Source organism: Sphingobium sp. RS1 (genome assembly GCF_056156825.1).
This window is the reverse complement of sequence record NZ_JBLZXE010000002.1, coordinates 1412526-1867188: the sequence shown is the minus strand read 5'-3', so window position 1 is coordinate 1867188 and position 454663 is coordinate 1412526. Positions and strand designations below refer to the sequence as shown.

Genomic DNA, 454663 nt, shown 5'->3' with positions numbered 1-454663 from the left:
GGATGGCGATACGGGTAAGGGTCAGTGCCAGAATCAGCATACCCACCGACTTGTGCCATTGGTAGAGGAAGAAGCCGTGCGACCCCAGATCCTCCAGCGCCCAGCCGACGGCGATCTGGAAGGCGAGCAGGGCGGCGATCGCCCAGTGCAGGATGATGGCGGCAAGGCTGTAACGTTGCGGCATGGAATGTCCCCGGATCATGTCGCGGGCGAAATTATGACCGGGGCGCCGCCCTGTCCACGGACAGAAGTCGAAACGCTTTGTTGCTGTTGTGTCCAAAAGGCCGCAGTTGCGTCATTTTTATGCGACCAATTGCATCGCGGCCCATGATGGCTATGGAAATGTGACAGAAAATTCCAAGGGAAATAGCAGGACATGGCCAAACCCGAATCCTGGCGTCTGAACCCGCAAGCCTATCGCTTCGTGACCAGCATCGACACCCGCTTCCAGGATCTCGATACCATGGGCCACATCAACAATGTGGCGATCTCCGGCATTTTCGAAACCGCACGCATCCGCTTCCATCATCATATGGGGCGCCATCCGCAGGAGCAGGGCGTGCGCTGGCTGGTTGCCAATGTGAACCTCAACTTCGTCGAGGAATCGCATTTCCCCTATCCGTTCGACGTGCATTGCGCGATCGGCCATATCGGCCGCACGAGCTGGACGATCAGTTCGGCCGGCTTTCAGAAGGGCGTATGCGTCGCCACCTGCGACACCACCGTCGTCACCCATGGCGCCGAAGGCCGCCGCCTGATTGACGATACGCTGCGTGAGGCGATGGAACTGAACTTCCTGCGAAAGCCGGACTGATCAGGCCTGACTGAATTTAGCGGAAGCCGGCCATGCGCCGGCTCCACTGCACGGCGATGACCGCGCCCTTGACCGGCTGGATCATCGCCACCGCCAACAGGATCGCAAGGCAGGGCCAGATCAGCGCCTGCCAGCCCAGCGGTATCGCCAGCGCCGCATTCACCTCGATCATCAAGGGCACCAATATATGCCCCAGGAGCAGGATCACGATATAGGCGGGGAAATCGTCCGCCTGATGCCCGTCCAGCGCAAGGCCGCAGGATGGGCAGGCCGGCGCGGCTTTCAGGAAGCGTGCGAACATCCGCCCTTCGCCGCAGGCCGGGCACCGGCCGCGCAGGCCATGGCCGATGGCGGGGGCGACCGGGCGGTCAACGGGCGGTATGAGATCGGTCATCGCCCGTCAGCTAGGGGCTTTGCCGGTCGGGCGCAACTTTGCGTCGCTGCCTTATCGCCTTCCGCTGATCGTAAAGTCTGTTAGGAAGCGCCATGCGCCTGCCCGGACCCGATGAAGAATTTTGCCTGTTCGATGATGCCCGTGCGCGCGCGGCGCCGGCGCGGCTCTATCGCGATCCGGTGGCGGTCATCGTCGCGCACGACATGGCGCAGGTTCAGCCGGCGCTGGACCAACTGGCCGAGGCACGGGAACAGGGGCTGCATGTCGCGGGCTATATGGCCTATGAAGCCGGCCTTGCGCTGGAGGATCGGCTGGCGCCGCTTGCCCGGCGCCATGACGAAAGGGGCGCGCCGCTGCTCTGGTTCGGCCTGTTCGAAGGGGTGCGGCTGATCCCGTCCGCCGACCTGCCCGGCTTGCTGCCCGATCCGTTGGGCGCGAGCGTCGGCCCGTTGCGTCCGCTGGTCGATGAGGCTGCCTATGCCGCCGCCTTTGCACAGGTGCAGGATTATATCCGCGCCGGCGACATTTATCAGGTGAACCTGACATTTCCCTGCGATGTGGATGTGGCGGGCGATCCGATGGCGCTCTATGCCGCGATCCGACCGCGCGCGGCGGCGGGCTATGGCGGGGTGATCCGCACGGGCGCGCAGTCCATCCTGTCCTTCTCGCCCGAACTTTTCTTCACCCAGGTGCGCGGGCAACTGACCGCCCGGCCGATGAAGGGCACGGCAACCCGCGCCGCCGATCCGGCGGGGGATGCCGCGCAGATGGCGTGGCTGGAAAGCGACGCCAAGCAGCGGGCCGAAAATCTGATGATCGTGGATCTGCTGCGCAACGACCTGTCGCGCGTGTCGCAGGCCGGCAGCGTGACGGTGCCCGACCTGTTCAAGGTCGAAACCTATCCGACCGTGCATCAACTGGTATCGACCGTGCGCGCCCGCATATTGCCCGGCCTGTCGCCGGTCGACGTGCTGCGCGTGCTTTTCCCCTGCGGCTCCATCACCGGCGCGCCCAAGGTGCGGGCGATGGAGATTGTCGACGCGGTCGAGCCGCACCCGCGCGGCGTCTATACCGGCACGATGGGCTGGATCGACCCGGAGGGAGACGCCGCGTTCAACGTTGCCATCCGCACGCTTTCGGTCGAAGAGGGAGCGGGTATAGGGCGGCTTGGCCTTGGCTCCGGCGTCGTCGCGGATTCCGACTGCGCTTCGGAATGGGCGGAGTGCTTGGCCAAGGGGCGGTTCCTTTCACGCCCATGATCTTTGGGACGCTTGACTTTTGGCGCTGTGGAGCTTGAGACGTTTCAATGGCATTGGCTGACGGACGGTTCGACCTGTTGGAAACCATGGCTTTCGACCCGCTCGAAGGCATCAGGTTGCTGGAACTGCATCTTGAACGGATCAAGGCGAGCGCGAACGCGCTCGGCTTCCAGTTTGATCGCCATGATGTGCGCAACGAATTGCAGGCTGCGACCTTCCGCCTGCGCGAACGCAGCCGGGTGCGGCTGATGGCGTCGCGCAGCGGGTCGCTGGCGATTGAGGTGCGCGAACATCGCACCTGGCCAGACGCCATCATGCGGGTCGCCGCCGTGCCGCGCCATGCGGCGGCGGACGACCAGCGACTGCAGCACAAGACCACCGACCGCGCCCTCTACAAGGATGCGCTGAAGCGCGGCGGCACCTATGAAGTGCTGCTGATCGATGCGGCCGGCTATGTCACCGAAGGTTGCTTCTCCTCCATCTTCGTCGAGCGCGGCGACAAGCTGGTGACGCCGCCGCTCTCGCGCGGCCTGTTGCCGGGCATCTTGCGCCGCAGCCTGATCGACATGGGCGAGGCGGTGGAAGGCGACCTGCGGCTGCATGATCTGGAGCGTGGCTTCTTCATCGGCAACGCTTCGCGCGGCATGGTCGCCGCGACTTTGGCCCGATAGTCACACTATCCTGCCGTAAAGCCAATAAGCGCCATCTGGCCGGTTGCCGGATCGTCCGTTGCGGACTAAGGCGCTCCGCATCCGCCTTTGTTGCGGGCCTCGGGGATTCATTATTTTTGGCCGCGATTTCCAAGCCAGCAGGCAATAGATGCCTGCTTCGAAATCGCTCTGGAGAAAGATTATTACCATGAGCCAGACTTCCGCTGCCCTCGGTCGCATCCAGCCGTCCGCCACGCTCGCCATGAGCGCCCGCGTGAACGCGCTTAAAGCCGAAGGCGTGGACGTTATTGGCCTCTCTGCCGGCGAACCCGATTTCGACACGCCCGACTTTGTCAAAGAGGCGGGTATTGAGGCCATTCGCAAGAACCTCACCCGCTACACCGACGTGGACGGCACCGCCGACGTCAAGGAAGCGGTCGCCTTCAAGTTCAAGCGCGACAATGGCCTGCTCTACAAACGTAGCCAGATCAGCGTGAATTCGGGCGGCAAGCACACCCTGTTCAACGCGCTGGTCGCGACCGTCGATGCGGGCGATGAAGTCATCATCCCGGCGCCCTACTGGGTCAGCTATCCCGACATCGTGAACTTCGCGGGCGGCAAGCCGGTCTTCATCGAAGGCCCGGCGTCGCAGGGCTACAAGATCACCCCGGCCCAGCTGGAAGCCGCGATCACGCCGCGCACCAAGTGGGTGATGCTCAATTCGCCCTCCAACCCCTCGGGCGCGGCCTATTCGGCCGATGAGCTGAAAGCGCTGGCCGATGTGCTGCTGCGTCACCCGCATGTGCTGGTGATGACCGACGACATGTATGAGCATGTCTGGTACGCCTCCACCCCATTCGCCACCATCGCGCAGGTCTGCCCTGAGTTGTATGATCGCACGCTGACGGTCAATGGCTGCTCCAAGGCCTTCTCGATGACCGGCTGGCGCATCGGTTTCGCCGGTGGTCCCGAATGGATCATCAAGGCGATGAGCAAGCTCCAGTCGCAGTCGACCAGCAACCCCTGCTCGATCAGCCAGGCGGCTGCCGTCGCCGCGCTGACCGGCCCGCAGGATTTCCTGGAAGATCGCAACGCCGTGTTCAAGAAGCGCCGCGACATGGTCGTCGCCATGCTGAACGATGCGCCGGGCCTCGACTGCCCGACGCCCGAAGGCGCCTTCTACGTCTATCCCGACGCCAGCGGCGTGATCGGCAAGACCACGCCCAAGGGCGCGCTGATCGACAGCGACGAAGCGCTGATCGGTTACTTCCTGGATGAAGCCAAGGTCGCCGCCGTGCATGGCGCCGCCTTCGGCCTGTCGCCGGCCTTCCGCATCAGCTACGCGACCTCGGACGAGGTGCTCAAGAAGGCCTGCACGCGCATCCAGGAAGCCTGCGCCGCGCTGAAATAAGCCGCACGTCCTTCGCATCTGCGGCAATGGAAAGGCCGGCGTGAAAGCGCCGGCTCTTCTGTTTTGTCAAAAAACGGAAACGGTCTTTTTCGCACTGCGGCGTCTTGCGATTGACGCGGTATCGACTATATGCCCGTTGCATAGAGAAACTTATTAAAAGGCTGCATCCGTTCGTCGTTCTATTGCTGGCATTGGTCGAAACCCGCTCACATGCGGTCGATCGTTCAGTCAGGGGCAAGACGCATGGAGCTAGCTGGCAGACCGAGCCGGTCTGAGAAATATATGAGAAAGGCGTCTGCCATGTTGGCATTCCTGAAGTCCGACCTGTTCCTGCGCTTCCTGGGCGGGTTCGCGATCGGTGCGGTAGGCATGTTCCTGCTTCAGCCGGAGGAAGCTCCCATGCTCGGGTCGACCGCGATCGCGGCGACGTCAACCAGTGCGACCAGCAACGGTGCGGCGCTCTGATCGCCTTTTCCTGACTGTTCTGGCGGCGCTGGCCGTCGCCGCCCCCGTGCGTGCCGAGCGCGCCACCCTTGCTCCCGTCCCGACCATCGATGCCGCGCCGACGCGCAGGCTGGAAACGGCCGTCTTTGCCGGCGGCTGCTATTGGGGCGTGGAGGGCGTCTTTTCCCATGTCAAAGGTGTCCAACTCGCTGTCGCGGGTTTCGCGGGCGGGCCGCGCGGTCGCCGCGTCGATTATGCGGCGGTGAGCGAGGGGGACACTGGCTATGCCGAATCGGTGCGCGTGACCTATGACCCGCAACAGGTCAGTTACGGTACCCTGCCACGCATCTTCTTTTCGGTCGTCGCCGACCCTACCACGCTGAACTATCAGGCGCCCGACCATGGCAGCCAATATCGCAGCGCGCTGTTCCCGCTGAACGATGAGCAGGCAAAGGCCGCCAGCGCCTATCTGGCGCAACTGGGCAAGAGCGGCCTGTGGCAAGGCCCGATCGTGACGAAGGTGGAGCGGTTCACGGGCTTTCAGGATGCGGCGCGCGACCATCAGGATTTCATGCGGAAAAACCCGCGCCATCCCTATATTATGCGCTGGGACATGCCCAAGGTCGCTGCGCTGAAGGCGATGTTCCCGACCCTGTACCGCGACCGTCCCTCCGCCTGATCGGTCGAAGCATTTTGAAGTCATCTCGGGCAGATGACGACTCGCAAAATGCGGAAAATAAAGAAATCTAGCGTGCCTGCCTGACCGAAATGGTGAGGCTGCGCACCTTGCGGCGATAGACATTGACGCCGGCCTGCACCGTGGTGCCGGGCTTGACCGTCCAGACCGCCAGATCATCTTCCTTGGGATCGCCCGGGCCGAGCACCGGTTCGCCGGCATTGAGGCTGGGCGACACGATTGCAGCGACATCCTTCCCGGTCAGGCGCGTCGTGCCCGCGCCCGTGACCTGGCACACGGCGCTATATGCGTCGCCATTTGGCGTCACGAGGGACAGTACCAGCCCATTTTTGTGGAACATGCGCGGGATGACGATGAGGCCGCTGCCCGACACGAGTCGGGGTGTGGTTTCCGTCCAGCCCTGCGTTACGACATGGGCGGCGATGGCATCCAGATCGGGGAAGCCCCGGCGGCAGCTTTCGTTGAAAGCCTGGAGCAGGAGGGCGGGATCGGCCTCCGGTTCGTCGCGGGCGTGGGCAGCAGGTGGCGTGGCCAGTGGAAGCAGCAGGGCCAGAGCAGCAGGCAGGAAACGCAGGGAAGAGGGCATAGGACACGGCTCCTTGCGGAAGACCGTTCGGGCCTAACCCGACCTGCTTAACACACTGTGAAACGGGCAGCGGGGCAGGCGGTAGGTTCCGCGCTGCCCCGCAATCCATAGCGCTTACTTGGGTGCCAGCACCATCAGCATCTGGCGGCCTTCCATGCGCGGATAGGCTTCGACCTTCGCGATTTCGGCGACATTTTCGGCCACGCGCTGCAACAGGGCCATGCCGAGCTGCTGGTGGCTGAGTTCGCGGCCACGGAAACGCAGGGTGATCTTCACCTTGTCGCCGTCACCGATGAAGTCATGGACCTTCTTCATCTTCGTATCATAGTCATGATCGTCGATGTTCGGACGCATCTTGATCTCTTTGAGTTCCTGCGTCTTCTGGGTCTTGCGGGCGATATTCGCCTTCTTCTGGGCCTCGTACTTGAACTTGCCGATGTCCAGGAACTTGCAGACTGGCGGATCAGCGTTGGGCGAGACTTCGACCAGGTCGAGGCCGACCTCATAGGCCTGCTCGATTGCCTCCTGCGTAAACATCACACCGAGATTTTCGCCTTCGTCATCAATCACGCGCACCTTGGGCACGGTGATGAACTCATTATAGCGAGGGCCGGACTTCGGCGGCGGCGCCAGCGGGCGGCGCATCATCGGGGGACGTATAGCAGTATCTCCTATGGTCGTTGCAGAAACGAGTGGCTCTTAGCGGCTTTTATGCAAAGCCGAAAGGGGTGCGTACCTCCGCAGTAACGGAATCACGCACCCTTGCGGCATTTCTGCCTCACTGCATGTCGGTATTTGCGGCTCAGATGTCAAGGAAGAGCGAGGCGAGGACCAACAGAAAAGGGGCGACGGCGATGCCGGTTGTAATGGCAAGCGCTGTTCTGGGCCATCGGCGGCGCAGGAGGGTGAGCACCACCATCAGCGCAATACCGCTGAAGAAGAAGTAGAATGTGGGTGGCGATCCGGACAGGTGATGATGGAACACCGTGACGCCGACAGACCATATGACAGTCTCGACGACGATCAGGAACAGCGCGGTGTTAAACGCCGCGCTGCCCGCCTGATTCTGCTTATAACCCACGCAAATCCGGTGCTTGCGCTTCTTCCTTGAGACGCGAAATCACATCGTCCAGCGAAAGGAAGCTCTGCCCTTCCTTGCCCAGTTCGCGCAGGGCGACGGTGCCTTCGTCCGCCTCGCGCCGGCCGACGACCAGAAGATTGGGTACTTTCCCAAGGCTATGCTCGCGTACCTTGTAATTGATCTTCTCGTTGCGGACGTCGATTTCGGCGCGGATGCCGGCGGCGCGCAGCTTCTCGACCGCTTGCTTCGCATAATCGTCCGCGTCGGACACGATCGTCGCGACGACCGCCTGCACCGGCGCCAGCCACAGCGGGAATTTGCCCGCATAATGTTCGATCAGGATGCCGATGAAGCGTTCATAGCTGCCGAAAATGGCGCGATGGAGCATGACCGGGCGGTGCCGTTCACCATCTTCACCGACATAGCTGGCGTCGAGTCGTTCCGGCAGCACGCGATCCGACTGGATCGTGCCGACCTGCCAGGTACGGCCGATCGCGTCGGTCAGGTGCCATTCCAGCTTCGGCGCATAGAAGGCGCCTTCGCCCGGCAATTCTTCCCAGCCATATTCCGGCGTGTTGAGGCCGGCGGCGGCGACCGCGTTGCGCAGCTCATTTTCCGCCATGTCCCACATCTCTTCGGTGCCGAAGCGCTTTTCGGGGCGCAGCGCCAGCTTGATCGAGTAGGTGAAGCCGAAATCCTTGTAGATGCGGTCGGCCAGCGCGCAGAAGGCGCGGACTTCCTCGACGATCTGGTCCTCGCGGCAGAAGATGTGGGCGTCATCCTGCGTGAACTGGCGCACGCGCATCAGGCCGTGCAGCGCGCCATGCGGCTCGTTGCGGTGGCAGCAGCCATTTTCGTAGAAGCGCAGGGGCAGGTCGCGATAGCTTTTGATCCCCTGACGGAAGATCAGGACGTGCGCCGGGCAGTTCATGGGCTTCAGAGCCATCCAGTCGGCATCATCCGACACCAGCGGGCCTTCATCCGCGACGTTCGGCACTTCGTCGGGGATCACGAACATATTTTCGCGATATTTGCCCCAGTGGCCGGACGCTTCCCACTGGCGGGCGTCCATGACCTGCGGCGTCTTCACCTCGCGATAGCCTGCATCGTCAATGGCGCGGCGCATATAGGCTTCCAGTTCGCGCCAGATGAGATAGCCCTTGGGGTGCCAGAAGACGCTGCCATGCGCTTCCTGTTGCAGGTGGAACAGGTCCATTTCCGCGCCCAGCTTGCGATGGTCGCGCTTGCCCGCTTCTTCGAGGCGGGTCAGATGCTCGGCCAACTGCTTCTTGTTGAGCCAGCCGGTGCCGTAGATACGGGACAGCATCGCGTTCTTCTGATCGCCGCGCCAGTAAGCGCCCGAAACCCTCGTGAGTTTGAACGCCGCCGGGTCCAGCTTGCCGGTGGAGGCCAGATGCGGGCCACGGCACATGTCGTACCAGCCGTCACCCGAATGATAGACGGTCAGTTCCTCGCCCTGCGGCAGTTCGGCGGCCCATTGCGCCTTGAACGTTTCGCCGGCCGCTTCCCATTGCGCGATCAGCGTGTCGCGGGCGATCACTTCGCGGCGCAACGGCTTGTTGGCGGCGATGATCTTGCGCATTTCCGCCTCGATCGCGGGCAGGTCTTCCTCGGTAAAGGGGCGATCCTTCGGCGCGAAATCATAATAGAAGCCGTCGTCCGTCGCCGGGCCGAAGGTGATCTGCGTGCCGGGGAACAGCGACTGCACCGCTTCGGCCAGGACGTGCGCGAAATCGTGGCGCGCCAGTTCCAGCGCGTCGGCCTCATCCTTCGCCGTCACCAGCGCGAGCTGCGAATCCTGCTCCAGCGGGCGGCCGATGTCGCGCAGTTCGCCGTCGACGCGCGCGGCGATCGCGGCCTTGGCCAGACCCGGCCCGATCGCTGCTGCAATATCCGCCGGGGTAGTGCCGGGCGCGACTTCACGCACGGAACCATCGGGCAGGGTGATCTTGAGCATGGCGGACACGGGAGGTCTTTCTGTGAAAATGTCAGGTTGTGCGGCCCAAAAAGCCGCGCCTTCCCCATAAATGGGCCGCCCGCACTGTCAATAGAAGGCGGGGGCAATAGGAAGGGCACTTGCCAAAATGGCCCGCTGCGCGCATGATTTATGTGTTGATATATCATCATCAACCACAGGAGGGACTTTTATGGCTTTGAGCTTCGCAAGACCCCAATCGCGTGCTGGAGACGGTCTGCCGATGGCAGACATGAACACCACGCCGCTGATCGACGTGATGCTGGTGCTGCTCATCATGTTCATCATCACCATCCCGATCCAGACCCACAGTATCGGCATCGACCTGCCGGGGCCGGCGAAGGAGCAGCCGATCCGGATGGACCCGGTCAAGAACAAGGTGACGATCAATGCGGAGGGCATGATCCGCTGGAATGGCGCGGCGATCGATCGCCTGACGCTGCGCCGCTATCTCGCCGCTTCGCTACGCTTGCCGGTCGAACCGGAACTCCAGTTCGAGCCGGAAGCCGACGCCCGCTACCTGACCGTCGATGAAGTGCTGGCCGACATCAAGCGGTCGGGCGTGACCAATCTCGGCTTCGTCGGCAACGAACGCTATCAGGATTTTTAGAGCATCGTGCGGAAAAGTGGGAACCGGTTTTCCGCTTAAAACGATGCGACAACAAAAGCTTAGAGCATGCGAACTGCGTCGGATTTAACGTAGCATGCTCTAGAACATGCTGCGATTGGATTGAACCGCATCATGTTCTAAAAGTTCTTTGTCTTCCGCATTTTGCGAGCCGTCATCTGTTCCAGATGACTTCAAAATACTCTAACAGCCTCTGTGCCTTGTCCCCTGCCTGTGCTGCCTGTAAACAGGCCGCCATGGAAAGGGGGCAGGGCGCATGAAAACCGTTCGATATGGTCTGATCGCTTTCTTCTGCCTCGGTGCTGTCTGGGGCGTGGCGCATATGGCGACCTTGCCGGGAACGGACGGCGCAACCATGTCCGGATTTGATGTCGCGCCGGCCGCGCGGGAGCATGTGCAGGGCAATTGGCGCTATCTGCCGGCGCTGCAATAGTCACAGCATCAGCAGGCGTGCATCGTCCCGTGTCCGTTGCAGGAAGCTGACCGGCCCGCCGATATCGATGCCTTCGGGCAAGTCCGTCGCGCTCATGTCGCACAGCGCCAGGCCGCTCTGGCAAACGGACAACGCAACCCCCAATGCCAGCGAATCGGCGAGTAGGGCTGCAAGATCAGGCAGGCCCACCGCCCGGTGATCGGCGTCGCGCGGCGCAACGAGCGGCGCGCGCATCAGCGCCACCGCATCCAGTTGCAGGAAGATGGCGGCCTCCCCGCCCAGCGCTGCCTGCGCGGCGGCAAGGACCAGTGCGCCGCGCAACCGCTCCGCATCGGCGGCCGCGACGATGATGTTCAGTCCGCGCACAGCGCAACGGCGCAGCCGGGGCAGGCCGGGTCCTTGGGCACGTCCAGCGTGCGAAAGCGCATCGAGAGGAGGTCCGCGATCAGCAGTCGCCCCGCCATGTCCGCCCCGAACGGTACCAGCGCCCGGATCACCTCCAGCGCGGCCAGGCTGCCCATCGCGCCGGTCAGCGCGCCGATCACGCCATTGTCCGCGCAATTGCGTTCCGCCGCATCGTCCGGTGCGCCGACCAGGCAGCGATAGCAGGGCTTGTCCGCTTCCCAGCCGCGATAGGTGGCGATCTGCCCTTCGAATGGGCCTACCGCCGCCGACACCAGCGGCATGCGCAGCCGCTGCGCCGCGTCCGCGACGGCAAGGCGGGTGCCGAAATTGTCGCAGCCGTCCAGCACGACATCAGCCTCGCGCAGGATCAGTTCGGCGTTGCTGGCGTCGATCCGCGCGTTGATGGGGATCAGCTTCACATCGGGATTAAGCCGGGCGACGGCGGTCATCGCCCTTTCCGCTTTCGGCGCGCCGACATCGGCGGTGCCGAACATGATCTGTCGTTGCAGGTTGGACAAAGCCACGTCGTCATCGTCGATGACGCGGATGGTGCCCAGGCCGGCAGCGGCGAGATAGAGGATGGCCGGACTGCCGATCCCGCCCGCGCCGATCACCGCCACATCGGCGGACAGCAACCGGGCCTGTCCTGCGCCGCCTATTTCCTTGAGGATGATGTGCCGGGCATAGCGCTCCAGCTGCTCATCGCGCAGTGTCACGGCGCGTCGGACCAGAGGAAGCGCACCTGCGAGCGCATCCACCGCGGTTCTGCCGCCGCACCTCTTTTCGGGAACGAGCCACGCAGCGATCCCAGGATGCGGTTGCTCACGAATTTTTCCACTTCGGGGCAACGGACGTTGACCGGCGCGATCTTCAGCGGCTTGCCATCACCCGACAGGAGGAACAGCATGTCGATCTCCAGCAGTTGCGACCCCTGATAGTTGACTGCGCCGCTGCATTGGCCGTTGCGATAAAGGCGCGCGACGGTTTCCGACCATTCGGGCGACTTGCGCCGACCCAGCCAGTCGTGGATCAAGGGAACGCTGGCCAGATCCTGCGGCATGGGCGGGGCCGCGTCCGGCACCGGGGTTGCGGCCAGCATCAGCGAAAGCAGCATCGTCATCGCGTCACACTCCTGTGGAACCGAACCCGCCCTGTCCCCGGGCGGTGTCATCGAGACTATCGACTTCCGCGAAGCTGGCAAGCTGCACCGGCGCTGCCACCAGCTGCGCGATCCGGTCGCCGCGCGCGATGGGGAAGGGCTGGTCGCCCAGATTGATGAGGATGATCTTCAGTTCGCCGCGATAATCGGCGTCGATCGTGCCGGGCGTATTGGGCAGGCTGATGCCATGTTTCAGCGCAAGGCCCGAACGGGGGCGCACTTGCACTTCATAGCCTTCGGGAATGGCCATGGCGAAGCCGGTTGCGACGGCATGGCGGCCGCCCGGTTGCAGCACCAGTTCTTCTGCCGACACTACATCCATCCCGGCAGCATGCGTGGTGGCATAGGCGGGGACGGGAAGCCCCTCGCCATGGGGCAGGCGCTTTAGCTTTATTTCAATCGGCGAGAGAGGCGAGGGCATGGGCAACCTTTTCGATGAGTTTGTCGGCCACCTCGCTTTTGGGCAAGCTGGGCCAGGAATCGATGCCGGTGGCAGTGACGATCTGCACGGCGTTGGCGTCGCCGCCCATCACGTCGCCCGATACATCGTTGGCGACGATCCAGTCCGCGCCCTTTTTCGCCAGCTTCGCTTGCGCATGCTTGGCGATCTGCTGCGTCTCGGCGGCAAAGCCGACCAGCAGGGCAGGGCGGCGGGCATGATGGCCCAGCGTTGCGAGGATGTCGGGATTCTCGACCAGAGCAAGCGGTGCGGGCTGGCCCGATCCGTCCTTCTTCAGCTTCTGGTCGGCGGTGTCGGCAGTGCGCCAGTCGGCAACGGCAGCAACCATGATCGCGGCATCGGCGGGCAGCGCGCTTTCGACCGCCGCCAGCATCTCGCGTGCGGTTTCGACATCCACGCGGTCGACGCCGGCGGGCGTGGGCAGATGGACCGGCCCGGCAACAAGCGTCACCCGCGCCCCGGCCCGCGCGGCGGCGGCGGCGATGGCAAAGCCCTGCTTGCCCGACGACCGGTTGGCGATGTAGCGCACCGGATCGATCGGTTCATGGGTGGGACCGGCGGTGATGAGGATGTGCCGCCCTTTCAAAGTGCGGTTCGTTTCGAGCGAAGTCGAGAAACGCTGAGCGTCATCCGCAAAATCGGGCTGGTCTGCCAAAGGATCGGCGGGAAGGGGCAGGGCGAGCAACCGCTCGATCTCGGCAGCAATGACTTCTAGCTCCGGCAACCGTCCCTTGCCAAATTCGCCGCAGGCCATTGCGCCGTCATCCGGCTCCATCATATGCACGCCGTCGGCGCGCAGTTGGCTCAGGTTCCGCTGGGTCGCCTTGTGATGCCACATGCGGACATTCATGGCGGGGACGGCCAGCACCGGCTTGTCGGTGGCGAGCAGCAGGGTGGTGGCCAGATCGTCGGCGATGCCGCTCGCCATCTTGGCCAGGATATTGGCGGTGGCGGGCGCGACGACCACCAGATCGGCCTGACGCGACAACTGGATATGCCCGATCTCACGCTCGGCCTTCAGGTCGAACAGATCCTCATAGACCTGGTCCTCGGTCAGCACGCCCAGCGACAGCGGCGTCACGAACTGCTTTGCACTCTCCGTCAGCACCGCCCGCACCGCAATGCCGCGCTTGCGCAACAGCCGCACCAGTTCGAGCGATTTATAGGCGGCAATGCCGCCGGAAATGATGAGGAGGACGCGCTGGGTCATAGATGCAGATGTAGGAGCGCGGAGCCGACCACGCCAGCCGCCGCGGCGATCACGGCCACCGCCGCATAGCGCCAGCCGCCGCCGATCCGCATCAGCTTCACTTCGCCGAGCGGAGGCGGGGGCGGGGCACCGCCTTTCTCGGGGAAGGCGTCCTCGATCCGCTTGACCAGACCCGGCAGCCGCTGGAGCGTGCGCCAATTCTCGATCAGCGTATCGGCGGCCTTCGCCTCCGGCCCCAGTTCGTCGCGCAGCCAGCTCTTCACATAGGGGCCGCTCGTTTCCCACAGGTTGATGTCGGGGTCGAGCGCGGTCGCCACGCCTTCCACCATCACCATCGTCTTCTGGAGCAGCAGCAGGTGCGGCTGGGTCTGCATGTCGAAGTCGCGGGTGATGGCGAACAGGCCGTCCAGCATCCCGCCGACGGAGAGTTCGCGCACCGGCTTGCCGCGCATCGGTTCGCCCACGGCGCGCAAGGCCGTCGCGAATTCATCGACATTATGATGGCCGGGCACATATTGCGCCTCGAAGTGAATCTCCGCGACGCGCTTGTAGTTGCCGGTGATGAGGCCGTAGAGAATCTCCGCCAGCCACATGCGCGCGCGCCGGTCGATCCGGCCCATGATGCCGAAATCGATCGCGACGATATCGCCATTGGGCGTGACGAACAGGTTCCCCTGATGCATGTCGGCGTGGAAGAAGCCCTCGGCGATCGCCTGCCGCAGGAAGGCGTTGACGAGGCGGGCGGCCAGATCCTTCACATCATGGCCGGCCGCGATCAGCGCATCGCGATCGGAAATCTTGATCCCGTCGATCCACTCCATCGTCATGACCTTGCCGGTCGTGCGGTCCCAGTCGATCGCGGGGATGCGATAGCCGGGCATCGCCTCCATCGCTTCGCTGAGTTCGGAGGCGGAGGCAGCTTCGCGCCGCAGGTCCAGTTCGCGCGCGGTCCAGCGCTTCATGTTGGCGATGACGAGGCGCGGGCGCAGGCGCGCGATCTCGCCGCCCAGCATCTCGACATGGGCGGCGGCCCATTCATAGGTCTGGATGTCGCGGTTGAACTTGTCGATCACGCCGGGGCGGATCACCTTGACCGCGACGTCGCGACCATCGGTGGTGACGGCGCGGTGGACCTGCGCGATCGAAGCGGCGCCGACCGGCTCTTCGTCGAAGCGGCTGTAGAGCGCATCGAGCGGGCGACCGAAGCTGGTTTCGATCTGCGCCCGGATCGTGTCGAACGGCACGGGGGGCAGGGCGTCCTGCAAGCGCAGCAGATCGTTCGCGGCATGATCGCCGACCAGATCGGGCCGGGTGGCGAGCGTCTGGCCTAGCTTGATCGCGGCCGGGCCGATCGACTGGAAGGCGTCTGCATAGCGGGGCTGCCTGGGCACGCGCGCGCCAAAGCGGGCAATGCGGACAAGGCGGCGGACCGGACCGGGCGTCAGCGGATCGCGCTCGATCCCCGTGAGCGCGCCATGCCGCGCCAGGGTGCGGCCCCATTTCAGCAGTCGCCAGATATGCGTGATGTGAGCGGTCATAGTTACTCTAGCCCCTCCCTTTCAGGGGAGGGGTTGGGGTGGGTGCGCCGCGTCAGCGGCGCTTCTGCCGATGCGAGAGGGTGCAAGCTCGCTTCGCTCGTCCCCACCCCAACCCCTCCCCTGAAAGGGAGGGGCTTAATTGGAAAGCTCATCAGATCTTCCAGCCCGAATGAATCGCGACCAGCCCGCCCAGGATCGGTTCGACCTTGGTATTCACGAAACCGGCATCCTTAATCATGCTCTCGAACTTGGGCATGGGCGGGAAGCGACGGATCGATTCGATCAGATAGCGATAGCTGTCGGCATCATTGGCGAACAGCTTGCCCAGATGCGGCACCAGCTTGTGCGAATAGACGTCATAGACGTCCGAAAAGCCGGGCCATGTCGTCGTGGAAAATTCCAGGCAGAAGAAGCGCCCGCCGAACTTGAGCACCCGGTTCGCCTCGCGCAGCGCCTGGTCGATATGCGTCACGTTGCGGATGCCGAAGGCGATCGTATAGGCGTCGAACGCCCGGTCGCCGAAGGTCAGCGTCTCGGCATTTTGCTCCGACCAGATCAGGCCTTCATAGCCTTTCTTCTGCGCCCGCTCGACGCCCACGGCCAGCATTTCGGGATTGATGTCGGACACCGTCACCTGCGCACCATGCTTATGCATGCGAAAGGCGATGTCGCCGGTGCCACCCGCCATGTCGAGAATCTGCTCGCCTGCGCGGGGCTTCACCCGGCGCACGAACTGGTCCTTCCACAGGCGATGCGCGCCGCCCGACATGGCGTCGTTCATCAGGTCATATTTGGCCGCGACATTGGAGAAGACCGCGCGGACCATGCCCGCTTTCTCGGCGGCATCGACGTCGCGATAGCCGAAGGATGCTGTTTCGCTCATGCGGTTCGCTCTAGCCGCAGTTCCTACGCCATGCCAGCGCGAAGGCATGGATATGACGCTTTGGCGACGGCCCTGTCGCGCGTGCCATTGCGCGCGCCCATTGCGGCCTCTGTCACCGGACGCCTTTAGTCCCTACATGATGTTGCATGCCTGAGCTTCCCGAAGTCGAAACCACCGTCGCCGGCCTCCGATCCGTTCTGGAGGGCAGCATGCTCACCCGCGTCGAGCCGCGCCGCGCGGACCTGCGCTGGCCGATCCCGGTCGACCTGCGGCAGCGGATGACCGGTGCCACTGTCACGGGACTGTCGCGCCGCGCCAAATATGGCCTCATTGAAACCGATCGCGGCGACATGATGATCTTTCACCTCGGCATGTCGGGTCGCTGGCGAATCGATCCGGCTGAGATCGGGACGCACGACCATCTGTTGCTGGAAACCAGCCACGGCCATCTTCTCTCGCTCAATGACCCGCGCCGATTCGGATCGATCGACCTGATCCGGTCGGAAGCCTGGGCCGCCTATGCGCCCTTTACCCGCATGGGGCCGGAACCACTTGGGCCGGATTTCGACGCGACGATGCTCGCGCTGGCGCTCAAGGGCAAGGCGACCTCTATCAAGGCGGCGCTGCTCGACCAGCGGATCGTCGCGGGTCTGGGCAATATATATGTGTGCGAAGCTCTCAACATGGCCGGCATCGCGCCGACTCGCCCGGCCGGCAAGATCAGCCGCCCGCGACTTAGCCTGTTGGTGGAGGCGATTCGCGACGTCCTGTCCGCTGCCATCATTGCGGGCGGTTCCACCCTGCGCGACTATGCCCGGCCGGACGGAGAGCTGGGCTATTTCTCTAAACAATGGCGAGTCTACGGGCGTGAGGGTGAATCCTGCCTGTGCGGCGGCACGGTGCAGCGCCGGGTGGATGGCGGCCGATCGACCTTCTTCTGCCCTAAATGCCAGAAATAGCATGGCCCGAATCCGTTGACGCCTGCCCTGATACTCTGTAAGGGGCGCACCTTCACGAGGCATGTCGGCAGTTCGGCGGGCCTCTTCCCGAGATTTGATGAGAACCGAGGAATAGAATGGCCAATACGCCGCAAGCCAAGAAGCGCATCCGTCGCAACGAGCGTCGCGCCGCAATCAATGGCGCCCGCATCAGCCGGATCCGCACCCTGGTGAAGAAGGTGGAAGCCGCCATCACCGCCGGTGACAAGGCCGCTGCCGCGACCGCCCTGCAGACCGTCCAGCCCGAGCTGGCCCGTGGCGTTGCTCGCGGCGTGCTGCACAAGAACACCGCATCGCGCAAGTTCGGTCGCCTGACCAAGGCTGTCAGCGCGCTCGCGTAAAAGCCTCCGGCTTTTCGACGAATTAAAGGCCCGCCCCGGCTATCGGGGCGGGCCTTTCGTCGCTTCTTCACAATAACGTCATTTTAACGACCGACCAATTTCCTGCGATTCGACGCACTGCGGCATAATTGCTTCCAGATAAGATGTTGAAAAACTGACATAATCTGATTGTTGTAGGATTTCCGCGGCTTTGCTGAGTCAACGGCTTTATTTCACTTTTTTGAACCAAGCTGCCCTTGATCCCGCGAAGCAGGCCCGTCTATTTTTGAAATCCGGCTGCTGTCGAATCACCTTGAAGCAGCCGTCATGTGAGATCGATTGTCGTGGAGAATCCGGAAGCGGGGGCGTTTCCGGATCAGGCTCCTTGCGTCTTTTTTCCTGCCCGAAAACGGGGGGCAAGGTATTTGGGGTCGTCTAAGTCTATGAAGGAAGTTGTGCGCGTGGTTGGTTGGCAGGACGGAGATGTGGTTCAGGCCGATGCCGGTCTGGAATCCGCCTGGACTGGCATCCGCGCCGGCCTGCGCCGCGATGTCGGCGCGCGCATGTTCGACCAGTGGTTGAAGCCCGCGCGCCTCGGCGACTATTGCGCCGAATCGCAGACGCTCGACCTGCTGGTGGCCAGCGACTTCAGCGCCAATTTCGTGTCCGGCCAATTTGGCGATCGCCTGCGCATGGCGTGGCGCAGCGCTGGTGTGGGTGTGCGTGAAGTGCGCCTGCGTCGCGCGCCCGACGTGGCCGGCCCGCGCGTGCTGGAAGTCGTGCCTGTCGAAACCGCCGTTGCTGGTCCGGGTGCGACGGGCCCGGCCGAGGCGGCAATCGTCCCTGTCGCCTCTAACTTCCTGCCGCGCCATGGTTTCGAGGAGTTCGTGACCGGCGACACCAATCGTCTGGCCTGCTCGGCCGCGCAGGCGATGGCCGGTGAAGCCACGCCGCGTTTCAGCCCGCTCTTCATCCATGGCGGCACGGGTCAGGGCAAGACGCACCTGCTTCATTCGATCGCGCGCGCTTTCTCCGCCCACAGCCCGTCGCAAGCGGTCCTCTACATGTCGGCCGAACGTTTCATGGTCGAATTTGTGAACGCGATGCGTGCGAATGAGACGATGGCGTTCAAGGGCCGGCTCCGCGCCGCCCGCCTGCTGCTGATCGACGATATCCAGTTCATCGCCGGCAAGGGATCGACACAGGAGGAATTTCTCCACACGATCAACGACCTGATCGATACCGGCGCGCGAATCGTCGTGACCGCCGACCGGGCGCCGCAACTGCTCGAATCGATCGACCCGCGCATCCTGTCGCGTCTGGCCGGCGGCCTGGTCGCCGACATCCAGCCGGCCGGCCTCGATCTGCGCCTCGCGATTCTCGAAGCGAAGCGTGCGGTCGCTGGCGATCCGCCGGTGCCCGACGCGGTCATTGACTTCCTCGCCCGTTCGATCCGCTCCAACGTCCGCGAACTGGAAGGTGCCTTCAACAAGCTGGTCGCCTATGGCCAGCTGACCGGGCGCTCGATCGATCTCGACTTCGCGCAGCAGATGCTGGCTGACGCCGTGCGCGCCAATGCCCGCCGTATCACCGTGGACGAAATCCAGAAGGCCTGCGCCGCGCATTTCAAGATCGACCCGTCGGAAATGCGGTCCAAGCGCCGCGCCCGCGCCGTCGCCCGCCCGCGTCAGGTGGCCATGTACCTGGCCAAGAAGATGACCCCGCGCTCGCTGCCCGAAATCGGCCGCATCTTCGGTGGCCGCGATCACAGCACGGTGATCCACGCCGTGCGCACGATCGAGGCGCTACGGGAAAGCAACCCGGACATGGACGCCGACGTCCGCGCCTTGCAGCGCCTGCTGGAAGGCTGAGAAGGAACCCGATAGGCTGGCGGCATGATTCGCCAGCTTGTCCTGTTCGCCGCCGCCCTGCTGACCCTCTCGCCGGTTGCGGCCCAGACGGAGCCAGCGGCGCCGCCCGCGCCCGCCTCGCAGGATGTGCGGGTCGTGCTGGATACCAGCGCCGGCCAGATCATCGTCGCCGTCCATGCCGACAAGGCGCCGGTCACGGCCGCCAATTTCCTGAAATATGTCGACCAGAAGCGATTCGACGGCACGGTCTTCTATCGGGGCGTGGGCGCGGCCGATTATGGCTTCGTGCAGGGCGGGGCGCAAAATGATCCCAAGCGGATATTGCCGCCGATCAGGCATGAACCGACGACGCAGACCGGCCTGACCCATGATGGCGGTGCGCTGTCCATGGCCCGCTATGCGCCCGGCAGCGCGACCGGCGATTTCTTCATCGTGCTGGGCAAGATGCCCGGCATGGATGCCCAGCCGCAGCAGGCGAGCGGTGACAATCAGGGCTTTGCCGTCTTCGCCCATGTGATCGAGGGGATGGATGTGGTGAAGGCGATCCTCGCCGCGCCCAAATCGCCCACCGCCGGGGAAGGCGTGATGAAGGGGCAGATGCTCGAAGCGCCGATCCGCATCATCACGGCGCGGCGGGTGCCCTAAAGAAACCGTCATTGCGAGCGTAGCGAAGCAATCCAGGGGGCGCGTCATTGGATTGGTTGGGCTTCGGCTGCCTCCGGCCCGCTATGCTCGCAATGACGAAAATTGGTGTCAGTGTGATTCGTCTCTGTCCCCATACGCTCGATCCACGATCCGTCCTGCCGCCATGTCGGCGGTGACATTGCCCACCGTGCGGAAGATGTCGGGCACCGTCTCCACCGCCAGCAGCAGCGGCAGCGCCTCCACCGGTACGCCCATGGCGAGGCAGATGGGGCCGGTGGTGGTGAAGAAGGTGATCTGGCTCGGCAGGCCCACCGCTGCCAGACTGACGATCGCGGCAACCAGCACCCCCATCACCAGTTGTGCCGGCCCCAGCGTCACCCCGTTCATCGCGGCAACATAGAGGGCGACGCCCAGATTGGCAGGCGGGCTGGTGATGCGGAACAGCGATATGGCGAGCGGCAGGACAATGCTGCGCGTGGTTTCCTGCACCGCCAGCGGCCCGTCGCTCGCCTGGATCATTGCAGGCAGGGACGCGATCGAGCTTTGCGTCGAAAAGGCGATGGCCTGCGCAGGCACGGCTGCACGGGCGAATCGACCCAGCCCAATCCGCCCGGCGATCATCACCAGCGGATAGACGAGCAGCGTCACCACGACGCAGATCAGCACGATGAAGCCGATATAGTGGAGCAGCGCTCCCGCCGTGGCGAGGCCCGACCGCGCGCCCGCCACCAGCGCCAGCGCGAAGACGCCGATCGGTGCCAGCCACAGCACCCAGCCGACCACGACCAGCAGCGCATCGGCCAGTGCTTCGAAGAAGCCGGTCAGCAGCGCGCGCCGCGCCTGCGCAATGCGGGTCACGGCGAAACCGAAGATCAGCGCGAACAGCACCACCGCCACCACCTGCCCTTCGCTGGCGGACTTGAGCGGATTGACCGGAATGAAGCCGACCAGCCATTCGGCGGATGGACGCACGTCCGGGACTTCGGCGACGCTTTCCGCACCGGCCAGCGCGCCGACGGCGCCGGGCGGCACCGGCCACAGGTGCAGCATCAGCGGCCCGATCAGCGCGGCGACCGCCGCCGATCCCACCAGCAGGACCGCGAACAGGGCGATGGCGCGCCCGGCCATGCCATTGGTCTGCGCGCTGGTCGCGGCCTGGGTGATGCCGGTCACCAGCAGTGCGAAGATCAGCGGGATGAGCGGCATCTGCAATCCGCCGAGCCAGGCCTTGCCGATGGGCTGGGCCAGCGCCACGATCGCCGCCCCCCCTGTCTCGCCTTCTGCCAAGGCGATGCCGCAGGCGAGGCCGAGGACCAGCGCGATCAGGATACGGACGGTCAAGGACATAGGCGTGGGTTCCCGGCAAGGCTGCCCCCATGGCAACGGGCCGGCACAGGCTATCCGCTATGGCCGCATGGCGGACAGCGAAAAATGGCCGCGCGCGCCATCATCGCTACTTGCTCAATCAGATTAAGAATAATAGTTCTGAAAATGGAAGGCGTCGTGATGCCGCCGCCATGATGGGAGAGGGATATGCTGAACCGCCGAACCTTGCTGGCCGCCGCTGCGGCCACCGCCGCCGCCACGCCGGCGCTTGCCAGAAAGGCTGCGGCCTTCAACCCGGCCTTTCCGCAGGACTTCCTCTGGGGCGCCGCCACCGCCGCGCATCAGGTGGAGGGCAATAATATCAACAGCGACATCTGGGTGATGGAGCATACCAAACCCAGCGTCTATGTGGAGCCATCGGGGGATGCCGCGAACAGCTTCGCGCTCTGGCCCACCGATCTCGACATCGTGAAGGGCATGGGGCTCAACGCCTATCGCTTCAGCCTGGAATGGGCGCGGATCGAACCGGCGGACGGCGAATTTTCGGTCGCCATGCTGGATCATTACAAGGGGATGATCGCGGGATGCCGGGCACGGGGGCTGCATCCCGTCGTCACCTTCAACCATTTTTCGACCCCGGCCTGGTTCGCGGCGCGCGGCGGCTGGGCCAATCCGCAATCGCCGCAGCTCTTCGCCCGCTATTGCGACCGGGCGGCGCGCCATCTGGCGGCGGAGATCGGCCATGCGCTGACGCTGAACGAACCCAATCTGACCGGACTTCTGGGCATCGTCCTGCCGCCGGGCATCGGGGACCGGCTGATGGACGCCGACCGCGCGATGCAGGAAGCCGCGGCAAAGGCGCATGGCGTGGCCAAGTTTCAGGCCGGCAACGCGCTTTGGGTCGAGGATGTGCCGGCCACTACGGCGAACATGCTGGCTGCGCACAAGCTGGGGCGGGATGCGATCAAGGCGGTTCGGTCCGACCTGCCGGTCGGCGTCAGCCTTGCCATCATCGACGATCAGCCGGTAGGCCGGAACAGCATCCGCGATGCGATGCGCGCCAAGCTCTACCAACCCTGGCTGGAGGCGGCGCGCGGCAACGACTTTGTCGGCGTCCAGAATTACGAACGCTCGCTATGGGACGACAAGGGCCGCCTGCCGCCACCTAGGGGCGCAGTCGTCAACGACGCCGGATCGGAAGTCTATCCGCCGTCGCTGGCAGGCGCGGTGCGCTACGCCCATCAGGTCAGCGGCGTGCCGGTGATCGTCACCGAACATGGCGTCAACGCCTCCGACGACGCGATTCGCGCCCGGCTGATCCCCGCTGCGCTGACCGAACTGAAAAAGGCGATGGACGATGGCGTGCCGGTGCACGGCTATCTCCACTGGTCGCTGGTCGACAATTTCGAATGGGTGTTCGGCTATGGCCCGAAATTCGGCCTGCACAGCCTCGACCGCAACACCTTCGCCCGCACGCCCAAGCCCAGTGCGGCGGTGCTGGGTGCCATCGCACGGCGCAACGCAGTCTGAACTGATGGGAACAGCAAAAAGGCCCGGCGCTTCCAATGAAGCGCCGGGCCTTTTTTGATCTTGTTCGCGCCTGCGTTCAGCCCTTCTTTTCGGGCGGCAGGGTGATCTTCACATTTTCCCCATTCTGGCCGGGGAAGTTGGTGAACATGACGTCGATCAGGTTTGGCACCAGATAGGTCAGCTTGTTCGACAGTGACTGGGCACTGGCCTTACCCTCGAACAGGCGGCGATTGTCGGCTGCGCGATCGATCTTCATGCTGAGGTCACTGGTATAGACGGTGTAGCTGGTCACATCATTATAACCGGCGCCGCCGAACAGCCAGGGATCATAGAAGCCATAGCCCCAGGGACGACCCCAGCGGCCGCGCCAGCCCCAGCCGCCATAGAAGGGATCGGGACCGCCAAAACCGGTCGAGCGCACCTTCTCGCGACCATTGTCGACATCATAGGCGACGCGCACGATGAGGTCGGCGCGCGCCGGGTCGCTGGCGGCGACATAGCCGGTCTGGGACAGGCGCTGTCCGACCAGATCGGCATAATGCGCGAATTCCAGACCGCCGGCGAGTTGCGGATTGTCCGCTACGATGGTGTAGCTCTGTCCGGCGGGGGCGGGGAGCTGCTGGAAACGGGCGACATCGGCCTTGAAACCCGTGGCGCACCCCGACAGCGCCACCAGCGCCAGAGCGGGCGCCGCGATCAGGCCGAACTTCTTGAAACGAGCCATGTTTTTACGTCCTATTTCAGGCGAACCCGCCTGCGACCATCTTTGCGCTCTGTCATAGCAAAACGCAACTGAACATCGTTTGAACGCGCGAACCCATCGAACGGGCGCAAAACCATGTTCTCGCACTTACGACGCTGTGGAGATGGCTATTCCGTACCCCAAAGAAAAGGGGCCACCCTTTCGGGCGACCCCTGTGACTTTGCTGCATCAGTCGGCTTGCGTCACCCCGGCTGTCTGCGGAAGCCCTTATTTTGGTGGTAAATAATCTCCCAATCGAACAAGCATGGTGCATGATCCGACCTTATCGAATCCTGCTCGTTCTGCCCTTTCTTCTCGCCGCCGCTGCGCCTGACCCTGCGGAGCGGGCGACGCCGCGATCCAGCCCGGGCGGGTGGTTGACCGATGCGGATTATCCTGCGGATGCCCAGCGTCAGAAACAGGATGGCACGGCGGGATTTCGGTTGGACATCGACCCGACGGGCACGCCAGTCAACTGCACAATCACATCAAGCACTGGCGTCGCCAGTCTGGACAGTGCGACATGTGCCCGCATGATGGAGCGGGCGCGCTTCACCCCTGCAAAGGATACCAAGGGGCGAGAGGTGGCTGATGTCTATAATGGTCGGATCACATGGCGACTGCCCAATCGGGAAGAGGGCGTAAGGCCGCTGCCGCCCATGCCCTTTCGCCACCAGGTGACGTTCACCATAGATGACGATGGGATCGCGTTCGACTGTAGCGTGACGCTGAATGGCGTGACGACGGCGGATACGGGCCAGTGCAGGGATATTGTGACGCATCGCTATGTCCCGCAGCAGGATGCGGCAGGCAAGCCAGTGGCCCAGCGCGTTCGCATGACGACGACCTTCGAAAAGGTCGATACGCCGCGATGACTGGCGGCGGCCATCGCCGCCAGTCGTCACAATATCAGCGCATCAAGCCCCCCGCGCGTCAGCGCATCAAGCCCCCCGCGCGTCAGCGCATCAAACCCATCGCGTCATAAGCCGCGCGGAGGGTCGGTTCGGCCGCGGCCGCCGCCTTGGCCGCGCCCTTGTCCAGGATCGCGTCCAGCATCGCATCGTCGGTGCGCAATTCCATGAACCGCTCGCGAATCGGGCGCAGCGTTTCGACCAGCACCTCGCCCAGTGCCGGCTTGAACGCACCGAAACCCTTGCCGGCGAATTCGGCGCATACATCGTCGGTGGTGCGGCCGGTCAGTGTCGCGAAGATGCCGACAAGGTTATTCGCTTCCGGGCGACCCGCCAGACCTTCTGCCGTTTCGGGCAGCGGTTCGGGATCGGTCTTGGCCTTCTTCACCTTGGTCATGATGGCATCGTCGTCATCGGTCAGGTTGATACGGCTCATGTCGGACGGATCGGACTTGGACATTTTCGCCGTACCGTCGCGCAAGGACATGATCCGCGCCGATTCCTTGGGGATGATCGGGGCGGGCAGAGTGAACAGCTCGACGCCGAAATCGGTGTTGAACTTGGTCGCGATGTCGCGCGCCAGTTCCAGATGCTGCTTCTGGTCCTCGCCCACCGGCACATGGGTGGCGTTGTAGATCAGGATGTCGGCGGCTTGCAGCACCGGATAGACGAACAGGCCGATCGAAGCGCCCTCGCGGTCCTTGCCGACCTTGTCCTTGAACTGGGTCATGCGGTTGAGCCAGCCGATCCGCGCGGTGCCGTTCAACAACCAGCACAGCTCGGCATGGGCGGGCACGCGCGCCTGGTTGAACAGGACGCTGCGGTCCGGGTCGATCCCGGCGGCGACCAGAGCAGCGGCCATGTCGCGCACGTTGCGGATGCGCTGCTCGCGCCCTTCATGCACGGTGATCGAATGCATATCGGCGAGGAAGAAGAAGCACTGACTCTGCGCATCCATCTCGTCCTGCATCCGCACCCAGTTGCGGATCGCACCCAGGTAATTGCCAAGGTGCAGATTGCCGGTGGGCTGGATGCCGGAAAGGACGCGCATTTCTATATCCGTTCTTCTTCAGGTTGCACTTTTGCGGCGCATCAGCGCCTTGATGTCGGACAGCCGATAGGCCCCCGTGACGACCGACGCCAGCCCGTAAAGCGCCACGCCCGCGCCGACCAGCACGGTGAGCGCGACATAGCGCTGCACCATCGCCCCGGTCAGCCAGGGATCGAGCAGATCCTTTCCTGCCCATAATGCAGCGCCCATCACGATCGCGGCGAGCGCCAGCCGCGGCAGGCGGCGGCGCAGGCCGGCATCGGCGGCAAAATGGCCGCGCTTCACCAGCGTGGTGTAGAGCATGGCGACATTGACGGTGGAGGAGAGGGCCGTCGCCAGCGGCGGGCCGATATGCCCCAGCGTCGGGATCATGGCGAGATTGCCGACGATGTTGATGACGATCGACAGCATGGCGTAGCGCACCGGCGTCTTCGTGTCGCCACGCGCATAATAGCCCGGCGTCAGCACCTTCACGAGGACATAGCTGGGCAGGCCGATCGAGAAGGCTGACAGTGCCCAGCCGCACCGCATCGCGTCGTCGGCGGTGAAGCGACCATATTGGAACAGCCCGCGCACGATCGGCTCCGCCACGGTCAGGAAGGCGACGGTCGCGGGCAGGGTCAGGAACAGGGCGAGTTCGATGCCGCGATTCTGTGTCTCCATCGCCTCGGCATCCTGCCCCCTGGACAACATGCGCGAAATGGTCGGCAGCAATATGGTGCCAAGGCCGATGCCGATCAGGCCCAGCGGCAGTTGGTTCAGCCGGTCGGCATAATAGATATAGGTGATGGATCCAGACGCCAGCAGCCAGCCCGACAAAGCGGTGGAGATCAGCAGGTTGATCTGCGACGCGCCCGCGCCGGCGGCGGCCGGCAGGATCTTGCGCAACAATTCGCGTACGTCGCCGTCGAGGCGCGGGCGTTTCAGCGTCATCGAAACGCCCGCCCGCTTGCAGGCCCAGATCAGCCATAGCAATTGCAGCGCCCCGCCGATCGTCACCGACATGGCCTGCACCCGCGCCGTTTCATATTCGTCGGCACCATGGAAGAACCACAGGCCCGCGATCATTGCGACGTTCAGCAGGATCGGGGCAGCCGCATTGACCCAGAATTTATCGAGCGAATTGAGGATGCCGCCCAGCAACGAGGCTAGCGAGATCAGCGCCAGATAGGGAATGGTGATGCGCGACAAAGTGACGGCGAAGGCGAATTGCTCGGCCGTGGGGTTCTGCCGCGAAAAACCGCCCGACAGCGCCCAGGTGATCGGCCAGGCGGCGGCGATCAGGATAGCGGTGAACAGGATCAGGACCGGCAGCAATACCGCCAGTGCCCGCTCGGCAAAATCATAGCCGGCCGGCAATCCGCCGTCACCCGCTGCCTTCTTGTTGAACAGCGGGATGAAGGCGGCGGAAAAGGCGCCCTCGGCAAAGAGCGCGCGGAACATGTTGGGCAGGCGGAAGGCGACGCCATTGAAGGCGTCCGACGCGAAGCCCGCGCCGACATAGCGCGCCGCCAGCGAATCGCGCACCAGCGCCAGCACCCGGCTGGCGAGGGTAAGGCCCCCGACGGAGCCAAGGGCGCGAACAAGCTTCATGTGGCCGTCCTTAGCCCCTCCCCTTCAGGGGAGGGGTTGGGGTGGGGGTGTGCCCCACGCGCTACGTTAGAAGGATGGCCCCCACCTCCTACCCCTCCCCTGAAGGGGAGGGGCTTAAGAAAGTGAGGCGCAGTCACAAAAATCAGGCGTGACCGGCCGGCTCGCCTGCGGTCACTTCCATCTGCTCGGCCTGCTGGAGGTAGAGCGAGCCGAAGTCGATCGGGTCGAGGAGCAGCGGCGGGAAGCCACCGTCGCGGATCGCATCGGCCAGCACGCGGCGGGCGAAGGGGAAGATGAGGCGCGGCGCTTCGGCCAGCATGAAGGGCTGGACCTGCTCTTCAGGCACGTTGCGCATGCCGAACAGCGCGGCATAGAGTAGTTCCACGGCAAAGGCGGTGCCCTGCGGCGCGACCGCCTTCACTTCGATCTTCAGCGCGATTTCCAGCACTTCGTCAGCGACGCGCTCGGCACCGATGTTGAACTGCACGTCGATCTGCGGCTGGTCCTGCCACTGGTAGACGGCCGGCGCGTTCGGATTTTCGAACGACAGATCCTTCACATATTGGCTGATGAGCGCGATCTGCGGCGCGGTGTCGGCGCCATTGCCCAGGTTGCCACCCAGGTTGGTGGTGATGTGGTCCGTTTCCTCGGCCATGCTCTTCCCTTGACTTTCCTCTGGTCCGGCGGCGGAACGCCCCGAATATCTCGACCCGCGCGCTTAGCAGGGGCTTTCCGACAGGGCAATGGCGCGGCTGGGTGCTTTGGGACAAGCCCTATTTGAAGTTACGCGCAAACATGCCTATGTTGGCCGGAACATTATCCCACGCAAAAGGGTATAGCCTTCCGTGTATGTGATCGTCATCCTCGCCATGGTCGCCGGCTTTCTGGCGTTGCGGCTCTATTCCGTGCTGGGCAAGCGCACCGGCCACGAGCAGGAGCCTGCGCCGCGCCCCGCCGATGAACGGGCCAAGGTGACGGTTCTGCAACCGGGGCCAGCCACCCAGAATAGCGGCGATTCGGTGCGCCTTGCCGATGGCCTGATCGGCCCCGGCGCGGAAAATGGCGTGCGCGCGCTGATCGCCAGCGACCGCAATTTCGACGTCCCGCAATTCGTGGAAGGCGCAAAGAGCGCCTATAAGATGGTGCTGGAGGCCTTCTGGCGCGGCGACCGCGACGAACTGGCCTGGCTGTGCGACGATGATGTCCGTGCCTCGTTCGAGGACGCGATTGCGGCGCGCGAAACCGATGGCCATGTGCTCGACAACCGCCTCGTCCGCATCGAAAAGGCGCAGATCGTCGAAGCCTCGGTCAATGGCCGCATCGCCGAGGTCGCGCTGCGGTTCGAAGCGGATATCGCCGCCGTCACCCGCGACAAGGATGGCACTGTCATCGCCGGGTCGCTCACCGATGCCGTCGGGACCAAGGATATCTGGACCTTCACTCGCGATATCCGCAGCGCCGATCCCAACTGGAAGCTCAGCGAAACCGACGAAGCCGCATGATTGCGCGCCAGTCGGGGGCTGCGCTGCTTGCGGCGCTGATGCTGTCTGCCTGCGCGGGTGGCGTCATTCCGCCGTCCGCCAGTGGGCCTGCGCCGACGCAGCCGCGTCCATCGGGCGAGACGGCGACCCGGCCGGTTCCCGCCACCCCGCGTCCGACCCTGCCGGTCGATCTGCCCACCGATCCGGCGCTCGACAAGACGACCGCCGCCGGCCTTGGTGTCGCACGTGGTCCCGACATTGCCAGCCTTATCCCATCGGGTGAACGCTCGCGGTTGGCGCTCCAGGCGTTTCGCATTTCCTGTCCCACGCTGATGAAGCGCGCCGATGCCAGCGGCCTGACGCGCGGATCGGACTGGAACAGCGCCTGCGCCGCCGCTTCCAGCTGGCCCGAAGCGACCGCCAGCGAATTTTTCTCCCGCTATTTCGAAGCGGTGCAGGTGGGCGATGGCACCGCCTTCGTCACCGGCTATTATGAACCGGAAATCAGCGGTTCGCGCACCCGTCAGCCGGGCTATGATGTCCCCATCTATCGTCGCCCGACCGACCTGATCGACGTCGATCTCGGCCAGTTCAGCGACAGCCTGAAAGGCCGCACGATCCGTGGCAAGGTGAACGGCACGAAATTCGTCCCCTATGACGAACGCAGCCAGATCGTGTCGGGCACGCTGGCTGGCCGTGGGCTGGAACTGGCCTATGCCGCCGATCCGGTCGAATTCTTCTTCCTTCAGGTGCAGGGCAGCGGGCGGCTGAACCTGCCTGACGGTGGCGTCATGCGCATCGGCTATGACGGGCAGAATGGCCGCGACTATACCGGCATCGGCAAGCTGATGAAGGATCGCGGCCTCATCCAGGCCGGGTCGATGCAGGATATCATGCAATATCTGCGCGCGCATCCGGCCGAAGGCGCGGCGATCATGAACGAGAATAAGAGCTTCGTCTTTTTCCGCGAACTGACCGGCGCAGGGCCACTGGGTGCGCTTGGCGTACCGGTGACGCCCGAAGCCACCGTCGCCGCCGATCCCAAGTTCATTCCGCTCGGCGCGCCCGTCCTGCTCTCGCTCGACCGGGCTGAACCGGCGGGCATATGGATCGCGCAGGATACCGGCGGCGCGATCAAGGGGGCCAATCGCTTCGACAGTTTCTGGGGCGCGGGCGACCGGGCGCGGGGCATTGCCGGCGGCATGTCGGCGCGGGGCAGCGCGCTGGTGCTGCTGCCGATCGGCTCTGCGGCGCGCCTCGCCCGGCCCTGATTTCCGCCATGGTCCGGCGGCGGCTGTCCCAGGATGAAGAGGCGCTCTGGACGGCGCTGACCCGCACGGTGCGCCCGATCCGCCCCGGTGCGCGGGCGGTTAGCGTGCCGGCCACGCCCTCCATGGAGCAGCTGATCGACGCGCCGGTCATTCCCGGCGCGGGCAAAACAGGGTTAACGACCGCTCCATTCCGGACCCTTGCCGCACCGCCCGCGCGCACCCCCGCGGCGATGCTGGACGGCGGCTGGGAACGGCGTATCCGTAGCGGCACGATCAGCCCGGACATGAGCATCGACCTGCACGGCCATACCCTGTCCATGGCCCATGCGCGCCTTAACCAGGCGATCGCCCAGGCCCTGTCCCGCGACGTCCGCGTGCTGCTCGTCGTGACCGGCAAGCCGCCGAAAAATGCCGGGGTGGGCGGGGCTGCGCGGCGCGGCGCGATCCGGGGCGAGATCGGCCACTGGCTCGAAACCAGCCCCTATGCCGACCGTATCGCCAGTGTACGGATCGCCCATCCGCGCCATGGCGGCGACGGCGCGATCTATTTGATATTGCGCCGCAAAAAATGACCCATTTTTGTAAGATCCGCTGATCTTTTCTTAACCACTGTCCTTCATATCCTGCTGATCGGAGGTTCTGCGGAATTGTATCGGGCGGGAGGCACATGCAGGGCGTGACGTTGAAAAGCCGCGCTGCTGCCTTCGCCTGTGCCGCGGGGGCGCTGGTGTTCATCCTGTCGCTCGTGCTCGGCTATACGCCGGGGCAGGAGGATGACCTGCTTCAGATCGGCCGCGCCCTCATCATCGCCATCCTGTGTGGCACGATGAGCTGGGCCTCGGCTCGCCGCACCATCGCCACCACCGCAATCGCCATCGACGCTGCCACCGACCGCCTCCTGTCCGCTGCCCATGGCGACCTGCAATCGCGCGTCCCGGCGGAGATCGGCCAGGAACTTCCCGACCTGTCGGTGGCGATGGAAAGCCTGTTCAGCCAGGTGCGCACCAATCTCGACCATGTGCAGACGCTGGCCCTGTTCGACCAGATTACCGGGCTCGCCAACCGCACCAGCTTTTGCCGGCAGGTCGAACGGCTGCTCGCCGAACGCGATGACAATGGCACCGCAACGCTCTTCTTCATCGATCTGGACGGGTTCAAGGGCGTCAATGACACGTTGGGCCATGCGGCGGGCGACCAGTTGCTTGCCCGCGTCGCGGGCCGCTTGCGCGAAGTGGTGATGGCGCAGGTCAGCACTGGCGGCGGGGATGCCGTCATCGGCCGTCTGGCCGGTGACGAATTCACCATGTTCTTCCCGCATCTGTCCGGCCCGGCGGCGGCGCAGCGCATCGCCCGCGCCATCCAGTTCGCGCTTGGCGAGCGGTTCGATCTGGGCAGCCAGCATATCGACCTCGGCGCATCGATCGGCATCGCCTGCTATCCCGACCATGGCGACACGCTGGCGGGCCTGCTGCGCGCCGCCGATATCGCCATGTACCATGCCAAGCATCAGGGCCGTGGCCGCGCGGAAATCTACACCGATGCGCTCGCGCTGGAGGCGGAGGATCGCGCCGAGCTGGAACGCGACCTGCTGCGCGGGCTGGAACGGGATGAATTTCTGCTGGAATTTCAGCCGCAGATTGACATCGCGAGCGGCCACGCCGTCACGGCGGAGGCGCTTGTCCGCTGGGCGCATCCCGAACGGGAACTGGTCATGCCCGGTGCCTTCGTGCCGATCGCGGAAGAAAGCGGCTCGATCGTCGCGCTGGGCGACTGGGTGATGGGCCGCGTGTGCCAGACCGCCGCGCGCTGGTCGCAGGCCGGCATCCGCCAGCGCATCGCCATCAATATTTCCACGCGCGAACTGGCGCAGGCGGACTTTTTCCTGCGCTTGCGCCACGCGATTGCCACCCATGGCGCGCCACCATCCATGCTGGAGCTGGAAATCACCGAATCGCTGGCGATGGAGATGGAGGGGCGCGTGCTGGAACAGCTCCGCGCGCTGCGCCGCGACGGCGTGCGCATCGCCATCGACGATTTCGGCACCGGTTATTCCAACCTGGCGCGGCTGAAGGAACTGCCCGTCGACCGGGTGAAGATCGACCGCAGCCTGGTCCGCGACATCGCGACCTCGGCCGAAGCACGCACCATCTGCTCCGCCGTGGTCGGCCTCATACAGGGCCTCGGCATGGAAGTGGTGGTCGAAGGGATCGAAAGCGAAGAGCAGATGGACGTGTTGCGCGTCATCGGCTGCACCCTGTTCCAGGGTTATCATCTGGCACGACCGACGGGGGAAGAGGCCTATCTCAGCCAGTTCGCTCCGCGGCGGCCCGTGGTTCGGGACGTAGGGTAAGTCGACCCATATGGGTGACTTTCTGCCATGCCCCAATTTCCCGACATCCGTTCGCCCTGAGCCTGTCGAAGCCTGTCCTGAGCGACGCCGCAGGCGGCGTCGAAGGGGGCTGCACTTCTTCTTCAAAATTTGACGTTCAAACGCAAAACAGGGCTTCGACCGGCTCAGCCCGATCGGGTGTCCACCTCTGATCTCGGCCAGCCAGACGCTCGCCGGATCAGATAGTCACCCCAGTGCCCGTTCCACCACCAGCGCATAAATTTTCGTCAGATCGTGCAGATCCTGCACCGCGACCGCCTCGTCCAGCTTGTGCATGGTCGCATTGTTCAGGCCGAACTCCACCACCGGGCAGATGCGCGACAGGAAGCGCGCGTCCGATGTGCCGCCGGTGGTCGACAATTCCGTCTCAACGTCCGTCACGTCGCGGATCGCCCCACGCATCAGGTCGCTGAACACGCCCGGCGCCGTCAGGAAGGATTCGCCACTGATCCGGGCTTCCACCACGCCGCCCTCGGTCGCGGCAATCGCCTTGATCCGCTCGATCAGCGACGCGCCCGTATGCTGGTCGTTGAAACGAATGGAGATGCGCGCGGTCGCCGCGCCGGGAATGACATTATGCGCGACATTGCCGACCTCCAGGTCGGTAATCTCGATATTGCTGGGCTGGAACCAGTCGGTCCCCTCGTCCAGCACCTCCGCCTCGATCAGCGTCAGGATGCGAACCAGCTTCGGGATCGGATTGTCGGCCAGATGGGGATAGGCGACATGGCCCTGCGCGCCAGCGACCCTGATCCACATATTGACCGACCCGCGCCGGCCGATCTTCACCACATCGCCCAGCCGCGCCGACGATGTCGGCTCGCCGACCAGGCACAGGTCCGGGCGCAGGTCGCGCGCCTTCATCCGGTCCATCAGCGCCAGCGTACCGTAAACCGCCGGCCCTTCCTCGTCGCCGGTGATGATGAGGCTGATCGTGCCCGGCAGATCGTCGGGCAGGGCGTCCAGCGCCGCGACGAAGGCCGCGATCGACCCCTTCATGTCTACCGCGCCCCGTCCGTAGAGCAGGTCGCCGCGAATCTCCGGCGCGAACGGATCGCTGGTCCAGCCCGGACCCGGCGGCACCACATCCAGATGCCCGGCAAAGGCGAAATGCGGCCCCGCGCCCGTCGTGCGCCAGGCCAGCAGATTTTCCACCGGCCCGTCCGGCGCCTCGCCCACCACGAACCGGTCGACGGTAAAGCCGCGCGGCACCAGCATCGCCTCCAGCACGGCGAACACCTCGCCGGTCGCAGGGGTCACGGACGGGCAGGCCAGCAGGCGCTGGGCCAGTGCCACCACATCGTCATTGGTGCTGGTCATGGTCATCGCCCCGCGTTAGCGAAAGCCATGCGGGTTGGCCAGCATAAGGGGGCCGGTCACAGGAGAATGGATCATGCCACGGATCGACCTCGACAGCGTCGAACAGACCAACGGCACCGGCTATCCCGCCGAACATGCCGCCATCGTCGCGGGGCGCTGGGTCCGGCGACTGGGTCCAGCCCATGGCCTCAGCGACTTCGGCGTCAGCCATGTCGTGCTGAAACCGGGCGCAGCCTCCTCCCAGCGGCACTGGCATGAGGATGAGGACGAATTTCTGGTCCTGCTGGCTGGCGAAGCGGTGCTGGTGGAGGAAGGGCTGCGCACGCCGATGGTGGCGGGCGACATGGCTGCCTTCCCCAAGGGCGAGCCGAACGGGCATCATCTGGTGAATGAAAGCGCCGCCGATTGCGTCTTCGTCGCTTTCGGCCGTGTGCCGACCGGCGACTGCCATTATCCGGATATCGACATGCGGTGGACGGGCGGCGCCTACCGCCACAAGGACGGGAGCGACTTTTGACGATGCGGATCGACCGACGGGACATGATGGCCGGCGCGCTGGCGGGCATGGGCGCGATGCTGGCCGGGCCACAGGCGCTGGCGGCGACGCCGGCCTGGGTGAAGCCGCCCCGCTTGCGCGCGGGCGACACGGTCGGCCTGATCGAACCGGCGGGCTTTACCGATGATGATTTCGACCTCGACCTCGTCAAGGAAAGCATTGTCGCCATGGGCTTGAAGCCCAAGGCCGCGCCGCATCTGGCTGGCCGCTACGGCTATCTGGCCGGCACCGACAAGGGCCGCGCGGCCGACGTCAATGCGATGTTCGCCGACCCGGATGTGCGCGCTATCTTCGCGGTGCGCGGCGGCTGGGGCTGCGCACGCATCCTGCCGCTGCTGGATTTCGCCACCATCCGCAAGAACCCCAAGCTGCTGGTCGGCTTTTCGGACATCACCGCGCTGCATCTGGCCTTTGCGGCGAAGGCCGGCTTCACCACTATCCACGGCCCCAATGCCGCGAGCAGCTGGGGCCAATATAGCTGGGACGCCTTCCGCGCCGTCGCCTTCGATGGCGCGACGCCGACCTTCGCCAATCCCGTGGGGCATGAGGATCGACTCGTGCAGCGCGCCGGCCGCATCCGCACCTTCCGCCCCGGCGTGGCGCGGGGCCGGCTGCTCGGCGGCAACCTCACCGTGCTGGCCGCGCTGATGGGTACGCCCTGGCTCCCCGATTTCGACGGTGCGCTGCTGTTCATCGAGGATGTGAGCGAACAACCCTATCGCATCGACCGCATGCTGACCCAGCTATCGCTGGCCGGTGTGCTGGGTCGGGTGAACGGCGTGATCTTCGGCCAATGTACCGATTGCGGGCCGGGCGGCCCCAGCTATGGCGGCTTCACCCTGTCGGAGGTGCTGCAACAGCATCTCGAACCCCTCGGCATCCCCGCCTTCCAGGGCGCCCAGTTCGGCCATGTCGCCAACCAATATAGCCTGCCGCTAGGTATCCAGGCGGAAATGGACGCGACCGCAGGGACGGTAAGATTGCTGGAAAGCGCGGTGCGTTAGGGCAGCTTTGGGTGGAGGGCGGACATAAGCCCCTCCCTTTCAAGGGAGGGGAGAAAGAACGTCCGCATCTGGTCGGTGTCAGGCTAACGGCCGACTATTTCACCCCATCCAGTTCCGCCACGGTCCCGCTCCCGGCCGGCTCGCCCGTCATCCCCGTCGCGACCTTTTCCGCCGCCGCCATCACGCGCAGCACATTTTCGCCGGCCAGCTTTGCGATGTCCGCATCGCTCCAGCCCCGGCGCATCAGTTCCGTCAGCAGCGCCGGATAGGTCTGCACCCCGGTCAGCCCCTGCGGCAACGATGCCACGCCGTCGAAATCGCTGCCGATGCCGACATGGCCGACGCCGGCAATCTTGGCGATATGGTCGATATGGTCGGCAACCTGCGACAAGGTCACGACCGGTTCGGGGTTCGCCTTCTCCCAGTCGGCCAGCGCCTTCTTTGCGCCTTCGGGATCGCCGATATAAAGGCCGCCGAAAGGCGGCGCATTATAGCGGGCGATTTCCGCGCTGCGGGCCGCGCTCCAGACGCGGCGCGCCTCCGACACATAGGCGGGGGCGAAATTCACCATCACCACCCCGCCATTGGCCGCCACCTGTTTCAGCACGGCATCGGACACATTACGCGGCGTGTTGCAGAGTGCCCGCGCATTGGAGTGGGAAAAGATCACGGGCGCCTTGGTTACGCGCATCGCGTCCAGCATCGTCGCCTCGCTGACATGGCTGAGGTCCACCAGCATGCCCAGGCGATTAAGTTCATGCACCACCGCCTCGCCGAACGCAGTCAGCCCGTCATGCTGCGGATTGTCGGTGGCGCTGTCTGCCCAGGCAATCGTGCGGGCGTGGGTCAGCGTCAGATAGGATGCGCCAAGCTGGCGATAGCTGCGCAGCACGGCCAGGCTGCCGTCGATCTGGCCGCCGCCCTCCACGCCCAGCAGCGATCCGACGCGCCCCGCCTTGTGCGCCGCGCGCATCTCCGCAGCGGTGGTGACGAAGGCGAAATCCTTGGGGTAACGGCGTGCGAAACTATGGGCGAGGTCGATTTGCTCCAGCGTATCCTTCACCTGTTGCAGTTCGGGCAGGTCGGCCGAAACCCAGACCGACCAGAATTGCCCGCCCACGCCGCCGGCGCGCAGCCGTTCGATATCGGTGTGGAAGGTCGCGGGATCGAGCCGGTCGAGCGCCATGGTCCAGCGCTGCGCCTTCGCCTTGTCGGCCAGCGCCTCCGGCCAGTCATTATGCCCGTCGATCAACGGCGTGGCCCTCAGCACTTTGGCGATTCTCGCGGCATAAGGGCCGGATGCCGGATCGGGGGCGGCATGGGCAGTGGTAGCGAGGAGGAGGGGCAGCAGGGCCAAAGGAAGAATCTTCATGGGTGCGGAAGCTAGGGCCAGGACAATAAGTGTCAATCGGGCAATGACTTGGCATAGCGGGGCTTTCCCCCGGCGACCGGTCTGCTAACCTCCATCCAGAATGATGATCGATCCGCTCGTCCTGCTTCAGGCCTATTCCATTGGCGTCTTCCCGATGGCGGACGATCGCGACGCGCAGGACGTCTATTGGGTCGAGCCGAAACGGCGGGCGATCCTGCCGCTGGACGGCTTTCACCTGTCGCACTCGCTGTCCAGGACAATCCGCCGTGACCGGTTCGACGTCACCGCCAACAGCGCCTTCCCGCAAATCCTCGCGCTGTGCGCACAGGCGGCGCCGGATCGTCCGTCGACCTGGATCAACCACCAGATCGAAAGCGCCTATCGCCACCTGCATGAGGCCGGCTTCGCCCATTCGATCGAGGTGTGGGAGGGCGATGAACTGGTCGGCGGCCTTTACGGCGTGGCGCTCGGCCGCGCCTTTTTCGGCGAATCCATGGTGTCGCGTCGCACTGATGCTTCAAAAGTGGCGCTGGCCTGGCTGGTTGCGCGGCTGCGGGTCGGCGGCTTCACCCTGCTCGATTGCCAGTTCATGACCGATCATCTGCGCAGCATGGGCGCGATCGAAATCAGCCAGCGCGACTATCTTCAGTTGTTGGCGGGGGCGACCGGCGGCGTGGCGCTGGGGGCAGCGGCAGGCGCGTCCGTGCTGGCGGCCGGTTCGGGCGTGGCGGCAGAACTGGCCTTCGCGCCGCTGGCCGGTTCGCCCTTGGCTCCCAGCTTGACTGTGTCCGGGCCGGTTTCGGGCCATTCCATCGCACAGCTCCTTACCCAGACATCATAGATCGGGTGCTGCACGACATTGCGGTCGGGCCGTTCGCGGAACAGCCAGCCGGAAAAATTGCGCCGCCACTTGCCGTCGGCGCTGCTGCGCACATCCAGTTGGATGAAAGCGCCGGTTTCCTGCACATTTTCCCACGGGGCGCTGGTTTCGCAGGCTTGCAGGCGAACGATCGCGTCGCCCACGCGCAGCGCTTCACCCGGCTTCATGGTCAGTTCGCGGGTCAGGCCGTTGCGCTTGTTCAGCAGGCCGATGACGGCGGTGCGCTCGGCCATCGGCGTGCCGGGCAATGCGCCATTGCTCGCGCTCTGGATCGGGCTGCCCTCGACCTTTACCGGGCCAATCTGGTTGGCGACGGGCGCGTCAGCCTTGCCGCAGGCTGCAAGCGCCAGCGCGCAGGACAGGACAGGCAGTACGGACAGGATCGGCGGGAAGCTCCCCGCCGGACGCCGGGTCATGCCGCGTCGGGGCTCCACGCCTCATAGTCGCCGGTCGCCTTCTGGCGCTGGCCGCCCTTTTCGAGCGCGCCGGACGGGCGATAGGCGTTGGTGGTGCCGGTCAAGTTGACGCTCGATTCCTTTTCCCAGATGCGCGGCGGCGGCAGGAAGCTTTCGGGCGCACCCTCGATCGAATGATGCAGCCAGCCATGCCATTCGGCCGGTACGCGGCTGGCATCGTTGGAACCATTATACATCACCCAGCGGCGCGTCAGGCCATTGGGATCGGTGCCGCCTTCATAATAGATATTGCCCTGATGATCCTCGCCCACTTTCGTGCCCTTGCGAGCCGTAAAGAGCCAGGTGCCGAAGGTGGCGCCATTCCACCAGGTGAAGACGTTAGCCAGGATTCCCATGCGCCAGCGCTTAGCCGCTGTGGCGAGCGCGGGCAAGGAGGATGTAACTTTAGGTTACGGTGTTGGACAGAAATTCAGCTCGGTCGTGCGTTTTTCGCCCGGTACGGCACAGCCGCCCCACTGGACGCGGTCGCCCTCCGCGATCCCCAGTTCTGCCGCGCGCCCGCCGCGCAGTTCCAGCACGGCCGCCACCGGCACGCCGGCGGACACGGGAATGCGCGAATAGGGCTGCGCGTCGCTCTTCAGGAAGGCGATCGTTCCGTCGGTATGGATGAACAGCATGTCGAGCGGAATCAGCGTGTCCTTCATCCAGAAACTCGCCGTGCGCGGCGGGTCCATGGGGAACAGCATGCCGTTGTCCGGCCCCAGTTCCTTGCGGAACATCAGCCCCTTTTCCTGCTCCTGCGGCGTAACCGCGACTTCGACGTCGAAACGATGCGTGCCTTTGGCGCTGCGGATGAGGACAGGCAACAGCGCGTTCGTTGCCTGCGCCTGCGCGCTGTTATCAGCGGCCGATTGCGGACTGGAACAGGCGGCCAGCAGGCCGATGGCGATCAGGGGCAGGAAGCGGATCATGGCCGCATGCCTAAAGCGATTCGCCGTTCAGGGGGAGAGGAATGTCGCCCGATCCGGGACAAGTTTGTCCCTATGCGCTACACCGCGCCTACCTCACTGCCGGGAGCAACTGCCTTGACCGATTTTGCGACCCCCAACCTTCCGTCGCGGGACTTTGGCGCCACGGCCGATTTCTACGCCCGGTTGGGTTTCGAACAGACATGGCGCGATGCCGGCTGGATGATCCTGCGCCGGGGCGACTTGATGGTGGAATTTTTCCCCTATCCCGACCTCGATCCCGCAACCAGTTCGTTCAGTTGCTGTTTTCGCATGGACGATGTGCAGACCTTCTTCGCCGCGATCCTGGCGGCGGGCATCCATGAAAAGACCGGTGGCTGGCCCCGTGCCCACCGGCCGCGGCGGGAAGGATGGGGCGGCACCGTCGGTGCGCTGATCGACCCGGACGGCACGCTGATCCGGCTGGTGCAGGCGCCGGACTAACAGGTCAGGCACGGGTGATCCGCTGTCCTACAGCCGGCACATCATGCTATGCGGGACACCTAATTCTGTCACGCGATGGGCCGCGACATAAAATATCCAACATAGGATATGAAATGTCGAAATCTGCGGGAAATATGCGAAGTTAAGCCCGCGATTTCCTATTTCCCGAGCCGTTTACTCCTCCGACAGCGCCTCGCCCGGCGCCGCATCCACCCAGCGCCGCGCCGTCGCATAGTCGTGGCCAGCACGCAGGAAGGCAGCGATCGCCTTCTCCCGCTGCTTGGGGTCCAGCGGTCCGCTGGCATATGGTCCCAGGCGCTTGCGCCGGGCGAAGCGTTCCGCCGCGTTCCACGCTTCCGATACGGTCTGCGCGTCCGCCTGTTCCCGATCGCTGTCCTTGATGCCGGCGGCGCGCAACGCCTCGTCGATCCGGCGCGCGCCATAGCCCCGCCGGCCGAGCGCGCCACTCTTCATCACGGCAAAGCCGGCATCGTCGACATAGCCAAGCTGCACGAAGCGATCGGCCAGCGCCTCCGGGTCGGCCGCCTGCTCGCCGCCCCAGCCGCGCTCCTTGATCTTGCGCTTCAGATAGGCCAGCAACTTCCCCCGGCTGGTCGCAAAACGCGCGACATGGCGCAGCGCCATGTCGCGCAGCGCGGCGTCATCCAGCGGCGGGGGGAGGCGTTTGCCGGTCATGCTGACAGGTAATGGCGCATGCGCCATGTTTATGCCACAGTCGGGCCGGAATTTCACCGCGCCTTGTCGGCTAATAACCGATACTGGAATGGAATAGGCGGTGCATATGGCGGCCAAAGCTGCTAGCGGCCCCGCTTTCATGAGTTTTAAGACATTGGGTGAAACCAATATGACGGGTTCGCAAGAGATGATGGCACCGACGCCGACCATAGATGATCTGCCACGCCGCTTCTCGGATTTCGAGACGCTGGGCGAAGCGCTGGACTATGCGGCGCAGGGCAAACGTGGCCTGAATTTCCACGATGCCCGTGGCAATCTGGCGCGGCCCTATCCGTTCAGCGAGTTGCGCGCCGATGCCGTCGCCTGCGCGCATCGCCTGATTGCCCATGGCGTCAAACCGCAGGACCGCATCGCACTGGTCGCCGAAACCGGCCCGGACTTCGCGACGCTCTTCTTCGGCATCGTTTATGCCGGCGCATGGCCGGTGCCGCTGCCGCTGCCGACCAGCTTCGGCGGCAAGGAAAGCTATATCGACCAGCTCAATGTCCAGCTGTCCAGCTGCGACCCGATGCTCTTCCTTTTCCCCAAGGAACTGGAAGAGATGGCGGGCGAGTCCGGCCGCCAGAAGTCTGTCGAGAGCATCGCGTTCGAGGATTTTCTGGCGCGCGAAGCCATCCCTGTCGACCTGCCCCAGGCGCAGCCGCACGAAATCGCCTATCTGCAATATTCGAGCGGCTCCACCCGCTTCCCCCATGGCGTCGCGGTGACGCATCATGCGCTTCTCAGCAACCTGTCGGCGCACAGCCATGGCATGCAGGTGCAGGACAGCGATCGCTGCATCAGCTGGCTGCCCTGGTATCATGACATGGGTCTGGTCGGCTGCTTCCTGTCGCCGGTCGCCAACCAGGTATCGACCGATTACATGAAGACGGAGGATTTTGCCCGCCGTCCGCTGGCCTGGCTGGATCTTATCAGTCGGAACACCGGCACCTCGATCAGCTATTCGCCGACCTTCGGCTACGACATTTGCGCCCGCCGCATGTCCAGCCAGACCAAGGCGCAGGACCGTTTCGACCTGTCGCGGTGGCGCCTTGCCGGCAATGGCGCCGACATGATCCGCCCCGACGTGATGCAGAGCTTCGTCGACGCCTTTGCCGACGCCGGTTTCAGCCCCAAGGCGTTCCTGCCCAGCTACGGCCTCGCTGAAGCGACTTTGGCCGTCACCATCATGCCGCCGGGCGAGGGCATCATCGTCGAACTGGTCGAGGAAACCGACCTGTCGGGCGGCGACGCGCCCGAAGGCCGTCCGCAGCGTTTCCGCTCCATCGTCAATTGCGGCAAGCCGGCCAAGGACATGGTCGTGGAAATCCGCGACGAGGATGGCGGCCTGATGAACGAGCGCCAGATCGGCAAGGTATGGACCACCGGGCCGTCGCTGATGGTCGGCTATTTCCGCGATCAGGCGGCGACCGACGCCTGCATGGCTGACGGCTGGCTGGACACGGGCGACATGGGCTATTTGTCCGACGGCTATCTCTACATTGTCGGCCGCGCCAAGGACATGATCATCATCAACGGCAAGAATCACTGGCCGCAGGATATCGAATGGGCCGTGGAACAGTTGCCCGGCTTCAAGCAGGGCGACATTGCCGCCTTCGCGATCACGACTCCCGGCGGCGAGGAAGCGCCTGCGGTGCTGGTCCATTGCCGCACCTCCGACAATGAAGAACGTTCGCGCCTGCGCGACCAGATTCGCGAGCGGGTTCGCGCCATTACCGGCATGAACTGCGTCGTCGAACTGGTGCCGCCGCGCACCCTGCCGCGCACATCTTCGGGCAAGCTCAGCCGATCAAAGGCGCGCAACCTCTATCTCACCGGCGAAATCCGGCCCTACGATATCGCCGCTTAAGGTTACCGATTGCTAACACATGGCTGTTAACGCAGCCATGTGGGTAGCAAGATCGATCAGAGCGAAGAGCCGGATCGTCAGGAACGTGCATCGCTTCGGGCGATGATGGGACTGTCGTCCGTGACGGACGAGGCCGGCATGCGGGTGCTGGAGGCGCAGCTGCGCTCCGTGGACAGCGTCGCCATCCTGCGTCATGGCATGAACATCTGCGGCCTGCTGTTCCTGTGGCAGGTCTTTTCGCACTGCTGCCCGCCGATGCTGCTGGCCGGCTGGAGCCTGGGGCTCATTGTCGCCACGACCGTCGCGATTGGTTTGGGCCAGCATCGCCGTCGCGCCAGCCATGGCGACCTAGGCCCAGCGGACCTTCGCAGCCATGCGATTTGCGCATTGCTTCAGGGGCTCGTCTGGGCGGCTTGCATGGCATTGATTTCCCGCTCCGGTCAGACGTCCGAACTGGTCGCGTTGTGGACGCTGGTCAGTTGCATCATGGTTTGTGGTGCGATCAGCTATGCCGCGACCCCGCTTTCTGCCACGGCCTATCTCGCCCCCTGCATCCTTGGCCTGTTCGGCATGTTCGACGACCATGGGCAGTTGCCGCTCCGGGCGCTCGCGACCAGCTACGCGCTGTCCCTGCTCGCCGGCTGCTTCATCTATGCCCGGACCTTCGCCCGCCAGCACAGTACCACCGCTCAGCTCGCCGAAAAGAGCGAAGTGGTAAGCCTGTTGCTGCGCGAATATGAGGGGGGCGGGTCCGACTGGCTGTGGCAGACCGATGCGCTACGGCGAATCAGCGGCGTGTCCGAGCGTTTTGCAGAGACACTCGGCATGGAACCCGCGCAGCTGGAAGGGGTGTCACTGGTCCAGATATTGGCCGGCAGCGGCTGGGACAATGGCCGTTTCGCCGCCGGACTGCACAGTCTGGCCGATCATCTCAAGCGTCGCGAGAGTTTCAGCAATCTCGTCCTGCCGGTCGAGATCAAGGGGCAATGGCGCTGGTGGGAATTGTCCGCATCGCCCCGCCATGATGACAATGGCGTGTTTCAGGGCTTTCGCGGGGTTGGTTCCGATGTCACTGCGCAACGCGAATCGGCGGACAAGATCGCCCAGTTGGCGCGTTTTGATCCGCTGACAGGCCTGCCCAATCGCAGCCATTTGCGCGAAGTGCTGGATCAGGCGATGGACGCCGCGCGCGGGCGCTCACCCGGCTGCGGCTTCCTGATGATCGACCTCGACCGGTTCAAGGCGATCAACGACACGTTGGGCCACCAGACCGGCGACAAGCTGCTGAGCCAGGTGGCCCGTCGCCTCCGGCAGGTATGCGACGCCGGCGAATTTTGTGGCCGGATTGGCGGTGACGAATTTGCCGTGGTCCTGCCCCATGTTGCGGACGGTGCGGTCATTCCGCGGCTTGCGTCGGCCATCATCGGTGCCTTGTCGGCCCCTTATCAGGTCGACCAGCATGTCCTGCATGTGGGCGCCTCTGTTGGGTCGGCGCTTTCGCCGATGGATGGACGCGAATCCGAAGCCTTGATCCGCAGCGCCGATCTGGCGCTGTATCGGGCCAAGGATGATGGCGGCGGGGCCCACCGCGCCTATGAACCGCAGCTACATGCCCAGGCGGAGGAGCGGCGGCAGTTGGAACTCGCGCTGCGCGATGCACTGGAAAAGGACCAGTTGCACGTTCTCTATCAGCCGGTGGTTGATGCCGAACAGGGTGTGGTTCTGGGGTTCGAGGCGCTGGTGCGCTGGACCCATCCGCAACTGGGACCGATCTCGCCGGTCAAGTTCGTTCCGGTGGCAGAGGAGGCGCGGCTGATCGCACCGATCGGCGAATGGGTGCTGCGTACAGCCTGCATGGAAGCGGCAAACTGGCCGGAGGATATCCGCATCGCGGTAAACGTTTCCGCCGAGCAACTGGCCCATCCCAGCTTCGTTTCGGCCGTCAGCTCGGCTTTGGCGCAGAGCGGACTTGAGGCGCGAAGGCTGGAGCTGGAGGTCACTGAAAGTGTCTTCCTGGGCGAGGATACGGGCGCACTGAAGGTGCTGGATCAACTGCTTGGCCTTGGTATCCAGCTGTCGCTTGACGATTTCGGCACGGGCTACAGTTCGCTCGGCTATCTCAGCCGTACCCGGTTCAACACTATCAAGATCGACCGTAGCTTCGTCGTCGGTGCGTCGAAAAATACGGCGGAAAGCCTGGCGATCATTCGCGCGGTCGTGACGCTGGCCGACAGCCTGGGTATGACGACCACGGCCGAAGGGGTGGAAACGGAGGCCGAACTACAGATGGTCCGTCGCCTGGGTTGCAAGAAGGTGCAGGGCTATTATTTCGGTCGGCCGATGTTGCCAGAGGACGCGGCCCGCCTATTTCCGCCGCCGCAACTGATGGCAATGGGCTAAGGCACGGCTCACTTCGCCAGCAATTGCCGTTCCACCTGTGTCCACAGCGCCGCGAACGCCTCTGCTGGCGGCGATGTCGGGGCGAAGGCGCCGAGCGGCTTGCGGCGTACCGTCATCTGCTCGATCGTGCTCGCCATCGGAATGGCGTGCCAGCCCGACTGGCTCTCCAGCGCCGCGCGATGCAGGCTGCGACGCCGGTCAACCATCGAATAGACAGGCAGGATCGGGGCATGACTGCCGCCACGTTGCACCAGATAACGGGCAACCTCGCCCATGGCCCGCTGCGACAGGGGGGAGGGGATGACCGGGATCACGATCATATCGGCGGCGCGCAGAACCTGCTCGCTGGTTTCGGTCAGGCCCGGCGGGCAGTCGAGGATGATCCGGTCATAGTCACGACCCAGGCTGTCGATGAGTTTGGCGAGCCGCTTCTTCTTGTCCATTTCGCGGAACAGATGGTCGAGGCTGCGCAGCGATGTGTCGGCAGCAATCAGATCGAGGCCGGGCACGGTGGACGGCTGGATCAGCTTGCGGACGTCGACATCCTTGCTGAAGATCGCATGCGCCGCATCGCGACTTTCCATGTCGGTGGACAGCAGCCAGCTCGACGCCGCCTGCGGATCGAGATCCCACAAAAGTGTCCGCCGCTTCGAAATGCAGGCCGATGCCCAGGCGAGGTTGATCGCGAAGGTGGTCTTACCCACGCCGCCCTTGAGGCTGTAGACGGCGATGGTCGCCAATGCCGGTTCCTTTGCCATGATTGGGAGGCTAGTTTGTCCTCCCGTCAAAGCAAGCGCTCAAATCATGGCTTTGTTACGCGAAGGTGACAAATATGTACGCTGGCGCCGATTGACAGCCAGACGGGCCAATCGCATAGCCCGATACGCGAATCATTCGCAATATCATAATTTCATGTCCATCGGGGGGCATCCTATGTCGACGTCGCGCATTTTCACCTTGTCACTAGGGAGCGCATCGTCGCTGGCCCTGCTTCTGTCGTTCGCAACGCCCGTCTAGGCGCAAACGGCCGCTGCCGACACGCCCGACGAGGATCAGATCGTCGTGACGGGTTCTTACACCACCAGCGACAAGCTGGGCTCTGCCACGGGCCTCAACCTGTCGCTGCGAGAAACCCCGCAGTCGGTGACGGTGATGACGGCGCAGCGCATGGAAAATCAGGCAATCCGTACATTGAGCGATGTCATCAACAATGCAGCCGGCGTGTCCGCCAAATCCTTCGACAGCGCCCGCAACGGCTTTTCGGCGCGCGGGTTCGAGATCGACAATTATCAGATCGACGGCATCCCGGTGCAGTGGGATTCGGCCTATAGTGCGGGTGAGTCGGAGATCGACATTGCCCTGTACGAGCGGGTCGAGATCGTGCGCGGTGCAACCGGCCTGATGACCGGAGCCGGCAATCCATCGGCATCGATCAACCTGATCCGCAAACATGCAGACAGCGACCATTTCACCGCAACCGTCACCGCCGCGGCTAGCCGCTGGGACAATTATTTTGCGATGGCGGACATTTCATCCCCTTTGTCGAGCGATGGCGCCATTCGTGCCCGCGTGGTCGCCAAATATGAGGAAGGGGATAGCTTCACCGACCTGCTGCGCAATAAAAAGCTGGTGCTGTATGGCGTGATCGATGGCGACCTGACGCCCGATACCCATGTCAGCTTCGGGGCCAGTTATCAGGATAACAGCCCGCGCGGTACCCAATGGGGCGGCCTGCCGGTCTGGTATGCCGATGGCAGCCGCACCGACTGGAAGCGGTCGAAGACGATCGGCGCCGACTGGACCCGCTGGGCATCCATCAACCAGACCTATTTCGCCAATCTGACGCAGCAGATCGGAGCCGACTGGACGCTGAAGCTCTATGGCAATTATTCGATCAACGAGAGCGACATGCAGTTGCTCTACCTGTTCGGCTCGCCGGATCGCTCTACGGGCCTGGGTCTTGGCGCCTTTGCGGCCAACTACATGGGCAAGCTGGAACAGGCGGATGTCGGCGCCCGGCTGACCGGCACATACCAACTGTTCGGTCGCGACCATGACTTGATCCTGGGCGCCAGCTATGCGCGACAGCAGCAAGATTTCTACAGCCGGTCGGCCCTCAATGCGCTGTCGGTGGGGGACTTTAACAATTGGGACGGATCGATCGCCGAGCCGCAGTGGAGCAGCACCCTTTCGCACGACCTGGATCAGACCACGAAACAATGGGGTTATTTCGCTGCTACCCGCCTGTCGATCAGCGATCCGCTGAAGATCATCGTTGGCGGCCGTCTGAGCAGTTGGGAGCGCACGGGTGTATCCTATGGCACGGTGATCGACTTTGGCGACAAGAACCGCCTGCTGCCCTATGTCGGTGCGCTGTACGACATCACTGCCAATCATACCGTCTATGCGAGCTTCACGAAGATTTTTCAGCCGCAGAGCGCGCAGGACCGCAATGGCGATTTCTTGCCGCCGATCACCGGGAATAATTATGAAGGCGGCCTGAAGAGCAGCTTCTTCAATGGTGCGCTCAATACCGCCATTTCCATCTTTCGCATCGAGCAGGACAATCTGGCGCAGGCGGATACCGGCTATCTGATCCCCGGCACCATATTTGAAGCCTCCTACGCCGCAAAGGGTGCGCGCAGCACCGGTTTCGAGGTCGAAGCCAATGGTGAAATCCTGCCGGGCTGGTCGGTCGCAGGCAATTATACCCAGTTCAAGGCCAAGGATGCAGACGGCAATCGCGTCAACACGCTGTTTGCGCAGAAGCTGCTGCGCCTGTTCACCACCTATGATTTTGCCGGCTCGCTTCAGGGGCTGACGATCGGTGGCGGCGTCAACTGGGAAGGGCTGAGCTACACGGATTCGACCAACCCGGCGACGGGCGTGGCCGAACGGCTGGAGGTGAAACCCTATGCGCTGGTCAACCTGATGGGCCGTTATGAATTTGCGAAGGGACTGTCGGCGCAGGTCAATGTCGATAACCTGTTCGACAAGACATATTATTCGCAGATCGGCTTCTACAACCAGCTGGCTTATGGTGAGCCGCGCAACGTCACCTTCACGCTGCGCTATCATTATTGAGTGGCATAAAAGGGGGCGGACCATTGATCCGCCCCCTTTGCCTGTCAGAGTATTTCCAGAACCTTGTCCTGAGGACGGCAGAAGCGCACGCCCTTTTCGGTTTCGACAAAGGGGCGGTTCACATAGGCCGGATTGGCCGCCATTTCGTCCAGGATCGCGTCCGCCGTCATGTCCGGCAGTCCGCGCTCCTCGGCATCGGTGCCCATCTTGCGAACCGCTTCGGTTGGGGTCATCCCGGCGTCGGCGAATAACTGGACCAGCTTCGCCCGGCTGTAGGGCGTCTTGAGATATTCGATCACCTCGACCTCGACGCCCGGCGTTTCCTCAAGGATCGCCAGCGTCTTGCGCGAGGTGCCGCATTTGGGGTTATGCCAGATGGTGGCTTTCATGGGGTCTGACTTTCCTGTGTCTGGAGGGGAACGGGTGCGGCGAGCAGCCATCCGGCGACATGATGGCCCAGCCAAGCACCGGCAAATTGTGCTGCAATGAATGGCGGCACGTCGAAGGGCCTTATGCCAGCGAAACTGTCGGTCAGTGCGCGGGCTATGGTCACGGCGGGATTGGCGAAGCTGGTAGAGGATGTGAACCAGTAAGCGGCAACGATCCATGCCGCAACCAGCCCTGGCACGGCCGAAGGACGTAATGTCGCACCCAGACGGATCGTCAGGAGCAGGCCGAAGGTCGCGATCGCTTCGGCAAGCCAGATTGCAGGGCCGGTGCGAGGGGTCGCGCCAGGCTGAAGCGTTGGCAACCCGAACATGGTTTGCGCGATCATCGTGCCGCACATCCCGCCGCCAAGCTGAGCAGTGATGCGGGCCGTCCATTCGCGGCTTGGGGCAAGCAGCAGCGTAACGACCGGATTGAAATGCGCGCCGCTGAACGGGGCAAGCAGGGTGATGAGCAGATAGAGCATGGCGCCGGTGGCGATGCTGTTAGCCAGCAGGGCGACACCCATATTCTGGGCAGAAAGTCGTGCGGCCATGATGCCCGAGCCGACCACGGTGGATACCAGCAGGGCTGTTCCAAGTGCTTCGGCGGCGGCGATCCTTTTCACGCGGTGATTCCACCTGAACCGGTCGCAGCGCCGCACAGATCAGGCCGACCACCACAGCATTGATCGGTCAGGAAGGTCAGAAGGCTGCGGATGACGGGCGGATTGACGGCGTAGAGCAGGTGACGTTGCTGCCGCGTGCAGCGAATAAGGCCCGGTCTTTCGAGCGTTGCAAGATGGTGCGACAGGGTGGAGGGCGCTATGCCCAGCCGGGCGGCAATGTCGCCAGCGGCAAGCCCTTCTGCCTCTTCGCTCACGGCCAGCAGGCGGAACAGCGCCAGCCGGGTGGGATGCGCCAAGGCGCTCAGTCCATCAATGACACGATCCGATTCCATATTTCGATATTATTCGAAATATGGAATCGTGCAAGCTGGAAGGCTGGATCTCAGGCCTGATCCTCGCGGGCGAGCCATTCTTCCAGCCATTTGATCGTGTAGTTGCCGTCCAAGAAGTCCGGATCGCGCAGCAATGCCTGATGCAGCGGGATGGTGGTCTTCATCCCTTCGATCACATATTCCTCCAGCGCGCGCTTCAACCGCATGATCGCGCCCTCGCGGGTGCGGCCATAGACGATCAGCTTGCCGATCATGGAGTCATAATAAGGCGGCACCTTATAGCCCTGATACAGGCCGCTATCGACGCGGACATGCATGCCGCCCGGAACATGATAGCTGGTGACGGTGCCCGGCGAGGGGGCGAAGGTCTTGGGATCTTCGGCGTTGATGCGGCATTCGATCGCATGGCCGGTGAAGCGGATGTCTTCCTGATTCACGGAAAGCGGCTTGCCTTCGGCAACGCGAATCTGTTCGCGCACCAGGTCGAGGCCGGTGATCATCTCCGTCACCGGATGTTCCACCTGAAGCCGGGTGTTCATCTCGATGAAGTAGAATTCGCCATTTTCCCAAAGGAATTCGATCGTGCCCGCACCGCGATAGCCCATGTCGGCCATCGCCTTGGCACAGACGCCGCCGATCCGTTCCCGCTCGGCCTGCGACAGGACGGGTGAGGGGGCTTCTTCCAGCACCTTCTGGTGACGGCGCTGGAGCGAGCAGTCGCGTTCGCCCAGATGGATGGCATTGCCATTGCCATCGCCAAACACCTGAATTTCGATGTGGCGCGGATTGCCCAGATATTTTTCGATGTAGACGGTGGCGTCGCCAAAGGCGGCCTTCGCTTCCGAGCCCGCCTGCTGCATCAGCGTTTCGAGCTGGTCGGGCGAGGTGCAGACCTTCATGCCGCGACCGCCGCCACCCGATGCCGCCTTGATGATGACGGGATAGCCGGCGGCTTCCGCTATGATCTTGGCTTCCTCGACATCGCTGACCGCGCCATCCGAACCGGGGACGAGAGGCAGGCCGAGCGCGCCGGCGGTGCGCTTGGCCTCGATCTTGTCGCCCATGGTGCGGATATGTTCGGGCTTGGGACCGACAAAGGCGAGGCCGTGGGCTTCCACGATTTCGGCGAACTTGGCGTTTTCCGACAGGAAGCCATAGCCCGGATGGATCGCGTCGGCGCCGCTGATTTCCGCCGCCGAAATGATCGCCGCGACGTTCAGATAGCTGTCCTTGGCCGCGGGCGGCCCGATGCAGATCGCTTCGTCGGCAAGGCGCACATGCATGGCATCGGCGTCGGCGGTGGAGTGCACCGCGACGGTCTTGATGCCCATTTCATGACAGGCGCGGTGGATGCGGAGCGCGATCTCGCCGCGATTGGCGATCAGCAGTTTCTCGATGGCCATAAGCGGTTCGCGCCTTATTCGATGACGATCAGCGGCTGGTCATATTCGACCGGCTGGCCATTATCGACCAGAACAGCCTTGACCGTGCCGGCGGTCGGCGCGGTGATTGCGTTCATGACCTTCATGGCTTCCACGATCAGGATGGTTTCGCCGGCGGCAACCTGCGCGCCCACGCGGGCGAAGGGGGCTGAGCCCGGTTCGGCCGACAGATAGGCGGTGCCGACGATCGGCGACTTGACCACATTGCCCGACGGCACGGCCGCTTCGGCAGCCGGTGCGGCGGCGGCAGGGGCCGCGACCGGCGCGGCGGCAACGGGCGCTGCGACCGGGGCGGGGGCGTAGACGGCGGCGGGGACGCCACCGACCTTGCGGGCGACGCGGATCTTGCGATCGCCGTCTTCCACCTCGATTTCGGTGAGGTTGGTGTCGTCCAGCAGTGCAGCGAGATCGCGCACCAGCTGTACGTCCACCTGCATTGCGCCCTTTTCTTGTTTATCGGTCATGTGAAGTTCCTGGCCGGTGAATATCGTTTCTGGTGCCCGCGCCTATGCGCATTTACGGCAAAGCGCAACTTTCGTGCGTTGGGATGCGTGGCTCTACAGCTCCAGCGCGGCTTCCAGCGCCAGCATATAGGACATGGGGCCAAAGCCCGCGATCGTGCCCTTCGCCGCCATGCCGACATAGCTTTTGTGGCGGAAAGGCTCGCGCGCATGCGGGTTGGACAGGTGAATTTCGATGACCGGCACGGTCACCGCCTTGATCGCATCATGCAGCGCAATCGACGTGTGGGTCAGGCCGCCCGGATTCATGATGATGGCATGGGCGCCTTCTGCATGGGCTTCCTGCACCCAGTCGATCAGATGGCCTTCATGGTTCGACTGGTGGAAGACGATTTCCACATGAGCGCGGCCCGCCGCGTCCTCCATCCGTTCGGCAATGTCATCCAGCGTGTCATAGCCGTAAATTTCCGGCTCGCGGGTGCCCAGCATGTTGAGGTTCGGGCCGTTCAGGACATAGATTTTGCGTGTGTCGGCCATGGCGCACCCTTCTGATGTTGCTTGGCGGGCAAGGCCGCCCCTATATGCGGCACGATCCTTAGCCCTTCCCGTCTCGCCTAGTCGAGACTTCTTATTGTCCGGGACAGCGCAGTGAGCATAGACGGCACCATCTCCATCCATATCAATGGCGAACATCGCCGAATCCGCGACGGCCTGACTCTGGCAGACCTTGCGAGCGAACTGGGCTTCGTGCCGGAAAAGGTGGCGGTCGAGCGCAATCTGGAGGTCGTCCCGCGTTCGACCCTGGCGCAGGTCAAGGTCGAGGATGGCGACGAGCTGGAGATCGTGCATTTTGTGGGTGGCGGCGACGTGACCGGCGTGGATGACGATAGCTGGACCGTGGCAGGCAAGACCTTCCGTTCGCGCCTGATCGTGGGCACCGGCAAATATAAGAGTTTCGAGCAGAATGCGGCGGCGGTCGCGGCGTCGGGCGCGGAGATCGTCACGGTGGCGGTGCGCCGGGTCAATGTGAGCGACCCCAAGGCGCCGATGCTGACGGACTTTATCGATCCGAAAAAGATCACCTACCTGCCCAATACCGCCGGCTGCTTCACCGGGGAGGATGCGATCCGTACCCTGCGTCTGGCGCGCGAGGCAGGCGGATGGGATCTGGTGAAGCTGGAAGTGCTGGGTGAGGCGCGGACGCTGTACCCGGATATGGTCGAGACTCTTCGTGCTACGGAAGTCCTCGCCAAGGAAGGGTTCAAGCCGATGGTCTATTGCGTGGACGATCCGATCGCGGCCAAGCGATTGGAGGATGCGGGCGCGGTGGCGATCATGCCGCTGGGCGCGCCAATCGGTTCGGGCCTTGGTATCCAGAACAAGGTGACGATCCGCCTGATCGTGGAGGGCACCAAGCTGCCCGTGCTGGTCGATGCGGGCGTGGGCACCGCATCCGAAGCGACCGTGGCTATGGAACTGGGTTGCGCCGGCGTATTGATGAACACGGCAATCGCCGAAGCGAAAGACCCGATCCTGATGGCCGCCGCGATGAAGGCGGGCGTCGAGGCGGGCCGCATGGCCTATCGCGCCGGGCGCATGGGCAAGCGGCTCTATGCCGATCCGTCCAGCCCGCTGGCCGGGCTGATCTGAGCCGCGACGCGACAGGCGAAGTTCACACCGTTGTCGGCCTATTGGTGCCGGAAGCGCGCGCGAGGCTCTCGCGACGCGCCTGCGACGCATCACGGACGCGACCATTGGGGCGCGCATGCGCGCCAGTGACGCAACATCGACGCGACAGGCATGCGCCATCCATGCCATTGCCGGGTGCCGGATGACTTCCGCGTGAGATTGTCGTTGGACGAGCAGCGCCATTCCGCAGGGTAGATCAGAGGGCTGCAGGGTAGGAAAGCGATTTGTGGGAAGGGCGGGGTTCGACCATTTGCGGACGCTCGATCATTGCCATCCGCATCCTGATACCCACCGCTCATCAAGGGCGCAGGTCGAAAGCCGAATAGTCAAATGTGTTGGGAAGCGGACATTGACCCCAGCTCGACGTTCAAGCTCCAGACGTGTTCAGCATTACGCGCGGAGGACCGACGCTCACCACATCCACGCAGTGATTTAGCGTGGTCAGCGACCAGTGCTCTAGTGGCCCCGGATATTCATCGTCGGCGAATGTGGTAGCGGAGACATATTGGAAGAATGCTGTGTCGAAGCGCCGCTCAAGCATCTTTCCTCGGGGCAACTCGTTATCCTCGCCCTTCCAGAAGCTCTCGTTTCTGACTGCGTACGCAACGTAGTTGTCCCAATGTAGCTCGAAAGACCGGCTCTCGTCGGTCACAAGGATCGGCCGACCTTCACCCAAGTCGGCACCGTCGATGTCGATCTTAGTCGGCTCGCCGAGCAGGCCCTCCGCCACTACGATCCGCAACTGGTTTTCGGACGGCTCTCCTATATGAGTGAGGTATAGGTTGAGCAGACCGTCGGGAAACTCCATCGGATACCTTCAAGCGATTTGTGAGCAAACGTTGTTAGCTGGGTTTCCGTAATACCCGCAATTGGGCGAATGTTGCCGAACGATTTTTCTTCGCGCAGCGTCAGCTATGGTCGATTATCTCATCCAAACCGGACGGTCGCCAACCCACCCAAAACCACCATGTCGCCTGACAGTTTTCAGTTCGGGCTTTCCCCTCGCAACTCCAGCCGGCTTGCTCTGTCGAAGATGGCGAGGACCAGCGGGTCGGCTTCGGTGGCGCGGACCGCGACGTGGAAATCGACCGGGGGCATGGGCGGCGCGCCGGGGAGAGGAAGCAGCCGGCCTTCGGCCACCTGATGCCGGACCATGGGTTCGGGGAAAATGCCGATCCCGCCACCTTCCAGCACGATATCGATCATCGTGCGCACATTGTTGCAGATGTTGAGCGGACAGTCCGCGAGCGTCGAGGCGGCGATCGCTTCCTTCATGATGCGATAGAGTGGCGACAGGTTGGAGAGCGACCAGATCGGCGTCTGGGTGGCGTCCATGGCCGCCACTGTCGAAGGGCGCGCCAGCCAGAGCAGGTCGATGCTGCCGATCGGCGCGGTACGCAGCATCGGATGGGCGATCCGCCCGGCGGCAAAGGCGATGTCGGCATGGCCGGAGGCGAGTTGCTGGATCAGGTCGACGGTCAGCGCGATGTCGACCTCCAGCGACACTTGCGGCAGGTCACGGCCCAGTTGCGCGACGAAAGCGGGCAGGCAACTGGCCGCCGCGATCTCGCCTGCGCCGATGCGCACGATGCCGGTCGCGCCGGATATGTCGCTGCACCCCATCAGCACGCCCTGGAAGCGGGCCCAGAGCGGTTCGCTTTCGCGGACCAGTTCGCGGCCGGCCGGGGTCAGCGCCATGGTGCGGCCTTCCCGCCGGAACAGCGCAGTGCCGAGGTGGCTTTCCAGTTCGCGCACACGGGCGGAAATGGCGGGCTGGGTGGTGTTGAGGCGCGTCGCCGCTGCTGCAAAGGTGCCGAGCCGGGCGATCCAGAGCAGCGTTTCCAGATGATAGAAGGCGATGCGATTAATAGACATCGCTTATGCTTAGCGGAAAAAACAAATCATTGGTATTGATTGGTTCGGGTGCCTAGAACAGGGTGAAATTGTCAGAAAAGGGACGGATGCGGATGGTCAAGAAGCTCTACTCCGATGCGGCTTCGGCACTGGATGGCCTGTTGTTCGACGGCATGCATCTGTGCGCGGGCGGCTTTGGCCTGTGCGGCATTCCCGAGCGGCTGATCGACGCGATCCGCGATTCGGGGGTCAAGGATCTGACCATCGCCTCCAACAATGCCGGCATCGACGGCGAGGGTCTGGGCAAGCTGCTGCGCACGCGGCAGGTGAAGAAGATGATCTCCTCCTATGTCGGCGAGAATAAGGAGTTCGAGCGGCAGTTTCTGGCCGGCGAGCTGGAGGTGGAATTCTGTCCGCAGGGGACGCTGGCCGAACGCTGCCGCGCCGGCGGGGCGGGCATTCCCGGCTTCTACACCAAGACCGGTGTCGGCACGCAGGTGGCCGAGGGCAAGGAAGTGAAGAATTTCGACGGGCAGGATTATATCCTGGAGCGCGGCATCTTCGCTGATGTGGCGATCATCAAGGGGTGGAAGGCTGACGAGAGCGGCAACCTGATCTTCCGCAAGACCGCGCGCAATTTCAACCAGCCGATGGCGACGGCGGCCAAGGTCTGCATCGCCGAGGTCGAGGAGGTGGTGCCGACCGGTACGCTCGATCCCGACGCGATCCACCTGCCGGGCATTTATGTGAAGCGGATGATTGTGGGCGCGCCTTACGACAAGAAGATCGAGTTCAGGACGGTGCGGACGCGGGAAGCGGCCTGATGGTGATGACCAAGCGTCTGGGCTGTGCGTTGCTGCTGGCGCCGTTGGCAGCTTGCGCGACCACGCAGGCCACCTCCGTACCCGCGCTGGCGATCGATCGGGCGGCCAATCCGCCGGCCGGGATGCAATATCTCTACGGCTCGGGCGAGGGTGCTGCGATTTCGGTGCAGGCCTGGCATGCGCTGCTCGGCTATGTGGCGGCAAAGGTGAAAGCGCGGCCGGCCGACAGCGTGGTGCTGGCGGAAGGTTCGACACTTGCTGCACCGAAATTCCTGCCCTGCGGTGACAAGCCGTTCGCCGCCGTGTTCGACGTCGACGAGACGGTGATGCTCAACACCGGTTATGAATATCATGATGCGAAGACGGGCAGGGGCTTCGATGCCGCAGCCTGGGACGCATGGGAGAAGACCGGCGAAGGCGCGGTCGGGCCGGTGCCGGGCGCGGATCATGCGCTGGGCGCGCTGCGCAATCTGGGCGTGACGGTAATCTTCAACACCAACCGGTCGGCCGCCAATGCCGATGCGACCGCGCGCGCCATCAAGGCGGCGGGGCTGGGTGAGGCGGTGCATGGCCAGACGCTGTATCTGAGCGGCGACGACGCCATGGGATCGCGCAAGGACGGCCGCCGCTGGACGATATCCGGCAAATATTGCGTCATCGCCATGGGCGGCGACCAGCTGGGCGATTTTTCTGACCTGTTCAATGTGGCTGGCCAGAGCGTGCCCGCCCGCCGCGCCGCGACGATGCAACTGCCGATCGCAGGCCTGTGGGGCAATGGCTGGTTCGTGATGCCCAACCCTGTCTATGGCAGCGGCCTGAAGGGCGGGTTCTACGACGTGTTTCCAATGGACAAGAGGTGGGCGCCGCCCGCCGGTGGGGAGAAATAAGGATGCCCTGGACTCGTGACGAGATGGCCGCGCGGGCGGCGAAGGAACTCAAGGACGGTTTCTATGTGAATCTGGGCATCGGCATCCCGACGCTGGTGGCGAACCATATCCCGGCAGGGGTCGAGGTGACGCTCCAGTCGGAAAACGGCATGCTGGGCATCGGCCCCTTTCCCTATGAGGGTGAGGAGGATGCCGACCTGATCAACGCTGGCAAGCAGACGATCAGCGAATTGCCGCAGTCGGCCTATTTCAGCTCCGCCGACAGCTTCGCCATGATCCGCGGCGGGCATATCGACCTGACCGTGCTGGGGGCGATGGAAATCGCCGAAAATGGCGACATTGCCAACTGGATGATCCCCGGCAAGATGATCAAGGGCATGGGCGGCGCGATGGATCTGGTCGCGGGCGTCAAGAAGATCATCGTGGTGATGGAACATACGTCGAAAAATGGCGACGCCAAGTTCATCCCCGAATGCACACTGCCGCTGACCGGCAAGAATGTGGTCGACATGATCGTCACCGACCTGTGCGTGTTCCAGCGCCCCGACCATGACAGCCCGTTCAAGCTGGTCGAACTGGCGCCGGGCGTGACGGCGGAGGAAGTCGCTGCTAAGACGACCGCCCATTATATCAGCTAAGGGCAATCCATGAGCCTCGACGGCACGTATGACGACGCCAATATCTTTGCCTTGATTCTTCAGGGCAAAATCCCGTCGACAAAGCTCTATGAGGATGACACGACCTTCGCCTTCCTCGACATCATGCCGCAGACCAAGGGGCATGCGCTGGTCATTTCCAAATGGTCCAAGGCACGCAACCTGCTGGAGATGGAGGATGAGGCGCTGGGTCAGGTGATGGCGACCACGAAGAAGGTCGCCACCGCCATCCGCAAGGCGCTGAACCCCGATGGCATCCAGATCGCGCAGTTCAATGGCGCACCCGCGGGGCAGACGATTTTTCACCTGCATATGCATATCCTGCCGCGCTGGGAGGGCGATCCCACGGGATTCGTCGCCCATGGTGCGGGCACACAAGCCGACAAGGATGGCTTGCAGGCGCTGGCCGACGAGATTCGCGCGCAATTCTGATGCCGCTTCCCTTCGCGAACAGCCTGTGGGGCAACATTCTGTGGGATAGGCGCTGACATGGCTTTGCGTCCCTTTCAAGCGCCCGGTGCCCGGCTGGCGCTGCGCTCCAAGCGCGCCAGCACGCAATTTGCCGGCACACGCGGCGAGAGCGAGGTCATCCTGGACGTGTCGCGCCTGCTGTCGCGCGCCTTCCACCCTGCGCCGACCGGGATTGACCGGGTCGAATATGTCTATGCCCGCGAATTGCTGGAACGGATTCCTGACCGGCTGGCCTTTGCGGCGGTCCATCCGGCCGGGGGCTATTATGGCCGGTTGAGCAGTGCGGCGGTGCGCCAGTTCCTGGCCTTTACTGCGGCGAAATGGCGCAATGCGCGATCGACCGACGCGGGCGAGGGCAAGGCGGCGGTGATCCGCCATATGTTCGCCACGCGCCCACGCCCGGTGCCGCGTGCCACGGGGCCGCGCATCTATCTGCAGGTGTCGCCGCACCACCTGGATGATGAGGCGCAGGTCGGCGCGATCCTGCGGGCCGAAGGCGCGAAGCTGGTGACGCTGGTGCATGACGTCATCCCGCTCAGCCATCCCGAATTTGCCCGGCCGCAGGGGGCGGACGAGCATCTGAAACGGGTGCGTACGATCGATCGCTATGCCAGCGGGATCATCGGCAACAGCCAGGCGACGATCGATGCGCTGGCCCCGCATATGCGACGCGGGCTGGACGGGCGGGCGATTCGCGTCGCCCATTTCGGCGCGGACCCGGCGGATATCTTTTCCAACCGGCATGACGATGTGCCGGACCGGCCCTATTTCATCTATATTTCCACGATCGAGCCGCGGAAGAATCATCTGCTGCTGCTCAACATCTGGCGGCGGCTGGTCGACCGGCTGGGCAATGCGGCGCCGGTGCTGGTGCTGGTGGGCCGGCGCGGCTGGGAAAATGAGAATGTCATCGACATGCTGGAACGCGGCGAGGCGCTGCGCGGCCATGTGATCGAGGCGGGCGAAGTGTCCGACAACCGCATGCAGGCGCTGGTCGCGCAGGCGCGGGCGATGCTGATGCCGTCCTTCATCGAAGGGTTCGGCATGCCGGTGGTCGAGGCGCTGACGGCGGGCGTGCCGGTGATATGCAGCGATATCGTGGCCCATCGTGAGGTGGGGGGGGATGCACCCGACTATTTCGATCCGCTCGACGGCATGGGCTGGATGCGGGCGATCGAGGCCTATAGCTGTGTCGATTCGCCGGAGCGAGCCGCCCAACTGGATCGGATCTCCGTCTGGAGGGCTCCGACTTGGCGTGACTATTTCGACATCATCACCGACCTGATTGAAGAAGTAACAGTCTCTGTTCCTTGACCTTCTCTGACCGCATCCGCATGGTCGGGCGCGATATGGAAGGACAGGACATGGCCCCGAGCAGGCTATCATCGGTACAAGCAACTGACGCGCAAGGATATATTGCGCGCTGATGCCTCCTGTCCCGTTCCTGCGATCCCCACCTTTTGCTGGTATTGCACCGGCGACCGCTGCGATCAGCGTGCCGGTCGCGGATGGTGCCGTGGCGGAAACGGTGTCGGATGCGACCATCGCCCTGCTGGCGCAGGCCAGAGTTGGCGGCGACTTTTGGCGCGCGCGCCCGGAAGGACTGACCCCGATCGTGCGCGAAGGCGTGCCGGCCGGTTGCGATCCATGGGCCTTGGTCGCACAGGCGCGCGCCGTGCATGCGGAGGCGCAGGATGAACTGGCGCTGGTCGCCGGGATGATGGATGTTCCGGTAATCGGTCCCGATGGCCGGACGATCGATCCCGCCATGCTGCGCAGGGCGCTGAAGGCGCGACTGGCGGCTGCGCAATATCGTAATTGCTTCACCGGCGCGTCGGTGAGTGTGGACCAGGCCATCACCCAGCTGGCCGACTGGCGACGCCATCTGGATGGCAATCGCGGGATCGTTGCCGCCAGCGGCATGGCCTTCTGGAAGAAGGAGGCGATCCGCCATTTCCTGTGGGACGGGTCGCAGACGCCGCCCTTCCTGTCGGTGGGGCGAGGGCTGGACCGCGCCCGGCGCGAGGGCGGTGCGCTGGCGATCTGGCCATCGCGCGTGCCGCGTGAAACGATCGGGCAGGCGGCGGCGCTGGGCGTGCCGATCGCGCAGGTGGAGGACGGCTTCCTGCGATCGCGTGGGTTGGGGGCGGCGCTGCATCCCCCCGGGTCGGTCGTGGTGGATCGTACCGGCATCTATTATGACGCGCGCAAGGCCAGTGATCTGGAAACATTGCTGGCGACTCATGATTTTTCGCCTGCTCTGGTTGAACGTGCGGCGCAATTGCGGGCGCGTATCTGCGCTGTGGGCGTTACCAAATATGGCACGGACGCGGGCAAGATGATCGGCCTGCCGGCCGGACGTCGCACCGTGCTGGCGATCGGGCAGGTAGAGGATGACCTGTCCGTCTATTTCGGCGGCGCGGGGGTCGCGGGCAATCTGGATTTCCTGGCCCGCGTCCGGAAGGCCGAACCGGATGCCTGGATCGTCTATCGCCCCCATCCTGACGTGCAGGCCGGGCATCGCAAGGGCCATTTGCCTGACGCGAAGGTGCTGGCGCATGCCGATGCCATCGATATCGGCGCGCCGTTGATGCAGCTGGTGCAGACAGTGGACGAAGTGCATGTCCTGTCGTCGCTGACCGGTTTCGAGGCGCTGATGCGCGGCCGTGCCGTGACGGTGCATGGCATGCCCTTCTACGCTGGCTGGGGGTTGACCCGTGACCTGGGCGAGCCGACCGGTCGCCGTGGCCGTCAGCTGAGCGTGGATCAGCTTGTGGCGGCGGCGCTCATTCTCTATCCTCGCTATATCGATCCGGTTACGCGGTTGCCGTGCGGTCCGGAAGTGATGGTGGATCGCATGGCAAGTGGATCGACGCCGCCGGTGACATGGCTCATCCGGCTGCGGATGCTACAGGGGAAGTTGCGCCGTTTTATGACTTTGTTCGCCGAGTTCCTGCATGGCTGAAACTGCCGCGAAAACCTTCCTTTTCCTGCAAGGCCCGCACGGTCCCTATTTCGCGATGCTGGCAGAGGCATTGCGCGCACGGGGGCATCGTGCGCTGCGGATCAATATCAATGGTGGCGACAAGATCGACTGGCCCGGCGAGGCGACCGATTATCGCGGGACGTTCCGCAACTGGCCGCTTTTCTTCGACGATTTCGTCGTGAATCAGGGTGTTACCGACCTCATCCTCTATGGCGATTGCCGCCCCTATCATGCGTCTGCACATGGCATGGCACGGCTGCGCGACCTGCGTGTCCATGTCGTCGAGGAAGGCTATATCCGGCCGGATTTCATGACGTTGCAGGATGACGGGGTGAACGGCAATTCCACCCTGCCACTCGACCCGCAATGGTATATGGATCAGGCGCGCACTCTGCCGCAACAGGAAGTGGCCTTGCCGCCCGTGCCGTCGACTTTCCGCGCGCGGGCGCGCAATACCATGCGCAACGGGCTGGCGTCCGCGCTGATGCGGCCATATTTCCCCTTCTATAACACGCACAGGCCGCACAGCTTCCTGATGGAATCGGTTGCCTGGTGCTGGAAGCTGGTGATGCGCCAGAGCCATGAACGGCGGTCGCTCACCGAATGGGAAAAGGTCAAGGACAAGCCCTATTTCACGCTGCCCTTGCAGCTCAATTCCGACTATCAGATCCGCATCCATTCGCCCTTCGGCAATATGCGGGCCGCGCTTCGCTTCGTCATCAAGAGCTTTGCTCAGCACGCTCCCGCTGGAGTATCGCTGGTGGTGAAGCGTCACCCGCTCGATCCCGGTCTGGTGGGGTGGGATCGGCTGACGCGCCGTCTGGCCAGCTATTATGGCGTCGCCGACCGGGTGGTCTATCTGTCCGACTGGGACATTGCCGAAGTGGTGGACAAGTCGCTGGGCGTCGTCACCGTCAACAGCACGGTTGGTACGCTTGCGCTGAACAGCGGCAAACCGGTCGTCGTGCTGGGGCATTCGGTCTACAAGATTCCCGGCGTCGTCTATCGCGCGGGGCTGGACGATTTCTGGGCTGCGCCGGCCGCGCCGGACATGCAACTCTACGCCGCCTTCCGCAGCGTGCTGGTGGATCGATGCCTGATCCGCGGCGGGCTGCTGAGCGAGGAAGGGTTGCAGATGCTTGTCGACAATGCCGTCGACCGATTGTTGCGCGATCCGGCGACGCTCATATCCCTGCCCTATGATGGCCGGCGCAAAAGGCGGGCCATCAACATCGTGCATGGCGATGCGGCCTGACGGGCGATAAAGACTTTATGGCTTGTTCAGATAATCGTGGCATAGCAGCCGTGACGGAAGAGGTCGGCCTGTTGCGTCAATGACGATGATCGGCATGCGATTTTCCATTCGCGATGCCGACATGTTCTGCCTTTCTGGAGTGTTTTTCCATGCGTATCTATCCCGCCATCCTTGTGGGCGGATCCGGGACACGATTGTGGCCCCTGTCGCGTGGTGACCGGCCGAAGCAGTTTCTGAGCCTGGTGTCCGAACAGTCGATGCTGGAGGACACGATCGCGCGGGTGGCGGGGCGTCCTGGTTTCGCGGCGCCGATCTTCATTTCCGGCGAGCAGCACGGCAGTTTGTTGACGCAGATGCTGGGGACGCTCGGTATCGAGGCCTCGGCCATCCTGCTGGAGCCAGAGGGCCGCAATACGGCGGCCGCCATCGCCATGGCCGCGCACTGGATCGCCGGTCAGGGCGAGCCGGCCTTGATGCTGGTCATGCCGTCCGATCATGTCATCGCCGATCCGGACCTGTTTCTGGGCAAGGTCGAACTGGCGGTCGAAGCTGCGCTGGCAGGCAATCTGGTGACCTTCGGGGTTCAGCCCGATCATCCGGCGACCGGCTATGGCTATATCGAGAGCGGCGAGGCGCTGGATGGCACTCCGGGTATCCACCGGGTGCGGGAATTTGTCGAAAAGCCGCCGCTGGCGGTTGCCGAACGCTATCTGGCGGAAGGACGGCATAGCTGGAATGCCGGCATATTCCTGTTCACGCCCGAGGCCTTTCTGGGTGAGTTGATGCGCCACGCGCCTGATGTCGCGCGGCCGGTCGAGGCGGCCATGGCGGCGCTTACGGCCGATGGCGGCCTGTCGCGACCGGGCCGGGCCTCTTTCCTGGCCAGCGCCAATATCTCGATCGACTGCGCCGTCATGGAAAAGACCGATCGCGCCGTGGTGGTGCCGGTCGATATCGGCTGGTCCGACGTCGGTTCCTGGGATGCGCTCTGGACCGCGCGCAGCAAGGATGCCGATGGCAATGCGATGCGGGGCGATGTGTCGACGGTCGATTGCAACGGCAATCTCATCCTGGTCGATGGTGGCCCGCCGGTGGCAGCGCTGGGCATGACCGACTGCGTCATCATATCGACGGCGGAGGGGCTGCTGGTCATGCCGCGTCGCCGTTCGCAGGATATGAAGGCTCTGCATGACGCCCATGTCAAACGGGCGGCGGTGACGGCCTGAAGATATTGTCCCCGGGGGCAGGGGTATCCGGCCCCCCGGGGATAAGACGGATCAGTTCCGCGAAATGGCGTTGTCGACCGAGATGACCGGAATGATCGTGGAGGCCATGATCCCCACGAAACGCTGGAATTCCGAGATCGGGCTGTTGGCGACGTAGATCACGTCCTTGTCGCGGATCTGGAACCGCTGCATCGTGAAGTAAGTGGTCGGATTCTTCATGTCCACGCGGAAGATGACCGGCACCTTGCCCTCCGCATTGACGACCGTATCGGCGTTGCGGTTCGGGAACAGGGCGGCATCTTCCCAGCGGAAGACGAAGACACCCTTGGGATCGGCGGACAGCAGGCCCCCGGCACGGCCCATAGCCTGCGACAGGGTCAGGCCGGTCGATTCGAACGGCACTTCCGCATTCGCCTTCACAGCGCCCAGCGTCGTGAAGCTGAACGGCTGGAACAGCGCGGTCACCACGTCGCCGGGACGCAGGATGACATTCTGACGCGGATCGCGGATCACTGTTTGCAGCGGCATCATGACCGACTGACCGTCACGGGTAAGCTGCACCGTGATCTTATCGGCCAACTGGCGCGTACCACCCGATGCGGCGATGCCGTCCAGAATGGTTTCGCCCTTGGCCGTCAACGGCATGCGCACGCTGGTTGTTACTTCGCCCACGATGGAGGCGGTGGCCGATGCATTCTGGGCCAGGCGTACGGTAACTTGAGGCAAGTGAGCCTTGTTGCGCAACCGGCCGGCAATGTCCTGCTCGATCTGCGTCAGGGTGCGCCCCGACGCCTGAACCGATCCGGCGAAGGGTACGGTGATGCGGCCGGTGTCGCCGACAAGAAAATCGGGTAGCGGTGTGCCCTGGCTACCGGTGACCGTGCCGGGAACGCTGACGCCGCCGAACAATACGGCAGGGGGGGCTTCCCAGATCATGATCTGAAGCACGTCGCCCTTGCCGACGATCTGGCCGACCGGCATGGAAGGTCCGAAGATGCTCGCGAAATCCGGGGCGGGCTGCGTCGGGGCGAGATAGGGCGAATTGCCGTCGTCAAGATTGACGATCTCGATCCCGCGGATCGAGGATTTTTCCGGCGCATTCATGATGCGCTGCCTGCCGGGACCGACGGATGTGCAGGCCGAAGTGAGCATCAGCAAAGCGAGCAGGGCGGCGGCATGGCGGCGCGGGCGCTTCGTCTCTTGGTGGGTCAGGCGATTCATGCGGTCTTCCAATGTTCAGGGCCGTCGGCGAGAGAGCCAGACTGCCGTCGCCTATCCACTATAGGCCATGGCGGGTTGCAAGCTTAATATGTGTGGTGATCTGGACTGGTCTGCTTTTGCGGTCAGCCGTTCAACATCCATTGCAGTGTCTGAGCGATCGGTATGGCGCGTAGTGGACCGATTACCCGTTCGAGCCGATCGGGATCACCGCAGAGCGACGCAGGTTCGTTCGGCCGGACGAAGGCCGGATTGGTCGATGGTTCGAAACGGTGCCCGGCAAGCTGACCCGCCAAGTCAAGCAGGTCGCGCAGGACGACCGGCCGGCCCGAACAGATATTGAAGGTGCGCCCATGGCTTTGTGGAGTGGCGAGCAGCCGTTGATAGGCGTCGACCACCGTCCGGACATCGGAAAAGTCGCGCGCCACGTCCAGATTGCCCAGTTCGATCCGGGTGATGCCGCGCCGCGCATGATCGATGATCTTGGGGATCAGAAACTCGGCCTGCTGGCCCAGCCCGGTATAGTTGAAAGGCCGGACGAGAATGATCGGCAATTGCGCGTCGAAAAGCCGGCAGATGATTTCCGTCGAGGCTTTGGTGGCGCCATAATCGTTGAACGGAGCAACGGGCATGTCCTCGCTCAGGCGCCCGCCGCGATTGCCATAGACGTTGGCGCTGCTGGCGACGAGGACGGCGTCAGGCCGTTCGGGCAAGGCCGCCAGCGCACCGAGCAGGTGCCGCGTTCCCAGAATGTTGGTCCGATACATTTCCGCCAGATCGCCATGGGGCACGAAGGATATGGCGGCCAGATGCACGACCTGCTGCGGCGCGATTGTCCGAATCAGCGCCGACAGGGCAGCCTGATTGCCGATGTCGCATTGATGCAACGCATGGGCCGATGGCACCGGGCGGTGTTCGCCTTCATGGACGAGGGCATGGACTTCATGGCCGCTGGTGGCCATAGCTGCAGCCAGATGGCGACCTGTGAAGCCGCCGCAGCCGGTGATGAGCACCCTAGCCATGCTATTGGCCGCTTAAAAGCTGACGCCGGCTTGGTTGCGCCGGATATCCGCCTGCACCATCATGTCGCACAACGCCTCCAGCGATGTTTCCGGGCGCCAGCCTAGGCGGTCCAGCGCATGTCCGGCATCGCCCACCAGATGATCGACCTCCGCCGGTCGATAGAAACGCGGGTCGATCTGCATGACGGTCTTGCCCGATCCGGTGTCCACCGCGATTTCCTCTTCTGCCGTGCCGGAAAAGGCGATTTCCATCCCGGCCGAGCGGAAGGCGAGTTGCAGGAAGGTGCGAACGGTTTCCGTGCGGCCAGTCGCCAGCACATAATTATCGGGTTCGTCGGCCTGCAGCATGCGCCACATGCCTTCGACATATTCCTGCGCATAACCCCAATCGCGAGCGGCATCGATATTGCCCAGCATCAGGCAATCCAGCTGACCCAGGGCGATCCTGGCGACCCCGTCGCTGATCTTGCGCGTCACGAATTCGCGGCCGCGCAACGGGCTTTCATGATTGAACAGGATACCACTGCACGCGAACAGGCCATAGCTTTCGCGATAGTTGATCGTGCTCCAATGGGCGAACAGCTTCGACACGCCATAGGGGCTACGCGGATAGAAGGGCGTCTGCTCGGTCTGCGGGACGGCCTGCACCTTGCCAAACATTTCCGACGTGCTCGCCTGATAGAAGCGGATCGCGGGGTTCACGATCCGGATCGCTTCCAGCAGGTTGAGCGCGCCGATGCCGGTAATCGACGCTGTGGCAACCGGCTGTTCGAAGGACACGCCAACGAAGCTCTGCGCGGCGAGATTATAGACCTCGGTGGCTTCGGAGCGCTGGAGCAAGCGGATCGACGCAGACAGATCCGTGATGTCATATTCGACCAGATGCAGCCGGGGATCGTTGGTGATCCCCAACTCCTCGATCCGCCAGAAATTGGCCGAACTGGTGCGGCGATAGGCGCCGTAGACCGTGTAACCCTTGTCGAGCAGGGTCTGGGCCAAATAGGCGCCATCCTGTCCGGTGATGCCGGTGATAATGGCGCTGGTCATGCGGCGCGTCCTGCTTGTGTGGCGAAGGGCATCATACGGTCCGTGTCCCTCAACCGACGTTGCCGCCGACGCGGGAGAGGGTGAAGCCAGCGGCGGCGGCCTCTTCTGCGGGATAGATGTTGCGCAGGTCGACCAGGGCGGTGCCGTTCATGCTTTCGGCGATGCGCTTGAGGTCGAGGGCGCGGAAGATGTCCCATTCGGTGACCAGCACCAGCGCGTCGGCGCCGTTGGCGGCTTCATAGGCATCCTTGGCCATGACGACCTTGGGCATCATGGGCGCCGCGACCTCTGCGCCTTCGGGATCATAGGCGACGATCTTCGCGCCGGCATCTTCGAGCGCCTGGACGATGGCGAGGCTGGGGGCGTCGCGCATGTCGTCGGTATTGGGCTTGAAGGTCAGGCCCAGCAGCGCGACCGTCTTGCCGCGCGCGTCGCCGCCCAGCGCCTTGACGATCTTGCGGCCCATCGCCCTCTTCCGAAGGTCGTTGACCTGCACCACCGTCTCGACGATGCGGATCGGGGCGTCATGATCCTGGCCGGTCTTGACCAGCGCCAGCGTATCCTTGGGGAAGCAGGAACCGCCATAGCCGGGGCCGGCATGGAGGAATTTGGAGCCGATGCGGTTGTCGAGGCCGATGCCGCGCGACACGTCCTGCACCTCGGCGCCGACCGCTTCGCACAGGTCGGCCATTTCGTTGATGAAGGTGATCTTGGTCGCCAGGAAGGCGTTGGCGGCATATTTGATCAGTTCGGCGGTGCGACGGCCGGTGAACATCAGCGGTGCCTGGTTGAGGTTGAGCGGGCGATAGACCTGGCTCATCACCGCGATCGCGCGTTCGGACCCGGTGGTGCCGACGACGACGCGATCGGGCCGCTTGAAATCGCCGATGGCCGCGCCTTCGCGCAGGAATTCGGGGTTGGACACGACCTGGATGTCGAGGTCGGGCTTGAGCTCACGGGCGATCCGCTCGACCTCGTCGCCGGTGCCCACCGGCACGGTCGACTTGGTGACGATCACCGCCGGCGCATCCAGCGCCTCGACGATTTCCCGCGCCGCAGCATAGACATAGCTCAGGTCCGCATGGCCATCGCCCCGGCGCGAGGGCGTGCCTACCGCGATGAAGATCGCGTCGGCGCCCTTGACCCCGGCGGCCAGGTCGGTGGTGAACGTCAGCCGGCCCGACGCCGCATTGTCGCCCACCAGCTTGTCCAGGCCCGGCTCGAAAATCGGCATCCGACCGGACTCGATCGCCGCGATCTTCCCCGCGTCCTTGTCCACGCACACCACGTCATGACCAAAATCCGCAAAACAGGCCCCTGACACAAGTCCAACATAACCTGTGCCGATCATCGTGATTTTCATGGAATGCGTCCGCCTCCGCGCTGGTCCTTAAATCCCGCATGTGCGTGATGCATCGCAGATACAAAGGCGTGGATGGATATGGCAAGCCTTCAGCGGTCCTTTTTTGTCGGCGGAGCGATAAGCAAGGCGCTGGACATTGATTTGTGCAGCGCGTAACAAACTCGCGAACCGAGAGACTTGCTTTTCAATGACAAAAATTCCCGAAAAAATCGGTGGATTGCCTTCGCTTTTCATCGCAACGGTACTTGTCCCCACTGCTATCGCGACCGTTTATTTTCTCCTGAGTTCCAATGTTTACACATCGGAATCGCGGTTCGTCGTCAAAAGTTCGGAGAAGCAGTCGAGCTCGGGGCTGGGTGCTCTGCTCAAGAGTGGCGGTTTCACCAATGCTTCCGAAGACGCGTTCGTTGCCAACGACTATATCATCTCGCGGGACGCGCTCGGTGCGCTGAACCGCGACGGCCTCGTCAGCCGCGCCTTTGGCAATGGGGATGTTTCGTTCCTCAATCGTTTCAACGGTCTTGGCCTCAACGGCAGCAATGAAAAGCTCTATGCCTATTATCAGGACCATGTAGAGGTAAAATATGACGCGGCGTCGGGTATCGCGACGCTCTCTGTCAAAGCCTTTACCCCCGAGGAAGCCCGCAAGATCAACCTGCGCCTGCTGGACCAGGCGGAAACGCTGGTCAACCGCCTCAACCGACGCGGTCGCGAGGATCTGGTGAGTTACAGCAGCGCCGAGGTCGCGGATGCCAAGGCCAAGGCGCGGGCGGCTGCGCTGGCCCTGTCGGCCTATCGGAACCAGGAAGGCGTGGTCGATCCGGAAAAGCAGGCGACCGTCCAGTTGCAGATGATTTCCAAGCTGCAGGACGACATGATCTCCACCAAGACGCAGCTGGTGCAATTGCAGTTGCTGACGCCGCAGAACCCGCAGGTTCCGGTGTTGCGCGCGCGCATCGCGGAACTGAACCGCGAGATTGCCGCGCAGACCGGACTGGTGGCGGGTAACCAGAAGTCGCTGGCGGCCAGTGCGGCGCAATTCCAGCGCCTCCAATTGGAAAGCCAGCTGGCCGATCGTGATCTGGCAGCAGCGATGACCTCGCTTCAGGAATCGCGAAACGAGGCCCGGCGCAAGCAAGCCTATGTCGAGCGGATTGTGCAGCCCAGCCTGCCTGACAGCGCCGCTGCACCCAAGCGTCTGCGCGGTATCTTGAGCACGATGGCCGTCGGGCTCGTCCTGTGGGCGATTGCCACCATGTTGCTCGCGGGTGTTCGCGAGCATGGCGACTGATGCAAGAGGATATCGAAAATCCGGGGCAGACGCCTAGCCTGGGACGATCCTGGGCGATCCAGAAGCGGGTGATCGGCGCGCTCATCATGCGCGAGGTCATCACCCGCTACGGGCGGCACAATATCGGTTTCCTGTGGCTGTTCGTCGAACCGATGATCTTCACCATCGGCGTCACCTTGTTGTGGACGGCGCTCAGGACGGTCCATGGATCGGACCTTCCGATCGCGGCGTTCGCGCTGACCGGCTATTCCAGCGTTCTGGTTTGGCGCAACATGCCAAACCGACTGGTCGGCGCCATCCATCCCAATCTGTCGCTGATGTATCATCGCAATGTGAAGGTCATCGACATCTTCGTTGCGCGCGTGCTGCTGGAATGCATCGGCGTCGGTACCTCCTTCTTCGTTCTCAGCCTTTTCTTCGCGTCGATCGGCTGGCTTGACCTGCCCGAGGATCCGGCGAAGGTCGTGGTTGGCTGGTGCATGCTCGCCTGGTTCGGCATCTCGCTGGCCATGTTCATTGGCGCGTTGTCGAACCGGACGGAACTGATCGACAAATTCTGGCATCCGATGACCTATCTGATGTTCCCCTTGTCGGGGGCCGGCTGGCTGGTGGACGCGGCACCACCGAGCCTGCGCGAACTCGTACTGTACGTGCCAATGGTGACCGGGGTCGAATGGGTGCGCGACGGTTTCTTTGGTTCCCATTTCAAGGCGCATTATGACCCTGCCTATTTGATCGGGTGGAATGTCGCTCTGATGTTCTTCGCGCTCATCGAAATCCGCTATGCCAGCAAGAATCTCGTGCCCGAATGATCCGCCTCGTCGACATCAACAAATATTATCACACGCGCCGTGGTCCGAACCATGTCCTGCGCGATGTCAATCTGACGCTCGAAAAGGGCCAGAAGATCGGCATTCTGGGGCGCAATGGTGCAGGCAAGACCACGCTTATCCGGATTGTGGGCGGCGTGGAGAAACCGACCAGCGGTCGGGTCGAGCGCGACATGACGATTTCCTGGCCGCTGGCTTTTTCCGGCGCGTTCCAGCAGTCATTGACTGGCTATGACAATCTGAAATTCATTTGCCGCATCTATGGCAAGGACCCCGAGGAAGCGTTGCCGGCGGTCGAGGATTTCGCCGAACTTGGCCGTTATATGCGGGAGCCGCTGAAAAATTATTCAGCCGGCATGCGCGCGCGCTTGGGGTTTGCCATTTCGCTGGTCGTGGACTTCGACTGCTTCCTGATCGACGAAGTGGTCGCCGTGGGCGACCAGCGCTTCCAGAATCGCTGTCATGAGGAACTGATCGTCAAGCGTGCCGATCGTTCGATGTTCTTCGTGTCGCACAATCCCAGCTTCATCCGCCAGAATTGCGACATGGCCGCGGTCTTGGTCGATGGCACATTGGTGTCGTTCGAGGATGTCGACGAAGCCTATCATTATTATCAGGCGCATTATCGCGAATGACGCTGTGGAACCGGCTGTCTCGCGCTGTGAGGATTGGTGGGCGACGGACGGGTGGGGCGCCCGATAGCCCACGCAGGCTGGTGGTCGACATGTCCACCATTGCCCAGCACGACGCGGGGACCGGTATCCAGCGTGTCGTGCGCGCCCTCTGGGAACAATTGCGTCATGCGTCGCTGCCCGGGATCGAGATCATGGCGGTGGCCGCGACCGTGAAGGGGGGCTATCGCCGGGCCGATCTGCCCGACGGACGGATCGTGCTGCCCGATCCGAGCGCGCCTCTGATCGCTTTGCGGGCGGGCGATATCTTCCTGGGCCTTGATCTGGCGGCACATCGCCTGTGGCGGCATCGCCGGCAGGTGAAGCGGTGGAAGCGATGCGGCGCGACGATCGCCCTGGTCGTCTATGACGTCCTGCCGCTGCGCCGACCCGACTGGTTCCCGCCTAGTACGGCACGTCATTTCGGCCGCTGGATCAGGATCATCGAACGCCATTGTGATATTGCGCTGTGCATATCGCGCGCGGTGTCGGACGATCTGCATGCAGTGCTACGGCAGCGTAATCATGCGCGACGGCATCCGCTGCGCCATGCTTTGTTGCCCCTGAGCGGGGATATCGGCGGGAGCCGCCCCACCGATGGCATTGATGAGGCAGGGCATGTCGTGCTGGCAAAGGCCCGACGGCATCCGACATTGCTGATGGTGGCCACTGTCGAGCCGCGCAAGGGGCATGCGCTGCTGCTCGACGCGTTCGACCGCTTGCAGGCTCGGATGGGCGCGGCGGCGCCCGATCTGGTCATGGTAGGCAGGCCGGGATGGCGAACGGAAGCAGTCCAGCAGCGCATGGCCGACCGCGCGGGAAACTCGGCAGGCTTTCACTGGCTGCCCAACGTGTCGGATGAATTGCTGACGGCGCTCTATGACAGCGCAACCCTGGTCGTCGTGCCGTCACTTGGGGAAGGCTACGGCCTGCCGATCGTGGAGGCCCTGTCGCATCGCCGGCGGGTGCTGGCGCGCGATCTGCCGGTATTCCGGGAACTGGCGCAGCCTGGCCTTCATTATTTCCAATCCGATACGCCGGATGATTTGGCCGATGCTCTTATCGCGACACTCGACGCGCCATGGCCGCCGGCGACCGCTGGACGAGCCGGCTGGGACGTGAGCCTGGCCGCATTGCTGGAGGGGTTGGACATCGTACAGGCGCCCGCCTGATGTGAACGGGCGCCTGTCGTGCGATGTCAGCCCTGTGCCTTGATAGCCGCGATCATTTTGCGCAGATTGCTGCGCCAATGCGGCGCCGGCCCGCCGATGGCCGCAAAGGTCGCGCTCTTGTCCAGTACCGAATAGCTGGGGCGGCGCGCGGGTGTGGGATAATCGCTGGTCGCGATCGGCACGATGGTCGCCTGCTGCGAAAGCAGCCCCGCAGCTAGTGCCTCCTCCTGGATCGCAACGGCGAAGTCGTACCAGCTGGCAGCACCGCTGTCGGTATAATGATGCATGCCCCGGGCGTCGGCTGCGATCAGGCGCCAGATGGCCTCGGCCAGCGCCGGCGCATAAGTGGGCGTACCGATCTGGTCGGCGACGACGCGCACTTCGGGGCGTTCCCCCATCAACCGCAACATGGTCCGGACAAAATTGCCGCCGTCGGGTGCATAGACCCAGGCGGTCCGCACTATCAGCGCATCATCGCCAGCCGCCTGCTCGCCGGCCAGTTTGGACCGTCCATAGGCGCTCATGGGGCGGGTCGGCGCATCGGGCCGATAGGGGATGCCCGATATGCCGTCGAACACGAAGTCCGTCGACACATGGACGAAGCGGGCGCCATGTCGCCGCGCCGCATCGGCCAGGAAGCCGGTGCCGCCGCCATTGATAGCGAAGGCACGTTCCTCTTCCTGCTCGGCACGATCGACCGCCGTATAGGCCGCGGCGTTGATGACGACTTCTGGCGCATGCCGGGCAATCGCTTGTTCGACGGCTTCGGCCTGGCTGATGTCCAGTTCGGCCGAGCCGAGGCACAGCAGATCGGTCCCGGTGGGAGCCGTTGCCTGAAGGCTGCGGCCCAGTTGTCCGTTACAGCCGGTAATCAGCACCTTCATGCGAAGGCCTCGATCTCGTCCAGCGTCCTGGCCTGCTGATCCTTGCCCGACAATTGCGGGTCCAGTCCTTCCAGCGGCCATTCGATGCCGATGGCGGGATCATTCCACAGCAGGCTGTGATCCGAGGCCGGCTCATACAATGCCGTGCATTTGTAGAGGAAGTCGGTGCCGTCTTCCAGGCTGACGAAGCCATGGGCGAAACCCTCAGGCACCCAGAACATCCGCTTGTTGGCCGCCGATAGTTCGACGCCGACCCATTTGCCGAAATGGGGGCTGGAGCGACGGATGTCGACCGCGACGTCCCAGACCCGGCCGGCGGCAACGCGTACCAGCTTACCCTGCGGATTGGGATTCTGGAAATGCAGGCCGCGCAGTACGCCCTTGGCCGATCGGCTGTGATTGTCCTGCACGAAATTCAGGTCCAGCCCAGCCTCCCGAAAGGCAGCGGCATTCCAGCTTTCCATGAAGAAGCCGCGATCGTCGCCGAACACGCGCGGTTCGATGATGAGCGGGCCGGGAATGGCGGTTTCGATGATCTTCACGCCATGGCTCCCTTGCCGGTCAGGAGGCCCATGAGATAATTGCCGTAGCCGCTCTTGCGCAGCGGCGTCGCGACCTTTTCCAACTGGGCGTCGTCGATGAAGCCCTGGCGCCAGGCGATCTCCTCCGGGCAGCAGATTTTGAGGCCCTGCCGATCCTCCGTCACGCGGACATAGAGAGCCGCGTCGAGCAGCGATCCATGGGTGCCCGTGTCCAGCCAGGCATAGCCGCGGCCCATGATCTCGACCGACAGCGATCCTTCCTCAAGATAGAGGCGATTGAGGTCCGTAATCTCCAGTTCGCCGCGCGGCGAAGGGGCCAGATCGCGGGCGAAATCGACCGCACGGCCGTCATAGAAATAAAGGCCGGTGACGGCATAGTTGGACTTGGGCGCTGTCGGTTTTTCCTCGATCGTTTCCGCGCGCCCATCCGGCCCGAACGACACGACGCCATAGGCCGTCGGATCACTGACATAATAGCCGAAGACGGTGGCGCCATTGTCGCGCGCGCTGGCGTTCGAAAGCAGTTCGACCAGACCGTGTCCATAGAAGATATTGTCGCCCAGAACGAGCGTGGAGGGATCGGAGCCGACGAAATCCGCGCCGATATGATAGGCCTGTGCCAGCCCGCCGGGCTCCGGCTGCACGGCGTAGGAAAGGGACAGGCCCAATTCCTCGCCGCTGCCGAGCAAGGCCTGAAAGGCGGCGGCGTCATGCGGGGTAGTGATGATAAGAATTTCCCGGATGCCCGACAGCATCAGCGTCGAGAGCGGATAATAAATCATCGGTTTGTCATAAACTGGCATCAACTGTTTGGAGACGCCCTTGGTCAAGGGATAGAGCCGGGTTCCGGAACCGCCGGCCAATATTATTCCTTTGCGCACAAAATTCTCCAATTGACGCCGTGTCGGCAGACTAGGGCAGGGCAGGGGGGATGGCAAGAATCGTGGACGGCGCGGACCTTAGGCCAAATCGTCTGCGGTTGGCGATTGCTTGTTGCGTTTCCTATTGCGGGCTTTGGTCGCGAACCCGGCGGCACCGGATTCCAGCAGGATCATGCTGGTGGGCGTGGGATGGGAACGGCGCGGTCGATCGCGATTGGACGGCAAGGTCGGCCAGGCAAGCAGAAATTGCCTATCGGGCAGAGTCAGATGGCGGCTGTTCCATTCCATGCCGGACGGCAAGGGCTGTTCCGCAAGGACATCATGCACGGGATCATGCGGCCTTTCCACTTCGTCCAGTCGCGTGAGCGTTGTGCCGTCCAGCCGCAACAGGCTCTGGCGTCCCTGCCGACTGACCGGAACGATGATCCGCGATCCCCTTTGATAGGAGGGAGTGAGCGTGATTTCGAAATCCAGCGTACCCGGCCCCTCAAATTGCCAGCGATATCCCGTCCAGTCGCTGGCTTGTGCGATGTGCCAACGACGACGTTGGAAGCGGGCCAAGAAGATCTGGGTCTGCCCCTGATCGTCATATTTATGATAGCTGATCATGGGCCGGTGCCGATGGTCGAAGCCGATCAGGCTATTATTGTTGATCATCCCGCCTTTTTGCGGGACCGGGTCCACGATTGGGGCGTCGCCATAGGTGATCGGGAGCGTCAGCGGTGCGCCATTGGCTTTCTGCCAATGGACCAGGTCGCGGCTCATGGCATGGCAGAGGCTGTGGGTGGTTTCGGCCATGCGGCTATCCCGCCAGACCCAGGCGAGATGGAACCAGCCATCGCCACTCGGCACCGGGCCGACCGGATAGGCATTGCGTTCGCCTCCGCCATCCAGAACCGGCACGCCGGTCAGGTTGCGCCATTGGCGCGCATCGTCATCGAACAGATAATAGAGGGTGTTGCCGTTGCCGCTGCGTCCGTCGCGAAATTTGAATATCAGATCGCCGTCGGGCAGGCGCAGAAATTCGGGATAGGTGACCCGGCTTTCCTGATCGGGCTCGACCAGGAAGCGCGCTTGCTTCATCGTCTCGATCCGGCCGGGTTCCTCCATGATATAATAGTTGAGCGGCGTGACGTGCATGTTGGCGGCCATGTGCAATCGGCCGTGCCCATCAAGCGCGAGGGCGATATATTTATGGCTGTCCCAGCCGATCTTGGATGGAAAGGCCTGAAACGACCATTCCCCACCCGACAGCAGGCGGCTGGCGAGCGTCAGCACGCGATTGCCGTCATAATAGCCGACGAAGATGCGATCATCGTCGGCCACCATGGCGAAGCCGACAGGATGCCCGGACCAGACGCGATCTATGATTTGGGGCGGCGGCATCATGATGTTTTCCCGTTATGCCGACGCCCCTGCACCCGCCGCGCCGCACAAGCGCGTTGGACGGGCAAGGATGGCATGTCCGGCCTGGTTCAGGCAGCCCCGGGCTGAAGCACGGCGAAGGCGCTGGCCTCACCGATGCCCTGCCAGCCTGGCAATAACGCGCCGGCCTGCGCAGTCGGGGCGACCACAATCCCGTTCTTGTTGAGCTTGGACGCCAGCCGTCCAGAGAAGGCGAGATGATCCTGACCGACCAGATCGGCAAGATTGTCGGTCGGTTCGATTACGATCATGTCGAAATGCTTGTCGGCCAGGCCGCTCATGTCATTGTCCATCAGCACATGCCATGGTCCACGCCCGAAACCGCCCGAAAGATAGGCGATTTCCTTGTTGGCGAAGAGTGCCGACGTGCCCCAGGGCGATGGGCACAGGTGCAGCGTCTGCACTTCGCGCGTAACGCCAGCCTTGCGGAGCAGGTCGACAGCCTGTCCGATCACTGAATCCAATGGGTCGGCCGACGCCATATTGGCACCGTCCGCGTCATAGCAGAGCGAATTGCGCAGGGAGTGGGTGGTAGTTGCCCAGTCCCATATCTGCGCGGCGCGGGCATCGAAGCTGTAATTATGGCCGATCCGCTGCCACAATTGCTGCGCACGGCCCAGCACGGTGGGGTAATCCAGCAGATATTCCTCGATCGCCCGGTCGAAACTGTCCATGTCCGATGCGTAGAGAAGGCCGTCGCCGCATACCGACCGCAGTTCGGAGAATTCGTCGGTCAGCACCGGCGTCCCGCATGCCAGGCAATCGAAGATACGATTGTTGATATAGCCGAAATGGGCCATGTCGCTCCAATGATCGTTGAGCGTCAGTCGGGTCCGGCGATAGAAATCGGGTAGGGCGTCGTTGTCGATATATTGCGACTGGACCAGATGGCTCAGTCCAAGATTGCCCCAATGCCGACCGATGACATGGACCGGCGTGCCGTTGCTGATCGCCCAGCTGAGCACTTCGCGCCGGACGCCGCGGCTGTTGGCGACGAACGACACGTCGCGCCGCAGCGCATCCTGACCATCGGCATAGAAAACGCTGGTATCCGTGCATTGCCGTGCAATGTCGACCGTCAGCCCTGGCAATGCGCGGATCGCCTTATAATGGGTTTCCGACGCGACATAGACCATGTCGAACTGGGAAATTTCATCATATTTGATCGTGCCGGGATGGCTGATGATCCAGATGAGCGACAGTTTCGATGGCGGTGGCGTATAGCTGCGCTTGCCACGCAGGACGATGACCATATCCTCGCCATCATCGGCATCCCAATGCGGCCAGAAATGCTGGACGACGGTGGCACCCAGCTTTTCCAGCGACCTGGCGAGCGCGAGGCCGAAATGATAGTCTCCCCATTTTTCCAGGCTAGGGCCTATGGGGGCGGGATTCTTGATCGCGATCTTCATGGCGTCACTTCCCCGCGAGCATGCGGCGGCGATATTCGGCGAAGAATTCAGCGAAACGTTCCGACACCGGATAGACCTTGTTCCGTTCCAACTGGGCGACGCCTAGCGCAAAGGCCGGGAATACCGACGGATAGGAGAATTCGCGCTCGAAGAACTTGCGCGCGCGCTGCCGGCGCTTGGCGGTTTCCTCCGGCTGGTCGAAGACGCGGCGGATGGTGGAAACCAGCTTCTTCTGGTTGCCGAACGGCACGTTGAGCATCAGCCCGCGCGTCGCCAGATCGGCCAGATCGCTGGTCGGCGAGGCGATGATGGTCGGCCCCATCGCCAGTGCGTCGGACATCTTGTACGGGCTTTGATACTGGCCCGCCGGCACGTCCGGATCGAGCCACAGCACGATCAGGTCGGATGCCAGGTTGATCGCGGCCATGCGTTCGGGAGGCTGGGGCGGCAGCACCGTGATATTGTCGCGATGCTCCTTGCTCAGCTTCATGAGGTCGGGCGTGTCGCGGCTGCCGACGACCAGCAGCTTGTAACGGGGATCGCCCAGCGCGTTGAGCAGGTCGACCAGTTCGAAAATGCCCTTATGCTTGCGCACGAGGCCGCCGAACAGGATGATGCGGTCGTCCGGCTTGAAGCCCAGTTCCTGACGAATTGCATCCCGGTCCAGATCCTCGGGCCGATAGAGCGAGTCATCCTTGATGTTGCGCATGTACAGGCAACGGCGGTCGTAATGCAGGTTCAGGTTGATATTGTGGGTGAAGACGGTCGGGATCTCCGCCACCAGCGGATCGAGGATTTCAGACCAGATGAGCTCATGGGGAATGTTCGCCTTGTCGCCGGCGCCGAACAGGTCGGCCAGCTGCTTTTCGGCATGGGCGTCGGTCGCCTTGGCATTATTCACCACCGTTTCGAGATCGTTGCATTCCAGCATGATCGGCTTGCCGGTGTGATAATTGGCCATCAGGGCCAGGCCGAATGAGGTCAGGCGCGGCTTCACGGCATAGATGACGTCGCCGGTGATCGCTTCCATTCCCTTGGCGAAATTGCCGAAGAAATCGGGGAAGTTGCCGCCGTCGAAATATTTGCATTCGAACGGGGGCTTCTTGTCCGCGAGCGGCTGGAAGATTTCCTCGTCGAAGAAGCGGTAGGAGATCATTTCGACCTCCACATGCTTGCTCAGCGCTTCCGCCACGCAATAGGCCTTGGCGAAATGGTTGCGGCTCATGTCCCACGACACGACCGACACCTTCTTCACCCAGGAAGGCAGCTTGGCGGGCAGGCCATCCTTATAATAGCCCTCGATCTTGTCCGCGATGATCTTGGGGGACTTGGTGTCCTCCTTCTGCAACTTGGTGATCTGCTGGGCGTTGGCGATGCGCTGGTACAGGTTCAGCGCGTGCGGCACCACACGGGGTTCGCGTAGCCAGCAATAGCGGGCGACCATGTCATAATCCTGCCGCCGGGCGAGCCGTTCGTCGAAGCCGCCTAGAACGTCGTAGAGATGGCGGCGATGGACGAAGCTATTTAGATCCACGAACGGCGTGGCGATCTGGTCTTCCAGATGGAAATTCTTGATCTCCGCCTTTTTGATGCGGATCGTGTCTTCGCCGATGTCGATGTCGAAATAGCCGGCATAGGCCGACAGATGGCCTGGCCAGTTGGCCAGCTCCTCCAGCATGATCTCCAGATAACGGGGATGCCAGACATTGTCGGAATCGAGATAGGCGATGATCTCGCCACGGGCATGTTTGAGGCTGCTGTTGCGTGCCGCAGCCGCCCCTTTTTGCTCCTGATGCTTGGTCAGGATGATGCGCGGATCCTTGAACGACTTGATGGTCGCGACGGTCTTGTCCTTGCTCGCATCGTCGCAGATGATGAGTTCGAACCGCTTGTAGCTTTGTGCCAAGACCGAACGGATCGCATCGTCGATCAGATCCTCGCGATTATGTGCCGGCATGATGATCGACACCAGCGGGCCGGTCTTGGGCAACTGCCCTTCGCGGGCCTGGTCCACGCGATTGATCGTATTGCTGATCTGCATGAAGCAGTCGAGCCGCGTCGTGCCGCGAGCAGCCAGCCTCAATCGCTCATAATAAGGAGTGTTGCCATAGAGATTGCAAAATTTGTTAAGCGCGCCGATCGCGCCGTTGAAGACCGAGCTTTCCGAAACGGAACGCTGCATCGCGTTGAACGCCGCCGATTTTGCGTCGATCTTGGGGATCAGGGACGCTTTGCCTTTGGCCGGAGCGGCTGGCTTGCCCTCCTTGGGTGCCGGGGCGGGCGTTTCCTGAGCGGCGGCTTCTGGAGTTTTGACTGCGGGCTCGCCTTGTGCGGCACTCGCTTTAGGAGCATTTTTGGACGGCGTGCCAGATGCTGCCTCCGGTTGGGCCGTGGGTTTGGCCACTGGCTCGGCCTCTGCCGCCGGCTTTGCTTCGGCGACCGGCGCTTCAGCTTTCGGCTCAACGGCAGGCTTGGGCGCTGCATCGGGTGACTGGAACATGAAGGCCGGGGCAAATCGGCGCTGGCCGCCGTCGAGCCACAATTCGACCTTGTGCGATCCGCCTTCCAGAAACTGTTCGGGAATGGCGATCCGAAATCCGCACAGGCCATTGTTCACGCCGGCGCGCTCGAGGTCGGGGCGATAATTATTGGCGGCTGCGAAGGCGACGAATTCGCCGTCAATCATGGCCATCACTTCGGCCGGATGATTGGTGGGATCGAAAACCCATCCGACCAGATTATTCTGCTGAACGCCGTCGAAATTTCCGCGAATGCTACTGCTCATTCTTCCCCGCCCCTGTGTGCAACGACCTGTTGCCCACGCTTCATGTCACAACGAAGTCACGCGAACCGTTCGGCCCGCGCGCCAGTCTACCTGAATGCGTTCCCCAAAAATGCATGCCTTTTCTTGCTGATGTTGCATCGCGGCGCAATAGCCGATGGCGTCGGCCTAACGCTGAACCTCCTCGTTTCGCCATTGGACTGAAAACTACAGTCGCGTTTCGATGCGCGGTGTCTCAGTTCGGCAGCACGAGATAGATGGGCGATGCTGGCGGTTTGCAGGCGAGCGGGGCATCGGCGTTGCAGGCGGGGGCGATATCGCGATTGGAGTCCTGCGCGAAATATTGGACGACGCCTTCCGTTGGCTTGCCGCTATCCGAATCGATGACAGACACCTTACGCAATGATGGGCGGAGAAGGCCGCGCGGCGGCGACAATATACCGGCAATGCGCGCCGGTTGTTCGGCGCTATCCTGTGCCAATCGCATTGCGCCGGCGGGCGCCCCGAAGCGCAGCGTTTGCGGCTTCGATTTGGGGAAGGTCACGGTCACGGTGCCTTTGGCGGGGTCGAGCTTGGCGATATTGGTGACGTCTGCGCGCTGGCGCGTGCCCCGCCCCTCAACGGCCACCCGCGTCTTGCCGCTTGCGAGCCGCTCCACGCGCCATCCCTGGCCGGACGGGTGGGCGATGAAGACGGCATTGGCACCTGACTGGTCATATTTGGTGTAGGCGATCACGGGATTGCCGCGTCCGTCGAGGGCGAGTGACGCGCTGGTGCCCAGCCCGTTGTCGACGCCGACATCGTCCACGCTATCCGCATTGTCAGGCGTGATCGGGCCGCGCACAGTCTTGCCGGACGCCAGTTGCCAGGTCTGGAAATCCGTCGTGGAGATGTAGCTGACGCGGAAGTTGGTGGCGGTGTCGGGCGAGCGGCGCCAGACGATCGCAATGTGGAAACGGCCATCGGCATCCTGAAGCGGATTGGTTGGATAGGCGCTGACCGGTCCCTGACGATCGCGCGAAGCGAAGAGATTGCCGCCGCTCAGTCGGGTCCAGCGACCATTTTCCAGGCGATTGGCAATCCATGCGCCGTTGCCACTGCCGCCTGATCGATAGAGGAACATGAGCCGGCCATCATCGTCGATCTGGAAGCGAGGATAGGTAACGCGGGCTTCGTCGCGACCGACCATCGGCGCCAATTTGATGCCCTGCGCGGAATCTGCGCGTGGCCCGCGCGCATAGACCATGGGTGAACCATGCATGTTGCCAGCGACATGCAGATAGCCTTGCGGATCGAAGGCCATGAAGATGCCATTGTGGCTGTCCCAGCCGCCAAAGCGCGATGCAATGCGATTGAGGCATAGCTTGTTCTGGGCGGGAGCATATTCGGCAACCGTCAATTGCCGATCGGAATCGAAAAAGCCGAAATAATATTTGCCATTACGTTCGATCGCGGGGTAGCGGACCCTCACCCCCGACCAGGCATCGCCGAGCCGGATCGACCGCAGCCCGGGGCGGTTATGCTCTACCTCAGGTGCCCGGCATGTCTGGGCGCCGCGATCCGCAGCGCCGGCTGCTGCAAGGCTGAAGGGCGTGGTGCCCGCCAGATAGGCAAGGGCGAGGGGGATCGAGAACATCATGCGGCGCATAACCATCAGGAACCCCTTCCAGTTTCGTGCGCGGAACAAAAAAATGAACCTTTGTGCGACGCGCGTTTTATCCGCTCTTAACAGGGCCTCTTGCTGATCCTGCAGATGTTTTCGCGGTTGCCTTCAAGGGCATGTCGATGATTCTTAGCTGGAAAGCGGCTGGTGACCGTGCCACATGAGGGCATCAAACGATCGGAAGGCCGCATGGCGGTAGGGCTTATTGGAAGGTGAAGATGTCGGATCAGGAGGCGGGTAATTTCTTTTTTGACGCCGTCATGGGCAAGAAGGACAAGCCTGCATCAATTGCCGTCATCGGCAATTCGCCGCGTCTGGGACAGGACCGAAACGGGCAGCGGATCGATGCGCATGACGTGATCATTCGCGTTAATGACGGCCGCACTACCGGGTTCGAAGATTTCGGTGGGTCGCGAACCGACATCCGCTTCGTGGGCGTCCCACTCAAGGAACGCTACTGGACATTTTTCCGGGAGTTGGACGAGCCGTCGACTATCATTACCCGCGTCGAAAACGAAGCGGTGCTGAACGATCTGGGATATAAGGGTGACGCGATCTACTATCCCAACCGGGACATGCATACGCATGCGGCCCTGCCTATATTGTCGCAACATGTCGAAACCGGCGCCTATCCGCGCAAGCCGCCGCGGTCGGGTATCGTGATCCTGTCCTTCCTCGCCCCCTTCTTCAGCCAGGGTGTCACGATTTCCCTGTTCGGGTTCGAGATCGAACCGCGTCAGGGTGGTGAAGAACATTATTACAAGGATGGGCGCGATTTCGGCCGGGCGCTGAAACATTGGGATGATGCACATTGCCCCATGGAAGTCGAATTTGCGGTTTTGGCTCGACTTAGGGATAAGGGTTATATTCAATTCTTTTAAGGCTGTCTGTCTGACTGGCTGTCCTGTTATTTGATGTTGGAAATTCTTTCTATGCCCTGCCGTAATGCTGGCTGGGACTCGCATTGATTTGTTGAAAAAGGGTGCCAGGTGGACCAGGTGGAAATCAAGAACGGCGTCATTATCGGGAAGAAGGGGGAATTGTTCCTTGCGGACGGCCATCACCGCCCGCTGGACTTCCTGACCGGCAAGGCTGATGTGTCGGACGCGTCGGTAACGAATTTTCAGGCCAATCTGGTAGCTCGCGCCGAGCATGCGGCTGGCTGCGGTGCGCGTCATGTGCATCTCGTCGCGCCGGACAAGCATACCGTCCTTGATGAATCCTTCCCCATCGCCAACCCCATCATCCTGGGGGATATCTACCGGCAGCGCGTACGCGCGCCCTTTCTGTTCCCGACCGAAAAGCTGCGTGCACTGGAGCATGGCGGCTATGGCTTCGCGGATACGCACTGGACCTGGCGCGGGCGGCTGGCTGCGGTGGAAGAGGTCGTGCTCGGCCTGGGACTGGACGAAGCCATGGTGCACACACGGGTGGCCGAACTGGCCAAGCTGATCCGTCCCCGTTCGGGCGAGGCGCCGGGCGATCTGGGCAAGCGGTTCGACCCGCCGATCACTCAGCCCAACGAAACGCTGGCTGCTGGCTGGAAGGTCCACAAGTTCGACAATCATGTGACCAGCGGCAATGACGGCCGCATGAATCTGCTGATCAGCGAGCATCCCAATGCGAAGGGGCGCATCGTGATTTTCGGCGATTCCTTCATCGCTCAGGCGCTTTCGCTCTTTACGGCCTTCTTCAAAGATATATTATTCTGTCGCACGCAATATTATCATCGTGAGATCGTGGTGGGGGCTCGTCCCAACTATGTGCTGACGGAGAATGTTGAGCGCTATCTGAGCAACGTGCGCCCCGATGAGGAGGCGCCGCCGTTGCTGTTGATGGCGATGTTGCGCGGTAACCCGGTCCACTACGAAAAAAGCGACCTGGATGCCTTTTCCGCTATCTTGTCGGGCCATGGGTCCCGCTACAAAGGGCTGGTGGAAAAGCTTAAAGCTGAATAATGGACGGATCAACGTCGCTGCGGCGATAGGAACGGGCGCGTCGACTGCGGCCCGGCCGGGATCATGTGAATCAAGGATCGGGGGCTAGGTGTCGATTTCATCCCTGTTGGAAGACTGTTGGGCGCTGGTCCGTGACAATCTCGATCAGACATTGTCGCTGCGTCGCGAAATCAATTGGAAGCCCGATGGCAGCCCGGTGACGCAGGCCGACCTGTTTCAGGAAAAGCTGATTGCGGACTTTCTGCGTGCGCGTCTGCCTGACGTCACGCTGGTTGCCGAGGAAAGCTATGTCGCCGGGCAGGACATCCGTTCCGGTTGGGTGGCGGTACTCGATCCGATCGACGGAACCGAGAATTTCTGCTCGGGCCTGAAGGAATGGGGTGTCGCGCTGTCGATCTGGCAGGACGGTGTGCATCAGGGTAGCGCTCTGATGTTGCCGGAAATGGGCGACATCCTCATGTCGGGCATGACCATTGCGACCTATCGGTCGCGGATCGTGGGCCTGTCTTCTTCCTATAACGCCGAAATCGGCGCCATTCTGGCGGGTAATCCCGAAGGGCGCGTGATGGGATGCGCCGTCTACAACATGTATAACGTCATACGCGGGGCCTATGCGCGCTTTGTCAATCCCAAGGGGGCCTACTCCTGGGATCTGCTGGCGGGCGTAGCGCTGGCCCATGAGGCCGGCTGTGCGGTATTTCTCGAAGGAGAACCTTATCATGGACAATTTCTCGACCCCGATAAGCGCCATCGCGTCGACATATGGCACCGACACGATCTTCATCCTGGGCAAGGGCCCGTCGGCTGACGACGTCCCGGCGGAGGTCTATGCCGGCTCTCTGGTCATTGGCCTGAACGACGCCGAGCGCATCTATCCGGCCGATATCTCGATCTTTCACGCCGACTGGGTCAAGCAGTCGCTGGCGGAAAGCGGCGCGCGGGCGCGGCTGTACCTCACCTCGACCGACTTCAAGCCGGCTGGCGCCGAGGTGGTGCGCGCCGACCATGTGCCGCTCAGCCAGGAAAGCGGCGACCTGATGATGCAGCGCCTGCTGGCAGGCGATTTCGTGATCGAGGACGTACTGCTGATTTCCGCGTTGCAGGTTGCCCGCAAGGTCGCCGAAGCGCGGGGGCGCCCGCAGACCGTCTATCTGGTCGGCTTCGATTTTCGCGCCGACATGGGTAGTGCGCATGCCCTGGGCCGGTCTTATGAAAATGATACGGCGGACCAGCGTCGCCTGCGCATCGACATGCAGGAGAATTTCCTGCTGAACGCGCTCTACATGCTGCGCGGCACCGACCTGGATGTGGTGCATGTCGGCGATCGCTCCTATTCGCGGATGACGACCACCGACCTGCGGCATCATTTCCTGCCGGGTGGAGGAGAAGCGGAGCGCCCCTGGGCAGTGTCCGTGATCGCGGAACTGACGACCAATCATTTCGGTGATCGTGGCCGGCTGGAACGCATGGTTCGCGCTGCCAAGGCGGCTGGGGCCAATTTCGTCAAGGTCCAGAAGCGCGACGTCGAAAGCTTCTATTCGCGCGAACAACTGGCCGCGCCGTACAAGTCGCCCTTCGGTACGACATTCGCCGACTATCGTCACCAGCTGGAACTGAGCGATGATGACTTCGCCTATCTGGACGGGCTGTGCAAGCAACTGGGTATCCAGTGGTTTGCCTCCGCCCTTGATGCGAAATCCTATCGCGGGCTGATGGACCTGGGGTCGGCGATGATCAAGCTGCCGTCGACCATTTCGGAGCATACCGACTATCTGTCGATGGTGGCGCGCACCTGCGACCGGCCGATCGTGCTGTCGACCGGCATGACCGACAAGGCCTTCGAGAATTGGGTGCTCAATACCTTCAGGAACAGCCCCCAACTCTATCTGCTGCAATGCAATTCGGCTTATCCGACGCCGGCCGAGGACTGCAATGTCGGCGTGGTGCGCCATTATGACCGGCTGTCGCGCGAGCAGCCGCAGATCGTTGCTGGTTATTCCAGCCATGACGCGGGTTGGTTCGGATCGGCTCTGGCGGTGGCGGCGGGCGCCCGCATGGTCGAGAAGCATGTGAAGCTGGGCAATACCGAATGGGCCCATTTCGACGCCGTCGCGCTCGACCTGACCAAGTCCGAATTCAAGGATTATGTCGCCAAGGTGCGCGAGGCGGAGATAATCGTGGGATCGGAAGAAAAGGATATCCGTCCGAGCGAACATCATAAATATCGGGTTGCGGCTGCGGAATAAAGGTGAGGCGGCTCTTTGGCCGCCTTTTCCTTCAGCATAACATATTGTAGTATAAGGGTATTTTCTGCATGTCGAAGTCCAGCCGGATAGTGGCGCTGATGATCGGCCGGGGCGGCAGTTCGCTCAAGGGCAAGAATGTCCTGCCGGTCCATGGCGTACCGCTGATGGTCTGGGCGGCGTCCGCCGCGCTGCGCAGCGCCCATATCGGCCGCTATTATGTCAGCAGCGACGACGACGAGATATTGGAGACGGGACGCAAGGCGGGATACACGCCGATCCGTCGCCCGGACGAATTGGCTAGCGCGACAGCGCAAAGTTCCGACGCGGTGCGCCATGCGATGAAACTGATCGAGGCGGAGGGTGATGTGGACATCGTCGTGGTCCAGCATGCCAATGTCGGCACCATCACCGAACATATTGTCGATGACTGTATCGATGGGCTGTTGCAGGATCCGTCCTTGTCGTCGGTGGTTCCGTGCCATGACATGTCCGAATATCACCCCTATCGCGGCAAGACCGTGCGGGAAGATGGCACATTGGCTCCGTTCGTGCCGGGATCGGGCAATGCATCGGCCAATCGCCAGGAGTTGCCGACCTGTCTGTTCTTCGATCATTCCATCTGGGCGCTGCGCGCCTCGGCGGTCTGGGACAAGGAAGGGCAGGGGCCGTGGCCGGTCATGGGGCAGCGGATCAAACCCTATCTGACCGAAGGCTGTTTCGACGTGCATACGTTGGAGGATGTCGTCACGACCGAAGCCTGGATCACGGCGCATGGCGTGACCAAACCAGCCTATCCGATAGCGTAATTTCCGACGGTCTTCGCCGCTTGCGCGATGCCCGCAACAGGGTGTCGCAGGTGGCGGGCGGGGCCGGGTTTTGCAATTGACACGGCCCGACGGACCGGTGCAAGTTTTTCGCAACTGAAGTTGAAGTGGGGCAAGTTAGTGTCGAGTGGTCCTAATTCGATAAGCATATCCGGGCCGCTGGACGCTACAGGCGCCACTATAGAAAATGGGTCTTCGGCAAGCCCGTCGAATGTGCCGGCGAAGGCACCGACCATCCTGATTTCGGGTGCACCGCTGTCGGGCGGTGGCGTGCTCACCCGCATGCTGTCGCTGCTGGGATGTGCGGCGCCGGCGACGCGGGAACCGGCGAAGGCGGAGGAGGGGGCTGAACCCTGGGAATCGCAACCGCTGGGCGACATCAACGCACAATTGCTGGCGGCAGCCAAGGTTGAATGGACCGACTGGCGCGGTGTTGACCTGTCGCTTGTCCCGCCCGCCGATCTGGCCGGCATACAGGCCGCGGCGCGAGAAGCGCTGAAGACGGAATTCCCCGACGACAGGCCGCGCATTTTCAAGGACCCCCGCAACAGCCTGTTGCAGCCCTTCTGGACGGATCTGCTGGGCGAACCGTCCGCGCAGCTGGCAGTCGTCATGGTGCGCAATCCGATAGAAGTGTCTGCGTCCTTGTCTCGGCATTTCGGCATCGATGCTTTTCCGAGCACATTTTTGTGGCTGCGCTACATGCTGGACGCGGAACATGGCAGCAGGCCGCTGCGCAGGGCGTTCGTCAGCTATGACGAGCTGCTCCAGTCGCCGCGGGCGCAGATCGAGCAGCTGGAAACGGGCCTTCAACTGACGCTTCCGGATTCGACCGAGCGCGCATTTGTCGAAGTGGCCAATTACCTGTCCGGTTCGCTTCGTAATCATCGCGATACCAACGATATCTTCCGCCCGCTGTCGCATGCGGCAGAATGGGTCGCAGACGTATATCGCATCATGCGATCCTGGGCGCTGCATGGCGAGAACCCGGCCGATCAGGCGATACTGGACCAGATCCGGGCTGACGTGAATCGGGCTGCGACGATTTTTGCGCCGATCGTGCGGGATCATGGGCTGCTGGCTCGCAAATTGAGCAGTACGCGCGGCAAACTGGCCAAGGAAGAGGCCGGGCGTGCCAGTGAACGCCAAAAGCTGGACCAGACCATCGCCGAGCTGCAGGAGAAGCTGGCCGGTAAGGGCGGTGCCGGTGACGCGGCGCTTTCGGACAAGCTGCTGGGCGAACGCAATCAGACCATCAAGGCGTTGCAGGATGCGGCGATCCGGAATGACGAGCATGTCGCGGAACTGACGGCGACGCTGGAAGAGCGGCAGAACAAGATTTCGTCCTTCCGCCGGGAATTGCAGAAGCGCGATACCGCCTTGGCCGAGGCCGACGCCGCACGCGATGAATTGCAGGCAAGGGCAGCGCAGCATAATGCCGAAATCGGCGCCTTGCGAGCGGCTGCCGACCTGCATGAGCGGACGCTGGCAGAACGCGACACCCTGTTGAAAGGGGCCATGGATGCGCGCGATGCCGCAGATGGCCGGCTGTCGCAACTGACCGACAAATTCACCGAGCAACTTTCGGCCTATCAGACCCTGATGCTGGAGAAATCGGCTGTCGAGGTCGAGCTTGTCCGCTCGGCGGCCGCTTTGGACAAGGCTGGTCATGACCTGGCCTGGGTCGAGGGTGAAAAACAGGGGTTGCGCCGCGACATTGCGGACAGGGATGTCCAGCTGGGTCGGCTCCAAGCCGATCTGGAGGCTGCGAAAAATGCCGAGGAGGCCCGGCAGCGGGCCTTTGATGAGCAGGCGGCAGCGCTGGGCACGAAGGTAGCGGACATGCAGGCGGAACGGGATGCGTTGGCGCAGCAGCGTGATGCCGACGCCGAGGAACGCAAAAATGTGGAAGAGGCTCTGGCGCAAGCGCGCGAAGGCGCTGCGGAACAGGCGAAGCGGATCGCCGCGCTGGAGCGCGATGGCGAGAACAAGGGCGAGCAATTATCCTTGCAGAGCGCGCAACTGACGGCGTCGCGGGCCAAGCAGGCGACGTTGCAACAGGAACGACTGGCCATTGAGGACCAGTTGAAGCAGGCGTTCGAGGAACTGGAGCAGGTCCGCAGCGACCTGGTCAACCGTGAGGCCGAAACCGAAAGTCTCAACGAATATCTGGAAGCCGCGCGCGAGCAGGCGGTCAAGGATCAGGATGTGCTGAAGAAGGTGCGGTCCGATGTGCAGGGGTTGGGCCAGCATCTCCAGAATGCACGGGCGGAAGCACAGGCCTTGAAGGACGCCAAGGGCGAAATCGAGCAGGTGGCCAAGCTGCGGCTGGAAGAGATCGAAGCACGGGACAAGGTGCTGGAAGAGCGCGGTGTCCAATTGTCCGATCTGGAAAGCCGGTTGGCGCAGACGCATAGCGCACTGTTGCAGCGTCAGCTGGAAACCGAGGAAGCCGCCGAAGAGTTGCGCTTCCTGCGTAGCCAGTTGAAGGACGAGCAGGAAGAACGGACCGTCAGGGAAGAGCAACTGCGCCTGACGGACGAGAAGCTGGAAAAGACCCAGGCGGAACTGCTGGCCGAGAAGGATCATCTGGCCAGGGCGGAACTGGACCATGAAAAGACGATGCAGGCGCGCTATCAGGAAATTGCGCTGCTGATGTCGGCATTGAAGGATGCGCAGGAAAAGGAAACCGACCTCGCCCATCTGCGCGTCGTCCGCCACGAACTGTCGCGCCGGACGGATTCGCTCTATCTGCTGTTCGTGCGCGTGATGGACGCGTTCATCGCGCAGATCGCGTCGCCCTTGCTGCCCCGCAAGGTCAATCTGCGTCGGCAGCAGGCGGTGCTGGAGAAATACGGCTTGTTCGATGCGGGCTGGTATCTGGAAAATAACCCTGACGTTCGCGATGCGGGCATGGATGCGGCTGCGCATTTCGTGGCGTTTGGCCTGCAGGAGGGGCGGACGCCGACCCGGGCGGTCGATGAACTGCGCCGCAGCGCAGCGGCCATGGCGGATGGCAAAAATCGGTAACGGCCGACCTCCAAAACGCTACAGAGCGAACTGACCGACCTCCGACGAGATAGAGAGCGGGTGCCATGGCGCCTGATCGCAACAAGGGCTGACGATGTTGAATTTTGAAGAACTGGCCAAGGAAATAGACCAGTCGGGCCTGTTCGATCGGGACTGGTATGTACAGAATTTTCCCGATGCCGCGTTGCTGGACATGGAGCCGCTGGAACATTTCGTCCGTTTCGGCCTGTTGCTGAAGCGCGATCCCGGCCCTGGTTTCGATACAAGTCACTATATGGATACCTATCCTGACGTGTCGGCCGCGGGCATGCACGCGATTGTCCACTATGTGCGGTTCGGGAAGAGCGAGGGACGGCAACCCTTGCCGCCGATGGCGCAGCCAGTGTCCGGCGGCCCCACGGAAACGGCGCCGGATGGCGCGGCCTGGGTGCTGCGCCACGCCACCGATGCCTTTGGCCTGCGCGGGCTGGAGCCCAACGCACCTTTGGCGCTGGTCGTCAATGTCATCACGGCGCAGGATGGCGCGACGATCGACCGCCTCCTCGGCCGGGTGCCTGCGGCGTTCGATCTGTTCCTGCTTGGTGCGGCAAACAGGCTGGCTGTGGGGGCTTTCCCGGCTTCGGTTCGATCGTTGACCTTGCTCGGCGATGCGGATGAGGTTGGCAATGCGCGTGGATTTGCGCGGCTGGCTGGATCGGGCGCGCTGGATAGCTATGGCGACATATTGTGGCTGTCGCCGCAGGATGCCGGTGGCTCGGTGACGGATGAGGATGTCGGCCGCCTGCTGGGTTTGCATGATGGTTTTTGCGCGGACGCGCAATGGGGCATTGCCAGCGATCGGTTCGCCAGCCTGGACCGGGGCGACCCGGCGCAGGCATCTTTGCTGACGGCGCTCAACACCGCCTTGCCGCGCCTGGGCCTGTCGCTTGGTCAGACCCCGTTCGACATGCCGGCCGGATGGGGCCTGTGGTTCAAGCCTTTCCTGTCGCGGATGCTGGGGGCGACGGTCAGGCCGGCCGAAATGACGGCCGATGGCGCCGGCGGAAAATTCCCCGGGCGCCCCACTGTCCTCGCCATGCTCACGGCCGCGGCGCGCGAATCCGCGCTGGACGTGCGCCCGGCGGCGCGCAGCGTGCCGGCTGCTCCGGCGGATCGGGTGGTGAAGGCGGTGGCCTTCTACCTGCCGCAATTCCACCCCATCCCGGAAAACAACACCTGGTGGGGCAAGGGCTTTACCGAATGGTCGAACGTGGTGCGTGGGCGTCCGCTGTTCCGCCATCATTATCAACCGCGCGTACCGGCGGATCTGGGCTATTATGACCTGCGGCTGGAAGATACGCAGGTTGCGCAGGCCGATCTGGCGCGCCAGTTCGGCATCCACGGTTTCTGCTTTTATTACTACTGGTTCAACGGAAAGAAGCTGTTGAACCATCCGATCGAGCAACTGGCCAAATCTTCCCGGGTCGATACCGGCTTCTGCGTATGCTGGGCCAATGAGAACTGGTCGCGCAACTGGGATGGGCAGAACCGCCATGTGCTGATGGAGCAGCAATATTCGCTGGAAAGCAATATCGCCTTCATTCACGAGATGATCCCGATGATGAAGGACCCGCGCTGGATACGCTATTGCGGCAAGCCGGTCCTGCTCGTCTATCGCATTTCGATCATTCCCAACTGGCTGGAAACGGCGCGGATATGGCGTGAGGAATGTCGCAAGGCGGGCCTGGGCGAAATCCATTTGTGCGCGGTTCGCTTCGGCCTCGAAACGCTGGGCGGGCAACCGCAGGAACATGGCCTGGACAGCTATGTGCTGTTCCCCCCGCATGAAGGCGTCCGCGTCGATCTGCGCGACCAGGTCCATGACCGGCACAAGGACTTTGGTGGCGAAATTTTCGACTATAACGCCGTGGCCGATGGCGATGTGGAGAAATATGCGGCCGGTTATGAATGGCCGGTCCATCGCGGGTCGATGCTGGGTTGGGACAATACCGCCCGCCGGCTGACCGACGCGCGCATCTTCCGCGGGGCGACGCCCTATGGCTTCCGCCGCTGGGTCAAGGGCATATTGGATCAGGACAACCGCCATAATCCGGCGCCCGAGACGATGATGTTCATCAATGCCTGGAACGAATGGGCCGAAGGCACCTATCTGGAACCGGACCAGCGCTGGGGCCTGACCAATCTGGCGGCTTTCGAGTCCGCGGCCAAGGCGGTGCCCGGTTTGCGGCCTGTCACCTTGCCGAAGGGTGTGGCGGCGCAGCCGAAGACGGAAAACCGCCTCGCTTATCTTGGCAGTCCCCTGCGCGGCCAGGCGGAAATGCCGCGCGGGCCGGTCTGGTATCGCGGGTTCAAGGACGTCGACCCGTCCAGGCCCACCATCCTGTTGTGCGCCCATATCTCCGGACACCAGCTGTTCGGGGGCGAGCGCAGCCTGCTGGATGTGCTGGAGGCGTTGGCCAAGATGCCGGTCAATGTCATCATGACCCTGCCGAGCGACAATAATCGCGACTATATCAAGCGCATCCAGAAGCTGTGCGCGGGCGCCTATGCCTTCCATTACCCGCAATGGATGGACAAGCGAGCCGCTTATGCCTGGCTGGCGCTGGACTTTGCCGACATCATCGCCCGTCATGCGGTGGATGTCGTCCATGCCAATACCATTGTGTTGCTGGAGCCTATCGTTGCGGCCCGGCGCATGGGCCGCGTCGCGCTGACCCATGTTCGTGAACTCATCTCGCTGGACGAAGGGTTGCAGGAGCGGATGAAACAGACGACTGGCGAGATCGTCAGCGCTGTGTTCGGCAATACCGACTGGCTGATCGGTAACAGCCGCGCGACCTGCGACCTGTTCGCGCGGGGGGACCGCACCCTCTATGTCCCCAACGCGATCAGCGCCGAAGATTTCGAGATGCGGAACATCTTCGGCAACGGCATCAAATTCGGCATTGTCAGTTCCAACATTCCCAAGAAGGGGATCGCCGATTTCGTGGAGGTGGCACGGCTTGCCGCCGCGCGGACCGATCGGGCGAAGTTCGTCATCATCGGTCCCCGGACGCCGCAGATCGACATCTGGATGGAGGAAGTCGCAAACGGCGAGCGGCCGGACAATCTGGTCTTTGCCGGTTACAAGGACAGCGCACGCGCAGCGATGCTCGAACTCAATGTCCTGTTGAACCTGTCGACATTTGCCGAATCCTTCGGCCGCACCGTTGCGGAAGCCATGGCAGCGAAACGACCGGTCATCGCCTATCGCTGGGGCGCGCTGCCGGAACTGGTCCAGGATGGAGAGACTGGGTACATGGTGCCGTTCCGCGATATTGGCGGGGTGGTCGATGCCGTGGTCGATCTGTGCGAGCATGATGAAAAGATCGCGGCCATGGGCGAGAAGGGGCATGCCTTCGTCACCGCCAACTTCTCGCAGCAGCGACTGGGCGAGCAGGTGATGCTGGCCTATGAACGGATCAGCGGGCTGCCTATGCGCGCCGAGGGCGGAGCGGCGTCCGACCAGCCATTGCCGATTTCTGCGCAGACGATCGGCGCGGCATTGCCGACCACGATCATCATTCCCGTATACAACGCGCCGGAGGAAGTGCGGGCCTGCATCACCTCGGTACTCAAACATACCGATCTGCGGCAGACGGAAGTGCTGGTGATCGACGATGGCAGCCCGGACGCCGCGATCGGGCCGCTACTGGACAGTTTTGCCGGCACGCCAGGGCTCACCATCCAGCGGTCGCCGCAAAATCTGGGCTATACCCGGACGATCAACATGGGGATCGCGCAGGCGCAAGGCCGCGATGTCGTGCTGCTCAACAGCGATACGATCGTCACCCCCAAATGGCTGGAAGGGCTTCGTGCCACCGCCTATAGCCGGCCGCAGGTCGGAACGGTGACCGCGATGGGCGACAATTCCGGCGCCTTCTCCTTCCCCGTCTTCAACCAGAAATGCGACAAGCCTGCGCATCTGGGGTATGAGGAATATGCACTGGCGATGGTGCAGGGCGCATTCGCTTGCAAGGCGCCCGAAGTGCCGACCGGATCGGGCTTCTGCCTGTTCATCCGGCGCGCGATGATGGACCAGTGCGGCACTTTTGACGAAGAGGGCTTCCCGCGCGGTTATGGCGAAGAGAATGACTTCTGCCTGCGGGGCATGAAGGCAGGCTGGGTGAATCTGATTTCGCCCTGGGCCTTTGTCTTCCATGTCCGCACGGCCAGCTTCAAGGGCGAGAAGGACAAGCTGATCAAAGCTGGCGTCGATGTGGTGACGAAACGCTATCCCGACTATGCGCCAATGGTGAAGGCCGCCTTTGCCGCGCCTGACATGACGGCATTGCGCGAGGCGACCGCCGCAGTGGTTGCAGGGATGACGGCGGCATGATCGAACAGGCGGACAAGCCCTATGCGATCGAAGGGAAGGACGGTTACTTCTTCCTGGCCGGGGATAGCAATGACAGCGTCGGGCAGTTCACGAAACCGACCCGTCTGTCGGACGAAACGGCACAGGGATGGGAAAAGACGCTTCAGTCGCTTGAGGCCCTGACGGCGGAGCGGGATATCACAGGCTGCTTTCTCGTGGCACCGGCCAAGGAAGAGATTTTCCCTGATAAATATCCCCTGAAGCAGGCGAAAGGGCGACTGTTCGACGATTTCAAGGCCCGCTTTGGTGGTCGGATTTTCGTTCCCTACTGGGCGTTGCGTAATACCCGCAATTTTTCCTATTGCACCGGCGATACGCATTGGACCGATCTGGGCGCTTCGATGGCGGCGGTGGCCGTACTCGATCAATGGGGTTATGATCGCGACGAGGCAAAGAAGGCCAGGCCGCAGAATTTCCGCTTGGTGCAGCGTTTCGGTGACCTCGGGATCAAGGCGAAACCGCATTTCGCGCATTATGAAATGATGTTTTCCGATGATATGGCCGGGCGGATCATATTCAACAATGGCGTCCGCAATCAGGGCAATATCGCCATCTATCGCAATCCCGATGCTGCCTATGCCGGCAGATTGCTGATCTTCGGCGATAGTTTTGGCACCAATATGGCGGCGGCCTTCTCCAGCTTCTTTCCCGAAGTGATCTATACCTATCGTCCGGCGGCGCTGGATATCGGGCTGGTCGATCTGGTGCAGCCTACCCATCTGATCCTGGAAGTGACCCAGCGCTTCCTTCAGGGGCAACCGGATTTGCGCAGCAGCATCTTCGACATGGCGCGGAGCAAGCTGAATGATCTGGCGCCGGAAGAGCGGGACAAGGCGATCGCCGCAATCGCCGCCCAGCCCGAATATCGGGGCATTCGCGCAGCGAGCCTTGCCGCCTTCGAATGAACGGGCCGCTATTGCGGCTGTTCGGACAGGCGTAGTTCGGTGGCGGCCGGCGCCTTGGCGCGCGGCTGATCGCGATTGTTGGGCAGGGTCGGCCAGGTCAGGCGGAAACGCCTGCCGTTGCCTTGGGCGGTCAGCACATTCAGCTTCATTCCTGCTGGCGCGTTTACCGTGGTCCAGCCGGCGACCGGGGCTGCTCTGGTCTGGGGCAGGGGGGCATTGGTCGGCAACAGGCTATCGGCCGCCAGTCGTAACTGCATCCCCTTGCCCTGCCGGGCGATAGGCAGGACGATTACCGGACCGCGTTGATAGGGTTCTGCAATCTTCATTTCACCGGACAGCGTGCCACCGCCCTTGAAATCCCAGCGATAGCCGGTCCAGCGACTGGCCTGGGCGATATGCCATCCATTTCTCTCGCGCCGGGCGAGATAGACCTGGGTATCGCCATTCTGATCGAACTTGTGATAGGCGATCATGATCCGCTTCTGCGCATCGAAGCCGAAGGGGATATTACCGTTTATGATGCCGCCATGAACGGGAACGGGATCGACGATTTCGGAATTTCCGAGCTGGATGGGCAGCGGCTGAACGTCGCCGGACGAGCGAACCCAGTGAACCAGATCGCGGCTGCGGGCATAGCTGAGATCATGATTGGTTTCGGCGGCCGGGCTGTCCCGCCACAGCCAGACCATGTGGAACCAGCCATCCGGTCCCAGCGTCGGCCCGGTGGCATAGGCGTTGCGCTTGCCTTCGCCATCGAGAACCGGCGTTGCGGTCATACGGCGCCAGCGCAGGGTCGATGCGTCGAAGACCGAATAGATATCATTGCCGGAACCGCTCATCCCGTCGCGGTAGCGAAAGATGAGGCGCCCATCCTTGTCCTTCAGGAACGTCGGATAGGTGACCCGTTGCTCCTGCGCGGCATCGACCAGAACAGGGACGCGCCGCAATGATGATACGGCGCCGGACGTGTCGGACATATAATAGGTCATGGGCGAGACATGCATGTTGGCCGCGACATGCAGGCGGCCTGCGCTGTCGGTGGTCATGGTGATCGCATTATGGCTGTCCCAGCCCACGGCGGTGTCCAGCGTCTGCCGTTGCCAGGGGCCGCCGCTGACGGCACGGCTGGCGACGACTAATTGCCGGTCGCCGCCATAATAGCCGATATAGAGGCGAGGGCCGGCTATGATCATCGCAAAGCCGACGGGTTGACCAGCCCACACGGGCGCGACGACCTCGCTGCGCTCGCCTTGCGGCTGAGCCGAGGTCGCGCTGCCCGAAATGGCGAGCAGGCCCATCAGGATGATCGGGGCGAATGGCTTCATATGGACCTCCAGTCTTGGGGCGACGACCCTATGCTAGTGAGGCAATTATGAAGCAAAGCTGGCTGTGTCGGGTCAGGATGCAGCGATGGGTTCTATTCGGCCAGCCCGGCAATGGCGCCCAGAGCCTGACCAAGATCGATCTTCGCCGGTTGACACGGCGAGATGGGGGCATTGCTGCAAAAGGCACCCATCTTCACCGACCATTGCAGCTTGAGGGGGTATCTCAAAGGCCTGTCCGGTTCCAGCGTCAGGGCGTGCAAAAGGGGACGATCACGCCGCGATCAATGCTTCACCATCTTTTGAAATCGGGCCGACCATCCGTCCTTGCGCGGAAATTCCAGATGCTCTCGCCCTGTGACGATGATGGTGCTGGCACGGTCCTGATATTCGCCGGACTGTAGAATGGAGCGCAAAATGCCGACCTTGGTTTCGCCCCGCTCCAGCAAGGCGAGGTGGTGGTTCAGGCCAGCAGTGTCGGCCGGGCGGCCCAATAGCTGTTCGTAAAAGGCGTGGACGAAGGTGGCATTGTCCAGAGCCAGCATTCCACCGATGTCGACGACGGGCTTCCCGGACGCATCAGGCTGAGGCGGAGCAGGTGGCGCAGGTGGCGCAGGCGGGGGAGGCGTGGCAGCGGGTTCCGTTACCAACGGCGCAGGCGCAGGGCTTTGCCCCTTGTTCCTGCCCTTGCGGCCGCTGGCGGGCGGGTCCAGCAGTTCCAGCCCTTCGATCTTGACCATAGCGCTATGTCGCACGCATTCGTCGGTCTTCAGGATCGAGCGCAATATGTCGACCTTGGACACGCCACGATCCAGCAATGCGACATGGTGCGCCAGCCCCCCATCGTCTGCTTCGCGGCCCATAAGGCGCCGGTAGAAGGCATCGACAAAATCCGCGCCATCGAGCGCCAACAAATCGGCGATCCGGACCGTCAACCCGTTTGTAGCAGGGCGCGGCGCGGCTTGTGGTGCAGGCGGCGGCGGGGCAGCGACGGGTTGCGGAGCAGGCGGAGCAGGCGGAGCAGGCGGGGTTGGCGGTGCCGGCGCAGGCGCAGTATCCTCTGCTGCCGCCATATCTTCCGCCGGCGCATCATGGCGGAGCGACGGCAACCGGATCGCCTTGGGCCAGCGTGTTTTGCGCAGCAACTCGCGCCCGACGACGCTGACCGGGGTCCGGCGCTCCAGAAACTCGTCGGTTTCCAGAAATGCCTCGATGATCTGGGCCTTGGTCGTCCCACGCGCAAGTAGCGCGATATGATGTTCCAGGCCCGCCGGATCGGCGGGGCGCCCCAGCAATTGCCGGTAGGCAGCCTGGACAAAAGCGTCGCCACGCAGTTGCAGCAGGTCGGCGATCCGCACGATGCTGCCCGCGCTGCCCAGACTGGGGGCGCTTCCCGAAACATGTGCCGAACCGGCGGACAATGCGCCCGGCGTGCCGTGCAGCGCGTCCGCCGCTTCGATCCGGCCGACCAGGCGATCATGCAGGTCCGGGCTTCTGGCCAAGCCCATGGCAAATTCGAACAGCCCCTTGGACCATTGATCCCAGTCACTGCCGCCCTTTTCCTCGACGGTCGATTTCTCGGCCGCGATCGCCTTGCCGATGAGGGCGGGGACTTCACGATTGTCGGTGAACAGGAATATGCCTTCAGCCTTGCCGAAGGTGGCGAGGATTTCCCGCGTTGGCGGAATGTCCCGCGCGATCACGGGCTTGCCCAGAGCCAGGGCGTTCATGATCGAGAGGCCGAAGCCTTCATAATAAGAGGGCAGGACGACCGCGCTGCTGCGCGCGAACAGGTCGTTCATCAACTCGTCGGGCAGGGTGCCGGACTGTACGGTGCGGGCATTGCCCTCCACCTTGGTTTCGCCACCCAAAATGGTCAGCGACAGGCTGGGATGGGCCTCGGCAATCAGGGCACCGACCTCATGCGACGCCTTGTGCGGGAAGTGATTGCCCATCACGAGCACATGGTCGCGCCCACGTTCGGCCCTTTCATAGCGCCCGGCATAAGCGGCCAGTCTGGTCGGCAGCAAATGGGTATAGGCCGGTGCCGTGAATTGACGGGGGAAGCGATTGCGGAAGGTCGTTTCGGAAAAGCGGCTGTTGAAGAACAGTCCGTTGGCGTGCCGCGCGATATAGGCCCAGAGGGTTTCCAGGCCGTTGTCCGCGCGCAGATGGCTGCAATCGAGCGCGATGACGTCAAGCATGCCATAGATGGTGACGGGCGCCAGATGCTCCATCGTACGGACGGTCTGAAGGTCGAACGGCTGGCCCGGCATGATTGCAACCGCATAGACCGGATCGCATTCGCGGCGCTGCTTGATCCGCTGCATCTTGTCGATGCCGTGAAAGCGGGCGACCGACTGTTCGCAAATGACGTAGATATCGACATTGTCCGGTGCCCACCGTTCGCACCAGCGAATGAAATGCATCATATGGTCGGTGGTGCCATTATGGTGACGACCGAAGGTCAGCAGGTTGATTGCAATTTTCAGCCGGCCGTCTGTAGTCGGCACCATCTGCCGGATTTTCAGCTCTGCCCGATAATCTGCCGACGCCTCATAGGCCTGGACCAGAGGCAGGAACTCGGGATGGCGCCTGGTCATCTTCTGAAGATTGCCTTCCCTCTGCCCTTTCAGGTCGATGTCCTGCAACAGGAAGGAGGCGGAACCGGCATGATAGGCATAGGCATGGTTGGCCAGCACCGCGCGGAAGCCGACCTTGCCGGCGCGCATCACCAGGTCATTTTCCTCCTCATAGCCGATGCCGAACGCTGCATCGAGCGGCGCGAAATTGAGGACGACCGACGGCGCGATCAGCATGTAGAAGCCAACCGCCGTCGGCGCCCAGCTATAGCGAGGGAGGTAGGATTGTACCGATTGCCATGCCGCATAACAGGCGTCGGGCATCACGAAGATGCCCGACATGGCGTGCGGCGCCTGCGGGAAGGTCGAAATGGATGCGTTGTTGGAGCGGGGGCAGACGAAGCCGATCTGCGGGTCCGCCTGCAGGACCGCCATCATTTCGGCCAGCGTATTCTTGTAGGTCAACGTATCGCTGTTGACCAGCAGGGCGGCCGCGCCCCGGGCCCGGGACAGGGCAAGGCCCTTGTTCACGCTGGCGACGAAACCGGTATTCTGGCCGTTGGTCAGCAATTCCTGGATCAGGCCGCGCTGCCGATATCTGGCGAGCAGCGCGGCCACGATCTCATCGTCGGGCGAATCGTTGATGACGATGATCCGGGGCGCATGCGCCGCGACCTCGCCGACATGGGCGTTCAACGAATCCAGACAGGCCTCGACCAGGTCGGCGTTACGATAGACCGGGATGATGATGTCGAGCTTCATGAACGATCCTTGGCGGGCATCTGGTAGGCGAATCAGGCAGTGTGGTCCGCCGGCTGTCAGCGGGCAATCTTGGCGCGTTCGACCAGCGGCCGCCACCAGTTCTCGTTGCTCAGATACCAGCGCAACGTTTCGGCAAAGCCCTGCGGGAAATCGCGGGCAGGTTCGTAGCCCAGTTCACCGCGGATCTTGCTCTCGTCGATTGCATAGCGCCGGTCATGGCCCTTGCGGTCTTCGACATAGGTCATGAGATCGGCCGAGGAGCCGCCGCGCGCGGCCGGTGCGTCGGGGAAAATCTTTGCAAGGTCGGGATTTTCCGCGAAGGCGGCATCAACGCCGCGACAGATTTCACGCACGACCTCGATGTTCGGCAATTCCTGGCCGCCACCCACATTGTAGGTTTCGCCGATCCGCCCCTTGCGCAGGATCAGTTCGATGCCGACGCAATGATCCTCCACATGCAGCCAGTCGCGCACATTGAGGCCATCGCCATAAATGGGCAGGTTGCGACCGGACAGCGCGTTGAGCGTGAATAGCGGGATCAGTTTCTCGGGAAACTGGTAAGGGCCGTAATTGTTGGAGCAGTTGCTGGTCGTCGTTTCCAGCCCATAGGTGTGGTGATAGGCCCGCACCAGATGATCCGATCCCGCCTTGGACGCGGAATAGGGGGAATTGGGCGAATAGGGCGTGGTTTCGCTGAACGCCGGATCGTCCATTTCCAGCGATCCGTAGACCTCATCCGTCGACACATGATGGAAGCGATGCGGGCGACCGCAGCCCTTGTCCAGCCAAGCCGTCTTTGCGGCCTTGAGCAGGCTGTGGGTACCCACGACATTGGTGGTGACAAAAGCGTCGGGACCGGTGATCGAGCGATCGACATGGCTTTCCGCGGCGAAATGCACGATCGTGTCGATTGCATGATCGTCCATCAGTCGAGATACCAGCGCGGTATCGCAAATATCGCCTTCGACCAGTTCGACACCGTCCAGTCCGGCAATATTGGCAGGATTGCCGGCATAGGTCAGGGCATCCAGCACGATAATATTGTCCTGGGGCGAAACCTTGCGCCAATGATGCACGAAATTCGCGCCGATGAAGCCCGCGCCGCCCGTCACAATCAGATTTGCCATCGTCCTATTCATGCTCCTTGGAGAAATATTCCGAATCGCTCGGGTGGGGTTCCAATCGGTTACTCTTCTTTTCCTGCCCCGGTCGAGGGGCGCAGACCGCTTTTCAGGTCGGTTTGGCGCCCATTCGTTGCGTCGTGCAAACCGGTTTTGCGGGCCGGTCCAGATAAGGGGAAGGAATCAAGAGCTGGCCGGCGGGCGTTGGTCCGATCCGGCCGGCATTTTCTGCGGCCGGACGCTGGTTCATCAACAAAGGCCAAGCGCGACCAGACCCGCTCCCAGGAGACGGCGATCGGCACTGTCGCTGAAGCTGGCCGGCAATTTCGGGTCGGTACATTGCAGATACAGGATGACGTCGCCATGGCCGATTGCCGCAGGCGGCAGGCGCAGGCGGAAAGGCCTCACTGCCGTGCGCAGGGCATGGCGGCCAAGGAAGACGCCATTGGCGGTGATATGGACATCCATGGGGTCACCGTTCGGCGGCAGGAAGGCCTGAAGGTGAAGGGTCACCTCGACATAGCCGCCCTGATAATCGGGAATATGGAAGCGCACCGCATGCTGGTAATCGCGCCCCCAAACCCCCCAGGGTTCCATATCCCACCAGCCCGAGGCGAGAAAGCGGACGAAATCCTCGGGCGTCTTGGCCGTCACGACCGTGCCCCTCGCCAGCACGGGAAAGCCGCTGCTGGACCATGATGCGGTGTCCGATCCCGGGGGCGCCTGTGTGAGCGTCGCGATCTGGGCTTCCAGCTGGGCGATGCGCGCCTCCATCGCCGCGAGGCGATCCTCGGTGCCATTTTCGTCGTTATGAGCGGTTTTATCGTTCAAGCCGTTCCGGGCCTCATCTTGTCACTGCCGGGCATGTCATATCGACATTTACCGTCAGCCCGCCAGACTGCCGATATGCTCCTTCAAATCCTCGATGCGATCCTTGGTCGCTTCCAGGAAGCGCAGCGCTGCCTGGTCATGCACCTCGTTCCGGTCGGCCTGACGGAAATATTCGTCGTCGAAACGCTTGAATTTTTCGGGATGTTCGATCGAATAGTTGGCGTTCCCGCGATTGCGCTTGATCGCATATTCCTCGACCGACTTGATCATATAATGATTGACGCGCAACCGGTCCGAACTGGGCGCACTGATCCGGCCCGGAACGCCGCCCGGCTCTGGCATGAACTCGACCGGCCTGCCCTTTTCGTCGCCATAGCGACCGTCGTTCAGAAAGGCGTAATGGATCGCCATCTCCCGCACGGCGCCGGGGCGGACGATCGATTTGAATACCCGGTTGGCGCCGGCTGCGGCTTGCTGGAAGCGTTCCATGACCAGGCCGGGTTCGGCCCGTATCTTGCCCGCCGATCCGAAAATCTTCCAGTTGACTGCCATGGCGGTCATGTCCGGATTGCTGTCGAACGTGGATGCGATCCAGTCCACGGCATCGACGCCATCGAGCGGAACCAGAAACTCGTCCGCATCAAGGAACGCCATGAACTGCGTGGAGGCGCCATGGTTGCGCAGACAATGATTATAGACCTTCAACTGCGGCGAGCCGCCACCGTCGCTAGGCTGGGAATAGCATTTGATGATGTTCGCCCGGTCCAGCGCCACCAGCATTTTGTAGGATTCATCGCTACTGACATTGTCGTAAATGACAAAATTGTCGATCCCGATCGCCTTGTGATAGGCAATCCATTCCAGAATGTATGGCGCTTCATTTTTCATGATGGCGCAGATCGTGATTGTCGTCATCAGTCTGTCTATGGCTTTCCGGGCATTGGCTGGCAGTCTGATCCGGCGGACGCTGGTCGATATTCCTTATGAAAATGACGATTGAACAATGACATGCATTGTCCAGATCATTTGACGTCCCCTGTGATCCTGTGAGGCCGGGCTACAACAAGTCGGGGGCAAGTACAACCGCAGCCGATGTCAGGTGGGATCGCGCACATCTATCCGCGCGGCGCCGAGTGCATCCAGTTCGGTAAGATCATGCGTGACATAAAGGATCGCTATGCCCGTTTGCGCATGAATGTCGCGGATCAGAGCCAGCAATGCGTGCTTGCGCGCATGGTCCAGCGAGGAAAAAGGTTCGTCCATCAACAATATCTGCGGACCCGACAACAAGGCGCGGCCAATCGCGACACGTTGCGCTTCGCCGCCCGACAGGGTCGCAGGCCAGCGATCGAGCAGGCCGTGCAGGCCGAGCAGATCGACGATCGTCGGCAGGTCGATCGGCCCGGCCCCACGACGGCCGTAAAGCAGATTGGCCCGGACCCGCATGTGCGGGAACAGGCGGCCGTCCTGGAAGACATAGCCGCAACCGCGCTGACGGGCCGGCAGGTCGATGCCAGCGGCATGATCGAACAATAACGCGTCGCCGATGCGGATATGGCCATGGTCAGGGCGCAGCAGGCCGGCGATCATGTGCAATATCGTCGTCTTGCCAATGCCGGACGGGCCGAAAAGTGCGCTGATCCCGGCATCGCTGCGCATGACAACGCCGATGTCCCGCTCCCCTACGCGGCGTCGCACATCAATGTCGATCAGCATGCCCGTTCCTTCCGGCCGACATCCGCCGGGCGATAAGTTCCGCCGCGATCAGCGCGCCAAGCGAAAGCGCCAGTGAAATCAGCGCCAGCCGCGTGACCAGTGCTTCGCCACCGGGCATCTGCATCGCCGCATAGATGGCAATGGGCAAAGTCTGGGTTTCGCCGGGGATATTGGATACGAAGGTGATGGTTGCACCAAATTCCCCCATGCACCGCGCAAACCCCAATATCCCGCCCGCCACGATTCCGGGGACGGCAAGGGGCAGGGATATGGTGAGAAAACTGCGCGTCCGCCCTGCGCCCAGGCTATAAGCTGCCTGCTCCAGCCGCCTGTCGATCGCTTCGATGGACAGGCGCATGGCCCGCACCATGAGCGGCATGGCCATGATAGCGGAGGCCAGTGCGGCGCCGGTCCAGCGGAACATCAGGGTCACGCCAAACCATTCGTTCAGCCATCGACCCGCCGGCCCCTGCGCGCCGAACAGGATCAGCAACAGCCATCCGGTCACCACAGGCGGCACGACCAGCGGCAGGTGGACCAGGGCATCGAGCAGGAATTTGCCCGGAAAGCGCCAGCGCGCCAATATCCACGCCAGTGCGAAGGCGAAAGGCAGCATGGCCGTCATCGCGACGAGGCTGATGCGCAACGACAAGGCAATGATCATCCATTCTTCCGGCGAGAAAGGATGCATCATGGCTGGCCTGTCGCTGGCGGTGCGCCAGGGGCGAGAGGTCGAAACCGGGAGAAGGCGATCATCATGCAAGCCATGCTGCCACCGTCTTAGGTTCGTTCATCGCTGCGGCAAGTCGTTTCCTGCCAGGCTGATGTCCGGTTTCAGCATATCCTAACCCAAATCGTCCATGGCCTGCATTGCCCGGCGGGCGGGCAGGCGCTAGCGCAGCCTTACATCATGGATATGGCCGCGAACGGGGCCGGGATTGGGACTGGAATGAAGCAACTGATTGCGTTCGACCTGGACGGAACATTGGCGGAGAGCAAGCAGCCGCTGGGCGACGCGATGGGTACGGCGCTGGCTGATCTGCTGGCGGTGGCGCATGTAGCGGTCATTTCCGGCGGGGACTGGCCACAATTTGAAAAGCAGGTGGCGAGCCGGCTGCCCGCACATGCCGATCGCTCCCGACTGTGGCTGATGCCGACAACCGGCACCAAGCTCTACACGCATGGCGTTGATGGCTGGTCGCCTGTCTATGCCGAACTGTTCGACGATGCGCAGAAGGCTGCGATCCTGGCGGCGTTCGATGCAGCGCTGGAGGCGACCGGTTTCGTGCCCCAGCAGACCTGGGGGGAACGGATCGAGGATCGTGGCAGCCAGATCACCTTTTCGGCGCTGGGGCAGCAGGCGCCGATCCATGCCAAGGAAGGCTGGGATCCGGATTTCGCCAAGCGCAAGATCATCCAGGCCGACCTGCGCCAGCGCCTGCCGGGCCTGTCGATCAACATGGGCGGTGCGACCTCGATCGACATCACGCGCGAAGGCGTGGACAAGGCCTATGGGCTGAAGAAGTTGCGGGACGCCAGCGGTATAGCGCTCGATGCGATGATGTTCATCGGCGACGCGATCTTCCCCGGCGGCAATGATTATCCGGCCAAGACGCTTGGGCTGGATACGGTACGCGTGCGCGACCCCCAGGAGACGCTGGCGGTAATCGCGACCATCGTTGCTTGCCAGAAATAGGGCTCAACAGTTTTGCAACGACGGCAAAAATTGTGCCTGTTGCGACGCGCCGCCGCCGCTCGCCAGCGAGCATGTCTGGCCGGATGACTTTCTTGAATCGCCGTAATTTCGAGGTCAAATCATCTGTTCGAGCCAACTGCCATGCGGTTTGCAAAATGAATATTCGATTCACTGCGCTGGGGTGAATTGAATTTGCAACGATGGATCGGTCGCCCTACGGACGGCAGGCATAGCTTCCAAGAAGCCGTTCCATGACGATTGCCCCCGACCAGACGCCCATGGCGGCCAGCGAAGGCTTCACCTATCGGACATGGGCCTTTTACTGGATCGGTCGCGTCAGCGGCCGCTATCGCGCGCGGATGGAAGAGCGGCTGCGCGACAAGGGGCTGGACGAACTCATGGCGTTGTGCGGTGGCTGCTGCTCCTGCGCCACCTGCCTTGCCTACGTCGCCTCGGATGCGCTGCCACCGATGAGCGAGGATGAAATGACCTGCTCGGCAGCAGCGATGCGCGCCGCGCCGACAGCCGGCTATCCTGCCAGATACCGCTCGACGCGACGCTCGACGGCCTCCGGGTGGTGATCGCCCCGGAGGAATGAGCATGCTGAACCCTTCGCTTCGAGCGAAGTCGAGAAGCGGCTAGAGCATGATCCGTTCAAACTGAATCGGATCATGCTCTATTTGTTTTTTTCCGCATTTTAGCTGCGCTGGCCTTGCGGCTCCGAGCCAGCAGATGATGCCATCTGCTTCGAAAATGCTCTGGCACTGCGCTTCCCGTTTCTCGACCAGGCCTGAACCGAACGGGTGAATGTCGCTTAAACGGACCTCATCACGCTTTAGCGCTCGATCTGGCTGACGTCGCGCACCGCGCCCTTGGCGGCGTTGGTGGTCATCGCGGCATAGGCGCGCAGGGCGGGGGACACTTCGCGCTTGCGGCCGAAGGGCTTCCACGCCTTCGCCCCGCGCGCTTCCATCTCGGCGCGGCGAGCATCGAGGATGGCGTCGTCCAGATCGACCTTGATGACGCGGGCCGGGATGTCGATGACGATCGGATCGCCCGTCTCCACCAGCGCGATCAACCCGCCCTCGGCTGCCTCGGGCGAAACATGGCCGATCGACAGGCCCGACGTGCCGCCGGAGAAACGCCCGTCGGTGATGAGTGCGCAGGCTTTGCCCAGCCCCTTCGACTTCAGGTAGCTGGTCGGGTAGAGCATTTCCTGCATGCCCGGTCCGCCCTTGGGCCCTTCATAGCGGATGATGACGACGTCGTTCGCTTTCACCTCATTGCCCAATATGCCCGCGACCGCCGCGTCCTGGCTTTCATAGACGCGCGCTGTGCCATGGAAGACGAGGATGCTTTCGTCCACGCCGGCGGTCTTCACGATGCAGCCTTCGGGCGCCAGATTGCCGGAGAGGACGGCGATGCCACCATCCTTGGAAAAGGCATGCTCGACCGAACGGATCACGCCATGTTCGCGGTCGCTGTCCAGTTCCTCCCAGCGGGCCGACTGGCTGAACGCCACCTGCGTCGGCACGCCGCCGGGCGCCGCGCGATAGAAGTTTCGGACCTCTTCGCTATTGGTGCGGCCGATATCCCAGCGGGCCAGCGCGTCGCCCATGGTGCGGCTGTGGACGGTCGGCAGGCTGGCGTCGATCAGGCCGCCGCGCTCCAGTTCGCCCAGGATCGCCATGATGCCGCCGGCGCGGTGGACATCCTCCATATGGACGTCATTCTTGGCCGGCGCGACCTTGCACAGGCAGGGAACCCGGCGCGACAGCCGGTCGATATCGGCCATGGTGAAGTCGATGCCGCCCTCAAACGCGGCGGCGAGCAGATGCAGCACCGTGTTGGACGACCCGCCCATGGCGATGTCCAGGCTCATCGCATTTTCGAACGCCGCGAAATTGGCGATGCTGCGCGGCAGGACGCTCTCGTCATCCTGCTCATAATAGCGTTTGGTGATGTCGACGATCAGATGGCCGGCCTCTCGGAACAGACGCTCGCGGTCCGAATGGGTGGCCAGCGTCGAACCATTGCCAGGCAGCGACAGGCCCAAAGCCTCGGTCAGGCAGTTCATCGAATTGGCGGTGAACATGCCTGAACAACTGCCGCAGGTGGGGCAGGCCGAACGCTCGATCGTCTGCACTTCCTCGTCGGTATAGCTTTCGTCGGCGGCGACGACCATGGCGTCGACCAGGTCGAGCGCCACCTTCTTGCCGCGCACCACGGTCTTGCCCGCTTCCATCGGCCCGCCGGACACGAAGACGACGGGGATGTTCAGGCGCATCGCGGCCATCAGCATGCCAGGCGTGATCTTGTCGCAGTTGGAGATGCACACAATCGCGTCGGCGCAATGGGCGTTGACCATATATTCGACGCTGTCGGCGATCAGGTCGCGGCTGGGCAGCGAATAGAGCATGCCGCCATGGCCCATGGCGATGCCGTCATCGACCGCGATGGTGTTGAATTCCTTGGCGACGCCGCCCGCCGCCTCGATCTCGCGCGCGACCAGCTGGCCCAGATCCTTGAGGTGGACATGGCCCGGCACGAACTGGGTGAAGCTGTTGGCAATCGCGATGATCGGCTTGCCGAAATCCTCGTCCTTCATGCCGGTCGCGCGCCAGAGGCCACGGGCGCCCGCCATGTTGCGGCCATGGGTGGTGGTGCGGGAACGATAGGCAGGCATGACTCGGAATCCTTAAAGCAATGATCGCGCCCCTCTACAGACTGCAACGCGGCTGTGAAACATTTTATTCCTTTATCCCGCCATTTCTATCATTTTATTGCGAGGTGTTCGCGCCGCCCTCCACCGCGCCATGTCCCGCGATGGGACCGGCAAGGTAGGGGAGGGCGACGCCGGACTGGCGCTGGCGAAGATCATGGTTAAGAAAGCATTATGCCTTCTGTCCGGCCCCGGTCCCTGCTGCGTCCCCTTGCCCTGGCGAGCCTGCTGAGCCTCTCGTTGCTGACGACGGCGGGCGCGCCCGACCCGGCGCGCGCGGCGGAGGAGGGCGGCCTGGCGCCGGGCGGTTATCGCTGGCTGGGGCAGGGTCCGTGGGATGGGCCGATCTACATGGTCATCAGCATCGAAAGGCAGACGATCCACGTTTACAGCGGCGACCAGCTGATCGGGCTGGCCAGCGTGTCCACCGGCATGAAGGGGCATCGCACCCCGACCGGCGACTATCCCATCCTGCAAAAGCGGCAATGGCATCGCTCCAACCTCTACAGCAATGCGCCCATGCCCTATATGCAGCGGCTGACCTGGGACGGGATTGCTCTCCATGCCGGGCATAATCCGGGCTATCCCGCCAGCCATGGCTGCATCCGCCTGCCCTATGCGTTTGCGCGCGACCTGTTCGCGCTGACGAAGATCGGGACGCTGGTGGAAGTGACGCAGGCGCGGCTCAACGCGGCGCTGAAGCTCGATCCGCTGGTGCTGGGCGATCCGGGCAGCACGGTGGTGACGTTCGGACCGGCGCGGGGGCGGGCGGGCATGATCCCGTCGCCGATACCAGCGCAAACCCGGCCCGATGGCGTGCCGATGCTGGAAGTCGATCCGGCGATTTTCGGTCTGCGCCTGTCGCGTCCCTGAAGCAGGCGCCATGGAAAAAGGGGCTGCATGACGCAGCCCCCTTCCCGATCGTCAATATTTGACGCTGAGCGTGGCGATCGCGGTACGCCCCGCCGCCTGGTTCGCATAATGCGAACTGTAGGCCTTGTCATAATAGCGCTTGTTCAGGACATTCTGCACATTGACTTGCAACTGGATCGCATCGCTGAAGGCGTAGGACGCATTGCCGTCGAAGCGCCAGTAGCTAGGCACCATGCGGGCCAGCTGCTTGGTGATGACGACCGCGCCGTCGGTGATGGTACGCGTGTCCGCATAGCCGCCATAGACTTTGCCCATATACATTGCGCCGCCGCCCACGGTGAAGGCGGGCGTCACCTTGTAATTGGTGAAGGCGGTCAGGCTATGCTTGGGCGTATTGGGGAAGCGGCGGCCGGTGGTCGCTGCGGGGGCATAGAGCGTCACGCCCGACACGGTCGTCGCGGTATAGCCGCCATCGACGATTTCGGAATCCATGAAGGTGTAACCGCCAAAGACATTCCATTCCGGCGTGATATTGCCGTTGAAGCTGAATTCGATGCCGTCGATCCGCCGTTCGCCAATGAAGGTGACGAGGCCGTTGGCATCGGTCGCACGGGCATTTTTCGTTTCGGTGCGGAACGCCGCCAGCGTCAGCGCCAGGCTGTCGTTCAGCAGGTTCCACTTGGTGCCGATTTCATAGGAACGGGTCTTTTCGACCTTCAGCGCATCGGTCAGCGCCTGCGACGTGGTGTTGAGCGCATTGCTTTCCGTACCGTTCGCAAGGAAAGCGCCGGGCGGGGTCGCGGCGGTTGCGGTCGAGATGTAGATGCTGCCATTGGCCGCCGGCTTGAAGACCAGACCGGCATTATAGGTCCACAGATCGTCGGTGCGGTCATAGCTGACGCGGTTGGCCGTCGATGTCGCGGTGATGCCCGGCGTCACGGTCGTCTCATAGCGATCATAGCGACCGCCAATGTTCAGCAGCAGCGCGTCGCTGAAGCTGATCGTGTCGAAGAAGGACGCCGCCTTGGTGGTGGTGGCCGACTTCGTCCAGGTCTTGCGGGCGCTTAGCGTGATTGGCGAAACCACGGTGGACGCGTCGCTGGCATAGCTGACCCACGGGTCATAGGGGTTGGGATCGGTCAGGCTGGTGCAATTGTAACGCGCGATCGAATCCGCGCCGCACCGGCCGCCGGTCGCGGTGGTGCCGGTGGCGATTGCCGTTCCGGTCGCCGCGTTGGACACATAGCTGCCGTTCCAGGCCACTTCCTGACTGAACTCGACGCTGGCGGCAAAGCTGTTCTTCACGCCGCCGACCGTGAATTCGCCCGACAGGTCGGTCTGGTTCAGCATGCCCCAGGTTTCGCTGTAGCGGCTGTTGATGCGGCGCCAGACCTGACCATTGACGACATTGCCCTGGCTGTCGTCGGGCTGGGTCCAGACATAGCCCTGCTTGCTGGTCCCATAGCGGCTGGTGTTGCGCAGGGTGATGCCGCCGTCGAACTGATGCTCGAAGCGGAAGGTGAGGTTGTCGACATTGGTCTTGCGGAAATCGCGATCGGCAAGGCCGTAATAGGCGCTGCGCGGGACCGAGATCTTGGTGCCGGACGCCGTGGTGAAATTGCGCGCCGGACCGGTTTCGGTCACGCCACTGGGCGCATTGGCGATGGTGTAGAGATAGGGTATGCCCGAATCCGGCAGTTCGTCGGTTTCGAGATGATAATAGCTGACGGTCAGGCTGGTCGGGTCGTTAAGGCCGAGCTTGATCGAGGGCGCGACGCCCCAGCGCTTCTGCCAGATCGCGTCGCGACCGGCGACATCCTGGTCATGCCACATGGCATTAAGGCGCAGACCGACGAAATCGTTGATCGGCTGGTTGATGTCGATCGTCGCGCGCTTGTAATCGGCATTGCCCAGCGCGCCGGTGGCCGCGACGAACCGGTCGGCGGTCGGCACCTTGGTGACCAGGTTGAGCGATCCGCCGGCATTGCCGCGTCCGCCCATGCTGCTGTCCGATCCCTTGACCACTTCGATCTGTTCGACCGCGAAGACTTCGCGGCTTTGCGCGCCGACGTCGCGCACGCCGTCCAGATAGGTGCTGGCCTGGCTGTCGAAGCCGCGGATGAAGGGGCGATCGCCCAGCGGGTTGCCGCCTTCGCCTGCGCCCAGCGTAATGCCCGGCACGGTCCGCAGCGCTTCGGTCAGCGAAGCGGCAGCGGTGTCCTTGATAAGCTGGGCCGGGATGACGGTGACGCTCTTGGGCGTGTCCACCAGCGGCGCGGTATATTTGGGGGAGGAAGGCTTGTCGACCTTATAGCCCTGCTCGTCGATCGCGGTGTCGGTGACGGTCACCGATCCCAGCTTCTGGCCGCTGCTGGCGGCCTGGTCCTGCGCGGCGGCGGCCAGCGGCATGGAGACGATGCCGACGCAGCTTAGCGCGAGGAAGGTCGGCGTCCGCTTCGACATACGATCGGGTCTGGATGGATTCTGCATGGTGGCTCCCTGGATATTTATCGAGGTCGCTAATGCGAATGATTTCCACTTTGTGCAATATCCATTGCGAGTCGTTAGCAACGATTTCCGCAAGGTTACACTTTATTACATTTGCCGGGGGCTGGACCGGGGTGCCGGGCGTTGGAGGCGTCGTGCGGGAAGGCGTGGGCTTTCCTTCACGCAGTTGTTCCTTCATCCTGAAGGGAAGTTACAGGACAGCCATGTCCGCCGTGGAGAGCCGATGCAGGGCGATCGCAGGATGAACCGGCCGTTGCCCACCCGATCCCTTGCGGTCGCGGCGCTCTCCACCGTCGTCGAATGGTATGATTTCACCCTCTATCTCTATTTCGCGACGGTGTTGTCGCGGGTCTTCTTTGGCGGCGGGGCGGTTGGCCTCGGGGATGCGCTGGCGGGCTTTGCCGTCGCCTATCTGATGCGGCCGATCGGCGCGGTCGTCTTTGGCCATATCGGCGATCGCTACGGACGGCGGCCGACCATGATCCTGTCGATGGGACTGATGACCGCCGCGATGCTGGCGACGGCCCTGTTGCCGACCCATGCACAGGTCGGCCCGGCGGCGGGCTGGATGATGATCGGCCTGCGCTGCCTGATGGCCTTCTCCGTCGGCGGCGAATATACTGGCGTGGTTGCCTATCTGCTGGAGGGGGCACGGGCGGAACGGCGCGGGTTCATCACATCGCTGGCGTCGGCGGCCAGCGAAGTGGGCGCGCTGCTGGCGGCAGGCGTATCCGCGCTCACGGTGGCGTCGCTGGACGAGGCGTCGTTGGCGGCATGGGGATGGCGCATCCCCTTTTTCACCGGCGCGGCGCTGGCCGGAATCATCCTGCTCGCGCGCTCCACTATGCAGGAATCGCCAGATTTCCTGCGGCAACAGGCGCAAGCGACCACGCCGCAATCGCCCCTGCGCCACAGCCTGCGCCATCATCGCGCCGCCATCGGTCGTGGCTTTGCGATCTCGGCGCTGGGGTCGATCACCTATTATGTCGGCATCACCTATGTGCCGTCCTTCCTGTCCGCCATGGGCACGACCGGGGAGGCGGATGCCCTGTGGCTGTCGACGCTGGCGGCACTGGCGGTCATCCTGATTACGCCGCTGACCGGCTTGCTGACCGACCGGATCGGGCGCAGGCCGGTGCTGGTCGTGCTGGCGATCGCGGGCATCCTGCTGCCGGTGCTGCTGTTCCTGATGATGCGCGGGGGCTTTGGTCTGGCGCTTGCGGGCGCGGTCTTGCTGGCCTGCCTTGGCGGGGCGGTGAGCGCGGTCGGGGCGGTAGCGACGGCGGAACAGTTTCCGGGCGAGGGGCGGCTCAGCGGCCTTGCCTTCGGTGCGACCAGCGCCACCGCGCTGTTTGGTGGACTGACGCCCTGGCTGGCGCACAGGCTGGTGGAGGGAAGCGGCTGGGCCGCCGCGCCCGGCGCCATGATCGCGATCGTAGCGCTGTGCGTATTGCCAGTATTGATCGCGCTGCCCGAAACCGCGCCGAGCAAAAAGGCCGACCCGTTACCGGACCGGCCTTCTTCGTAAAACCCCGCTCAGGGTTGTTCCGTTACGCGGCCTGTGCCGTTTCCTCGCTCGCCGGCAAGCGGATGAGGTAATCAAAGGCGGACAGCGCCGCCGTCGATCCTGCACCCATGGCGATCACGATCTGCTTGTAGGGCACGGTCGTGCAGTCGCCTGCCGCGAAGATGCCCGGCTGGCTGGTTTCGCCACGCGCGTCGATCTCGATCTCGCCACGCGGGGAGAGGGCGATCGCGTCCTTCAGCCATTCGGTGTTGGGGACGAGCCCGATCTGGACGAAAATGCCTTCCAGTTCGACATCATGCTCGGTGCCATGGTTGCGGTCCTTGTAGGACAGGCCGGTGACCCGCTCGCCATTGCCGTCCACCTTGGTGGTCAGCGCCGATGTGATGATCTTCACGTTCGGCAGGCTGGCGAGCTTGCGCTGCAACACGGCGTCGGCGCGCAACTGGCCGTCATATTCGATCAGCGTCACATGGGCGACGATCCCGGCCAGGTCGATGGCCGCTTCGACGCCGCTATTGCCGCCGCCGATCACCGCCACGCGCTTGCCCTTGAACAGCGGACCATCGCAATGCGGGCAATAGGCCACGCCCTTGTTGCGATACTCGTCCTCGCCCGGCACGCCCATCTGCCGCCAGCGCGCGCCGGTCGACAGGATGATGGTGCGCCCCTTCAGCGATGCGCCATTGTCCAGCACGACCTCATGATAGCCGCCCTCGTTCCTGGCCGGGATCAGCTTGGCCGCCTTTTGCAGGTTCATGATCTCAACGTCATAATCCTTGACGTGCGCCTCCAGCGCCGACACCAGCTTCGGCCCTTCAGTCCGCGAAACCGAGATGAAATTTTCGATATCCATCGTGTCGAGCACCTGACCGCCGAAGCGTTCCGCCGCGACCCCGGTACGAATGCCCTTGCGCGCCGAATAGATGGCCGCCGCCGCGCCGGCAGGGCCGCCGCCGATCACCAGCACTTCGAACGGGTCCTGCTTGCGGATCTTTTCGGCCGCCTTGGCTTCAGCGCCGCTGTCGATCTTCGCGACGATCTGCTCCAGTTCCATCCGGCCCTGACCGAAGGGTTCGCCGTTCAGGAACACGGTCGGCACCGCCATGATCTTGCGCGCTTCGACCTCGTCCTTGAACAGGCCGCCGTCGATCGCGACATGACTGATCCGGGGGTTGAGCACGCTCATCAGATTGAGCGCCTGCACCACGTCCGGGCAATTCTGGCACGACAGAGAGAAATAGGTTTCGAACGCGAAATCGCCGTCCAGCTCCTTCACCTGCTGGATCAGATCCTGCGCGGCCTTCGACGGATGACCGCCGACCTGCAACAGCGCCAGCACCAGCGAGGTGAATTCATGCCCCATCGGCAGGCCGGCAAAGGTCACGCCGATATCCGTGCCGACGCGGCGGATCATGAAGCTCGGCTTGCGCTTGTCAGCACCGGTGGTCAGGCTGACCTTGTCGGACAGCTCCGCAATCTCGCCCAGCAATTCGTTCATTTCACGCGACTTCGCGCCATCGTCCAGCGACGCCACCAGCTCGATGGGCTGCGTGATGTTCGCCATATAGGCCTTCAACTGGCCCTTGAGATTTGCGTCCAACATCTTGTGCTACTCCATGGTTGGCGCGCCGCTGCGGGGCACGCACGCATCGGGCGGAAAAGTGGGAACCGGTTTTCCGACAACCTGATGCGAAAAACAAAAGCTCTCGTCGCCGGGATGGTGCGACCCGAAGGCCCGGCAAGAAAGACAGCGATGAATTTCGGTATAAAACCCCGCCGGGCCGGGGAGCCTGATGCTCGACCCGGTCCGGCAGGTGCCTTTGCAGGTCTTTTTTAGATCTTGCCGACCAGATCCAGCGACGGGGCGAGGGTGGCTTCACCTTCTTCCCACTTGGCGGGGCAGACTTCGCCCGGATGGCTGGCCCAATACTGGAGCGCCTTCACCTTGCGGAGCAGTTCGGCAGCATTGCGGCCCACGCCCTCGGGGGTGATTTCGACCAGCTGGATCACGCCTTCGGGATCGAGCACGAAGGTGCCACGGTCGGCCAGGCCGACGCCTTCACGCAGCACGCCGAACTGGTTCGACAGCTGGTGGTTCTGGTCACCCAGCATGTAATAGTTGATCTTGCCGATCGCCGGCGAGGTGTCGTGCCAGGCCTTGTGGCAGAAATGGGTGTCGGTCGACACCGAATAGACTTCCACGCCCATGCCCTGAAGGGTCGGGTAGATGTCGGCCAGATCTTCCAGCTCGGTCGGGCAGACGAAGGTGAAGTCGGCGGGATAGAAGAAGAAGACGGCCCACTTGCCCTTTACGTCGGCGTCAGTGACGTCGACGAACTTGCCTTCCTTGTAAGCGGTGGCCGTGAACGGCGCGAGCGGGGTGTTGATGAGAGCCATGGGCTTCCTTTTCCTGCTTGAGAATATTGCGGTTGCGAAGACCCATGTAGGGATGCGGTCGATTCGGGGGAAATTGCTTTTCTCGGATGTGTTAAGTGAGAAAAGCGATTACAGCCTGTCTCACTGATCGATCGCATAGCCTTAAATATGCAAGACTTTCAACATTGCATCCTCGACCATGGCCTGCGCCTCTTCCGGTGAGAAAGTCGATCGATCAAGGCAGAGTTCGAGCCATAGCCCGTCCACCAGCGCGGTCAGGCTGATCGCCGCTATCCGCGTCTGCGAAGGCGAAAGGGTGGGAGCGGCGGCCTGCAACAGCGCCTCCATCTGGGCGCGGGTGGCGCCATAGACGTCGGCATGGACCGCCGCGATCTGCGGGTCCGACTTCACCAGGCTCCAGAAGGCGATCCAGGTGGCGAGCAGGTCCGGGTCCAGGATCGGCTCGCGGAAATTGGCCTGGAGGCAGGCGCGCAGCCGGTCGCGCGGATCGTCGCCCGCTGCCTCGATCGCGGCGTCCAGTGCAGCGGATACGCGCGCACCGACATCGGCATAGGTTGCCAGGATCAGCGCATCGACACCGTCGAAATAATGGGTGAGCAGGCCGGACGAGACGCCCGCCCGCGCGCAGATGGCACGGACCGAAGTGCCGCCTACGCCCTTTTCGGCGAGGCAGCGGGCCGTCGCGTCTATCAGTGCCTGACGCCGGACATCGGCCGCTTCGCGCACGAAACGCGCTCTGGGCCTGGTCGCGCCGGCGCGCTCTCCAATTTTGTCGTTCATCGTCATTCCCCCCATGCGTCTTTGCGCGCGGACGCGGCGGCTGGCAAGAGATCGTCTATGCTGCGGCGCCTGTTCGAGGGATCATAACGGGATGTCCGGTGGTTGTGATCGGGACAAGAAGGAGACTGACGGATGATGCGCGCCCTTTCCCCGCTTCTGTTGCTGCCCGTGCTGCTGGCCGGGTGTGCCAAAAGCGCCGAGAATGAAGGTAATGAAGTGGCGGCCAACAATATGGCCAATGTCGCCTCGGTCGAGACGTTCGATGAAAGCGACGCGGCCCCGATCGATAATCAGGCCGGCAACCAGAGCGCCGACGCGCGCCTGCCCACGGATGACTGGGTCGGCAAATGGACCGGGCCGGAGGGGCTGTTTCTGGACATTCAGCCGTCGCCGGACGGAAAGCCGGGTCATTATGCCTTGACCAACAAGGATAATCTGGACCGGCAGGGCGATTATCCCGGCGTGGCGGAAGGGACGACGATCCGCTTCGTGCGCGATGGCAAGGATCTGGCGATCCGGCCGGGCACTGGCGACGAGACGGGATTCAAATATCTGGCCGGCAAGAGCGACTGCCTGATCGTGGTGAAGGCGCAGGAAGGCTATTGTCGCTGATAGCGGCTGCCGCTTTCCGCTCCCATGCGGATCACGCGCATCAGGCGGCAAGATCGGCCATGGTGCAGGGGCCATATTATGCTAAGGGCGCGGCCATGCAGCATGTGAACACTCTGGCCGGGACCGTCGATGTCGACGGTATCAAATATGAATGGGAACTCCGCCGGGAACCGCATTTCAGCGATTTCGACGGCTGGCAGGGCATGACCGTCGCGCTGTTGCAGAAGGATATGCAGCGGGGCGCCCTGCTGGAATTCCCGCCACCCAAGCGATTGCTGAAGGGATTGAAGCCCGGTCGCCTACAGATCAACGACGCGATCATCACGCGCGGCGTGCGCGCCGCCCTGGCGGCCGGATGGGAACCTGCCTCGCGGGGCAAGCCCATGGTCTTCACGGTCGACGCCGACGGCAATTGACCCGGTCCGCGCGCCGAACCGCGCCGCGACCTCGTCTCAGCCGCTTAAGCCTTCCAGCGCGGAAAAGCGCTGTGACCATAAGGCGCCATGGATCGCCATCCATTGAATGACGGGGCCAAGCCCCTTCACCCGCGCCGCATACCAGGTTTCGCGGCCGGCGCGGCGGGCGGTCACGAGACCGGCACGTTTGAGCTTGGCAAGATGGCGGGACACCATGGGCTGCGATACGCCCGAAACTTGGGTGAGCGCCTGCACATTCTGCTCGCCTTCCCGCACCAGCGTTTCCAGCAGGGCGCGGCGGGTGCCGTCGGACAGGGCCTTGAACAGGGCATCGGTGGCGGCGTCGCGATCGGCGTTTCGTGATTCACTTGTCATCGTTAATTCATAATCATCTGGTTATGAATTTGTCCAGTTTTGCGCGACGACTCGCCCGATTTCGGGCGTTAACCAAAAAAAGTCAGCGGAGCGGGGGCGGAGAGTCTTTTGCGCAACACCGCCCCATGTAGAGTCTGGGCCGACTCGGCCGACTCAATATCTTGTGGGTGCCCGCTTCGTTCTCATGGCTGTTAACTATTTTCTGAAGCCCGGTGCCTAAGCTGCTGATCTTGACGGCGGACTCCCGAGGACTCAGTGCTGGGCCTCAAGACGATATGGGGGCCACGAATATGGGTGTTATGGAGCGCGTCGCAGCGCCGCGGCGGAAGAAGGCGATTGCGCCCGTAGAGATCGAGGCCGACCGCCTGCTGCGTGGCGATTGCATCGCTGAAATGGCTAAGCTGCCCGACGCCTGCATCGACATGATCTTTGCCGATCCGCCCTATAATCTCCAGTTGGGCGGCGACCTGTTCCGTCCCGAAGGCGGCCGGGTCGACGCGGTCGACAACGACTGGGACAAGTTCGACACGCTGGGCAGCTATGACCGCTTCACGAAGGCGTGGCTGCGCGAAGCCCGCCGCATCCTCAAGCCCAACGGCTCGATCTGGGTGATCGGCAGCTATCACAACATCTTCCGCGTCGGCACCGCGCTCCAGGACGAAGGCTTCTGGATCTTGAACGACATCATCTGGCGCAAATCCAACCCCATGCCCAATTTCAAGGGCACCCGCTTTACCAACGCCCACGAAACCCTGATCTGGGCCAGCCAGGGCGAGGACGCCAAATATACGTTCAACTACAAGGCGATGAAGACGCTCAATGACGAGTTGCAGATGCGCTCCGACTGGGTGCTGCCGATCTGCGGCGGACAGGAGCGCCTGAAGCGCAACGGGACCAAGGCGCATCCGACGCAAAAGCCCGAAGCTTTGCTCTATCGCGTGATGCTGGCCTGCACCAAGCCGGGCGATGTGGTGCTCGACCCCTTCTTCGGCACCGGCACCACAGGTGCCGTCGCCAAGCGTCTCGGCCGCAAATGGATCGGCATCGAGCGCGAGCCGGACTATATCGAAGTCGCGCTGGAGCGGATCGAGGCGGCGCTGCCGCTGGACGAAAGCTCGCTCACCATCATGCAGACCGCGCGCCAGCAGCCCAAGGTCGCCTTCGGCACGCTGGTCGAAACCGGCTATCTCAATCCCGGCGCGGTGCTGATGGACAGCAAGCGCCGCTGGCAGGCGGTCGTCCGCGCGGACGGATCGCTCAGCGTCGGCACGGACAGCGGCTCCATTCACAAGATGGGCGCCACGCTTCAGGACGCGCCCAGCTGCAATGGCTGGACCTTCTGGCATGTCGAAGTGGACGGCAAGCTGGCCGCGATCGACACGCTGCGCCAGACCTATTTGCTGGCCAACGAGCCTTAAGGAGGCATCGTTTCCCGTTCGCCCCGAGCCTGTAGAAGCCTGTCCTGAGCGACGCCGCAGGCGGCTGTCCTTCTCTTGAAGAAAAGTGCAGGGCTTCGACAAGCTCAGCCCGAACGGAGTTATGAAATTGCTTCCCGAACTCCCCCCTCACGCCCGCCTGTACCTAAAGCCCATATGGTTCGTGCCGACCCCGATCGGCCAGCCCGATGGCAGCGTGGCGCGGATGGGTAACGGGCTGATCTGGTTCCAGGGCTATGAACTGAGCGCCTTCGACGGTGCGCACCGGATCGCGCGGGCGACGGTGCCGGTGGCGGAGTTCGAGGCGACCCTCGCCGCGCTGCCCGATCCGCTGGCGCAGCGCGCCCGGCAACTGGCGGCGAATATCTCGGCCCAACGCGCACCGCTCACTCTGGGCGACCGGACGATCCGCTTCGACGCGCCGCAGGTGATGGCGATCCTCAACATCACGCCCGACAGCTTTTCCGACGGGGGCAAGCATGTGGGCGATCCGCAGGCGGCCGCCGATGTGGGCTTCGCCATGGCGGCGGCGGGCGCGGCGCTGATCGACATTGGCGGGGAATCGACCCGGCCCAGGGCGGCAAAGGTCTGGGAAGGCGACGAGATCGCCCGCATCGCTCCGGTAATCGAGCGGCTGGCGGCGGCGGGCGTGCCGGTATCGGTCGACACCCGCAAGGCCGCCGTGATGGAGGCGGCGCTGGCCGCCGGCGCGAAAATCATCAACGATGTCAGCGCGCTGGCACATGATCCGCGCAGTCTGGAGGTGGTGGCGAAGGCCGGCTGCCCGGTCATCCTGATGCATGCGCCGTCGGCGGGCGACGATCCGCATGACAATCCCGGCGGCTATGGCGACGTCGTGGCCGACGTGTTCGACCATCTGGAAGCGCGGATCGCGGCGGCGCAAGCGGCGGGCATCGCGCGGGCGAACATCATGGTCGATCCGGGTGTTGGCTTTGGGAAAAGTCTGGCGGACAATCTGGCGCTGGTGAACGGCCTCGCCACCTTCCAGGCGCTCGGCGTACCCCTGCTGTTCGCGGGCAGCCGCAAGCGGTTGATCGGTGCCCTGTCGAACGAGGCGCCAGCGGCGGAGCGTCTGGGCGGATCGGTCGCGCTCGCCTTCCGCGCGGCGCAACTCGGCGCGCAGATGGTGCGGGTGCATGACGTCAGGGAAAGTGTGCAGGCCTTGCACCTGTGGCGCGGCCTCGCCGATGCGGGGCTGAGCGCGGTCTGAGGGTAAACATCATTAGCCCCTCCCTTTCAAGGGAGGGGGTAGGTGCGAGTGAAGCGAGCTTCCAATCTCTCCGTGTAGAGCGCCGCTGACGCGACGCTCCCCACCCCAACCCCTCCCCTGAAGGGGAGGGGCTTGCTGAGTGCTTCTACCCAAAGCTGTCCTATTCCCACCCGCGCTGCTACAATCCGCCTTGCTGCATCACCATGCCCGGCCAACGTAACAAAATGTCCAACTCTTGTTACGCGATGTCGAAACTTGCGGGAAATGTGCGAAGTTAAGCGCCACTTTTCCTATTCCCGCTCCGGCCGATCAGCCGATCCGTATGGCATAAAAGCGGCTGTCGACGGCCATTTTGGGGAAACTGCCGGGTAAAGCCTCGGGCATCACCAGCCCAAAGCCATTCTTCTCATAAAAGCGGTGCGCGGCCAGAAAGCGGTCGGTGGTGCCAAGCCAGATCTGCGCGACGCCCCGGTCCCGTGCCTCTGCCATCAGCCTGTCGAGCAAGGCTTGCGCCACCCCGGCGGCATGGCCGCGATGGCTGGCGGCGACGAACATCTTGCGCAGCGCCGCCTGGCCCGCGCCGATATCCCTGAGCGCGATCGTGCCGACCAGCCGGTCATCAGCACAGGCGACCCAGAAGTCCCCGCAGCCACTCTGATAGAAGGCCGGAATATCGGTCAGGTCCGGCTGATCCTGCGCGGTGATGGCAATGCCATATTCGTCGCGCTGGATCGACAGGATCAGGTCCAGCACCCCCTGCTGGTCGGCGGCGGCAAAGGGGCGGATCGTCAGGGTCAGTTGGCGGGCTTCGTCGTGGCCGGCGTGGCGCCATTGTCGGCCGGCGTCGAAGCAGCGGCCTCCGCTTGCGCCTTGGGAGCAAAGGTCCGCAGGCTGGCCAGCGTCTGCTCGGCGACGCCCTGATATTGTTCGCTCAGCATTTCGGGATAAACGAAGGTGGCGGTCACGATCGATCCATCGGGCTGCTTGAGCAGGCGCAGCGCGACATTATTGCCTTCGCCGTCATTGGCGGTGCCGCGATATTCATTCTCGCCGATGAAATCGCCATCGACCCCCTCCGCGCCGCTGCTGACCGCCTCGACGATCTGCTGGAGCGTCTGGTCATTGTCATTCTTCTGCCAGAAGACACGGACATCGGCGCCGGCGCCAGGGTCCTGATAGACGGCGCCATCTGCGCTGCTCGCGTCCTTGTCGATGGTCCAGCCTTCGGGGAAGGTGACGGAAAAGCCGCGCATCTGGTTCACATAATTGCGGTTCTCGACCTCGTCCGCCTGCGCATTGGCGATCGCATTGGCGGCGGCGGCATTGGCCGCGTTGGCCAGTTCCTCCTGGCTCGGCATGTCGGCGACCTTTTCGGTCCGGCCGCAACCAGCGAGCAGCACGAGGGGAATAAGGGCGACGAGTGCAGGATGTTTCATGGGCCGATCCAAAGCATAGCCGCGCGGATATTTCAACGCCGCAAGCAAGCCAACGGCGCTGACCGGTTCAAGCAGCGCTGTCGATGCCCAGTTCGGCCAGTTTGCGATAGAGGGTAGACCGCCCGATACCCAGCCGCCGGGCCACTTCCGTCATGCGGCCGCGATAATGGCCGATGGCGAGGCGGATGACGTCGGCCTCTATCTCTGCCAACTGGCGAACATGGCCGTCCCCTTCGAACAGGGTGATGCCCGCGCCGTCGCGATGGGGCTGGCTGGCGGCGCGCGGTCGCATCGGCAGCACGCTGGCCCCCGCCTGGATATGGGCGGCGATTTGCGGAAAATCCTGTGGCGTCAGCGCATCGCCCTCGCACAGCACGGCGGCGCGGAAGAGGGCGTTCTGCAACTGGCGGACATTGCCCGGCCAGCCATGCTGCATCAGCAATGCCAGCGCATCGTCGGTGACGCCCAGCCCGCGCAGCCCCGGCTGGGTGGCGATGCGGGCGAGCAGATGACGCGACAAAGCAGGGATATCGCCCATCCGCTCACGCAACGGCGGGACGGTCAACTGGACGACGTTGAGCCGATAATAGAGATCCTCGCGAAAACGCCCGGCCTCGACCTCTTCGATCAGCCGCTTGTTGGTCGCGGCGATGACGCGGACGTCGACATGGGACGGGCGACGTGCACCGATCGGCTGCACCTCGCCATCCTGCAATACGCGCAGCAGCTTGACCTGCGCGTCCAGCGGCATTTCGCTGACTTCGTCCAGGAAGATGGTGCCCATGTCGGCGCTGGCGAATTTGCCGACATGCCGGTCGAACGCGCCGGTGAAGGCGCCGCGTTCATGGCCGAACAGCTCCGATTCCACCAAATTGGCAGGAATGGCGCCGCAATTGACCGTAACCATCGCCTGCTTGTGGCGGGGTGAAGCGGCATGAATGGCACGGGCGATGACATCCTTGCCGACGCCGCTTTCGCCCTCGATCAGCACGGGGACGCGGGCGCGTGCCGCCTTGGCCGCGATGGCGAGCGCCGCGCGGAATTGCGGGGCGGAGCCGACGACATCCTCGAAGGAGAGGGGGGCGGTGATCTTTTCGGTGAGTGGGCGCAGTTCGCCGGCGGCCGCGCCGTCGGCCAGCGTCGCATTGAGTGCGGCGAGCAACCGTTCCGGCGCGATCGGCTTGGACAGATAATCGGTCGCACCGGCGCGCATCGCCTCCACGGCGACGGCGACATTATTATGCGCGGTCAGGATCAGGATCGGCAATGCCGGGCGCCGGCTGCGAATCTCGCGGATCAGGCCGGACGGTTCATAGTCCGGGCTCCACTGGTCCAGGATGACCGCATCCAGTTGCATCCCGTCCTGCGTGCCCAGCGTAGCGATGGCGGTTTCGCCGTCGGCTGCAAAGATGGTGCGCCATCCTGCCCGCGCGCCCAGCGCCGATACCAGCCGCCGCTGTGCCGGTTCGTCGTCGATCAGCATCAGCATCGGTACGCCGTCGCGCGTCATCAAACCCCTCATGTGCAAAGCCGGGGATGATGGTAAGCACAGGGAGTAAAAGCGAACTTAACCGCTTGGAATTTTCTTGAGGCCAGCGGGTTGAGGCCATGGCGCCCAGACGATAAGAGATGGCGACAATCATCGGGACAAGGGGACAGGATATGGCGTCGGAAGGCAATATGAAGGCCGCAAACCAGACTTACACGAGCTTCATCGGCTTCGTGAAGTGGGGCACGATCGTCTCCGTTGCCCTTGCTGCGCTGGTCGTGTTGCTGATTTCCAGCTGATCGCCATAGCATTTTCCTGCCGGGCGGCGCGGGCATGAACGGCTTCACTTTGCTGCCCCTGTTCCTGCTGGCCTGCGCGGGCGGCTTCATTGCCGCCCGGCCAAATGCCGATCCGGATCGCCCGCTCTGGCGCGGGGGTCTTGGTGCACTGCCGGCCATCATGCTGGTCGGCGCCGTCATCGCCGCCGCCGAATCCGGCAGCATCACCGCCCGCTATCTCGCCCTGTTCGCCGTTCTTGCCGCCAGCGTGGCGGCAATATTGCTTGTCGGTATTCCCGAACGACGCTGGCCACCGATTGAGGATGTGGATGACGAGGAGAGGGCATGAGCCTCTCGTTCGATCCGGCCTGGCTGGGCGCGCGCATCGATGGGGTCGATCCCTCGCCGCTGGTGGCGGGCATGTGGCTCGCATCCGCCGGACTGCTCTTCTGCGCGCTGTGGTGGCGTGCGCATCGCATGGGCAACCGGATTGCGCTGGCGGGCGGCATGCTGGCGGTGGGCGCGGCGCTCTATAGCCATGATGTCGTCAACCTGCCGGAGATAGCCAGCGCGCTGGTGATCGGCGGCAGTATCGGCCTGACGCTGGCGCGGCGCTGTGCCGCCGGCACGCTGCCCTGGTTGATTGTGGTTGCCTACGGTCTGTTGGGACTGGCGGGCATGGCGACAGGCACTGCGCTGTTTCTCAATCCCTTCGCTTTTGGACTGGTGGATGGGCAAGGCCATGTCACACCCGCACATGGCGCGTTGCTTGCTGCGGGCGTCGTGCTTGGTGGGCTGGTGGCGCTTGGCGCGCTGCTCATACTGGTCCGGCGAACGCAGGCTGGTCTGGCGCTGGTCGGCAGCGGGGTGGGCTGGGCGGCGACGGCGTTGGGGCTGGCGACGGGCAACAGCGCCATGGTGCTGGTCGGTGGCATGGCGGGCGCGGCGGGGTTGCGGCTGGGGTGGCACGCGCGGGTCACGGGACAGGCTGCGTAAAGAGCCTTGCCCAGCGGGTCGCGCTTCCCGTAACGCTGCTATCTGATCCTTTTCCTGCGCAGCGGAGACACGCATTGCATATACTCGGCCTGATCGGCGGCCTCAGCTGGACCTCTACCGCCCGCTATTATGAAATCATCAATCAGGCGGTGCACCGGGCGCTGGGTGGCCAGCATAGCGCGCCGCTGCTGATCGACAGCCTGGACTTCGCGTCGGTTGCCGGCTGTCAGACGGAGGCGGACTGGGATGCCGCCGCTGCCAAGCTGATCGCATCTGCCCGCCGGCTGGAACAGGCGGGCGCTGAAAGCCTGCTGATCTGTGCCAACTCCATGCACCGCGTCTATGACAAGGTGCAGGCGGAAGTCGGCATTCCGATCATCCACATCGCCGAAGTCGTGGGCGACCGGATGCAAGCCGACGGGATCGAAAAAGCCGCGCTGATCGGCACGCGCAATGTGATGACCGAGAAATTCTACCGCCAGCGCCTCGTCGCGCATGGCGTATCGCTGCTCCCGGCCGACATGGAACTGGCCGATCGAATCGATCGCATCGTCTATGACGAACTGACCGTCGGCAAGATCAGCAAACAGTCCGAACGCTATATGAAGTCGGAACTGACCGACATCGCCAAGGAAGATGTGCAGGCGGTGGTACTGGCCTGCACCGAACTGGAGTTGATCGTGGACGTGAAGGCCAATGTCCTGCCGATCTACGACTGCACCAGCATCCACGCCAGGGCGGGCGTGGAGTTCATATTGGGATAAACGCGGGGGCCGTTCAGCCCCCCGGCTCGTTGATCGCGATATCCATGTCGGCGAGCGCCAGTCGCAGCAATTCGACCATGGCGCTACGGGCGGCGGCGGTGTCGCAAGCGGCGATCGCCTGAAACACGGCGCGATGGTCGGGCAGGGGGTCGCGTGGCATCAGTTTCTTGCGATGCTTGAACTTGGTGGTCCAACTGACCGCCGCCCCCACAGAACTAGCCAGCGCCTCCAGCGCGTCATTATGGGTGGCAGCCAGGACGGCGTGATGGAAACGCTGGTCGGCGGCGCGGCCATCCGGCGTGGACAGGCCGAAACGGCCCATTTCCGCAAGCGCCGCCTCCATCGTCGCCAGTTGCGCTTCGGTGCGGCGTCGCGCGGCAAATTCGGCGGCCGCCGGTTCGATCACGCCGCGCAATTCGAACAGGTCGCGGATGAAGCCAGCATCGGGCTCGCCTGCGAACATCCATGCCAGCATTTCGGGATCGAGCACGTTCCAGCGCGCGCGGGGCAGGACGCGGGTGCCGGCCTTGGGGCGGCTTTCCAGCATGCCCTTGGCGATCAGGATACGCACGGCCTCGCGATAGGCGGTGCGTGACACGCCGAGCCGTTCCGACGCCTCGATCTCACCCTCGAACAGGTCGCCCGGCTTATGCTTGCCGGTCAATATGGCGGTGCCCAGGTCGCGGGCGATCGTCTGATGGATGCGCAGCACGCTTTCCTCCGATCCGATCTTGCGCCCGCTACCCAAAATGCCTGCTCCTATGCTTTAGTCCTCGAACGCAGCCGTAGGGCAATGCCGCCCGCAAAGGAAGGCATCGGCCACCAGCCGGAGCGGCGCGGTATCGGCGTCGATCGCCTTGTTCGATACCAGGCCGACAAAGCGCTGGTACATGGTCGGATATTCCTCGTCCGGCGCCTTCATCTGCACTTCGCCATCGAGGCGGAGCGTATTGCCGCCCTCCGACAGGAGCAGACTGCCCTTGTCGGTCTCGACCGCGATGTCCCAGGTCTGCGGACCCGTCTGGCGCCAGTCGAACACGGTGTCGATCGTGGCGCCCGACGCCGTCGCCATTGCGAGCGTCGCGCCAATCGGCGCCTGTTTGTTCGATGGGACTTCCAGCGAAGCCGACAGCACCGTGATCGGCTCGCCGACGATTTCGGTCAGGATCGACAGGGCGTTGATGCCCGGATCGAACACGCCGAAACCGCCCGCTTCCCAGATCCAGGGTTGCCCCGGATGCCAGTGGCGGACATCCTCGCGCCACTGGATGTCGATCCGCTCGACCTTGCGTTCGGCAATCCACGCCTTCGCCTGTGCCACGGCGGCGGCGTAGCGGCTGTGCCAGCTGGCATAGAGCGTCACGCCTTGCGCCTTGGCCAGCGTGGTCAGCGCCTCTACTTCGGACACGGTCGCGCCCGGCGGCTTTTCCAGAAACACATGCTTGCCTGCCAGCAATGCCTGCCGGGCCGCATGATAGCGGACCTGCGGCGGCTGGCAGAGGATGACGGCATCCAGATCAGGTTCGCCCGCCAGCATCGCGCTGAGGTCGGGGTAATTATTCACCCCTTCCCCCTGCGCGTTGCGGCTGGCGACGGCGACCAGTTCGATGCCGTCGATCTTTGCGATCGCGGGCAAGTGCTGGTCGCGCGCGATCTTGCCGAGGCCGACGAGACCTGCCCGGATCATCAGGCGGCCACTTCCAGCTTGCCTTCGTTTCGGCGCGTCAGGCCCCAGGGGTTCGCATCCTGCAACGCGGCGGGCAGCAGTGCATCAGGTACGTCCTGATAGCAGACGGGGCGCAGGAAGCGCATCATCGCCAGCGTACCGACCGAGGTCGAACGGCCATCTGCGGTCGACGGGAAGGGGCCGCCATGGACCATGGCATGCGTCACTTCGACGCCGGTGGGCCAGCCGTTAGTCAGGATGCGGCCGACCTTGCGCGACAGGGTGGGCAGCAGCTTCGCGGCGTCGCCTTCATCGCCTTCACCAATATGCAGCGTTGCGGTGAGCTGGCCTTCCAGACCGGCAATGGTCGCGATGACTTCCTCGATGCTGGAGCAACGGATCAGGACCGAGGACGAACCGAAGACTTCCTCCGCGATGACCGGGTTCGACTTGAAGGTCGCGCTGTCGGTGGCGAAGAAGGCGGCCTGGCCACGGTTGACGCCTTCCGGGTCGGTGCCACGGGCGACAGTGGTGACGCCATCGGCGTCGACCAGAGCGGCAACGCCCTGTTCATAGGCGGCGTGGATGCCCGGCGTCAGCATGACCTGCGGCGCGGCGCCGGACAGGGCGGTAGCGGCGGCGGCGACGAACGTGTCGAGGTCCGGGCCGTCCAACGCGATGACCAGACCGGGGTTGGTGCAGAACTGGCCCGAACCCATGGTCAGCGAACCGACGAAGGCGGTGCCCAGCGCTTCGGCCTTTGCCGCCAGCGCGCCGGGCAGCAGGACGACCGGATTGATCGACGACATTTCGGCATAGACCGGGATTGGCTCTGCGCGTTCGGCTGCGATCTTCATCAGCGCCGTGCCGCCACCGCGCGAACCGGTGAAGCCGACGGCCTTGATACGATGGTCGGCGACCAGCGAGGTGCCCAGGGCGCGGTTGGCGCCCGGCAGGTAGGAGAAGACACCTTCATGCAGGCCACAGCTCTTGACCGCCGCCTGGATGGCGCGGGCGACCAGTTCGCCGGTGCCGGGGTGCGCGCTGTGTCCCTTGACGACGACGGGCGAACCGGCGGCGAAGGCCGATGCGGTGTCACCGCCCGCGACCGAGAAGGCGAGCGGGAAGTTGGACGCGCCGAACACGGCGACCGGGCCGACCGAATGGTTGACGCGGCGCAGGTCAGCGCGCGGCAGCGGTGCGCGGTCCGGCAGAGCCTTATCGATGGTGGCGTCCAGCCAGTCGCCGAGGCGCACATAGCTGGCGAACAGGCGCAGCTGACCCACGGTGCGGCCACGCTCGCCTTCCAAACGGGCGCGCGGCAGGCCGGTTTCGGCCATGGCGGTTTCGATCAACAGGTCGCCGATCGCGACGATATTGTCGGCCACGGTTTCCATGAAGGTCGCGCGAGCGTCGGGCGACAGGGTCGAGAAGCTCTCGAACGCGGCGTCGGCCAGCGCGGCGGCCTCGTCGACTTCAGCGGGCATGGCGCTGGAGAAGGCGACATCGCCCTTTGCGCCGGTCGCCGGATTGATCGCGTAGAAAGGCTCGCCGCCGTTGCGCTCGCTCGCGCCGATGAGGATGGCTCCGTTGAACATGGTCGTCTCCTGAAGGGGGTCGGAATGACTGGTCGATCATGCCGCTTGCGGCATGGGTGATCTGGTGATTGGCAGAATGGGGGCGGCGCAGATGGCGAGCCGCCCCCATGCTTTCAAGGATCAGGGCTTCGAATCGAGGCCGGAATCAGTGCCGGGATCAATGGTTGTCGCGAGGCAGGCCCATGGTTTGAGCGATGCGCTGATATTTCTCCGCGCCTTCCAGGATGGCACCGGTGTTCATCTGACCGACGACCGAGCGCTGGATTTCCTGCCACGGCGTTTGCGATGCGGGATATTTGAACCCACCCTCGGCTACCAGCTTCGCGCGGCGCGCTTCCAGTTCCTCATCGGAAATCAGCACGTTCACGACGCCCTTCTTCAGGTCCATGCGCACCCGGTCGCCGGTTTCCAGCAGGGCAAGGCCGCCCATCGCGGCCGCTTCGGGCGAAGCGTTCAGGATCGACGGGCTGCCCGACGTACCGGACTGGCGACCGTCGCCGATGCAGGGCAGGGCGGACACGCCTTCGGTGATCAGATAAGCGGGCGGACGCATGTTCACGACTTCGGCCGCGCCCGGATAGCCGATCGGGCCGGCGCCGCGCATGAACATCAGTGTGTCGGCGGTGATGCCGACCGACGGATCGTCGATGCGGTGGTGATAATCTTCCGGGCCATCGAACACGACTGCCGGGCCTTCAAAGGCTTCGGGATCGTCGGGGTTCGACAGATAGCGCATGCGGAACTCGTCGCTGATGACGCTGGTCTTCATCACGGCGGCATCGAACAGATTGCCCGACAGGACGAGGAAGCCGGCCTCTTCCTTCAGCGGCTGGTTGAACGGACGGATGACCTTCTCATCCTCGATCTCCACGCCCTTGCAATTCTCGCCCATGGTCTTGCCATTGACGGTCATCGCGCCTTCGCGGATCAGGCCTTGGTCGATCAGCTGGCTGATGACGGCGGGCAGGCCGCCGGCGCGGTAATAATCCTCGCCCAGATATTCGCCGGCTGGCTGCATGTTGACCAGCAGCGGCACCTTGTGGCCGACCGTCTCCCAATCCTTGAGCGGTAGCTCGACGCCCATGTGGCGGGCGATGGCGGCCAGATGGATCGGCGCATTGGTCGACCCGCCGATCGCCGAGTTGGCGACGATGGCGTTGTGGAAGGCGTCGAGCGTCATGATGTCGGAGGGCTTGAGATCCTCATGCACCATTTCGACGATGCGCTTGCCGGTGCGATAGGCGGCTTCCTGACGATCGCGATAAGGGGCGGGGATCGCCGCGCTGCCGGGCAGCATCATGCCCAGCGCTTCGGCCAGCGCGTTCATGGTACTGGCGGTACCCATGGTGTTGCAGAAGCCGGTCGAAGGCGCGGACGAGGCGACCAGCTTGATGAAGCCTTCATCGTCGATCTTGCCGGCGGCCAGCAGCTGGCGACCATGCCACACGATCGTGCCCGAACCGGTGCGCTCGCCCTTGTGCCAGCCATTGAGCATCGGGCCGACTGACAGGGCGATGGCGGGGATGTTGACGGTGGCGGCGGCCATCAGCAGCGCCGGGGTGGTCTTGTCGCAACCGCTGGTCAGGATCACGCCGTCGAGCGGATAGCCATACATGGCTTCGACCAGACCCAGATAGGCGAGGTTGCGGTCAAGGCCGGCGGTCGGGCGCTTGCCGGTTTCCTGAATCGGATGGACCGGGAATTCGAGTGCGATGCCGCCCATTTCGCGAATGCCCTCGCGCATGCGCTCGGCCAGCACAAGGTGATGGCGGTTGCAGGGCGACAGGTCGCTGCCGGTCTGGGCGATGCCGATGATCGGCTTGCCGCTGCGCAGTTCTTCGAGGCTCAGGCCAAAGTTCAGGTACCGCTCCAGATAGAGCGAGGTCATGTCGATATTGTCTGGGTTGTCGAACCAGGCGCGGCTGCGCAGCTTCGGGGCGGGCTTGGACGAATCGCTCATTGGGCATCCTGACGCAAAAATAGGGCATGGCGCGTTGACGCGCTCGCTGCCCTGATATACTCAGACAAATAAGATTTCAAGCACCCGAAGCGGGGAAATGTGAGCGCTACCATAAATAAAATGCGGGGAGGGCGGCGATGACGACTTTCTCCGTGATCGGCGACTGGGGGACCAGTCGGCTGCGGCTGTTCCGGGTCGAGCAGGGGGTCATTACCGGGCGTCGTGACGGGCCGGGTATTGGCGCAGTGGGCCGCTCTGCAGAAGCTGCCTTTGCCGATACGTTGGCGCCCTGGCTGTCCGAGGGCATGTCGGAGTCGATCACGCTGTGCGGCATGGTCGGCGCGCGCGATGGCTGGGTTGAGGCACCCTATGCCGATTGCCCGGCGGATGTCGCGACATGGCGGCAGGCGGCGGTGCGGTTCGACTGGCGCGGTACGCCGCTGGCGATCATGGCGGGTCTTGCCTGCGAGGATGCGGAGGGCATCCCGGATGTGATGCGGGGCGAGGAGACGCAGATTTTCGGTGCGCTGGCCCGCGATCCGGCGCTGGCGACGGGGCGGCACCTGATCGTGCTGCCGGGTACGCACAATAAATGGTCGCTGGTCGAGGATGGTCGGATCAGCGCTTTCCGCACTGTGCCGACCGGCGAATTGTTCGCGCTGCTGCGCGACCAGTCGACGCTGGGGCCGAAGGTCGATGGGACCGATCCGACCGAAGAAGCTGCCGGTTTTGCCGAAGGGCTGGCGCGTGCGGGTGACGCGAAGCTGTTGCAGTCGTTGTTCGCGGCGCGCTCCATGCGGTTGCGCGCCGGACGGCCGACCGACTGGGCGCTGGGTTATTTGTCCGGGCTGCTGATCGGTTGCGAAATCGCGGAGATTACCACGACGCTCAGCGGGGCGGATGGCGTTGTGCTGATCGGCGACAAGAGACTTTCGGCCCGCTATGCGCAGGCGTTGGATGGGCGAGGGATCGCGTCCCGTGCGCTGGAAGGTGATGCCTGCGCGCTCGCGGGTCTTGGTTTTATGGGAGAAGTGACGGCATGACCCTCGACGAATTGCTGGCCGATGGTGCGCCACCGGTCTGCGCGATCCTGCGCGGCATCACGCCGGACGAAGTGGTCGACGTCAGCGCCGCGCTGGTCGAGGCGGGCGTCCGCATCCTGGAAGTGCCGTTCAATTCGCCCGAACCACTGAAGAGCATTGCCGCAATGCAGGCGGCGTTCGGTGACCGTGCGCTAATTGGCGGGGGCACGATATTGAGCGTTGAGGCGGTAGAGGATCTGCATGGCGCGGGCGGACGCATCATGGTGACGCCCAACACCAATCCGGCGGTGATTGCGCGTGGCGCCGAACTGGGGCTGGACCTCTTGCCCGGTTTCATGACTCCCAGCGAAGCCTTTGCCGCGATCGCGGCGGGTGCGAAGCGGATCAAGCTTTTCCCGGCGGCGCGGCTGGGCGCAGCCTATGTGAAAGCCGTCAAGGATGTGCTGCCCCGACATGTCGGCGTCTGGGCCGTTGGGGGCACCGGCGCGGACACGATCGGCGAATGGCTGGCTGGCGGCTGTGAAGGTATCGGCGTGGGCGGGGCCCTTTACAAGCCGGGCGATGACGCGGCGACCGTGGGCCAGCGCGGGCGCGATCTGGTTGCGGCCTGGAAGTCGGTGGTCGCCTGAACCCTCAGGCTACCCCTTCTGTTCGTTCCTCCGCTCTGTCCAGTACCTCGCGGATCTTGGTCGCCAGATCGGCATAGCTGAAGGGCTTGGTCAGCAGGTCGATCCCTGCATCCAGCCGGCCATGATGGACGATGGCGTCGCGAGCATAGCCGGTAGTGAACAATATCTTGAGGTCCGGCTGGCGCACCCGGGCAGCGCGACCCAGATCGGCGCCGGTCATGCCGCCGGGAAGGACCACGTCGGTGAAGAGCAGGTCCACCGGGCCGTCCGCCGCCTCCAGCGCGGCGAGGGCAGCCGGGCCGTCGCTGGCAGCGATGACGTCATAGCCAAGGTCGCGCAGCACTTCGAGCGAATAGGCACGAACATTGTCGTCATCCTCGCACAGCAGGATCGTCTCGGCGCCGCCTTTCGGTGCCGTTGCTGGAATATCCTGGGCATCGTTGGCGGCGACGCTGCCATGATAGCGCGGAAGGTAAAGGCGGACGCTGGTGCCCTGGCCGGGTTGCGACTGGACGCGCATATGGCCGCCCGATTGCTTGATGAAGCCATAGACCATCGACAGGCCAAGGCCGGTGCCGCGCCCGACTTCCTTGGTGGTGAAGAAGGGTTCGATCGCCTGCGCCAAGGTGTCCGGGTCCATCCCCTCGCCCGTATCCGATACGTCGATCCGCACATAGGCGCCGGGGGTCAGGTCACCATTCTGCCTGGCCTGATCGGCGTCGATCGGGCAATTGGCGACTTCGATGGTCAACTGGCCACCGTCGGGCATGGCGTCCCGTGCATTGACGGCGAGGTTTAGCAGCGCATTTTCCATCTGGTTGACGTCGATTTCGATCGGCCAGATGTGGGGCGTATCGACTGTCTTCACCCGGATGGTTTCGCCCAATGTCCGATGCAGCAGGTCGGACATGCCGGCGACCAGTCGATTGGGATCGGTGGGGCGCGGGTCGAGCGGCTGGCGACGGGAGAAAGCGAGCAGCCGCTGTGTCAGTATGGCTGCCCGGTTGGCGCCGGCGGCAGCGCGCCCGACCATGCGTTGCAACCGGCTGTCGTCGGCGGGCAGGGCGCGTTGCAGCAGGTCGAGATTGCCGGTGACGATTTGCAGCAGATTGTTGAAGTCATGGGCCACGCCACCGGTCAACTGGCCTAGCGTTTCCATCTTCTGCGCCTGGCGAAGCGCCGCTTCGGCATCGGCAAGGGCGCGGGCGTCGGCGCGATGGTCGGTTACGTCGCGGGCAACGCAATAGATGAGGTCGCCTTCCGGTACGGCCGTCCAGCTGAACGTGCGGTAGTTGCCGTCGCGGGTTCGGAACCGGTTGTCATAGCGCAGCACCGGTTCGCCATGGGCAAGGTCGTCGATGCGATCGCGCGTCGGCCGGATATCGTCGGGATGCTCCATCCATTCCGACGTCCGCCCGATCAGTTCCGCTTCGGTCCAACCCAATATGTCCGTCCAGGCCGGACTGACCGCGAGCCAGACGCCACTGGTGTCGGCGATCAGGAATGGGTCGCGTGCCAAGGCCCAGAGCCGGTTGCGATCGGCCGCCATCGCCTGTTCCGCCAAGACTCTGGCGGTGGTTTCGCTGACGATGCACAATATGCCGCCGATCGACCCGTCCGCTTCGAATACGGGTGAATAGCTGATGTCGAAGAAGACCTGTTCGCCGCGTCCGCCATCCCGCTCGATATAGAAGGGGCGATCCTTGGCGTGGAACGTCTCGCCCGTTTCCCGGACCGATCGCAGCAACTGGCCAAGATCGTCCCACAGCTCTGCCCAGCCTTCCGACGCTGGCCGGCCCAATACGCGCGGATGCTTGTCACCGATCGTGGGGACGTAGGTTTCATTATAGAGGGCGCAATAATCCGGACCCCAGAACAGCACGATCTCCGCTTTGGAAGACAGCATCAGGCGTACGGTCGACACCAGTGTAGGCGACCAGCCATCGACCGGGCCAAGCGGCGATGTGTCGTCCAGCGCAGCGGTGAGAGCCCCGACTGGCCCCTGTGCAGCGATCATCGCGGCTGTGCCTGTCGGTGCGGCGGTCATGGACAATCCCTGCATTAAACCAAGTTAGTCTTGATACGCCCGTCGGGCCATTTGTTTCCCCCTTCACTGCCAGCCCCTGGGGTAATTTGTCCATGCCCCAGTTGCATTGGGACGGCTTGAAAAGGGGGCGGCATGGGCGCATGGACCGGCCATGACAGCGTCTGTTTCGTTTCGCGTTCCGCGCCCCGCCGCCATCGCCCGCTGGTTGCTCGCCGTGGCATTTCTTGTCTTCTGCATGGTGGTGGTGGGGGGCATTACCCGCCTGACCGAATCCGGCCTGTCGATCACCCAATGGAAGCCGATCACCGGCGCCATTCCGCCGCTGACGCATGCGCAGTGGATGGAGGCATTTCGCCTCTATCAGCAGATTCCGGAATATCAGCAACTGCGTCAGGGCATGACCCTGTCGGATTTCCAGTTCATCTTCTTCTGGGAATGGCTGCACCGGCTGCTCGGGCGGCTGATTGGTGTCGCCTTCGCGCTGCCGCTGGTCTGGTTCGCGGTGCGGCGCGCCATTCCGGTGGGCTATGGTCCCCGGCTGGTCGCTCTGCTTGCGCTGGGCGGATTGCAGGGGGCGATCGGCTGGTGGATGGTCAAGTCCGGCCTGTCGGTACGGACCGATGTCAGCCATTATCGGCTTGCCGTGCATCTGCTGACGGCGCTGTTTATCATGGGGGGGCTGATTTGGACCGCGCTCGACCTGCGCGCACTGGCCCGATCCGGGGGGGCACGGCCGGCGACACTGACGCCCTTTGCGTTGGGGGTATTGCTGCTGTTGCTGGTGCAGTTGATGCTGGGGGCGTTCACCGCAGGATTGGACGCGGGCTATGTATCCAACACCTGGCCGCTGATGAACGATCATATCGTGCCCGAGGGGATCAGTTGGATGGGATCGCTGTGGGCGACCGTGTCGAGTGATCCTTATCTCGTCCATTTCCTGCATCGCTGGTGGGCGTGGGTCGTGGCCGTGGCTCTGGTCCTGCTGGCACGGCGGGCGAAGCGGGCAGGGCAGCTTGGCGCTTCGATCGCCATCAATGCTGCACTGGGGACGCAGATATTGCTCGGCATCGCCACTGTCATCAGCGGTATTGCTCTGCCACTGGCGGTGTTGCATCAGGCGGTCGGTGCATTGGTCGTGGCCGCCGCCGCCTGGGGCGCGCATGCCGTGGGGTTTCGCCGTTGAGGGCTTTGCTGGCCATCGTTGCGGTCGGGCTGGTGCAGCCGGCGGTTGCACAGACCATCGCCATTCCCTTTGCGCCGCCGACTGACCGGGCGCTCAGCTACAGCATCGAGCAGCATCGGCCGGTCGAAGGCGTCACGCGCGTCTTCAGCGCCACTCGTGACCTGCGCTTTGCGCCCGCCGCTGATGGCTACACGCTGGATGTGACGTTACGGGCCATCGACAGCGATGCGCCAGCGGCGGGAGCCGAGCCCTATCGCGCGGCCTTGACCCCGCTGATCGGCGTGACTGTGCGGTTCCGGCTGGACGGAAAGGGGCGGATCGTTGCCGCGGACGATCTGGATACGGTCTGGGGCAAGGTGCAGGCTGGCATCGATGCCATGCTGGACAAATTCCCGCTCGAAACCCCAAGGCACAAGGCCGCCGCCAACGTCCAGGCGCTGTTCGCCAGCCTGTCGACCGAAGGGAGGCTGGCCTTGCTGGCGGGGGAGGTGCAGCCGCTCTTCCTTTTCGCGGGCAGCGATGTGGCGGGTGGCGAAGGGCGTGGGCTGCGCACCATGGCAGGATCGCCGCTGGGACGTCCGGTGCCGGTGGAAGGCACGCTACGGGTGGCTGGACAGACTGCAAGCGCGCTGGATCTGGAGGAGAAACTGAACGGCGAGGCGATACAGGTTGGCATAACCTACCATCTGTCGCGCCTGACCGGGCTGGTTGAAAAGCAGCAGCGCAGCCTTGCGGTGGGGACGCTGGGCCTGACCGAAAGCCGTACGCTGACCCCAGCTAATTAGGTTACGGTATTATTTTACCCGTCAGCAAAGCGGCCGAATCTCTTGACTTGGCGCCCCTCACCCGTCATTAGCGCCCCACTTCCGGGTGTCGGCAACGGCGCCCGGTTTCATTTTTCATTCTGGAGTATTGGCACCATGAAGGCGCTGATGAAGACCACCAAGCCGGCGACCCCGGCAACGGTCGAAAAGAAGTGGATCCTGATCGACGCGGAAGGCCTCGTCGTGGGTCGTCTCGCTTCGACCGTCGCGAATATCCTGCGCGGCAAGCACAAGACCAGCTTCACGCCCCACGTCGATTGCGGTGACAATGTCATCATCATCAACGCCGGCAAGGTGAAGTTCACCGGTCGCAAGCTGACCGACAAGGTCTATTACAAGCACACCGGCTATGCCGGCGGCATCAAGGAAACCACGCCCCAGAAGATCCTGGAAGGCCGTTTCCCCGAGCGCGTCCTGGAAAAGGCCGTCGAGCGTATGATCCCCCGTGGTCCGCTGGGCCGTCAGCAGATGCGCAACCTGCGCATCTTCGGTGGCGCCGAGCATCCGCACGAAGCCCAGAACCCCGAAGTGCTCGATTTCGCGTCGCGCAACCGCAAGAACAAGGTGGGTGCATAATGTCCGATAACCGCCAGTCTCTGTCCGACCTCGCGGCGATCGCTGCGAACGCCCCTGTCGCTGCCGCTCCGGCCGCCGTGGAAGCCGGTGAAGCGCCTGCCGCTCCGGTTCAGCCTTCGGCGCCGCTGCGCGATCAGGAAATCGACAGCCTCGGTCGCGCCTACGCCACCGGCCGTCGTAAGGACGCCGTGGCCCGCGTGTGGGTCAAGCCCGGCACCGGCAAGATCACGGTCAACGGCCGCGATCAGGAAATCTACTTTGCCCGTCCGACCCTGCGTCTGGTGATCAACCAGCCGTTCGGCGTGACCGAGCGCGAAGGTCAGTATGACGTGATCGCCACCGTCAAGGGCGGCGGTCTGTCGGGTCAGGCCGGCGCCGTGAAGCATGGCATCGCTCAGGCTCTGTCGAAGTATGAGCCGGCGCTGCGCAGCGCGGTCAAGGCCGAAGGCTTCCTGACCCGCGACAGCCGCGTCGTTGAACGTAAGAAGTACGGCAAGGCCAAGGCCCGCCGCAGCTTCCAGTTCTCGAAGCGCTAAGTTTCTTCGGAATACGAAAACAGGAAAGGGGCCGGATTTCCGGTCCCTTTTTTGTTGCTCTCTCCATGAGCGGAGATGGCGTTAGCCGCCGCTCGGCACTGCTACCTCGATCGCGCCGGCCGCGATCTTCACCGTTACGGGCGTCTTTGCCAGCACTTCGCCGTCGATCGAGATGCGCTGGCGCGGGACGGTGTCGATCCGGAACGATGCTCCGTGAAATTCCTCGGTATGGGCGTCGCGGTCGCGCAGTTTGAAGAATTTGGCGTACCAGTCCCAGGCGAGGCGCGGCTTGCTGCGGCCGACGACTGCCTGGATTGCGATTTCCCCGGTATCGACATCGGCATGGTCGGACAGTTCGACCCCGCCATGATAGGGGCCGTTGAGGATGCGCACCTCCGTCGACCACATGCGCCGCTCCTTCTCGCCATCGTCGATGGTCAGGCGGAAGGCGCGAAAGCCGACCGAGCATTTCACCGCCCAGAGCAGATAACCGATCCGCCCGAGATAGCGTTTCAGCTTGTGCGGCACGGTCTGCCCGATCATTGGTGAAAGGCCGAGCGAGGCAGCATTCACGAAATAATCCCGGTCGATCATCCCCAGGTCCACGCGGCGACGCTGGCCGGTGGCGATCGCCTGCACCGCGCCATCCAGGTCGAGCGGCAAGCCAAGCGTGCGGGCGAAACTGTTGGCGGTGCCGAGCGGCAGCACGCCGAACACGCAGTTCTTGCCGACCAGTTCGTCCACCGTGCCCGACATGGAGCCGTCCCCGCCGCCGACGATCACCATCGGTGCGCCGCTGTCCACGGCTTCGCGGACGGTGGCAGCCATCTGCTCCGGGTCTTCGACCGCATGGGTGGCGATCAGGCGGATGCCGGCGGCTTCCAGTTTCTCCTTGGCCTGCGCGAAATTATCCTGCCCGCGTCGGCTATGGGCGTTGACGACAAGGATGGCGTCTTTGGGAAGAGGGTTCGTTTCCATGCCGCAATAACTCCAGCGAAGGGATTCGGGTCCGTCGGGAAACCCTGTGGCGCGCAATCGTTACTCTGCCATGGCTCGCATCGCTCATCTGTCCGACATTCATTTTGGCGCGAATGATCGCAAGATCGTGGACGCCGCCACCGCCTGGCTGGAAGAAAGGCAACCCGATCTGGTCGTCATCAGCGGCGATTTCACCCAGCGGGCGCGGGTGGAGCAGTTCCGGCAGGCCGCCGCCTGGCTCAACCGGTTGCATGGCGCAGGGCTGAAGACGCTGGTGGTGCCGGGTAATCATGACGTGCCGCTCTATGATGTGGTGCGCCGCTTCGCCCGGCCGCTGGCGCGGTACAAACGCTATATCAGCAATGACCTCTGTCCCTTCTACGAGGATCGGGAAGTGGCGATCCTCGGCATCAACACGGCGCGGTCGCTGACGATCAAGGATGGGCGGATCAACCATGACCAGATGGACCTGCTGCGCGACCGCTTTGCGCAGGTGGCGCCGGACAAGACCCGCATCCTCGTCACCCATCATCCGCTGTTCGCCATGCCGATCGGCAAGGGGAGCGAACTGAGCGAGGCGGTTGGCCGGCATGACGACGCGGTCAAGGCGGCGTGCGAGGCCGGGGTGCATCTGGCGCTGGCCGGCCATTTCCACCGCACTTATGCGGAGGCCGCGCAGAAGATGGTTGAGCATAGCGGCGGCGCGCTGGTGATTCAGGCCGGCACGGCGACGTCGACCCGGCTGCGCAACGCGGAACCGCAAAGCTTCAACTGGCTGCATGTCCGCCGCAATAACGAGATCGAATTGCAGGTGATCGTGTGGGACGGTGCGGCCTTCCGCCGGGCGAGCCATGTCGAATATGCCCATGACGGCGAAGGCTGGGCATCGCGGGTCGTGGAAGATACACCGACGGTCGGGGATGTGGCAGTCGGTTGAGCGCGACCCTTAACTTCGCACATTTCCCGCTGATTTCGACATAATATGTGCGGAGTTGGACATTATCTTTCCTATCTGACGCGGCGTCTTCCCTAGGCGGTCAAGCAGTGATCAAGGGCTTATCACGAGGGAGGCTCTGTAGGACAGGCAAGGGGTCAGTGCGCCGTGCTTCTGCGACTTGAATACAAATTTTTTGGGGTAGCTGCCCGGATCGGAGGGACTTAGGTCTTCACCCTATGAGCATGCAGATGACCGATAGCGACTGGGCGCTGACCGAGAAGGAGAAGCAGACGCTGCGCCTGATCGTGCGCGGGCATGATGCCAAGTCGATCGCGCGCAGCCTGGATCTGTCCGTCCATACCATCAACGAGCGGCTGCGCGATGCGCGGCGCAAGATGGCAGTATCGAGTAGCAGGGAGGCGGCCCGGCTGCTGCTGGAGGCGGAGGGCGATGGGCAGGGTGCGGCGATCCCCCATTTGATCGGGGACACAGAAATAGGGGAAGATGCGGCGGCCACTCCGGCCGATCAGGATGCGGCGCCGACCGGCGGCGCGGGGCAGGCGGTTCGCCCTGCCCGGATCATCATCGGAGTAACGCTCATGATATTCGTTCTTGGCCTGCTGGCATTGGCCGCTACGCCGCAGAATATGGCTGTCGCCCCGACAGCCCCCGTTGCAGCCACTGCGGCGACCAATCCGCAGGTGGTGGATGCAGCCCGCCAATGGCTGATGCTTGTGGATCAGGGGAAATGGGATGACAGCTATCGCGGCACGACGGCCTCCTTTCGCAAGATGAACAGCGCGAAAGTCTGGGCCGATACGTCCGAAAAGGTCAGGGTGCCGCTGGGCGCCGTCCAGTCCCGTACCTTCCTTAGTCAGGAAAATCTGCCGGCGCCGCCCTATGGCTATGAGGTGGTGAAGTTCCGCACCAGCTACGCCAACAAGGCCGACGCGATCGAAACGGTCAGTCTGGACAAGCAAGATGGCGTATGGCGAGTGGCGGGCGTCACCATCGAGTGAGTGCGCGCCGGGGAAGGGTTATCCCTTCCCCTTGAGCGCCGCCGCGAGCGACACCGTCGCACTGCCGCGCTTGGCTGGCGCGGCCTGGCTGGGGTCGGGTTTCCAGCCGGACAGATAGACGATCGCCATCTGTTCGGCGGTGCGGCCGTCCGGATCGGCGGCGTCGGCGAAATGGGCCGCCGCGCGCATCAGCACATCGCGGGTGAGCGCGGACGGGCGTGTTGCCAGCGCATTGCCCGCGCCCATGAAGCGCAGGTCGTGCATCAGGCGCACCACATCGCCATAGCGGATGTTGAGCATATCCCCGTCCGCCACCGGCATGGTGAAGCCAGCGCGGCTGAGCAGGTCGCCGGCCGATCGCACATCGACCTGCGGATGGACATGCTGGCCGGGGCGATCGCCTTCGGCCGCGAGTAGGACGGCCTTGAGGCGCGGCAGGCTGCCCGCGCCGGCAAATGCCGCCAGCATCAGCCCATCGGGGCGCAGCACGCGCCGCATCAGGATCAGCGCGCCGGGCAGATCGTTCACGCTGTCGAGTGTACCGCAGGCGATGATGAGGTCGAAACTGTCGTCGGCGAAAGGCAGGGCGTCCTCGTCCGCCTGCACGCCGCCTGCTGCCCTGGCCGCCAGAAAGCCGGGATCGGCGCAGGCCACGCGCTTGCCCATCGCCTCCAGCGCAGCCTTCGCGCTGCCGTCCGGGCAGCCGATCAGCAGCACTTCGGGCAGGTCGCGCTGCACATCGGCCAGCCGGTCGAGCATTTCGTCCAGCATGGCGCGATGAAGAAAGTCATGCTCGGCAAAGCGGGCCAGCATGCGGTCGCGCTGGCGGGCGCGGCGGGCGCGGTCGAAAATGTCGGGGCGGGAATCCATGGCGGGCCTTGTGCATCGGGCGCGAAGTGCGGACAAGGCAGATGATGTCTGTCCTTCCGCTTCTCAAGGGCGTTTTGCAGCCTGTGGTCGATTATGCGCTGCCGCCGCGCTGCCCCGGTTGCGGCGCCATCGTGGGGGAGGATTTCGCCTTCTGCCTGTCCTGTTGGGGCGGCATGGAATTCTTAAGCGAACCCTGCTGCGCGCGCTGCGGCGTGCCGTTTCCGCATGAGATGGGGGAGGGGGCGGAATGCGGCAGTTGCATGGCTAATCCACCGCCATGGGACAGCGCGCGCGCCGTGCTGGCCTATGGCGATGTCGCGCGCACCGTGGCGCTGCGGCTGAAATATGGGCGGCGCATCGGTCTGGCGCGGCTGATCGCGCGACAGATGCTGCGCCATGTGGGGACGGAGGAGGCACTGATCGTGCCGGTGCCGCTGCACCGATGGCGCTTGTGGAGTCGGGGCTTCAACCAGTCGGCGCTGATTGCGGATCATCTGGGACGGCTGACCGGCTGGCCCGTCGACAGGCAGGCCCTGCGACGGATGAAGCGCACCGCGCCGCTGCGGGGGATGAACCCGAAGGCGCGGGCGAAGATGGTGCGCGGCGCGTTCGCGCTGGGGGAAGGGCAGGGCGTGAAGGGACGGCGCGTGCTGCTGATCGACGATGTTCATACCAGCGGGGCGACGGCAGCGGCCTGCGCCAAAGTCCTGAAGCGCGGCGGTGCGGCCGAGGTGCGGCTGCTCTGCTGGGCGCGGGTGCTGCCGGATGCTGTCGCCAAACCCGCTGATTGACAAAGCCCGGCTTTGCCCCAATTTCGGGGGAAAGGAGTTATCATGGCGAAGGTCGAAATCTATACTAAGGACTGGTGCGGCTATTGTGCACGGGCCAAGGCGCTGCTGACCGACAAGGGCGTGGCGTTCGAGGAATATGACATCACGCTGGGCGGGCCGAAGCGTGAGGAAATGCTGGAGCGGGCGCCCGGCTGGACCAGCGTGCCGCAAATCTTCATCGATGGCGCCCATGTCGGCGGCAGCGACGATCTGGCCGCGCTGAACCGCGCGGGCAAGCTGGACGCGCTGCTGGGACTATGAACAAGATGCGCGCCGCCCTGTTCCAGATGACCAGCGGGGTCGATCCCGCCGCCAACGCCGCCGCCATCGTGGAGATGGTGAAACGGGCGAAGGGCGAGGGTGCGGACATGCTGTTCACGCCCGAAATGGCCGGGTGCCTGGACCGCGACCGGGCGCGGGCGGCCAATACGCTGCGCAACGAGGCGGAGGATGTGGTGCTGGCCGCCGTGCGGGACGCGGCGGCGCGTGAGGGGCTGTGGGTGCATGTCGGGTCGTTGCCGCTGAAGGGCGAGCGGGCCGATGGGCGCTGGGCCAATCGCAGCTTCCTGATCGACGACAGAGGCGCGATCCGGGCGCGTTACGACAAGATCCATCTGTTCGACGTCGATCTGGCAACGGGCGAAAGCTGGCGCGAATCCTCGGTCTATGGACCGGGGGAACAGGTGGTTGCGGCCGATACGCCATGGGGGCGGATGGGCTTTTCCATTTGCTACGACATGCGTTTTCCTGACCTGTATCGCGCGCTGACCAATGCGGGCGCCACGATCCTGCTGGCGCCGGCTGCCTTTACCGTGCCGACGGGGCAGGCGCATTGGCATATATTGCTGCGCGCCCGCGCGATCGAGGCGGGATGCTATGTCATCGCGACCGCGCAGGTGGGGCAGCATGAGGATGGCCGCATCACCTATGGTCATAGCGTGGTGATCGATCCCTGGGGCGAAGTCCTGCTCGACATGGGCGAGGTAGCGGGGCTGGGGCTTGCGGAGATCGACCTGTCGCGCATAGGGGATGTGCGCGGGCGGGTGCCCGCCATCGCTAACCGCCGTGTCATACCCAAGGACGTGACTGTTTCATGATCGTGTTCGACCTGAAATGCGGGGGCCAGGGCCATGTGTTCGAGGCATGGTTCGGGTCCAGCGCCGATTATGAGGATCAGAAGGCGCGCGGGTTGCTGACCTGTCCCATGTGCGGCGACGCGGACGTGACCAAGGCGGTGATGGCGCCGGCGGTGGGCGCGAAGGGCAATAGCCGGGCCGAGGTCGTGCCCTCCGGCGTCGTCCGCGAAGAGCCGACCGCGCCGGTCATGAATGTCGCGGATCAGGCGAAGATGCAGGCGCTGGTCGAAGCGCTGGGGCAGGCGCAGGCCAAGGCGCTGGAAGGCTCCACCTGGGTCGGGCGCGGTTTTGCCGAACAGGCCCGGGCGATGCATTATGGCGAACAGGACCGCGCCAGCATCCATGGCGAGGTCGCCCCGGCCGAGGCCAAGGCGCTGATCGCCGAAGGGGTGGAGGTCGCGCCGCTGCCTTTCCCGGTTATTCCGCCGCAAGCTAAGAATTGACCGGAACCGCGCCGCGCAATAGAGCCGTCGCCGGGCACCCATAGCTCAGCAGGATAGAGCGTCGGATTCCTAATCCGAAGGCCACAGGTTCGAATCCTGTTGGGTGCACCATTTTGTTTTTGATCCTCGCATAAGCTCGGGGCGGCCGTTCAGCATTGCGAACCCTGACGGGTTCGATGTTGCACCCTCCGGATGCATCATTTTTATAGCTTCAAGCCGCTTTGTTCTGGTCAATGCTTTGTTGCGGGATTGACGAAGAGCAGGGCGCATCGTCGCTCGGTGTGCGCGCTGATGATCGCCCGTGCCCTCAAGCTACCAGCGACCATCGTGACCGGTTCATGGAGATCCGGGATAGCGGTGCCTGAGAACACCGCGCCAAATTCCGTGACCTTGTGAACGGTGATGGGACTGAGCACGGGACCGTGCTGCATCTCAGCGTGCAGCGCGCGAGGATTGGCCTTGAATTCGGACAGAATGGCACCCGCGTCCACGATTGCCTCCATGGATTGCTGGCGGCATTGGACGGCAACAGAGCTGAACCTGACGTGCATGTGCATGGTTAACGGTCAGGTTGCGGGGCAGCTTCCCCGGAGCGACAGGGCCGGTGACGGAGGCGATGGTGCCGGTCGCTGCCGTTTGAACCGGTCTAGCGGGAGCGGCGGACCGGGCAGATGGTGACGGCGCCCAGCAGAGCGAACAGGCAGCCGACGAAATAGATGGCGGCATAGTCATTGCCCTGCGCGCTGCCGATGGCGAGGATGATCGGTGCGATTGCGGGGGCGAGCGACTGGGGCAGGCTGTTGGCGATCTGGAACACGCCCATATCTTTCGCGCTGTCCTCCGGCCGGGGCAGGATGGCGGCGAGCAGGGCCAGGTCGACCGCGAAATAGAGGCCCTTGCCGATGCCGGCCATGGCGACGCCGATCAGGAATTGCGAGACGGACGGGGCCAGCGCGATGGTCAGGAAACCGGCGCCCTCCAGCGCGGCGGCGAGGAAGACCAGCGGCTTGCGGCGGCCGGTCCAGTCGGTGATGAAGCCGCCGACCAGCGAGATGGCGATGGTCGCGGTGGCGATGATCGCCATCGACTTCACCATCACCTGCGTCGCGTCCGCCTTTGCCAGCGAGAGCTGATCGGTCAGGAAGAAAAGCTGGTAGGTCAGCAGGAACGACCAGGCCATCATGATGAGGAAGCGGCTGCCAAAGGCCCAGCTGAAATCCCAGTCGCGGAACGGGGCGCCGATCGCGCGCAGCATGGCGATGGGGCCGAGGCGGCGCTCATCGCTGCCGTCGGCCGGGCGATCGGGCAGGATCAGGCAAAGTGCGCCGATGCTGACGATCGTGATCGTGAAGGGCGCCAAGAACATCAGCAGCGACGAACCCTGCGTATATTGGGTGATCCAGCTGCCCGCGAAGGTGCCCATGGTGGATGTCATGCCCAGCATGCCGGCAACCCGGCCCTGCCAACGGACGGGAATGATGTCGGGCAGGATCGGCAGGCAGCCGGCCTGCATCGCGTTGAAGCCGGCCTGACAGATGATCCAGCCCACGCCCAGCAACAGCAGATTGGGGGCAAGGCCAAGCAGCAGCAAACCCGCGCCGGCGACGACCAGCCCGCCCAGCAGCCAGGGGCGGCGACGGCCGAAGCGGCTGCGGGTGCGATCCGACAGCGCGCCGCAGATCGGTGTCGCCACCAGCGCGACGAAGCCGCCGATCGCCAGGATGATGCCCAGCCAGCGGCCCTTTTCCGCCTCGCTCGCAATGTCGCCGACGCGCAGCGCCAGCGTCATCACCACCGGCGTCAGCAGCGCGACCCAGATGCCGAACTGCGCCAGCACATAGATGGCGACGAAGCCCAACGACACGGCGGGGCGGGTGTTTTCCGGCGAAGGGGATGCGGTCATCGACGCGAACTTTCAAATACATGGCGGCGACATATCCGCCTGTTTTCCGTCATTGCGAGCGGAGCGAAGCAATCCATGTTGCGCCGGTGGATTGCTTCGCTTCGCTCGCAATGACGAGGTAAAGGAGGCATATTTCGATCCGGTCAGGGATGGTAGGTCTTGCCTTCGGCGTCCGCCTTTGCCTTGGCCGGGCTGTCGGCGAACAGGTCGTTCATCTTGGTCGGCAGATTGGGCTGCACATACCAGTCGGCCGGGAAATCGGCAGCATGCGGGCCGTCGATGTTGCGGTGGACAAGGCCGGAGCTGGTCTTGCGCGTATAGGGGACGACATGCGCGCCATCCTTGTTGGCGAGCTGGTCGAACAGCGCCTTGCGCAGCGTGATCTTCGTATCCAGCCATTTGGGATCTTCGATCAGATTGTGCATCTCGTCCGGGTCGGTCTTGAGGTCGTACAGTTCCTCCAGATCCCAGACGCCATGATATTGGATATATTTCACCCGGTCGCGCTCGATCGCGAAGGTGGTGGGCGTCTGCGGGAAACTCCATTCCCAATAATATTCATAGACGAAATCGCCCGGATTCCAGGTCTTCTCGTCAATCTTGCCCTCGGCGACGGGCAGGAAGCTCTTGCCCTCCATCTGGGCTGGCTTCGCCACATGGGCGATATCGAGGAAGGTCGGCGCGAGGTCGAGATTGCGCACGACGGCGGGGTTGGTCACGCCCTTGGGCACCATGCCGGGCGCCCAGACGATCATCGGCACCCGGACGGAGGGTTCATAGGCGTTGCGCTTGTCGATCAGCCCATGTTCCCCGATCAGGAAGCCGTTGTCGGAATAGAAGACCACCATCGTATTTTTATCGAGATGGTTCTTCTTGAGGTAAGCCAGGATGCGACCCAGGCTCTCATCCACGGGGGACAGGGTGCGATAATAGTCGCGCACCTGCTCCGTCATGGGATTGTTGGTGTGATAGGGGAAGTCGGCGCCGTGCCAGCTGTTGCGCTGGTTACGGACCCAGAGCGGTTTGCCCGCGTTGTTTTCCGGCGTGTCCGCCATGCTGGCGGGCAGGTTGATTTTCAGGTCGCTATATTGCGCCTTGTACCGGTCGGGCGGCAGCGGGTCGCTATGGACCGCCTTGTGGCTGAGATAGAGGAAGAAGGGCTTCGACTGGTCGCGGCCCTTTTCCAGCCAGTTCATTGCATAGTCGGTCAGTTCGTCGGTGATATAGCCGGTGCGCTTCACATGCGCGCCGTCGACGTTGAGCATCTGGCGATCGCCCGCCGCGATCTTTTCCGGCGATAGCTGCTCGGTCGGGAAATAGGTGCCCTGTCCCTTGAAGCTGACCCAGCGATCGAAACCCTCACGCGGCGCATCGGTGTCGAAGCCCATATGCCATTTGCCGAAGAAGCCGGTCTGATAGCCTGCCTGTTGCAAATATTTGGGGAAGAAGGTCAGCCCTTCCTCTGAACTATTGTTGTTGTCCACGACGCCATGGTTGCGCGCGGTCTGGCCGGTCAGGATGGTCGCGCGGCTGGGCGAGCAGAGCGAGGAGGTGACGACGGCATTGGGGAAATAGACGCCGTCCTTGGCCAGCCGGTCGATATTGGGCGTCTGGAGGCCGGGCGTCAGGAAGCCCATCGCGTCATAGCGCAGATCGTCCACCAGCACGAAGATCATGTTGGTCGGCTTGGGCTGCGGCGCGTTCACCGGCTTCGCAAAGGCGCCCGGACCCAGCAGGGTGCAGGCGGCGATTGCGGCGGCGCGCAGCGCGCGGCGGGCGTTGGTCATGGACGGGTTCCCTTCTTGTCCCGGATGATGCAGCGAAAGCCGATATGGCTGGTCGCGCTGTCCACCGCCTGCGGATGGCGGGCGGCGGGGCGATAGCGCTGGCAATAATTGGCGGCGCACAGATGCGATCCGCCCTTCAACACCTTGCGCGGAATGGCGATGTCGGGCGTGGCGGGATCGAAACTCTCCCGCTTCGTGCCGCCGCGCGGATTGGCGGGGACGCAGCAGTTGCCCTTCGCCTTGCGCTCGATCCGGGGCTGGGCGAACCAGTCGGTCGTCCATTCCCAGACATTGCCGATCATGTCGTACAGGCCATGGCCATTGGCCGGGTAAGTGCGCACCGGGGAGGTCCGCTCATAGCCATCCTCCAGCGTGTTTCCATAGGGGAAGGCGCCCTGCCAGTAATTGGCGAGCATCTTCCCATCGGGCGCCAGTGCGTCGCCCCAGGCATAGTCCGCGCCGTCTAGGCCACCGCGCGCGGCATATTCCCACTCCGCTTCGGTCGGCAGCGCCTTGCCCGCCCATTTGGCATAGGCTTCCGCATCGGCATAGGCGACATGGACGACCGGATGATCCTCCAGCCCCTCGATCCGGCTGTCCGGGCCATGGGGATGGCGCCAGTCGGTGCCGAAGCTGAACTGCCACCACTGGCTATAGTCTTCTAGCGATACCGGGCCACCGGTACGTTGGAACAGCAAAGATCCCGCCAATGCCATGGCCGGGTCCATGCCGGGATAATCCTTGGGGTCGGGCGCGATCTCCGCCAGCGTGACATGGCCGGTCGCCTCCACGAAGCGGGCGAAGTCGCGGTTGGTGACAGGCACCTCGTCGACCCAGAAGCCATCCACCTGTACTCGGCGCACTGGCGCTTCTTCCGGATAGAATCGGTCCGATCCCATCAGGAAAGCGCCGCCGGGCAGGTGGATCATGCCGTCCGTCACTGGGCAGCCTTCAGGACGATCCCGGCGCCGCGCGGATAGGCGGGGGCGGGGCCGTCATCGGGCAGGTCGGGGCTTTGCGCTTCGACATCGGCCATGGAGCGGGGGAGCGAGAAGGGCATATGCCCCTTTGCCACGGCGCGGCCGGTGACGACATCCAGCACGGCGGCATCGCTGGCGCCGAAGGTGACGAGCATGGCCTTGGCCATTGGTTCGATCGCGGTCAGAATCGCGGGACGGTCCATCTCCACCGCGACGATGGTGGGGACATGGGCGGAGGCGCGGCGCAGCGCCTGTACATCCTTGTCATCAGCGCGGAAGTCCAGCCGGCCTTCATGCTGGCGCGCGCCGAAGAAATGATGCGGGTGCAGCGTTTCGAACGGGGTCGCGGTGCGGACCAGCGCGATGTCGGCCTGGGCCGGGTCTTCGACCACAATTAAGCCGGCGGCGCGGGCGGCGGTGGCATCGACATTGTGCAGCCAGATGCGCTTGCCCGGCGCGACCGGCAGGGTGGCGCCGTCATTGCGCAGCAGCACCTGGCTGGCGCGCTGGATGGCTTCGGCTTCGGCCTGTGCTTGGCGATTGCCGACGATGCGGGCGGCGGCGGCTTCATCGACATAGGGATTGTCGAACAGCCCCTGTTCGAACTTCAGGCGCAGCACGCGGCGGACCGAGTCGTCGATCCGCTTTTCGCTGACGAGGCCCTTGGCGACCGCGTCCAATATGGGGGCGGGATCGTTCGCGCCGCCGAACTGGTCGATGCCGGCGTTCAGGCCTTTGGCGAAGCGGGTGGTCTTGTCGGCGGTTTCCATGCCCCATGGCGTGCCGATCGACGCGGGTGTCTGCGGGTTCTGCGCGTCGGGGGCCATGCAGGCCTGCGGGCAATCATTGGTGATCGACCAATCGGAGACGATCAGGCCGCGATAGCCTTTTTCCCCGCGCAGCAGGCCGGTCAGCAACTGCTTGTTGAAGCCGGCGGCGACCGGTTCGATCGGCTGGCGCGCGATCTTCGGGCCATGGACTATGACATAGGTGGGCATGACGCCCGCGCTATGGGCGGCGAGGCTGTCGTCAAAGGCGCGGATATGCTGGGCGAAGGACGCGTCAGTTAAAGGTGCGTTGCGGCCATAATGATTATGGCCGTCAAAACCCTCCGGCTCCGCGCCATAGCCGACCCAATGCTTGACCACGGTGGCGACGCCATCGGGACGGACGCCGGTACGGCCATGCTGGAAGCCATCGACATAGGCGCCGGCAAGGCGCGACACTTCGGCCGGATCGGACCCGAAGGTGGCGGCGAAGCGCGGCCAGCGCGGTTCGGTGGCAAGGTCCGCCTGTGGCGAGAGCGCCATATGGATGCCGACGGCACGATATTCCTGCCGCGCGATGTCGCCGAAGCGGCGCACGGTTTCCGCGTCACCCAGCGCGGCGAAGCCCAGCGTGTCGGGCCAGAGCGAGAAGCCGCCGCCGGTGGTGCTGGCGCCCAAAGTCGCCTGAAAATGGTGGCGCGGGTCGGTGCTGATCGTGGCGGGGATGCCAAGGCGGCTGGCCTCCGCCAGTTTCTGCACGGCGTTGTTCTGCGCGGCCAGTTCTGATGGGGATACGACCAGGCGGGTGATGAAGCTGGTGATGTGGCGATCGTTCAGCAGCCTGGCGGTCGCATCGGCATCATAGGTCTTGCCGGCGAAACCGATGGCGGAGCCGGGCGTGGGCAGGGTGCCGTGCAACAGCATGCCGGCCTTTTCCGCCAGCGTCATCTGTTTGAGCAGATCCTCGACGCGGGCGTCGATGGGTGCGCGAACATCCTCATAAGGGTCGAGCCGGCCATTATGGTTGAGGTCGCGCCATCCCGACGACGACGGCGCACCTGCGCCGCCCAGCGCCACCACCAGCAGCGACGCCGCCACCAACCTGCGCATCACCATGATAATTGTTCCCTCCCGCAAAAGGCGTCGACCGGGCTGTTTCCGGTGAAGGGCGCGTCACCCACCAGTCGTTCCACCAGTGCCGCCTGAACATCGGGCAGCGAGGCATAGGCGTTGATATAGGTCGCGAAATTCGGCGCGTCATACAGATAATAAGGCTGGCCGAAGGAGATGAGCAGGGTCGGGATTTCGCGGTTGAACTGGATCATCCCGTTGCGCGGGCTGGCGTGCAGCTTGGCGAAGTCGAGGAAGATGTGGCTGAGCGAAGGCGTGGCTTCCTGCCCGATCAGATAGAGGATGAGGTCGGTGTCATCGGGCGTCGGCATCGCTTCGGGATCGAAATGGCGGACGACAAAGCCCCGGCTTTCGAGGCCGACGATCAGCGGCGTGAAATCGCGCTCGGGCGCGCCGGAAAAGAAGCTGGCGCCTTCGTCGCCAATAAGGACGACACGCTTGTGCCGGTCCGGTGCGATCGGGATCAGCGCCTCTCGATCCTTGACCAGGGTGACGCTGCTGGCGGCGGCGCGGGCGGCCTGATCGAGATGGGCGGGCTGGCGCAGCAGGGCGCGGGTCTGATCGACCGGGGCGATGCGGTCGTCCGGGGTCATGCGGTGCAGACCCAGCCTGGCCTTCAGCATCAGGAAACGGGTGACGGCATCGTGCAGGCGCTGCTCCGAAAGACGCCCGTCACGCAGGCCCTGTAGCATGAAGCCCATGTCGGCGACCGGATCGCGGCTGAACAGGAAGACATCGCAGCCGCCTTCGATCACGGCGGGGACGGCTTCGGCACGGGCCATCCAGCTGGTGAGGCCGCCCATGACGGTGGCGTCGGACACGATCAGGCCGTCAAAGCCCAGCTCGCCGCGCAGCAAATCTTCGTTGAGCAGGCGGGATACCGACGCCGGTTCAAACGCCTGCGCCCCAGCCTGCGACAGTTTTTCGCGGATATAGGCAGGCAGGGCGATATGCGCGGACATGATCGTCATCACGCCGTCATCGATCAGCGTGCCGAAGATGCGGCCGAAGGTCGCGCGCCATTCGTCCATGTCCATGTCGTTGACGCTGGTGACGAGATGCTGGTCGCGATCGTCAAGGCCATCGCCCGGCCAGTGCTTCGCGCAGGCCGCCACGCCCTGTGCCTGTAGTGCGCGCACATAGGCGCGGGCCTGCGCCAGGATGCGGTCGGGGTCGGAGCCATAGGAGCGGGTGCCGACCACCGCGTTGCGGAAGGCGCGGTTGATGTCGACCACGGGGGTGAAGGACCAGTTATAGCCCAGCGCCCGGCTTTCCTGCCCGACGATGCGGGCCAGGTCGGCGCTCAGGTCCAGATCGTCGCAGGCGGCGATGCCCATCTGGTTGGGGATGGCGGTGGTGAAGGGCGCGCTGACCGTGCCGCCCTCGATATCGCCGGACAGGATCAGGGGCACTTCGGACCGCTCGACCGCATGGCGCGTCGCGGTCCAGGCGGCGTCGAGATCATGGGTCGGGAAACGATGGATGCCCCCCGGCGCGTGGCCAATCAGACCATCGGTTTCCGCGATGCTGTCATGGCGCGCGGACAGGACGAAGAGCTGCGCGATCTGCGCCTCGACGCTCATCGCATCGCGGGTATTTTCCACCCAGGCCATGTCCTCCGGGGAGAGGAACAGAGGACTGGCACTGGGTGAAAGGGGAGAAGACAGAGTGGAGATGGCGTTACTCATTTCGGATCGGTGAAGGCGTCGTCATAGCGGGCGCGCCTGGCGAAGATTTCGGGTGGCTCGGCGAGCGGCGGGGTGCTGTATTTGCGGGCCTCTCGCCACCAGAGCGCCTTCATCTCCGCCAGCTTGGCGGGATGGCTGGCGGCAAGGTCGGTGCTTTCGGAAAAATCCTTCGACAGGTCGAACAATTCCCACCGGTCCTTCGCGAAGTCGGTGCCATATTTGTGCATCGCGACCGCGCGCCAGTGGCCCGCCGTGATCGCGCGTTGGCCGCGTAGTTCGAAATATTGGACCGGCCGGGTGGCTGCCTGCGGATTGTTGAAGGTGGCGCGGATGGAGCGGCCGGCCACGGGCACCTGCGCTACGCCATCGAGGCTGCGGGCGAAGCCGGTGCCAGCGGCGTCGAGCAAAGTAGGGGCCAGGTCGATCGGATCGACCATCTGTGTGCGCACGGCGCCCTTGTCCCGGATGACGGCCGGCCAGGAGAGGATCATCGGCGTGCGGACGCCCCCGGCATAAGGCCACACCTTGTAACGGCGGAACGGCGTGCCGCCGGCCCAGGCCCAGGGGCGGGGATATTCGGGTTGCAGTTTATCCGTGCCGATATCGTCGATGCGCGCCCGCTGCTCGGCGAAGCTCAGCTTGTTGGGGCGGTACATCTTCTCGAAGCTGCCCTCCTGACCCGCTTCGGACGCAGCGCCATTGTCGGAGATCAGCAGGATGATGCTGTTGTCATATTGGCCGCTGTCCTTGAGTCGCTGAACGACCCGGCCGATCTGCGCGTCGGCATGTTCCAGGAAACCTGCATAGGTCGCCATGTAACGGGCGAAGACGGCCCGTTCGTCGTCGCTGAGTTGATCCCAGGCGCGATCGCCGGCGGCGCGGATCGTGTTGACGGCGTTGGCAGGGATGATGCCGGACTTTTGCATCCGTTCGAAGCGTTCGGCGCGCAGCGCGTCCCAGCCCTTTTCATAGGTGCCACGATAGTGGTCGATATAGGCGCGGGGGGCCTGCAACGGCGCATGGCCAGCGCCCATGGCGAAATAGAGGAAGAAGGGCTTGCCCGCCGCATCATCGATATCGGCGATGGCATGGTCTGCCATATCGGTGGAGAAATGATAGCCCGGCTTGTCGGGCTTGGGCAAAGTGCTGTTCCCGTCGATCAGGTCCGGATGATATTGATCGGTCCAGCCGAGATAGAAGCCATAGAAACGGTCGAAACCGCGCTGGAGCGGCCAGCTGGCATTATTGCCCGCCGTGCCATCCTCATATTCCGGGCCGAGATGCCATTTGCCCACGCCATAGGTGCGATATCCCGCGGCTTTCAGCGCCTGCGGCAGCATCTGGGCATTGGTGGGCAATTCGCCGCGGTCGCGGCTCATGTCGGTGGTCCGCTTGTTGGTCGGCAGGTCTGCCATGCGCACTGTCTGGTGATTGCGCCCGGTCAGCAGCGCCGCGCGGGTGGCGGTGCAGATCGCCTTGCTGTCGAACCGGTTGTAGCGCAGCCCGCCCGCCGCCAGCGCGTCGATATTGGGGGTGCGGATTTCCGAGCCAAACGCGCCAAGGTCCGAAAAACCGACATCGTCGAGGACGATAAGGACGATATTAGGCTTGGTAGGTGCCGCAGGCTTGGGTGCGGCCTGCGCCCCGGACAGGCCGATCGCCGCCGTCAGCATCGTTGCCGCCATCAGGATGCGCTTGCCCATCTGTCCTGCTCCGTACCGAGAGAAAAGGAGGCGCGGCGGCAGCGACCGCCGCGCCCGACCGATCAGAACTTCACGCCCAGCGTGGCGCCGAAGTAGCGGTCCGCATCCTTGTTGAAGGTGCCGACCAGATCATAATTGCCGCCCAGGAAGGAGGTGTGGCCGATGCTGGTCAGGTAATTTTCGTCGAACAGATTCTTGACGAACAGGGTCAGGCTGTAGCGGCCGTCAATCTGCTTCACGCCGATGCTGGCATCGACCAGCGCATAGGCCGGCTGTTCCAGCAGCGGGTCCTGCTCGACCGAGAAGTTCATCGCGCTCTGGAAATTGACGCCCACCTGCGCGAAACCGGCAAAGTCGGTGCCCGCAATGTCCGTCTCATAACGAGGCGCGATGCTGATCTTCCACTTCGGGCTGACCGGCAGGGTGGCGCCGCGCAGATTCTGCGTCGGGGTGACGCCGGCGGCCGTGCGATAGCAGACATTGATCGGCGTACCCGACATGATCGGCGCGGTGGCGGCGATCTGCTGCGGGCAGTTCAGGCCATCGATATCGATCTTCGCATCCGAATAGGTGACCGCACCGGTCAGGCTGAAATGATCGTCGGGGCGCACGGTGGCCTCGACTTCAAAGCCCTTGGTGCGCGACTTGCCGGCGTTGGTCGACACGAACTGGACCACGCCCGATGCGATGTCGGAGCGGTTCGCCTGCACCTGAAGATTGCTATAGTCGGCCAGGAACAGCGCCGTGCTGATGCTCAGCACGCCATCGGCGGTGCGACCCTTGAAGCCGACTTCATAGGCGTTGACATGTTCCGGCTCCAGCACGCGCTGGTTGGCAAGGTCGGCGGAGATTTCCATCTCGTAGCCCAGACCCTTATAGCCACGGGTGTAGCTGCCATAGACCTGCGCATTGCGGCTGAATTCATATTGCAGGCCTGCCTTGCCGGTGACGGCGGTGTCGCTGGCGGTGATGGAGCCGCTGGTCGAGGCATTGCCGGGGAAGATCACATCGCCCGCCACGATCGGGGCGGTGCGGGTGCCGCTGTTGGTGCCCTTTTCATATTGCACGCGCAGGCCGCCGATCGCCTTCAGGCCGCCGGTGATGCGATAATCGACCTGACCGAAGGCGGCGATGCTGTCCTGCTTCAGGCGGATGTCGCTCTTGGCCGACTGCCAGATGATGTTGCTGGTGGCGCAGGGTTCGCCGAAGGTGCCGGCGGTGCAGCGGGCGCGGCGGCGATCGAACGGCCGTTCGATGTCGGAATGCATGTAGAAGACGCCGGCGACATAGTTGAGGTCGCTATTGCCGTTATTGGCGACGCGCAGTTCCTGGCTGAAGGCCGAAAGGTCCACGATGCCATGGTTCTGGCTGAAATAGGCATAGGTGGCGTTGCTGCCGACGAACAGCGGCACGTCGCTGTTGATGCGCTCGATCGGCTGGTTCACATCCAGATAATATTTCTGATAGGCGCTGATCGACGTGATCGTCGCGCCGCCCAGATCCCAGTCGGCCTGAAGCGAATAGGTCTGCTGCTTGCTGTTGGACCGGGTTACCGTCTCGTCATTGAGCGTGCGGTTGTTGCGGGTGGCGTCGATCGGGCCGACCAAAGTTTGCAGGTTCGGGTTGGTGATCGCGATCCAGGTGGAGGCGCAGCAATCGGCATCCGTCTTGCGATATTCGGCCGCGAACAGCAGGTTCAGATTTTCGGTCGCATCCCATTCCAGCTTGCCGCGCACGCCCCAGCTCTTCGAGCCATTGTCCCAGCCGCCGGTCGCGATGTTGCGGGCGACGCCGCGCACATCATTGTAGAAGCCGGTGACACGGGCGCGCAGCGTGTCGCTGATCGGGCCGGACACGGTGCCACGGGCGCGATATTCGCCATGTTCGGCGATGGTCGCTTCGGCCTTGCCCTCAAAATCGCGTGAGGGGCGGGCGGTGGTGACGTTGACGACGCCGGCGGTGGCGTTCTTGCCGAACAGCGTGCCTTGCGGGCCGCGCAGCACTTCGACCCGCTCGATGTCGGCAAGGTCGGTGAAGCCCTGGGTCTGGCGCACGGCGACGACGCCATCGACCACCGTGGAGACGGAGGATTCGACGCCCTGGCCGAACAGCGCGGTGCCGATACCGCGGATGCGGAAGCTGCTGTTGGTGGGGGTGGCGCCCTGCTGGAAGGTCAGCGACGGCACGGCCTGCACCAGCGAGCTGCTGTCATTGATCTGGCGGTTGGCAAGGGTGTCGGCGCCCACGGCTGTCACGGCCAGCGGCACGTCCTGAAGGCGCTCGGCGCGCTTCTGCGCGGTGACGACGATGTCGGTGCCGTCCTGCGGCGCCTGTGGCGCGGCGTCCTGCGCCATCGCGGCGGCAGGGGCCAGGGCGATGCCCAGGCTGAGTGCGGACACCGCGGCGCGGCGCAACGTCATGATCTTGGAAAAGCGCATATATCCTCCCCTTGTCCGGCGCCTGTATCGACGCGCGGTCGTGCAAAATGAAACCCACCAGCGGTTGACCACTTGGTTGTAGCGCTAAATCTGCTCCGCCGCTGTGGATGTCAACAGCAATATTTTAGCGCTACATTTTTCCCAAAAGTTGCGGATTTTCTGCAACACGGGCTGCGGCATCCATTTGCAACCGCCCGAAATATAGCGTTAAACAGGCGACGAAGGCGCGGGGTGCGCCTGTCAGGGAGTCGTCCATCATGGCCCGTTCGGGGCGCCGCGCCAGTCAGGCCATCACCATTCAGACCGTTGCGGATCATGCCGGCGTATCGGCCATGACCGTATCCAACGTGTTGAACAACAGTCCGAAAGTCCGGCAGAGCACGCGCGATACGGTGATGGCGGCGGTGCGCGAACTTAATTATGTGCCGAACATGGCGGCGCGCTCACTGGCCAGCGCCAGCGCGACCCGGATCGGCCTGCTTTATCGCAATATCGAAAATGCGTTTCTCAGCTCGATCCTGGTCGGCGCGCTGGATGCGACCAGCCGACTCGGCGCGCAACTGTTGCTGCGCCCGTTGGAAAGCGGCGACCCGAAGGAAATCGCGCAGCAGATGCAGGGGCTGGTGGAAAATGGCGCGCATGCGATCCTGATCGTCCCGCCCTATTGCGAGGTGGCCAATCGCCACGGCCTGACCCGCGATTTTACGGTGCCGGTGGTGGCGATGTCACCCGGCGACGCGCTGCCCGGCGATCATTGCGTGCGGATCGACGATTTCGGCGCGGCACGCGATATGACCGCCTATCTGATCGGATTGGGACACCGGAATATCGGCTTCATTCGGGGGGGCGTCGGGCATCTCATCCACCGAACGCGCTGCGAAGGCTATCAGGCGGCGTTGCGCGAGGCGGGCCTGCCGATCCGGCCGGACCTGATCGTGGCGGGCGACATGAGTTTCGAGTCGGGGCTGGCGGCCGGAGAGGCGCTGCTGGACCTGTCCGACCGGCCGACCGCCATCTTCGCCAGCAATGACGACATGGCCGCCGCGATCGTGTCACTGGCGCATCGGCGCGGTCTGGACGTGCCGCGCGACCTGTCGGTGGTGGGTTTCGACGATACGCCGATCGCGGTGAAGATCTGGCCCTCGCTGACCACGGTCAAGCATCCGGGTAAGCAGATTTCGGCGCAGGCGGCCACGCTGGCGATCGCTCTGGCGCGGGGTGGGGCGGGCGATGGCGAGCGGGTAAACGACTATCTGCCGCACGAACTGGTGATCCGCGAGTCTGTGGCCCCGCCCGCGGCTACAGCCATTTCAGCTTCTTGAACCGGCTGTAGAGCAGGGTGCAGATGATCGCGATCACGCCCAGCACCACCGGATAGCCGTAAAGGCTCCTGAGTTCGGGCATATGCTCGAAATTCATGCCGTAAATGCCGGCAATCGCGGTCGGCACCGCCAGGATCGCGGCCCAGGCGGCCAGTTGGCGGGTGATGTCGCCGGTGCGCTGTTGTTCCAGCAGATTGCTGGATTCGAATACGCTGTTCAGAATCTCGCGCAGGTCGTCCACCATCGTCTGCACCCGGCGGACATGGTCGCGCACATCGCTGAAATAGGGGCGGGCTTCCGGGTCGATACTGGGCAAGTCCATCTTCACGAACTTGGTCGCGACCTCCTGCATCGGCACCAATATGCGCTGGAACCGGATCAGCTGGCGGCGCAGGCTGAAGATGCGAGTAATGTCTTCGCGGCGCAGGAAATGATCGATCATCTGCTGCTCCATCTCCAGCACCTCTTCCTCGATCCCTTCGATGATCGGCAGATAGCCGTCGACGATGAAGTCGAGGATGGCGTGCAGCACATAGTCGACGCCCTGCGCGAGGCGGGAGGGCACGGCCTCCAGTTCCTCGCGCAGCGCCAGATGGGCGCGGGCCGATCCGTGCCGAACGCTGATAATATGGCTGGGGCCGACGAACAGCGCGGTTTCGCCATAGCAGATGGCGTCGCCTTCGACATGGGCGGTGCGCGCGACGACGAACAGCTGGTCGCCATAGATATCGATCTTGGGCAACTGGTTGGCCTTGATCGCATCCTCCACCGCCAGCGGATGCAGGCCATAGGTTCTGGCCAGAATCTGCATCTCTTCCTCGGTCGGTTCGGCCACGCCGATCCAGATGAATTCGGACTTGTCCGATGCGCAGTCGATCCGTTCGTCGATCGCCACCGGACGGACCCGCTGGCCGTGGCGATAGAGATAGGCGGCGATGACGGTCATGGCGCTCTGTTTCCCTTTGGTTTCCGTTCGCTAGCAGACAATGGAGGCGACGTCCCGCCTTTCGCCGCATCGCGCCTTCAGTCCATATGATTTTTGCTGAAGGGGCTGGTCGTTGACTTCGCCATGACATAGTTCAGGCCGAAAGGGGCGCATAGAACAACGCGCGGCACATGCTGGGAGGGGGCAGGCCGCACGACCATTTGGAGCTGTGCCTTGCACATCATGACTATCGATTTCGAGGCGTCCTGCCTGCCGCGCCATGGACGGTCCTTCCCGATCGAAGTGGGGATAGCGGATGGCGGCATGGCCCGCAGCTGGCTGATCCGTCCGCATGACGACTGGGCCGGCTGGGACTGGACCCCGGAGGCGGAAGCGCTGCATGGCCTGAGCCGCGAGCGGATCGAGCAGGAAGGACAGCCGGCATCGGTGGTGCTGGCCGAGCTGATCGCGGCGACGCAGGGGCGCCGTATCGTCGCCGACAGCCTGATCGACCAATATTGGCTCGATACGCTGGCCGCCGCCGCCGGCATGCCGTCGCCTTTCCATATCCATCATGTCGTCACCCTGTTCGATGAAGAGCAGGCGGACGAAGCGCGAGTCGCGGCCGCCGTGTCCTTCGCCGACGGGCAGGGGGCGACCCGGCATCGCGCTGCGGGCGACGCGCTGTGGCTGTCCGCGCTGATCGGCCATGTTCGCGGTGCGGTTGCCCCGGCACCCGCGCCGATATTGCTGGCGGCGCAATGAATCATTGCCTGAAAGCTGGCCCCAGCAATGATTTGTTACGTTCGGCAAATTACGGAGACATTTGCCAGCCTTAATCCTCTCTCATCCGCATCTGCCCGGCCAAGATGGCGCAGATCGACCATGTCGCAGAGGAGAAGCCCATGTTCCTTATTCTGGCATCCAGCGTGGCGGCGCTCGCCGTTGCCCCCAGCACCATCCACAGCGCCGATATCAGCCATGGCGCACAGGCATACACCGCCAGCTATCATGCCCAGCCGGCGATCAGCCTGCGCCAGGTGGAGCCGCGCTTCGCCAATCGCGGCGCGATCCCGGTATGCCGCTGGCAGGCTGACGTCACCGTGAACCGGGCGGTGGCTGCGCAGGGGCAGGCGCTTCCTGCCTTCGGCAAGGCGATCCATCGCTTCGCACCGCTGTCGGGCAGCTATGCCGGCACCTGTACCGCCGCCCGCAGCCAGATCGACGCGCAGGTCGCACGCTATGCCGCCGCTCGATCGGCCGAAGCGGTCGCCGTGGCGCAGCAGGATCGCGCCGTGCTGGTGAACGAACTGGACGGCGTACACGCGCTGACCAAGGGCGCCGTGAAAGGCGGATGAGCCCACCGCTGATATTGATCGCAGAGACGCATCAGGATCTGCGGCACAAGATACGCGAATATCTGGAGCAGAGCGGCTTTCGCGCGCTGCCGGCGGCTTCGGCCCATGATATCTACACGGCCCTGACCAGCACGCCGGTTGGTGCCGTCGTGCTGGACGCGGCGCTGCGCGGGCCGGACGGGCTGGATCTGTGTCGCGATGTGCGCGAACGCAGCGACGTGCCCATCATCCTGGTCGCGGCGAACAGTTCGGAGGTCGACCGGGTGGTCGGGCTGGAGCTGGGCGCGGACGACTATATGGCCAAACCCTATTCGGCGCGCGAACTGGCGGCCCGGCTGCGCGCCGTGCTGCGCCGGGGGCGGGGCGAGCGGGCCTTGGGCCTGCGTCGCCAGACCGAGGCGATCTTCGAAGGCTGGGTGGTCGATTTTGCCCGGCGTGAGGTGACCGCCCCGGATGGGGAAGGGATAGAACTGACCGCGGCGGAATTTTCCTTGCTGTCGGTCTTCCTCGATCATCCCCAGACGGTGATCGCGCGGACCCGCCTGATGGAACTGGCGGGCGTGCGCGACACGCCCTCTTCGGATCGCAGCATCGACGTGCTGGTCAGCCGCCTGCGCCGCAAGCTGGGCGAGGGCGGGCGTGCCGCCCCGATTGTTACAGTCCGCGGCGTCGGATACATGTTCAGCGCGGCGGTCGACCGGCGCTAACCGGCAAAGGATTGCGCAAAACCGCCATTTTTCGCGGTTTTGCGCCATTCCGGCCTCTTCATAGGCCAGACATAGTTTTTAACAATCCCGCTGCGCCGCAGCAAAAACCCTTGTCTATCCTTCAAACTACACCGGTCCGCCCCCTGGCCGGAGATAGTCATTCAAAGAAGAGGATAGACTCCATGAACGAGCTTATCGGTCGCGTTTTTGACTTTGAAACCAAGGTCTACCCCAGCGAAAGCACGCTGTACAACCAGCTGGCCAACCATGGCCAAAGCCCCAAGGCGCTGATGATTTCCTGCGCGGATTCGCGCATCGTCCCCGAACAGATCATGCAGGCTGCACCCGGCGACCTGTTCGTCTGCCGCAACGCCGGCAACATCGTGCCGCCGCATGCCAGCCAGTTGGGCGGCGTGACCGCGACGGTCGAATATGCCGTCATGGTGCTGGGCGTGCGCGATATCATCGTGTGCGGTCACAGCGATTGCGGCGCGATGAAGGCACTGGCGACCAATGCCGACCTGACAACTATGCCGAATGTCGCCGCCTGGCTGCGGCACAGCCATGCCGCGCAGAAGGTGTGCAGCGAAAATTACCCCGCCGACCTGAGCGACGCCGAAAAGCTGCGCAATATGGCGCTGGAAAATGTCGTGGTGCAGTTGGCCCATCTGCGCACCCATCCGTCGATCGCGTCGGGCATCGCTCGTGGCGAAATCGCGCTGCACGGCTGGTATGTCGATATTCACGCGGGTCAGGTTCTTGGCCTGGACGGCACCACCGGTCGCTTCGCGCCGCTGCGCGAAGGTGCGCCGATGCCAGTCGCTCTTCCCCAGGGTCGTCGCCTCGCCGGCGAGGCTCTTTATGCCCAAGCGGCGGAGTAAATCATGCTGAAGGCTCTTTCCGGCGGCAATTTCGGCCGCGACTTTACGGCGTCGATCGTCGTCTTCCTGGTGGCCATGCCGCTTTGCATGGGCATCGCCATTGCGTCCGGCGTGCCGCCGGAAAAGGGCCTTATCACCGGTATCATCGGCGGTATCGTCGTCGGCCTGCTGGCGGGTTCGCCGTTGCAGGTCAGCGGCCCGGCCGCTGGCCTGGCCGTCATCGTCTTTGAAATCGTGCGCGAACAGGGGCTTTCGGCCCTCGGCCCGATCCTGATCCTGGCGGGCGCAATTCAGGTTGTTGCCGGTCTGCTGAAGGTGGGCGGCTGGTTCCGCGCCATTTCGCCGGCGGTTGTCCATGGCATGCTCGCCGGGATCGGCGTGCTGATCGTGGTCGGCCAGTTCCATGTGCTGTTCGACGATAAGCCCTTGTCGAGCGGCCTGCATAATCTGATCGCCATGCCGGGTCAGATTCTGGGCCTGTCGAACGGCGACGCGGCCACCGCCTTCGCGGTCGGCCTCGTCACCATCTTCGGCATGCTCGGCTGGGAGAAGTTCCGCCCTGCTTCGATGAAGCTGGTGCCGGGCGCGCTGGTCGGCGTGGTGCTGGCGACGATTGTGGCCTTCGCCCTTGGCCTCAATGTTGCCCGCGTCGTCGTGCCCGAATCGATCGTCGCGGCGGTCAGCCTGCCCGAACAGGGCCTGCTGGCGCAGTTGCTGAACCCGACCGTCATCACCACCGCGATCGCCATCGCCTTCATCGCCAGCGCCGAAACGCTGCTGTCGGCCGCTGCCGTCGATCGCATGCATGACGGCGTGCGCACCAACTATAACAAGGAACTGAGTGCGCAGGGCGTGGGCAATCTGCTCTGCGGCTTTGCCGGCGCACTGCCGATGACCGGCGTCATCGTCCGCTCCTCCGCCAACGTCCAGGCCGGGGCCAAGACCCGCCTGTCGGCGATCCTGCATGGCATCTGGATCCTGGGCTTTGTTGCCCTGCTGCCTTGGTTGCTGCGTGAAATCCCGATGGCGGCGCTGGCCGGCATATTGGTCATCACCGGCGTCCGCCTGGTGAGCGTCGCCCATGTCAAGCATCTGTTCCACCTCTATGGTCCGCTGCCGGCGATCGTGTGGGCGGCCACGCTGATCTGCGTCGTGGCGACCGACCTGCTGACCGGTGTGCTGGTGGGCATCGGCCTGTCGATGCTGGAACTGTTGCCGCATGCGACCCGCCTGCGCCTGAAGGTCGAGGATGCGAGCCGCGGGGAAGCGCATGAAGTGGCGCTGCGCGGCACGGCGACCTTCCTCAGCCTGCCCAAGCTGTCGGCCAAGCTGGAATCGCTGCCGGCCGCCGGCCTCGTCATCCTGAATGTCGAGCGGCTGGGCCATATCGACCATACCTGCGCGGAAATGCTGCGCGAGTGGGTCGATCGCCGCCGTGGTGCTGGCGCGCCGGTGGAATATTTTGGCGCAACCGGACGGATGCGCCAACTGGTCGCCTGACCCCCCTCAAGAAAACAGGCGACATTTTGAGCCGCCGTGCCTGCTCCCGGGCGCGGCGGTTTCTTTTGTCTTCATTGCTGCAAGAAATGTAATAGCAATATTATATTATCCGAATAGCAAAGAACCGTGCCTTGCATATCACAGCGGGGCCGATCCTTTCGCAACTGCGGTAAAAGCGGTTTGCGGGACGGGCGGTAGAGCATAGTTCAAGGGCATCTGCTGGCATCGGGGGCGATCAAAAACAGATCCCTGGGCGGCGGATGCAGGACGGAACATTCCAACGTAAAGGGGAATGTTCATGAAGTACCAAATCGCCTGTGCCGCCCTCGCGCTCCTTTCCAGCGCCCCGGCTTTTGCACAGGAAGAACCCGCCAGCCCCGTCACCGTTTCCGGCAGCGTCGGCCTCGTGTCCGACTATCGCTTCCGTGGCGTGTCGCAGTCGGACAAGGCCATGGCCGTGCAGGGCGGTATCACCGCAACGCATGAAAGCGGCGCCTATGTCGGCACCTGGGCATCGAACCTGGCCGGCTGGGGCACCTTCGGCGGCGCCGGCATCGAACTGGACCTGTTCGCTGGCTATGCCATCCCGCTGAACGAAACCACCACGCTGGACGTCGGCCTGACCTGGTACATGTATCCGTCGGGTGCGGATGAAACCGATTTCGCCGAACCCTATGTCAAGCTGTCCAGCCAGCTCGGCCCGGTCAAGGCCCTGGTTGGTGTCGCCTATGCGCCCAAGCAGCAGGCGCTGGGCAAGTGGTACAATAATTCGGTCAGCTACGCTTCGGGCATCCCCGACAATCCCGGCAAGAAGAACGACAATTTCTACAGCTGGGTTGACGTGAGCGGCGCCGTACCGAACACCCCCGTGTCGCTGAAGGCGCATCTGGGCTATTCGAAGGGCAATAGCGGCCTGGGCCCGAACGGCACTTCGGTCGCGCCGACCGGCAAATATATGGACTGGCTGGTCGGTGCCGATCTCGCCATTCCTGGTACGCCGCTGACGCTGGGCGTTGCCTATGTCGACACCGACATCGCCCGCGTCGAGGAAAACTACATCCGTCCCAATTTCGAGGTCGTGGACGCCGACAATGCCGGCAAGTCGATCGCGCGCAGCCAGATCGTCTTCTCGCTGACGGCGGCCTTCTGATCCGACGCCCTTGGATTGATTGAAAAGGGCCGGTTCGACATCATGTCGGGCCGGCCCCTTTCGCTGTCGTGACAAATTGTTGCTCCAGTCGCGATTGCCCCGCCGGGCGGCGTCGCGCGGTTGACCCCCGATAGGGTGGGGCCTATCTCCCGATCATGACATTTTGTGCGCTGATGCTTTCATGACCGCCCCGTCGATCATCCTCGTCGAAGACGATCCGCCGCTGCGCACGCTGACCGCCCGCGCGCTTCAGGAACATGGCTATCAGGTGCGGCCCGCATCCTCCGGCCCGGAAATGTGGGTGGCCTTCGATGCCGGCCCGGTCGATCTGGTGGTGCTGGACGTCATGCTGCCCGGCACCAACGGCATTGACCTCTGCCGCCAGATCCGGCGCAAGAGCGACGTGCCCATCATCTTCATCAGCGCCAAGGGCAGCGAGACGGACCGGATCGTCGGGCTGGAACTGGGCGCGGACGATTATCTGCCCAAGCCGTTCGGGACGCGCGAGCTGATCGCCCGCATCCGCGCCATCCTGCGTCGCGTGGGCGTGGAACGCGGCCCGGACGAGCATCGCGAGAGCGAAGCCCATTTCGACGGCTGGAGCGTCAATTTCCCCCGCCGTGAACTGCGCTCGCCCACTGGTGCGATCGTCGAACTGACCGGCGCGGAGTTCGACCTGCTCGGCTCCTTCCTCAGCCACCCGCAGCGCGTCATTGCGCGCGAACGGCTGATCGAACTGTCGCGTACCCGCATGGGCGATAGCAGCGACCGCAGCATCGACGTGCTGGTCAGCCGTCTGCGCCGCAAGCTGTCCACCGAAGACAAGGGTGCGCCGATCACCACCGTGCGCGGCGTCGGCTATATGTTCAACGCAGAGGTCAGCCGCGCTTGAGACGGCATGTCAGGGGATCGCTGGGGCTGCTCGGCCGGCTCTTCGCGATCCTGCTGCTGACCGTCACGCTGGAATTTGCCGTTGGCACGCTGGTCTATGAACGGGCCAGCCACTTGTCCTTGCAGGATGACGAGGCACGGCGCCTGGCCGAGCATCTGGTCATCGCGCGCAAGCTGTTGCTGGAGCAGCCGCGTGGCGAGCGGCCGGCGCTGGGCCTGCAACTGACCACCGATCGCTACGACGTCCACTGGTCGCCCGCCGCGCCGCCGCCGCCGCCTTTGTCACCCGAACTGGAGCGGATGCGGCGCCAGATCATCGATTGGGAACCCAGCCTGGAGAAATCCGGCCTGTGGCTGCGCCTGACGCCGGGCCGCCATTCGGAAATCAACGGCGGCTTGCAGTTGCATGACAGCAGCTGGCTCTATTTCGGCATGCACCATAGTGGCGGCAAATGGGCCTTCACCATTGGCCGCATGGGGCTGGCGCTGATCCCGGTGCTGGCGCTGCTGCTCGCCGGGTTGCTGCTGATCCGCCGCACGCTGGCGCCGCTGCGTGACCTGACCCATGCGACGCACAAGATCGGCCGCGGGTCCGAAGTGATCGTGCCGGAAGCGGGCACGAACGATGTGCGCAACCTCATCACCGCCTTCAACGCGATGCAGGCGCGCATCCACCGCCTGATCGACGAGCGAACCGAGACGCTGGCGGCGGTCGGCCATGATCTGCGCACGCCGCTTGCCCGGCTGCAATTGCGGCTGGAAATGGTGAAAGACCCCGAAGTGCAGGAGGCGATGGGCGGCGACCTGGAGGAAATGGGGGCGATGCTGGAATCGCTGCTCGCCTTTCTGGGTGGGGAGAAAGACCCCGAACCGTCCGTGCGCACCGACATCGCCGTCAGCATCGCCACCATCGTCGATGCGTTTCAGGATCATGGTCAGGACGTGGAATATGACGGGCCGGACCATCTGGAAATGGAAGTGCGCGGGCTGTCGCTCCGCCGCGCGGTGCGCAACCTGATTGAAAATGCGCTCCATTATGGCGACCGTGCCCGTGTCTCGCTGGCGCGGAAGGGGAGCGAGGTGCTGATCCGCATCGATGATGACGGCCCCGGCATCCCGCGCGAACGGCTGGAAGAAGTGCTGCGGCCCTTCTCGCGTCTGGACGACGCACGCCAGCGTAACACGCGCGGGCTGGGGCTGGGCCTTGCCATCGTGCAGAAGGCGGTGCTGGCAGAAGGAGGGCAGTTCCTGCTCGCCAACCGGCCCGAGGGCGGATTGCGCGCCGAAATCTGCCTGCACCTGCCGAAATGAGCGGGCGCAGCTAAAAGAGAATCTGGCCTCCCCCAAGCAAAACTCGTTTATCGCCCTCCCTGCCACCACGCTATGTCCCGCGCATAAGCGCATGAAGGCGGACAAGATGACGGACGGACAGGGTAGAGAAGAAGCGGGCGAGGACTATTGGGATATCGACCGGCTCGTCGCGGAGCTGAGCGCGGCGCGTAGCCGTTGGCGGCAGTCGCAGAAGCATCATGCCGAATATGGCGCGGAAGGCTTCCCCTCGCGCGACAATCTGGCGAAGATCATGCAGGCCTTGTGCGGCGCGCTCTTTCCGCTGCGCCTTGGGCCGAGCTTCGTGCGTTTGCATAATGAGGACGCCTATGTCGCCGGAACGCTGCAAACCGTGCTCAGCCGCCTCTATGGCCAGATCCGGCTGGAACAAATCTATGCGCTGAAAGGCCAGCCTGCGCAGGCGGTGGACCGGGAAGCGGCGCGCATCATCGCCGGCTTTGCCGACAGCCTGCCGGCGCTGCGCCAGTTGCTCGATACCGATGTCGACGCCGCCTTTCTGGGCGATCCGGCGGCGCGCAGCGTGGACGAGGTACTGATCTGCTACCCCTCCATGCTGGCCATCATCCATCACCGGCTGGCGCATCGGCTCTATGAATTGGGCGCGCCGCTGGTGGCGCGGATCATTTCGGAGATCGCCCATGGCAAGACCGGGATCGACATCCATCCCGGCGCCAGGATCGGCCAGTCCTTCTTCATCGACCATGGCACCGGCGTGGTCGTTGGCGAAACCGCGATCGTGGGCGACCGGGTGCGCCTCTACCAGGGTGTGACGCTGGGCGCGCGCAGCTTTCCGGCGGACGAGAAGGGCGCGCTGGAAAAGGCGCTGCCGCGCCATCCGATCATCGAGGATGATGTGGTGATATATGCCGGCGCGACGATATTGGGGCGGATCATCGTGGGCAGCCGGTCGGTCATTGGCGGCAATGTCTGGCTGACCGACAGCGTACCCGCCGACAGCAATGTCCGTCAGGCCAAGGCCCAGCATGAAGTGACCAGCCGCGTCCAGGTGTCCGCGCCGCACCGCGTCCACGCCCTGATCGAGGAATCGACCGACGGCGTGGGAGAGAATATCTGAAGCAAGGGTGGCCGGGTTTCTACACCTCTCCCGTTTTCACGGGAGAGGTGTAGAAACCCGCGCAGAAGGCGTGGGAGGGTAAGGGCCGTATGGGCAGGCGCGCTCTTTGGCTCGCTTACCCTCATCGAACTTCGCCTAACCGGCTTCGCTGCTAAGGCTTCCTATCCTTCTCTCGTCGGCGGGAGAAGGAATGCAGGCGCTTATTGCGCGCAGCTGTCGCCATTGCCGGCGATCAGGTCGAGGCAGCGGCCGTCAATCTGGTCCTTGGGCACCGGCAGCTTGATGAGCGCGGCGAGCGAGGGCAGGATGTCGACCGTCTCCACGCCCAGCGGCTGTTCGAAATGCTGCATCCCCTTGCGCCAGAAGAGGATCGGCACGCGGCGATCCGTGTCCCAGGGCGAACCATGGGTCGCGACCGCGCCCATCACCGCCTGTTCGGGGATCGACATGACGCGGGGCTTGAGCAGCAGCAGCAGGTCGCCTGACCGTTCCGGATCGAAACTGGCGCGCGCCTCCTGAATCAGGCTCCAGCTTTCGGGCGGGCCGGAGGGCGAAGGGGTGGCGGCGATCTGCGCCTTGGTAAAGACCGTCTCCACCTGCGGATGGGCGCGCAGCAGCTTGAGCGCTTCGGCTTCCACCCGTGCGCGCTGCGCGGCGGTCAGCCCCTTGTCGAAATAAAGGTCGCCGGCCGGCCCGTCGCCCCAGATCACCTTCTTGCCCGCCAACCCGGCCTTTTCGGCGACAGCATTGCTCAGCGCCTTGGGCGTCAGCGCCATGTCGACGCGCTGTTCCATCGGCATGGCATTGAGGCGATGGCGTTCGGGCAGGTCATGGCCGCCATGGTCGGCGGTCAGCACCACGACATAGTCGATGCCGTCCTTGTCCAGCCGATCGAAAAAGGCGCCGAGTTCATGGTCGAGCCGATCGATCTGGATACAGCTTTCCGTGCCTTCGGTGCCATAGGTGTGGCCGACATAGTCGGTCGCCGACAGGCCGATCGAGATGATGTCGGTCTGTGCCTGCTTGCCCAGGTCCATATTCTCGATCGCGGCGGCGGCGAAGGCCAGCGTCATCGCATCCTGTTCGGGAGAGATACGGAATGCCTTGTAATCGCCCGCCGCCCGGGCGAAGCGACCGGTGCCGACGCTGCGGTCGCCGGCCTTGACCGCGAAATCCTTCGACACGCACTGGGCCGGCAGGTCGAAGCCGGCATTGGGCTGCGCCAGCCGCGCGGCCATCGCTTCGTTCACCTTGGCGACCAGCGGCGGGGTGGCGATCCCCTTGTAGCTGACATAGCCCTGCGGGCCGCCCAGCCACCAGACCTGATCGGCGGTGCCGCCGCCCATCATGATCGCCGCGCGATCCTTGCCGGCGACGGACACGACGCGGGTGGCGGGGTTGGCCGCCTTCATCCGGCCGCCCAAAGTGGGCACCTTCAGATGCAGCGGCGAAGCGACATAATTGTCGCTGTTGCTGCCCGGCTGGTTCTCGTCCTCGGCGCAATAGACATTCTTGTCTTCGCGCTTGGCATTCAGGTCGAACCAGTTGTTCGCGATGATGCCGGTGCGCGACGGGCGGCTGCCGGTCAGGATGGTGGAATGGCCGGGGCAGGTTTCGGTCGCGGCATGGCTCTGATAGCCGCGCGGGAAGACCGCGCCCTCGGTCGTCAGGCGCTTGAGGCCGCCGGTATAATATTGGCGATATTCGCTGAACAGGTCGGCGGAAAACTGGTCGACGCTGATCGCGACGATCAGCTTTGGCCCAGAGGCAGGAACGGTCGCGGGTGCGGCTGTTGCGGGGGCGGGGCTTTGCGCCACGACCGGCGCGATCGGGGCGAGCGCGGTGGCAAGCAACAGAGCGGCGGCGACTCGTTTCAACATATTCTATGACCTTCTCATGCCTTGACGGCGGATAGGGAGCGACCTAGCCCCCTTGCATCCACGCGACCAGAGGCCCGATGCGGATTTTTCAAGTCATATTCATGACGCTTGCCCTGTTGGCAGGCCTGTCCGATGCCAAGGCGCAGAGTGCCTTCGGTGGTGGCGCTGCGCATATCGCAGCCCGTCTGGAGGCGGAGAGCGCCACGCCCAGGGCAGGAGAGGGCACCACCATCGCCTTTGCCATGCTGCCGGAACAGGGTTGGCACGGCTATTGGCAGAATCCCGGGGATGCCGGCCTTGGCATGAGCGTCGACTGGACTCTGCCCAAGGGCGTCACGGTCGGCGCCTTGCGTTATCCGGTGCCAGAAACACTGCTGATTTCCGGCCTCATGAACCATGTCTATGAAGGCCCCTATGCTGTGCTGGCGGACCTCAAGGTCGCGGCCGATGTAGCGCCGGGCACGCGCCTGCCGGTCCGGGCGAAGGCACAATGGCTGGCCTGCACCGACAAGGTGTGCGTGCCCGAAGGGGGCGAACTGACGCTGGACCTTGTCGTGGGCGATGGTCAGGTCGTGACGGCGACTCGCGGCCGGTTCGATGGCTGGCGCACCCATTTGCCGCGGCCGCTGGGATCGGAAGCGACCTATGCCGTCAAGGACGGCAAGCTGCGCTTGTCCGTGCCCTTCCCGGCAAGCGCGCAGGCCAGCGATGTGCATCTCTTCCCGCTGACCGACGGGTTCGCCCGCTATGCTGCGCCGCAGACGGTGACGCGGCAGGGCGACGCGCTGCTGCTGGAAACCGACGCGGCGGACGGAGAAAAGGGCGGTACCGTGCAGGCGGTATTGCGCACAGGCGATCATGTCGGCTTCCTGCTGGCGGCCAGGCCGGGCGAAGTCACCGGCGCGGCACCGGACGGTGGCCCATGGGGCGCCATCCTCGCGGCGTTGGGCGGGGCGTTGCTGGGCGGATTGCTGCTCAACATCATGCCCTGCGTCTTCCCCATTCTGGGCCTCAAGGCGATGAAGCTGGCCAAGGCGGGCGGCGATGAACGGACCGTCCGGCGGGAGGCGCTGGCCTATACCGCTGGCATCATCCTTACCTGCCTCGCGCTGGGTGGACTGCTGCTGGCGTTGCGCGCGGCGGGCAGCGCAGTCGGCTGGGCATTCCAGTTGCAAGACCCGCGCATCATCCTCGCGCTGCTGTTGCTGGTGACGGCGATCGCTTTCAACCTCGCCGGCCTGTTCGAGCTTCGCGCCTATGGCGGTGGTGAAGGCTTGGTGGGGAAGGGCGGCGTCGCTGGTTCCTTCTGGACCGGCGCGCTGGTGGCTTTCGTCGCGACGCCCTGTACCGGGCCGTTCATGGCGGCGGCAATGGGCGCGGCGCTGCTGTTGCCCTTGCCGGCGGCGCTGGCGGTGTTCGCGGGGCTGGGCCTTGGCCTTGCGCTGCCTTTCCTGTTGCTCGCTTGGGTGCCGGGGCTTCGCAAAGGTTTGCCTAAGCCCGGCGGCTGGATGGGGACATTCCAGAAAATCCTTGCCATCCCGATGTTCCTGACCGCGCTGGGCCTTGCCTGGTTGCTGGGCCAGCAACGCGGCGTATCGGGTATGACCATCGGCCTGTGTGCGGCGCTGCTGCTGGCGCTGCTGCTCTGGTGGCTGGGCGGTCGTCAGCGGCTGGGCAAGGGCGGGGGCCTGATCGCCGCCATCGCCGGTCTGGCGATCCTGACCGGGGGCGCTTATGCGCTGCCGACCAGCGCGCCGGCCGTCGCGAAAGCAGGCGATTCAACTGTCCAATTCGCTGTCGCAAAACTCGCCGAACTGCGTGCCGCGAACAAACCGGTCTTCCTCTATTTCACTGCCGACTGGTGCCTGACCTGCAAGGCCAACGAAGCCGCCGCCATCGACCGCGCCGAAACGCGCGCGGCGTTCGACAGGGCCGGCGTCACCGTCATGGTCGGCGACTGGACCAATGCCGATCCCGCCATCACCCGTTTCCTGGAGAGCCAGGAACGGTCTGGCGTTCCCCTTTACCTCTGGTATGCGCCGGGCAAGGAGGCCCAGACCTTGCCGCAATTGCTGACCCCCGCCACCCTGACTGCGCTGGTGCCCTGATGGCGAAAGTGCGTGCCGACCAGTTGCTCGTCGACAATGGCCTTGCCGAAAGCCGTGCCCGCGCGCAGGCGCTGATCCTCGCCGGCCTCGTCTATCTGGGCGACAAGAAGGTGGAGAAGGCCGGGCAGCAGGTGCCGGCCGACGCGGACCTCGACGTGCGTGGCCGTGACCATCCCTGGGTATCGCGCGGCGGTATCAAGCTGGCGCATGCGATCGAGGAATTTGGCATAGACGTCACCGGTTTCGTCGCCATTGACGTCGGCTCATCGACCGGCGGCTTCACCGACGTACTGCTGACGGGTGGCGCGGCGAAGGTCTATGCGGTCGACAGCGGCACCAACCAGCTCGCCTGGAAGCTGCGGTCGGACGAGCGCGTCATCGTCCATGAACAGACCAGCGCCCGTATCCTGACCGACGCCCATATACCCGAAGCGGTGGACATCATCGTCTGCGATGCCAGCTTCATTTCGCTCGCCAAGGTGCTGGAAAAGCCGATCACCTTCGCCAGGCCCGGTGCGCAGATGGTCGCGCTCATCAAGCCGCAGTTCGAAGCGCGGCGCGAGGAAGTAGGCAAGAATGGCGTCGTTCGCGATCCCGCCGTGCATGAGCGGGTCTGCGCCGAGGTGCAGGATTGGGCGGTGGCGCAGGGCTGGACTGTCGCGGGACTGACGCAAAGCCCGATTACCGGGCCTCAGGGCAATGTCGAATTTCTCCTCTATGCCCGGCTTGGCGGATAACGAGTTCAGCTTCGTTCTCAGCCCCCGACATATACTGATACATATTGCGACAAAGCTTCCCATTGTGTCGCCCTGAAAGGCCCGATAGCCCTCCGCCATGCGTCCTTATTTGCCTGTCATTCTCACCGCCCTTTGTCTTGCCGGTTGCAGCGGCGAAAAGCAGCAGAAGCCGCGCGCCGTGCCGCTGGTCGAAACCCAGCCCATCGCGGCGGCAGCCTTCACTGATGACCTGGAGGCGGTTGGCACCGCGCTGGCCAATGAACAGGTCGTCCTGTCCGCGCCAGTGACGGAAAGGATCGAGGCGCTGAACTTCGCCGATGGCGGTTTCGTCGCAAAAGGGCAGGTGATCGCCCGGCTGGCCGTTGGTCAGGAACAGGCCGAACTGGCCGCGGCGGAGGCGACCGCCTTGCAGGCCGGCCAGCAGTTGCAGCGCATCCAGGCGCTCAAGGATCGCGGCTTTGCCACGGGGGCCACGCTGGAACAGCAGGTTGCGCTGTCCAATGCGGCGCGGGCCAATGCGCAACTGGCCCGTGCATCGATCGGCGACCGGGTGATCCGCGCGCCCTTTGGCGGCTGGGTGTCGCTGCGCACCGTGTCGCCCGGCGCGATCGTGACGGCGGGGACGCCGATCGCCACGGTCAGCGACATCAGCCGGATCAAGCTGGACTTCACCATCCCCGAAACTCGGCTGGCGATGATCCGCCCCGGCATGCCGATCAAGGCGGTGTCGGCCGCGTGGCCCGACCGTCCGTTCAACGGCACCATCGCCACCATCGACCCCATCATCGACCCCGCCACGCGCGCGGTGAAGGTGCGCGCAATCCTGCCTAATCCCGATCATGCGCTGAAACCCGGCATGTTGCTGACCGTCAGCGTCCTCGCCCGTCAGCGCCAGTCGCTGTCCGTGCCGGAATTGTCGGTCGTGGGGGATGGGGACGAACGCTTCGTCTTCCTGATCGAGGACCATGTTGCCAAGCGGACCAAGGTCAGCACCGGTATCCGCCAGGATGGCCGGGTCGAGATATTGGGCGGCGTGAAGCCGGGCCAGATGGTCGTGACCGAAGGCGTCGTGAAGCTGACCGATGGCGTGACCGTGCGCCTGCCTGGTGAAAAGGCGAAGGATGGCAAGGAAAAGGCAGCCCGCTGATGCAGCTGTCCGATCTTTCCGTCCGCCGCCCGGTCTTCGCCGCGGTCGTCGCAGTGCTGCTTTGCATCGTCGGCATCGTCGGGTGGATGAGCCTGTCGGTGCGCGAATATCCCGATACCGACCCGCCGATCGTGTCGGTCGAAACCAGCTATACCGGCGCTGCCGCCTCCGTCGTGGAGAGCCGCATCACCCAGCTGATCGAGGATGCGGTCGCGGGGGTGCAGGGCATCCAGACCATCACCTCCACGTCGCAGGACGGCACGTCGAACATCAATATCGAGTTCGACCCCTCGCGCGATATCGACACGGCCGCCAATGACGTGCGCGACCGGGTCGGGTCGGTGGTGGAGGATCTGCCCGAGGATGCGCTGGCGCCCGAAATCCGCAAGGTCGATTCCGACGCGCGCGCCATCCTCTTCCTCGCCTTTTCCCGGCCTGGCTGGACCCCGATCCAGATCAGCGACTATCTCGACCGCAATGTCGCCGACCGCTTCGCCGCGATCGACGGCGTCGCCCGCGTCAATATCGGCGGCGAGGCGCGGCCTTCTACTCGCATCTGGTTCAATGCCGAAAAGCTGGCAGCCTTCGGCCTGACCCCGGCCGATGTCGAGGCTGCGCTGCGCACCCAGAATGTCGAACTGCCTGCAGGTCGTTTCGAATCGAAGGACCAGAACCAGACGCTGCGCGTCGAACGGCCCTTCGCAACGCCGGATCAGTTCGCGCAGTTGGTCGTCGGGCGCGGCACCGACGGCTATCTCGTCAGGCTCGGAGACGTCGCCCGGATCGAGGAGGGGGCGGAAAATCCCTATAGCAGCTTCCGTTCCAATCAGGGCACGGCGATCGGCCTTGGCATCATCCGCCAGTCGGGCGCCAACACCCTGGCCGTCGCGCAAAAGGCCAAGGCGCTCATCAAGGAACTGGAGCCGACCCTGCCCAAGGGGATGCGCGTCGCCGTAGGCACCGACGAATCGCTGTTCATCGAGCGCGCGATCGACAATGTCTATGATACGTTGGCCGAAGCGGCCTTGCTCGTCATCCTCGTCATCTTCCTGTTCCTCGGATCGGTGCGCGCCACCATCATTCCGGCGGTCACGGTGCCCATCTGTTTGCTGGCGACCTGTGCGGTCATGTGGTTGCTCGGCCTGTCGATCAACCTGCTGACGCTGCTCGCCTTCGTGCTGGCCATCGGCCTGGTGGTCGACGATGCCATCGTCGTGCTGGAAAATGTCTATCACCGGGTCGAGCAGGGGGATGATCCGCTGGTCGCCGCCTATCTCGGTACGCGGCAGGTGGGTTTTGCGATCATATCCACGACGCTGGTGGTCTGTGCCGTGTTCGTGCCGGTCATGTTCCTCGCCGGCCAGACCGGCCTGCTGTTCCGGGAACTGGCGATCGCGATGATCGCCGCCATTGCCTTCTCCGGCTTCATCTCGCTCAGCCTGGCGCCGATGATGTGCTCCAAGCTGCTCAAAAATGCCGAGCGCGGGCGGCTGGCGCGCTGGATCGACGATCGGTTCCAGCGGCTCGAACAGGGCTATGCCCGCTGGCTGGACGGCGCATTGCGCAAGCCGTTGCTACCGCTGCTGGCTGTGTTTCTCTTCCTGGGCGTCGCGGGCTTCTTCTTCACGCGCCTGCCGAGCGAACTGGCCCCTGCCGAAGATACCGGCGTGGTGGAGGCGCAGATCAGCGCACCCGAAGGTACGGGCTTCGTTCGCATGATGGCCTATATGAAGAAGATCGAGGATGATCTTGCCTTCCTGCGCAAGGACGGCACGCTTCAGAATCTGGTCATCCGCGCGCCGGCTGGCTTTGGTGCGACCGACGATTTCAACAGCGGCAACGTCATCGCTTTCCTGCGCCCCTGGGAAGACCGCACCATCACCACGGCCGAGGTCGCGACCATCGTCAACAAGGTGATTGCCGACCAGCCCGGCGTGCGCGGCAACGCCGCACCACGATCGGGGCTGGGGCGCGGGCGCGGCCTGCCGGTCAATATCGTGCTGGCCGGGTCCACCTATGAAGGGCTGGTCGCCGCGCGCGACCGGATCATGGCGGCCGCCGCCGCTTATCCCGGCCTGATAAACGTCGACAGCGATTACAAGGAAACCAAGCCGCAGATGCGGATCGAGGCCAATCTGGCCCGCGCGGGCGATCTGGGCGTATCGGTCAACGATGTCAGCCAGGCACTGCAAAGCCTGCTCGGTTCCCGCCGCGTCGGCACCTATGTCGACCGGGGCGAGGAATATCGCGTGCTGGTGCAGGCGGAAGAGGACGGGCGCCGGACCGTGGCGGATCTGGAACGGATCAATGTCCGGTCGCGCACCGGCGCGCTGGTGCCGCTGTCCACGCTGGTCACCGTGCGCGAAGTCGCCGGGCCGCGCCAACTCAACCGCTACAACAAGCTGCGTGCCATCACCCTGACCGCTGCGCTGGCGCCCGGTACTTCGCTGGGCGAAGCGTTGGGCTTCCTGGAGGATCAGGCGCGCCAGTCGCCCGAGGTGCTGGCCATCGGCTATCGCGGCGAAAGCCAGTCGCTGCGGGAAACCGGCGGATCGATCTGGCTGGTGTTCGGCCTCACCATCCTGCTTGTCTACCTGCTGCTGGCTGCCCAGTTCGAAAGCTTCGTCCATCCCGGCGTCATCATCGCCACGGTGCCGCTGGCGGTTGCGGGCGGTGCGCTGGGGCTGGCGATCACGGGGGGCACGATCAACCTCTACAGCCAGATCGGCATCGTCATGCTGGTGGGTCTGGCCGCCAAGAACGGCATCCTGATCGTCGAGTTCGCCAACCAGTTGCGCGACGAGGGGATGGAGATTGCCGAGGCCATTCGCGAAGCCGCCAAGCGGCGCCTTCGCCCGATCCTGATGACGTCCATCGCAACCGTCATCGGCGCGGTGCCGCTGGTCATTCGCGGCGGGGCAGGGGCGGCGGCGCGCCATTCGATCGGTACGGTCGTTGTGTTCGGCGTCAGCCTGGCGACGCTCATCACGCTGTTCCTCATTCCGATCTTCTATTCCCGCGTTGCCAAGCGCACGGTTTCTCCGCAAACCGTCAGTCGAAAGCTGGATTCGGCGCTCAAGGATTCGCCGGACCCCGCCGAATGAGAGGCTTTTTGGAGCTGCGTTGCCGATGAACGAGATTGCGTCGCCCGGTCAGTTGCGTCTTGCCTATCTGCGCTGGGCGCTGGTGACGGTGCCTGCGATCGTCTTCCTCGGCTTCATGTCCGGACGCCTTGCCAATAGCGGTTATGGCAATCGCTGGTTCGATGCGCTGGAAAAGCCGGCGCTGATGCCGCCGGGCTGGCTGTTCGGCGTCGCCTGGACCATCCTCTATGTGCTGATGGCGCTGGCCTTCGCCATCGTTCTGCATGCGCGGGGCGCACAGGGGCGGGGCGGGGCCATCGTTCTGTTTCTGGTGCAATTGCTGCTCAACCTGACCTGGTCGCCGCTCTTTTTTCGCGCGCATCAGGTCGGCAGCGCGCTGGCGCTGATCCTGATCCTGACGGTGCTTGTGGCGGTGACGACCGCGTTGTTCTGGCGCATCCGCCGCTTCGCCGGCGTGCTGCTGCTGCCCTATCTGGCATGGCTGGCCTTCGCCTCTTTCCTCAACTATGAGATCGGCCGCCTGAACCCCGACGCGGCGACCCTTGTCGCCCCGGCTCTCAGAACCCAGATATGATATATGGGCGCGCCGAACCGCGCGCCGCAGGAAGGACAAGTGCAATGCAGAGCGAAAACCGCTTCTTCGACGATCTGGCCAAGCTGGTGAACGGTGCTGCCGGCACCGTGGCGGGCATGACGCGCGAATTCGAATCCAACGCGCGTGAACGGGCGAAGGACTGGATCGGCGGCATGGATTTCGTGTCGCGCGAGGAATTTGACGCGGTGAAGGCCGTCGCTGCCGCCGCGCGCGAAGATGTCGAACTGCTCAAGGCGCGCCTCGACGCGCTGGAAGGCAAGGCGGGTGAACCAGTGACCAAGTCGGTCAAGGCCGCCAAGGCCAAGCCGGCGGGCGGGGCGAAGGACGCTGACTGATCGCTTCTGTCTTTTCGCCGCATGCGGTGATAAGGCGCGCCGATGATGGATAGTGACGAATTTGAACATGGCGGCGGGGAAGCCGCGCCGATCGACATGCTGGCTGCCTATTTCGAGGCGCATGGCTGGAGCCATGAGCAGGTCGGTGAGGATGAGATCGTCGCGAATACGCAGGGCTCCTGGGCGCAATATGAGCTGCGTGGCATCTGGCGCGACGAGGATCAGGTGCTGCAACTGCTGGCGCTGCCCGACATTCGCGTCAGTGAAGAGAAGCGCGGCACCATCTACGAGACGCTGGGCCTCATCAACGAGCAGTTGTGGCTGGGCCACTTCGAACTCTGGTCCTCGAGCGGGATCATCCTGTTCCGTCATGGCGCGCTACTCGGCGCGGGCGGTACGCTGACGCTGGATCAGGCGCAGTTGCTGATCGAAACCGCGATCGATGAATGCGAGCGCTTCTACCCGGTGTTCCAGTTCGTGCTGTGGGGCGGGAAGACTCCGACCGAGGCGATTTCCGCCAGCCTGATCGAAACCCGCGGGGAAGCCTGATCCCATGACTGCGCTCTGGCCCGATCATCTGTTCCTCATCGGCTGCGGCAATATGGCGGGCCAGATGTTGTCGCGCTGGCTGGAACAGGGTCTTGATCCGGCGCGCGTCACCGTGCTGCGCCCCAGCGGCAAGGCGGTGGCCGACGGTGTTGCGGTGGTCACCGATTATCCCGCCGCATTGCCCGCCGGCACCACCGTGCTGCTGGGCATGAAACCCTATCAGATTGCGGATGTCGCAGCTGCGCTGGCGCCGCTCTGCGGGGCGGACATGCGGATCGTGTCGATCCTCGCCGGCACGACATTGGCCGAACTGCGTAGTCGTTTCCCAACCGCGCGCAATATCGTGCGTGCCATGCCCAATCTGCCGGTGGGGCTGGGAGAAGGCGTGACGGCATTGTTCAGCGACGACGCCACCGATGCCGCCGCGCGCGATGCGATCGATGCATTGATCCAGCCGCTTGGCCTGGTCGAATGGATTGATGAGGAAGCGCTGTTCAATCAGGTGACGGCCTTGTCGGGCTGTGGTCCGGCCTTCCTGTTCCGCTTCATCGACGCGCTGGCCCGGGCGGGCGAGGCGATCGGCATTCCCGCCGATCAGGCCGCACGAATGGCACTGGCGACGGTGCAGGGATCGGCGAACATGGCCGCGTGCGCCTCCGTCAGCCCGGCGGCGCTCGCCGATCAGGTCGCCAGCCCCGGCGGCATGACGCGGCAGGGCCTCAACATGCTGGATGCCGATGACCGGCTGCTGGCGCTGTTGACCGATACGCTGGCTGCTGCCCGTGACCGGGGCGAAGCGATGGCGCGCGGGGAATAAGGGCGGTTTCGGTTGGACCGCTTTTAGGCTAGAGGGCGCGAAAATTTGCCCCTGGAGTCGCTTATGTTGTCGCCCGAAACCCCGATCCTGCTGCTTACGACCGGCGGGACGATCGACAAGATCTATTTCGATGCCCTGTCCGACTATCAGGTCGGCGAGACGGTGATGGCCAAGCTGCTGGACGTGGCGCGGGTCAAGCGTCCCTTCCGCATCGAAGAAGTGACCCGCAAGGACAGTCTGGAACTGGACGATAGCGATCGTGCGCTGATTGCCGCCCGGGTTGCCGCCGCGCGGGAAAAGCATGTCGTCATCACCCATGGCACTGACACCATGACCGAAACCGCCAAGCACCTGGCCGGGATCGAGGGCAAGACCATCGTGCTGGTCGGCGCGCTGGCGCCTGCGCGTTTCGGCGAAAGCGACGCCAGCTTCAACCTCGGTATGGCCTTCGCCACGGCGCAGGTGGCGGAACCGGGGGTCTACATCACCATGAGCGGTTCGGTCTTCCGCGCCGACAAGGTGGTGAAGGATCGCGCCAAGGGGGCCTTCGTACCGACGCAGGACTGATCCGCACCGTCTCGCTCCCGGAACAACATGTGCCGCCCGGCATTGAGACGGGCGGGTGGCGTGACGAGGAGGAACGAGACATGACCGACAACCGGTCCGAATATCAGGAGCGTCCGGTGACGCACACGACCGTGATCGAGAAGCGCGGCGGCGGCGGCACGACCATCGCAATCCTGCTGCTGGTGGTCGTGGTGGCAGTGGCCGCCTTTTTCCTGATCAGCAGCCAGACCAGCAAGGATAATGCGGTATCGAGCGCAGCGGATCAGGTGGGGCAGGCCGCCAGCGATGTCGGCGATGCAGCGAAGGACGCGGCCGGCGCAGTCAAGAAGGACTGAATATGAAGGGGCTGACGGGCATGTTCGCCAGCCCCTTATTATTTGTCAGACCATGATCTTGTCGAGCGCGGTGCAGAATGCCTGCATGTCCGCCATCGATCCGACCGTTACGCGCGACATGGTGGGCCAGGGTGCCCATGACCGGCCGATGCCGACGCCTGCCGCAAGGAACTTGTCCTGCACGCCCTTGGCCGGCTTGCCCCAATCGATCATGAACATGTTTGCGTCGGACGGGATGAACTTGATCCCGCGCTTCTTCAGGTGAGCGAAGGTATAGTCCCGCGCCGCGATCATTTCGGCGCGGCGCTGCTCGATCAGCGCCTTCTGCGTCAGGGCGACCGTGCCGCACACAACGGAGGGCAAAGGCAGGTTGGTCGACATGCGCTTGCCGTCATAGCGCATCAGTTGCTCGTGCAGCGCCGGCGACGCGATGGTCGCGCCAAGGCGCATGCCGGCCATGCCGAACAGCTTCGAGAAAGTGCGCAGCACAACCACGTCGTCGCGCTTGGCGGCCAGATAGGCGGCAGATTTGCCATGGGAGAAATGCAGATAGGCTTCGTCGACCAGCACGACCGAACCCGCGGGCTTGTTGGCCACGAGCCATTCGATGTCCTCGATGGGCGTCAGCGTGCCGGTGGGGTTGTTGGGCGAACAGACATAATAGAGGCCGGCCTGCGGATCGGCGGCCAGCATTGCTTTCACATCATGGCGATGATCGGCGGTCAGCGGAACCTTGGTCACCTTGGCACCGGCCCATTCGGCGGTGCCCCAGGGCTGTTCATAGCTGACATCTGCCGTCACCAGCCCCTTTTTGGGCGAGCAGAAGGCCACGACGATGCGCGAAAGCGGATCGCTGGAGCCGGGCCAAGGCAGGATATGGTCCGCCGGGACGCCTTCGATCGTACCCAGCGTCTTCTTGAAATCGATGATTTCGGTGCCCGGATGATAGAAGTTGGAATGGCCGATGATCTTCGCCGCTTCCGCTTGGGCGACGGGGAAGGGGCCGGTCCAGCATTCATTGGAGCCGATGCGGACCTTGGGAAAATTGCCCTCTTCCGGGCCGTCGTTGCGCTGCGCCCAGAGCGGTGTGCCGGCACTGGCGGCCGCGACGCCCGCGCCCAGCACGCCCATGATCCGGGCCGCCTGGCGCCGGGAATAGCCGCGTTCGAAAAGATCCTGCCGTGCGTCCGATTGATCGTGCATCATATTGTTTCCCTGTCATGCTGTCACAGGGAAAGAGACGGACGAGGGCGGCTTTTCCGCAGTCCTGCGGCGGGTTGGGATAGGGTTGGGATTGCAGGGCAAAAGAAAAGGACGCCCCTTGCGGGACGCCCTCCTCATGATCCGGCATGCCGTTGACGGCTCAGCCGAAAAAGCTCGTCAGCCTTCGACCTTCGCATGCTTGGGCGCGGCTTCGTTCAGGATGCGCAGAATCTTCTTGAGCGCGGTCGGCTCGTCCGTCTCTTCCATCGCGGCGAGTTCGCGGGCGAGGCGGCTGGACGCGGCTTCGAAGATCTGGCGTTCGGAATAGCTCTGTTCCGGCTGGTCGTCGGCACGGAACAGGTCGCGGGTCACTTCGGCGATCGACACAAGGTCGCCCGAATTGATCTTCGCTTCATATTCCTGGGCGCGGCGCGACCACATGGTACGCTTCACCTTGGGCTTGCCCTTGAGCGTTTCCATGGATTCTTCGAGGGTCTTGTTCGAGGACAGCTTGCGCATGCCCACGCCTTCGGCCTTGTTCGTCGGCACGCGGAGCGTCATGCGCTCCTTTTCGAAGCGGAGCACATAAAGCTCCAGTTCCATGCCCGCAATCTGCTCCTTCTGAAGCTCGATCACACGGCCTACGCCATGCTTGGGGTAAACGACATAATCACCAACGTCAAAGGACAGCGCCTTGGCAGCCATTTGATACCTTTCCAATACAACCGGGGAACGGGCCGTCGCGGGGCAGATGCGCGAAACAAATGCCGAGGGGTCCACGGCGCCACCGTCAAGACATGAAGCGTATTCTCCAAAGCCGGATGATAGGGAGCATCCGGCCGTCGCGGACCTATTTAGCAGATTCGTAACAAAATTACCACCCCCGGACACAATGTCTGGGGGTGGGCCCGTTCATGTGGCGCAATATGGGACGCTGAAGCGGTTAAGCGGCTTAGCTGCCTTCACCCGGTTCGGGCGAGAAGAACTTCTCCAGCTTGTTCTCGACGCCGCTCATTTCGTCGGCATCGGCTGGCGCTTCGCCCTTCACCGTGATGTTCGGCCATTCGGCGGAAAATTTGGTGTTGAGTTCCAGCCATTTTTCCAGGCCGTTCTCGGTATCGGGCAGGATCGCCTCGGCCGGGCATTCGGGTTCGCACACGCCGCAGTCGATGCATTCATTGGGGTTGATGACCAGCATATTCTCGCCCTCGTAGAAACAGTCGACGGGGCAGACCTCGACGCAATCCATATATTTGCAGCGGATGCAATTGTCGGTCACGACATAGGTCATTGTCTGGGCACTCGTTGGATTGGAAAAACGCGGCCCTGCTATGCCCCGCGCGCGCGAAGGTCAATGAGGATATTGTTGTCAGGCATTTAGGGACGGTTTCGTGCGAAAGACTCGCAATTTGGAGTGTTGCCGCGCGTGGCTTTGGCTTCACCCGCCGACTGTCAGCTCCTCATAGCAGGCCTGCGCTTCGGGCGCGGGGCCGCGTCTGGCCGGCAGGGCGATGACGCGGACGACGCGGACCGTGTCGGAATGGGGGAATGTGATGAGGTCGCCCGCGCGCACCGGCGCGTGGGCGCGCTCGATACGGCGGCCGTTGAGGCGGATATGGCCGTCCTCTGCCAGCTTCTGCGCGGCCGAGCGGCTCTTGGAGAGCCGCGTGAACCACAGATATTTGTCGATGCGCAGCGTCGGCCCGTGGCCGATGCCGGTCACCGGATCAGCCATTACGACCGAGCAGGTCGGCAAGGCCCGCAAAGGCATTGTTGACCGGTGCGGGCGTGCTGCCGGGTGAGGACGCACGGGAATGGGGACGAGGCGGGCGCCCATCCTTGTCGGACCGGCGGGGGCCGCCATCCTTGCCATCGCGCGGCTGCCGGGCCTGCTGGCTTTGTTGCGGACGACCATTTTGCGGCCGACCTTGCTGGGGACGGTCGCCGCGGGCCTTCTGACGCCCCTTGAACGCCCAGTTGGCGCCGGAGGCCGGGGCCGCCTGCGCTTCGGCAGCGCCCTCGGCGGACTGCGAATCTTCGGCCGGCTCTGCGCCTTCCACCGTTGCCTCGGTGCCTTCCGGCGCAGTCTCGGCTACGGCAGCCGGAGCCTGCGGCGTGACCGGGCGGAATCCGGCGAGGCGCATCAGTTGCAGGAAGGACGGTTCCGACAGGCCCAGCGACACGATCTGCGGGCTGGCATGGGTGAATGGCTCGTTCCTGGCGATCGCCTCATGCGCGGCACGGGCCATGCGTTCGGCCATGTCGATGCGCAGCATCTGGTCGCCGAACCCACGGAAGCCGGCGATGCGCGCGCCCATCTGCTCGAACTTCTCGCCAGCCGGGATCAGCGTCAGGCCGGCGCCGGGCAATGGCAGGCAAGGCTTGGCGATGCGGGCCGCCAGCAGCGCCGAACGCCAGCGCGCCGCGCCGGGCTTCAAAAGGCCGGGATGATAGATGTCGAGCACGCCGATATCGATGCCGGCCTTGCGCAACAGATGGCGCTGATCCTTGTCGAGATGGCCGAGCGCCGAATCAAGGTCGGTGCGGGCGATCACGCCGCCGGCATCGCCGAGTTGTGCGAAGACGGCGCGCACGACGGCGGGAACTTCCGGATCGGACGCGCTCTCGCTCATCTTGACGAGGGGCAGGAGATGCTTCTGCTTCTGCGCTTCGACCCAGGCGGCGAGGCGGGTGACGACCTGCTTCTGCACATCCTGGCCCAGGCTAAGTAGCGCGCGATCCAGCCGAATTTCCGGAGCAAGCAAATTTGGTCCCGCCAGCAGCGACGCCACCGGCGTTTCGCCCCAGGCGATGCCCGGTGCCTGTCCTGCTTCGTCCATGAGCGCGAAATCCGTATCCGCCGCGCCCACCAATTCGTCTGCCTTCACTCGTAATACCTTTCCAAGGCGCCGTTCCGCGGCCGCCAGCAACATCTTTCTGTCCTGATGTCGCGTAGCGGGATCGACCGAGAATCGGAAGCCGTCAAGTCGCCCGATTGTCTCACCATCGACGCAGACCGTCCCATCCTGCTCCACCGTGACCGGCAGGTTGCTCGCATTCTGCCCAATATCGCGTAGCAGAACGGAGGTGCGCCGGTCGACAAAACGCTGCGTCAGCGCGGCGTGCAGCGCATCGGACAGCTTTTCCTCCAGCGCGCGGGTGCGCTCCGCCATTTCGGCCGGATGGGCCAGCCAGTCGGGGCGATGGGCGATGTAGGACCATGTGCGCGCGGCGGCGATCCGACCCGACAAAGTGTCGATATCGCCCTGCACCGAATCGAGCCGGGCGAGATTCTGGGCGAACCAGTCGCGGGGAATATAGCCGGTCCCTTCGGACAGGAACTGCCAGATGCGGCTGACGGTGCGGCTATGATGTTCCGCGCCGAGTTTCTGGAAATCAGGCAGGCCGCAGGCATTCCATAGCCGCGCCACCTGCCGCTGGCCCTTGGCCCGTTCGGCGACCAGCGGATCTTGCGCCATGCGACGTAGCACGGCCAGGTCGACGGCTTCGGGCGCGGCGCGCAGTTCGGGGCGCTGGGGCTTCTGCTCCAGATCGGTCAGCAGATGCTCCAGCCGGTCGGTGCGGGGGGTGCCGTTGCGCCAGAAAAGCTGTTCGACCGGCGGGAAGCGATGCGCTTCGATCGCCTCGATCTCTTCGGGCGTGAAGGCAGCGTCGCCATCCTCCCCGCCCAGGCTACCGAAGGTGCCGTCCTTGTGATGGCGCCCCGCGCGCCCGGCAATCTGCGCCATTTCACTGACGGTCAGGCGGCGGCTGCGGCGGCCATCGAACTTGCGCAGCGATGCGAAGGCGACATGGGCGACATCGAGGTTCAGGCCCATGCCGATCGCATCGGTTGCGACCAGATAATCGACCTCGCCATTCAGGAACATCTGGACCTGCGCATTGCGGGTCCGGGGGCTGAGCGCACCCATCACCACCGCCGCGCCGCCCCGGAAGCGGCGCAGCATTTCGGCGACGGCGTAGACCTCCTCGGCCGAGAAGGCGACGATCGCAGAGCGCTTGGGCAGGCGGGACAGTTTCTTCGCGCCGGCATAGCTGAGCGTCGAAAAGCGTGGCCGGCCGATAATCTCGATATCCGGCACCAATGCCTTCACGACACGGCTGATGCTGGCGGAACCCAGGATCATCGTCTCCTCCCGGCCCCGCGCGCGGAGCAGTCGGTCGGTAAAGATATGCCCACGTTCCGGGTCCGAGCCCAGTTGCGCCTCGTCCAGTGCGACGAAGGCAAAATCCTCCTTGATGCCGGTTTCCCGCCCGCCGCTGAGCGGCATGGATTCCGCCGTGCACAGGAAATAGCGCGCGCCCGGCGGCACGATCTTTTCCTCGCCGGTGATGAGGGCGACCAGTTGCGGTCCCTTGATCGCGACAACCCGGTCATAGACTTCGCGGGCCAGCAGGCGCAGGGGAAAGCCCATCATGCCGCTGGAATGGCCGCACATGCGCTCCACTGCGAGGTGTGTCTTGCCGGTATTGGTCGGACCCAGGACGGCGGTGATGGGGGAACGGGCGAACTGGGCCATGATGTCCGCTTATGTCGTGCAGGACCGGGCGGGTAGCAAGGGGATTCACGGTTCCCGCTGCGATCGGCGGTCCTGTCGAAGCTGTGGCACGGTTCGTCGCACGGCCTGCCGTCATGCGAACGTCTTTATTTGACTTTAACCCTGTGCGTTCACAACAGTCCCGCCCACGCACGGCGCGGGGGACGTCGCCGATGCGGCAATGATAGAATATGCCCTTGGGGGTCGCGGGTTTGTTTCAGGAAAGCCAGTTGGGATCGCAACAGGGCGGCGCGTCCATGTCGCTGTGGATGGCCGATTCGCTGGCGCGTGCCGACGCCGCGCCGCAGCCGCGCGACTGGCGTGCCCGGCTGCGTGATTGGGCGGATGAGGTCGAACTGGTGCCCGATCTGGGTGAACGGGTCGGCAGCCTCACCTGGTTCCGGGGTCTGGCCACCTGTTTCGGTCTGTGCGCCACCGCTCTCTATCTGTCGCCGTCCTTCCAGCCCATTCCCGGCCTGCCCGGCGCCCGCCTGACCGACGCGCAATATGATGAGGTGCGCAGTCAGATGATGACGCCGCTCGCGCTGGGCGCGGACAGCGGGCGGCATATGGGCGCGACCGATGCAGTGCAGCCGCTGCGCGAGACGCCGGAGCGGCCGCAGATCGAACTCAGCGCCCAGATCGGCAGCAGCGACACGCTGGCCCGCGCCCTGTCGCGCGCTGGGGTCAGCGGCGGCGATGTCGCCACGGTGACGGCCATGGTCGGCGGCGACATCAGCGATGGCGTGAAGCCCGGTACGCGGCTCGACATCATATTGGGCCGCCGTGCCAGCCGCGACCGGCCCCGTCCGCTCGACCGGCTGGCCTTCCGCGCCCGGCTCGACCTTAGCCTGGAACTGACGCGCGCCGGTGGCGTGCTGTCGGTCAAGCGCATTCCCATTCGCGTCGACAATACGCCGCTGCGCATTCAGGGCGTGGTCGGCGACAGCATCTATCGCTCCGCCCGCGCGGCGGGTGCGCCGCCCAAGGCGGTGCAGGCCTTCCTGCGCGTCATCGCGGGGCAGGTCGATCTTGGCGGCATCGGCGCGGGGGATCGCTACGACATCGTTACCGAATATCGCCGCGCCGAAACCGGCGATGTGGAGGTAGGCGAACTGCTCTATGCCGGCCTCAAGCGGTCGCGCGGCAAGTCGATCGACATGCTGAAATGGACCCGCGACGGGCGCACCGAATGGTTCGAGGCATCGGGCGTGGGCGAACGGCGCGGCGTGCTGTCTGCCCCGGTCGCCGGGCGCATGTCGTCGGGCTATGGCCAGCGGCGGCACCCGATCCTGGGCTATACCCGCATGCATGCCGGCATCGACTTTGCGGCGCGTTACGGATCGCCCATCTATGCCGTGACCGACGGCGTGGTCGCCTTTGCCGGGCGGCATGGCGGCCATGGCAATTATGTCCGCATCCAGCATGGCGGCGGCTTGGCCACCGGCTATGCCCATATGAGCCGCATCGCCGCCGAACCGGGCCAGCGGGTGCGCCGTGGTCAGGTGATCGGTTATGTCGGGTCGACCGGCCTGTCGACCGGGCCGCATCTTCATTATGAGCTGTATCGCAACGGCGCGACGGTCAATCCGCTGTCGGTGAAGTTCACCGTCACCGCGCAACTGGCGGGTGCCGAACTGGCCGCCTTCCGGTCGCGACTGGCGCAATATCAGGGGCTGCGCGTGGGCCTGCACGACAGTTTCGCGCAAAAGGCACCGGCTGCGCCCATGGCTTCCGGCAAATAAGGCGCTTCCCGCGCAAGTGCCGCTCGGCTAGGGCGCGGCGATGACTGGTTCGATCACCGCCATCCTGCTCGCGGGCGCGCGCCCCATCCCCGATCCCCTGGCGCAGGCCGCCGGCGTGGCGATCAAGCCGCTGGTGCCGGTGGGGGGCGAGCCGATGATCAACCGTCCGGCGCGCGCGCTGCTGGATCATCCCGCGATCGGGCAGGTGGTGATCCTGACCCAGCGGGGTGACCTGTTCGCCGCCGGTCCTGCAACGGCGTGGCTGGCGGAGCATCCGCGTGTGCGGTTCGAAAAGGGCGGGCAGGGGATTGCGTCTTCGTTGCTGGCCCTGCTGGACGGGGGCGGCGTGCCGTTCCCTGTCCTGATGACCACGGCCGACCATGTGCTGCTCGACCGCGCGATGCTCGACCAGTTTGTGAGCGAGGCGAACGGAGCGGATGTCGCCGTTGCCATGGTGGAGCGGGCGACCCTGCTGGCGCGCTATCCGCAATCGCGGCGCACCTGGCTCAAGTTCCGTGACGGCTGGTGGTCGGGGGCGAATATCTTCTGGTTCGGCAGCGACAAGGCGAGCGCGATCATCAGCCTGTGGCAGGAGGTGGAACAGGACCGCAAGAAGGGCTGGAAGATCCTCGCGGCTTTCGGTCCCTTCGCCTTGCTGGGGGCGCTGTTGCGCATCTTGACGCTGCGTGGCGGGATGGCGCGGATCGGCCGCAAGTTCGGCCTCACCGCGCGCCTCGTGGCCATGAACAGCCCGGAAGCTTGTATCGATGCCGACAAGCCCGAGGATGTGACGCTGATCGAGGCGATATTGCGCCGTTAACGGCGTGGCTTACTTCCGAAAGCGCTCTGCCGCCGCGCAGGCCAGCGCGTCGGCCCGTTCATTTTCCGGGTGACCGGCATGGCCCTTCACCCATTGCCATGTCACCTTGTGCGGTGCGGCGGCCTTCAGCAGCAATTGCCAGATCTCGACATTCTTCACCGGCTTGTTGTCGGCGGTCCGCCAGCCCTTCCTCTGCCAGCCGAACACCCATTTGGTGATGCCGTCCATCACATATTTGCTGTCGGTATAAAGCGTCACCTGACAGGGCTTTTTGAGCATATTGAGGGCTTCGACCGCCGCCATCATTTCCATGCGATTGTTGGTCGTCTGCGCCTCGCCACCGGAAATTTCCTTTTCCTTTTCGCCAAAGCGCAGCACAGCGCCCCAGCCGCCGGGGCCGGGATTGCCCTTGCACGCGCCGTCGGTGAAAATGTCGACCTTGGGAAGATCGCTCATGCGCCGAGCAATTCCGCCGCATCGGCCTTCGCGTAGAAATCCAGCCGCCGCAGATAGGCGAGCGGGTCCTTGCGCGTCACCAGCGCGTCGGCAGGCGTGTTGATCCAGTCATAGGCGCGCGTCAGCAGGAAGCGCAGCGCGGCGCCCCGGCATAATATCGGGAAGGCGGCGCGCTCGGCATCGCTCAGGCCATGCGCGGCGGCATAGCCTTCGCCCATCGCTGACGCGCGTTCACCGAACCACACGGCGCCATCATTGCTGAAGCACCAGGCGCTATGGGTGACGGCCAGATCATAGGCGCGGATGTCGGTGCAGCTGAAATAAAAGTCGATGAGGCCGGTCACTTCATCGCCCAGCATCAGCACATTGTCGGGGAACAGGTCGGCATGGATCACCGATCGCGGCAGGTCGGCGGGCCAATGGGCGTCGAGGAACGCCAATTCCTCTGCCACGCGCGCGCCAAGGCCCGGTTCGATCTGGTCGAAATCCTCGCCGCACTTGTCCGCCAGCGCGTGCCAGCCGCCTTTGTCCAGCGCATTGCGGCGTTCGCCGGTGAAACCCTGCGCTGCCTTGTGCAATTCGCCCAGCGCCACGCCGGCGGCGCGTGCCTGCCCGACGGTCGGCTCAGTGACGCTGATGCCGGTCAGAAACTCGATCAGGCAGGCGGGGCGGCCGGAAAGTTGCTGGAGCCGCTTGCCCTCCCGATCGGCGATGAAGCGGGGGACGAGGCAACCACGCGCGCCCAGATGGTCGAGCAAGTCCATGAAGAAGGGCAGGTCCGCCTCATCCACGCGCTTCTCGTAGAGCGTCAGTATGTAGCGATGACCCCCGGAACCCTTGCTCCCATCTGCGCCGGTGGTTTCCAGCAGATAATTGCTGTTCTCTACCCCCTCGGCGATGCCCTTGGCCGATACCAGTCGGCCGGCGTCATAGCGGGTGAGGAAGGCATCGATCTCTTCGGCGGGGACATGGGTATATACGGCCATTGCGCACAGTCTTTATCTTGAGGCTCGTCATTGCGAGCGTAGCGAAGCAATCCATCGTCGCGCCATTGGATTGCTTCGCTACGCTCGCAATGGCGGATGATAATCTGTTTTTTGGCCCGATCAGGCGGTTTCGAGGCCACGGGGCAGCTTGAAGGCGATCGTCTCGCGTGCCGTTTCCACCTGCTCCTCCTCGACCGCGAAGCGCTCTGCCAGCCGGCCCACCACTTCACGCACCAGCACTTCCGGGGCGGAGGCGCCAGCAGTCAGGCCCAGCGTCTTGACGCCTTCCAGCCAGTCGAAGTCGATTTCCGTGGCGCGCTGGATCAGGCGGGCGGGTGTGCCCTCCCGCTCGGCCACTTCGACCAGACGCAGCGAGTTGGAACTGTTGGGCGCGCCGATCACATAGACGGCATCGCACTGCGCCGCGATCGCCTTGACCGCCGTCTGGCGGTTTGATGTGGCGTAGCAAATATCCTCGCCCTTGGGCGCGGAAATGGTCGGAAAGCGGCGCTCCAGCGTTGCGACGATCGCGGCGGTATCATCCACCGACAGCGTCGTCTGCGTCAGGAAGGCGAGATTGTCGGGATCGGCTGGGGTAAGGGCCTCGGCTTCCTCGACCGTCTCGATCAGCGTCATCGTCCCTTCCGGTACCTGACCGAATGTACCGATCACCTCCGGATGGCCCTTATGCCCGACGAAGAGGATATGGCGGCCGGCCGCGACCTGCCGTTCGGCCTGGCGATGGACCTTGCTGACCAGCGGGCAGGTGGCGTCAAGATAGGAAAGGCCCCGCGCTTCTGCCTTGGCCGGCACCGCCTTGGGCACGCCATGGGCGGAAAAGACGACCGGCACGCCGTCGGGCACCTGATCCAGGCTCTCCACGAAGATCGCGCCCTTGGCCTTCAGGCCATCGACCACGAACTTGTTATGGACGATCTCGTGGCGGACATAGACCGGCGCGCCATAGGCTTCGATCGCTTTTTCCACGATGATGATCGCCCGGTCGACCCCGGCGCAGAAGCCGCGCGGCGCGGCGATCAGGAGCTTCATCGGCGGGCGGGTAGCGGGCGCATGGGTCATGCCCTGCCGCTTAGGCGAATGTGGCGCCGGATGAAAGCCGCTTCCTTCCTGCCGGAGGGGATGGGCAGTTGCGTGGCGGGCGGCGGATGGATAAGGAAGCGCAAAGCGTCTGGTCTTGTGGGCCAATCGAAGGAATCTCTGCCTGTGAAATTGTCTCATATCGCCCTGACCGGAATGTTGGCCCTGGCTCTGGCGGGCTGCTCGCGGCGTGGTGAGATCGATCCGACCGGCGGCATCGTCGCGGTCCGCTCCGCCTGCCCGGTGGCGGCGATCCCGGCGCAGACGGGGGACATCACCCTCTTCACCGCGCCCGGCCGGACCGATGCGGCGGCGATCGATCTGGTCGCGAACATCACCAACCTGCGGTCGACCTGCGCGGAAAGCGACCAATTCTATACCGAGGCGACCTTCACCGTGAATGCCCGGCGCAGCGATGCCGGTGCCGCACGGCAGGTGACCTTGCCCTATTTTTCTGCCGTGGTGCAGGCCGGCACCAATGTCGTGGCCAAGCGGCTGGGGCAGGTGACGCTGAATTTCGCGGCCGGTGAATATCGCGCCAGCGCGCAGGCAAAGGCCGGTTCCTACGTGAACAAGGCCGCCGCCACGCTGCCCGCCGAGATCCAGCAAAAGATCACGCAGAAGCGCAAGGCCGGCGACGCCGATGCCGCGATCGATCCTTTCGCCCAGCCGGACGTCAAGGCGGCGTTGCAGCGAACCAGTTTTGAACTGCTCGTGGGTTTCAATCTGACCCAGGACCAGCTCCGATATAACGCGACCCGTTAAGGCTCGCTCGACTTACTCAATTTAGCCGTTCGTGCTGAGTAGGGGCTGAGCTTGTCGAAGCCCCGTATCGAAGCATGGGTGCGATGCAGTCCTTCGATACGCCATTTCGACAAGCTCAATGGCTACTCAGGACGAACGGGTGATATAGGACCACGCATAATGTCCCTTTATACCCGTTTCACTGCCCATCTCGACGCCGTGCTTGACGCACTGGAGGCCGAAGGCGTCCTGCCCGCCGGCCTCAACCGTAAGCCCGTGACGGTCGAGCCGCCGCGCGATGCGTCGCATGGTGACCTTGCCACCAACGCCGCCATGGTGCTGGCCAAGCCTGCCGGCACTAATCCGCGCGCGCTGGCCGATGCCATCGTCACGAAGTTGCAGGCACTGGACGAGGTGGAAAGCGCGACCATCGCTGGTCCCGGCTTCATCAACCTGACCCTGACCGATCCGACATGGCGGGCGGAACTGGCGGCGATCCATGCCGATGCCGCCGATTATGGCCGGTCCGACGTGGGGCAGGGCGTGACGGTCAATGTCGAATATGTCTCGGCCAATCCGACCGGTCCCATGCATATGGGCCATTGCCGTGGCGCGGTGGTGGGCGATGCGCTCGCCACGCTGCTGGAATATGCCGGTCACAAGGTCACGCGCGAATATTATATCAATGATGCGGGCGGTCAGGTGGATGTGCTCGCCCGCTCGGCCCATGTCCGTTATCGCGAGGCGCTGGGCGAGGATGTGGGGGGGATCCCCGAAGGCCTGTATCCCGGCGACTATCTGGTCCCGGTGGGGCAGGCGCTGGCCGCCGAATATGGTGACAAGTTCGTTGGCGCGCCCGAAGCGGACTGGCTGGTGACGTTTCGTACCTTCGCCGTGGCGAAGATGATGGACATGATCCGCGACGATCTCGCGCTGCTCGGCATCCATCACGACCTCTTCTCGTCGGAGGCGGAATTGCAGGCGGCGGGCAAGCCGGAGCAGGCCGAAGCCTGGCTGCGCGAGCATGACCTCGTCTATGACGGCGTGCTGGAAGCGCCCAAGGGCGAACTGCCAGACGATTGGGAGCCGGTGGAACTGCCCTTGTTCCGCTCGACCAAATTCGGCGACGATCAGGACCGGCCGATCAAGAAGTCGAACGGCAGCTGGACCTATTTCGGCGCCGACATGGCCTATCACTACCAGAAGGCCCAGAGCGCCGACCAGTTGATCGACATCTGGGGCGCGGACCATGCTGGCACGGTGAAGCGTATTCAGGCCGCCGTCGCCGCGCTGACCGAGGGCAAGGCGCGGTTCGACGTCAAGCTCATCCAGATGGTCCGGCTGCTGCGTGACGGCGAGCCGGTGAAAATGTCCAAGCGCGCCGGCAATTTCGTGACGCTGGCCGATGTGGTGAAGGAAGTGGGCAAGGACGTCGTCCGCTTCACCATGCTGACGCGCAAGGCCGACGCCCAGATGGACTTCGACTTCGCCAAGGTGGTGGAAGCGTCGAAGGATAATCCGGTTTTCTACGTCCAATATGCCCATGCCCGCATTTCCTCGCTCGGCCGCCGCGCGCAGGAGGCGGGGATCGATCTGCCCGCGCCCGACCTGTCCCTTCTTGGGATGGCGGAGCTGAATATGGTGAAGCTGGCCGCGCAATTCCCGCGCGTGGTAGAAGGCGCGGCGCAGGCCCGCGAACCGCATCGTGTTGCTTTCTATCTCAATGACTTGGCATCGGCCTTCCACGGCTGGTGGAATATGGGCAATGATGATCCGCAGGCGCGCGTCATTCTGGCCAATCAGCCGGCGCTTACCGCGACCCGGCTTTTCCTTGCGCAAGGAATAGGGCAGATTATCCGCAACGGTCTGGCGCTGATGGGCGTTGCGGCCCTGACGGAAATGCAGTGAGGCGCTGAATATAATGAGCGATTATGCGCGCGGACGACTGGATCTGGACGATGAAGATCGTCTGCCCTGGCTGGAGCCGGCCATTGACGATGAGGCGGACGATCGCATCTCGCCCTTGCGGCTGCTTGGCCTGATCCTGCTTGGCCTCGCGCTGATCGGCGCCGTGGTCGCGGGCGTCTGGTGGATGCAGAATCGCAATGGCGGTGGCAGCGCGGGCGAGGGGCAACTGATCGCCGCGCCGACCGAGGACTATAAGATCGCCGCCAACGAAGCCGACGCCAAGAAGTTCGATGGCGAAGGCGATGCGAGCTTCGCCGCCAGCGAAGGCGTGGCCCGCGACGGTCGGATCGACCCCAGTCGGGTACCCGAGGCGCCGATCGCCAAGACGGCGCCGGCACCCGCTGGCCCTGCACCGGCCGCGCCGAACAAACCCGCCGCCAGCGTGACCGCGCGCGTCACTGACGAAACCAGCGTACGCCCGGCCACTGCGCCCAAGCCTGCCGCCGGCGGCGCAATGATCCAGTTGGGCGCTTATGGCAGTGCTTCGGGTGCCAAGGACGCATGGACCAAGCTGTCCAAACGCTTCGCCTATCTCGCGCCGCTCGCCATGACGGTGGAGCCGGCGCAGGTCGGCGGCGGCACCGTCTATCGCCTGCGTGCGAGCGCCGGCGGGCAGGCGGGCACCATCTGCGGCAAGCTCAAGGTTGCCGGCGAAAGCTGCATGGTCGTGAACTGACATGAAGGGGAAGGGCGCTGCTCTTCCCCTTCGACAATCCCGGTTCCACGCGCTACCATTGCGGGCATGAAACCCGTCATCTTCGGTCTTTCCGGCGAAACCCTGACCGCCGACGAACGCGCCTTCTTCGCGGAGGCAGATCCGGCCGGCTATATCCTGTTCAAGCGCAACATCGCCGACCGCGCGCAGCTGCGCGCGCTGACCGACGATCTGCGCAGCCTGCATGGCCGTGACGACCTGCTCATCATGATCGATCAGGAGGGCGGCCGGGTGGCCCGGATGCAGGCGCCGGTCTGGCCCAGCTTCCCGCCCGGCGCGGCATTCGACCGGCTCTATGACGTTGCCCCGTCTAGCGCGATTGCCGCCGCGCGTGCCAATGCTCGTGCCATCGCGTTGACGCTGGCGGAAGTCGGCATCACCGTCGACGCGCTGCCGCTGCTGGATGTCCGGCAGGAGGGCGCGAGCGACATCATGGGAGATCGCACGCTGGGCGCCGATCCGATGCGGGTCGCGGCGCTGGGCCGCGCCACGCTGGAGGGGCTGGCGGAAGGCGGCGTGGTTGGCATCGTCAAGCATATGCCGGGCCATGGCCGGGCGCTGGTGGACAGCCATCTGGCGCTGCCGATCGTCAACGCAAATCTCAATGCGCTGGAAACCGATCTGGCCCCGTTCCGCACGCTCAACCGCGCGCCGATGGGGATGACCGCCCATGTCGTCTATACCGAATGGGATGCGGAGCGCCCCGCCAGCCTGTCGCCCAAGATCATCGGCGAAATCATCCGCCAGCGGATCGGCTTTGACGGGCTGCTGATGTCCGACGATCTGGACATGAAGGCGTTGCAAGGCTCCATCCCCGAACTGGCGGCCGGCGTGGTCGCGGCGGGATGCGACCTCGCACTCAATTGCTGGGGGCGGATGGACGATATGGTCGGCATCGCCGATCTGCTGCCCGACATCAACGAACAGGCGCGGGTACGGCTGGACCGGGCGATGGCATCGGTAACGCGCGGCGCAGAGCAAGCGCCGCTCGACGAACTGCTGGCGACGCGCGATTCGCTGCTGGGGCTGGCGCTCGCTTGACTGGGGATCTGTTCAGCCAGCCGGCTGTTCCCAGTCCCGAGACTCTGACCGTCAGCTTCGATGCGTGGGAGGGGCCGCTCGACCTGCTGCTCAGCCTGGCGCGCAACCAGAAGGTCGACCTGCGCGAAATTTCCATATTGGCGCTGACCGAACAATATCTGGAATTTATCGAGGGTGCGCGGCAGTTACGTCTGGAACTGGCGGCCGACTATCTGGTGATGGCGGCCTGGCTCGCCTATCTCAAATCCGCGCTGCTGCTGCCCCGGCAGGAGCAGGAAGATCCCAGTCCCGAGGAAATGGCATTGCGGCTGCAATTGCGGCTCCAGCGGCTGAACGCGATGCGCGATGCCGCCGCCCGGCTGATGGCGCGCGATCGGGTGGGACGCGACGTCTTTACCCGGCGCAAGCCGGAGGGGCTGCGGCTGGTGAAGAAGGCGCAATGGCGCGCCAGCCTCTATGATCTGATCCAGGCCTATGGCCAGATTCGCGCCCGGACGCAGCCTGTGGTCCACACTATCGCGGTGCGCCCGGTGATGACGCTGGACGAGGCGATCCAGCGGGTCGGATCGCTGGTCGGCACGGCGATCGACTGGACCCGGCTCGAATCCTTCCTGCCCCCCGATCTGGACGCACCAAAAGCAAAGTCGGCGCTGGCCAGCAGCTTCGTCGCTGCGCTGGAACTGGCGCGGCAGGGCCGGCTGGAAATGCGGCAGGAGGGCATCTTCGCGCCCATCTATCTGCGCGCGCCTGCGCCGAATCAGGGGAGCTCGGCATGAGCATGGAGCCGGATGATTTCCTGCGCGCGGTGGAGGCCGCCCTGTTCGTGGCGGAGGTGCCGCTGACCCCGGCGGAACTCAAATTGCATGTGGGGGACGGGGGTGACCTCCATGCGGCGTTGCAGGCGCTGAGCAGCCATTATGCCGGACGCGGCATCAATCTGGTCGAGAGGGGTGGGCGCTGGCATTTCCAGACGGCGAGCGACCTCGCCCATATCCTGCGGCGCGAGAAGGACGAGCCACGCAAATTGTCGCGTGCGGCGATGGAGACGCTGGCGATCATCGCCTATCATGAGCCGGTCAGCCGCGCGGAAATCGAAGCGATCCGCGGGGTTCAGGTGGCCAAGGGTACGCTCGACGTGTTGATGGAGGCGGGCTGGGTTCGCCCCGCCGGCCGGCGCGAAGTGCCCGGCCGTCCGCTCATCTATGCGACGAGCGTAGAATTTCTGACACATTTCGGGCTTAGCAGCCGCCGCGACCTTCCCGGAATGGACGATCTGCGCGCCGCTGGCCTGCTCGACCCGGTCGATTTGGCGCTGGAGGGTCTGGGCGGGCAATCCGTTGTGGAAAATGACGAGGAAGAGGCCTAGATAGGCCTTCTACTAGGAGTATAGAAAAATGGGTTCCTTCTCGCTGATGCACTGGGTGATCGTGCTCCTGGTCGTCATGCTGCTGTTCGGTGGCGGCCGTATTTCCGGCCTGATGGGTGACGTGGCCAAGGGCATCAAGAGCTTCAAGAAGGGCATGGCCGACGATGATGACGATGTGACTCCGGCCAAGCCGGCCGTGCGCATCGACGGCCATCGCGTGCCCGAACAGGACGCGCCGAGCGCGACCGAAGAAAAGACCAAGGCCTGATCCTCCAGCAAGGCCGATAGTCCCGCATGTTTGGCATCGATTCGTCCGAACTTCTGGTGATCGTGATCATTGCGGTGATCGTGATCGGGCCGAAGGATTTGCCGCGCGCGCTCTACAAAGTAGGGCAGATCGTGGGCAAGGCGCAGGGCATGGCCCGTCATTTCCGCACCGGCATCGATGCCATGGTGCGCGAAGTGGAACTGGAAGAGCTGGAAAAGAAATGGGCCGCGCAGAACAAGCGGATCATGGAAGAGCACCCGCCCGAAACGTCGACCGATGCGTTGCCCGCGCCGGTCGAAACGTCAGCGCAGGACGGGGCGCAGGATGCGCCGCCCTATGTCGCGGACTCTGCGCCGGTGGAAAAGCCGCCCTTCGTCGCCGAATCTGCACCGCTCGCTTCATCACCGCCCGCTTCGCCATCGGCCAGCGACGGACCGCCCTATGTGGCGGACGCCTCCGTCGTTCAGCCTCACAAGGGTGACGCGGCGGCATGATCGGGGATATCGATGACAGCAAGGCGCCCCTGCTCGACCATCTGATCGAGTTGCGCAGCCGTTTGCTCAAATGCGTTTATGCGCTCTTCGTAACCGGCGCGATCTGCTTCTATTTTTCGGAGCAGCTGTTCGCGATCCTGGTCCATCCGCTCAAGGAGGCGTTCGGCGACGGCGGCGGCCGGCTTGTCTACACCAAGCTGTACGAGGCCTTTTTCGTGCAGGTGAAGATCGCCGTGTTCGGTGCCTTCTGCCTGTCCTTTCCGATCATCGCCAACCAGCTCTGGGCCTTCGTCGCGCCGGGCCTCTATGCGAAGGAAAAGAAGGCGCTGCTGCCCTTCATCCTGGCGACGCCTTTCCTGTTCGCCATGGGCGCGAGTCTCGCCTATTTCGTGGTGATGCCGACAGCCTTCCATTTCTTCCTGGAGTTTCAGGGCAATAGCAGCGGCCTTTCGGTCGAGGCCTTGCCCAGTGCGGACAGCTATCTCGGCCTCGTCATGCAGTTCATCCTGGCCTTTGGCATCAGCTTCCTGATGCCGGTGCTGCTGATGCTGCTTAACCGCGCGGGCTTCGTGACCCGCGCGCAACTGATCGGCATGCGCCGCTACATGATCGTTGCAGCCTTCATTCTCGCCGCGGTACTGACCCCGCCGGACGTCGTGTCCCAACTGATGCTCGCGATCCCGCTGCTGCTGCTCTATGAAATCACCATCATCGCGATCTGGTTCACCGATCGCAAAACGGCGAAAGTGGAAGCGGCAGAGGAAGCTTCGGCCTGACTCCTCTGCAATAACCGGCGCTGTGGTTATGAAGCGTCCGGATGGGGGTGGTAAGTGGACGGTCTTGTGCCAGATCAATGTGTTCCTGCGAAAGCAGGAACACAGGATAGTGAAGCGTTAGGTCGTCTCTAGAGCATGCTGCGTTAAATCCGACGCGGATCGCATGCTCTGCTTTTGTTGTCGCATCGTTTTAAGCGGAAGACCGGTTCCCACTTTTCCGCACGATGCTCTAGGCTCCTGCTTTCGCAGGAGCACAGCGTATCTGCCTCTGGTCGAAAACCGCCGGCCCGCTGCACCATCATCCTTATCTCACAAAAAAAGGCCCGCCGTCTGACGGGCGGGCCATGCTAGGGAGGGGGTAGTAAAACTATACTCTGCGGGAGCCTAGTTCGCGCTCTTTTCCACAGCCTTGCCGGCGCTTTGTACATCGCGGCCTGCGCCCTCGACCGTGTTGCACGCGGCGACCATCAGCGAACCCGTGAGCAGCACGGCAGCCAGGATCTTCTTCGTCATCGAAAATCTCCTCGTCAAATTCTGTGACCGGATGGCGCTGCCATCGCGGTGACGAGAAGAAAAACCCACGCTGCATCGATACGTTCCGCAGCCGGAAAGAATAATGATTTCAGGGAGAAGGGTGCCCAAAAAATTCTGAGCCCGGAACGCGTCGGGGGGGGAAGCGTTCCGGGCTCATATTTTGTGGATAGCAAGAGCGGGGGGCAAAAGATTTGCTATCCGGAATGTAGAACCCGCCATGCCCCGGATAGGTTCCCGCGACGGCCAAAAAAATGCATTTTTTTAAATGCTTTCTTTACAGATGCTTCGATGGTGAGAGGATTATTAACGACAAGAAAATCGCGATCGGGCGGAAAAAAGATCAGATCAGCGGCCGACCCGTGTTGCGATATTCCGGCCGGATGGTGGATTCCGGCAGGCCCTCGTCGGTTGTTTGGGGGAGGGGCACGGGCATCCAGCCGCTGCGCGGGGCAGGCTGTAGCGGTGTGGCGGGTGACGCAATATTCGCCGGCGGCGCATAGGCTGGGGCCAGTGTCTCCACCGGCACCACCGGTTTGGCGGGCCAACTGGTGCGAGCCGGGCCGGAAATCGTCTCCCGTCCCAGATAGGGAATGCGGAAGGCGGCAGGCGTACCGTTGAAGCCTGGATTGCGGTAGAAGATATGCGCGCCGATCACCGCCACCGCCTGAAGGCTGGACGACCATTCGGGTCGCACCGCCAGCGTATGATAATGGGTGGCGAGGCCAACGGGCGTGTAGACCTTGCCCGCCAGTGCCTCTTCCGCCACGCGCCGTGCGCGTACCCAGGCGGGAGCGGCCGGCAGCCGGGCCATGGCGCCGTCGCAGCTGAAGGTGAACTGGCATTTATAGTCGGTGCGTTCCGACCCCTGATAGACGACGCCGCATACGCTGTTGGGCCAGAGCGGGCTGCGCACCCGATTCAATACCACCTGCGCGACCGCGCGCTGGCCATCGTCCGGCTCGTTGGCGGCCTCATAATAAATGGCCGATGTCAGGCAATTGAGCGCGCGATAGCTGTCGAGCCCGGTCAGCCCGCGAAAGATCATCGCCGGCGCGGCCTTTACCTCGTCCAGCCCGAGCACATGCTCGCTTTGCACCGTGGCGACGCCGGGCACCGGATCGAACGCACCCTGCGCGTAGAAAAAGGCGGAACCGGGGAAATTCTGCGCCGATTCCTCTGACGGATCGGCATGCGCGATATCCTGATCGCCGCCCAGCATGTCGAGCGGGGCGGCGGTGATGAGGCGCGGCGCGACGAGCAGCAGCAGCGCGATCGCCAGGATCGCCCCATGCCCCTTCCATCCCCGCATCTGCGCCAGAAACCGCATGCCAATCCCATGAAATCGCGACCTGTCGTCGCCCGTCCTGCCAGCCCTTAGCGGAAAATCCTTATTCTTTCCTCCTCGCATTTATCCCTGTGCCGTGATGGGACGGCGATTGGTGCAAAGGTTAAAATGCGCGCTTTTCCCCGATCATCATTCCCTTGCTTGGCAAAGCCGCACAGGCCGGGCTATGCGGGGGGCATGCTGCTTCAATCAGATAGTCTCGCGCTGATCGGCAATACGCCGATGGTGCGCCTCGCCGGCCCCTCGCAGGAGACGGGCTGTGATATCTACGCCAAATGCGAATTCGCCAATCCCGGTGCATCCGTGAAGGATCGCGCGGCGCTGTTCATCGTCAATGATGCCGAGGAAAAGGGGCTGCTCAAGCCCGGTGGCACGATTGTCGAGGGGACGGCGGGCAATACCGGCATCGGCCTGGCGCTGGTCGCCAATGCCAAGGGCTACAAGTCGATCATAGTCATGCCCGAGACGCAAAGCCGCGAAAAGATGGACACGTTGCGCGCGCTGGGTGCGGAACTGGTGACGGTGCCGGCGGCGCCCTATTCCAATCCCGGCCATTTCGTCCACACCTCGCGCCGGCTGGCGGAGGAGACGGACGGGGCGATCTGGGCCAATCAGTTCGACAATATCGCCAATCGCAAGGCGCATATCGTCGGCACGGCCGAAGAAATCTGGACCCAGATGGACGGCCGGATCGACGGCTTCACCTGCGCGGCGGGCACCGGCGGGACGATTGCGGGCGTAGGCCTGGGCCTCAAGGCCAAGGATGAGGCGATCACCATAGCCTTGAGCGATCCCCACGGCGCGGCGCTGTTCAACTATTATGCCCATGGCGAATTGAAGGCGGAAGGCTCCTCGGTCGCCGAAGGCATCGGGCAGGGGCGCATTACCGCCAATCTGGACGGTGCGCCGATCGACACGCAATTTCGCATTTCGGACGAAGAGGGGCTGCTTTGGGTCCGTCGCCTGCTGGCCGAGGAAGGTTTGTGCCTGGGTCTGTCGTCGGGCATCAATGTCGCGGGCGCGGTGGCGCTGGCGAAGCAATTGGGGCCGGGCAAGCGGATCGCGACGATCCTGTGCGACACCGGCTTCCGCTACCTGTCGACCCTCTACAACCGGCAATGGCTCGAATCTAAGGGCTTGACGGTCTTCCCCTGGCTCGCGCAGACTGCATGATCGTCGACACGGGTCGCGGCGAAGAGAATAAGAGCGCAGGCATGGCTGAAACACCCCGCCGTCAGGAAGGGTTGCAGCGCGTCCAGATCGGTCTGACCGGTCTGGCGGGCGTTGTCTTGCTGGTCGGTCTGGCCAACATCGTGATCGAAAAGGCGCGGATGGACGATGCCGCGCTGCCGCCGCCGGTGGTGCCGACGCTGACCCAGACGCAAAATGCCGTCTCGCCCAAGGAGCCGCTGGCCGAACTCGGCGTGCAGCCCGCGCCGGAACAGGCGCCGATCGTGCCCGACCTCCAGCCCGATCCCAATATCCGCAAGCCCATGGACCGCGATCCCGCGCAGCAGCAGCGCTAGGGGCGTCATTCGGCTGTCAGTGCATATCGAGTGCCCCCAACATCTGTTCGGCTCTTCGACAAGCTCAGGGCAAACGGATAAATTGGGGATGCGGTGGTGTCGATGAAAGCGGGCCTGAAGCGATTCCTGTGGCTCTGGCTGCTGCCGCTCGCCCTTTTCCTGGTCGGGTTGCGGCGCGCTTTCCTGACCGGGCAGGCTGACCCGTGGGATTGGGGGCTGCCGGCTGCCTTCGTGCTGGCGATGGCAGGGCTGCTGCTGGCGCGACACGGCTGGGCCATGCGGGCATGGGTGGCGCTGGGTGGTGTCGGGATGGCGCTGCTCTTCTGCGCCATTTCGGCCGGGCGCGTGCCGGATGGGCTGGCGGCGGGGGGACTGCTGGCGGTGGGATTGTTCGCGATCTTCGGCGGCGCGTCCCTTGGTTCATGGTCGTTCGCTTCGAGCGAAGTCGAGAAGCGGGCGGCGCTGCCCACGCGTTTCTCGACAGGCTCGAAACGAACGGGGGTCGGATTAGGTCTTTTAATCCTCGTAGCGCTTCTTCTCTGGCTCGGTCCCGCCCAATCGGTCCGTCCTGTCCCGGATCGTCCCGACCTGGCTGTCGTCACCGGCCTGCCGCTCTTCTGGGATGAGACGGGACGGGGTGGGCCGCGCGATGCGCCCATCATGTCCGTCCTGCGCACGCGCTTCACCGTGATGCCGCTGGACGATCCGCTGAAGCTGGCGGCGTCGGGCGCGAGGCGTCTGTTGCTGGCGCAGCCGCGCGCACTGGCGCCGGCACAGATGGTCGCGATCGACCAGTGGGTGCGGGGCGGCGGCACGGTGCTGGTGCTGGCGGACCCGTTGCTGCGTTGGCCGTCTGGCCTGCCGCTGGGGGATCGCCGCCGCGCGCCCTCCGTCAGCCTGTTGCAGCCCTTGTTGACTCATTGGGGTTTCATCCCTTCCGGCGTCCAGGATGCGGAAATCCGCTATCGCACGCCGGATGGCTATCTCATCACCCTGTCGGGGGTGCAGATGTACGACAGGGAAGTGGGCGACGGGATCGTGCAATGCAAACGGATCGGCAAGGGTGGGATGGTGCTGCTGGGTGATGCCGACCCGATTGACGATCGGCTCTGGCTCGCCGACCCCGCAAGGCCGCTCGATCCCCGTTATTGGGTGGCTGACACACCTGCGCGCCTCATCGACTGGCTTGGCGGTTCGCCAATCCCCGGGGACCGGCGCTGGATGCGCGAGGCGCCGGACGTCATTCGGGGACTCAGGTGGGGGCTGCTGGCCGGGATGATGTGGGCATTGATGGGTGCGATAGCGTTTCGTCCGGAAAAACGCGGGGCGAGCCCCGGAACAGAAAGCGAATCTGGTGGCATAAAAGATAACAAATCCGGTTAGTCCCGCATTTCACCGTCTTTTCCCATCATCACCCATGTTTGCCCATTGCAGTCGACCCCCATGCTTGGTAGGAAAACCGGCATTGGGGTTCGTCAGGCTTTGCGTTGTCCTGTGCGCTGGATGGTGTTTCTCATGATTCCGGCGAAGGACGGCCTGTGCCCCGAAAACAAGGGGTCAGGTCGCCAGCGTGTCGGACGTTATTCTCTATTCGGGCAACGCATTCAGCGTCGCGGACGGCAAGGGCCGTTTCGTGCTGCCCCTGGAGATGCGCAAGCTGGTCAAGCAGGCCAGCGGCGGCGAGAATCGCCTTTGCCTGTCGGTCCATTTCGGCAATGGCTGTGCCACCGGCTTTGGCTTGTCCCACAAGCAGTTCCTATTCGAAGAGGTCGAGAAGCTGGAGCAGAAGGCCGATGAGGCCGGGCGCGACTTCAATGCCGATCTTGAACGCGAAAATCGCCTCGGCACGATCGAGGACGTGAATTTCGATGATGCCGGCCGCTTCTTCCTTCACCCCGATATCAAGGAAGAAGCAGGCATTACGGACGCGATCTTCTTCTATGGCGTGGGCCGTTATTTCCAGATCTGGAAGCCGGAGGCGCTGGTCGAAAGCCCCGATCGCCCGGCGTTGATCCGCAACAAGGTCAAGCGCTGGATCGATGCGCGTGCGGAAGGGTCTGCCAAGTGAGCGCCCCGGTCGACGCCCCGCATATCCCCGTTCTGATCGATGAAGTCCTCGACGCCCTCGCCATCAACCCCGGCGAAATCCATGTCGACGGTACCTTCGGTGCTGGTGGCTATAGCAGTGCCATGGCCCGTGCCGGCGCGCGCGTCTTCGCCTTCGATCGCGATCCCGATGCGATCCGCGAAGGGCAGGCGGTGGCTGATGCGCATCAGATCACGCTGATCCCCGGCGAATTTTCGCGCATGGTGGAGCTGCTGGCGGAGCGCGGTGTCGAGAAGGTTTCGGGCATCACGCTGGATATCGGCGTGTCCTCGATGCAGCTGGACCGGGCCGAGCGCGGCTTCTCCTTCCAGTCCGATGGCCCGCTGACCATGACGATGAGCCAGGACGGCATGAGCGCTGCCGATTTCCTCAACACTGCGTCTGAGGAAGAAATTGCCAACGTCATCTATCGCTATGGCGACGAACCCAAATCGCGCCGCGTCGCCCGCGCGATCGTGGAGGCGCGCCCACTGGAGCGCACCGGCCAACTCGCCGCCGTGGTCCGCAAGGCGCTGGGGCACAAGCCGCACGACAAGAAAGACCCGGCGACCCGCACCTTCCAGGCGATCCGCATCCATGTGAACCGCGAGTTGGAGGAACTGGAACTGGCCCTGGAAGCAGCCGAAGCGTTGCTGGAGGAGGGCGGTCGCCTCGCGATCGTGACCTTCCATTCTCTGGAAGACCGGATCGTCAAACAGTTTCTGCGCAACCGCAGCGGCGGCGATAGCGGTGGGTCGAGGCATCTGCCCGAGCGCGCCGCCGGTCCGCAGCCGACTTTCGCCAAGCCGGCCAAGGCGGTGAAGCCCGGTGAGGCCGAACTGGCGCGCAACCCCCGCGCCCGATCCGCCACGTTGCGGTCCGCCATTCGTACATCTGCCCCCGTCCAGTCTCCTTCCGCCCGGAGTGCCCGCTCATGATCGCCGTCAAGAGGTTGCAGAGCCTGATCTGGGTGATCCTAGTCGCACTGGGCGCGCTCGGCGCCTATATGGTGTCGCTCAAGGTCGCGACCGAACGCAACGAACTGATGAAGGTGCGGGCGCAGATTGCGCGGGCGAAGGCCGATATCCGCTATCTGGAAACGGAATTCAGCGCGCGCGCCTCGATGCGTCAGCTGGAGCGCTGGAATCAGGATGATTTCATGTATGCCACGCCCACCGCCCAGCAATATCTGGGTGGCGAACGGGCTCTGGCCCATCTGGACGGCGTCCAGCCCAATGGTCCGGACTATGTCGCGCCGCCGGTGATGGTGGCGATGGTCGAAACCCCGGCCGACCTGCCGTCGGCGCCGCAGAAGGCGCCGGAAAGTCCGGCCGCGACCCAGATTCGCAGCGACATTGCCGTGATCCGCGAAGCCCATGCCGCCGATGCCGTCGACAAGCTGCCCAAGCCTGCGCCGCGTACCCCCGCGCAGCAGGCCAAGGCCGACGCCGACGTGTCGAAGCCCAATCCGATCGCGCGCAAGGCGGAGCGGATGGCGATGCTCGACGCCAAGCTGCTGGATGACAGCACGTTGGGCGATCTCAGTGCCAGGGCGGCGCGCGAGAAGCGCAAGGAGGCGCGCTGATGGCCACGATCATTGTCCAGCCGGGCGGCGAGCGGGCGGGGCGGCAGCGGGTCAACCTGACCGCCATCGCCCATAACCGGCTGATGCTGCTGCTGATCCTGTTCATGCTCATCACCGCCATCGTTATTGGCCGACTCGTCTGGGTCGGCATTTTCGCGCATGGCAATGCTGGTGATGGCAGCCTGTCGCCTTTCCTGCCCGCGCGCGCGGACATCGTCGATCGCAACGGCGTGCCGCTGGCGCGCACCATGGACGCCTATTCGGTGGCGGTGCGCCCGTCCAAGCTGATCGGCGATCCGGGCGAACTGGCGCGCAAGCTGCACGAAATCTTCCCCGACGAACCCGAAGCGGCCTTCTACAAGAAGCTGACCGGCCGGGGCTGGGCCTATCTGCGCCGCCGCGCGCTGCCCGAGGAAGTGGCAGCGGTGAACGCGCTGGGCGAAATCGGCATCGAATTTCCGCGCGAGAAGGAGCGCCTCTATCCGCAGCGCACGCTGGCCGCGCATGTGCTGGGCTTTGCCCCCAATGCCGAAGGGCAGGGCGGCATGGGCGTGGAAGCCGCGTTCAACGATCGGCTGATCGATGCGGCGCAGCGGGGCAAGCCCTTCGCCATTTCGATCGACAGCCGGGTGCAGGGCGCGCTGGAAAGCGAACTTTACGCTCAGCTGGTACAGACCAGGGCCAAGGGTGCCGGTGGCATCATCATGGACGCCAATACTGGCGAGATCATCGCCATGGCCTCGATCCCCGTGTTCGATCCCAACAAGCTACAAAATTACGCGGGCAAGACGTGCAGCGAATCGCCGCTCTGCAACCATATGGTGCAGGCGCGCTACGAACTGGGTTCCTCCTTCAAGCCGCTGTCGATCGCGGCGGCGATGGATGCAGGCGTCGTGACCTCGATGAGCAAGCGCTATGACGCCACCGCCCCGCTCGCCGTCGCCGGCTTCCGCATTCGCGACGATCACTCGCTGGGCCGCTGGATCAACGTGCCGGAAATCCTGGTGCACAGCTCCAACATCGGCACCGCCCGCATCGCCGACGAAATGGGCGCCGAACCGTTGCAGAAGATGTTCCGCAGCCTGGATTTCGATCAGCGTGCGCCGATCGAGTTCAACGAGCGGGCGAAGGGCATCTGGCCGTCCAGTTGGGGGCGCATCACCAGCATGACGACCGCTTATGGCCATGGCATCGCGGTGACGCCGCTGCATCTGGCCTCGGCCTATGCGGCGCTGGTCAATGGCGGCCTCTGGCGTCCCGCGACCGTGCGCAAGCTGCGCCCCGACGAAGTGCCCGAGGGGCGCCGGGTCTTTTCTGCCGCCACCAGCGCGCGGATGCGGCAACTGTTGCGGATGATCGTGGCGGCGGGTACAGGACGCAGTGCCGACGCCAAGGGATTCCGGGTGGGCGGCAAGACGGGTTCCGCCGAAAAGCCCCAGGAGGGGCGCTATAACAAGACTTCGCTCGTGACGACTTTCGCTTCTGCCTTCCCGATGGACAATCCCCGCTATGTCGTGGTCGCGATCATGGACGAGGCGACGGGCCAATATGGCCTGCGCACCGCTGCCTGGACCGCCGCCCCGGTGGTCAAGCGGGTGGTGGAACGCACCGGCCCGATGCTGGGCGTGATGCCGGACGAAAGCCGTGACGTGGATATTTCGGATCTGATGCCGCTGCTGCACGGCGACAAGGAGAAAGAATGATGCGCCTCGGGTCGCTTATCGAGGGGCTGGATGCGGATATATCGGACAAGGTCGGCGGCACCGCCGGCCTTGATGCGTCCGTGACCGGCTTCGCCATCGACAATCGCAAGGTCGCGCCCGGCACCGTCTTCGGCGCCTTTCAGGGGCTGCGCGTCAATGGCGAGAATTATATTCCCGACGCCGTGAAGGCCGGCGCCGTCGCCATCGTCGCGCGACCGGAGGCGAAGGTCGAAGGCGCGATCCATATCGCCCATGCCAATCCGCGCCGCCTGCTGGCGTTGATGGCTGCCCGCTATTTCGCGCCGTTCCCGGATGTGACCGTCGCGGTCACCGGCACCAATGGCAAGACCAGCACGGTGGAACTCGCGCGCCAGTTGTGGCGGATGTTGGGCCACAAGTCCGCGTCGATCGGCACGCTGGGCGTGACCACGGCGGTGGATCAGGTGTCGACCGGCCTCACCACGCCGGACATCGTCACCTTCCTTGCGAACATGTCCGGCCTGAAGCGCGAAGGCATCACCCATGCCGCGTTCGAGGCGTCCAGTCATGGCCTGGATCAGTATCGCACCGAAGGACTGCCGGTCGCGGCCGTTGCCTTCACCAACCTGTCGCGCGACCATCTCGACTATCATGGCGACATGGACAGCTATTTCGACGCCAAGATGCGGCTGTTCGACGAAGTCGTGTCGGCCGATGGCACGGCGGTCGTCTGGGCCGACGACGCATGGTCGGACAAGGTCATCCAACGCGCTACGAAGCGGGGGCTTCGTGTGCTGAGCGTCGGGGTGCAGGGGCAGGCCCTCCGGCTTGCCAACCGCACCCCGACCCAGTTGGGTCAGACGCTGGAGGTCGAGGCCGATGGCAGGATCTACAAGGTCAACCTGCCGCTGATCGGCGCCTATCAGGCTGCTAACGCGCTGACCGCTGCGGGCCTCGTCATCGCGACCGGCGGTGACACGGCCAAGGTCATGGAACTGCTCGGCCGGGTCCAGCCGGTGCGTGGCCGGCTGGAGCGCGCCGTCATCAGCAAGGCCGGCGCGCCCGTCTATGTCGACTATGCCCACACGCCCGATGGCCTCAAAGCCGCGATCGAGGCGCTTCGCCCGCATACCAAGGGTCGCCTCATCACCCTGTTCGGCGCGGGCGGGGATCGCGACGCTGGCAAGCGTCCGCTGATGGGCAAGGTTGCGGCGGAATTGTCCGACCATGTCATCGTCACCGACGACAATCCCCGGTCGGAGGAACCCTCCGCCATCCGCGCCGCCGTGCTGGCGGGCGCGCCGGAGGCGGAGGAAATCGGCGGTCGCCGTGCCGCCATCGCCGCCGCCATCGGGCAGGCGGGGAGTGACGACATCGTCCTGCTGGCCGGCAAAGGGCATGAGCAGGGCCAGATCATCGGCGATCGCGTCCTGCCCTTCGATGACGTCACCGTGGCGCGGGAGTGCGCGGGTTGACCGATCTCTGGACATCGCAGGAGATTGCAGAAGCCACAGGCGGCGCCGCGTCGGCGCCGTTTGCCGTTTCGGGCGTCGCTTTCGACAGCCGCGAAGTAGGGCAGGGCGACCTGTTCGTCGCGATGAAGGGCGACACGACCGACGGCCACAAATTCATCGACAAGGCGTTCGGGCAAGGCGCCGCCGGCGCGATCGTCAGCGAAGCCGTCGATCATCCCCATATCCTCGTCCCCGACAGCGCGCGCGCGCTCGAAGCCCTGGGCAAGGCGTCGCGCAAGCGCATGAATGGCAAGGTGATCGGCGTTACCGGATCGGTCGGCAAGACCGGGACGAAGGAAGCATTGTTTCAGGCGCTCGATCGTGCCGCGCCCGGCGCCGTGCATCGTTCGGTCAAGAGCTACAACAACCATGTCGGCGTGCCTTTGAGCCTGTCGCGCATGACGCGAAACGCTGCCTTTGGCGTGTTCGAAATGGGCATGAATCATGCCGGGGAACTGTCTGCGTTGACACGGCAGGTCCGTCCCCATGTCGCCATCGTCACCGCCATCGCGCCGGCCCATATCGAATTTTTCGGCACCGAAGCGAAGATCGCCGAGGCCAAGGCGGAAATCTTCGAGGGGTTGATGCCCGGCGGCACGGCGATCATCCCCTATGACAGCCCGCATGTCGCGACCCTCTATAACAAGGCGGAGCGCCATGCCGGTCGCATCCTGACCTTCGGCACTAGCCCGCAGGCGGATGTCTGCGCGCGCGAAGCCGTGCCCGCGCCGGGCGGCGGTACGCTGGTCACCGCCGCGCTGCCGGGCGCCGAACTCTGCTTTACCGTGGCCGCGCCGGGCGATCATTGGGTGTCCAATGCGCTCGCCGTGCTGGCGGCGGTCGAGGCGGTGGGCGGCGATCTTGCCGCAGCCGGCCTCGCTCTCGCCGAAATGCCGGGCCTGCCGGGCCGGGGTGAGCGGCGCATCCTGCCGGTCGCTGGCGGCGAAGCGCTGCTGATCGACGAAAGCTATAACGCCAATCCCCTGTCGATGAAGGCGACGCTGGCCCAGCTTGGCCGCGAAAAGGCGGATCGCCGCATCGCCATATTGGGTGGCATGCGCGAACTGGGCGATCGCAGCGTCGAACTCCATGCCGGCCTTGCCGAACCGCTGGGCGCCGGGCAGGTCGATTTTGCGATATTGGTCGGCACGGAAATGGCTCCGCTGGCCGACGTGCTGGCCGGGATCATCCCCTTTACCCATGTCGCCGACACTGCGGCGGCCATTCCCCTCATCCAAACCGAAATGCGCGCGGGCGACGCGATTCTGGTCAAGGGCTCCAACGGCGTGGGCTTGTCCCGCCTGGTCGCGGCCCTGGCCGAGAGCGCCCGTGACGGAGATAAGACGTAATGCTTTACTGGCTGGCCGAAACCCTGGATTTCGCAGGTGTTTTCAACCTGATCCGCTATCTGTCCTTCCGGGCGGGCGCCGCGATCTTCACGGCGCTGTTGATCGGCCTCGTCATCGGCCCGAAATTCATCGGCTGGCTGCGCGTCCGTCAGGGCAAGGGGCAGCCGATCCGGGACGATGGCCCGCAAAGCCACCTGGCCAAGCGCGGCACGCCGACCATGGGCGGCCTGATGATCCTGACCTCCATGGTCATTTCGGTGCTGCTGTGGATGGATCTTGAATCCACCTACGTCTGGGCCTGCCTGTTCGTGACGCTGGGCTTCGGTGCGATCGGTTTCCTCGACGATTATGACAAGGTGACCAAGGCCAGCCACAAGGGGCTTTCGGGCAAGGCGCGACTGGCCGCCGAGTTCCTGATCGCCGGCGTCGCCGCCTGGATGATCGTGCACCAGCATGGCAATACCGCGCTTTACGTGCCCTTCTACAACGGCCCCGCGATCGAACTGGGGCCCTTCTATTTCTGCTTCGCCGCCTTCGTGATCGTGGCGTTCGGCAATGCGGTGAACCTGACCGACGGGCTGGACGGCCTCGCCACCATGCCGGTCATCATCGCCAGCCTGGCCTTCATGCTGATCGTCTATCTGGTCGGTCGCGCCGACTTTGCGCAATATCTGGGCATTCCGCATGTGCCGGGCGCGGGCAACCTCACCATCCTGTGCGGTGCGATCATCGGTGCGGGCCTCGCCTTTCTCTGGTTCAACGCACCCCCGGCCGCCGTCTTCATGGGCGATACCGGCAGCCTCGCGCTGGGCGGCACGATCGGCGTGATCGCCGTCACCGCCCATCATGAAATCGTGCTGGGCATCATTGGCGGGCTGTTCGTGGTGGAGGCACTGTCGGTCATCATCCAGGTCTTCTTCTACAAGCGGACCGGCAAGCGCGTGTTCAAGATGGCGCCCATCCACCATCATTTCGAACAGATGGGTTGGGCCGAACCGACCGTCGTGATCCGTTTCTGGATCATCGCCTTCGTGCTGGCGCTCGCCGGCCTCGCCACGCTGAAGCTGAGGTAAGCGGATGATCGTTTCGAGCGTCTTTGCCGGAAAGACCTACGCCGTCCTCGGCCTTGCGCGTTCGGGCCTCGCCACGGTCGACACGCTGGTGGCCAGCGGTGCCCGCGTCGTCGCCTGGGACAGTCGGGAGGAAGCCCGCGCGCTGGTGGCGGACAAAGCGGAACTGGGCGATCCTATGGAGATCGACCTGTCCGGCTTCGACGGCATCGTCGTGTCGCCGGGCGTGCCGCTCAACAAGCATCCCATCGCCGTGCGCGCGAAGATCGCGGGCGTGCCGATCATCGGTGACATCGAACTGTTCGCACTCGCCCGCCCGACACTGCCGCCGCACAAGGTCGTCGGCATCACCGGCACCAACGGCAAGTCGACCACCACCGCGCTGATCCACCATATCATCGAGCAGGCCGGCTTCCCCACGGTTATGGGCGGCAATATCGGCCTGCCGATCCTGAGCCAGCCGCCGCTGGAGCCGAACCTGCATGGCGTGGGCGTCTATGTGCTGGAACTCTCCAGCTATCAGATCGACCTGACCCACAGCCTCGACTGCGACGTCGCCGTGCTGCTCAACATCACCCCGGACCATCTGGACCGCTATGATGGGTTTGAAGGCTATGTCGCGTCTAAGATGCGATTGTTCGCGATGCAGTCCTTTGAGCATGTTGCTGTTGCATCTGTCGACGATCCGCTAGTTGCGCGCTTGTTCGATCCTTCCGACGACGAATTTCTAATTGGCGCTGGCAGTCGCACTCGCGTTGCGTCAGGCGACTTCGCCGAACATTATCAGCACCTTTGGCCCGCGTTGCAGGGTCCGCATAACGCGCAAAATGCGATGGTTGCCGACGCTGTCGCAATGGAGCTTGGCATCCATTGGGATCAGCGTCAGAGCGCCCTCACCAGCTACGCCTCGCTCCCGCATCGCATGCAGGCGGTCGGCACCCACAACGGCGTCCTCTACGTCAACGACAGCAAGGCGACCAACGCCGCCTCCACCGCGCCCGCACTCGCCGCGTGGCCCGCGATCGACGGCAAGCCCCGCATTCACTGGATTTTGGGTGGCGTCGCCAAGTCGGACAATCTGGACGAGTGCGTCCCCCATTTCGCTAACATCGCGCACGCCTATACCATCGGCGAAGCGGGGCATATGTTCGCCGATCTGCTCCGCCCCCATATGGCGGTGGACGACAGTGAAATGCTAAGCGCCGCCGTCCGCCGCGCCGCGCGCATCGCGCAGCCGGGGGATGTGGTGCTGTTGTCGCCCGCCTGCGCCAGTTTCGACCAGTTTCGCGATTTCGAAGCGCGCGGCGATGCCTTCGCTGCGGCCGTCGCGGCGCTGGAATCCTCTGGGGAATAAACCACCAAGTCGGGGGCGACATGATGGGCAGGGAAGGGACGACACGGATGTTCAAGGCTGGCGAACTGGTGAAGGGTTTCAAGACCCGCACCGTGCCGCGCGAACGGACGGCGCTCGCCATCTGGTTCTGGGAAATCGACCGCGTCCTCCTGTCGTTGATCGTCACGCTGATGGCGATCGGGCTGGTCGCGGTCGCGGCTGCATCCCCCGTGGCCGCGATCGATCGGTCGACCGCTTCGGTTGCGGTCAACCCGCTCATCTATTTCTATCGCCAGTTGATGTGGGTGTTCATCGGTCTGCCGATCATGCTCATCATTTCCATGTTGCCCCGGCCGCAGGCGCGGCGACTGGCCATCTTCGGCTGTGCCTTCTTCTTCATCATGCTGCTGTGCGTGCCGATCCTGGGATCGACCGTGAACGGGGCGAAGCGCTGGATCGACCTTCCCGGCTTCCGTTTCCAGCCGTCGGAATTCCTGAAGCCCGTGTTCGTCGTGGCGCTTGCCTGGCTGCTGTCGTTGCGCGCCAAGGATATGAGCCTGCCGGTCGTGCCGCTGAGCTTCTGCGTCACCGGCCTGATTGCGCTGGTCCTGATGCGCCAGCCGGATTTCGGTCAGACGGTGATCTTCTGCGCCTGCCTTGGCGTGTTGCTGCTGCTGTCGGGCGTGTCGATGCGCTTCATCGGCGCGATGGGGGGCGTGGCGCTGGCGGGGCTGGTCGCGGTCTATATGTTCTATGAAAATGGCCGGCAGCGCGTGAACGACTTCCTCGGCATCGGTGTCCAGCTGGACGCGGGCCCGGACCAGACGGACCTTGCCTTCCGCACCATTTCCCATGGCGGCTTTACCGGCGTGGGGCCGGGTGGCGGCCAGAACAAGTTCCGCCTGCCCGAAGCCCATACCGACTATATCTTCTCGGTCATTGGGGAGGAGTTCGGCCTGCTCGCCTGCATCGCCATCGCCTGCGTCTATCTCGCCATCGTCGTGCGCGTGCTGCTGCGCCTGCTGGATGAGGAGGATAATTTCACCATCCTCGCCGCCGCCGGCCTCACCACCCAGTTCGGCTTGCAGGCGATCATCAATATGGGCGTCAATGCGCAGATTTTTCCGTCAAAGGGCATGACGCTGCCCTTTATCAGCTACGGTGGCTCCTCTATGCTGGCGCTTTGTATCGGCGTCGGCCTGCTGCTCGCATTCACGCGGCGCAACCCCTTCATGGGTCGGCACACGGTCGTCAAATGGAGTGGTCGATGAGCATTTCCCGTCACTTCGTCCTCGCCGCCGGCGGGACGGGTGGTCATATGATTCCGGCGCATGCCGTGGCCGAGGAACTGATGGCGCGCGGCCATCATGTCGCCCTCGTCACCGATGAGCGCGGCGCGAAGATCCCCGGCATCTTCGATAAGGCGCAAGTTCACATCATGCCCGCCGGCCGCATGACGAAGAACCCGCTAAGCTGGCCCGGCGCGCTGAAGGCGATCCTTGCGGGTCGCGCGATGGCGCGCCGCCTGAACGAGACCTTTCGCCCGACCGCCGTGGTCGGCTTTGGCGGCTATCCCGCCATGCCCGCTTTGCTCGGCGCGCTGGCCGATGGCATCCCGACCGCGATCCATGAACAGAACGCCGTGCTGGGCCGCGTCAACCGCATCCTGTCCGGCCGGGTGGACGCCATCGCTACCGCCTATCCCGACGTCCAGCGGCTCAAGAGCGCCTATGCGGGCAAGGTCCACCTGATCGGCAATCCGGTGCGCGAAGAAGTGAAGCAACTGCGCGAGGAGGAATTCCCCGCGCTGACCGACGAAAGCGTCTTTCGCGTGCTCGTGATTGGTGGCAGCCAGGGCGCTTCGATCCTGTCCAGCGTCGTCCCCGAAGGTCTGTCGATGCTGCCGGTCGCATTGCGCCGTCGCCTGCAAGTCACGCAGCAATGCCGTGCCGAGGATATCGAGCGCGTCCGCAAGACCTATGCGGAGATGGAAATCCCCGCCGACCTCGCCACCTATTTCAACGACGTACCCGAGAAACTGGGCTGGTCGCATCTGGTGATCGCGCGGGCAGGGGCATCGACGCTGGCAGAACTCACCTGCGCCGGCCGCCCCGCCATCCTGATCCCGCTGCCCAGCGCGATGGACGATCACCAGACCGCCAATGCGAAGGAAATGACCGAAGCCGGCGGTGCGCGCACCATCCCGCAGGCCCGCTTCACCGCCGTCGAACTCGCCAAGCAGATGCAGAAGATGGCGCTGGAACCCGGCGCGCTGCAAAATGCCGCCAAGCGCGCCCGCAACTGCGGCCGCCCCCATGCCGCGCGCGACATGGCCGACCTGCTGGAAAGTATCGGCCATGCCCCCATCGTCAATGATCCGGTCAAGGTCGGTCCGACCCCGACCACGCTTAACCTCCAGGGAGTTCCCGCATGAAGGGTGTCGGCACAGACATCGGCACGATCCATTTCATCGGCATCGGCGGCATCGGCATGTCCGGCATCGCCGAAGTGATGCACAATCTGGGTTACAGCGTTCAGGGTAGCGACGTGGCGGAAGGCTATGTCGTGGAAGGTCTGCGCGCCAAGGGGATCAAGGTGATGATCGGCCACAAGGCCGAAAATCTGGGTGACGCCGCCGTGGTCGTCACCTCCACCGCTATCAAGCGCGGCAACCCGGAAGTCGAACTGGCGCTGGAAAACCGCGTCCCCGTCATCCGCCGCGCCGAAATGCTGGCCGAACTGATGCGCCTGAAATCGACAGTCGCGGTGGCTGGCACCCATGGCAAGACCACCACGACCTCGATGGTCGCGGCGCTGCTGGACGCTGGCGGGGTGGACCCGACCGTCATCAACGGCGGCATCATCAACAGCTATGGTTCCAACGCGCGCCTCGGCAACAGCGATTGGATGGTCGTGGAAGCCGATGAAAGCGACGGCAGCTTCCTGCGCCTCGACGGCACGATCGCGGTCGTCACCAATATCGATCCGGAACATCTGGATCATTATGGCAGCTTCGATCGGGTGAAGGACGCCTTTGTCGAATTTGTCGGCAATGTCCCCTTCTATGGCGCGGCGATGCTTTGCCTCGACCATCCCGAAGTGCAGGCCATCCTGCCGCGCGTGCAGGACCGCCGGATCGTCACCTATGGCTTTTCGGCGCAGGCCGATATTCGCGGCGAAAATGTGCAGCCGATCCCCGGCGGTAATCGCTTCGACATCCAGATCCGCGAGCGCGACGGCGCCATCCGCCGGATCGAGGGGATCGAACTGCCCATGCCCGGTCGCCATAATGTGCTGAACGCCATGGCGGCGATCGGCGTGGCGCTGCAAATGGGGATCGAAGACGCGACCATCCAGACCGGCTTTTCGAAGTTCGGCGGGGTCAAGCGCCGCTTCACCAAGGTCGGAGAGATCGACGTGGCGGGTGGAAAGGCGATCGTCATCGACGATTATGGCCACCATCCGGTCGAGATCAAGGCGGTCCTCGCCGCCGCGCGGGAAGGCGCGAAAGGCCGAGTCATCGGCGTGGTCCAGCCGCACCGCTTCACCCGCCTGCGCGACCTGATGGACGAGTTCCAGCAGGCTTTCAACGACGCCGATATCGTCTATGCCGCGCCGGTGTATACGGCGGGCGAACAGCCGATTGAGGGCGTGGACAGCGGCGCGCTCGTTGCAGGGCTCAAGCGGCGCGGCCATCGCCACGCTTCGACCGTCACCGATGCCGATGATCTGGCAAGGCTTGTCGCCGCCGATATCCAGCCCGACGACATGGTCATCTGCCTCGGCGCTGGCGACATCACCAAATGGGCGGCGGGCCTCGCGGCGGCCGTGTCCAAGGCGAAGGAGCCGGCCTGATGTTCGAACTGTTCGCCGTCGGCCTGGAAATGCAGAAGCGCATGATCGACGCCCAGATGCAGGGCGTGGAGGTCGCCCGCGACATGGTGGAGGCCGCGCAGAAGCAGGTCCAGACCAGCCTTGCCGCGCATGACGCAGGGCAGGCGGGCATGAAAGCCATGAAGAACTGGATGAACCTGTGGGGCATGCGCGGTTGACGACGATGACGGCCCTCCCGCCCGTTCGTGGTACGCTCAAGGCTGACGCCCCGCTGGCGCCGCTCGTCTGGTTCAAGGCGGGCGGCGTCGCGCAATGGCTGTTCGAGCCGAAGGATGCGGACGACCTGTCCGATTTCCTCGCCATGCTCGATCCCGATGTGCCGGTCATGGCGCTTGGCCTTGGCTCCAACCTCATCGTCCGCGATGGCGGCGTACCTGGCGTGGTCGTGCGCCTCGGCAAGCCCTTCGCGAAGGTCGAGCGGCTCGATGAAACCACGCTGGTCTGCGGCGGTGGCGCATCGGGCATCCTCGTGTCCTCCACCGCGCGCGACGCGGGGATAGCGGGCCTCGAATTTCTGCGCTCCATCCCCGGCACGGTCGGCGGCTTCGTGCGCATGAACGGCGGCGCCTATGGGCGTGAGACGGCCGACATATTGCTGTCGTGCGAGGTCGTGCTGCGGTCAGGCGAGCAGATCACGCTGCTCCATCGCGACCTTCATTATACCTATCGCCATTCCAACCTGACCGACGGCGCGGTCGTGGTCAGCGCGACCTTCCGGGGCGAACCGGGCGAACCCGCCGCGATTCAGGCGGAAATGGACCGCATCGCCACCGCGCGCGAGGAAAGCCAGCCGCTGCGCAGCAAGACGGGTGGGTCCACGTTCAAGAACCCGGACGGGCACAAGGCCTGGGCGCTGGTGGACGAAGCGGGCTGTCGCGGCCTGCAATTGGGCGGCGCGCAGGTGAGCGAAAAGCACACCAATTTCCTCCTCAACACGGGCGACGCCACCAGCGCCGACATCGAAGCGCTGGGCGAAGAAGTCCGCCGCCGCGTGAAGGCAAAGAGCGGCGTCGAACTGGAATGGGAAATCCAGCGGGTTGGCATGTTCGCCGACGGCGACAAAGACGTCGTGGGGTTGGTGAAGTGACGCGTGATACGCTCACTCCGTCATCCCAGCGGACGCTGGGATCTCGCTTTTCTTCTTTCGCTGCACCTGAAGGCAGTGAGATGCCAGCCTGCGCTGGCATGACGACTATATTGGAGCAAATCGCATGACCCGTGGTCCCTGGCATGTCGCCGTTCTGATGGGTGGCTGGTCGGCGGAACGCCCCGTTTCGCTGTCGTCGGGTGAGGGCGTGGCCAAGGCGCTGGAATCGCGCGGCCACAAAGTCACGCGGATCGACATGGATCGCAATGTCGCCGCGCGCCTCGCTGAAACGAAAGCCGACGTCATCTTCAACGCCCTTCACGGCGTCCCCGGCGAAGACGGCACGGTACAGGGCATGATGGATCTGATGGGCCTGACCTATACCCATAGCGGCCTTGCCACATCGGTCATCGCGATCGACAAGCAACTGACCAAGCAGGCGCTGGTGCCGCATGGCATCCCCATGCCCGGCGGCCATATCGTGCAGAGCGAAAGCCTCTTTACCGCCGATCCGCTGCCGCGTCCCTATGTGCTCAAGCCCGTCAATGAAGGCAGTTCGGTCGGCGTCGCCATCGTCACGGCGGAAGGCAATTATGGCAACCCCATCGCCCGCGACAGCGTTGGGCCGTGGCAGGATTTCCCCGAACTGCTGGCCGAACCCTATATTCGCGGTCGCGAACTGACGACGGCCGTGCTGGGCGATGAAGCGCTGCTCGTCACCGAACTGCGCCCCAAGAGCGGCTTTTACGATTTCGACGCCAAATATACCGACGGCATGACCGAACATGTCTGCCCTGCCGGGATTCCAGCCGAGATCACCGAAGCCTGCAAGGCGCTGGCCCTGCGCGCGCATCAATTGCTCGGCTGCAAGGGCGCATCCCGCTCCGACTTCCGCTGGGACGACGAACAGGGCGTCGAGGGGCTGTACCTGCTGGAGGTCAATACCCAGCCGGGCATGACCCCGCTCAGCCTCGTCCCCGAACAGGCGGCCAAGCTGGGCATTGACTATGCGACGCTGGTAGAGACTATTGTCGAGGAGGCGCTGACCCGCGCCGGGGGAAAACAGGATGGCTGAGGCACGCATCCGGCGCGGCGGCACCGCACGGCTGAGCAGCGTAAAGGGCAGGACGACGAAAGGCGGCCGTGGCCGCGCGCTCAAGCGCCAGAGCAGCCTTGACCGGCTGGTCGAGATGTTGCCGGTCAGCGAAGCGACCCTGCAACGCATGGCCAGCTGGGCGATCGTCGGCATCTTTGGCGCGATCGTCGTCGCCATCGCGATCTTTGCGGGGCTGCCCGGCATGGCCCGGCAGCAGGCTGCGGACATCGCTGCGCGCGCCGGTTTCGAGGTCGACAAGGTCGAGGTGCGCGGCGTCGAGCGTATGGACGAACTCCCCGTCTATAACATCGCGCTGGGTCAGGTGGATCGCTCCATGCTCTCGCTTGACCTGCCCAAGGTGCGGGCCGACATGCTGAAGCTTGGCTGGGTCAAGGATGCGCGTATTTCCCGCCGCCTGCCCGATACTTTGGTGGTCGATATCGTCGAGCGCGATCCCGTTGCCGTGTGGCAGCATGAGGGGCAGCTGCATCTGATCGACGTGCAGGGCGTGGTGCTCCAGTCCGTGTCGGCCAGCGCCATGCCCGACCTGCCGCTGGTCGTCGGCCCCAATGCCAATCGCCAGACCGCCGGCCTCAACCGGCTGATGGAAAATGCCCCTGCGCTCAAGCCCATGCTGGCCGGCGCCACCTGGGTCGGGAACCGTCGCTGGGATCTGCGCTTTCAATCGGGTGAGACGCTCTCCCTGCCGGAGGGTGACAAGGATTCTGCGGGGGCCCTGGTGAATTTCGCGCGGATGGACGGTGTCAACCGTTTGCTAGGCCGGGGCATCGTCAAGTTCGACATGCGCGATCCCGACCGGTTCGTCCTGCGCCTGCCGCAGGGCAAGGTCGAGGAAAAGCCGACCGACGCCGCAGCGGCCACCGCCAAGGCGCCGGACGCAGGCGAGGAAGGCTAAGACAAGATGGCGCAGCCCAAGGTCGAAAAGCTCATTACCGCGATCGACATTGGCTCCTGGAAAGTGTCGGCGCTGATCGCAGGTCGCACCGACACCGGCGAACTCGCGATCCTGGGCACGGGTCAGCGGGAAAGCCGTGGCGTGCGTCGCGGCTTCATCGCCGATATGGAGCGCACCGAACTGGCCGTCCGCGAAACGGTGGAGCAGGCCGAACGGGTCGCCGGTACCAATATCGAGGATGTCTGGGTCAGCTTCTCGGGAGGCTCTCTGGTCAGTGATGTCGTCACGGTCGAACGCGACATGGGCGGGTACCGCATCGAACAGCCCGATATCGACGATCTGCTGACCACCGGGCAGCAGGGCATCGACCCTGACGGTCGCATCGTCCTCCATGCGCAGCCGACCTGCTTCACCATCAATGGCAAGGTGCCGGTGAAGAAGCCGCTCGGCATGCATGCCGATTTGCTGGGCGTCGACATCCATGTCGTGCTGGCCGACGGCGCGCCGCTCGCCAATCTCGACCTGTGCGTGCGTGGCGCCTATCTCAACGTCAATTCCATCGTCGCCTCGCCGATCGCGACCGGCCTTGCCTGCCTGTCGGAGGAGGAGCGCGATCTGGGCGTGGCGCTGGTGGAAATGGGCGCGGGCGTTACCAACGTGTCGCTCTATGCCGGCGGCATGCTGGTCGGCCTCCATTCGATCCCGCTGGGGGCAGCGGATATCACCGATGATATCGCGTCGGCCTTCGGTATCCGCCGCAGCCAGGCGGAGCGGATCAAATGCTTCTATGGCTCGGCGATGCAGAACCCGCGCGATTTTCGCGAGATGATCGAGATTGCGCCGCCCCATGGCGAAACCGCCATTCCGGGGCAGGCCGCCGGTCCCAATGCGGAAGGGGGCAAGATTACCCGCGCATCGCTGGTCGGCGTCATCTGTGAACGGTTGAACCAGATCATGACCGAAGTGAATGCGGCGCTGGCCGGCATGGGCTTCAATTCCACCGGGCGTCAGGTCGTACTGACCGGCGGCGGCGCGGAAATGAAGGGCATTGCCGACTATGCGCAGGGCGCTCTGGGCCGTGCCGTGCGCGTTGGACGACCAAGGGGCTTGTCCGCACTGCCCGAAGCGCATAGTGGGCCGGCCTTCGCGACATTGGCGGGACTCGCGCTTTATGGCGCTTCCAACCCGGTTGATCTCCGCACGATGGCGCCTGCGCCGCAAACGGTGCATCGTCTGGGGGCGCCGCTCTGGTGGCAGCGCATGATGCGCGCGATGAAGACCAACTATTGAACGAATTTGGATTTAGACGAAAATAGGGGGTGAAATACTCTATTTTCTGGTGTTAACATTTAGTGACGGCGTTGCTTCCTGACGAGGAAGCTGAGGGAGCAAATATATGAGCATTGAAATCAGCCCACCGCATGTGGACGAACTGAAGCCGCGCATCGCGGTCATCGGCGTCGGCGGCGCGGGCGGCAATGCCATCGCAAACATGATTGCCGCTTCGGTCGAAGGCGTGGACTTCATCGTGGCGAACACCGACGCGCAGGCGCTGAACAGCTCGCCGGCCGAACGGCGTATTCAGCTCGGGCCCCAAATCACCGAAGGCCTGGGCGCCGGTTCGCGCCCCGAAATCGGCAAGGCTGCTGCTGAAGAAACCATCGCTTCGGTAGAAGAGGCGCTGAACGGCGCCCACATGTGCTTCATCACCGCCGGCATGGGCGGCGGCACCGGCACCGGCGCGGCCCCCGTCATTGCAAAGGCTGCGCGCGATCGCGGCATCCTGACCGTCGGCGTCGTGACCAAGCCTTTCACCTTCGAAGGCAACCGTCGCATGAAGTCGGCCGATGCGGGTATCGAGGAGCTGCAAAAGCATGTCGATACGCTGATCGTCATCCCTAACCAGAATCTGTTCCTGATCGCCAATCCGAACACGACCTTCAAGGAAGCGTTCCAGATGGCGGACGAAGTGCTGCAACAGGGCGTTCGCTCCATCACCGACCTCATGATCATGCCGGGCCTCATCAACCTCGACTTTGCCGACGTGCGGTCGGTGATGGGCGAAATGGGCAAGGCCATGATGGGCACCGGCGAAGCCGAAGGCGACGGCCGCGCGCTTCAGGCCGCTGAAAAGGCGATCGCCAACCCGCTGCTCGACGGTGTGTCGATGCGCGGTGCGAAGGGCGTGATCGTGTCGATCGTCGGTGGCGACGACATGCGCCTGATGGAAGTGGACGAAGCCGCCAACCATATTCGCGAACTGGTCGATCCGGACGCGAACATCATCTGGGGCAGCGCGTTCAACGATGGCCTCAATGGCAAGATCCGCGTGTCGGTGGTCGCGACTGGCATCGAAGCGGAAGCCGGCGGCAACGCCGCGCCGCTGACGCAGCCGTTCAGCTTCGCCAATCGCCCGTCCGTTTCGGTGCCGCAGGCCGCTGCACCCAAGCCGGCGCCCGTTGCGGCCCAGCCGGCCCCGGTCGCCGCGCCGACGCCCGCGCCTGCTCCGGCGCCGCAGCCCGAAACGCTGGAACTGGACGTTCCCGCTGCGCCTGCGCCGGCAGCACCTGTCGCGGCGCCGGCCGCCTTTTCGCCGCCCAAGCCTGCCGCCGTGTTCGACGACGAGGATGCCGGCCAGGACGAACTGATCCTCGGCGCCGAAGCGGCCGAACAGCCCGCGCCTGTCGCTCCCGCCGCGCCGGCTCCGCGGGTCGCCACTGGTGGCACCCTGTTCGAGCGTATGGCCGGCCTGACCCGTGGCACGGAAAAGGCGCCGGGTGCTGACGATGCGGCGCCGGGCGTGGACATTCCCCGTTTCCTCAATCGTCAGAGCAACCAGTAATTTTCTGCGCGGCCCCGGCCGTGAGGACATGATGAAGCGCGCTGTCGGTCGCCTGGGGCGACCCGGCGCGCTTTTTCGTTGCGCCAATTTCCTATTCAGGATGGGATCGTCTAGACCGTCGGTCGAGATTGAATCGGACAATGTCCTGAATATCTTTTATTTTCCGCGTTCTGCCAGCCGCCGGCTGTCCCGGCCGACCGCAGGACGCTCTAAGGCCCGGATGTGAAACAGACTTCTCCCTGGATTCTCGGACTTTGCCTCGCCGGCGCGTTGCCGGCGGGCATGGCGCAGGCGCAACTCGATCAGTCCCAGCTTGTCCGCCCGCTGGGCGCCGCCGACCTCAACGCCAATCTGGCGCGGCTCGCTTCCAACCCGCGCGACGTTGCCGCGCTGATCGGGGCCGGGGAGGCCGCGCTGGCGCTGGACGATCCCCGCGCCGCAGCCGGCTTCTATGCCCGCGCCGACGCGATCGAGAGCGGCAACGGCCGGATCAAGGCGGGCCTGGCGCGGGTCATGCTCAAGTTGCAAAACCCGGTCGAGGCGCTGCGCCTGTTCGATCAGGCGGGGCGGCTGGGTTATCCAGACAGCACCATCCTGTCCGATCGCGGTCTGGCCAAGGACATGACCGGCGATCAGGCCGGTGCGCAACGGGACTATCAGGCGGCCCTGCAACGCACGCCCAATGATGACGAACTGGTGCGCCGCTACGCCGCTTCGCTCGGCATTTCCGGGCAGGTGGCCGCTTCGGACAAGGTGCTGGAGCCGTTGCTGTACAAGAGCGATCGGGCCGCCTGGCGCTACAAGGCCTTCATCCTGGCGATGAACAACAAGCAGGCCGACGCGAAGAAGGTGGCGGAGCAGACCATGCCCGCGCAACTGGCGGGTGCCATCACCCCCTATATGCAGAAAATGCCCTATCTGACCGCCGCGCAGAAAGCGGCGGCGGTGCATTTCGGCCATTTCCCGCAGCAGATCGGCACCAGCATCGCCGCGATCATCCCGACCCCACCGGCGCCGGGCATTGCCGTTCCGGCCAGCAAGCCGGTCGCGGTCGCAGCGGCCACACCGGAAAAGACCAAGCCGCTCAGCCGCAGTGAGCAGCGCCGCCAGCAGCGCGAAGCCGCCCGCAAGGCGCGGGAAGAGCGGCTGGCCGCTGCGCGCCGTCCTGCTGAGACTAAGACGGCCCAGAGCAGCACGGCCCAAGCCGGTTCCGCGCAAACTGGCCCGGCCCAAACCCGTCCTGAACAGACACGCATGGCGCAGGCGGATACGACGCCCCCGGTTCAGCAGCCGGCCCGCCAGCCGATCCTGTCGCAGCCCGCGTCCCGGCCGACTGTCCCGCCAGTGCCGCAAGCCCGGCCGCAGGTCCAGCCGCTGCCGGGGGCCACGCCGCGCCCTTCGCCGCCGCCATCCACCACCGCATCGGCGCAGCAGGCGACTGCCTCCGCCATGACGGCGCAAGGCTCGGTGCAGGGGCCGCCCGCGCCCGGTTTCGAATCGATCGACAATGGCTCGCCGCGCGCCACGCCGTCGCAGACGCCGCCATCGAACAGCGGTTCGCAACTGAACGCCATCACCTTGGCACAGGCCTCCACGCCCGCCCCGCCGCCTGCGACCGTGGCACCGGATGAGGCGCCACCGGCTGCGCCGACCCCGGCGCCCGCTACCCCGTCTTCGGCGACCGAGGCGCCTGCCGCCACCCAGCAGCCCGACCCGGAAATGGTCCGCACATTGGCTGACATCATTCGCGCCATCGACGTGCCGGATACCGAGCGCCAGTCGACCGTCGCGGCGGTCGACCTGAACGAGGTCGCGACCATCCAGGCTGCCCGCCGCGCCGAACGTCAGGTTGCGGCCAAGGCCGCTGCTGACAAGGCGAAGAAGGACGCGGCCGCCAAGGCAAAAGCGGAAGCCGATGCGAAGGCCAAGGCCGAGGCGGAAGAAAAGAAGCGTCTGGCCGCCAACCCCTCGCGCAACTGGCTTCAGGTCGGTGTCGGCCAGAGCAAGGGCGCGCTCGGCTTCACCATGAAGGGGCTGCGCAAGAAATACACGATCCTGGCGCCGCAGGGCGCGTGGAGCGCCAGCTGGGGCCGCACCAATCGCCTGCTGGTCGGCCCCTTCGCCAGCTTCACCCGCGCCAAGGAACTGGAAACCAGCCTGAAGAAGGACGGCGCCGACGTCTTCGCCTGGCGCAGCGAAGCGGGCGAAGTAGTGGAGAAGCTGGCCGGGGAGTGACGGGGCGGAAGGTCGGCTGACGACGAATTGCGGTCGTTGATTTCAGCTTTGCAAGGTGCAGAAAGCTGCCATAGAATGCGGTTCTGGAGCTTGAAAATATTGTCGCGCATCAACTGGCCTGAACAATCTACTGGTTATCTTGCAGGACTTTGCGCAGCGCCAATGTTCTTTCTGTTCTGCGCCTTTCTTCCAACGATCTCGGCATTGGCTGTATATATTGGTTTTGTCGTCATCGCCATGATAGCAATTTGCTGTTGGACTTATCGCCATAGGGGCTGGTTCTGGATTGCCTTTGGATGCTCGTCAGGGGCTGCTTTGTTGATACATATATTAATAATCAGGCTGGCGTCGCAACTACGAGAGGACGCCCTGATGCTGACTGTCGGTGCCATTGCCATAATCGAATTTCTTGTGCTCATCAAAATTATGGAATTCCTAGAAAAGCGGTTTGAGTGGCTTTCAGATCAGTAAAGTTTCAACGGCTGTTCACCGGGCATTTGATGCTCGAAACCCGCCATTCCGCTTCCCACCCAAAACCGCGGCCTCGCCATTGCCGTTCAAACCGGCCCGATAATCAGCTAACAGCCGTCGCATGACGACGCTTGCTTCCTATGCCTGCCATCCCGATGCCAGCCGTGGCCGCCTCCATGCCGAACCGGGCGGGGAGGTGCGGGGGCCGCGTGACATGTTTCAGCGTGACCGCGACCGGATCATCCATAGCATCGCCTTCCGTCGCCTGCGCCACAAGACGCAGGTGTTCGTGTCGCCCGACGGCGATCATTTCCGCGTTCGCCTGACCCACAGCCTCGAAGTCGCGCAGATCGGCCGCACCACCGCGCGGACGCTGGGCCTCAATGAGGATCTGACCGAAGCGCTCTGCCTTGCGCACGACATCGGTCATCCCCCCTTCGGCCATGCGGGGGAGGATGCGCTGGAGCAGGCGCTCGAAGAGCATGGTGGCTTTGACCATAACGCCCACACGCTGCGCACGCTGATGCTGCTGGAAAGCCCCTATCCGCGTTTCCGGGGACTCAATCTCAGTTGGGAAATGCTGGAAGGGCTGGCCAAGCATAATGGCCCGATCGACCATCCCGGCTGGGCGATGCGGGAACTGGACGGGCTGTTTCCGCTAGACCTTACCAGCCACGCCTCGCTGGAGGCGCAACTGGCGGCGATTTCCGACGATATCGCCTATGACAATCATGATATCGACGATGGCCTGCGCGCCGGGCTGTTGACGCTTGACCAGTTGCTCGCGGTGCCGCTGGTGCAGGCCTGCTGGGATCGGGTGCGCGCCCGCTATCCCGATGTGCCGCAGGACCGGCTGCTGCGTGAACTGGTGCGCGAACAGATCGGCGTGATGGCCAATGACCTGATCGCCGCAACCAGCGCCAATATTGCAGAGTCCGGCGTCGAGACGGTAGAGGACGTCCGCGCACTCGGCCGTACGCTCGTCGCCTTCTCACCGAAACTGGCCGCGCAGGAACGCGACCTCAAGCGCTTCATGTATGCGACCCTGTACCATCATCCCGAACAGTTGGCGGCGGCCGACCGGGCACGCGTGATCGTCACCGACCTGTTCGCGGCCTATCAGGCCGATCCGGCGCTGATGCCGGCCGAATGGCGCGACGATTGCGCGCTGACGGAGCCGACCCGCAGCCGCCACATCGGCGACTTCATCGCCGGCATGACGGATCGTTACGCCGAAAAGCGCCATGCGGAAATTTACGGCAAGATGGTGGAGGAGGCGTAATTCCAGTCCTGACCGCCGTTCGCCCTGAGCCTGACCGATCCGACCGCGCCATGGCAGCCCGTCTGGCAAAAGAAGAACAGCCAGGCAATTGACGCGCCGCTGCGTTTGACGCAATGCACATAGTGTCTCCGGCGGATTCGTTCGCCGGGCACGATGCGGGAGAGCATGGGAAGTCTTGAAGGCCACCCCATCACCGAAGGAGCAACCGCCCCGGAATCTCTCAGGTTAAAGGACCGCATCGCGCGCAAGGCACTCTGGAAAGCGGACGGATTTCCGTCCCACCGAAGGGGTAAGCCATGTGGCCGCAGGGCCGCTGGTCAAAGCTCTCAGGTTCCGTGACAGAGGGGGTGGCAGACGCCAGCGGTCCGACTCCGGGCCAGCGCGTCCGTCGCCAGTCACTCGCACGGAAAGGACGCCTTCATGTCCGGCAATAAGGATATCGCCACCCTCGAAGAGGAACTGCCGCTCGAAGCGTTGCCGCTCGATGCCTGGCACCGCGCCCGTGGCGCGCGCATGGTCGGTTTCGCCGGCTATCACATGCCGATCCAGTATGAAGGCATCATGGCCGAACATAGCTGGACCCGCGAACATGCCGGCCTGTTCGATGTCAGCCATATGGGTCAGCTCACCTTCTCGGGGGAAGGCGTGGACGAGGCGCTCGAACGCATCCTGCCCAGCGATATCAAAGGACTGAAGCCTTTCCGCCAGCGCTATTCGATGCTGCTGGACGAAGAAGGCGGTATCCTCGACGACCTGATGGTGTCGCGCGTCGGCGCTGATGCCTTTGACGGCGCGGCCATCTACATGGTCGTCAACGGCGCGACAAAATATGACGATATCGGCTGGATCATCGAGCATCTGCCCGACGAGGTCGTCATGAACCACATGGCCGATCAGGCGCTGCTGGCGCTGCAAGGGCCGGAAGCGGGCGAGGCGCTGGCCGCGCTGATCCCCGAGACGGCCGACCTCATTTTCATGCAGTCCGGCCTGTTCACCTGGCGCGGCGTTCCGCTGTGGATCAGCCGTTCGGGCTATACTGGCGAGGACGGCTTTGAAATCAGCATCCCCGCCGACGACGTGACCCTGCTGGCCGATGCACTGTGCGAATTGCCGCAGGTCAAGCCGATCGGTCTGGGCGCGCGGGATTCGCTGCGCCTGGAGGCCGGCCTGCCGCTCTATGGTCATGACCTGTCGCCCGCCGTCAGCACGATCGGCGCGGACCTGGGCTTCGCCATCCAGAAGCGCCGGCGCGAGGAGGGCGGCTTTATCGGCCATGTCCGCGTGATGAAGGAACTGGCCGACGGCCCCGGTGCCAGGCGTGTCGGTCTGAAGATCGAAGGCCGCCTGCCGGCCCGCGAAGGCGCGACGATCCATGTCGGCGCGACGCAGGTCGGTGAAGTGACGTCCGGCGGCTTTGCGCCCAGCGTGGGCGCGCCGATCGCGATGGGCTGGGTCAGCCTGCCGTACAGCGCGGAAGGGACCGCGCTGGAAATCGAAGTCCGTGGCAAGCGCATCGCTGCTGTGGTTGCGCCGATGCCGTTCGTTCCGCATCGTTACCGCCGCAAGGCCTGAGTCTTTTCTTTCGAAGGGGTAGTACATCATGAGCCGTTATTTCACCGACGAACATGAATGGATCGACGTAGAGGGCGAAATCGCCACCGTCGGCATCACCGACTATGCGCAGGAACAGCTTGGCGACATCGTGTTCGTCGAACTGCCCGCCGAAGGCACGACTTTCGAAAAGGGCGACGACGCCGCCGTCGTGGAATCGGTCAAGGCCGCGTCCGACGTCTATGCCCCGATCTCGGGCGAAGTCGTCGAAAGCAACGGCGCGCTGGAAGACGAGCCGGCGCTGGTCAACAGCGATGCCGAGGAAGATGGCTGGTTCTTCAAGCTGCGCATCGCCGACACCAGCGAACTGGACGGCCTGATGAACGAAGCCGCCTACAAGAAGTTCGTGGCGAGCCTTTGATCCTGATCTAGCCCCTCCCTTTCAAGGGAGGGGTTGGGGTGGGTGGCGACCGTAGGGAGCCTCGAACCTGTCCCGAAGAGCCGCCGCTGGCGCGGCGGACCCACCCCCGGCCCCTCCCTTGAAAGGGAGGGGAGTGGAGAAATACATGCGCTACCTACCCCTTACCGACACCGACCGGCAGGACATGCTGTCCGTCATCGGCGCGTCGTCCATCGATGACCTGTTCATTGATGTACCCGTCGAAGCCCGCCTGACCGGCACCATCGCCGGCCTGCCCGATCATGCCACCGAACTGGCGGTCGAGCGCCACATGGGCGCGCTTGCGCGGAAAAATCTGTCGGCAGGGGAGGCGCCCTTTTTCCTGGGCGCGGGCGCATACAAGCATCATGTCCCCGCCAGCGTCGATCATCTGATCCAGCGCGGCGAGTTCCTGACCGCCTACACGCCCTATCAGCCGGAAATCGCGCAGGGCACGTTGCAGGTGCTGTTCGAATTCCAGACGCAGGTTGCCCGCCTGCTGGGCGTCGATGTCGCCAACGCCTCCATGTATGACGGCTCGACCGCCTGCTGGGAAGCGATCGGCATGGCCCGCCGCATCACCAAGCGCGGCAAGGCGCTGCTCTCGTCGGGCCTGCATCCCCATTATGTTTCGGTCGCCAACACCATGGCGAAGTTCACCGGCGACGCGCTGGTGCATGAAGCGCCCACGCTGGACGCCGCGACCGACATCGACGCGCTGATCGCATCGATCGACAAGGACACGTCCTGCGTCGTCGTCCAGTACCCGGATATTCTCGGCCGCATCGCCGACCTGACCCCGCTCGCCGACGCCGCCCATGCAGCCGGCGCGCTGCTGGTTGCGGTCGTCACCGAGCCGGTTGCCCTTGGGGCGATCAAGGCGCCCGGCCATATGGGTGCAGACATCGTCGTGGGCGAAGGCCAGTCGATCGGCGTCGGCCTTCAGTTCGGCGGACCCTATCTGGGTCTGTTCGGCTGCAAGCAGAAATATGTCCGCCAGATGCCGGGTCGCCTGTGCGGCGAAACCGTCGACGCCGCGGGCAAGCGCGGTTTCGTGCTGACCCTCTCCACCCGCGAGCAGCATATTCGCCGTGAGAAAGCCACGTCGAACATCTGCACCAATTCGGGTCTGTGCGCGCTCGCCTTTAGCATCCACATGACGCTGCTCGGCGAACGTGGCCTGCGCGAACTCGCGACGCTCAACCACGGCCTCGCTTGCCAAGCTGCCGATCGCCTTGCCAAGGTGCCGGGCGTCACGCTGCTGAACGACAGCTTCTTCAACGAATTCACGCTGATCCTGACGAAGGATGCGCGCGACGTCGTCCGCACCCTCGCTGACAAGGGCATATTGGCCGGCGTGTCGCTCGGCCGCTTGTTCCCGGATGCGCCGCAGATCGGCAACGGCCTCGTCGTCGCCGTGACCGAAACCGTCACGGCGGAGGATATCGAAGCCCTTGCCGCCGCGCTTGAGGAGGAACTGGCATGACCATGTTGAAGGAAGGTCGCCCGACCACCCCGCAAGCCGTCGAGGACGCCCATATGGCCCCCGCAACCGCCACCGGCAATCGCGCGTTGATGCTGGAAGAAAAGCTGATCTTCGAAATCGGATCGACCGACACCACCGGCGTCGATTTCGCCGAAGCGCCCCAAGTTGCCAGCCGCCTCGGCGCGCTCGCCCGTACCGACAGCATCGGCCTGCCCGGCCTGTCGGAGCAGGAAACTGTGCGCCATTACACCCGCCTGTCGCGCCAGAACTATGCCATCGACCTTGGCCTGTTCCCGCTGGGCAGCTGCACCATGAAGCACAACCCGCGCCTCAATGAAAAGGTCGCGCGGATGCCCGGTTTTGCCGACATCCATCCGCTGCAGCCGCAGTCAACGGTGCAGGGCGCGCTGGCGGTGATTCATGAGCTGGCCGCCTGGCTGGTGACGCTGACCGGCATGCATTCGGTCGCCATGTCGCCCAAGGCGGGCGCCCATGGCGAACTCTGCGGTCTGCTCGCGATCCGCGCTGCCCTCGAAGCGCGTGGCGATGCGCGCAGCGTCATCCTTGTCCCCGAAAGCGCGCATGGCACCAACCCCGCCACCGCTGCCTTCTGCGGTTACAAGGTCGAGGATATTCCGGCGACCCCGGATGGCCGCGTAGACCTCGAAGCGCTCAAGGCGCGCCTCGGCCCCGATGTTGCGGCGGTGATGATCACCAACCCCAACACTTGCGGCCTGTTCGAACGCGACATGAAGACGATTTCCGATGCGGTCCATGCAGCCGGAGCCTTCGTCTATTGCGACGGCGCGAACTTCAACGCCATTGTCGGCCGGGTCCGCCCCGGCGACCTGGGCGTCGACGCGATGCACATCAACCTGCACAAGACCTTCTCGACGCCGCATGGTGGCGGTGGTCCCGGTTCCGGTCCGGTCGTGCTGTCGCAAGCGCTTACGCCCTTCGCACCACTGCCTTTCGTGGAAAAGCAGGACGACAAGTTCGTGCTGGTCGAGGAAGAAACGGCGGAGGATCACCACGCCCAGACCTTCGGCCGCATGGTCGCCTTCCATGGCCAGATGGGCATGTTCACCCGCGCGCTGACCTATATCCTCAGCCATGGCGCGGACGGCCTGCGTCAGGTCGCCAGCGACGCGGTGCTGAACGCTAACTATATCCTGCGCAGTCTGGATGACGTGCTCGACGCGCCGTTCGGCGGGGCAGGGCCGTGCATGCATGAGGCGCTGTTCAGCGACAAGGGGCTGGCCGACGGCTTCACCACGCTCGACATCGCCAAGGGCCTGATCGACGAAGGCTTCCACCCGATGACCATGTATTTCCCGCTGGTCGTCCATGGTGCGATGCTGGTCGAACCGACCGAAACGGAAAGCAAGGCCGCGCTCGACCAGTTCATCATGGCGCTGCGCAACCTCGCCGAACGCGCCAAGGCCGGGGATGAAGCGTTGAAGGGGGCGCCCTATCACGCTCCGCGCCGTCGCCTCGACGAAACCCTCGCCGCGCGCAAGCCGATCCTGACCTGGACCGATCCTGCGCTGGCGGTCGCCGCCGAATGACGAACCGGCCGGAACCCTGGCAACCGGGTTCCGGCCCTGCTGTCGCGGGCAAACGCCGCGCCCCCGCAACGGAGCGTAATCGCGACGCCATCGTCGCGGTCCTGCGCGATGCCCTGCCATCCTCTGGCCTCGTGCTGGAGGTGGCGAGCGGCAGCGGCGAACATGCCGTCCATTTCGCCGCCACTTTCCCGAACCTCGACTGGCAACCAACCGATCCTGATCCGACCGCATTGACCTCGATTGCCGCATGGCGTGCCGAAGCCAGCCTGCCCAATCTCCGCTCGCCCATACAACTGGATGCCAGCACCGAATGGCCGATGGCGAAGGCCGACGCGATCCTTTGCATCAACATGGTGCATATCTCGCCTTGGGAAGCGACACTTGGCCTGTTCAAGAGGGCAGGGGCAGCGCTGCCGCCGGACGGCCTCCTTTATCTGTACGGTCCCTACACTCGCACAGGCGTAGAAACAGCGCCCAGCAATCTTGCCTTTGACGCTTCGCTGAAGGCCCGCAACCCGCGCTGGGGCCTTCGCGCAATGGAGGATGTGATCGCGGCGGCCCAGGCAGAAGGGCTGACGTTCGACCGGTTGATCGACATGCCCGCGAACAACCTGTCATTGCTCTTTCATAAGAGATAGCATTAAACACCGTTCACCCTGAACTTGTCGAAGTCTGTCCTGCGCTTCGCCGGAGGGGGCCGCACTTTCTTGAAGACAAGAGCAGGGCTTCGACAGGCTCAGCCCGAACGGAATATGGTTTAGAGCTTTTTGCATAATCCCATGCCCAACACACTTCTCCCCCTCGTCACCGCCGAACTCTCCGCGCCGGCCGATCCGCGCGCCGCGGCGATGGCCGGGGCGCTCGCCGCGCAATATTGCACCGCCGCTCGCGCTGTCCTCTTCTACGGCTCCTGCCTGCGGGAGAAGAATCTCGACGGGCTGATGCTTGATTTCTATCTGATCGTGTCGGATTATCCGACCGCCTACGGCAAAGGCTGGCTGGCCACTGCCAACCGGCTGATCCCGCCCAATGTCTTTCCGTTCGAACATAATGGCCTGATCGCGAAATATGCGGTCCTGTCCGAAGCTGATTTTGCGCGGCTCAACAGCCCGGTCGCCGACAATGTCTCGGTCTGGGCGCGCTTTGCCCAACCATCGCGCCTGCTCTGGGCCTCGGACGATCTTGCCCGTCAGCGTGCCGTTGCCGCCGTAGCCCAGGCCGCGCCGACACTGCTATCACTCGCCCGGCCCATGGCTGAAGGGCAGGAGGATGCGCTTGGCCTGTGGAAAGCCGGCTTCGCGCTGACCTATAATGCGGAACTGAGGGCCGAGAAGACGGGCCGTTCGCTTTCCATCGTAGATGCCGATCCTGATCGTTATCGCCGCTTTGGAGAGGCGGCGCTGGCCGATGGCCTGCCACCGTCTCCTGCCGACGCACCCGCGCTCTGGCGCCGGCTACAGCGACGCGGCAAGCGGCTGTCGGTCACGCGGCTGGCCAAGGCCAGCTTCACCTATGTCGGCGGCATCGATTATCTGGCGTGGAAGATCAACCGCCATGCCGGCACGAAGATCGAGATCAAGCCCTGGCAGCGACGCTGGCCGCTGCTGGGCGCGGTCACTCTGCTGCCGCGGCTGTTCCGGGGTGGCGCGATACGCTGAGCGTCTGGCCAAGCGCCTGCCCCAGCGCCATCAGCGTATAAGGTTTGCGCAACACCGCATGCCCTTCGAAATCGGCGCTGTCATTGCCATCGCCGGTATAGCCGGTCACGAACAGCACCGGCAGGTGGCGGAAACAGGCGGGCAGGGCCTTGACCATTTCCGGCCCGGTCATGTCAGGCATCAGCACGTCGCTGATGATGAGGCCGACATCGCCATGGCTGGCGAGCAGCTTGGCCGCCTTGGCCGGATGGTCGCAGGCGATCGGCAGGTGGCCGAGTTCCGCCAAGGCCGCCATCGTCTGGTTGAGCACCCGCACATCATCTTCGACCACCAGGATGCGGGTCGGGGGCTGCTCCACCGGTGTACGGGCGAAGCTGGCCTCTGCATCCACCGCCTCCTCCGCACCGGCCGATCGCGGCAGGTACAGATGGACGCCGGTGCCGATGCCGGGCGTCGAATCGATCCGGATCTCGCCGCCGCACTGCCGCACGAAGCCGAAAATCTGGCTGAGGCCAAGGCCCGTACCCTTGCCCACCGGCTTGGTGGTGAAGAAGGGTTCGAACACGCGCGCCAGTACCTCCGGCGTCATGCCGCATCCATCGTCGGTCACGCTGACGGTCACATAGTCGCCCGCCGCGCATTCGCCGATCTCGCCGTCGGACAGCAGGGCTTGTCCAGTCGCCAGCGTCAGCCGTCCGCGCCCTTCCATGGCGTCGCGCGCATTGACGCACAGGTTCAGGATCGCATTTTCCATCTGATGCTGGTCGACAAAGATGCGCCAGCCGCTTGCCCCTTCCGCGAAATGGACGATGATCTGGTCGCCGATCGTCCGGTCGATCAGGTCGGCCATGCCGCGCAGCAACCCATCGGGATCGACCGCACTTGGCAGCAATGGCTCCGACCGGGCGAAGGCCAGCAGCCGCCGGGTGAGTGCAGAGGCGCGGTTGGCGCCCTCCATCGCATTGTCCAGATGCCGGTGCGCCTCGTCGGGCTTCAGCGCCATCTTGCGCTTGGCCAGTTCCAGTCCGCCGACCACCACCGCCAGCATATTGTTGAAATCATGCGCGATACCGCCGGTTAGCTGACCCACGGCATCCATCTTCTGCATCTGGCGCAAATGGTCCTCAGCCGCGGCGCGCTCGGCCGATTCCCGCTTCAACTGGTCGTAGGCGTCGGACAGTTCGGCCGTGCGCGCCGCGACGGCGGCTGCCAGCCGGTCGGCGCGCTCGCCTTCTGCCTCGGCGAACCGCCGCGCCTGACGCCGCTCGCGCCAGGCGTTGTTGGCGAACCAGAGGCCGAACAATATGCACACCAGCATCGCCAGCCCGACCAGCCGCGATGTCTTGCCCACCCATTCGTTGCGATCGCCGGCCAGCGTCACCGCCAGACTGCGTTCCTTCAGCCGATTATTCTCGGCCGTGATGACCAGGTCGAGCAGGGCGGTGATGCGGCGCAGATCCTGGCTCTTGCCGGCCTGATGAAAACGCGCCAGCGCCGCCATCTTCTGATCGTAGGTGGTACGCAGGCCGATCTCGCTCAGCGTCTTGCCGCGCGCGATGAAGGCATAGCGCAGGGCTGCGACATTGCCCTTCTGCCAGCCGGACTCGCGCGTGGCATAGCTCAGCGCCTTCAACTGGCTGGCGGCGCCGCGCCACTGGTCCTGAAACAGGCGGCCGGTATCGGGGTCCAGGCTGATGACGTAACGGGCGAGCGTCACTTCCGCGCGGGCCACCCGCGCTTCGAACCCGCGCGCCAGGGCAATGACCTCGAAGCTGCTCTGCTGCTCGGCCAACGCCTGCGCATGATCGCGCGATGCATTGCTGGCGCTGTAGATGAGTGCACCCAGCGATCCGATCAGCAGGGCACCCAGCAGCAGCGGCAGCGCGCGTCGGCTGAACGCACGCCACCCTTGCAATGGATCGTCATGAAGATCGGTATCGGCCATTGACCGTTACACTAGCCGAACAAGGTTAACCGCGAAACATCGCCGTCGAAAAGTTCCATGGATGGGCGGCAATCCACCGCACCCATGGCTCCGCCGGTCGTTTTGCGATGCTTTGGCGTATCAGCCGATCGCGCCGGTCGCCTTGCCGGCAGCCTCGAACATCCCGATGATCTGCGTCACTTGCTCGTCGCTATGCTCGGCGCACAGTGAACAGCGCAGCAGGAAGGTGCCGGCCGGGGTTGCCGGCGGGCGGGCCATGTTGACGTAGAGGCCCAACTCCAGCAACGTCTGCCACATGGCGACGGCCTGCATCTGGTCGGTCAGGATGACCGCGATGATCGCCGATTGCGGCGTGGCGCTGCCCAGCTTGAAGCCAAGGTCGCTCAGCCCCTTGTGCAGCCGCTGACTGTTCTTCCACAGATGCGCACGCTTTTCGCCGGCATGCATCAGCTTGCGGATGCTGGTCGCGGCGGTGGCGACGACGCTGGGCGGCAGCGATGCGGTGAAGACATAAGGACGGCAGACGAGGCGCAGGATTTCGAACTTGGGGTGATTCGATACGCAGAAGCCGCCGACGGTGCCGACCGATTTGGAGAAGGTGCCGACCACGAAGTCGATCTCGCCCTCGACGCCCTGTTCTTCATAAGCGCCCCGGCCATTGGGGCCGAAAAAGCCCATGCCATGCGCTTCGTCGCACAGGATCATGCAATTGGGATGCTTGCGGATCGCGGCGACCATTTCGGGCAGCGGGGCGACGTCGCCCAGCATCGAATAGACGCCCTCCAGTACGACCAGCTTCAGCGCGTCGGCGGGCAGGCGGCCAAGGCGCTTGTCCAGATCCTCGACGCTGTTGTGGCGGAAACGGACGATCTCCGCATTGCCGAGGCCACAGCCATCATAGATGGACGCATGGCTGTCCGCGTCGAGCACGACATAGTCGCCCTTGCCCGCGAGGGTGGAGATGATGCCCAGGTTCGCCTGATAGCCGGTCGAAAAGACCATGGCGCCGGAAGTGCCGTAGAACTCCTTGAGCGCGTCCTCGACTTCCTTATGGCCCTGATAGGTGCCGTTCAGGACGCGGCTGCCGGTCGTGCCCGCGCCGAACTCGTCCAGCGCTTTCTTGCCCGCCGCGACGACATCCGGGTCGAACGTCATGCCCATATAATTATAGGTGCCGAGCAGGATCGTTTCCTTGCCCTTGATGATCGCGCGGGTGGGCGACAGCACCTGGTCCATGACGATCGCATAGGGATCGCGCACGCCCGTCGCCAGCAGCGCCTCGCGCTCGTTGATCAGCGGATCGAATTTGGAAAACAGGTCGCGGGTTTCGGTGGCGATGGCGGCGTCGGTCATAGAGAAATTCCGTTCAAGTCAAAACCGCCGTTCGGTTCGAGCTTGTCGAGAACCATCAGCACATGGTTCTCGACAAGCTCGAACCGAACGGAAGGAGGAAGAGCGTTCAGCCCTTCAGCTTGGCGACCGCGTCGACCAGCTGGCCCACGGTTTCGATTTCGGCCTGCATGTTCATGGTGATGATGATGTCGAACTCATCCTCGATGGCCGCGACGAAATCCATCACCGTCAGGCTGTCCCACTCCAGGTCGCCGGCAAAGGTGGTGGCCTCGGTCAGTGCGACGCCCTTCTTGTTGAAGGGTTCGATCTGCGTGGCGACGCTGTCGAAAATTGCGCTGCGATCCGTCATTATCGTCAAAATCTTTCCGTCAAAGCGCGGCATTTGCCGCCTCAGCCTGCCCTTTGGCAAGCGAATAAGGCGTCAATCGGGCAGCATCGCGCCCGAATGTGCAAGCAAAAATAGACCGATCAGCGGAAATTGTCGGCGTAGGCCTGCAACTTCAGCGTCTTGGGCGGGGTCGCGATAATGGTGTAGGGCACGCCCTTCTTTTCCGCATAGGCGACGGCGGCCTCCTGCGACGGGAAACTCAGCTTCAACTGCTGCTGCGTGTCGCCCGAACCAGCCCAGCCGGTCAGCGGATCCGCCTTCTTCGCTTCGGCGGGCGCATATTCCAGCACCCATTTGTGGGTCAGCGCCTTGCCGGACTGGAGGGCGTTCTTCTGGATCTGGTAAATGCGCGCGTTCATCGCGAAGGACTCCGTAAATTCGTCATTTTGCGTTGCACCAATGGCCGCCGTGAAGTCAAGAGTTCCGCCGCGCATCGGCATTTTTGGTGCGCAATGTGGCGTTGGCACCTGCCGGATCGTCGGGCCAGGGGTGGCGCGGATAGCGCCCGCGCATTTCCTTCGCCACGTCGCGCCAGTTGCCCGCCCAGAAGCCCGGCAGGTCGCGCGTCGTCTGGATCGGTCGCCCGGCCGGCGAGGTGAGGGACAGGACCAGGGGAATGCGCTGGCTTCCTACGGTCGGATGTTCCGACAGGCCGAACAGCGCCTGCACGCGCAGTTCCACGCGCGGCCCGCCCTCGGCGGCATAGTCGATCGCATGGCTGCTGCCGGCGGGCGAACGGAAATCGGGCGGCGCGAGCCGATCGAGTTGCTGCTTGCCGTCCCAGCCGATCAGGCCTTCCAGCACGCCCGACAATTGCGACCGGTCGATATCGGACAGTCGCCGCCTGCCCGCCAATAGCGGGGATAGCCAGTCGTCCAGCGTCTCGATCAGCGCTGCGTCGGACAACGCCTCCAATCCCGCAAATTCCCCGCGCATCCGCAGTGACCGCGCCGCTTCTGACCATGGCAGCAGCGAAAGCCCGCCCTGCCGCACGCCCTCGGCCAGAGCAGCGGCCACGGCATCGGGATCGGGCTTGTCGTCCGATCCGGAGGAAAGCCGTACAGCGCCCAGCCGCCGTTCCCGCAACGCCTCTATCCCGCCATTGGCGGAGCGGAATTTGACGGTGCGATGCTCGGCGATCCGCGAACCAAACAGAGCCATCACGTCGGCCTCGTCAATCGGTGCGGCGGACAGGATGCGCGCGCCCGCCGCGCTGCCCTGCACCTCGCCGACGGCCAGCCATTGCTCGCGCGCCAGTGGCGACAGAGGATCGAGCCGGAAGCCGCGCCCGCCAACGCTCGCCCAGTCCGCGCCATCGGCGGAACGGCGTTTCGCCACCCGATCGGGGAAGGCAAGGGCGAGGGCGATGCCGACCTGATGCTCGCCAAAGGCCGCACTCCGCTCGCTGGGGACCAGCTTCGCCCACCGCTTCGCCAATCCTCTTGCCGCATCCGCACGCTTGCCGCTTTCGCGCCGCCAGCGCTGCCGTCGTAGCGTCAGATCGGTATCCTGCCCGCCAATTCCACGCTCGCCCAGCAGCACGGCGACCTCGGCCGCGACTTCCGCCAGCCCCATCTCGCCCGCCCGCACCAGCATATGCGCGATCCGTGGGGATAGCGGCAATTTCGCCAGCAGCTTCCCATGCGCCGTGATCCGCCCGTCCGCGTCCAGCGCCTCCAGCACGGTCAGCCGCCTCCGCGCTTCCTCCACGGCAGCGGCCGGCGGCGCATCAAGCCAGCGCAGCGCGCCCGGATCGCTCACACCCCACAGCGCGCAATCGAGCAGCAGGCTGGACAGGTCGCTTTCCAATATCTCCGGCGGATCGAAGGGAGGCATGCCGGCTGTCGCCGCTGCTTCCCACAGTCGATAGGCGACACCGGGCCGCTGCCGCGCGGCGCGGCCCGCGCGCTGGGTCGCCGACGCCTGACTGGCCCGCTCCGTCACCAGTCGCGTGACGCCCGCCGCCCGGTCATAGCGGGGCCGCCGCGCCAGCCCGCTATCCACCACGATCCGCACGCCGTCGATGGTCAGGCTGGTTTCCGCGATCGATGTGGCAAGGATCACCTTGCGCCGCCCATCGCGCGAACGCCTAATCGCTGCTCGTTGCGCACCCGGATCGAGCGAGCCGTGCAGCATATGCACCTCATAGGGACCAACCTCGATCCGTTCCGCCGTCCGCTCGATCTCCCGCACGCCGGGCAGGAAGGCGAGCAGGTCGCCCTCCGCCTCTTCGGTCAGGGCCTGACGGATGGCGGCGGCCATCTCATCCTCGATCTTCTTTTCCGACGCGCGGCCGATGTGGCGCAATTCGAGCGGCTGGATGCGCCCCTCGCTCTCGATCACCGGTGCGCCATCGAGCAGCGAGGCAAAGCGCCCCCCATCCAAAGTCGCCGACATCGGCACGATCCGCAAATCCGGCCGCAACGCTTCCTGCGCATCCAGCGCCAGCGCCAGCCCGAAATCGCTGTCCAGACTGCGCTCATGCACTTCGTCGAACAGCACGGCCGACACGCCCGCCAGCTCCGGATCATCCTGTATCCGCCGCACGAATATGCCCTCGGTCAGCACCAGCAGCCGGGTCTTGGCGGAAACCTTGCTGTCCATCCGCGTCGCATAGCCGACCGTGCCGCCCGGCTGCTCGCCCATCATCTCGGCGATCCGTTCCGCCGCTGCCCTCGCCGCCAGCCTGCGCGGCGACAACAGCAAGACCTGCCCGTCGCACCATGGCTCGTCCAGCAGGGCCGGGGCCACCGCCGTCGTCTTGCCCGCGCCCGGTGGCGCCACCAGCACGGCATTGCTGCCCACCCGCAGCGCGGCAAGCAGGTCGGGCAGAACGGCGTGAATGGGAAGGTCGCTCATCGCGCCTCCTCTCGCGCCAATCGGCGATCAGTGCAAGGCGCGGTAAAAATCGTTCGATATGCGGGAAAGAGTTGCCAATCCGCACGTTGGGCGCACAGAGGTTGATGCAGATCATATCGTGCGAGGAAAGACGGGGAATGGCGAGCCAGTTGGACGATGCGGACCGCTATCGCACCCTGTTCGAAACGATGGACGAGGGATTCTGCATCATCGAGTTTTTCGATGGCCCGCATGGCCCGCTGAGCGACTATATCCATGTCGAGGCGAACGCTGCCTATGAACGCCATGCCGGCATCGCCAACGTCGTGGGGCAGAAGTTGCGCGAAATGGTCCCGGCGGAAGCCGATGGCTGGGTCGAGCTTTATGGCGGTGTTCTCCACAGCGGCAAGCCTATCCGTTTCCAGCGCGAACTGGAGGCGACCGGTCATTATCTCGAAGTCTCCTCTTTCCGCGTCGGGCCGTTCGAAAACCGCCAGGTCGCGGTGCTGTTCAACGACATTACCGACCGCATCAGGGCAGAGCGGGCGCAGCAGGCACTCAATGAAACGCTCGAAGCCCGCATCGCGCAGGCGCTGGAAGAGCGTGAAAAGGCCGAAAGCGCATTGCGTCAGGCGCAGAAGATGGAGGCGGTGGGGCAGTTGACCGGCGGCCTCGCCCATGATTTCAACAATCTGCTCGCTGGCATTTCCGGTGCGTTCGAAATGATCGCGGTCCGGCTGGCGCAGGGGCGCACGGCCGATGTCGACAAATATCTGACCGCCGGGCAGGGCGCCACCCGCCGCGCGGCGGCGCTGACCCATCGTCTGCTCGCTTTCTCCCGTCGCCAGACGCTGACGCCCAAGCCGACGGTCATAAACCGCCTGCTCGGCGACTTTTCCGAACTGGTGCGCCGCACCGTCGGTCCGCAGATCGAGGTGCAGACGATCGCAGCGAGCGGCCTGTGGCCGGCGCTGGTGGATGTCAACCAGCTTGAAAATGCGCTGCTCAACCTCTGCATCAACGCCCGCGATGCGATGCCGGGTGGCGGCAAGATCACCATCGAGACGGGGAATCGCTGGCTCGATGATCGCACCGCGCGCGATCATGGGCTGACGCCGGGCCAATATGTGACCGTCTGTACCAGCGACACCGGCACCGGCATCGACAAGGCGATCATCGACCGCGTCTTCGACCCCTTCTTCACCACCAAGCCGATCGGGCAGGGGACGGGCCTTGGCCTGTCCATGGTCTATGGCTTCGCGCGGCAGAGCAACGGCCATGTCCGCATCTATTCCGAGCCCGGTCAGGGCACGATGGTCTGCATCTATCTGCCCCGTCATCGCGGCGAGGAGGATGTCGAGGATGCCATCGTCAGCGATCCGCCGGTGGAGGCGGATGCAGGCGAAACCGTGCTGGTGATCGATGACGAACCTTCGGTCCGCATGCTGATCGTCGATGCGCTGACCGATCTTGGCTATCATTGCCTGGAGGCGGCGGACGGGCCGGCGGGGTTGCGCATTCTGGAAACCCGGTCGCGGATCGATCTGCTCATCACCGATGTCGGCCTGCCCGGCGGCCTCAACGGGCGCCAGGTCGCCGATGCCGCCCGCGCGCTGCGCCCCGATCTCAAGATATTGTTCGTGACCGGCTATGCCGAAAATGCAGTGCTGAATCACGGCCATATCGAACATGGCATGGAGGTGCTGACCAAGCCCTTCGCCGTGGACGAACTGCATCGCCGCGTGGCGACGCTGGTGCAGGCGGAATGAGCTATCCGAACAGGTAGATGTGGATCGGGTTCTTCGGGTCCAGCAGCATCTTGGCGGTCAGCGCCAGCGACATGACGATCAGCAACGGCTTGATGAGCCGCGAGCCGAAGCGCATCGCCAGATAGGAACCGATCTGCCCGCCGGTGATGCTGCCCACGGCCATGGCGAGGCCGGCGATCCACAGCACATGGCCGCCCGCAATCATGGTCAGCAGCCCCGCGACATTGCTCGCCAGATTGGCGGCCTTGGTCTGCGCCGTCGCGCGCAGGATGGACAGGCCACCCAGCGCCAGGAAGATGGTCGTGTAGAAGGCGCCGGCGCCCGGCCCGAAAAAGCCGTCATAGAAACCAACCACGCCGATCAGCCCTGACAGCGCCGCCATGCCGACTCGCGCATTACGATCGGCATCGCTCAGCTTGGGCGAGAAGGTGAAATAGGCGGCCAGCGCGATCAGCAGCGCCGGCATCAGTCCGGCCAGGATCGACGGATCGACCCGCTGCAACAGCCATGCCCCCGCCACCGATCCGGCAAAGGCCGCCATCACCGGCCATTTATAGGTTTTGAGATCCATATGCCCGCGCCGCGCATAGGCGACGCAGGCGCCGAAGGTGCCAAGGCTGCTCTGCAACTTGTTGGTCGCCACGGCCTGCACGGGCGGTATGCCGGCCGCCAGCAGTGCGGGCAGGGCGATCAGGCCGCCCCCGCCCGCCATCGCATCGATACAGCCCGCCATCGTTGCGGCGGCCATGAGGAAGGCGATGGTTTCGGGGGACAGGATCATGGGCAGAGTCCGGCTCCGCCCTCTGACCCGTTCGGGCTGAGCCTGTCGAAGCCCTGTACTTTCTTCGTCAGGGGATGGCGTCTGATCGAACGATCAGGCGCCCAAAAACCTCAATAAGCCCGTGCGATAGCGAATTCGACCGCTTCGGTAAGGGCCGCTTTGGCCTGACCGGCATCGAACCGGCCCAGCGCGTCGATCGCGCGCTGGCCATAATGGCGCGCCCGCGCCAGCGTGTCGGCGATCGCGCCGGTCTGGCGCAGCAGCCCGGTGGCGTGGGCCAGGTCTTCGTCGCTGATCTTGTGGCCGGCGATCGCCGCCTTCCAGAAGGCGCGATCCTCGTCGCTGCCGCGCGCATAGGCCAGGATTACCGGCAACGTCACCTTGCCGTCGCGGAAATCGTCGCCCGCATCCTTGCCCATGGTCGCGCCGTCCGATTCATAGTCGATCGCATCGTCGATCAACTGGAAGGCGATGCCCAGGTTCCGGCCATAGACGTCCAGCGCCTGCTCCTCGCTCTCGCTACGGTCGGCGACCACGGCGGAAATGCGGCAGGCGGCAGCGAACAGGGCGGCAGTCTTGGCGCCGATAATGTCCAGATATTGTTCTTCGCTGGTGTCGATCTTGCGCTGTGCCGTCAGCTGGTTGACCTCGCCCTCGGCGATCACGGCCGACGCATTGGCCAGGATCTTCAAGACTTTGAGCGATTCCGCCTCGACCATCAATTCGAACGAGCGGGAGAAGAGGAAATCGCCTACCAGCACGCTGGCGCTGTTGCCCCAGATGATGTTGGCGGTCTTGCGGCCCCGACGCAGGCCGGAGCCATCGACGACATCGTCGTGCAGCAGCGTGGCGGTGTGGATGAACTCCACCGCAGCGGCCAGCTTGTAATGGCGCGATCCCGCATAACCGACCAGATCGGCGCAGGCCAAAGTCAGCATCGGCCGCAGGCGCTTGCCGCCGCCCGCGATCAGATGGCCGGCCAGTTCCGGGATCAGCGGAATGCGCGACTGCATCCGGTCCAGGATCACGGCATTGACCTGGTTCATGCCGTCGGCGACCAGCGACATGATGGGGGCGAGCGAGGGCGCGGCGTTGGCGCGGCCGATCGGGTGGACGTTACCGGGGGCAGGTGCTGTCATGACGCGCCCATGTGGCGGTGCAAAATGTGAAAGGCAAGCGGGAATAGCTTGCACAAGGCGGCGGATGCGGCAAAAAGCGCGCCATCTGGAACCGGAGGCCCAAGTGGACGAGACATTGCAGCGCTATCGCGAGAGTATCGACAATATCGACGCGGCGCTGGTGTTCATGCTGGCCGAGCGTTTCAAGATCACCCAGGCCGTCGGCGAGCATAAGGCGACTCACGACCTGCCCCCCGCCGATCCCGGCCGGGAGGATCGCCAGATCGCCCGCCTGCGCCAGCTGGCGCTGGACGCGAAGCTCGATCCCGACTTCACCGAAAAATTCCTGCGATTCATCATCGACGAAGTGATCCGCCACCACGAACAACTGCGCGAGGGTTGATCGGTCGACGGGGGGATTACCCTGCCGGGTAATTTTCATGGCCCACATTGGGCCAATGGAAATTGGTGTAGGTCAGCATGGTCGCAAAGCTTTCCGACCGCACCTGATGCCACCAGCCGATGGGCACGAACAGCAGGTCGCCCGGCGACAGCAGCACGTCGTAACGCAGCACGTCGCGCGCCTGCGGGTGGAGTTTCAGCCGCGCCTCATCGGTCACGTCGCGCACTTCGCTGAACACATGCGACCGATGCGCCAGCCGATGCGTCTGCGACGGCGGGATGATGGTCACCCGCTTCGTCCCCGTCACCTGTGCCAGCAGATTGTTGGTCAGGTCGAAATGCAGCGGCGTGAAACTGCCTTCGCCGCCGATCCACAACATGCCCGGCGCGCGCGTCAGATAGGCGTCGATCGGCGCCAGATCAGCCTCCAGCGGGCGCAGGGCCGGCCCGTTGGCGGCGCTGTTGGACGCGGTCAGATAGGCGTCATTGCCGCCCTTGCGCGCCAGCGCGATGAACTGGCGGAAAGGCGCGCGCTTGCGATGCCTGTCCTTCTTCAATTCATAATCCTGTGCGCTCGACCGGCCGCCCTGATATTCGATCTCCGCATCGCCGACGACCTCCGCCAGATAGTCGGGCGTCCAGCGCTCCAGCGCAGGCCAGTCGGCAATCGCGCCCTTGATGAGGACGGGACGGCCGGGCGCGTAGAAATTATGCAGGAAATCCTCACCCGACAGATTTTCCGCCGTGAACAAGCCCGACGCATAGGGTGACAAGGCCCGCTGGCGCTCCTGCACCTCCATCAGCCAGTCGCGCCGTTTGCGGGCCAGCATGTCTTCCGTCGCTTGGGCGGGAGCAGGCGCTGGCGGCGGTGCGATCGCCCGCGCGGCGGCGGCGCCGAAATCGATCTGCCGCAAGGCCATCTGCATCCGCATGTCGGCGGCCTGGGCGGGAAGGGAGGGCAGCTTCTTGCTCATGCCGTCCCATAGCCCCCGATGATGACGGCGATGTTGCAGCGGATGACGCTTATGTGACGACGGCAGCCTGCAAGATGCGTTCGTCCTGAACCTTTCGAAGGACGGGCATGCCGGTCAGGCCGGCTCCGCCGGTTCGTCCTTGCCATTCTTGTCCGGCGACCGTCCGATCAGCACGCCGCCCAGCGCCAGCGCAAAGCCGAGCAGTTGCACGGGACCGAGCCGCTCGCCAAACAGCAGCCATGCCTCGATCGCGGCGAGCGGCGGCACCAGCAGCAGCAGCATCGACGTGCGCGTCGCGCCCTGATGCCGCACCAGCCACACCAGCAGCGACAGGCCCGCCGCCGACAGGCCCAGCACCGACCAGCCCAGGCCCAGCCACAATATCGGCGTGCCGTCCCAGCGATAGTCGCCGATCAGCAGCGTGGCGGCGATCGCCACCAGCGCGCCGCCGCCATTCTGCACCGCGCCCGACACGGCGATGCCGTCCCCCGCGATTGCGCCGCGCTGGATCAGCGTGCCGCCAGCCATGCCCAGCACCGCGATCATGCCCGCAACGGCAGGCAGGATGGCGATGCCGCCCACGCCGCTCCGCTCCAGCGCCGGCATCAGCACGCAGCCCACGCCGGCGATGGCGATCGCAAGGCCGCCCCAGGCACGGCCCGGCAACCGCTCGCCCAGCAACGCCACGCTCGCCACCGCGACCATCAGCGGCTGGAGCGCGCCCAGCAGGGCCATGATCCCGGCCGGCATGCCGTTATTCACCGCCCACCAGCTCAATGTCAGGTAAAAGCCGTGCAGCATCGCCCCGGCGGCCAGATGCAGTGCCAGCCGCCGTCCCCTGGGCCAGGCCTGTCGCGCGTAGAAGGCGGCGCCCGCCAACAGCGTCGTGGTGGCGGTCAGCCTGATCGCCAGGATCAGTTCGGGCGCGCCGTGCGGCACCATGGCCCGCGCGACAATGAAGCCGGTGGACCAGATCAGGACGAAGAGGGTGGACGCGAGCAGGCCGAACATGCCGTCGTCTTTGGCGCAAGCATGGCGGGATGTCGACCCGGCGCAAGGGAGGAAGTGGAAGAGAAGGGGGGAGGCGGGTCGATCGTGTCGATCCCGACGCCCGCCCTGTCACGGGGTGAGCTGGTGTGACGAAGGCGGGCGTGGAATGGCCCCTAGCGCGCGCTCGCCTCGCAGCGAAGCTGGGGGCGCAGGGCCATTTTCGCCGCACCGATCATCTGCCGGTGGGCATCGCTGTCCGGCGTGACGTCGGGCCAGGGCTGGCCGGTCAGCGATCCATAGCTTTCGTGCCATATCTTGCCGGCGACCAGATCGATCTCTTCGTCCGTCGGTTGATGTTGTTCCGCCAGGCATCGGACCAGCAGCCGATGAAAGGCATTTCCGGAATTCGGGCGAATTCGGTTCATGGGGCATCCTCTCCGTGGCGTCGATTTTTATCGACTTCCGTACGGGAAGCTGCCCGATTTGCGCCAATCCGTCAATGCGGCGGCGGACCGCGCAATGGTTCGTTGCTCAAATGAAAGGCAAAACTATTATTCTCGCTCCGCCCGGATCGGCGCGCCACCGGCAAAGGGCGTGATCGCCATCCGCCGCCGCATCGGTTCGGGGGCGAAGAGCATGGGCGCGACAAGGCCGGTCATGCCGCGCTGCCTCAATGGACGATGTCGGGAAAGGCCCTGGCCAACGTATTGATACTGGGCTGCATGATGTGGGCGGCATCCATGCCGAAGGGTACGCCCACGAAGTTCCAGACGCGCGCATCGACCAGTTCGGCGGTGGATTTATATTCGAACCCGAACAGGTCGTAGATTTTATAGGCGTGGCTGGAAAGGCAATTGAACAAATCTTCGGGCTGGTAAGAAAAATAGCGTGGCGCGCTGGTATCCCATTCGAACGTCAGGATCGGCTGGCTTCGCAGCACGCGTTCCGCGCCCTTGAACGCATGATATTCCGCCCCTTCGATATCGAACTTCGCAAAGCGCAGCAGGGCGATGAAGGCGTCATCCAGCAAGGAATCGATGGTGCGCACCTCGACCTTGATCTCCTCGACCTCGCCATGGGCAAGCACGGTGCGATTGGCGAGGCCGCTGAGGCCGGAATCGTTCATTTTGCTGAAGTAGAAGCTGGCTTCCCCCGGCTGATCCGACACGGCGTGGGGATGCAGGGTGATGCGGGAGAGGAGGTGGGGATAATGTTTCCGGAAAATCTCCCATGTCCGTTTGACGAGTTCCGGCGCGGCTTCGATTCCGATGACGTGGCCGCTTTCGCCGACTGCCTGGGCCATCTGGTTGAAATGCCCGCCATGGTTGACACCCACATCCAGCATGCAATCGCCCGGCCGGGCATGGGCGACATAGAGGTCGCGGATCAGGCCTTCCATATCCGGCCAGTTCCCGCCATTGGCGCGCAGCATCGCATCAGCGAAGGCATGGCGATCCATCCGGGCGGCCATGGGGCTGGCGAACATGCTATGTCCTTTCACTGTCACGATTTGTCGGGGCACTATCGGCTGGTCATTGTCGGCTGGCCTGGCTTTGTCAATCAGGCGGGCCGCGCCTTCGATGGTTCAGGCTGTCGTGAAGGGTGTGGCACGATTCCCCGTCATTCCCGGCCCGCCCGGATCGCCGCGCCACCGGCAAAGGGCGTGATCGCCACCAGCAGCAGCGATGCCGCACCCAGGAATTTGAGCGCCGCGCCGCTGCCGTCGCCCAATGTCCCCGCGCCGAAGATCAGTAGCGGCACCGCCAGCGGCAGCGCCAGCAGACCCGCCAGCGCCCCGCTCGACCGCAGGCCGGCCGTCAGCGTCGCCACCAGCAGCCCCAGCGCCGCGAGCGCGGGCGTGCCGATCAGCAGCCCCAGTTCCAGCTTCAGGATCGTGGCCCCGTCCAGCTTCAGCAGCGCCGCGGCCGGCAGGGTGGCGATCATCAGCGGCGGGCCAAAGCCCAGCCAGTGCGCCGCCAGCCGCCCCGTCACCACCAGTTCCTCGCCAATGCCGCGCAGCGCGATCTGGTCCAGCACGCCGGCCTGCATGTCCGGTGCGACCAGCCGGTCCACCGGCAACAGGCTGGCCAGCAGCGCGGCGATCCACAACATGCCGCCGCCCGTCCGCCCCAGCAGCGCCGCATCCGGCCCGACCGCAAAAGGATAGAGGCTGGCGACCAGCAGCAGGAAGGCGACCGGCAACCACAGCCCGGCCGATGCCCAGGCCTGGCGCAGATCGCGCGCGGCGAGCAGCCACAATATCCTCATGCCGCATCCGCCGGATGATCGGGCAGATAATCCGATAGCGCTAGCGTCACCGGCGCGTCGATCGGCAGCGGCTGGTGCGACGCCGCGACCACGACCCCGCCCGCCGCCAGATGCCCGGCCACGGCCGCCCCAAGCAAATGCAGCGATGCACTGTCCAGTCCGTTGCCCGGCTCGTCCAGCAGCCAGATGCCCGCGCCGCTCGCGATCACCCGCGCTAGCATCGCCCGCTTGCGCTGCCCGGTGGACAGCATCCGCACCGGCACCTCCGCCAGCCCTGTCAGCGCCATCGCCGCTAGTGCCTCAGTGACCGCGTCTTGCCCGGCTCGGTCCAGCTTCGCCCAGAAGGACAGCGCCTCGCGCAAAGGCTGCTCCCCATCCAGCGCCAGCCGCTCGTCGGTCATCGCCACGCCGCCGCTGCGCTCCACCGTCCCGGCAAAGGCGGGCAACAGCCCGGCGCAGACCCGCAACAGACTGGATTTGCCCACGCCATTGGGGCCGGTCAGCAGCGCCCCGCCGCCCGGCGCCAGCGACAGGCTGACCCCCGCGAATAGGATCCGCCCGCCACGCAGGCAGGCGACATCGCTCAGGCGCAACGCCGCGCCGGTCATAGCGTGACCATGTCCTCCAGCACATGCATGTCGATATCCGACAGGCCGAAATGATGGCCGATTTCATGCACGACGACATGGGTGATGAGCGCGTCCAGCGGCACGCCCGTCTCCACCCATTCGTCCAGCAACGGCCGGCGGAACAGATGCACGGTTGGCGGGCCATCCCCGGTCTGCGCCTCCTGCCCGACGGATCGGCCGGTATAGAGGCCGGTCAGTTCGAACGGATCGCTGAGGTCCATCTCCTTCAGGATCGCCGCATCGGCAAAATCCTCCACGAACAGCACGACATCGGACAGATGTTCGGTAAAGGGCGACGGCAGGCGATTGAGCGCGGCAAGCGCCAGCGTCTCAATCTCTTGCCTGGTGGGAGCGAAGCGGGGCGGTTGACCGTTGGACGACATGGCTGTCACATATAGCGAAAGCATATCATCAGGATAGGGACATGATTGGTAAATTGACCGATGAGGAGCGCGCGCTTGCGCTGGCTGACCTGCCACACTGGACGCCGGTGGCGGACCCGGACGGCATTGCCCGCCACTTCACCTTCGCCGATTTCGTCGCGGCCTTCGGCTTCATGACGCGGGTAGCAATCCTGGCCGAAAAGGCGGATCATCATCCCGAATGGTCCAATGTCTATAACCGGGTGGACATCATTCTCACCACCCATGATGCCGGTGGCCTGTCGCAGCGGGATATCGACCTTGCAAAGGCGATTGATGGATTGGCGGGATAAAAAGCGGTTAAGCGCACGGTTCCGGTATCGGCCAATGTCGGCCGTCTCCACTATGCAAGTTCTTAAATCTGCCGTTAAAATCTTCGTCATCCCGGACTTGATCCGGGATCTATTCGGCGCTCGCTATCCGTCTTGGCGCCGAATGGATCCTGACTTTCGTCAGGATGACGCCAACAGTGGGCGACAGCTAACCACCCAAAGCGGACTGGGGACAATCGACCATTTCTGGCCGCTGCAACGGGAACTTCCTCGCCCCGGTTGCAGACATTGTAATGCGCTGGCATCACGCCGCCTATGTTGTATCGCCTAGTGCCAAATCAGGGCTTGTTTCCGATTGTGATCGGCATGTCTTACGAACAGCTCACATCCACTCTGCACGCTGGAAGGGTGGACCAAACTCGCGGATCCAGCGAATTTGACGTATGGTTCGACGACTGCAATGCGCGCGTGACAATTCAAGATAATAAAGTTGTAGAAGTTTCCGTATTTCCCCCATCCGATGTGCTTTTCGACGGAAAGCGGCTGTTTTCTGACGCTGGCTGTTGGAAATATCTTGTGGCCAGTGACCCACAACCCATGGAGTCTGTTGGTTTTATCATACTTAATTCTATCAGCGTGGCATTCACCGGCCTTCATGACCAAGACCATTCTCAGGCAGCGATTACAATGTTCAAGGTTGGTCGATGGGATGTTCTCCTCCCTATGACCCCATTTAAAGGTTAAATTGAGCGCCCGCTTTGCGTGCCACGCTACGCCATAGCCGCCATTCCGCTACCCACCCCATTCCCGTCATCGCCAACACAGCAGCGTCACCCAGCCTCAGTAGCTCGCAGCGCCCTCGATATGCGCGTCATAACCCCTCAGCGCGGCGGTCACTGACGCATCGCCGGCATAGCGGCGGCGCAACAGCGCCAGCCGGGCATCAGTGCCGCGGCACAGTTCGGCGATATTCTCCGCGATATAGGCGCGCCGTTCCGCGTCATAGGCTTCCTCGCCCCGGAAATGGTCGCACCCGTCACGGTCGACCATGAAGGCGGTGACTTCCTGGGGGAAGGGCAGGGCGGACATGTCGTCGTCCGACGGCGGCAGGTCCATCACGTTGCCCATGTTCGAGCGCGGGGCGGGCTGGGCGCGGACGGTGACGACCGGGGAGGGCTTCACCGGAACCGTGGCATTTTCGACCGGCGGCGGCGCGGGGTCTTCCGGCAGGATGGCGGCGACGGCGGGCGTGGGCGCGGTGCCATTGTCGGCTTGCGCGACGTCATCGGACGATCCGCGACAGCCGGCGACGAGCGCCAGCATCAGCACAACAGCAACCAGACCAACACGCCCGCTCACCCGATCTCCTCCCGCAAGCTGGCGATGAGATCGGCCACATGGGGCAGCCGCGACTCTTCCTCATCAAGGATCGCCAGAAACGCGGCCCGCCTATAGTCGGCCAGCGCGTCGGGCGAAAGACGGCTTGCTGCGGGCATGGCCGAAATCACGATGTCCAGAAGCCGCTCGACGCCGTGCAACCGCCCCCACAGATAGTCATTCTCGCGATAGACCCTGCTAAAAAAAGCGCCGAAGTTGTTGAATTCAATGCCCTTGAGTGTGGCGGTCGCGCCGCCGCTCCGGATCGCCGAGCAATCTTCTGGTGAAATCCGGTCGACCTTGACCGGATCATATTCGTCCAGAGTGTCACCCTGGAGCAACGGTAACGTGGCGATGTCGGTGAAGGGAAAGCCCAGATAGGCGAGCAGCATCGTCCGACGACCGCCCTTGGGCAGGCCGGCAAAGGCCTCGGCCAGCATCAGGTCGGCCGCTTCGTCCCGTGCCTTCAATCCGCGCGCCTGCGCCACCGCCGCCATCGCTGCTGCCGCGTCGGTCGGTACGGATTTGGCGGCGGCGATCACCTCGGCGCCGTGAAACTCGCTGTCCTCGCATTCGGCATAGAGCGACAGCGCGCCATAGATGGCGTCGTGCATCGCCTGCACCGCCGGATCGTCGACATCGGCTTCCAGCTCCAGCGTATCGGCCAGCCGCCGCGCCAGATAGCGCAGCCGCCGGATGCGAAAGGCCAGGTCATGCGCGCGGAAGAAGGCAACCGGGGCGGAGGCCGATCCGCCTTCCTCGCTGAGCTGGTCGGCCCCCTCCTTGCGGATCGCGGCCCAGATCGCCTGACGATAGCTTTCGCGCATCATCGCGCTGTCCTCGCCCGACAGGCGGAACAGCAGCGAACAGAGCGATTCGACGATTCCTGACAGCTTCAGATGACCATAAGCGGGGTAGGCAAAGCCTGCCGCGCTCGCCGCGCGCTGCTGCGCCTTGGATCGCCAGGCGGACAGGCGCACGGGCGTCGGCCGGTCCAGGAACAGCATCCGCCCGATCGCGCTTTCCACGTCGGCCTCTATGCCCGGCCGCAGCGCGTCCAATATCCGCCGCATCCGCCGGATACGCGCGCTGTGCCGGTCGATCGCTTCCAGATTGTCCCGGATCGGCTGCTCGCGCGGAATGTCGGACAGCGCGCCGAAAATGGTGCGGAAGAAACCGGGCAGCGGCGCATCCTCGCCGGTCGGGGCGTCCTGCTGCTCCCCCTCCTTGTTCAGGCGGATGGAACGGTGTCCCGGCTTGGGGTCGATATAGACGAAGCGCCGGTCTACCTCGCGCCGCGACGGCCGGTTGCGCAGCGCGCCGATCGCCTGCGCAAAGGGCGCGTTGGCCAGCACCGATCCGTCGATCAGCACGGCATCCTCGGCTGTCCCGCGCGCGGCGTGGCGGGGCAGGGCGCGGCCCAGAAAGGCGTCGCGTCCCGGCCAGGCGCGATGCTTGCGTTTCAGCACCCGGTCCAGTTCGCGCACGGTGAAGGGCGGGAAGGCGCCGGGAAAACTCGCCGTCGCCCGTGCCGCGAACACCAGTTCGGCTGGATCGGCAAAGGGGCGCTCACTTCCATTCTGGCCCCTTCCGCGCGCCCTGAACCCGATCGAGAGCCGATGCTCCGTCTCGATCACCTGCGCCGGGCTGTTGAGGTTCAGGCTTTGCGGATGCCCCTCGAAATCGGTGACGGTCACGAACAGGTCGAGCGGATGGCCTTCGGGCAGCAACGGCGGCCCCTTGTCCGCCGCCGCCATCGCATCGAACGCATCGATCAGCATGGTGGAGAATATCTCCCCGCCAAAGGGCGGCTCGAACCAGCGGGAGCGGATGAAGCGGGACAATTTCATCCGCACTTCTTCGCGCGTGTCGGGGGCCACGGTCCGTTCCACCGCATCGCCCGGTCGCCGCGCCGCCATCCATACCAGCGGCGTCGCCCAGAATTTCGTCATCGCGCGGGCCGGCCGGGCGTCGGGATCGAGCAACCGGTCGACATCGGCATTGTCCAGCCACATCGTCGTCAGCGGCTCCAGTGACTGACCCGTCTCGATCGCCTGCGCCAGGAAGATGCCGTTGATCCCGCCCGCGCTGGCCCCGGCAATGATGTCGGGCATGACGCGCAGCCGCACGCCACTTGCGGCCTCCATCGCTGCCAGCACCTGCGCATAAACGGCCTCGCTGCCGCCCGCCGCCGGCAATCCGTCATGAAAGGCCCGGCTGGCGCGCGCCAGATGCCACACCTCCTTGGTGATGCCATGCATGTAGATCGCCAGGCTGATGCCGCCATAGCAGACCAAAGCCAGCCGCAGTTCCCGCTCCTTCATGGGGCGAACGTTGCAGAGGCAAGCGGGATTGTCGAGCGGTCAGAGAACAAGAAATATCCTCTCAATTCCGTTCGTCCTGAGCTTGTCGAAGGGCCGCTCCTTCTTCGGGGAAAAGAATGGGCTTTGACAGACTCACCCAACCGCAAACTCCGCCCATATCGGCAGATGGTCCGAAGCCTTCCGTGCCGCCGCGCTTTCATGCACGCCGCAATCGGTCAGTTTCAATTTCTCGCAATGCATGATCCGGTCGAGCCGGGCCACCGGCCGCCGCGCATGGAAGCTGCGCCCGCATGGCGCGAAGCTGTAATGACGCGCAAAATCGGCGAGGCACCCGCGCCCGGCGCTCCATTCGTTAAGGTCGCCCATCAGCACCGTGGGCATCGCCTCGCCCTGCGCCGCCGCATGGATCACCGCCGCGGCCTGCCGCCGCCGCCACAGCCCGGACAGGTCCAGATGCATGCCGAACACGCGCACTGCCGCGCCGTTCAGCCTGACCTCTGCCATGGTCGCGCCGCGCGGCTCCAGATAGGGCAGGTGCAGCACATCATGGGCGGCGACCTCCGCGTCCTTGCGCACCAATATCGCATTGCCATGCCAGCCCATCGAATCGGTCTGCACATTGAGCGGCACGGGCCGATAGCCGCTCTGATTGTCCATCAGCAGCGGCGGGATCGCGGCGGATCGCACGCCGAAGCGGCGGTCGGCTTCCTGCAAGGCGACGATGTCGGCATCCACTTCGCTCAGCACCTCCAGCACCCGCTCCGGCACGCGGCGCCGGTCTGTGCCGATGGCCTTGCGGATATTATAGCTGGCAACCCGGATCGTTTTCATCCCGTATCAATGCGCCAGCACGGCGGATGTTTCCAGCGGCGCCATTGATGTTCTTGAATTGTTCCGATATTCCCGTCATACAAACATCCGTTCGGTTCGAGCTTGTCGAGAACCCGCGCATAACGGTTCTCGACAGGCTCGAACCGAACGGAGATGAGAAGGCATGGCCAAGGCAAAACGCAAATTCGTCTGTCAGCAATGCGGCACCGTCACCGGCCGGTGGCAGGGCCAGTGCGAGGATTGCGGCGAATGGAACAGCATAGTCGAGGAAGCGGCGGAGACGGTTTTTTCGCAGCGCCATGACCTGCAAAATGGCGGACGCGCCATCACTTTGGTCGGCCTCGACAGCCAGGTCGAACTCCCCCCGCGTACCAGCACCGGCATTGCGGAGTTCGACCGGGCGTTGGGCGGCGGCATCGTCCATGGCTCCGCGACCCTGATTGGCGGCGATCCGGGCATCGGCAAATCGACACTCCTTCTGCAAGCGGCCGCGCGGATCGCCGCGCGGGGCCTGTCCGTGGCCTACATCAGCGGGGAAGAAGCCGCCGATCAGGTCCGCTTGCGCGCCCAGCGCCTCGGCCTTGGCAACGCGCCGGTGCAACTCGCCAGTGCCACCTCGGTCCGCGATATCCTGACGACCTTGGGGGAGGGGCCGCCGCCTGCCTTGCTCGTCATCGATTCGATCCAGACGATGCACAGCGACCTGATCGAAGGCGCGCCCGGCACCGTCAGCCAGGTCCGGGCCGCGTCCCAGGAACTCATCAAATTCGCCAAGCAGCGTGGCACCGCGCTGATCCTCGTCGGCCATGTGACGAAGGACGGCAGCATCGCCGGTCCCCGCGTGCTGGAACATATGGTCGACACGGTATTGGCGTTTGAGGGCGAGCGGAGCCACCAGTATCGCATCCTGCGCGCGGTCAAGAACCGCTTCGGCGGCACGGACGAGATCGGCGTCTTCGCCATGGTGGCGGAGGGGCTGGAGGAAGTCGCCAACCCGTCCGCCCTGTTCCTGACCAACCGCGACGAGACGGTGACTGGCGCGACCGTCTTCCCCGCGCTGGAGGGTACCCGCCCGGTGCTGGTAGAGATACAGGCGCTGGTCGTGCGCCTGTCCAGCGGCGCGACGCCCCGGCGCGCGGTGGTCGGCTGGGATAGCGGCCGGCTGGCCATGATCCTTGCCGTGCTGGAGGCGCGCTGTGGCCTCAGCTTCTCGACCTGCGAAGTCTATCTGAATGTCGCGGGCGGCTATCGCCTGTCGGACCCCGCCGCCGATCTGGCCGTCGCCGCCGCGCTCATTTCCGCCATGTCGGAACGGCCGGTTCCAGTGGATGTCGTGTTGTTCGGGGAAATCGCGCTCTCCAGCGAAATTCGCCCTGTCTCCCATTCCCCCCTGCGCCTGCGTGAGGCCGCGAAACTGGGCTTCACCCGTGCCTATATCCCCGCGTCGGCCGCCGACGGCGTGAAGGGAATATCGGTCAGTGGTTTCCGAACCCTCGCACAGCTTGTTGACCAGATGCTGGGACGCGGATAGCCACAGCGGCAATGAACGCCCCATGATCCGTTCGTCATTGCGAGCGTAGCGAAGCAATGACGGGGTCATTTATCGATATGAGTGGCCCTTAATGAACGCCATCGACATTCTCGTCCTGCTCGCCATCGGCGGTTGCGCCGTGCTGGGCCTCATGCGCGGTTTCGTGCTGGAAACCCTTTCGCTTATCGCCTGGGTGCTGGCGATCTTTGCCATCCGCCTGTTCCACGCCTCCGCCGCTGAACTGCTCAGTGCCTTTGTCGGCAACAGCAGCGGCGCGGCGATGCTGGCGCTGGTCCTCGTCTTCGGCGTCACGTTCGGCGTCGGCAAGCTGATCGCCCACGCCATCGGCCGCCGCACCCGCCAGTCGATCCTCGGTCCGGTCGATCGCGTGCTTGGCGCGGGCTTCGGCGCGGTCAAGGGGCTGATCGGCGCGACCTTGCTCTTTCTCGCCTTTAGCCTCGTCTACGACACCTTCTACGGCAGCGGCGCCCGCCGCCCCGACTGGCTGAGCGATGCCCGCACCTATCCGCTGCTCAACGCTAGCGGTCAGGCGATCAGCGAATTTCTGGCCGAACAACGCGCGAAAAAACCCGCGGCGGAAAACCAATAAGATCCGTTCGGTTCGAGCCTGTCGGGAACCCTGACGCAAGGGTTCTCGACAGGCTCGAACCGAACGGAGAGGCTTTTTAAAGCCACCCTTTCTCCCGATAGGCGGCCACGGTTTCCCGTAAGCCCTCCTCGGTCTTCACCTGAGGCAGCCACAGCCTTTTGGGCGGCTGCCGACGCTTCCCCACCACCCAGTCGGGATGGCAGAAATAATCGACCCGGTCCGGGGTCAGCTTGGCCTTCTTGCCGCGCACCAGCCGGTCGGTCCGCGCCGCGATGCTCAGCAGCCATTCGGGTGTCGCCACCGTCCGCACCGGCTTGCCTACCGCCCGGCCGATCGCCACACCGAAATCCTTATGATCCCATCCGCCCGGCGTACCGTCATCCACCTCATAGGTGCGGGTCAGGCTATTCTCGCGCTCGCACGACAGCGCCAGCAGCAGCGCCGCCAGATCCCTCACATGGATCACCGACAACCGCCCGCCCGGCGGCAGCATCATGATGCCGCGCTTGGCCATGCGGAACAGTTCCAGCATTTCCTTGTCGCCCGGCCCGTAAATCGCCGGCGGCCGCACGATCGTCCAGTCGAGGCCGCTCGCCTTCACATGTTTCTCGGCCAGTTCCTTGGACCATCCATAGTCGGACAGGCCCGGCTCCCGCGCCGCCAGCGACGACACCTGCACCAGCCGCTTGATCCCGCGTTTCCGCATCGCATCGACCACCGCCATGGTGCCGCGCGCATTGCCCGCCTCGAAGCCCTCGCGGTCGGGCGCGTTCACCACGCCGGCAATATGGATCACCGCGTCGGCATCGCGCACCAGCGTATCGAGCGCCGCCGCATCCTCCAGCGACCCATGCACCCATTTCAGCTTCGCGCGCGGCGGCTGCGCGCTCCGGGTGAGGGCATTCACCCGCAACCCGTCGCCCAGCGCCTGCTCCAGCACCTCGGCGCCGACGAAGCCCGTCGCACCGGTCATGGCAATCCGCATCTGCTGCATCGCGCTCAGACCATCGCCATATGGTCGCGATGGACCAATACGGATCGCGGCATTTCGCCCAGCAAAGCCGCGATATCCTCGCTGCGCTTGCCGGCGATCTTCACCGCCGCTTCGCTGTCATATTCGATGAGGCCACGCGCGATCACCCGGCCATCCTGCGCCACGATATCGACCACATCGCCGCGATCGAACACGCCCTCGACCTGCGCAACCCCGGCGGGCAGCAGGCTGTTGCCCTTGCCCAGCGCCTTTTCCGCGCCGGCATCCACGATGATCCGCCCGCGCGTCGTCAGCCGCCCGGCAAGCCAGCCCTTGCGCGCGCCCTTGCCCTGCGCGGCGAGGAAAATGGAGCCACGCCCGCCATTGGCCCAATGGGCCAGCGGGCTATCCACCTTGCCCGAAATGATGGCGAGATGCGCGCCCGCGCCGGTCGCGATGCGCGCCGCCTGAATCTTCGACACCATGCCGCCCGATCCCATGCCCGAAGCGGAGCCGGTATCGGCCATCGCCGCGATCCGGGCGTCGATCGTCTCGATTGTCTCTATCAGCATGGCGCTGGCATCGACGTGCGGGTTGGCGGTGTAAAGCCCGTCGACATCGGAAAGCAGCGCAACCGCGTCAGCCCGTGCCGCCTGTCCGATGCGCGCCGCCAGCCGGTCATTGTCGCCAAACCGGATTTCGCTCGTCGCCACGCTGTCATTCTCGTTGATGACCGGCACGACATCCAGCGCCATCAGCCGTTCCAGCGTGGCCGAAGCGTTCAGGTAGCGCCGCCGGTTTTCCAGATCGTCCAGCGTCACCAGCATCTGCGCGGCCGTGATGCCCTTTTCATCGAGCAGGCTGGCCCAACATTGCGACAGCGCAATCTGGCCCGTCGCCGCCGCCGCCTGCGCATCCTCCAGGCTGCCGCGTCCGCCTTTGGGCAGCTTCAGCCTGCGCGCCCCCAGCGCGATCGCCCCCGACGACACGATGATGACCTGCTGCCCCGCCGCCTTGCGCTGCGCCACGTCGGCCACCAGCGTGCGCAGCCAGTCGACCCGCACCTGTCCCGCCGGATCGACCAGCAGGGCAGACCCGATCTTGATGACCAGCCGGCGGACAAGGGCAGGGGGGAAACCGGAAAGGGCGTTCATGGCGATTTAAGATACAATCCGTCGGTTTGAGCTTGTCGAGAACCCTCGCGCAAAGTTCTCGACAAGCTCGAACCGAACGGAGGTTTATGATCTGGCTCTAGATCGGCGACCAGCCGGCTTCGCTGTCCGCGCCGCCTTCTTCTTCGCCGTCCTCGGCATCCTCGTCCATCATCAGCAGCACCGCGTCCAGCAGCGCGCCGACGCCTTCACCGGTCGCGCCGGAAATGATGAAGACATCCTCCACGCCCGCTTCCTCGCGCAACTGGCCGGCAATATCTTCCATCAGTTCCTGCCCCAGCAGGTCGCCCTTGTTGAGCACCACCAGCTGCGGCTTCTCGTCCAGACCTTCCCCATAAGCCGCCAGTTCGTCGGTGACGATATGGAAGGCCTCGACCGGATCGTCGGTGGTCGCGTCGATCATGTGCAGCAGGACGCGGCACCGCTCGATATGGCCCAGGAACCGGTCGCCAATGCCCACGCCCTCGGCCGCGCCCGCGATCAGGCCCGGAATATCCGCCAGCACGAATTCGCGATCGCGATGCAGCACCACGCCCAATTGCGGCTTTGTGGTGGTGAAGGCGTATGCGCCGACCTTCGCCTTGGTATTGGTCACCTGATTGATGAAGGTCGACTTGCCCGCATTGGGCATGCCGACAAGGCCGACATCGGCCAGCAGCTTCAGCCGCAGCCAAACCCACATTTCCTGGCCTGGCCAGCCCGTGCCATGCTGGCGCGGGGCGCGGTTGGTGCTGGTCTTGTAGGACATGTTGCCCCGGCCGCCATCGCCGCCGCGCAGGAAGGTGATGCGCTGCCCCACTTCGGTGAAGTCGGCCAGCACGTCCTGATCCTCATAATCGGGATAGCCGTCCTCGTCCTCGCTACCCTCGATCGGCTTGGGGTCGGACAATATCTGCGTGCCGACCGGCACCTTGATGACCAGATCCTTGCCGCCCGCGCCATAGCGGTTCTTGCCCATGCCAGGCGTGCCGCGCTGCGCCTTGAAATGCTGGGTATAGCGGAAATCGATCAGGGTATTGAGGCCCTGCACCGCTTCGAAGATGATGTCGCCGCCCTTGCCGCCATTGCCGCCGTCCGGGCCGCCATATTCCTCGTATTTTTCACGACGGAAACTGACCGCGCCGGGGCCGCCCCAGCCGGATTTGATATAGATTTTGGCTTGATCGAGAAAATGCATGGCGCGCCCATAACCGCAAAAGGCAAAAAGTTAAACCTTGGCTTGCGCTGCCAAGGCGGCCGCCTCCTGCATCAGTGCAAAAGTCAGGCTGCGCGTGGCGATTTCACGCGCTTTTTCACGGGGCAGGGCCAATGCGCCGGCCATCGCGCCGCCCAGTTGCGAATCGCCCAGCGCCAGCAGCACCAGCATCAGCGTATTTTCGCGGATCAGGTCGGCGAGGTTGGGGGTGAGGGCACTCGCCGCCAGTTTGTCGACCAGCCGGTGGATCGCCTCCACCACCGGGTCCAGCGCATCCTCATTGCCCGACGCCAGCATCCAGCTCGCCAGCGCGCCCGCGCCCTCCCGGTCGAAGGCGTCGAACGTCATGTCGACGATGATGCGGGGGCTGACCTCGCCGCGCCGCGCGGCATTGACGGCATCGCCGATCTTGGCGGTGATCGTCTCGCCCAGATGCGCGGCCAGTGCCTTTTGCAGCCCCGCCGCCGATCCGAAATGATGCAGCAGATTGGCATGCGTCCGGCCGACCCGACCCGCCACCGCCTTTAAAGTCACCGCCTGTGGCCCCGCCTCGATCAGCAGGTCGCGCGCAGCCTCCACGGCGACGAGGCGGCTTTCATCCGGGCTGAGGCGGGCACGTTTAATTGACATGAGTGTCAGTTACTCTTATTTACACTAATGTAAGTAACAACCGGAGGCATCCCCATGACCCCGACTGATCTCACTATCACGCCCCGCGACCGTCGCTTTGCACGCGATCGCCGGACCGCGCGACATTGGCTGAACGGCGATCCGATCGCCACGGCTTTCTTCAATGCCCTGTCGATCACCTTCCCGCGCGGGGAGGCCTATTTCATCGACAGCGTCCGCGCCTTCCGCGACGGCGTGCCGGACAGGCTGGCCGGCGAAATCGCCGCCTTCATCTGCCAAGAGGTCGTCCACAGCCGCGAACATCTGGCCTTCAACCGGCAGGTGACCGATCATGGCTATGACGTGGCGCGCCTCGACGCCGACGTGACGATGGTACTGGACCTCGCCCGGCAACGTCCGCCGATCGCCAGCCTCGCCGCGACCATGGCGCTGGAACATTTCACCGCCATCCTCGCGCATGAACTGCTCAGCGACCCGCGCCATCTGGACGGCGCCGACCCGGAGATTGCCGCGCTGTGGCGCTGGCACGCGGTGGAGGAGATCGAGCATAAGGGCGTCGCCCATGACACATGGGGCCACGCTACCCGCGACTGGAGCCGGTTCAAGCGCTGGTGGGTGAAGAGCGCGATGATGCTGGTCGTGACGAAACATTTCCTCCACCACCGCGCGCGCGGCATGATGCACCTGCTGCGGCAGGACGGCGTCACCGGTCGGCGCGCCTGGGGCGGGCTGCTCCATTATGCGCTGGTCCGGCCGGGTATCTTGCGCCGCGTCGCCCGGCCATGGCTGGGCTATTTCCTGCCGGGTTTCCATCCGTGGCAGGTGGACGACCGCGCGCTCATCGCGCTGGACGACAGCCCTTATGCGGCGGCCTTGCCATCTGCCGCTTGACCATGGCGAAGCGGCAGTTTCTTATCGCCGCATGACTGAAGCGCCCACGCTCGAAACCATCCGCCTGATCCTCCGCCCGCACCGGATTGAGGATTATGCCGAATGCCGCAAACTATGGGCGGATGCCGGCGTGGTGCGCCATATCGGCGGCATGCCGCTGGACAGCCAGTCGGTCTGGTTCCGCATCCTGCGCTATGCCGGCATGTGGTCGCTGCTCGGCTATGGCATGTGGGTGATAGAGGAGCGCGACAGCGGCGTCTTCCTCGGCGAAGCCGGCCTGCTCAGCGCCGAACGCGGCCTGCCCGAACTGGAGGGTGTGCCCGAAGCCGGCTGGGTGCTGGGGCCGAACGCATGGGGCAGGGGCATCGCCACCGAAGCGATGCAGGCCATCCTCGACTGGGCCGACGCCCATCTCGACGCGCCCTCGCTCCGCTGCATCATCGATCCGGGCAATGCAGCCTCGATCAAGGTGGCGGAGAAACTGGGGTTCGAGACGCTCACGGACACGCAGTTAGGTGGCAAGCCTACCCGCGTCTTCGACCGGCCGAAACATTGAGAAAAGCGTCATTGCGAGCGTAGCGAAGCAATCCATGGAAGCACCATTGGATTGCTTCGCTACGCTCGCAATGACGGCTTATTTCATCCTGGGCGGGCCTGCACCCGCCGGAATGCGATCAGGCCGCCACCGGCAGCGCATCGCCGTACAGGTCCATGGCCGGGTCATTATCCTGTCGCATGGCGTCGCCTTCCTCGAACAGCAGGCAATCGACCATCGCGTCGCGGCCGAGGCTATAGCGCTGCGCCTTCTGCCCCGTGAAGCGGAAGCCCAGCTTGCGCAACACATTGCCCGATGCCGGATTGTCGGCAAAGTGGCAGGCGCGGATGTCGCGTACGCCATTGGCCCGCGCCATGCTCATCACGGCGCGCGCAGCCTCGGTCGCGAAGCCCAGCCCCCAATAGGGGCGGGCGATCCAATAGCCCAGCTCCGGTGCGCCGGCTTCATCCAGATGGATGCCGCATCCGCCGACCAGACGCGGCGCGCCCTGCGTGCGGGTGAAGGCCAGCAGGCGCGGCAATTGCGGATGATGCGGCAGCGCCAGAAAGGCTTCCGCATCGTCCAGGCCATAAGGGCTTGGCGCACGGCTCAAATTGCGCAGGACCGACGGATCACCGATCGTCCGGGCCAGCATGGGGGCATCTTCCATCCAGCCCGGACGAAGGAGCAGGCGGGGGGTACGGGCAAACATTCTCGTCTCTCCTCTTGGCTGCGCCGTTAGCCGCCAATGATGACGACTTCGCGACGGCGGTTTCCGGATGAATCCCCGCCCGCAAGACGCGCGAGAAGGCGTGGAGTTCCAGAGGCTTGAGGGAAATCGGGAGAGGAAGTGCCGCTTTATTCTTTTGTCATGATCCGGTCAGGATCAGGCAACGGAAAAAGGGGCGCTCCCATGGAAGGAGCGCCCCTTGTTTCCCTCGAAAACCGGCAGGTGCCTGTTTGACATCTGTCGGGAGGATCGCCCCTTTGCGGAGGACGACCCGTCATCAAGTCGTCCGTTATTCGGCGGCCAGCGCCACGGCGTCGACCGACACATATTTGCGGCCGAGCTTGCCGGTGTGGAATACCACGCGGCCTTCACCCAGCGCGAACAGCGTGTGGTCCTTGCCGATGCCGACATTGCGGCCCGGATACACGCGCGTGCCGCGCTGACGGATGATAATGTTGCCGCCGATCACTTCCTGACCGCCGAACTTCTTCACGCCAAGGCGCTTCGACTCAGAATCGCGACCGTTGCGCGACGAACCGCCAGCTTTCTTATGTGCCATGACCTAGACTCCTTACTTAAGCTGCGCTCAGGCGATCGACACGATCTTGAGGATCGTGTGATTCTGGCGGTGGCCGTTCTTGCGGCGATAGTTGTGACGACGGCGCTTCTTGAAGACGATGACCTTCTCGCCCTTCGCCTGCGCGATGATTTCGGCTGCGACGGTCAGCTTGGCTGCGTCCTTCAGGTCGCCGCCTTCACCGGCCAGCAGGACGTCGTCCAGCGTAACCTTGTCGCCGGCTTCGCCAGCCAGCTTTTCAACGACGATCTTGTCTCCGGCGGCGACGCGATACTGCTTGCCGCCCGTGCGCACGATAGCGAACATGGCTTGTCTCTTCTCGTTCAAATCTGCTTTACGCAGCTCACCAAAGACATGACGCCTTGCCGACCCGCGCGGGAATGTGGCCCGTTAGTGGAATGACTCGCGCCTGTCAACCGATGGGGCTGGAAGCAGGGGTGGTTTTCCCGCTTTTTCGTCCCTATCTTCATGGCTACACAGGCGAAGGCGGCGTTACACGCGCGGCCTTTAAGGAGCAAGTCTCGCATATGCGGCAGGGTACAGGGGCGTGGTGGAGCGGAAAGGGCGCGATGATGCGCCTGCCGATCCTTGCCGCCCTGTGGATGCTGCTGGCGGTGACCTTGCTGTCCGCGCTCGCGCCGCTGGGGCCACCGCTCAGCCGCGCCACCGGCTCCGCCTTCAACCCCGCGACTCTGGACGTGGTGCTGAAGGCGCGTACCCAGTCTGCGGCCCAGACGGTGATGGAAGCGCCCCGGCCTGATGGCGATGGCGGTCCGCCGCCCATGCTGCTGGCTCTGGCGCTGGCCATCGTCCTGCTGGGCCTCCGTCATGCCCTTCCGGCAGGGCACGTCCGGCATCATCGCTACAGCCTCCCATCCTTCGCCCCTGCGCGCACCCGTCGCGCCCGCGCGCCGCCCGCCGCTTCCTGACGATTCGCGTCTCTGTCCGGCCCCTGGCCGGGCTTTCGTCGGAACAAGGAGCATCTCCCATGGCTCGCAGGAAAGCCGCGCGACGCATCCGTCGCCGTCGCCCGCCCTGGTGGTTCATGCCCGCCGTCATGTCTGGCCTCGCCATCGTGGCGGCCGGCCTGTCGGCGGTGATGATGACCGTCGTAGAATAGACTTCCCCGCCATCCGTTCGGTTCGAGCCTGTCGAGAACCATTGACCTGCGTTCTCGACAGGCGCGAACTGAACCAATGTGATATAAATATTCCCGCCGGACGCATCGCGCAGCGTCCGGCGACAGGATCGAAAGGCTTTCATGCCCCACCATACGCCCCTGATCGGCACCATCGTTGCCGGCCTCGTCGTCGCCTTCATCATGGGCGCCATCGCCCATCGCCTCAAACTTTCGCCGCTGGTCGGCTATCTCGTTGCCGGCATTTTGGTCGGCCCCTTCACGCCCGGCTTCGTCGCAGACGCTGGCCTTGCCAATGAACTGGCCGAAATCGGCGTCATCCTGCTGATGTTCGGGGTGGGCCTCCATTTTTCCCTGAAAGACCTTCTGTCGGTCAAGAATATCGCCGTACCCGGCGCGCTGGTGCAGATCGCAGTCGCAACCCTGCTCGGCATGGGGCTGGCCTATTATATGGGCTGGGGCCTGATGGGCGGTATCGTCTTCGGCCTCGCGCTCTCGGTCGCCAGCACAGTGGTGCTGCTGCGGGCGTTGCAGGGCGCCGACCTGGTCGAAACCCGGCGCGGCCGAATCGCGATCGGCTGGCTGATCGTGGAGGATCTGGTGATGGTCCTCGCCCTCGTCCTGCTCCCTGCGCTCGCTGGCGTCCTCAACAATGCCGATGGCGGCGGCGGGGCAGGGGCGCTCATAGCGCCGCTGCTGGGCACTCTGCTGAAGGTCGCGGGCTTCGTCGCGGTCATGCTGATCGTCGGCCGCCGTGTCATCCCCTGGGCGCTGCACTGGGTCGTCCATACCGGCTCGCGCGAGCTGTTCCGCCTCGCGGTCCTCGCCATTGCCCTTGGCGTCGCTTTCGGCGCGGCGCTGGCATTCGACGTCTCCTTTGCGCTCGGCGCCTTCTTCGCCGGCATGATCCTGGGCGAAACGCCGCTCAGCCGCCGCGCGACGGAAGAAACTCTCCCGCTGCGCGATGCCTTCGCCGTGCTCTTCTTCGTATCGGTGGGGATGCTGTTCAACCCGTCGATCGTGCTGGAGCATCCGCTGCCGCTGCTGGCAACGGTCCTCATCATCGTCATCGGCAAGTCGATCGCCGCCTGGGGCATCGTCCGCGCCTTCGGCCATCCCAATGTCACTGCGCTCACCATCGCGGCCAGTCTGGCGCAGATCGGCGAATTCTCCTTCATCCTCGCTTCGCTCGGCACCGGCCTTGGCGTCCTGCCCGCTGACGCGCGCGACCTGATCCTTGCCGGCGCGCTTGTCTCCATCTTTCTCAATCCCATCCTTTTCTCGATCATCGTGCGGGAGCACAAGAAGGACGATGAAGAGGAAGACGTCGCCAAGGCGCCGGAGAAACCCCGCATCGGCCATGTCATCCTGATCGGCTATGGCCGGGTCGGCAAGCTGATCGCGGCGCGGCTGCACGACCGCAACGTTCATTTCGTGATCGTGGAAGGCGACCCGGAACGGGTGGAGGAGGCCGAAGAGGCCGGCCTGTCGGTCGTGAAGGGCAATGCGCTGGAGGACAAGCATCTGCTCGCCGCCGGCATTTGCGAGGCGCGCCACCTGCTGATCGCGGTGCCCGAAGGCTATGAGGGCGGCGCGATCCACGAACATGCCCGCACCCTCAATGACAAGGTTCAGGTTATCGCCCGCGCCCATAGCGACGCGGAGGTCGCTCATCTGGAGCGGCTGGGCGTCCCCCATGTCGTCATGGGCGAACGCGAACTGGCCGGCCGCATGCTGACGCTCTGCGGCGTGGGGTAAAAGAAAAGGCCCCGTTCGGTCATGCCGAACGGGGCCTTTTTCAAATCAGGGCTATCAGCCGCGCGAGCGGGGCGGTCCCTTGCGCGGGCCGCCAGCGCCGGCGCCCTTGAACGGGCGCGCACTGTGCGGACGTCCGCCACCGGGACCACCGCGCGGGCCGCCACGGTTGGGGCGATCGCCGTTGGACGGGCGCAACTGCTTGCGATTTTCGCGCGCCTCTTCGCGCGGCGCGCCGTCGATCATCTCGAACGCTACATCCGCACCCTCGTCATTCGCTTCGCCACTGCGCTTGACCGCCGACATGAAGCGGCTGACGATCGCCTTGGGGATCTCGAACATCGTCTCGTTGCTGGTGATGCGGATCGCACCGATATCCTGACGCGACACATGGCCACGGCGACAGATCAGCGGCAATATCCAGCGCGGATCGGCATTCTGGCGACGACCGATGTCCATGCGGAACCATTGGGTATCCTCAAAGCCCGGACGCGGCCCGTCATTGCGCTGCGGCGCTTCGCTGCGATCCAGCAGTTCTTCGGGCGCGGGCAGGGCTGCACGGGCGCTCTTGACCAGCATGGCGGCGATTTCCTTGGCCGACTTTTCGGCCAGCAGTTCGGCGCCCAGCGCCCAGTCCGCCTCGTCCAGTTCCGCCTGTTCCATCAGGCTGGCGCGCAGGCGGGCATTGTCCTGCTCCAGGATCGCCTCGCGGCTCGGCGGGGTGCCCCATTCGACGGGGATCTTCGCCCCGCGCAGCATCGATTCGACGCGGCGACGGCGCGGATAGGGCACGATCAGCACGGCGGTGCCCTTCTTGCCGGCGCGGCCGGTGCGGCCCGACCGGTGCTGCATCGTCTCGGCGTCGCGCGGCAGTTCCACATGCACCACCAGCGTCAGCGACGGCAGGTCGATGCCGCGTGCAGCGACGTCGGTCGCCACGCACACCCGCGCGCGCTTGTCGCGCAGCGCCTGCAAGGCATGGTTGCGCTCATTCTGGCTATGCTCGCCCGACAGCGCCACGGCGGCAAAGCCACGCTCGGTCAGGCTGGAGTGCAGGTGACGCACATTGTCGCGCGTGGCGCAGAACAGGATCGCCGTCTCCGCCTCATGATAGCGCAGCAGGTTGACCACGGCATTCTCGATGTCGGACGGGGCGACCGTCAACGCCTGATAGCTGATGTCGCCATGGCCGCGCTCTTCGCTCATCGTGGAGATGCGCAGCGCGTCATTCTGGTAACGCTTGGCCATCGCCACGATCGGCTTGGGCATGGTGGCCGAAAACAGCAGGGTGCGGCGCTCTTCGGGCGCACTGTCGAGAATGCCTTCCAGATCCTCGCGGAAGCCCATGTCGAGCATCTCGTCCGCTTCGTCCAGCACCACGGTTCGCATCGCCGACAGGTCCAGCGCGCCGCGCTCCAGATGGTCGCGCAGACGCCCCGGCGTACCGACCACGATATGCGCGCCGTGCGACAGGGCGCGGCGTTCCTTGGCGGCGTCCATGCCGCCCACGCAGGTGGCGATGCGGGCACGCGCGGCGCCATAGAGCCATTCCAGCTCGCGGCTCACCTGCAAAGCCAGTTCGCGCGTCGGCGCGATCACCAGCGCCAGCGGCAGGCCGGCGACGGGCAGCCGCTCGGCATCGCCCAGCAATTCGCCCGCCATGGCGAGGCCAAAGGCAACGGTCTTGCCCGAACCGGTCTGCGCCGACACGAGCAGGTCACGGCCCAGCGCCTCTTCCTGCGTCACTTCGGACTGAACGGGGGTCAGCGCCTCATAGCCCTTGGCGACGAGCGCCTGGGACAGGAGGGCGGGGAGGGTTTCAAAAGCCATTTTTCTGTTTTCCATCGGTAAAAGCGACCCGCCATTCCCGACGGATACTTGATGACCTCTCGCTGCCGCGATGCGCGGTTCAGCCGGTGCGTCAGGTCAATGCGCACCTGTCCTGCCGGTTGCCCGACACGCCATTGCCATTGCAGGCATGACGAAAGGGAAGGGCGAAAGGCCTGTCTTCCCTCAAACAAGAAAGCCTCCTTCCCGCATTCGTCAGGAAGGAGGCTTTCCCATTATCTATAGCGCAAGAATCAGATCGAAGCGACTTCCGCCACGTCGACCTTCACGCCCGGACCCATCGAGGACGACAGGGCGATCTTGCGAACATATTTGCCCTTCGAACCCGACGGCTTCGCCTTGACGATCGCGTCGACGAAGGCGTCGAAATTCTTGCGCAGGTCTTCGGCCGAGAAGCTCGACTTGCCCAGACCAGCGTGGATGATACCGGCCTTTTCGACGCGGAATTCGATCTGACCACCCTTGGCGGCCTTCACGGCTTCGGCGACGTTCGGCGTCACGGTGCCCAGCTTCGGGTTCGGCATCAGGCCCTTCGGACCCAGAACCTTACCCAGGCGACCCACCAGACCCATCATGTCGGGGGTGGCGATGACGCGCTGGAAGTCGATGTTGCCGGCCTGGATCGATTCGAGCAGGTCTTCGGCGCCCACGATGTCGGCACCGGCGTCGAGCGCCTGCTGAGCCTTGTCGTTGCGGGCGAACACGGCGACGCGGACGTCCTTGCCGGTGCCGGCGGGCAGGGTGACGACGCCACGGACCATCTGGTCGGCGTGACGCGGATCGACGCCCAGGTTGATCGCGATTTCGACGCTTTCGTCGAACTTGGCGGTCGCGTGGGTCTTGATGAGGCCGAGCGCCTCGTCAACGCCGTGCAGCTTTTCCTTGTCGATGGCGGCGGACAGGGCCTTCGCCTTCTTGGTGATCTTCGCCATTATATCAGCCCTCCACCACGTCGAGGCCCATCGCGCGCGCGGAGCCTTCGATGATCTTCGTTGCAGCGTCGATGTCGTTCGCGTTGAGGTCGGCCATCTTGGCCTGCGCGATTTCAGCGAGCTGGGTGCGGGTGATCTTGCCAGCGACGACCTTGCCCGGTTCCTTGGAACCCGACTTCAGGTTGATCGCCTTCTTGATCAGGAAGGTCGCGGGCGGCTGCTTCGTGGTGAAGGTGAAGCTGCGGTCGGCATAGACGGTGATGATGGTGGGCAGCGGGGTGCCCTTGTCCATGCTGGCGGTCTGTGCGTTGAACGCCTTGCAGAATTCCATGATGTTCACGCCGCGCTGACCCAGGGCAGGGCCGATCGGCGGTGCAGGCTTTGCGTCTCCAGCGGGCACCTGGAGTTTGATATAGCCCGTAATCTTCTTGGCCATTGTCACTCACTCTTTAGCTGGCGGATGTGTGAGGCACATCTGCCGGTTCAAGTTTAGCGGTCGAACGGTCATCCAGAGACGACCTCCCGCACATGGTCCTTGCCGCCCCGGGGACGGCATGGAAGCGCGGGCCTATAGCGATGTTCGCTCTGAAAGGAAAGGGGGTCTGTCGACATGTGCGACAAACCCCTGTTCGACCTGCTCTTTACGGCAAAAAGGGCCGCCGATCCGGGGATGGGCGACCCTTTTTGAAAGCCTGCCTTGCGGCGGGCGCTTACTTCGACAGTTCGACCTGTTCGAAATCCAGTTCCACCGGGGTGGCGCGACCGAAGATCGACACCGACACCTTGACGCGGTTCTTTTCGAAATCCAGTTCCTCGACCACGCCGTTGAAGCTGGCGAACGGGCCATCCAGCACCTTGACGCTGTCGCCGATTTCGTAATCGACGCTGACCTTGTGCTTGGGGGCGGCTTCGGCTTCCTTCTGGGCGCCGAAATAGCGGGCGGCGTCCGCCTCGCTGATTGCCTGCGGCTTGCCCATCGAACCCAGGAAGCCGGTCACCTTGGGCGTGTTCTTGACCAGGTGGTAGATGTCGTCGTTCATCGCCAGCTTGGCGAGGACGTAGCCGGGCATGAACTTGCGCTCGACCTGGACCTTCTTGCCGCGCTTGACCTCGGTGATGGTTTCGACAGGCACTTCCACCTGCTCGACCAGTTGCGACAGGCCCATGCGCTCGGCTTCGGACAGGATCGATTCCTTGACCTTGTTCTCGAAGCCCGAATAGGCGTGGATGATGTACCAGCGCGCCATGTTACCGTCTCAAACTCCTGTTCAGAGCGTTTATGCTCAACGTCCCGATGCCAATCCCAGCAACCACTGGACGATCGCGCCGAAGAAAGTGTCGATGCCAAAGAAGAACAGGCCCAGCAGCGTCGTCATGATGACGACCATCACGCCGGTCATCATCGTTTCGCGGCCGGTCGGCCATACGATCTTCTTCGCTTCGGTCTGTACCTGGTTGACGAATTCGCCGGGGGAAACCTTCGCCATCGTCTGCCTTTGCACGTCTTGAAACCAACACCAAATCGCGAAGCAACAGTCCGCCCTCCCGATCCCGCTTTGTTTCAGCGTCCGGGGGTGCGGCCGCTCGCTCCGCGACCAAATTCGCCTGCGAACCTAGCCGCGGACCTTTGTGTTTTCAAGGGTTCGCGGCCAGTTCGCTTGGCAGGAGTGGAGGGACTCGAACCCCCGGCATTCGGTTTTGGAGACCGACGCTCTACCAACTGAGCTACACTCCTGCACTGGCCTTGGGCCAGCGAGGAGGGCGCTTTAGCGTGGCCTTGCGGGGAGGGCAAGCGCCATTATGCGGCTTTTTGCATTGGCTCGGATACTTGCGTGTCGACGCTGGTCTGCCGCTCGGCCTCCGCGTTGATCTGCGCGCCCAGCAGCACGATATAGGCGGACACGAACAGCCAGAGTTGCAGCACCACGACCGCGCCCAGCGACCCGTAGGTCTTGTTATAATTGCCGAATGTGGAAACATAGAAGGACACGCCCAGCGTCGCGGCCAGCCAGAACAGGGTTGCGGCCACCGACCCCACCGTCAGCCATTGCCATTGCGCATGGCGGCGGTTCGGCCCGAACCGGTAGATGAGGCCAAAGATCGTGCTCGCCAGCAGGCCCGCGCACACCCATGTCGTCGCCTTGATCGCGAACAGCACGCCCGGCCCCCAGTTGGTCAGGAAATCCTGCAACAGCCCGATGATCGTCGCGGTGAACACGCCTGCGACCACCACCAGCACCGCCGAAAAGGTGATGCCCATCGACGTGCGATAGAATTTCAGGATGTTGCGGCCTTCCTTCTGGCCATAGACGATATTGAGCGCCTCCATGATCGCCGACGCCGCACGGGTCGCGCCATAGACGGCGATCGCCAGCGCCAGCAGCAGCCCGAACCCGATCGCGGGTTTGCGCGTACTGACCACGCCGAGCAACTGGTCGTTGATGAGGGAGGCGGCGTCGGCGGGCACGACGGAAATGATCGCCTGCATATGCCGCCCGACCATCGCCGGATCGCCGAACAGGCCATAGGTCAGCACCACGGCCGCCAGCAAAGGCGCGATCGACAGGAACGCATAATAGGCCACGCCCGCCGCCAGCAACCCGACATGGTTGGACGACAGCGCACCATGGACCCGCTTCAAAATCTCCCACCATCCCCGCGCCGGTATCTTCCACGGCGCGTCGACATGCACTTGGCTCGCGACTTGTGCGGTCATCACATTCCCCTGCTGTTCACCAAGGCAAGCGCGCGAGGGGGAGGGTGGTTCCCTGATGGGGTGGATGGAAGGGTGGATTGGGTGGTTAGGAGACTGGCGGCTTATCGGACGGTGACGACGATAAGCAGACGTAGCGTCTGATGCAGAACCTAGATTGCGATGCAAAGCATTGTCGTTCATGTTACCGGAATGACCGGGGGTTCCACATTTCAAGACTTCTTCACGCAGACGATGGGCGAGTTCGCCACCGTCCCCAAGCTTGGGTTGATCTACGTCGCAATAGCGGGCGCGCTATCTGCCATCACCGACCTAGTTCATTGGGGGAATGGCGCTAAGTTCTCTGAATGGAACTACGCCCTTCTAGCCGTTGTCATATTGCCTTGGCTCGCAGCGGCATATGCTACGACAATGACAATGGTTGAAAAGCCATCATCCGTCGTTGGCTTCGTCAAGTTCACAGCCGTTGCCCTCCTGACGTTCGTGCCGATATTATCTAGCTTGGCCATTCTAGTTTATGCGGCTGGCGCTGGTGCGCACGATGGCCTGACCATTTCGATCGTTATCGCGTTGTTTTTCGTGGGCTTGCTGTTTGTAGCCTTCCTTCCCGCTTGGCCGATAGCGCAGGCGATTTCGGCACGGTTCGTAAGCCCGATGCAGATCGTCAAGGCAACCAAGGGCTATCGCTGGTCGCTGATATTGGTGTTCTTCGCAGCTAGTAGCGTGAACAAACTCGTGCCCAGCATGTCGTCCGCTACGAACGTCGGTGAAGCGATTGCCTTAGCGTTGTGTGGTGCCGTCGTTGCCGCTGCAACGTTGGTCCTGACCGCTAGTATCGCCGTTACGGCATGGAAGTTCGCGATGCGTCGGGACGCCAGCCTTGCTCAACTGTGAGCGTCAGCTTTTGAGAACGTTGCGGCATATATCAAACGTCCAAGAATGGTCGCTACACGCCCCTCATCGTCATGCCAGCGAAAGCTGGCATCTCAGGCAGCCACGCACTCCGTCAACAGATAGCGCGAGATGGCCTGCCTCTTTCTACTACGGCCTGAGACCCCAGCCTTCGCTGGGGTGACGGCTATGGGGGTAGACCAAAGTACCCGCCGGACTCCACTTCTGGTCGCAAGCAGTCATCCTTTACCCCTCTCCCCCGTGGGGGGAGAGGGCTGCGCAGACTTGGCAGCTTGCTGCCTAGTCGTAGCTGGGTGAGGGGGAAGCAACCTCACGAAAATAGGCCGACCTTGCGCCAATCCTCCGCATCCAACGCCGCCAAACCGCCACGTGGCAAGGCTTCCTATCCTGCTCCCTCTGACGACAAGAACGACCGCTCTCGATCGCCACCAGCCATCCTGCCACCGCGCTTCCAATGTAGGATTTTCTTTGATTTATCCTGCAGGATGAAAGCCTCGCCCTCTAACCGCCCGTTTCATCAGCGGGCCGTCATGCGCAAAGCTGCGATGCCGGTGCATAGGAAGCGCGGCGACGCGATCTTGATGTCGTGCAGCCGTGATCCGAGTGGCGCATCAGTGACGCTTCGCGAGCGCGTTGCGATCGCTTCGGGAGCGCTTAAGGCTCGAAAAGCCGCACGACACTGTGAACTTTGCCCTGTCGCGCTGCCATCCCCCGCACCGTCATTACCGCTGGTGATAATCCTCGCAGGCGATGCCGTCCCCGTCGCCGTCCATATGCGCGCCATAGCCCGGCTGGCCGCGATAGAGCGGCGTGGCGCCGGCGGCTCTCGCCTCGCGGCAACCGCGATAGGACCAGCTTGCTCCGGTCGATGCCACTGCTGCTGCCTGACGCGCGCGCGGCGCGGCTGTCGCACCGCCGTCACTGGGCTGTTGTCCGTCCAGATCGGCGGCGGACATTGGCCGTTCAGGGCCGATCGTGTTGCGGGTCGGTCGCCACGGTGGGCTGTCGACCGACGGCGTGGCGACGGCCGGCTCGCGCGTGACATAGCGCGACGCAACGCCGCCGATGCCCCCGACGGCCACGGCCGCCAGCGCCGCCTTGATGGCAAAATTCCCCATGGTCATGCCCGGTGGTTAGCCGGATCATGGTAAAGGATCGGTTCCCGCAAAGATGACAAATGCCGTTCGCTTACAGGAACTGCCCGCCCTTCATCACCCGCCGCGTGCGCCCCTGCACCGGCACGCGGTCGAACGGCGTGTTGCCCGCCGCCGCCGCCATCTTGGCGCTGTCCACGATCCACGGCGCATCGGGGTCGACGAAGATCAGGTCCGCCGCGCTGCCCGCCGCGAAGCTGCCCGCGTCGACACCCAATATCCTTGCCGGATTGGCGCTCAGCAGCGTCATCAGCCGGCCCATGCTGACATGCCCCTCCCGCACCAGATTGAGCGACAGCGCCAGCAACGTCTCCGCCCCCGCCATGCCCGGCGAAGCGTCGGCGAAGGGCAGGCGCTTGTCTTCCGGCCCGCGCGGATCGTGGCTGGATGTGATGACATCGACCGTCCCGTCCGCCACGGCGGCCAGGCTCGACTGCCGGTCGCGCTCATCCCGCAATGGCGGAGACAGGCGGGCGAAGGTGCGGAAATCGGTCGCCGCCTGATCGTTCAGGAACAGATAGGCCGGGCTGATGCCGCAGCTGACCTTCAGCCCCTCCGCCTTGGCGGCGCGGATCAGGTCGAAGCCCGCCTTCGTCGTCACCAGCCGGAAATGGATCGCCGCGCCGGTTTCGCGCACCAGCATGATGTCGCGGGCAATCGCCAGCGCCTCGGCACAGGCCGGCGCATGCGGCAGGCCCAGCCGCGTCGCTGTCTCGCCGCTGGTCGCTACCGCCTTTGCGGTCAGCCCGCCATCCTCGGCATGGGCGATCAGCGTCAGGCCAAGGCCGCTGGCATAGGAAAGAACCCGCAGCATCACGCCCGAATCGGCGATCCACTGCCGCCCGGTGCCGACCGCCTTGGCGCCCGCCATCTGCATCAGGCCCATTTCGGCCATTTCCTTGCCCAGCAGGCCGCGCGTCGCCGCCGCGATCGGATGGACCCAGAAATCGGGCTTGCCCGCCCGCGTCGCCTGCCGGATCAGGCCGACTTCATCCAGCGGTGCGCGCTGGTCGGGCATCAGCGCCGCGCGCGTGATCCCGCCGAAGTGAAAGGCCGGCTTGTCGGTCGCGAACACGCCCAGGTCAATGAGGCCCGGCGCCACGACCAGCCCACCCGCGTCAACGCGCTGCGCATCGTCCGGCACCGCGACATCACCCGCCGCGACGATCCTGTCGCCCTCGATCAGCACGGTGCCGGGGACGGGCGCATCGCCCTTGGGATCGGCCAGCTTGCCGTTGATGATGGCGATCTTAGTCATAGAACCACCTTAAATCCGTTCGCCCTGAGCCTGTCGAAGGGCTTGTTTTTCTCTTGGATGGCGATGAGGGAAGAAGGGTGGGGCTTCGACAGGCTCAGCCCGAACGGGGGGGATATATGTGTCATGTCGATCATGCCCATCCCGCTTTCCTCGTTGGTCGGGATGGTCATGCCCATCCCTCCACGCCCCGCGCGCTGCGCGTCAGCACGTCCAGGCACGCCATGCGCACCGCCACGCCCATCGCCACCTGTTCGGTGATGGCGGACCGCTCAGGATGATCGGCCACCGAACTGGTAATCTCTACGCCCCGGTTCATCGGGCCGGGATGCATCACCAGCGCGTCGGGCTTGGCCAGCGCCAGCCGCTCCGGCGTCAGCCCGTACAGCGCATGATATTCACGCGGCGAGGGGATGAAGGCCCCGTCCATCCGCTCATTCTGAAGCCGCAACATCATCACGACATCGGCGCCGTCCAGCCCCTCGTCCATCCGGGTAAAGGGCGTCGCGCCCAGCATCTCGACCTCTGGCGGCAGCAGCGTCGGCGGCGCCACCGCACGCACCTGCGCACCCAGCGCGGCGAGGCACAGCATGTTCGACCGCGCCACCCGGCTGTGCAGCACATCGCCGCAGATCGCGACCACCAGCCCCTCGAAGCTACCTTTGCGCCGCCTTATGGTCAGCGCATCGAGCAAGGCCTGCGTCGGATGCTGGTGCCAGCCATCGCCTGCGTTCAGTACCGGGCAGTCGACCTTGTCCGCGATCAGCCGCACCGCGCCCGAACTGGCATGGCGGATCACGATCACATCGGCCGCCATGGCGTTCAGCGTCATCGCCGTGTCGATCAGCGTCTCGCCCTTCTTCACGCTCGACTGGCCGGCATGCATGTTGACCACGTCCGCGCCCAGTCGCTTCCCCGCAATCTCGAACGACAGCAGCGTCCGCGTGCTGTTCTCGAAAAAGGCGTTGATCTGCGTCATCCCGGCCAGCCGGTCGTCATGCTTGCGCGCCCGGCCTTTATTAGCCTGCGCCCAATGTTCGGCCTCATCCAGCAGGAAACGGATTTCCCAGGGCTTCAGGTCCGCGATGGACAGAAGATGCCTGTGCGGAAACAGCGCCCGGCCGGTCAGCGCGGGCGTGGCGTCGGGGATGAAAATGTCTGGCATGAGCCGGTGCTTTAGGGGAGCCAGCCGGGGAGGGCAAGGCGTCCTGATGCGCTCAGGCCCGTCTGCGCCATTTCCCGAAGATCGCTCTGTCCTTCATCACTTCGCGCGCCGCATTATGGCCCGGCGCGCCGGTCACGCCGCCGCCCGGATGTGTCCCCGCGCCGCACATATAAAGCCCCTTCACCGGCCCGCGATAGGCGCCGTTGCCCAGCACCGGGCGCGCCGCCCACATCTGGTCCAGCGTCAGATTGCCGTGCATGATGTCGCCGCCGATGAGGCCGAACTTGCGCTCCAGATCCAGCGGCGAATGAATCTGCCGCGCGATCACGCTTTGCGCAAAGCCGGGCGCATGCGCCTCGACGGTGGCGATGATATCGTCCGCCGCCGCTTCGCGTTCATCGTCCCAGCTTCGCCCGTCGGGCAGTTCCGGCGCGAATTGCTGGCAGAACAGGCTGGCCACATGGCACCCCTCCGGTGCCAATGTGGCGTCGATGGTCGAAGGGATCAGCATCTCCACGATCGGCGCCTTCGACCAGCCATCGCGCTTCGCGTCCAGAAACGCCCGGTCCATATAATCCAGCGTCGGCGCGATGATGATGCCCGACTGATGATGCTCGCCCACGCCCGGCAGACAGGTGAAGTCGGGCAGGGCAGACAGCGCCACATTCATCCGGAACGTGCCCGACCCTGCCTTGAAAGCCTTGATCCGCTTGCGGAAATCTACCGGTAGGTCTGCCGGGTCCATCATCCGCTCATACAGCAGCTTCGGCCCGACATTCGCGATCACCGCGCCGCCCATCACCTCTTCGCCACTCTCCAGCCGCACGCCGACCGCGCGCCCGCCATCGACCAGCACCGACGCCACCGGCGCTTCCAGGCTGATCTCCACCCCCATGGCCGCCACGACCTTCGCCATGATCTGCGTGATCGTCCCCATGCCGCCGACGCTATGGCCCCAGGCGCCCTTCTTGCCATTCACCTCGCCAAACACATGGTGCAGCAGCACATAGGCGCTGCCCGGCGTGTCGGGGCTGGCATAATTGCCGACCACCGCGTCGAAACCGAACGCCGCCTTCACCGCATCGCTCTCGAACCAGCTATTGAGGAAGCTGCGCGCCGACTTGGTGAACAGGTCCAGCACATCGCGCTGCTGCTCCAGCCCCAGCCCGGCGATCCGCCGACCCTGCTTCAGCGCCTCCACGATCATGGTCAGCCCATCGCCGACATTGGGCGGGCTTTTCAGCACCAGATCGCGCAGCACATCCGCCACCACCTCCAGCGCATCATAATAAGCCGGCAGCGCCTCGGCATCCTTCGCGCTGAACCTGCGAAACTCCGCCTGCGTCTTCTCCAGCCCGCCGCCCAGCTTCAGATAGCCGCCATCCTCCTGCGGCAGGAAATTGCTGATCGGCCGCTCGATCACGCGATAGCCATGGTCGGCCAGCTTCATGTCGCGGATCACCTTGGGATTGAGCAGGCTGACCGTGTAACTGGCGGTCGAATTGCGGAAGCCGGGATGGAACTCCTCCGTCACCGCCGCCCCGCCCACGACATCGCGCCGCTCCACGATGCGCACCTTATATCCCGCCCGCGCCAGATAGAAGGCGCAGACAAGGCCATTATGCCCGCCGCCAATGATGACCGCGTCGTAGGATTTGCTCATGCCTTGCTGCTCCATCCCATCCCCGGCGCGCGATGCTGCCGGGCCTGCGGGATCACCTCCCGCACCCGCCCGCAAAAATGCCGCAGCGCCACTTCCTGTTCGCTGAGTGGCCCCACGGTGAAGCTGGCCGACGCCATGCCCGCCTGCACCCGCCCGACCAGTTCCGTATCCTCGGCATTGACCTGCCGGTTGATCCGCCAGTTCAGGTAGCGCGCCGCCCGCATTTCCCTGCGATCATCGGGCAGGGCATAACTGATCTCGCGGATCAGCGTCTGCGTCGGCGACACCGGCAGCCACTGCATGAAGTCCACCTGATCGGGATAGATGTCGAAGGCGAAATTGGGCCACAGCTTGAAATAGGTCCACAGCCGCTGCCGTTCCGGCGGCAAATGCGGTATGGGCGGCAGGAAATGCTGATAGGCCCGCTCGGATAGATTGGCCGATGGGCGATCCAGGATCGGCCCCCACATCTTGTCGGCATGGGCGGAGGCTTCGACGCCATAGCCATCGCCCATCAACCGCCTGAGGCCCGGATGCGCGACCGCGATGTGCAGTCCGTCCGAGTAATTGTCGCCGATATTCTTCCAGTTCACCGCGCGCGGCCGCAACGTCACCCGCCCCAGTGCGCGCAAGTCCCCGAAGCGATAGGGCGCGACCTCCGTTTCATAGGGCGCCATCATCTGCGCCACCGACGGCCCGCCATCATCCACCAGCCGCACGAACAGAAAGCCTTGCCAACTATCGACCTCGACGCCCGCCAGCCCATGATCCACCAGCGCGAAGCCCGCGCCATAGCTGGCCTTCATCGGCACGCCGGACAGCCGGCCATCCTGTTCATAGGTCCAGCCATGATAGGGACAGACCAGCTTCTTCGCGCAGCCGCTGGCCTCGTCCACGATCCGCGCCCCGCGATGACGGCAGACATTGGTAAAGGCGCGCACGGCGCCATCGTCGCCCCGCATCACGATCACGCTTTCGCCGACATAATCGAGCGTATGGAAATCGCCGGGATGGGGGATATCGCTCTCATGGCAGACGATCTGCCAGGACGGGCGGAAGATGCGCTGCACCTCCACCCCGAAAAATTCGGCGTCGGCATAGGTCCAGGCCGGCAGGCTCCATCCCGCATCGGGATCATTGCCGGATAATGGCCTCACCACTTCCCCTTGCATCATGTCGAACGCCCCCCGGCTTCGTTATGTTTTACGTTTGTATAACAGTATTTCGCAAAAGTCGATGCACCTGTCCAACTCGCTGTCTCAGTCGGCAGCCGGATCGGCTTGCGCGCCATAGCGCCGCGCCAGCCAGGCGCAGGCCATAAGCTGAATCTGATGGAACAGCATGATCGGCAACAGGATCGGCCCGACCGCCGCTGCCGGGAACAACACGCCGGCGATCGGCACGCCTGACGCCAGGCTCTTCTTGGACCCGCAAAATTGCAGCACGATCGCATCTTCCCGCGGCAGACCCAGCATCCGCCCCAGTAGCAGCGTGAATAGCAGGATCACCACCAGCATCGCGATGCACAGTCCCGCCAGCACCAGCAATTCCTTGGTCGAAACCTTGGCCCACAGCCCCTCGACCACGGCGGCGGAGAAGGCGGCATAGACGACCAGCAGGATGGACCCGCGATCGACCCGCCCGATCATCGCCTTGTGCCGCGCCACAAAGCCGCCGATCCACGGCCGCAGCAAATGCCCCACGACGAAGGGCAGTAACAATTGCAGCACGATCCCTTCCGCCGAGGACAGTGAAATCAGGCTCCCGCTGCCACTCCTCTGCATCAGCAGCGCGACCAGCACCGGCGTCAGGAATATGCCCAGCAGGTTGGAGAAGGAGGCGCTCACCACGGCGGCGGCGACATTGCCCCGTGCGATCGCGGTAAAGGCGATGGACGATTGCACGGTGGAGGGCAGCAATGTCAGGAAAAGCAGGCCCGCCCGCATATCCTGTGGCACGAAGCCGAATCGCCCGATCAGCAACCCCAGCAGCGGGAAGGCGGCAAAGGTCGTCGCCAGTGTCGCCAGGTGCAATTTCCAGGCTTTCGCCCCGTCCCAGATCGCCTCGCGCGACAATTTTGCGCCATGCAGGAAAAAAAGCAGTACGATGCCGGCATCCGCCACCCAGTCCGCGATCAGCGCGCCATCGCCGCGCGCTGGCAGGACCGACGCTAGGGCAACGGTGGCGATCAGCAGCAGCAGAAACGGGTCGAGGGCTTGGCGCAGGCGGTTCATGGCTATTCCGGGTCGTACGGTGGATTGCGGCGGGGGATAGACGCAGGCCCCTGCCTGCGCCAACAATTTCCCCTTGGATGCAGACAAGGAGAGGCTCCCCCATGAGCGAGCATATCGCGATCGCCGAACATCAGGGCGTGGTGGAAATCATGATCGACCGCGCCGACAAGAAGAATGCGCTGACCGCGCCCATGTATCGCGCCATGACCGCCGCGCTAGCCGACGCCTCGGCGCGTGCCGAAATCGGCGCAGTGCTGATCGCGGGGCAGGGTGACGCCTTCTGTGCCGGCAATGACCTCAAGGACTTCATGGCCGGGCCGGAGGGCGGGGCCGCCGCCTTCGACTTCATCCGCGCCATCGCCACCTTCGACAAGCCGCTGGTCGCCGCAGTACAGGGGCTCGCCGTGGGCGTGGGCACGACCATGCTCTTTCACTGCGATCTCGTCTATGCCGCACCGGACGCGCGCTTCGTAATGCCTTTCGTCAATCTGGGGATCGTTCCCGAAGCCGGGTCCAGCCTGCTCGCGCCAGCGGTGCTGGGGCATGCCAAGGCGGCGGCGATGCTGATGCTGGGCGAACCGCTGGATGCCGAGGGCGCCGATCGTGCCGGCCTCGTCACCGCCATCGTCCCGGCGGACGGCCTCATCGCCCATGCGCGGGCTAAGGCGGCCGCACTGATGGCAAAGCCGCCCCAGGCGCTGCTCGCCACCCGGCGCCTGATGAAAGGGGACCCCGCCATTCTCATCGCCCGGATAGAGGAAGAAGCGCGCCTGTTCCGCGAAAGCCTGTCCTCGCCCGAAGCACAGGAGGCCTTCGCGGCCTTCTTCGAAAAGCGCGCGCCGATATTCAGGCGCGGATGACTTCAACATCCGTTCGTTTCGAGCGCAGTCGAGAAACGGGCAGGGCAGATGGAGCGTGCGAAAGAAAAACCTGTCCTACAGGGCGGTGCTTGGGTTAAGCCGATGCCGGTTCTTTCCCAGCGTCGACCTCCACGCCTTTTTTCTTCCGCCCGAACTGCATCTCGCTGACGATCACCGCCGCAACGATCAGCAGGCCGCCCATCAGTGCGGTGGGCGGCAACCGCTCGCCCGCGATCCGGCCGATGATGCCCGCCCAGACCGGCTCGCCGGCATAGATCAGCGTCGCCCGCGTCGGCGACACCGTCCGCTGCGCCCAGTTCATCACGAACTGGATCAGCGCCGTCATCGCGCCCAGCCCGCAGGCGCTCAGGATCACGGTCCAGCTGAGCGGCGGCACAGCCTCGCCAACCGCCCCCATGCAGGCAAAGGCAAGCAGTGACGTCACCGCCAGTTGCACCAATGTCACCCGCGCGACATTCACCTTGCCCGCCCACAGGCTGATGAAGATGATCTCCAGCGCGATCGCCACCGTACTGACCAATGTCAGCGCCTCGCCCTTGCCCAGCGCCAGCCCGTCCTTGGGCGCCGCCACCAGCATCAGCCCGACAAAGGCCAGCGCCACGCCGATCCAGCTGGTCAGGCGCGGCCGCCGCCGCAGGATGATCCACTGCATGATCGGCACCAGCGGCACATAGGCGGCGGTGATGAAGGCGGACGTACTGCTGCTGATCGTCTGCAAACCCCAGGTCTGGAGCGAATAGCCGACGAAAATCCCCAGCCCGATCATCAGCCCTGCCAGCAATTCTTTCGCCGTCAGGCCGCGCAGCACCGGCAGCGCCAACGGCAGGGCGATCAGCGCCGCCGTACCGAAACGCAGCCCGACGAAGAAGAAGGGGCCGGTTTCCTGCACCGCATGATGCACGATCAGGAAGGTGCCGCCCCACAGGACCGTCACGCCGATCAGCGCCAGTTCGGGGCGGCCGATCATCAGGCGCGGGGCATGGGGCTTGTCGGGAGTGGCATTGTGCAACATAATGCACATCGCCCTATGAGTAATATATTGCACAGTCAAGACGCGCAAGCGGAACGCCGCCCGGACGTCCTCGCCCACGTCGCCGGCAATGTCCGCGCGCTTCGCGCCGAACGCGGCCTTAGTCAGGACGGACTGGCAACGGCCGCCGATGTCAGCCGCCGCATGATCTCCGGCATCGAAAGCGGAGAGGCGAATGTCAGCCTCTCAACGCTGGACCGGCTGGCGCAGGCACTCGGCGTCAGCTTCTCCCGCCTCGTCCGGCCGCCCGAAATGCCCGACAACAGCCGTATCGACAGCCTCGCCTGGCGCGGGCAAAGCCCGGACAGCCGCGCCACGCTGCTCGGTACGGTTCCCGCCGCGCGGGAAGCGGAATTATGGACATGGTCGCTGGGGGCAGGGGCCGTCTATCCGGCCGAAGCCGACGCCGCCAACTGGCACGAAATGCTTTATGTGACGGACGGCGTCCTGACCGTTGAGGTGGAGGGGGCCGCCCCCCGACGCGTGGAAAGGGGCGACTTCCTGATCTTCACCAGTGATCGCCCCTATCTTTTCGCCAATCGCGAAACGGACCCAGTCCGCTTCGTCAGGAATGTTGTGTTTTGAAGCGATAAGGTCCGTTCGTTTCGAGCGTAGTCGAGAAACATCGAAGCACGCTTCTCGACCTTGCAGATAATTGGCCCTTATTCCTTCTTCAGGTCATTGCCCGCCTTTTCCAGCGTCGTGCCGACATCATGTTTGGCCTCGCCCGCCTCGCGCTTCGCGTCGGCCGCCGCATTGTCGGTCGCCGCGCCGATCTTCTCCGCGCCATTGTCGATAGCATGGCCGGCATGGTCCAGCCCGTTGTCGATCTTCGCGCCGGCATCGTCGACCGCATTGGTCACGTCATTGCCGATCGCCGATCCGGCATTTTCCAGATTGTCCTGCGCCTTTTCCGAGCAGGCGGACAGGCCGGCGACGGTCAGCACTGCGACCGCGGCGAGTAGGGAATTGCGCATGGTGGCTCCTCTTGCCAGTGAATAGAGCCTCTCTAAGCGCAGGAAGCGGCAGAAGGTTTCGCAGCCGTGCCGTTTATCCGCTGCGCAGGCCGAACACCATCGACCGGTCGGCCTCGGGGATCAGCCCTTCCAACACGCGCCAGAACCCCGTCACCGATCCCTGGCCTGCCTGCGCATAAGCGGTCGCCATTTTCTCGCGTAGCGCACGAAACAACTCTGCCTCCAGCGCCTTGCCGGCCGGACTGAGCCGCAACAGTTTCTGCCTGCGATCGCTCGCCCCGGTGCGAGTCTCGATATAGCCGCGCTCGACCAGGTCGTTCAGCACCCGCCCCAGCGATTGTTTGGTGATGGCCAACAGCCGCAGCAGATCCTTGACCGTCAGGTCCGGCTGGCGCGAAATGAAATAAAGCGCCCGGTGATGCGCCCGGCCCAGCCCCTGCGCCGCCAGCCCCTCGTCGATCGAGCGGGTCAGCGCGGAATAGCCGAAATAGAGCATCTCGATCCCACGCCGAATCTCGTCCTCACGCAGGAACAGCGGGGACGCAGGACTGATTTGCGTGGCGGAGGCGTTGGAAACCGACATGAAGGGCTGTGATCCGGCAATAGGGGCTGCGCGCATATTGGCGTCATCAAACTATCATGACTAGGGCTTTCCTTTCGCAAATGACGCGCTATATGGCGTCCCCGCGTCAGCGTACAGGCTGGCGCTGCTGGGGCGTCGCCAAGCGGTAAGGCAGCGGCTTTTGATGCCGCCATGCGCAGGTTCGAATCCTGCCGCCCCAGCCATTATCTCCCGACATCTCGTTTGCCTTGGCGTTGCGCTCAACGACCATGGTTGTTCGACACGCCGCGCGTGCTGTGTGGATCGGGCACGCCTGTCACGCAAATCGACAGGCTGAAGTCCATATCGCGACATGCGAGATCGCACAGCAATGGTCAGTCAAATTGACTGTAACATATGTTTGGTATAATGCGTCGATCCTAATCAGGAGAAGCCCGATGCTCAGCTATGTTCCGCCGATCGAGGATTATCGTTTCCTGCTGACGCAGGTGCTGGGCTTTGATGGGGCCATGGCGGATATCGACAAGGCGGTGGATGCCGATCTGGCGGTCGCCGTGCTGGAGGAGGCGGGGCGCCTTTGTGCGGATCGCCTCCATCCGATCAACCGCCATGGGGATGAGGAAGGCAGCCGGCTGATCGATGGCGTCGTCGTGACGCCGACCGGATTTGCCGATGCCTGGCGGGATTTCGTGGCGGCGGGCTGGGCGTCTCTGTCGGCTGATCCGACCTATGGCGGGCAGGGGCTGCCCTTCATCCTGCAACTCTGGTTCGACGAAATGATGTCGGCCACCAACCTGTCGTTCGGCCTCTTCCCCGGGCTGACCCGTGGTGCCTGCGAAGCGATCATGGCGCATGCGAGCGACGCATTGAAGGACATCTATCTGCCGCGCATGGTCAGCGGCGAATGGACCGGCGCCATGGCGCTGACCGAAAGTGGCGCGGGCACCGACCTTGCCCTGCTCAAGACGAAGGCGATGCCATGCGATGACGGCAGCTATGCCGTGACCGGGCAGAAAATCTTCATTTCATCGGGGGACCATGATTTCGGCGGAAATGTCGTCCATCTCGTTCTGGCCCGCCTGCCCGATGCGCCGGCTGGCGTAAAGGGCATCAGCCTGTTCCTCGTCCCCAAATATCTGCCAGATTCGCACGGCGGTTTTACGGTCCGCAACGGCATGTCGGTCGGGGCTCTGGAAAAGAAGATGGGCATCCATGCGCAGCCGACCTGCGTGATGAACTATGATGAGGCGACCGGCTGGCTGGTCGGCGAGGCCCATCGCGGGCTGGCGGCCATGTTCACGATGATGAATGCGGAGCGGTTGATGGTCGGCATTCAGGGTCTGGGTATTGCCGGCGCGGCCTATCAGCAGGCAAGCGGCTATGCCAAGGAGCGGCTTCAGGGTCGGAGCGGTGATGGCGCGCGCGGGCCGGTCGCCATCGTCGAACATGCCGATGTTCGGCGGATGCTGCTTGGCATTCGCGCCTTTGTCGAGGCCGGGCGGGCCCTGGGCGGCTGGACCGCGCTGCAACTCGACCGGGCGCATCATCATCCCGACGCGGCGGAGCGTGCCAAAGCCGACGCGCTGGTCGCGTTGCTGACCCCGGTGGTGAAGGCCGCCTTCACCGATTTCGGCTTTGAAAGCGCCGTTCAGGCGCAGCAGGTGTTTGGCGGCCACGGCTATATTCGCGAATGGGGCATGGAGCAATTTGTCCGCGATGCCCGCATCGCCCAGATTTACGAAGGCACCAACGGCGTGCAGGCGATGGACCTTGTCGGGCGTAAGCTGTCGGTGGCCGGCGGCGCGGTGGTGACGGATTTCCTGAATTTGATCGCCGCCGATCTGGAAGCAGCGGGTGGCAGCGTAATCGCGCAGGAAACGCAGGCTGCGCTCCAGTTGCTGCGGAATGCCACGACGTCTTTGCAGGGTGCATCGGTTGACACTGCGGGCGCGGCCGCAGTGGACTATCTGCGCCTCTTTGCGCTGGTCGCGATGGGCTGGATGTGGACACGCATGGCCGTCGCTGCCACGCAGGATAGCCCCTTGCACCGCGACAAGCGCATCCTCGCCGATTTCTACGCCCTGCGCATGTTGCCGCAAGCGCAGGGGCTGGCCGGCGCCATCGCTGCCGGCGCAGACCCGATCATGGCGCTGCCGATCGACGCATTTTAAGCGCAGGCAGCACGACTGGGGCGCGGCATCGCGATGCCGCGTCGTTCGCCCGGCAGCCAAAAAGCAGCGCCGGAAAACCGGACCATTTTCGCTTAGGGCAAAAGCGTTCTAAAGGCTTGCTCCGGTACAGGAGCAGCGCATGCATATGAACGTCATCATCGCCGGGGCCGCAATATGATCGACCCGCGCGCCATTCGCACCTTCCTGGCGGTCTGCCGCGCCAACAGCATCAGCGGCGGCGCGCGCGCGCTCAATATCTCCCAGCCGTCCGTGTCCAATGCGATCGCCCAACTGGAACAGTCGCTGGGTGGCGTGTCGTTGTTCGAGCGCTCGCGCAGCGGTATCCAGCTTACGCCTGAGGGCGAAGCGCTGCTGCGCCGCGCGGAAGCGATCGACAGCCTGATGGCGGATGTGCAGGCGGAAGTGTCGCTGGCCAGCGCGGGTGTCACAGGACCGCTGCGCGTAGGCGGCACCCCCGGCGCGCTGGTCAGCCTGTTGCCCGATGCCGTACGCCGCATGGAGGCGCGGATCGGCCGATTCGCCCTGCATGTCGTGGAACGGCCCGATCATGATCTGGCCGCCATGCTCCATCGTGGCGAGATCGAGCTGGCCTTCGTCACCACCGGCATCGAACAGCCCCCCGAAGGCATAGAGGAGCGCACCTTCTCGCGCGATCCCTTCGCGCTGATCGTGGGCAAGCAGAATGACCATATGCCTGCGCGTCTCTCGCTGCGCGACACGGCCCATATGCGCTGGGTCTTGCCCGAAGCGCGCGGCGCCTTCCGCCGCCAGGTCGACGCCTTGTTCATGGCCGCTGACATCCCCGTGCCGCAAGACATCATCCGCTGCGACTCGCTGCTCACCACCAAGGCGATGGTGCGCGGCAGCCAGCGCGTCACCATCCTGCCGATGCAGGTCGCCTCGGCCGAACTGTCGATCGGTGTGCTGCGCGCCGTGACGATCGAGGAAGCGCAATTCGCGCGCAGCATTGGCGTGCGCAGACTGACCGGCGGTCGCCTGTCGCGTCTGGGCGCGGAACTGTTCGACACGCTCATCCATAGTTCCAGGCTATGACATATCGAAAAATCATTATTTTTCTTACCGGCCGGGCAGGTCCATAATGTCTTCACAACGACGGCAGGAGAGATTTCAGGTGCGACAGCTTATCCGCAATGTCCGGATATTCGATGGCACGGGCAGCGCACCCGTCCCCGGTGCGGTCCTGATTGAGGGCGATCGCATCGCCGCCCTCCTGCCTGCCGATACGGATGTCGAGGCCGATAGCTTGATCGACGGAAATGGCGGCACGCTGATGCCCGGCATGGTCGACGCCCATACCCATCTGACCTGGGGCAGCTCGGTCGAGAAAATCTATCACCAGTTCATCCTGCCGCCCGAGGAGCTGAAGGTCGCCGCCTGGCGCAATGCCCGCGTGCTGCTCGACCATGGCTATACCAGCCTCTATTCGGCTGGCGCGCTGGGCGACCAGATCGAACCGGAACTGGCCCGCGCTATCGATGCCGGCGAAACCCCCGGTCCGCGCCTCGTCCCTTCCACGCTGGAGCGCAGCCCGGAAGGAGAAGAGGGCGTCGAGACGGGCGATGTGTTCAACGGTCGTGGTCCCGAAGCCATGCGCGCCTTTGTCGCCTATTGCGCGGCGGAGGGGGTCAAGTCACTGAAGCTGGTCATTTCTGGCGAAGATGCGCTCAAGCCCGGATCGTCGCAGGATATCCTCTACACGGACGAGGAAATGCAGGCAGCCGGCGAGGCGGCGAAGGAAGCGGGTCTCTGGATCGCGACGCACGCCTATACCGGGCGTGCCATCCATCTCGCGCTCGAAGCGGGCGCGCGCATCCTCTATCATTGCTCCTTTGCTGACGATGCCGCGATCGACGAGATGGTCGCGAAGAAGGACGCAATTTTCTACGCGCCCGGCCCCGGCGTATCGGTCGCCGCGCTGGAAGCATCGCCGCCCCCGCATATCGATATGTCTTCGATGAAGGCGAGTGGTGCCGAGAGGCTGGAACTGGAAAAGGCGCTGGTGCCAAAGCTCAAGGCGCGGGGCGTGCGCATCCTGCCGGGCGGCGACTATGGCTTCCCCTTCAATCCCCATGGTCGCAACGCCCGCGATCTGGAGCATTTCGTCACTTATTACGGTTTCACCCCGGCCGAAGCGCTCAGTGCCGCCACCATGTTAGGCGGACAGCTTATGGGACAGCAGGTTGGACAGGTGAAGCCGGGCTATCTGGCGGATCTGCTGCTGATCGACGGTGATCCGACACAGGATGTCCGCATCATGCAGGATGCCAATCATATCAAGATGATCATGCTGGGCGGGCGGTTGCATAAATCGCCTGTCGCACAGCCCGTGGCCGCCTGACCGGAAAGACGCTACCATGTTCGATGTTGCGATCATCGGCTGCGGGCCGGTGGGGGCCTTTGCGGCCAATTTACTTGGTAAATCCGGGGTTTCGGTCCTGGTGATCGAGCAGGAGGCGCGTCCCTATCCGCTGCCTCGTGCGGTGCATCTGGATCATGAAATGATGCGCCTGTTCCAGTCGGCCGGCGTCATCGACCGGGTTGCGGGCGACATGCGCGATACCGAAGGCCATCTGCATGTCGGCGCCGACCATGGCGTCATCCGCTATATGGGTACGGTCGGCCGCGCGCGTCCGTTCAGCTGGTCCAACGACTATTTCTTTTATCAGCCGGAACTGGAGGATCATCTCCGTGACGCGCTGAATGATTACCCCAATATAACTGTCCAACTCGGTGTCGCATTTGAAGGGCTGGAACAAGGCGCGGACGGCGTCACCCTGCGCCTGTCGGGCGGACGCAGCGAGCAGGCCCGCTATGTCATCGCCTGCGACGGCGCGCGCAGCGCGGTGCGCAAGGCGCTGGATATCAAGCTGGACGACCTCGGCTTCGAGGAACCCTGGCTAGTGGTCGATGCCGAAGTCGACGGCCCGGTTCGCTTCCCCGATCTGTGGGGCGTGCCTGAAGCCGCCGACCTTCAGAAACTGTCGGTGATGATGTGCGATCCCCGGCGGCCCGCGACCATCGTGCCGGGGCGCGGCAATCATCGCCGCTGGGAATTCATGTTGCTGCCGGGCGAAGACGACCAGGCGATGATGGAGCCGCAAGCGGTCGCAGCCCTTGTCGAACCCTATCTCTCCGGGGTTCCGCACAAGGTGGTGCGCGCGGCCACCTATCGCTTCCACGGTCTGATCGCCGAGCGGTGGCGGCAGGGCGGCGTCTTTCTGGCCGGCGATGCCGCGCACCAGACGCCGCCCTTTTTTGGACAAGGCATGTGCCATGGCCTGCGCGATGTCGCCAATCTGGCATGGAAGCTGGATCTGGTGCTGAAGGGGCAGGCGCCCGATGCGCTGCTCGACAGCTACCAGCCCGAACGCGATCCCCATGTCCGCGCGGTCATTTCCGCCGCCGTCGGCGCAGGCCGCTATATCTGCATGCTTGATCCGGAAGCGGCCGCCGAGCGCGATGCCAAAATGCGGGAAGCCGCCAAGGGCGCGCAGCATGGCACCGCCGCTGATCTGATCCCGGCCATCGCAACGGGTATCGTGGCGACCGATACGGCGGGCTCCGGCGAGCGCTTCATCCAGCCGCGCGTCGGCGACCTGTTGCTGGACGATGTGACCGGCGGCGGCTGGCGCCTCTTCACCCGGACCGCGATCGACAGCGATGACGTAACCGTCATCGACCTCGCGCAACTGACCGATGGGGGCGCGATCGCCGACTGGCTGGCCGACCGCAGGGCGGACTCCGTACTGATCCGGCCCGATCATTATGTCTTCGGCACCGGCAAGGCGGCCGACCTCATCGCCCGGCGCAATGCCCTCATCGCGGGTGCCGCCCATCAGGAGATTGCCGCATGAGCCTCACCCTCGATCAGGCGCGGACCATCATCGACGCTGCCCTGGCAAAGGGCCGTGCCGACAGCGCGCAGCCGCTGGCCGTGGTGGTGCTGGATGCTGGTGCGCATCCCGTCGCCATCGTGCGCGAGGATGGCGCCAGCCTGTTCCGTTTCGACATCGCGAAGGCGAAGGCCTCGGGTGCGCTGGGGATGGGAGCGGATACGCGGGTTCTCGCCGCGCGTGCCGCCTCCAACCCTGTTTTCTTTCAGAGCGTGGCGGCCGCCACCGGCCGGCTCGCTCTGTCGCCCGGCGGCGTCCTGATCCGTGACGTGGAAGGTGCGGTGATCGGCGCCGTCGGGATCAGCGGCGACACCGGCGATTGCGACGAAGCCTGCGCTGTTGCCGGCATATTGGCCGCCGGCCTTTCCCATGGAGACAAGCAATGAGATTGCGCAGCATCGAACTGGCGCTGCCCGGCGCGGCGGAGGCAGCGGCCTTCCTGACCGACATCTGGGGCATGGCCCCGGCCGATGTCGTCGGTGCCACCCATTATCTGCGCGGATCGGGCAGCTTCCCCTATCTGGTGGCCCTCGAAGAATCGCCCGAACCCTATGTCCGGTCGACCACCTTCGTCTGCAACGCGGACCGGCTGGAGCAGCTCAAGCGCAGCGTGACCGGGGCGGGCCTGCCGGCCGCACCGGTCAAATCCGACGACCTGGGCGGCGGCCATGGCATCATTGTCGAACTGGCCGAAGGCGAACTGCTCCGCTTCCTTGTCGATGCGGCCGAAGTCGCCCCGATCGAAGGCGCGGACCTGCCGGTCAAGCTCACCCATGTCGTCTTCAACAGCGCGGACGCCGAAGCGACCGGCCATCTGGTTGAGGATGCGCTGGGCTTCCGCGTCTCGGACCGGACCAAGGGCATGGTCTTCGTGCGTTGCAACGACTCGCACCACAGCACGGCCTTCGCCCGCGCCGGTTTCGCCAGCCTCAACCATATCGCCTTCGAAATGGAGGATCTGGACGCGGTGATGCGCGGCATCGGCCGCCTGCGGGATCAGGATATGGCGCCGGCCTGGGGGCCGGGCCGCCATGGTCCCGGCGCCAATGTCTTCGCCTATTTCATCGCGCCCTTTGGTCCCGTGATCGAATTTTCGACCGCCGTGAACAAGGTGCCCGACGATTATCAGGCCGGCGCCCCCGACGACTGGACCTGGCCTGAAAACCGGATCGACCAGTGGGGCATGTCCGACAAGGATTTCGGTGGCCTGCGCGCCGCCGAAGAGAAGTTCCGCCATCGCCGCGACTGGGACGCCCAGCCCCTCGATGTTCTGACAGAGGAAAATCACTAATGCGTTATGTCAGCTTCCGCCGCCCCGACGGCACCCCCAGCTTCGGCCGTCTGGATGGCGAAACCATCATCGAACTGGCGACCGACGCGACGACCAGCCTGAAGGCGGCGCTGGCCGATGGCAGCCTCGCCAGCCTGGCCGACGGCGCAGCTTTTGCAAAGGCGGACGTCATCCTGCTGCCGGTCATCCCCGATCCCGCCAAGATCCTGTGCGTCGGCCTCAACTATGCCGAACATGTGAAGGAAACCGGCCGCGAGCAGAAGGCGCATCCGGCAATCTTCGTACGCTATGCCGACAGCCTGGTCGCCGATGGCCAGCCGATGGTGAAGCCGGCCGTGACCGAACGGTTCGACTATGAAGGCGAACTGGCGATCGTCATCGGCAAGCCCGCGCACAAGGTCGCGGCAGCCGACGCCTGGAACTATGTCGCCGGCTATGCTGCCTTCAACGACGGCAGCGCGCGCGACTGGCAGCGGCACAATATCCAGTTCACGCCGGGCAAGACTTTCCCCGGCACCGGCGGCTTCGGCCCCGCACTGGTGACGCCGGACGAAATTGACGATCTGAACGCCCTGCGCGTGCAGACCCGCCTCAACGGCGAACTGCTTCAGGACCAGCCGGTCGGCGACATGATCTGGGATATCCCGACCGTGATCGAATATGTGACGGCCTTTACCCCGCTCAGCCCCGGAGACGTCATTGCCACCGGCACGCCTGGCGGCGTTGGCGATAAGCGCACCCCGCCGCTCTATATGAAGGCCGGCGACAAGGTCGAAATCAGCATCGGCACAGTCGGCACACTCACCAACCGCATCATCGACGAACAATAAGCCCAATCGACCCAATCATAAGAAGGGGAGGAGTAATCATGCGTAACTTCATTTCGATCGCTGCACTGGCGAGCGCGAGCGTCATCGCGCTCGCTGCGCCCGCCATGGCCCAGGACGCCGCACCGCAGTCGGCGGCCGATGCCCCTGCATCGGGCGGTGGCGCCGACATCATCGTCACGGCCACCCGCCGCGCCGAACGCTTGCAGGATGTGCCGATCGCCGTCTCGGCCATCAGTGGCGAGCAACTGGCCGAGGGCGGCTTCCAGAAGCTGACCGACATCCAGTATCAGTTTTCCGGCGTGCAATTCGGCAGTTCGCCCAACGACAGCGGCTTCCGCCTGCGTGGCGTGGGGAGTGCCGGCGGCTTCTCCAGCTCGTCCGAACAGAATGTCGGCACGGTGGTCGACAATGTCGTCATTCCGTTCGGCAATCCCATCAACAGCCTGGGCGATCTGGAACGGGTCGAGGTGCTGAAGGGACCGCAAGGCACACAGTTCGGCAAGAACGCATCGTCGGGCGTGGTCAACATCACCACCAAGAAGCCGGAGATCGGCAAGTTCGGCGGCAAGGCTTTCGCCAGCTACGGCGAACTCAACGAATGGAATGTCAACGGCAGCGTCAACGTGCCGGTCAGCCAGAATTCGGCGCTGGCCGTGTTCGGCTTCTACCGCCGCAATGACGGCTTCCTGAAGAATGTCGTGCGCGACGAAAAATGGGGTGGCGAGGAAAGCTATGGCGCGCGCGCAAAATATCTGTTCGAGCCGAGCGATGACCTCAGCATCTATCTGATCGGCGATTATTCGAAGATCAAGCGCAAGGGGCCGGGCCAGCTCTGGACGCTGGCCAGCCTGCCCAGCTTCTCCAATCCGCTGATGGCGGCGCGCTTTGGCAATGTCGCGGCGCTTGGCGTCGTGCCCGGCTTCGACAATGACAAGTCGGTGGAGGAATATGCCGGCTATTCGACCGAGCAGAATTACGGCGCCTCGCTTGAAATCAACAAGTCGCTGGGCGACTATAACCTGACCTCGATCACCGCCTGGCGCCGTCTGGATGAAGGTCCGCAGGTCTTCGCGATCGACGCCAGCAGCCTGCCCGTCTTCACGGCGCAGCAGACCGGCACCGACCAGAGCTTCCTGTCGCAGGAACTGCGCCTCAGTTCGCCCAGCGGCAGCGCGCTGGAATTCACCACCGGCGTCTATGCCTCGCGGCGCAAGGTGGGTGACGACAATGACTTCAACCGTGCCCAGTTGCGCCCGGCGGTACCGTTCGATTCGTTCATCGTCAATATCTCCGGCGGCCAGGGTAACACCCAGACCCGTTCGGACTCGCTGGCTGCCTTCTTCGACGGCAAATATCATGTGTCCGACCGGTTCAGCGTGATCGGCGGCTTCCGCTACCAATATGACTGGGTGAAGGCATCCTACTTCTCGATCATCGACCCCAATTATGCGCCGGGCATCGGCCCCAACGGCTTCGTCGTGCCCTACACGCCGACGGCGGAAGTCAGCGCCAGCACGAAGAAAGGCGACTGGTCCGGCCGTATCGGCGCGGAATATAAGGTCGACCGGGACATCATGTTCTTCGGCACCATGGCGCGGGGCTATCTGGGCCCAACGGTCACCTTCACTGGCCTGACCGGCACCAAGACGGAGGTCGCGCCGCAGACGGTGCGAGACATCACCGTCGGCATGAAGTCCCAGCTTTTCGATCGCGCAGTGACCTTCAACGTCAACGTCTTCTTCGACAAGTACAAGAATCTCCAGACGTCCGTGTTCAACGGCGTCGAGTTCCAGACCGAAAATGCCGGCGGCTTTTCGGCCAAGGGCTTCGAGACGGATCTGGCCTGGCGCGTGAGCCCCGAACTGACGCTGACCGGCGGTTTCACTTATTCGAAAACGAAGTTCACCGATTATGTCACGGCCTGTCCTGGCGTCGTGAAGGCGGGCTATAGCTGCTATCTGGCGGCGGACGGGGTTACTTCGCTGGTGCAGGCGGCGGGCGAACCGCTGTCCGGCGCCCCAAAATATAGCGCCACTGCGGGTGCCGACGTGCGCCTGCCGATCAATGACAAGCTGACGTTCGACTGGTCGGCCAACTTCTACTATCGCAGCCGCGTCCAATATGCGGTCGTGGAAGCGGGCTCCTATCAGCCGGGCTACGGCACGATCGGCCTGAACACGGGCCTCGGCCATCCCGATGGCAACTGGCGCGTCGGCCTGTTCGTGCGCAACCTGCTGGACCAGCGCTTCCATGCGGCAGTGATCGACCTGCCCTTTGCTGATCCGGGCGCCTATGTGAACTGGCTGAGCCGCGAAGGGCGCCGGACGATGGGTGTCTCTGCACAGATGAAGTTCTGAGAAATGCGAAGAAAAGGATGGGCGGCGCAGCGTTGCCCATCCTTTTCTGTCAATAATATAGGCGCAGTGAGGGAGAGAGATGGGAATGCATAAGTCGGGCCGGTTTCGTACCTTGCTGTTGGCAGGCTTGCTGTCTCTCTCTCCCGGTGCCGCCTTGGCGCAGGGATCATGCCCGGCCTTGCGTTGGGTGACATTGGGCACGGCGGGAGGCCCGGTTCCGACTGCCGATCGGTCGGAGCCCGCCAATCTCCTGATCGCCGGTGACCAGAGACTATTGGTCGACACCGGCGATGGCACGATCGACCAACTGGCGCGGATCGGCATGGACATGCGCCTGATCCGTACCGTGTTCATCAGCCATCTGCATCTCGATCATAGCGGCGGTCTGGGCGCGGTCATCGGCCTGCGCTGGATGAACCAGTTTCCGGGGGTACTGACCGTCTATGGCCCCCCCGGTACGAAGGAGGTGGTCGACGGCATCGTCGCGTCCATGGGACCGCCAGCCCGGATCGGTTTCGGTCTGGGCGCGCTGCCGCCGGCGCCCGCCGGGTCGGTCCGCGCGGTGGAACTGCGCGACGGACAGAGCATCACCCTCGACGGCGGCGTGACCGTAAAGGCGGCGGCGAACAGCCATTTCGACCATGATGGAAAGCCCGATCCCGCCAATATCTCTCTCAGCTACCGTTTCGCACTGGGTAGCCGCAGCATCACTTATACAGGCGATACCGGACCCAGCGATGCGGTGACGGCGCTGGCATCGGGGACCGACATGCTGGTCAGCGAGGTGATCGATCTCGATCGGCTGATGAAGGAAATCCGGGAACGCCGTGTCGACGCATCGCCGGAAATGCTGGGTTCCATGCAGAAGCATCTGTCGACCCACCATCTGCTGCCGACCGATATCGGGAAGATCGCGTTCAAGGCGAAGGCGGGCAGGGTGGTGCTGACCCATTATGCCATTCCGGGCCTGCTCAGCGAATCCGAACCATCGATCCGCGCCGATATCGGCAGGGCCTATGCCGGCCCGGTCGATCTGGCGCGGGATCTCTCCAGCTTCGATCTGGGATGCCGCTGATGCGCGCCGCGATCTCGGCGATGGGCACCGATCTCGGTCCGGATGTGCTGAACCAGTGTCGGGCACTGTTCGACGCTGAGCAATCGACCCTGGCGGCGCAGGTGCCGGTGACGGCGGCGGATATCCCTTACGGCCCCCATGAACGCCACCGTCTCGACCTCTACCGGCCGCAGGGTGACGCATCCGCACCGGTTCTCATCTTCGTTCATGGCGGCGGTTTCCTGAAAGGCGACAAGGGCGGGGACGACGCCTGGCCCAACGCCAATGTCGGACGCATGGCAGCGCAGGCGGGCTTTCTGGGCATGGTCATCAACTATCGGCTCGCGCCCGACCATGTCTGGCCGGCGGGATCGGAGGATGTCGCTGCGGTCGTCGACTGGCTGAAGGCCCATGCTGCCGAGCATGGCGGCGATCCGGACCGGATCGTGCTGATGGGCACGTCGGCGGGGGCGGTTCATGTCGCCGGCTATCTGCAACTGGCGGGATCGAAAAACATTCGCGCCGCCATCCTGCTGTCGGGCCTTTATGGCTATACCCCGCTCGATCAGCGCGACACGCTCTATTATGGCGACCGAGCGCTCTATGCCGACCGCATGCCGCTGGAAGCGGTCGCCGCCACCGATCTGCCGCTATTCCTGGCCTGTGCCGAGTTCGATCCGCCCCGCTTCCAGGCCGAATTTCTGGGCCTGATGCAGGATCGGCTGGCCCGTCACGGCATCATGCCGCGCGCCTTCATCCATTCGGGCCACAATCATTACAGCATGGCCATGCATCTGGGGACTGCCGACCGGCGGCTCGCTGATGAAATTTGCGCCTTCGTGCGCGAAACCACCACCTGACAACATATAAACGGAGAGACGGAAAAATGCTGGACCGCAGAACCCTTCTGGCCACCGGCGCCGCCTTGATGGCTGCCCCCGCCTTCGCCGCTCGCAAGGCCGCCGACCCGGCTTTCCCCAACGGCTTCCTGTGGGGCGCGGCCACCGCGCCGCACCAGATCGAGGGCAATAATATCGCCAGCGACCTCTGGTTTCTGGAAAACCAGCAACCTACCGTCTTCACCCAGCCGTCGGGCGACGCTTGCAACAGCTTCGCGCTGTGGGAAACCGATCTCGACCTCGCCAAGGCGATGGGCCTCAACTGCTATCGCTTCGGCATCGAATGGGCGCGGATCGAGCCAGAGAAAGGCTTGTTCAGCCAGGCGATGCTCGATCATTACAAGGCGGTGATCGACGGCTGCCGGTCGCGCGGCCTGACTCCGATCGTTACCTACAGCCATTTCACCGCGCCGCGCTGGTTCAGCGCGCAGGGCGGTTGGACCAACCCGGAAAGTGCGGCGCTCTTCGCCCGCTATTGCGACAAGGCGACCCGCGCGCTGGGGCAGGGGATTGATCGCGTCATCACCTTCAACGAACCCAATATCCTGCTGCTGTTGAAGCCGATGCTGCCCCCTCAGGTTTGGGACATTCAGAAACTCACCTTGGAAACCGCGGCCAAGCGCCTCGGCGTTGCCAAATTCGTCAGCGCCAACGTCGCCGGTTTCGACGACCTGCCTGCGCTGCAGACCGGTCTCGCCGCCGCGCACAAGGCGGGCAAGGCCGCGATCAAGGCGGTGCGTCCCGACCTGCCGGTCGGCATCTCGCTGGCGATGATGGACGATCAGGCCGTGGGCAAGGCGTCCATTCGCGACAAGATGCGCAGCGAACTTTACGACCAGTGGCTCGACATCGCCAAGGGCGACGATTTCATCGGCGTGCAGAATTATGAGCGCGCCCTCTGGGGCGACAAGGGCCGGCTGCCCGCGCCCAAGGGTGCGACGGTCAACTGGTCTGGCACCGAAGTCTGGGCGGGTTCGCTCGCCGGTGCCGTCCGCTACGCCTATGAAGCGACCGGCGTGCCGATCCTGGTGTCCGAACATGGCGTTGGCACGGAGGATGACGCGATCCGCGCGAAATTCATCCCCGAAGCGCTTGCTGGCCTCAAGGCAGCCATGGACGATGGCGTGCCGGTGCTTGGCTATTGTCACTGGTCGCTGCTCGACAATTTCGAATGGATTTTCGGCTACAAGCCCAAATTCGGGCTGCACAGCGTCGACCCCGTCACCTTCGTCCGCACGCCCAAGCCCAGCGCCGCCGTCTATGGCGCCATCGCCCGCCGCAATACGCTTTAAGGGAGCATCGGCCATGAAGCGTCTTGCCCTTGCCGCCCTGTTGCTGGTCGCGGTCCCAGTGGCCGCACAGATGCCCGTCCCGGTCCCCGCTCAGGCGCCGGCCGAACCCGATGCCATTCCGCTTTATTCGGCTATGAAGGCGCCCAAGGCGTCGACCGAAAACTGGGTGCGCTTCGGCAAGGATCTGGCCGTCCGCAACGTCACCGTGCCGACCATCACCCCCGTCCTGCCCGATCCTGCCAAGGCCACCGGCGCGGCGGTGGTGGTTGCGCCGGGCGGCGCGTTCATGCTGCTGGCGATGGACCATGAGGGCTGGAACGTCGCTCGCTGGCTGGCCGATCATGGCGTGGCCGCCTTCGTCCTCAAATATCGGCTGAACCCCACCCCGGCCGATACCGCCGAAGCCTCCGCCTATATGGGCAAGCGCATCGCGGAATCGCTCCGCGATCCCGCTGCGCCGCCGTCAATCAGGGAACCGCGCGCGACGCTCGACGCCTTGGCCGCGCTCAAGCTGGTGCGGACGAGGGCGGACAAATGGGGCGTCGATCCGCAGCGTGTCGGCATGATCGGCTTTTCTGCCGGCGCGATGACGACGCTCAACGCGGCACTGGAAGGGCAGGGGGCCGACCGTCCGTCCTTCGTAGGTTATGTCTATGGTCCGATGCTCGCGCGGGACGTACCGACGGATGCGCCGCCGATGTTCGCGGCGATCGCCAATGACGACAGCCTGTTCCCCAATCCCTCCTATGCGCTGATCGAAAGCTGGCGGCGCGCCCATGTGCCGGTCGAGTTCCATGCCTATGAGCGCGGCGACCATGGCTTCGGCATGGGCAAGCCCGGCACCACGACCATGGGGTTGCTGCCGCAATTTCTGTCCTGGATGGAGATGCGCGGCCTGTTGACCGCAAAGGCCGGCCAATGACGCAGCTCGTCTCGATCCGGCGGGAAGCGGGGATCAGCATCGTCATCAATGGCGTGCTGAGCCTCGCCTTCTTCCTTGGCGTATTTGGAACGACCCCGCGCGCCCTGAACTGGGCGGCGCCCGACAATCTGGCGCTGGACTTCATACCCCAAAGCATCGCCGTCGCCCTGATGAGCGCGCTGGTCCCGGCGCTGATTGCCCGCAAGCGGCTGGGCAATACACGAGCGCTGCGCCCCATCCTGATCCGCGCGGCGCTGTTTGCGCTGGCCGGGGGCGCTCTGGGCGGCGTGCTCGCCTTTTCGATCGACAGCGTAGCCGTTCCGACGATCGCCTGGGGCACCGCCCTGACGATCAAGATTGCCTATGGCGGCGCGCTCGGTGCGCTGGTCGCCACATTGGCCTTGCGACGGCTGCTGTCGTGCGCCCGATATATTTGAAAATGAGGATCGCCCGCTGATGACATCCCGCACCCTTCGCCTGTCCCTGCTGCTGGCCTGCACGCTCCTAACCGCGCCCGCGCTGGCCGATGAACTGGCCGACGGCTTCGCGAACCCGCCCCAGTCGGCGCGCCCACGCGTCTGGTGGCACTGGATGAACGGCAATGTCACCAAGGACGGGATCGACAAGGATCTCGACTGGATGGCGCGCATGGGCATCGGCGGCGTCCAGAATTTCGACGCCAGCCTGATGACGCCGCAGATCGTCAAGGAACGGCTGATCTACATGACCGATGGCTGGAAGGACGCCTTCCGCCACGCCGTCCAGACCGCCGACGCCAAGGGACTGGAATTCGCCATTGCCGCTTCGCCGGGCTGGAGCGAGACGGGTGGCCCGTGGGTCAAGCCGCAGGATGCGATGAAGAAGCTGGTCTGGAGCGAAACCGACCTGCGCGGCGGCCAGCGGCTCAAGGGCGCGCTGCCTGCGCCGCCCACCGTCACCGGGCCGTTTCAGAGCGCGAAGTTCAGTGATCCGCTGGCCGGCGGCGCTGAAAGTGGTGCGCTGCCCAGCTATTATGCGGATGCCCGCGTCCTCGCCTATCCGGTCGTCGCGCCCCCCTTGCCGCAGCCGCGCGTGACACAGGCCGATGGCAGCACGCTCGCTGCCGCGCCGCTGATCGACAATGATCTGGAAACCGTGGCGCAAGTGGCCAAGGGCGATGCTGCCAACCCCGGTGCGCTGACCCTCGACTATGGCAAGCCCGTCACCATCCGCTCCGCCAGCCTGTTCGTGCCCCATGCCCGCCCGCCCTTCGGCGATCCGGCCTATCGTCCGACGCTGGAGGCGGAGACGGCACAGGGCTGGCAACCAGTCGGCCGCTTCACCCTGACCGAAGTGTCCGCCACGATCGGCTTCGCGCCAGTCATCGCGCGGCGATTTCGCCTTGTCCTGTCGCCGAACGATGCGCCCAAGTCGCCCGGACTGGGTGACGGAGCGCCCGGCGCGGTCATGATGGACGTCTTCGCCCGCCCAAACAGCCCGACATTGGGCATCGGCGACCTGCGCCTCTCGGCGGAGGCGAAGATCGATCAATATGAAGCCAAGGCCGGCTATGCGATCGTTCCCGACTATAACCGGCTGAGCGACGGTGTCGCGTCCTCCGCTTCGGCGATCGATCCGGCCAAGGTTGTCGACCTCACCGATCGGCTACGCGCCGACGGCACGCTGGACTGGACCGCGCCAAAGGGCAGCGACTGGCGCATCGTCCGCATGGGCTGGTCGCTCACCGGCAAGACCAACCATCCCGCCACGCCCGAAGCCACGGGCCTTGAAGTCGACAAATATGATGCTGCCGCCGTCCGCCGCTATCTCGAAACCTATCTCGGCATGTATCGCGACACGGTGGGCGCGGACTGGATCGGCCAGAAGGGCATCCGCGCCCTGCTGACCGACAGTATAGAGGTCGGCGCATCCAACTGGACCCCGCGCATGGTGGACGAGTTCAGGGCGCGGCGCGGCTATGATCCCGTACCGTTCCTGCCCACGCTGACCGGCGCGGTGGTGGGGTCGTCCTCACGCAGCGATGCTTTCCTCCATGACTATCGTCAGACGCTGGCCGATCTGCTGGCCGACGCCCATTATGGCACGGTGGCGAAGGTCGCGCATGAAAATGGCATGAGCGTCTATGGCGAGGCGCTGGAAAATGGCCGCCCGGTGCTGGGCGACGATCTCGCCATGCGCGCCCATGCCGACGTGCCGATGGCCGCGATGTGGACCTTCAACCGCGACGCCGCGCCGCGCCCGACCCTGATCGGCGACATGAAGGGCGCGGCGTCGGTCGCCCATATCTACGGCCAGAATATAGTCTCCGCGGAAAGCATGACCTCTGCCTTCGCGCCGTGGGCCTTTGCGCCGTCGGACTTGAAGCGGGTCATCGATCTGGAATTCGTATCGGGCGTCAACCGCCCGATCGTTCACACCTCGGTCCATCAGCCGGTGGATGACAAGCTGCCGGGCCTCAGCCTCATGATCTTCGGCCAATATTTCAATCGGCATGAAAGCTGGGCGAATATGGCGAAGCCCTGGGTCGATTACATGTCCCGCACCGGCTATTTGCTCCAGCAGGGCCGCGATCATGCCGACCTCGCCTATTTCTACGGCGAGGACGCGCCGATCACGTCGATGTTCGAACATGGCGTGCTGGCCGACCTGCCGACCCGCTATGCCTATGACTTCGTCAATGCCGACATCCTTGCCAACCGCATGAGCGTCGAAAACGGCGAACTGGTCGCCGGCAAAGCGCGCTACCGCGCCCTCTATCTCGGCGGGTCGAGCCGGGTGATGACGCTGGCGAGCCTGCAACGCATCGCTGCGCTGGTGGAGGCCGGCGCGACCGTCATCGGCACAGCGCCCCAGCGCGCGCCCGGCCTTCAGGATGACGCCGCCGCCTTCAAGGCGCTGGCCGACCGTCTCTGGAGCGGCGGCCCGGTGGGCAAGGGCAGGATCATTGCCGGCCAAGACGTCGAAACCGCCCTCGCCAGCGCAGGCGTCGGCCCGGACTTCCGCATCACCAATGGCGCGGCGGATGCGGACTATCGCTTCCTTCATCGCAAGCTGGCCGACGGCGACCTCTATTTCGTCAACAATCGCACCGACAAGGCGGGCCGGATCGAGGCGCGCTTCCGCGTGACCGGCAAGCAGCCCGAACTGTGGCGCGCGATCGACGGCTCGGCGGCTCCCGTCTCCTACCGCACCGAAGGCGGCGAGACGGTGATCCCGCTCGATGTCGGGGCGGAGGACGCCTTCTTCATCCTGTTTCGCACGCCCGCGATGGCGCCCGCCGCTACGGTCGCCGCGAAGGCAATCCGCCCGGTCGCCACGCTTGCTAATCCCTGGACCGTCCGCTTCCAGCCCGGACGCGGCGCCCCGGCGCAGCTCACGATGCCGACACTGACGCCATTGGAAAGCAACACCGATGCCGGTGTCCGCTATTTCTCCGGCGAAGCGACCTACATCAGCCGCTTCAACCTGCCCAAAGGCGTAAGGCCCGGCGCGCCGCTCTGGATCGATCTCGGCAGGATCGGTGACGTGGCGGAGGTGCGCATCAACGGCCAGTCCGCCGGCATGACATGGTTCGCACCCTACCGCCTCGACATCGGTAAGCTGGTGAAGTCCGGTAACAACGCGCTGGAGATCAAGGTCGCCAACCTCTGGGTCAATCGCTTGATCGGCGACCAGCAGCCCGGCGCGCAGAAAATCACCTTCACCGCCGCCCCGACCTACAAGCCCGACGCGCCGCTACGCCCGTCTGGCCTGATCGGGCCGGTGCAACTGCTCGCCGAATAAGCCTTGGACAGGGCAGACTATTGTCTGTCCTACAGGGACGCTCTTCACTATTCTACGTGTCGGCTCTTTTGATCGTCGGCAAAAGAGCAGGCTGCGGCATGGCCTGCGCGATCACGGCAAAAGTGACATAAGGTGACAATTTTGCACGCATTTTGCGGTGCTTTTTTCACTTTATCGCCCAAATTGTCCAAGTCGGTTAATGGTCTGCCGCCTCACCGTTCCGCAGGGACGACGGGCGCTTGACCTTCTTGATCTGGCGCAGTCCCAGGAACACCGCGCCGATGATCGCCGGGATCAGCGCCAGATCGATCCAGCCGGGCAGATGTGCACCCTGATGCTCGATCGCTTCCTTGATATGATGCCAAAGGCCCAGCGCATAATAGCTGATGGCCACGACCGACAGGCCTTCGACCGTATGTTGCAGGCGTAGTTGCAGTCCGGTTCGACGATCCATGGACGCAAGCAGGTCGCGGTTGCGCCGGGCCAGTGCGGTATCGACACGGGTGCGGAGCATGGCGCTTGTCCAGGCGATACGCTGTGACAGATCCTCCAGCCGTCGCCCGAACGCGTCGCAGGTGCGCATGGCGGGCAGCAGCCGGCGCTCGGTGAAATCGTCAAGCGAGCGATAACCGCGAACCTGCGCCACTTCCAGCCGGCGGATGCGGTCGAAGCACAGTTCGGCATAGGCATGGGTCGCGCTCATGCGATAGCGGGTGCGCGCAACGATCTGCGCCAGTTCGGCGCTGAGCGAGGACAGGGTTTCCAGTACGGCGTCAGCGTCCGCCTGCGGCTCTGCGACGCTTGTGGTCACGTCGGTCAGCCGCTGTTCCAACGCGGCAAGAATGGGCGTCGCCTGCTGCGCTTCGGGCAGGCCCAGCAGCGCGATCTTTCGATAATTGCCCAGTTCCTGAAGGCGTTGGACCAGCAGGGAGGCTTCCGCTCCTTCCAGCCCCCGGTCGTGGACGAGCAGCCGGCCAAAGCCATTGTCATGCAGGCGGAAATCGGCCCAGACCCGCGCGCGCCCTTGCGCTACATCGGAAATGGTCAGGTCATCCGCCATGAAACAGGTCGCGACCGTCATATTTGTCGGCTCCTGCTGTGTCAGGGCAATCTGGGTCGATCGGATAATCTCACCGGGCAGGCGATCGATCCAATGGGCTACCGGCGTGAAAGGGGACAGATCGAACGGTTCGCCATAGCCATCCGCGATGAAACTGTAGGTGATGAATTCGCTATGCCGTTCCCAGGAAAAGCCCAGCGCGCCGACGCGGCAGGCAAAAAAGCGGTCTGCGCTATCGGGGGCGGGGCCATCCGACGGCAGCAGATCGTGGAGCGCGGCGATGCTGTCACGGGCCTGCTGTTCGGTGACGATCATCATGAACTGCACGGCGCGGGCCGGCGTGTCCATGCGGGGCATCTTGCGAATGTGCATTTCGCGCGAAAGCGAAGCGCGCAGGATGTGGCTACGCTGCGTCAGATTTTGAAAGGGCCCGTCGCCCGTTTGCGTGCCTGCATCCATTCTGGTTCGATCCCCCGATCTCTTTCCGCTATGCTAATGGGCCCTGGCCGTGCTGCAATTGGCCCGGTCCAAAGAATGAGGCATCAGATGCGGCGGGCGATGGCGCCGGCTGCCCATCCCATGCCGACAGCCATGGCGATCGCCACCAGCCCATAGACGAAAGACCAATGTTCGGCGGCAGTAGCCATGAACTGTTCGAAGCCGGACTTGCGCACGGTGATGTCACGCACGGCGGCGGCGACGACGCGGCCATCCTGCACCAGGAATGTTTCGGCGGTATAGTTACCCACGATGACCCGTGCCGACAGCGGCAGACGGGCGCGATAAAGAACGCCGTCGGTGATTTCGACCGTGCCGGGGCGCTCCACGAACAGGCCGGACCGGGCGCGCAGGTCGACTAGTCCTTCCTGAAAGCGGGATAGTTCACCACTCTCGTTCAGCGACGATGGCGAAAGTTGCAGCTTGTCGACCCCCAGTTCGTAGATGGCGGCGGTGCGTTCATCGACGATCCGGTCGATCGGCCGGGAGGATGCCATGGCGTAGAAGCTGGGGGCGGAACGGAAGCGGGCTGTGTCGGCATTGACCCATATGCCCGCGACCTTCTGCTTTTCGCGCATGGTGATCGACTGTTCCGGCCCCTTCAGCACCACGACGATATCGGCGGGCTTGTCGGGCTGGCGCCCGTCGGGATAGACGATTGCGCCGAACAGCAGCAAGTCCGCGCCGGTGAAACTATACTGGATTTCCACGTCGCGCTGCGACACGTCGGGCACCAATTGCGGTTCGTCCGCGCCGCACAGCAGTAAGGTGAGGGGCAGCAGGGCGAGGTGACGGCGCATCAGCCGACCTCGATCGTGTAGATTTCGTCCGGGCGCCAGCCCAGACCCAAAGCCATGCGCCCGGCGACGAGCAGCACAATCGCGGCGAGCAAAATGCGCAGATATTCCGGGCGGATCGACATGGATATGCGGGTGCCGACCTGCGCGCCCACGACACTGCCGATCAGCAGCAGCAGCGCCAAGACCAGATCCACCGCCTTGGTTGTCATGGCGTGCATCATGGTCGTCGCCATGGTGACGAACAATATCTGGAACAGCGATGTGCCGACAACGGCTTGCGTCGCCATGCCCAGCAGATAGAGCATGGCCGGCACCAGGATGAAGCCGCCGCCGACGCCCAGCAGCATCGTTAGGATACCGGTCGCCATGCCCAGCAGAAGCGGCGCCAGCGGCGAGATGTAGAGGCCGGACCGATAGAAGCGCCAGCGCATCGGTAATGCGGCGACGAGAGGATGGTGCCGGCGCTTGCGGGCCGGGGCGCGCTTGCCCGTTTTCAGCGCGATCAGCGCCTGGATCGATTCCTTGGCCATCAATCCACCGATGCCGCCGAGCATCAGCACATAGAGGATGCCAATGACGGTATCGATCTGCCCCAGATATTGCAGCAGGCGGAAGATGAAGACGCCCATGCCCGCGCCGATCACGCCACCAACAATCAGGACGCCGCCCATGCGGAAATCCACGGTGCCGCGCGACATGTGGGTGACCACACCCGACACGCTGGCGCCGGTGACTTGCGACGCTGCGGAGGCCGCAGCGACGGTCGGGGGAATGCCGTAAAAGATAAGCAACGGTGTGGTAAGAAAGCCGCCGCCCACGCCGAACATGCCGGACAACAAGCCGACGACGCCGCCAAGGCCGATAATGACAAGCGCGTTGACCGACAGATTAGCTATGGGCAGGTAAAGATCCATGCCGATTCCGGTTACCGCTAACTCACGACGATATAAAGTCGTGATGGGGCAATTGGATTAAAAATCCGCGGCCAGGGTGATAGCAAGACCCGATCCCGGCCGGGCCTGACCGGCAATGCGTTCCCGCCATTCGATAGACAGGCGTGCATCGCTTTGGGGCAGGGGTAGTCGAACCTGTAATTCCGGTCCGATATCGAGGCGGCTGAGGCCCGGTTGCGCACCGCCGGACAAGGCTGCGCCAAGGCGTAATGGCGTTCCGGCCAGAGGTGTCGTCAGGGAGAATTTGCCGTCGATGAAGGCGTCCCGCTGTCGAAAACCGACGATGCCGGTCTGGACGTAGGCCTCCGCCGTGATCGTCGGGGCGATTGGCTTCGGGCCAAAGCCGCTTACCGCGATAACCGCATTGGCGTCGCGTCCGCCGGTGCCAAGGGCGATACGTTGCTCCGCTGCGAGCGTGATGGGAATGGCGCGGACTGGCTGGATGGACAGGCCGACCGCGGCTTCCGGCGCCGCCGGGCGCTGTAATGCGCTGGTCAGTCTGCCATAGGCTGTCATCCGGGGCGTCGCATGAGGCGCGATGTTGTATTCCAGCCGCACGCCCGCCTGCGATCTGCCGAGTTGGCCAGCCGGTACTGCCTTGTTGCCTCCCGATCCGCCATCGCGCCACAGCAACCACGCGCCAGCGCGCCATCGATCGGCGGTTGCCTCTGTCGTCAGCCGCGGTGCCGGACTGGCAGTTGGTCTGTGGAGACCGCTAATATAACCCGGATCGCTGGCATAATGGCGATTGGCGAAGCCGGTTGTGACGACGATGAAGTTTATAAGGTCGACTGGCATGTCTTCTTTGCGGCCAGGTGTCGGCATGATGGCTCGTCTAGGCGTATTGCTTGAATGATTATCCTTTTGCGCTGTAAATCCAAATGGAGCGTCGGGGTGCAAGCTTGCCATGGCGCTGGCTGCCAGAATGGTGGACGGAGCCAAGGTGGGGAGGGGCGATGATGGCGAGGCGATGGCAGTGGATGACAGAGGCAATTGTGTCGGCACCATGATGCCGGGACCGAACAGGCGGAAAATCACCCAGCTTGCCAACAATATGGCGAAGAAGCGCAAGGGACGGCCGCTTGCGCCGCGGATCATGGCTTAGTCTTCAGATCAGGAAAACTATGCTGAGTTTTGTCCCAGGTGAGCGGTTCGCCCAGCAGCGACCGGGCGTAGAGGAAAATCGCCCGGCGGGCTGCCAATATGGCGATGTAGTTGGCTATGACGGTGCGTGGGATCGCCATCAGTCCATGTCTCCAGCCGTAGGCGCGACCGACGAAGAGCCCGCGCATCATCATGCGCCAGAGCATCAGGATGAGGTTGAACCAGAGCAGTTTCTCGATCAGCGGGGGCAGGGGCGGTTGATGGCGCGGTGCCACGAGGTCGATCACGGCAAGCAGCGCCCAAAGAATGAGTGCCAGATAGGCAGCGAAGAGGACGAAGGCAGCGAGAGTGGAACGACGGTCGCGGATGCGCATCCACCATTCGGCCGGGCCACCATGCCAGCCCATGCGGTCCCATCCGGCCAGTGATATGCCCACCATCCATCGTGCCTTCTGCTTTACTGCGGTCTGGATGGTGTCTGGGAAATATTCGCGGGTAGCCACCAGCGCGCCTGTCCGATCGCGTATCCGCACGAACACGCCACGTCCGCCCATATGGGCAATGCGTAGTCCGGCTTCATAGTCCTCGGTCAGCGATGAGGGGTCGAACGGCCCGCCATGCGCAGGGTCGACCAACTGTCCGAGCATGTCCCGTTCAAAGGCGCAGGCGACTCCGGCGGACGGAATGGAGGCCCCCAGTGCTTCACGCACGGTCAGCGCCTTGCCATGATTTTCGGCGAATTCATCGCCATAATGGTTGCCGATGGCACGGGCCATCAAGCCGCCGCGCCCCGGCAGGGGCAGGACGGGCAATTGCACCAGCTTGAACCGGTCGATCATGAAATCGAACAGGCGGATTTCGTCGGCATGGACGACATCTTCTGCATCGTGCAGCACGATCGCTTTGAAACGTCGGCCGGTGCTGGCCTCCATGGCCAGCATTGCGCCCCATAATATGTTGAGGCAATCCGCCTTCGTCGTAGGGCCGGGGCGTGGATTGATGCCCACAATGATGCGTGGATCGCCGGCCGCGATCGGGGTCACGACTTCCAGAGTTTCCGGATCATTTGGGTAGATGCCCACGAAGATCCGGAAGTCTTCGTCCGGCCAACTCGTCAGTGTATGGCGCAGCATTGGGCCGATCACATCCGCTTCCCGCCAGGCCGGGATGAAGATGGCGATGCTGCCGGGTCGGTATGACGACGGCAGGGTGGCAGTGGTCATCCGCGGGTGACGGACATAAATGGTAAGGTTGCGCCAGCAACGACGGCACAGAAACAGCAAGTCGACCAGCAGATCGTCAAGGCCGCCTATCGCCAGACCGACGACCGCAAAAAGCAGGATTTCCCGATGCAGGGCAACCAGTCCTGCGGTCAATATGTCCCCCAAGACTTGACCCCCATCCCCCTATGCGGAAAGAGGATGGCATTTGCGTCAGGCGGTTCCAAGTCTTTTGCATATTTTGCAGGGAAGCCTTTGGGAAATTACAAGGATTAGATGCTGATCCTGGCTTGTTGAGGCGGCTTGTAACGGAGTAGAGATTGAATCGACCACGTCCATCCGCATTGCGTGCGTTTCTGACCGGTGAGACGGGCGGGGCGATCCTGCTAATGGTTACCGCAGCGACAGCGATCCTGTTGGCCAATCTGCCCGGGGGCGCAGGCCATGTCTATCATGGCTTGCTGCATATGCCGTTTGGGCCGACACTGTCGCCGCGGATTGGACCGATGACGCCACATTTGTGGATCAATGACGGGTTGATGGCGATCTTCTTCCTGTTGGTCGGGCTGGAAATCAAACGCGAGTTTCTGGACGGAGGTCTTTCCACCTGGAGCAAGCGGCGGCTGCCGATATTGGCGGCGGCGGCGGGCATGGCTGCTCCCGCCCTGGTCTATATGTCGATAACTGCCGGGCAGCCCGCATTAGGTGATGGCTGGGCCATACCTGCCGCGACCGATATTGCTTTTGCTATCGGTGTGCTGGCGCTTCTGGGAAGCCGCGCGCCAGCGTCGCTGAAACTGTTTCTGACCGCTGTCGCCATCGTTGATGATATGGGGGCGGTTGCCATCATCGCCCTGTTTTACAGCCACGGCCTCGACCTGCTAGCGCTGGGCGGCGCAATGCTACTGCTGGCAGTCATGTTTGCGTTCAACCGTCTGGGCGTAAAGATATTGTGGCCTTATCTGGCAGGTTTCGCGCTGCTTTGGTTTCTGATCCTGTCCTCCGGTGTGCATGCTACCGTTGCGGGCGTCTTGGCGGCGATGACAGTGCCGCTTCGTCCATCACCGGGCGCGCCGGATGCGGTGGACAGTCCGCTGCATCGGCTGGAACATGCCATTCATCCGTGGAGTGCCTATCTGATCGTACCGCTGTTCGGTTTTGCCAATGCCGGGCTCAACCTGGGTGGGGAGGCTTTGTCCATGCTGTTCGCTCCCTTGTCGCTGGGGGTGGCGCTCGGTCTGTTTCTCGGCAAGCAAATCGGCATTTTCGGCGCAGTCTGGGGTGCAGTCCGGCTGGGCATTGCAGAGCGGCCTGCCGGCGCAAGCTGGGGGCAAGTCTATGGCATGGCAATGCTATGCGGCATCGGCTTCACCATGAGTCTGTTCATCGGTGCCCTGGCCTTCCCCAACGATGCGCTGCTGGTGGAGGAGGCAAAGGGCGGCATATTGTTGGGGTCGTTGCTGTCCGCCTTGTCCGGCTATGCAATGCTCCGCTGGATCGCGCGTTCGGGTGCCTCACGGGTGCGATAAGCGGGTTCGCTAACCGGCGATAGCCATGCTATTCTTCATGCGTTGATGTTGCGAGTCGGAAGCGGCATCGGCCAATCGACCAATCTCTACACTTTGTACGGGAGGAGGGCGACCATGGAGATGGATGTAAACTATCTGCTGCACCGTCAGCAGATGTCGCTGATGCGGGCGCAGGCCTCGCGGTCTCAGCAAGGGCGTGACGCTTATGAAAGCCTTGCACGCGGTTATACCGACCGGATCGACGCACATCGCCGTGAAAATGAAAGGCTGATCGTCAGGGCGCATTGATCGCTTAAGATCAGGACTCATTGATTGATCCAGAAGATGACGGTTGCAGCGATACAGATGGCGGACATGAATGTGTGAGCGCATCGATCGTAGCGGGTATGGATGCGCCGCCAGTCTTTGAGCCTGCCGAACATATTTTCGATCTTGTGGCGCTGGCGATAGAGCATGGCATTGTGCGGGATCGGGATCTTCCGGTTCCTCTTTGACGGGATGCAGGCCGCGATGTTGCGTTCGGCGAGCGCGTTGCGGAACCAGTCGGCGTCATAACCTCGATCGCCGAGCAGGACTTTGGCGCGGGGCAAAGCGTCGAGCATCAGGGCTGCTCCCTTGTAGTCGCTCATCTGGCCCTCGCTCAGCAGCATGACCAGCGGTCTGCCCTTGTCGTCGCATACGGCATGGAGCTTCGAGTTCAGGCCGCCTTTGGTGCGTCCGATACGTCTGGGAACAGCCCCTTTTTAAGCAGGCTGGCCGCTGTCCGGTGCGCCTTCAGGTGGGTCGCATCGATCATCAACTGGTCGGGCTTGCCGCCTTGCGCGGAAAGGGCGGAGAAGATCTTGTTGAACACCCCGAGCCGGCTCCACCGGATGAAGCGATTATAGATCGTCTTCGGCGGACCATAATCGGCGGGCGCATCGCGCCATCGCAAGCCGTTCCTGATGACGAAGATGATGCCGCTGATGATCCGACGATCATCCACCCGTGGCACGCCGTGCGACAGTGGGAAATACGGCTCGATCCGGCGCATCTGCGCCTCCGACAACCAGATCAGATCACTCATGGCAGCGCCTCCTCGCCACGCCATTGAATCAACCGATCCTCATCATCGCAAGCAATTTAATAGGTCCTGAGCCTAGGTCAGCGTCGCTGGATCAGCCTGTCTATTGCCAGGCGATGCGTCTTGTCGTCACCGCATTCCCGTTCCAGCACGGCCTTGATGCGCTGAAGTTCCGCCTCGGTCAGATGTTCTATGCCGATGAAGTCGTTCCGGGCTGCGTCCATAGCGCGGATCAACTCGTCAAGCTTGGCCTGGATGGCGGAGCCGTCGCGATTTTGCGCATTCTGGATCAGGAAGACCATCAGGAAGGTGACGACGGTGGTTCCAGTGTTGATGACCAATTGCCATGTGTCGGAATAATGGAAGATCGGGCCGGTTACCAGCCAGAGGATGACGGTGATGAGAGCAAGGGCGAAGGCAGAGGGTTGACCCGCCCAACTGGCAACGCGGTGCGACAAGACCGCGAAAATCCGATCCATATGCGATTCTTTCTTTGCGAAGTTGCTTCACTTATTCCTTGTTCAGCCGGAAAAGGCCATGGATGGCCCGATGCGATCCTTTTCTCTTTGCGCCGCTCTGGCGGTAGTCCTTCTCGTCCTCCCCGCCTGCACATCCTTCTCGCCCGAATCACGGCTGCGATCCGGGCTTGAAGAGGCCGGTCTGTCGCCGCGCATGGCCGGTTGCATGGCCGAGCGGATGGCGGACAGGCTGAGCCTGATACAGTTGCGAAAGCTCCAGTCGCTCGCCTCGCTCCGCAAATCTCACAGCCGCAAGATGAGTGTCGAGCAATGGTTGCACAAGGTCCGTGCCTTGCAGGATCCCGAGATTTTTGCGGTCGCCGGCAGTTCGGCCCTGTCCTGCGCTTTCTAGGCTGGATCAGCCGATCGGGTGCTGTTGCCGAGCAATTGGCTTTACAAGCTTTGCAAGTTTGCAAAGTGATTTTGCGAAATTTTCTGGCGCCCTGCTTTCGGCTGTGCTTAGCCGCTGACCACAGATTTCAGCGAAAGGGCACGCCCCATGAATATTCACGAATATCAGGCCAAGGAATTGTTGGCGAAGTATGGCGCGCCGATCGCCGCCGGTTACGCCGCCTTCACGGTCGAAGAAGCCGTCGAAGCCGCCAAGAAGCTGCCTGGGCCGCTCTATGTCGTGAAGTCGCAGATCCACGCCGGTGGCCGCGGCAAGGGCAAGTTCAAGGAACTGGCCCCCGAAGCCAAGGGCGGCGTGCGCCTTGCCTTCAACCTGGACGAAGTGAAGGCTCATTCGGCCGACATGCTGGGCAACACGCTCGTCACCATCCAGACCGGCGACGCCGGCAAGCAGGTCAACCGCCTGTACATCACCGATGGCGCCGACATCGCCAAGGAATTCTACCTGGCGCTGCTGGTCGATCGCGCCACCAGCCGTATCGCGTTCGTCGTGTCGACCGAAGGCGGTATGGACATTGAAGAGGTCGCTCACTCGACCCCGGAAAAGATCCACAGCTTCTCGGTCGATCCCGCTTCGGGCTTCCAGCCGCACCATGGCCGCGCCGTCGCCAACGCGCTGGGCCTGACCGGCGATCTGGCCAAGCAGGCGTCGAAGGTTGCCGCGTCGCTCTATGCCGCGTTCCTCGACACCGATGCCGAGCAGATCGAAGTCAATCCGCTGGCGCTGACCGAACAGGGTAATCTGCTGGTTCTGGACGCCAAGGTCGGTTTCGACGGTAACGCCATGTTCCGTCACAAGGACATCGCCGAACTGCGCGACCTGACCGAAGAAGATGCGGCCGAAGTCGAAGCGTCGAAGTATGACCTCGCCTACATCAAGCTGGATGGCAACATCGGTTGCATGGTGAATGGCGCGGGCCTGGCCATGGCGACGATGGACATCATCAAGCTGAACGGTGAATTCCCCGCCAACTTCCTGGACGTAGGCGGCGGCGCCACCACCGAAAAGGTGACGGCTGCCTTCAAGATCATCCTGAAGGACCCGGCGGTGAAGGGCATTCTGGTCAACATCTTCGGCGGCATCATGAAGTGCGACATCATTGCCAATGGCATCGTCGCGGCTGCGAAGGAAGTGAACCTGTCGGTTCCGCTGGTCGTCCGTCTGGAAGGCACCAACGTTCAGCAGGGCAAGGACATATTGGCCAATTCGGGTCTTCCGATCGTACCGGCGGACGATCTGGGCGACGCGGCCAAGAAGATCGTGGCGGAAGTGAGGAAGGCAGCCTGATCGGCTCCCTAACCTGAACGATACACCAAAGGGTGCGGGGGGACCGGAAACGGTCCGCCCGTGCCCGTATTGGCGTTTAATAAGGAGGATGTTGGATATGAAGATCCTTGTGCCCGTGAAGCGGGTGATTGACTATAATGTGAAGCCTCGGGTGAAGGCGGACGGTACGGGCGTCGATCTGGCGAACGTGAAGATGAGCATGAACCCGTTCGACGAGATTGCGATCGAGGAAGCCATTCGCCTTAAGGAAAAGGGCGTGGCGACCGAGGTTGTGGCGGTATCGATCGGCGTTGCGAAGGCGCAGGAAACGCTGCGGACCGCACTCGCCATGGGTGCGGACCGGGCGATCCTGATCCAGACGGATGACGAGGTTGAACCGCTGGGCGTGGCCAAGCTGCTCGCCAAGGTGCAGGAGGAAGAGGCTGCTGGCCTGATCATTCTGGGCAAGCAGGCGATTGACGATGACAGCAACCAGACCGGCCAGATGCTCGCTGCTCTGCTGGGCCTGCCGCAGGGTACCTTCGCCAGCAAGGTCGAGGTCGAAGGCGACACGGTGAATGTCACCCGCGAAGTCGATGGCGGCCTGGAAACGGTGAAGCTCAATATCCCGGCGATCGTCACCACCGACCTGCGCCTGAACGAACCGCGCTATGCCTCGCTGCCCAACATCATGAAGGCCAAGGCCAAGCCGCTGGCGACCAAGACGCCCGCCGATTACGGCGTGGACACAAGCACCCGTCTGGAGACGCTCAAGGTGTCCGAACCGCCCAAGCGCTCGGCCGGCGTCAAGGTCGCGGATGTCGACGAACTGGTGGCAAAGCTCAAGGCTCTGGGAGTGGCAGCATGACGAAGGCTCTTGTTTGGGTTGAACATGAAGGCGGCGCGGTCAAGGACGCGACGCTTTCGGCCGTGACCGCCGCGGCGAAGCTGGGCGAAGTGCATCTGCTGGTCGCCGGTGCGGGCATCGACGGTGTCGCCGCTGCGGCTGCAAGGATTGCCGGCGTGGGCAAGGTCCATGTTGCCGACGACGCGGCCTTTGGTCATGCGCTGCCGGAAAATGTCGCGCCGCTGATCGTCGAACTGATGGCCGGCCACGACGCCTTCGTCGCGCCGGCCACCAGCAACGGCAAGAATATCGCACCGCGCGTTGCCGCCCTGCTCGACGTTATGCAGATCAGCGATATCCTGTCGGTGGAGAGCGAAGATATGTTCACGCGCCCCATCTACGCCGGCAATGCGATTGCGACGGTCAAGTCGAAGGATGCCAAGAAGGTCATCACCGTGCGTGGCACCGCCTTCGAGAAGGCAGCCAGCGAGGGTGGTTCGGGCGTCGTGGAAGCCGTGGCCTCGACCGGGGACAAGGGTATTTCCAGCTTCGTGGGTGCCGAGATCGCCAAGCTGGAACGGCCTGAGCTGACCAGCGCCAAGATCATCGTGTCGGGTGGCCGGGCGCTGAAGGACGGCGAGACATTCGAGGCGACGATCTTCCCGCTGGCGGACAAACTGGGTGCGGCGGTGGGTGCGAGCCGTGCCGCCGTGGACGCCGGCTATGTCCCCAACGACTATCAGGTCGGCCAGACCGGCAAGATCGTGGCGCCCGAAGTCTATATCGCGGTCGGCATTTCCGGGGCGATCCAGCATCTGGCGGGCATGAAGGACAGCAAGACCATCATCGCCATCAACAAGGATGAGGACGCGCCGATCTTCCAGGTGGCGGACATCGGCCTCGTCGGTGATCTCTTCAAGGTCGTCCCAGAACTTACCGAAAAGCTGTAAAGCATCGTTACGCAGTAGGAAAGGGCGTGGGGAGTGATCCCCGCGCCCTTTTTCGTTGCTGGCTTATTCGCAGTTGATGTCGTTCTTGTCGATGGCACGGCCGGCCAGTGCGCCGCCGGCGCCGCCCAGGATGGTGCCCAGCGTCTTGGAACCGCCCGGAGCGATGATGTTGCCGAGCACGCCGCCGGCGATGGCGCCAACGATGGTGCCGGTGGTGCCGTCATCCCGCTTGCAATAGTAGCGGCCGTCGCGGTCGCGGTAGATCTGGTCATTGTCGCGGATCGGGCGGCGGTGATGGCGGGGCGGGCCGCGGCGGTCGCTGGGGCGGTCATAGCCATAGCCGCCGCGGCCACCGCCGTCGGACATGCAGGCGCTGAGCGGCAGCATCGCTAGGATGGCCGCAGCCAGGATCGGTTTGCGCATAGGGGTTCTCCTCTTTGTCTCCCTGTCGGCGCATCAACCCTTTGGCAGGACAATGGTTTCCCCAAAAAGAAACCGCCCGTCGCGGCCATGAGAGGGGGTATGGCGGCGAACGGGCGGCAACCGGCGGCGAGCGGGGGACTAGAGCCGCCGGGGTCGGGGAAGGATCAGTGCGGCAGCGGGCGCGCGCCGGCCGAGGGGGTGACGAGCGGCGCGGCAGGCGTGGTCGCGGTGCCGGTTTCGGCGCGCTGTTCCTCCAGCTTCGCCTTCGCCTCGCCATAGCGGGCGATGATATCGTCCTTGAATTCGGTCAGCTTGCCTTCGTCATAGAGCTTCTTGCCGACATAGCCGGCGATGGCGCCGAAGATCAGGGTGCGGATCATGATCGTCTCCGTAGATGATGGGTTCGGCAAGGATAACCGGCCAGTGCGGATGGGGTTCCGACGACGATTGCCTATACGGCGCTTTCCGCTAGTCTTGCGGCGGGCTGTGGGGGAATTGCGGCATGTCGGCGTTCGATCTGGTGTTCGCGGTGTTCGGGCTGTTGCTGGGGCTGGCCGTGGCCGAAGTGCTGGGCGGCTTTGCCAGGGTGCTGAAGATGAAGCGCGCCGCCAAGCCGGTGCGGGTCGGATGGCTGACGCCGCTGCTGGGCCTGTTCGTGATGCTGGACCTGACGAGCTTCTGGGGCACGGCGTTCAGCATGCGCGACCAGATGGATGCCAGTTACCTGACGCTGGTGGTCGTGCTCGCGATCGTGGGCATGTATCATCTGATCGCGTCGGTGATCTTCCCTGACGAGCCGGAACAATGGCCCGATTTCGACGATTGGTACGACAAGCAGAACCGGCTGGTGATCGGCGGGTTGCTGGGCATCAACATCGCCACGATGATCGGCCAGGGCGTGCTGGACACGGTGCGGCCGCTGCCCGAGGCGCCGGAGGGGCCGGCGGGGGCGATCGGCTTCCTTTTTTACGCCAGCGGGGCGCTGAGCCTGTTCGCGTTGCTGATCGCGTTGCTATTCGTCCATAATCGCCGCTGGAACGTGGCGATGCTGGTCGCGCTCAACCTGATCCTGCTGAGCACCAGTATATTGGAGGATTATATCTGAGCGCGGATCAGGCGGGTTCGGGCTGCAAATCGGGCGAGGCGACAAAGTCCGAGGCCGGTTCGGTCGTGGCTTCCTGCGCGGTTTCCGGCGGAAGGGCGAAGCCGAAATAAATGTCGCGGGCGCGCGCCGCCGCCAACTCATAGGGGTGTAGCCAGGCCGCATGCTCCGCATCCAGCGATGCCATTTCTTCCGGCGTCAGATCGCGATCATATTCGTCCACATCATAATCTTCGCTCGAAGCGTTGCCATCGAAGCCGGGCGGAGGCGGGAAATCGGTGCGCCAGCGCTGCAACGGGCTGCTCCACCAATGGCCGCGCAGCCGGGCGGCGGCGTCTTCGGGTGGCAGATCGGACCGGTTTGGCTCCGGTTCGGGCGCTGGTTCGGGGCGAAGTTCACACCGTTCATCGGCGACGGGAATCTGCGGATTCTGGCCGGCTGCAAGCGGCAGGCGCGCGGCGATGAAGAGCGCGGCGCAGGCACCGGGGGAGATGGCGGCGGCGACGGCTTCCTCGACGGGATCGGGCGTGTCGGGGCGCGATCCGTCCAGCAGTTGCGCATCGGCCATGGTCCGGGCGCTGGGTTCGGCGCCGGTGCGGGGGAGGGCGAGGCCGTCCAGTTCCGCCTGTGCGACGTCTTCGGGGCAGAGCATGTCGAGATAGGCGGCGAAATCCTGCGCCACGACGCGTGCGAGCGCGGCGTCGGACCCTTCGAGCGGGCTGTCGGCCATGCGATCCAGCCGGGACAGCATCGACATGGCGAGGCGATTGTCATGGCGGTGGCGGGTGATTTCGTGATTGTCCGGGTCTTTGCGGATGGTTTCTTCATTGCCCATGATGGCGCGGGCGAGCAAATCCGTCGCGAGGCGCGCGCGGGCGATCAGGATCGCCGCGTCCCAGCCCAGGCGAAAGGCCGCGCCGTCATGGCGGGTGCGCAGGGCATAGGCCGAGCGGGCGGTGATGCGCACCGCTTCGCAGGCAAGCATGATGACGCCGGACGAGGCGAGGACTTCGAGAAAGCGGCGCTGGCGGGCGGGCGACCAGCCATCGGCGCGGGTTTGCGGATGGGCGCTGGGCAGGATGGGGTCGTGAACGGACATGCGTGCCTCCGGGCAAAAGGGGTTTGCCGGGAGGATGGGCAGAAAGGGGGCGTGTAGGACAGGGAAATAGGATGTGTGGGGGAAAGGTCAGGGATAGCGCTGGCGACTATGGTGGAGCGCAAGAATCTGAATCCGGTCGGTCATGACGCGGTAGACGAGGATATAGTTGGGATGGACAACGGCTTCGCGGGTGCCGGGAACACGGCCGGGACGGTGGAGATAGGGATGGTCAGGCAAGCGATCGGCAGCGTGCTGGATTGTAGCGCCTATGCGGTCAGCCGCCGCCGGGTTCCGTATTTCGATATAGTTGATGACGCTTTCGAGTTTTCGCAGAGCGCTGGCTCTCCAGACGACCGGCAGCACTACGCCGTCTTGCGCCCGTCTGCCTTTTTGCGGCGGTCGATAATGGCCTGCATCCGGGCCATCGCTTCGTCATGAGGAATGTCGGGTTCGTCCGATGCCATCGCGGCCTCGACCTCCGCACGGAACCATGCGTCATAGGCTTCCGCTTCTTCGGTCGTCGCGAACTCGGACTCGATGGGGGTGAGCTTGGTCATGGGGGGAGTGTAGCAGATGGGTCGGGCGGGGCCAATCGGGGTGGGGGTGGGTTGGTCCGATATGGATCAGGTTTGGTGGGAATCCAGAGTTTGATTAAACTATCATCGTATTAAAAAAGGCCTGCCGGCGCCAGTTCTATGTTGGGCATAGCCCGCTTTAGATAGCAAACCGACAGGCTTTCGTTAACCAATGGCGCTAGATGCTAGCCAAGCTTCTGGCATTCGGCACAAAGCGGCTTGCCGCCGGTACCGGAGCGCAAATTTTCACGCTCAATATTATTTCCGGTGTTGCAGTTAGTGTCGTTGTGATGAACCCCGGCCTTCGCCGAATGCCATGCGCTGCGCTTAGCCATGATATGCTCCTTAATTGACGAAATCTTCAGATTCGAATAGGATCATGGCTCTGTGAAGCTCGCGCTTCGCAGAGCCTGCCGGTTCAACCGGCTAGGTTCGTAATATCGCCGTCACGCTTGCACCTTCCTTTCTTAGCCGAATGGGGTTTGGGGGTTGATGGAAAGGGAAGGATTGCAGTCCTTCCCGATTTTTGAGCCGTCCTCGGATTTTCCGTGCGACGGCTCAATCTTTTTAGGTGCGCTCAAAATGGCACCTCAGAATCATCTATGTCCCATGGAACCGATGTGTTGTTGCCAAAGCCGTGGTCTACAGGATGAGAATCAAAAGGGTTTTCGACAGGATGTGTGAGATACTGTCTTTGGGCTGAAGCATAATGGTCAGCGCTAAACCAAACATCTCCATCAAGTGCGAGTTCACCGTCATCTTTCAATCGACTCAATTGAGGCGAAAGACTTGTTCGTTCAACATCGCGGCCAAACGTCTTCTTAATACCGTCAAGAATGCCGCTTGAATTAAGCCCATTGGGTTGATGAGAAAGGACTTCGCGAGCCATCTCCTTAATGGTCAAAGTAGTGCCCTGCGCTTTTGAACTCTCTGAGCCACTTTGAGATTCAAGAGCATTTTTTGCGATTTGAAGATCACGCAATTCCGCTTTTAGGGCCTTTTGCTGGTCCCTAATTTCAGCTTCGCGCTGCGCAATAAAGTCCCTGAGCGTTGTCGCCATTCCATACGCATATCGGAGGCGGAGTTTTTATGCAAGCGGCTCGTTGTTTGGTAGAGACTTTTGGACTCCATTGCCTGCTGACCTTAAGTTTTCTGCGGTTTTTCCGTTGTCGTTTGATGTGAAAATGACTGGAAATTCGATTGTTTAATATCGGGTACAAGTTTCACCGATCATTCCGCCGCAACAGCCTCCAGTCCCAGCAACGGCGCCAGATAGCGCCCGGTAAAGCTGCGCTTCTCCTTCACGACCTTTTCCGGCGTGCCTTCCGCGACGACTTCGCCGCCCTTCACGCCGCCTTCCGGTCCCATGTCGATGATCCAGTCGGCGGTCTTGATGACATCCAGATTATGTTCGATCACGACCACGCTGTTGCCCTGTTCGACCAGCGCGTGGAGGACTTCCAATAGTTTGCGGACGTCTTCGAAATGCAGGCCGGTGGTGGGTTCGTCCAATATGTACAGCGTCTGGCCGGTGGCGCGGCGGGAGAGTTCCTTGGCGAGTTTGACGCGCTGGGCTTCGCCGCCGGACAGGGTCGTGGCCTGCTGGCCGACCTTGATATAGCCAAGGCCGACTTCGGCGAGCATCGCCATCTTGTCGCGGATGGGCGGCACGGCCTTGAAGAATTCGACTGCATCCTCGACCGTCATGTCGAGGACGTCGGCGATGCTCATCCCCTTGAACTTCACCTCCAGCGTTTCGCGATTATAGCGCGCGCCGTGGCAGACGTCGCAGGTCACATAGACGTCGGGGAGGAAGTGCATCTCGATCTTGAGCACGCCGTCGCCCTGACAGGCTTCGCAGCGGCCGCCCTTGACGTTGAACGAAAAGCGGCCGGGCTTGTAGCCGCGGGCCTGCGCTTCGGGGAGGCCCGCGAACCAGTCGCGGATGTTGGTGAAGGCGCCGGTATAGGTGGCCGGGTTGGAACGCGGGGTGCGGCCGATGGGCGACTGGTCGATGTCGATCACCTTGTCGCAATGTTCGAGGCCGGTGATCTTGTCATGCGGGCCGGCAACGATGCGGGCGCCGTTCAGCGCGCGGGCGGACGCGGCGTAGAGGGTGTCGATGGTGAAGCTGGACTTGCCCGATCCGCTGACGCCGGTGATGCAGGTGAAGGTGCCGAGCGGGATCGATGCGGTCACGCCGGTCAGATTGTTGGCGCGGGCATTGTGGACGGTCAGCTTCTTGCCGTTGCCCTTGCGGCGCTTGGCCGGGACTTCGATGCGGCGGGTGCCGTTGAGATAGTCGGCGGTGAGGCTGTCCTTGTTCTTCAGCAGTTCGGGCAGCGTGCCCTGCGCGACGATGGTGCCGCCATGGACGCCCGCGCCCGGCCCCATGTCGACAATATAGTCGGCGGCGCGGATCGCATCCTCGTCATGCTCCACAACGATGACGCTGTTGCCGAGGTCGCGCAGGCGCTTGAGGGTGACGAGCAGGCGGTCATTGTCGCGCTGATGAAGCCCGATCGAGGGTTCGTCGAGGACGTAGAGGACGCCGGAGAGGCCGCTGCCGATCTGGCTGGCGAGGCGGATGCGCTGGCTTTCGCCGCCCGACAGCGTGCCGCTGGTGCGGTCGAGGTTGAGGTAATCGAGGCCGACATTGTTGAGGAAGCCGAGGCGTTCCACGATTTCCTTGAGGATGGCCTTGGCGATTTGGCTCTGCTGGTCGTTCAGATGATCGGGCAGGGTGGTGAAGAAGGCGAGCGCGTCCACCACCGAGCGGCGGGTGGAGACGGAGATATCCTCGCCCGCGATCTTCACGGCCAGCGCTTCGGGTTTCAGGCGGGCGCCGTTGCAGGTTTCGCAGGGCATGGCGGTCTGGTACTTGGCCAGTTCCTCGCGCATCCAGGCGCTGTCGGTCTGGAGCAGGCGGCGATTGAGGTTGCCGATGACGCCCTCGAACGCTTTCTTGACTTCGTAGCTTTTCTTGCCGTCCTGGAAACGCAGGGTGACGGGCTTGCCGCCGGTGCCGTGGAGGATGATGAGCTTCACTTCGCCCGGCAGGTCGGTCCACGGGGTTTCGAGGCTGAAGCCGAACTCCTTCGCGAGGGAGCCGAGCACCTGCATATAATAGGGGCTGGGCGGGTTGGACTTGGCCCAGGGGACGACGGCGCCCTTCTTGATCGAGAGCGCTTCGTTGGGGACGACGAGGTCGGGGTCGAATTCCTGCCGTTCGCCAAGGCCGTCGCAGGCGGGGCAGGCGCCCAAGGGGGCGTTGAAGGAGAAGAGGCGCGGTTCGATGTCGGGGATGGTGAAGCCGCTGACCGGGCAGGCGAATTTCTCCGAGAAGACGATGCGGTTCAGGGGGATGCCCGCGCCCTTCATCTTCTTGTCGGTGGACTGAACTTCATTTTCGCGGCCGGGGACGACGCCTTCGGCCAGGTCGACATAGGCGAGGCCGTCGGCAAGTTTGAGCGCCTGCTCGAAACTGTCGGCGAGGCGGGTGGCCATGTCGGCGTCCACGGCGAGGCGGTCGACCACGACTTCGATGTCATGCTTGTATTTCTTGTCGAGGGCGGGGGCGTCCTCGATCAGCATCATTTCGCCGTCGATGCGGACGCGGGTGTAACCCGCCTTCTGCCATTCGGCCAGTTCCTTGCGATATTCGCCCTTCCGCCCGCGCACCACGGGGGCGAGCAGGTAGAAGCGGGTGCCTTCGGGCAGGGTCGCGACGCGGTCGACCATCTGGCTGACGGTCTGCGCGCTGATGGGGAGGCCGGTGGCGGGGCTGTAGGGGATGCCGACGCGCGCCCAGAGCAGGCGCATATAGTCGTAGATTTCCGTGACCGTGGCGACGGTGGAGCGCGGGTTGCGGCTGGTGGTCTTCTGCTCGATGGAGATGGCGGGGGAGAGGCCCTCGATATGCTCGACATCGGGCTTCTGCATCATCTCAAGGAACTGGCGGGCATAGGCGGAGAGGCTCTCCACATAGCGGCGCTGCCCTTCGGCATAGATGGTGTCGAAGGCGAGCGAGCTTTTCCCCGAACCGGACAGGCCGGTGATGACGACAAGGCTGTTGCGGGGCAGATCGACATCCACGCCCTTGAGGTTGTGTTCACGCGCGCCGCGCACGGAGATGTGGGTCAGACTCATGCGGTCGTTCTATATTTGTTCGAAAGGGGCGGGGCAAGGCTATCCAACCCATATCGTAAAGATCGAGGGTGTGAAGACGGCAGGGGCAGGCTGCGTGATGATCAAAGCAGCATGATTGCGGGTTCTGGCCATCTTATCCGATTGGAACCAAAATTATCTGTAAAGATACCGATAAAATAAGTATTATGTCATAATTGATTTCTGAAGGGGGCGGAAATGAAGGATTTGGTCAATTGTAAATTTTCGTCTATTTTTGCTCTGATGGCGTTGAGTGCCTGCGCTTCGCTCGAAACAGGTTATATCGACTATCGTCGGGCTGAAGATCCGGTAGATGTTGCGAAGAGGGTGGCCGAATATCCAGCGGACTGTATGCCGAAAACGATCGGCGATGCCGGGAACAACCATTGTAAGCCGCTTTTGGGCGTCAAGCTTTTCCGAAAAAATGTGTCCCGCAAGCCGGGGATCAGGCCCGATGAAGTCTATTCGATCAGGCTGGATTATGGATATATGAAATATGTCTCAGAACTTCCCTTCACGCCCGGGAAACTGATGGCGGGGAAAAATCCCTTTCGTTCCCAGGCGGAGATCGTGGTTTTGGCCCGCGCATTCGAGTTTCAGCCCAAAGACGCTGCAGCCACCACCGCCGATACTGCTGAAAAGCCTGCCGATGCATCAGCGCAGGAAAATGCCTTTGTAGATCTGGATGCGCAGAGCCTGAATTCCGCGCGCGTTATCTATTACAGTCCTGACGTTGAAAATGGCCAAGGCCTGAATTTCAGCAATATTCCGATCGCAGGACCGACAACCTATGGCGGCAGACCGGTCGGCATACAGATCATCGTGCTGGAACTGGACCGGGTCAGTGAGGAAATGAAGGGGCTCCTGAGCAGCCTTGCGAGCCTTGGCCAGACGAGCGGCGCATTACCGACCGGCGGCGCCGCCAATATCCTGCTGAACCTGGGGAAAAGCCTGCTGGAGAGCAACCAGGATGACGTCGTATTTGAGTATCGCTTTGTACTCGATCCATCGAGCGCACAAATTTCCTATAATTCCGCGCCTTTTGAGGAGGGGCGATATGTGTTGCGCCGCCTGCACAAAAGGAATGTCGATCACATCTGGCGCAATCTGGAACTGGACCATAATAGCGGGCAGTTGTTTGTAACGCAGTTTGACCAGGCTGGTTCGGCAACCGGTCTGCGGCCATTTTCCGATGATACATATTTCACGGTGAATATCGTCAATCATGGTGCGGGTGCGCAGGAAGCGGCCTATGTCAATCGTCGGTTAACTGACCTGCGGGCGGCGATCGAAAGCAGTGCTTCAGCGGATAATAAGACGCTTACCGCGATCGATACCGTGTTGCAGGCATCCACCAAGGAGTTGCGCGGTGACATATTGGTTCGTGATCTGACGCGAGATTGGGAAGATGTGGTGGGTCGTGCGCGGACTTACGCCAACAATATTGCGATAGCAGGGCTGCCCGGTACCTGCACCCTAATCGCGAAGGCGGGGGACAAGAATAAGGCGCAGTTTGAATTGCTGAAGTCCGTCGTAGAATTCAGCACATCCTGGAATGATGCTCTTCAAAAGGGTGCATCCGGCAATGCGCTGTTCGAAGCATCCGAACAGCGCAAGATCGCAGGTTATGTCGGCGGTTTTTTCATGAGCATCGACACAGGCGGCGCGGCTTTGGGTGCAAAAGCGGTGACAGCTGACATGTTTCTCGACACGACGAAATTCCAAACCCTGATGACACGGGCAGCACCCGATGATCTGGCGGAAACGACGGCAGCCTATGCCGGCCTGTTAGCGGCAAAAAATTGCGATGAACTGATTGCTTTGGGGCTCGCGAAACCATGAAAGTCCCATGAACGGCACGGCCACGGATCGTTCAGGCCGGTTCGGGCATTGAGGGCGTCAGATTTCAATCACCGGGGGGACTGGTCGCGAGGAGATAAGCGATGCCTGTCCTGTTGTTTCGTCATATGCCCGCCGTCGGGCTGCTGTCCCTGTCGCTGGCCCTGGCCGCGTGCAAGGAGGACAAGCCGGCCCAGCCCTTTTCGCTGACCGATCAGGCGTGGAGCAACGCCTTCGCCGAGAATGGCAGTGGCTTGCCGCCTTTGCCCGACGCGCAGCCGATGCTGGCGGATGCGGGCGGCGGGGCGCCGGCCGCCTATGCGCCGCCGGCAGAGCGGCTGCCCGCCGCACGGCCGATCGCCTATGCCCGGCCGCAGGGTGACGAATATGCCTGGATCGACCGGGCGGACATGTTTTCCGACATGCTGGGCGATGCGCCGCCCGATTATGGCTTTGGTTATGATGACGGCGTGCAGCCCTGGGCCTGGCAGAGCAGCGACGATTATCTGCGCTATGCCGAGCCGATCGACGGCGGTTATCGCTATTATTATTATGAGCCGGGGGCCGACGCCCCCTATCTGGTGCGCGATCCGTGGAACAGCTACGGCTATCGCGACGAGCGGCTGGTGGTGGTCTATGACCGGGGCGGCCGGGCGTTGCCATGGCGTGAGGCGCAGCGGCGCGAAAGCTATGCGTCGCGCTATTATGCGCGGGCCTGGGACATGCGCCGGTCGGCGCGGGCGCGCGATCGCGAGCGGATCGAGGCGCGGCAATGGGCGGCCCAGCGGGCGGCGATCCGCGACGATCGGGCGCAATGGGATAGGGCGCGGCGCGAGCAGGCGGACTGGCGCCGCTATCGGGCACGGCAGGATGACCGGGCAAGGCGCCACTGGGCGCGCGAGCAGCAGGTGCGCGAGCGGGCGGCCACCCGCTTCGCCAGCTGGCAGCGCGATGATTTCCGCACGCCGCCGCCGCGCTTCTATGCGGCGGAGCAGCGCGCGGATGCGCGGCGCGACCGGGCACGGGCGATGGCCATTGCGGATCGGCGAGCACAGGATCGGCGTTGGGATGACGCCCGGCGGGCACGGGCGGCGCGGGAGCGGGGCGTGCTGGCCGAGCGGCGCGACGTCATGCTGCGACGGGAAGCGCAGCAGCAGCGGGCGCAGCAGCAGGATCGTCGGGTTGCGTTGATGGCGGAGCGACAGCGGCAGGCCGTCCGTGCGGGCGAGCGCCGTGAGGTGCAGGCCCGGCAGCGGGTGGCCGAACGCCGCGAGCGGGCCGATCGCACGGCGCAGGCGCGCGCGGCACAGCAGCGTGTGGCGCGGCAGCAGGCGCAGGTCGAGCGGGTAAAGGCCGAGCGCGCCAAAACCGAACGAGTCAGGACCGGGCAGGCACAGGCGCAGATCCGCAGCGCCCGGCGGGCCGATGAGGCACGGGCGCGGCAGGCGGCCCGTGCACAGGCCGCTGCACAGGCTGGGCGCCAGAGCGCTGCGCGGCAACAGCGTCAGGCCCAAGAGCAGTCCCAGCGTAAGGCGGAGCGTCGGGTTCAGGCCGAGCGGCGCCAAATGGCGCGGCGGACCGAAGCGCAGGCGCAGGCGCGTCAGGTACAGGCCCGGCAAGTTCAAGCGCGCCAGTCGCAGGCGCGGCAGGCCGAGCGCGCGGCGCGTTCGCAGCAGCAGCAGGCCGTGCGGCAGCCGATGCAGGCGCAGCAGCGCGCCGGTGAGAGGGCGCAGCGTCTGGCGCAGCGAGCCGAACGCGGCGATGGTCCGGGACGGCCGCGGCGGGAACGGAATTGAGGCATGATGGGGCGTGGTCTGAGTTTCGCTCTGGCCAGCCTCGCGTGAAAGAGGCTGGCCAATCCGGCCGCGCTGGGGCAAGGCGCGGGGATGAACCTGCCCGATCCGTCCGATTTCGTTGCAGCCGGGCAAAGCGCCGAGGTGTTCCGGCTGGACGGCAGGCGCGTGCTGAAGCTGTTTCACGCGGGGATTGACCCGGCGATCGTGGACCGAGAATATGAGCTGATGCAGGTGATCCAGGCGACCGACCTGCCGGTGGCGCAGGCGCTGGACCTGCGCGATGCAGGCGGACGGCAGGGCATCATCTATACCCGGATCGAGGGGCCGGACCTGCTGGCCTATCTGCGCGAGCGGCCGTGGCGCTGGCGCTGGGCGCTGAAGGCGATGGCGCGATTGCAGCAGCAGATCCAGGCGCAGGACATTCCGTTGCTGCGCAGTCGCAAGGAATTGCTGGTCGAGGATATCGAGGCGGCGCCGGTCGGCGAAACGCTGCGCGCGGCGGCGATCGAGCGGCTGGACCAGTTGATCGAAGGGGACAGGCTGTCGCATGGCGACCTGCATCCGGCCAATCTGATCGTGACGCCGCAGGGACTGGCTGTGGTCGACTGGTCGCGGGCGGCGCGGGCGGCCTGGCCGGCCGATGTGGTGCGCAGCGAGATGCTGATGCGCTTTGGCCCCGGCCAGACCGGCCGCTGGTGGGAGGAGCAGGTGCGGGACCGGGCGGCGGCCTATTATATCAAGCGCTATCGCGCGCTGACCGGCATGGAGCCGGAGGCGCTGGCGGCGTGGCGGCCGCTGGTGGCGCTGGCGTGGACGCGGCACCGGTTGCCGGCGCGCGACGATGGCTTTGCGTGCTATCTAGCGGACGCGCTGGCTGCGGCCGGATTGCCGCCGGTCGACGCCTGAATTTTGGGCGCCTGAAACCCTGCGGCATGTCGTTCGTGGCGCGCTGAGCGCCGTTCATCCCCCTGGCATGCTGCCGGGCGCCGCGCATGCGCGGATCATCGAACCGGCGGCGATCGTCATCATCCTGACGCTATGATGGCGGCATAGGGCGAGCGCGGGTTGCACCCGTTAAGCGACGGTTCACCGCATATGGCGTCGTCTCCCCATCACAGAGTTTATCCTGATCCGGAGTGCCCGACAGCATCTGGATACGCCCCCGGCATCCCTTGCGCCGGGGGCGTTTTCATGTCCGCGCGATTCGCGCCGATTCCCTTACGGAAATGTCGTTTGCAGACGCGGCAGATGTCGTTCGTACCGCCGTTCGTCCGCGTTCGTCTGCGCTTGGTCGGCTTGTCCGTCGTTGGCCGACGGACCGCGTTGCCGGGTCGAAGCGGGCAGGCGCCGGGCGGATCGGGAGCGTAACAAGAGGGGGCGAACGGGAAGCCGACCTTCTTTCAGGCGCCGACCCTGAAAGACCGCCTGGCTCCGCCCGTTCGCACCCCGGCGCATCGCGCAGCCCCCCTTGGCGGCGTGCCGGCCACAACAGATTTTCGAGGAGATAGCCCCATGTTCGTTTCGACCAAAATCGCCGCCGCTTTTGCCTCTGTCGCCCTGTTGGCGAGTGCCAGTGCCGCGTCCGCGCAGGAATTCCAGTCCAATGGCCGCACCACCGGCGTCTATCATGGCGACCTGGACCTTTCCAAAGCCACGCATCAGCAGCAGCTGCGCAGCCGGATCGCCCGCGGCGCCAACCGCGTCTGTTCTTCGATGGACCTTCAGGCACAGATGAACTGCAAGGCCAAGGCGATTGCCCATGTGCAGGCGCCGATCAACGCCGCCATCGCCCGCGCCGAAACCGGCGAGCGCTATGCCGATGCGGGCAAGAAGGACATTCGCCCGGTGGTGGGGAACTGATCCTTCGCCCCATGCGGATGATCCCGCGACAAAGGCCCGGTTAGCGCCGGGCCTTTTTGCGTCGCTGGCGGTTTTGGAGCGTCAGAAATCCGGGCGGCGCTTGGCGCGGAAGGCGGCGACGCCTTCGGCGAAGTCGGGCAGGGTGAAGGCATCGCGAAACAGGGCCAGCGTGGTGGCGTCGTCGTCTGCCTGCCCGTCGAGGATGCGGCGGATGATGGCTTTGGACGCGCGGACGCTGTGCTGGGCGTTGGCGGCGATGGTGCGGGCGAGCGTGTCGGCAGCGCTCAGGGGATCGGGCGCGATCTCCTCGATCAGGCCGATCGCCAGCGCGTCTTCGGCGCTGTGGAGCGCGCCGGTGAAGAGGATGCGCTTGGCGCGGGCCGGGCCGACCAGATCGACCAGCAATTTCGTGTCGAACAGCGAATAGACGATGCCGAGCTTGGCGGGCGTGATGCCGAGGCGCGCGGTCGGCGATGCAATGCGCAGGTCGCAGGCGATGGCGAGGCCGCAGCCCCCCCCGACGCAATCGCCGTCGATTGCGGCGATCACCGGCTTTTCGGCATGGGCGAGGGCATATTGGCTGGCGCGGATCGCGGTCTGATTGGCGACGCGCCAGTCTTCATCGCCGGAGCAGGTCGCAAATTCGTGGATGTCGGCGCCCGCGCAGAAGAGGCCGGGCGTGGCGGAGGCGAGGATCAGGACGCGGATGGCATCATCCGTCATCGCTTGACCTACGAGGTGGGGGAGTTGCTCCCACATCGCCTGGGTCATGGCGTTGCGCCGGTCGGGCCGGTCGATCAGCAACCGGGCGACCGGGCCGTCCTGTTCCAGCCGCAGGGCCATGTCAGGCGGGCCAGTTTTGTAGCAGCGGGACCAGTTCGTCGAAATGATGGATGACGGCGTCCGCCTCCAGATTTTCGACCGGGCCGTCGAGGAAGCCGAAGCTGACAGCGACATTGGCGATGCCGGCATTTTTCGCGCCGGCAATGTCGTTGATCGTATCGCCGATGAAGATGGTGCGGCCGCCGCCCGCGCGGGCGATCATTGCATGGATGGGCGCCGGGTCGGGCTTGGCCACGCCCACCGTGTCGCCGCCGACAATGGCGGCGAAGCGGTCCGACAGGCCGATCTGATGCATGAGCGGAATGGTGAAGCGTTCCGCCTTGTTGGTGCAGATGGCGAGCTTGACGCCCGCGTCGGTCAGCGCGTCCATCGCGGCGAGCAGGCCGGGATAGGGGATGGAGTGGATGGCGAGATTCTGCTCATAATAATCGAGCAGGATGGGGAGCAGGGTGGCGAGCGTCTCTTCGTCATAGCCGCCCGACGCGTCGAGCGCGCGCTGGAGCATCACCTTCGCGCCCTTGCCGACAAAGGGATGGATCGCCGCGACCGGGAAGGGCGGGCGGCCGATCGTGCCGATCGCATAGTTGACGGCGGCGGCGAGGTCGCCGCTGGTGTCGAAGAGGGTGCCGTCGAGGTCGAAGCCGACAATGTCGAAAGGGATGCTGCTCATGGCGCAAGCCATGCCGCCTGCATGGTGGCAAAGGCAAGGCAAACATGGCAGAGAGCCAGGGAAAGTTTCGCCCCGACAGCGCGATCCTTACACGAGTCCCGTTCACCCTGCGCTAGTCGAAGGGCCATATGCCCTCTCCCTGGGAGGGGAGAAAAAAGGGGCTTCGACAGGCTCAGCCCGAACGGGTGTGGGCTTGGGACAGGTAGGGATCGTTGCGACCGGGCACAGGAAAACAGGACCGATACGCCGTGACCAGTTCGATAGATCGCCCGCTTGCCGTCATCATCCTTGCCGCCGGGCAGGGGACGCGGATGAAATCGTCGCTTCACAAGGTGCTGCATCCGATTGCGGGGCGGCCGATGCTGCTGCATTTGCTGGCGAGCGTCGGCGAACTGGCGCCGGAGCGGCAGGTGGTGGTCGTGGGCGCGGGGCGCGCGCAGGTGGAGAAGGCGGTGGCCGGCACCGGCGCGATCGTCGCGGTGCAGGAGCAGCAACTGGGCACCGGTCATGCGGTGGCACAGGCGCATGATGCGCTGGCGGGCTTCGCGGGCGATGTGCTGATCCTTTATGGCGACGTGCCGCTGGTGAGCGCGGGGACGATGCAGGCGATGCTGGATCGCCTCAGCCGGGGCGATGAGCCGCGCGCGGTGGTGCTGGGCTTCCGCCCCGACGATGCCGCCGCCTATGGGCGGATCATCGCCGACGGGCAGGGCATCATCGAGAAGATGGTCGAGTTCAAGGACGCCAGCGAGACCGAGCGCGCGGTGACGCTATGCAATAGCGGGCTGATGGCGGTGCGGTCGACCGACCTGTTCGTGCTGCTCGATCAGATCGGCAACAATAATGCGGCGGGCGAATATTATCTGCCCGATATCGTGATGCTGCCGGGCGGGACGAGCGCGGTGATCGAGACGGACGCCTGGGAAGTGGCGGGCGTGAACAGCCGGATCGAACTGGCCGGGGTCGAGGCGGTGTGGCAGGCGCGGCGCCGGGCCGAGGCGATGCGCGATGGCGTGACGTTGGTGGCGCCGGAGACGGTGTTCTTCGCCCATGATACCGTGCTGGGGCGCGATGTGGTGGTGGAGCCCAATGTCGTGTTCGGGCCGGGCGTCAGCGTGGCAGACAATGTCGTCATCCATGCCTTTTCCCATCTGGAGGGGGCGAGCGTGGCGAGCGGCGCGGATATCGGCCCCTATGCGCGGTTGCGGCCGGGGGCGGACATCGGCGTCAAGGCCAAGGTCGGCAATTTCGTCGAGATCAAGAAGGCGAGCGTGGGTGAGGGGGCGAAGGTCAATCACCTGTCCTATATCGGCGATGCCAGCGTGGGCGTGGGAGCGAACATCGGCGCGGGGACGATCACCTGCAATTATGACGGCTTCTTCAAATATAAGACCGAGATTGGCGCGGGGGCGTTTATCGGGTCGAACAGCGCGCTGGTAGCGCCGGCCACGATCGGTGCGGGCGCCATCGTGGCGGCGGGCAGCGTGGTGACGAAGCCGGTCGAGGCGGATGCGCTGTGTCTGGTGCGGCCCGAGCAGGTCGGCAAGCCCGGATGGGCGGCGCGGTTTCGCGAGCGGATGACGGCGAAGAAAGCGGTTAAGTGAGAATCCGTCATTGCGAGCGGAGCGAGGCAATCCATGGTGCGCCGGGTGGATTGTTTCGCTTCGCTCGCAATGACGAGGTAGTATGGGCTCTGAGTTGATCCGCAAAATTCTCTGGCCATTGTCCGCGCTGGTTCTGCTCGTCGCGGCTTCTGCCCTCTGGCTGATCCACAATGCCAGCGCCATGCCGATCGTGCGGCGGGCTGAGATCGTGCTCCCTTTCCCGGCCGATGCGCCGCGCAGGGCGATGACGGTCGCGCTGCTGACCGACACCCATCTGTCGGGGCCGAACAACAGCCCGGAGCGGTTGCGTCGAATAGTGGCGCAGATCAATGGGCTGAAGCCCGACCTCATCCTGCTGGGCGGCGATTATGTCGGCGATGACAAGGGTGGGGCGACCTATGATGCGCAGGCCAGCATCGCACCCTTTGCGGGCTTGCGCGCGCCGCTCGGCGTGGTGGCGGTGCTGGGCAATCATGACAGCCGCAGCAGGAAGAACCGCCGGGCGCTGAGCGAGGCGGACTGGCAGGCGGCTTTTGCGCGCATGGGCATCACCCTGTTGCAGGACCGGGCGGTGCGGCGCGGGCCGCTGGCGATCGGGGGGCTGAAGGACATTTATACCCGCAAGCCCGACATTCCCCGAACATTGGCGGCGATCGACCGGGTGGGCGGCGCGCCGGTCATCCTGTCGCATGGGCCGGACGTGTTTCCCAAACTGCCGGACAGCCGGTCGCTGACGCTGGTGGGGCATACCCATTGCGGGCAGATCGCCTTTCCCTTCATCGGCATCACCTATGTGCCGTCGAAATATGGTACCCGCTATGCCTGCGGCCTGTATCGCGATGGCGCGCGCACGATGATCGTGTCGGGCGGGGTGGGGACGAGCAGCGCGCCGTTCCGCATGCTGGCGCCGCCGGACCTGTGGCTGATTACCATTCGGCCAGCATGAACGATGCTTTGCGCTCTTGATGTCGCCCCCCGACTGCCTGCATAAAGATTTGGTCGGGCGAATGGCTGGCGACAGGCGGACACAGGGGGCTGAGCGGGCGGTGCGAGGCATCTGGGGATTGATGGTCCTGCTGGCGGCTTTTGCCGGAAGCATTTCGGTCGCCATGGCGCAGAATCGCGTCGCGCTCGTCATCGGCAATGCCGCCTATGATGCGCGGCTGGGACCACTGCCCAACCCCGGGCGCGATGCGACATTGATGGCCGATGCGTTGCGCCTGTCCGGCTTTCAGGTGGAAGTGGGCATCGACTTTGACCAGAAGGATATGAAGCGCGCCATCATGCGGCTGGGCGATCGTATCCGCGCTGCCGGCCCCAATGCCACGGGCCTGTTTTTCTACGCGGGGCACGGGATGCAGTCGCGCGGCGTCAATTATCTGGCGCCCGTCGGTGCGGCGATCGAGAAAGAGGCCGACATAGAGATAGAGGCGATCGCCGCCGACACGGTGTTGCGGCAGATCGAGGATGCAGGAGCGCTGACGAGCATCGTCGTACTGGATGCCTGCCGCAATACGCCGATATTGCGCAGCAGCCGGTCGGCGGAACGTGGGCTGGCGCGAATGATCGCGCCGCGTGGCAGCTATGTCGCCTATTCGACCGCGCCCGGCGAGACGGCGGCGGATGGCAATGGGCGCAACAGTCCCTATGTCACGGCGCTGGTGCGCGAGATTGTGAAGCCGGGGCTCGATATCGAACTGGCGTTTCGCAATGTCCGGCGCACGGTGGTGGCAGAGACGCAGGGCAAGCAGACGCCCTGGGATTCTTCTTCGCTGATCGACCCTTTCTATTTCCGACCCGCCGGTGCGGCGCCGGTCGTCGTGGCGACCCCGACCGAGCAGACAGCAATAAGGGGAGCGACGGCTGGTGGTGGCGCGGGGAATAGCTGTGTCCACTGCCCCGGCCTGCTGCCGGTGGCGATCGCGGCGGGGCGGACGCTCTATTTCGGCAGGACGGAAGTGACGCGCGCGCAGTGGCAGGCCTGCGTGGACAGCGGGAAATGCCCGGCCATCGCCTGGGACAATCCCAATCCCCAATTGCCCGCGACGCAACTGAGCTGGGACGATGCCAATGGCTATGCTGCCTGGCTGTCCGACATATCCGGCCGGGTCTATCGCCTGCCGACGGCGGAGGAATGGATGGCGGCTGTTCAGCGCGACCTGCCGGGGCGTGCGACCTTGCCCTGGGCCAGTCGGTTGCGCGCGGTGGACAAGGGCAGTGCAGGGGCAAGCGGCCTGATCGACATGATCGGCAATGTCGCGGAATGGACGTCCACCTGCGCCAGCAGCTGTGCCGATCATCTGGCGATCGGCGCGTCCGTGCATGACGATGCGGCACTGGCCACCGTGCCGCGCCATGTCTACCCTTCGACCGGAAAGGGTGACGCATTGGGTTTCCGGGTGGTCAGCGATCAGGGGGGACGATGATGAGATATGGCATCTATCGCGCATGGGGCATCGGCATGGCCATATTGGCGGCGGGTACGACCGTACAGGCCGATGCGAAGCCGCGATCGCCGCTGGGGGAATGGTTTTGTGCGGTGTTGAAGCCCGGATTCGACATGAACGAGGCGATCAAGAGCTTTCCTCTGGAAAAGCTGGGCGAGCCCGAGGAGACGCGCAAGAATGGCGATGGCTATGTGTCTGTCGACTTGATCGCGAGCGGGGAGGAATATCAGGCCGTCTACAGCTATCAGTTCAAACCGGACAATGTCAGCAAGACCTATGGATTCAGCCTGGATGTTCGCAAGATCGAAGGCGGTTTCGGTGCGACGGCGGCGGAAGAAGGAAAGAAGTGGTTGCGGGAGTTCGGCAAGCCGCAATCCAGCATCACCGGATGGCGTATCTTTGCCGGACCGCCGATTTTCGAAGGGGGCGACAAGGTGTTCCATTTCGACAGCAGCAGCATGTCGTCGGAGGTCGGCGCGAGTTGGTTCGGACCCAAGGATGTCAAGTTTGCCGAGGAGCTGTGCGTCTGACCCGTTCTCAGCGGCTTACCGCCCAATCGACGCGTGCATGGGACGGATTAAATATTGTCCATCGCGCGCCCATTCCCCTGTCACGGTCATGGCATTAATGGCATGGCGACAAACATGCCCTACATAAGCGGGCATCTGACATAATTCGGTTCGACGGGGCTTTCCTGCATGTGCGGTATCATTGGAATCATCGGCAAGGACGAAGTTGCGGAGCGGCTGGTCGACGGCCTGAAGCGGCTGGAATATCGCGGCTATGACAGCGCCGGGGTCGCCACCATCCATGATGGCGCGATCGACCGGCGCCGGGCCGAGGGGAAGCTCAACAATCTGGTGAAGGAACTGGTCGATGCGCCGCTGCCGGGCACGACCGGGATCGCCCATACCCGCTGGGCCACCCATGGCGCGCCGACGACCAGCAACGCGCACCCCCATGCGACCGGCGAAGTGGCGCTGGTGCACAATGGCATCATCGAAAATTTCAAGGCGCTGCGCGAGGAACTGATCGGGCGCGGCCGGACGTTCGACAGCCAGACCGATACCGAAGTCGTCGCCCATCTGGTGAGCGAACTGGTCGAGCAGGGTGCCAGCCCCAAGGACGCGGTGGCGCAGGTTCTGCCGCGCCTGCACGGCGCCTTTGCGCTCGCCATCCTGTTCCGCAGCCATCCCGACATGCTGATCGGCGCGCGGCTGGGGTCGCCGCTAGTGGTGGGCTATGGCGATGGCGAGACGTTCCTGGGGTCCGATGCCCTGGCTCTGGCGCCGCTGACGCAGCGCATCGCCTATCTGGAGGAGGGCGACTGGGTCGTCATCACGAAGGACGGCGCGGAGATTTTCGACAAGGACAACAATCCGGTCGAACGCCCGGTGACGATCAGCGGCGTGTCCGGCGCGATGATCGACAAGGGCAATCATCGCCATTTCATGCAGAAGGAAATTTACGAGCAGCCGGTCGTCGTGGCCCAGACGCTCAAAGCCTATCTGCAACGGCTGGACGACCGGGTGTCGTTGCCGATCCCCGATTTCGACCTGTCGACCATTCGCCGCGTCACCATCGTCGCCTGCGGCACCAGCTTCTATGCCGGCATGGTCGCGCGCTACTGGTTCGAGCAGTTTGCGCGGGTGCCGGTGGATTTGGATTTCGCGTCGGAGTTTCGCTATCGCGAGCCGGTGATGGAGGAAGGGGGCCTTGCCCTCTTCATCAGCCAGTCGGGTGAGACGGCCGATACGCTGGCCGCGCTGCGTTATGCGCGGGCGCAGGGGCAGAAGATCGCCGTGGTGGTCAATGTGCCGACCAGTTCGATGGCGCGGGAGGCGGACCTGCTGCTGCCGACCCATGCCGGGCCGGAAATCGGCGTGGCGTCGACCAAGGCCTTTACCTGCCAACTCGCCGTGCTGGCCGCCTTTGCCGCCAATCTGGCGCGCGCCAAGGGCCGGCTGAGCGACAAGGAAGAAAAGGAAATCGTCCGCCATCTGGCCGAGGCGCCCGCCGCGATCAACGGCGCGCTGGCCTATGACGAGGCGATCGAGGCGATGGCGCATCATATCGTGCCGGCGCGCGACGTGCTCTATCTGGGGCGTGGGACGGACTATCCGCTGGCGCTCGAAGGCGCGCTGAAGCTCAAGGAAATCAGCTATATCCATGCCGAGGGCTATGCCGCGGGCGAGATGAAGCATGGCCCGATCGCGCTGATCGACGAACTGGTGCCGGTGATCTGCATCGCGCCGAGCGGGCCTTTGTTCGAAAAGACCGTCAGCAATATGCAGGAAGTGCAGGCGCGCGGCGGCAAGGTGGTGCTGATATCCGATTATGACGGGGTGCAGGCGGCGGGTGAGGGGTGCCTGGCGACCATCACCATGCCCAAGGTCCACCCGCTGATCGCGCCGATGGTCTATGCGGTGCCGGTGCAGTTGCTGGCTTACCATGTCGCGGTGCTGAAGGGCACGGATGTGGATCAGCCGCGCAATCTGGCGAAGAGCGTCACGGTGGAGTGAGCGGGGCGGAGTGAGCGGGGCCGGCGCCTTTGTCTTTGTGATGCTGCTGGCCTTTTTCGGGCTGGTCTGGTGGAATGACCGGCATGGCGACGGTCGCTGCCGCCGGCGTGATGGCGGTAGCGGCGATTCAGGTGGTGGCGACAGCGCGGATGGCGGCTGCGACGGTGGTGATGGCGGCGGAGGCTGCGATTAGAGCCGTTTCCGATTCGATTACATCGTTGTTGCGATGCCCCCTCTTCGGACCGTCACCCAGTGTAAGCTGGGGTCGCAGGCGGTGAGGGGCTACCCCGCATGAGATCCCAGCTTTCGCTGGGATGACATTGAAAAGCATGGACGTTTCAGCCGCCGCCCGGTGCGTTGTGGCCGCCGGCGGGGACAGGGCCGCCGCTGGGCGCGTGGGCGTGGTCGGGGTTGCTGTCCCATTCGATATGATAAAGGTCGAAGCGGCGGTCGCGCAGGTTGCGGACGGTGCCTTCGGCGCGGGCCCAGCTGAGGTCGGCGAGGTTGACGTCCGCCATGGTCAGCGTTTCGACATTTTCGGTCGATTCCGCCGCGATGCCGTCCCGCGCGAAGGGCAGGTCGCAGGGCGTCAGGATCGCGCTCTGGGCATATTGAATGTCCATATTGTCGACATTGGGCAGATTGCCGACATTGCCCGACATCACGACATAGCATTGATTTTCGATGGCGCGGGCCTGCGCGCAATAGCGGACGCGCAGATAGCCGAGGCGCGAGTCGGTGCAGAAGGGGACGAAGATGATGCGCGCGCCCTGATCGACCAGACGGCGGGCGAGTTCGGGAAATTCGCTGTCATAACAGATGAGCACGCCGATCGGGCCGCAGTCGGTCTGGATCACGTCGAGGGAATCGCCGCCCTTGATGTTCCACCAGAAGGCTTCGTTGGGGGTCGGGTGAATCTTTTCCTGGGTGTGGATCGAACCGTCCCGCAGGGCGACATAGGCGATGTTCTGGATGTCGCCATCGTCGGCGCGGGTCGGGTGGGAGCCGCCGATGATGTTGATATTATATTCCAGCGCCATGCGCCCCAGTTCCTTGGTCAGGCGCGGGGTGTAGCCGGTCAGCTTGTCGATCGCTTCCACCGGGGTCAGCTTCTTGGTTTCGAAGGAGAGGAGCGGCAGGGTGAAGAGTTCGGGGAAGATGATGAAGTCGGAACGATAATCCGCCGCGACATCGACGAAATATTCGACGTTGCGGATGAATTCGTCGAAATTGTCGACGGCGCGGGCCTGGAGCTGGCAGGTGGCGATGCGGACGCTTTCGACGCCGCGCGGCACGCGCATTTCGGGCGCTTCGTCCGGGTCGACATAGGGGTTGCGCCAGACGAGATGGGCGGCATGGCCGTCCGACTGCTTGTCTTCGGGCAGATAGTTTTCGAGAACGCCCAAGGGTTCGAACTGGTTCTTGAGCTGGAAGCTGATGACCTGATCGCGCATCTTGCCGGTGACGACCTTGTCCAGATAGTCGGCCGGGCCGTGGACGCGGCGCTTGGCGCGGGCGTAACCTGGCATGCGGCCGGCGATGACGATTCCGTGCAGGTCCAGTTCTTCGGCCAGTTCCTTGCGTTCGTCATAGAGGCGCTGGCCGATGCGCAGGCCGCGCAGCTTGGGATCGACCGCCATTTCATAGCCGTAGAGCCATTCGCCCGCCGCGCTGTGGCGCGTGCCGAAGCCGTTGGCGGTGATTTCGTCCCAATCGTGCGTGGCGAAGGCCATTGCCTTGCTGACGCGCATGGTGGCGCAATAGCCGACGACCCTGTCGTCATAGAGGGCGACGAAGCAGCCATTGGGGAAATTGTTGATCTGGCCCCGGATGGTGGCGAGCGAATAATTGGGCATGCCGGGATAGGCGCGGGCGATCAGGCGCTGAATGCCGCGCACGTCGGTCGGCACGGCGGCGCGGACATCCAGGCGTTTCTTGGTGGCGGTGGTCATCAACTCGTCTCCTGCTTCGTCCGGAAGCGCACATCATCCGTTCGTTTCGAGCGAAGTCGAGAAACGTTGCGCTTGGCATTTCTCGACTTCGTTCGAAACGATCGGCCTTGCTGCTCTATCCGATCCTATCTCTGTTCCAGACATGAAAAAGGCGGCGCCGGGATGCGGCGCCGCCTCGTTCCGTTACCGTATTGAAACCGTAAGGGAAGGGATCAGTTCCAGCCTTTTAGGCCCACTTGCCCATTTCGGTTTCGAGGTTGACGCGGATCGCTTCGAAGAACTGCTCCGTGGTCATCCAGGCCTGTTCCGGGCCGATCAGCAGGGCCAGATCCTTGGTCATCGCGCCGCTTTCGACGGTCTGGATGCAGACCTTTTCCAGCGTTTCGGCGAACTTCACGACGTCCGGCGTCTCGTCGAACTTGCCGCGGAACTTGAGGCCACCGGTCCAGGCGAAGATCGAGGCGATCGGGTTGGTCGAGGTCGCCTTGCCCTGCTGGTGCTGGCGATAGTGGCGGGTGACGGTGCCGTGGGCGGCTTCCGCTTCGACGGTCTTGCCGTCGGGCGAGAGCAGGACCGAGGTCATCAGGCCGAGCGAGCCGAAGCCCTGCGCTACCTGATCCGACTGGACGTCGCCGTCATAATTCTTGCAGGCCCAGACGAATTCGCCGCTCCACTTCAGCGCCGAAGCGACCATGTCGTCGATCAGGCGATGTTCGTAGACGATGCCGGTGTCCTTGAACTTCTGTGCGAAGCCTTCGGTTTCGAACACCTCCTGGAACAGATCCTTGAAGCGGCCGTCATAGGCCTTGAGGATGGTGTTCTTGGTCGACAGATAGACCGGCCATTTGAGGTTCAGACCGTAGTTGAACGAGGCGCGCGCGAAATCGCGGATCGAATCGTCGAGGTTGTACATCGCCATGGCGACGCCCGAACCGGGGAAGTTGAACACTTCGCGGTCGATCACTTCGCCATCTTCGCCTTCGAAGACGAGGCGCAGCTTGCCGGCGCTGGGCACCTTGAAGTCGGTCGCGCGATACTGGTCGCCAAAGGCGTGACGGCCGACGACGATCGGCTTGGTCCAGCCGGGGATCAGGCGCGGCACATTGGAAATGACGATCGGTTCGCGGAAGACGACGCCGCCCAGGATGTTGCGGATGGTGCCGTTGGGCGACTTCCACATCGACTTGAGGTTGAATTCCTCGACGCGCGCTTCGTCCGGCGTGATGGTGGCGCACTTCACGCCGACGCCATATTCCTTGATCGCGTTGGCGGAATCGATCGTGATCTGGTCGTTCGTCTCGTCACGCTTTTCGACGCTGAGGTCGTAATATTTCAGATCGATATCGAGATAGGGGAGGATCAGGCGCTCGCGGATCCATTCCCAGATGATCCGGGTCATTTCGTCGCCGTCGATTTCCACGACGGGGTTTTTCACCTTGATCTTCGCCATAGCGCCTGTTTCGCCTTCTTCTCTTGGGTGGAATTATGGGGACGCCCTAGGCAAAGCGACGCCAATGTTCAACCTTTGAGGGGTATGAATCTGCCATGTGGGGAGCCTTGGCAGGGATCGGTCGTTGTCAGGGCGCGGGTCTCTCCCTAAAGACGGTGCCCATGGAAAATGACGAGATCAGTGTTGCCACGGGTGGCAACGTCAAATGGCGCTTCCCTTCGGTCCATCCGGAGGGAATGAAGTTCGGCCTGATCGCTGCGGCGATCACTGGCGTCCTGTTCCTGCTGGGATGGGAAATCGTCGGCTGGCTGATGGTCATGGTGACGATCTGGGTCTTCGCCTTCTTCCGTGATCCCGTGCGCGCCGTCCCGCAGGATGAAGGCGCGATCATAGCGCCCGCAGACGGCCTCGTCACGCTGATCCAGCGGGTGCCGCCGCCGCGCGAGATGGCGGGCGAGAATGGGCTGGGCGACCAGCCGATGATCCGCGTGTCGATCTTCATGAGCGTGTTCGACGTCCATATCAATCGCACGCCCATCGGCGGGACGATCAAGTCGGTCGTCTATATCAGCGGCAAGTTCCTGAACGCGGATCTGGACAAGGCGAGCGAAGATAATGAGCGCCAGCACATACTGGTCGAGCGGCATGACGGCGTGCGCATCGGTTTCACCCAGATTGCCGGGCTGGTCGCGCGGCGCATCGTGCCCTTCGTGAAGCCCGGCGACATGGTCGCGGCGGGGCAGCGCATCGGCCTCATCCGCTTCGGCAGCCGCGTCGATGTCTATCTGCCCGCCGGCACCGCGCCGCGCGTGATCCTGGGCCAGCGCACCGTCGCGGGCGAGACGATCCTGGGCCAGATGGGCGATACCCGCGTGATTGCGGGCATCCAGCAGTGATAGTGCCACAGTTGCCCATTTTTGTTCGCCCTGAGCCTGTTGAAGGGCGCGAGCATGCCCTTCGACGCCGCCTGCGGCGTCGCTCAGGACAGGCTTCGACAGGCTCAGCACGAACGGAGGTTGGTGCATTGGTCCTGACGTTGGCGGTGCGAGCATGAGCCGGCAGCGGCGCAGGATACCCTTGAGCATGCGGCGGGGCATTACCCTGCGCATGCTGGCGCCCAACGCGGTGACGGCGATGGCCCTGTGCTTCGGCCTGACCGGGGTGCGTTACGGCATTTCGGACGAATGGGAGCGGGCGGTGCTGTCCATCCTGTTCGCCGGCGTGCTGGACGGCCTCGACGGCCGGATCGCCCGCATGCTGCGCGGCGAGAGCCGGTTCGGCGCAGAACTGGATTCGCTGTCCGATTCGATCGCGTTCGGCGTGGCACCGGCGCTGATCCTCTATCTCTGGTCGCTTTATGCCATGCCGAAATTCGGCTGGATCTTTGCGCTTGCCCATGCGCTGTCCTGCGCGCTGCGCCTGGCGCGGTTCAACGCGGCGATCGACGCGGACGAGCAGCCGCACAAGTCGGCGGGTTTCCTGACCGGTGTGCCTGCACCGGCGGGGGCGGGTTTGGCCTTCGTGCCGCTCTATCTGTGGCTGGTGACGGGCGAGGACATCTTCCGCGCCTGGTATGTGGTGGCGCCCTGGGCCGCCTTCGTCGCCTTCCTGATGATTTCCAACATCGCGACCTATAGCTGGTCGGCGCTGCGGCTGCGCAAGCGCATCAGGCTGGAGATGATTGCGCTGGCGGGGCTGCTGGCGGCGCTGCTGGTGACCGACCCGTGGCTCACCCTGCTAATGATCTGCGCAGTCTATGTTGCGCTCATTCCGTTTGGGATCATGTCTTACGCCAAGGTGCGCAAGCAGCGGGAAAGTGCGGCGGTCAAGTCAGGCGTCTGACGCGCGGGGATGGGCATGCCCCTGGTGCGTGATGCCTGTTCGTGCGTGTCGAGATGCTGGTAGCGCTGAGCCTGCGTTTCTCGACTGCGCTCGAAACGAACGGGAGTAAGGTGCCTGACCGGTCTTGAGGTGTGGCAGGTGTCAGGCAGGCTCAGGCCGAACGAGCCTTTGCCTGTTCCGACAATCGTTCAGGCGGCCAGCGCGTTGCTGTGCGTGATGCGGGTCGGGCGGCGAGCCGGCTGGGCTGCGCGGGGGCGGCGGATGCGGATGTGATAGACCGGCGGGCTTTGCGGGATAGGCTCGAACTGGAGCGCTGCCACCATCTTGTCATGATAGAGTGCGAACATCCAGGCGATAGTGCTGATGGCCAGCAGGAAAGCGCCGGAAAACAGGGTTGCGGCAACAAGAGCGAACATAAGGATCACTTTCTGTCTTGCCATCTACACGACATGGCTCATTATGACGGTTTGAACAGGCGTTAACCGTATTTGTTCCGTCTGTTCCCTTTATGTTCTCATTTGAGAACGGCGTCAACCCTTGCAATTGCTTTTTTCGACGTCTAAAGGCGCGACCATTCCACATGGGAATCGACATATCCGGTGCCACGCGCCGCCTTTGAGGTGGTTTCGGGGTTCCTGATTCCCAGAGGGCCAACCGGAAGGAGAACTATTATGGCGGCACCTGTCGTCACCATGCACCAATTGATCGAGGCTGGCGCCCATTTCGGCCACCAGACCCACCGTTGGAATCCGCGCATGAAGCCGTACATTTTCGGCGAGCGCAACGGCATCCACATCCTTGACCTGTCGCAGACCGTGCCGCTGTTCGGCCGCGCGCTCGACTTCGTGTCGGCGACCGTCGCCGCCGGTGGCAAGGTGCTGTTCGTGGGCACCAAGCGCCAGGCGCAGGACCCGATCGCAGACGCCGCCCGCAAGTCGGGCCAGCATTTCGTCAACCATCGCTGGCTGGGCGGCATGCTCACCAACTGGAAGACCATTTCGGGTTCGATCAAGCGCCTGAAGACCCTTGAGGAGAAGCTGTCGGGCGACACCCACGGCTTCACCAAGAAGGAAGTCCTTCAGATGACCCGCGAGCGCGAGAAGCTGGAACTGTCGCTGGGCGGCATCCGCGACATGAACGGCATCCCCGACATCATGTTCGTGATCGACGCCAACAAGGAAGAGCTGGCGATCAAGGAAGCCAACACGCTGGGTATCCCGGTCGTCGCGATCCTCGATTCGAACGTCTCGCCCGACGGCATCGCCTTCCCGGTTCCGGCGAACGATGACGCCAGCCGCGCCATCCGCCTCTATTGTGACGCGATCGCCGCCGCCGCCACCAAGGGCAACCGTGGTGCGCAGCAGGCTTCGGGCGTCGACCTGGGCGCGCTGGACGAGCCGGCCGCTGAAGAGATCGTTGCCGAAGCCTGATAAATCCTTTTCCGTTCGGGCTGAGCCTGTCGAAGCCCTGTTCTTCTTTTCAAACAAGAAGGGCGGCCCTTCGACAAGCTCAGGGCGAACGGAGGTGGAGGACGGAGGCTTACTCCGAACTGAAAGATTGACGGAGTAGGGCGCACTCTTCTGGAGATGCGCCCTCCCGCATATTTAAACCCCTGTAGAATTTAGGAGCCGAAACATGGCCGAGATCACTGCTGCCGCCGTCAAGGAACTGCGCGACCGTTCGGGCGCGGGCATGATGGATTGCAAGAAGGCGCTCACCGAAGCCAATGGCGACATCGAAGCGGCAACCGACTGGCTGCGGGCCAAGGGTCTGGCCGCCGCGCAGAAGAAGTCGAGCCGCACCGCCGCTGAAGGTCTGGTCGGCGTCGCCGTCGCCGGCACCAAGGGCGTGGCCGTCGAAGTGAACAGCGAAACCGACTTCGTTGCCAAGAACGACCAGTTCCAGGACTTCGTCCGCACCGCTTCGGCCGTTGCGCTGGAATCGGGCGCGGCCGATGCAGAAGCCCTGACCGCGCAGGCGCACCCCGCCGGCGGCACGATCGCTGAAAAGCTGGTGTCGAACGTCGCCACCATCGGCGAGAACCAGACCGTGCGTCGCGTCGCCCATGTCGAAGTGACCGAAGGCGTCGTCGTCCCCTACGTCCACAACGCCGCGGCGCCGGGCCTGGGCAAGATCGGCGTGCTGGTCGCGCTGGAAGGCAATGCGCCGGCCGACGTTCTGGAGCCGCTGGGCAAGCAGCTGGCCATGCACATCGCCGCCGCTTTCCCGCTGGCGCTGTCGGCTGCCGACATCGACCCGGCGCTGCTGGAGCGTGAACGCGCCATCGCCGCCGAAAAGGCTGCCGAATCGGGCAAGCCCGCTGAAATCGTCGCCAAGATGGTCGACGGCGCGGTCGCCAAGTTCGCCAAGGAGCAGGCCCTGTTGTCGCAGCTGTTCGTGATGGACAACAAGACCCCGGTCGCCGACGTCGTCGCCAAGGCCGCCAAGGATGCCGGCGCGACCATCACGCTGAAGAGCTACGTCCGCTTCCAGCTGGGCGAAGGCATCGAGAAGGAAGTCAGCGACTTCGCCGCCGAAGTGGCTGCTGCCGCCGGCGTCTGATCGACCGTATAAGCGTTACGGAAAAGGGAAGGGGAGTGGCCGCAGGGTCGCTCCCCTTTTTCTTGCCCGGTGATTCCAGCCCGGCGATCGGGTGATCGTCGGGCTGCACATATTCTCCATCGGGTCAGGTGCATTATGGCAACAATCGCCCTTCCCATTGCGGCCTTGCGCTTCTAATGTCCGGCCGCTTTCCCTTTCCACTCATATAAGGATTCTTGCCCCGCATGACCCGGCCCGCCTACAAGCGCATCCTGTTGAAATTGTCCGGCGAAGTGCTGATGGGGCAGGGGCAGTTCGGCATCGAGCCGGAAACCGTGGCCCGCGTGGCGGGTGAGATCGCGGCGGCCAAGGATGCGGGTTTCGAAATCTGCGTGGTCGTGGGCGGGGGCAATATCTTCCGTGGCCTCGCTGGCGCGGCCAAGGGATTCGACCGGGCAAGCGCCGACTATATGGGCATGCTGGCGACCGTGATGAACGCGCTCGCCGTGCAGAATGCGCTGGAAAAGCTGGGTTATGATACCCGCGTCCAGTCCGCCATTCCGATGGCATCGGTGTGCGAACCCTATATCCGCCGCAAGGCCGAACGCCATATGGAGAAGGGCCGGATCGTCATCTTTGCCGCCGGCACCGGCAGCCCTTTCTTCACCACCGACACGACCGCAGCGCTGCGCGCGGCCGAGATGAACTGCGACGCACTGTTCAAGGGCACCAGCGTCGATGGCATTTACAATGCCGATCCCAAGAAGGTGGCCGACGCGGTCCGTTATGACAGCATCAGTTTCGATCAGGTGCTGAACGATAATCTGAAGGTCATGGACGCGAGCGCGATCGCGCTGTGCCGTGAGAATAATATCCCCATCGTCGTGTTCAACATCCGTGAAACCGGGAACCTTGCCACTGTGCTGGCCGGGCATGGTGTTGCGACGATCGTGCAGAATCAGGAGTCCTAAGTCATGCCGCAATATAACAAGTCCGATCTGGAACGCCGCATGGCGGGTGCCGTCGAAGCGTTGCGCGGTGACCTGACCGGCCTGCGGACCGGCCGCGCCAATGTGCAGTTGCTCGATCCGGTGTCGGTGACGGTCTATGGCGCGAACATGCCGCTGAACCAGGTCGCGACCGTATCCGCCCCCGAACCGCGCATGCTGTCGGTGCAGGTGTGGGACAAGACCAATGTCGGCCCGGTCGACAAGGCGATCCGCTCGGCCGGCCTGGGCCTCAACCCCATTGTCGACGGGCAGACGCTGCGCCTGCCGATCCCCGACCTGACCGAGGAACGGCGCAAGGAACTGGCGAAGCTCGCCAGCAAATATGCCGAAGGCGCGCGCGTGGCCGTGCGCAACGTGCGCCGCGACGGCATGGACAGCCTGAAGACCGACGAGAAGAAGGGCGAGATCAGCGAAGACGAGCGCAAGCGCCTCGAAACCGAAGTCCAGAAGATGACCGACAGCACCATCGCCGATCTGGATGCGCTGGCGAGTGCGAAGGAGAAGGAAATCCTCGGCCAATAAGCCGGGGCTTTCCTTTCGCGGCCAAAACACGCATGCCTATCTGATGGCCACCCAAGTCAAGCCCGATCTGAGCAGCGTCGCGCCTGCCCATGGCGCGCGCCACGTCGCCATCATCATGGACGGCAATGGACGCTGGGCCAAGAAACGGCTGTTGCCGCGCGTCGCTGGCCATCGGGCCGGCGTCGAGGCGGTGCGGCGGGTGGCGCGGGCGGCGCAGGAACTGGGGCTGGAGTGTTTGACGCTCTATGCTTTCTCTTCCGAGAACTGGAAGCGGCCGGCGAGCGAGGTCGCGGACCTGATGGGGTTGCTGCGCCACTTCATCCAGTCTGATATCGACGAATTCCATGCCAATGGCGTGCGGTTGCGGGTGATCGGCAATTATCGCGCGCTCGACCCGTCGCTAGTAGAACTGATCGACGGCGCCATGGCGCGGACGGCGGGCAATAGCGGGCCGATCATCGCGATCGCGCTCAACTATGGCGCGCAGGACGAGATGGTGCAGGCGGTGCAGGCGCTTGCCAGCCGGGCGGCGGCGGGCGAGATTGCCGCCGATGCGATCGGTGCGGCCGATATCGACGCGGCGCTCTATACCGCAGACCTGCCGCCGCTGGACCTGATGGTTCGCACGTCGGGCGAGCAGCGGCTCAGCAACTTCATGCTGTGGCAGGCAGCCTATGCCGAACTGTATTTCACTGACACGCTGTGGCCGGATTTCGGCGCCGACGCGCTGGCGCAGGCGCTGGATGCGTTCCGCATGAGGGACCGCCGTTTCGGCGGATTGTGATCGAATGCGGATTATAATCGGATGACGGGCGAATTGCGGACCCGCAGCATCGTGGGCGTCGCGCTGATCGCGGTGGCGCTGGGCGCGCTGCTGTCGGGCGGCCTGATCTTCTGGATCCTGTTGTCGGTGGCCGGCGTGCTGATGCAGGGGGAGTGGGGCGACCTGACCGGTGCCACGCCCGAGCAGCGCAAGTCGGCGATGTTTGCAGTGTCGATCCCGCTGGCTTTGCTGTGTCCGCTGGCGGCCGGGATAGACTGGCCGGTGCTGATCGCTGCTGCTGCTGCCTTCTTCTTCATACTGTTCACCAGCCGCAAGCCGAAGCTGGCGCTGGGCATCCCTTATATCTGCCTGCCGATCGTGGCCTTGCTCTATCTGCGCGGACAGGCGCCCTATGCGTTTGGGCTGCTGCTGGCCTTCTGGGCATTGGGGCTGGTGTGGGCGACCGATATCGGCGCCTATTTTGCCGGCCGGTCGATCGGCGGGCCGAAGCTGGCGCCGCGGATCAGCCCGTCGAAGACCTGGGCGGGGCTGGCTGGCGGCGTGCTGGCCGCGCTGGTGCTGGGCTTCCTGCTGCATCGTTTTGCCGACCTGCCGATCCAGCTGGCGGCGGCGAGCGGGCTGCTGGCGGTGGCGGCGCAGGCGGGCGATTTGCTGGAAAGCGGGATGAAGCGCAAGGCGGGGGTCAAGGATAGCGGCACGTTGCTGCCCGGCCATGGCGGGGTGATGGACCGGCTGGACGGGGTGGCGACCGCTGCGCCGCTGGCTGCCATCCTCTATTGGCTGCTGGTCGCAGGCGCATGAAAAGCATCTCCATTTTTGGCGCGACCGGATCGGTCGGCCTGTCGACGCTGGACCTGATCCGGCGGGAACCCGATGCCTATAAGGTCGTGGCGCTGACCGCAAACAGCGATGTGGACGGTCTGGCGGCGCAGGCGCGGGCGACTGGCGCGCGGATGGCGGTGATCGGGCAAGCTCGGCTCTATGGGGCACTGAAGGACGCGCTGGCCGGATCGGGTGTCGAAGCGGCGGCGGGCGAGGAGGCTCTGGTTGCAGCGGCGCAGGCAGGCGCGGACTGGACCATGGCGTCGATCGTGGGCTGCGCCGGGCTGCGACCGACCATCGCGGCGCTGAAGGCAGGCGGCACGGTGGCGCTGGCGAACAAGGAATCGCTCGTGTCGGCCGGGGCGCTGATGATGGAGGCGGCGAGCGCATCGGGCGCGACCTTGCTGCCGGTCGACAGCGAGCATAATGCGATTTTCCAGTGCCTTGCCGGCAGCAGCCTGGATGATGTCGCAAGGATCGCCCTGACCGCGAGCGGCGGGCCGTTCCGTACGAAGAGCCGGGCCGAGATGGCAGCGATGACGCCGGCGCAGGCGGTGGCGCATCCCAACTGGTCGATGGGCGCGAAGATCAGCGTCGACAGCGCGACGATGATGAACAAGGGGCTGGAACTGATCGAGGCGGCCCATCTGTTCCCGGTCGGATTGAACCGGATCGAGATATTGGTGCACCCGCAATCGGTGATTCATTCGATGGTCGAATATCGCGACCGGTCCACCCTGGCACAGCTGGGGTCGCCGGACATGCGGATTCCGATCGCGCATGCGCTGGCCTGGCCCAAGCGGATTGCCACGCCCTGTCAGCCGCTGGACCTGGCACGCATTGGCAGGCTCGATTTCGAAGCGCCTGATCTGGAACGTTTTCCAGCGCTGCGTCTGGCGCGCGAAGCGGCGCAGGCGGGCGGGGCGACCCCGGCGATCCTGAACGCCGCCAATGAAGTGGCGGTCGCGGCTTTCCTGGAAGGGCGGATCGGCTTCCTTGATATCGCCATGATTGTAGAGGATGTGTTGAACCGGTATAGCGCGGCCAGCCCTTCCGCGATCGACGATGTGCTGGTGGCGGACGGACAGGCCCGCAAGCAAGCGGACCTAGTGATGGAAAGATTGACGGCTTGATCCAGAATCCGGGTTTCCTGCTGACGGTGCTGGCCTTTATTGCGGTCATCGGACCCCTCGTCTTCGTGCATGAGATGGGCCATTATCTCGTCGGCCGCTGGTGCGGGGTGAAGGCGGAGGCCTTTTCGATCGGCTTTGGCCCGGAGCTTTTTGCTTGGGTGGACAAGCGCGGCACCCGCTGGCGCGTCGCGGCGTTGCCGCTGGGTGGCTATGTCCGCTTCAAAGGCGACATGAACGCGGCGAGCATGACCGATCCGGCCTGGCTGGAAATGTCGGCGAAGGACCGGGCGGAAAGCTTCCCCGCCAAGCCGCTGTGGCAGCGCGCAGCGATCGTCGCGGCGGGTCCGGTGGTCAATTTTCTGTTCGCGATCCTGCTGCTGGGCGGCCTTGCCTATTGGAATGGCGATCCGGTCAGCGAACCGGTGGTGCAGCAGGTGGCGAAGGGATCGGCAGCGGCGAAGGCCGGGCTGCGCGAGGGTGACCGGGTCGTGTCGATCATGGGGCGCCGGATCGAAAGCTTTACCGACATTTCGCCGATCGTGTCGCTGCGTCCCGGCGAAGCGTTGCCTTATGAGATTGCGCGCGACGGCCGGATGCTGTCGATGACGATCGCGGCGGGCGAGCGGATCGAGAAGGACCGGTTTGGCAATATCTACAAGCTGGGCCAGCTGGGCATCATGTCCAACGCCATTACCATGCGCGATATCGCGCTGTGGGAAATCCCCGTGGTCGGCACGCGCCGGACCGGGCAGATTTTCGTATCGGCGATGGACGGGCTGGGCCAGATCATCACCGGTCGCCGGTCGGCCAAGGAACTGGGCGGGCCGCTCAAGATCGCGGATGTCTCCGGGCAGGCGGCGATGATGGGGGGCGTGGGCTTCCTGACGCTGATGGCGTTCATCTCGATTAATTTGGGGTTCATCAACCTGTTGCCAATCCCCATGCTGGATGGCGGGCATCTGCTCTTTTACGGGATTGAGGCAGTGCAGCGGCGTCCGGTCAGCGCGCAGGCGCAGGAATGGGCCTATCGGTCCGGCCTGGCGGTGCTGATGACCGTGATGCTGCTGGTGACTTTCAACGATTTGTCGTCTTTCGGGCTTTGGAAGAGCCTGTCCGGCTTGATCGGTTGACGCGCATCGGGCAGGGAAGCCCGGTTTGGCGTCGTCTGTGTCGGCGGAAACATTCTATTGCGAGTTTTTGAGGTGATGCGGGTGACAGCGATGAAGAGCAGCTTGAGGCAGCGCCCGGTCGTGGCCGTCCTTTTGGCGACGACCATGATCGCGGGCGTGCCGGCCCTTCCGGCTATGGCCCAGCAGGCAGGGGCCCAACAGGCGCCGGCCCCGGCAGGGACGCTGGCCGCGCCCGCCAGCGCACCGGCCGCCGCCGCGCCAACGCAGGGCACGATCCGCGCGATCAGCGTGGTCGGCACGCAGCGCCTGGAGCCGGACACGGTGCTGTCCTACACCAAGCTGCGCATCGGCCAGCCCTATACCCAGGAAAGCCTGGATCAGGGCCTGCGCGACCTGTACGAGACGGAATTGTTCGCGGACGTCCAGATCCGCAACGACAATGGCTCGCTCACCGTCGAGGTGAAGGAAAACCCGGTCATCAACCGTATCGTCCTTGAAGGTAATAAGCGCCTCAAGGAAGACAAGATTCGTCCTGAAATAAAACTGGCTCCGCGCCAGATCTACACGCGCTCCAAGGTGCGTGCGGACGTTGCCCGCATCGTCGAGCTGTATCGCCGGCAGGGCCGCTTTGCCGCGACGATCGAGCCGAAGATGGTCCAGCTGGACCAGAACCGCGTCGACATCGTGTTCGAAATTTCGGAAGGGCCGAAATCCAAGGTCCGCCAGATCAACATCATCGGCAACGAGAAGTTCAAGGACGGCGAACTGCGCGGCCAGATGGTGACGAAGCAGTCGCGCTGGTTCCGCGTCTTTTCGTCGGGCACCAGCTACGATCCCGATCGTCTGGCCTATGACCAGCAGAAGCTGCGCCAATTCTACCTGACCGAAGGCTATGCCGATTTCCGCGTGATTTCCGCCGTGGCGGAACTGACGCCGGACAAGCAGGACTTCATCATCACCTATGTGGTGGAAGAAGGCGACCGCTATAAGTTTGGCGACGTGAAGGTCGAATCCGACATTCGCGACCTGTCCGGCGACGGCCTGACCAAGCGCCTGCCGATGAAGAAGGGCGACTGGTACAACGCCAAGCAGGTGGAAGACACGGTCGACACGCTGAGCGAGACGGCGGGTCTGTTCGGCTATGCCTTTGCCGATGTGTCGCCGGACTTCAACCGCGACAAGGAAAGCCTGACGATGGGGATTAATTTCCGCATCGCCAATGCGCCGCGCGTCTATGTCGAGCGGGTCGACATCAACGGCAATACGCTGACGCAGGACAAGGTCGTGCGCCGCGAATTCCGTCTGGCTGAAGGCGATGCCTTCAACAGCTTCCTGGTGAAGCGATCGAAGGACCGCATCAATTCGCTCGGCTTCTTCCAGGAGAAGCTGGACGTCGAGCAGAAGCCCGGTTCCGCGCCCGACCGCATCGTGCTGGAAACCAATGTGCAGGAAAAGTCGACCGGCGAACTGTCGCTGTCGGCCGGTTTTTCGTCGCTGGAACGCTTCATCGTGTCGGCGTCGATCACGCAGCGCAACTTCCGCGGCAAGGGCCAGGAACTGCGCACCTCGGTCAATTATTCGGCATATAGCAAGTCGGTGGAAGTGGGCTTTACCGAGCCTTATTTCATGGACAAGAATATCGCGCTGGGCGGCGACATCTATCGCCGCGACCTCAACAGCTTCCGCTATCTGACCAGCAATACGCGTGACACGACGTACGAGCAGACCACGACCGGCTTCCAGTTGCGCGCGGGCGTACCGATCACCGAATATATGTCGCTGGCGCTGCGCTACAGCCTCAATTTCGATGACGTGACGCTGGACAAGGATACCTATTATACCGACGGGCAGTGCGACCCAATCCTGGCCGGCCGGTATCTGTGCGACGCGATCGGCAAGCGTACGACCTCGTCGATCGGTTATTCGCTGATCTACGACACCCGCGACAACCGCATCCGCGCGACCCGCGGCCAGAATCTGACGCTGAGTCAGGATTTCGCGGGTCTGGGCGGCAGCGTGAAATATGTCCGCACACGCTTGCAGGGCGCGAAATATGTGCCGCTGGGCGGGGGCTTCATCTTCTCGTTGTCGGGCGAGGGCGGCTATATCCACAGCCTGGAAGGCGAACGCCGCGACGCGACCGGCGAACTGGTCGATCGGGTCCGCCTGACCGACCGCTTCTTCCTGGGCGAACCGCAGTTCCGTGGCTTCGACATTCGCGGCGTCGGCCCGCGCATCGTGCGCCGCTATTACAGCACCACGGTCGAGAATGGCGTGGCGACCGGCGAGCAGATTACCGGTACGAACAACCGGACGGATGACGCACTGGGCGGCAAGATCTACTATCTGGCTCGCGCCGAAGTGGAAATCCCGCTGGGTTCGGGTGCGCGTGAAATGGGTCTGCGTCCGTCGATCTTTATGGATGCCGGTGCTGTCGGTGGCCTGAAATCGCCGGGCCTGATCAACGGCACCGGTCAGTTCGCCGGCTATTGCTCGGCGACCGGCCAGACGACGATCCGCGCCACCGGTACGGCCGCCAATCCGATTTGCCCTGTCGCCTATACCAGCGCGTCGGACTATGCGGTGACCGGTGGTTTTGTGGAACAATATCTCGGCGACACGCTCAAGCCGCGTCTGTCGGTGGGCTTTGGCGTCAACTGGAACTCGCCCTTCGGTCCGTTCCGGATCGACATCGCCAAGGCCCTGCTCAAGGAACCAGGGGACGACAACAAGCTCATCACCTTCAACGTAGGGACTCAATTCTGATGAAGACGATTTTCAAGGCTGCGGCGCTGACGCTGGCGCCCATGACTGCCATCGCGATGACCGCTATTCCGGCCGCTGCCCAGACCAAGTCGGGCATCGCCGTGGTCGACCTGGAAGAAGCCGTCGCCAAGAGCGCGGCCTTCACCACCGCGATCAGCCAGATGCAGACCACCTACAAGCCGCAGATCGACGCGCTGAACACGCGCCGTACCGCGATCGAAGCGGATCTGAAGACCAAGGGTGACGCACTTCAGGCCGCGCTGAAGGCCGCCGGCAACAAGCCGACCCCGGCGATCGAAACCCAGTATCAGCAATATCAGCAGTCGCAGCAGAATGCGCAGGCCGAATTGCAGCGCATGGGTCAGCCGATCGGTCTGGCTCGCGCCTATGTCGAAGAGCAGATCGTCAGCAAGCTGGACGACGCGCTGAAGGCCGCGACCGCCAAGACCAAGTCGGAAATCGTCTTCAAGAAGGCGGCGACCGAGAGCTTTGGCGCCAGCGCCGACATCACGCCGGCCGTCATCACCGAACTGAACGCACTGGTCCCCAGCGCCAGCATCACCCCGCCGGCCGGCTGGCAGCCGGGCCGTCAGGGCCAGCCGGCAGCGGCCGCCGCTGCTCCGGCGACCCCGGCGCAGGCGCCCAAGTCGCGCTGATCCGGCATGACAGGGGAGGTTGAAACGACCGCGCTTGGCCCGATGGATGTCCGTCGGGTCATGGCCGCGCTGCCGCATCGTTATCCGATGCTGCTGGTCGATCGTGTGGTGACGCTGGTGCCAAGCCAGTCGATCCACGCGATCAAGGCGGTGTCGGTGAACGAGCCGTTTTTCCAGGGGCATTTCCCGACCCGGCCGATCATGCCGGGCGTGCTGATCGTGGAAGCGATGGCGCAGGCGGCCGGCGTGCTGGCCGTGGAATCGATGAACCTGGCTGATTCGGGCAAGCTCGTCTATTTCATGAGCATCGACGGCGCGAAGTTCCGCACCCCGGTGGAGCCGGGCTGCCTGCTGGACCTGCATGTCGAAGTGACGCAGAATCGCGGCGCCATCTGCAAGTTCGCTGGCAAGGCGCTGATCGACGGCAAGCTGGCGGCGGAAGCCAATTTCGTCGCGATGATCAGCGATCCGCCGAAGGATTGATGCCCGTCCGTTGCACCGGCCGGGCCGGGAAGACGGGTTAGTTGTTGCCAAGGCGCGCCGAAACCGCTAACGGCGCGCCTTCGCTATTTTTTCCAGCATCCATGGCCGGTCGGAACCGGCCTCTACACGGAGCAATGTCGCCATGAAGGCCAATACGCACCCCGATTATCACGTCATCACCGTTCAGATGACCGACGGCACCACGTTCCAGACCCGTTCGACCTGGGGCAAGGAAGGCGACACCATGGCGCTCGACATCGATCCCAAGTCGCACCCGGCCTGGACCGGCGGCAACCGCCAGCTGGACACCGGCGGCCAGGTGGCGCGCTTCAACAAGCGTTTCGGCGGTCTGACGCTGAAGAAGTAATCGGTCTTCACAGACGCGATTTTGGAAGGGCGCCTGCGGGCGCCCTTTTTTATGTCCCGTCGCAAGCGGGGTGGGCGGGCCAAAAAAAGGCCTCCAGCAAGGGATGCTGGAGGCCGAGGTTCAGGGGAGAGTCAGCGGCGACAGAGGGGGATCTGTGTAGGGTGCCGCTGACAAGGATGTGTCTAGGCGTGGAATGATGCAGGGGAATGTCCGGCATGTTGCTGGAGGGGGCGTGGTGTGAAATCTTTGGGGGAGGTCCGGCGTGAAACGGCCAGTGTCGGACACCCAACATCCGTTCGGGCTGAGCCGGTCGAAGCCCTGCTCTTTTTTTGGGCTTATGTTGGAAGAAAAGTGCGGCCCTTCGACAGGCTCAGGGCGAACGGATGTTTGGGTCTGGAAGCGACCAGAAGTGGACGCTCTTCTATCTTGGTCGGAATGCGAATAGCAGACATTAGAAGCAGCTAATTAAGACGCAGTAAGAGGGCGTGCCTATGCAGGTTGAGATCAGCGGTCACACTATCGAATTATGCGATTATGCCGAGATAGCTCAAGGTGGCCCGGAAGCGTGCGATTTGCTAATAGATCGACGGCTAATAGAAGGTCGTTTTGATCCTTCGCCACTGGCATTTGCAGACAATCTGCTCATTCCCAAGCGCAAAATTTCATTTTTCAGATCGGGGTATGTCCTAACGAAAATCGATTTACACACTGGCAAGCAGAAACCGATCTCGAAGATCATCCCCTATATGAAATTGCTAAAAATAGAAAATGGCGTCGTAGAGTTTGCCACGACTGCTTGGGGTTCAGAAACGGCTTACCTTTCCATTGATTGATAGCTGAAACCGGTTAGTCCGCTTTCCACCCAATATGGCCGCGTGCCTACGCTCCGGCGCGATCCTGGTCGAGGAAGGTGGCGACGTCGTCCAGTACCACGTCCTTCGACAGGAAGGTCTGGCCGATGCCGCGCGCGAGCAGGAAGGGCAGGGTGCCGGCCGCCATCTTCTTGTCATGCAGCATATGGCCGACCAGTTCGGCGCCGTCGGCCTTCACATGCGCGCTGGCGAGGTCGTGGGGCAGGCCCACGGCCTTGAGGTGCTGCGTGACGCGGTCGGCGTCTGCCGGTGGGCACAGGCCGAGGCGGGCGGAATAGCGGAAGGCGAGCGCCATGCCGGCCGCGACGCCCTCGCCATGGAGCAAAGTGTCGGAAAAGCCGGTGTCGGCCTCCAGCGCATGCCCGAACGTGTGGCCGAGGTTGAGTAGCGCGCGGCGGCCGGAGGTTTCGCGCTCGTCATCGGCGACGATCGCGGCCTTGGCCTGCACGCTGCGTTCGATCGCATGGGTGCGTACTGCGGGATCGCCGGCGAGCAGGGCGTCGGCGTTGGCTTCGCACCAGGCGAAGAAGGCCGGGTCGTCGATCAGGCCGTACTTGACGACTTCGGCATAGCCGGCGCGGGTTTCGCGCAGCGGCAGGCTGTCGAGCGTCGAGGGGTCGATCAGGACGAGGGCGGGCTGGTAGAAGGCGCCGATCAGATTCTTGCCAGCCTTCGCATTGATCGCGGTCTTGCCGCCGACCGACGAATCGACCTGCGCCAGCAGGGTGGTGGGCACCTGGATGAAATGGCAGCCGCGCTTGAGGATCGAGGCGGCAAAGCCGACCAGATCGCCGATCACGCCGCCCCCCAGCGCGACGATATGGTCGCCGCGCTCGATCTCCAGCGCGAGCAGCGCGTCGAGCAGCTGTTCCAGATGGCGCCAGCTTTTCGTCTGTTCGCCGGCCGGCAGGATGATCGGTTCGACGGCGATGTCGGCGGCGCGGAGACTCGCGTCAAGGCGGGGCAACTGCGCCTTGGCCACATTGGCATCGGTGACGACGACCAGGCGGCCCTTGCGCGCGTAAGGGGCGAGGGTGTCGCCGGCGCGATCCAGCGCGCCCTGTTCGATCAGGATATCATAGCTGCGCGCACCCAGCGCGACGCGGACTAATGCCATGCGGTCAGTTGCTCCATGATGTTGTCGACCGCGACTTCATGCGGGGCAGCGATGCTTTTCACATGAATGGGTGCAAGCGCGTAGATGGGATTGCGGACCGCCGCCAGTTCCGTGAGGACGGTGCGCGGATCGCGATTCTTGAGTAGCGGGCGGCTTTCGCGGCGACCGACGCGATCGACCAATATGTCGATATCGGCGTCCAGCCAGATGGCGGTCGCGCCGTCGAGGATCAGCCGGCGGGTTTCATCCTGCATGAAGGCGCCGCCGCCGGTGGCGATCACCTTGGGCGCGCCATCCATCAGCCGGGCGATGACCCGCCGTTCGCCGTCGCGAAAATAGGATTCACCATAGCGTTCGAAAATCTCCGTCACGGTCATGCCGGCAGCCTTTTCGATCTCTTCGTCGGCGTCGACGAAATGGAGGCCGAGGCGCGCGGCAAGACGGCGGCCGACCGTGGATTTGCCTACGCCCATCATCCCCACCAGGACGATGGGACCGCGCCGGGCCGGGCTGTCGGGGATTTTGCTGTTTCGCTGCATGGCTTGCGGGGCTATACAGCCAGCCGTCACAGAGGCAAATCGCATCTTTTTCTATCCCCCGGCCAAGTTTCCGGGCCAGTCATAGCCAAGGACTTATGAAGAATAATCGCAACTTCAGCAGTTTCGAGGGCGGTCAGCGTCGTCGTGGCACCCGCCTGCCGATCATTCCTGTCGCTCTGGTCGTGCTTTTCGTCGCGCTGCTGGCCTTTTTCTGGTCGCGCGGTGGCGAGCAGCCGCAACAGCGCGTCGAAAAGGTCATCCCCGCAGAGAAGCTGGGCCAGTAAGGCAGATGCGCTGGCCGCGGGCGAACGCGAAATGGGCGCTGGGCAGCTTTGCGCTGGCGCTGACCCTGCCGGTCGTCGCGCAGCAGGCGCCCGAATCGCTGTTGCCGCCCGGTTTCGGCGATGCGCCCGAAGCACCGCCCGCGCCGCGTCCGGCCTCGCCGGCACAGGGGGCGCCCGTTACGGTGAGGCCTCCAAGCGCCGCGCCGTCTGCGCCCATGGTGCAGCCGCTCAATCCGGCGACGCCGCCTGACCTGTCGCTGGTGCAGGCGCAGAATGCCGCCGAAGACGCGCTGACGCCTGAAGAGATTGCGGCACAGAAGGCGAAATATGACCTGCCCGAAACGGCGCGCCGGTCGCTGGACCGGATCGGGCCGCTGACGCCGCAGACGCGGGGCATGGAGCCGGATGCGTTCGGCAATGAGTCCGGCAAATATCTGGCCGCGCTGATGAAGGAAACCCATGCGCCGATCGTGTCGCGCTGGGCCTCCATCCTGCTGCGCCGGGCGCTGCTGAGCGCGGTAGAGACGCCGCGCGACATTGACGGCGCGGACTGGGCAGCGGAGCGCGCCTGGCTGCTGCTGCGCATGGGCGAGGCGGACAATGCCCGGCTGATGGTGCAGAGCGTGGATGCCGACCGTTACTCGCCGCGCCTTTATGCCGTGGCGATGGAAACCTATCTGGCTGCGGCCGATCCGGCAGGGCTGTGTCCACTGTCGGCGGGCGCGCTGCGCTTCAGCAAGGCGCCCGGCTGGGACATGACGCGGGCGATCTGTCCGGCATTGTCGGGCGATCAGGGGACGGCCAGCGGCGCGCTCAACCAGGCGCAGCGCAAGGGTGTGGTGCGCGGCATCGACTATCGGCTGGCGGAGAAGGTCGTCGGTACGGGGTTCAACGCGCGTCGGTCGGTGAAGATCGAATGGGACGGCGTTGACCGGCTGACCGCCTGGCGCTTTGGTCTGGCGACGGCGCTGAATGTCGAAATCCCCGATACGCTCTATGGCACGGTCGGCCCGCATGTGCGGGCATGGGAGGCGCGCGCGCCGGCCCTGAGCGCGGTCAAGCGTCGGCCCGGTGTTGAGATCGCGGCGCGGCTGGGCGTGCTGTCCAGCGCGGCACTGGTTGGCTTCTATGGCCAGTTGGGCACGGATGGCGATGCACCGGCTGATGCCGCCGACCGGATCGAATCGCTGCGCACCGCCTTTGCCGGGGCGACGGTAGGTGACCGGATCGGCGCGATGCACAGCCTATGGGGCGACAATGGCAAGCCCGATTATCTGGGCCTGATCGCGACGGCGCGGGCGGCTGCTTCCTTGCCGGTGGCGCAGGCTGATGCGCAGGATGCGGCCAATCTGGTCGGTTCCATGCTGACGGCGGGCTATGACCGCAATGCGGCGCGTTGGGCACGGGCGATCGGCCAGCTGGACGGGGCGGGTGCCTCGCAATTCTGGGCCTTGCTGGCCGTCGGCGCACCGAGCGCCGTGGTTGAAATCAACAGCAGCCGCGTGTCCGGCTATGTCGGCGATGCCGGTGCCGAAAAGGGGCGGATGCTGATCGCGGCGCTGGCCGGTCTTGCGCGCCTGTCGGGGCAGGATGCTGCATCGCTGGCGCAGGATAATGGCTTTGCGCTGGCCGCCAACAGCCGCTGGGCGCGTGCGATCGGCGCGGCAGCGCAGCGGGGCGAGAAGGGCACGGTCGCCCTGCTGGCGGCGGTGGGCATGCAGGGCAATGACTGGAGCCGGCTGCCGGCCGGGCATCTCTATCATGTCGTGGCGGCGCTGCATCGCGTGGGCCTGGACCCCGAAGCGCGGATGATCGCGGCCGAGGCGATCAGCCGGTCCTGACCATGACGCAGGATGATGCCGTCCTGATCGACCGCTTTCTGGAAATGATGGCGGCGGAACGCGGCGCGTCGCGCAATACGCTGCTGGCCTATCGCACCGACCTGAGCGGGGCGGACGCATTGCTGGGCGGGCTTGCCGGCGCGGATAAGGCGAAACTGGAGGGACTGGTGGCGGCCTGGGCGGAACTGGCCGCGTCGTCGGTGGCCCGCAAGACGTCGGCGCTGCGGGCCTTTTACGGCTTTCTGGAAGAGGAGGGGCTGCGGGCCGACAATCCCTCGGCCGCCTTGCCGCGCCCGGTAACGCGCCGGCCATTGCCCAAGATTCTGTCGACGGCCGAGGTGGACGGTTTTTTCACGCAAATCGCTGCGCGGACCGATGTGTCGCATCCCGCGCCGCTCGACCTGCGGCTGTCGGCGTTGATCGAACTGCTTTATGGGTCCGGCCTGCGCGCAACCGAACTGGTGTCGCTGCCGCGCCGGGCGCTGGCTACCGACAGGCCCTTCCTGATCCTGAAGGGCAAGGGCGCGCGCGAGCGACTGGTGCCGATTTCCGGCCGGGCACGCGCTGCCGTAGCCGCATGGCTGCCGCATGTGCCGGCGGACAGCGTCTGGCTCTTTCCTTCGGGCAAGAGCCATCTGAGCCGCATTCGGCTTTATCAACTGGTCAAGGCATTGGCGGCGGCAAGCGGGATCGCGCCGGAGCGGGTCAGCCCCCATGTGCTGCGCCACGCCTTTGCCACGCATCTGTTGGAAGGGGGGGCGGACCTGCGCGCGCTCCAGTCGATGCTGGGCCATGCCGATATCGGGACGACGCAAATCTATACCCATGTCGATAGTAGGCGGCTGGTCGAACTGGTCAATCAGCGGCATCCGCTGGCGGGCATGCGCGCGAAGAAGCCGCATCCGCGCGTTGACGACGACGCGCCAGCGCCGTAACGCACGGGCCATGGTAAGCTTTCTGGAATTTGAAAAGCCGATCGCGGAGCTGGAAGCCCGCATCGTCGAACTGCGCGCCACCGCCAGCGTGGGCGACATCAACATCGACGGCGAGATCGCGACGCTGGAGCAGCGCGCGACCAAGCTGTTGACCGATACTTATGCGAAGCTGACGCCCTGGCAGAAGACCCAGGTGGCGCGGCACGCCGAACGCCCGCATTTCAAGGATTATGTCGTGGGCATGTTCGACAATTTCATGCCGCTGGCCGGGGACCGCGCCTTTGCCGACGATCAGGCGATCATCGGTGGATTCGCCACGCTGGGCGAGCGCAAGGTGATGGTGATCGGCCATGAGAAGGGCGACGACACTGCCAGCCGCGTGCGGCACAATTTCGGCATGGCCAAGCCCGAAGGATACCGCAAGGCGATCCGCCTGATGGAACTGGCCGACCGTTTCGGCCTGCCGGTAGTGTCGCTGGTCGACACGTCGGGCGCCTTTCCCGGTGTGCAGGCGGAAGAGCGAGGGCAGGCGGAAGCCATTGCGCGCTCGACCGAGGCCTGCCTGAAGCTGGGCGTGCCGATGGTCGCCGCAGTCGTGGGCGAGGGCGGTTCGGGCGGTGCGATCGCGCTGGCGGCCGCCAACCGCGTGCTGATGTTCGAACATGCCATCTATTCGGTGATTTCGCCCGAAGGTTGCGCGTCGATCCTGTGGCGCACCGCCGACAAGGCGAGCGACGCGGCGACGGCGATGCAGGTCACGGCGCAGCATCTGAAAACTCTGGGCGTGATCGACCGGATCGTGCCGGAGCCGGTGGGCGGCGCCCATCGCGAGCCGGTGCAGGCGATCGCCAGCCTGGGCGCGGCGATCGAGGCGGAACTGGATGCGCTTGACGGTTTGTCGGCCGACGCGCTGCGCACCGACCGCGCCGACAAGTTCCTGGCGATCGGCGTTTAAAGGCCGGATTTATCGACTCGAACCGCCCCGCTGATTGCACGGGGGGCGCTAAATCGCTCGCCTTTTTCGGAACGGCTCGCCATGTCCATCGTTACGTTGGGGTAACGTCGAGGGTGGAGAGTCATGAACTGGAAGTGGAAGCTGGGCGGCGCTGGCGCGGTGTTGGCAATGGCGGCGAGCGCGCCGGTGGTAATCGGGCAGCAGCGCGCGATTCGCACGGTGTCGAACATCAGCGCGCAGGACAAGGCGAGCGGCGCCAAGCAGCATCCTGAATTGCTGAAGGAATTTGGCGGGGCCTATGCAGGCCCGCAGGCCAAATATGTCGAGAGCGTCGGTCGTCGCATCGCGGTGCAATCGGGCCTGTCCAATGCGCAGGGCGATTTTACCGTCACGCTGCTCAATTCGCCGGTGAACAACGCCTTCGCCATTCCCGGCGGCTATGTCTATGTCACGCGGCAGCTGATGGCGCTGATGAACGACGAGGCGGAACTGGCCGGCGTGCTGGGCCATGAAGTCGGCCATGTTGCGGCCCAACATGGCCAGCGGCGACAGAAGGCGGCGCAGCGCAATGCGATTGGCGGGGCGCTGCTGGGCGCGCTGGCAGGCGCTTTGCTGGGCGATTCGGGTTTTTCGGGGCTGATCCAGAAGGGGATTGGCACCGGCAGCCAGTTGCTGACGCTGAAATTCTCCCGCAGCCAGGAATATGAGGCGGATGATCTTGGCATTCGCTATCTGGCGAGCGGCGGCTATGATCCCCGTGCCTTGTCCGGCATGCTGGCTTCGCTGGCGGCGCAGAGCGATCTGGACGCGCGGGTGGCTGGCAGCGCGCGATCCATGCCCGAATGGGCGAGTACCCACCCCGATCCGGGCGCGCGCGTCCAGCGAGCCGCCAGCGCGGCAGCGGCCACGCGGGTGACCAGCACGGTGCGCAACCGGGATGCCTTCCTGAATGCGGTGGACGGCGTCCTTTATGGCGACGACCCCAAACAGGGGGTGATCGACGGCAATCGCTTCCGTCATCCCGACCTGCGCCTGAGCTTTGCCGTGCCGAGCGGCTTTGGCATGGAAAATGGGGCGGATGCGGTGTCGATCACCGGATCGGGCGGGCAGGCGCAGTTCAGCGCGGCGCCCTATACGGGCAATCTGGAAGCTTACATCAACAGCGTTTTCGCCAAGATGGGCGGCGGGCAGAGCGGCGTGCCGGCGGGCGAGGTGAGCCGGACGACGGTCAACGGCCTGCCAGCGGCTTACCGTACCGTTCGTGCATCGACCCAGTCGAGCCAGGTGGATGCAACCGTGTTCGCTTATGATTTCGGCGGCGGGAAGGCCTATCATTTCCTGCTGCTGACGCAGGCCGGGCAGGGAATGGGGGCGTTCAGCCCCATGGTCCAGTCGATGCAGCGGTTGAGCGCGCAGGAGGCGGCGGCGATCAAGCCGCGCCGCGTGGATGTCGTTACCATCAAGGCGGGCGACACGATACAGTCCATGGCCAAACGCATGGCCTATAGCGATTATCAACTGGACCGGTTCCTGACCATCAACGCGTTGACCGCCAACAGCAGTCTGCGGCCGGGCCAGCGGGTGAAGATCGTGACATGGTAATCGCGTAAACGAAAAGAGGCGGCGGACTTGCGTCCACCGCCTCTTTCTCAATTCGACTAACGTCGCAGGGCTTACTTCAGGTTGCCCGAAACGTTGTTGAAGGTCGAACCCAGCTTGGTGCCCAGGCTGGTCATCGCGCCGATGGCGGCGACGGCGATCAGAGCGGCAATCAGGCCGTATTCGATCGCGGTGGCACCCTTTTCGTTCTTCAGCATCTTACGGATGAACTGCATGTGACGTCTCCTTGAATGGATTACTACGTTAAACTACCCGGCCGCCCCGCTTGGATAATTCGTGGTCAGCAAGGATCGAATTAGAGAAACCCGGTTGAAAAATTCTTAATGGCAGAATTATCTGTCAAATATTCATGGTTAATATTTGGTAACTTCTGTTGCGACGTTGTTCCACATGCCGGTCGTCTTCGTGGCAACGTTGTTGAGTGCGGCAATCATGGCCAGTACGACCATGGCGATAATCAGTGCATATTCGACCGCCGTGGCGCCGCGCTGGCATCGCGTCAGCCGCATCCGGGCGATGATTTCGACAAGCGCGCGCATATGATCCCCGTTTCGCTACAGACAGTCCCCGATGAACATGTAAAGGAAGCAGGGTTAACAAAGCCCTCCCGACAGGACCGATATGCCCTCTTTTTCTCCTTTGCTGGTGGTCGCCGTGGCGTTGGTGGACGCAGACGGGCGCGTTTTGCTGCAACAGCGTCCCCCGGGCAAGCCGATGGCGGACCTGTGGGAATTTCCGGGCGGCAAGGTGGAGCCGGGCGAAACGCCCGAGGCGGCGCTGGTCCGTGAACTGGAAGAGGAACTGGGGATCGAGACTCATGCAAGCTGCCTGGCACCCGCCGCCTTCGCGAGCGAGCCGCTGGGCGACCGGCATCTGCTGCTATTGCTTTATGTCTGCCGCAAGTGGACGGGCCTGCCGGAAGCGCGTCATGCCACGGCGCTCAAATGGGTAAAGCCGGCGCAAATGTATGCGCTCGATATGCCGCCGGCGGACCTGCCGTTGATCGGGCTGCTCGAAGCGTTGCTGTAAACGAAAAAGGGGCGCTTCACTGGAGCGCCCCTTTCGGTATCGGTACTAATCGAAAAGATCAGTCTTCCTTCGCCTTGCTCTGCAATTGGACATAATTCTGGATGCCCATGCGTTCGATCATTTCGAACTGCGTTTCCAGCGTGTCGACATGCTCTTCCTCGCTTTCGAGGATGTACTGGAACAGGTCGCGGCTGACGAAGTCCTTGATCGATTCGCAATAGGCGATCGCTTCGCGCAGGACCGGCAGCGCCTCATATTCCAGTTCAAGGTCGGCCTTGAGGATTTCCTCTACCGTCTCGCCGATCTTCAGGCGGCCGAGCAGCTGGAAATTGGGCAGGCCGTCGAGGAAGAGGATGCGCTCCGCCACCTTGTCCGCATGCTTCATCTCGTCGATGGATTCTTCATATTCGAACTTGGCCAGCTTCTCGATGCCCCAATGATTGAGGACGCGATAATGCAGGAAGTACTGGTTGATCGCGGTCAGCTCATTCTTGAGGACCTCGTTCAGATAATCGATGACTTTCGCGTCGCCTTTCATGGCGCTTCACTCCGGCAGTTAAAGGGAATGCCGGACTTATAGGCGTATTTCACCTGTCTGTTAAGGTGAAAACCCTAGGAAATCTGGGCTTTTTTACCACGCTATTGCGTGATGGTCGCGACTGGCTGATGCGGCTGCTTCGCAGTCCTGTCAGTCGGCAGGTCAGGCAGAAGCGCGTTCCGCTGCGATGATGGTGCGGGCGAAGGACACGCACTGGCCGCATTTGGGGCGACGGCCAAATTGGGCATAGGCGCTGCACGGCGTATCCGCCCCGTTGCGCGCGGCTTCCCGTACATCCTTTTCACGAATGGCATTACAAACGCAGACGACCATCGAAGACACTCTCCTGACGAATCCGCAGATAGCGTGTCTGATAATGGGTCGCAATAGTATTCAGTCGCTTTTGCGAATCTTTTGCGGTCGGCCGCGGACGAGGCTGCGCCACAGCCATTCGGCCGGACCCAGCGCGAATCGGGTCGCATAGGGTTTCGACCAGGCCAGCATCGCGATCCAGCCCGCGAGGACGAAGAGCGGCAGGACGGCCGGCGGTATGCTGGCGTAGAGGCCAAGGCCCCAGCCGTAGAAAAGCGCGGTCATGACAAGGCTGGTGGCGAGATAGTTGCTGAGCGTGAGCCGGCCGGCTGCGGCGAGGCGATCGATCAGCGGGTGGCCGCGATGGCGGGCGGCGAGCCAGAGGATGAGCGCGGCCCAGCCCACGGTCAGCGGAATGCGGAAGGGCAGCGACCAGGCGAGGGCGGTGCCATAGGTGGGGAGCGGGGCAAAGCCGCTAAGCACCACCCACAGCGCCAGCGCGGCCATCGGCGGCACGCCGATCAGGAAGCAATGGCGCGCGGTGCGGCGATATTGCTCCGCATCCCAGGTGCCGGTGAGGAAGCCGCCTTTCAGCATCGCCATGCCCAGCAGCATGAAGCCGGTGGTTTCAAAGGCGGTGAAGAGGAAGCCCCAGAGCCAGTCGCCGGGCAGGCCGGTCAGTTTATGCTGGAGGATGCCGGCAAAGCTGCCGCGATAAATGAGGATGTCCGCCTGGGTCGAGGGGCTGGCGGGATCGGACAGGGCGGCCATGAAGACGGCATAGCCTTCGCGCATGGCGCCGGTCGCGCCCGGCGCGGCGGCGGCATGGCCCCAGAGATAGAGGCTGGCGATGAAGGTGGCGACCAGCAGGAACTGGAAGAGGAAGAAGAGCATCGCGCGCTTGACCAGCGCAAAGGGTTCGAGATGGACGAACAGCAGCGCGAACAGGCTGACCAGTGCATAGACGCGCAGGATATCGCCCCACCAGAGCAGGAAGAAGTGGGTGCAGCCAAGGACGAACAGCCAGCCGGCGCGGATCATCTGCGCCCGCCGGCCGTCGCGCCCGGCCATTTCCTCCCGGTCGATCAGCAGTAGCATGGACGCGCCGAACAGCAGGGCGAAGAGGCCGCGCATCTTGCCGTCGATGAAGATCAGGCTGACCGCCCATGCGGCGATGTCCGCGGCCGAGGGCGCGCCCGCCACCGCCGGGTTGAAATAGGCATTTTGCGGCAAGGCGAAGGCCGTGATGTTCATCCACAATATGCCCAGCACCGCGCAGCCGCGCAGTATGTCCATGGCGGGAATACGGGATGAGGCGGTCATGAAGCGGATGATCCTGCTGATACTGGTCAAATAGGCAAAGCTCTGCCATGCGCCTAGCCATGAACGAGGCCCGCAAGCAACGGATAAGCGACGCATTCGGCGCGGCGGCGGCGCATTATGATGCCTATGCCGGGCCGCAGCGGCTGGCGGCGACGCTGGTGGCGGATCTGGCGCAGCGGCAGCGGCCCGATGGCGTGGCGCGGATATTGGAGATTGGCTGCGGCACCGGCTTCCTGACGCGGGACATTCAGGCGCGCTGGCCGGGGGCGGAATTGACCGCGACCGATATTTCGCCCGGCATGCTGGAGCAGGCGGCGGCAAATGGCCGGGTAGCGGGCCGGTTCATGACCATGGACGGGGAAGCGCCCCTGTTCGACGGGCCATGGTTCGACCTGATCCTGTCCAGTCTGGCGTTTCAATGGTTCGACGATCTGGAAGGTGGCATTGCGCGGCTGGCACGGCTGCTGCGGCCGGGCGGGAGCCTGATCTTTTCCACCATGGGGCAGGGCAGCTTTGCGCGCTGGCGTGCCGCCCATGCGGCTTGCGGGCTGACGAGCGGGGTGCCCGACTATCCCACGCTGGATGCGCTGCGGGCCATGCTGGCGGGCCATGCGGACGCCTTTGCCTTCGACGAGGATTATCCGCTGACCTGTAACGGTGCGCGCGGGCTGATTGCGCATTTGAAGGGTATTGGCGCGGTCGTGCCGAGCGAGGGTCGCAAGCCGCTCGCGCCATCCGAACTGCGACGGGTGATGGCCGCGTTCGAGACGGACGGTGGCAAGGATGGCTATCAGGTGCTGTTTGCGCGGGTGACCCGGCCAGCGCTGAAGGACGCCGTCTCCGTTTAGAGCATGCGGCGTTAGATTCGACGCGGATCGCATGCTCTAAGTTTTTGTCGTCGCATCGTTTTAAGCGGAAAACCGGTTCCCACTTTTCCGCACGATGCTCTAACTTCGCATATTTCCCGTAGAATCGCACATTTTATTGCGTCGGGCTGATCCTATCGGAAAGAGGGCGCGCCAGTATAGCGCGAGACCGCAGGATAGGACAGGCTGGTACTCATCATGATGGCATGGCATGGCCGGGCTATGACTTCGATCATCCGCCCTGCGCTATCGTCCGATCTGGCCGCTCTGTCGGCGCTCAAGCTGGCGGCCTTTCGCGAGACGTTCCTCGACGGCTTTGCCATTCCCTATCCACCCGCTGACCTCGCCCGGTTCGAAGCGGACAGCTATGGCCCGGCAAAGGTGGCGGCGGAACTGGCTGATCCGGCCCATGCGACCTGGGTGGCGCAGGATGGCGAGGGGCGATTGCTGGCCTATGCCCATGTCGGCCCGTGCAAATTGCCGCATCCCGAGGCCAGGGCGGATCAGGGGGAGTTGTACCAGCTTTATGCGCTCAACGCGGCGCAGGGGCAGGGTATCGGGCGGGCGCTGATGGATGAGGCGCTGGGCTGGCTGGCAGAGTTTATGCCGGGGCCGGTATGGCTGGGCGTCTGGTCGGGCAATGCGCGCGCACAGGCGGTCTATGCCAGGCGCGGGTTCGAGAAGGTCGGCGAATATGGCTTTCCCGTCGGCGACTGGACGGACGCGGAATATATCTACCGCCGGGGATAGGCGGGAGCGGGAGGGTGTCCCGCTCCTGATCCTTTAGAGTTCACTGTCCATCAGGGCGGGGAAGAAGCCTTCATGGGCGGTGCGCAGCGTGTCGAGGGCGACGCCCGCAACGCTGGTGCCGCCGACGGTGCCGATCCTGACCGCGCCGGGGACGTCCACGCCCGCCGCCGTGGTGACGACATAACGGCCCTGATCTTCGCCAAAGGCCGAGGCGGTGGTCAGGGCAACGTCCAGCGTGGCGCCGATCTTGCCGGCCAGCGCCATTTCCGCGATCGTGACGATCAGGCCGCCATCGGCGATATCATGCACGGCAGTTGCCTTGCCATCCGCGATCAGGGCGCGGACGAGGTCGGCATTGGCGCGTTCGGCGGTCAGATCGACCTTGGGCGCTTCGCCCGCTTCACGGCCGGCGATTTCGCGCAGCCAGATGGTCTGGCCGAGGTGGGAACCCTCTCCGCCGATCAGCCAGATGGCATCGCCCTCCGCCTTGAACGCGACCGTCGCCATGACATCCACATCCTTGAGCAGGCCGATGCCGCCGATCGCCGGGGTCGGCAGGATCGCCGAGCCGCCGCCGGTCGCCTTCGATTCATTGTAGAGCGAGACGTTGCCCGACACGATCGGGAAGTCGAGCGCGCGGCAGGCGTCGCCCATGCCTTCAAGGCAACCCGTGAGCTGCGCCATGATTTCCGGGCGCTGCGGGTTGGCGAAGTTGAGGCAGTTGGTGACGGCGAGCGGGGTGGAACCCACGGCGCTGAGGTTGCGATAGCATTCGGCGATCGCCTGCTTGCCGCCTTCATAGGGGTCGGCATAGCAATAGCGCGGGGTGCAGTCGGTGCTGATCGCAATGCCCTTTTGCGCGCCATGGACGCGCACGACAGCGGCGTCGCCGCCGGGACGCTGTACCGTGTCTGCGCCGACCATGTGGTCATACTGCTCCCAGATCCAGCGACGGCTGGCGATGTCGGGGCTGCCCATCAGGGTGACGAGGTCCGCGCCAATATCGGCGCTTTCGGCGATCTCGCCTAGCGCTTCGACCTTCGACCAGAGCTTATAGTCTTCCTTCGGCATGGAGGGGCGGTCGTAGAGCGGCGCGTCGTCGGCCAAAGGGGCGAGCGGGATGTCGCAGACGATCTCGCCCTTATGCTCCAGCACCATGCGGCCGGTGTCGGTGACATGACCGATGACGGCGAAGTCCAGTTCCCACTTTTTGAAGATCGCTTCGGCAAAAGCCTCGCGGCCGGGCTTCAGCACCATGAGCATCCGCTCCTGGCTTTCCGACAGCATCATTTCATAGGTGGTCATGCCGGTTTCGCGCTGCGGCACGTCATCCATCTTGAGGTGGAGGCCCACGCCGCCCTTCGACGCCATTTCGACGCTGGAGGAGGTGAGGCCGGCAGCGCCCATATCCTGAATGGCGACGATCGCGTCCGACGCCATCAGTTCCAGGCAGGCTTCGATCAGCAGCTTTTCGGTGAAGGGATCGCCGACCTGAACGGTCGGGCGCTTGGCGTCGGCATCGTCGCCGAAATCGGCGCTGGCCATGGTCGCGCCATGGATGCCGTCACGGCCGGTCTTCGACCCCACATAGACGATCGGGTTGCCGACGCCGCTGGCGGCCGAATAGAATATCTTGTCGGTGTCGGCGACGCCCACGGTCATCGCGTTGACCAGGATGTTGCCGTCATAGGCGGGGTGGAAATTCACTTCGCCGCCCACGGTCGGCACGCCCACGCAATTGCCATAGCCGCCAATGCCATGCACCACGCCGCTGATGAGATGCTTCATCTTGGGGTGATCGGGGCGGCCGAAGCGCAGTGCGTTCATGTTGGCCACCGGACGCGCGCCCATGGTGAACACGTCGCGCAGGATGCCGCCAACGCCCGTCGCCGCGCCCTGATAGGGTTCGATGTAGGACGGGTGGTTGTGGCTTTCCATCTTGAAGATGGCGGCCTGCCCGTCGCCGATATCGACCACGCCGGCATTTTCGCCGGGACCGCAAATCACCTGCGGGCCTTTGGTCGGCAGCTTCATCAGGTGGATCTTGGAGGATTTGTACGAGCAATGCTCCGACCACATGACCGAGAAGATGCCCAGTTCGGTCAGGTTCGGCTCACGGCCGATCGCCTTCAGGACGCGGTCATATTCTTCCGGGCTGAGGCCATGTTCGGCGACGACTTCCGGGGTGATGTGGGGTGCGGTGCTGGACATGTGCGCGCCTTTAGCGGGGGCGTGGGATAAGAGCAATGGCGGGCGTGGCGAATGGAGCGATGGCGGCGCCTGCCCCGCGGCATCCTCGGTTCATCCCGGCGGCAACCTTTCGTTAATCACCTTCCCCAAAGGTCATGGGTGGAGCGGGGTGGCGATTCGACGGAGATTGAGGCCACAGAGAGGTTTTCCATGAAGAGGAGTGACTTCTTCTATTTTTCCAGCCGTTGCAAAAAGCAGCGTCTGATGGAGCAGGCGTCCACATCGGAACGTGCCAGGATGGCGCACCGGCGACTGGCCAACGCCTATGCCGACCGCGCGGCGCTGGCGATGCTCAACAGCGAGTGAGAGTTGAAGCGCCGTGAAATAGCCATATTCGTCATTGTGAGCGCAGCGAAGCAATCCATGTGGCGCGATGGATTGCTTCGCTGCGCTCGCAATGACGGCCGCCTTGCGGGGGCCAATAAAAAGGCCGGACCTTTAGGGAAAGGCCCGGCCTGAAAATCAGGAAAAAGTCGTGCGACTCAGACGTGGCAGGCCTGGGCGCCCTTGCCCGGCACGGTGATGGTCACGTCATTGCCCGAACCCTTGACCTCGAAGCCGCCTTCGGCGGTGAAGGGCTGGCCGGCTTCGGCCGCCTTCAGCGTGGTGGCGTTGCCGGTCTTTTCGGTGCGCAGCAGGGCGGTCTTGTCGTCGCTCATATAATCGACGAAGATCAGGCTGTTGTCCTTGCAACGAAACTGCTTGTTGGCCTTGACCGACGGCGGCAGTTCGACCGGCGCGGCATTGGCAAGCTGAGCCGCCATCGGGTCGGCAGGGCCGCCCACGACTTCGGGTTCGTCATTCTTGTTGCAGGCCGACAGCAAAGCAACGCTGGCGACGGCGATGAGGGGGAGATACTGTTTCATAGCGATCCTTTTATGTGCATGCGCAACATGGTGCGTCAACGCAAAACTACGCGGTTCCCGCTATGTCCCCTGAAATGACGTCATGACCATTTGATGACAGCGATTGCGGAGGGGCTTATTGGCGGGGCGGGCTTGACCGGGGCCGTGGCGGCGGCCAATGCAAGGGCATGGCTGAGGAAATTTCCACCCCCGACACCGATACCCTGTCGTTCGAGGACGCGCTGCGCGCGCTCGAAACGATCGTTCGCCGGCTGGAAAGCGGCGACGTGCCGCTGGACGAGTCGATTTCGCTCTATGCGAAGGGCGAGGCACTGCGCAAGCGCTGCACCGAGCGGTTGCAGGCGGCCGAGGCGCGCATCGCCAAGCTGACGGTCGACGCCAATGGCGCGGTGACCGGCACCCAGTCCTTCGGCGCGGACTGATCCGCATGACCGGGGGCGTAGAGGGGGCTTCCGCAACAGCGCTGGTGACTGCGCGTGCGACCGAAGTGGCGCGCGCGATCGACGCAGCCTTCGACCGGTTGCTGCCGGTGCCGCAGGATGCGCGGGTCCGCCTGTATGACGCGATGCGGCATGCGGCGATCGGCGGCGGCAAGCGGCTGCGCCCGCTACTGGTGCAGGCGACCAGCGACCTGTTCAACATTTCGGGCGATTCGGCGCTGCGGGTCGGCCTCGCGGTCGAGTGCATCCATGTCTATTCGCTGATCCACGACGACCTGCCGGCGATGGACGATGACGACATGCGCCGCGGCAAGCCGACCGTGCACAAGGCGTTTGACGAGGCGACCGCGATCCTGGCGGGCGATTGCCTGCACGACCTGGCGTTCGAGATACTGGCCGATGAGGAGACGCATCCCGATCCGTTCGTGCGGATCGAGCTGGTCAAGGCGCTGGCGCTGGCGAGCGGGCCGGCGGGCATGGCAGGCGGGCAGATGATGGATCTGGAGGCGGAAAAGACCCGCTTCGACCTCGCCACCGTGACGCGGCTGCAAAATTTGAAGACCGGGGCGCTGATCGCCTTCTGCGTGGAGGCCGCCGCGATCATGGCGCGCCTGCCGCATGAGGCGCGCACGGGCCTGCACGGCTATGCCCGCGACATCGGCCTGGCTTTCCAGATTGCCGACGACCTGCTGGATGTCGAGGGTGACGCGGCGCTGGCGGGCAAGGCGCTGGGCAAGGATGCGGCGGCGGGCAAGGAAACATTCCTGTCCCTGCTGGGCGTGGAGCGCGCGCGCGAACAGGCGCATATGCTGATCGCGCAGGCCAAGGCGCATCTGCACGGATATGGCCCGGAGGCCGACCTGCTGCGTGCCATTGCCGACTATATCGTGGAGAGGGACCGCTAATATCATGAGCAAGCAGCGTATCGGCGTCTATCCCGGCACTTTCGATCCCATCACGCTGGGCCATATGGACATCATCCGGCGCGGCGCGAAGCTGGTCGACAAGCTGGTGATCGGCGTGACCACCAATATCAGCAAGTCGCCCATGTTTTCCGACGAGGAGCGGCTGGAGATGGTGCGGCGCGAATGTGCCGGCATCGACACGGAGATCGTGGTCACCGGATTCAATTCGCTGCTGATGGACTTTGCCGAATCGCAGGGCGCGAGCGTCATCATCCGGGGGCTGCGCGCGGTCGCAGACTTCGAATATGAATATCAGATGGCGGGCATGAACCAGCAGATCAACGGCCGGATCGAGACGGTTTTCCTGATGGCGGACGTGTCGTTGCAGCCGATCGCGTCGCGGCTGGTCAAGGAAATCGCGCTGTATGGCGGGCCGATCCACAAATTCGTCAGCCCGGTGGTGCGCGACGAAGTGGTGGCGCGGGTGGAAAAGATCGGGCGAAAAGGAACGGTGAGTCTTTAGTTGGAGAACTGCACCAGCCCGCTCCCCCACCCGGCCTCCCAATCAGGATACACTGTGGGAGGCCGGTGGGGGAGCCGGCTGGTGCGGCCTCAAAAATGCGCTCTACCGCGCATTTTGCAAAGGACTCGATCGTTTCAGCCGTCGTTCAGTTGCCAATCGCGATCAGGGCGCTATCAGGGCGGCTTGGCCCCATGGCTTTTACGAGATCAAGGAACTGCTGCTCCATGCGTTTGACTAGCGCGCTCAAGACTCTGGCGATCAGTTTCGCCCTTACCGCGTCCGGCGTGGCTCTGGCCCAGGGTGGCGGGGGCGGCAATGCCGAGGAAATGAAGAAGGCCGAGGCCGCGGTGCGCGCGCAGGACAATGCCAAGTCGCTGGGCAATGACCTGACGCCCAAGCTGCCGCCGGCCACGATCCCCGCCGATCCGCAGAATATCTGGGATCTGGATCTGTCGAGCGGTGGCCGCGTGCGCATCCAGTTGCGCCCCGATATCGCGCCGAACCATGTCGAGCGGATCAAGGAACTGACGCGGCAGGGCTTTTACAATGGCCTGAAATTTCACCGCGTGATCCCCGGCTTCATGGCGCAGGGCGGCGATCCCAAGGGTGACGGTACCGGCGGTTCGCAGCTGCCCGACCTGAAGGCCGAGTTCAATCCGATGCCGCATCTGCGCGGGACGTTGTCGATGGCGCGCGCGCAGAGCGAGGATAGCGCCAACAGCCAGTTCTTCATCGTGCTTCTGCCGCGCATGCAACTCGACAAGAAATATACCGTCTTCGGCCGCGTGATCGAGGGCATGCAATATGTCGACGCGATCCATGAGGGCGAGCCGCCGGCCGACCCGACCGTGATCCTCCAGGCCTCGATCGAGAGCGACGGCAAGCCGCCGGTCACGGCTGCGCCGCCGCCGGCACCGCCGGTGTCGATCATCGACACGCCTGCGCCCAAGAAGGTCGCGCCGAAGAAGAAATAAGCCGGTTCGGCTGTTGCTGTAGTTTCAAGGCCCCGGTCGCTTCCTTGGAGGTGAGCGGGGCCAAGCTGTTTGGATGAAGCGTTTCCAGCCATGCGCGTAGACCTTTTCGATTTCGACCTGCCGGCGGAGAATATCGCGCTGCGCCCTGCATCGCCGCGCGACAGTGCACGGATGCTGCTGGTGCCGGGCGATGGCGCGATGCAGGACCGGATCGTGCGCGATTTGCCGTCGATGCTGCGCGCGGGCGACGTGCTGGTGTTCAACGATACCAGGGTCATTCCCGCCCAGCTGGAGGGCATGCGCGGCGAGGCGCGGATCGGTGCGACGCTGCACAAGCGGCAGGGCTTGCGGCAGTGGCAGGCGTTCCTGCGCAATGCCAAGCGGGTGAAGGTGGGCGACCGGATCGATTTCGGCGCGGGCGTGACGGCGATTGCCGGGCCGCGTGATGATGATGGCGGCGTGACGCTGGACTTCGAAGGCGACGAGCCGGTCGAGGTGCTGCTGGAGCGGGCGGGTCGGATGCCGCTGCCACCCTATATCGCCAGCAAGCGCCCGACCGACGAGCGCGACCGCAGCGATTATCAGACGATGTTCGCGCGGGAGGATGGGGCGGTCGCCGCGCCGACCGCTGCGCTGCATTTCACGCCGGAACTGATGGCGGCGATCGCCGATGCCGGGATCGCGACCGAGACGCTGACGCTGCATGTCGGGGCGGGCACGTTCCTGCCGGTCAAGGCGGACGATACCGACGACCATCGCATGCATGCCGAATGGGGGCGGATCGACGCGGCCACGGCCGACCGGCTGAACGCCGCGCGGGCAGCGGGCGGGCGGCTGATCGCGGTGGGCACCACGTCATTGCGCCTGTTGGAAAGTGCGGTGGGAGAGGATGGCGTCATCCGCCCCTTCGCCGATGAAACCCGCATCTTCATCACGCCGGGCTATCGCTTCAAGGCGGTGGACGGGCTGATGACCAATTTCCACCTGCCCAAGTCCACGCTTTTCATGCTGGTCAGCGCCCTGATGGGCACGGAGCGGATGCAGGCTGTCTATGGCCATGCGATCGAAACGGGATATCGTTTCTACAGCTATGGCGACAGTAGCCTGCTCCTGCCCGACCGGTCGGTTTAGAGCGAGACGATCTATAGCTGAATCATCATTGCGAGCGTAGCGAAGCAATCCACGGGCGTGACACTGGATTGCTTCGCTACGCTCGCAATGACGGGGTAGGGCGCCTTCACCCCATCGCAGTTTAACCGCGGGCGCGGCTGCGCGCGAGGCTGAAGACGCCATAGCCGACGGCTGCCAGCGTGCCGAGCTTGGCGATCGTCTTGATCGTGCCGGATGCCACATAGCCCAGGATCGCGCCCTTGACGCCGCTGTCGCCGTCCCGGCGATCAATGGCTGCGCCGACGACGGTACCTACCAGATTCTTCATAGATGCTCTCCGTTGTTGCAGGAGGGGCAGCGTTTCGGCGCGGGGAAAGTTCCGCCGGCGGTCGATGGGGCGATTTGGTTCGGGGATGAAACCTTTTGCGCCTCATGCGTTGTTTTTACAGGCAATATGAGGACAAGGCCCATGCAGACCGTTTCCCGCACGGCGCAGCCGCCCTTCGCACCGGGGGTCAGCCCGCTTTATCATGCCGGCGCCGCCAACCATTGTCCGTCCTGTACCCGGCAGCAATGGATCGTCGGGCGGATGGTCGCCGAATGCGCCTTTTGCGGCACGGCATTGCCGCTGGAGCAGTTCAGCACCTATAGCGCCAGCCCGCGCTTCGCCTGTCAGGGGCCGAGCGACGACATGCTACCGGAGCATATGCGCCCTGTGGTGTAGCTGTCGCGCGCTAAATCAGCACGAAGTCGCCCAAGCTGAGCGATGCGGGCGCGATCATGGTGCCCAGATCCGCCATGTCGGTGATGCGGCCGTCGATCGTGCCGCTGGCGTCCCCGGTATAGAAGATATGGGTATGGCCGTCGCTTGTCCGGGCAGCGATGAAAAGGCCTTCGCCGACATCCGCGCCGGTCGTCGTGGCGGTCAGTTGGACGCGCAGGTCGGCGGGGTCCGTGACGATGCCGGCAAACAGGAACAGGTCTGCGTCATTGATGTCGGTCAGGCCGGAACCGCTTTGCTGGACCAGCCGGTCGAAGGCGGCGCCGTTGATGTCGAACCCGTCGAGCGCGAATTGCAGCTTGTCCTGTCCCGGCGTGAAGTCCGTAATCATATCCGTGCCGCTATCGCGAACAGACCATGCGAAAATGTCGGCGCCACTGCCACCAGTCAGGATATCGTTGCCTGCGCCGCCCGACAAATGGTCGTCACCGCCGCCGCCGTCCACGTCGATACTGTTGCCGGCCGACAGGCTGCCGGCGTCGATCACGTCATTGCCCCAGTCCGCGACGATCTGAAGATGGCGACCATAGGCGCTCGCTACCAGCGCGTCTGTAATTTCGACCTGATAATCGGGTTCCTCGATGAATATTTCCCAAGGATCATACCAGTCGCCAAAATAATAATAGCTGTAGGCGTGCAACTCCATCCGTTCGATGCCCGAAACACCTGAGAGCATGGCGGCGTCGTAATGGGTGCCGTAGTTGAGCAGTAAAGTGTCTACCAATGGACCGTCGCCACCCACGACGATGTTGCCGCTGATGAAGGACCGGGGTTCATAGGTTTCGCCATCCTCCACAAAATTGAACCGATCCGCGCCAGCGCCGCCGATAAGATGGACAGGGCCATAATAGCTGTCCACGCTGATGCTGTGATTGGCGGTCAGGGACGAGGCGTCGACCCGTCCGCCATAGAGGAATTCAAGAAGGATATGACCATCGTCCGTCGCCCCCATGAAGGCGTTGCTGATGCTAACGCTGCTGTTTCCACGCAGAAATTCAAGCGATTCGACGCTGCTCACGCCGGCCAAGTCGGCATTTGCAAGGTCCACGCTTTGCAGGAAGGTGATAACGTCATCACCGCCCCCGCCATCGACCCGGTCCTGTCCGTCCAGCGTGTCAGCTTCGAACAGGAACTGATCGCTGCCTCCGCCGCCGAGCAATATATCGTTGCCGCCGCCGATATGGGCGATCACCCGGCCGGAATTGACGCTGATGCTGTCATTGCCATCACCGTCGAAGATGGTGATGGCGTCGTAGGCATTCGCCGCCATGCGTGACGTCAGTTCGACCACATTGTCGCCGTTCGCAAGCCGTATATATTGTACCTTATTGGCTTCATTCCACTGTGCGTCGGTCAGATGACCGGCAGTGGTGAATTCCAACGTGTTGATTTCCCAATTGCTGGGGCCACCATAGACCAGGTCGGCGGCATTGAAATCTTCCATCCGAAACAGGAAGCTGTCGTCATAGTCGCTGCCGATCAGCCGGTCGTCGCCCGACCCTGCCTGCACACGAATGGCTCTGCCGAACGCCGATGCGTCCAGGCTGTCATCGCCGTCATTCAGGGTTAGCCGGAACTGGCCGTACCAGTCATCGTCCATGATCTGGCGGCCGGCCAGGGTGATGCTGTTCGTTCCGGCGGCAAAGGCGATTTCCTCGATTGAGCTGATCGATGACCAGTTCGTCAGGCTGATCGTGCCAGCGGTGGTGAAGACCAGTCGGTCATATCCGCCACGGCCCGAGACGCTGTCATATTGGTTGAAACCGGAGGCGGCGAAGCGGAAGATATCGTCGCCCGCGCCGCCGACCAGCGTGTCATTGCCCAGGCCGGCATGGATATCGATGCGGTTCGCGGCGGAGAGGAACCAGCCGTTGACGACATCGTCGCCATTATTGCCGATGACGGTGACGCTGCGGTCGTGCGCCGTGCCGACCAGCGGGTCGGTCAGGTACAGACGATTGGTGCCATTGGCCAGTTCGATCCGCTCGATACCGGTGACGCCGGCAAGGAATTCGCTGTAAATCTGACCGGCGGTGGTGAAGACTAGCCGGTCATATCCGCCACGGCCCGAGACGCTGTCATTCTGGTTGAGCTGTGACGCGGCGAAGCGGAAGATATCGTCGCCCGCGCCGCCGACCAGCGTGTCATTGCCAAGGCCGGCATGGATATCGATGCGGTTCGCGGCGGAGAGGAACCAGCCGTTGACGACATCGTCGCCATTATTGCCGATGACGGTGACGCTGCGGTCGTGCGCCGTGCCGACCAGCGTGTCGGTCAGGTACAGGCGGTTGGTGCCATTGGCGAGTTCGATCTGTTCGATGCCGGTGACGCCGGCAAGGAACTGGCCGTAGATCTGGCCCGCCGTGGTGAAGACCAGCCGGTCATATCCGCCACGGCCCGAGACGCTGTCATTCTGGTTGAGCTGCGACGCGGCGAAGCGGAAGATATCGTCGCCTGCGCCGCCCAGCAGGCTGTCATTGCCACTGCCGGATGCGATGTCGATATGATCGGAGGCGGAGAAGGCGAAGGCGCCGATATTGTCATCGCCGCTGCCGCCGATGATCTTGACGGTGCGGCCTTCGGCCGTACCGCCCATCTGCTCGGTAAGGGTGAGACGATTGGTGCCATTGGCGAGTTCGATCTGTTCTATGCCGGTGACGCCGGCAAGGAACTGGCCATAGATCTGCCCGGCAGTGGTGAAGACCAGCCGGTCGAAGCCGCTACGGCCCGAGACGCTGTCATATTGGTTGAGACCGGAAGCGGCGAAGCGGAAGATATCGTCCCCGGCGCCGCCGACCAGCGTGTCATTGCCAAGGCCGGCATGGATATCGACGCGGTTCGCGGCGGAGAGGAACCAGCCGTTGACGACATCGTCGCCATTATTGCCGATGACGGTGACGCTGCGGTCGTGCGCCGTGCCGACCAGCGGGTCGGTCAGGTACAGACGATTGGTGCCATTGGCCAGTTCGATCCGCTCGATACCGGTGACGCCGGTCAGCAGCTGCGCGTAAATCTGGCCGGCATCGGAAAAGACCAGCCGATCCTGTGCCGGGCCATTGCCGCCGACGATCCTGTCACGTGCATTGAGATGTCCGACATGAAACAGAAATATATCGGCTGCGGCGTCTGTCCCGACGAAATTGTCATCGACATTCGGGCTGGACGTGAATGTTGCCATGACGGATCGCTCTCCAATCGAGGATGAAGAGAGCATGGCCTATTGGGAATGAACTTTCCAGTGTGGAGTCGTTTTTAAGATTCGTCTTTGCGATGGCGATATTTACTTGCCGACGAATAAGAATCCTACGGCGCCCATGATGCAGGCGAAGGCGGCGAGGTGACGCCAGTGCAGCGGTTCGCCCAGCACCGTAACCATGAAGCCGCCGAAGATGATGAGCGCGATCGCTTCCTGCGCGACCTTGAGCTGGCCCGCATTCCAGCCATGGGCGTAGCCGATGCGGTTGGCGGGCACGGCCAGACAATATTCGATCAGCGCGATGCCCCAGCTGATGAGGATGACGAGCAGGATCGGCTTGTCCATGCCGCCCTTCAGGTGCCAGTACCAGGCAATCGTCATGAAGATGTTGGACAGGATCAGAAGGATGATGGTCGGCATCGGGCGCCTCAGGCGGGAGAGGGGGCTGCTTTGCCATTTTACCGGCCGAGCGTCCATGGCGGGCGCGACCCCGTGCGAATAGCGAGCGGATAGAGAAAAGGCCCGGTGTATGTCACCGGGCCTCTTTCCTGTCAGATTATCATAGTGTCGACGTTCAGCGATAGCGCGTACCGCTATAGCTTGTGCTGCTGGCGTAGCCTTCGCCGGTCCAGCTGCCGCGATCGCCACGATCCTTGTCCCGATCGCCGAACAGGGCATTCTGCTCCCGTTCGATGCGCCAGGCGTCTTGCGCCTGCTCGGCGGTCTTTTCCAGTGTCACCTTCGTCGCGTCGACTGACTTGATCCAGTTCGACGGGATCGAATGGTGGACGCCGCCGGCATCGCTGTCGCTTTTCGTCAGGATGATGCGGTCGCCGCGTAGCTTGTCGACAGTGCCGACATGCTCGCCGTCGCTGCCGACCACTTCCTGATGTTCCTGCACCTGCCCGATCGCCTGACGCTGTTCGCCGCGACGGGTGCGCCAGGTGCCGAACTCGCTGTTGAAGCGATCGCGATTTTCGCGCTGATATTCCGCATAGTCGCGGTCAAGCTCGTCGATCCGCTGCTGGCGCCAGCTGTGATAATTGCTGTCATGATGGGCGCCATAGTCCTGTTGTGGGCCGAAGGCGCGGACGCGATGATCCTCGCTGGCATAGCCGCTACGCTCACCGGTATAAGGGGTATAGCCGCGATTGGGGAGGTAATCGCTGCGTGCGGCGCTGGCATAGCCAAGGCGGCTCGACTGGTCGCGCGGGTCGCCATAGGGGCGGTTATAATATTCGTCATATTCGCGGCGGCGTTCCGCCTCCTCATCGCCGAACCAGCTGCGAATCTCGTCACCGGCGCGATCGAAGAAACCGCGATCCTCATAATCATAGTCGGCCGGGGGACGGCGCAGGTCGGGGCCGCCGAACTGGCCGCGCGTGCCATAGCGATAGCCCTGGTCGCCGCGCCCATAATCGCGCTGGGCGCGATAGCGATCGCCACGGTCCCAATTGCCATAACGGTCATCGCCGCCATAGCGGCGTCCGCCTTGATAACCCATCGTCCTTCTCCTTCTTTGGGTGACGCCTTGCATGGCGTCGACGGGGCATCAATGACCGGACGGGGCCATCGTTCCGGGCGTTACGCAGGGGTAACATCCCGCCGAACGGGCGCTCTGTCGTGTCCGGAATCCCGCGCTTTTCCACGGACTTGATCCAGATCAGCCGATGGCGGCGATTTTTGCGCAAAATGCTGTTGCATGGGTCAAAACCCTATCCTATAGGCAGCGCTCCTTCGGGGGCCTTAGCTCAGCTGGGAGAGCGCGTCGTTCGCAATGACGAGGTCAGCGGTTCGATCCCGCTAGGCTCCACCAACCCCTCACACGGGGTTGTCTCGAAGGACTTTACCGCCAGCGCCCGAAGCGCCTAGAGCGGTATTCATGACAGATGAAAATGATGCGGGCCGTCCGGCCGCCACCGTGGTGATCGTGCGGGACCGGCCGGGTCGACCGCCCGAGTTGCTGATGGTGGAGCGGGCATCGAGCATGGCCTTTGCCGCCGGTGCGCTGGTCTTTCCCGGCGGCGCGGTGGATGAGGCGGATCATGCGCTGGCGGCGCGGATCAATCATGGGCTGGCGCCCGATGAGGCGGCGGCGCGGATCGCCGCCATTCGCGAGACGATCGAGGAAGCGGGGCTGGGGATCGGTCTGGTCGGCGCGGTGGATGCGGCGGCGGTCCTGCGGCTGCGCGACGGTCTGCATGACGGGCGCACGCTGGGCGAGATGCTGGGGCGACTGGGGCTGGGCGTTGCATTGGATGCGCTGACGCCCTTTGCGCGCTGGCATCCCGCGCCATTCGAGCAGGCGCGGCGAGTGTTCGACACGCGCTTCTATATCGCCCGCGCGCCCCAGGGGCAGGTGGCCAGCGTCGACACGACCGAAAATGTACGCCTGTGCTGGAGCAGCGCGGCCGATACGCTGGCGAAGGCGGCGGCGGGCGAGGCGCAACTGGTCTTCCCGACGCGGCGCAATCTGGAAAGGCTGGCGCGCCATGGCGACCATGCCGCGCTGGTTGCCGACGCGCAGGCCTATCCGGTCGAGAAGGTGCGGCCATGGCGGGAGGAGCGGGATGGCGAACTGCATCTCTGCATCCCCGATCATCTGGGGTATCCGGTTACGGCGGAACCCATGCGTCAGGTCCGGCGTGCGTGATCTGTGCGACGATTGCATCTGATCCTGCGCCGCCTGCTCTGGCTGGCGGCTTTTGCCTGCCTTGCGCTGGTGGCTTATAGCGCGATGCGGCAGTGGCCGCAGGATCTGCCCTGGACGGCGGTGGACCTGGACCAGCCGGTTGGGCTTTTCACCGGACGCAAGCTGGCGGCCTTGACCGGCGATGCGGCGGGGTGTCGGGCGCTGCTCGATCGGGCGGGGGTGGATTATGTTGCGATGGCGCCGGGCGGGGCGGACCAGTGCCGTTATGCCGATGCGGTGCGGCTGCGGGCTGATAGCGAGGCGATTGGGTGGGTGCCGGCGGCGGTGGCGCCATCCTGCCCGGTGGTGGCTGCGCTGAAGCTATGGGAATGGCAGGTGGTGCAGCCGGCCGCGCAGCGCATCTATGGTCAGCCGGTGCGATCGATCCGCCATTTCGGCAGTTACAGTTGCCGTCGGATGTACGGGCGCAGTCGGGGCGATTTCAGTGAGCATGCGACCGCCGATGCGATCGACGTAGCCGCCTTCGTGCTGAAGGATGGGCGGCAGGTGCGCGTGCTTAAGGACTGGAACGGGACCGGGAAGGACGCGGCCTTTCTGCGCGCGGTGCGAGACGGGGCGTGCGGGCTGTTTTCGACAGTCTTGTCACCGGATTATAATGCCGCGCATCGCGACCATTTCCATCTGGATCAGGCGGAGCGCGGCGCGATGGGGTGGCGGGCGTGTCGGTGAACGCGACAGATCAGGGGGCGATCTTTTGCACAAGATCGGCTTCGATCAGTGCTTGCAGGAAAGCCTGTGGGGAAACGGCCCCTTCGCTGGCTGTGAAGCGGATACTGCCGCATCGCTTGTCCGCTTGCGGCAAGGTTTCCGCTATCCAACCCTTTGACTGTCCGATGTTAGTCGCAACGGCTAGCTGAGCAGGCGCGCCGTCAAAGCGGATGGATTGCTCATCCTTGTCTTCGATGGAGGCGAGTGCCTGCTTGAAATGCCGCCGTCTGATCGTGTCGCGTAATTTCAGGGTGATGGCCAAAAGCAGCACGCAGAGCAGGAATATCAGCAGGAAACCATCAGCACCGAAGAAATGCGCGCCGATCCCGCCAAACACGATCCACAGCGCGACACTGGCTACCGTTCCACCGGTCTTGCCCATCTGCCTCTGTCCCCGGGCTTGATGTGGGTTACTGCCCGAACTGCGCTTCCCGTGCCAGGCTTACCGCTTCGCGCGCGGCTGCTAACAAGGCGCCGCTCTTGGCTTCACATTCGCGCTGTTCATATTCGGCGGTCGAATCTGCGACGATGCCGGCGCCCGCCTGCACATGCATGACGCCGTCCTTCAGCACGGCGGTGCGCAGCACGATGCAACTGTCCATATTGCCGTCCGGCCCGAAATAGCCGACGCCGCCAGCATAGGCGCCGCGCGTTTCGGGTTCCAGTTCGGCGATGATCTCGCAGGCGCGGACCTTGGGCGCGCCGGACACTGTGCCGGCCGGGAAGCCGGCGAACAGCGCGTCGATCGCATCCTTGTCATCGCGCAGGCGGCCGACGACGTTCGACACGATGTGCATGACATGGCTGTAAAATTCGACGCTGTAGCTTTCCGTCACCGTGACCGATCCGGCAGAGGCGACGCGGCCGACATCGTTGCGGCCGAGATCCAGCAGCATCAGATGCTCCGCCCGTTCCTTGGGATCGGCGAGCAGGCTTTCGCGATTGGCGGCGTCCTCCACGGCATTCTTGCCGCGTGGGCGGGTGCCGGCGATCGGCCGGATCGTGACCTCGCCATTGCGGGCGCGCACGAGAATTTCCGGCGACGAACCGATCAGCGCGAAGCCGGGCAGGTCGAGATAATAGAGGAAGGGTGACGGATTGATCCGCCGCAGCGCGCGATAGAGGGCGATAGGCGGCAGAGTGAAGGGGCTGGTGAAACGCTGGGCGATCACCACCTGGAAGATATCGCCGGCGACAATATAATCCTTCGCCTTGTCCACCATCTGCGCATAGCGGCCCGGTTCCAGCACCGGCGTGACATCGACATCGGCAATGTCGGCCGGTGCGGGGATGGCGGGCAGGGGGGCGGCGAGGCGGGCGGCGGTGGCGTCGATCCGCTCCAGCGCGGCCTCTATCGCCTTATCGGCGCCATTTCCTTCTGGGGTGAAGCTGCCCTTCCAGACCGGGGCGACCAGATAGAGGGCGTCGGCCAGCCGATCGAAGACCAGGATCACGGTCGGGCGCACGAACAGCATGTCGGGCACGCCGATCGGATTGTCGGCCGGGCGAGGGAGTTTCTCCACCAGTCCGACCGTTTCATAACCGAAATAACCGACCAGGCAGGCGAGCGCGGCGGGTAGGGCCGGGTCCATATGGGCGCGGCATTCGGCAACCAGATCACGCAATGCGTCGAGCGAACCCTTGTCCTGCGGCACGAAGGCATTGCGATCGCTGGCCCATTGGCGGTTGATTTCCGCCTGCTGGCCATTGGCGCGGAAGACGAGGTCGGGGGCAAGGCCGATCAGGCTGTGGCGGCCGCGCACGGCGCCGCCCTCGACCGATTCCAGCAGATAGTCGCCGCGATCCGGCTCGAACAATTTGAGCGCGGCGGAAATCGGCGTGTCGGTGTCGGCAATCTGCCTTTTCCACACCAGAGCCGATTCGCCCCGTGCCAGCGCGGCGCGTGCCGTGGCGATGCCGTCCTTGTCTCCCCCCATGGCTGCCACCTTACTGCTCGCCGCTATTGTTGGCGGCCAGCGCGCTGCGCACCTGCGCCACGGCGTTGGGGTTGCGGGTGACCTTCAGTTCCTTTTCGACAGCGCGTTCGAACTGCTGGCCATATTCCTGGCCGACCACTTCGGACAGTTGGGTGCGGACCTGATTCAGCAGCTCCGGCTGGCCCTTGGCATCGCCGCGCTCGATCTTGTTGAGCTGCACGACGAAATAGCCGCGATCCTGACCGATCGGCAGGGTCTTCACGGTGTTGGCGGCCATCGAGAAGAGGATGGCGACCTCTGCCGGGGGACGTTGCTCGCCGCGCATGATGTCGGCGCGGCGGCCGCCCAGCATCTGCGGCGCGGGCAGCTTGACGCCGGCCTGCGCGATGGCGTCGGCCAGTTTCGCGCCCTTGGCGACCTTCGCCTGAATCTGCTCGGCCAGCGCCTTTGCCTTCTGGCTGCCTTCGTTCAGCTTATACTGAGCGACGACCAGCTGCTTGACCTCGGCCAGCGGCGGCGGAGCGGCGGCGACGATCTCGCCCGGCGCGGCGAGTGCATAGCGCTTGTCGGCGGCGATCGGGATCAGTTGCGCGTCATCGTCGGCAGTCATCGAGAAGACCGGGGCGAGCAGCGGCTGAAGGTCCGGGCCGGCGGTGAAGGCCGAATCCTTGACCTGCTTGCCGGTGGCCAGCACCAGTGGACTGGTTTCCAGCTTCAGGCCATTATCCTTGACCACCTCATCGAAGGTGCCGCCGTCGGCGATCGCATCCTCGATCTTGCCGGTGAAGTCGGTCAGAAGCTGCTTTTCCTTTTGCACGCGCAGGGCAGCGACGATTTCCTCACGCACGGCGGTGATCGGACGGGCCGGGGTTTCCTTGACGGCGGTGACGCGCACCAGCAGCCAGCCGAGCGAACCGCGGACCGGGCCAATGAGGTCGCCCTGCTTGCCGGCGAAGACGGCGTCGGCGACGGACTTGCCGGCCGACGTGGTCAGCGCCTCGCGGCTCTGGTCGGAGACGGTGGAGGCGGCGAGGCCGGCGCCTTTGGCGGCGTCGGCAAGGCTCTTGCCGGCCTTCACCTGATCGGCGATCGCCTTGGCACCGGCCTGCGTCGGCAGCACCAGCTGTTCGATGCTGCGGCTCTGCTTGGCCGCGTAGAGGGCCTTGTTCTGGTTATAATAGGCGCTGATGTCCGCGTCGGTCGGCTGGGCCGCCTGCGCAAAGCGTTCCGCGTCGATCACCGCGTAGCGGATGCGGCGCTGTTCGGGGATCGTGTAGCGGCTGGCATTCTTCTTGTAGAAATCGGCCAGTTGCGCGTCGGTCGGGTTCTTTTCGTCCAGGAAGGCGACGGCCGGGATGGCCGCAACCGTGCCCTGACGCGCTTCCAGCAGCAGCGAGGCATAGGGCAGGACGAGGCTGTCGTTGAGCTTCACGCCAAGGCCGACCGGGGCAAGCAACTGGCGCTGGAGAATTTCGCGGCTGATATCGTCGCGCAGCGCCTGTTCGGACAGGCGTTCGCGGGCCAGCAGGGCGCGGAAATTATCGTTGCTGAAATTGCCGGCTGCATCCTGGAAGGCGGGGATCTGCGCGATCTGCGCATCGACAAGCCGTTTGGAGATATGCACGCCCTGATCGTCGGCGAAGGCGCGCAACGTCAGCGAGGCGACCAACTGATCATAAACCTGGGTTGCGCCGCCCTGAGCGAAGAAATCCGCAATCTGCATGCCCGGATTGGACTTGCGCGCATTTTCGAACACGCGCTGGACGCGATCCTGAAATTCGGATTCGGAAAGCTTGTAGCCGCCGGCCTTGGCCGCGGTGCCGCCGCCGCCGATGGACCCGCCGAACTTGCCGCTGGTAATGTCGCCCATGATGAAGGCTGCGGCGATCACCCCCAGGAAAAGGATGGCGAAGATGGCGCCGAACTTGGAGCGGATGAAGCTGCGAAAGACAGAAAGCATGGGGGTTCCGGAACTGCGGCTGTGTGGCGGCCCGCTTTAAGGGCGGATGCGCGCGGCGGCAAGGCTTGGACTGGACAAATGCGCGAGTGCCGTCCATCGCCTTTTCCTGTGCCCGGACGATCCGATGGAGACGCAGCCCCTCAATGGGGCGCGGCGGACCGGTCAGGCGCATCGTGCAGCAATAAATACAGGGGACAAGCGGATGAGCAGGCGCAAGCTGGTTGTCGGCAATTGGAAGATGAACGGGCTGAAGGCCCAGCTTGGCGAAGTGGCGGCCATCGGCGCGCTGGCGACCGAGCATGGCGACGTGGATGTCGGGCTGTGCCTGCCCGCCACGCTGATCGCTGCCGCCGACGCGCAGAAGGGTGCGGCCTTCATCGGCGCGCAGGATTGCCACATGCAGGGCAACGGCGCACACACCGGCTGCCTGTCGGCGGCGATGCTGGCGGAAGCGGGCGCGAGCTGGACCATCGTCGGCCATAGCGAACGGCGGCAGGACCAGGGCGAAAGCGACGCCGATGTCGCTGCCAAGGCGCTGGCGGCGAAGGCGGCGGGCCTGAAGGTGATAGTGTGCGTGGGCGAGAGCCTGGACGTGCGCGACGCGGGCGATGCCGAGGCTGTCGTGTCGGCGCAGTTGCTGGCTTCGCTGCCCGAGGGCGCGGCGGCCGACTGGCTCAGCATTGCCTATGAACCGATCTGGGCGATCGGCACCGGCCGTATCCCGACGATGGAGGCGGTGGCCGCCATGCATGGGGCTTTGCGCGCAGCGCTTGGCAGCCGGATCGGGGCCGAGGCCGAAAAGATGCGCATTCTCTATGGCGGGTCGATGAATGGCGACAATGCGGCCGACCTGATGGCCATCGTTGACGTCGACGGCGGACTGGTGGGCGGGGCAAGCCTGACCGCGGCGAAGTTCGCGCCGATCATCGAGGCGGCCGACGGCAGGCTGGCGGCGGCGGCCTAAAATAGAAAAGCCCCTCCCTCCCAGGGAGGGGTTGGGGTGGGTGCGATTGCGAAAGCAATCGCTTACAAGTTCGCCTCTGTTTCAGCGCTCGCTGCGCTCGCGACCCACCCCCAACCCCTCCCTGAGAGGGAGGGGAGCAAAGGCGCGGTTGCCCCCGCGCGCCATCGTCGCTATGTGCGCGCCAACGCACCCATTTGACCGGACACTTTGTCGCCATGTTCACCTTCCTTCTCGTCGTACAGGCGATCGTCGCCGCCCTGCTGGTCACCGTCATCCTGATGCAGAAGTCGGAAGGCGGCGGTCTGGGCGTGGGCGGCAGCCCGGCGGGCCTGATGTCGGCGCGCGGCGCGGCGGATTTCCTGACCCGCTCGACCACGGTGCTGGCCAGCATCTTCGTGCTGCTGTCTGTCGTGATGGCAGTGATCGCCGCGGTGCGTCATGCGCCAAGCGACATCGACACCTCGCTGGTGAAGCAGGCTCCGGCCACGCAGGGTGCCCCGGCGGCGCCGAATGCCGACCCGTTGGCTGGCGCTGCCAGCAATGCGGCTTCCGCAACGCCACCGGCTTCGGCCGCCAATGGCGCGGTTCCGCTCGCCAACTAAACTTTCCGTCGATCTTTCGATCTTTTTTCAAGCGCGCGTGGATTCGCGCGCTTGCCCTTTGTTGTTCCGAAAGGCTAAGCCTCTCTTCCCATGACGCGGTATATTTTCATCACCGGCGGCGTGGTCTCCTCGCTTGGCAAGGGCCTTATGGCCGCATCGCTCGCAGCGCTGCTGCAGGCGCGAGGTTTCCGTGTGCGAATCCGGAAGTTCGACCCCTATCTCAACGTCGATCCGGGCACGATGTCGCCCTATCAGCATGGCGAAGTCTATGTGACCGACGACGGGGCGGAAACCGATCTCGACCTTGGCCATTATGAGCGCTTCACCGGCGTTTCTGCCCGCCAGTCGGACAATGTGACACAGGGCCGCGTCTATCAGACGATTATTCAGCGCGAACGGCGCGGCGATTATCTGGGCGCGACGGTGCAGGTCATCCCGCATGTCACCGACGAGATCAAGGCATTCGCCACCGCCGATACCGAAGACCTCGACTTCGTACTCTGCGAAATCGGTGGCACGGTGGGCGACATCGAATCGCTGCCCTTCATGGAAGCGATTCGCCAGCTGCATAATGATCTGGATCGCGGCCAGTCGATCTTCGTCCATGTGACGCTGGTGCCCTACATTGCGGCGGCTGGCGAACTGAAGACCAAGCCGACCCAGCGCAGCGTGCGCGACCTGACGTCGCTCGGTATCCAGCCCGACATCCTGCTGTGCCGTTGCGAGCATCCGTTGCCGGACAGCGAGCGCAAGAAGATCGCGCTGTTCTGCAACGTGCGGCCCGAAGCGGTCATTCCCGCGCTCGACGCCAGCAGCATCTATGCCGTGCCGCATCAGTACCATGCCGAAGGGCTGGACGCCGAAGTGCTGCGCGCATTCGGCATCAACGATGCACCCGCGCCCAGGATGGACCGCTGGGACGACATCATGGATCGTCGCCAGAACCCGGAAGGCGAAGTCACGATCGGCGTGGTCGGCAAATATGTCGGCCTGCTCGACGCCTACAAGTCGCTCTATGAGGCGCTGAACCATGGTGGCCTGGCCAACCGGGTGAAGGTCAACGTCAAGTGGATCGACGCGGAACTGTTCGAGAAGGGTGACGACATCGTCGCCAGCCTGGAACCGATGCATGGCATCCTGGTCCCCGGCGGCTTTGGCGTGCGCGGGTCGGAAGGCAAGATCGAATCGGTCAAGTTCGCGCGCGAACGCAATGTGCCCTTCTTCGGCATCTGCCTTGGCATGCAGATGGCCTGTATCGAAGGCGCGCGGAACACGGCGGGCATCGTTGATGCCTCCACCACGGAATTTGGCGAAACGTCGGAACCGGTCGTCGGTCTCATCACCGAATGGATGAGCAAGGAAGGCCTGCAACAGCGGACCGCCGACACCGATCTGGGCGGCACCATGCGTCTGGGCGCTTACCCGGCCAAGCTGACCGGCAACAGCGTGGTCGCCGGCATCTATGGCAGCAACGACATCAGCGAACGGCATCGCCATCGCTATGAAGTGAATGCCAGCTATCGCGAGCCGCTGGAAAAGGGCGGGCTGATCTTCTCGGGCATGTCGCCGGACGGCACGCTGCCCGAAATCGTCGAGCGGCCCGATCATCCCTGGTTCGTGGGCGTGCAGTTCCACCCGGAACTGAAATCCAAGCCGTTCGATCCGCATCCGCTCTTCGCCAGCTTCATCGCGGCGGCGGTGAAGCAGAGCCGGCTGGTATAAAAGGAAACGGGGCCTGCGAGGCCCCGTTTTCGTTTCAGTGCACGGTCGGATCGAGCATCGGCTTGCCCGGTTCGAAGCGCGGTGCATCATGAGCGGGCGGTCCGTCCGGCATGACGGGTGCGTCCATGGTGGCAGGCGCGCCGCCCATCCGTTCGTTTATCTGGAAGGGTGCGGCGTCCTTCGACCGTTGCGCCGGATCGCAACCGGCTGCGCGCAGCTTGGTGTCCATCGCGCCCAGACGCATGATGTCGCGCGAGGTCGATCCGATGGCGGCGCCCAGCGAAGAGCGGTCGTCCGATCCGGGGGCAGGGCCGCCGCTCAGCAGTTGCTCGGCCAGTTCGTCGCAATGCGGCCCCCAGGCCATCGTCAGCTTGTTGACCTGTGTTTCCAGCGCCGCGGCGAACAGGCCGAGCGTGATCTTTTCCGAGCGGAAGGCGGGGGAGGTGATGTCGTCGGGCGCGTCGCCCCGTTCGACCGAGGCGGTGATGCGGGTCGCGGCGCCATCCTTGATCGGTTCCAGCGTGGCAATCATGCGGGTGGCGACCTTGTCGCCCGCCATGACCAGCCAGGTCATCTTGCCCGGTTCGCGCTCCAGCTTGAAGTCGGGCAGCACGCCGCCCGACCGCGACGGGTCGGTGCCCGGCGATCCCGGTTCCTTGCGGACGTCCAGCCCTTCCAGACTGGCCATGACCTCCTGCACCGGCCGCTCGACATCGCGCGAATAGCCGGAATTGAAAAAGCCGCCAAAATAGAAAATGGCCGCCGCCAGCAGGCCGACCGGTATCAAGAATCGCAGCATGGAATAGTCCCCCCTGTTGCCGCTTGCGATAGGCAACAGGGGTTAAGGGACTTTGAAGGGCGCGCCCTGCGTCAGCCGGCAGGCGTCAGTTTCAGCATCCGGCCCTGCGATCCGTCCCCGCCATCCTCCAGCAGCCAGAGTGCGCCGTCCGGGCCTTGCTCGACTTCACGGATGCGGGCGCCCATGTCCCACTGGTCGGCCTTTTCCGCCTTTTCGCCGTCCAGCTTCACGCGGATGAGGCTCTGGCTGGACAGGCCGCCGATGAACAGCGAGTTTTTCCACTGCGGGAAGAGGTCGCCCGAATAATGGAGCAGGCCGCCAGGCGAAATGACCGGGTTCCACCAGACTTTGGGTGCTTCGAACCCGTCACCCGGTGCATGGTCGGGAATGTCGCGGCCATCATAATGGCTGCCGTTCGAGACTTTGGGATAGCCATAGTTGAGGCCGGGCTTGATGAGGTTGACCTCGTCGCCGCCCTTCGGCCCCATTTCCTGTTCCCAAAGCCGGCCATCCTTGTCGAAGGCGAGGCCCAGCAGGTTGCGATGGCCATAGGACCAGATGGCGGGGTTGAACCCCTTGGCGGCCAGCGGATTGCCCGCAGCCGGCGTGCCGTCGAGATTGAGGCGCAGCACCTTGCCCAGCGTGGACTTGGGATCTTGCGCCGGATCGAACTTCTGCCGTTCGCCATTGGTGAAGAAGAGATATTTGCCATCGGGCGAGAAGGCGATGCGGCCCGAATAATGGCCATTGCCATCCACATAGGGGCTGGCGCGGAAGATGACGGTCACGCCGTCCAGCTTTGTCGTGCCGTCGCTTGCCTGATGGAAGGCGCCCTTGGCCAGCGCCACGCCCTTAAGGCCGTCGCGTTCCTCGGAAAAGCTGAAATAGACGGCCTCGTCCTTGGCGAAGGTTGGCGAGAGGACGACGTCCATCAGCGCGCCTTGCCCTGCGCTGTCGACTTTCGGGATGCCCGCAACCGGAATCTTGGTGCCGTTCTTCGGATCGAACAGGATCATTTCGCCGGCTTTCTCCGTCACCAGCGCGCGACCGTCGGGCAGGAAGGTCATCGCCCAGGGCGAATCGAAGTCGGCGATGATAGAGGTCTTGAACGGCTTGTCGCCGGCAGTGGCCGAGGTGGTCTGGCTGCTGGCGCCGTCGCCGGAGCAGGCGATCAGCAGGAGGGGCAGGGCGGCGAGCGTCAAATGGCGCATCTATCGTCTCCATGGTGGGGCGGTGGGCGCGGAAGGTGCGCGGAAAATGAACGGGCACGAATAATGTTGCAGATTTTTCGCGGCTCGCCTATATCGGCAATGCTTCCTTACATCGTCAAACATGTCAGGGTCGCGGGCAACCAGCTCGCGGCGCGGGAAGACGCACATATTTGTTCCGGAGACTGCATGGCGGACATCGCCGAACTGACCGCGCTGATCGAACCTGAGGTGAAGGCTTTGGGCTTCGACCTTGTGCGCATCAAGCTTTTCGGGTCGGGCGACGAATATACGCTTCAGATCATGGCGGAAAATCCGAAGACGAAGCAGCTCGTCATCGAGGATTGCGCCACCATCTCGCGCCGCATTTCGGATGTGATGGACGAGCATGACCCGATCGAGGAAGCCTATCGCCTGGAAGTCAGCTCGCCCGGTATAGACCGGCCGCTGACCCGCCTGTCCGACTTCCTCGAATGGGCCGGGCATGAGGCCAAGATCAACGCGACCGAAATCGTCGAGGGTCGCAAGAGTTTCCGTGGCATCCTGAATGGCGTGGAGGGAGAGGATATCCTCTTCACCGACGCCAAGGCCGGCGATGTCGCCATTCCGTTTTCGCTGATCGGCGACGCCAAGCTGGTGCTGACCGACAAGCTGATTTCTGCTAGCATGCCGCTCTCTTCCGATGGGGCGGATGAATTTGAAACCGAAGAATAAGGGTTCATAAAGTCATGGCCAACGCCATTTCCGCCAATCGGGCCGAACTGATCGCCATCGCCAATTCGGTGGCCAGCGAAAAGATGATCGACAAGGCCATCGTCATCGAGGCGATGGAAGACGCGATCCAGCGCGCCGCGCGCGCCCGCTATGGCGCCGAAAACGACATTCGCGCCAAGCTGGACCCGGACAGTGGCGACCTGCGCCTGTGGCGCGTCGTCGAAGTGGTCGAGGCGGTTGACGACTATTTCAAGCAGGTGGACCTGAAGCAGGCGCAGAAGCTGAAGAAGGACGCCGTGATCGGCGACTTCATCGTTGATCCGCTGCCCCCGATCGACCTGGGCCGCATCGACGCCCAGTCGGCTAAGCAGGTCATCTTTCAGAAGGTGCGCGACGCCGAGCGCGAGCGCCAGTTCGAGGAATATAAGGACCGCGTGGGTGAGATCATCACCGGCGTCGTCAAGTCGGTCGAGTTCGGCCATGTCGTCGTGAACCTTGGCCGCGCCGAAGGCGTGATCCGCCGCGATCAGCAGATCCCGCGCGAAGTCGTGCGCGTCGGCGACCGCATCCGCTCGGTCGTGCTGAACGTGCGCCGCGAAAATCGCGGGCCGCAGATTTTCCTGAGCCGCGCGCATCCCGAGTTCATGAAGAAGCTGTTCGCGCAGGAAGTCCCCGAAATCTACGACGGCGTCATCACCATCATGGCCGCCGCCCGCGATCCGGGTTCGCGCGCCAAGATCGGCGTCATCAGCCGCGACGGCAGCATCGATCCGGTTGGCGCCTGCGTCGGCATGAAGGGCAGCCGCGTGCAGGCCGTCGTGCAGGAAATGCAGGGCGAAAAGATCGACATCATTCCGTGGTCGGAAGATACCGCGACGTTCGTCGTCAACGCTTTGCAGCCCGCACAGGTCGCCCGCGTCGTCATCGATGAAGAAGAAGAGCGTATCGAAGTCGTCGTACCTGACGATCAGCTGTCGCTCGCCATCGGCCGTCGCGGCCAGAATGTCCGCCTCGCCAGCCAGCTGACCGGCAAGGCGATCGACATCATGACCGAAGCCGACGCCAGCGAGAAGCGCCAGAAGGAATTCGTCGCCCGTTCCGAAATGTTCCAGAACGAACTGGACGTGGACGAGACGCTGTCGCAGCTGCTGGTCGCCGAAGGCTTTGGCGAACTGGAAGAAGTCGCCTATGTCGAGGTGGACGAACTGGCTGCGATCGAAGGCTTCGACGAGGAACTGGCCGCCGAGCTGCAGAGCCGTGCGCAGGAAGCGCTGGAACGCCGCGAACAGGCTGCCCGCGAAGAGCGCACCGCTCTGGGTGTCGAGGATGCGCTGGCCGACATGCCGCATTTGACCGAAGCGATGCTGGTCACGCTGGGCAAGGCGGGCATCAAGACGCTGGACGATCTGGCCGACCTCGCCACCGACGAACTGGTGCAGAAGAAGCGCGTCGACCAGCGTCGCCGCAAGTCGGACAGCAACAGCGACGACAAGGGTGGCATCCTGGCCGCCTATGGCCTGAGCGACGAGCAGGGCAATGAGATCATCATGGCCGCCCGCGCGCACTGGTTCGAAGAGGAAGCGTAAGTCTCCATGGCTTTTGTCGGCATCCTGTCAGCATATTGCACCCGGTCGCTCATGCAGCGGCCGGGCGTGCTGGCGGCTGTCGATGTTAAATCTCTAACAAGGGAGGACGCCAATGTTGCGGACACTCCCCGATGAGAGAATAGCGCTCCTCGACAGCGTTGGTCTTGCCCTTTCATCCGTTTTGGCGGAGGGGCACGCATGACCGAACGCAAATGCATATTGACCGGCGACCGCGCCGATCCCGAAACGCTGATCCGGCTGGCCATAGGCCCCGAAGGACAGGTGCTGCCCGACATCCGCGCCAAGGCGCCGGGGCGGGGTGCCTGGGTCGGTGTGTCGCGGGCCGAACTGGAAACGGCGCTGGCCAAGGGCAAGCTGAAGGGCGCGCTCGCCCGGTCGTTCAAGGACGGCGCGCTTCTGATTCCTGATTCCCTGCCCGACATGATCGAGGCGGGGTTGCGCAAGGCGCTGCTCGACCGGCTGGGGCTGGAGGCGCGGGCCTCCATGCTGCTGACCGGTTCCGAAAAAATCGATGTCGCCTGCCGCAAGGGGCAGGTACAATTGCTGCTCCACGCCGGCGATGCGGCGGCGGACGGCAATCGCAAGCTGGACCAGGCCTATCGGGTCGGACAGGAAGCGGAAGGTACGGATTTGGCAGGCATCACCTTGCCTGTGGACCGCGACGCCCTATCTATGGCAATGGGGCGCGATAATGTCGTCCATATCGCGGTGACCGACTCGCGGGCAGCTTCGCGCCTGCGCGCGGCCATAGGCCGCTTGGAAAGCTATCTGGGTTGCGCTAACGGGGCGCCAGTGCATGAGGAGCATGTCTCCGCTGATGCGCCGGCCGTCCCTGATTAGGCATTGCCCGGCAGCATTGAAGATAGAAGGGCGTCGGCGGGCCTATCCGGCCGAAGCGGAAGTGAAGGGTTAAGTTCGATCGTATGAGTGACAGCAAGGAAGACAAGCCGGTTCTGGGTCGCAAGCCGCTGGGCATCAAGCGGACCGTGGAATCCGGCCAGGTGCAGCAGCAGTTCAGCCATGGCCGCAAGAATACGGTCGTGGTTGAGGTGAAGCGGCGCCGCGTCCTGGGCAAGCCCGGTGAGACGACCGGTGGCGCGCCTGCGGCTGCGCCCCAGGCCGAACAGCCCGCACCGGCGCCCGTCGCGCCGCGCCCCGCTGCCCCTGCGCCGCAACAGACCCGCGCGCCCCAGCCCGCCCCCGTGCGGCAGGCGCCGCCGCAGAGCCTGATGTCGCGTCAGGAATTGCAGGCCAAGCTGCTGCGTGAGGCCGAAGAGGCCCGCATGACTGCGCTGGAAGATGCGCGCCGTCGTGAAGATGCCGCGCGCCTTGCCGCCAGCGAGGAAGAAAAGCGCCGCGCCGAGGAAAATCGCCAGGCGGCCGAAGCCGCCGAAGCCGCGGCTGCTGCTGCGCCTGCCCCCGTCGAAGAATCCGCGCCGCAGCCGGTTGCCGAGGCACCTGCTGCACCAGCGGCTGCGCCGGCCAAAGCTGAAACCGCGCCTGCCGCAGCAGCACCCGCTGCCGCGCCGGCCAACACGGCCGAACGCCCCGCCAGCACGGCCGCTGCCGTGCCGCCGCCGCGCCGCTTCACCCCGGTTACCCCGGCCAAGCGCCCCGAGCCGGCCAAGCCCGATCGTGCCAAGAAGGGCGAGGATAATCGTCGCCAGTCCGGCAAGCTGACCGTCACCAAGGCGCTGGCCGATGACGACAGCGCTCGCGCCCGTTCGCTGGCTGCGCTCAAGCGCGCCCGTGAAAAGGAACGTCGTGCCCATTATGCCGGCGGTGCCCAGCCGCGCGACAAGCAGGTCCGCGACGTCGTGGTGCCCGAAAGCATCACGGTTCAGGAACTGGCCAACCGTATGGCCGAAAAGGGCGCGGACCTGGTCAAGGCCCTGTTCAAGATGGGCACGGCCGTCACGCTCAATCAGCCGATCGATCAGGATACGGCGGAGCTGCTGGTCGAGGAATTCGGCCACCGCATCCAGCGCGTGTCCGAAGCCGACGTCGAAATCGGCATGGAAGGCGAGGCTGACGCGCCCGAAACGCTGAAGCATCGCGCGCCAGTCGTGACGATCATGGGCCATGTCGACCATGGCAAGACCTCGCTGCTCGACGCGCTGCGCGGGACCGATGTGGTTGCCGGCGAAAGCGGCGGCATCACCCAGCATATCGGCGCCTATCAGGTGACGACCAAGGGGGGCGATGTCATCACCTTCCTCGATACGCCGGGTCACGAGGCTTTCTCGGAAATGCGCGCCCGTGGCGCCAACGTCACCGACATCGTCATCCTGGTGGTGGCGGCCGACGACGGCCTGATGCCGCAGACGATCGAAGCCATCAACCATACCAAGGCGGCCGGCGTTCCGATGATCGTGGCGATCAACAAGAGCGACAAGCCCGAAGCCAATCCGCAGAAGGTGCGCGAGCGCCTGCTGGAGCATGAGATCGTGGTCGAGGACATGGGCGGCGACGTCCAGGATGTCGAAGTGTCCGCGCTCAAGAAGACCGGCCTCGACGAACTGATCGAGAAGATCCTGCTTCAGGCCGAAGTCATGGAGCTGACCGCCAACCCCGATCGCTCGGCCGAAGGCAATGTGATCGAGGCGCAGCTGGACAAGGGCCGTGGCGCCGTCGCCACCGTGCTGGTCCGCAAGGGTACGCTGAAGATCGGCGATACCTTCGTCATCGGCTCGGAAAGCGGCAAGGTGCGCGCGCTGGTCAACGACAAGGGCCAGCAGGTGAAGAGCGCAGGGCCGTCGACTCCGGTCGAGGTGCTGGGCCTGTCCGGCGTGCCCAAGGCCGGCGATCAGCTGACCGTCGTGGAAAATGAAGCCCGCGCCCGCGAAGTTGCCGCCTATCGTCAGGAACAGGAAACCAAGAAGCGCACCACCACGGCGCCGACCAGCTTCGAACATATGTTCTCGGCTCTGAACACCACCGTCATCGAATATCCGGTGGTGGTGAAGGGCGACGTGCAGGGTTCGGTCGAAGCGATCGTGTCGTCGCTCAACAAGATTTCGACCGACGAGATCAAGGTGCGCATCCTGCATTCGGGCGTCGGCGCGATCACCGAAAGCGACGTCACGCTGGCTGCCGCCAGCCGCGCGCCGCTGATCGGCTTCAACGTGCGTCCCAATGCCAAGGCGCGTCAGCTGGCGGAGCGCGAGAAGATCTCGCTGCGCTATTATGACGTGATCTACGACCTTCTTGAAGAAGTGCGTGGCGAAATGGCGGGCCAGCTGGCGCCCGAGCGCATCGAAACGATCGTGGGTCGTGCCGAAGTGCTTCAGGTGTTCCCGGCAGGCAAGAAGGACAAGGCGGCTGGTCTGCTCGTCCTGGACGGCATCATCCGCAAGGGGCTGTCGGCACGTCTCACCCGGTCGGACGTCATCGTGTCGCGCACCAACATCGCGTCGCTGCGTCGCTTCAAGGACGATGTGTCCGAAGTGCGCGCCGGCATGGAGTGCGGTGCGGTCCTTCAGGACACGAACGACATCAAGGTCGGCGATACGCTGGAACTGTTCGAGGTCGAAGAGCGTCAGCGCACGCTGTAACAGGAAAGTGCGTCACCCCGGCAAACGCTGGGGTGACGTGGATTATTTATGGCCCAACAACAATCCGAAGGCCCCTCCGTCCGCCTGCTGCGCGTAGGTGAGCAGGTGCGCCATGTCCTGTCGGACATTCTCCAGCGCGGCGACGTGCATGACGATGTGCTGGCGAAACATGTCGTCAGCGTCACCGAAGTGCGCATGTCGCCCGACCTGCGCCACGCGACCGTCTTCATCAAGTCGCTGCTGGGGCAGGATGAGGAAGCGGTGCTCAAGGCATTGCGGACCAATACTGCCTATCTGCAACGCGAAGTCGCGCACCGCATTCGCCTGAAATATGCGGCGAAGCTGAAATTCCTGGCGGACGAGAGCTTCGACGAAGGCAGCCACATCGACAAGCTGCTGCGCGATCCCAAGGTTGCGCGCGACTTGACGCCGGACGAGGGCGAAGATTGACTCGGTCGACGGTAAGACGCATCTTACCGCGATGAACGCCAAGACCACCCTGTCGGCAAAAGGCCAGGTCGTCATCCCCAAGGATGTGCGCGACCAGCTTGGCCTTGCGCCGGGACAAGTGCTGGACGTGGTACCGATGGGCGGCGGGGTGTTGCTGAGGCCCCGGCATAGGAAATCCGGCCGCAGCTTTGACGAGATCATGGCTTGCATCCGGTCACGCTATCAGCATCAGGGGCCGCCACTGTCCGTCGAGGCAATGCACGAGGCAGTCGCGAGTGTGTTTCGCGAGCGCAAGGATTGATGGCGGCCGCGATCGACACCAATGTGCTGGTGCGCTTCCTGACGGGCGATGATCCGGTACAGGCTACCACTGCCGCCGAACAGCTCAGTCAGGGATTCTTGATCTTGCCAACCGTGCTGGTCGAGACGGAATGGGTGTTGCGTGCCGGCTATGACTGGCCGCGCGAACGAATAGAAGCGGCCTTTCGCGACGTTGTGGATTTGCCCGAAGCTATCGGCGTGCCCGCCGGAATGGATTGGGTGTTGGACCGGTTTTCCGCCGGCGCCGATTTTGCGGATATGATGCACCTGTCCATGGCTGGCGACGCGGACGCGTTTCTGACATTTGATCGGCAGATCGAAAAACGGGTGGGGGATTCGGCGCCTGTCGCCGTCATCACCTTAATATGATCGGGGATTACATCATGCGGGCTTTCTGGTTATCTTGCGCTCTGCTGTCCTGCGCGGCCGCACCATCCATCGCCAAACAGCCCGCCATCCATCCCGCCGTCATCGCTGATCCGAAACCCGACGCTGCCCATCCCGCCGGCATGAGCGCCTTCGTCATCCCGGTCGAGGATGGGGCGATGAATGCGGTGATGTATACCGCCGCCGGATCGGGCATCCATCCCACGCTGCTGCTGCTCCACGGTTTCCCCGGCAATGAGCAGAATCTGGACTTGGCGCAGGCGGCGCGGCGGGCCGGGTGGAATGTGCTGACGCTGCATTATCGCGGGTCGTGGGGCAGCCCCGGCACCTTTTCCTTCGGCCATGCATCGGACGACGCCTTCGCCGCCCTGCAATATCTGCAACAGCCCTCGATCGTGGCGAAATATCGTATCGATACCAGCGCGATCGCGGTCGCGGGGCACAGCATGGGCGGCTTCATGGCGGCCGATGCCGCCGCCGCCGATCCGCGCGTCGCCGGTCTGTTCCTGATCGACCCCTGGGATCCGGCGCAGACCGTCGCGTCGCTGGCCAGTGCCGAGGGCGAGGCGGGCTGGAAGGCGGAAGTGGCGGGCGACCTGCCGCCGCTCCATGGGGCGACCTATGAAAGCCTGACCGGCGAGATCAAGGCGGATGGACAGAAGTTCGATCTGGGCCGGCGGCTGGCCGGCTATGCCCGCCGCCCGTTGACTATCATCGGGGCGGAGCGGGGGATTGGCGCCATGGCGCGCAAGGTCGCTGCCGATGCGCAGGGCGCCAACCCGGATTCGCGGCTGATGGTCTGGCCGACCGATCATAGCTTCTCCGACAGCCGCATCGCGCTGGCCGATGCGCTGGTGCGATTCCTGGCGGGCGTGGCGCCGACCATTCGGTAGATTCCAAGCCGCGAATGGCACCCGTTCGCCCTGAGCCTGTCGAAGGGTAGTCCTTTCTTTCAGTGTTGATAAGAAAGAAGGGGCTTCGACAAGCTCTCCTGGGCAAAGCCGAAGGGCCGAACGGTGTAGGGTGAGGATTCGCGCCAATCCATGTCCGTCTTGCACGGATATTTCCATCTGCCGTGAAATCGCTCTATGCGCAGGGGCATGGCGAAACTCTATTTCTACTACAGCTCGATGAATGCGGGGAAATCGACCACCCTGCTGCAATCGGACTTCAACTATCGCGAGCGCGGCATGGACACGATGTTGTGGACCGCCGCGCTGGACGATCGCTACGGCCATGGCCGGATCGTGTCGCGCATCGGGCTGGAGGCGGGCGCGCATTTGTTCGATCCGCAGGTCGATATCTTTGCCGCCATCGCCGCGCAGCATCAGGCGACGCCTTTGTCCTGCGTGCTGCTGGACGAAGCGCAGTTCCTGACCGAGGCGCAGGTGTGGCAATTGGGTGCGGTATGCGACCGGCTCAGCATCCCGGTCCTCTGCTACGGCATCCGCACCGATTTTCAGGGACAGCTTTTCCCCGGCAGTGCGGCGCTGCTGGGGCTGGCCGACACGCTGAGCGAGATCAAGACGATCTGCGAATGCGGGCGCAAGGCGACGATGAACCTGCGCGTCGATGGCGCGGGCAGGGCGATCCGGCAGGGCGACCAGACAGAGATTGGCGGCAACGACCGTTATGTGGCGCTGTGTCGCCGGCATTTTGTGGAGCAGATGCAGGGATGAACCGGATGAAGCAATTGCTGGCGCCGATCGACGTGCCGGGCCTGTATCTGGAGCAGTTGCGGGCAGAGCATCGCGAGGCGCTGCGCCCGCTGTGCCCGATGGACGATCCGGTGTGGGAGATTTTTCCGGCCAACTGGTCGGGGGATCATTTCGACGCGATATTCGACGCGACCATCGCCAACCCTGACCGCTTTCCTTTCCTGATCCGCGCCGATGGAGCGCCTGTCGGCATGTCCGGATTCCTGCGCGTCCATGCGGCCGACAACTGGCTGGAACTGGGCGGCACCTATATGACGCCGGCGGCGCGCGGCACGGGCCTGAATGGCCGGATCAAGCCGTTGCTGATCGGCCGCGCGCTGGATTGTGGCTTTACCCGCATCGAATTCTGCATCGACCAGCGTAATGTCCGGTCGCAAAAGGCGGTGGAGAAGCTGGGCGCGGTGCGCGAGGGCGTGTTGCGCAAGCAGCGCATCACATGGACCGGGCATGTCCGCGATACGGTGATCTATTCGATCCTGGCCGATGAATGGCGCGCGCGGATCAACTGATTGCCGCGATCCAGTCCGGCAGGTCGGCGAGGCGCTCCAGTTGCGTGAAGCAGGGATGATCGGTCGGGGCAGGGGCGCTTTCATGCACCCATGCGCCATCCTGTGGAATGAACGCCGCCCATGCCCCGGCTTCCAACGCGGGCAATATGTCGGAACGCATGGAATCGCCTGCCATTACCGCTTCTTGCGGGGCGATATTCCAACGCGAAAAGAGCGTGCGGAACGTGTCCACTTTCTTGTCGCTGACGATTTCGATGCCGGAAAATAGGTCGCCCAGGCCCGACGCGGCCAGCTTGCTTTCCTGATGGAGCAGGTCGCCCTTGGTCACCAGCACCAGCGGAGCAATCTTTGCAAGCCGCTCCAGCGTGTCTTCGACGCCGTCGAACAGGTCGACGGGATGCGCCATCAAGGCCCGGCCCGCCGCCAATATTCCCCTGATCGTTTCGGTGGAGAGTTTGTCGCCCGCCAGGTCCATCGCCGTCTCGATCATCGAGAGAGTGAAGCCCTTGGCGCCGTAGCCATAGAGCGGCAGATTGCGAATTTCGCACGCGATCATGCGTTCGCGGGTCACATCGGCGGCGGCGAACGGGCGTAGCATGTCGAACAGTGCAGTTTCGGTCGCGTGGAAATGGCGCATATTGTGCCAGAGCGTGTCGTCGGCATCGAGGCAGATGAGCTTGATGGTCATGGCGGTCCACTAACGCATTAAGGGCTGACAGGACAGGGGCGGAGGGGTAAGCGCGCCGCCATGCACGGCTGGATCATTCTCGACAAACCCCATGGCCTCGGTTCCACGCAGGCAGTGAGCGCGGTGAAGCGCGCGTTGCGGACCCAGCGGGAAGTGCTGGGCGGAACGGAAAAATGGAAGGTCGGCCATGGCGGTACGCTTGATCCGCTGGCGACCGGCGTGCTGCCGATCGCGGTGGGGGAAGCGACCAAGCTGGCCGGGCGGATGCTCGACAGCGACAAGATCTACGATTTTACAATCGCGTTCGGCACGCAGACCGACACGCTCGATCTGGAGGGGAAAGTGATTGCGGAAAGCGATCATCTTCCTGCGCTCGCCGATGTAGAAGCCATCCTGCCGCGCTTCATTGGCCCGATCGAGCAGGCGCCGCCGGCTTACAGCGCTATCCTGATCGATGGCCAGCGCGCCTATGACCTCGCCCGCAAGGGGGAGGCGGTCGAAATGAAGCTGCGCAGTGTTACTATTCATGCACTTACCCCCGTTCGGTTCGAGCGTGTCGAGAACGCAGGGCAAGGGTTCTCGACGGGCTCGAACCGAACGGAGGAAGATAGGCTGGCCTCCGTCACCCTTACCGCCCATGTGTCCAAGGGCACCTATATCCGCTCCCTAGCCCGCGACATATCGCTGGCGCTGGGCACGGTCGGCCATGTCACCATGCTGCGGCGGATCAAGGCCGGGCCGTTCACGCTGGAAACCGCGATTTCGCTGGACAAACTGGACGAAGCTGCTAGGGGCGGCGCAATCGGCGGACTTATGCTGCCGTTGACCGCAGGGCTGGACGACATCCCGGCTCTTGCAGTCTCTCCCGATGACGCACTGGCTCTCCGACAGGGGAAGGTGCTGTCGGGGTCCGACATTGCCACCGGTCTTCATCTGGCGTTCGACGGGGATATTCCCGTGGCGCTGGTCGAAGCACAGGACGGAGACATCCGGGTAGTGCGTGGATTTAACCTGATGCCGAAGGAAGAAGACAGATGACGATCACTGCCGAGCGCAAGGAAGCGCTTATCAAGGAATATGCCCGCGCTGAGGGTGACACCGGTTCGCCGGAAGTCCAGGTTGCGATCCTGACGGAACGCATCACCAACCTGACCGAGCATTTCAAGGGTCATCACAAGGATAACCACAGCCGCCGCGGCCTGCTGATGCTGGTCAACAAGCGTCGTTCGCTGCTGGACTATCTGAAGAAGAAGGATGCGGGTCGCTACACCGACCTCATCACCAAGCTGGGCCTGCGCAAGTAAGCCTGCTAATAAGGGACGGCCCCATTCGGGGCCGTTTCCGATTCTGGAATGGGGCGCAATCCGGCGCCCTGTTGCATATCAGGGACCAGATGATGTCCCGAAACCGATGCGGGCCGGTTTAGTCCGCATGACAGGCCCCGCCCGGCAATAGGGCCAGGTGGGCGAAGGAAAATACACATGTTCGATGTAAAGAAAGTTTCGATCGAGCTGGGCGGCAAGACGCTGACCCTCGAAACCGGTCGTATCGCGCGTCAGGCCGATGCCGCCGTTCTGGCGACCTATGGCGAAACCGTGGTGCTGTGCGCCGTAACCGCCGCCAAGAGCGTGAAGGAAGGTCAGGACTTCTTCCCGCTGACCGTCCATTATCAGGAAAAATATTCGGCTGCTGGCCGCATTCCGGGTGGCTTCTTCAAGCGTGAACGTGGCGCGACGGAAAAGGAAACGCTGGTTTCCCGCCTGATCGACCGCCCGATCCGCCCGCTGTTCCCCGAAGGTTTCTACAACGAAATCAACGTGATCGCGCAGGTTCTGTCGTTCGACGGTGAAAGCGAACCCGATATCGTGGCGATGATCGCCGCGTCGGCCGCGCTGACCCTGTCGGGCGTGCCCTTCATGGGCCCGATCGGCGCTGCCCGCGTCGGTTACAAGGATGGCGAATATCAGCTCAACCCGAGCCTTGACGAAGTGAAGACCGGCGAACTCGACCTGGTCGTCGCCGCCACCGGCAACGCCGTGATGATGGTCGAATCCGAAGCCAAGGAACTGTCGGAAGACGTCATGCTGGGCGCCGTCCTGTTCGCGCATGAAGCGTCGAAGAAGGTCGCCAACGCGATCATCGATCTGGCCGAAAAGGCGGCGAAGGACCCGTGGGAAGTCGCCAAGGGCGATAACCTGGAAGACCTGAAGAAGAAGCTGAAGAAGCTGATCGGCAAGGACATCACGGCCGCCTACAAGCTGACCGACAAGTCGGCCCGTTCCAACGCCCTGAACGAAGCCCGCGCCAAGGCGAAGGCATCCTTCACCGCCGAAGGCCTGGACGCCCAGACCGTGATGGCCGGCATCAAGCTGACCAAGAAGCTGGAAGCCGAAATCGTGCGCGGTGCCATCCTGAAGGACGGCAAGCGCATCGACGGCCGTACCACCACGCAGATCCGTCCGATCGAAGCGATGGTCGGCTTCCTGCCGCGTACCCATGGTTCCGCCCTGTTCACGCGCGGTGAAACGCAGTCGATCTGCACCACCACGCTGGGCACCAAGGATGCCGAGCAGATGATCGACGGCCTGACCGGCCTGCATTATGAAAATTTCATGCTGCACTATAACTTCCCGCCCTATTCGGTCGGTGAAGTCGGTCGCTTCGGCGCGCCGGGTCGTCGTGAAGTGGGCCATGGCAAGCTGGCATGGCGTGCGCTGCACCCCGTCCTGCCCAGCAAGGACGAGTTCCCCTACACCATCCGCGTCCTCTCGGACATCACCGAATCGAACGGTTCTTCCTCGATGGCCACCGTCTGCGGCGGTTCGCTCTCGATGATGGACGCCGGTGTGCCCCTGAAGCGCCCCGTGTCGGGCATCGCCATGGGCCTGATCCTGGAAGGCAAGAATTTCGCTGTCCTCAGCGACATCCTTGGCGACGAGGATCATCTGGGCGACATGGACTTCAAGGTGGCCGGTACCGAAGAAGGTATCACCACCATGCAGATGGACATCAAGGTTGCCGGCATCACGCAGGAAATCTTCGAAGTCGCGCTGCGTCAGGCCAAGGAAGGCCGCGCGCACATCCTGGGTGAGATGAGCAAGGCGCTGTCCTCGACCCGCACCGAGCTTTCGGCCCATGCCCCGCGCATCGAGACGATCCAGATCGACAAGTCGAAGATCCGCGACGTCATCGGCACCGGCGGGAAGGTCATTCGCGAAATCGTCGCCGAAACCGGCGCGAAGGTCGACATTGACGACGAAGGCATCATCAAGATCAGCTCGTCCGACATCGCCCAGATCGAAGCCGCGAAGAAGTGGATTCTCGGCATCGTCGAGGAAGCCGAAGTCGGCAAGATCTACACCGGCAAGGTCGTCAACATCGTCGATTTCGGTGCGTTCGTGAACTTCATGGGTGGCAAGGACGGCCTCGTCCACGTCAGCGAAATGAAGAATGAGCGCGTCGAAAAGCCGACCGACGTCGTGTCGGAAGGCCAGGAAGTGAAGGTCAAGGTTCTCGAAATCGATCCGCGCGGCAAGGTTCGCCTGTCCATGCGCGTCGTCGATCAGGAAACCGGCGCCGAATTGGAAGACACTCGTCCGGCCCGCGAACCGCGTGAACCGCGCGGTGACCGTGGTGAAGGCCGTGGGGATCGGGGCGACCGTGGCCGTGGTCCGCGTCGTGATGGCGGTGACCGTGGCGGTCGCGGTGGCGATCGTGGTCCGCGCCGTGATGGTGGCGACCGTGGTCCCCGTCGTGAACGCAGCGAAGGCGGCAATGACGACGGTCCGGCGCCGGGCGGTCTGCCCGACTTCCTGACCCAGGACTAAGAACATTCTGAAGTCGGCGGGAACAGCCGACGGCTTGCAGAATGTGAAAAACAAAAAAGCATCGTCCCGGTCGCAAGATCGAACGACGCATGAAACGGGGTGTCCGGTCAGCAGGGCGCCCCGTTTTTGCATTTGCTTTTCCACGCGCTAACTTCGATCAAGGAAGCGGGGCAAGGTTCTGATAGTGTAACGACGGTCAGATGGGGGGTTCGTGGTGCAGCGAAGGAATGAGCGCTTTGTCGAACGCCTGCCGCTCGTGCTCGACCGGCCGCTTTATGCCTATGTACTGACGACCATTTTCTGCGCGTCGGCGCTGCTGCTGCGCATCGCGGCGGACCCTTTGCTGCCGGTCGGCTATCCCTTCGTCACCTTCTTCCCGGCTGTCATCCTCTCCTCCTTTCTGTTCGGCGTCAGGCCCGGCATCTTCGCCGGCCTGCTGTGCGGGATCATATCCTGGTATGTCTTCATCCCGCCGCATAACGGCTTCGCGATCAATCCGGCGGTCGTCGTCGCGATGCTGTTCTATACCGGGGTCGTGGCCGTCGATATCGCGCTGATCCACTTCATGCAGCGCGCCAATTTCAACCTGGCGGTGGAACGGGAGCGTAGCCGTACCCTGGCGGACAATCGCGAACTGCTGTTCCAGGAATTGCAGCATCGCGTGTCGAACAATTTGCAGGTGGTTGCCGCCATGCTCGCGCTCCAGCGCCGCCATGTCGATCATGATGTCGCCCGGCGCGCGCTGGACGATGCGTCGGAGCGGGTGGGGCTGGTCGGACGGATCAGCCGGGCGCTCTATGATCCATCGGGCGCGGGGCAGGACATGCACGGTTTCCTGTCGATGCTGACCGCCGATATCATGGATGCCAGCGGGCGGCGCGATGTGACGCTGAGCGTGGCCGCGCCGGCGGACCTGCGGCTCGATCCCAATATCACGGTGCCGTTGGCGCTGATCGTGGCGGAATCGGTCAGCAACGCGATCGAACATGGGCTTCCCGATCGGGCCGGCCATATTCATGTCGCGATGGAGGCGAGGGAAGGCGTGCTGGCGCTGGAGGTGGCCGACAATGGACAGGGGCTGGCGCCCGGCAGTGAAGCGAGCGAATCCCTTGGCCTGCGCATCGCGCATGCGCTGGCGGCGCAGTTGGGCGGGCATTTCACGCTGAGCGCCGCGCCGCGGGGCGGGGCGATCGCCCGGCTGGAGCTGCCCGCCGCGTCACCCTGTTGAAGGGCCTGTTGCGCAAGCCGCATTCTGCCGCTTGGCGAGGGCGTGTCCCTCGGCTATGACCCGGCCATGCTGACGAAAACCCTGACGCGCATCGGCGCGGCCACCGCCCTGGTCCTGATCGCCTCGCCCGTGCTCACCGGCTGCTCCACATCGAAGAACAAGGCCGACACCCTCTATGTCGCCCGCGACGTGTCGACCCTGTACAACAGCGGCAAGGCGCGTCTCGATCGTGGTCAGTACAAGCTCGCCGCCGCCCTGTTCGATGAAGTCGAGCGCCAGCACCCCTATTCGCCCTGGGCGCGTCGGGCGCAGCTGATGTCGGCGTTCAGCTATTATATGAACCAGGATTATAGCGAATCCATCGCCGCGTCGCAGCGCTTCCTGTCGATCCATACCGGCAACAAGGACGCGCCCTACGCTTATTATCTGATCGCGCTCTGCTATTATGAGCAGATTGCCGACGTTACCCGCGACCAGAAGATCACGCAGCAGGGCCTCGACGCGCTGGGCGAACTGATCCGCCGCTATCCCGACACCCGCTACGCCGCCGACGCGCGGCTGAAGGTCGATCTGGTGAACGACCATCTGGCCGGCAAGGAAATGGAAATCGGCCGCTTCTACCAGCGCCGGGGCCAGTGGCTCGCCGCCACGCTGCGTTTCCGGACCGTGATCGACAAATATCAGACGACCACGCACACGCCGGAGGCTCTGGAGCGTCTGGTCGAATCCTATCTGTCGCTCGGCATCCCCGCCGAAGCGCAGAAGGCCGCTGCCGTGCTGGGCCGCAACTATCCCGGCACCAAATGGTATGAGCGCAGCTACAAGCTGATGCAGCAGCATGGCGGCAAGGCCTGATCTTAGTCTATTCCCCTCCCTCTTAGGGAGGGGTTAGGGGTGGGTCGCGCGCGAAGCGAGCGTCCAACCTCGCCGTTGCAAGGCGCCGCTGATGCGGCGCACCCACCCCCGGCCCCTCCCTGGAAGGGAGGGGGGAGTCCTGCTTTTTGCTGACCTCGCTCGCCATCCGCAATGTCGTGCTGATCGAGGCGCTGGACCTGGAGTTCGGCGCGGGCCTGTCCGTGCTGACTGGCGAGACGGGGGCGGGCAAGTCGATCCTGCTCGATTCGCTGGGGCTGGCTCTGGGCGCGCGCGCGGATAGCGGTCTGGTCCGCAATGGCGAGGCGCAGGCCAGCGTGGTCGCTACCTTTGAGCCACCCGCCGCCGATCATCGCGTCAGCGCGCTGCTGGCCGACAATGGCATCGATATCGAGCCGGGCGAACCTTTATTGATCCGCCGTCTGGTGAAGGCGGATGGCGGCAGCCGGGCCTTCGTCAACGATCAGCCCTGTTCGGCCGCACTGCTGCGCGACCTCGGCGGATCGCTGGTGGAAATTCACGGGCAGCATGATGATCGCGGCCTGCTCAATCCGCGCGGGCACCGGGCCTTGCTCGACAGTTATGGCCGTTGCGAGGCAGGGCTGGTTGCCACTGCCCATGCCGGCTGGCGCGTCGCTGCCACTGCGCTGGCCGATGCGCGCGAGACGGTGGACAATGCCGCGCGCGACCGCGACTATCTGACCCATGCGGTCGAGGAATTGCGCAAGTTCGCGCCCGAACCGGGTGAGGAAGCGACCTTGGCCGAGGAGCGCGCGGCCATGCAGAAGGGCGCGCGCCTGACCGATGACCTGATCGCGGTCAGCGATTGCCTGACCGGCTCCGACGGCGGTCTTGCCCAGTTGCGGCAGGCCGCGCGCCGGCTCGACCGCATCGCCGGCGAAGAGCCGCTGCTGAACGCCGTGCTGGAGGCGATCGACCGCGCGGTGGTGGAAGCGGGCGAGGCGGAGGACCGGCTGGTCGAAGCGGCCGAGGCGCTGAGTTTCGATCCCGCCCGGCTCGACGCGATTGAAACGCGCCTGTTCGATCTGCGCGGTCTGGCCCGCAAGCATCAGGTGCAGCCCGATGATCTGGCCGCCCTGCGCGACGAGATGGCGGCGAAGCTGGCCGCGATCGAGGGAGGGGAAGAGCATATCGCCGCGCTGGAAAAGGATGTGGCGGGCAAGGCCGACGCCTATCGCGCCGCCGCGCAGGCGCTGTCGGCCGAGCGGCAACTGGCGGCCGGGCGCCTCGACGCCGCCGTTGCGGGCGAACTGGCACCGCTGAAACTGGACGCCGCGCGCTTCCGCACCGTGGTGGCGCAGCTGGACGAGGGCCAGTGGAGCGCGCAGGGCATGGACCGGGTGGAGTTCGAAATCTCGACCAACCCCGGCGCGCCCTTCGCGCCGCTGGCGAAGATCGCGTCCGGCGGTGAATTGTCGCGCTTCATCCTGGCGCTCAAGGTCGCGCTGGCCGAGCGAGGCGGGGCGGACACTTTGATCTTTGACGAGATCGACCGGGGCGTGGGCGGCGCGGTGGCCGATGCGATCGGCGAGCGACTGGCCCGGCTGGCGCAGAGCAACCAGATCCTCGTCGTCACTCACAGTCCGCAGGTCGCGGCGCGGGGCGCAGGCCATATGCTGATCGCCAAGTCCAGCGACGGGACCGTGACCCGCACCGGCGTTCATGCGCTGAGCGATGCCGAGCGCCGCGAGGAAATCGCGCGCATGCTGTCGGGCGCGGAAATCACGGCGGAAGCGCGGGCCCAGGCGGAGCGGTTGTTGGAAGCTTGACACATCTTCCGTTCGGTTCGAGCTTGTCGAGAACTATCGCGCGGGGTTCTCGACAAGCTCGAACCGAACGGAGATTAGAGCGGATGACCCATAACCGCAGAGACATGCTCGGGCTGACTGCCGCCGCGATCGCGGCTGGCGCCATGCCCGCCGCCGCGCAGGAGGCAAGGCCGCGCTATGGCCTGATCGGCCAGATGCTGAGCATGCCCGGCAAGCGCGACGAACTGGTCGCCATCCTGACCGAAGCCACCGGCGGGATGCCCGGCTGTCTCTCCTATGTCGTGGCGCTCGACACGGCCAATGCGGACGCGATCTGGATCACCGAAATCTGGGACAGCCGCGAAAGCCATGCCGCCTCGCTCAAACTGCCCGCCGTCCGCGCGGCCATCGCGAAGGCACGGCCGATCATCGCGGACTTTCCGCAGCATTTCGAGACAGTGCCGGTGGCGGGGGTTTAAAGCGGTGACAGGTCGTTGGAATGTGAGTTCACGTTCATTGGAGACGGTCTGGACGAGGTTTGTATCCGCTATGGTCCTGCTGGTTGGCGGTGTGGGGCTTATCGCCTCGATCGCGGTCATTCTGCCGCTATTATTGTATGGATATCTTTGGTGGACATCTCTCGGCATGTCGGACCGGCTGGATCCGGTTGGGGATATATACTGGTCTGCGTGGACAGCGTTCGCTATCGCTCTGGCAGTCTTCCACATTTGGCTATGCCAGATGAAAATATTGAAAGCTCGTAGCGGAAGGGCTGCCGTTTTGTTCGTGATCCTGTCAGTTGTTGTTGTCGCCGCTTGCCCATCCAATTGGGGCTTTCACTCATGAATGAAGCCGATGCCGCCAACCGCCTGATGCGCCTTGCCCGGGAGGTTGCGAAGCATAACCGCCTCTATCACGATCAGGACGCGCCGGAGATCAGTGACGCGGACTATGACGCGCTGATCGCCGAGAATAATGCGCTGGAGGCGGCCTTTCCGCATCTGGTGCGTGCCGACTCGCCGAACGCGCAGGTGGGGTCCGCGCCCACGTCCGTGCTGAAGAAAGTGCCGCATGCCGTGCGCATGATGAGCCTCGACAACGGCTTTTCGGATGAGGATATCGGCGAATTCGTGGCGCGCGTTCGCCGCTTTCTCGCCCTGTCGGAAGATGCGTCCGTCGCGCTCACCGCCGAGCCGAAGATTGACGGCCTGTCCTGCTCGCTGCGCTATGAGCAGGGCGAACTGGTGCTGGCCGCGACGCGCGGCGACGGTACGACCGGCGAGGATGTCACCGCCAATGTCCGCACCATCGCCGACATTCCGCAGCGGCTGACCGGCCCGAACATCCCCGACCTGTTCGAGGTGCGCGGGGAGGTCTATATGGCCAAGGGCGATTTCGTGGCGCTCAACCAGCGCCTGCTTGCCGAAGCGGACGACCCGGAAAAGGCGCGCCAGTTCGCCAATCCGCGCAATGCCGCCGCCGGATCGCTGCGCCAGAAGGACGCGACCGTCACCGCTGCCCGGCCGCTGCGCTTTCTGGCCCATGGCTGGGGCGCGCACAGCGCGGTGCCCGCCGACACGCAACTGGGCGTGATGCAGGCGATCGCAAGCTGGGGCCTGCCGGTGTCGGACATGCTGGTCTGCGTCGACAGCCTGGACGCGCTGATCGCCCATTATCGCGGGATCGAAGCGAAACGCGCAGAGCTGCCCTTCGATATCGACGGGGTGGTTTACAAGGTCGACCGGCTCGACTGGCAACAGCGGCTGGGCTTCGTGGCGAAGGCGCCGCGCTGGGCCATTGCCCACAAGTTTCCGGCCGAGCGGGCGCAGACGACGCTGGAAGCGATCGACATTCAGGTCGGCCGCACCGGCAAGCTGACCCCCGTCGGCCGCCTGACGCCCGTGACCGTGGGCGGCGTGGTCGTGTCCAATGTGACGCTGCACAATGCCGACGAGATTGCCCGGCTGGGCGTGCGGCCCGGTGATCGCATCGTGGTGCAGCGTGCCGGAGACGTCATCCCGCAGGTGGTCGACAATCTGACCCGCGCGGAGGAACGCGAACCCTTTCCTTTCCCGACCCATTGCCCGGTTTGCCAGTCCGAGGCGGTGCGCGAGGAAGAAGAGGTGGATTATCGCTGCACCGGCGGCCTGATCTGTCCCGCGCAGCGGTTCGAGCGGCTGCGCCATTTCGTCAGCCGCGTGGCGCTGGATATCGAAGGGCTGGGGGAGAAGTCGATTCAGGAGTTTCTGGACCTCGGCTGGATCACCGAACCGGCCGACATTTTCCGCCTGAAAAGGCATCGTCCCGACCTGCTCGGCCGCGAAGGCTGGAAGGAAAAGTCGGTCGACAATCTGCTCGCCGCGATCGAGGCGAAGCGAGCGCCCGATGCGGCAAAACTGCTCTTTGGCCTTGGCATCCGCCATGTCGGCGCGGTGACGGCACGCGACCTGCTCAAGCGCTATACGACGCTGTCGGCGATCAGGGCGATTGGCGAAGAGATCATCGCTTTGCGCGCTGCGGCGGACCCGGCGGAAACGCAGGCCAAGCGCGACAAGGCGATCGCCGAACATATCGGCGTGGACAATGTCGGTGCGGCGGTGGGGCATGCGCTGGCCGACTTTTTCCACGAACCGCATAATGTGGAGGCGTGGGAAGACCTGCTGTCCGAAGTCTCGCCGCCCGATTATGTGGTCGAAACCACCGCCAGCGCCGTGACCGGCAAGACGGTCGTCTTCACCGGCAAGCTGGAGACTATGAGCCGCGACGAGGCGAAGGCGCAGGCCGAACGGCTGGGCGCCAAGGCGGCGGGATCGGTCAGCGCCAAGACCGATCTGGTCGTGGCTGGCCCCGGTGCGGGCAGCAAGATGAAGCAGGCTGCCGCGCTGGAGATCAAGGTCATCAGCGAAGCGGAATGGACGGAGATCGTCAAGGCTGCGGGATAACGCTTGTCTCCGTTCGTTGCGAGCCTGGTCGAGAAACGACAAGGGCGGTTCGAGCCGCTTCTCGACAGGCTCGCAACGAACGGCTCCCGGCTGTTATGCAAGGCCGCTCACGGCCAGTCCGGCCACCGCGCACATCGCCAGCACGGTCATCACCCCGCGCTTGGCTACGAAGATCAGCAGGGCAGCGGCCAGCGCGATGGCGGCGATGCGTCCGTCGATGCTGATCCAGTCGGGCCACCATAGCCGCACCGGACCGATCGCGACGCGCGCGCCGCGGGTGAACAGCACATGCAGCGCGAACCAGACGGTCAGGTTGCCGATCACGCCCACGATCGCGGCGGTCAGCGCGGCGAGGGCACCCTGCAAGCGGGGCGCGCGTTCCAGCCGCTCCATCCAGGGTGCCACGCTGAATATCCACAGGAAGCAGGGCGCAAACGTCACCCAGAGCGTGACCAGCGCGCCCAGCATGCCTGCGACCAGTGGCGTGAAGGGCGCGGGTGCCCGGAAAGCCCCCAGAAAGCCGACAAATTGCGTGACGAGGATCAGCGGCCCCGGCGTCGTTTCGGCCAGGCCCAGGCCATCGGTCATCTCGCCCGCCGACAGCCAGTGCATCGACTGCACCGCCTCCTGCGCCATATAGGCCAGTACTGCATAGGCGCCGCCGAACGTCACCACCGCCAGTTGCGAGAAGAAGGCGCCGATCTTCCACAATATATGATCGGGGCCGAGCGTCAGCAGGATCGCCAGCATCGGCGCGGCCCAGATGGCGATCCATATCGCGATCGACCGCAATGTGGCGCGCCATGGCAATGGCCCGACCGGCGTGTCGCCCGCCGCCTTGCCATGGGCATGCAGCCAGTCCGGACGGAGCCGTGCCAGCAGGAAGCCGATCGCCGCCGATCCCAGCACCACCAGCGGGAAGGGCAGGTTGAACAGGAACAGCGCCAGGAAAGCGGCAAAGGCCAGCGCCTGCTTGAAGCCGCTGTCCAGTGCGCGCCGGGCGATGCGGATCAGCGCCTGCACCACGATCGCCAGCACCGCCGCCTTGATTCCCAGGAACAGGGCGGCCACCGGCTTCAGGTCCGCGGCAAAGGCGTAGAGCATCGACAGCCCCAGCATGATTGCCGCGCCGGGCAGCACGAACAGCAGCCCGGCGATAAGCCCACCGATCGTGCCGTGCATCCGCCAGCCGATCCAGGTCGCCAGTTGCTGCGCCTCCGGTCCCGGCAGCAGGTGGCAGACATTGAGCGCGCGCAGGAAGGCGCCCTCTTCCACCCATTGCCGTTCCTCGACCAGTTCGCGGTGCATCAGCGCGATCTGGCCCGCCGGTCCGCCAAAGCTGATGAGGCCGGTTCGGCCGAAGACGCGGAAAAGTTGTGATAAATCCGGTTGCGACACGCACATCCCCCTTGGGCCAGACGCGACAGGGCGCGCCAAAGGCCCGATACAGCCGCAATGCTTGGGCGGGGAATGCCTGAACGGGAGATTGCCTTACCCCGTAGCCGCATCATGCGACGGCGCGGGGGCGGGCGCAAGCGGATTTACGCCGCCAGCGCGTCACCCCGGTCATGCGCACGGCGCGACGCCATGATATCGCCGACATGGTTTTCGGCCCAGTGGGTGATCTGGTCCAATATGCCGATCAGCCCGCCGGCCAGCGGCGTCAGCCGATATTCCACCGTCACCGGCACGGTGGGGAAGGCGGCCCGGCTGACCAGGCCGTCCCGCTCCAGGCTTTTCAGCGTCTGCGACAGCATCTTCTGCGAAATGGCGCCGATCCGCCGGCGCAGGTCGTTGAAGCGCACTGGCCCGTCCTTGAGCGTCAGCATCACCAGCACCGCCCATTTGTCGCCAATGCGGTCAAGTATATGGCGGGTGGGGCAGTCGGGATTATAGGCGTCGCCGATACGGGGCGGCTGAAGCAATTCCATAGGGGTTTCCTTGGCGTAACCTGGTGACGGGCAAGTGCCTTCTTGCGACGATGATATCCCAATCTCTATCTGGTTTCCATCAGTAACCACCTATGGAGACTCGGCCATGAAAGTAGCGATCATCGGCGGCACCGGCCGCGCCGGCACGGAAATCAGCGCGGAACTGGCGCGTCGCGGGCATCAGGTCACGGCCATTTCGCGCCATCCGGAAAATGCGGTCGATGCCGCAGGCGTCACAGCGGTGGCCGGCGATGTCCAGCACCCCGACGCGCTGGTCGAGGCGATCCGGGGCCATGATGTCGTGGTCAGCGCAGTGATGTTCTCCGACACTGATCCGGCCTCGCTGGTCGGCGTGGTGCGGGAGTCCGCCGTACCGCGCTATCTGGTGGTCGGCGGGGCCGGCAGTCTGGAAGTGGCGCCGGGCGTTGCGCTCATCACCACCCCCGAATTTCCCGAAGCCTATAAGGCCGAAGCCGGCAAGGGCGCGGATTTCCTGACCTATCTGCGCGGCGTGGACGACATCGACTGGACCTTCCTGTCGCCGTCCGCCTATTTCTTCGTTGGCGACCGCAAGGGCAGCTTCCGTTTGGGCAAGGATGCACTGCTGGTCGACGCCGATGGCAACAGCAGCATTTCCTATGCCGACTATGCCATCGCGCTGGTCGACGAGATCGAACAGCCGCAGCATAGCAAGGCGCGGTTCACGGTGGGCTATTAATGTCTCTTCTAATGCCCTTCCCGCTTGCGGGAGGGGCAGCGAGACTTGGTTCGGCGAAGCCGGACCTAGTCGCAGCGGGGTGGGCAATTGCAACGTCCAGCCCACCCCCTTGCCCCCTCCCGTAAACGGGAGGGGGAACAAGGTTTTAGGCCGCGCCCTCCAGCTTGTCCTGCGTCTTCGTGCCGAAGTCGCCTGCATCATGGCGTTCGTGCAACTGCTCTTCCAGCGGGCCGTTCGCCTTGTTGACCATGCGACCGCGCTTCACGGCAGGGCGGGCATCGATCTGCTGCGCCCAGCGCAGCAGGTTGGTGTAGCTGCCCGCGTCCAGAAACTCCGCCGCGCCATAGGCCCGGCCGAGCACCAGTCCGCCATACCAGGGCCAGATGGCGATATCGGCGATCGTATAGTCCGCGCCGGCAACAAATTCATGCTCCGCCAGCCGCTTGTCGAGCAGGTCCAGTTGCCGCTTCACTTCCATCGTGTAGCGGTTGATCGGATACTCATATTTCTCCGGCGCATAGGCGAAGAAATGGCCGAAGCCGCCGCCCAGCAGCGGGCCGGCGCCCATCTGCCAGAACAGCCAGTTCAGCGTCTCGGTCCGCCCGGCGGGATCGGTCGGCAGGAACTTGCCAAACTTTTCCGCCAGATAGAGCAGGATCGAGCCGGATTCAAACACGCGCTGCGGCGGGGATACGCTGCGGTCGAGCAGGGCGGGGATCTTGCTGTTGGGGTTGACCTCGACAAAGCCGCTGCCGAACTGGTCGCCATCGCCGATCTTGATGAGCCAGGCGTCATACTCGGCGGCGGACACGCCCGCCTCCAGCAATTCTTCCAGCAGGATCGTCACCTTCTGCCCATTGGGCGTGGCGAGCGAATAGAGCTGGAGCGGGTGATCGCCGACCGGCAGGTCCTTGTCATGGGTCGCGCCGGCGATCGGTCGGTTGATATTGGCGAAGGGGCCGCCATTCTCCTTGTCCCAGGTCCAGACTTTGGGCGGGGTGTAGCTGTCTGTCATGCGGGCTGACTCCAATAAGAGGATGTGGCCCGCAGGTAGGAAGCGGTCCCGCCGCCCGCAACCAAGGCTCGCTCAACTATCCATGATTAATGCGCATCCGTCCGCACGACCAGCACGCTGACCGGCGACTGGTGGACGATGGCGGAAGCGTTGGAGCCGAGCAGTTTGGACGAAAGCGACGGCTGGTGCGATCCGATGACGATCAGGTCGGCCTTGCGCCGCTCCGCCTCGATCAGCACTTCGTCGCGCACACGGCCGCGCCGGGTGAAAATCTGGGTGCGGGCCGGGTCCAGTCCCGCTTCGTCCGCCCATGCCTGCATGACGGCCATGGCCTCTTGCTCTTCTCGCTCGTCAAAGTCGATCGCCAGTAATTCGGAATAGCGGGTCGGGAGGTAATAGCGGACGTAAAGGATATGGACGGTGCCGGTCGCACCCGCAATTTCGGCCGCGCCGTTTATGGCGGCATGGGCCAGATCAGGGCTGTTGACGTCAACGGCGGCCAGGATCGTATTATGGGGCATCATCCTCTCCTTTTTGCTTGTGCCGATCATAACCGCCGACGCGCGCGCGCGATGCCCCCGTGACGTCCTTGTCATCAAAGATTCCCGATGCGACATATATGAGGAATAACCGCAATATCCGCGCAATCCGTCGCGCCGGGGATGACGATCGCACGGTGGACGCCTATCTGCGCCTCCAAATGGTTCGGGACATCGCTTCGGATCTGGACGGACAGGAAAATTTTTCCGTTCCCGCACTCTTGACCAGCGGAACAACTTTTCCATATGCATGCCGCTAGCACTCCTGCTAGGTGAGTGCTAACAAAGACAGGTTCATCGGGAGAAGGACAGGCGGACAGGGCATTCGGAGCACGACTCCGCTTTCCCATTCGCCGCGCCCCATCCCAAATTACGCCAAGGGAAAGGCAATCAACATGGCATTTCGTCCGTTGCATGACCGCGTTCTCGTTCGCCGCATCGAAGCGGAAGCGAAGACCGCCGGTGGCATCATCATCCCCGACACCGCCAAGGAAAAGCCGCAGGAAGGCGAAATCGTCTCCGTGGGTTCGGGCAGCAAGGCCGAAGACGGCAAGGTGACCCCGCTCGACGTCAAGGCTGGCGATCGCGTGCTGTTCGGCAAATGGTCGGGCACCGAAGTCAAGGTCGACGGTGAAGACCTGCTCATCATGAAGGAAAGCGATATCCTCGGCGTCATCGCGTAATTGCGAACCCGGTATCCATTCCATTTTTCGGCGGAAATTCGCACCCTGTAACGGTGTGAACTTCGCAAGTTTTGCAAGTCTCAAGACAGAGGAATTAGATCATGGCAGCGAAGGACGTAAAGTTTTCGCGTGACGCTCGTGAGCGCATCCTGCGCGGCGTCGATATCCTGGCCGACGCGGTCAAGGTGACCCTGGGCCCGAAGGGCCGCAACGTCGTCATCGACAAGAGCTTCGGCGCGCCCCGCATCACCAAGGACGGCGTCAGCGTCGCCAAGGAAATCGAACTGAAGGACAAGTTCGAGAATATGGGTGCCCAGATGGTCCGCGAAGTCGCTTCGAAGACCAACGACATCGCCGGTGACGGCACCACCACCGCGACCGTTCTGGCTCAGGCCATCGTGCGCGAAGGCATGAAGTCGGTTGCCGCCGGCATGAACCCGATGGACCTGAAGCGCGGCATCGATCTCGCCGTCGCCAAGGTTGTCGAAGACATCAAGTCGCGCTCGAAGCCGGTTTCGGGTTCGTCGGAAGTTGCCCAGGTCGGCATCATCTCCGCCAACGGCGACCGTGAAGTCGGCGAAAAGATCGCCGAAGCCATGGAAAAGGTCGGCAAGGAAGGCGTCATCACCGTGGAAGAGGCCAAGGGTCTCGACTTCGAACTGGACGTCGTGGAAGGCATGCAGTTCGACCGCGGCTACCTGTCGCCCTACTTCATCACCAACCCGGAAAAGATGGCCGTCGAGCTGGCTGATCCGTACATCCTGATCCACGAAAAGAAGCTGTCGAACCTGCAGTCGATCCTGCCGATTCTGGAAGCCGTCGTTCAGTCGGGTCGTCCGCTGCTCATCATCGCGGAAGATATCGAAGGCGAAGCGCTGGCGACCCTGGTCGTCAACAAGCTGCGCGGCGGCCTGAAGGTTGCTGCGGTCAAGGCGCCTGGCTTCGGCGATCGCCGCAAGGCCATGCTGGAAGACATCGCCGTCCTGACCAAGGGCGAAGTGATCTCCGAAGACCTCGGCATCAAGCTGGAATCGGTCACGCTCGGCATGCTCGGCACCGCCAAGCGCGTCACCATCGACAAGGACAACACCACCATCGTCGATGGCGCCGGTGAAGCCGACTCGATCAAGGGCCGCACGGAGCAGATCCGTTCGCAGATCGAAAACACCACCAGCGACTATGACCGCGAAAAGCTCCAGGAACGTCTGGCGAAGCTTGCTGGCGGCGTGGCCGTCATCAAGGTCGGCGGCGCGACGGAAGTCGAAGTCAAGGAACGCAAGGACCGCGTTGACGACGCCCTGCACGCCACCCGTGCAGCCGTTGAAGAAGGCATCGTCCCCGGTGGCGGCACCGCGCTTCTGTACGCGACCAAGGTTCTCGACGGCGTCACCGGCGCCAACGACGACCAGACCCGCGGCATCGACATCGTCCGCAAGTCGTTGACCGCTCTGGTGCGCCAGATCGCCAGCAACGCCGGTCAGGACGGCGCCGTCGTTTCGGGCAAGCTGCTCGACCAGAACGACACTTCGTTCGGCTTCAATGCGTCGACCGACACCTATGAAAACCTCGTCGCCGCCGGCGTCATCGACCCGACCAAGGTCGTGCGCACCGCGCTCCAGAACGCTGCCTCGGTCGCTGGTCTGCTGATCACCACCGAAGCCGCCATCTCGGAACTGCCCGAAGACAAGCCTGCCCCGGCCGGCATGCCCGGTGGCATGGGCGGCATGGGCGGCATGGACTTCTAAAAGCGATCAGACGGGCGGGGCATGGCTCTGCCCGTCAGTTCGAAGTCTTTCGCTCTTCGCGAACATCAGAAAAGGCCGGTGGAGCGATCCGCCGGCCTTTTCTTGTCCTATTCCGCTGTCCTACAATGGAGTGGCGATGTTACGCCGGCTGCTGCGCGCCGCCCGTCACCACCATCATCGGCAATTCAGCCCGCATTGCGAAACCCAGCGAGCGGTAGAGGGCGATCGTCCGGTCATGACTGGCATAGGCGTGAAGGAAGGGCGTCTCGCCCCGGTCCAGCATTGCCTGCGCCACGACCCGCATCAGCGCGCCGGCCAGCCCCCGACCGCGCCAGTCGGGATGGGTGCACACGCCGCTGACCTCGGTAAAGCCGGGCAGCCGCATCCTTTCACCCGCCATGGCAATCAGGCGTCCCTCCGCCCGCACGCCGATGAAGCGTCCGAGCCTGTGCGTGTGGGACCGGAAGGGGCCGGGTTTGGTCAGCAGGGCCAGTTCCAGCATGTCCGCCGCATCGCTTTCGTCCAGCAGCACCCAGCCGGGCGGAGGCGCAGTGGCCGGGCTGATCGACGGAGCGACCATCTGCGCCAGCATGGCGGTGCGGGCAACCTTGACGCCGGGCGGCGGGGTCCGGGCATCCGGTCCGACCAGCCATAATTCGTCCGCCTCCGGCACCAGCGCGGCGATGGCGGCTCGGTTCTCCGGGCTTTCGTCAGGCGCAGCACCGAAGGGGCCATGGAGCGGATCGATTCGACGTGCCCGGTCATCGCCCTGTGCCAATGCGGCCCATCCACTCGACAGGCTGTTCCAGACAGGGCGATCGAGCGGGTGCATGCGAAAAACTCCGGTTTCTGGATTCGGCTGTGACGGGCACGCCTAACAACAATGTTAACCGAAAAATAAACGGAAAATGCGAACAGCGGAGAGGGAACCGGAGACCCACCATTTGCGCGTGCTGAAAACATTGTTGGAAAGGCGCAGGGCGCAGGAGGCGGGGAACGACGCCGACGTACGGCGGAGCCTGGTCGAATCGCTCTACGCATCGCCGCGGTCCCTCACCATTGGCGCGGTCACCGGCGTGGCCGTCGGCATCGTCATCAGCACCCTGTCGGCGCCCGGACCGATCCAGCTGGTCGTTGCAGTCCTCTGCCTGGTGGCGACGTTGCGCGTCATTTCCGCCGTCTTTTTCCATCGCCAGCTGGTGCGCGGAACGGCCGTTGCTTCACGCAGCTGGGAACTGGCCTATGAACTGGGCGCGTGGGGCTATGCCGGCCTGCTGGGGCTGATGAGTTTCGTCACGCTGCTGGGATCGCCCAATACCGTCACCCACATGCTGAGCGTGTCTATGGCCACCGGCTATGCCGGCGGCATTTCCGGGCGCAATGCCGGCCGCGTCCAGATCGCCATCGGGCAGGTCTGCCTTACCCTGTTGCCCACTGCGACCGGCCTGTGGCTGGAAGGATCGACTGGCTATCGGGTGCTGTCGGTGGCGATGGTGATGATGGTATTGGGGCTGGCTGAAATCAGCTCGACCATCCACCGAATCGTCGTACAGGCGCTGGTCGGCAAGCGCGAACAGTCTTTGCTGGCGGAAAAGTTCGAGCGGCTTGCCCGATTCGACAGCCTGACGGGGCTTGAGAACCGCATGGCGATGCAGATGCGGCTGCGCGAGATATTCGACGCCAACCAGAAACGGAACGATGCCGTCACGATCCTGTGGATGGACATCGATCGGTTCAAGGAAATCAACGACTCGCTCGGCCATATGGTCGGCGACCAGTTGCTGCGCGGCGTGGCGGAACGGCTGAACGAAGTCGTGCAGGATCGGGGGCGCATCGCGCGTTTCGGCGGCGACGAATTCGTCATCATATGTCCGGACATGGACCGTGTCACCGCAGCGGCACTGGCGCAGGAGATTATCGGCTACTTCGCCCATGGTTTCGACCTGAGCGACAATCACCTCCAGGTCACAGCGTCGATTGGTTATGCGGTCGCCCCGCAGGACGGGCGCGACATGGACGAGCTGATGCAGCATGCCGATCTGGCGCTCTACGATGCCAAGCGCGAAGGGCGGAACCGTGCTGCCAGCTTCAACTGGTCGCTCAAGGAGCGGTTCAATCGCATCCACGAGATCGAGACGGGCCTGCGCCGCGCACTCGACGGGGGCGAACTCAAATTGCTCTACCAGCCGATCGTCGATCTGGAGAGCGGGCATATCGACGCCTGCGAAGCCCTGCTGCGTTGGGATCATCCGGTGCTGGGACCGATCCCGCCGTCGGAGTTCATCCCGATCGCGGAGGGCATGGGCATGATCGAGGCGATGACCGGATGGGTGCTGCGCGAAGCCTGCACCACCGCTGTGGCCTGGCCGGGCGATGTACGCATCGCTATCAACATTTCACCGGCCTCGCTAAAGTGCGCTGAACTGCCGGGCAATGTCATAGCCGCCCTGCTGGAATCGGGTCTGCCGGCCCGTCGGCTGGAACTGGAGGTCACCGAATCGATCTTCCTCGACAATAGCGGGCAGACCAACAGCATTCTGCGCGAATTGCAGCGGATCGGGTTGCGGCTGGCGCTTGACGATTTCGGTACGGGCTACAGCGCCCTGTCCTATCTGCGCTCCTACCGCTTCGATACGCTCAAGATAGACCAGAGCTTCATGGCGGGGGTCAGCGCCAATGCCGAAGATCGGGCCATCGTCCGCGCCATCGGCAATCTGGCCCGCGACCTGAAAATGGATACGGTGGCCGAAGGGATCGAGACGCAGGACCAACTGGCCCATGCCCGCGAAGCCGGCTTCACCAATGTGCAGGGTTATCTGTTCAGCCGCCCTGTCACCCGCGAGCGGGTCGCCGAACTGATCGCCGCAGGGCCACTCGCCGGCAGCGAGCGGCCCGATCCGGTTCAACGCCGCCGCCGCGCCTGAGCGCAGTGGCGCAGGCCAGCCTTATCCGCGCAACCGGGTCTGGGCCGCGGCAAGGCGGCGCATCATGCGCAGGTCGCGGTCCGACAGGGCCAGCGCCGTGTCGGTCCAGGTTTCGACGATGTCGATCAGTTCTTCCAGCGTCATCGGATTGACGCGGCGACCGGCGCGGTTGATGCCGACATAGCCGGCATGATGGGAGGCATGATCCCTGATCCACTGCGCGGTCGCGGCCTCGCCTTCGCCGGTGTCGACCACCTGCGTCACGATTCCCATCTCGTACATTTCATCCGCGCTGTAGATGCGGCCATCCGTGATCATCTGCCGCGCCAGAACGGGGCCGACCCGGCGGGACAGGATGGAATAGGCGCCCATGCCGGGGAAGAGGCCGAACAGGACTTCGGGCAGGCCGAAGCGGGCCTGTCGTTCGGCGATGATGACGTCGAAGCACATCAACGCCTCCAGACCGCCACCCAGAGCGTCGCCCTGCGCCAGCCCGATATTGATGATGTTCATGTCGTTGCAGTGCCAGATGCGGTCGACGATCTCGCAGCAGGCGATGCCATATTTCAGCAGGGTTTCGCGGTCGCGGCGCTGGATGCATTCGGCGAACATCTCTAGATCGCCGCCCAGGTTGAACACGCCGGGAAAGCGCGAACCCAGCACCATGAACTTCAGCAGTCCATCCTGGCCGGCGAAGGCGCGCTTGCTTTCCCGCTGCCAGGCCATCGTGTCCCGAATCAGGCCCATATTGCTGTTCGGCCGTTCAAGGGGCGTCATGAAGGCCCAGAGCGTCGACAAGTCTTCGTCCCAGCGAACGTCGATCTGCCCGAGGTCGAACAGGGTGGATTGGCGGAAGGCCTGATCCAGCCCGGCTCCAAGCGCCGGTTCCGTAGCGGCAAGCGGCGGAAGTTCGCCACTGCCTGACACATCGTCGTCGGATGCGGCCTCAGCCTCATCCCTGGTCGGATTAAAACGTCCTGAATCAATCATCTGCGACCCCATTTTGCTATTCTGCATGAAAAGATCAGGCTCGCGCGCAGCATGCAATCAACCCGAACATGATTAATAGTCCGTTAACCATTTTTGCCTGCTACTGTTGCAAGGAGGTCGCCCCAAAAGCCGCCAAAGCGGGCCGAATGTGGCGCATATGCCACAAATGCGCATTTTGATCGGGTGTAAAATTATGGCTCAGGCCTTTGTTAACCTTTGTTAATTATGACGATGTGCATGAACGAGCCGCGTCCCCATAGTCCGAGCGTCACCCTGGCCCTGCATGACGAAGCGGGTGATCCATGGCCGCTGCGCCTGTCTGCCGACTGTTTACGGTTCATTGGCCCTTATCGTCGGGTCGAGGGGTTCAACATCGACGCCATGGCGCTGTTCGAAGGGGTACGCCGGGCCGGTTGATCCTGTCTTGCCTTTGCCTGCTTCTTGAACCTGCGCGGGTTCGGCCGTAGAGCGCGGCGATGAGCAAGCCCCGTTTTTCCTTTTCCATCACCGCCACCGACGGCAAGGCCCGCGCCGGTGCGATCCAGATGCGCCGCGGAGAAATCCGTACGCCTGCCTTCATGCCCGTGGGGACCGCCGCCACCGTCAAGGCGATGCGCCCGGCCGAAGTGCGCGCGACGGGCGCGGATATCATATTGGGCAATACCTATCATCTGATGCTGCGGCCCGGCGCCGAGCGTATGGCACGTCTGGGCGGCCTGCATGGCTTTATGGGCTGGGACCGACCGATCCTGACCGACAGTGGCGGCTATCAGGTGATGAGCCTGAGCGCGCTGACCAAGATGAGCGAGGAGGGGGTTGCCTTCTCCAGCCATATCGACGGGTCGAAGCATATGCTGACCCCCGAACGGTCGATGGAAATCCAGCGCCTGCTGGACAGCGATATCGTGATGGCGTTCGACGAATGCACCAAGAATGGCTGTACCCATGACGAAGCGGCCAAGTCGATGGAACGATCGATGCGCTGGGCCAGGCGTTCGCGTGACGGGTTCGATGCCGGCGGCGAGCATGCCGAGCGCGCCGCGCTGTTCGGCATCCAGCAGGGATCGCTGGATGAAGGGCTGCGCAAGATTTCAGCTGAAAAGCTGATCGAGGTCGGTTTCGACGGCTATGCTGTGGGCGGACTCGCAGTGGGCGAGGGGCAGGAGGCGATGTTCGCCACGCTCGATTTCGCACCCGACATGTTGCCGCAGGACAAGCCGCGCTATTTGATGGGCGTGGGCAAGCCCGACGATATCGTCGGCGCAGTCGAACGCGGCATCGACATGTTCGATTGCGTGCTGCCGACCCGGTCCGGCCGCAATGGTCAGGCGTTTACCTGGGCCGGCCCGCTCAACATCCGCAATGCCAAGTTCAACGAGGATCAGGGGCCGCTCGATCCGCACTGCGGTTGCCCGGTCTGTGCGACCTGGAGCCGCGCCTATCTGCACCATCTGGTGAAGGCGGGCGAAATGCTGGGGGCGATGCTGATGACCCAGCATAATATCCACTTCTATCAGGAATTGATGCAGGGGCTGCGCGATAATATCGCCGCCGGTACGCTGGCCAGCTTCACGGCGGACTTCCGGCGCGATTACCAAAAGGTCTGATCGAGTCCGACTGCCTGGGACGTGCTTCAGGCGGCGTAGGCCCATGCCGAGCGCCAGGAATTGGTCGATAAAGTGACAAAAGCACCGCAAAATGCGCGTGAAATTGTCACTTTATGTCGCTTTTGCCGTGCCTGTATCGCGCAGCGGGCAGCGCATCTTCTGTCGAGAATGGAAGGAGCCGATCGCAGGGTAATCGAGATCGGCCTGTAGGACAGAGAATTGCCCGACAATATGTCTAGGGGATCACGGTGATGGTGATGGCATAGCTGCCCGCTATGCCGTCATAGTCCAGCGGCGCACGCAACTGGCGCGACAGGCCCGTCAGGACGCGGCCGTAGCGCTCGTCCAGATAGCTGGCCATCTCGTCCGACTCTTTCAGCCCGGGTGACCGGACCATCAACCGTGCCCGGTCTTCGGATCCCGGTTCAAGCTGCACGGAGACGCGCATGGTCGATTGGGGCGCCAGCATCATGGCCAGTTCGACCAGTTCGGTCAGCAGGAAGGCGATCGGGACGGCGACATCCTGGCTGATATGCAGATTGTCGCTGTCGATCTGGATAACGAAGCGGCGGGCCGCCGTGGGGGCCGTGCCACGCAGACTGGCCGACAATTCGCTGATGAGAGGACGGACGCCAACACCGCGATTTTCTTCCAGCTCCGCGAAATGGTTACGATGGACCACCGACAGCGCATCGACCCGGCGCTGGATCGATGCATAGGCTTGCGATGCCTCGATATTATGGGCGGACCGCGCATGCAGGTTGATGAGGCTGGCGATGATTTGCAGGTTGTTCTTGACCCGGTGATGCACTTCCCGCGTCAGCTTGCGCTGGGTTTCCAGCCCCTCGGCCATTTCCGCCTCATGGGTGGCGACATCCTTGCTGATCTCATGGAAGGTTTCGCCCAGAGCCATGATCTCCAGCGCGGGCGTGCGGATGCGTCGCAACGGTTCGAGAACCTCACCGGGCTGATAGGCTGCGACGACGCGGCGCAGCAGCACCAAGGGACGGATCAGCAGCCGATTGACGACGAACCAGCCGATTGCGGCCGCGGCGAACCACATGACCAGAGGCAGGAACAGCGACAGCATCCGCGCCAGTGTGGCGGGCGGTTCTCGAACGGTCATGGTCAACAATATGTCGGGGGGATCGAGCCGCGCCGACAGGCTGTTGCTGTGACCGCTGACGCCGCCACCCGGTCGGCTGACGATCAGTTGATTGCTTCCCTGCCGCAAGGTGAGTTGTCGGTTCTGCAAGGCGGTGGCGGGGTCGGCGACACTTTCCAGATGTGCCCGTGAATAATAGGAAAGGGCGACCATCTGGCCGTTGCGGCTGCGCACCCGGCTGACGAGGTGCGTCGGCAACAGCTGCGCGATCGGCCTGTCAAAGCGGTTGGCGGCAGTGATGCCCGCGGGTTCGGGCTGGGACGACCGGCACAGGATGCGGCCGTCGCGGTCGTAAATGTAGAAATGCCCGCCCTCCGCATCATGCGAAGTCAGGAAGAAGGCCAGGCGCCGGCACATGCCCTTGTCAGCGGCGCCGTTGGCGATCGCGTTAACGGTCAGTTCGAGCGCGGTACGGTCCGATTGCAAATCGGCGGTGAGTTTCCGCGCGCTTTGCGTCACGGCTACGCGCAGCAGCGCTTCCTTTTCCAGGTCGGCGGTGCGGATAGCCTGAAGCGAGGCGACCAGCGCGATCAGCCCGAGCGGCAACAGGGCGAGGGTCAGGATGAGGAACATCTTGACCCCGGTGGACCGGAAAAAATGCAGCAGGGGCTCGATCATCGAGCGGGCTGCCGGAGGAAGGCTGCCCCCGATCATAGGCGTCTCAGTCCAGCTTGCTCAACAGATCCAGCATTTCGGAGGGTATATCCTCCTCTATGGCGCGCTGATACACGGTACGCAGCGCCTGGGAGACGTTGCCATCTTCCTTGCTCGCGGCAGGGCGGCGCTTGCGCTGGGCGGCGGAGCCCTTCACCTTGTCTTTACCGGTCGCGGCGTCGGCACTCTTGTCGTCATCGGCCACGCCCCGCTCCGTCGTTGAAGAAACCAAAATCAGCCCCTCTGCAGCAATTTCCGCCATGCCGGCTCGCCCGTTTCGCGGGTTTCCGTCATGACGTCAATTCACACAACCGTGCAATCCATGGGAAATTCACGATATCATCGAAAAAACCATCTGGATGCGAAACAAATTCCCATGTCGATGGTTCCGCCCCTCGAAGCTTTTTTTACGCTGCACGAGTTTGCGTAGCGATGGGCGGCGGGGGGTTGTCATAATGACATGGACATTCCATCCTCCCTGGCGTTCCCATGCTTCGGGACAATGATGCCCCAAAGGGCAGGGAGAAGACTTGACGATGTCGCTTGGACAGCAACTGCACCCCCATCTTCCGTTCCTGCGGCGCTATGCCCGGGCGCTGACCGGTAGCCAGACCCATGGTGACGCCTATGTCCGTGCCGCGCTGGAAGCGATCGTTGCCGCACCGGAGGAATTCCCCAGCGATGTCGATCCCCGGCTTGGCCTCTACAAGACCTTCCAGGCCATCTGGTCTTCGGCGCATCTGGAAGATCTGCCCAATTCTGCCGGCAATGGCCGGGAGGCGATCGCGCAGGCCCGGCTTGCCCGACTGACGCCGCTGCCGCGCCAGGCGCTGCTGCTGACGGCTCTGGAAGGTTTCACCGTCGATGACGTGTCCTATCTGATCGATCTGGACAGCAGCGACGTCGAGGCATTGGTCGAGGAAGCGCTTGGCGAAATCGAGGCGCAGACCCGTGCGAAGGTGCTCATCATCGAGGACGAGCCGATCATTGCGATGGACATCGAGACGATCGTCCGCGACCTTGGCCATGATGTCACTGCAATCGCGGTTACTCGCGAGGATGCCGTGCGCGAGGCGCTTGCCGACCGGCCGGGCCTGGTGCTGGCCGACATCCAACTGGCCGACGACAGCAGCGGTATTGACGCGGTGAAGGATATTCTTGCCGAATTTTCGGTGCCGGTGATCTTCATCACGGCCTTCCCGGAACGGCTGTTGACGGGCGAACGGCCCGAGCCGACTTTCCTCATCACCAAGCCGTTCCAGCGCGCGACGGTGAAAGCGGCAATCTCCCAGGCACTCTTCTTTGACGAGGCCACTGCGCCCGCCTGAAGCGCGGGGTCATAAAGTCACGGAACCCCGATCGGAGCGCTGCGTTAATGATGCGTAACGATCGGGAGACGTGTCATGGCCGAACAGGAAAGACATATCGCAACCGATGACGCGCGCGCAGGCGCCACGCCCCATGTGGTGCGCTACGTACTCGCCATCTCGCTGGCGCTGGCGATTTTCGCCATGCTGATGGTGATATGGCGATAGAGCGACAGAACGGAAAGTTGGTTCTTGGCAGTGATCGGTTTAGGGTACGGATGCTCATATGGCTTTGATGACGTCGGTTCATGCGGCGGATACGGAATCCGGCACGGGGGTTGTTCCCATGGATGAGGACGTTGGCGAAATCAGCGGTATCGAAGAGCGCGCGACGCTGTCCGATTTGGATTTCAAGCGCGAACTGGCTGCTGTCATCCCGCATCTCCGCGCTTTCGGCCGGTCTCTGTCGGGCAATCGCGACGTGGCGGACGATCTGGTGCAGGAAACCCTGCTTAAGGCATGGGCGGCGCGGAACCGCTTCCAGGCCGGCACCAACATGCGCGCCTGGACATTCATCATTCTGCGCAACCATTATCTGTCGCAGATGCGCCGATCGCGCTTCCGGGGTGATTGGGACGATCTGACGGCGGATCGCATCCTGGCGGCCCCTGCCGGGCAGGACAAGCATGTCGAACTGAGCGACATGCAGCGCGCGTTGCTGCAATTGCCCCAGCCCCAGCGCGAGGCGCTGATCCTGGTCGGCGCGGGCGGCTTTGCCTATGAAGAGGCAGCCGAGATTTGCGGCGTGGCGGTCGGCACGATCAAGAGCCGCGTTGCCCGCGGTCGCGCTGCGCTGGAGCAGATATTGGAAAGTGGCGACCTGCCATCCCGGCGGACGCAGGAAACCACTGATACTGCCGTACTGGACGAGATCATGGACGATGTCGACCGGCTGAGCCGCGGTCGCGGCTCCCATGGCGAGGGCGATGATTAAGCGGAACGTTCGGCTCTTCCTGTCCGTTGTTCGGGCATGAAGGAGAGAGATCATGGGTGACGCACCATCGGACCGGGACAATGATCGGCCCCCCGCATCGCCACATGTTTCGGTTGTTCGCCGGTCGCAGGGCAGCGGCGTGGTTTTCGCGCTCGTCGCCCTTGCCCTCATACTCGCCATCGGCTTTTTCTACATGACCAACGAACGGCGGGGTGATGCCGAAGCGGACAAGGTCACGCAGGCAACCGGAGCTGTGGACGATGCCGCGAAGGTCGTTGGCGAGGCGGCCCGCAACGCCGCCGATACATTGCGCAACGAGCATTGAACTGACCTGATCTGTGCTTTGAGCGGATAGGTCCGACGCCATGGCTGTTGGTCGGACGCTGAATAAATCCGGTGTCCGGCCAAGGCTGGCGAGCCTTCGGTTGCAAACAGTTGCCCCCGGATTCAGCATTTCTTTGCCATTGTCGGGCAGGGTGCACCCACTGTCGGATTATCTTACACGTGCTGTAAGAAAGCCCGGTTCAGGGGAAGGCGCGCCAGCCCGGCGGCCAGCAGGATGTGCGCGACGATGATAAGGCTGTTCAAACATTATGTGCCGCATGCGGTGCTGCTGCTGGGCCTGCTCGACTTCGCGCTGCTGCTGTGCGCGGCCGAAGGCGGCTGGGTATTGCGGGCGCGGCAGATCGGCATGGATGTCGATCATGTGATGACCCGCATGGGGCCGCTGCTCAGCTTCGCCGTCGCCATCCAGACCGGCATGATCGCCGTCGGCGTCTATGGCACCGAAGCATTGCAATCGATCCGATTCGCCTTTGCGCGCCTGCTCGTAGCCGTGTCGCTGGGCGTTATCTTCCTGTCCGTGCTCTACTTCCTGCTGCCCGGCATGACGCTGTGGCGCTCCAATTCGCTCTACGCCATGGGCCTTGCCATGGGGGTGCTGGTGACCGTTCGCCTGTTGCTCGGCTCGATGCTGGGGGGCGAGGCATTCAAGCGGCGGCTGGTGGTGCTAGGCGCGGGCAATCGGGCCAACCGGATCAAGGAACTGGAGCAGAAGCGCGGGGCCGGCTTTCTGGTCGTGGGCTTCATCGCCATGAATGACGGGCCTCAGGTGATCCCCGAAGCGATCAATCGCGACGCGGTATTCAACCTGTCCGATTTCGTGGTGCGGCTCAATGCGAGCGAAGTGGTTCTGGCGCTGGAAGAACGGCGCAACGCGCTGCCGCTTCAGGATTTGCTGCGGATCAAGACGACCGGCGTGCATGTGAACGAGATTTCGACTTTTCTGGAGCGCGAGACAGGCCGCGTCGACCTGGCCAGCGTCAATCCCAGCTGGCTGATCTTTTCCGACGGTTTCTCCGCCGGCCGTCGCTTGTCGAGCATCGCCAAGCGGCTGTTCGACGTTATTGCCAGTTCCATCCTGCTAGCGTTGACCGGTCCGATCATTCTGCTTGCCGCCATTCTGGTGAAGTTGGACAGCAAGGGGCCGGCCTTTTACCGGCAGCAGCGCGTCGGCCTTTACGGTCAGGAGTTCTGGATCGTGAAACTGCGCACCATGCGGCTGGATGCGGAAGTCAACGGGCAGGCGGTCTGGGCGGAAAAGGATGATCCGCGCATCACGCGCCTTGGCTATTGGTTACGCAAGCTGCGCATCGATGAACTGCCGCAGACCTGGACGGTGTTGAAGGGGGAGATGAGCTTCGTCGGCCCGCGCCCCGAACGCCGCCAGTTCGTCGAGGATCTGGAACAGCATCTGCGCTATTATGCCGAACGGCATATGGTGAAGCCCGGCATCACAGGCTGGGCGCAGATCAACTATCCCTACGGCGCGTCGATCGAGGATGCCCGGCACAAGCTGGAATATGACCTTTACTACGCCAAGAATTATACGCCTTTCCTGGACCTGCTGATCCTGATCCAGACCTTGCGGGTCGTGCTCTGGCCCGACGGGGCCCGCTGAGGCGCGGTTGGCCATGGGCGCGCTTCTCCAATTTGTCGGCGACTGGGGTCATGCACTGGCGGCCGTGCTGTTTGCGGCGCTGGGCATCTTCCTGCTGCGCCGTCGCGACGAAGCGCCCGAGCCTCGGCTGCTGGCGGCCGCGCTGCTGTTGACATCCTGCTGGGCGCTGTATGTTTCCTTCGGCGGGGTGTCGAAGCCGCTGTCGGGCATCGGCGAGAGCATTCGCAACGCGGCCTGGCTGCTGGCCATGTATGTCATGTTGCGGCGCGGACCCGTGGGCCGGGCTGGGCCGACCATGGCGGTCAGTGCCGTCTATGTGGCGGTTGCCGGCCTTATCCTGCTCCAGACCTTCGTGGACCTGACCTGGCGGCAATTGTCGCCGGTCAGCGACCTGCATCACGCACTTGTTACTTCCTCGCTGATCTTGCGCATGATGACCGCGATCGGCAGCCTGTTGCTGGTCCATCATCTCTATACCGCCTGGCCTTCGCGCGCGCGGGGCGGGGTGTCGCTGCTGCTGGGATCGCTGGCCGCGATGTGGACCTATGATCTCAATCTTTACGCGATCTGCTGGTTCGCCCCGCATCGCGTGAGCGAACTTTATGCGCTGCGCGGCCTACTGATGGCACTGGTCGCGCCGGTGATTGCCGTGGGCATGCGCAAGGGCATGGAAGGGCGGTTGCAATTGTCGCGCGCCATCACCTTCCAGTCGCTTTCGATCGTGGCGGTGGGGCTTTATGTCGGCGTGCTGACAGCCGCTGCCGTGCTGATCGAGTTGATTGCCGGCCCCTATGCGCGGGTGGTCGAGATTGCGGCGGTCTTTTTCACCGCCGTTACCGCACTCGTGCTGCTGCCTTCGCCGCAGGTGCGGGCGCTGTGGAAGGTACAGGTCGCCAAGCATTTCTTTCAGCATCGCTACGATTATCGCACCGAATGGATGCGGTTCGGCGATACGATCGGTCGTCCCGGCGAGGATGCCGCGCCGCTGGGACAGCGGGTCGCAAAGGCGATGGCGGACATTACCGATTGCCCCGGCGCGCTGCTTCTGTTGCGTGACGAGCGGGACGGGCTTTCGTTCGAGACGCAATGGAACTGGAGCGGCGATCTGTCCGATGTCGGCACGGTCGCCCCCGCCATCGTGGCACAACTGGAGCAGAGCGGCTGGATCGTCGATCTGGGGCGGCTCAAGAGTAGCGACGCTGCGCTCGACCTGCCGAAGTGGATGACGCGGGAGCGGCGCTTCTGGGCGCTGGTGCCGCTGATCCATTATGGGCGGATGATCGGTGCCCTGTTGCTGGCCCCGCCGCCGATCGACCGGCGGCTGGACTGGGAGGATTTCGACATGCTGCGCGCCGCCGGGCGGCAGGCCGCGACCCATATCAGTGAGGCGCAGGGGCAGCAGGCGCTGGACGATGCCCAGCGGTTCGAGGAATTCAACCGTCGCTTCGCCTTCATCATCCATGACGTGAAGAATCTGGTCAGTCAGTTGTCGCTGCTTTCGCGCAATGCGGAGCGGCATGCCGACAATCCCGAGTTTCGCGCCGACATGGTGCTGACGCTCAAGGAATCGGTCGGCAAAATGAACGACATGCTTGCCCGCCTGTCGCAGCATAACAAGGGGCGGGCAGAAGAGCCGCGTCCGATCGCATTGATCGACCTGTTGCAGCAGGTTGCCCGCACCCGCGCGCGCCAGCATCCGGTCCATGTCAGCGGCGACGCGCCATTGGCCCTCGCCGATCCGGCACGGGTCGAGCAGATCGTCACCCATCTGCTGCAAAACGCCATCGATGCGAGCGCGCCCGATAGCCCGGTCGATCTGTGCCTGTCTGCCGAAACCGGCGAGGCGCTGGTCGCCATCATCGATCGGGGCAAGGGCATGAGCGCCGAATATATCCGCCGCGACCTGTTCAAGCCCTTTTCCTCCAGCAAGGCGGCCGGCTTTGGCCTGGGCGCCTTCGAGGCGCGCACGCTGGCGCAGGCCATGGGGGGACGGATCGAGGTGGAAAGCAAGCCGGGTGCCGGCAGCCGTTTCACATTGCGCCTGCCGCTGGCGCCCCATAGTGACAGACAAGAGAAGGCCGCCTGATGAGCGACACCCGCCCCAAATTGCTGATCGTGGAGGATGATCCGGGCCTTCAGCGCCAGTTGCGCTGGGCCTATGAGGATTACCAACTCTTCATTGCCGGCGACCGGCAGGAAGCGATCGAGATGCTGCGGGCCGAGGCGCCCGACGTGGTGACGCTGGACCTTGGCCTGCCGCCTGATCCCGACGGCACCAGCGAGGGGTTCGCCACGCTGGCGGAGATGCTGAAGATCAAGCCGGACACCAAGATCATCGTCGCGTCCGGCCATGGCGCGCGGGAAAGTGCGCTGGATGCGATTTCGGGTGGCGCCTATGATTTCTACCAGAAGCCGGTCGATATCGACGAACTGGGCCTGATCGTTCGCCGTGCCTTCCATGTTCATGCGCTGGAGCGCGAAAATGCGCGGCTTGCCGAAACCGCGCCGGAGGATGGCCGGGTGTTGGGGCGCATCATTTCCGGCGCGCCTGAAATGATGAAGGTCGCCCGCACGATCGAGCGTGTCGCGAGCGCGCAAGTGTCCGTTCTGCTGCTTGGCGCGAGCGGTACCGGCAAGGAATTGCTGGCGCAGGGCCTGCATGATGCCAGCCCGCGGCGCGGCGGCGCCTTCGTTGCGATTAATTGCGCGGCGATCCCGGAAACATTGCTGGAATCCGAATTGTTCGGCCATGAGAAGGGGGCCTTTACCGGTGCGATCAAGACGACGCCGGGAAAGATCGAGCAGGCGCAGGGGGGCACGCTGTTCCTGGACGAGGTGGGCGACATTCCGCTTGCCTTGCAGGTGAAGCTGCTGCGCTTCTTGCAGGAGCGCGTGATCGAACGGATCGGCGGGCGGCAGCCCATTGCCGTGGACACGCGGATCGTGTGCGCCACGCATCAAAATCTGGAGCAGATGATTGCGGCCGGCAGCTTCCGCGAGGATCTTTATTATCGCCTCGCCGAGATTGTGGTGCGCATCCCTGCGCTCAAGGACCGGCCCGGCGATCCGGCGCTGCTGGCGCGGCATTTCCTCACCCGCTTCGCGCGCGACATGAACCCGCAGGTCAAGGGGCTGGCGCCCGATGCGCTGGCGGCGCTCGACGCCTGGAACTGGCCCGGCAATGTCCGCGAACTGGAAAATCGGATGAAGCGCGCGGTCATCATGGCCGATGGCAAGCTGATTACCGCCGCCGACCTGGACCTGGACGATGAGCGCGCCGATGGCGGTGATGTGGTCAATCTGAAGGCGGCGCGGGAAATGGCCGATCGCCGTGCCATCCGTCGCGCGATCGCGCGCACCGACGGCAATATTTCCGGCGCGGCCAAGATGCTGGGGATCAGCCGACCGACGCTCTACGACCTGCTCAAACAATATCAGATGCAGGGCTGACGCCGATGCGACGGTCCCGTCTGGCCCTGATCGCCGGGGTGGCATTGCTGGCGCTGGGTGGCGCCGGGCTGCTGCAATGGCGTGCGCATGAGCGCGATGGCAGCGCAGCGCTGACGCGCGGGCTGGCGGCGCTGGACAAGGGTGACGCGCGCACGGCGCGGGTCGAACTGATGAACGCGATCAAGCGCGATCCTAAGTCCGCCGCCGCGCATCTGGCACAGGCGCGGGCGCTGGTGGAATTGGGCGATGGGGCGGGCGCGCAGGCGGCCGTCGATCGGGCGCGGACGCTGGGTGCCGACGCCGCCGAGACCCGGGCGGTCATGGCGCAGGCCTTGTCGTTGCAGGGCGACATGGAGGGTGCCCTGCGGGAGGCGCGCGCGCCCGACCTGCCAGCTGATGCGACCGTGGTAGCGGCACGCGTGATTGCGCGCGCGGCGTTGGCGCAGGGTGATATGCAGGGTGCCCGTGCGGCGTTGCAGCGGGCGCTTGTGGCGGCGCCCGACGACGTCGAAACCTGGATCGACATCGGCCGGTTGCAGATCGTGGCGGGGGATCAGGCCAGCGCGATCGCGGCGGCCGACCGGGCGGTGGCGCTGGCCCCGAATAGTGCGAAGGCGCTGACCCTGCGCGGCGAACTGACCCGCGCCCAATATGGGCTGACGGCGTCGCTGCCATGGTTCGAGCGGGCGCTGGCGGCCAATCCGGATTCGGTCCCGACGCTGGAGCAATATGCGGCGACGCTGGCCGATGCGGGGCAGGCGAGCCGGATGCTGGGCCTCACTCGTCGTTTGCTGGCGCTCGATCCGTCCAATCCCCGTGCGTGGATGATGCAGGCGGTGATGGCGGCGCGGGCGGGGCAGGGGGATCTGGCCCGCAAGCTGCTGGAGCGGACAAAGGGGCGGCTGGACGAAGAGCCGGCAACCCGGTTGCTGCGCGGCGTGCTGCAATTGCAGGATGGCAATCCGGTGCTGGCGGCCGAGGCATTGGTGCCGCTGGTGGCGGCCCAGCCCGACAATCGCACGGCCCGGACATTGCTGGCGCGCGCGCTGTACGACAATGATGATTTTGCCTCTGCCGCCACGACGCTGGCGCCGATCGTGGCGCAGCGCGATGCCGACCCCTATGTGCTGACGCTCGCCGCCCGCGTGCAGGAAGCGCTGGGCAATCGGGACATGGCGGACGACATGCTGGCGCGGGCTACCTGGCCGGTGCGGGCGTCAACCGATGCCTTTGCCAGCGCCTCCGACAATGGGCTGGCGTCCGGTGCGGGGCCGGCGAACAGCGCGACGGCGCGCGACAATATACCCTATATCCGTGCGCTGCTCAGCACTGGGCGCAACACGGACGCGGTGGCGCGCGCGCGCCTGCTCAATCGGGCCAATCCCGGTGCGCCCGATGCCTGGCTGATCCTTGGCGACGCGCTGGGGGCAGCGAACCAGCCGCAGGAGGCCGCGCGCGCCTATGAGGCGGCGGCCAATGTCCGATTCGATCGCGCAGTCGCGCTGCGGCTGGCTGCCGTCTGGGCCCGTATCGGCAATCCGGTCCATGCGCGGCAGGTGGTGCAACTGTTTCTCAGCCAGAATCCCAACGATGTCGAAGCGCAGCGTCTGGCTGCCGCCATGGCGATACAGGCGCAGGACTGGCGTAGCGCGCGGCAGATGTTGCAGGCGGTGCGCGCGCAGATCGGCGATAATGACGCGGTGCTGATGGCCGATCTGGCCCGTGCCGCGATGGAGGATGGCGATGCCGGCGCGGCGCGTGCCTATGCCGCCCATGGCTATCGACTGATGCCCGGCAATCCAGTGATGGCCGACATGTTCGGATGGGTACTGTTGCGCACCGGTGAGAAGGGGGCGGCCGCGGTCGACCTGCTGGAAAAGGCGGCCGCGCTGGCGCCCGGCGTACCGGCGGTGCAGATGCATCTGGGGCAGGCTTATGCCGCGGCGGGGCGCAAGGTCGAGGCGAAGCTGGCGCTGGGGCGAGCGGCGGCGGTGCGCGGTTTTGCAGGGCGGCAAGAAGCGCTGGACGCGCTGGCGGCCCTGTAAGGTGGGCGCCCTTCGACAGGCTCAGGGCGAACGGAGGAGCCGGTTTACGCCTTTGCCAGATCCAGATCGTCGATCCGCAGGCCCAGTCGCCTGATCTGTGCCGCCACCGGCGGCCATACGCTGTCGAGGAAACGTTCGCGTTCGGCCTCGCGTAGGCGGCGGGTCGCGCCATCGGCGACGAACATGCCGACGCCGCGCTTGACTACCACCAGTCCGTCATCCTGGAAGCTCTGATAAGCCTTAGCTACGGTCAGGGGATTGGCCCCCTGCGCGGAAGCGAAGGCGCGCACCGATGGCAGCAAATCGCCGTCGGTAAAGTCCCCGTCCAGGATGGACGCGGCAATGATCTCACGCAGGCGGAGATAGACGGGTTTGGATTCGTCGGCCATAGTGCATCAGTGCCATAATACAGCCATGCGGGTCAAGATAGGAAATTTCCTGTATCTTTATGCATGTGAAATTATCTGTCCCATGTTGAAACAATCGCGTCATATTCTGGCCGGGGGCGCTCTTCCTGCTCCTTGCCCGGAGTCCCGATGAAGACGAACCCGGCGATTTTTTCGCCGTCCTGGCCAAAAGCGTTGCGCACATCGTCGTTGAAACTGGGCCAGCCGGTCAGCCAGCCGCCGGCAAAACCGAGCGCATGGGTGGCGTGGAGCAGGTTCATGATCGCCGCGCCGGCCGACAATTCCTGTTCCCAGACCGGGATCTTGCTGCCCGCGACGGGGGTGGACAGCGCGACCACCAGCGTCGGCGCCTGATGCGCGAACTGGTGCATCGCCTTGATCTCCAGCCGCCCGGCCTCGGGCTTTTCTGCGCGATAGGCGGTTTCCAGCAGTTCGGCCAGCGCGGCGCGCTTGTCCTGCGGCACGATCACGAAGCGCCATGGCGCCAGCTTGCCATGGTCGGGGGTGCGCAGCGCAACCTCCAATATCTGGCGCAGTTGCGCATCGTCCGGGCCGGGTGCGATCAGGTCGCGGGGTTTGCCGGAACGGCGGGTCTGGAGCAGGGCGAGCGGGGATGAGAGATCGTTGAACATTGTCCCGACAGATGGCGTGCCGAACGCTTCGACGCAAGGGTTCGGCTGCCCTTTTGACAGGGCGGACCGATCCGCACTAGGTTCGCGCCCATAAGCGGCCCCGACATGGCGGGCCGGACACAGAATAAGCAAAGGGTGCCGAATGGCGACTTCGGACATGAGTGCCGCCGAGGCAGGGAAAACCTGGCTCGGCCATCCGCGTGGGCTGTACCTGCTCTTTTTCGCGGAGATGTGGGAACGTTTCTCCTATTACGGGATGCGCGCCATCCTGATCTTCTACCTCACCAAACATTTCCTCTTCGGCGAGGACAAGGCGTACCTGCTCTACGGCGCCTATACCTCGCTGGTCTATATCACCCCGGTCATCGGCGGTTATTTGTCCGACCGCTTCCTGGGCCCGCGCAAGGCGGTGCTGGTCGGCGGCGTGTTCATTGCGATCGGCCATTTCCTGATCGCCATCACGGAAGGACCAGGCGGGCAAGACCCGCTGTTCCTCAATGGTTTCTATCTTGCGCTCGCCTCGATCATCGTCGGCACCGGCTTTCTCAAGGCCAATATCTCTGTGCTGGTGGGAGAACTCTATGACCGCGACGACCATCGCCGTGATCCGGCTTTCTCCATCTTCTACATGGGGATCAACATGGGCGGGATGCTGGGGCCGATCGTCTGTGGCCTGCTGGGCGAACTCTGGGGCTGGAGCTGGGGCTTCGGCGCGGCGGGCGTGGGCATGTTGCTGGGCCTTGTCATGTTCGTATGGCTGAAGCCCTGGCTGCTCGGCAAGGGCGAACCGCCCGCGCCGCAGCAGTTGCGCCAGCCGACCGCCGCCGGCCTCAGCCAGGAATGGACCATCTATCTGGGCGCGGCGCTGGGCGTTGCCGCCATCTGGATGGTGATCCGCTATGCCGAATTGCTGGGCTATGCGTTGCTGGGTTTCTCGGCCCTGACCGTCATCTACATCCTCTGGCGGACAGTGGGCACGCTGGGCAAGATCGATCGCGACCGCATGTTCGCCGCACTCTTCCTGATCGCGCTGAACCCGCTTTTCTGGGGGCTGTTCGAGCAGACCGGATCGTCGCTCAACATCTTCACCGATCGCAATGTCGATCGCAGCATGCTGGGCTGGGAGGTGCCGGCCTCGCTGTTCCAGTCGGTCAATTCGGTCTTCATCATCATGTTTGCGCCGCTTTTCGCCGTGCTGTGGACATTCCTCGATAAAAGGCGGTTGGAGCCATCCTCGCCCGCCAAGTTCGGCATCGGCTTGGTGCTGTGCGGCGCGGGTTTCCTGGTGCTGGTCGCCGGCGCGGCAATGGCCGGCGAAAATCTGACCCCGGTAATCTTCGTCTTCCTGATCTATCTGCTGCATACCATGGCGGAACTCTGCTTCTCGCCCGTCGGCCTGTCTGCGATGACGCGCCTGTCGGTGTCGAACATGGTCGGGCTGGTCATGGGCACATGGTTCCTGGCGATGGCGGCGGGCAATTTCATCGCCGGCCTCATCGCCCGCGCCACGGGCAGCGGCGAGGCAGGCAATGTCACGCAAGTGCTGGACGTCTATACGCAAATCGGCTGGTTTGCGATCGTGGTCGGGGGGCTGGTGCTGCTTGTCTCTCCCTATGTCACGCGACTGATGCATCTCGATCTGATCGGTTCGGAGGAAAAGGCATGAATGGAGGCGGCAAATGGCTGCTGATCGCGGCTTTGCTGGCGGGGACCGCTGGCCCGGTCGCGGCGAAGAAGGAGAAGGAGGCGCAGCCCGCCTCTCAAGGCTCTTCGGCTGAGCCGGACAATCCCTATCCGTCGACCTACAAGCCCTATCCGGGCCGCCCGACGGTGATCCGCAATGCCACCATCTTCGACGGGGAAGGCGGACGGATCGACAAGGGCGTGGTCTTCCTGTCGGAGGGCAAGATCATTGCGATCGGCGGGCCGGATACGCCGATCCCGGCGGACATTGCCGTGTTCGACGGCACCGGCAAATATGTGACTCCCGGTGTTATCGACATTCACAGCCATCTGGGCGTCTATGCCTCACCCGGCGTGGATGCGCTGTCAGACGGCAACGAGATGACGTCGCCGGTGACGCCGCATGTCTGGGCCGAACATAGTATCTGGCCGCAAGACCCCGGCTTCGGCCGGGCGCTGGCCAATGGTGGCGTGACGACGCTCCAGATATTGCCCGGTTCGGGCAACCTGTTCGGCGGGCGCAGCGTGACGGTGAAGAATGTGCCCGCTCGCACCCAGCAGGGGATGAAGTTTCCGGGCGCGCCCTATGGCCTGAAAATGGCCTGCGGCGAAAATCCCAAGCGCGTCTATGGCGCCAAGGGGCGCGAGCCATCGACCCGCATGGGCAATCTGGCAGTGGATCGCCAGACCTGGATCAAGGCGCGCGACTATCAGAAGAAGCGCGCCGCCGGGAAGGACCAGACCCGTGACCTGGGCATGGAGACGCTGGCCGATGTGCTGGAAGGCAAGATCCTGGTCCATAACCATTGCTATCGCGCGGACGAGATGGCCAATGTGATCGATATGTCGAAGGAGTTCGGCTACCGGATCACCGCCTTCCACCATGCGGTCGAAAGCTACAAGATCGCCGATCTGCTGCGCGAGAACGGTATCTGCTCGGCGATGTGGGGCGACTGGTACGGCTTCAAGATGGAAGCCTATGACGGGATCAAGGAGAATGTCCCGCTGGTGCATCAGGCCGGTGCCTGCGCGATCGTCCATAGCGACGACCAGGATGGTATCCAGCGCCTGAATCAGGAAGCGGCCAAGGCATTGGGCGCGGGGCGGCGCATGGGGATTAATATTTCCGACGAGGCTGCCTGGACCTGGTTGGCGATCAATCCGGCCCGGGCCATGGGTATCGATCAGCAGACCGGCAGCCTGAAGGTCGGCAAGATGGCCGACGTCGTGATGTGGAACGGCAATCCCTTCAGCACCTATACAAGGCCGGAGAAGGTCTGGGTCGACGGGGCGCTGCTGTATGACAGCAGCAATCCCAAGCTGAAGCCTGTGACCGATTTCGAACTGGGCCAGATTGGCGCGGGAGACGTGAAATGATGCATACCCTTTCTCTCCGCACGAAGAAGAGTCGGGCTTCGACAGGCTCAGCCCGAACGGTGTTGGGGGCATTGTTGTTCGCCATCTCCACCCCTGCATTGGCCCAGTCCATCGCCATTACCGGTGCGAAGCTGGCGATCGGGGACGGGTCGGAGCCGATCGAGAATGGCACGGTGGTCATCACCGCCGGCAAGGTGGTTGCCGCCGGGGCGGGGGTGGCCGTTCCTGCCGGGGCCAAGACGGTCGATGCGGGCGGCAAATGGGTGACGCCGGGCATCGTGTCGGGCTTCTCGCGCGTCGGGCTGGCCGAAGTGCCGGCGGTGCGCGAAACCAATGACATGCGCGCGACCAAGTCGCCCTTCTCGGCGGCGATCGACGTGGCGCCGGCGATCAACCCCTTCGCCAACCCGATCGCGATCAGCCGGACCGCTGGCGTGACCCGCGCCGTGGTAGCGCCGGTCGCCGCGACCAGCATCTTTGCCGGGCAGGGCGCGGTGGTCGATCTGGGCGCGGACATCAGCCCGATCACCAAGGCGCGCGCCTTCCAATATGTCGAAATGGGCGAAGCGGGTGCGGATGAGGCGGGGGGGAGCCGGGCGGCGACCGTTCTGACCTTCCGCATGATGCTGCGCGAGGCGCAGGAATTTGCCAAGGCGCCGGCCAGCTATGACGGGCGATCGCGCGATGCGCTGCTGAACCGGGTCGATGCCGAGGCGCTGGTGCCGGTGGTAACCGGCGCCATGCCGCTGATGGTGCATGTCGAGAGTGCGCGGGACATCCTGACCGTGCTGTCGCTGCGGCAGGATTTCCCGGCGCTCAAGCTGATCCTGGCGGGTGCGACCGAAGGCTGGATGGTCGCGCCGCAGATCGCGGCGGCCAAGGTACCGGTCATCACTGCCGGGCTGGAAGACCTGCCCTCCAGCTTCGAGAAGCTGGCAGCGACCCAGAGCAATGTGGGACGGATGGTGAAGGCGGGGGTCAGCGTGTCCATGGGGCTGCTGACCGGCGATGATGCGCTGCAATTGCGCGCGGCGACCCAGCAGGCGGGCAATATGGTGGCCCTGACAAGGGTGCCGGGCGCAACGGGGCTTAGTTGGGGGCAGGCGCTGCGGACCATTACTTCGGCGCCGGCCGAGGCGATGGGGCTGGGCGATCGCTTCGGGTCGCTCAAGGCCGGGAAGGCGGGCGATGTGGTGATCTGGGACGGCGATCCGCTGGAAATGACGTCGGCGCCGGTCGCGGTGTGGATCGACGGGGTGCAGCAGCCGCTGGAAAACCGCCAGACGAAGCTGCGCGACCGTTATGCGACGCCGACCGAAGGGGCGATGCCCAAGGCGTATGAATGGTGAAAGGGGGAGGGGGGGGGCTGTGGCCCCCTTTTCCCTTTGTACGCCTAATGATGATCGGAAGCAGGCTTCCAACATCCGTTCGGGCTGAGCCTGTCGAAGCCCTTTCCCTTTTTTAGAGCCTCGTGTTTTGAAGAAGTAAGGCCCTTCGACAGTCTCAGGGCGAACGGAAACGAGGAAATGGGGTGGCGGGGAACCGTCCATCTTGATCCGCCCCCGCCCTTTCCGCTAAGGGGCCTCTCATTCGCATGGACCCGGTGAAATTCCGGGTGGCTATTCCGGCCGCCGATCCGCCGGACAACATCCCACATGATCCAACCCGAAGCGCTGCGAGATTGCGGCGTCATGTGCCTTGTTGTGGACTTTCTATGACCGATATACTTACCCGATACCGTCGGCAGTGGTTTGTCGACGCGGCTTCTGCGCGGCGCGATGCGCTGGCGGGGATCGTCGTTGCGCTGGCGCTGATTCCCGAAGCCATCGGCTTTTCCATCATCGCCGGGGTCGATCCGCGGGTTGGCCTCTATGCCTCCGTCGCGATCGCGATGACGATCGCGCTGATCGGCGGGCGACCGGGGATGATTTCCGCCGCGACCGCCGCCGTTGCCGTGCTGGTCGGCCCTCTGGTGAAGCAGCATGGCGTCGAGTATCTGTTCGCCGCGACCATATTGATGGGCCTGATCCAGATCCTTGCCGGATTGCTCAGGCTCGACCTGCTGATGCAGTTCGTGTCGCGATCCGTCATCACCGGCTTCGTCAATGCGCTGGCGATCCTGATCTTCATGGCGCAGTTGCCGCAACTGACGAATGTGAGCTGGCACAGCTATGCGATGGTCGCGGCGGGGCTGGCGATCATCTACCTGTTCCCGCGCGTGACGAAGGCGGTGCCTTCGCCGCTGGTGGCGATCCTGTCGCTGACCGCGATCAGCCTGTGGCTGGGCCTGCCGGTCCATAGCGTTGGCGATATGGGGAAACTGCCGGAGGGGTTGCCGAGTTTTGCCCTGCCGCAGGTACCGCTGACATTCGATACGCTGCGCATCATCCTTCCCTATTCGGTGACGATGGCGGCGGTCGGGCTGCTGGAATCGATGCTGACGGCGCAGATCGTCGACGACATGACCGATACGGACAGCGACAAGAAGCGCGAGGCGATGGGGCAGGGCGGGGCGAATATCGTCGCGGCGCTGTTTGGCGGCATGGGCGGTTGCGCGATGATCGGGCAGTCGGTCATCAATGTAACATCGGGCGGGCGCGGGCGTTTCTCGACCTTCGTGGCGGGGGCGTTCCTGCTGTTCCTGCTTGCCGTGCTGGGGCCGTGGGTCGGGCAAATGCCGATGCCGGCGCTGGTCGCGGTGATGCTGATGGTGTCGATCGGGACATTCAGCTGGAATTCGATCCTGAACCTGCGGCGCCATCCGCCGACATCGTCTGTGGTGATGCTGGTGACGGTTGTGGTCGTGGTCGCCACCCGCGACCTGTCGCTGGGCGTGGTGGCCGGCGTGCTGCTGTCGGGCCTCTTCTTCGCCGGCAAGGTGCAGCGGATGTTCGCGGTCGAACGGATCGAGGAAGATGGGCGGGCGGTCTATCGCGTGACTGGCGAGATATTCTTTGCCTCGGTCGACCGCTTTACCCGCGCCTTTCAGTTGGAGGGTGGGGCTGGCCCTGTCCTGATCGATGTTTCGGGCGCGCATTTCTGGGATATTTCGGGGGTAGGAGCGCTCGACAAGATCGTGGCGCGGCTGCGCCGGGACGGGCGGCCGGTGGAGGTTGCCGGCTATAACCGGGCCAGCGCCGATCTGATCGACCGCTTTGCCTTGCATGACAAGACCGGGGTGGAACTGGGCGCGACGCCGCATTGAGAGCGCCATATTGAGACGGCGAGTTGGACAGGTGTTTGGGCTTTTTGCGTTCAGATTGCCACGTAAGATCATGTCCTATTCGCGCAGGAAAATATCCTACAGGGCGCGACCCTATTTGTCGGTCGCGCCCCAGATGTCGCTGGTCTTCACATAGCCGCGCTGGCCCTTCGCATCGAAGGCGCACCAGTTGCCCGAACAGTCGCTGAGGCGGCCGACCACGCCGCGTTGGGCGCGGAACAGCGCGCGGGCGCCGTCGCTGGCGGATTCGCGCAGGGGGGCTTCTTCAGCACGGACTATGGCGGTCGGCGTGTCGCTAAGCAGGCGGACGTGCATCCAGCCTTGTGCGCCGTCGGGATCTTCGACCTTGCGCCACAGGCCCAGTACTTGCACCACCTTCACCGGCAGGTCGCGGCGGCGGTAGATCCAGTTGGACGGATAATCCAGGCTCGGTCCGACGCGCATGCGCGCTTCGTCATGAGAGAGGGAGGCCCAATAGGGCGTCTTCTTGGCCGGGCCGGCGAGCGCCGTGCCGCCAGCCGCCAAAGCCGCAACCATGCCCACGCCCAGCAACAGACGCTTCAATCCAGACCCATTGCCGATGTCACCCATGACTGTCCCATACTCCCTGCCGGGGCGCTGCGACAAGCGCTGATCTTACCGGCCGCGCCATATCCGCTTGACCGGGCGCGCAGGCAGGAATAGCGGCAAGGGCATGGCCAGAAAACCGCGTCCCGCCAAGCCGCGCGTCATCGTCACGCGCCGCCTGCCACCCAATGTGGAGGCGCGCATGGCCGAATTGTTCGACGCCAGCTTCAATGTCGGCGACGTTGCGATGAACCGGACCGAACTGGCGCGGGCGATGGCCCAGTGCGACGTGCTGGTCCCCTGCATTAGCGACCATATCGACGCGAGCCTGATCGAAGGTGCGCCGGAACGGCTGCAACTGATCGCCAGTTTCGGCAGCGGGGTGGATCATATCGACCTGTCGGCGGCGCGGAAGAAGGGCATCATCGTCACCAATACGCCCGGCGTGCTGACCGAGGATACGGCGGACATGACGATGGCGCTGATCCTGTCCGTGCCCCGGCGGCTTGCCGAGGGCGAGAAATTGGTACGCACCGGCGAATGGCGGGGGTGGAGCCCGTCGGGCATGCTGGGCCATCGCATTGCGTCCAAGAAGCTGGGGATCATCGGCATGGGCCGGATCGGCCGCGCCGTGGCGCGCCGTGCACGCGCTTTTGGCCTGTCGATTGCCTATCATAACCGCCATCGCCTGCCTTTCGAAGTGGAGCAGGAACTGGAGGCTGAATGGCATGGCGATCTGGATGGGCTGCTGGGCGCGAGCGATATCGTGTCGATCCATTGTCCGCTCAATGCCGACAGCCGTGGGATGATCGATGCGCGCCGGGTCGCGCTGATGCCGGCGCATGCCTATCTGATCAACACGTCGCGGGCCGAAATTACCGACGAGCAAGCGTTGATAGCGGCGCTGGACGAGGGGCGTATCGCCGGGGCGGGCTTTGACGTTTATACCCATGAGCCGGCGGTCGATCCGCGACTGCTGGCGCTGTCCAACGTCGTGCTGCTGCCGCATATGGGGTCGGCGACGTTCGAGGGGCGCGATGCGACGGGCGCCCGGGTCATCGCCAATATCCGTACCTGGGTGGACGGCCATAGGCCGCCCAATCAGGTGCTGGAGGGTTGGGTCTGAGGAGCGTCTGGCAGATCGATCGGCGTCGTTTTCCGAGCCGTTCCGGCTGAGCCTATCGAAGCGCTTCTGCTTTGCATCACGCCAAGGTAGAACGGCCCTTCGACAGGCTCAGGGCGAACGGAATTTGATCGAGTCGGGTGATACGGCAAAATCAGTTGTGCGCGGTCATGCCGTGGCGAGTTGATCCTTGAGGCCGTTCACGACCATATGGCCGTGCGCCACCGACTCATGGGCTTCGCGCACGATGGTCTGGGTTTCGGCGTCGATCGCCTCATCCTTCAGCACGCGCTCAAATTCCTCACGCAGATAATCTTCGCCACGATCGACCGCCTGGATCACGGCCTTGTCGCCGCCGCCAAGGGCCACGAAGATATCCTCCATCCGGCGATGCACGGTGCCGGCCATGGAGCCGAAGGCGTTGGGCTTGCCGCCCAGGGCGCGGCTGCGTGCCTGCAACAGGTCGACGGCCCTGGTGCGTTCGCCGGCCAGATCGCGGAAGAGCGTCTGATATTCGGCTGACTTCACCTTGTCGGCGCTATGCTCATAGCCCTTCACACTGTCGATCAAGGTCGTGATCAGGTCGTCCAGCTTGCTGATGGCATGGTTGTTCGACATCGCCTTCTCCTTTCGATCAGGCAACAACCGCCATTGGAAGGGGATTGTTCAATCAAGCGCCTGAAAATCGACCTTAATTCCATGTTAGCCATCTTCGTGGCGCAGGCGGAACAAGTGGCAGGATCGTCGGTTGAAGCGGCATCACCCTCCCACGGAAGGACGCTTTCCATGATTAAGCTCGCGATCATTTCCCTCGTCATTGCGGCCGTGCTGGCTTTGCTCGGGTTCGGCGGCGCAGCCGGTACCTTTGTCGGCATCGCGAAGATCCTGTTCTTCATCGCTATCGCCGTGTTCGTGCTGTTCCTGGTGCTGGGCGTATTGGCTGGCAAGGGAATCAAGGATGCGATAGATTGATCGCATGACCGAGATTGGCGCTGGAGTGGACGAGACAGGCAGGTTGCTGCGCGATGAGGCCGGTTTCCTGCTCCAGCGCGATCTGGGCGGCAGTTACCGCCTTGTCCTGCTGCGCGTGCCCGTGGATCATGTCGAGAAGCGGGTGCGGGTGCAGGGCTATTATGCCGGTGATGGTATAGTCGAGGCGGAAGGCGTCGCCGCCGCCTGACCGACATTCAGTCCTGACGGCCTGCAAATGGCGGTTCTCCGCGCTTCCGGTGCTCACGTACTTTTAGTACGCTGCGCTCCGGGTCGCGAGAAACCACCATTTTCGGCACGTCATGATCTGAATGTCTAGCATTGATGCTTCCTCTTGCCAAAAGGCGCGGGGCGCGCGAACCATTGCGTCCATGCGCAAGATTCTTTCTTTCCTCATTGCGGTTTCCGCGCCTGTTCTGGTGCAGGCGCAGACGGCACCCCATGACCAGTTGACCAAGGTCATGGATGACCATTGGGCCTGGTATCTGTCGACCCATCCGGTCGAGGCGACGGCGCGGGGCGTGCGCGATTATGACGACCGTATCTATGACATGTCGCTGGGCGCGCGTGATGCGCAGGTGAAGGCCGAGCAGGGCTTCGTCACGCGGCTGGAGGCGGTGCCGGTGGAGCAACTGGATGCCGCCGACCGGGTGAACCGCGATGTGCTGCTATGGATGTTGCGTGACGATATTGACGGCGACCGGCATCCGGCCGAGCGGTTGATGCTGTTTACCACCTATTATGGCTGGCATCAGGGTTTTTCGGGCATGGCGGATGGCCTGCCTTTCTATAATCGCGCTGATTATGAAAGCTATTTGAAGCGGCTGGCGCTCTATCCCAAGCAGAATGGCGATGCGCTGGCGATCACGCGGCAGGCGATCAAGGGTGGTTATGTCCAGCCCTGTTCGGTGCTGCAAAATTATGCCGGGACGATCAGCGGCATTGTGGATGGCAAGCCCGAGGACACACGCTTCTATGAGCCGTTTAAGCGGAGCAAGCCGCGCGATATCAGCGATGCGGACTGGAGCGCGATGCAGGCGCGGGCCGTCACCATCATCCGCGATGTGCTGACGCCGGAATATCGCAAGTGGCACGACCTGTTCGTGAAGGACTATCTGCCCCATTGCCGCAAGAGCGATAGCGCGTCGGCATTGCCGGGCGGCGCGGCCTGGTATGCGGCCCGGGTGAAGGCGCATACGACGACGGACCTGACGCCGGACCAGATCCACCAGATCGGGCTGGACGAGGTGGCGCGGATCGGCAAGCGGATGGACGAGATCGCGGCAAAGGCCGGCTATCCCAGCCGCGCCGCCTATATCCAGCATCTGCGCACCGATCCCAGCTATTATGCCAAGACGCCCGAGGAATTGCTGCGCGTGGCGGCGCAGCAGGCCAAGACCATCGACGGGCTGCTGCCGCGCTATTTCGGCACGCTGCCCCGCCTGCCCTATGGGTTGAAGCCGATCCCGGCGGCGGAGGCGGAAGGCACGACTACGGCCTATTATGGGCCGGGTGCGCCGGAGAGCGGCATTTCCGGCACCTATTGGGTCAATACGTCCAAGCTGGACCAGCGGCCCTTCTGGGAACTGCCGGCGCTGACCGCGCATGAGGCGGTGCCGGGCCATCACAACCAGATCGCGTTGCAGCAGGAATTGCCGCTGCCGCCGTTCCGCAAATATCTGGCGGGGTTTACCGCCTATGTGGAGGGGTGGGCGCTTTATACCGAATATCTGGGCGAAGAGATGGGGCTGTACGACACACCCGAAAAGATGATGGGGCGGCTGTCCTATGAAATGTGGCGGGCCTGCCGGCTGGTGGTCGATACCGGCATCCATGCGAAGGGATGGGACAAGGCGAAGGCGGTGGCCTTCATGAAGACCAACAGTGCCCTGTCTGATGCCAATATTGACGCGGAGGTCAATCGGTACATCAGCTGGCCTGGACAGGCGCTGGGCTACAAACTGGGCGAGATCAAGATCCGGGCATTGCGCGCGAAGGCGGAGGCGGCGTTGGGGCCGAAATTCGATCTGCGCCGCTTCCATGACGCGGTGCTGGCGCAGGGCGCGGTGCCACTGACCGTATTGGAGAGCCAGATCGACGGGTGGATCGCGGCGGAGAGGGCGCGGGGATAGCCGTCCTACTTAAGTCCATTCTTTACTCAGAGTAATAAGAAAAGCGCAGTTTTCGGCCGATTTGTCCGATTGGCAGCAACATTTTGCTGCGCTGCGGCGGCTTGCCAATTCGCGTCTCTTGGCGTACCGGGGCGGCGTCAGCTCCCGGACCGGGCATATAAGTCGGCAAGTGGCGCTGCGCGTCGACTCCGTGCACTTTATATGACGTTGGGAACGAGATGAGCATCTACCTGGATTATCTGGCAGAAATCGAAAGCCGTAAGACTCAGGGACTCGCGCCCAAGCCGATCGACGATGGCGCACTGGTTGCCGCCCTCATCGCGCTGATCCAGGATGCGAGCAGCGAACATCGCGCCGACGCGCTGCAATTCTTCATCTACAACACGCTGCCGGGCACCACGAGCGCTGCGGGCGTGAAGGCCGACTTCCTCAAGAAGATCGTGCTGGGCGACGTGACCGTCGCGGAAATCACTCCGGCCTTCGCGCTGGAACTGCTGAGCCATATGAAGGGTGGTCCTTCGATCGCCGTGCTGCTCGACATCGCGCTGGGCGATGACGCGGCGCTGGCCGGTCAGGCGGGCGACGTGCTCAAGACGCAGGTGTTCCTGTACGACGCCGACATGTTCCGCCTGCGCGACGCCTATAAGGCTGGCAATGCGGTCGCCAAGGATGTGCTCGAAAGCTACGCCAACGCCGAATTCTTTGTGAAGCTGCCCGACGTCGAAGGCGAGATCAAGGTCGTGACCTTCATCGCCGGCGAAGGCGATATTTCGACCGACCTTCTGTCGCCGGGCAACCAGGCGCACTCGCGCTCCGACCGCGAACTGCATGGCCAGTGCATGATCTCGCCGGCCGCGCAGCAGGAAATTCAGGCGCTCAAGATCCAGCATCCCGACAAGCGCGTGATGCTGATCGCCGAAAAGGGCACGATGGGCGTCGGCTCCTCGCGCATGTCGGGCGTCAACAATGTGGCGCTGTGGGCCGGCAAGCAGCAGAGCCCCTATGTGCCTTTCGTCAACTATGCGCCGGTCGTCGCGGGCACCAATGGCATTTCGCCGATCTTTGCGACTACCGTGGACGTGACCGGGGGCATCGGCCTGAACCTGAAGAACTGGGTGAAGATGACCGGTCCGGACGGCAAGGTCATTTTGAACAATGACGGCAACCCCGTCCTTGAAGAGAAGTTTTCCGTTGCGACCGGCACGGTGCTGAAGATCGACGTCAAGAACAAGAAGCTGACCGACGAGGCCGGTAACGAACTGGTCGACGTGGCCGCGTCCTTCACGCCGCAGAAGATGGAATTCATGAAGGCGGGCAGCAGCTATGCCATCGTCTTCGGCAAGAAGCTCCAGACCTTCGCCGCCGAGACGCTGGGCATCGAAGCGCCCAAGGTGTTCGCGCCGAACAAGGAAATCACGGTCGAGGATCAGGGCCTGACCGCCGTGGAGAAGATCTTCAACCGCAATGCCGTGGGCGTGACGCCGGGCAAGATACTGCATGCCGGCTCCGACGTGCGCGTGAAGGTGAACATCGTCGGGTCGCAGGACACCACCGGCCTGATGACCGCGCAGGAACTGGAAGCGATGGCGGCCACCGTCATCTCGCCGCTGGTCGACGGCGCATACCAGTCGGGCTGTCACACGGCATCGGTGTGGGACAAGAAGGCGCAGGCCAACATCCCCAAGCTGATGAGCTTCATGAACAATTTCGGCCTCATCACTGCGCGCGACCCCAAGGGCGTCTATCATGCGATGACCGACGTCATCCACAAGGTGCTGAACGACATCACCGTGGACGACTGGGCGATCATCATCGGCGGCGACAGCCATACCCGCATGTCGAAGGGCGTTGCCTTTGGTGCGGACTCGGGCACCGTCGCGCTGGCGCTGGCTACCGGTGAGGCGACCATGCCGATCCCGCAGTCGGTGAAGGTCACGTTCAAGGGCAAGATGCAGCCCTATATGGACTTCCGCGATGTCGTCCATGCGACGCAGGCGCAGATGCTGCACCAGTTTGCCGGTGAGAACGTGTTCCAGGGCCGCATCATCGAAGTGCATATCGGGACGCTGCTGGCCGACCAGGCCTTCACCTTCACCGACTGGACGGCCGAAATGAAGGCCAAGGCATCGATCTGCATTTCCGAAGACGAAACGCTGATCGAGTCGCTGGAAATCGCCAAGTCGCGCATCCAGATCATGATCGACAAGGGCATGGAAAATGCCGCCGGTACGCTCAAGGGCCTGATCGCCCTGGCCGACAAGCGCATCGCGGAAATCCGTTCGGGCGAAAAGCCGGCGCTGACGCCCGACGCCAATGCGAAATATTTCGCCGAAGTCGTGGTCGACCTGGACCTGATCGACGAACCGATGATCGCCGACCCGGACGTCAACAATGCCGACGTGTCCAAGCGCTACACCCACGACACGATCCGCCCGGTGTCCTATTATGGCGGCACCAAGAAGGTCGATCTGGGCTTCATCGGGTCGTGCATGGTGCACAAGGGCGACATGAAGATCCTGGCGCAGATGCTGAAGAACATCGAAGCGAGCGAAGGCAAGGTCGAGTTCAAGGCGCCGCTGGTCGTCGCTCCCCCGACCTACAACATCGTCGACGAGTTGAAGGCCGAGGGCGACTGGGACGTGCTGAAGAAGTACGCCGGGTTCGAGTTCGATGACGTGGCGCCCAAGACCGCCGCGCGCACCGAATATGAGAATATGCTCTATCTGGAGCGTCCGGGTTGCAACCTGTGCATGGGCAATCAGGAAAAGGCATCGAAGGGCGACACCGTCCTCGCCACCTCGACCCGCCTGTTCCAGGGCCGCGTCGTGGAAGATACCGCCAACAAGAAGGGTGAATCGCTGCTCGCCTCGACCCCGGTCGTGGTGCTGTCGACCATCCTTGGCCGTACGCCGAACATGGACGAATATAAGAGCGCGGTCACGGGTATCGACCTGACCAAGTTCGCGCCGTCCGCCGCGCATTGATCTGACCCAAGGGCTAAGGCCCTTTGGTGACACGGCCGCCGCCATGCTTTCCCGCTACTGGGATGTGTGGCGGCGGCTTTGTCGTTTCTGGTCAGAGTTAAAATTGATCCGTTCGCCCTGAGTAGGGACTGAGCTTGTCGAAGTCCCGTATCGAAGGGGCCGATGTGGGCTATCCCTCGATACGCCGCTTCGACTTCACCTCTGGTGAAGTTTATCCTGAGCGTCTGCTGCAAGCAGGCTGTCGAAGGGCTCAGCGGCTACTCAGGACGAACGGGTAGCGATGAGGGAACTGGTGGCAGTTGCCTGACGTCAGGAGACGCTGCCGAACCATGCGCGATGTTGCGATGCGGCAAGGGGCAGGGGCGTGTCGCAATGGGCGCATTCGGCCACCACACGGCCCACGATCCACTGGCTGCTGCCGCAGTCGGGACAGGGGGTTTTGCGGCCCTGATAATATTGCGGATTGATCGCAATTATTGTGGTTTCAACGGGCGAAAAAGCTGCGTCCATGACTGTATCCCCTTTTCTGCCGATGCAACGTTTAAAGGGGCGAAACGTATCCCTACATAAGGGTTTCAGCTGCAATGCCATTTGATTTGACCCGATCAAATGTTATGGCACCGCAGCATCGGGACATATCTGCTTCGACCATGGTTGGGGCGCTCCCTGCCACCTTGCCTTGCGGTTGTTTATCGCCGTTCGGGGAGCCTCTGGTGGAAACGCGCCATCCTTGGGCCGAGGCCATGCGAGGAGACGCACATATTATGACCGCCATCGGACAGGATACACTTGGCACGCGCGACACGCTGGATGTCGGCGGCAAGGACATTGCCTATTATTCGCTGAAGAAGGCCGCCGAGAAGCTGGGCGACGTGTCGCGACTGCCCTTTTCGATGAAGGTGCTGCTGGAAAATCTGCTCCGTTTTGAAGATGGCGTCACTGTCACGGTCGAGGATATCCAGGCGATCGTCGACTGGCAGAAGGACAAGGGCAAGGCCGAGCGCGAAATCCAGTATCGCCCGGCGCGCGTGCTGCTCCAGGACTTTACCGGCGTGCCGTGCGTGGTCGATCTGGCCGCGATGCGCGATGCGATGAACGCGCTGGGCGCGGATGCCGCCAAGATCAACCCGCAGGTGCCCGTCCATCTGGTGATCGACCATAGCGTCATGGTGGACGAGTTCGGCACGCCCCGCGCGTTCCAGGACAATATGGAGATCGAATATCAGCGCAATATGGAGCGCTACGACTTCCTGAAATGGGGCAGCAAGAGCCTGGCCAATTTCTATGCGGTGCCGCCGGGCACGGGCATCTGCCATCAGGTGAATCTGGAGAATATCGCGCAGGGCGTCTGGTCTTCGGTCGACGAAAGCGGCGCGACCGTTGCGTATCCCGATACCTGCGTCGGGACCGACAGCCACACGACCATGATCAACGGTCTGGGCGTGCTGGGCTGGGGCGTGGGCGGGATCGAGGCGGAGGCGGCGATGCTGGGCCAGCCGGTGTCGATGCTGATTCCCGAAGTGGTGGGCTTCAAGTTCACCGGCACGCTGAAGGAAGGCGTAACGGCCACCGATCTGGTGCTCACCTGCACCCAGATGCTGCGCGCGCGCGGCGTGGTGGGCCGGTTCGTGGAATATTTCGGGCCGGGCCTTGCCACCCTGTCGCTGGCGGACCGGGCGACGCTGGCGAACATGGCGCCGGAATATGGCGCGACCTGCGGCTTCTTCGGCATCGACCAGAAGACGCTCGACTATATGCACCTGACCGGGCGGACCGACGACACTATCGCGCTGGTCGAAGCCTATGCGAAGGAGCAGGGCTTCTGGATCGATCCCGATGCGGACCTGATCTTTACCGATACGCTGGAACTGGATCTGGGCACCGTCGTCCCGAGCCTCGCCGGGCCGAAGCGCCCGCAGGACCGGGTTGCGCTGCCGGAGGTCGATGACGTCTTCAACGCGGACATGGTCAACACCTACAAGAAGGAGCAGGCGCGGGTGCCCGTGGAGGGCAAGGATTTCGATATTGGCGACGGCGACGTCACCATCGCCGCGATCACCAGTTGCACCAATACGTCGAACCCCAGCGTGCTGGTGGCCGCTGGGCTGGTCGCGAAGAAGGCGAACGAGCGCGGCCTGAAGCCAAAGCCATGGGTCAAGACGTCGCTGGCGCCGGGATCGCAGGTCGTGACCGACTATCTGGAGAAGGCTGGCTTGCAGTCGCACCTGGACGCCATCGGCTTCAATCTGGTGGGCTATGGCTGCACCACCTGCATCGGCAATTCGGGGCCATTGGCCGAACCGATCAGCAAGGCGATCAACGATAATGGGCTGGTCGCGGCGGCGGTGATTTCGGGCAACCGCAATTTCGAAGGGCGCGTGTCGCCGGATGTGCGGGCGAACTTCCTCGCTTCGCCGCCGCTGGTCGTCGCCTATGCCCTGAAAGGCACGGTGATCGAGGATTTCATCACCACGCCGATCGGTACGGGCACGGATGGCGAAGCGGTGTACCTGAAGGACATCTGGCCGACCAATGACGAGGTGGCGACCACGCTGGCGGGCGCCGTCGACCGGCAGATGTTCCAGGCGCGTTATGCCAATGTCTACAAGGGCGACGCGCACTGGCAGGCGATCGAGGTGACCGGATCGGATACCTATAAATGGCGCGCGGGATCGACCTATGTCGCCAATCCGCCCTATTTCGAAGGGCTGACCATGACGCCCGCGCCGGTGACGGACATCATCGAGGCGAAGCCGCTGGCGATCTTCGGCGATTCCATCACCACCGACCATATTTCGCCGGCCGGCTCCATCAAGGCGTCATCGCCCGCAGGCAAGTGGCTGAGCGAGCATCAGGTCGCGCAGGCGGACTATAACAGCTACGGATCGCGGCGTGGCCATCATGAGGTGATGATGCGCGGCACCTTCGCCAATATCCGCATCAAGAATCTGATGCTGGACGGCGTCGAGGGCGGCATGACCCGTTATGAGGGCGAGGTCATGCCGATCTATGACGCGGCGATGGCGCACAAGGCCGATGGCACGCCGCTGGTCGTCATCGGCGGCAAGGAATATGGTACCGGATCGTCGCGCGACTGGGCGGCGAAGGGCACCAACCTGCTCGGCGTGCGCGCGGTGATCGTGGAAAGCTTCGAGCGTATCCACCGGTCCAACCTGGTCGGCATGGGCGTGCTGCCGTTGCAGTTCAAAAATGGCGACACGCGCGACACGCTGGGCCTGACGGGGGATGAGACGTTCACCATCCAGGCCGTCGCGGACCTGAAGCCGCGGCAGGATGTGGACGTGATCGTGAAGCGAGCCGATGGGTCGACTTTCACCTTCACCGCGCTGTGCCGGATCGATACCGTCAACGAACTGGATTATTTCCTGAACGGCGGGATCTTGCAATATGTGCTGCGCAAGCTGGCCGCTTGACGGTCGTTTGCCTGCCTCAGATGAAAGGGCGCCATCCGGTAGGACGGCGCCCTTTCATTATCCAACGCCTTCAAACGACCGGATTTGTTTTTCAGTTGTCCGGATCAGGACCGGAGAGAGTAATAAGCCAGCGATAAAGCCGCCAAGATGTGCCTCCCAAGCAAGGCCGCCTGAACTATTGGTTAGCAGCGCGGGGAGGGTGAAGATCAGCAGGAGCCAGAAATGGCTTTTGAGGATGTCGATGGTGGCAGATGCCATGTCCCTTGACCATAGCGGAATGGGAGGAAAATCAACGGCAGGAAACCGCACGATGAGGCCGATGAGTCCAAAGATTGCGCCTGATGCACCCAGCATGGGGGTGGTTCCGTAAGGGTGAAAGGCGAGATAGGTAGCTGCTCCGGCTAAGCCCGATAGCAGGAACAGGATATAAAATTTGGCCCAAGCGACGGCGTCGCCGCCCAGCCGTAATATCGTGACAGCGCTCAAACCGTATAGCGCGGTGCTATTCATCACGATGTGCATGATGGAGCCGTGCGCGAACATGTGCAGGATGATCGGCGCATATTGGCCTTGCCGCAGCTTTTGAGCCGAAATGGCCCAATCGACCATTCCGTTCGAGAAAAAATAGAGGATGAAGGCCAGCGTCATCGGGACGATGAGCAGTATAGCTGGTACATAGTGGTGCCATGGCAGCACGATCTCCTGGATGTCTGGATCGTCCGTCGTTGCGACCTGGGCTTCAGAACCGTTGGCTGCGGTCAGAGACACAGGCTCACTGCTTCTCATAGCTTGTCATCGAATAAGGCCGCGCCCTCACGCCGGTCGCCCATGTCTTGTTGGGTGCGGCCTGCATGGTGAAGCGCAGTTCGCCCCCGGCGCGCAGTTCCGCGTCGGTAATGTAGCCCCGATCAAGCGGCTTGCCGTTAAGAGTTACCCGGCTGACATAGGGGTTGGCGTCGGACAGGCCGTCTGCAATCACGGTGAAGTGCTTGCCGCCCGGCAGCGCCATGTCGGCGCGCTCCACGAAGGGGCGGCCGATCACATATTCGTTGCTGCCCGGTGCCACCGGATAGAAACCGAGCGCGGTGAAGACCAGCCAGGCGGACATTTGCCCCAGATCGTCATTGCCGGCCAGACCATCGGGCGTGGGCTTATACTGGCTATCTACGATCTGCTTCAGCCGCTCCTGCGTGCGCCAGGGCTGGCCCGCATAGCTGTAGAGATAGGCGACATGGTGGCTGGGTTCGTTGCCATGGATATATTGGCCGATCAGCCCGGCAATATCCTCGGCATGGCTATAGTCGAGCTTGCTGTTGTCATAGTCGAACATCGCGTCGAGCTTCGCCACGGTCTTTGCGTCACCGCCGAGCAGGCGGAACAGGCCGGCCTGATCGTGGGGCATGAACCAGCTATATTGCCAGGCATTGCCCTCCGTATAATCCGACCCGTAATTGATGGCGGTGGGATCGAAGGGGGTGCGGAAGCTGCCGTCTGCCTTGCGTGCGCGGAGGAAGCCGGTTTTCGCGTCGAAGCTGTTGCGCCAGTTTTGGGCGCGCTTTTCGAAGCGTTGGGCGGTCGCGCTGTCGCCGAGAATGCGGGCGAGGCGGGCGATGGTCCAGTCGTCATAGGCATATTCGACCGTCTTGGACGCGGCTTCGGGTTCGCGGTCGATGGGGACGTATCCGAGTTTCATATAGTCGCCGAGGCCGCCATAGGGGGCATAATCGGCGCTGGCGACCATGGCCTTCAGCGCGGCAGCGCAGTCGATGCCCTTGATCCCTTTCAGGCAGGCGTCGGCGATGACCGGGACGGCATGATAGCCGATCATGGTCCAGGTTTCCTTGCCGCCAAACTGCCAGACGGGGAGGATGCCGAAGGGGCTAGCCTTCTGCCCCGCGACCAGCGAGTTGACGAAATCGGCATTTTTCGCTTCGGGCTGGACCAGCGTGAGCAGCGGATGTTCGGCGCGGAACGTGTCCCAGAGCGAGAAGGTGGAATGCATGGTGAAGCCTTCACCCGCATGGACCTGATCGTCGGGACCGCGCCAGCGGCCGTCGGCGTCGCTCCAGACGCTTGGTGCCATCAGGCTGTGATAGAGGGCGGTGTAGATGTTGCGGCGCATCGGGGCGGGGGCGGCGATCTTCACCGCGCCCAGGGCATCGTTCCAGGCGGTACGGGTCTTGGCGCGGATCGTGTCGAAATCGCCCGGTTCGCTGGCGAGGTTGGCGATGGCGCCATCCTCATCGACGCCGGACAGGGCGACCTTCACCTCCAGCGGCTTTGTAAGCTGGCCGAAGTCGAGTTGCGCGACGATGGCGCGGCCGGAGAGGGAGTCGAGCGTTTCGGGGCCACGGCCCGGTCCCTTGAAGCCCTTGTAGAGCACATCCTTTTCGGTGCTGACGAACTGGTGGGCGGTCAGCGGTGCGGAGAAGCGCATGGCGAAGAAGATGCGGCGCGGCGTGGCCCAGCCGCGCACTTCGCGGGCGCCGGTGATCGTGCCGTCCGGGCGGATGCGGATGGAGGACCAGAGGATCTTGCCGGGATAGTCGTAGATGATGCTGCGCAGATCGAGCACCAGATGCGCGGCCTTGCCCGCCGGGAAGGCATAGCGGTGGATGCCGGTGCGGGTGCCGGCCGTCAGTTCCGCGCGGACGCCGGGGTCGGTCAGGGTGACGGCATAATAGCCGGGGGATGCGGTTTCGTCCGCCTTGCGGGAGCGGAAGCCGGGCGTCCTGTCGTCGCCGGCCTCCAGCGGGACGCTGTCGCCGCTGACCGGCATGACCAGGAAATCGCCGAGGTCGCTATGGCCCGCACCGGAAAAATGGGTGTGGGAGAAGCCGAGGATCGTCGGGTCTTCGTGGCGGTAGCCTGCGGCCCAATTATAGGTCTGGCGGGCGGGGCCGACATGGGTGTCGGGCGAGAGCTGGACCATGCCGAAGGGGGCGACGGCGCCGGGGAAGGTGTGGCCTTCGCCCGAAGTACCGATGAAGGGATCGACTGCCTCGACCGGATCGTCGCTGGCGGCCGGTGCGCTGGTCGGGCTTTGGGCCATAAGGGCTGTGCCGGCGAGGAGGCTGGCGGCGATGGCCGCGCGGGCGATGCGAAAGGCGTTCATGCGCCGGTTAAATCACGACTTTTACCATTGTCCAATAGTGTTGATTTGGCCGCATGAAGAAAGGCTGGGGTGGCGGTGGGCCGCGACATTGTCTAGCCTCCGAATCAGCAATGAAAAGAGCGTTGATCGTCCGTCATGTGCCGCGCGAGGGTGCGGCAGGGTATCTCCAGCCCATAGAGGCCGCTGGTTATCATATCGATCGCATCGATGTGGCCAGCCCCGATTTTGCCGGTGTGAACCTGTGCGAGCCTGACCTGCTCATCATGATGGGCGGGCCTATGGGCGTTTACGAACAGGATATCCATCCGTGGATTCCGGTGCAGATCGAGAAGCTGGCGGCGCGGCTGGCGGCAGATCGGCCGACTTTGGGGGTTTGTCTGGGCAGCCAGATGATTGCGGCGGCGCTGGGCGCGCGGGTCTATCCGGGCGGGCAGATGGAACTGGGCTTTGCGCCGGTCAGCGTGAATGCGGCGGGTGCTGCATCCCCGTTGCGGCATATTGATGGCGTGCCGGTGCTGCACTGGCATAGCGATACGTTCGATCTGCCCGACAATGTCGAATTGCTGGGATCGACGGCGAAATATGCGCACCAGGCGTTCCGACGCGGAGCCAATCTGCTGGCGGTGCAATTTCACGCGGAAATGGGCGAAGATCCGCGCTTCGAGGATTGGCTGACGCATTTCTGGGCCGATCTGGATGTGGCGCAGCAATGCGGGATCGCGTTGCGCGAGGATCATGGTTTGCATGGGCCGGTTGCGGTCGCGGCCGGCCGGGCGATGATCGGCGAATGGCTGGCGGGGATTGAAGCCTGAAGTCGGGTTGCTTTCATATCCGACTTTCTATTAACTCCGACAAATGACGAGGATGACCATGAAGGCCAGCCGCCGCGATATGCTCGCGGGCGGAGTGGCAGGGCTTGCGGCTGCGGGAGCGGTACGCGCGGGGGCGGCGCCGGTGGAGCGGGGTGGGGCGATGCTCGCGCCACGACCGCCGATGGGGTGGAATAGCTGGAACAGCTTTGCCACCACCATCACTGAGGCGCAGGCGCGCGAAACGGCCCGGATCATGGCGGAGAAGCTGCTGCCCTTCGGCTATGATGTCTTCACCGTCGACATCCAGTGGTACGAGCCGGAGGCGTCCAGCTACACCTATAATGCCAAGCCCAGGCCGGCGATGGACGCCCATGGCCGCATGATCCCGGCGCCCAATCGCTTTCCCTCCAGCGCGGGGGGTAAGGGGTTTACGCAGCTTGCCAGGGAGGTGCATGCACTGGGCCTGCAGTTCGGCATCCATGTCATGCGCGGCATTCCGCGCGCGGCGGTGGAGGCGAATTTGCCGATCCTGGGGACCAGCTATCGCGCGGCGGATGTGGCGGACAAGCGCAGCGTCTGTTCGTGGAACCCGGACATGTATGGCGTCGACATGACGCGGCCGGGCGCGCAGGCCTATTATGACAGTATCTTCCGCCTCTATGCGGAGTGGGGCGTCGATTTCGTCAAGATGGACGATATGAGCCGGCCCTATGACGCCCATGCGCCGGAGATCGAGGCGGCGCACAAGGCGATCGTGGCGACCGGGCGGCCCATAACCTTAAGCCTTTCGCCGGGGGAGACGCCGGTGATCCGGGGCGATCATGTCCGCAAATATGCGCAGATGTGGCGGATTTCCGACGATTTCTGGGATGACTGGGGGATGCTGGAGGCGCAGTTTACCCGGCTGGAAAACTGGACGCCCTGGCGCGGGCCGGGCAGCTGGCCGGATGCGGACATGCTGCCGCTGGGGCGGCTGGCGCTGGGCGAGCGGGATACGCGCTTTACCCCGGATGAGCAGAAGACGCTGATGACATTATGGGCGATCGCCCGGTCGCCGCTGATCATGGGGGGCGATTTGCGTCATCTGGATGCGGCGACTTTGGCGCTGCTGACCAACAGGGAGGTGATCGCGGTCAATCAGGCGAGTCATGGCAATTGCCCGCATTTCGTGGAGGATGGGGCACGGGTCTGGTCGGCCGTGCCGGAGGATGGGAAGGGGCGGTATCTGGCGCTGTTCAACACCGGCGACAAGGCGCGGGAGGTTGGCGTGAGGTTGCGCGATCTGGGGATCAGCGGACCGGTGGCGGTTCGGGATTTGTGGGAAGGGAAGGCGCTGGGTGCGCATGCAGAGCGGGTATCCGCGATGCTGCCGTCGCATGGGGCTGGGTTGTACCGTCTGAGCTAAAGACAAAAGACAAAAGCCCCTCCCTTTCAAGTTCAAACGAGTCACGTGCCTCGTTTGAAGGGTCGGGGTGGGTGCCTCCGAAGGAGGCTCGCTACGCTCGCTACCCACCCCCGGCCCCTCCCTAGAAGGGAGGGGAGAAGATTACTTCCGGACCGCTGCGCTCTTGTCGCGTGCTGCCTTGAACTCCGATCCGGCCTTCCATTGCGGCCAACGGGTCGAGTTTGCGAGGTCGCGGCCGATGTCGAGCATCAGCTCTACGTCCTGCGCGGCGCCGT

Annotated in this window: 433 protein-coding genes, 4 tRNA genes, 2 pseudogenes, 1 riboswitch and 1 other annotated feature (2 of these 441 only partly in view); of the genes and pseudogenes, 256 read left to right on the top strand and 183 right to left on the bottom strand. The window is 63.9% G+C overall.

Features of this window, described 5'->3' with window-relative positions:
- Window positions 1–184, bottom strand: the start of a protein-coding gene (locus tag ACNHGR_RS10650; RefSeq protein ID WP_475285966.1) for a YceI family protein. It extends 1055 nt beyond the left edge of the window; the window shows 184 of its 1239 coding nt (coding positions 1–184); its start codon is at window positions 182–184; its stop codon lies beyond the left edge, outside the window.
- 192 nt (window positions 185–376) lie between these two features.
- Between ACNHGR_RS10650 and ACNHGR_RS10645 the strand changes: the two genes are divergently transcribed.
- Window positions 377–814: an acyl-CoA thioesterase gene (locus ACNHGR_RS10645; protein WP_475285964.1), complete on the top strand. Its 438-nt coding sequence runs from the start codon at window positions 377–379 to the stop codon at window positions 812–814.
- 16 nt (window positions 815–830) lie between these two features.
- On the opposite strand, the gene ACNHGR_RS10640 is transcribed toward ACNHGR_RS10645, so the two are convergent.
- Window positions 831–1208: a DUF983 domain-containing protein gene (locus ACNHGR_RS10640; protein ID WP_475285962.1), complete on the bottom strand. Its 378-nt coding sequence runs from the start codon at window positions 1206–1208 to the stop codon at window positions 831–833.
- Window positions 1209–1300: 92 nt separating this feature from the next.
- On the opposite strand from ACNHGR_RS10640, the gene pabB reads away from it, so the two are divergent.
- The 5 genes from pabB to msrA all read left to right on the top strand — a co-directional run bounded on the left by pabB (window position 1301) and on the right by msrA (window position 5651).
- Complete coding sequence (gene pabB, locus ACNHGR_RS10635) at window positions 1301–2467, top strand: aminodeoxychorismate synthase component I (protein ID WP_475285960.1); 1167 nt, start codon at window positions 1301–1303, stop codon at window positions 2465–2467.
- A gap of 47 nt (window positions 2468–2514) precedes the next feature.
- A complete protein-coding gene (locus ACNHGR_RS10630; RefSeq protein WP_184267128.1) occupies window positions 2515–3138 on the top strand; it encodes an aminotransferase class IV in 624 nt (207 codons plus the stop codon).
- Window positions 3139–3325: 187 nt separating this feature from the next.
- A complete protein-coding gene (locus tag ACNHGR_RS10625) occupies window positions 3326–4528 on the top strand; it encodes a pyridoxal phosphate-dependent aminotransferase (protein WP_184267126.1) in 1203 nt (400 codons plus the stop codon).
- 300 nt (window positions 4529–4828) lie between these two features.
- Window positions 4829–4993 (top strand): hypothetical protein, encoded by a 165-nt coding sequence (locus ACNHGR_RS10620; protein WP_184267124.1) that lies wholly within the window; start codon window positions 4829–4831, stop codon window positions 4991–4993.
- Complete coding sequence (gene msrA, locus ACNHGR_RS10615) at window positions 4980–5651, top strand: peptide-methionine (S)-S-oxide reductase MsrA (RefSeq protein WP_475285957.1); 672 nt, start codon at window positions 4980–4982, stop codon at window positions 5649–5651. Before ACNHGR_RS10620 ends, msrA begins: the two co-directional genes overlap by 14 nt.
- A gap of 67 nt (window positions 5652–5718) precedes the next feature.
- Here msrA and ACNHGR_RS10610 read toward each other — a convergent pair whose 3' ends face one another.
- From ACNHGR_RS10610 to thrS, 4 genes are all read right to left on the bottom strand, one after another.
- Window positions 5719–6255 carry a hypothetical protein gene (locus ACNHGR_RS10610; protein WP_475285955.1) on the bottom strand — a complete coding sequence of 179 codons (537 nt, stop codon included), beginning with the start codon at window positions 6253–6255 and terminating at the stop codon, window positions 5719–5721.
- 114 nt (window positions 6256–6369) lie between these two features.
- On the bottom strand, window positions 6370–6903 hold the full coding sequence (infC, locus tag ACNHGR_RS10605) for a translation initiation factor IF-3 (RefSeq protein ID WP_184267118.1): 534 nt from the start codon (window positions 6901–6903) through the stop codon (window positions 6370–6372).
- A 154-nt stretch (window positions 6904–7057) separates the two neighbouring features.
- Entirely contained in the window at window positions 7058–7336 is a 279-nt protein-coding gene (locus ACNHGR_RS10600) for a hypothetical protein (RefSeq protein WP_475285953.1), read from the bottom strand.
- Complete coding sequence (thrS, locus tag ACNHGR_RS10595) at window positions 7326–9314, bottom strand: threonine--tRNA ligase (protein ID WP_475288394.1); 1989 nt, start codon at window positions 9312–9314, stop codon at window positions 7326–7328. The genes ACNHGR_RS10600 and thrS overlap by 11 nt, the downstream gene beginning before the upstream one ends.
- 190 nt (window positions 9315–9504) lie before the next feature.
- Here thrS and ACNHGR_RS10590 point away from each other — a divergent pair, with 190 nt between their 5' ends.
- Both ACNHGR_RS10590 and ACNHGR_RS10585 read left to right on the top strand, forming a co-directional pair.
- Complete coding sequence (locus tag ACNHGR_RS10590) at window positions 9505–9942, top strand: ExbD/TolR family protein (protein ID WP_475285951.1); 438 nt, start codon at window positions 9505–9507, stop codon at window positions 9940–9942.
- Window positions 9943–10216: 274 nt separating this feature from the next.
- Window positions 10217–10393 (top strand): hypothetical protein, encoded by a 177-nt coding sequence (locus tag ACNHGR_RS10585; protein ID WP_184267112.1) that lies wholly within the window; start codon window positions 10217–10219, stop codon window positions 10391–10393.
- Here the strand turns inward: ACNHGR_RS10585 and ACNHGR_RS10580 are convergent, their stop codons facing one another.
- The 7 genes from ACNHGR_RS10580 to ACNHGR_RS10550 form a co-directional block, all read right to left on the bottom strand.
- Window positions 10394–10759, bottom strand: coding sequence for a peroxiredoxin (locus ACNHGR_RS10580; RefSeq protein ID WP_475285949.1), 366 nt, complete (start codon window positions 10757–10759; stop codon window positions 10394–10396).
- On the bottom strand, window positions 10747–11514 hold the full coding sequence (locus ACNHGR_RS10575) for a HesA/MoeB/ThiF family protein (protein ID WP_184267108.1): 768 nt from the start codon (window positions 11512–11514) through the stop codon (window positions 10747–10749). The genes ACNHGR_RS10580 and ACNHGR_RS10575 overlap by 13 nt, the downstream gene beginning before the upstream one ends.
- Window positions 11511–11918, bottom strand: coding sequence for a hypothetical protein (locus tag ACNHGR_RS10570; protein ID WP_475285947.1), 408 nt, complete (start codon window positions 11916–11918; stop codon window positions 11511–11513). Before ACNHGR_RS10570 ends, ACNHGR_RS10575 begins: the two co-directional genes overlap by 4 nt.
- A 4-nt stretch (window positions 11919–11922) precedes the next feature.
- Window positions 11923–12378, bottom strand: coding sequence for a dUTP diphosphatase (dut, locus tag ACNHGR_RS10565; RefSeq protein ID WP_475285945.1), 456 nt, complete (start codon window positions 12376–12378; stop codon window positions 11923–11925).
- A complete protein-coding gene (locus tag ACNHGR_RS10560) occupies window positions 12353–13627 on the bottom strand; it encodes a bifunctional phosphopantothenoylcysteine decarboxylase/phosphopantothenate synthase (protein ID WP_475285943.1) in 1275 nt (424 codons plus the stop codon). Before ACNHGR_RS10560 ends, dut begins: the two co-directional genes overlap by 26 nt.
- Entirely contained in the window at window positions 13624–15165 is a 1542-nt protein-coding gene (gene ubiB / locus ACNHGR_RS10555) for a 2-polyprenylphenol 6-hydroxylase (protein ID WP_475285941.1), read from the bottom strand. The genes ACNHGR_RS10560 and ubiB overlap by 4 nt, the downstream gene beginning before the upstream one ends.
- Before the next feature lie 151 nt (window positions 15166–15316).
- Window positions 15317–16048 carry a class I SAM-dependent methyltransferase gene (locus ACNHGR_RS10550; protein WP_475285939.1) on the bottom strand — a complete coding sequence of 244 codons (732 nt, stop codon included), beginning with the start codon at window positions 16046–16048 and terminating at the stop codon, window positions 15317–15319.
- A 146-nt stretch (window positions 16049–16194) separates the two neighbouring features.
- On the opposite strand from ACNHGR_RS10550, the gene mutM reads away from it, so the two are divergent.
- From mutM to ACNHGR_RS10530, 4 genes are all read left to right on the top strand, one after another.
- Window positions 16195–17007 carry a bifunctional DNA-formamidopyrimidine glycosylase/DNA-(apurinic or apyrimidinic site) lyase gene (mutM, locus tag ACNHGR_RS10545; RefSeq protein ID WP_475285937.1) on the top strand — a complete coding sequence of 271 codons (813 nt, stop codon included), beginning with the start codon at window positions 16195–16197 and terminating at the stop codon, window positions 17005–17007.
- 116 nt (window positions 17008–17123) lie between these two features.
- A complete protein-coding gene (rpsT, locus tag ACNHGR_RS10540; RefSeq protein WP_184267094.1) occupies window positions 17124–17387 on the top strand; it encodes a 30S ribosomal protein S20 in 264 nt (87 codons plus the stop codon).
- Between the two features lie 422 nt (window positions 17388–17809).
- The gene (gene dnaA / locus ACNHGR_RS10535; RefSeq protein WP_184267091.1) at window positions 17810–19237 is read left to right on the top strand and encodes a chromosomal replication initiator protein DnaA; all 1428 of its coding nucleotides are present in this window, start codon (window positions 17810–17812) and stop codon (window positions 19235–19237) included.
- Between the two features lie 24 nt (window positions 19238–19261).
- A complete protein-coding gene (locus tag ACNHGR_RS10530; RefSeq protein ID WP_475285935.1) occupies window positions 19262–19882 on the top strand; it encodes a peptidylprolyl isomerase in 621 nt (206 codons plus the stop codon).
- Window positions 19883–19990: 108 nt separating this feature from the next.
- On the opposite strand, the gene ACNHGR_RS10525 is transcribed toward ACNHGR_RS10530, so the two are convergent.
- Window positions 19991–21229, bottom strand: a complete 1239-nt coding sequence (locus ACNHGR_RS10525; RefSeq protein WP_475285933.1) for a dicarboxylate/amino acid:cation symporter — start codon at window positions 21227–21229, stop codon at window positions 19991–19993.
- 186 nt (window positions 21230–21415) lie between these two features.
- Between ACNHGR_RS10525 and ACNHGR_RS10520 the strand changes: the two genes are divergently transcribed.
- Window positions 21416–22738 carry a family 1 glycosylhydrolase gene (locus ACNHGR_RS10520; protein WP_475285931.1) on the top strand — a complete coding sequence of 441 codons (1323 nt, stop codon included), beginning with the start codon at window positions 21416–21418 and terminating at the stop codon, window positions 22736–22738.
- A 76-nt stretch (window positions 22739–22814) separates the two neighbouring features.
- Here the strand turns inward: ACNHGR_RS10520 and ACNHGR_RS10515 are convergent, their stop codons facing one another.
- Complete coding sequence (locus ACNHGR_RS10515) at window positions 22815–23462, bottom strand: DUF4136 domain-containing protein (RefSeq protein ID WP_184267084.1); 648 nt, start codon at window positions 23460–23462, stop codon at window positions 22815–22817.
- Between the two features lie 290 nt (window positions 23463–23752).
- Here ACNHGR_RS10515 and ACNHGR_RS10510 point away from each other — a divergent pair, with 290 nt between their 5' ends.
- Entirely contained in the window at window positions 23753–24355 is a 603-nt protein-coding gene (locus tag ACNHGR_RS10510) for an energy transducer TonB (protein ID WP_475285929.1), read from the top strand.
- A gap of 82 nt (window positions 24356–24437) precedes the next feature.
- Here ACNHGR_RS10510 and trpS read toward each other — a convergent pair whose 3' ends face one another.
- From trpS to secB, 3 genes are all read right to left on the bottom strand, one after another.
- Entirely contained in the window at window positions 24438–25442 is a 1005-nt protein-coding gene (gene trpS / locus ACNHGR_RS10505; protein WP_475285927.1) for a tryptophan--tRNA ligase, read from the bottom strand.
- 18 nt (window positions 25443–25460) lie between these two features.
- Complete coding sequence (gene murJ, locus ACNHGR_RS10500) at window positions 25461–27035, bottom strand: murein biosynthesis integral membrane protein MurJ (RefSeq protein ID WP_475285926.1); 1575 nt, start codon at window positions 27033–27035, stop codon at window positions 25461–25463.
- Between the two features lie 142 nt (window positions 27036–27177).
- The gene (gene secB / locus ACNHGR_RS10495) at window positions 27178–27690 is read right to left on the bottom strand and encodes a protein-export chaperone SecB (RefSeq protein ID WP_184267076.1); all 513 of its coding nucleotides are present in this window, start codon (window positions 27688–27690) and stop codon (window positions 27178–27180) included.
- Window positions 27691–27880: 190 nt separating this feature from the next.
- Here secB and ACNHGR_RS10490 point away from each other — a divergent pair, with 190 nt between their 5' ends.
- The 4 genes from ACNHGR_RS10490 (at window position 27881) to ACNHGR_RS10475 (ending at window position 32137) form a co-directional block, all read left to right on the top strand.
- Entirely contained in the window at window positions 27881–28537 is a 657-nt protein-coding gene (locus ACNHGR_RS10490; RefSeq protein ID WP_475285924.1) for a Tim44/TimA family putative adaptor protein, read from the top strand.
- A complete protein-coding gene (gene mltA, locus ACNHGR_RS10485; RefSeq protein ID WP_475285922.1) occupies window positions 28534–29787 on the top strand; it encodes a murein transglycosylase A in 1254 nt (417 codons plus the stop codon). The genes ACNHGR_RS10490 and mltA overlap by 4 nt, the downstream gene beginning before the upstream one ends.
- An 8-nt stretch (window positions 29788–29795) precedes the next feature.
- The gene (locus ACNHGR_RS10480; protein WP_475285920.1) at window positions 29796–30359 is read left to right on the top strand and encodes a Smr/MutS family protein; all 564 of its coding nucleotides are present in this window, start codon (window positions 29796–29798) and stop codon (window positions 30357–30359) included.
- Between the two features lie 95 nt (window positions 30360–30454).
- Window positions 30455–32137: an EAL domain-containing protein gene (locus tag ACNHGR_RS10475; RefSeq protein WP_184267068.1), complete on the top strand. Its 1683-nt coding sequence runs from the start codon at window positions 30455–30457 to the stop codon at window positions 32135–32137.
- A 225-nt stretch (window positions 32138–32362) separates the two neighbouring features.
- Here the strand turns inward: ACNHGR_RS10475 and dapE are convergent, their stop codons facing one another.
- On the bottom strand, window positions 32363–33502 hold the full coding sequence (gene dapE / locus ACNHGR_RS10470) for a succinyl-diaminopimelate desuccinylase (protein ID WP_475285918.1): 1140 nt from the start codon (window positions 33500–33502) through the stop codon (window positions 32363–32365).
- 67 nt (window positions 33503–33569) lie between these two features.
- On the opposite strand from dapE, the gene ACNHGR_RS10465 reads away from it, so the two are divergent.
- Both ACNHGR_RS10465 and ACNHGR_RS10460 read left to right on the top strand, forming a co-directional pair.
- Entirely contained in the window at window positions 33570–34013 is a 444-nt protein-coding gene (locus tag ACNHGR_RS10465; protein WP_475285916.1) for a cupin domain-containing protein, read from the top strand.
- Between the two features lie 2 nt (window positions 34014–34015).
- A complete protein-coding gene (locus tag ACNHGR_RS10460; RefSeq protein ID WP_475288393.1) occupies window positions 34016–35056 on the top strand; it encodes a S66 peptidase family protein in 1041 nt (346 codons plus the stop codon).
- A gap of 94 nt (window positions 35057–35150) precedes the next feature.
- On the opposite strand, the gene ACNHGR_RS10455 is transcribed toward ACNHGR_RS10460, so the two are convergent.
- Complete coding sequence (locus ACNHGR_RS10455) at window positions 35151–36428, bottom strand: dipeptidase (RefSeq protein WP_475285914.1); 1278 nt, start codon at window positions 36426–36428, stop codon at window positions 35151–35153.
- Window positions 36429–36528: 100 nt separating this feature from the next.
- Between ACNHGR_RS10455 and aat the strand changes: the two genes are divergently transcribed.
- Window positions 36529–37269, top strand: a complete 741-nt coding sequence (gene aat, locus ACNHGR_RS10450) for a leucyl/phenylalanyl-tRNA--protein transferase (RefSeq protein WP_184267060.1) — start codon at window positions 36529–36531, stop codon at window positions 37267–37269.
- 35 nt (window positions 37270–37304) lie between these two features.
- On the opposite strand, the pseudogene ACNHGR_RS10445 reads toward aat, so the two are convergent.
- The 3 genes and pseudogenes from ACNHGR_RS10445 to ACNHGR_RS10435 all read right to left on the bottom strand — a co-directional run.
- A pseudogene (locus ACNHGR_RS10445) lies at window positions 37305–37475 on the bottom strand (DUF2155 domain-containing protein); the annotation flags it as partial.
- A 245-nt stretch (window positions 37476–37720) separates the two neighbouring features.
- Complete coding sequence (locus ACNHGR_RS10440) at window positions 37721–38119, bottom strand: NADH:ubiquinone oxidoreductase subunit NDUFA12 (RefSeq protein WP_184267058.1); 399 nt, start codon at window positions 38117–38119, stop codon at window positions 37721–37723.
- A gap of 54 nt (window positions 38120–38173) precedes the next feature.
- On the bottom strand, window positions 38174–38695 hold the full coding sequence (locus tag ACNHGR_RS10435) for a DUF192 domain-containing protein (protein ID WP_184267056.1): 522 nt from the start codon (window positions 38693–38695) through the stop codon (window positions 38174–38176).
- A gap of 114 nt (window positions 38696–38809) precedes the next feature.
- On the opposite strand from ACNHGR_RS10435, the gene ACNHGR_RS10430 reads away from it, so the two are divergent.
- Window positions 38810–39175: a bleomycin resistance protein gene (locus ACNHGR_RS10430; RefSeq protein ID WP_475285912.1), complete on the top strand. Its 366-nt coding sequence runs from the start codon at window positions 38810–38812 to the stop codon at window positions 39173–39175.
- 174 nt (window positions 39176–39349) lie between these two features.
- On the opposite strand, the gene ACNHGR_RS10425 is transcribed toward ACNHGR_RS10430, so the two are convergent.
- Window positions 39350–39871 (bottom strand): regulatory protein RecX, encoded by a 522-nt coding sequence (locus tag ACNHGR_RS10425; RefSeq protein ID WP_475285910.1) that lies wholly within the window; start codon window positions 39869–39871, stop codon window positions 39350–39352.
- A gap of 187 nt (window positions 39872–40058) precedes the next feature.
- Between ACNHGR_RS10425 and ACNHGR_RS10420 the strand changes: the two genes are divergently transcribed.
- Window positions 40059–41780 (top strand): fatty acyl-AMP ligase, encoded by a 1722-nt coding sequence (locus ACNHGR_RS10420; RefSeq protein WP_184271994.1) that lies wholly within the window; start codon window positions 40059–40061, stop codon window positions 41778–41780.
- A gap of 102 nt (window positions 41781–41882) precedes the next feature.
- Window positions 41883–44180, top strand: coding sequence for a putative bifunctional diguanylate cyclase/phosphodiesterase (locus tag ACNHGR_RS10415; RefSeq protein ID WP_475288391.1), 2298 nt, complete (start codon window positions 41883–41885; stop codon window positions 44178–44180).
- An 8-nt stretch (window positions 44181–44188) separates the two neighbouring features.
- Here the strand turns inward: ACNHGR_RS10415 and ACNHGR_RS10410 are convergent, their stop codons facing one another.
- On the bottom strand, window positions 44189–44938 hold the full coding sequence (locus ACNHGR_RS10410; protein ID WP_475285908.1) for a ParA family protein: 750 nt from the start codon (window positions 44936–44938) through the stop codon (window positions 44189–44191).
- A 304-nt stretch (window positions 44939–45242) separates the two neighbouring features.
- On the opposite strand from ACNHGR_RS10410, the gene ACNHGR_RS10405 reads away from it, so the two are divergent.
- A complete protein-coding gene (locus ACNHGR_RS10405; RefSeq protein WP_475285906.1) occupies window positions 45243–47264 on the top strand; it encodes a TonB-dependent siderophore receptor in 2022 nt (673 codons plus the stop codon).
- Between the two features lie 44 nt (window positions 47265–47308).
- Here ACNHGR_RS10405 and ACNHGR_RS10400 read toward each other — a convergent pair whose 3' ends face one another.
- From ACNHGR_RS10400 to aroQ, 6 genes are all read right to left on the bottom strand, one after another.
- Window positions 47309–47653 carry an arsenate reductase family protein gene (locus ACNHGR_RS10400; RefSeq protein ID WP_475285904.1) on the bottom strand — a complete coding sequence of 115 codons (345 nt, stop codon included), beginning with the start codon at window positions 47651–47653 and terminating at the stop codon, window positions 47309–47311.
- Window positions 47650–48318 (bottom strand): aquaporin, encoded by a 669-nt coding sequence (locus tag ACNHGR_RS10395; protein WP_475285902.1) that lies wholly within the window; start codon window positions 48316–48318, stop codon window positions 47650–47652. Before ACNHGR_RS10395 ends, ACNHGR_RS10400 begins: the two co-directional genes overlap by 4 nt.
- Entirely contained in the window at window positions 48315–48614 is a 300-nt protein-coding gene (locus tag ACNHGR_RS10390; protein ID WP_475285901.1) for an ArsR/SmtB family transcription factor, read from the bottom strand. The genes ACNHGR_RS10395 and ACNHGR_RS10390 overlap by 4 nt, the downstream gene beginning before the upstream one ends.
- A gap of 86 nt (window positions 48615–48700) precedes the next feature.
- Window positions 48701–50053, bottom strand: a complete 1353-nt coding sequence (accC, locus tag ACNHGR_RS10385) for an acetyl-CoA carboxylase biotin carboxylase subunit (RefSeq protein WP_475285899.1) — start codon at window positions 50051–50053, stop codon at window positions 48701–48703.
- A gap of 14 nt (window positions 50054–50067) precedes the next feature.
- Complete coding sequence (gene accB, locus ACNHGR_RS10380; RefSeq protein ID WP_184267039.1) at window positions 50068–50556, bottom strand: acetyl-CoA carboxylase biotin carboxyl carrier protein; 489 nt, start codon at window positions 50554–50556, stop codon at window positions 50068–50070.
- Window positions 50557–50649: 93 nt separating this feature from the next.
- Window positions 50650–51090, bottom strand: a complete 441-nt coding sequence (gene aroQ / locus ACNHGR_RS10375; RefSeq protein ID WP_184267037.1) for a type II 3-dehydroquinate dehydratase — start codon at window positions 51088–51090, stop codon at window positions 50650–50652.
- A gap of 111 nt (window positions 51091–51201) precedes the next feature.
- On the opposite strand from aroQ, the gene thiS reads away from it, so the two are divergent.
- A complete protein-coding gene (gene thiS, locus ACNHGR_RS10370; RefSeq protein ID WP_475285896.1) occupies window positions 51202–52203 on the top strand; it encodes a sulfur carrier protein ThiS in 1002 nt (333 codons plus the stop codon).
- Between the two features lie 406 nt (window positions 52204–52609).
- Here thiS and ACNHGR_RS10365 read toward each other — a convergent pair whose 3' ends face one another.
- Window positions 52610–53050, bottom strand: a complete 441-nt coding sequence (locus ACNHGR_RS10365; RefSeq protein ID WP_184265814.1) for a hypothetical protein — start codon at window positions 53048–53050, stop codon at window positions 52610–52612.
- A 176-nt stretch (window positions 53051–53226) separates the two neighbouring features.
- Window positions 53227–54117 (bottom strand): LysR family transcriptional regulator, encoded by an 891-nt coding sequence (locus tag ACNHGR_RS10360; protein ID WP_475285894.1) that lies wholly within the window; start codon window positions 54115–54117, stop codon window positions 53227–53229.
- Window positions 54118–54209: 92 nt separating this feature from the next.
- Between ACNHGR_RS10360 and ACNHGR_RS10355 the strand changes: the two genes are divergently transcribed.
- The 8 genes from ACNHGR_RS10355 to ACNHGR_RS10320 all read left to right on the top strand — a co-directional run bounded on the left by ACNHGR_RS10355 (window position 54210) and on the right by ACNHGR_RS10320 (window position 62401).
- The gene (locus ACNHGR_RS10355; RefSeq protein WP_475288390.1) at window positions 54210–54920 is read left to right on the top strand and encodes a CoA transferase subunit A; all 711 of its coding nucleotides are present in this window, start codon (window positions 54210–54212) and stop codon (window positions 54918–54920) included.
- Window positions 54920–55807, top strand: a complete 888-nt coding sequence (locus ACNHGR_RS10350; protein WP_475285892.1) for an HAD family acid phosphatase — start codon at window positions 54920–54922, stop codon at window positions 55805–55807. Before ACNHGR_RS10355 ends, ACNHGR_RS10350 begins: the two co-directional genes overlap by 1 nt.
- A 2-nt stretch (window positions 55808–55809) precedes the next feature.
- Complete coding sequence (locus tag ACNHGR_RS10345; protein ID WP_184267027.1) at window positions 55810–56445, top strand: CoA transferase subunit B; 636 nt, start codon at window positions 55810–55812, stop codon at window positions 56443–56445.
- Window positions 56446–56454: 9 nt separating this feature from the next.
- Window positions 56455–56895, top strand: a complete 441-nt coding sequence (locus ACNHGR_RS10340; protein WP_184267025.1) for an HIT family protein — start codon at window positions 56455–56457, stop codon at window positions 56893–56895.
- Window positions 56896–56952: 57 nt separating this feature from the next.
- Entirely contained in the window at window positions 56953–58248 is a 1296-nt protein-coding gene (locus ACNHGR_RS10335) for a glycosyltransferase family 4 protein (RefSeq protein WP_475285889.1), read from the top strand.
- A 112-nt stretch (window positions 58249–58360) separates the two neighbouring features.
- Window positions 58361–59899, top strand: coding sequence for a capsular polysaccharide export protein, LipB/KpsS family (locus ACNHGR_RS10330; RefSeq protein WP_475285887.1), 1539 nt, complete (start codon window positions 58361–58363; stop codon window positions 59897–59899).
- Window positions 59892–61175 (top strand): capsular biosynthesis protein, encoded by a 1284-nt coding sequence (locus ACNHGR_RS10325; RefSeq protein ID WP_184267020.1) that lies wholly within the window; start codon window positions 59892–59894, stop codon window positions 61173–61175. Before ACNHGR_RS10330 ends, ACNHGR_RS10325 begins: the two co-directional genes overlap by 8 nt.
- Before the next feature lie 149 nt (window positions 61176–61324).
- Window positions 61325–62401, top strand: coding sequence for a mannose-1-phosphate guanylyltransferase/mannose-6-phosphate isomerase (locus ACNHGR_RS10320; protein WP_475285885.1), 1077 nt, complete (start codon window positions 61325–61327; stop codon window positions 62399–62401).
- A gap of 51 nt (window positions 62402–62452) precedes the next feature.
- Here ACNHGR_RS10320 and ACNHGR_RS10315 read toward each other — a convergent pair whose 3' ends face one another.
- The 4 genes from ACNHGR_RS10315 to ACNHGR_RS10300 form a co-directional block, all read right to left on the bottom strand.
- Window positions 62453–63622 carry a polysaccharide biosynthesis/export family protein gene (locus tag ACNHGR_RS10315; protein WP_475285883.1) on the bottom strand — a complete coding sequence of 390 codons (1170 nt, stop codon included), beginning with the start codon at window positions 63620–63622 and terminating at the stop codon, window positions 62453–62455.
- 122 nt (window positions 63623–63744) lie between these two features.
- Window positions 63745–64641 (bottom strand): NAD-dependent epimerase/dehydratase family protein, encoded by an 897-nt coding sequence (locus ACNHGR_RS10310; protein ID WP_475285882.1) that lies wholly within the window; start codon window positions 64639–64641, stop codon window positions 63745–63747.
- Window positions 64642–64653: 12 nt separating this feature from the next.
- Window positions 64654–65688 (bottom strand): GDP-mannose 4,6-dehydratase, encoded by a 1035-nt coding sequence (gene gmd, locus ACNHGR_RS10305; RefSeq protein ID WP_475285880.1) that lies wholly within the window; start codon window positions 65686–65688, stop codon window positions 64654–64656.
- A 49-nt stretch (window positions 65689–65737) separates the two neighbouring features.
- On the bottom strand, window positions 65738–67051 hold the full coding sequence (locus ACNHGR_RS10300) for a UDP-glucose dehydrogenase family protein (RefSeq protein WP_184267011.1): 1314 nt from the start codon (window positions 67049–67051) through the stop codon (window positions 65738–65740).
- Window positions 67052–67187: 136 nt separating this feature from the next.
- Here ACNHGR_RS10300 and ACNHGR_RS10295 point away from each other — a divergent pair, with 136 nt between their 5' ends.
- The 4 genes from ACNHGR_RS10295 to ACNHGR_RS10280 all read left to right on the top strand — a co-directional run bounded on the left by ACNHGR_RS10295 (window position 67188) and on the right by ACNHGR_RS10280 (window position 71015).
- Window positions 67188–68342 carry a KpsE/RkpR family capsule polysaccharide export protein gene (locus tag ACNHGR_RS10295; protein WP_475285878.1) on the top strand — a complete coding sequence of 385 codons (1155 nt, stop codon included), beginning with the start codon at window positions 67188–67190 and terminating at the stop codon, window positions 68340–68342.
- Entirely contained in the window at window positions 68342–69154 is an 813-nt protein-coding gene (locus ACNHGR_RS10290; RefSeq protein ID WP_184267006.1) for an ABC transporter permease, read from the top strand. The genes ACNHGR_RS10295 and ACNHGR_RS10290 overlap by 1 nt, the downstream gene beginning before the upstream one ends.
- Entirely contained in the window at window positions 69151–69807 is a 657-nt protein-coding gene (locus tag ACNHGR_RS10285) for an ATP-binding cassette domain-containing protein (RefSeq protein ID WP_184267005.1), read from the top strand. The genes ACNHGR_RS10290 and ACNHGR_RS10285 overlap by 4 nt, the downstream gene beginning before the upstream one ends.
- 89 nt (window positions 69808–69896) lie before the next feature.
- Entirely contained in the window at window positions 69897–71015 is a 1119-nt protein-coding gene (locus tag ACNHGR_RS10280) for a glycosyltransferase family 4 protein (RefSeq protein WP_475285876.1), read from the top strand.
- A gap of 26 nt (window positions 71016–71041) precedes the next feature.
- Here ACNHGR_RS10280 and rfbD read toward each other — a convergent pair whose 3' ends face one another.
- From rfbD to ACNHGR_RS10245, 7 genes are all read right to left on the bottom strand, one after another.
- Entirely contained in the window at window positions 71042–71899 is an 858-nt protein-coding gene (rfbD, locus tag ACNHGR_RS10275) for a dTDP-4-dehydrorhamnose reductase (protein WP_475285874.1), read from the bottom strand.
- On the bottom strand, window positions 71896–72441 hold the full coding sequence (gene rfbC / locus ACNHGR_RS10270; RefSeq protein WP_475285872.1) for a dTDP-4-dehydrorhamnose 3,5-epimerase: 546 nt from the start codon (window positions 72439–72441) through the stop codon (window positions 71896–71898). Before rfbC ends, rfbD begins: the two co-directional genes overlap by 4 nt.
- Window positions 72438–73322 carry a glucose-1-phosphate thymidylyltransferase RfbA gene (rfbA, locus tag ACNHGR_RS10265; protein ID WP_184266997.1) on the bottom strand — a complete coding sequence of 295 codons (885 nt, stop codon included), beginning with the start codon at window positions 73320–73322 and terminating at the stop codon, window positions 72438–72440. The genes rfbC and rfbA overlap by 4 nt, the downstream gene beginning before the upstream one ends.
- 78 nt (window positions 73323–73400) lie before the next feature.
- Window positions 73401–74711 (bottom strand): BNR repeat-containing protein, encoded by a 1311-nt coding sequence (locus tag ACNHGR_RS10260; protein ID WP_475285870.1) that lies wholly within the window; start codon window positions 74709–74711, stop codon window positions 73401–73403.
- Window positions 74712–74797: 86 nt separating this feature from the next.
- On the bottom strand, window positions 74798–76159 hold the full coding sequence (locus tag ACNHGR_RS10255; protein ID WP_475285868.1) for a glycosyltransferase family protein: 1362 nt from the start codon (window positions 76157–76159) through the stop codon (window positions 74798–74800).
- Between the two features lie 4 nt (window positions 76160–76163).
- Window positions 76164–78944 (bottom strand): glycosyltransferase, encoded by a 2781-nt coding sequence (locus ACNHGR_RS10250; protein WP_475285866.1) that lies wholly within the window; start codon window positions 78942–78944, stop codon window positions 76164–76166.
- A 232-nt stretch (window positions 78945–79176) separates the two neighbouring features.
- Window positions 79177–80595 carry a BNR repeat-containing protein gene (locus tag ACNHGR_RS10245; RefSeq protein WP_475285864.1) on the bottom strand — a complete coding sequence of 473 codons (1419 nt, stop codon included), beginning with the start codon at window positions 80593–80595 and terminating at the stop codon, window positions 79177–79179.
- Window positions 80596–80822: 227 nt separating this feature from the next.
- Between ACNHGR_RS10245 and ACNHGR_RS10240 the strand changes: the two genes are divergently transcribed.
- The 8 genes from ACNHGR_RS10240 (at window position 80823) to ACNHGR_RS10205 (ending at window position 93984) form a co-directional block, all read left to right on the top strand.
- On the top strand, window positions 80823–81485 hold the full coding sequence (locus ACNHGR_RS10240; protein WP_184266987.1) for a glycosyltransferase family 29 protein: 663 nt from the start codon (window positions 80823–80825) through the stop codon (window positions 81483–81485).
- 108 nt (window positions 81486–81593) lie between these two features.
- The gene (locus ACNHGR_RS10235) at window positions 81594–82562 is read left to right on the top strand and encodes a hypothetical protein (RefSeq protein WP_184266985.1); all 969 of its coding nucleotides are present in this window, start codon (window positions 81594–81596) and stop codon (window positions 82560–82562) included.
- An 88-nt stretch (window positions 82563–82650) separates the two neighbouring features.
- Window positions 82651–83370 (top strand): inositol monophosphatase family protein, encoded by a 720-nt coding sequence (locus tag ACNHGR_RS10230; protein WP_184266983.1) that lies wholly within the window; start codon window positions 82651–82653, stop codon window positions 83368–83370.
- Window positions 83282–84808, top strand: a complete 1527-nt coding sequence (locus ACNHGR_RS10225) for an N-acetylneuraminate synthase family protein (protein ID WP_475285861.1) — start codon at window positions 83282–83284, stop codon at window positions 84806–84808. The genes ACNHGR_RS10230 and ACNHGR_RS10225 overlap by 89 nt, the downstream gene beginning before the upstream one ends.
- 68 nt (window positions 84809–84876) lie before the next feature.
- Entirely contained in the window at window positions 84877–85614 is a 738-nt protein-coding gene (locus tag ACNHGR_RS10220) for a cytidylyltransferase domain-containing protein (protein ID WP_184266979.1), read from the top strand.
- A 231-nt stretch (window positions 85615–85845) separates the two neighbouring features.
- Complete coding sequence (locus ACNHGR_RS10215; RefSeq protein ID WP_475285859.1) at window positions 85846–88662, top strand: hypothetical protein; 2817 nt, start codon at window positions 85846–85848, stop codon at window positions 88660–88662.
- A gap of 94 nt (window positions 88663–88756) precedes the next feature.
- Complete coding sequence (locus ACNHGR_RS10210; RefSeq protein WP_475285858.1) at window positions 88757–93040, top strand: glycoside hydrolase family 99-like domain-containing protein; 4284 nt, start codon at window positions 88757–88759, stop codon at window positions 93038–93040.
- Entirely contained in the window at window positions 93037–93984 is a 948-nt protein-coding gene (locus ACNHGR_RS10205) for a hypothetical protein (RefSeq protein WP_184266973.1), read from the top strand. The genes ACNHGR_RS10210 and ACNHGR_RS10205 overlap by 4 nt, the downstream gene beginning before the upstream one ends.
- 8 nt (window positions 93985–93992) lie before the next feature.
- Here the strand turns inward: ACNHGR_RS10205 and ACNHGR_RS10200 are convergent, their stop codons facing one another.
- The 7 genes from ACNHGR_RS10200 to modB form a co-directional block, all read right to left on the bottom strand.
- Complete coding sequence (locus ACNHGR_RS10200) at window positions 93993–95309, bottom strand: BNR repeat-containing protein (protein ID WP_475285855.1); 1317 nt, start codon at window positions 95307–95309, stop codon at window positions 93993–93995.
- A gap of 281 nt (window positions 95310–95590) precedes the next feature.
- Window positions 95591–98650 carry a DUF4214 domain-containing protein gene (locus tag ACNHGR_RS10195; RefSeq protein ID WP_475285853.1) on the bottom strand — a complete coding sequence of 1020 codons (3060 nt, stop codon included), beginning with the start codon at window positions 98648–98650 and terminating at the stop codon, window positions 95591–95593.
- A gap of 56 nt (window positions 98651–98706) precedes the next feature.
- Window positions 98707–99777, bottom strand: coding sequence for a dTDP-glucose 4,6-dehydratase (gene rfbB, locus ACNHGR_RS10190; protein ID WP_475285851.1), 1071 nt, complete (start codon window positions 99775–99777; stop codon window positions 98707–98709).
- Between the two features lie 243 nt (window positions 99778–100020).
- The gene (locus ACNHGR_RS10185; protein WP_475285849.1) at window positions 100021–100602 is read right to left on the bottom strand and encodes a hypothetical protein; all 582 of its coding nucleotides are present in this window, start codon (window positions 100600–100602) and stop codon (window positions 100021–100023) included.
- 54 nt (window positions 100603–100656) lie between these two features.
- Complete coding sequence (locus ACNHGR_RS10180) at window positions 100657–101517, bottom strand: glycosyltransferase family 2 protein (protein ID WP_475285847.1); 861 nt, start codon at window positions 101515–101517, stop codon at window positions 100657–100659.
- Between the two features lie 180 nt (window positions 101518–101697).
- The gene (locus tag ACNHGR_RS10175) at window positions 101698–102318 is read right to left on the bottom strand and encodes an ATP-binding cassette domain-containing protein (protein WP_475285845.1); all 621 of its coding nucleotides are present in this window, start codon (window positions 102316–102318) and stop codon (window positions 101698–101700) included.
- On the bottom strand, window positions 102302–103012 hold the full coding sequence (modB, locus tag ACNHGR_RS10170) for a molybdate ABC transporter permease subunit (protein WP_475285844.1): 711 nt from the start codon (window positions 103010–103012) through the stop codon (window positions 102302–102304). Before modB ends, ACNHGR_RS10175 begins: the two co-directional genes overlap by 17 nt.
- Window positions 103013–103267: 255 nt before the next feature.
- On the opposite strand from modB, the gene ACNHGR_RS10165 reads away from it, so the two are divergent.
- Both ACNHGR_RS10165 and ACNHGR_RS10160 read left to right on the top strand, forming a co-directional pair.
- Complete coding sequence (locus ACNHGR_RS10165; RefSeq protein ID WP_475285842.1) at window positions 103268–104014, top strand: HAD-IIB family hydrolase; 747 nt, start codon at window positions 103268–103270, stop codon at window positions 104012–104014.
- A gap of 278 nt (window positions 104015–104292) precedes the next feature.
- A pseudogene (locus ACNHGR_RS10160) lies at window positions 104293–104612 on the top strand (2Fe-2S iron-sulfur cluster-binding family protein).
- Between the two features lie 237 nt (window positions 104613–104849).
- Here the strand turns inward: ACNHGR_RS10160 and ilvD are convergent.
- Entirely contained in the window at window positions 104850–106700 is a 1851-nt protein-coding gene (ilvD, locus tag ACNHGR_RS10155; RefSeq protein ID WP_475285840.1) for a dihydroxy-acid dehydratase, read from the bottom strand.
- Window positions 106701–106910: 210 nt separating this feature from the next.
- Between ilvD and ACNHGR_RS10150 the strand changes: the two genes are divergently transcribed.
- A complete protein-coding gene (locus ACNHGR_RS10150; RefSeq protein WP_475285838.1) occupies window positions 106911–107609 on the top strand; it encodes a L,D-transpeptidase family protein in 699 nt (232 codons plus the stop codon).
- Window positions 107610–107660: 51 nt separating this feature from the next.
- Here the strand turns inward: ACNHGR_RS10150 and ACNHGR_RS10145 are convergent, their stop codons facing one another.
- Window positions 107661–110099 (bottom strand): TonB-dependent receptor, encoded by a 2439-nt coding sequence (locus ACNHGR_RS10145; protein WP_475285836.1) that lies wholly within the window; start codon window positions 110097–110099, stop codon window positions 107661–107663.
- Window positions 110100–110358: 259 nt separating this feature from the next.
- Between ACNHGR_RS10145 and ACNHGR_RS10140 the strand changes: the two genes are divergently transcribed.
- Window positions 110359–111645 (top strand): MFS transporter, encoded by a 1287-nt coding sequence (locus ACNHGR_RS10140; protein WP_475285834.1) that lies wholly within the window; start codon window positions 110359–110361, stop codon window positions 111643–111645.
- A 22-nt stretch (window positions 111646–111667) separates the two neighbouring features.
- Here the strand turns inward: ACNHGR_RS10140 and ahpF are convergent, their stop codons facing one another.
- From ahpF to betI, 3 genes are all read right to left on the bottom strand, one after another.
- Window positions 111668–113248, bottom strand: a complete 1581-nt coding sequence (gene ahpF, locus ACNHGR_RS10135; protein WP_475285832.1) for an alkyl hydroperoxide reductase subunit F — start codon at window positions 113246–113248, stop codon at window positions 111668–111670.
- 230 nt (window positions 113249–113478) lie between these two features.
- The gene (gene ahpC, locus ACNHGR_RS10130) at window positions 113479–114042 is read right to left on the bottom strand and encodes an alkyl hydroperoxide reductase subunit C (protein WP_184266949.1); all 564 of its coding nucleotides are present in this window, start codon (window positions 114040–114042) and stop codon (window positions 113479–113481) included.
- 141 nt (window positions 114043–114183) lie between these two features.
- Window positions 114184–114822, bottom strand: coding sequence for a transcriptional regulator BetI (gene betI / locus ACNHGR_RS10125; RefSeq protein ID WP_475285830.1), 639 nt, complete (start codon window positions 114820–114822; stop codon window positions 114184–114186).
- A 135-nt stretch (window positions 114823–114957) separates the two neighbouring features.
- Here betI and ACNHGR_RS10120 point away from each other — a divergent pair, with 135 nt between their 5' ends.
- Window positions 114958–115434, top strand: a complete 477-nt coding sequence (locus ACNHGR_RS10120) for a hypothetical protein (protein ID WP_475288389.1) — start codon at window positions 114958–114960, stop codon at window positions 115432–115434.
- A 59-nt stretch (window positions 115435–115493) separates the two neighbouring features.
- A complete protein-coding gene (locus ACNHGR_RS10115; RefSeq protein WP_475285828.1) occupies window positions 115494–115850 on the top strand; it encodes a hypothetical protein in 357 nt (118 codons plus the stop codon).
- A 36-nt stretch (window positions 115851–115886) separates the two neighbouring features.
- Here ACNHGR_RS10115 and ACNHGR_RS10110 read toward each other — a convergent pair whose 3' ends face one another.
- A complete protein-coding gene (locus tag ACNHGR_RS10110; RefSeq protein ID WP_184266943.1) occupies window positions 115887–116225 on the bottom strand; it encodes a metalloregulator ArsR/SmtB family transcription factor in 339 nt (112 codons plus the stop codon).
- A gap of 290 nt (window positions 116226–116515) precedes the next feature.
- Between ACNHGR_RS10110 and ACNHGR_RS10105 the strand changes: the two genes are divergently transcribed.
- Together ACNHGR_RS10105 and folP are read left to right on the top strand one after the other, a co-directional pair.
- Window positions 116516–117643, top strand: coding sequence for a DNA methyltransferase (locus ACNHGR_RS10105; protein ID WP_475285826.1), 1128 nt, complete (start codon window positions 116516–116518; stop codon window positions 117641–117643).
- Between the two features lie 121 nt (window positions 117644–117764).
- Window positions 117765–118892 (top strand): dihydropteroate synthase, encoded by a 1128-nt coding sequence (gene folP, locus ACNHGR_RS10100; protein WP_475285824.1) that lies wholly within the window; start codon window positions 117765–117767, stop codon window positions 118890–118892.
- 309 nt (window positions 118893–119201) lie between these two features.
- On the opposite strand, the gene ACNHGR_RS10095 is transcribed toward folP, so the two are convergent.
- From ACNHGR_RS10095 to ACNHGR_RS10085, 3 genes are all read right to left on the bottom strand, one after another.
- Complete coding sequence (locus tag ACNHGR_RS10095; protein WP_475285822.1) at window positions 119202–119645, bottom strand: GNAT family N-acetyltransferase; 444 nt, start codon at window positions 119643–119645, stop codon at window positions 119202–119204.
- 41 nt (window positions 119646–119686) lie between these two features.
- A complete protein-coding gene (locus ACNHGR_RS10090) occupies window positions 119687–120328 on the bottom strand; it encodes a hypothetical protein (protein ID WP_184266937.1) in 642 nt (213 codons plus the stop codon).
- A 67-nt stretch (window positions 120329–120395) separates the two neighbouring features.
- Complete coding sequence (locus ACNHGR_RS10085) at window positions 120396–121838, bottom strand: sigma-54-dependent transcriptional regulator (protein WP_475285820.1); 1443 nt, start codon at window positions 121836–121838, stop codon at window positions 120396–120398.
- 152 nt (window positions 121839–121990) lie between these two features.
- On the opposite strand from ACNHGR_RS10085, the gene ACNHGR_RS10080 reads away from it, so the two are divergent.
- The 4 genes from ACNHGR_RS10080 (at window position 121991) to ACNHGR_RS10065 (ending at window position 123855) form a co-directional block, all read left to right on the top strand.
- Window positions 121991–122116, top strand: a complete 126-nt coding sequence (locus tag ACNHGR_RS10080) for an aa3-type cytochrome c oxidase subunit IV (RefSeq protein WP_184266933.1) — start codon at window positions 121991–121993, stop codon at window positions 122114–122116.
- 34 nt (window positions 122117–122150) lie between these two features.
- On the top strand, window positions 122151–122444 hold the full coding sequence (locus ACNHGR_RS10075) for a hypothetical protein (protein ID WP_475285817.1): 294 nt from the start codon (window positions 122151–122153) through the stop codon (window positions 122442–122444).
- The gene (locus ACNHGR_RS10070) at window positions 122441–123091 is read left to right on the top strand and encodes a Re/Si-specific NAD(P)(+) transhydrogenase subunit beta (protein ID WP_475285816.1); all 651 of its coding nucleotides are present in this window, start codon (window positions 122441–122443) and stop codon (window positions 123089–123091) included. The genes ACNHGR_RS10075 and ACNHGR_RS10070 overlap by 4 nt, the downstream gene beginning before the upstream one ends.
- A gap of 74 nt (window positions 123092–123165) precedes the next feature.
- Complete coding sequence (locus tag ACNHGR_RS10065; RefSeq protein ID WP_184266927.1) at window positions 123166–123855, top strand: amino acid racemase; 690 nt, start codon at window positions 123166–123168, stop codon at window positions 123853–123855.
- Between the two features lie 13 nt (window positions 123856–123868).
- Here ACNHGR_RS10065 and ACNHGR_RS10060 read toward each other — a convergent pair whose 3' ends face one another.
- The 4 genes from ACNHGR_RS10060 to ACNHGR_RS10045 form a co-directional block, all read right to left on the bottom strand.
- Entirely contained in the window at window positions 123869–124603 is a 735-nt protein-coding gene (locus tag ACNHGR_RS10060; RefSeq protein WP_475285813.1) for a FadR/GntR family transcriptional regulator, read from the bottom strand.
- An 18-nt stretch (window positions 124604–124621) separates the two neighbouring features.
- Window positions 124622–125545 carry a Gfo/Idh/MocA family protein gene (locus ACNHGR_RS10055; protein WP_475288387.1) on the bottom strand — a complete coding sequence of 308 codons (924 nt, stop codon included), beginning with the start codon at window positions 125543–125545 and terminating at the stop codon, window positions 124622–124624.
- Window positions 125542–127119, bottom strand: coding sequence for an aldehyde dehydrogenase (NADP(+)) (locus ACNHGR_RS10050; RefSeq protein ID WP_475285811.1), 1578 nt, complete (start codon window positions 127117–127119; stop codon window positions 125542–125544). The genes ACNHGR_RS10055 and ACNHGR_RS10050 overlap by 4 nt, the downstream gene beginning before the upstream one ends.
- A 157-nt stretch (window positions 127120–127276) precedes the next feature.
- The gene (locus ACNHGR_RS10045) at window positions 127277–129079 is read right to left on the bottom strand and encodes an IlvD/Edd family dehydratase (RefSeq protein ID WP_475285809.1); all 1803 of its coding nucleotides are present in this window, start codon (window positions 129077–129079) and stop codon (window positions 127277–127279) included.
- Between the two features lie 137 nt (window positions 129080–129216).
- Between ACNHGR_RS10045 and ACNHGR_RS10040 the strand changes: the two genes are divergently transcribed.
- Together ACNHGR_RS10040 and ACNHGR_RS10035 are read left to right on the top strand one after the other, a co-directional pair.
- Entirely contained in the window at window positions 129217–130122 is a 906-nt protein-coding gene (locus tag ACNHGR_RS10040) for a 2-dehydro-3-deoxygalactonokinase (protein ID WP_475285807.1), read from the top strand.
- Window positions 130119–130751: a 2-dehydro-3-deoxy-6-phosphogalactonate aldolase gene (locus ACNHGR_RS10035; protein WP_475285805.1), complete on the top strand. Its 633-nt coding sequence runs from the start codon at window positions 130119–130121 to the stop codon at window positions 130749–130751. Before ACNHGR_RS10040 ends, ACNHGR_RS10035 begins: the two co-directional genes overlap by 4 nt.
- A 4-nt stretch (window positions 130752–130755) precedes the next feature.
- Here the strand turns inward: ACNHGR_RS10035 and ACNHGR_RS10030 are convergent, their stop codons facing one another.
- Window positions 130756–132798 carry a hybrid sensor histidine kinase/response regulator gene (locus ACNHGR_RS10030; RefSeq protein WP_475285803.1) on the bottom strand — a complete coding sequence of 681 codons (2043 nt, stop codon included), beginning with the start codon at window positions 132796–132798 and terminating at the stop codon, window positions 130756–130758.
- A 151-nt stretch (window positions 132799–132949) separates the two neighbouring features.
- Here ACNHGR_RS10030 and ACNHGR_RS10025 point away from each other — a divergent pair, with 151 nt between their 5' ends.
- The 4 genes from ACNHGR_RS10025 (at window position 132950) to rpsI (ending at window position 135917) form a co-directional block, all read left to right on the top strand.
- On the top strand, window positions 132950–133981 hold the full coding sequence (locus ACNHGR_RS10025; protein WP_475285801.1) for a COX15/CtaA family protein: 1032 nt from the start codon (window positions 132950–132952) through the stop codon (window positions 133979–133981).
- A complete protein-coding gene (locus tag ACNHGR_RS10020) occupies window positions 133978–134766 on the top strand; it encodes a hypothetical protein (protein ID WP_475285799.1) in 789 nt (262 codons plus the stop codon). Before ACNHGR_RS10025 ends, ACNHGR_RS10020 begins: the two co-directional genes overlap by 4 nt.
- Window positions 134767–134901: 135 nt before the next feature.
- Window positions 134902–135381 carry a 50S ribosomal protein L13 gene (rplM, locus tag ACNHGR_RS10015; RefSeq protein ID WP_184266909.1) on the top strand — a complete coding sequence of 160 codons (480 nt, stop codon included), beginning with the start codon at window positions 134902–134904 and terminating at the stop codon, window positions 135379–135381.
- Window positions 135381–135917 (top strand): 30S ribosomal protein S9, encoded by a 537-nt coding sequence (gene rpsI / locus ACNHGR_RS10010; protein WP_184266907.1) that lies wholly within the window; start codon window positions 135381–135383, stop codon window positions 135915–135917. The genes rplM and rpsI overlap by 1 nt, the downstream gene beginning before the upstream one ends.
- An 81-nt stretch (window positions 135918–135998) precedes the next feature.
- On the opposite strand, the gene ACNHGR_RS10005 is transcribed toward rpsI, so the two are convergent.
- Window positions 135999–136895: a diacylglycerol/lipid kinase family protein gene (locus ACNHGR_RS10005; protein ID WP_475285796.1), complete on the bottom strand. Its 897-nt coding sequence runs from the start codon at window positions 136893–136895 to the stop codon at window positions 135999–136001.
- 70 nt (window positions 136896–136965) lie between these two features.
- Between ACNHGR_RS10005 and ACNHGR_RS10000 the strand changes: the two genes are divergently transcribed.
- Complete coding sequence (locus tag ACNHGR_RS10000) at window positions 136966–137832, top strand: metallophosphoesterase family protein (protein ID WP_475285794.1); 867 nt, start codon at window positions 136966–136968, stop codon at window positions 137830–137832.
- 236 nt (window positions 137833–138068) lie between these two features.
- On the top strand, window positions 138069–138851 hold the full coding sequence (locus ACNHGR_RS09995; RefSeq protein ID WP_475285792.1) for a helix-turn-helix domain-containing protein: 783 nt from the start codon (window positions 138069–138071) through the stop codon (window positions 138849–138851).
- 18 nt (window positions 138852–138869) lie between these two features.
- On the opposite strand, the gene ACNHGR_RS09990 is transcribed toward ACNHGR_RS09995, so the two are convergent.
- On the bottom strand, window positions 138870–139721 hold the full coding sequence (locus ACNHGR_RS09990; RefSeq protein WP_475285790.1) for a class I SAM-dependent methyltransferase: 852 nt from the start codon (window positions 139719–139721) through the stop codon (window positions 138870–138872).
- 41 nt (window positions 139722–139762) lie between these two features.
- Between ACNHGR_RS09990 and ACNHGR_RS09985 the strand changes: the two genes are divergently transcribed.
- From ACNHGR_RS09985 to ACNHGR_RS09965, 5 genes are all read left to right on the top strand, one after another.
- Window positions 139763–140512, top strand: coding sequence for a double zinc ribbon domain-containing protein (locus ACNHGR_RS09985; protein WP_475285788.1), 750 nt, complete (start codon window positions 139763–139765; stop codon window positions 140510–140512).
- Window positions 140513–140554: 42 nt separating this feature from the next.
- On the top strand, window positions 140555–140812 hold the full coding sequence (gene grxC, locus ACNHGR_RS09980; protein ID WP_475285786.1) for a glutaredoxin 3: 258 nt from the start codon (window positions 140555–140557) through the stop codon (window positions 140810–140812).
- Window positions 140813–140817: 5 nt separating this feature from the next.
- Window positions 140818–141648, top strand: a complete 831-nt coding sequence (locus ACNHGR_RS09975; protein ID WP_475288386.1) for a carbon-nitrogen hydrolase family protein — start codon at window positions 140818–140820, stop codon at window positions 141646–141648.
- A complete protein-coding gene (locus tag ACNHGR_RS09970; protein ID WP_184266894.1) occupies window positions 141645–142130 on the top strand; it encodes a DUF1178 family protein in 486 nt (161 codons plus the stop codon). The genes ACNHGR_RS09975 and ACNHGR_RS09970 overlap by 4 nt, the downstream gene beginning before the upstream one ends.
- Before the next feature lie 34 nt (window positions 142131–142164).
- Window positions 142165–142241, top strand: a tRNA-Arg gene (locus ACNHGR_RS09965).
- A gap of 119 nt (window positions 142242–142360) precedes the next feature.
- Here ACNHGR_RS09965 and ACNHGR_RS09960 read toward each other — a convergent pair.
- The 8 genes from ACNHGR_RS09960 to ACNHGR_RS09925 all read right to left on the bottom strand — a co-directional run bounded on the left by ACNHGR_RS09960 (window position 142361) and on the right by ACNHGR_RS09925 (window position 154527).
- Window positions 142361–142621, bottom strand: coding sequence for a hypothetical protein (locus tag ACNHGR_RS09960; protein ID WP_475285784.1), 261 nt, complete (start codon window positions 142619–142621; stop codon window positions 142361–142363).
- Window positions 142622–142776: 155 nt separating this feature from the next.
- Window positions 142777–144033 (bottom strand): MFS transporter, encoded by a 1257-nt coding sequence (locus tag ACNHGR_RS09955; RefSeq protein WP_475285782.1) that lies wholly within the window; start codon window positions 144031–144033, stop codon window positions 142777–142779.
- A gap of 143 nt (window positions 144034–144176) precedes the next feature.
- Window positions 144177–145820, bottom strand: coding sequence for a sulfatase family protein (locus ACNHGR_RS09950; RefSeq protein WP_475285780.1), 1644 nt, complete (start codon window positions 145818–145820; stop codon window positions 144177–144179).
- Window positions 145817–146749, bottom strand: a complete 933-nt coding sequence (locus ACNHGR_RS09945; RefSeq protein ID WP_475288384.1) for a formylglycine-generating enzyme family protein — start codon at window positions 146747–146749, stop codon at window positions 145817–145819. The genes ACNHGR_RS09950 and ACNHGR_RS09945 overlap by 4 nt, the downstream gene beginning before the upstream one ends.
- Before the next feature lie 8 nt (window positions 146750–146757).
- The gene (locus ACNHGR_RS09940; protein ID WP_475285778.1) at window positions 146758–148683 is read right to left on the bottom strand and encodes a glycoside hydrolase family 3 protein; all 1926 of its coding nucleotides are present in this window, start codon (window positions 148681–148683) and stop codon (window positions 146758–146760) included.
- Window positions 148677–150386, bottom strand: coding sequence for a glycoside hydrolase family 3 protein (locus tag ACNHGR_RS09935; protein WP_475285776.1), 1710 nt, complete (start codon window positions 150384–150386; stop codon window positions 148677–148679). The genes ACNHGR_RS09940 and ACNHGR_RS09935 overlap by 7 nt, the downstream gene beginning before the upstream one ends.
- The gene (locus ACNHGR_RS09930; protein WP_475285774.1) at window positions 150383–152089 is read right to left on the bottom strand and encodes an arylsulfatase; all 1707 of its coding nucleotides are present in this window, start codon (window positions 152087–152089) and stop codon (window positions 150383–150385) included. The genes ACNHGR_RS09935 and ACNHGR_RS09930 overlap by 4 nt, the downstream gene beginning before the upstream one ends.
- Window positions 152090–152151: 62 nt before the next feature.
- Window positions 152152–154527, bottom strand: a complete 2376-nt coding sequence (locus ACNHGR_RS09925; protein ID WP_475285772.1) for a TonB-dependent receptor — start codon at window positions 154525–154527, stop codon at window positions 152152–152154.
- Window positions 154528–154784: 257 nt separating this feature from the next.
- Here ACNHGR_RS09925 and ACNHGR_RS09920 point away from each other — a divergent pair, with 257 nt between their 5' ends.
- The gene (locus ACNHGR_RS09920) at window positions 154785–155849 is read left to right on the top strand and encodes a LacI family DNA-binding transcriptional regulator (RefSeq protein ID WP_475285770.1); all 1065 of its coding nucleotides are present in this window, start codon (window positions 154785–154787) and stop codon (window positions 155847–155849) included.
- On the opposite strand, the gene ACNHGR_RS09915 is transcribed toward ACNHGR_RS09920, so the two are convergent.
- Window positions 155827–156795 (bottom strand): magnesium and cobalt transport protein CorA, encoded by a 969-nt coding sequence (locus ACNHGR_RS09915; protein WP_475285768.1) that lies wholly within the window; start codon window positions 156793–156795, stop codon window positions 155827–155829. The two genes, ACNHGR_RS09920 and ACNHGR_RS09915, sit on opposite strands and share 23 nt — an antisense overlap.
- A 222-nt stretch (window positions 156796–157017) precedes the next feature.
- On the opposite strand from ACNHGR_RS09915, the gene ACNHGR_RS09910 reads away from it, so the two are divergent.
- The 9 genes from ACNHGR_RS09910 to epsC all read left to right on the top strand — a co-directional run bounded on the left by ACNHGR_RS09910 (window position 157018) and on the right by epsC (window position 165686).
- A complete protein-coding gene (locus tag ACNHGR_RS09910) occupies window positions 157018–157539 on the top strand; it encodes a hypothetical protein (RefSeq protein WP_475288383.1) in 522 nt (173 codons plus the stop codon).
- Between the two features lie 140 nt (window positions 157540–157679).
- Window positions 157680–158132 carry a hypothetical protein gene (locus tag ACNHGR_RS09905; protein ID WP_184266872.1) on the top strand — a complete coding sequence of 151 codons (453 nt, stop codon included), beginning with the start codon at window positions 157680–157682 and terminating at the stop codon, window positions 158130–158132.
- Window positions 158129–158839 (top strand): response regulator transcription factor, encoded by a 711-nt coding sequence (locus ACNHGR_RS09900; RefSeq protein WP_184266870.1) that lies wholly within the window; start codon window positions 158129–158131, stop codon window positions 158837–158839. The genes ACNHGR_RS09905 and ACNHGR_RS09900 overlap by 4 nt, the downstream gene beginning before the upstream one ends.
- 182 nt (window positions 158840–159021) lie before the next feature.
- Window positions 159022–159720 carry a carbonic anhydrase gene (locus tag ACNHGR_RS09895; protein ID WP_184266868.1) on the top strand — a complete coding sequence of 233 codons (699 nt, stop codon included), beginning with the start codon at window positions 159022–159024 and terminating at the stop codon, window positions 159718–159720.
- 3 nt (window positions 159721–159723) lie between these two features.
- Window positions 159724–161220: a SulP family inorganic anion transporter gene (locus ACNHGR_RS09890; RefSeq protein ID WP_475285765.1), complete on the top strand. Its 1497-nt coding sequence runs from the start codon at window positions 159724–159726 to the stop codon at window positions 161218–161220.
- Window positions 161221–161512: 292 nt separating this feature from the next.
- Window positions 161513–162370, top strand: coding sequence for a TorF family putative porin (locus ACNHGR_RS09885; RefSeq protein ID WP_475285763.1), 858 nt, complete (start codon window positions 161513–161515; stop codon window positions 162368–162370).
- A gap of 181 nt (window positions 162371–162551) precedes the next feature.
- Window positions 162552–163262 (top strand): response regulator, encoded by a 711-nt coding sequence (locus tag ACNHGR_RS09880; RefSeq protein ID WP_184266862.1) that lies wholly within the window; start codon window positions 162552–162554, stop codon window positions 163260–163262.
- Window positions 163259–164572 (top strand): ATP-binding protein, encoded by a 1314-nt coding sequence (locus ACNHGR_RS09875; RefSeq protein WP_475285760.1) that lies wholly within the window; start codon window positions 163259–163261, stop codon window positions 164570–164572. Before ACNHGR_RS09880 ends, ACNHGR_RS09875 begins: the two co-directional genes overlap by 4 nt.
- A gap of 106 nt (window positions 164573–164678) precedes the next feature.
- Entirely contained in the window at window positions 164679–165686 is a 1008-nt protein-coding gene (gene epsC / locus ACNHGR_RS09870) for a serine O-acetyltransferase EpsC (RefSeq protein WP_475285758.1), read from the top strand.
- A 200-nt stretch (window positions 165687–165886) separates the two neighbouring features.
- Here the strand turns inward: epsC and ACNHGR_RS09865 are convergent, their stop codons facing one another.
- On the bottom strand, window positions 165887–167566 hold the full coding sequence (locus tag ACNHGR_RS09865; RefSeq protein ID WP_475285756.1) for an alkaline phosphatase family protein: 1680 nt from the start codon (window positions 167564–167566) through the stop codon (window positions 165887–165889).
- Between the two features lie 77 nt (window positions 167567–167643).
- Here ACNHGR_RS09865 and ACNHGR_RS09860 point away from each other — a divergent pair, with 77 nt between their 5' ends.
- The 10 genes from ACNHGR_RS09860 to ACNHGR_RS09815 all read left to right on the top strand — a co-directional run bounded on the left by ACNHGR_RS09860 (window position 167644) and on the right by ACNHGR_RS09815 (window position 177860).
- On the top strand, window positions 167644–169674 hold the full coding sequence (locus tag ACNHGR_RS09860) for a protein-disulfide reductase DsbD family protein (RefSeq protein WP_475285754.1): 2031 nt from the start codon (window positions 167644–167646) through the stop codon (window positions 169672–169674).
- Complete coding sequence (locus tag ACNHGR_RS09855) at window positions 169674–170411, top strand: TlyA family RNA methyltransferase (protein WP_475285752.1); 738 nt, start codon at window positions 169674–169676, stop codon at window positions 170409–170411. The genes ACNHGR_RS09860 and ACNHGR_RS09855 overlap by 1 nt, the downstream gene beginning before the upstream one ends.
- A gap of 97 nt (window positions 170412–170508) precedes the next feature.
- A complete protein-coding gene (locus tag ACNHGR_RS09850) occupies window positions 170509–171558 on the top strand; it encodes an efflux RND transporter periplasmic adaptor subunit (protein ID WP_184266850.1) in 1050 nt (349 codons plus the stop codon).
- Window positions 171558–174662 (top strand): efflux RND transporter permease subunit, encoded by a 3105-nt coding sequence (locus ACNHGR_RS09845; RefSeq protein WP_475285750.1) that lies wholly within the window; start codon window positions 171558–171560, stop codon window positions 174660–174662. Before ACNHGR_RS09850 ends, ACNHGR_RS09845 begins: the two co-directional genes overlap by 1 nt.
- Before the next feature lie 25 nt (window positions 174663–174687).
- Window positions 174688–175236: a TspO/MBR family protein gene (locus ACNHGR_RS09840; protein WP_475285749.1), complete on the top strand. Its 549-nt coding sequence runs from the start codon at window positions 174688–174690 to the stop codon at window positions 175234–175236.
- A 44-nt stretch (window positions 175237–175280) separates the two neighbouring features.
- Window positions 175281–175592 (top strand): accessory factor UbiK family protein, encoded by a 312-nt coding sequence (locus ACNHGR_RS09835; protein ID WP_475285747.1) that lies wholly within the window; start codon window positions 175281–175283, stop codon window positions 175590–175592.
- 42 nt (window positions 175593–175634) lie between these two features.
- Window positions 175635–176141 (top strand): YbjN domain-containing protein, encoded by a 507-nt coding sequence (locus tag ACNHGR_RS09830; RefSeq protein WP_184266842.1) that lies wholly within the window; start codon window positions 175635–175637, stop codon window positions 176139–176141.
- 4 nt (window positions 176142–176145) lie between these two features.
- Complete coding sequence (gene proC, locus ACNHGR_RS09825) at window positions 176146–176958, top strand: pyrroline-5-carboxylate reductase (protein ID WP_475285745.1); 813 nt, start codon at window positions 176146–176148, stop codon at window positions 176956–176958.
- 63 nt (window positions 176959–177021) lie between these two features.
- Complete coding sequence (locus ACNHGR_RS09820) at window positions 177022–177525, top strand: asparaginase domain-containing protein (RefSeq protein WP_184266839.1); 504 nt, start codon at window positions 177022–177024, stop codon at window positions 177523–177525.
- Window positions 177526–177605: 80 nt separating this feature from the next.
- Window positions 177606–177860, top strand: a complete 255-nt coding sequence (locus ACNHGR_RS09815) for a hypothetical protein (protein ID WP_184266837.1) — start codon at window positions 177606–177608, stop codon at window positions 177858–177860.
- A 45-nt stretch (window positions 177861–177905) separates the two neighbouring features.
- On the opposite strand, the gene ACNHGR_RS09810 is transcribed toward ACNHGR_RS09815, so the two are convergent.
- From ACNHGR_RS09810 to ACNHGR_RS09790, 5 genes are all read right to left on the bottom strand, one after another.
- A complete protein-coding gene (locus tag ACNHGR_RS09810; protein WP_475288382.1) occupies window positions 177906–179063 on the bottom strand; it encodes a pyridoxal phosphate-dependent aminotransferase in 1158 nt (385 codons plus the stop codon).
- A 177-nt stretch (window positions 179064–179240) separates the two neighbouring features.
- Complete coding sequence (locus ACNHGR_RS09805; RefSeq protein ID WP_184266835.1) at window positions 179241–179768, bottom strand: CarD family transcriptional regulator; 528 nt, start codon at window positions 179766–179768, stop codon at window positions 179241–179243.
- 247 nt (window positions 179769–180015) lie between these two features.
- The gene (gene fdxA, locus ACNHGR_RS09800) at window positions 180016–180354 is read right to left on the bottom strand and encodes a ferredoxin FdxA (protein WP_120250657.1); all 339 of its coding nucleotides are present in this window, start codon (window positions 180352–180354) and stop codon (window positions 180016–180018) included.
- 147 nt (window positions 180355–180501) lie between these two features.
- Window positions 180502–180798 carry an RNA-binding S4 domain-containing protein gene (locus tag ACNHGR_RS09795; protein ID WP_475285742.1) on the bottom strand — a complete coding sequence of 99 codons (297 nt, stop codon included), beginning with the start codon at window positions 180796–180798 and terminating at the stop codon, window positions 180502–180504.
- A complete protein-coding gene (locus ACNHGR_RS09790) occupies window positions 180791–183604 on the bottom strand; it encodes a helicase-related protein (RefSeq protein WP_475285740.1) in 2814 nt (937 codons plus the stop codon). Before ACNHGR_RS09790 ends, ACNHGR_RS09795 begins: the two co-directional genes overlap by 8 nt.
- Before the next feature lie 209 nt (window positions 183605–183813).
- On the opposite strand from ACNHGR_RS09790, the gene ACNHGR_RS09785 reads away from it, so the two are divergent.
- Together ACNHGR_RS09785 and ACNHGR_RS09780 are read left to right on the top strand one after the other, a co-directional pair.
- The gene (locus tag ACNHGR_RS09785) at window positions 183814–185367 is read left to right on the top strand and encodes a peptidoglycan DD-metalloendopeptidase family protein (protein ID WP_475285738.1); all 1554 of its coding nucleotides are present in this window, start codon (window positions 183814–183816) and stop codon (window positions 185365–185367) included.
- A 40-nt stretch (window positions 185368–185407) separates the two neighbouring features.
- Complete coding sequence (locus ACNHGR_RS09780) at window positions 185408–186187, top strand: nucleotidyltransferase family protein (RefSeq protein WP_475285736.1); 780 nt, start codon at window positions 185408–185410, stop codon at window positions 186185–186187.
- A gap of 9 nt (window positions 186188–186196) precedes the next feature.
- Here ACNHGR_RS09780 and rnhA read toward each other — a convergent pair whose 3' ends face one another.
- From rnhA to ispH, 3 genes are all read right to left on the bottom strand, one after another.
- A complete protein-coding gene (rnhA, locus tag ACNHGR_RS09775; RefSeq protein ID WP_475285734.1) occupies window positions 186197–186643 on the bottom strand; it encodes a ribonuclease HI in 447 nt (148 codons plus the stop codon).
- Window positions 186640–187629 carry a homoserine kinase gene (thrB, locus tag ACNHGR_RS09770; RefSeq protein ID WP_184266823.1) on the bottom strand — a complete coding sequence of 330 codons (990 nt, stop codon included), beginning with the start codon at window positions 187627–187629 and terminating at the stop codon, window positions 186640–186642. The genes rnhA and thrB overlap by 4 nt, the downstream gene beginning before the upstream one ends.
- 120 nt (window positions 187630–187749) lie before the next feature.
- The gene (gene ispH / locus ACNHGR_RS09765) at window positions 187750–188709 is read right to left on the bottom strand and encodes a 4-hydroxy-3-methylbut-2-enyl diphosphate reductase (RefSeq protein ID WP_475285732.1); all 960 of its coding nucleotides are present in this window, start codon (window positions 188707–188709) and stop codon (window positions 187750–187752) included.
- A 174-nt stretch (window positions 188710–188883) separates the two neighbouring features.
- Here ispH and ACNHGR_RS09760 point away from each other — a divergent pair, with 174 nt between their 5' ends.
- The 9 genes from ACNHGR_RS09760 to tatC all read left to right on the top strand — a co-directional run bounded on the left by ACNHGR_RS09760 (window position 188884) and on the right by tatC (window position 196099).
- Window positions 188884–189492: a hypothetical protein gene (locus ACNHGR_RS09760; protein WP_475288381.1), complete on the top strand. Its 609-nt coding sequence runs from the start codon at window positions 188884–188886 to the stop codon at window positions 189490–189492.
- A gap of 159 nt (window positions 189493–189651) precedes the next feature.
- Window positions 189652–191379 carry an arginine--tRNA ligase gene (gene argS, locus ACNHGR_RS09755; RefSeq protein ID WP_475285730.1) on the top strand — a complete coding sequence of 576 codons (1728 nt, stop codon included), beginning with the start codon at window positions 189652–189654 and terminating at the stop codon, window positions 191377–191379.
- A 13-nt stretch (window positions 191380–191392) separates the two neighbouring features.
- Window positions 191393–192115: an SPOR domain-containing protein gene (locus tag ACNHGR_RS09750; RefSeq protein WP_475285728.1), complete on the top strand. Its 723-nt coding sequence runs from the start codon at window positions 191393–191395 to the stop codon at window positions 192113–192115.
- A gap of 66 nt (window positions 192116–192181) precedes the next feature.
- Window positions 192182–193195 (top strand): beta-N-acetylhexosaminidase, encoded by a 1014-nt coding sequence (nagZ, locus tag ACNHGR_RS09745; protein WP_475285726.1) that lies wholly within the window; start codon window positions 192182–192184, stop codon window positions 193193–193195.
- Window positions 193192–193971, top strand: coding sequence for a segregation and condensation protein A (locus tag ACNHGR_RS09740; protein WP_475285725.1), 780 nt, complete (start codon window positions 193192–193194; stop codon window positions 193969–193971). Before nagZ ends, ACNHGR_RS09740 begins: the two co-directional genes overlap by 4 nt.
- Window positions 193968–194561 (top strand): SMC-Scp complex subunit ScpB, encoded by a 594-nt coding sequence (gene scpB / locus ACNHGR_RS09735; RefSeq protein WP_475285723.1) that lies wholly within the window; start codon window positions 193968–193970, stop codon window positions 194559–194561. Before ACNHGR_RS09740 ends, scpB begins: the two co-directional genes overlap by 4 nt.
- 28 nt (window positions 194562–194589) lie before the next feature.
- Entirely contained in the window at window positions 194590–194829 is a 240-nt protein-coding gene (locus ACNHGR_RS09730) for a twin-arginine translocase TatA/TatE family subunit (RefSeq protein ID WP_184266811.1), read from the top strand.
- A gap of 26 nt (window positions 194830–194855) precedes the next feature.
- Window positions 194856–195323 (top strand): Sec-independent protein translocase protein TatB, encoded by a 468-nt coding sequence (gene tatB, locus ACNHGR_RS09725; protein WP_475285722.1) that lies wholly within the window; start codon window positions 194856–194858, stop codon window positions 195321–195323.
- Window positions 195320–196099: a twin-arginine translocase subunit TatC gene (tatC, locus tag ACNHGR_RS09720; RefSeq protein ID WP_475285720.1), complete on the top strand. Its 780-nt coding sequence runs from the start codon at window positions 195320–195322 to the stop codon at window positions 196097–196099. The genes tatB and tatC overlap by 4 nt, the downstream gene beginning before the upstream one ends.
- 384 nt (window positions 196100–196483) lie before the next feature.
- On the opposite strand, the gene ACNHGR_RS09715 is transcribed toward tatC, so the two are convergent.
- Window positions 196484–196612, bottom strand: coding sequence for an entericidin A/B family lipoprotein (locus ACNHGR_RS09715; RefSeq protein WP_056683165.1), 129 nt, complete (start codon window positions 196610–196612; stop codon window positions 196484–196486).
- Between the two features lie 361 nt (window positions 196613–196973).
- Window positions 196974–197960 carry a cell wall hydrolase gene (locus ACNHGR_RS09710; protein ID WP_475285718.1) on the bottom strand — a complete coding sequence of 329 codons (987 nt, stop codon included), beginning with the start codon at window positions 197958–197960 and terminating at the stop codon, window positions 196974–196976.
- 195 nt (window positions 197961–198155) lie between these two features.
- On the opposite strand from ACNHGR_RS09710, the gene ACNHGR_RS09705 reads away from it, so the two are divergent.
- The 29 genes from ACNHGR_RS09705 (at window position 198156) to ACNHGR_RS09565 (ending at window position 230648) form a co-directional block, all read left to right on the top strand.
- The gene (locus tag ACNHGR_RS09705; RefSeq protein WP_184266803.1) at window positions 198156–199151 is read left to right on the top strand and encodes a cysteine synthase A; all 996 of its coding nucleotides are present in this window, start codon (window positions 198156–198158) and stop codon (window positions 199149–199151) included.
- Window positions 199152–199192: 41 nt separating this feature from the next.
- The gene (locus ACNHGR_RS09700; protein ID WP_184266801.1) at window positions 199193–199504 is read left to right on the top strand and encodes a hypothetical protein; all 312 of its coding nucleotides are present in this window, start codon (window positions 199193–199195) and stop codon (window positions 199502–199504) included.
- Between the two features lie 102 nt (window positions 199505–199606).
- Complete coding sequence (locus ACNHGR_RS09695; protein WP_475288379.1) at window positions 199607–200887, top strand: Gldg family protein; 1281 nt, start codon at window positions 199607–199609, stop codon at window positions 200885–200887.
- Window positions 200888–201074: 187 nt separating this feature from the next.
- On the top strand, window positions 201075–201572 hold the full coding sequence (locus ACNHGR_RS09690; RefSeq protein ID WP_475285715.1) for a division/cell wall cluster transcriptional repressor MraZ: 498 nt from the start codon (window positions 201075–201077) through the stop codon (window positions 201570–201572).
- The gene (gene rsmH / locus ACNHGR_RS09685) at window positions 201569–202528 is read left to right on the top strand and encodes a 16S rRNA (cytosine(1402)-N(4))-methyltransferase RsmH (RefSeq protein WP_475285713.1); all 960 of its coding nucleotides are present in this window, start codon (window positions 201569–201571) and stop codon (window positions 202526–202528) included. Before ACNHGR_RS09690 ends, rsmH begins: the two co-directional genes overlap by 4 nt.
- Complete coding sequence (locus tag ACNHGR_RS09680; RefSeq protein WP_184266795.1) at window positions 202525–203175, top strand: colicin transporter; 651 nt, start codon at window positions 202525–202527, stop codon at window positions 203173–203175. The genes rsmH and ACNHGR_RS09680 overlap by 4 nt, the downstream gene beginning before the upstream one ends.
- The gene (locus tag ACNHGR_RS09675; protein ID WP_475285711.1) at window positions 203175–204878 is read left to right on the top strand and encodes a peptidoglycan D,D-transpeptidase FtsI family protein; all 1704 of its coding nucleotides are present in this window, start codon (window positions 203175–203177) and stop codon (window positions 204876–204878) included. Before ACNHGR_RS09680 ends, ACNHGR_RS09675 begins: the two co-directional genes overlap by 1 nt.
- Window positions 204878–206332, top strand: coding sequence for a UDP-N-acetylmuramoyl-L-alanyl-D-glutamate--2,6-diaminopimelate ligase (locus tag ACNHGR_RS09670; RefSeq protein ID WP_475288378.1), 1455 nt, complete (start codon window positions 204878–204880; stop codon window positions 206330–206332). Before ACNHGR_RS09675 ends, ACNHGR_RS09670 begins: the two co-directional genes overlap by 1 nt.
- A complete protein-coding gene (locus ACNHGR_RS09665) occupies window positions 206329–207720 on the top strand; it encodes a UDP-N-acetylmuramoyl-tripeptide--D-alanyl-D-alanine ligase (protein ID WP_475285709.1) in 1392 nt (463 codons plus the stop codon). Before ACNHGR_RS09670 ends, ACNHGR_RS09665 begins: the two co-directional genes overlap by 4 nt.
- Complete coding sequence (gene mraY / locus ACNHGR_RS09660) at window positions 207720–208793, top strand: phospho-N-acetylmuramoyl-pentapeptide-transferase (RefSeq protein ID WP_184266789.1); 1074 nt, start codon at window positions 207720–207722, stop codon at window positions 208791–208793. The genes ACNHGR_RS09665 and mraY overlap by 1 nt, the downstream gene beginning before the upstream one ends.
- Before the next feature lie 4 nt (window positions 208794–208797).
- Entirely contained in the window at window positions 208798–210144 is a 1347-nt protein-coding gene (gene murD / locus ACNHGR_RS09655) for a UDP-N-acetylmuramoyl-L-alanine--D-glutamate ligase (protein WP_475285708.1), read from the top strand.
- 47 nt (window positions 210145–210191) lie between these two features.
- Window positions 210192–211394, top strand: a complete 1203-nt coding sequence (locus tag ACNHGR_RS09650; protein WP_475288377.1) for an FtsW/RodA/SpoVE family cell cycle protein — start codon at window positions 210192–210194, stop codon at window positions 211392–211394.
- The gene (gene murG / locus ACNHGR_RS09645; RefSeq protein ID WP_475285706.1) at window positions 211391–212557 is read left to right on the top strand and encodes an undecaprenyldiphospho-muramoylpentapeptide beta-N-acetylglucosaminyltransferase; all 1167 of its coding nucleotides are present in this window, start codon (window positions 211391–211393) and stop codon (window positions 212555–212557) included. The genes ACNHGR_RS09650 and murG overlap by 4 nt, the downstream gene beginning before the upstream one ends.
- Window positions 212554–213978, top strand: a complete 1425-nt coding sequence (gene murC / locus ACNHGR_RS09640) for a UDP-N-acetylmuramate--L-alanine ligase (RefSeq protein ID WP_184266783.1) — start codon at window positions 212554–212556, stop codon at window positions 213976–213978. Before murG ends, murC begins: the two co-directional genes overlap by 4 nt.
- On the top strand, window positions 213978–214175 hold the full coding sequence (locus ACNHGR_RS09635; protein WP_184266781.1) for a hypothetical protein: 198 nt from the start codon (window positions 213978–213980) through the stop codon (window positions 214173–214175). The genes murC and ACNHGR_RS09635 overlap by 1 nt, the downstream gene beginning before the upstream one ends.
- Window positions 214176–214180: 5 nt before the next feature.
- Window positions 214181–215104 carry a UDP-N-acetylmuramate dehydrogenase gene (murB, locus tag ACNHGR_RS09630; RefSeq protein ID WP_475288376.1) on the top strand — a complete coding sequence of 308 codons (924 nt, stop codon included), beginning with the start codon at window positions 214181–214183 and terminating at the stop codon, window positions 215102–215104.
- A 124-nt stretch (window positions 215105–215228) separates the two neighbouring features.
- The gene (locus tag ACNHGR_RS09625; protein WP_475285704.1) at window positions 215229–216179 is read left to right on the top strand and encodes a D-alanine--D-alanine ligase; all 951 of its coding nucleotides are present in this window, start codon (window positions 215229–215231) and stop codon (window positions 216177–216179) included.
- Window positions 216172–217116, top strand: a complete 945-nt coding sequence (locus ACNHGR_RS09620; RefSeq protein ID WP_475285703.1) for a cell division protein FtsQ/DivIB — start codon at window positions 216172–216174, stop codon at window positions 217114–217116. The genes ACNHGR_RS09625 and ACNHGR_RS09620 overlap by 8 nt, the downstream gene beginning before the upstream one ends.
- A gap of 6 nt (window positions 217117–217122) precedes the next feature.
- Entirely contained in the window at window positions 217123–218406 is a 1284-nt protein-coding gene (ftsA, locus tag ACNHGR_RS09615; RefSeq protein WP_184266775.1) for a cell division protein FtsA, read from the top strand.
- 106 nt (window positions 218407–218512) lie between these two features.
- Window positions 218513–219958 (top strand): cell division protein FtsZ, encoded by a 1446-nt coding sequence (gene ftsZ / locus ACNHGR_RS09610; RefSeq protein WP_475285700.1) that lies wholly within the window; start codon window positions 218513–218515, stop codon window positions 219956–219958.
- 222 nt (window positions 219959–220180) lie between these two features.
- Complete coding sequence (locus tag ACNHGR_RS09605) at window positions 220181–222193, top strand: tetratricopeptide repeat protein (protein WP_475285698.1); 2013 nt, start codon at window positions 220181–220183, stop codon at window positions 222191–222193.
- A 99-nt stretch (window positions 222194–222292) separates the two neighbouring features.
- Window positions 222293–222664, top strand: coding sequence for a hypothetical protein (locus tag ACNHGR_RS09600; RefSeq protein WP_475285696.1), 372 nt, complete (start codon window positions 222293–222295; stop codon window positions 222662–222664).
- Window positions 222665–222785: 121 nt separating this feature from the next.
- Entirely contained in the window at window positions 222786–223946 is a 1161-nt protein-coding gene (locus ACNHGR_RS09595) for a deoxyguanosinetriphosphate triphosphohydrolase (RefSeq protein WP_475285694.1), read from the top strand.
- A gap of 146 nt (window positions 223947–224092) precedes the next feature.
- A riboswitch (glycine riboswitch) is annotated at window positions 224093–224192 on the top strand.
- A gap of 174 nt (window positions 224193–224366) precedes the next feature.
- Window positions 224367–225518, top strand: a complete 1152-nt coding sequence (gene gcvT / locus ACNHGR_RS09590) for a glycine cleavage system aminomethyltransferase GcvT (RefSeq protein WP_475285692.1) — start codon at window positions 224367–224369, stop codon at window positions 225516–225518.
- A 28-nt stretch (window positions 225519–225546) separates the two neighbouring features.
- Window positions 225547–225918 carry a glycine cleavage system protein GcvH gene (gcvH, locus tag ACNHGR_RS09585; RefSeq protein WP_475285690.1) on the top strand — a complete coding sequence of 124 codons (372 nt, stop codon included), beginning with the start codon at window positions 225547–225549 and terminating at the stop codon, window positions 225916–225918.
- A 145-nt stretch (window positions 225919–226063) separates the two neighbouring features.
- Complete coding sequence (gene gcvPA, locus ACNHGR_RS09580; RefSeq protein WP_475285688.1) at window positions 226064–227422, top strand: aminomethyl-transferring glycine dehydrogenase subunit GcvPA; 1359 nt, start codon at window positions 226064–226066, stop codon at window positions 227420–227422.
- The gene (gene gcvPB / locus ACNHGR_RS09575; protein WP_475285686.1) at window positions 227419–228990 is read left to right on the top strand and encodes an aminomethyl-transferring glycine dehydrogenase subunit GcvPB; all 1572 of its coding nucleotides are present in this window, start codon (window positions 227419–227421) and stop codon (window positions 228988–228990) included. The genes gcvPA and gcvPB overlap by 4 nt, the downstream gene beginning before the upstream one ends.
- A complete protein-coding gene (locus tag ACNHGR_RS09570; RefSeq protein ID WP_475285684.1) occupies window positions 228987–229628 on the top strand; it encodes a DUF938 domain-containing protein in 642 nt (213 codons plus the stop codon). Before gcvPB ends, ACNHGR_RS09570 begins: the two co-directional genes overlap by 4 nt.
- A 141-nt stretch (window positions 229629–229769) precedes the next feature.
- Entirely contained in the window at window positions 229770–230648 is an 879-nt protein-coding gene (locus ACNHGR_RS09565) for a hypothetical protein (RefSeq protein ID WP_475285682.1), read from the top strand.
- On the opposite strand, the gene ACNHGR_RS09560 is transcribed toward ACNHGR_RS09565, so the two are convergent.
- From ACNHGR_RS09560 to hrpB, 5 genes are all read right to left on the bottom strand, one after another.
- Window positions 230605–232593 (bottom strand): ATP-binding protein, encoded by a 1989-nt coding sequence (locus ACNHGR_RS09560; RefSeq protein WP_475285680.1) that lies wholly within the window; start codon window positions 232591–232593, stop codon window positions 230605–230607. The genes ACNHGR_RS09565 and ACNHGR_RS09560 overlap by 44 nt on opposite strands.
- Window positions 232594–232713: 120 nt before the next feature.
- A complete protein-coding gene (gene spt / locus ACNHGR_RS09555; protein ID WP_184266755.1) occupies window positions 232714–233946 on the bottom strand; it encodes a serine palmitoyltransferase in 1233 nt (410 codons plus the stop codon).
- 106 nt (window positions 233947–234052) lie between these two features.
- Window positions 234053–234295: an acyl carrier protein gene (locus tag ACNHGR_RS09550; protein WP_184266752.1), complete on the bottom strand. Its 243-nt coding sequence runs from the start codon at window positions 234293–234295 to the stop codon at window positions 234053–234055.
- Window positions 234296–234414: 119 nt separating this feature from the next.
- Complete coding sequence (locus tag ACNHGR_RS09545) at window positions 234415–234693, bottom strand: ETC complex I subunit (RefSeq protein ID WP_475285678.1); 279 nt, start codon at window positions 234691–234693, stop codon at window positions 234415–234417.
- Window positions 234694–234748: 55 nt separating this feature from the next.
- Window positions 234749–237193 (bottom strand): ATP-dependent helicase HrpB, encoded by a 2445-nt coding sequence (hrpB, locus tag ACNHGR_RS09540; RefSeq protein ID WP_475285676.1) that lies wholly within the window; start codon window positions 237191–237193, stop codon window positions 234749–234751.
- A gap of 137 nt (window positions 237194–237330) precedes the next feature.
- On the opposite strand from hrpB, the gene ACNHGR_RS09535 reads away from it, so the two are divergent.
- Complete coding sequence (locus ACNHGR_RS09535; protein WP_475285675.1) at window positions 237331–238941, top strand: ATP-binding protein; 1611 nt, start codon at window positions 237331–237333, stop codon at window positions 238939–238941.
- Between the two features lies 1 nt (window position 238942).
- Here the strand turns inward: ACNHGR_RS09535 and ACNHGR_RS09530 are convergent, their stop codons facing one another.
- Both ACNHGR_RS09530 and ACNHGR_RS09525 read right to left on the bottom strand, forming a co-directional pair.
- Window positions 238943–239722, bottom strand: a complete 780-nt coding sequence (locus tag ACNHGR_RS09530; protein ID WP_475285673.1) for a TSUP family transporter — start codon at window positions 239720–239722, stop codon at window positions 238943–238945.
- Window positions 239723–239832: 110 nt separating this feature from the next.
- On the bottom strand, window positions 239833–240861 hold the full coding sequence (locus ACNHGR_RS09525; RefSeq protein WP_475285671.1) for a polyprenyl synthetase family protein: 1029 nt from the start codon (window positions 240859–240861) through the stop codon (window positions 239833–239835).
- A gap of 103 nt (window positions 240862–240964) precedes the next feature.
- Between ACNHGR_RS09525 and ACNHGR_RS09520 the strand changes: the two genes are divergently transcribed.
- Window positions 240965–241243, top strand: a complete 279-nt coding sequence (locus tag ACNHGR_RS09520) for a chorismate mutase (protein ID WP_184271935.1) — start codon at window positions 240965–240967, stop codon at window positions 241241–241243.
- 16 nt (window positions 241244–241259) lie between these two features.
- Here ACNHGR_RS09520 and ACNHGR_RS09515 read toward each other — a convergent pair whose 3' ends face one another.
- The 7 genes from ACNHGR_RS09515 to ACNHGR_RS09485 form a co-directional block, all read right to left on the bottom strand.
- A complete protein-coding gene (locus tag ACNHGR_RS09515; RefSeq protein ID WP_475285669.1) occupies window positions 241260–242216 on the bottom strand; it encodes a cupin-like domain-containing protein in 957 nt (318 codons plus the stop codon).
- 114 nt (window positions 242217–242330) lie between these two features.
- Window positions 242331–243227, bottom strand: a complete 897-nt coding sequence (locus ACNHGR_RS09510; protein WP_475285667.1) for a DMT family transporter — start codon at window positions 243225–243227, stop codon at window positions 242331–242333.
- Window positions 243228–243379: 152 nt separating this feature from the next.
- Window positions 243380–243631 (bottom strand): hypothetical protein, encoded by a 252-nt coding sequence (locus tag ACNHGR_RS09505; RefSeq protein WP_184266719.1) that lies wholly within the window; start codon window positions 243629–243631, stop codon window positions 243380–243382.
- 245 nt (window positions 243632–243876) lie between these two features.
- On the bottom strand, window positions 243877–244692 hold the full coding sequence (locus tag ACNHGR_RS09500; RefSeq protein WP_475285665.1) for an FkbM family methyltransferase: 816 nt from the start codon (window positions 244690–244692) through the stop codon (window positions 243877–243879).
- A gap of 134 nt (window positions 244693–244826) precedes the next feature.
- On the bottom strand, window positions 244827–245474 hold the full coding sequence (locus tag ACNHGR_RS09495; protein WP_475285663.1) for a heme exporter protein CcmB: 648 nt from the start codon (window positions 245472–245474) through the stop codon (window positions 244827–244829).
- The gene (gene ccmA, locus ACNHGR_RS09490) at window positions 245471–246082 is read right to left on the bottom strand and encodes a heme ABC exporter ATP-binding protein CcmA (RefSeq protein WP_475285661.1); all 612 of its coding nucleotides are present in this window, start codon (window positions 246080–246082) and stop codon (window positions 245471–245473) included. The genes ACNHGR_RS09495 and ccmA overlap by 4 nt, the downstream gene beginning before the upstream one ends.
- Window positions 246079–246510, bottom strand: a complete 432-nt coding sequence (locus tag ACNHGR_RS09485) for a metallopeptidase family protein (RefSeq protein ID WP_475285659.1) — start codon at window positions 246508–246510, stop codon at window positions 246079–246081. Before ACNHGR_RS09485 ends, ccmA begins: the two co-directional genes overlap by 4 nt.
- A 17-nt stretch (window positions 246511–246527) precedes the next feature.
- On the opposite strand from ACNHGR_RS09485, the gene ACNHGR_RS09480 reads away from it, so the two are divergent.
- Window positions 246528–246818, top strand: a complete 291-nt coding sequence (locus ACNHGR_RS09480; protein ID WP_475285657.1) for a 4a-hydroxytetrahydrobiopterin dehydratase — start codon at window positions 246528–246530, stop codon at window positions 246816–246818.
- Between the two features lie 819 nt (window positions 246819–247637).
- Here ACNHGR_RS09480 and ACNHGR_RS09475 read toward each other — a convergent pair.
- From ACNHGR_RS09475 to ACNHGR_RS09465, 3 genes are all read right to left on the bottom strand, one after another.
- Window positions 247638–248123 carry a hypothetical protein gene (locus tag ACNHGR_RS09475; RefSeq protein WP_475288374.1) on the bottom strand — a complete coding sequence of 162 codons (486 nt, stop codon included), beginning with the start codon at window positions 248121–248123 and terminating at the stop codon, window positions 247638–247640.
- Between the two features lie 29 nt (window positions 248124–248152).
- Complete coding sequence (locus ACNHGR_RS09470) at window positions 248153–250498, bottom strand: patatin-like protein (RefSeq protein ID WP_475285655.1); 2346 nt, start codon at window positions 250496–250498, stop codon at window positions 248153–248155.
- A gap of 132 nt (window positions 250499–250630) precedes the next feature.
- Window positions 250631–251329, bottom strand: a complete 699-nt coding sequence (locus ACNHGR_RS09465; RefSeq protein ID WP_475285654.1) for an endonuclease/exonuclease/phosphatase family protein — start codon at window positions 251327–251329, stop codon at window positions 250631–250633.
- A gap of 163 nt (window positions 251330–251492) precedes the next feature.
- Here ACNHGR_RS09465 and radA point away from each other — a divergent pair, with 163 nt between their 5' ends.
- Both radA and ACNHGR_RS09455 read left to right on the top strand, forming a co-directional pair.
- Window positions 251493–252860, top strand: a complete 1368-nt coding sequence (gene radA, locus ACNHGR_RS09460) for a DNA repair protein RadA (protein ID WP_184266694.1) — start codon at window positions 251493–251495, stop codon at window positions 252858–252860.
- A gap of 91 nt (window positions 252861–252951) precedes the next feature.
- Entirely contained in the window at window positions 252952–253470 is a 519-nt protein-coding gene (locus ACNHGR_RS09455; protein ID WP_184266691.1) for a CvpA family protein, read from the top strand.
- 76 nt (window positions 253471–253546) lie between these two features.
- Here the strand turns inward: ACNHGR_RS09455 and ACNHGR_RS09450 are convergent, their stop codons facing one another.
- The 4 genes from ACNHGR_RS09450 to ACNHGR_RS09435 form a co-directional block, all read right to left on the bottom strand.
- The gene (locus ACNHGR_RS09450) at window positions 253547–254443 is read right to left on the bottom strand and encodes an NAD-dependent epimerase/dehydratase family protein (protein ID WP_475285651.1); all 897 of its coding nucleotides are present in this window, start codon (window positions 254441–254443) and stop codon (window positions 253547–253549) included.
- Window positions 254444–254469: 26 nt separating this feature from the next.
- The gene (proB, locus tag ACNHGR_RS09445; protein ID WP_475285648.1) at window positions 254470–255597 is read right to left on the bottom strand and encodes a glutamate 5-kinase; all 1128 of its coding nucleotides are present in this window, start codon (window positions 255595–255597) and stop codon (window positions 254470–254472) included.
- Window positions 255598–255694: 97 nt separating this feature from the next.
- Window positions 255695–256792: a GTPase ObgE gene (gene obgE, locus ACNHGR_RS09440; RefSeq protein WP_475285646.1), complete on the bottom strand. Its 1098-nt coding sequence runs from the start codon at window positions 256790–256792 to the stop codon at window positions 255695–255697.
- Window positions 256793–256822: 30 nt separating this feature from the next.
- Window positions 256823–257440, bottom strand: coding sequence for a TetR family transcriptional regulator (locus ACNHGR_RS09435; RefSeq protein ID WP_184266679.1), 618 nt, complete (start codon window positions 257438–257440; stop codon window positions 256823–256825).
- A gap of 54 nt (window positions 257441–257494) precedes the next feature.
- On the opposite strand from ACNHGR_RS09435, the gene ACNHGR_RS09430 reads away from it, so the two are divergent.
- On the top strand, window positions 257495–258331 hold the full coding sequence (locus ACNHGR_RS09430; protein ID WP_475285644.1) for a metal-dependent hydrolase: 837 nt from the start codon (window positions 257495–257497) through the stop codon (window positions 258329–258331).
- 31 nt (window positions 258332–258362) lie between these two features.
- Window positions 258363–258887, top strand: a complete 525-nt coding sequence (locus tag ACNHGR_RS09425) for a GNAT family N-acetyltransferase (protein WP_475285642.1) — start codon at window positions 258363–258365, stop codon at window positions 258885–258887.
- Window positions 258888–259005: 118 nt separating this feature from the next.
- Here the strand turns inward: ACNHGR_RS09425 and ACNHGR_RS09420 are convergent, their stop codons facing one another.
- The 3 genes from ACNHGR_RS09420 to rplU all read right to left on the bottom strand — a co-directional run bounded on the left by ACNHGR_RS09420 (window position 259006) and on the right by rplU (window position 260479).
- The gene (locus ACNHGR_RS09420) at window positions 259006–259578 is read right to left on the bottom strand and encodes a GNAT family N-acetyltransferase (RefSeq protein WP_475285641.1); all 573 of its coding nucleotides are present in this window, start codon (window positions 259576–259578) and stop codon (window positions 259006–259008) included.
- Between the two features lie 307 nt (window positions 259579–259885).
- Window positions 259886–260155 carry a 50S ribosomal protein L27 gene (gene rpmA, locus ACNHGR_RS09415; RefSeq protein WP_184266666.1) on the bottom strand — a complete coding sequence of 90 codons (270 nt, stop codon included), beginning with the start codon at window positions 260153–260155 and terminating at the stop codon, window positions 259886–259888.
- A gap of 27 nt (window positions 260156–260182) precedes the next feature.
- Window positions 260183–260479, bottom strand: coding sequence for a 50S ribosomal protein L21 (rplU, locus tag ACNHGR_RS09410; protein ID WP_004207901.1), 297 nt, complete (start codon window positions 260477–260479; stop codon window positions 260183–260185).
- Window positions 260480–260700: 221 nt separating this feature from the next.
- On the opposite strand from rplU, the gene ACNHGR_RS09405 reads away from it, so the two are divergent.
- The 3 genes from ACNHGR_RS09405 to ybaL all read left to right on the top strand — a co-directional run bounded on the left by ACNHGR_RS09405 (window position 260701) and on the right by ybaL (window position 263069).
- A complete protein-coding gene (locus ACNHGR_RS09405; RefSeq protein ID WP_475285639.1) occupies window positions 260701–261102 on the top strand; it encodes a hypothetical protein in 402 nt (133 codons plus the stop codon).
- A 59-nt stretch (window positions 261103–261161) separates the two neighbouring features.
- Window positions 261162–261293 (top strand): hypothetical protein, encoded by a 132-nt coding sequence (locus ACNHGR_RS09400; RefSeq protein WP_475285638.1) that lies wholly within the window; start codon window positions 261162–261164, stop codon window positions 261291–261293.
- A 141-nt stretch (window positions 261294–261434) separates the two neighbouring features.
- The gene (gene ybaL, locus ACNHGR_RS09395; RefSeq protein WP_475285636.1) at window positions 261435–263069 is read left to right on the top strand and encodes a YbaL family putative K(+) efflux transporter; all 1635 of its coding nucleotides are present in this window, start codon (window positions 261435–261437) and stop codon (window positions 263067–263069) included.
- A gap of 54 nt (window positions 263070–263123) precedes the next feature.
- Here the strand turns inward: ybaL and ACNHGR_RS09390 are convergent, their stop codons facing one another.
- From ACNHGR_RS09390 to ACNHGR_RS09360, 7 genes are all read right to left on the bottom strand, one after another.
- Window positions 263124–264896 carry a DEAD/DEAH box helicase gene (locus tag ACNHGR_RS09390; RefSeq protein ID WP_475285634.1) on the bottom strand — a complete coding sequence of 591 codons (1773 nt, stop codon included), beginning with the start codon at window positions 264894–264896 and terminating at the stop codon, window positions 263124–263126.
- Between the two features lie 251 nt (window positions 264897–265147).
- Window positions 265148–265846 (bottom strand): 50S ribosomal protein L1, encoded by a 699-nt coding sequence (gene rplA, locus ACNHGR_RS09385; protein ID WP_184266656.1) that lies wholly within the window; start codon window positions 265844–265846, stop codon window positions 265148–265150.
- Between the two features lie 4 nt (window positions 265847–265850).
- Complete coding sequence (gene rplK, locus ACNHGR_RS09380; RefSeq protein WP_184266653.1) at window positions 265851–266282, bottom strand: 50S ribosomal protein L11; 432 nt, start codon at window positions 266280–266282, stop codon at window positions 265851–265853.
- A 274-nt stretch (window positions 266283–266556) separates the two neighbouring features.
- The gene (nusG, locus tag ACNHGR_RS09375) at window positions 266557–267093 is read right to left on the bottom strand and encodes a transcription termination/antitermination protein NusG (protein WP_056687666.1); all 537 of its coding nucleotides are present in this window, start codon (window positions 267091–267093) and stop codon (window positions 266557–266559) included.
- 36 nt (window positions 267094–267129) lie between these two features.
- Window positions 267130–267333, bottom strand: a complete 204-nt coding sequence (gene secE / locus ACNHGR_RS09370; protein WP_184266650.1) for a preprotein translocase subunit SecE — start codon at window positions 267331–267333, stop codon at window positions 267130–267132.
- Between the two features lie 172 nt (window positions 267334–267505).
- Window positions 267506–267581, bottom strand: a tRNA-Trp gene (locus ACNHGR_RS09365).
- Window positions 267582–267644: 63 nt separating this feature from the next.
- Window positions 267645–268562 carry a YihY/virulence factor BrkB family protein gene (locus tag ACNHGR_RS09360; protein ID WP_475285631.1) on the bottom strand — a complete coding sequence of 306 codons (918 nt, stop codon included), beginning with the start codon at window positions 268560–268562 and terminating at the stop codon, window positions 267645–267647.
- 159 nt (window positions 268563–268721) lie between these two features.
- Between ACNHGR_RS09360 and ACNHGR_RS09355 the strand changes: the two genes are divergently transcribed.
- Window positions 268722–269453, top strand: a complete 732-nt coding sequence (locus ACNHGR_RS09355; RefSeq protein ID WP_475285630.1) for a hypothetical protein — start codon at window positions 268722–268724, stop codon at window positions 269451–269453.
- A 740-nt stretch (window positions 269454–270193) separates the two neighbouring features.
- Here ACNHGR_RS09355 and ACNHGR_RS09350 read toward each other — a convergent pair.
- The 7 genes from ACNHGR_RS09350 to ACNHGR_RS09320 form a co-directional block, all read right to left on the bottom strand.
- Window positions 270194–270589: an excalibur calcium-binding domain-containing protein gene (locus tag ACNHGR_RS09350; RefSeq protein WP_475285628.1), complete on the bottom strand. Its 396-nt coding sequence runs from the start codon at window positions 270587–270589 to the stop codon at window positions 270194–270196.
- Between the two features lie 70 nt (window positions 270590–270659).
- Entirely contained in the window at window positions 270660–271883 is a 1224-nt protein-coding gene (locus ACNHGR_RS09345) for a dihydroorotase (protein ID WP_475285626.1), read from the bottom strand.
- On the bottom strand, window positions 271880–272053 hold the full coding sequence (locus tag ACNHGR_RS09340; protein WP_475285624.1) for a hypothetical protein: 174 nt from the start codon (window positions 272051–272053) through the stop codon (window positions 271880–271882). The genes ACNHGR_RS09345 and ACNHGR_RS09340 overlap by 4 nt, the downstream gene beginning before the upstream one ends.
- A complete protein-coding gene (locus ACNHGR_RS09335) occupies window positions 272050–273045 on the bottom strand; it encodes an aspartate carbamoyltransferase catalytic subunit (RefSeq protein ID WP_475285622.1) in 996 nt (331 codons plus the stop codon). Before ACNHGR_RS09335 ends, ACNHGR_RS09340 begins: the two co-directional genes overlap by 4 nt.
- A gap of 52 nt (window positions 273046–273097) precedes the next feature.
- Window positions 273098–274708, bottom strand: coding sequence for a phytoene desaturase family protein (locus ACNHGR_RS09330; RefSeq protein ID WP_475285620.1), 1611 nt, complete (start codon window positions 274706–274708; stop codon window positions 273098–273100).
- Complete coding sequence (locus tag ACNHGR_RS09325; protein WP_475285618.1) at window positions 274705–275865, bottom strand: aromatic ring-hydroxylating oxygenase subunit alpha; 1161 nt, start codon at window positions 275863–275865, stop codon at window positions 274705–274707. Before ACNHGR_RS09325 ends, ACNHGR_RS09330 begins: the two co-directional genes overlap by 4 nt.
- Before the next feature lie 102 nt (window positions 275866–275967).
- Window positions 275968–276942 (bottom strand): bile acid:sodium symporter family protein, encoded by a 975-nt coding sequence (locus ACNHGR_RS09320; protein ID WP_475285617.1) that lies wholly within the window; start codon window positions 276940–276942, stop codon window positions 275968–275970.
- 101 nt (window positions 276943–277043) lie between these two features.
- On the opposite strand from ACNHGR_RS09320, the gene ACNHGR_RS09315 reads away from it, so the two are divergent.
- Window positions 277044–277802, top strand: a complete 759-nt coding sequence (locus tag ACNHGR_RS09315) for an enoyl-CoA hydratase-related protein (protein WP_475285615.1) — start codon at window positions 277044–277046, stop codon at window positions 277800–277802.
- A 94-nt stretch (window positions 277803–277896) separates the two neighbouring features.
- On the opposite strand, the gene ACNHGR_RS09310 is transcribed toward ACNHGR_RS09315, so the two are convergent.
- Window positions 277897–278835 carry a DMT family transporter gene (locus ACNHGR_RS09310; RefSeq protein WP_184266626.1) on the bottom strand — a complete coding sequence of 313 codons (939 nt, stop codon included), beginning with the start codon at window positions 278833–278835 and terminating at the stop codon, window positions 277897–277899.
- Between the two features lie 27 nt (window positions 278836–278862).
- Here ACNHGR_RS09310 and ACNHGR_RS09305 point away from each other — a divergent pair, with 27 nt between their 5' ends.
- Window positions 278863–279438, top strand: coding sequence for a helix-turn-helix domain-containing protein (locus ACNHGR_RS09305; protein WP_475285613.1), 576 nt, complete (start codon window positions 278863–278865; stop codon window positions 279436–279438).
- Window positions 279439–279515: 77 nt separating this feature from the next.
- Here ACNHGR_RS09305 and ACNHGR_RS09300 read toward each other — a convergent pair whose 3' ends face one another.
- Both ACNHGR_RS09300 and ACNHGR_RS09295 read right to left on the bottom strand, forming a co-directional pair.
- On the bottom strand, window positions 279516–279830 hold the full coding sequence (locus ACNHGR_RS09300; RefSeq protein WP_184266620.1) for a hypothetical protein: 315 nt from the start codon (window positions 279828–279830) through the stop codon (window positions 279516–279518).
- A gap of 73 nt (window positions 279831–279903) precedes the next feature.
- Entirely contained in the window at window positions 279904–280413 is a 510-nt protein-coding gene (locus ACNHGR_RS09295; protein WP_184271920.1) for a MarR family transcriptional regulator, read from the bottom strand.
- 128 nt (window positions 280414–280541) lie between these two features.
- On the opposite strand from ACNHGR_RS09295, the gene ACNHGR_RS09290 reads away from it, so the two are divergent.
- The 15 genes from ACNHGR_RS09290 to ACNHGR_RS09220 all read left to right on the top strand — a co-directional run bounded on the left by ACNHGR_RS09290 (window position 280542) and on the right by ACNHGR_RS09220 (window position 298926).
- A tRNA-Gln gene (locus ACNHGR_RS09290) sits at window positions 280542–280616 on the top strand.
- 213 nt (window positions 280617–280829) lie between these two features.
- Window positions 280830–282563, top strand: coding sequence for an acyl-CoA dehydrogenase C-terminal domain-containing protein (locus ACNHGR_RS09285; protein WP_475285611.1), 1734 nt, complete (start codon window positions 280830–280832; stop codon window positions 282561–282563).
- A gap of 174 nt (window positions 282564–282737) precedes the next feature.
- A complete protein-coding gene (locus ACNHGR_RS09280; RefSeq protein ID WP_184266614.1) occupies window positions 282738–283637 on the top strand; it encodes a LysR family transcriptional regulator in 900 nt (299 codons plus the stop codon).
- Window positions 283638–283716: 79 nt separating this feature from the next.
- Window positions 283717–284943 (top strand): amidohydrolase family protein, encoded by a 1227-nt coding sequence (locus ACNHGR_RS09275; protein WP_475285608.1) that lies wholly within the window; start codon window positions 283717–283719, stop codon window positions 284941–284943.
- A gap of 16 nt (window positions 284944–284959) precedes the next feature.
- Complete coding sequence (locus ACNHGR_RS09270; protein ID WP_475285606.1) at window positions 284960–286459, top strand: bifunctional 3-(3-hydroxy-phenyl)propionate/3-hydroxycinnamic acid hydroxylase; 1500 nt, start codon at window positions 284960–284962, stop codon at window positions 286457–286459.
- Window positions 286456–286884, top strand: coding sequence for a GlcG/HbpS family heme-binding protein (locus ACNHGR_RS09265; RefSeq protein WP_475285604.1), 429 nt, complete (start codon window positions 286456–286458; stop codon window positions 286882–286884). Before ACNHGR_RS09270 ends, ACNHGR_RS09265 begins: the two co-directional genes overlap by 4 nt.
- Window positions 286881–287789 (top strand): VOC family protein, encoded by a 909-nt coding sequence (locus ACNHGR_RS09260; protein ID WP_475285602.1) that lies wholly within the window; start codon window positions 286881–286883, stop codon window positions 287787–287789. Before ACNHGR_RS09265 ends, ACNHGR_RS09260 begins: the two co-directional genes overlap by 4 nt.
- On the top strand, window positions 287789–288619 hold the full coding sequence (locus tag ACNHGR_RS09255) for a fumarylacetoacetate hydrolase family protein (protein WP_475285600.1): 831 nt from the start codon (window positions 287789–287791) through the stop codon (window positions 288617–288619). Before ACNHGR_RS09260 ends, ACNHGR_RS09255 begins: the two co-directional genes overlap by 1 nt.
- A 38-nt stretch (window positions 288620–288657) precedes the next feature.
- Window positions 288658–290976 carry a TonB-dependent receptor gene (locus ACNHGR_RS09250; protein WP_475285599.1) on the top strand — a complete coding sequence of 773 codons (2319 nt, stop codon included), beginning with the start codon at window positions 288658–288660 and terminating at the stop codon, window positions 290974–290976.
- A gap of 79 nt (window positions 290977–291055) precedes the next feature.
- The gene (locus tag ACNHGR_RS09245; RefSeq protein ID WP_475285597.1) at window positions 291056–292051 is read left to right on the top strand and encodes an MBL fold metallo-hydrolase; all 996 of its coding nucleotides are present in this window, start codon (window positions 291056–291058) and stop codon (window positions 292049–292051) included.
- Window positions 292042–292890: an alpha/beta hydrolase gene (locus tag ACNHGR_RS09240; protein ID WP_475285595.1), complete on the top strand. Its 849-nt coding sequence runs from the start codon at window positions 292042–292044 to the stop codon at window positions 292888–292890. The genes ACNHGR_RS09245 and ACNHGR_RS09240 overlap by 10 nt, the downstream gene beginning before the upstream one ends.
- A gap of 26 nt (window positions 292891–292916) precedes the next feature.
- On the top strand, window positions 292917–294221 hold the full coding sequence (locus ACNHGR_RS09235) for a family 1 glycosylhydrolase (RefSeq protein WP_475285593.1): 1305 nt from the start codon (window positions 292917–292919) through the stop codon (window positions 294219–294221).
- Window positions 294222–294234: 13 nt separating this feature from the next.
- Window positions 294235–295143 (top strand): alpha/beta hydrolase, encoded by a 909-nt coding sequence (locus tag ACNHGR_RS09230; RefSeq protein WP_475285592.1) that lies wholly within the window; start codon window positions 294235–294237, stop codon window positions 295141–295143.
- Window positions 295140–295580 (top strand): hypothetical protein, encoded by a 441-nt coding sequence (locus ACNHGR_RS09225; RefSeq protein ID WP_475285591.1) that lies wholly within the window; start codon window positions 295140–295142, stop codon window positions 295578–295580. The genes ACNHGR_RS09230 and ACNHGR_RS09225 overlap by 4 nt, the downstream gene beginning before the upstream one ends.
- A 19-nt stretch (window positions 295581–295599) precedes the next feature.
- The gene (locus ACNHGR_RS09220; RefSeq protein WP_475285589.1) at window positions 295600–298926 is read left to right on the top strand and encodes a glycosyl hydrolase; all 3327 of its coding nucleotides are present in this window, start codon (window positions 295600–295602) and stop codon (window positions 298924–298926) included.
- A 196-nt stretch (window positions 298927–299122) separates the two neighbouring features.
- On the opposite strand, the gene ACNHGR_RS09215 is transcribed toward ACNHGR_RS09220, so the two are convergent.
- The 5 genes from ACNHGR_RS09215 to ACNHGR_RS09195 all read right to left on the bottom strand — a co-directional run bounded on the left by ACNHGR_RS09215 (window position 299123) and on the right by ACNHGR_RS09195 (window position 304720).
- The gene (locus tag ACNHGR_RS09215) at window positions 299123–300445 is read right to left on the bottom strand and encodes a DUF3422 domain-containing protein (protein WP_475285587.1); all 1323 of its coding nucleotides are present in this window, start codon (window positions 300443–300445) and stop codon (window positions 299123–299125) included.
- An 83-nt stretch (window positions 300446–300528) separates the two neighbouring features.
- Window positions 300529–301284 carry a TIGR02186 family protein gene (locus ACNHGR_RS09210; RefSeq protein WP_475285586.1) on the bottom strand — a complete coding sequence of 252 codons (756 nt, stop codon included), beginning with the start codon at window positions 301282–301284 and terminating at the stop codon, window positions 300529–300531.
- On the bottom strand, window positions 301284–302198 hold the full coding sequence (locus tag ACNHGR_RS09205; protein ID WP_475285585.1) for a sulfite exporter TauE/SafE family protein: 915 nt from the start codon (window positions 302196–302198) through the stop codon (window positions 301284–301286). Before ACNHGR_RS09205 ends, ACNHGR_RS09210 begins: the two co-directional genes overlap by 1 nt.
- A gap of 57 nt (window positions 302199–302255) precedes the next feature.
- Window positions 302256–303275 (bottom strand): hypothetical protein, encoded by a 1020-nt coding sequence (locus ACNHGR_RS09200; protein WP_475285583.1) that lies wholly within the window; start codon window positions 303273–303275, stop codon window positions 302256–302258.
- A 56-nt stretch (window positions 303276–303331) separates the two neighbouring features.
- Window positions 303332–304720 (bottom strand): glycosyl transferase family protein, encoded by a 1389-nt coding sequence (locus ACNHGR_RS09195; protein WP_475288373.1) that lies wholly within the window; start codon window positions 304718–304720, stop codon window positions 303332–303334.
- A 161-nt stretch (window positions 304721–304881) separates the two neighbouring features.
- On the opposite strand from ACNHGR_RS09195, the gene nhaA reads away from it, so the two are divergent.
- Window positions 304882–306090, top strand: coding sequence for a Na+/H+ antiporter NhaA (gene nhaA, locus ACNHGR_RS09190; protein WP_475285581.1), 1209 nt, complete (start codon window positions 304882–304884; stop codon window positions 306088–306090).
- 114 nt (window positions 306091–306204) lie between these two features.
- Window positions 306205–306378: a hypothetical protein gene (locus tag ACNHGR_RS09185; RefSeq protein ID WP_184266566.1), complete on the top strand. Its 174-nt coding sequence runs from the start codon at window positions 306205–306207 to the stop codon at window positions 306376–306378.
- 17 nt (window positions 306379–306395) lie between these two features.
- Here the strand turns inward: ACNHGR_RS09185 and ACNHGR_RS09180 are convergent.
- Window positions 306396–307156, bottom strand: a protein-coding gene (locus ACNHGR_RS09180; protein ID WP_475285579.1) for an IS5 family transposase whose coding sequence is annotated in 2 segments (ribosomal slippage) — window positions 306396–306823 and window positions 306823–307156 — 762 coding nt in all. Because the reading frame shifts where the segments join, the coding sequence is not laid out codon by codon here.
- A 77-nt stretch (window positions 307157–307233) separates the two neighbouring features.
- Entirely contained in the window at window positions 307234–307632 is a 399-nt protein-coding gene (locus ACNHGR_RS09175; RefSeq protein WP_184266563.1) for a low affinity iron permease family protein, read from the bottom strand.
- Window positions 307633–307702: 70 nt separating this feature from the next.
- On the opposite strand from ACNHGR_RS09175, the gene ACNHGR_RS09170 reads away from it, so the two are divergent.
- From ACNHGR_RS09170 to ACNHGR_RS09155, 4 genes are all read left to right on the top strand, one after another.
- The gene (locus ACNHGR_RS09170; RefSeq protein WP_221416916.1) at window positions 307703–308023 is read left to right on the top strand and encodes a hypothetical protein; all 321 of its coding nucleotides are present in this window, start codon (window positions 307703–307705) and stop codon (window positions 308021–308023) included.
- Between the two features lie 147 nt (window positions 308024–308170).
- Window positions 308171–309370 (top strand): ADP-forming succinate--CoA ligase subunit beta, encoded by a 1200-nt coding sequence (gene sucC, locus ACNHGR_RS09165; RefSeq protein WP_311268378.1) that lies wholly within the window; start codon window positions 308171–308173, stop codon window positions 309368–309370.
- 97 nt (window positions 309371–309467) lie between these two features.
- On the top strand, window positions 309468–310217 hold the full coding sequence (locus ACNHGR_RS09160) for an electron transfer flavoprotein subunit beta/FixA family protein (protein ID WP_475285576.1): 750 nt from the start codon (window positions 309468–309470) through the stop codon (window positions 310215–310217).
- Window positions 310214–311146, top strand: a complete 933-nt coding sequence (locus tag ACNHGR_RS09155; protein ID WP_475285574.1) for an electron transfer flavoprotein subunit alpha/FixB family protein — start codon at window positions 310214–310216, stop codon at window positions 311144–311146. Before ACNHGR_RS09160 ends, ACNHGR_RS09155 begins: the two co-directional genes overlap by 4 nt.
- 63 nt (window positions 311147–311209) lie before the next feature.
- On the opposite strand, the gene ACNHGR_RS09150 is transcribed toward ACNHGR_RS09155, so the two are convergent.
- The gene (locus ACNHGR_RS09150; RefSeq protein WP_475285572.1) at window positions 311210–311569 is read right to left on the bottom strand and encodes a glycine zipper 2TM domain-containing protein; all 360 of its coding nucleotides are present in this window, start codon (window positions 311567–311569) and stop codon (window positions 311210–311212) included.
- A gap of 164 nt (window positions 311570–311733) precedes the next feature.
- Window positions 311734–311949, bottom strand: a complete 216-nt coding sequence (locus ACNHGR_RS09145; RefSeq protein ID WP_475285570.1) for a hypothetical protein — start codon at window positions 311947–311949, stop codon at window positions 311734–311736.
- 122 nt (window positions 311950–312071) lie between these two features.
- Between ACNHGR_RS09145 and ACNHGR_RS09140 the strand changes: the two genes are divergently transcribed.
- Window positions 312072–312674, top strand: coding sequence for a hypothetical protein (locus ACNHGR_RS09140; protein WP_475285568.1), 603 nt, complete (start codon window positions 312072–312074; stop codon window positions 312672–312674).
- 7 nt (window positions 312675–312681) lie between these two features.
- Here ACNHGR_RS09140 and ACNHGR_RS09135 read toward each other — a convergent pair whose 3' ends face one another.
- The 6 genes from ACNHGR_RS09135 to uvrA all read right to left on the bottom strand — a co-directional run bounded on the left by ACNHGR_RS09135 (window position 312682) and on the right by uvrA (window position 318494).
- Window positions 312682–313770: a hypothetical protein gene (locus ACNHGR_RS09135; RefSeq protein WP_475285566.1), complete on the bottom strand. Its 1089-nt coding sequence runs from the start codon at window positions 313768–313770 to the stop codon at window positions 312682–312684.
- A gap of 87 nt (window positions 313771–313857) precedes the next feature.
- Window positions 313858–314133, bottom strand: a complete 276-nt coding sequence (locus ACNHGR_RS09130) for a type II toxin-antitoxin system RelE/ParE family toxin (protein WP_475285564.1) — start codon at window positions 314131–314133, stop codon at window positions 313858–313860.
- A complete protein-coding gene (relB, locus tag ACNHGR_RS09125) occupies window positions 314133–314327 on the bottom strand; it encodes a type II toxin-antitoxin system RelB family antitoxin (RefSeq protein ID WP_475285562.1) in 195 nt (64 codons plus the stop codon). The genes ACNHGR_RS09130 and relB overlap by 1 nt, the downstream gene beginning before the upstream one ends.
- 203 nt (window positions 314328–314530) lie before the next feature.
- On the bottom strand, window positions 314531–314680 hold the full coding sequence (locus ACNHGR_RS09120) for a hypothetical protein (protein ID WP_475285560.1): 150 nt from the start codon (window positions 314678–314680) through the stop codon (window positions 314531–314533).
- A gap of 242 nt (window positions 314681–314922) precedes the next feature.
- Window positions 314923–315405, bottom strand: coding sequence for a hypothetical protein (locus ACNHGR_RS09115; RefSeq protein ID WP_475285558.1), 483 nt, complete (start codon window positions 315403–315405; stop codon window positions 314923–314925).
- Between the two features lie 170 nt (window positions 315406–315575).
- Window positions 315576–318494: an excinuclease ABC subunit UvrA gene (uvrA, locus tag ACNHGR_RS09110; RefSeq protein ID WP_475285556.1), complete on the bottom strand. Its 2919-nt coding sequence runs from the start codon at window positions 318492–318494 to the stop codon at window positions 315576–315578.
- Window positions 318495–318710: 216 nt separating this feature from the next.
- Between uvrA and ACNHGR_RS09105 the strand changes: the two genes are divergently transcribed.
- The 4 genes from ACNHGR_RS09105 to ACNHGR_RS09090 all read left to right on the top strand — a co-directional run bounded on the left by ACNHGR_RS09105 (window position 318711) and on the right by ACNHGR_RS09090 (window position 324007).
- Window positions 318711–320354, top strand: coding sequence for a hypothetical protein (locus ACNHGR_RS09105; RefSeq protein WP_475285554.1), 1644 nt, complete (start codon window positions 318711–318713; stop codon window positions 320352–320354).
- A gap of 101 nt (window positions 320355–320455) precedes the next feature.
- The gene (locus ACNHGR_RS09100) at window positions 320456–322147 is read left to right on the top strand and encodes a hypothetical protein (protein ID WP_475285552.1); all 1692 of its coding nucleotides are present in this window, start codon (window positions 320456–320458) and stop codon (window positions 322145–322147) included.
- 90 nt (window positions 322148–322237) lie between these two features.
- The gene (locus ACNHGR_RS09095; protein WP_475285550.1) at window positions 322238–323053 is read left to right on the top strand and encodes a phosphotransferase family protein; all 816 of its coding nucleotides are present in this window, start codon (window positions 322238–322240) and stop codon (window positions 323051–323053) included.
- A gap of 606 nt (window positions 323054–323659) precedes the next feature.
- Window positions 323660–324007: a UrcA family protein gene (locus ACNHGR_RS09090; RefSeq protein WP_475285549.1), complete on the top strand. Its 348-nt coding sequence runs from the start codon at window positions 323660–323662 to the stop codon at window positions 324005–324007.
- A gap of 81 nt (window positions 324008–324088) precedes the next feature.
- On the opposite strand, the gene ACNHGR_RS09085 is transcribed toward ACNHGR_RS09090, so the two are convergent.
- Window positions 324089–324850 (bottom strand): enoyl-CoA hydratase/isomerase family protein, encoded by a 762-nt coding sequence (locus tag ACNHGR_RS09085; RefSeq protein ID WP_475285547.1) that lies wholly within the window; start codon window positions 324848–324850, stop codon window positions 324089–324091.
- A gap of 1 nt (window position 324851) precedes the next feature.
- Window positions 324852–325520 carry an HAD family hydrolase gene (locus ACNHGR_RS09080; protein ID WP_475285545.1) on the bottom strand — a complete coding sequence of 223 codons (669 nt, stop codon included), beginning with the start codon at window positions 325518–325520 and terminating at the stop codon, window positions 324852–324854.
- A gap of 311 nt (window positions 325521–325831) precedes the next feature.
- Between ACNHGR_RS09080 and glmU the strand changes: the two genes are divergently transcribed.
- The 6 genes from glmU to ACNHGR_RS09050 all read left to right on the top strand — a co-directional run bounded on the left by glmU (window position 325832) and on the right by ACNHGR_RS09050 (window position 332286).
- On the top strand, window positions 325832–327124 hold the full coding sequence (gene glmU, locus ACNHGR_RS09075) for a bifunctional UDP-N-acetylglucosamine diphosphorylase/glucosamine-1-phosphate N-acetyltransferase GlmU (protein ID WP_475288371.1): 1293 nt from the start codon (window positions 325832–325834) through the stop codon (window positions 327122–327124).
- Between the two features lie 82 nt (window positions 327125–327206).
- Complete coding sequence (locus tag ACNHGR_RS09070; protein ID WP_475285543.1) at window positions 327207–328070, top strand: metallophosphoesterase; 864 nt, start codon at window positions 327207–327209, stop codon at window positions 328068–328070.
- A gap of 61 nt (window positions 328071–328131) precedes the next feature.
- Entirely contained in the window at window positions 328132–329550 is a 1419-nt protein-coding gene (locus ACNHGR_RS09065) for a caspase family protein (RefSeq protein WP_475285541.1), read from the top strand.
- Window positions 329547–330101, top strand: coding sequence for a hypothetical protein (locus tag ACNHGR_RS09060; protein WP_475285539.1), 555 nt, complete (start codon window positions 329547–329549; stop codon window positions 330099–330101). Before ACNHGR_RS09065 ends, ACNHGR_RS09060 begins: the two co-directional genes overlap by 4 nt.
- 168 nt (window positions 330102–330269) lie before the next feature.
- Entirely contained in the window at window positions 330270–332093 is a 1824-nt protein-coding gene (glmS, locus tag ACNHGR_RS09055; RefSeq protein WP_184266485.1) for a glutamine--fructose-6-phosphate transaminase (isomerizing), read from the top strand.
- Window positions 332094–332103: 10 nt separating this feature from the next.
- On the top strand, window positions 332104–332286 hold the full coding sequence (locus ACNHGR_RS09050) for a hypothetical protein (protein WP_475285537.1): 183 nt from the start codon (window positions 332104–332106) through the stop codon (window positions 332284–332286).
- A 145-nt stretch (window positions 332287–332431) separates the two neighbouring features.
- Here the strand turns inward: ACNHGR_RS09050 and ACNHGR_RS09045 are convergent, their stop codons facing one another.
- Both ACNHGR_RS09045 and ACNHGR_RS09040 read right to left on the bottom strand, forming a co-directional pair.
- A complete protein-coding gene (locus ACNHGR_RS09045) occupies window positions 332432–334045 on the bottom strand; it encodes a GNAT family N-acetyltransferase (RefSeq protein WP_475285535.1) in 1614 nt (537 codons plus the stop codon).
- 226 nt (window positions 334046–334271) lie between these two features.
- Window positions 334272–335495, bottom strand: a complete 1224-nt coding sequence (locus ACNHGR_RS09040; RefSeq protein WP_184266476.1) for an NADP-dependent isocitrate dehydrogenase — start codon at window positions 335493–335495, stop codon at window positions 334272–334274.
- A 161-nt stretch (window positions 335496–335656) separates the two neighbouring features.
- Here ACNHGR_RS09040 and ACNHGR_RS09035 point away from each other — a divergent pair, with 161 nt between their 5' ends.
- Window positions 335657–336391 carry a phosphatidylserine decarboxylase gene (locus ACNHGR_RS09035; protein ID WP_184271911.1) on the top strand — a complete coding sequence of 245 codons (735 nt, stop codon included), beginning with the start codon at window positions 335657–335659 and terminating at the stop codon, window positions 336389–336391.
- 211 nt (window positions 336392–336602) lie between these two features.
- Window positions 336603–337337: a CDP-alcohol phosphatidyltransferase family protein gene (locus tag ACNHGR_RS09030; RefSeq protein WP_475288370.1), complete on the top strand. Its 735-nt coding sequence runs from the start codon at window positions 336603–336605 to the stop codon at window positions 337335–337337.
- Between the two features lie 188 nt (window positions 337338–337525).
- Here the strand turns inward: ACNHGR_RS09030 and ACNHGR_RS09025 are convergent, their stop codons facing one another.
- The gene (locus tag ACNHGR_RS09025) at window positions 337526–337753 is read right to left on the bottom strand and encodes a hypothetical protein (protein WP_184271905.1); all 228 of its coding nucleotides are present in this window, start codon (window positions 337751–337753) and stop codon (window positions 337526–337528) included.
- 255 nt (window positions 337754–338008) lie between these two features.
- Between ACNHGR_RS09025 and rpsB the strand changes: the two genes are divergently transcribed.
- The 13 genes from rpsB to ACNHGR_RS08960 all read left to right on the top strand — a co-directional run bounded on the left by rpsB (window position 338009) and on the right by ACNHGR_RS08960 (window position 350384).
- Entirely contained in the window at window positions 338009–338767 is a 759-nt protein-coding gene (gene rpsB / locus ACNHGR_RS09020; RefSeq protein ID WP_184266473.1) for a 30S ribosomal protein S2, read from the top strand.
- A 205-nt stretch (window positions 338768–338972) separates the two neighbouring features.
- Window positions 338973–339899: a translation elongation factor Ts gene (gene tsf / locus ACNHGR_RS09015; protein WP_184266470.1), complete on the top strand. Its 927-nt coding sequence runs from the start codon at window positions 338973–338975 to the stop codon at window positions 339897–339899.
- 224 nt (window positions 339900–340123) lie between these two features.
- Window positions 340124–340849 carry a UMP kinase gene (gene pyrH, locus ACNHGR_RS09010; RefSeq protein WP_184266467.1) on the top strand — a complete coding sequence of 242 codons (726 nt, stop codon included), beginning with the start codon at window positions 340124–340126 and terminating at the stop codon, window positions 340847–340849.
- Between the two features lie 3 nt (window positions 340850–340852).
- On the top strand, window positions 340853–341410 hold the full coding sequence (frr, locus tag ACNHGR_RS09005) for a ribosome recycling factor (protein ID WP_184266464.1): 558 nt from the start codon (window positions 340853–340855) through the stop codon (window positions 341408–341410).
- A 43-nt stretch (window positions 341411–341453) separates the two neighbouring features.
- On the top strand, window positions 341454–342194 hold the full coding sequence (uppS, locus tag ACNHGR_RS09000; protein WP_475285532.1) for a polyprenyl diphosphate synthase: 741 nt from the start codon (window positions 341454–341456) through the stop codon (window positions 342192–342194).
- A gap of 21 nt (window positions 342195–342215) precedes the next feature.
- Entirely contained in the window at window positions 342216–342995 is a 780-nt protein-coding gene (locus ACNHGR_RS08995) for a phosphatidate cytidylyltransferase (protein WP_184266458.1), read from the top strand.
- Complete coding sequence (locus tag ACNHGR_RS08990) at window positions 342992–344149, top strand: 1-deoxy-D-xylulose-5-phosphate reductoisomerase (protein WP_475285530.1); 1158 nt, start codon at window positions 342992–342994, stop codon at window positions 344147–344149. The genes ACNHGR_RS08995 and ACNHGR_RS08990 overlap by 4 nt, the downstream gene beginning before the upstream one ends.
- The gene (gene rseP, locus ACNHGR_RS08985; protein ID WP_475285528.1) at window positions 344146–345279 is read left to right on the top strand and encodes an RIP metalloprotease RseP; all 1134 of its coding nucleotides are present in this window, start codon (window positions 344146–344148) and stop codon (window positions 345277–345279) included. The genes ACNHGR_RS08990 and rseP overlap by 4 nt, the downstream gene beginning before the upstream one ends.
- A 90-nt stretch (window positions 345280–345369) precedes the next feature.
- On the top strand, window positions 345370–348045 hold the full coding sequence (gene bamA / locus ACNHGR_RS08980; RefSeq protein ID WP_475285526.1) for an outer membrane protein assembly factor BamA: 2676 nt from the start codon (window positions 345370–345372) through the stop codon (window positions 348043–348045).
- Window positions 348045–348701, top strand: coding sequence for an OmpH family outer membrane protein (locus tag ACNHGR_RS08975; RefSeq protein WP_184266446.1), 657 nt, complete (start codon window positions 348045–348047; stop codon window positions 348699–348701). The genes bamA and ACNHGR_RS08975 overlap by 1 nt, the downstream gene beginning before the upstream one ends.
- A gap of 6 nt (window positions 348702–348707) precedes the next feature.
- On the top strand, window positions 348708–349184 hold the full coding sequence (gene fabZ / locus ACNHGR_RS08970) for a 3-hydroxyacyl-ACP dehydratase FabZ (RefSeq protein ID WP_184266443.1): 477 nt from the start codon (window positions 348708–348710) through the stop codon (window positions 349182–349184).
- 142 nt (window positions 349185–349326) lie between these two features.
- On the top strand, window positions 349327–349551 hold the full coding sequence (rpmE, locus tag ACNHGR_RS08965) for a 50S ribosomal protein L31 (protein ID WP_184266440.1): 225 nt from the start codon (window positions 349327–349329) through the stop codon (window positions 349549–349551).
- A gap of 491 nt (window positions 349552–350042) precedes the next feature.
- A complete protein-coding gene (locus tag ACNHGR_RS08960) occupies window positions 350043–350384 on the top strand; it encodes a hypothetical protein (RefSeq protein ID WP_475285523.1) in 342 nt (113 codons plus the stop codon).
- 46 nt (window positions 350385–350430) lie between these two features.
- On the opposite strand, the gene aroB is transcribed toward ACNHGR_RS08960, so the two are convergent.
- Together aroB and ACNHGR_RS08950 are read right to left on the bottom strand one after the other, a co-directional pair.
- Complete coding sequence (aroB, locus tag ACNHGR_RS08955) at window positions 350431–351540, bottom strand: 3-dehydroquinate synthase (protein ID WP_475285522.1); 1110 nt, start codon at window positions 351538–351540, stop codon at window positions 350431–350433.
- On the bottom strand, window positions 351531–352079 hold the full coding sequence (locus tag ACNHGR_RS08950) for a shikimate kinase (RefSeq protein ID WP_184271902.1): 549 nt from the start codon (window positions 352077–352079) through the stop codon (window positions 351531–351533). The genes aroB and ACNHGR_RS08950 overlap by 10 nt, the downstream gene beginning before the upstream one ends.
- Before the next feature lie 95 nt (window positions 352080–352174).
- Between ACNHGR_RS08950 and ACNHGR_RS08945 the strand changes: the two genes are divergently transcribed.
- From ACNHGR_RS08945 to ACNHGR_RS08925, 5 genes are all read left to right on the top strand, one after another.
- Window positions 352175–352363, top strand: a complete 189-nt coding sequence (locus tag ACNHGR_RS08945; RefSeq protein ID WP_475285520.1) for a cbb3-type cytochrome oxidase assembly protein — start codon at window positions 352175–352177, stop codon at window positions 352361–352363.
- A gap of 5 nt (window positions 352364–352368) precedes the next feature.
- Complete coding sequence (locus tag ACNHGR_RS08940) at window positions 352369–354204, top strand: hypothetical protein (protein WP_475285518.1); 1836 nt, start codon at window positions 352369–352371, stop codon at window positions 354202–354204.
- A 2-nt stretch (window positions 354205–354206) separates the two neighbouring features.
- Window positions 354207–355139, top strand: a complete 933-nt coding sequence (locus ACNHGR_RS08935; protein WP_475285516.1) for a tyrosine recombinase — start codon at window positions 354207–354209, stop codon at window positions 355137–355139.
- Window positions 355140–355149: 10 nt separating this feature from the next.
- Window positions 355150–356094 carry an acetyl-CoA carboxylase carboxyltransferase subunit alpha gene (locus ACNHGR_RS08930; RefSeq protein WP_475285514.1) on the top strand — a complete coding sequence of 315 codons (945 nt, stop codon included), beginning with the start codon at window positions 355150–355152 and terminating at the stop codon, window positions 356092–356094.
- Window positions 356095–356217: 123 nt separating this feature from the next.
- Window positions 356218–357696, top strand: coding sequence for a M48 family metalloprotease (locus tag ACNHGR_RS08925; RefSeq protein WP_475285512.1), 1479 nt, complete (start codon window positions 356218–356220; stop codon window positions 357694–357696).
- 71 nt (window positions 357697–357767) lie between these two features.
- On the opposite strand, the gene ACNHGR_RS08920 is transcribed toward ACNHGR_RS08925, so the two are convergent.
- The gene (locus ACNHGR_RS08920) at window positions 357768–357929 is read right to left on the bottom strand and encodes a Flp family type IVb pilin (protein ID WP_056687935.1); all 162 of its coding nucleotides are present in this window, start codon (window positions 357927–357929) and stop codon (window positions 357768–357770) included.
- A 138-nt stretch (window positions 357930–358067) separates the two neighbouring features.
- The gene (locus ACNHGR_RS08915) at window positions 358068–358253 is read right to left on the bottom strand and encodes a Flp family type IVb pilin (protein WP_184266418.1); all 186 of its coding nucleotides are present in this window, start codon (window positions 358251–358253) and stop codon (window positions 358068–358070) included.
- An 82-nt stretch (window positions 358254–358335) separates the two neighbouring features.
- Here ACNHGR_RS08915 and ACNHGR_RS08910 point away from each other — a divergent pair, with 82 nt between their 5' ends.
- Window positions 358336–358743, top strand: a complete 408-nt coding sequence (locus tag ACNHGR_RS08910; RefSeq protein WP_475285510.1) for a (deoxy)nucleoside triphosphate pyrophosphohydrolase — start codon at window positions 358336–358338, stop codon at window positions 358741–358743.
- A gap of 58 nt (window positions 358744–358801) precedes the next feature.
- Here ACNHGR_RS08910 and bfr read toward each other — a convergent pair whose 3' ends face one another.
- The 3 genes from bfr to ACNHGR_RS08895 form a co-directional block, all read right to left on the bottom strand.
- On the bottom strand, window positions 358802–359281 hold the full coding sequence (gene bfr, locus ACNHGR_RS08905) for a bacterioferritin (protein WP_184266413.1): 480 nt from the start codon (window positions 359279–359281) through the stop codon (window positions 358802–358804).
- A 162-nt stretch (window positions 359282–359443) separates the two neighbouring features.
- The gene (locus ACNHGR_RS08900; RefSeq protein ID WP_093013101.1) at window positions 359444–359614 is read right to left on the bottom strand and encodes a (2Fe-2S)-binding protein; all 171 of its coding nucleotides are present in this window, start codon (window positions 359612–359614) and stop codon (window positions 359444–359446) included.
- Between the two features lie 60 nt (window positions 359615–359674).
- Entirely contained in the window at window positions 359675–360916 is a 1242-nt protein-coding gene (locus ACNHGR_RS08895) for a DUF418 domain-containing protein (RefSeq protein ID WP_475285507.1), read from the bottom strand.
- Between the two features lie 59 nt (window positions 360917–360975).
- Between ACNHGR_RS08895 and ACNHGR_RS08890 the strand changes: the two genes are divergently transcribed.
- Window positions 360976–361764 (top strand): methyltransferase domain-containing protein, encoded by a 789-nt coding sequence (locus ACNHGR_RS08890; protein WP_475285505.1) that lies wholly within the window; start codon window positions 360976–360978, stop codon window positions 361762–361764.
- Between the two features lie 240 nt (window positions 361765–362004).
- Window positions 362005–362532 carry a GNAT family N-acetyltransferase gene (locus ACNHGR_RS08885; RefSeq protein ID WP_475285503.1) on the top strand — a complete coding sequence of 176 codons (528 nt, stop codon included), beginning with the start codon at window positions 362005–362007 and terminating at the stop codon, window positions 362530–362532.
- Window positions 362533–362565: 33 nt separating this feature from the next.
- Here ACNHGR_RS08885 and purL read toward each other — a convergent pair whose 3' ends face one another.
- The gene (gene purL, locus ACNHGR_RS08880; protein WP_475285502.1) at window positions 362566–364743 is read right to left on the bottom strand and encodes a phosphoribosylformylglycinamidine synthase subunit PurL; all 2178 of its coding nucleotides are present in this window, start codon (window positions 364741–364743) and stop codon (window positions 362566–362568) included.
- A gap of 189 nt (window positions 364744–364932) precedes the next feature.
- On the opposite strand from purL, the gene ACNHGR_RS08875 reads away from it, so the two are divergent.
- Window positions 364933–365088 (top strand): hypothetical protein, encoded by a 156-nt coding sequence (locus ACNHGR_RS08875; RefSeq protein ID WP_475285500.1) that lies wholly within the window; start codon window positions 364933–364935, stop codon window positions 365086–365088.
- Window positions 365089–365264: 176 nt separating this feature from the next.
- On the opposite strand, the gene ACNHGR_RS08870 is transcribed toward ACNHGR_RS08875, so the two are convergent.
- Window positions 365265–365648 carry a hypothetical protein gene (locus ACNHGR_RS08870; RefSeq protein ID WP_184266401.1) on the bottom strand — a complete coding sequence of 128 codons (384 nt, stop codon included), beginning with the start codon at window positions 365646–365648 and terminating at the stop codon, window positions 365265–365267.
- Window positions 365649–365815: 167 nt separating this feature from the next.
- Here ACNHGR_RS08870 and ACNHGR_RS08865 point away from each other — a divergent pair, with 167 nt between their 5' ends.
- The 5 genes from ACNHGR_RS08865 to queA all read left to right on the top strand — a co-directional run bounded on the left by ACNHGR_RS08865 (window position 365816) and on the right by queA (window position 369621).
- Entirely contained in the window at window positions 365816–366070 is a 255-nt protein-coding gene (locus ACNHGR_RS08865; RefSeq protein ID WP_475285498.1) for an exodeoxyribonuclease VII small subunit, read from the top strand.
- A 5-nt stretch (window positions 366071–366075) separates the two neighbouring features.
- Window positions 366076–366993, top strand: coding sequence for a polyprenyl synthetase family protein (locus ACNHGR_RS08860; RefSeq protein ID WP_475285496.1), 918 nt, complete (start codon window positions 366076–366078; stop codon window positions 366991–366993).
- A 4-nt stretch (window positions 366994–366997) separates the two neighbouring features.
- Window positions 366998–367516, top strand: a complete 519-nt coding sequence (gene coaD / locus ACNHGR_RS08855; RefSeq protein WP_184266390.1) for a pantetheine-phosphate adenylyltransferase — start codon at window positions 366998–367000, stop codon at window positions 367514–367516.
- Window positions 367517–367740: 224 nt separating this feature from the next.
- The gene (locus tag ACNHGR_RS08850; RefSeq protein ID WP_475285494.1) at window positions 367741–368490 is read left to right on the top strand and encodes a peptidylprolyl isomerase; all 750 of its coding nucleotides are present in this window, start codon (window positions 367741–367743) and stop codon (window positions 368488–368490) included.
- A gap of 90 nt (window positions 368491–368580) precedes the next feature.
- Window positions 368581–369621, top strand: a complete 1041-nt coding sequence (gene queA / locus ACNHGR_RS08845; RefSeq protein WP_475285492.1) for a tRNA preQ1(34) S-adenosylmethionine ribosyltransferase-isomerase QueA — start codon at window positions 368581–368583, stop codon at window positions 369619–369621.
- A 121-nt stretch (window positions 369622–369742) separates the two neighbouring features.
- Here queA and ACNHGR_RS08840 read toward each other — a convergent pair whose 3' ends face one another.
- Window positions 369743–369928, bottom strand: coding sequence for a hypothetical protein (locus tag ACNHGR_RS08840; protein WP_184266383.1), 186 nt, complete (start codon window positions 369926–369928; stop codon window positions 369743–369745).
- A 141-nt stretch (window positions 369929–370069) separates the two neighbouring features.
- On the opposite strand from ACNHGR_RS08840, the gene ACNHGR_RS08835 reads away from it, so the two are divergent.
- A complete protein-coding gene (locus ACNHGR_RS08835) occupies window positions 370070–370324 on the top strand; it encodes a hypothetical protein (protein ID WP_475285490.1) in 255 nt (84 codons plus the stop codon).
- Window positions 370325–370334: 10 nt separating this feature from the next.
- Here the strand turns inward: ACNHGR_RS08835 and ACNHGR_RS08830 are convergent, their stop codons facing one another.
- The 3 genes from ACNHGR_RS08830 to ACNHGR_RS08820 form a co-directional block, all read right to left on the bottom strand.
- Window positions 370335–373559, bottom strand: a complete 3225-nt coding sequence (locus ACNHGR_RS08830; protein WP_475285488.1) for a hypothetical protein — start codon at window positions 373557–373559, stop codon at window positions 370335–370337.
- A 102-nt stretch (window positions 373560–373661) separates the two neighbouring features.
- Window positions 373662–373997: a DMT family protein gene (locus tag ACNHGR_RS08825; RefSeq protein ID WP_475285486.1), complete on the bottom strand. Its 336-nt coding sequence runs from the start codon at window positions 373995–373997 to the stop codon at window positions 373662–373664.
- 154 nt (window positions 373998–374151) lie between these two features.
- Entirely contained in the window at window positions 374152–375081 is a 930-nt protein-coding gene (locus tag ACNHGR_RS08820) for a DUF2171 domain-containing protein (RefSeq protein WP_475285484.1), read from the bottom strand.
- Window positions 375082–375317: 236 nt separating this feature from the next.
- Between ACNHGR_RS08820 and ACNHGR_RS08815 the strand changes: the two genes are divergently transcribed.
- The 3 genes from ACNHGR_RS08815 (at window position 375318) to ACNHGR_RS08805 (ending at window position 376959) form a co-directional block, all read left to right on the top strand.
- Window positions 375318–375393, top strand: a tRNA-Ala gene (locus ACNHGR_RS08815).
- A gap of 66 nt (window positions 375394–375459) precedes the next feature.
- Window positions 375460–376230 (top strand): NUDIX hydrolase, encoded by a 771-nt coding sequence (locus ACNHGR_RS08810; protein WP_475285482.1) that lies wholly within the window; start codon window positions 375460–375462, stop codon window positions 376228–376230.
- Between the two features lie 3 nt (window positions 376231–376233).
- Complete coding sequence (locus ACNHGR_RS08805; RefSeq protein ID WP_475285480.1) at window positions 376234–376959, top strand: extensin-like domain-containing protein; 726 nt, start codon at window positions 376234–376236, stop codon at window positions 376957–376959.
- 10 nt (window positions 376960–376969) lie between these two features.
- Here the strand turns inward: ACNHGR_RS08805 and ACNHGR_RS08800 are convergent, their stop codons facing one another.
- From ACNHGR_RS08800 to ACNHGR_RS08790, 3 genes are read right to left on the bottom strand one after another with little or no spacing between them, the layout of a single operon-like run.
- Window positions 376970–377380 (bottom strand): hypothetical protein, encoded by a 411-nt coding sequence (locus tag ACNHGR_RS08800; RefSeq protein ID WP_475285478.1) that lies wholly within the window; start codon window positions 377378–377380, stop codon window positions 376970–376972.
- Between the two features lie 28 nt (window positions 377381–377408).
- Window positions 377409–378935, bottom strand: a complete 1527-nt coding sequence (gene trpE, locus ACNHGR_RS08795; protein ID WP_475285476.1) for an anthranilate synthase component I — start codon at window positions 378933–378935, stop codon at window positions 377409–377411.
- 10 nt (window positions 378936–378945) lie between these two features.
- Window positions 378946–380895, bottom strand: coding sequence for a peptidylprolyl isomerase (locus tag ACNHGR_RS08790; protein ID WP_475285474.1), 1950 nt, complete (start codon window positions 380893–380895; stop codon window positions 378946–378948).
- Between the two features lie 202 nt (window positions 380896–381097).
- On the opposite strand from ACNHGR_RS08790, the gene tpiA reads away from it, so the two are divergent.
- The 3 genes from tpiA (at window position 381098) to ACNHGR_RS08775 (ending at window position 384183) form a co-directional block, all read left to right on the top strand.
- The gene (gene tpiA / locus ACNHGR_RS08785; RefSeq protein ID WP_184266363.1) at window positions 381098–381859 is read left to right on the top strand and encodes a triose-phosphate isomerase; all 762 of its coding nucleotides are present in this window, start codon (window positions 381098–381100) and stop codon (window positions 381857–381859) included.
- 215 nt (window positions 381860–382074) lie between these two features.
- A complete protein-coding gene (secG, locus tag ACNHGR_RS08780; RefSeq protein WP_475288369.1) occupies window positions 382075–382461 on the top strand; it encodes a preprotein translocase subunit SecG in 387 nt (128 codons plus the stop codon).
- Window positions 382462–382551: 90 nt separating this feature from the next.
- A complete protein-coding gene (locus tag ACNHGR_RS08775) occupies window positions 382552–384183 on the top strand; it encodes a CTP synthase (RefSeq protein ID WP_475285472.1) in 1632 nt (543 codons plus the stop codon).
- 34 nt (window positions 384184–384217) lie between these two features.
- Here the strand turns inward: ACNHGR_RS08775 and ACNHGR_RS08770 are convergent, their stop codons facing one another.
- Window positions 384218–384982, bottom strand: coding sequence for a hypothetical protein (locus ACNHGR_RS08770; RefSeq protein ID WP_475285470.1), 765 nt, complete (start codon window positions 384980–384982; stop codon window positions 384218–384220).
- A 71-nt stretch (window positions 384983–385053) separates the two neighbouring features.
- Window positions 385054–386193 carry a PQQ-dependent sugar dehydrogenase gene (locus tag ACNHGR_RS08765; protein ID WP_475285468.1) on the bottom strand — a complete coding sequence of 380 codons (1140 nt, stop codon included), beginning with the start codon at window positions 386191–386193 and terminating at the stop codon, window positions 385054–385056.
- Window positions 386194–386379: 186 nt separating this feature from the next.
- Between ACNHGR_RS08765 and rimP the strand changes: the two genes are divergently transcribed.
- From rimP to ACNHGR_RS08715, 10 genes are all read left to right on the top strand, one after another.
- Entirely contained in the window at window positions 386380–386904 is a 525-nt protein-coding gene (gene rimP / locus ACNHGR_RS08760) for a ribosome maturation protein RimP (protein WP_184266349.1), read from the top strand.
- A 14-nt stretch (window positions 386905–386918) separates the two neighbouring features.
- Window positions 386919–388490, top strand: a complete 1572-nt coding sequence (gene nusA / locus ACNHGR_RS08755; protein ID WP_475285465.1) for a transcription termination factor NusA — start codon at window positions 386919–386921, stop codon at window positions 388488–388490.
- A 198-nt stretch (window positions 388491–388688) separates the two neighbouring features.
- Window positions 388689–389351, top strand: a complete 663-nt coding sequence (locus ACNHGR_RS08750) for a DUF448 domain-containing protein (RefSeq protein ID WP_184266343.1) — start codon at window positions 388689–388691, stop codon at window positions 389349–389351.
- An 83-nt stretch (window positions 389352–389434) separates the two neighbouring features.
- Complete coding sequence (gene infB / locus ACNHGR_RS08745) at window positions 389435–392065, top strand: translation initiation factor IF-2 (protein ID WP_475285463.1); 2631 nt, start codon at window positions 389435–389437, stop codon at window positions 392063–392065.
- Window positions 392066–392113: 48 nt separating this feature from the next.
- Window positions 392114–392515, top strand: coding sequence for a 30S ribosome-binding factor RbfA (gene rbfA, locus ACNHGR_RS08740; protein ID WP_184266337.1), 402 nt, complete (start codon window positions 392114–392116; stop codon window positions 392513–392515).
- A gap of 31 nt (window positions 392516–392546) precedes the next feature.
- Window positions 392547–392816: an AbrB/MazE/SpoVT family DNA-binding domain-containing protein gene (locus ACNHGR_RS08735; RefSeq protein WP_475285460.1), complete on the top strand. Its 270-nt coding sequence runs from the start codon at window positions 392547–392549 to the stop codon at window positions 392814–392816.
- The gene (locus ACNHGR_RS08730) at window positions 392816–393205 is read left to right on the top strand and encodes a type II toxin-antitoxin system VapC family toxin (protein WP_184266331.1); all 390 of its coding nucleotides are present in this window, start codon (window positions 392816–392818) and stop codon (window positions 393203–393205) included. The genes ACNHGR_RS08735 and ACNHGR_RS08730 overlap by 1 nt, the downstream gene beginning before the upstream one ends.
- A gap of 14 nt (window positions 393206–393219) precedes the next feature.
- Window positions 393220–394116: an alpha/beta hydrolase family protein gene (locus ACNHGR_RS08725; protein ID WP_475285458.1), complete on the top strand. Its 897-nt coding sequence runs from the start codon at window positions 393220–393222 to the stop codon at window positions 394114–394116.
- Window positions 394117–394323: 207 nt separating this feature from the next.
- Window positions 394324–394902, top strand: coding sequence for a thymidine kinase (locus ACNHGR_RS08720; protein ID WP_475285456.1), 579 nt, complete (start codon window positions 394324–394326; stop codon window positions 394900–394902).
- A complete protein-coding gene (locus tag ACNHGR_RS08715; RefSeq protein WP_475285454.1) occupies window positions 394899–395450 on the top strand; it encodes a GNAT family N-acetyltransferase in 552 nt (183 codons plus the stop codon). The genes ACNHGR_RS08720 and ACNHGR_RS08715 overlap by 4 nt, the downstream gene beginning before the upstream one ends.
- Here the strand turns inward: ACNHGR_RS08715 and ACNHGR_RS08710 are convergent.
- On the bottom strand, window positions 395443–396138 hold the full coding sequence (locus tag ACNHGR_RS08710) for an HAD family hydrolase (protein ID WP_475285452.1): 696 nt from the start codon (window positions 396136–396138) through the stop codon (window positions 395443–395445). The genes ACNHGR_RS08715 and ACNHGR_RS08710 overlap by 8 nt on opposite strands.
- Before the next feature lie 60 nt (window positions 396139–396198).
- Here ACNHGR_RS08710 and truB point away from each other — a divergent pair, with 60 nt between their 5' ends.
- The 8 genes from truB to ligA all read left to right on the top strand — a co-directional run bounded on the left by truB (window position 396199) and on the right by ligA (window position 406777).
- Complete coding sequence (gene truB, locus ACNHGR_RS08705; RefSeq protein WP_475285450.1) at window positions 396199–397176, top strand: tRNA pseudouridine(55) synthase TruB; 978 nt, start codon at window positions 396199–396201, stop codon at window positions 397174–397176.
- The gene (gene rpsO, locus ACNHGR_RS08700; RefSeq protein WP_184266312.1) at window positions 397173–397442 is read left to right on the top strand and encodes a 30S ribosomal protein S15; all 270 of its coding nucleotides are present in this window, start codon (window positions 397173–397175) and stop codon (window positions 397440–397442) included. Before truB ends, rpsO begins: the two co-directional genes overlap by 4 nt.
- A 177-nt stretch (window positions 397443–397619) precedes the next feature.
- A complete protein-coding gene (gene pnp / locus ACNHGR_RS08695; protein ID WP_475285448.1) occupies window positions 397620–399965 on the top strand; it encodes a polyribonucleotide nucleotidyltransferase in 2346 nt (781 codons plus the stop codon).
- A 214-nt stretch (window positions 399966–400179) separates the two neighbouring features.
- Complete coding sequence (locus ACNHGR_RS08690) at window positions 400180–401193, top strand: sensor histidine kinase (RefSeq protein WP_475285446.1); 1014 nt, start codon at window positions 400180–400182, stop codon at window positions 401191–401193.
- Between the two features lie 66 nt (window positions 401194–401259).
- Window positions 401260–402048, top strand: coding sequence for an outer membrane protein assembly factor BamD (locus ACNHGR_RS08685; RefSeq protein WP_184266303.1), 789 nt, complete (start codon window positions 401260–401262; stop codon window positions 402046–402048).
- Between the two features lie 146 nt (window positions 402049–402194).
- Window positions 402195–403856: a DNA repair protein RecN gene (gene recN, locus ACNHGR_RS08680; RefSeq protein WP_475285444.1), complete on the top strand. Its 1662-nt coding sequence runs from the start codon at window positions 402195–402197 to the stop codon at window positions 403854–403856.
- An 83-nt stretch (window positions 403857–403939) separates the two neighbouring features.
- On the top strand, window positions 403940–404314 hold the full coding sequence (locus tag ACNHGR_RS08675; RefSeq protein ID WP_475285442.1) for a putative quinol monooxygenase: 375 nt from the start codon (window positions 403940–403942) through the stop codon (window positions 404312–404314).
- A 363-nt stretch (window positions 404315–404677) separates the two neighbouring features.
- A complete protein-coding gene (gene ligA, locus ACNHGR_RS08670; RefSeq protein ID WP_475285440.1) occupies window positions 404678–406777 on the top strand; it encodes an NAD-dependent DNA ligase LigA in 2100 nt (699 codons plus the stop codon).
- Window positions 406778–406870: 93 nt separating this feature from the next.
- Here ligA and chrA read toward each other — a convergent pair whose 3' ends face one another.
- Both chrA and ACNHGR_RS08660 read right to left on the bottom strand, forming a co-directional pair.
- Window positions 406871–408181 carry a chromate efflux transporter gene (gene chrA, locus ACNHGR_RS08665; protein WP_475285439.1) on the bottom strand — a complete coding sequence of 437 codons (1311 nt, stop codon included), beginning with the start codon at window positions 408179–408181 and terminating at the stop codon, window positions 406871–406873.
- 137 nt (window positions 408182–408318) lie between these two features.
- On the bottom strand, window positions 408319–408708 hold the full coding sequence (locus ACNHGR_RS08660) for a winged helix-turn-helix transcriptional regulator (RefSeq protein WP_184266286.1): 390 nt from the start codon (window positions 408706–408708) through the stop codon (window positions 408319–408321).
- 106 nt (window positions 408709–408814) lie between these two features.
- On the opposite strand from ACNHGR_RS08660, the gene ACNHGR_RS08655 reads away from it, so the two are divergent.
- Window positions 408815–409426, top strand: coding sequence for an NAD(P)-dependent oxidoreductase (locus tag ACNHGR_RS08655; RefSeq protein WP_475285436.1), 612 nt, complete (start codon window positions 408815–408817; stop codon window positions 409424–409426).
- A 145-nt stretch (window positions 409427–409571) separates the two neighbouring features.
- Here the strand turns inward: ACNHGR_RS08655 and yghU are convergent, their stop codons facing one another.
- Together yghU and ACNHGR_RS08645 are read right to left on the bottom strand one after the other, a co-directional pair.
- A complete protein-coding gene (gene yghU, locus ACNHGR_RS08650; RefSeq protein WP_475285434.1) occupies window positions 409572–410441 on the bottom strand; it encodes a glutathione-dependent disulfide-bond oxidoreductase in 870 nt (289 codons plus the stop codon).
- 86 nt (window positions 410442–410527) lie between these two features.
- The gene (locus ACNHGR_RS08645; RefSeq protein WP_475285432.1) at window positions 410528–410962 is read right to left on the bottom strand and encodes a universal stress protein; all 435 of its coding nucleotides are present in this window, start codon (window positions 410960–410962) and stop codon (window positions 410528–410530) included.
- A gap of 413 nt (window positions 410963–411375) precedes the next feature.
- Here ACNHGR_RS08645 and groES point away from each other — a divergent pair, with 413 nt between their 5' ends.
- Together groES and groL are read left to right on the top strand one after the other, a co-directional pair.
- A complete protein-coding gene (gene groES, locus ACNHGR_RS08640; RefSeq protein ID WP_475285430.1) occupies window positions 411376–411663 on the top strand; it encodes a co-chaperone GroES in 288 nt (95 codons plus the stop codon).
- Window positions 411664–411764: 101 nt separating this feature from the next.
- A complete protein-coding gene (groL, locus tag ACNHGR_RS08635; RefSeq protein ID WP_184266274.1) occupies window positions 411765–413408 on the top strand; it encodes a chaperonin GroEL in 1644 nt (547 codons plus the stop codon).
- 139 nt (window positions 413409–413547) lie between these two features.
- Here the strand turns inward: groL and ACNHGR_RS08630 are convergent, their stop codons facing one another.
- Window positions 413548–414240, bottom strand: a complete 693-nt coding sequence (locus ACNHGR_RS08630) for a GNAT family N-acetyltransferase (RefSeq protein WP_475285428.1) — start codon at window positions 414238–414240, stop codon at window positions 413548–413550.
- A 112-nt stretch (window positions 414241–414352) separates the two neighbouring features.
- Between ACNHGR_RS08630 and ACNHGR_RS08625 the strand changes: the two genes are divergently transcribed.
- The gene (locus tag ACNHGR_RS08625) at window positions 414353–416332 is read left to right on the top strand and encodes a putative bifunctional diguanylate cyclase/phosphodiesterase (protein ID WP_475285426.1); all 1980 of its coding nucleotides are present in this window, start codon (window positions 414353–414355) and stop codon (window positions 416330–416332) included.
- Window positions 416333–416353: 21 nt separating this feature from the next.
- Here ACNHGR_RS08625 and ACNHGR_RS08620 read toward each other — a convergent pair whose 3' ends face one another.
- Entirely contained in the window at window positions 416354–417322 is a 969-nt protein-coding gene (locus ACNHGR_RS08620) for a crotonase/enoyl-CoA hydratase family protein (protein WP_475285424.1), read from the bottom strand.
- A 237-nt stretch (window positions 417323–417559) separates the two neighbouring features.
- On the opposite strand from ACNHGR_RS08620, the gene ACNHGR_RS08615 reads away from it, so the two are divergent.
- Window positions 417560–417739 (top strand): hypothetical protein, encoded by a 180-nt coding sequence (locus tag ACNHGR_RS08615; RefSeq protein ID WP_184266262.1) that lies wholly within the window; start codon window positions 417560–417562, stop codon window positions 417737–417739.
- Window positions 417740–417798: 59 nt separating this feature from the next.
- Window positions 417799–418929 (top strand): tRNA guanosine(34) transglycosylase Tgt, encoded by a 1131-nt coding sequence (gene tgt / locus ACNHGR_RS08610; protein WP_475285422.1) that lies wholly within the window; start codon window positions 417799–417801, stop codon window positions 418927–418929.
- A 235-nt stretch (window positions 418930–419164) separates the two neighbouring features.
- On the opposite strand, the gene ACNHGR_RS08605 is transcribed toward tgt, so the two are convergent.
- Both ACNHGR_RS08605 and ACNHGR_RS08600 read right to left on the bottom strand, forming a co-directional pair.
- Window positions 419165–420712, bottom strand: coding sequence for a sensor histidine kinase (locus ACNHGR_RS08605; RefSeq protein ID WP_475285420.1), 1548 nt, complete (start codon window positions 420710–420712; stop codon window positions 419165–419167).
- A gap of 43 nt (window positions 420713–420755) precedes the next feature.
- Window positions 420756–421010, bottom strand: coding sequence for a NepR family anti-sigma factor (locus ACNHGR_RS08600; RefSeq protein WP_184266256.1), 255 nt, complete (start codon window positions 421008–421010; stop codon window positions 420756–420758).
- 274 nt (window positions 421011–421284) lie between these two features.
- On the opposite strand from ACNHGR_RS08600, the gene ACNHGR_RS08595 reads away from it, so the two are divergent.
- From ACNHGR_RS08595 to ACNHGR_RS08560, 8 genes are all read left to right on the top strand, one after another.
- Complete coding sequence (locus tag ACNHGR_RS08595; protein WP_475288367.1) at window positions 421285–422076, top strand: response regulator; 792 nt, start codon at window positions 421285–421287, stop codon at window positions 422074–422076.
- A 75-nt stretch (window positions 422077–422151) separates the two neighbouring features.
- Window positions 422152–422283, top strand: coding sequence for a hypothetical protein (locus ACNHGR_RS08590; RefSeq protein WP_475285417.1), 132 nt, complete (start codon window positions 422152–422154; stop codon window positions 422281–422283).
- 118 nt (window positions 422284–422401) lie between these two features.
- On the top strand, window positions 422402–423049 hold the full coding sequence (locus ACNHGR_RS08585; protein WP_475288366.1) for a sigma-70 family RNA polymerase sigma factor: 648 nt from the start codon (window positions 422402–422404) through the stop codon (window positions 423047–423049).
- Window positions 423050–423101: 52 nt separating this feature from the next.
- A complete protein-coding gene (locus ACNHGR_RS08580) occupies window positions 423102–423374 on the top strand; it encodes a hypothetical protein (protein WP_475285415.1) in 273 nt (90 codons plus the stop codon).
- 246 nt (window positions 423375–423620) lie between these two features.
- Entirely contained in the window at window positions 423621–425009 is a 1389-nt protein-coding gene (locus tag ACNHGR_RS08575) for a TIGR03013 family XrtA/PEP-CTERM system glycosyltransferase (protein ID WP_184266250.1), read from the top strand.
- Window positions 425010–425022: 13 nt separating this feature from the next.
- A complete protein-coding gene (gene prsK / locus ACNHGR_RS08570) occupies window positions 425023–427095 on the top strand; it encodes an XrtA/PEP-CTERM system histidine kinase PrsK (protein ID WP_475285413.1) in 2073 nt (690 codons plus the stop codon).
- Window positions 427095–428459 carry a PEP-CTERM-box response regulator transcription factor gene (gene prsR / locus ACNHGR_RS08565; RefSeq protein WP_184266242.1) on the top strand — a complete coding sequence of 455 codons (1365 nt, stop codon included), beginning with the start codon at window positions 427095–427097 and terminating at the stop codon, window positions 428457–428459. Before prsK ends, prsR begins: the two co-directional genes overlap by 1 nt.
- Window positions 428460–428464: 5 nt before the next feature.
- On the top strand, window positions 428465–430504 hold the full coding sequence (locus ACNHGR_RS08560) for a tetratricopeptide repeat protein (protein WP_475285411.1): 2040 nt from the start codon (window positions 428465–428467) through the stop codon (window positions 430502–430504).
- Between the two features lie 44 nt (window positions 430505–430548).
- Here ACNHGR_RS08560 and ACNHGR_RS08555 read toward each other — a convergent pair whose 3' ends face one another.
- Both ACNHGR_RS08555 and ACNHGR_RS08550 read right to left on the bottom strand, forming a co-directional pair.
- Window positions 430549–430893 carry a GntR family transcriptional regulator gene (locus ACNHGR_RS08555; protein ID WP_184266235.1) on the bottom strand — a complete coding sequence of 115 codons (345 nt, stop codon included), beginning with the start codon at window positions 430891–430893 and terminating at the stop codon, window positions 430549–430551.
- 71 nt (window positions 430894–430964) lie between these two features.
- Window positions 430965–431543, bottom strand: coding sequence for a nitroreductase family protein (locus ACNHGR_RS08550; protein ID WP_475285409.1), 579 nt, complete (start codon window positions 431541–431543; stop codon window positions 430965–430967).
- Between the two features lie 142 nt (window positions 431544–431685).
- Here ACNHGR_RS08550 and ACNHGR_RS08545 point away from each other — a divergent pair, with 142 nt between their 5' ends.
- From ACNHGR_RS08545 to ACNHGR_RS08530, 4 genes are all read left to right on the top strand, one after another.
- The gene (locus ACNHGR_RS08545) at window positions 431686–433209 is read left to right on the top strand and encodes a peptide MFS transporter (protein ID WP_184266229.1); all 1524 of its coding nucleotides are present in this window, start codon (window positions 431686–431688) and stop codon (window positions 433207–433209) included.
- The gene (locus ACNHGR_RS08540) at window positions 433206–434603 is read left to right on the top strand and encodes an amidohydrolase (protein ID WP_475285404.1); all 1398 of its coding nucleotides are present in this window, start codon (window positions 433206–433208) and stop codon (window positions 434601–434603) included. The genes ACNHGR_RS08545 and ACNHGR_RS08540 overlap by 4 nt, the downstream gene beginning before the upstream one ends.
- Entirely contained in the window at window positions 434600–435952 is a 1353-nt protein-coding gene (locus ACNHGR_RS08535; RefSeq protein ID WP_475285402.1) for an amidohydrolase family protein, read from the top strand. The genes ACNHGR_RS08540 and ACNHGR_RS08535 overlap by 4 nt, the downstream gene beginning before the upstream one ends.
- Window positions 435953–436196: 244 nt before the next feature.
- Window positions 436197–436252 (top strand) — a sequence feature (sul1 is cis-regulatory element that is thought to sense ions involved in sulfur or methionine metabolism; They are found in Alphaproteobacteria).
- Window positions 436253–436317: 65 nt separating this feature from the next.
- The gene (locus ACNHGR_RS08530) at window positions 436318–437808 is read left to right on the top strand and encodes a SulP family inorganic anion transporter (RefSeq protein WP_184266221.1); all 1491 of its coding nucleotides are present in this window, start codon (window positions 436318–436320) and stop codon (window positions 437806–437808) included.
- 111 nt (window positions 437809–437919) lie between these two features.
- Here the strand turns inward: ACNHGR_RS08530 and ACNHGR_RS08525 are convergent, their stop codons facing one another.
- Window positions 437920–438417: an SH3 domain-containing protein gene (locus tag ACNHGR_RS08525; RefSeq protein ID WP_475285399.1), complete on the bottom strand. Its 498-nt coding sequence runs from the start codon at window positions 438415–438417 to the stop codon at window positions 437920–437922.
- Between the two features lie 103 nt (window positions 438418–438520).
- Between ACNHGR_RS08525 and ACNHGR_RS08520 the strand changes: the two genes are divergently transcribed.
- Window positions 438521–439519: a 2-hydroxyacid dehydrogenase gene (locus ACNHGR_RS08520; protein WP_475285397.1), complete on the top strand. Its 999-nt coding sequence runs from the start codon at window positions 438521–438523 to the stop codon at window positions 439517–439519.
- 165 nt (window positions 439520–439684) lie between these two features.
- Here the strand turns inward: ACNHGR_RS08520 and ACNHGR_RS08515 are convergent, their stop codons facing one another.
- Window positions 439685–440134 (bottom strand): ferritin-like domain-containing protein, encoded by a 450-nt coding sequence (locus ACNHGR_RS08515; protein ID WP_475285396.1) that lies wholly within the window; start codon window positions 440132–440134, stop codon window positions 439685–439687.
- A gap of 168 nt (window positions 440135–440302) precedes the next feature.
- Here ACNHGR_RS08515 and ACNHGR_RS08510 point away from each other — a divergent pair, with 168 nt between their 5' ends.
- From ACNHGR_RS08510 to ACNHGR_RS08495, 4 genes are all read left to right on the top strand, one after another.
- Window positions 440303–440488 (top strand): DUF1328 domain-containing protein, encoded by a 186-nt coding sequence (locus tag ACNHGR_RS08510; protein ID WP_120250451.1) that lies wholly within the window; start codon window positions 440303–440305, stop codon window positions 440486–440488.
- A 4-nt stretch (window positions 440489–440492) separates the two neighbouring features.
- Entirely contained in the window at window positions 440493–440696 is a 204-nt protein-coding gene (locus ACNHGR_RS08505; RefSeq protein ID WP_066603497.1) for a DUF5818 domain-containing protein, read from the top strand.
- Between the two features lie 181 nt (window positions 440697–440877).
- On the top strand, window positions 440878–442638 hold the full coding sequence (locus ACNHGR_RS08500; RefSeq protein WP_475285393.1) for a DUF885 domain-containing protein: 1761 nt from the start codon (window positions 440878–440880) through the stop codon (window positions 442636–442638).
- 218 nt (window positions 442639–442856) lie between these two features.
- Window positions 442857–445622: a bifunctional aconitate hydratase 2/2-methylisocitrate dehydratase gene (locus ACNHGR_RS08495; protein ID WP_475285392.1), complete on the top strand. Its 2766-nt coding sequence runs from the start codon at window positions 442857–442859 to the stop codon at window positions 445620–445622.
- A 309-nt stretch (window positions 445623–445931) separates the two neighbouring features.
- On the opposite strand, the gene ACNHGR_RS08490 is transcribed toward ACNHGR_RS08495, so the two are convergent.
- Window positions 445932–446213: a hypothetical protein gene (locus ACNHGR_RS08490; RefSeq protein WP_475285390.1), complete on the bottom strand. Its 282-nt coding sequence runs from the start codon at window positions 446211–446213 to the stop codon at window positions 445932–445934.
- A 173-nt stretch (window positions 446214–446386) separates the two neighbouring features.
- On the opposite strand from ACNHGR_RS08490, the gene acnA reads away from it, so the two are divergent.
- Entirely contained in the window at window positions 446387–449056 is a 2670-nt protein-coding gene (gene acnA / locus ACNHGR_RS08485; protein ID WP_475285388.1) for an aconitate hydratase AcnA, read from the top strand.
- Between the two features lie 57 nt (window positions 449057–449113).
- Here acnA and ACNHGR_RS08480 read toward each other — a convergent pair whose 3' ends face one another.
- Both ACNHGR_RS08480 and ACNHGR_RS08475 read right to left on the bottom strand, forming a co-directional pair.
- The gene (locus ACNHGR_RS08480; protein WP_475285387.1) at window positions 449114–449824 is read right to left on the bottom strand and encodes a rhomboid family intramembrane serine protease; all 711 of its coding nucleotides are present in this window, start codon (window positions 449822–449824) and stop codon (window positions 449114–449116) included.
- Between the two features lie 4 nt (window positions 449825–449828).
- Entirely contained in the window at window positions 449829–452171 is a 2343-nt protein-coding gene (locus ACNHGR_RS08475) for a GH92 family glycosyl hydrolase (RefSeq protein ID WP_475285385.1), read from the bottom strand.
- 110 nt (window positions 452172–452281) lie between these two features.
- Here ACNHGR_RS08475 and ACNHGR_RS08470 point away from each other — a divergent pair, with 110 nt between their 5' ends.
- Complete coding sequence (locus ACNHGR_RS08470) at window positions 452282–452983, top strand: glutamine amidotransferase (protein ID WP_475285383.1); 702 nt, start codon at window positions 452282–452284, stop codon at window positions 452981–452983.
- Between the two features lie 52 nt (window positions 452984–453035).
- Complete coding sequence (locus tag ACNHGR_RS08465) at window positions 453036–454388, top strand: glycoside hydrolase family 27 protein (RefSeq protein ID WP_475285381.1); 1353 nt, start codon at window positions 453036–453038, stop codon at window positions 454386–454388.
- 141 nt (window positions 454389–454529) lie between these two features.
- On the opposite strand, the gene ACNHGR_RS08460 is transcribed toward ACNHGR_RS08465, so the two are convergent.
- Window positions 454530–454663, bottom strand: partial view of a M28 family metallopeptidase gene (locus ACNHGR_RS08460; RefSeq protein ID WP_475285379.1) — the final stretch only. The gene runs 1516 nt beyond the window's last position; 134 of the gene's 1650 nt are visible here — the last part of the coding sequence; the start codon falls outside the window, past its right edge; the stop codon is at window positions 454530–454532.

Bases quoted from the DNA above. Each gene is read 5' to 3' on its own strand.
- ACNHGR_RS09085 (WP_475285547.1), bottom strand. From the start codon at position 324,850: ATGGCCCTGCGGCTGGAACAGGACGGCCCGGTCGCCCGGTTGCTGATC.
- ACNHGR_RS10525 (WP_475285933.1), bottom strand. From the start codon at position 21,229: ATGTCCTTGACCGTCCGTATCCTGATCGCGCTGGTCCTCGGCCTCGCC.
- ACNHGR_RS10140 (WP_475285834.1), top strand. From the start codon at position 110,359: ATGAACCGGCCGTTGCCCACCCGATCCCTTGCGGTCGCGGCGCTCTCC.
- ACNHGR_RS10105 (WP_475285826.1), top strand. From the start codon at position 116,516: ATGGGTGTTATGGAGCGCGTCGCAGCGCCGCGGCGGAAGAAGGCGATT.
- ahpF (WP_475285832.1), bottom strand. From the start codon at position 113,248: ATGTTGGACGCAAATCTCAAGGGCCAGTTGAAGGCCTATATGGCGAAC.
- ACNHGR_RS10645 (WP_475285964.1), top strand. From the start codon at position 377: ATGGCCAAACCCGAATCCTGGCGTCTGAACCCGCAAGCCTATCGCTTC.
- prsR (WP_184266242.1), top strand. From the start codon at position 427,095: ATGAGCGACACCCGCCCCAAATTGCTGATCGTGGAGGATGATCCGGGC.
- ispH (WP_475285732.1), bottom strand. From the start codon at position 188,709: ATGACCCATGCGCCCGCTACCCGCCCGCCGATGAAGCTCCTGATCGCC.
- ACNHGR_RS10290 (WP_184267006.1), top strand. From the start codon at position 68,342: ATGCAAGAGGATATCGAAAATCCGGGGCAGACGCCTAGCCTGGGACGA.
- ACNHGR_RS10360 (WP_475285894.1), bottom strand. From the start codon at position 54,117: ATGTCTATTAATCGCATCGCCTTCTATCATCTGGAAACGCTGCTCTGG.
- ACNHGR_RS09310 (WP_184266626.1), bottom strand. From the start codon at position 278,835: ATGTTGCACAATGCCACTCCCGACAAGCCCCATGCCCCGCGCCTGATG.
- ACNHGR_RS09995 (WP_475285792.1), top strand. From the start codon at position 138,069: ATGAGCATGCAGATGACCGATAGCGACTGGGCGCTGACCGAGAAGGAG.
- ACNHGR_RS09040 (WP_184266476.1), bottom strand. From the start codon at position 335,495: ATGGCGAAGATCAAGGTGAAAAACCCCGTCGTGGAAATCGACGGCGAC.
- ACNHGR_RS10410 (WP_475285908.1), bottom strand. From the start codon at position 44,938: ATGGCAAAGGAACCGGCATTGGCGACCATCGCCGTCTACAGCCTCAAG.
- ACNHGR_RS09300 (WP_184266620.1), bottom strand. From the start codon at position 279,830: ATGCGCAATTCCCTACTCGCCGCGGTCGCAGTGCTGACCGTCGCCGGC.
- ACNHGR_RS09150 (WP_475285572.1), bottom strand. From the start codon at position 311,569: ATGCGCAAACCGATCCTGGCTGCGGCCATCCTAGCGATGCTGCCGCTC.
- ACNHGR_RS09255 (WP_475285600.1), top strand. From the start codon at position 287,789: ATGCGTTATGTCAGCTTCCGCCGCCCCGACGGCACCCCCAGCTTCGGC.
- ACNHGR_RS10335 (WP_475285889.1), top strand. From the start codon at position 56,953: ATGGCTTTGCGTCCCTTTCAAGCGCCCGGTGCCCGGCTGGCGCTGCGC.
- dapE (WP_475285918.1), bottom strand. From the start codon at position 33,502: ATGACCATGACCAGCACCAATGACGATGTGGTGGCACTGGCCCAGCGC.
- ACNHGR_RS08530 (WP_184266221.1), top strand. From the start codon at position 436,318: ATGACCGATATACTTACCCGATACCGTCGGCAGTGGTTTGTCGACGCG.
- trpE (WP_475285476.1), bottom strand. From the start codon at position 378,935: ATGGGGGGAGACAAGGACGGCATCGCCACGGCACGCGCCGCGCTGGCA.
- ACNHGR_RS10280 (WP_475285876.1), top strand. From the start codon at position 69,897: ATGTCCACCATTGCCCAGCACGACGCGGGGACCGGTATCCAGCGTGTC.
- fdxA (WP_120250657.1), bottom strand. From the start codon at position 180,354: ATGACCTATGTCGTGACCGACAATTGCATCCGCTGCAAATATATGGAT.
- ACNHGR_RS10030 (WP_475285803.1), bottom strand. From the start codon at position 132,798: ATGACCGCCGCACCGACAGGCACAGCCGCGATGATCGCTGCACAGGGG.
- obgE (WP_475285646.1), bottom strand. From the start codon at position 256,792: ATGCATTTTCTCGATCAAGCCAAAATCTATATCAAATCCGGCTGGGGC.
- ACNHGR_RS09070 (WP_475285543.1), top strand. From the start codon at position 327,207: ATGGGCTCTGAGTTGATCCGCAAAATTCTCTGGCCATTGTCCGCGCTG.
- ACNHGR_RS09760 (WP_475288381.1), top strand. From the start codon at position 188,884: ATGTTGGCCCTGGCTCTGGCGGGCTGCTCGCGGCGTGGTGAGATCGAT.
- ACNHGR_RS10325 (WP_184267020.1), top strand. From the start codon at position 59,892: ATGGCTGAAACTGCCGCGAAAACCTTCCTTTTCCTGCAAGGCCCGCAC.
- ACNHGR_RS10315 (WP_475285883.1), bottom strand. From the start codon at position 63,622: ATGAATCGCCTGACCCACCAAGAGACGAAGCGCCCGCGCCGCCATGCC.
- rpsB (WP_184266473.1), top strand. From the start codon at position 338,009: ATGGCGGCACCTGTCGTCACCATGCACCAATTGATCGAGGCTGGCGCC.
- ACNHGR_RS09930 (WP_475285774.1), bottom strand. From the start codon at position 152,089: ATGGGCAAGCGCATCCTGATGGCGGCAACGATGCTGACGGCGGCGATC.
- ACNHGR_RS10240 (WP_184266987.1), top strand. From the start codon at position 80,823: ATGTCGGATCAGGAGGCGGGTAATTTCTTTTTTGACGCCGTCATGGGC.
- rpsO (WP_184266312.1), top strand. From the start codon at position 397,173: ATGACGATCACTGCCGAGCGCAAGGAAGCGCTTATCAAGGAATATGCC.
- ACNHGR_RS09830 (WP_184266842.1), top strand. From the start codon at position 175,635: ATGATGGATAGTGACGAATTTGAACATGGCGGCGGGGAAGCCGCGCCG.
- ACNHGR_RS10000 (WP_475285794.1), top strand. From the start codon at position 136,966: ATGGCTCGCATCGCTCATCTGTCCGACATTCATTTTGGCGCGAATGAT.
- ACNHGR_RS08525 (WP_475285399.1), bottom strand. From the start codon at position 438,417: ATGGGTGACATCGGCAATGGGTCTGGATTGAAGCGTCTGTTGCTGGGC.
- trpS (WP_475285927.1), bottom strand. From the start codon at position 25,442: ATGCGCGTCCTTTCCGGCATCCAGCCCACCGGCAATCTGCACCTTGGC.
- ACNHGR_RS08875 (WP_475285500.1), top strand. From the start codon at position 364,933: ATGAAGAGGAGTGACTTCTTCTATTTTTCCAGCCGTTGCAAAAAGCAG.
- ACNHGR_RS08865 (WP_475285498.1), top strand. From the start codon at position 365,816: ATGGCTGAGGAAATTTCCACCCCCGACACCGATACCCTGTCGTTCGAG.
- ACNHGR_RS09840 (WP_475285749.1), top strand. From the start codon at position 174,688: ATGAACGAGATTGCGTCGCCCGGTCAGTTGCGTCTTGCCTATCTGCGC.
- pabB (WP_475285960.1), top strand. From the start codon at position 1,301: ATGCGCCTGCCCGGACCCGATGAAGAATTTTGCCTGTTCGATGATGCC.
- ACNHGR_RS09430 (WP_475285644.1), top strand. From the start codon at position 257,495: ATGACCCCGACTGATCTCACTATCACGCCCCGCGACCGTCGCTTTGCA.
- ACNHGR_RS09155 (WP_475285574.1), top strand. From the start codon at position 310,214: ATGACGAAGGCTCTTGTTTGGGTTGAACATGAAGGCGGCGCGGTCAAG.
- ACNHGR_RS09710 (WP_475285718.1), bottom strand. From the start codon at position 197,960: ATGCGGTTTCTGGCGCAGATGCGGGGATGGAAGGGGCATGGGGCGATC.
- ACNHGR_RS08860 (WP_475285496.1), top strand. From the start codon at position 366,076: ATGACCGGGGGCGTAGAGGGGGCTTCCGCAACAGCGCTGGTGACTGCG.
- aroQ (WP_184267037.1), bottom strand. From the start codon at position 51,090: ATGGCCGACACACGCAAAATCTATGTCCTGAACGGCCCGAACCTCAAC.
- ACNHGR_RS10570 (WP_475285947.1), bottom strand. From the start codon at position 11,918: ATGACGATGCTGCTTTCGCTGATGCTGGCCGCAACCCCGGTGCCGGAC.
- ACNHGR_RS08645 (WP_475285432.1), bottom strand. From the start codon at position 410,962: ATGCCCCATAATACGATCCTGGCCGCCGTTGACGTCAACAGCCCTGAT.
- ACNHGR_RS10585 (WP_184267112.1), top strand. From the start codon at position 10,217: ATGAAAACCGTTCGATATGGTCTGATCGCTTTCTTCTGCCTCGGTGCT.
- ACNHGR_RS08710 (WP_475285452.1), bottom strand. From the start codon at position 396,138: ATGACCATCAAGCTCATCTGCCTCGATGCCGACGACACGCTCTGGCAC.
- ACNHGR_RS09935 (WP_475285776.1), bottom strand. From the start codon at position 150,386: ATGAGTAACGCCATCTCCACTCTGTCTTCTCCCCTTTCACCCAGTGCC.
- ACNHGR_RS09560 (WP_475285680.1), bottom strand. From the start codon at position 232,593: ATGGCCGATACCGATCTTCATGACGATCCATTGCAAGGGTGGCGTGCG.
- rfbB (WP_475285851.1), bottom strand. From the start codon at position 99,777: ATGGCAAATCTGATTGTGACGGGCGGCGCGGGCTTCATCGGCGCGAAT.
- ACNHGR_RS10400 (WP_475285904.1), bottom strand. From the start codon at position 47,653: ATGAAAGCCACCATCTGGCATAACCCCAAATGCGGCACCTCGCGCAAG.
- ACNHGR_RS09890 (WP_475285765.1), top strand. From the start codon at position 159,724: ATGCTGAAGGCTCTTTCCGGCGGCAATTTCGGCCGCGACTTTACGGCG.
- rplK (WP_184266653.1), bottom strand. From the start codon at position 266,282: ATGGCCAAGAAGATTACGGGCTATATCAAACTCCAGGTGCCCGCTGGA.
- ACNHGR_RS08520 (WP_475285397.1), top strand. From the start codon at position 438,521: ATGGCCAGAAAACCGCGTCCCGCCAAGCCGCGCGTCATCGTCACGCGC.
- ACNHGR_RS09030 (WP_475288370.1), top strand. From the start codon at position 336,603: ATGCTGGCGCCCAACGCGGTGACGGCGATGGCCCTGTGCTTCGGCCTG.
- ACNHGR_RS09250 (WP_475285599.1), top strand. From the start codon at position 288,658: ATGCGTAACTTCATTTCGATCGCTGCACTGGCGAGCGCGAGCGTCATC.
- ACNHGR_RS09455 (WP_184266691.1), top strand. From the start codon at position 252,952: ATGAACGCCATCGACATTCTCGTCCTGCTCGCCATCGGCGGTTGCGCC.
- ACNHGR_RS09115 (WP_475285558.1), bottom strand. From the start codon at position 315,405: ATGGCGACAACGCTCAGGGACTTTATTGCGCAGCGCGAAGCTGAAATT.
- ACNHGR_RS09100 (WP_475285552.1), top strand. From the start codon at position 320,456: ATGCCTGTCCTGTTGTTTCGTCATATGCCCGCCGTCGGGCTGCTGTCC.
- ACNHGR_RS10340 (WP_184267025.1), top strand. From the start codon at position 56,455: ATGAGCCTCGACGGCACGTATGACGACGCCAATATCTTTGCCTTGATT.
- fabZ (WP_184266443.1), top strand. From the start codon at position 348,708: ATGACAGGGGAGGTTGAAACGACCGCGCTTGGCCCGATGGATGTCCGT.
- dut (WP_475285945.1), bottom strand. From the start codon at position 12,378: ATGCCCTCGCCTCTCTCGCCGATTGAAATAAAGCTAAAGCGCCTGCCC.
- ACNHGR_RS08500 (WP_475285393.1), top strand. From the start codon at position 440,878: ATGCGCAAGATTCTTTCTTTCCTCATTGCGGTTTCCGCGCCTGTTCTG.
- uppS (WP_475285532.1), top strand. From the start codon at position 341,454: ATGGCCACCCAAGTCAAGCCCGATCTGAGCAGCGTCGCGCCTGCCCAT.
- epsC (WP_475285758.1), top strand. From the start codon at position 164,679: ATGACGGACGGACAGGGTAGAGAAGAAGCGGGCGAGGACTATTGGGAT.
- ACNHGR_RS08515 (WP_475285396.1), bottom strand. From the start codon at position 440,134: ATGTCGAACAACCATGCCATCAGCAAGCTGGACGACCTGATCACGACC.
- rpsT (WP_184267094.1), top strand. From the start codon at position 17,124: ATGGCCAATACGCCGCAAGCCAAGAAGCGCATCCGTCGCAACGAGCGT.
- coaD (WP_184266390.1), top strand. From the start codon at position 366,998: ATGAGCAAGCAGCGTATCGGCGTCTATCCCGGCACTTTCGATCCCATC.
- ACNHGR_RS09925 (WP_475285772.1), bottom strand. From the start codon at position 154,527: ATGCGCTTTTCCAAGATCATGACGTTGCGCCGCGCCGCGGTGTCCGCA.
- ACNHGR_RS10320 (WP_475285885.1), top strand. From the start codon at position 61,325: ATGCGTATCTATCCCGCCATCCTTGTGGGCGGATCCGGGACACGATTG.
- queA (WP_475285492.1), top strand. From the start codon at position 368,581: ATGCGCGTAGACCTTTTCGATTTCGACCTGCCGGCGGAGAATATCGCG.
- ftsZ (WP_475285700.1), top strand. From the start codon at position 218,513: ATGAGCATTGAAATCAGCCCACCGCATGTGGACGAACTGAAGCCGCGC.
- ACNHGR_RS09280 (WP_184266614.1), top strand. From the start codon at position 282,738: ATGATCGACCCGCGCGCCATTCGCACCTTCCTGGCGGTCTGCCGCGCC.
- ACNHGR_RS08495 (WP_475285392.1), top strand. From the start codon at position 442,857: ATGAGCATCTACCTGGATTATCTGGCAGAAATCGAAAGCCGTAAGACT.
- ACNHGR_RS09535 (WP_475285675.1), top strand. From the start codon at position 237,331: ATGGCGAGCCAGTTGGACGATGCGGACCGCTATCGCACCCTGTTCGAA.
- folP (WP_475285824.1), top strand. From the start codon at position 117,765: ATGAAATTGCTTCCCGAACTCCCCCCTCACGCCCGCCTGTACCTAAAG.
- ACNHGR_RS10070 (WP_475285816.1), top strand. From the start codon at position 122,441: ATGAGCCTCTCGTTCGATCCGGCCTGGCTGGGCGCGCGCATCGATGGG.
- ACNHGR_RS10260 (WP_475285870.1), bottom strand. From the start codon at position 74,711: ATGATGCCGCCGCCCCAAATCATAGATCGCGTCTGGTCCGGGCATCCT.
- ACNHGR_RS10225 (WP_475285861.1), top strand. From the start codon at position 83,282: ATGGACAATTTCTCGACCCCGATAAGCGCCATCGCGTCGACATATGGC.
- ACNHGR_RS09675 (WP_475285711.1), top strand. From the start codon at position 203,175: ATGGCCACGATCATTGTCCAGCCGGGCGGCGAGCGGGCGGGGCGGCAG.
- ACNHGR_RS08750 (WP_184266343.1), top strand. From the start codon at position 388,689: ATGACCGAACGCAAATGCATATTGACCGGCGACCGCGCCGATCCCGAA.
- ACNHGR_RS09670 (WP_475288378.1), top strand. From the start codon at position 204,878: ATGCGCCTCGGGTCGCTTATCGAGGGGCTGGATGCGGATATATCGGAC.
- ACNHGR_RS08560 (WP_475285411.1), top strand. From the start codon at position 428,465: ATGCGACGGTCCCGTCTGGCCCTGATCGCCGGGGTGGCATTGCTGGCG.
- ACNHGR_RS09335 (WP_475285622.1), bottom strand. From the start codon at position 273,045: ATGCCAGACATTTTCATCCCCGACGCCACGCCCGCGCTGACCGGCCGG.
- ACNHGR_RS08575 (WP_184266250.1), top strand. From the start codon at position 423,621: ATGATAAGGCTGTTCAAACATTATGTGCCGCATGCGGTGCTGCTGCTG.
- ACNHGR_RS09845 (WP_475285750.1), top strand. From the start codon at position 171,558: ATGCAGCTGTCCGATCTTTCCGTCCGCCGCCCGGTCTTCGCCGCGGTC.
- ACNHGR_RS08600 (WP_184266256.1), bottom strand. From the start codon at position 421,010: ATGGCGGAAATTGCTGCAGAGGGGCTGATTTTGGTTTCTTCAACGACG.
- ACNHGR_RS10640 (WP_475285962.1), bottom strand. From the start codon at position 1,208: ATGACCGATCTCATACCGCCCGTTGACCGCCCGGTCGCCCCCGCCATC.
- ACNHGR_RS09215 (WP_475285587.1), bottom strand. From the start codon at position 300,445: ATGGATGCAGGCACGCAAACGGGCGACGGGCCCTTTCAAAATCTGACG.
- ACNHGR_RS08995 (WP_184266458.1), top strand. From the start codon at position 342,216: ATGACGGGCGAATTGCGGACCCGCAGCATCGTGGGCGTCGCGCTGATC.
- ACNHGR_RS09790 (WP_475285740.1), bottom strand. From the start codon at position 183,604: ATGGCCCAGTTCGCCCGTTCCCCCATCACCGCCGTCCTGGGTCCGACC.
- ACNHGR_RS08775 (WP_475285472.1), top strand. From the start codon at position 382,552: ATGACGCGGTATATTTTCATCACCGGCGGCGTGGTCTCCTCGCTTGGC.
- mraY (WP_184266789.1), top strand. From the start codon at position 207,720: ATGCTTTACTGGCTGGCCGAAACCCTGGATTTCGCAGGTGTTTTCAAC.
- ACNHGR_RS10465 (WP_475285916.1), top strand. From the start codon at position 33,570: ATGCCACGGATCGACCTCGACAGCGTCGAACAGACCAACGGCACCGGC.
- murB (WP_475288376.1), top strand. From the start codon at position 214,181: ATGACGGCCCTCCCGCCCGTTCGTGGTACGCTCAAGGCTGACGCCCCG.
- ACNHGR_RS10560 (WP_475285943.1), bottom strand. From the start codon at position 13,627: ATGACCCAGCGCGTCCTCCTCATCATTTCCGGCGGCATTGCCGCCTAT.
- ACNHGR_RS08960 (WP_475285523.1), top strand. From the start codon at position 350,043: ATGCAGGTTGAGATCAGCGGTCACACTATCGAATTATGCGATTATGCC.
- ACNHGR_RS08950 (WP_184271902.1), bottom strand. From the start codon at position 352,079: ATGCAGCGAAACAGCAAAATCCCCGACAGCCCGGCCCGGCGCGGTCCC.
- ACNHGR_RS08490 (WP_475285390.1), bottom strand. From the start codon at position 446,213: ATGGCATTGCAGCTGAAACCCTTATGTAGGGATACGTTTCGCCCCTTT.
- rnhA (WP_475285734.1), bottom strand. From the start codon at position 186,643: ATGAGCGATCTTCCCAAGGTCGACATTTTCACCGACGGCGCGTGCAAG.
- ACNHGR_RS10630 (WP_184267128.1), top strand. From the start codon at position 2,515: ATGGCATTGGCTGACGGACGGTTCGACCTGTTGGAAACCATGGCTTTC.
- ACNHGR_RS10440 (WP_184267058.1), bottom strand. From the start codon at position 38,119: ATGGGAATCCTGGCTAACGTCTTCACCTGGTGGAATGGCGCCACCTTC.
- ACNHGR_RS08540 (WP_475285404.1), top strand. From the start codon at position 433,206: ATGAATGGAGGCGGCAAATGGCTGCTGATCGCGGCTTTGCTGGCGGGG.
- ACNHGR_RS08585 (WP_475288366.1), top strand. From the start codon at position 422,402: ATGGATGAGGACGTTGGCGAAATCAGCGGTATCGAAGAGCGCGCGACG.
- ACNHGR_RS10285 (WP_184267005.1), top strand. From the start codon at position 69,151: ATGATCCGCCTCGTCGACATCAACAAATATTATCACACGCGCCGTGGT.
- ACNHGR_RS09510 (WP_475285667.1), bottom strand. From the start codon at position 243,227: ATGTTCGGCCTGCTCGCGTCCACCCTCTTCGTCCTGATCTGGTCCACC.
- ACNHGR_RS10475 (WP_184267068.1), top strand. From the start codon at position 30,455: ATGCAGGGCGTGACGTTGAAAAGCCGCGCTGCTGCCTTCGCCTGTGCC.
- chrA (WP_475285439.1), bottom strand. From the start codon at position 408,181: ATGTGCGTGTCGCAACCGGATTTATCACAACTTTTCCGCGTCTTCGGC.
- ACNHGR_RS09810 (WP_475288382.1), bottom strand. From the start codon at position 179,063: ATGCACGATCAATCGGACGCACGGCAGGATCTTTTCGAACGCGGCTAT.
- ACNHGR_RS10480 (WP_475285920.1), top strand. From the start codon at position 29,796: ATGGTCCGGCGGCGGCTGTCCCAGGATGAAGAGGCGCTCTGGACGGCG.
- ACNHGR_RS10250 (WP_475285866.1), bottom strand. From the start codon at position 78,944: ATGAGCAGTAGCATTCGCGGAAATTTCGACGGCGTTCAGCAGAATAAT.
- infB (WP_475285463.1), top strand. From the start codon at position 389,435: ATGAGTGACAGCAAGGAAGACAAGCCGGTTCTGGGTCGCAAGCCGCTG.
- rfbD (WP_475285874.1), bottom strand. From the start codon at position 71,899: ATGAAGGTGCTGATTACCGGCTGTAACGGACAACTGGGCCGCAGCCTT.
- ACNHGR_RS09855 (WP_475285752.1), top strand. From the start codon at position 169,674: ATGGCGAAAGTGCGTGCCGACCAGTTGCTCGTCGACAATGGCCTTGCC.
- ACNHGR_RS09435 (WP_184266679.1), bottom strand. From the start codon at position 257,440: ATGTCAATTAAACGTGCCCGCCTCAGCCCGGATGAAAGCCGCCTCGTC.
- prsK (WP_475285413.1), top strand. From the start codon at position 425,023: ATGGGCGCGCTTCTCCAATTTGTCGGCGACTGGGGTCATGCACTGGCG.
- bamA (WP_475285526.1), top strand. From the start codon at position 345,370: ATGAAGAGCAGCTTGAGGCAGCGCCCGGTCGTGGCCGTCCTTTTGGCG.
- ACNHGR_RS09320 (WP_475285617.1), bottom strand. From the start codon at position 276,942: ATGAACCGCCTGCGCCAAGCCCTCGACCCGTTTCTGCTGCTGCTGATC.
- ACNHGR_RS09465 (WP_475285654.1), bottom strand. From the start codon at position 251,329: ATGAAAACGATCCGGGTTGCCAGCTATAATATCCGCAAGGCCATCGGC.
- ACNHGR_RS10310 (WP_475285882.1), bottom strand. From the start codon at position 64,641: ATGGCTAGGGTGCTCATCACCGGCTGCGGCGGCTTCACAGGTCGCCAT.
- ACNHGR_RS08580 (WP_475285415.1), top strand. From the start codon at position 423,102: ATGGGTGACGCACCATCGGACCGGGACAATGATCGGCCCCCCGCATCG.
- tatB (WP_475285722.1), top strand. From the start codon at position 194,856: ATGTTTGGCATCGATTCGTCCGAACTTCTGGTGATCGTGATCATTGCG.
- ACNHGR_RS08930 (WP_475285514.1), top strand. From the start codon at position 355,150: ATGGTAAGCTTTCTGGAATTTGAAAAGCCGATCGCGGAGCTGGAAGCC.
- yghU (WP_475285434.1), bottom strand. From the start codon at position 410,441: ATGACAGACAGCTACACCCCGCCCAAAGTCTGGACCTGGGACAAGGAG.
- ACNHGR_RS10515 (WP_184267084.1), bottom strand. From the start codon at position 23,462: ATGGCTCGTTTCAAGAAGTTCGGCCTGATCGCGGCGCCCGCTCTGGCG.
- ACNHGR_RS09355 (WP_475285630.1), top strand. From the start codon at position 268,722: ATGCAAAGCATTGTCGTTCATGTTACCGGAATGACCGGGGGTTCCACA.
- ACNHGR_RS09910 (WP_475288383.1), top strand. From the start codon at position 157,018: ATGACTATCGATTTCGAGGCGTCCTGCCTGCCGCGCCATGGACGGTCC.
- murC (WP_184266783.1), top strand. From the start codon at position 212,554: ATGAAGGGTGTCGGCACAGACATCGGCACGATCCATTTCATCGGCATC.
- ACNHGR_RS09420 (WP_475285641.1), bottom strand. From the start codon at position 259,578: ATGTTTGCCCGTACCCCCCGCCTGCTCCTTCGTCCGGGCTGGATGGAA.
- rplU (WP_004207901.1), bottom strand. From the start codon at position 260,479: ATGTTCGCTATCGTGCGCACGGGCGGCAAGCAGTATCGCGTCGCCGCC.
- ACNHGR_RS09340 (WP_475285624.1), bottom strand. From the start codon at position 272,053: ATGACCATCCCGACCAACGAGGAAAGCGGGATGGGCATGATCGACATG.
- ACNHGR_RS10245 (WP_475285864.1), bottom strand. From the start codon at position 80,595: ATGGTTATGCGCCGCATGATGTTCTCGATCCCCCTCGCCCTTGCCTAT.
- ACNHGR_RS10195 (WP_475285853.1), bottom strand. From the start codon at position 98,650: ATGAAGCTCGACATCATCATCCCGGTCTATCGTAACGCCGACCTGGTC.
- ACNHGR_RS09680 (WP_184266795.1), top strand. From the start codon at position 202,525: ATGATCGCCGTCAAGAGGTTGCAGAGCCTGATCTGGGTGATCCTAGTC.
- ACNHGR_RS10455 (WP_475285914.1), bottom strand. From the start codon at position 36,428: ATGAAGATTCTTCCTTTGGCCCTGCTGCCCCTCCTCCTCGCTACCACT.
- relB (WP_475285562.1), bottom strand. From the start codon at position 314,327: ATGACCAAGCTCACCCCCATCGAGTCCGAGTTCGCGACGACCGAAGAA.
- murJ (WP_475285926.1), bottom strand. From the start codon at position 27,035: ATGAAGCTTGTTCGCGCCCTTGGCTCCGTCGGGGGCCTTACCCTCGCC.
- ACNHGR_RS09170 (WP_221416916.1), top strand. From the start codon at position 307,703: ATGCGATCCTTTTCTCTTTGCGCCGCTCTGGCGGTAGTCCTTCTCGTC.
- ACNHGR_RS10090 (WP_184266937.1), bottom strand. From the start codon at position 120,328: ATGAAACATCCTGCACTCGTCGCCCTTATTCCCCTCGTGCTGCTCGCT.
- ACNHGR_RS08555 (WP_184266235.1), bottom strand. From the start codon at position 430,893: ATGGCCGACGAATCCAAACCCGTCTATCTCCGCCTGCGTGAGATCATT.
- ACNHGR_RS10150 (WP_475285838.1), top strand. From the start codon at position 106,911: ATGCCTTCTGTCCGGCCCCGGTCCCTGCTGCGTCCCCTTGCCCTGGCG.
- ACNHGR_RS09240 (WP_475285595.1), top strand. From the start codon at position 292,042: ATGCCGCTGATGCGCGCCGCGATCTCGGCGATGGGCACCGATCTCGGT.
- ACNHGR_RS08800 (WP_475285478.1), bottom strand. From the start codon at position 377,380: ATGGGCAAGACCGGTGGAACGGTAGCCAGTGTCGCGCTGTGGATCGTG.
- ACNHGR_RS10435 (WP_184267056.1), bottom strand. From the start codon at position 38,695: ATGATCCGCTTCCTGCCCCTGATCGCCATCGGCCTGCTGGCCGCCTGT.
- ACNHGR_RS09850 (WP_184266850.1), top strand. From the start codon at position 170,509: ATGCGTCCTTATTTGCCTGTCATTCTCACCGCCCTTTGTCTTGCCGGT.
- ACNHGR_RS10510 (WP_475285929.1), top strand. From the start codon at position 23,753: ATGATCCGACCTTATCGAATCCTGCTCGTTCTGCCCTTTCTTCTCGCC.
- ACNHGR_RS09940 (WP_475285778.1), bottom strand. From the start codon at position 148,683: ATGGTGATGCGCAGGTTGGTGGCGGCGTCGCTGCTGGTGGTGGCGCTG.
- ACNHGR_RS09450 (WP_475285651.1), bottom strand. From the start codon at position 254,443: ATGACCGGTGCGACGGGCTTCGTCGGCGCCGAGGTGCTGGAGCAGGCG.
- radA (WP_184266694.1), top strand. From the start codon at position 251,493: ATGGCCAAGGCAAAACGCAAATTCGTCTGTCAGCAATGCGGCACCGTC.
- ACNHGR_RS08820 (WP_475285484.1), bottom strand. From the start codon at position 375,081: ATGGGTTATCAAGGCGGACGCCGCTATGGCGGCGATGACCGTTATGGC.
- ubiB (WP_475285941.1), bottom strand. From the start codon at position 15,165: ATGACCGCTCACATCACGCATATCTGGCGACTGCTGAAATGGGGCCGC.
- ACNHGR_RS08595 (WP_475288367.1), top strand. From the start codon at position 421,285: ATGTCGCTTGGACAGCAACTGCACCCCCATCTTCCGTTCCTGCGGCGC.
- ACNHGR_RS10200 (WP_475285855.1), bottom strand. From the start codon at position 95,309: ATGAAGCCATTCGCCCCGATCATCCTGATGGGCCTGCTCGCCATTTCG.
- ACNHGR_RS10420 (WP_184271994.1), top strand. From the start codon at position 40,059: ATGATGGCACCGACGCCGACCATAGATGATCTGCCACGCCGCTTCTCG.
- ACNHGR_RS09400 (WP_475285638.1), top strand. From the start codon at position 261,162: ATGGCTCGCAGGAAAGCCGCGCGACGCATCCGTCGCCGTCGCCCGCCC.
- ACNHGR_RS08890 (WP_475285505.1), top strand. From the start codon at position 360,976: ATGAACGAGGCCCGCAAGCAACGGATAAGCGACGCATTCGGCGCGGCG.
- betI (WP_475285830.1), bottom strand. From the start codon at position 114,822: ATGAACGACAAAATTGGAGAGCGCGCCGGCGCGACCAGGCCCAGAGCG.
- ACNHGR_RS08790 (WP_475285474.1), bottom strand. From the start codon at position 380,895: ATGCTTTCTGTCTTTCGCAGCTTCATCCGCTCCAAGTTCGGCGCCATC.
- ACNHGR_RS10460 (WP_475288393.1), top strand. From the start codon at position 34,016: ATGCGGATCGACCGACGGGACATGATGGCCGGCGCGCTGGCGGGCATG.
- ACNHGR_RS09550 (WP_184266752.1), bottom strand. From the start codon at position 234,295: ATGACGGATCGCAGCGCAATTTTCGACAGCGTCGCCACGCAGATCGAA.
- ACNHGR_RS10300 (WP_184267011.1), bottom strand. From the start codon at position 67,051: ATGAAAATCACGATGATCGGCACAGGTTATGTTGGACTTGTGTCAGGG.
- ACNHGR_RS10530 (WP_475285935.1), top strand. From the start codon at position 19,262: ATGATTCGCCAGCTTGTCCTGTTCGCCGCCGCCCTGCTGACCCTCTCG.
- ACNHGR_RS08660 (WP_184266286.1), bottom strand. From the start codon at position 408,708: ATGGAATTGCTTCAGCCGCCCCGTATCGGCGACGCCTATAATCCCGAC.
- ACNHGR_RS09780 (WP_475285736.1), top strand. From the start codon at position 185,408: ATGACTGGTTCGATCACCGCCATCCTGCTCGCGGGCGCGCGCCCCATC.
- truB (WP_475285450.1), top strand. From the start codon at position 396,199: ATGCACGGCTGGATCATTCTCGACAAACCCCATGGCCTCGGTTCCACG.
- ACNHGR_RS09145 (WP_475285570.1), bottom strand. From the start codon at position 311,949: ATGATCCGCACCCTGATCTTCGGCGCCATCGCCGGCTATGTCGGCAAG.
- mutM (WP_475285937.1), top strand. From the start codon at position 16,195: ATGCCTGAGCTTCCCGAAGTCGAAACCACCGTCGCCGGCCTCCGATCC.
- ACNHGR_RS09330 (WP_475285620.1), bottom strand. From the start codon at position 274,708: ATGAGCAAATCCTACGACGCGGTCATCATTGGCGGCGGGCATAATGGC.
- ACNHGR_RS10040 (WP_475285807.1), top strand. From the start codon at position 129,217: ATGACGACTTTCTCCGTGATCGGCGACTGGGGGACCAGTCGGCTGCGG.
- ACNHGR_RS08990 (WP_475285530.1), top strand. From the start codon at position 342,992: ATGAAAAGCATCTCCATTTTTGGCGCGACCGGATCGGTCGGCCTGTCG.
- ACNHGR_RS08870 (WP_184266401.1), bottom strand. From the start codon at position 365,648: ATGAAACAGTATCTCCCCCTCATCGCCGTCGCCAGCGTTGCTTTGCTG.
- ACNHGR_RS08920 (WP_056687935.1), bottom strand. From the start codon at position 357,929: ATGCAGTTCATCCGTAAGATGCTGAAGAACGAAAAGGGTGCCACCGCG.
- rpmA (WP_184266666.1), bottom strand. From the start codon at position 260,155: ATGGCACATAAGAAAGCTGGCGGTTCGTCGCGCAACGGTCGCGATTCT.
- secG (WP_475288369.1), top strand. From the start codon at position 382,075: ATGTTCACCTTCCTTCTCGTCGTACAGGCGATCGTCGCCGCCCTGCTG.
- ACNHGR_RS09905 (WP_184266872.1), top strand. From the start codon at position 157,680: ATGTTCCTTATTCTGGCATCCAGCGTGGCGGCGCTCGCCGTTGCCCCC.
- ACNHGR_RS08915 (WP_184266418.1), bottom strand. From the start codon at position 358,253: ATGCGCGCGCTTGTCGAAATCATCGCCCGGATGCGGCTGACGCGATGC.
- ACNHGR_RS09915 (WP_475285768.1), bottom strand. From the start codon at position 156,795: ATGACCGTCATCGCCGCCTATCTCTATCGCCACGGCCAGCGGGTCCGT.
- ACNHGR_RS08850 (WP_475285494.1), top strand. From the start codon at position 367,741: ATGCGTTTGACTAGCGCGCTCAAGACTCTGGCGATCAGTTTCGCCCTT.
- ACNHGR_RS09295 (WP_184271920.1), bottom strand. From the start codon at position 280,413: ATGTCGGTTTCCAACGCCTCCGCCACGCAAATCAGTCCTGCGTCCCCG.
- ACNHGR_RS09175 (WP_184266563.1), bottom strand. From the start codon at position 307,632: ATGGATCGGATTTTCGCGGTCTTGTCGCACCGCGTTGCCAGTTGGGCG.
- ACNHGR_RS08900 (WP_093013101.1), bottom strand. From the start codon at position 359,614: ATGGTCGTCTGCGTTTGTAATGCCATTCGTGAAAAGGATGTACGGGAA.
- proC (WP_475285745.1), top strand. From the start codon at position 176,146: ATGACTGCGCTCTGGCCCGATCATCTGTTCCTCATCGGCTGCGGCAAT.
- ilvD (WP_475285840.1), bottom strand. From the start codon at position 106,700: ATGCCTGCCTATCGTTCCCGCACCACCACCCATGGCCGCAACATGGCG.
- ACNHGR_RS09715 (WP_056683165.1), bottom strand. From the start codon at position 196,612: ATGACGAAGAAGATCCTGGCTGCCGTGCTGCTCACGGGTTCGCTGATG.
- ACNHGR_RS09950 (WP_475285780.1), bottom strand. From the start codon at position 145,820: ATGACCAACGCCCGCCGCGCGCTGCGCGCCGCCGCAATCGCCGCCTGC.
- ACNHGR_RS10120 (WP_475288389.1), top strand. From the start codon at position 114,958: ATGCGCGCCCTTTCCCCGCTTCTGTTGCTGCCCGTGCTGCTGGCCGGG.
- ACNHGR_RS09265 (WP_475285604.1), top strand. From the start codon at position 286,456: ATGAGCCTCACCCTCGATCAGGCGCGGACCATCATCGACGCTGCCCTG.
- ACNHGR_RS09500 (WP_475285665.1), bottom strand. From the start codon at position 244,692: ATGTTCGCCAGCCCCATGGCCGCCCGGATGGATCGCCATGCCTTCGCT.
- ACNHGR_RS08715 (WP_475285454.1), top strand. From the start codon at position 394,899: ATGAACCGGATGAAGCAATTGCTGGCGCCGATCGACGTGCCGGGCCTG.
- ACNHGR_RS08675 (WP_475285442.1), top strand. From the start codon at position 403,940: ATGACCCATAACCGCAGAGACATGCTCGGGCTGACTGCCGCCGCGATC.
- rimP (WP_184266349.1), top strand. From the start codon at position 386,380: ATGGCGGACATCGCCGAACTGACCGCGCTGATCGAACCTGAGGTGAAG.
- ACNHGR_RS09480 (WP_475285657.1), top strand. From the start codon at position 246,528: ATGATTGGTAAATTGACCGATGAGGAGCGCGCGCTTGCGCTGGCTGAC.
- ACNHGR_RS09360 (WP_475285631.1), bottom strand. From the start codon at position 268,562: ATGACCGCACAAGTCGCGAGCCAAGTGCATGTCGACGCGCCGTGGAAG.
- ACNHGR_RS10205 (WP_184266973.1), top strand. From the start codon at position 93,037: ATGATCGAACAGGCGGACAAGCCCTATGCGATCGAAGGGAAGGACGGT.
- ACNHGR_RS09120 (WP_475285560.1), bottom strand. From the start codon at position 314,680: ATGGCTAAGCGCAGCGCATGGCATTCGGCGAAGGCCGGGGTTCATCAC.
- ACNHGR_RS08810 (WP_475285482.1), top strand. From the start codon at position 375,460: ATGACAGATGAAAATGATGCGGGCCGTCCGGCCGCCACCGTGGTGATC.
- ACNHGR_RS08535 (WP_475285402.1), top strand. From the start codon at position 434,600: ATGATGCATACCCTTTCTCTCCGCACGAAGAAGAGTCGGGCTTCGACA.
- tatC (WP_475285720.1), top strand. From the start codon at position 195,320: ATGATCGGGGATATCGATGACAGCAAGGCGCCCCTGCTCGACCATCTG.
- modB (WP_475285844.1), bottom strand. From the start codon at position 103,012: ATGATGCATCCTTTCTCGCCGGAAGAATGGATGATCATTGCCTTGTCG.
- ACNHGR_RS09220 (WP_475285589.1), top strand. From the start codon at position 295,600: ATGACATCCCGCACCCTTCGCCTGTCCCTGCTGCTGGCCTGCACGCTC.
- uvrA (WP_475285556.1), bottom strand. From the start codon at position 318,494: ATGAGTCTGACCCACATCTCCGTGCGCGGCGCGCGTGAACACAACCTC.
- pnp (WP_475285448.1), top strand. From the start codon at position 397,620: ATGTTCGATGTAAAGAAAGTTTCGATCGAGCTGGGCGGCAAGACGCTG.
- ACNHGR_RS08620 (WP_475285424.1), bottom strand. From the start codon at position 417,322: ATGATTGATTCAGGACGTTTTAATCCGACCAGGGATGAGGCTGAGGCC.
- ftsA (WP_184266775.1), top strand. From the start codon at position 217,123: ATGGCGCAGCCCAAGGTCGAAAAGCTCATTACCGCGATCGACATTGGC.
- ACNHGR_RS10165 (WP_475285842.1), top strand. From the start codon at position 103,268: ATGAAGCAACTGATTGCGTTCGACCTGGACGGAACATTGGCGGAGAGC.
- ACNHGR_RS09570 (WP_475285684.1), top strand. From the start codon at position 228,987: ATGACGAACCGGCCGGAACCCTGGCAACCGGGTTCCGGCCCTGCTGTC.
- ACNHGR_RS09345 (WP_475285626.1), bottom strand. From the start codon at position 271,883: ATGACTAAGATCGCCATCATCAACGGCAAGCTGGCCGATCCCAAGGGC.
- ACNHGR_RS09495 (WP_475285663.1), bottom strand. From the start codon at position 245,474: ATGAGGATATTGTGGCTGCTCGCCGCGCGCGATCTGCGCCAGGCCTGG.
- ACNHGR_RS08630 (WP_475285428.1), bottom strand. From the start codon at position 414,240: ATGCACCCGCTCGATCGCCCTGTCTGGAACAGCCTGTCGAGTGGATGG.
- ACNHGR_RS09530 (WP_475285673.1), bottom strand. From the start codon at position 239,722: ATGATCCTGTCCCCCGAAACCATCGCCTTCCTCATGGCCGCCGCAACG.
- ACNHGR_RS09525 (WP_475285671.1), bottom strand. From the start codon at position 240,861: ATGACAGCACCTGCCCCCGGTAACGTCCACCCGATCGGCCGCGCCAAC.
- ACNHGR_RS09140 (WP_475285568.1), top strand. From the start codon at position 312,072: ATGTCGGCGTTCGATCTGGTGTTCGCGGTGTTCGGGCTGTTGCTGGGG.
- ACNHGR_RS09750 (WP_475285728.1), top strand. From the start codon at position 191,393: ATGAGCGATTATGCGCGCGGACGACTGGATCTGGACGATGAAGATCGT.
- ACNHGR_RS09285 (WP_475285611.1), top strand. From the start codon at position 280,830: ATGCTCAGCTATGTTCCGCCGATCGAGGATTATCGTTTCCTGCTGACG.
- ACNHGR_RS09470 (WP_475285655.1), bottom strand. From the start codon at position 250,498: ATGAAGGAGCGGGAACTGCGGCTGGCTTTGGTCTGCTATGGCGGCATC.
- mltA (WP_475285922.1), top strand. From the start codon at position 28,534: ATGATTGCGCGCCAGTCGGGGGCTGCGCTGCTTGCGGCGCTGATGCTG.
- murG (WP_475285706.1), top strand. From the start codon at position 211,391: ATGAGCATTTCCCGTCACTTCGTCCTCGCCGCCGGCGGGACGGGTGGT.
- ACNHGR_RS08590 (WP_475285417.1), top strand. From the start codon at position 422,152: ATGGCCGAACAGGAAAGACATATCGCAACCGATGACGCGCGCGCAGGC.
- ACNHGR_RS10145 (WP_475285836.1), bottom strand. From the start codon at position 110,099: ATGCAGAATCCATCCAGACCCGATCGTATGTCGAAGCGGACGCCGACC.
- glmS (WP_184266485.1), top strand. From the start codon at position 330,270: ATGTGCGGTATCATTGGAATCATCGGCAAGGACGAAGTTGCGGAGCGG.
- ACNHGR_RS09270 (WP_475285606.1), top strand. From the start codon at position 284,960: ATGTTCGATGTTGCGATCATCGGCTGCGGGCCGGTGGGGGCCTTTGCG.
- ACNHGR_RS10115 (WP_475285828.1), top strand. From the start codon at position 115,494: ATGGTGCAGGGGCCATATTATGCTAAGGGCGCGGCCATGCAGCATGTG.
- ACNHGR_RS10080 (WP_184266933.1), top strand. From the start codon at position 121,991: ATGGCGTCGGAAGGCAATATGAAGGCCGCAAACCAGACTTACACGAGC.
- ACNHGR_RS10425 (WP_475285910.1), bottom strand. From the start codon at position 39,871: ATGACCGGCAAACGCCTCCCCCCGCCGCTGGATGACGCCGCGCTGCGC.
- purL (WP_475285502.1), bottom strand. From the start codon at position 364,743: ATGTCCAGCACCGCACCCCACATCACCCCGGAAGTCGTCGCCGAACAT.
- dnaA (WP_184267091.1), top strand. From the start codon at position 17,810: ATGAAGGAAGTTGTGCGCGTGGTTGGTTGGCAGGACGGAGATGTGGTT.
- ACNHGR_RS09545 (WP_475285678.1), bottom strand. From the start codon at position 234,693: ATGAACGCGCGCATTTACCAGATCCAGAAGAACGCCCTCCAGTCCGGC.
- ACNHGR_RS08945 (WP_475285520.1), top strand. From the start codon at position 352,175: ATGAAGAATAATCGCAACTTCAGCAGTTTCGAGGGCGGTCAGCGTCGT.
- tsf (WP_184266470.1), top strand. From the start codon at position 338,973: ATGGCCGAGATCACTGCTGCCGCCGTCAAGGAACTGCGCGACCGTTCG.
- ACNHGR_RS08910 (WP_475285510.1), top strand. From the start codon at position 358,336: ATGCCCTCTTTTTCTCCTTTGCTGGTGGTCGCCGTGGCGTTGGTGGAC.
- ACNHGR_RS09900 (WP_184266870.1), top strand. From the start codon at position 158,129: ATGAGCCCACCGCTGATATTGATCGCAGAGACGCATCAGGATCTGCGG.
- ACNHGR_RS08925 (WP_475285512.1), top strand. From the start codon at position 356,218: ATGAACTGGAAGTGGAAGCTGGGCGGCGCTGGCGCGGTGTTGGCAATG.
- ACNHGR_RS08655 (WP_475285436.1), top strand. From the start codon at position 408,815: ATGAAAGTAGCGATCATCGGCGGCACCGGCCGCGCCGGCACGGAAATC.
- ACNHGR_RS09405 (WP_475285639.1), top strand. From the start codon at position 260,701: ATGCGGCAGGGTACAGGGGCGTGGTGGAGCGGAAAGGGCGCGATGATG.
- ACNHGR_RS08765 (WP_475285468.1), bottom strand. From the start codon at position 386,193: ATGCGCCATTTGACGCTCGCCGCCCTGCCCCTCCTGCTGATCGCCTGC.
- ACNHGR_RS09035 (WP_184271911.1), top strand. From the start codon at position 335,657: ATGGAAAATGACGAGATCAGTGTTGCCACGGGTGGCAACGTCAAATGG.
- ACNHGR_RS08545 (WP_184266229.1), top strand. From the start codon at position 431,686: ATGGCGACTTCGGACATGAGTGCCGCCGAGGCAGGGAAAACCTGGCTC.
- ACNHGR_RS10330 (WP_475285887.1), top strand. From the start codon at position 58,361: ATGCCTCCTGTCCCGTTCCTGCGATCCCCACCTTTTGCTGGTATTGCA.
- rbfA (WP_184266337.1), top strand. From the start codon at position 392,114: ATGGCCCAACAACAATCCGAAGGCCCCTCCGTCCGCCTGCTGCGCGTA.
- ACNHGR_RS09045 (WP_475285535.1), bottom strand. From the start codon at position 334,045: ATGACCACCGCCACCAAGAAACGCCTGGATGTCCGCGCCGCCGTGCCG.
- ACNHGR_RS10175 (WP_475285845.1), bottom strand. From the start codon at position 102,318: ATGCTGATCGACATTGATGTGCGACGCCGCGTAGGGGAGCGGGACATC.
- thrS (WP_475288394.1), bottom strand. From the start codon at position 9,314: ATGCTCAAGATCACCCTGCCCGATGGTTCCGTGCGTGAAGTCGCGCCC.
- ACNHGR_RS08840 (WP_184266383.1), bottom strand. From the start codon at position 369,928: ATGAAGAATCTGGTAGGTACCGTCGTCGGCGCAGCCATTGATCGCCGG.
- ACNHGR_RS09990 (WP_475285790.1), bottom strand. From the start codon at position 139,721: ATGGATTCCCGCCCCGACATTTTCGACCGCGCCCGCCGCGCCCGCCAG.
- ACNHGR_RS09795 (WP_475285742.1), bottom strand. From the start codon at position 180,798: ATGGCTGATCCGGTGACCGGCATCGGCCACGGGCCGACGCTGCGCATC.
- ACNHGR_RS10075 (WP_475285817.1), top strand. From the start codon at position 122,151: ATGAACGGCTTCACTTTGCTGCCCCTGTTCCTGCTGGCCTGCGCGGGC.
- ACNHGR_RS08835 (WP_475285490.1), top strand. From the start codon at position 370,070: ATGCAGACCGTTTCCCGCACGGCGCAGCCGCCCTTCGCACCGGGGGTC.
- ACNHGR_RS09985 (WP_475285788.1), top strand. From the start codon at position 139,763: ATGATGTCTGTCCTTCCGCTTCTCAAGGGCGTTTTGCAGCCTGTGGTC.
- gcvH (WP_475285690.1), top strand. From the start codon at position 225,547: ATGAGCCGTTATTTCACCGACGAACATGAATGGATCGACGTAGAGGGC.
- ACNHGR_RS10035 (WP_475285805.1), top strand. From the start codon at position 130,119: ATGACCCTCGACGAATTGCTGGCCGATGGTGCGCCACCGGTCTGCGCG.
- ACNHGR_RS08770 (WP_475285470.1), bottom strand. From the start codon at position 384,982: ATGCTGCGATTCTTGATACCGGTCGGCCTGCTGGCGGCGGCCATTTTC.
- ACNHGR_RS09025 (WP_184271905.1), bottom strand. From the start codon at position 337,753: ATGTTCGCTCTTGTTGCCGCAACCCTGTTTTCCGGCGCTTTCCTGCTG.
- ACNHGR_RS09060 (WP_475285539.1), top strand. From the start codon at position 329,547: ATGATGAGATATGGCATCTATCGCGCATGGGGCATCGGCATGGCCATA.
- ACNHGR_RS08940 (WP_475285518.1), top strand. From the start codon at position 352,369: ATGCGCTGGCCGCGGGCGAACGCGAAATGGGCGCTGGGCAGCTTTGCG.
- ACNHGR_RS10345 (WP_184267027.1), top strand. From the start codon at position 55,810: ATGCCCTGGACTCGTGACGAGATGGCCGCGCGGGCGGCGAAGGAACTC.
- ACNHGR_RS08605 (WP_475285420.1), bottom strand. From the start codon at position 420,712: ATGATCGAGCCCCTGCTGCATTTTTTCCGGTCCACCGGGGTCAAGATG.
- gcvT (WP_475285692.1), top strand. From the start codon at position 224,367: ATGTCCGGCAATAAGGATATCGCCACCCTCGAAGAGGAACTGCCGCTC.
- ACNHGR_RS09635 (WP_184266781.1), top strand. From the start codon at position 213,978: ATGTTCGAACTGTTCGCCGTCGGCCTGGAAATGCAGAAGCGCATGATC.
- thrB (WP_184266823.1), bottom strand. From the start codon at position 187,629: ATGGCCGTATATACCCATGTCCCCGCCGAAGAGATCGATGCCTTCCTC.
- ACNHGR_RS09095 (WP_475285550.1), top strand. From the start codon at position 322,238: ATGAACCTGCCCGATCCGTCCGATTTCGTTGCAGCCGGGCAAAGCGCC.
- ACNHGR_RS09815 (WP_184266837.1), top strand. From the start codon at position 177,606: ATGACCGACAACCGGTCCGAATATCAGGAGCGTCCGGTGACGCACACG.
- ACNHGR_RS09885 (WP_475285763.1), top strand. From the start codon at position 161,513: ATGTTCATGAAGTACCAAATCGCCTGTGCCGCCCTCGCGCTCCTTTCC.
- ACNHGR_RS09160 (WP_475285576.1), top strand. From the start codon at position 309,468: ATGAAGATCCTTGTGCCCGTGAAGCGGGTGATTGACTATAATGTGAAG.
- ACNHGR_RS10355 (WP_475288390.1), top strand. From the start codon at position 54,210: ATGGTCAAGAAGCTCTACTCCGATGCGGCTTCGGCACTGGATGGCCTG.
- acnA (WP_475285388.1), top strand. From the start codon at position 446,387: ATGACCGCCATCGGACAGGATACACTTGGCACGCGCGACACGCTGGAT.
- ACNHGR_RS09210 (WP_475285586.1), bottom strand. From the start codon at position 301,284: ATGCGCCGTCACCTCGCCCTGCTGCCCCTCACCTTACTGCTGTGCGGC.
- ACNHGR_RS10050 (WP_475285811.1), bottom strand. From the start codon at position 127,119: ATGTTCAACGGAGCCATCCTCATCGGCGCGAGCGAGCGCAACGGCGGC.
- argS (WP_475285730.1), top strand. From the start codon at position 189,652: ATGTCCCTTTATACCCGTTTCACTGCCCATCTCGACGCCGTGCTTGAC.
- ACNHGR_RS08975 (WP_184266446.1), top strand. From the start codon at position 348,045: ATGAAGACGATTTTCAAGGCTGCGGCGCTGACGCTGGCGCCCATGACT.
- ACNHGR_RS09730 (WP_184266811.1), top strand. From the start codon at position 194,590: ATGGGTTCCTTCTCGCTGATGCACTGGGTGATCGTGCTCCTGGTCGTC.
- ACNHGR_RS09695 (WP_475288379.1), top strand. From the start codon at position 199,607: ATGAAAGCGGGCCTGAAGCGATTCCTGTGGCTCTGGCTGCTGCCGCTC.
- ACNHGR_RS10220 (WP_184266979.1), top strand. From the start codon at position 84,877: ATGTCGAAGTCCAGCCGGATAGTGGCGCTGATGATCGGCCGGGGCGGC.
- ACNHGR_RS09390 (WP_475285634.1), bottom strand. From the start codon at position 264,896: ATGGCTTTTGAAACCCTCCCCGCCCTCCTGTCCCAGGCGCTCGTCGCC.
- pyrH (WP_184266467.1), top strand. From the start codon at position 340,124: ATGACCCGGCCCGCCTACAAGCGCATCCTGTTGAAATTGTCCGGCGAA.
- nusG (WP_056687666.1), bottom strand. From the start codon at position 267,093: ATGGCGCGCTGGTACATCATCCACGCCTATTCGGGCTTCGAGAACAAG.
- ACNHGR_RS08685 (WP_184266303.1), top strand. From the start codon at position 401,260: ATGCTGACGAAAACCCTGACGCGCATCGGCGCGGCCACCGCCCTGGTC.
- tgt (WP_475285422.1), top strand. From the start codon at position 417,799: ATGAGCAAGCCCCGTTTTTCCTTTTCCATCACCGCCACCGACGGCAAG.
- ACNHGR_RS09065 (WP_475285541.1), top strand. From the start codon at position 328,132: ATGGCTGGCGACAGGCGGACACAGGGGGCTGAGCGGGCGGTGCGAGGC.
- ACNHGR_RS09205 (WP_475285585.1), bottom strand. From the start codon at position 302,198: ATGGATCTTTACCTGCCCATAGCTAATCTGTCGGTCAACGCGCTTGTC.
- accC (WP_475285899.1), bottom strand. From the start codon at position 50,053: ATGGCCATCGAGAAACTGCTGATCGCCAATCGCGGCGAGATCGCGCTC.
- ACNHGR_RS09225 (WP_475285591.1), top strand. From the start codon at position 295,140: ATGACGCAGCTCGTCTCGATCCGGCGGGAAGCGGGGATCAGCATCGTC.
- ACNHGR_RS09970 (WP_184266894.1), top strand. From the start codon at position 141,645: ATGATCGTGTTCGACCTGAAATGCGGGGGCCAGGGCCATGTGTTCGAG.
- ACNHGR_RS08720 (WP_475285456.1), top strand. From the start codon at position 394,324: ATGGCGAAACTCTATTTCTACTACAGCTCGATGAATGCGGGGAAATCG.
- ACNHGR_RS10415 (WP_475288391.1), top strand. From the start codon at position 41,883: ATGATGGGACTGTCGTCCGTGACGGACGAGGCCGGCATGCGGGTGCTG.
- murD (WP_475285708.1), top strand. From the start codon at position 208,798: ATGATCGTTTCGAGCGTCTTTGCCGGAAAGACCTACGCCGTCCTCGGC.
- ACNHGR_RS10005 (WP_475285796.1), bottom strand. From the start codon at position 136,895: ATGGAAACGAACCCTCTTCCCAAAGACGCCATCCTTGTCGTCAACGCC.
- rplM (WP_184266909.1), top strand. From the start codon at position 134,902: ATGAAGGCGCTGATGAAGACCACCAAGCCGGCGACCCCGGCAACGGTC.
- ACNHGR_RS10550 (WP_475285939.1), bottom strand. From the start codon at position 16,048: ATGAGCGAAACAGCATCCTTCGGCTATCGCGACGTCGATGCCGCCGAG.
- secB (WP_184267076.1), bottom strand. From the start codon at position 27,690: ATGGCCGAGGAAACGGACCACATCACCACCAACCTGGGTGGCAACCTG.
- ACNHGR_RS09895 (WP_184266868.1), top strand. From the start codon at position 159,022: ATGAACGAGCTTATCGGTCGCGTTTTTGACTTTGAAACCAAGGTCTAC.
- ACNHGR_RS09820 (WP_184266839.1), top strand. From the start codon at position 177,022: ATGTTGTCGCCCGAAACCCCGATCCTGCTGCTTACGACCGGCGGGACG.
- ACNHGR_RS10520 (WP_475285931.1), top strand. From the start codon at position 21,416: ATGCTGAACCGCCGAACCTTGCTGGCCGCCGCTGCGGCCACCGCCGCC.
- secE (WP_184266650.1), bottom strand. From the start codon at position 267,333: ATGGCGAAGGTTTCCCCCGGCGAATTCGTCAACCAGGTACAGACCGAA.
- ACNHGR_RS09350 (WP_475285628.1), bottom strand. From the start codon at position 270,589: ATGGGGAATTTTGCCATCAAGGCGGCGCTGGCGGCCGTGGCCGTCGGG.
- ACNHGR_RS09245 (WP_475285597.1), top strand. From the start codon at position 291,056: ATGGGAATGCATAAGTCGGGCCGGTTTCGTACCTTGCTGTTGGCAGGC.
- ACNHGR_RS09785 (WP_475285738.1), top strand. From the start codon at position 183,814: ATGCCCTTGGGGGTCGCGGGTTTGTTTCAGGAAAGCCAGTTGGGATCG.
- groES (WP_475285430.1), top strand. From the start codon at position 411,376: ATGGCATTTCGTCCGTTGCATGACCGCGTTCTCGTTCGCCGCATCGAA.
- ACNHGR_RS10610 (WP_475285955.1), bottom strand. From the start codon at position 6,255: ATGCCCTCTTCCCTGCGTTTCCTGCCTGCTGCTCTGGCCCTGCTGCTT.
- ACNHGR_RS09515 (WP_475285669.1), bottom strand. From the start codon at position 242,216: ATGAGCAAGAAGCTGCCCTCCCTTCCCGCCCAGGCCGCCGACATGCGG.
- ACNHGR_RS09945 (WP_475288384.1), bottom strand. From the start codon at position 146,749: ATGATCCACCTGCCCGGCGGCGCTTTCCTGATGGGATCGGACCGATTC.
- nagZ (WP_475285726.1), top strand. From the start codon at position 192,182: ATGAAACCCGTCATCTTCGGTCTTTCCGGCGAAACCCTGACCGCCGAC.
- ccmA (WP_475285661.1), bottom strand. From the start codon at position 246,082: ATGACCGGCGCGGCGTTGCGCCTGAGCGATGTCGCCTGCCTGCGTGGC.
- ACNHGR_RS09805 (WP_184266835.1), bottom strand. From the start codon at position 179,768: ATGGCTGCCAAGGCGCTGTCCTTTGACGTTGGTGATTATGTCGTTTAC.
- ahpC (WP_184266949.1), bottom strand. From the start codon at position 114,042: ATGGCTCTCATCAACACCCCGCTCGCGCCGTTCACGGCCACCGCTTAC.
- ACNHGR_RS08825 (WP_475285486.1), bottom strand. From the start codon at position 373,997: ATGCCGACCATCATCCTTCTGATCCTGTCCAACATCTTCATGACGATT.
- ACNHGR_RS09955 (WP_475285782.1), bottom strand. From the start codon at position 144,033: ATGACCGCATCCCCTTCGCCGGAAAACACCCGCCCCGCCGTGTCGTTG.
- ACNHGR_RS09860 (WP_475285754.1), top strand. From the start codon at position 167,644: ATGCGGATTTTTCAAGTCATATTCATGACGCTTGCCCTGTTGGCAGGC.
- ACNHGR_RS09425 (WP_475285642.1), top strand. From the start codon at position 258,363: ATGACTGAAGCGCCCACGCTCGAAACCATCCGCCTGATCCTCCGCCCG.
- ACNHGR_RS09505 (WP_184266719.1), bottom strand. From the start codon at position 243,631: ATGAACCGAATTCGCCCGAATTCCGGAAATGCCTTTCATCGGCTGCTG.
- infC (WP_184267118.1), bottom strand. From the start codon at position 6,903: ATGATGCGCCGCCCGCTGGCGCCGCCGCCGAAGTCCGGCCCTCGCTAT.
- rpsI (WP_184266907.1), top strand. From the start codon at position 135,381: ATGTCCGATAACCGCCAGTCTCTGTCCGACCTCGCGGCGATCGCTGCG.
- ACNHGR_RS09975 (WP_475288386.1), top strand. From the start codon at position 140,818: ATGCGCGCCGCCCTGTTCCAGATGACCAGCGGGGTCGATCCCGCCGCC.
- sucC (WP_311268378.1), top strand. From the start codon at position 308,171: ATGAATATTCACGAATATCAGGCCAAGGAATTGTTGGCGAAGTATGGC.
- ACNHGR_RS08550 (WP_475285409.1), bottom strand. From the start codon at position 431,543: ATGTTCAACGATCTCTCATCCCCGCTCGCCCTGCTCCAGACCCGCCGT.
- accB (WP_184267039.1), bottom strand. From the start codon at position 50,556: ATGACCGATAAACAAGAAAAGGGCGCAATGCAGGTGGACGTACAGCTG.
- ACNHGR_RS10085 (WP_475285820.1), bottom strand. From the start codon at position 121,838: ATGACGCGCGACGGCGTACCGATGCTGATGCTGATCGACGACGAACCG.
- ligA (WP_475285440.1), top strand. From the start codon at position 404,678: ATGAATGAAGCCGATGCCGCCAACCGCCTGATGCGCCTTGCCCGGGAG.
- ACNHGR_RS09230 (WP_475285592.1), top strand. From the start codon at position 294,235: ATGAAGCGTCTTGCCCTTGCCGCCCTGTTGCTGGTCGCGGTCCCAGTG.
- aat (WP_184267060.1), top strand. From the start codon at position 36,529: ATGATGATCGATCCGCTCGTCCTGCTTCAGGCCTATTCCATTGGCGTC.
- ACNHGR_RS10210 (WP_475285858.1), top strand. From the start codon at position 88,757: ATGTTGAATTTTGAAGAACTGGCCAAGGAAATAGACCAGTCGGGCCTG.
- ACNHGR_RS10180 (WP_475285847.1), bottom strand. From the start codon at position 101,517: ATGACGACAATCACGATCTGCGCCATCATGAAAAATGAAGCGCCATAC.
- ACNHGR_RS08895 (WP_475285507.1), bottom strand. From the start codon at position 360,916: ATGACCGCCTCATCCCGTATTCCCGCCATGGACATACTGCGCGGCTGC.
- ACNHGR_RS08615 (WP_184266262.1), top strand. From the start codon at position 417,560: ATGAACGAGCCGCGTCCCCATAGTCCGAGCGTCACCCTGGCCCTGCAT.
- nusA (WP_475285465.1), top strand. From the start codon at position 386,919: ATGGCCAACGCCATTTCCGCCAATCGGGCCGAACTGATCGCCATCGCC.
- ACNHGR_RS09260 (WP_475285602.1), top strand. From the start codon at position 286,881: ATGAGATTGCGCAGCATCGAACTGGCGCTGCCCGGCGCGGCGGAGGCA.
- ACNHGR_RS08730 (WP_184266331.1), top strand. From the start codon at position 392,816: ATGGCGGCCGCGATCGACACCAATGTGCTGGTGCGCTTCCTGACGGGC.
- ACNHGR_RS09650 (WP_475288377.1), top strand. From the start codon at position 210,192: ATGTTCAAGGCTGGCGAACTGGTGAAGGGTTTCAAGACCCGCACCGTG.
- ybaL (WP_475285636.1), top strand. From the start codon at position 261,435: ATGCCCCACCATACGCCCCTGATCGGCACCATCGTTGCCGGCCTCGTC.
- ACNHGR_RS10350 (WP_475285892.1), top strand. From the start codon at position 54,920: ATGGTGATGACCAAGCGTCTGGGCTGTGCGTTGCTGCTGGCGCCGTTG.
- ACNHGR_RS09700 (WP_184266801.1), top strand. From the start codon at position 199,193: ATGGCTGAAACACCCCGCCGTCAGGAAGGGTTGCAGCGCGTCCAGATC.
- ACNHGR_RS09485 (WP_475285659.1), bottom strand. From the start codon at position 246,510: ATGCTTTCGCTATATGTGACAGCCATGTCGTCCAACGGTCAACCGCCC.
- ACNHGR_RS08465 (WP_475285381.1), top strand. From the start codon at position 453,036: ATGACCATGAAGGCCAGCCGCCGCGATATGCTCGCGGGCGGAGTGGCA.
- ACNHGR_RS08885 (WP_475285503.1), top strand. From the start codon at position 362,005: ATGACTTCGATCATCCGCCCTGCGCTATCGTCCGATCTGGCCGCTCTG.
- ACNHGR_RS09235 (WP_475285593.1), top strand. From the start codon at position 292,917: ATGCTGGACCGCAGAACCCTTCTGGCCACCGGCGCCGCCTTGATGGCT.
- ACNHGR_RS09595 (WP_475285694.1), top strand. From the start codon at position 222,786: ATGACGACGCTTGCTTCCTATGCCTGCCATCCCGATGCCAGCCGTGGC.
- ACNHGR_RS08505 (WP_066603497.1), top strand. From the start codon at position 440,493: ATGACCGAGATTGGCGCTGGAGTGGACGAGACAGGCAGGTTGCTGCGC.
- bfr (WP_184266413.1), bottom strand. From the start codon at position 359,281: ATGAAAGGCGACGCGAAAGTCATCGATTATCTGAACGAGGTCCTCAAG.
- ACNHGR_RS09185 (WP_184266566.1), top strand. From the start codon at position 306,205: ATGGAGATGGATGTAAACTATCTGCTGCACCGTCAGCAGATGTCGCTG.
- hrpB (WP_475285676.1), bottom strand. From the start codon at position 237,193: ATGAGCGACCTTCCCATTCACGCCGTTCTGCCCGACCTGCTTGCCGCG.
- ACNHGR_RS09105 (WP_475285554.1), top strand. From the start codon at position 318,711: ATGAAGGATTTGGTCAATTGTAAATTTTCGTCTATTTTTGCTCTGATG.
- ACNHGR_RS08470 (WP_475285383.1), top strand. From the start codon at position 452,282: ATGAAAAGAGCGTTGATCGTCCGTCATGTGCCGCGCGAGGGTGCGGCA.
- frr (WP_184266464.1), top strand. From the start codon at position 340,853: ATGCCGCAATATAACAAGTCCGATCTGGAACGCCGCATGGCGGGTGCC.
- ACNHGR_RS09315 (WP_475285615.1), top strand. From the start codon at position 277,044: ATGAGCGAGCATATCGCGATCGCCGAACATCAGGGCGTGGTGGAAATC.
- ACNHGR_RS10590 (WP_475285951.1), top strand. From the start codon at position 9,505: ATGGCTTTGAGCTTCGCAAGACCCCAATCGCGTGCTGGAGACGGTCTG.
- scpB (WP_475285723.1), top strand. From the start codon at position 193,968: ATGAGCATGGAGCCGGATGATTTCCTGCGCGCGGTGGAGGCCGCCCTG.
- ACNHGR_RS10365 (WP_184265814.1), bottom strand. From the start codon at position 53,050: ATGGAGTTTCCCGACGGTCTGCTCAACCTATACCTCACTCATATAGGA.
- gmd (WP_475285880.1), bottom strand. From the start codon at position 65,688: ATGACCAGCGCCATTATCACCGGCATCACCGGACAGGATGGCGCCTAT.
- ACNHGR_RS10025 (WP_475285801.1), top strand. From the start codon at position 132,950: ATGACAGCGTCTGTTTCGTTTCGCGTTCCGCGCCCCGCCGCCATCGCC.
- spt (WP_184266755.1), bottom strand. From the start codon at position 233,946: ATGACCGACGCCGCCATCGCCACCGAAACCCGCGACCTGTTTTCCAAA.
- ACNHGR_RS09620 (WP_475285703.1), top strand. From the start codon at position 216,172: ATGGCTGAGGCACGCATCCGGCGCGGCGGCACCGCACGGCTGAGCAGC.
- tpiA (WP_184266363.1), top strand. From the start codon at position 381,098: ATGAGCAGGCGCAAGCTGGTTGTCGGCAATTGGAAGATGAACGGGCTG.
- ACNHGR_RS09865 (WP_475285756.1), bottom strand. From the start codon at position 167,566: ATGTTGAAACGAGTCGCCGCCGCTCTGTTGCTTGCCACCGCGCTCGCC.
- ACNHGR_RS08735 (WP_475285460.1), top strand. From the start codon at position 392,547: ATGAACGCCAAGACCACCCTGTCGGCAAAAGGCCAGGTCGTCATCCCC.
- ACNHGR_RS08510 (WP_120250451.1), top strand. From the start codon at position 440,303: ATGATTAAGCTCGCGATCATTTCCCTCGTCATTGCGGCCGTGCTGGCT.
- grxC (WP_475285786.1), top strand. From the start codon at position 140,555: ATGGCGAAGGTCGAAATCTATACTAAGGACTGGTGCGGCTATTGTGCA.
- gcvPA (WP_475285688.1), top strand. From the start codon at position 226,064: ATGCGCTACCTACCCCTTACCGACACCGACCGGCAGGACATGCTGTCC.
- ACNHGR_RS10255 (WP_475285868.1), bottom strand. From the start codon at position 76,159: ATGAAGATCGCGATCAAGAATCCCGCCCCCATAGGCCCTAGCCTGGAA.
- ACNHGR_RS10620 (WP_184267124.1), top strand. From the start codon at position 4,829: ATGTTGGCATTCCTGAAGTCCGACCTGTTCCTGCGCTTCCTGGGCGGG.
- rplA (WP_184266656.1), bottom strand. From the start codon at position 265,846: ATGGCGAAGATCACCAAGAAGGCGAAGGCCCTGTCCGCCGCCATCGAC.
- ACNHGR_RS08725 (WP_475285458.1), top strand. From the start codon at position 393,220: ATGCGGGCTTTCTGGTTATCTTGCGCTCTGCTGTCCTGCGCGGCCGCA.
- ACNHGR_RS09135 (WP_475285566.1), bottom strand. From the start codon at position 313,770: ATGTCCGTTCACGACCCCATCCTGCCCAGCGCCCATCCGCAAACCCGC.
- ACNHGR_RS08475 (WP_475285385.1), bottom strand. From the start codon at position 452,171: ATGAACGCCTTTCGCATCGCCCGCGCGGCCATCGCCGCCAGCCTCCTC.
- proB (WP_475285648.1), bottom strand. From the start codon at position 255,597: ATGAACGCCCTTTCCGGTTTCCCCCCTGCCCTTGTCCGCCGGCTGGTC.
- groL (WP_184266274.1), top strand. From the start codon at position 411,765: ATGGCAGCGAAGGACGTAAAGTTTTCGCGTGACGCTCGTGAGCGCATC.
- ACNHGR_RS09835 (WP_475285747.1), top strand. From the start codon at position 175,281: ATGCAGAGCGAAAACCGCTTCTTCGACGATCTGGCCAAGCTGGTGAAC.
- ACNHGR_RS09880 (WP_184266862.1), top strand. From the start codon at position 162,552: ATGACCGCCCCGTCGATCATCCTCGTCGAAGACGATCCGCCGCTGCGC.
- ACNHGR_RS09625 (WP_475285704.1), top strand. From the start codon at position 215,229: ATGACCCGTGGTCCCTGGCATGTCGCCGTTCTGATGGGTGGCTGGTCG.
- ACNHGR_RS09565 (WP_475285682.1), top strand. From the start codon at position 229,770: ATGCCCAACACACTTCTCCCCCTCGTCACCGCCGAACTCTCCGCGCCG.
- ACNHGR_RS10625 (WP_184267126.1), top strand. From the start codon at position 3,326: ATGAGCCAGACTTCCGCTGCCCTCGGTCGCATCCAGCCGTCCGCCACG.
- gcvPB (WP_475285686.1), top strand. From the start codon at position 227,419: ATGACCATGTTGAAGGAAGGTCGCCCGACCACCCCGCAAGCCGTCGAG.
- glmU (WP_475288371.1), top strand. From the start codon at position 325,832: ATGAAATCGTCGCTTCACAAGGTGCTGCATCCGATTGCGGGGCGGCCG.
- ACNHGR_RS09080 (WP_475285545.1), bottom strand. From the start codon at position 325,520: ATGAGCAGCATCCCTTTCGACATTGTCGGCTTCGACCTCGACGGCACC.
- ACNHGR_RS09090 (WP_475285549.1), top strand. From the start codon at position 323,660: ATGTTCGTTTCGACCAAAATCGCCGCCGCTTTTGCCTCTGTCGCCCTG.
- ACNHGR_RS10110 (WP_184266943.1), bottom strand. From the start codon at position 116,225: ATGACAAGTGAATCACGAAACGCCGATCGCGACGCCGCCACCGATGCC.
- ACNHGR_RS09705 (WP_184266803.1), top strand. From the start codon at position 198,156: ATGCTGCTTCAATCAGATAGTCTCGCGCTGATCGGCAATACGCCGATG.
- ACNHGR_RS08830 (WP_475285488.1), bottom strand. From the start codon at position 373,559: ATGGCAACATTCACGTCCAGCCCGAATGTCGATGACAATTTCGTCGGG.
- ACNHGR_RS08935 (WP_475285516.1), top strand. From the start codon at position 354,207: ATGACGCAGGATGATGCCGTCCTGATCGACCGCTTTCTGGAAATGATG.
- rpmE (WP_184266440.1), top strand. From the start codon at position 349,327: ATGAAGGCCAATACGCACCCCGATTATCACGTCATCACCGTTCAGATG.
- ACNHGR_RS10045 (WP_475285809.1), bottom strand. From the start codon at position 129,079: ATGAGCGATTCGTCCAAGCCCGCCCCGAAGCTGCGCAGCCGCGCCTGG.
- ACNHGR_RS09920 (WP_475285770.1), top strand. From the start codon at position 154,785: ATGGCCCGTTCGGGGCGCCGCGCCAGTCAGGCCATCACCATTCAGACC.
- aroB (WP_475285522.1), bottom strand. From the start codon at position 351,540: ATGGCATTAGTCCGCGTCGCGCTGGGTGCGCGCAGCTATGATATCCTG.